General features: G+C 59.9%; 374 protein-coding genes, 9 tRNA genes, 2 pseudogenes and 1 riboswitch (1 of these 386 only partly in view). Of the genes and pseudogenes, 219 read left to right on the forward strand and 166 right to left on the reverse strand.

What is annotated here, in order from left to right:
* From tilS to secA, 13 genes are all read right to left on the reverse strand, one after another.
* A protein-coding gene (gene tilS, locus CO583_RS03690) for a tRNA lysidine(34) synthetase TilS (RefSeq protein ID WP_249103152.1) crosses the window boundary here: on the reverse strand, positions 1-355 show its 5' portion. 935 nt of this gene lie to the left of the window's left edge; only the first 355 of its 1,290 coding nucleotides appear in the window; it begins with the start codon at positions 353-355; its stop codon lies beyond the left edge, outside the window.
* A 19-nt stretch (positions 356-374) separates the two neighbouring features.
* Entirely contained in the window at positions 375-1,319 is a 945-nt protein-coding gene (locus CO583_RS03695; protein ID WP_249103153.1) for a tol-pal system YbgF family protein, read from the reverse strand.
* Positions 1,320-1,451: 132 nt separating this feature from the next.
* On the reverse strand, positions 1,452-1,934 hold the full coding sequence (gene pal / locus CO583_RS03700) for a peptidoglycan-associated lipoprotein Pal (protein WP_043560851.1): 483 nt from the start codon (positions 1,932-1,934) through the stop codon (positions 1,452-1,454).
* A 151-nt stretch (positions 1,935-2,085) separates the two neighbouring features.
* Positions 2,086-3,453 (reverse strand): Tol-Pal system beta propeller repeat protein TolB, encoded by a 1,368-nt coding sequence (gene tolB / locus CO583_RS03705; RefSeq protein WP_043560854.1) that lies wholly within the window; start codon positions 3,451-3,453, stop codon positions 2,086-2,088.
* Between the two features lie 25 nt (positions 3,454-3,478).
* Complete coding sequence (locus CO583_RS03710; RefSeq protein WP_052349152.1) at positions 3,479-4,504, reverse strand: hypothetical protein; 1,026 nt, start codon at positions 4,502-4,504, stop codon at positions 3,479-3,481.
* Between the two features lie 11 nt (positions 4,505-4,515).
* A complete protein-coding gene (gene tolR / locus CO583_RS03715) occupies positions 4,516-4,950 on the reverse strand; it encodes a protein TolR (RefSeq protein WP_043560856.1) in 435 nt (144 codons plus the stop codon).
* 5 nt (positions 4,951-4,955) lie between these two features.
* Positions 4,956-5,687, reverse strand: a complete 732-nt coding sequence (gene tolQ / locus CO583_RS03720) for a protein TolQ (protein ID WP_043560857.1) — start codon at positions 5,685-5,687, stop codon at positions 4,956-4,958.
* A gap of 127 nt (positions 5,688-5,814) precedes the next feature.
* The gene (locus CO583_RS03725) at positions 5,815-6,249 is read right to left on the reverse strand and encodes a YbgC/FadM family acyl-CoA thioesterase (RefSeq protein ID WP_043560860.1); all 435 of its coding nucleotides are present in this window, start codon (positions 6,247-6,249) and stop codon (positions 5,815-5,817) included.
* A 24-nt stretch (positions 6,250-6,273) separates the two neighbouring features.
* The gene (gene ruvB, locus CO583_RS03730; RefSeq protein ID WP_373364562.1) at positions 6,274-7,323 is read right to left on the reverse strand and encodes a Holliday junction branch migration DNA helicase RuvB; all 1,050 of its coding nucleotides are present in this window, start codon (positions 7,321-7,323) and stop codon (positions 6,274-6,276) included.
* 29 nt (positions 7,324-7,352) lie between these two features.
* On the reverse strand, positions 7,353-7,991 hold the full coding sequence (ruvA, locus tag CO583_RS03735) for a Holliday junction branch migration protein RuvA (protein WP_248630362.1): 639 nt from the start codon (positions 7,989-7,991) through the stop codon (positions 7,353-7,355).
* The gene (ruvC, locus tag CO583_RS03740) at positions 7,988-8,494 is read right to left on the reverse strand and encodes a crossover junction endodeoxyribonuclease RuvC (RefSeq protein ID WP_043560866.1); all 507 of its coding nucleotides are present in this window, start codon (positions 8,492-8,494) and stop codon (positions 7,988-7,990) included. Before ruvC ends, ruvA begins: the two co-directional genes overlap by 4 nt.
* Complete coding sequence (locus tag CO583_RS03745; RefSeq protein ID WP_043560868.1) at positions 8,491-9,240, reverse strand: YebC/PmpR family DNA-binding transcriptional regulator; 750 nt, start codon at positions 9,238-9,240, stop codon at positions 8,491-8,493. Before CO583_RS03745 ends, ruvC begins: the two co-directional genes overlap by 4 nt.
* Before the next feature lie 101 nt (positions 9,241-9,341).
* Positions 9,342-11,999: a preprotein translocase subunit SecA gene (secA, locus tag CO583_RS03750; RefSeq protein WP_043560873.1), complete on the reverse strand. Its 2,658-nt coding sequence runs from the start codon at positions 11,997-11,999 to the stop codon at positions 9,342-9,344.
* Between the two features lie 343 nt (positions 12,000-12,342).
* Here secA and CO583_RS03755 point away from each other — a divergent pair, with 343 nt between their 5' ends.
* The 8 genes from CO583_RS03755 (at position 12,343) to CO583_RS03790 (ending at position 22,902) form a co-directional block, all read left to right on the forward strand.
* Positions 12,343-13,281, forward strand: coding sequence for a peptidylprolyl isomerase (locus tag CO583_RS03755; protein WP_043560875.1), 939 nt, complete (start codon positions 12,343-12,345; stop codon positions 13,279-13,281).
* A 3-nt stretch (positions 13,282-13,284) separates the two neighbouring features.
* Entirely contained in the window at positions 13,285-14,520 is a 1,236-nt protein-coding gene (argJ, locus tag CO583_RS03760) for a bifunctional glutamate N-acetyltransferase/amino-acid acetyltransferase ArgJ (RefSeq protein ID WP_043560878.1), read from the forward strand.
* A gap of 234 nt (positions 14,521-14,754) precedes the next feature.
* Positions 14,755-16,017, forward strand: coding sequence for an NAD(P)/FAD-dependent oxidoreductase (locus CO583_RS03765; RefSeq protein WP_081562941.1), 1,263 nt, complete (start codon positions 14,755-14,757; stop codon positions 16,015-16,017).
* Between the two features lie 236 nt (positions 16,018-16,253).
* Complete coding sequence (locus CO583_RS03770) at positions 16,254-16,991, forward strand: 2OG-Fe dioxygenase family protein (RefSeq protein ID WP_248630361.1); 738 nt, start codon at positions 16,254-16,256, stop codon at positions 16,989-16,991.
* 78 nt (positions 16,992-17,069) lie between these two features.
* The gene (locus CO583_RS03775; protein ID WP_052349154.1) at positions 17,070-17,618 is read left to right on the forward strand and encodes a hypothetical protein; all 549 of its coding nucleotides are present in this window, start codon (positions 17,070-17,072) and stop codon (positions 17,616-17,618) included.
* 334 nt (positions 17,619-17,952) lie between these two features.
* On the forward strand, positions 17,953-18,933 hold the full coding sequence (locus CO583_RS03780) for a homocysteine S-methyltransferase family protein (RefSeq protein WP_043560884.1): 981 nt from the start codon (positions 17,953-17,955) through the stop codon (positions 18,931-18,933).
* A 42-nt stretch (positions 18,934-18,975) separates the two neighbouring features.
* Complete coding sequence (locus tag CO583_RS03785) at positions 18,976-21,486, forward strand: TonB-dependent siderophore receptor (RefSeq protein ID WP_248630360.1); 2,511 nt, start codon at positions 18,976-18,978, stop codon at positions 21,484-21,486.
* Positions 21,487-21,525: 39 nt separating this feature from the next.
* Positions 21,526-22,902: a cytosine permease gene (locus CO583_RS03790; RefSeq protein ID WP_043560887.1), complete on the forward strand. Its 1,377-nt coding sequence runs from the start codon at positions 21,526-21,528 to the stop codon at positions 22,900-22,902.
* A 32-nt stretch (positions 22,903-22,934) separates the two neighbouring features.
* On the opposite strand, the gene CO583_RS03795 is transcribed toward CO583_RS03790, so the two are convergent.
* Positions 22,935-23,008: transfer RNA gene (locus tag CO583_RS03795), tRNA-Gly, on the reverse strand.
* A 168-nt stretch (positions 23,009-23,176) separates the two neighbouring features.
* Positions 23,177-23,257: riboswitch (SAM riboswitch) on the forward strand.
* A 78-nt stretch (positions 23,258-23,335) separates the two neighbouring features.
* Between CO583_RS03795 and metZ the strand changes: the two genes are divergently transcribed.
* The 3 genes from metZ to ispF all read left to right on the forward strand — a co-directional run bounded on the left by metZ (position 23,336) and on the right by ispF (position 26,435).
* Positions 23,336-24,547, forward strand: a complete 1,212-nt coding sequence (gene metZ, locus CO583_RS03800; protein ID WP_043560889.1) for an O-succinylhomoserine sulfhydrylase — start codon at positions 23,336-23,338, stop codon at positions 24,545-24,547.
* Positions 24,548-24,708: 161 nt separating this feature from the next.
* Positions 24,709-25,185, forward strand: a complete 477-nt coding sequence (gene apaG, locus CO583_RS03805; RefSeq protein ID WP_154981641.1) for a Co2+/Mg2+ efflux protein ApaG — start codon at positions 24,709-24,711, stop codon at positions 25,183-25,185.
* Positions 25,186-25,211: 26 nt separating this feature from the next.
* Entirely contained in the window at positions 25,212-26,435 is a 1,224-nt protein-coding gene (gene ispF / locus CO583_RS03810) for a 2-C-methyl-D-erythritol 2,4-cyclodiphosphate synthase (RefSeq protein WP_052349156.1), read from the forward strand.
* A gap of 99 nt (positions 26,436-26,534) precedes the next feature.
* Here the strand turns inward: ispF and CO583_RS03815 are convergent, their stop codons facing one another.
* The 8 genes from CO583_RS03815 to aat all read right to left on the reverse strand — a co-directional run bounded on the left by CO583_RS03815 (position 26,535) and on the right by aat (position 37,891).
* Positions 26,535-27,248 (reverse strand): ATP12 family protein, encoded by a 714-nt coding sequence (locus tag CO583_RS03815; RefSeq protein ID WP_103765341.1) that lies wholly within the window; start codon positions 27,246-27,248, stop codon positions 26,535-26,537.
* A 20-nt stretch (positions 27,249-27,268) separates the two neighbouring features.
* On the reverse strand, positions 27,269-29,881 hold the full coding sequence (locus tag CO583_RS03820) for an AsmA family protein (protein ID WP_248630359.1): 2,613 nt from the start codon (positions 29,879-29,881) through the stop codon (positions 27,269-27,271).
* A 69-nt stretch (positions 29,882-29,950) separates the two neighbouring features.
* On the reverse strand, positions 29,951-30,922 hold the full coding sequence (locus CO583_RS03825; protein WP_192847982.1) for an RluA family pseudouridine synthase: 972 nt from the start codon (positions 30,920-30,922) through the stop codon (positions 29,951-29,953).
* Positions 30,919-32,301, reverse strand: coding sequence for a replication-associated recombination protein A (locus tag CO583_RS03830; RefSeq protein WP_408902056.1), 1,383 nt, complete (start codon positions 32,299-32,301; stop codon positions 30,919-30,921). Before CO583_RS03830 ends, CO583_RS03825 begins: the two co-directional genes overlap by 4 nt.
* A gap of 46 nt (positions 32,302-32,347) precedes the next feature.
* Positions 32,348-35,641 (reverse strand): DUF3971 domain-containing protein, encoded by a 3,294-nt coding sequence (locus tag CO583_RS03835; RefSeq protein WP_248630358.1) that lies wholly within the window; start codon positions 35,639-35,641, stop codon positions 32,348-32,350.
* 102 nt (positions 35,642-35,743) lie between these two features.
* The gene (locus CO583_RS03840) at positions 35,744-36,259 is read right to left on the reverse strand and encodes a peroxiredoxin (RefSeq protein WP_248630357.1); all 516 of its coding nucleotides are present in this window, start codon (positions 36,257-36,259) and stop codon (positions 35,744-35,746) included.
* Between the two features lie 4 nt (positions 36,260-36,263).
* Positions 36,264-37,181, reverse strand: a complete 918-nt coding sequence (locus CO583_RS03845; protein ID WP_156878838.1) for a hypothetical protein — start codon at positions 37,179-37,181, stop codon at positions 36,264-36,266.
* A 35-nt stretch (positions 37,182-37,216) separates the two neighbouring features.
* Complete coding sequence (aat, locus tag CO583_RS03850; RefSeq protein ID WP_249103157.1) at positions 37,217-37,891, reverse strand: leucyl/phenylalanyl-tRNA--protein transferase; 675 nt, start codon at positions 37,889-37,891, stop codon at positions 37,217-37,219.
* Positions 37,892-37,923: 32 nt separating this feature from the next.
* On the opposite strand from aat, the gene CO583_RS03855 reads away from it, so the two are divergent.
* Positions 37,924-38,121 carry a hypothetical protein gene (locus CO583_RS03855; protein WP_248630354.1) on the forward strand — a complete coding sequence of 66 codons (198 nt, stop codon included), beginning with the start codon at positions 37,924-37,926 and terminating at the stop codon, positions 38,119-38,121.
* A 79-nt stretch (positions 38,122-38,200) separates the two neighbouring features.
* Here CO583_RS03855 and CO583_RS03860 read toward each other — a convergent pair whose 3' ends face one another.
* Together CO583_RS03860 and CO583_RS03865 are read right to left on the reverse strand one after the other, a co-directional pair.
* Positions 38,201-39,016 (reverse strand): EcsC family protein, encoded by an 816-nt coding sequence (locus tag CO583_RS03860; RefSeq protein ID WP_043561605.1) that lies wholly within the window; start codon positions 39,014-39,016, stop codon positions 38,201-38,203.
* Positions 39,017-39,073: 57 nt separating this feature from the next.
* Positions 39,074-39,493 (reverse strand): EVE domain-containing protein, encoded by a 420-nt coding sequence (locus CO583_RS03865; RefSeq protein ID WP_249103160.1) that lies wholly within the window; start codon positions 39,491-39,493, stop codon positions 39,074-39,076.
* Positions 39,494-39,694: 201 nt separating this feature from the next.
* Between CO583_RS03865 and ccmC the strand changes: the two genes are divergently transcribed.
* The 10 genes from ccmC to CO583_RS03915 all read left to right on the forward strand — a co-directional run bounded on the left by ccmC (position 39,695) and on the right by CO583_RS03915 (position 48,306).
* Complete coding sequence (gene ccmC, locus CO583_RS03870; protein ID WP_249103163.1) at positions 39,695-40,444, forward strand: heme ABC transporter permease CcmC; 750 nt, start codon at positions 39,695-39,697, stop codon at positions 40,442-40,444.
* The gene (gene ccmD / locus CO583_RS03875; RefSeq protein ID WP_249103166.1) at positions 40,441-40,632 is read left to right on the forward strand and encodes a heme exporter protein CcmD; all 192 of its coding nucleotides are present in this window, start codon (positions 40,441-40,443) and stop codon (positions 40,630-40,632) included. Before ccmC ends, ccmD begins: the two co-directional genes overlap by 4 nt.
* A gap of 33 nt (positions 40,633-40,665) precedes the next feature.
* On the forward strand, positions 40,666-41,214 hold the full coding sequence (gene ccmE / locus CO583_RS03880; RefSeq protein WP_052349160.1) for a cytochrome c maturation protein CcmE: 549 nt from the start codon (positions 40,666-40,668) through the stop codon (positions 41,212-41,214).
* Position 41,215: 1 nt separating this feature from the next.
* The gene (locus CO583_RS03885) at positions 41,216-43,240 is read left to right on the forward strand and encodes a heme lyase CcmF/NrfE family subunit (protein ID WP_248630351.1); all 2,025 of its coding nucleotides are present in this window, start codon (positions 41,216-41,218) and stop codon (positions 43,238-43,240) included.
* On the forward strand, positions 43,231-43,833 hold the full coding sequence (locus CO583_RS03890) for a redoxin domain-containing protein (protein ID WP_248630350.1): 603 nt from the start codon (positions 43,231-43,233) through the stop codon (positions 43,831-43,833). The genes CO583_RS03885 and CO583_RS03890 overlap by 10 nt, the downstream gene beginning before the upstream one ends.
* Entirely contained in the window at positions 43,830-44,282 is a 453-nt protein-coding gene (locus CO583_RS03895; RefSeq protein ID WP_081562931.1) for a cytochrome c-type biogenesis protein, read from the forward strand. The genes CO583_RS03890 and CO583_RS03895 overlap by 4 nt, the downstream gene beginning before the upstream one ends.
* 3 nt (positions 44,283-44,285) lie before the next feature.
* Positions 44,286-44,747 carry a c-type cytochrome biogenesis protein CcmI gene (gene ccmI, locus CO583_RS03900; RefSeq protein ID WP_248630349.1) on the forward strand — a complete coding sequence of 154 codons (462 nt, stop codon included), beginning with the start codon at positions 44,286-44,288 and terminating at the stop codon, positions 44,745-44,747.
* The gene (locus CO583_RS03905; RefSeq protein WP_248630348.1) at positions 44,744-45,112 is read left to right on the forward strand and encodes a hypothetical protein; all 369 of its coding nucleotides are present in this window, start codon (positions 44,744-44,746) and stop codon (positions 45,110-45,112) included. The genes ccmI and CO583_RS03905 overlap by 4 nt, the downstream gene beginning before the upstream one ends.
* 79 nt (positions 45,113-45,191) lie before the next feature.
* The gene (locus tag CO583_RS03910; protein WP_103765349.1) at positions 45,192-46,859 is read left to right on the forward strand and encodes an NAD-dependent malic enzyme; all 1,668 of its coding nucleotides are present in this window, start codon (positions 45,192-45,194) and stop codon (positions 46,857-46,859) included.
* A gap of 40 nt (positions 46,860-46,899) precedes the next feature.
* On the forward strand, positions 46,900-48,306 hold the full coding sequence (locus CO583_RS03915; protein ID WP_103765350.1) for a lyase family protein: 1,407 nt from the start codon (positions 46,900-46,902) through the stop codon (positions 48,304-48,306).
* 79 nt (positions 48,307-48,385) lie between these two features.
* On the opposite strand, the gene purF is transcribed toward CO583_RS03915, so the two are convergent.
* The 3 genes from purF to CO583_RS03930 all read right to left on the reverse strand — a co-directional run bounded on the left by purF (position 48,386) and on the right by CO583_RS03930 (position 50,899).
* Positions 48,386-49,828 carry an amidophosphoribosyltransferase gene (gene purF, locus CO583_RS03920; RefSeq protein WP_043560928.1) on the reverse strand — a complete coding sequence of 481 codons (1,443 nt, stop codon included), beginning with the start codon at positions 49,826-49,828 and terminating at the stop codon, positions 48,386-48,388.
* A 140-nt stretch (positions 49,829-49,968) separates the two neighbouring features.
* Complete coding sequence (locus tag CO583_RS03925) at positions 49,969-50,523, reverse strand: CvpA family protein (protein ID WP_081562928.1); 555 nt, start codon at positions 50,521-50,523, stop codon at positions 49,969-49,971.
* A gap of 52 nt (positions 50,524-50,575) precedes the next feature.
* Complete coding sequence (locus CO583_RS03930; protein WP_052349163.1) at positions 50,576-50,899, reverse strand: hypothetical protein; 324 nt, start codon at positions 50,897-50,899, stop codon at positions 50,576-50,578.
* A 285-nt stretch (positions 50,900-51,184) separates the two neighbouring features.
* Between CO583_RS03930 and CO583_RS03935 the strand changes: the two genes are divergently transcribed.
* The 3 genes from CO583_RS03935 (at position 51,185) to CO583_RS09230 (ending at position 55,631) form a co-directional block, all read left to right on the forward strand.
* Positions 51,185-52,876, forward strand: coding sequence for a Hint domain-containing protein (locus CO583_RS03935; protein WP_249103169.1), 1,692 nt, complete (start codon positions 51,185-51,187; stop codon positions 52,874-52,876).
* A gap of 149 nt (positions 52,877-53,025) precedes the next feature.
* A complete protein-coding gene (locus tag CO583_RS03940; protein WP_248630345.1) occupies positions 53,026-53,733 on the forward strand; it encodes a hypothetical protein in 708 nt (235 codons plus the stop codon).
* A complete protein-coding gene (locus CO583_RS09230) occupies positions 53,730-55,631 on the forward strand; it encodes a ShlB/FhaC/HecB family hemolysin secretion/activation protein (RefSeq protein WP_248630344.1) in 1,902 nt (633 codons plus the stop codon). Before CO583_RS03940 ends, CO583_RS09230 begins: the two co-directional genes overlap by 4 nt.
* On the opposite strand, the gene hemA is transcribed toward CO583_RS09230, so the two are convergent.
* Positions 55,628-56,836 (reverse strand): 5-aminolevulinate synthase, encoded by a 1,209-nt coding sequence (hemA, locus tag CO583_RS03950; protein ID WP_043560936.1) that lies wholly within the window; start codon positions 56,834-56,836, stop codon positions 55,628-55,630. The two genes, CO583_RS09230 and hemA, sit on opposite strands and share 4 nt — an antisense overlap.
* A 196-nt stretch (positions 56,837-57,032) precedes the next feature.
* Between hemA and CO583_RS03955 the strand changes: the two genes are divergently transcribed.
* Positions 57,033-58,298 (forward strand): MFS transporter, encoded by a 1,266-nt coding sequence (locus CO583_RS03955; RefSeq protein WP_086431179.1) that lies wholly within the window; start codon positions 57,033-57,035, stop codon positions 58,296-58,298.
* Between the two features lie 114 nt (positions 58,299-58,412).
* On the opposite strand, the gene CO583_RS03960 is transcribed toward CO583_RS03955, so the two are convergent.
* Both CO583_RS03960 and CO583_RS03965 read right to left on the reverse strand, forming a co-directional pair.
* Complete coding sequence (locus CO583_RS03960; RefSeq protein WP_248630343.1) at positions 58,413-65,804, reverse strand: autotransporter domain-containing protein; 7,392 nt, start codon at positions 65,802-65,804, stop codon at positions 58,413-58,415.
* 251 nt (positions 65,805-66,055) lie between these two features.
* Positions 66,056-67,672, reverse strand: coding sequence for an NAD(P)/FAD-dependent oxidoreductase (locus CO583_RS03965; protein WP_248630563.1), 1,617 nt, complete (start codon positions 67,670-67,672; stop codon positions 66,056-66,058).
* Between the two features lie 194 nt (positions 67,673-67,866).
* Here CO583_RS03965 and CO583_RS03970 point away from each other — a divergent pair, with 194 nt between their 5' ends.
* From CO583_RS03970 to CO583_RS03980, 3 genes are all read left to right on the forward strand, one after another.
* Positions 67,867-68,985, forward strand: a complete 1,119-nt coding sequence (locus CO583_RS03970) for a cation diffusion facilitator family transporter (RefSeq protein WP_249103173.1) — start codon at positions 67,867-67,869, stop codon at positions 68,983-68,985.
* Entirely contained in the window at positions 68,966-69,916 is a 951-nt protein-coding gene (locus CO583_RS03975) for a cation diffusion facilitator family transporter (RefSeq protein ID WP_052349165.1), read from the forward strand. Before CO583_RS03970 ends, CO583_RS03975 begins: the two co-directional genes overlap by 20 nt.
* Before the next feature lie 170 nt (positions 69,917-70,086).
* Entirely contained in the window at positions 70,087-71,442 is a 1,356-nt protein-coding gene (locus tag CO583_RS03980; RefSeq protein ID WP_249103227.1) for a chloride channel protein, read from the forward strand.
* Between the two features lie 48 nt (positions 71,443-71,490).
* On the opposite strand, the gene CO583_RS03985 is transcribed toward CO583_RS03980, so the two are convergent.
* Together CO583_RS03985 and CO583_RS03990 are read right to left on the reverse strand one after the other, a co-directional pair.
* Positions 71,491-72,573, reverse strand: a complete 1,083-nt coding sequence (locus CO583_RS03985; protein ID WP_043560946.1) for a WD40 repeat domain-containing protein — start codon at positions 72,571-72,573, stop codon at positions 71,491-71,493.
* A complete protein-coding gene (locus CO583_RS03990) occupies positions 72,570-73,652 on the reverse strand; it encodes a GTP-binding protein (protein WP_103765826.1) in 1,083 nt (360 codons plus the stop codon). Before CO583_RS03990 ends, CO583_RS03985 begins: the two co-directional genes overlap by 4 nt.
* A gap of 231 nt (positions 73,653-73,883) precedes the next feature.
* Between CO583_RS03990 and CO583_RS03995 the strand changes: the two genes are divergently transcribed.
* The 3 genes from CO583_RS03995 (at position 73,884) to CO583_RS04005 (ending at position 78,668) form a co-directional block, all read left to right on the forward strand.
* Positions 73,884-74,873 (forward strand): aldo/keto reductase, encoded by a 990-nt coding sequence (locus CO583_RS03995; protein ID WP_081562594.1) that lies wholly within the window; start codon positions 73,884-73,886, stop codon positions 74,871-74,873.
* Positions 74,874-75,124: 251 nt separating this feature from the next.
* Entirely contained in the window at positions 75,125-76,765 is a 1,641-nt protein-coding gene (locus CO583_RS04000; RefSeq protein ID WP_248630341.1) for a Hint domain-containing protein, read from the forward strand.
* Positions 76,766-76,925: 160 nt separating this feature from the next.
* Positions 76,926-78,668 carry a Hint domain-containing protein gene (locus CO583_RS04005; protein ID WP_249103176.1) on the forward strand — a complete coding sequence of 581 codons (1,743 nt, stop codon included), beginning with the start codon at positions 76,926-76,928 and terminating at the stop codon, positions 78,666-78,668.
* A gap of 77 nt (positions 78,669-78,745) precedes the next feature.
* Here the strand turns inward: CO583_RS04005 and CO583_RS04010 are convergent, their stop codons facing one another.
* Both CO583_RS04010 and CO583_RS04015 read right to left on the reverse strand, forming a co-directional pair.
* Positions 78,746-79,468 (reverse strand): hypothetical protein, encoded by a 723-nt coding sequence (locus tag CO583_RS04010; RefSeq protein WP_249103178.1) that lies wholly within the window; start codon positions 79,466-79,468, stop codon positions 78,746-78,748.
* A 106-nt stretch (positions 79,469-79,574) separates the two neighbouring features.
* Entirely contained in the window at positions 79,575-80,216 is a 642-nt protein-coding gene (locus CO583_RS04015; protein ID WP_192848620.1) for a hypothetical protein, read from the reverse strand.
* Between the two features lie 286 nt (positions 80,217-80,502).
* Here CO583_RS04015 and CO583_RS04020 point away from each other — a divergent pair, with 286 nt between their 5' ends.
* On the forward strand, positions 80,503-81,453 hold the full coding sequence (locus CO583_RS04020; protein WP_081847765.1) for a DUF2272 domain-containing protein: 951 nt from the start codon (positions 80,503-80,505) through the stop codon (positions 81,451-81,453).
* A 7-nt stretch (positions 81,454-81,460) separates the two neighbouring features.
* On the opposite strand, the gene CO583_RS04025 is transcribed toward CO583_RS04020, so the two are convergent.
* Positions 81,461-81,832, reverse strand: coding sequence for a rhodanese-like domain-containing protein (locus tag CO583_RS04025; protein ID WP_043560957.1), 372 nt, complete (start codon positions 81,830-81,832; stop codon positions 81,461-81,463).
* 277 nt (positions 81,833-82,109) lie between these two features.
* Here CO583_RS04025 and CO583_RS04030 point away from each other — a divergent pair, with 277 nt between their 5' ends.
* Positions 82,110-83,132, forward strand: a complete 1,023-nt coding sequence (locus CO583_RS04030) for a cysteine synthase A (protein WP_249103179.1) — start codon at positions 82,110-82,112, stop codon at positions 83,130-83,132.
* Between the two features lie 20 nt (positions 83,133-83,152).
* On the opposite strand, the gene CO583_RS04035 is transcribed toward CO583_RS04030, so the two are convergent.
* A complete protein-coding gene (locus tag CO583_RS04035; RefSeq protein ID WP_248630336.1) occupies positions 83,153-84,481 on the reverse strand; it encodes an RsmB/NOP family class I SAM-dependent RNA methyltransferase in 1,329 nt (442 codons plus the stop codon).
* A gap of 94 nt (positions 84,482-84,575) precedes the next feature.
* Here CO583_RS04035 and CO583_RS04040 point away from each other — a divergent pair, with 94 nt between their 5' ends.
* From CO583_RS04040 to CO583_RS04055, 4 genes are all read left to right on the forward strand, one after another.
* The gene (locus tag CO583_RS04040; RefSeq protein WP_154980978.1) at positions 84,576-85,253 is read left to right on the forward strand and encodes a YggS family pyridoxal phosphate-dependent enzyme; all 678 of its coding nucleotides are present in this window, start codon (positions 84,576-84,578) and stop codon (positions 85,251-85,253) included.
* Between the two features lie 169 nt (positions 85,254-85,422).
* A complete protein-coding gene (locus tag CO583_RS04045; protein WP_043560963.1) occupies positions 85,423-87,393 on the forward strand; it encodes a potassium transporter Kup in 1,971 nt (656 codons plus the stop codon).
* A gap of 2 nt (positions 87,394-87,395) precedes the next feature.
* Positions 87,396-88,565, forward strand: a complete 1,170-nt coding sequence (gene hemW / locus CO583_RS04050) for a radical SAM family heme chaperone HemW (protein ID WP_248630335.1) — start codon at positions 87,396-87,398, stop codon at positions 88,563-88,565.
* A gap of 76 nt (positions 88,566-88,641) precedes the next feature.
* On the forward strand, positions 88,642-89,094 hold the full coding sequence (locus CO583_RS04055; RefSeq protein ID WP_043561650.1) for a DUF1489 family protein: 453 nt from the start codon (positions 88,642-88,644) through the stop codon (positions 89,092-89,094).
* Positions 89,095-89,097: 3 nt separating this feature from the next.
* Here the strand turns inward: CO583_RS04055 and CO583_RS04060 are convergent, their stop codons facing one another.
* A complete protein-coding gene (locus CO583_RS04060; protein WP_232317267.1) occupies positions 89,098-89,775 on the reverse strand; it encodes a 4-hydroxythreonine-4-phosphate dehydrogenase in 678 nt (225 codons plus the stop codon).
* Positions 89,776-89,913: 138 nt separating this feature from the next.
* Here CO583_RS04060 and pdxH point away from each other — a divergent pair, with 138 nt between their 5' ends.
* The gene (gene pdxH / locus CO583_RS04065; RefSeq protein ID WP_052349169.1) at positions 89,914-90,570 is read left to right on the forward strand and encodes a pyridoxamine 5'-phosphate oxidase; all 657 of its coding nucleotides are present in this window, start codon (positions 89,914-89,916) and stop codon (positions 90,568-90,570) included.
* A gap of 72 nt (positions 90,571-90,642) precedes the next feature.
* Here pdxH and CO583_RS04070 read toward each other — a convergent pair whose 3' ends face one another.
* From CO583_RS04070 to rimP, 9 genes are all read right to left on the reverse strand, one after another.
* Positions 90,643-92,070: a nitronate monooxygenase family protein gene (locus CO583_RS04070; protein ID WP_043560968.1), complete on the reverse strand. Its 1,428-nt coding sequence runs from the start codon at positions 92,068-92,070 to the stop codon at positions 90,643-90,645.
* Between the two features lie 75 nt (positions 92,071-92,145).
* Positions 92,146-94,296 (reverse strand): polyribonucleotide nucleotidyltransferase, encoded by a 2,151-nt coding sequence (gene pnp, locus CO583_RS04075; protein ID WP_081562601.1) that lies wholly within the window; start codon positions 94,294-94,296, stop codon positions 92,146-92,148.
* A gap of 196 nt (positions 94,297-94,492) precedes the next feature.
* Positions 94,493-94,762, reverse strand: coding sequence for a 30S ribosomal protein S15 (rpsO, locus tag CO583_RS04080; RefSeq protein ID WP_043560974.1), 270 nt, complete (start codon positions 94,760-94,762; stop codon positions 94,493-94,495).
* Entirely contained in the window at positions 94,746-95,720 is a 975-nt protein-coding gene (gene truB, locus CO583_RS04085; protein WP_043560977.1) for a tRNA pseudouridine(55) synthase TruB, read from the reverse strand. Before truB ends, rpsO begins: the two co-directional genes overlap by 17 nt.
* A gap of 18 nt (positions 95,721-95,738) precedes the next feature.
* Entirely contained in the window at positions 95,739-96,182 is a 444-nt protein-coding gene (rbfA, locus tag CO583_RS04090) for a 30S ribosome-binding factor RbfA (protein ID WP_043560980.1), read from the reverse strand.
* Positions 96,179-98,917 carry a translation initiation factor IF-2 gene (gene infB / locus CO583_RS04095; RefSeq protein WP_154980974.1) on the reverse strand — a complete coding sequence of 913 codons (2,739 nt, stop codon included), beginning with the start codon at positions 98,915-98,917 and terminating at the stop codon, positions 96,179-96,181. The genes rbfA and infB overlap by 4 nt, the downstream gene beginning before the upstream one ends.
* Before the next feature lie 16 nt (positions 98,918-98,933).
* Positions 98,934-99,599: a DUF448 domain-containing protein gene (locus CO583_RS04100; protein WP_227449778.1), complete on the reverse strand. Its 666-nt coding sequence runs from the start codon at positions 99,597-99,599 to the stop codon at positions 98,934-98,936.
* Positions 99,574-101,115, reverse strand: coding sequence for a transcription termination factor NusA (gene nusA, locus CO583_RS04105; RefSeq protein ID WP_043560987.1), 1,542 nt, complete (start codon positions 101,113-101,115; stop codon positions 99,574-99,576). Before nusA ends, CO583_RS04100 begins: the two co-directional genes overlap by 26 nt.
* Positions 101,116-101,149: 34 nt before the next feature.
* On the reverse strand, positions 101,150-101,737 hold the full coding sequence (gene rimP, locus CO583_RS04110) for a ribosome maturation factor RimP (RefSeq protein WP_081563379.1): 588 nt from the start codon (positions 101,735-101,737) through the stop codon (positions 101,150-101,152).
* Positions 101,738-101,998: 261 nt separating this feature from the next.
* On the opposite strand from rimP, the gene CO583_RS04115 reads away from it, so the two are divergent.
* From CO583_RS04115 to CO583_RS04125, 3 genes are all read left to right on the forward strand, one after another.
* The gene (locus CO583_RS04115; protein ID WP_248630333.1) at positions 101,999-102,580 is read left to right on the forward strand and encodes a hypothetical protein; all 582 of its coding nucleotides are present in this window, start codon (positions 101,999-102,001) and stop codon (positions 102,578-102,580) included.
* 83 nt (positions 102,581-102,663) lie between these two features.
* The gene (locus CO583_RS04120; protein ID WP_081563380.1) at positions 102,664-103,947 is read left to right on the forward strand and encodes an AAA family ATPase; all 1,284 of its coding nucleotides are present in this window, start codon (positions 102,664-102,666) and stop codon (positions 103,945-103,947) included.
* Positions 103,944-104,879 (forward strand): hypothetical protein, encoded by a 936-nt coding sequence (locus CO583_RS04125; protein WP_248630332.1) that lies wholly within the window; start codon positions 103,944-103,946, stop codon positions 104,877-104,879. The genes CO583_RS04120 and CO583_RS04125 overlap by 4 nt, the downstream gene beginning before the upstream one ends.
* 8 nt (positions 104,880-104,887) lie before the next feature.
* On the opposite strand, the gene CO583_RS04130 is transcribed toward CO583_RS04125, so the two are convergent.
* Both CO583_RS04130 and CO583_RS04135 read right to left on the reverse strand, forming a co-directional pair.
* Entirely contained in the window at positions 104,888-106,408 is a 1,521-nt protein-coding gene (locus CO583_RS04130; RefSeq protein ID WP_052349215.1) for an ABC transporter substrate-binding protein/permease, read from the reverse strand.
* A 68-nt stretch (positions 106,409-106,476) separates the two neighbouring features.
* Complete coding sequence (locus CO583_RS04135) at positions 106,477-107,220, reverse strand: amino acid ABC transporter ATP-binding protein (RefSeq protein ID WP_052349171.1); 744 nt, start codon at positions 107,218-107,220, stop codon at positions 106,477-106,479.
* 193 nt (positions 107,221-107,413) lie between these two features.
* Between CO583_RS04135 and ccmA the strand changes: the two are divergent.
* Together ccmA and ccmB are read left to right on the forward strand one after the other, a co-directional pair.
* Positions 107,414-107,995: pseudogene (ccmA, locus tag CO583_RS04140) on the forward strand (heme ABC exporter ATP-binding protein CcmA); the annotation flags it as partial.
* Between the two features lie 54 nt (positions 107,996-108,049).
* A complete protein-coding gene (ccmB, locus tag CO583_RS04145) occupies positions 108,050-108,754 on the forward strand; it encodes a heme exporter protein CcmB (protein ID WP_248630562.1) in 705 nt (234 codons plus the stop codon).
* Between the two features lie 66 nt (positions 108,755-108,820).
* Here the strand turns inward: ccmB and accC are convergent, their stop codons facing one another.
* From accC to aroQ, 3 genes are read right to left on the reverse strand one after another with little or no spacing between them, the layout of a single operon-like run.
* The gene (accC, locus tag CO583_RS04150) at positions 108,821-110,176 is read right to left on the reverse strand and encodes an acetyl-CoA carboxylase biotin carboxylase subunit (RefSeq protein WP_043560997.1); all 1,356 of its coding nucleotides are present in this window, start codon (positions 110,174-110,176) and stop codon (positions 108,821-108,823) included.
* Positions 110,176-110,631 carry an acetyl-CoA carboxylase biotin carboxyl carrier protein subunit gene (locus tag CO583_RS04155; RefSeq protein ID WP_043560999.1) on the reverse strand — a complete coding sequence of 152 codons (456 nt, stop codon included), beginning with the start codon at positions 110,629-110,631 and terminating at the stop codon, positions 110,176-110,178. Before CO583_RS04155 ends, accC begins: the two co-directional genes overlap by 1 nt.
* Positions 110,628-111,077 carry a type II 3-dehydroquinate dehydratase gene (gene aroQ / locus CO583_RS04160; protein WP_043561671.1) on the reverse strand — a complete coding sequence of 150 codons (450 nt, stop codon included), beginning with the start codon at positions 111,075-111,077 and terminating at the stop codon, positions 110,628-110,630. The genes CO583_RS04155 and aroQ overlap by 4 nt, the downstream gene beginning before the upstream one ends.
* Positions 111,078-111,251: 174 nt before the next feature.
* Here aroQ and CO583_RS04165 point away from each other — a divergent pair, with 174 nt between their 5' ends.
* Positions 111,252-111,842, forward strand: a complete 591-nt coding sequence (locus tag CO583_RS04165) for a septal ring lytic transglycosylase RlpA family protein (RefSeq protein WP_248630331.1) — start codon at positions 111,252-111,254, stop codon at positions 111,840-111,842.
* A gap of 11 nt (positions 111,843-111,853) precedes the next feature.
* Here CO583_RS04165 and CO583_RS04170 read toward each other — a convergent pair whose 3' ends face one another.
* Both CO583_RS04170 and CO583_RS04175 read right to left on the reverse strand, forming a co-directional pair.
* A complete protein-coding gene (locus CO583_RS04170) occupies positions 111,854-112,831 on the reverse strand; it encodes a YihY/virulence factor BrkB family protein (RefSeq protein ID WP_227449777.1) in 978 nt (325 codons plus the stop codon).
* 56 nt (positions 112,832-112,887) lie between these two features.
* Positions 112,888-113,646 (reverse strand): aspartyl/asparaginyl beta-hydroxylase domain-containing protein, encoded by a 759-nt coding sequence (locus CO583_RS04175; RefSeq protein ID WP_227656466.1) that lies wholly within the window; start codon positions 113,644-113,646, stop codon positions 112,888-112,890.
* A 466-nt stretch (positions 113,647-114,112) separates the two neighbouring features.
* On the opposite strand from CO583_RS04175, the gene CO583_RS04180 reads away from it, so the two are divergent.
* Complete coding sequence (locus CO583_RS04180) at positions 114,113-115,252, forward strand: type III PLP-dependent enzyme (RefSeq protein WP_283163462.1); 1,140 nt, start codon at positions 114,113-114,115, stop codon at positions 115,250-115,252.
* Positions 115,253-115,297: 45 nt separating this feature from the next.
* Here CO583_RS04180 and CO583_RS04185 read toward each other — a convergent pair whose 3' ends face one another.
* Positions 115,298-117,091 (reverse strand): ABC transporter ATP-binding protein, encoded by a 1,794-nt coding sequence (locus tag CO583_RS04185; protein WP_248630561.1) that lies wholly within the window; start codon positions 117,089-117,091, stop codon positions 115,298-115,300.
* 153 nt (positions 117,092-117,244) lie between these two features.
* Between CO583_RS04185 and nth the strand changes: the two genes are divergently transcribed.
* On the forward strand, positions 117,245-117,943 hold the full coding sequence (nth, locus tag CO583_RS04190) for an endonuclease III (RefSeq protein WP_373364563.1): 699 nt from the start codon (positions 117,245-117,247) through the stop codon (positions 117,941-117,943).
* Positions 117,944-118,059: 116 nt separating this feature from the next.
* The gene (locus CO583_RS04195) at positions 118,060-119,004 is read left to right on the forward strand and encodes a glycosyltransferase (RefSeq protein ID WP_043561007.1); all 945 of its coding nucleotides are present in this window, start codon (positions 118,060-118,062) and stop codon (positions 119,002-119,004) included.
* Positions 119,005-119,011: 7 nt separating this feature from the next.
* Here CO583_RS04195 and CO583_RS04200 read toward each other — a convergent pair whose 3' ends face one another.
* Positions 119,012-121,336: a ComEC/Rec2 family competence protein gene (locus CO583_RS04200; RefSeq protein WP_249103184.1), complete on the reverse strand. Its 2,325-nt coding sequence runs from the start codon at positions 121,334-121,336 to the stop codon at positions 119,012-119,014.
* Between the two features lie 24 nt (positions 121,337-121,360).
* Between CO583_RS04200 and gltX the strand changes: the two genes are divergently transcribed.
* From gltX to CO583_RS04245, 9 genes are all read left to right on the forward strand, one after another.
* Complete coding sequence (gltX, locus tag CO583_RS04205) at positions 121,361-122,764, forward strand: glutamate--tRNA ligase (protein ID WP_248630329.1); 1,404 nt, start codon at positions 121,361-121,363, stop codon at positions 122,762-122,764.
* The gene (locus CO583_RS04210) at positions 122,761-123,699 is read left to right on the forward strand and encodes an aspartate carbamoyltransferase catalytic subunit (RefSeq protein ID WP_043561013.1); all 939 of its coding nucleotides are present in this window, start codon (positions 122,761-122,763) and stop codon (positions 123,697-123,699) included. Before gltX ends, CO583_RS04210 begins: the two co-directional genes overlap by 4 nt.
* Complete coding sequence (locus tag CO583_RS04215) at positions 123,696-124,973, forward strand: dihydroorotase family protein (protein WP_081562612.1); 1,278 nt, start codon at positions 123,696-123,698, stop codon at positions 124,971-124,973. Before CO583_RS04210 ends, CO583_RS04215 begins: the two co-directional genes overlap by 4 nt.
* Positions 124,970-125,605 carry a glycerol-3-phosphate 1-O-acyltransferase PlsY gene (gene plsY / locus CO583_RS04220; protein WP_043561018.1) on the forward strand — a complete coding sequence of 212 codons (636 nt, stop codon included), beginning with the start codon at positions 124,970-124,972 and terminating at the stop codon, positions 125,603-125,605. Before CO583_RS04215 ends, plsY begins: the two co-directional genes overlap by 4 nt.
* Entirely contained in the window at positions 125,589-126,797 is a 1,209-nt protein-coding gene (gene dprA / locus CO583_RS04225) for a DNA-processing protein DprA (protein ID WP_248630328.1), read from the forward strand. Before plsY ends, dprA begins: the two co-directional genes overlap by 17 nt.
* Before the next feature lie 60 nt (positions 126,798-126,857).
* Positions 126,858-129,584, forward strand: coding sequence for a type I DNA topoisomerase (topA, locus tag CO583_RS04230; RefSeq protein WP_249103229.1), 2,727 nt, complete (start codon positions 126,858-126,860; stop codon positions 129,582-129,584).
* 178 nt (positions 129,585-129,762) lie between these two features.
* The gene (locus CO583_RS04235; protein WP_249103186.1) at positions 129,763-131,640 is read left to right on the forward strand and encodes a S41 family peptidase; all 1,878 of its coding nucleotides are present in this window, start codon (positions 129,763-129,765) and stop codon (positions 131,638-131,640) included.
* A 34-nt stretch (positions 131,641-131,674) separates the two neighbouring features.
* Entirely contained in the window at positions 131,675-132,028 is a 354-nt protein-coding gene (locus CO583_RS04240; protein WP_154980966.1) for a DUF1491 family protein, read from the forward strand.
* A 171-nt stretch (positions 132,029-132,199) separates the two neighbouring features.
* A complete protein-coding gene (locus tag CO583_RS04245; protein ID WP_043561026.1) occupies positions 132,200-133,345 on the forward strand; it encodes an OmpA family protein in 1,146 nt (381 codons plus the stop codon).
* A 128-nt stretch (positions 133,346-133,473) separates the two neighbouring features.
* Here CO583_RS04245 and CO583_RS04250 read toward each other — a convergent pair whose 3' ends face one another.
* On the reverse strand, positions 133,474-134,082 hold the full coding sequence (locus tag CO583_RS04250) for a hypothetical protein (protein ID WP_248630326.1): 609 nt from the start codon (positions 134,080-134,082) through the stop codon (positions 133,474-133,476).
* Between the two features lie 261 nt (positions 134,083-134,343).
* Here CO583_RS04250 and CO583_RS04255 point away from each other — a divergent pair, with 261 nt between their 5' ends.
* Both CO583_RS04255 and CO583_RS04260 read left to right on the forward strand, forming a co-directional pair.
* A complete protein-coding gene (locus tag CO583_RS04255; RefSeq protein WP_081562618.1) occupies positions 134,344-134,880 on the forward strand; it encodes a hypothetical protein in 537 nt (178 codons plus the stop codon).
* Positions 134,881-134,921: 41 nt separating this feature from the next.
* Entirely contained in the window at positions 134,922-136,919 is a 1,998-nt protein-coding gene (locus CO583_RS04260; protein ID WP_043561028.1) for a type IIA DNA topoisomerase subunit B, read from the forward strand.
* A gap of 65 nt (positions 136,920-136,984) precedes the next feature.
* Here the strand turns inward: CO583_RS04260 and CO583_RS04265 are convergent, their stop codons facing one another.
* From CO583_RS04265 to CO583_RS04275, 3 genes are all read right to left on the reverse strand, one after another.
* Positions 136,985-137,821: an aldo/keto reductase gene (locus CO583_RS04265; RefSeq protein WP_043561701.1), complete on the reverse strand. Its 837-nt coding sequence runs from the start codon at positions 137,819-137,821 to the stop codon at positions 136,985-136,987.
* Positions 137,822-137,937: 116 nt separating this feature from the next.
* Positions 137,938-138,990, reverse strand: a complete 1,053-nt coding sequence (gene dinB / locus CO583_RS04270) for a DNA polymerase IV (protein ID WP_249079264.1) — start codon at positions 138,988-138,990, stop codon at positions 137,938-137,940.
* 95 nt (positions 138,991-139,085) lie between these two features.
* Complete coding sequence (locus CO583_RS04275; protein WP_166651630.1) at positions 139,086-139,850, reverse strand: LexA family transcriptional regulator; 765 nt, start codon at positions 139,848-139,850, stop codon at positions 139,086-139,088.
* Between the two features lie 245 nt (positions 139,851-140,095).
* On the opposite strand from CO583_RS04275, the gene CO583_RS04280 reads away from it, so the two are divergent.
* From CO583_RS04280 to CO583_RS04295, 4 genes are all read left to right on the forward strand, one after another.
* Positions 140,096-140,743 (forward strand): hypothetical protein, encoded by a 648-nt coding sequence (locus CO583_RS04280; protein WP_248630325.1) that lies wholly within the window; start codon positions 140,096-140,098, stop codon positions 140,741-140,743.
* Between the two features lie 299 nt (positions 140,744-141,042).
* A complete protein-coding gene (locus CO583_RS04285; protein ID WP_086431794.1) occupies positions 141,043-141,447 on the forward strand; it encodes a hypothetical protein in 405 nt (134 codons plus the stop codon).
* Complete coding sequence (locus tag CO583_RS04290) at positions 141,437-141,895, forward strand: hypothetical protein (protein WP_052349176.1); 459 nt, start codon at positions 141,437-141,439, stop codon at positions 141,893-141,895. Before CO583_RS04285 ends, CO583_RS04290 begins: the two co-directional genes overlap by 11 nt.
* A 14-nt stretch (positions 141,896-141,909) precedes the next feature.
* Entirely contained in the window at positions 141,910-143,139 is a 1,230-nt protein-coding gene (locus tag CO583_RS04295) for a PBSX family phage terminase large subunit (RefSeq protein WP_248630324.1), read from the forward strand.
* A 12-nt stretch (positions 143,140-143,151) separates the two neighbouring features.
* Here CO583_RS04295 and CO583_RS09205 read toward each other — a convergent pair whose 3' ends face one another.
* Positions 143,152-143,283 carry a hypothetical protein gene (locus CO583_RS09205; RefSeq protein WP_256462226.1) on the reverse strand — a complete coding sequence of 44 codons (132 nt, stop codon included), beginning with the start codon at positions 143,281-143,283 and terminating at the stop codon, positions 143,152-143,154.
* Positions 143,284-143,319: 36 nt separating this feature from the next.
* On the opposite strand from CO583_RS09205, the gene CO583_RS04300 reads away from it, so the two are divergent.
* From CO583_RS04300 to CO583_RS04325, 6 genes are read left to right on the forward strand one after another with little or no spacing between them, the layout of a single operon-like run.
* Positions 143,320-144,756: a DUF1073 domain-containing protein gene (locus CO583_RS04300; RefSeq protein WP_154980962.1), complete on the forward strand. Its 1,437-nt coding sequence runs from the start codon at positions 143,320-143,322 to the stop codon at positions 144,754-144,756.
* Complete coding sequence (locus CO583_RS04305) at positions 144,753-145,682, forward strand: DUF2213 domain-containing protein (RefSeq protein ID WP_248630323.1); 930 nt, start codon at positions 144,753-144,755, stop codon at positions 145,680-145,682. Before CO583_RS04300 ends, CO583_RS04305 begins: the two co-directional genes overlap by 4 nt.
* Positions 145,683-145,717: 35 nt before the next feature.
* A complete protein-coding gene (locus tag CO583_RS04310) occupies positions 145,718-146,218 on the forward strand; it encodes a hypothetical protein (protein WP_081562629.1) in 501 nt (166 codons plus the stop codon).
* Positions 146,219-146,274: 56 nt separating this feature from the next.
* Entirely contained in the window at positions 146,275-147,300 is a 1,026-nt protein-coding gene (locus CO583_RS04315; RefSeq protein ID WP_248630322.1) for a DUF2184 domain-containing protein, read from the forward strand.
* Positions 147,301-147,303: 3 nt separating this feature from the next.
* The gene (locus CO583_RS04320; protein WP_181005249.1) at positions 147,304-147,717 is read left to right on the forward strand and encodes a hypothetical protein; all 414 of its coding nucleotides are present in this window, start codon (positions 147,304-147,306) and stop codon (positions 147,715-147,717) included.
* Positions 147,718-147,727: 10 nt separating this feature from the next.
* Positions 147,728-148,249, forward strand: a complete 522-nt coding sequence (locus CO583_RS04325; RefSeq protein ID WP_249103188.1) for a DUF4054 domain-containing protein — start codon at positions 147,728-147,730, stop codon at positions 148,247-148,249.
* Positions 148,250-148,305: 56 nt separating this feature from the next.
* Here CO583_RS04325 and CO583_RS04330 read toward each other — a convergent pair whose 3' ends face one another.
* On the reverse strand, positions 148,306-148,497 hold the full coding sequence (locus CO583_RS04330; protein WP_043562128.1) for a hypothetical protein: 192 nt from the start codon (positions 148,495-148,497) through the stop codon (positions 148,306-148,308).
* A gap of 137 nt (positions 148,498-148,634) precedes the next feature.
* Between CO583_RS04330 and CO583_RS04335 the strand changes: the two genes are divergently transcribed.
* The 11 genes from CO583_RS04335 to CO583_RS04385 are packed head-to-tail and all read left to right on the forward strand — an operon-like array spanning position 148,635 to position 155,545.
* Positions 148,635-149,024 (forward strand): hypothetical protein, encoded by a 390-nt coding sequence (locus CO583_RS04335; RefSeq protein ID WP_043562126.1) that lies wholly within the window; start codon positions 148,635-148,637, stop codon positions 149,022-149,024.
* Positions 148,970-149,551, forward strand: coding sequence for an LIC_12616 family protein (locus CO583_RS04340; RefSeq protein WP_248630320.1), 582 nt, complete (start codon positions 148,970-148,972; stop codon positions 149,549-149,551). Before CO583_RS04335 ends, CO583_RS04340 begins: the two co-directional genes overlap by 55 nt.
* A gap of 30 nt (positions 149,552-149,581) precedes the next feature.
* Complete coding sequence (locus tag CO583_RS04345; RefSeq protein ID WP_248630319.1) at positions 149,582-150,751, forward strand: DUF3383 family protein; 1,170 nt, start codon at positions 149,582-149,584, stop codon at positions 150,749-150,751.
* A gap of 3 nt (positions 150,752-150,754) precedes the next feature.
* The gene (locus tag CO583_RS04350) at positions 150,755-151,198 is read left to right on the forward strand and encodes a phage tail fiber protein (RefSeq protein ID WP_248630318.1); all 444 of its coding nucleotides are present in this window, start codon (positions 150,755-150,757) and stop codon (positions 151,196-151,198) included.
* 11 nt (positions 151,199-151,209) lie between these two features.
* Positions 151,210-151,674, forward strand: coding sequence for a phage tail assembly chaperone (locus CO583_RS04355; RefSeq protein WP_086431788.1), 465 nt, complete (start codon positions 151,210-151,212; stop codon positions 151,672-151,674).
* Positions 151,671-151,811, forward strand: a complete 141-nt coding sequence (locus CO583_RS04360; protein WP_156878805.1) for a hypothetical protein — start codon at positions 151,671-151,673, stop codon at positions 151,809-151,811. Before CO583_RS04355 ends, CO583_RS04360 begins: the two co-directional genes overlap by 4 nt.
* A complete protein-coding gene (locus CO583_RS04365) occupies positions 151,798-152,805 on the forward strand; it encodes a hypothetical protein (protein ID WP_248630317.1) in 1,008 nt (335 codons plus the stop codon). The genes CO583_RS04360 and CO583_RS04365 overlap by 14 nt, the downstream gene beginning before the upstream one ends.
* Before the next feature lie 21 nt (positions 152,806-152,826).
* On the forward strand, positions 152,827-153,525 hold the full coding sequence (locus tag CO583_RS04370; protein WP_086431786.1) for a hypothetical protein: 699 nt from the start codon (positions 152,827-152,829) through the stop codon (positions 153,523-153,525).
* Complete coding sequence (locus tag CO583_RS04375) at positions 153,522-153,821, forward strand: phage baseplate plug protein (RefSeq protein WP_043562113.1); 300 nt, start codon at positions 153,522-153,524, stop codon at positions 153,819-153,821. The genes CO583_RS04370 and CO583_RS04375 overlap by 4 nt, the downstream gene beginning before the upstream one ends.
* Positions 153,818-154,837 carry a hypothetical protein gene (locus CO583_RS04380; protein ID WP_248630316.1) on the forward strand — a complete coding sequence of 340 codons (1,020 nt, stop codon included), beginning with the start codon at positions 153,818-153,820 and terminating at the stop codon, positions 154,835-154,837. Before CO583_RS04375 ends, CO583_RS04380 begins: the two co-directional genes overlap by 4 nt.
* 54 nt (positions 154,838-154,891) lie before the next feature.
* Positions 154,892-155,545: a Gp138 family membrane-puncturing spike protein gene (locus CO583_RS04385; RefSeq protein WP_043562108.1), complete on the forward strand. Its 654-nt coding sequence runs from the start codon at positions 154,892-154,894 to the stop codon at positions 155,543-155,545.
* A 4-nt stretch (positions 155,546-155,549) separates the two neighbouring features.
* On the opposite strand, the gene CO583_RS04390 is transcribed toward CO583_RS04385, so the two are convergent.
* The 4 genes from CO583_RS04390 to CO583_RS04405 all read right to left on the reverse strand — a co-directional run bounded on the left by CO583_RS04390 (position 155,550) and on the right by CO583_RS04405 (position 157,328).
* Positions 155,550-156,122: a hypothetical protein gene (locus tag CO583_RS04390; RefSeq protein WP_043562106.1), complete on the reverse strand. Its 573-nt coding sequence runs from the start codon at positions 156,120-156,122 to the stop codon at positions 155,550-155,552.
* Between the two features lie 75 nt (positions 156,123-156,197).
* Positions 156,198-156,353 (reverse strand): hypothetical protein, encoded by a 156-nt coding sequence (locus tag CO583_RS04395; RefSeq protein ID WP_156878807.1) that lies wholly within the window; start codon positions 156,351-156,353, stop codon positions 156,198-156,200.
* Between the two features lie 148 nt (positions 156,354-156,501).
* Positions 156,502-156,870 carry a hypothetical protein gene (locus CO583_RS04400; protein ID WP_043562104.1) on the reverse strand — a complete coding sequence of 123 codons (369 nt, stop codon included), beginning with the start codon at positions 156,868-156,870 and terminating at the stop codon, positions 156,502-156,504.
* A gap of 122 nt (positions 156,871-156,992) precedes the next feature.
* Entirely contained in the window at positions 156,993-157,328 is a 336-nt protein-coding gene (locus CO583_RS04405; RefSeq protein WP_143539976.1) for a hypothetical protein, read from the reverse strand.
* An 894-nt stretch (positions 157,329-158,222) separates the two neighbouring features.
* Here CO583_RS04405 and CO583_RS04410 point away from each other — a divergent pair.
* Positions 158,223-158,402 (forward strand): hypothetical protein, encoded by a 180-nt coding sequence (locus CO583_RS04410; RefSeq protein ID WP_249103189.1) that lies wholly within the window; start codon positions 158,223-158,225, stop codon positions 158,400-158,402.
* Here the strand turns inward: CO583_RS04410 and CO583_RS04415 are convergent, their stop codons facing one another.
* A complete protein-coding gene (locus CO583_RS04415; protein WP_249103192.1) occupies positions 158,403-158,828 on the reverse strand; it encodes a hypothetical protein in 426 nt (141 codons plus the stop codon). It lies immediately after the preceding gene.
* Between the two features lie 61 nt (positions 158,829-158,889).
* On the opposite strand from CO583_RS04415, the gene CO583_RS04420 reads away from it, so the two are divergent.
* The 13 genes from CO583_RS04420 (at position 158,890) to CO583_RS04480 (ending at position 167,414) form a co-directional block, all read left to right on the forward strand.
* Positions 158,890-159,516, forward strand: coding sequence for a Gp138 family membrane-puncturing spike protein (locus CO583_RS04420; RefSeq protein WP_249103194.1), 627 nt, complete (start codon positions 158,890-158,892; stop codon positions 159,514-159,516).
* 65 nt (positions 159,517-159,581) lie between these two features.
* A complete protein-coding gene (locus tag CO583_RS04425) occupies positions 159,582-159,932 on the forward strand; it encodes a hypothetical protein (protein ID WP_081562639.1) in 351 nt (116 codons plus the stop codon).
* Positions 159,919-161,145 (forward strand): baseplate J/gp47 family protein, encoded by a 1,227-nt coding sequence (locus CO583_RS04430; protein WP_248630313.1) that lies wholly within the window; start codon positions 159,919-159,921, stop codon positions 161,143-161,145. The genes CO583_RS04425 and CO583_RS04430 overlap by 14 nt, the downstream gene beginning before the upstream one ends.
* On the forward strand, positions 161,142-161,738 hold the full coding sequence (locus CO583_RS04435) for a DUF2612 domain-containing protein (protein WP_052349248.1): 597 nt from the start codon (positions 161,142-161,144) through the stop codon (positions 161,736-161,738). The genes CO583_RS04430 and CO583_RS04435 overlap by 4 nt, the downstream gene beginning before the upstream one ends.
* Entirely contained in the window at positions 161,735-162,838 is a 1,104-nt protein-coding gene (locus tag CO583_RS04440) for a glycine-rich domain-containing protein (protein WP_248630312.1), read from the forward strand. The genes CO583_RS04435 and CO583_RS04440 overlap by 4 nt, the downstream gene beginning before the upstream one ends.
* Positions 162,839-162,898: 60 nt before the next feature.
* A complete protein-coding gene (locus CO583_RS04445) occupies positions 162,899-164,908 on the forward strand; it encodes a right-handed parallel beta-helix repeat-containing protein (protein WP_043562094.1) in 2,010 nt (669 codons plus the stop codon).
* Positions 164,905-165,381, forward strand: a complete 477-nt coding sequence (locus CO583_RS04450) for a hypothetical protein (protein ID WP_043562092.1) — start codon at positions 164,905-164,907, stop codon at positions 165,379-165,381. The genes CO583_RS04445 and CO583_RS04450 overlap by 4 nt, the downstream gene beginning before the upstream one ends.
* Positions 165,382-165,389: 8 nt before the next feature.
* Positions 165,390-165,623 carry a hypothetical protein gene (locus CO583_RS04455; RefSeq protein ID WP_043562088.1) on the forward strand — a complete coding sequence of 78 codons (234 nt, stop codon included), beginning with the start codon at positions 165,390-165,392 and terminating at the stop codon, positions 165,621-165,623.
* Positions 165,623-165,856: a hypothetical protein gene (locus CO583_RS04460; RefSeq protein ID WP_043562086.1), complete on the forward strand. Its 234-nt coding sequence runs from the start codon at positions 165,623-165,625 to the stop codon at positions 165,854-165,856. The genes CO583_RS04455 and CO583_RS04460 overlap by 1 nt, the downstream gene beginning before the upstream one ends.
* Positions 165,857-165,919: 63 nt before the next feature.
* Positions 165,920-166,219, forward strand: a complete 300-nt coding sequence (locus tag CO583_RS04465; RefSeq protein WP_043562083.1) for a hypothetical protein — start codon at positions 165,920-165,922, stop codon at positions 166,217-166,219.
* A gap of 5 nt (positions 166,220-166,224) precedes the next feature.
* The gene (locus tag CO583_RS04470) at positions 166,225-166,674 is read left to right on the forward strand and encodes a structural protein P5 (RefSeq protein ID WP_248630311.1); all 450 of its coding nucleotides are present in this window, start codon (positions 166,225-166,227) and stop codon (positions 166,672-166,674) included.
* Positions 166,675-166,749: 75 nt separating this feature from the next.
* Positions 166,750-166,977 carry a hypothetical protein gene (locus CO583_RS04475; RefSeq protein ID WP_052349246.1) on the forward strand — a complete coding sequence of 76 codons (228 nt, stop codon included), beginning with the start codon at positions 166,750-166,752 and terminating at the stop codon, positions 166,975-166,977.
* 95 nt (positions 166,978-167,072) lie between these two features.
* A complete protein-coding gene (locus CO583_RS04480; protein ID WP_086431773.1) occupies positions 167,073-167,414 on the forward strand; it encodes a YnfA family protein in 342 nt (113 codons plus the stop codon).
* A gap of 9 nt (positions 167,415-167,423) precedes the next feature.
* Here CO583_RS04480 and CO583_RS04485 read toward each other — a convergent pair whose 3' ends face one another.
* From CO583_RS04485 to CO583_RS04505, 5 genes are all read right to left on the reverse strand, one after another.
* Positions 167,424-168,041 (reverse strand): trimeric intracellular cation channel family protein, encoded by a 618-nt coding sequence (locus CO583_RS04485; RefSeq protein ID WP_043562075.1) that lies wholly within the window; start codon positions 168,039-168,041, stop codon positions 167,424-167,426.
* A 52-nt stretch (positions 168,042-168,093) separates the two neighbouring features.
* Positions 168,094-168,534 (reverse strand): hypothetical protein, encoded by a 441-nt coding sequence (locus tag CO583_RS04490; protein ID WP_043562073.1) that lies wholly within the window; start codon positions 168,532-168,534, stop codon positions 168,094-168,096.
* Positions 168,535-168,675: 141 nt separating this feature from the next.
* Positions 168,676-169,032: a hypothetical protein gene (locus tag CO583_RS04495; protein ID WP_248630310.1), complete on the reverse strand. Its 357-nt coding sequence runs from the start codon at positions 169,030-169,032 to the stop codon at positions 168,676-168,678.
* A 20-nt stretch (positions 169,033-169,052) separates the two neighbouring features.
* Entirely contained in the window at positions 169,053-169,544 is a 492-nt protein-coding gene (locus CO583_RS04500) for a hypothetical protein (RefSeq protein WP_081562649.1), read from the reverse strand.
* A 192-nt stretch (positions 169,545-169,736) separates the two neighbouring features.
* Positions 169,737-170,249, reverse strand: a complete 513-nt coding sequence (locus CO583_RS04505) for a GNAT family N-acetyltransferase (RefSeq protein ID WP_081562651.1) — start codon at positions 170,247-170,249, stop codon at positions 169,737-169,739.
* Between the two features lie 496 nt (positions 170,250-170,745).
* Between CO583_RS04505 and CO583_RS04510 the strand changes: the two genes are divergently transcribed.
* On the forward strand, positions 170,746-171,045 hold the full coding sequence (locus tag CO583_RS04510; protein WP_248630309.1) for a hypothetical protein: 300 nt from the start codon (positions 170,746-170,748) through the stop codon (positions 171,043-171,045).
* On the forward strand, positions 171,045-172,955 hold the full coding sequence (locus CO583_RS04515) for a PepSY domain-containing protein (protein WP_248630308.1): 1,911 nt from the start codon (positions 171,045-171,047) through the stop codon (positions 172,953-172,955). Before CO583_RS04510 ends, CO583_RS04515 begins: the two co-directional genes overlap by 1 nt.
* A gap of 32 nt (positions 172,956-172,987) precedes the next feature.
* Here CO583_RS04515 and CO583_RS04520 read toward each other — a convergent pair whose 3' ends face one another.
* Entirely contained in the window at positions 172,988-174,130 is a 1,143-nt protein-coding gene (locus tag CO583_RS04520; protein WP_192848586.1) for an AI-2E family transporter, read from the reverse strand.
* Positions 174,131-174,343: 213 nt separating this feature from the next.
* Here CO583_RS04520 and CO583_RS04525 point away from each other — a divergent pair, with 213 nt between their 5' ends.
* Positions 174,344-174,508, forward strand: a complete 165-nt coding sequence (locus tag CO583_RS04525; protein ID WP_156878809.1) for a hypothetical protein — start codon at positions 174,344-174,346, stop codon at positions 174,506-174,508.
* Between the two features lie 59 nt (positions 174,509-174,567).
* Here the strand turns inward: CO583_RS04525 and CO583_RS04530 are convergent, their stop codons facing one another.
* The 6 genes from CO583_RS04530 to CO583_RS04555 form a co-directional block, all read right to left on the reverse strand.
* The gene (locus tag CO583_RS04530; protein ID WP_248630307.1) at positions 174,568-177,012 is read right to left on the reverse strand and encodes a DUF3772 domain-containing protein; all 2,445 of its coding nucleotides are present in this window, start codon (positions 177,010-177,012) and stop codon (positions 174,568-174,570) included.
* Between the two features lie 81 nt (positions 177,013-177,093).
* Positions 177,094-178,257, reverse strand: coding sequence for a glycerate kinase (locus CO583_RS04535; protein WP_248630306.1), 1,164 nt, complete (start codon positions 178,255-178,257; stop codon positions 177,094-177,096).
* A 43-nt stretch (positions 178,258-178,300) separates the two neighbouring features.
* Positions 178,301-179,092, reverse strand: a complete 792-nt coding sequence (locus CO583_RS04540) for an epoxyqueuosine reductase QueH (RefSeq protein WP_086431766.1) — start codon at positions 179,090-179,092, stop codon at positions 178,301-178,303.
* Between the two features lie 80 nt (positions 179,093-179,172).
* Complete coding sequence (gene nhaA / locus CO583_RS04545) at positions 179,173-180,345, reverse strand: Na+/H+ antiporter NhaA (RefSeq protein ID WP_248630305.1); 1,173 nt, start codon at positions 180,343-180,345, stop codon at positions 179,173-179,175.
* Between the two features lie 76 nt (positions 180,346-180,421).
* Complete coding sequence (locus tag CO583_RS04550; RefSeq protein ID WP_081563390.1) at positions 180,422-181,285, reverse strand: transporter; 864 nt, start codon at positions 181,283-181,285, stop codon at positions 180,422-180,424.
* Positions 181,286-181,568: 283 nt separating this feature from the next.
* Entirely contained in the window at positions 181,569-182,927 is a 1,359-nt protein-coding gene (locus CO583_RS04555) for a cytosine permease (RefSeq protein ID WP_043562053.1), read from the reverse strand.
* Positions 182,928-183,139: 212 nt separating this feature from the next.
* Between CO583_RS04555 and CO583_RS04560 the strand changes: the two genes are divergently transcribed.
* Together CO583_RS04560 and CO583_RS04565 are read left to right on the forward strand one after the other, a co-directional pair.
* Positions 183,140-184,684, forward strand: a complete 1,545-nt coding sequence (locus CO583_RS04560) for a carbohydrate porin (RefSeq protein WP_248630304.1) — start codon at positions 183,140-183,142, stop codon at positions 184,682-184,684.
* A 144-nt stretch (positions 184,685-184,828) separates the two neighbouring features.
* Positions 184,829-185,557 carry a YfdX family protein gene (locus CO583_RS04565; protein WP_248630303.1) on the forward strand — a complete coding sequence of 243 codons (729 nt, stop codon included), beginning with the start codon at positions 184,829-184,831 and terminating at the stop codon, positions 185,555-185,557.
* 353 nt (positions 185,558-185,910) lie between these two features.
* On the opposite strand, the gene CO583_RS04570 is transcribed toward CO583_RS04565, so the two are convergent.
* Entirely contained in the window at positions 185,911-187,584 is a 1,674-nt protein-coding gene (locus CO583_RS04570) for an efflux transporter outer membrane subunit (RefSeq protein WP_227656462.1), read from the reverse strand.
* A gap of 98 nt (positions 187,585-187,682) precedes the next feature.
* On the opposite strand from CO583_RS04570, the gene CO583_RS04575 reads away from it, so the two are divergent.
* On the forward strand, positions 187,683-188,366 hold the full coding sequence (locus CO583_RS04575) for a TetR/AcrR family transcriptional regulator (protein WP_227656461.1): 684 nt from the start codon (positions 187,683-187,685) through the stop codon (positions 188,364-188,366).
* A 29-nt stretch (positions 188,367-188,395) separates the two neighbouring features.
* On the opposite strand, the gene CO583_RS04580 is transcribed toward CO583_RS04575, so the two are convergent.
* From CO583_RS04580 to folD, 3 genes are all read right to left on the reverse strand, one after another.
* On the reverse strand, positions 188,396-189,973 hold the full coding sequence (locus CO583_RS04580; RefSeq protein WP_043562050.1) for a DHA2 family efflux MFS transporter permease subunit: 1,578 nt from the start codon (positions 189,971-189,973) through the stop codon (positions 188,396-188,398).
* Positions 189,974-189,981: 8 nt separating this feature from the next.
* Entirely contained in the window at positions 189,982-191,097 is a 1,116-nt protein-coding gene (locus CO583_RS04585; RefSeq protein WP_043562047.1) for an HlyD family secretion protein, read from the reverse strand.
* Positions 191,098-191,353: 256 nt separating this feature from the next.
* The gene (folD, locus tag CO583_RS04590) at positions 191,354-192,265 is read right to left on the reverse strand and encodes a bifunctional methylenetetrahydrofolate dehydrogenase/methenyltetrahydrofolate cyclohydrolase FolD (RefSeq protein WP_248630301.1); all 912 of its coding nucleotides are present in this window, start codon (positions 192,263-192,265) and stop codon (positions 191,354-191,356) included.
* Between the two features lie 140 nt (positions 192,266-192,405).
* On the opposite strand from folD, the gene CO583_RS04595 reads away from it, so the two are divergent.
* Positions 192,406-193,470, forward strand: a complete 1,065-nt coding sequence (locus CO583_RS04595; RefSeq protein ID WP_086431761.1) for a low specificity L-threonine aldolase — start codon at positions 192,406-192,408, stop codon at positions 193,468-193,470.
* A gap of 247 nt (positions 193,471-193,717) precedes the next feature.
* On the opposite strand, the gene CO583_RS04600 is transcribed toward CO583_RS04595, so the two are convergent.
* A complete protein-coding gene (locus CO583_RS04600) occupies positions 193,718-195,262 on the reverse strand; it encodes a Do family serine endopeptidase (protein WP_043562042.1) in 1,545 nt (514 codons plus the stop codon).
* 190 nt (positions 195,263-195,452) lie between these two features.
* Here CO583_RS04600 and CO583_RS04605 point away from each other — a divergent pair, with 190 nt between their 5' ends.
* Together CO583_RS04605 and CO583_RS04610 are read left to right on the forward strand one after the other, a co-directional pair.
* Positions 195,453-196,172 (forward strand): AzlC family ABC transporter permease, encoded by a 720-nt coding sequence (locus CO583_RS04605; RefSeq protein ID WP_249103196.1) that lies wholly within the window; start codon positions 195,453-195,455, stop codon positions 196,170-196,172.
* A complete protein-coding gene (locus CO583_RS04610; RefSeq protein WP_043562038.1) occupies positions 196,169-196,471 on the forward strand; it encodes an AzlD family protein in 303 nt (100 codons plus the stop codon). The genes CO583_RS04605 and CO583_RS04610 overlap by 4 nt, the downstream gene beginning before the upstream one ends.
* Here CO583_RS04610 and CO583_RS04615 read toward each other — a convergent pair whose 3' ends face one another.
* Positions 196,472-196,951: a nucleoside deaminase gene (locus CO583_RS04615; protein WP_227431393.1), complete on the reverse strand. Its 480-nt coding sequence runs from the start codon at positions 196,949-196,951 to the stop codon at positions 196,472-196,474.
* 111 nt (positions 196,952-197,062) lie between these two features.
* Here CO583_RS04615 and CO583_RS04620 point away from each other — a divergent pair, with 111 nt between their 5' ends.
* The 4 genes from CO583_RS04620 to CO583_RS04635 all read left to right on the forward strand — a co-directional run bounded on the left by CO583_RS04620 (position 197,063) and on the right by CO583_RS04635 (position 202,380).
* Positions 197,063-197,842 carry a pseudouridine synthase gene (locus CO583_RS04620; RefSeq protein ID WP_248630300.1) on the forward strand — a complete coding sequence of 260 codons (780 nt, stop codon included), beginning with the start codon at positions 197,063-197,065 and terminating at the stop codon, positions 197,840-197,842.
* A gap of 4 nt (positions 197,843-197,846) precedes the next feature.
* Positions 197,847-198,494, forward strand: a complete 648-nt coding sequence (locus tag CO583_RS04625) for an RsmD family RNA methyltransferase (RefSeq protein WP_086441407.1) — start codon at positions 197,847-197,849, stop codon at positions 198,492-198,494.
* A 97-nt stretch (positions 198,495-198,591) separates the two neighbouring features.
* Complete coding sequence (locus CO583_RS04630; protein WP_248630299.1) at positions 198,592-201,615, forward strand: DNA translocase FtsK; 3,024 nt, start codon at positions 198,592-198,594, stop codon at positions 201,613-201,615.
* A gap of 3 nt (positions 201,616-201,618) precedes the next feature.
* Entirely contained in the window at positions 201,619-202,380 is a 762-nt protein-coding gene (locus tag CO583_RS04635; RefSeq protein WP_248630298.1) for an RNA pseudouridine synthase, read from the forward strand.
* Positions 202,381-202,385: 5 nt separating this feature from the next.
* Here CO583_RS04635 and CO583_RS04640 read toward each other — a convergent pair whose 3' ends face one another.
* From CO583_RS04640 to CO583_RS04650, 3 genes are all read right to left on the reverse strand, one after another.
* Positions 202,386-203,993, reverse strand: coding sequence for an NAD(P)/FAD-dependent oxidoreductase (locus CO583_RS04640; RefSeq protein WP_081562670.1), 1,608 nt, complete (start codon positions 203,991-203,993; stop codon positions 202,386-202,388).
* A 237-nt stretch (positions 203,994-204,230) separates the two neighbouring features.
* Positions 204,231-205,496 carry a 5-demethoxyubiquinol-8 5-hydroxylase UbiM gene (gene ubiM, locus CO583_RS04645; protein ID WP_248630297.1) on the reverse strand — a complete coding sequence of 422 codons (1,266 nt, stop codon included), beginning with the start codon at positions 205,494-205,496 and terminating at the stop codon, positions 204,231-204,233.
* Between the two features lie 82 nt (positions 205,497-205,578).
* Positions 205,579-206,196 (reverse strand): nitroreductase, encoded by a 618-nt coding sequence (locus CO583_RS04650; protein ID WP_248630296.1) that lies wholly within the window; start codon positions 206,194-206,196, stop codon positions 205,579-205,581.
* A 111-nt stretch (positions 206,197-206,307) separates the two neighbouring features.
* On the opposite strand from CO583_RS04650, the gene hisB reads away from it, so the two are divergent.
* The 7 genes from hisB (at position 206,308) to CO583_RS04685 (ending at position 210,850) form a co-directional block, all read left to right on the forward strand.
* Positions 206,308-206,910: an imidazoleglycerol-phosphate dehydratase HisB gene (hisB, locus tag CO583_RS04655; protein ID WP_043562024.1), complete on the forward strand. Its 603-nt coding sequence runs from the start codon at positions 206,308-206,310 to the stop codon at positions 206,908-206,910.
* An 82-nt stretch (positions 206,911-206,992) separates the two neighbouring features.
* Positions 206,993-207,637 carry an imidazole glycerol phosphate synthase subunit HisH gene (gene hisH / locus CO583_RS04660; protein ID WP_043562021.1) on the forward strand — a complete coding sequence of 215 codons (645 nt, stop codon included), beginning with the start codon at positions 206,993-206,995 and terminating at the stop codon, positions 207,635-207,637.
* Positions 207,622-209,016, forward strand: coding sequence for a 1-(5-phosphoribosyl)-5-[(5-phosphoribosylamino)methylideneamino]imidazole-4-carboxamide isomerase (gene hisA / locus CO583_RS04665; protein WP_227449767.1), 1,395 nt, complete (start codon positions 207,622-207,624; stop codon positions 209,014-209,016). The genes hisH and hisA overlap by 16 nt, the downstream gene beginning before the upstream one ends.
* Positions 209,010-209,771 carry an imidazole glycerol phosphate synthase subunit HisF gene (hisF, locus tag CO583_RS04670; RefSeq protein WP_248630295.1) on the forward strand — a complete coding sequence of 254 codons (762 nt, stop codon included), beginning with the start codon at positions 209,010-209,012 and terminating at the stop codon, positions 209,769-209,771. The genes hisA and hisF overlap by 7 nt, the downstream gene beginning before the upstream one ends.
* A gap of 29 nt (positions 209,772-209,800) precedes the next feature.
* Positions 209,801-210,163: a phosphoribosyl-ATP diphosphatase gene (locus CO583_RS04675; RefSeq protein WP_052349243.1), complete on the forward strand. Its 363-nt coding sequence runs from the start codon at positions 209,801-209,803 to the stop codon at positions 210,161-210,163.
* Between the two features lie 90 nt (positions 210,164-210,253).
* A complete protein-coding gene (locus CO583_RS04680; protein ID WP_043562011.1) occupies positions 210,254-210,634 on the forward strand; it encodes an HIT domain-containing protein in 381 nt (126 codons plus the stop codon).
* A gap of 140 nt (positions 210,635-210,774) precedes the next feature.
* Positions 210,775-210,850, forward strand: a tRNA-Glu gene (locus CO583_RS04685).
* Between the two features lie 128 nt (positions 210,851-210,978).
* Here the strand turns inward: CO583_RS04685 and CO583_RS04690 are convergent.
* A complete protein-coding gene (locus tag CO583_RS04690; RefSeq protein ID WP_248630294.1) occupies positions 210,979-212,616 on the reverse strand; it encodes an alpha-keto acid decarboxylase family protein in 1,638 nt (545 codons plus the stop codon).
* Between the two features lie 112 nt (positions 212,617-212,728).
* Here CO583_RS04690 and CO583_RS04695 point away from each other — a divergent pair, with 112 nt between their 5' ends.
* The 3 genes from CO583_RS04695 to CO583_RS04705 all read left to right on the forward strand — a co-directional run bounded on the left by CO583_RS04695 (position 212,729) and on the right by CO583_RS04705 (position 223,657).
* Complete coding sequence (locus CO583_RS04695; RefSeq protein WP_043562005.1) at positions 212,729-213,616, forward strand: LysR family transcriptional regulator; 888 nt, start codon at positions 212,729-212,731, stop codon at positions 213,614-213,616.
* A 602-nt stretch (positions 213,617-214,218) separates the two neighbouring features.
* Complete coding sequence (locus tag CO583_RS04700; protein WP_249103197.1) at positions 214,219-221,856, forward strand: autotransporter-associated beta strand repeat-containing protein; 7,638 nt, start codon at positions 214,219-214,221, stop codon at positions 221,854-221,856.
* Positions 221,857-222,097: 241 nt separating this feature from the next.
* Positions 222,098-223,657 (forward strand): Hint domain-containing protein, encoded by a 1,560-nt coding sequence (locus tag CO583_RS04705; protein WP_052348938.1) that lies wholly within the window; start codon positions 222,098-222,100, stop codon positions 223,655-223,657.
* Positions 223,658-223,771: 114 nt separating this feature from the next.
* Here CO583_RS04705 and CO583_RS04710 read toward each other — a convergent pair whose 3' ends face one another.
* Complete coding sequence (locus tag CO583_RS04710; protein WP_248630846.1) at positions 223,772-224,134, reverse strand: hypothetical protein; 363 nt, start codon at positions 224,132-224,134, stop codon at positions 223,772-223,774.
* A 669-nt stretch (positions 224,135-224,803) separates the two neighbouring features.
* A complete protein-coding gene (locus tag CO583_RS04715) occupies positions 224,804-225,718 on the reverse strand; it encodes an alpha/beta hydrolase (protein WP_248630845.1) in 915 nt (304 codons plus the stop codon).
* Positions 225,719-225,939: 221 nt separating this feature from the next.
* Between CO583_RS04715 and phoU the strand changes: the two genes are divergently transcribed.
* The 7 genes from phoU to CO583_RS04750 all read left to right on the forward strand — a co-directional run bounded on the left by phoU (position 225,940) and on the right by CO583_RS04750 (position 232,773).
* Complete coding sequence (gene phoU, locus CO583_RS04720) at positions 225,940-226,668, forward strand: phosphate signaling complex protein PhoU (RefSeq protein ID WP_227449759.1); 729 nt, start codon at positions 225,940-225,942, stop codon at positions 226,666-226,668.
* Complete coding sequence (locus CO583_RS04725; protein WP_043558620.1) at positions 226,665-227,396, forward strand: response regulator; 732 nt, start codon at positions 226,665-226,667, stop codon at positions 227,394-227,396. Before phoU ends, CO583_RS04725 begins: the two co-directional genes overlap by 4 nt.
* An 8-nt stretch (positions 227,397-227,404) precedes the next feature.
* A complete protein-coding gene (locus CO583_RS04730) occupies positions 227,405-228,664 on the forward strand; it encodes a cell wall metabolism sensor histidine kinase WalK (protein ID WP_248630844.1) in 1,260 nt (419 codons plus the stop codon).
* A gap of 92 nt (positions 228,665-228,756) precedes the next feature.
* A complete protein-coding gene (locus tag CO583_RS04735; RefSeq protein WP_248630843.1) occupies positions 228,757-229,578 on the forward strand; it encodes an alpha/beta fold hydrolase in 822 nt (273 codons plus the stop codon).
* Complete coding sequence (locus CO583_RS04740; RefSeq protein ID WP_248630842.1) at positions 229,575-230,432, forward strand: sugar phosphate isomerase/epimerase; 858 nt, start codon at positions 229,575-229,577, stop codon at positions 230,430-230,432. Before CO583_RS04735 ends, CO583_RS04740 begins: the two co-directional genes overlap by 4 nt.
* A 192-nt stretch (positions 230,433-230,624) precedes the next feature.
* Positions 230,625-232,001 (forward strand): L-serine ammonia-lyase, encoded by a 1,377-nt coding sequence (locus tag CO583_RS04745; protein ID WP_043558632.1) that lies wholly within the window; start codon positions 230,625-230,627, stop codon positions 231,999-232,001.
* Positions 232,002-232,089: 88 nt separating this feature from the next.
* Entirely contained in the window at positions 232,090-232,773 is a 684-nt protein-coding gene (locus tag CO583_RS04750) for a hypothetical protein (protein ID WP_248460316.1), read from the forward strand.
* Here CO583_RS04750 and alkB read toward each other — a convergent pair.
* Both alkB and CO583_RS04760 read right to left on the reverse strand, forming a co-directional pair.
* Positions 232,742-233,416, reverse strand: a complete 675-nt coding sequence (alkB, locus tag CO583_RS04755) for a DNA oxidative demethylase AlkB (protein WP_249103232.1) — start codon at positions 233,414-233,416, stop codon at positions 232,742-232,744. The two genes, CO583_RS04750 and alkB, sit on opposite strands and share 32 nt — an antisense overlap.
* Before the next feature lie 21 nt (positions 233,417-233,437).
* Complete coding sequence (locus CO583_RS04760) at positions 233,438-233,734, reverse strand: putative quinol monooxygenase (protein WP_248630841.1); 297 nt, start codon at positions 233,732-233,734, stop codon at positions 233,438-233,440.
* A gap of 201 nt (positions 233,735-233,935) precedes the next feature.
* Here CO583_RS04760 and ybaK point away from each other — a divergent pair, with 201 nt between their 5' ends.
* From ybaK to CO583_RS04790, 6 genes are all read left to right on the forward strand, one after another.
* Positions 233,936-234,418 carry a Cys-tRNA(Pro) deacylase gene (gene ybaK, locus CO583_RS04765; RefSeq protein ID WP_043558642.1) on the forward strand — a complete coding sequence of 161 codons (483 nt, stop codon included), beginning with the start codon at positions 233,936-233,938 and terminating at the stop codon, positions 234,416-234,418.
* Between the two features lie 154 nt (positions 234,419-234,572).
* Entirely contained in the window at positions 234,573-235,028 is a 456-nt protein-coding gene (locus CO583_RS04770; protein WP_248630840.1) for a hypothetical protein, read from the forward strand.
* Positions 235,029-235,181: 153 nt separating this feature from the next.
* Entirely contained in the window at positions 235,182-238,496 is a 3,315-nt protein-coding gene (locus CO583_RS04775) for an efflux RND transporter permease subunit (RefSeq protein WP_249090106.1), read from the forward strand.
* A gap of 112 nt (positions 238,497-238,608) precedes the next feature.
* Complete coding sequence (petA, locus tag CO583_RS04780; protein WP_249103199.1) at positions 238,609-239,280, forward strand: ubiquinol-cytochrome c reductase iron-sulfur subunit; 672 nt, start codon at positions 238,609-238,611, stop codon at positions 239,278-239,280.
* Positions 239,281-239,295: 15 nt separating this feature from the next.
* Positions 239,296-240,489 carry a cytochrome b N-terminal domain-containing protein gene (locus CO583_RS04785; protein ID WP_248630838.1) on the forward strand — a complete coding sequence of 398 codons (1,194 nt, stop codon included), beginning with the start codon at positions 239,296-239,298 and terminating at the stop codon, positions 240,487-240,489.
* Positions 240,486-241,229: a cytochrome c1 gene (locus CO583_RS04790; RefSeq protein WP_248630837.1), complete on the forward strand. Its 744-nt coding sequence runs from the start codon at positions 240,486-240,488 to the stop codon at positions 241,227-241,229. The genes CO583_RS04785 and CO583_RS04790 overlap by 4 nt, the downstream gene beginning before the upstream one ends.
* Before the next feature lie 59 nt (positions 241,230-241,288).
* Here the strand turns inward: CO583_RS04790 and CO583_RS04795 are convergent, their stop codons facing one another.
* A complete protein-coding gene (locus CO583_RS04795) occupies positions 241,289-242,338 on the reverse strand; it encodes an NADP(H)-dependent aldo-keto reductase (protein ID WP_043558659.1) in 1,050 nt (349 codons plus the stop codon).
* 165 nt (positions 242,339-242,503) lie between these two features.
* Between CO583_RS04795 and CO583_RS04800 the strand changes: the two genes are divergently transcribed.
* The 4 genes from CO583_RS04800 (at position 242,504) to CO583_RS04815 (ending at position 245,949) form a co-directional block, all read left to right on the forward strand.
* The gene (locus CO583_RS04800; RefSeq protein ID WP_043558662.1) at positions 242,504-243,190 is read left to right on the forward strand and encodes a response regulator transcription factor; all 687 of its coding nucleotides are present in this window, start codon (positions 242,504-242,506) and stop codon (positions 243,188-243,190) included.
* Positions 243,191-243,201: 11 nt separating this feature from the next.
* Positions 243,202-244,728, forward strand: a complete 1,527-nt coding sequence (locus tag CO583_RS04805; protein ID WP_248630836.1) for a HAMP domain-containing sensor histidine kinase — start codon at positions 243,202-243,204, stop codon at positions 244,726-244,728.
* A gap of 76 nt (positions 244,729-244,804) precedes the next feature.
* Complete coding sequence (locus tag CO583_RS04810; RefSeq protein ID WP_248630835.1) at positions 244,805-245,152, forward strand: hypothetical protein; 348 nt, start codon at positions 244,805-244,807, stop codon at positions 245,150-245,152.
* Complete coding sequence (locus CO583_RS04815; protein WP_156878796.1) at positions 245,149-245,949, forward strand: SIMPL domain-containing protein; 801 nt, start codon at positions 245,149-245,151, stop codon at positions 245,947-245,949. The genes CO583_RS04810 and CO583_RS04815 overlap by 4 nt, the downstream gene beginning before the upstream one ends.
* Positions 245,950-245,966: 17 nt before the next feature.
* Here CO583_RS04815 and CO583_RS04820 read toward each other — a convergent pair whose 3' ends face one another.
* Positions 245,967-247,250, reverse strand: a complete 1,284-nt coding sequence (locus tag CO583_RS04820) for a S1C family serine protease (RefSeq protein WP_248630834.1) — start codon at positions 247,248-247,250, stop codon at positions 245,967-245,969.
* 345 nt (positions 247,251-247,595) lie between these two features.
* Between CO583_RS04820 and CO583_RS04825 the strand changes: the two genes are divergently transcribed.
* Positions 247,596-248,663, forward strand: a complete 1,068-nt coding sequence (locus CO583_RS04825; protein WP_248460309.1) for a glycosyltransferase family 32 protein — start codon at positions 247,596-247,598, stop codon at positions 248,661-248,663.
* A 68-nt stretch (positions 248,664-248,731) separates the two neighbouring features.
* Here the strand turns inward: CO583_RS04825 and hrpB are convergent, their stop codons facing one another.
* The 5 genes from hrpB to CO583_RS04850 all read right to left on the reverse strand — a co-directional run bounded on the left by hrpB (position 248,732) and on the right by CO583_RS04850 (position 254,389).
* Positions 248,732-251,218, reverse strand: coding sequence for an ATP-dependent helicase HrpB (hrpB, locus tag CO583_RS04830; protein ID WP_248630855.1), 2,487 nt, complete (start codon positions 251,216-251,218; stop codon positions 248,732-248,734).
* Positions 251,219-251,248: 30 nt separating this feature from the next.
* Positions 251,249-251,788, reverse strand: a complete 540-nt coding sequence (locus tag CO583_RS04835) for an adenine phosphoribosyltransferase (protein ID WP_043558665.1) — start codon at positions 251,786-251,788, stop codon at positions 251,249-251,251.
* 95 nt (positions 251,789-251,883) lie between these two features.
* The gene (locus tag CO583_RS04840) at positions 251,884-253,146 is read right to left on the reverse strand and encodes a multidrug effflux MFS transporter (RefSeq protein ID WP_081847659.1); all 1,263 of its coding nucleotides are present in this window, start codon (positions 253,144-253,146) and stop codon (positions 251,884-251,886) included.
* Entirely contained in the window at positions 253,143-253,796 is a 654-nt protein-coding gene (locus CO583_RS04845; RefSeq protein WP_086441433.1) for a TVP38/TMEM64 family protein, read from the reverse strand. The genes CO583_RS04840 and CO583_RS04845 overlap by 4 nt, the downstream gene beginning before the upstream one ends.
* 14 nt (positions 253,797-253,810) lie before the next feature.
* Positions 253,811-254,389 carry an NUDIX hydrolase gene (locus CO583_RS04850; RefSeq protein WP_043558668.1) on the reverse strand — a complete coding sequence of 193 codons (579 nt, stop codon included), beginning with the start codon at positions 254,387-254,389 and terminating at the stop codon, positions 253,811-253,813.
* Positions 254,390-254,663: 274 nt separating this feature from the next.
* On the opposite strand from CO583_RS04850, the gene CO583_RS04855 reads away from it, so the two are divergent.
* Both CO583_RS04855 and CO583_RS04860 read left to right on the forward strand, forming a co-directional pair.
* Entirely contained in the window at positions 254,664-255,905 is a 1,242-nt protein-coding gene (locus CO583_RS04855) for an MFS transporter (RefSeq protein WP_192848559.1), read from the forward strand.
* Positions 255,906-256,030: 125 nt separating this feature from the next.
* Entirely contained in the window at positions 256,031-256,585 is a 555-nt protein-coding gene (locus CO583_RS04860) for a TIGR00730 family Rossman fold protein (RefSeq protein WP_248630833.1), read from the forward strand.
* Here the strand turns inward: CO583_RS04860 and murA are convergent.
* The 6 genes from murA to CO583_RS04890 form a co-directional block, all read right to left on the reverse strand.
* On the reverse strand, positions 256,551-257,825 hold the full coding sequence (gene murA / locus CO583_RS04865; protein WP_043558672.1) for a UDP-N-acetylglucosamine 1-carboxyvinyltransferase: 1,275 nt from the start codon (positions 257,823-257,825) through the stop codon (positions 256,551-256,553). The two genes, CO583_RS04860 and murA, sit on opposite strands and share 35 nt — an antisense overlap.
* Positions 257,826-257,896: 71 nt before the next feature.
* The gene (dcd, locus tag CO583_RS04870; protein WP_043558674.1) at positions 257,897-258,448 is read right to left on the reverse strand and encodes a dCTP deaminase; all 552 of its coding nucleotides are present in this window, start codon (positions 258,446-258,448) and stop codon (positions 257,897-257,899) included.
* A 159-nt stretch (positions 258,449-258,607) separates the two neighbouring features.
* Positions 258,608-259,597 carry a DMT family transporter gene (locus CO583_RS04875; RefSeq protein WP_227431401.1) on the reverse strand — a complete coding sequence of 330 codons (990 nt, stop codon included), beginning with the start codon at positions 259,595-259,597 and terminating at the stop codon, positions 258,608-258,610.
* On the reverse strand, positions 259,598-259,774 hold the full coding sequence (locus CO583_RS04880; RefSeq protein WP_166651588.1) for a hypothetical protein: 177 nt from the start codon (positions 259,772-259,774) through the stop codon (positions 259,598-259,600).
* The gene (locus CO583_RS04885) at positions 259,771-260,970 is read right to left on the reverse strand and encodes a glycosyltransferase family 4 protein (RefSeq protein WP_081563343.1); all 1,200 of its coding nucleotides are present in this window, start codon (positions 260,968-260,970) and stop codon (positions 259,771-259,773) included. Before CO583_RS04885 ends, CO583_RS04880 begins: the two co-directional genes overlap by 4 nt.
* Positions 260,971-261,010: 40 nt before the next feature.
* Positions 261,011-262,036 carry a hypothetical protein gene (locus CO583_RS04890; protein ID WP_043558785.1) on the reverse strand — a complete coding sequence of 342 codons (1,026 nt, stop codon included), beginning with the start codon at positions 262,034-262,036 and terminating at the stop codon, positions 261,011-261,013.
* Between the two features lie 484 nt (positions 262,037-262,520).
* Between CO583_RS04890 and dnaK the strand changes: the two genes are divergently transcribed.
* From dnaK to dapB, 3 genes are all read left to right on the forward strand, one after another.
* On the forward strand, positions 262,521-264,419 hold the full coding sequence (gene dnaK, locus CO583_RS04895) for a molecular chaperone DnaK (RefSeq protein WP_043558677.1): 1,899 nt from the start codon (positions 262,521-262,523) through the stop codon (positions 264,417-264,419).
* A 190-nt stretch (positions 264,420-264,609) separates the two neighbouring features.
* Positions 264,610-265,752 (forward strand): molecular chaperone DnaJ, encoded by a 1,143-nt coding sequence (gene dnaJ, locus CO583_RS04900; RefSeq protein ID WP_249103203.1) that lies wholly within the window; start codon positions 264,610-264,612, stop codon positions 265,750-265,752.
* Positions 265,753-265,764: 12 nt separating this feature from the next.
* On the forward strand, positions 265,765-266,517 hold the full coding sequence (gene dapB / locus CO583_RS04905; protein ID WP_043558682.1) for a 4-hydroxy-tetrahydrodipicolinate reductase: 753 nt from the start codon (positions 265,765-265,767) through the stop codon (positions 266,515-266,517).
* 73 nt (positions 266,518-266,590) lie between these two features.
* On the opposite strand, the gene CO583_RS04910 is transcribed toward dapB, so the two are convergent.
* On the reverse strand, positions 266,591-267,718 hold the full coding sequence (locus CO583_RS04910) for a DNA adenine methylase (RefSeq protein ID WP_197981632.1): 1,128 nt from the start codon (positions 267,716-267,718) through the stop codon (positions 266,591-266,593).
* A gap of 187 nt (positions 267,719-267,905) precedes the next feature.
* Here CO583_RS04910 and metK point away from each other — a divergent pair, with 187 nt between their 5' ends.
* From metK to CO583_RS04945, 7 genes are all read left to right on the forward strand, one after another.
* A complete protein-coding gene (metK, locus tag CO583_RS04915; RefSeq protein ID WP_081562489.1) occupies positions 267,906-269,090 on the forward strand; it encodes a methionine adenosyltransferase in 1,185 nt (394 codons plus the stop codon).
* A gap of 60 nt (positions 269,091-269,150) precedes the next feature.
* Positions 269,151-269,903 (forward strand): tRNA (guanosine(46)-N(7))-methyltransferase TrmB, encoded by a 753-nt coding sequence (locus CO583_RS04920; RefSeq protein ID WP_081562490.1) that lies wholly within the window; start codon positions 269,151-269,153, stop codon positions 269,901-269,903.
* A 51-nt stretch (positions 269,904-269,954) separates the two neighbouring features.
* Positions 269,955-271,604: an electron transfer flavoprotein-ubiquinone oxidoreductase gene (locus CO583_RS04925; RefSeq protein ID WP_248630830.1), complete on the forward strand. Its 1,650-nt coding sequence runs from the start codon at positions 269,955-269,957 to the stop codon at positions 271,602-271,604.
* 69 nt (positions 271,605-271,673) lie between these two features.
* Entirely contained in the window at positions 271,674-272,423 is a 750-nt protein-coding gene (locus tag CO583_RS04930; protein WP_086431745.1) for an electron transfer flavoprotein subunit beta/FixA family protein, read from the forward strand.
* The gene (locus tag CO583_RS04935; RefSeq protein WP_043558686.1) at positions 272,423-273,337 is read left to right on the forward strand and encodes an electron transfer flavoprotein subunit alpha/FixB family protein; all 915 of its coding nucleotides are present in this window, start codon (positions 272,423-272,425) and stop codon (positions 273,335-273,337) included. Before CO583_RS04930 ends, CO583_RS04935 begins: the two co-directional genes overlap by 1 nt.
* 191 nt (positions 273,338-273,528) lie before the next feature.
* Positions 273,529-273,605: transfer RNA gene (locus tag CO583_RS04940), tRNA-Pro, on the forward strand.
* Between the two features lie 290 nt (positions 273,606-273,895).
* Positions 273,896-274,261: a hypothetical protein gene (locus CO583_RS04945; protein WP_081563347.1), complete on the forward strand. Its 366-nt coding sequence runs from the start codon at positions 273,896-273,898 to the stop codon at positions 274,259-274,261.
* 86 nt (positions 274,262-274,347) lie between these two features.
* Here CO583_RS04945 and hemH read toward each other — a convergent pair whose 3' ends face one another.
* The 3 genes from hemH to CO583_RS04960 form a co-directional block, all read right to left on the reverse strand.
* Positions 274,348-275,379 (reverse strand): ferrochelatase, encoded by a 1,032-nt coding sequence (gene hemH, locus CO583_RS04950; RefSeq protein ID WP_043558690.1) that lies wholly within the window; start codon positions 275,377-275,379, stop codon positions 274,348-274,350.
* Positions 275,380-275,504: 125 nt separating this feature from the next.
* Positions 275,505-276,569, reverse strand: coding sequence for an aspartate-semialdehyde dehydrogenase (locus CO583_RS04955; protein ID WP_081562491.1), 1,065 nt, complete (start codon positions 276,567-276,569; stop codon positions 275,505-275,507).
* 82 nt (positions 276,570-276,651) lie between these two features.
* The gene (locus tag CO583_RS04960; RefSeq protein ID WP_248460297.1) at positions 276,652-277,290 is read right to left on the reverse strand and encodes a 2OG-Fe(II) oxygenase; all 639 of its coding nucleotides are present in this window, start codon (positions 277,288-277,290) and stop codon (positions 276,652-276,654) included.
* A gap of 142 nt (positions 277,291-277,432) precedes the next feature.
* Here CO583_RS04960 and CO583_RS04965 point away from each other — a divergent pair, with 142 nt between their 5' ends.
* The 3 genes from CO583_RS04965 to trpA are packed head-to-tail and all read left to right on the forward strand — an operon-like array spanning position 277,433 to position 282,225.
* The gene (locus CO583_RS04965) at positions 277,433-280,135 is read left to right on the forward strand and encodes a 2-oxoglutarate dehydrogenase E1 component (RefSeq protein ID WP_248630829.1); all 2,703 of its coding nucleotides are present in this window, start codon (positions 277,433-277,435) and stop codon (positions 280,133-280,135) included.
* Between the two features lie 30 nt (positions 280,136-280,165).
* Complete coding sequence (trpB, locus tag CO583_RS04970; RefSeq protein ID WP_081562493.1) at positions 280,166-281,398, forward strand: tryptophan synthase subunit beta; 1,233 nt, start codon at positions 280,166-280,168, stop codon at positions 281,396-281,398.
* 11 nt (positions 281,399-281,409) lie between these two features.
* Complete coding sequence (trpA, locus tag CO583_RS04975; protein ID WP_248630828.1) at positions 281,410-282,225, forward strand: tryptophan synthase subunit alpha; 816 nt, start codon at positions 281,410-281,412, stop codon at positions 282,223-282,225.
* Positions 282,226-282,303: 78 nt separating this feature from the next.
* Here the strand turns inward: trpA and CO583_RS04980 are convergent, their stop codons facing one another.
* A complete protein-coding gene (locus CO583_RS04980; protein WP_043558707.1) occupies positions 282,304-282,546 on the reverse strand; it encodes a hypothetical protein in 243 nt (80 codons plus the stop codon).
* A gap of 280 nt (positions 282,547-282,826) precedes the next feature.
* Between CO583_RS04980 and CO583_RS04985 the strand changes: the two genes are divergently transcribed.
* A complete protein-coding gene (locus tag CO583_RS04985; RefSeq protein ID WP_248630827.1) occupies positions 282,827-285,301 on the forward strand; it encodes a heavy metal translocating P-type ATPase in 2,475 nt (824 codons plus the stop codon).
* 49 nt (positions 285,302-285,350) lie between these two features.
* On the opposite strand, the gene CO583_RS04990 is transcribed toward CO583_RS04985, so the two are convergent.
* Together CO583_RS04990 and CO583_RS04995 are read right to left on the reverse strand one after the other, a co-directional pair.
* Positions 285,351-286,553: an amino acid aminotransferase gene (locus tag CO583_RS04990; protein ID WP_248630826.1), complete on the reverse strand. Its 1,203-nt coding sequence runs from the start codon at positions 286,551-286,553 to the stop codon at positions 285,351-285,353.
* A gap of 8 nt (positions 286,554-286,561) precedes the next feature.
* Positions 286,562-288,265, reverse strand: coding sequence for an alpha-keto acid decarboxylase family protein (locus tag CO583_RS04995; RefSeq protein WP_081562496.1), 1,704 nt, complete (start codon positions 288,263-288,265; stop codon positions 286,562-286,564).
* Between the two features lie 157 nt (positions 288,266-288,422).
* Between CO583_RS04995 and CO583_RS05000 the strand changes: the two genes are divergently transcribed.
* The 4 genes from CO583_RS05000 to CO583_RS05015 all read left to right on the forward strand — a co-directional run bounded on the left by CO583_RS05000 (position 288,423) and on the right by CO583_RS05015 (position 293,025).
* On the forward strand, positions 288,423-288,899 hold the full coding sequence (locus CO583_RS05000; protein WP_227431405.1) for an Lrp/AsnC family transcriptional regulator: 477 nt from the start codon (positions 288,423-288,425) through the stop codon (positions 288,897-288,899).
* A gap of 208 nt (positions 288,900-289,107) precedes the next feature.
* A complete protein-coding gene (accD, locus tag CO583_RS05005; protein WP_081563350.1) occupies positions 289,108-289,986 on the forward strand; it encodes an acetyl-CoA carboxylase, carboxyltransferase subunit beta in 879 nt (292 codons plus the stop codon).
* A gap of 94 nt (positions 289,987-290,080) precedes the next feature.
* Positions 290,081-291,418 carry a folylpolyglutamate synthase/dihydrofolate synthase family protein gene (locus tag CO583_RS05010; protein ID WP_086431743.1) on the forward strand — a complete coding sequence of 446 codons (1,338 nt, stop codon included), beginning with the start codon at positions 290,081-290,083 and terminating at the stop codon, positions 291,416-291,418.
* 149 nt (positions 291,419-291,567) lie between these two features.
* Positions 291,568-293,025 carry a replicative DNA helicase gene (locus tag CO583_RS05015; protein ID WP_227449763.1) on the forward strand — a complete coding sequence of 486 codons (1,458 nt, stop codon included), beginning with the start codon at positions 291,568-291,570 and terminating at the stop codon, positions 293,023-293,025.
* Positions 293,026-293,064: 39 nt separating this feature from the next.
* Here CO583_RS05015 and CO583_RS05020 read toward each other — a convergent pair whose 3' ends face one another.
* The 9 genes from CO583_RS05020 to rph all read right to left on the reverse strand — a co-directional run bounded on the left by CO583_RS05020 (position 293,065) and on the right by rph (position 304,448).
* Positions 293,065-294,042 (reverse strand): DMT family transporter, encoded by a 978-nt coding sequence (locus CO583_RS05020; RefSeq protein ID WP_052348948.1) that lies wholly within the window; start codon positions 294,040-294,042, stop codon positions 293,065-293,067.
* Between the two features lie 124 nt (positions 294,043-294,166).
* Positions 294,167-296,416, reverse strand: coding sequence for a TonB-dependent receptor domain-containing protein (locus CO583_RS05025; protein ID WP_193599767.1), 2,250 nt, complete (start codon positions 296,414-296,416; stop codon positions 294,167-294,169).
* A 131-nt stretch (positions 296,417-296,547) separates the two neighbouring features.
* Positions 296,548-297,312, reverse strand: coding sequence for a sulfite exporter TauE/SafE family protein (locus tag CO583_RS05030; RefSeq protein WP_043558721.1), 765 nt, complete (start codon positions 297,310-297,312; stop codon positions 296,548-296,550).
* 160 nt (positions 297,313-297,472) lie between these two features.
* Entirely contained in the window at positions 297,473-299,344 is a 1,872-nt protein-coding gene (gene cysC, locus CO583_RS05035) for an adenylyl-sulfate kinase (RefSeq protein WP_248630825.1), read from the reverse strand.
* 13 nt (positions 299,345-299,357) lie between these two features.
* A complete protein-coding gene (gene cysD, locus CO583_RS05040; protein WP_043558821.1) occupies positions 299,358-300,152 on the reverse strand; it encodes a sulfate adenylyltransferase subunit CysD in 795 nt (264 codons plus the stop codon).
* Between the two features lie 65 nt (positions 300,153-300,217).
* On the reverse strand, positions 300,218-300,991 hold the full coding sequence (locus tag CO583_RS05045; RefSeq protein ID WP_081847662.1) for a phosphoadenylyl-sulfate reductase: 774 nt from the start codon (positions 300,989-300,991) through the stop codon (positions 300,218-300,220).
* Between the two features lie 223 nt (positions 300,992-301,214).
* On the reverse strand, positions 301,215-302,834 hold the full coding sequence (locus CO583_RS05050) for an alginate export family protein (RefSeq protein WP_198027189.1): 1,620 nt from the start codon (positions 302,832-302,834) through the stop codon (positions 301,215-301,217).
* 271 nt (positions 302,835-303,105) lie between these two features.
* On the reverse strand, positions 303,106-303,726 hold the full coding sequence (rdgB, locus tag CO583_RS05055) for an RdgB/HAM1 family non-canonical purine NTP pyrophosphatase (RefSeq protein ID WP_248630854.1): 621 nt from the start codon (positions 303,724-303,726) through the stop codon (positions 303,106-303,108).
* On the reverse strand, positions 303,726-304,448 hold the full coding sequence (rph, locus tag CO583_RS05060; RefSeq protein ID WP_248630824.1) for a ribonuclease PH: 723 nt from the start codon (positions 304,446-304,448) through the stop codon (positions 303,726-303,728). The genes rdgB and rph overlap by 1 nt, the downstream gene beginning before the upstream one ends.
* A 174-nt stretch (positions 304,449-304,622) precedes the next feature.
* Between rph and CO583_RS05065 the strand changes: the two genes are divergently transcribed.
* The 8 genes from CO583_RS05065 to CO583_RS05100 all read left to right on the forward strand — a co-directional run bounded on the left by CO583_RS05065 (position 304,623) and on the right by CO583_RS05100 (position 315,831).
* Positions 304,623-307,181, forward strand: coding sequence for a penicillin-binding protein 1A (locus CO583_RS05065; RefSeq protein ID WP_248630823.1), 2,559 nt, complete (start codon positions 304,623-304,625; stop codon positions 307,179-307,181).
* Between the two features lie 39 nt (positions 307,182-307,220).
* Positions 307,221-308,352, forward strand: a protein-coding gene (gene prfB / locus CO583_RS05070) for a peptide chain release factor 2 (protein WP_103765750.1) whose coding sequence is annotated in 2 segments (ribosomal slippage) — positions 307,221-307,289 and positions 307,291-308,352 — 1,131 coding nt in all. Because the reading frame shifts where the segments join, the coding sequence is not laid out codon by codon here.
* Between the two features lie 600 nt (positions 308,353-308,952).
* Positions 308,953-309,642, forward strand: a complete 690-nt coding sequence (locus CO583_RS05075; protein WP_043558736.1) for an energy transducer TonB — start codon at positions 308,953-308,955, stop codon at positions 309,640-309,642.
* 202 nt (positions 309,643-309,844) lie between these two features.
* Positions 309,845-310,891 carry a MotA/TolQ/ExbB proton channel family protein gene (locus CO583_RS05080; protein ID WP_081563354.1) on the forward strand — a complete coding sequence of 349 codons (1,047 nt, stop codon included), beginning with the start codon at positions 309,845-309,847 and terminating at the stop codon, positions 310,889-310,891.
* 3 nt (positions 310,892-310,894) lie between these two features.
* Complete coding sequence (locus CO583_RS05085) at positions 310,895-311,317, forward strand: biopolymer transporter ExbD (RefSeq protein ID WP_043558738.1); 423 nt, start codon at positions 310,895-310,897, stop codon at positions 311,315-311,317.
* A 112-nt stretch (positions 311,318-311,429) separates the two neighbouring features.
* Complete coding sequence (locus tag CO583_RS05090; protein WP_043558836.1) at positions 311,430-311,870, forward strand: biopolymer transporter ExbD; 441 nt, start codon at positions 311,430-311,432, stop codon at positions 311,868-311,870.
* A 3-nt stretch (positions 311,871-311,873) separates the two neighbouring features.
* Complete coding sequence (locus CO583_RS05095) at positions 311,874-313,157, forward strand: tetratricopeptide repeat protein (protein ID WP_232086386.1); 1,284 nt, start codon at positions 311,874-311,876, stop codon at positions 313,155-313,157.
* 211 nt (positions 313,158-313,368) lie between these two features.
* Entirely contained in the window at positions 313,369-315,831 is a 2,463-nt protein-coding gene (locus CO583_RS05100) for a mechanosensitive ion channel family protein (RefSeq protein WP_192848540.1), read from the forward strand.
* A 107-nt stretch (positions 315,832-315,938) separates the two neighbouring features.
* On the opposite strand, the gene CO583_RS05105 is transcribed toward CO583_RS05100, so the two are convergent.
* Entirely contained in the window at positions 315,939-316,103 is a 165-nt protein-coding gene (locus CO583_RS05105) for a YqaE/Pmp3 family membrane protein (RefSeq protein ID WP_248630853.1), read from the reverse strand.
* A gap of 212 nt (positions 316,104-316,315) precedes the next feature.
* Between CO583_RS05105 and CO583_RS05110 the strand changes: the two genes are divergently transcribed.
* The 6 genes from CO583_RS05110 (at position 316,316) to CO583_RS05135 (ending at position 321,338) form a co-directional block, all read left to right on the forward strand.
* Complete coding sequence (locus CO583_RS05110; protein ID WP_043561763.1) at positions 316,316-316,603, forward strand: YciI family protein; 288 nt, start codon at positions 316,316-316,318, stop codon at positions 316,601-316,603.
* Positions 316,604-316,779: 176 nt separating this feature from the next.
* Positions 316,780-317,652, forward strand: a complete 873-nt coding sequence (locus tag CO583_RS05115) for a 3-hydroxyacyl-CoA dehydrogenase family protein (RefSeq protein WP_248630822.1) — start codon at positions 316,780-316,782, stop codon at positions 317,650-317,652.
* Positions 317,649-318,536, forward strand: a complete 888-nt coding sequence (locus tag CO583_RS05120) for a hypothetical protein (RefSeq protein ID WP_086431702.1) — start codon at positions 317,649-317,651, stop codon at positions 318,534-318,536. The genes CO583_RS05115 and CO583_RS05120 overlap by 4 nt, the downstream gene beginning before the upstream one ends.
* Before the next feature lie 306 nt (positions 318,537-318,842).
* On the forward strand, positions 318,843-319,673 hold the full coding sequence (locus tag CO583_RS05125) for a MetQ/NlpA family ABC transporter substrate-binding protein (RefSeq protein WP_081562507.1): 831 nt from the start codon (positions 318,843-318,845) through the stop codon (positions 319,671-319,673).
* Entirely contained in the window at positions 319,670-320,707 is a 1,038-nt protein-coding gene (locus tag CO583_RS05130; protein ID WP_043561769.1) for a methionine ABC transporter ATP-binding protein, read from the forward strand. Before CO583_RS05125 ends, CO583_RS05130 begins: the two co-directional genes overlap by 4 nt.
* Positions 320,688-321,338, forward strand: coding sequence for a methionine ABC transporter permease (locus tag CO583_RS05135; RefSeq protein WP_043561771.1), 651 nt, complete (start codon positions 320,688-320,690; stop codon positions 321,336-321,338). Before CO583_RS05130 ends, CO583_RS05135 begins: the two co-directional genes overlap by 20 nt.
* Positions 321,339-321,427: 89 nt before the next feature.
* On the opposite strand, the gene CO583_RS05140 is transcribed toward CO583_RS05135, so the two are convergent.
* The 9 genes from CO583_RS05140 to gyrA all read right to left on the reverse strand — a co-directional run bounded on the left by CO583_RS05140 (position 321,428) and on the right by gyrA (position 331,127).
* Positions 321,428-322,711, reverse strand: coding sequence for a cystathionine gamma-synthase family protein (locus CO583_RS05140; protein ID WP_043561774.1), 1,284 nt, complete (start codon positions 322,709-322,711; stop codon positions 321,428-321,430).
* A gap of 270 nt (positions 322,712-322,981) precedes the next feature.
* Entirely contained in the window at positions 322,982-323,566 is a 585-nt protein-coding gene (locus tag CO583_RS05145; RefSeq protein ID WP_227431408.1) for a cytochrome b, read from the reverse strand.
* A gap of 109 nt (positions 323,567-323,675) precedes the next feature.
* Entirely contained in the window at positions 323,676-324,119 is a 444-nt protein-coding gene (locus CO583_RS05150) for a pseudoazurin (protein WP_043561777.1), read from the reverse strand.
* Between the two features lie 87 nt (positions 324,120-324,206).
* Entirely contained in the window at positions 324,207-326,447 is a 2,241-nt protein-coding gene (katG, locus tag CO583_RS05155; RefSeq protein WP_043561779.1) for a catalase/peroxidase HPI, read from the reverse strand.
* 486 nt (positions 326,448-326,933) lie between these two features.
* Positions 326,934-327,020 (reverse strand) — tRNA-Leu (locus CO583_RS05160).
* 17 nt (positions 327,021-327,037) lie between these two features.
* A tRNA-Lys gene (locus CO583_RS05165) sits at positions 327,038-327,113 on the reverse strand.
* Between the two features lie 141 nt (positions 327,114-327,254).
* Complete coding sequence (locus CO583_RS05170; RefSeq protein WP_043561902.1) at positions 327,255-327,734, reverse strand: peptidylprolyl isomerase; 480 nt, start codon at positions 327,732-327,734, stop codon at positions 327,255-327,257.
* 116 nt (positions 327,735-327,850) lie between these two features.
* Positions 327,851-328,357, reverse strand: a complete 507-nt coding sequence (coaD, locus tag CO583_RS05175; protein ID WP_373364577.1) for a pantetheine-phosphate adenylyltransferase — start codon at positions 328,355-328,357, stop codon at positions 327,851-327,853.
* On the reverse strand, positions 328,350-331,127 hold the full coding sequence (gene gyrA / locus CO583_RS05180) for a DNA gyrase subunit A (RefSeq protein ID WP_248630852.1): 2,778 nt from the start codon (positions 331,125-331,127) through the stop codon (positions 328,350-328,352). Before gyrA ends, coaD begins: the two co-directional genes overlap by 8 nt.
* A 120-nt stretch (positions 331,128-331,247) precedes the next feature.
* Between gyrA and CO583_RS05185 the strand changes: the two genes are divergently transcribed.
* The 3 genes from CO583_RS05185 to CO583_RS05195 are packed head-to-tail and all read left to right on the forward strand — an operon-like array spanning position 331,248 to position 335,673.
* Positions 331,248-332,654, forward strand: coding sequence for an anthranilate synthase component I family protein (locus CO583_RS05185; RefSeq protein WP_248630821.1), 1,407 nt, complete (start codon positions 331,248-331,250; stop codon positions 332,652-332,654).
* A 3-nt stretch (positions 332,655-332,657) separates the two neighbouring features.
* Positions 332,658-333,479, forward strand: a complete 822-nt coding sequence (locus CO583_RS05190) for an aminotransferase class IV (RefSeq protein WP_248630820.1) — start codon at positions 332,658-332,660, stop codon at positions 333,477-333,479.
* 52 nt (positions 333,480-333,531) lie between these two features.
* The gene (locus CO583_RS05195) at positions 333,532-335,673 is read left to right on the forward strand and encodes a S9 family peptidase (protein WP_248630851.1); all 2,142 of its coding nucleotides are present in this window, start codon (positions 333,532-333,534) and stop codon (positions 335,671-335,673) included.
* 65 nt (positions 335,674-335,738) lie between these two features.
* On the opposite strand, the gene CO583_RS05200 is transcribed toward CO583_RS05195, so the two are convergent.
* Entirely contained in the window at positions 335,739-336,155 is a 417-nt protein-coding gene (locus tag CO583_RS05200; RefSeq protein ID WP_043561914.1) for a hypothetical protein, read from the reverse strand.
* 230 nt (positions 336,156-336,385) lie between these two features.
* On the opposite strand from CO583_RS05200, the gene ykgO reads away from it, so the two are divergent.
* Positions 336,386-336,511 carry a type B 50S ribosomal protein L36 gene (ykgO, locus tag CO583_RS05205; protein ID WP_043561915.1) on the forward strand — a complete coding sequence of 42 codons (126 nt, stop codon included), beginning with the start codon at positions 336,386-336,388 and terminating at the stop codon, positions 336,509-336,511.
* A gap of 27 nt (positions 336,512-336,538) precedes the next feature.
* Complete coding sequence (locus CO583_RS05210; RefSeq protein WP_248630819.1) at positions 336,539-337,285, forward strand: M48 family metallopeptidase; 747 nt, start codon at positions 336,539-336,541, stop codon at positions 337,283-337,285.
* A gap of 10 nt (positions 337,286-337,295) precedes the next feature.
* Here the strand turns inward: CO583_RS05210 and CO583_RS05215 are convergent, their stop codons facing one another.
* Positions 337,296-339,545, reverse strand: a complete 2,250-nt coding sequence (locus CO583_RS05215; protein ID WP_103765741.1) for a primosomal protein N' — start codon at positions 339,543-339,545, stop codon at positions 337,296-337,298.
* Between the two features lie 34 nt (positions 339,546-339,579).
* On the opposite strand from CO583_RS05215, the gene CO583_RS05220 reads away from it, so the two are divergent.
* From CO583_RS05220 to CO583_RS05245, 6 genes are all read left to right on the forward strand, one after another.
* Complete coding sequence (locus CO583_RS05220; protein WP_232317260.1) at positions 339,580-340,584, forward strand: tyrosine recombinase XerC; 1,005 nt, start codon at positions 339,580-339,582, stop codon at positions 340,582-340,584.
* Between the two features lie 63 nt (positions 340,585-340,647).
* On the forward strand, positions 340,648-341,598 hold the full coding sequence (locus tag CO583_RS05225) for a retroviral-like aspartic protease family protein (protein WP_248630818.1): 951 nt from the start codon (positions 340,648-340,650) through the stop codon (positions 341,596-341,598).
* Positions 341,599-341,719: 121 nt separating this feature from the next.
* A tRNA-Asp gene (locus CO583_RS05230) sits at positions 341,720-341,796 on the forward strand.
* Between the two features lie 144 nt (positions 341,797-341,940).
* Positions 341,941-342,582 (forward strand): 7-carboxy-7-deazaguanine synthase, encoded by a 642-nt coding sequence (gene queE, locus CO583_RS05235; protein ID WP_248630850.1) that lies wholly within the window; start codon positions 341,941-341,943, stop codon positions 342,580-342,582.
* Positions 342,582-343,322, forward strand: coding sequence for a 7-cyano-7-deazaguanine synthase QueC (gene queC / locus CO583_RS05240; protein WP_081562516.1), 741 nt, complete (start codon positions 342,582-342,584; stop codon positions 343,320-343,322). Before queE ends, queC begins: the two co-directional genes overlap by 1 nt.
* On the forward strand, positions 343,319-343,873 hold the full coding sequence (locus CO583_RS05245; RefSeq protein WP_248630816.1) for a 6-carboxytetrahydropterin synthase: 555 nt from the start codon (positions 343,319-343,321) through the stop codon (positions 343,871-343,873). Before queC ends, CO583_RS05245 begins: the two co-directional genes overlap by 4 nt.
* A 20-nt stretch (positions 343,874-343,893) precedes the next feature.
* On the opposite strand, the gene folE is transcribed toward CO583_RS05245, so the two are convergent.
* From folE to CO583_RS05265, 4 genes are read right to left on the reverse strand one after another with little or no spacing between them, the layout of a single operon-like run.
* Entirely contained in the window at positions 343,894-344,535 is a 642-nt protein-coding gene (gene folE, locus CO583_RS05250; protein ID WP_081847770.1) for a GTP cyclohydrolase I FolE, read from the reverse strand.
* Positions 344,536-344,552: 17 nt separating this feature from the next.
* On the reverse strand, positions 344,553-345,422 hold the full coding sequence (folK, locus tag CO583_RS05255; protein WP_103765738.1) for a 2-amino-4-hydroxy-6-hydroxymethyldihydropteridine diphosphokinase: 870 nt from the start codon (positions 345,420-345,422) through the stop codon (positions 344,553-344,555).
* Positions 345,419-346,279: a dihydropteroate synthase gene (gene folP, locus CO583_RS05260; RefSeq protein ID WP_248630815.1), complete on the reverse strand. Its 861-nt coding sequence runs from the start codon at positions 346,277-346,279 to the stop codon at positions 345,419-345,421. The genes folK and folP overlap by 4 nt, the downstream gene beginning before the upstream one ends.
* A gap of 27 nt (positions 346,280-346,306) precedes the next feature.
* Positions 346,307-347,074: a DsbA family protein gene (locus CO583_RS05265; protein WP_052349239.1), complete on the reverse strand. Its 768-nt coding sequence runs from the start codon at positions 347,072-347,074 to the stop codon at positions 346,307-346,309.
* A 336-nt stretch (positions 347,075-347,410) separates the two neighbouring features.
* On the opposite strand from CO583_RS05265, the gene CO583_RS05270 reads away from it, so the two are divergent.
* Together CO583_RS05270 and recA are read left to right on the forward strand one after the other, a co-directional pair.
* Positions 347,411-348,832: a gamma-glutamyltransferase gene (locus CO583_RS05270; protein WP_248630814.1), complete on the forward strand. Its 1,422-nt coding sequence runs from the start codon at positions 347,411-347,413 to the stop codon at positions 348,830-348,832.
* Positions 348,833-348,973: 141 nt separating this feature from the next.
* Entirely contained in the window at positions 348,974-350,074 is a 1,101-nt protein-coding gene (gene recA / locus CO583_RS05275; protein WP_052349241.1) for a recombinase RecA, read from the forward strand.
* 120 nt (positions 350,075-350,194) lie between these two features.
* On the opposite strand, the gene CO583_RS05280 is transcribed toward recA, so the two are convergent.
* Together CO583_RS05280 and CO583_RS05285 are read right to left on the reverse strand one after the other, a co-directional pair.
* On the reverse strand, positions 350,195-351,214 hold the full coding sequence (locus CO583_RS05280) for a hypothetical protein (protein ID WP_081562520.1): 1,020 nt from the start codon (positions 351,212-351,214) through the stop codon (positions 350,195-350,197).
* Positions 351,215-351,240: 26 nt separating this feature from the next.
* Complete coding sequence (locus CO583_RS05285; RefSeq protein ID WP_181005240.1) at positions 351,241-351,846, reverse strand: ATP-dependent Clp protease proteolytic subunit; 606 nt, start codon at positions 351,844-351,846, stop codon at positions 351,241-351,243.
* Between the two features lie 330 nt (positions 351,847-352,176).
* Between CO583_RS05285 and CO583_RS05290 the strand changes: the two genes are divergently transcribed.
* The 7 genes from CO583_RS05290 to CO583_RS05320 all read left to right on the forward strand — a co-directional run bounded on the left by CO583_RS05290 (position 352,177) and on the right by CO583_RS05320 (position 360,059).
* Positions 352,177-353,148 carry a hypothetical protein gene (locus CO583_RS05290; protein WP_154980894.1) on the forward strand — a complete coding sequence of 324 codons (972 nt, stop codon included), beginning with the start codon at positions 352,177-352,179 and terminating at the stop codon, positions 353,146-353,148.
* A 149-nt stretch (positions 353,149-353,297) separates the two neighbouring features.
* Positions 353,298-354,491 carry an LL-diaminopimelate aminotransferase gene (locus CO583_RS05295; RefSeq protein WP_249103207.1) on the forward strand — a complete coding sequence of 398 codons (1,194 nt, stop codon included), beginning with the start codon at positions 353,298-353,300 and terminating at the stop codon, positions 354,489-354,491.
* Positions 354,492-354,548: 57 nt separating this feature from the next.
* Positions 354,549-355,883, forward strand: a complete 1,335-nt coding sequence (locus tag CO583_RS05300) for a homoserine dehydrogenase (RefSeq protein WP_248630812.1) — start codon at positions 354,549-354,551, stop codon at positions 355,881-355,883.
* Positions 355,880-356,884: a class II fructose-bisphosphatase gene (glpX, locus tag CO583_RS05305; RefSeq protein ID WP_249086111.1), complete on the forward strand. Its 1,005-nt coding sequence runs from the start codon at positions 355,880-355,882 to the stop codon at positions 356,882-356,884. The genes CO583_RS05300 and glpX overlap by 4 nt, the downstream gene beginning before the upstream one ends.
* Before the next feature lie 17 nt (positions 356,885-356,901).
* The gene (gene recJ / locus CO583_RS05310; protein WP_249103234.1) at positions 356,902-358,728 is read left to right on the forward strand and encodes a single-stranded-DNA-specific exonuclease RecJ; all 1,827 of its coding nucleotides are present in this window, start codon (positions 356,902-356,904) and stop codon (positions 358,726-358,728) included.
* A 41-nt stretch (positions 358,729-358,769) separates the two neighbouring features.
* Positions 358,770-358,845, forward strand: a tRNA-Glu gene (locus CO583_RS05315).
* Positions 358,846-358,973: 128 nt separating this feature from the next.
* Entirely contained in the window at positions 358,974-360,059 is a 1,086-nt protein-coding gene (locus CO583_RS05320) for a site-specific integrase (RefSeq protein WP_248630810.1), read from the forward strand.
* A gap of 348 nt (positions 360,060-360,407) precedes the next feature.
* Here the strand turns inward: CO583_RS05320 and CO583_RS05325 are convergent, their stop codons facing one another.
* Together CO583_RS05325 and CO583_RS05330 are read right to left on the reverse strand one after the other, a co-directional pair.
* Positions 360,408-361,814 carry a relaxase/mobilization nuclease domain-containing protein gene (locus tag CO583_RS05325; protein ID WP_248630809.1) on the reverse strand — a complete coding sequence of 469 codons (1,407 nt, stop codon included), beginning with the start codon at positions 361,812-361,814 and terminating at the stop codon, positions 360,408-360,410.
* Position 361,815: 1 nt separating this feature from the next.
* The gene (locus CO583_RS05330; protein ID WP_248630808.1) at positions 361,816-362,133 is read right to left on the reverse strand and encodes a plasmid mobilization protein; all 318 of its coding nucleotides are present in this window, start codon (positions 362,131-362,133) and stop codon (positions 361,816-361,818) included.
* Between the two features lie 373 nt (positions 362,134-362,506).
* On the opposite strand from CO583_RS05330, the gene CO583_RS05335 reads away from it, so the two are divergent.
* From CO583_RS05335 to CO583_RS05355, 5 genes are read left to right on the forward strand one after another with little or no spacing between them, the layout of a single operon-like run.
* Positions 362,507-362,734, forward strand: a complete 228-nt coding sequence (locus CO583_RS05335; RefSeq protein ID WP_110094337.1) for an AbrB/MazE/SpoVT family DNA-binding domain-containing protein — start codon at positions 362,507-362,509, stop codon at positions 362,732-362,734.
* Positions 362,734-365,013 carry a type II toxin-antitoxin system death-on-curing family toxin gene (locus CO583_RS05340; protein WP_248630807.1) on the forward strand — a complete coding sequence of 760 codons (2,280 nt, stop codon included), beginning with the start codon at positions 362,734-362,736 and terminating at the stop codon, positions 365,011-365,013. Before CO583_RS05335 ends, CO583_RS05340 begins: the two co-directional genes overlap by 1 nt.
* Entirely contained in the window at positions 365,010-366,365 is a 1,356-nt protein-coding gene (locus CO583_RS05345) for a restriction endonuclease subunit S (RefSeq protein ID WP_249103209.1), read from the forward strand. Before CO583_RS05340 ends, CO583_RS05345 begins: the two co-directional genes overlap by 4 nt.
* Complete coding sequence (locus CO583_RS05350; protein WP_248630805.1) at positions 366,362-367,303, forward strand: GIY-YIG nuclease family protein; 942 nt, start codon at positions 366,362-366,364, stop codon at positions 367,301-367,303. The genes CO583_RS05345 and CO583_RS05350 overlap by 4 nt, the downstream gene beginning before the upstream one ends.
* 3 nt (positions 367,304-367,306) lie before the next feature.
* Positions 367,307-370,378 (forward strand): type I restriction endonuclease subunit R, encoded by a 3,072-nt coding sequence (locus tag CO583_RS05355; RefSeq protein ID WP_249103211.1) that lies wholly within the window; start codon positions 367,307-367,309, stop codon positions 370,376-370,378.
* 50 nt (positions 370,379-370,428) lie between these two features.
* On the opposite strand, the gene CO583_RS05360 is transcribed toward CO583_RS05355, so the two are convergent.
* Together CO583_RS05360 and CO583_RS05365 are read right to left on the reverse strand one after the other, a co-directional pair.
* Positions 370,429-371,628, reverse strand: a complete 1,200-nt coding sequence (locus CO583_RS05360) for a reverse transcriptase domain-containing protein (protein WP_248630803.1) — start codon at positions 371,626-371,628, stop codon at positions 370,429-370,431.
* A 690-nt stretch (positions 371,629-372,318) separates the two neighbouring features.
* Positions 372,319-372,651 carry a helix-turn-helix domain-containing protein gene (locus tag CO583_RS05365; RefSeq protein ID WP_349292513.1) on the reverse strand — a complete coding sequence of 111 codons (333 nt, stop codon included), beginning with the start codon at positions 372,649-372,651 and terminating at the stop codon, positions 372,319-372,321.
* Between the two features lie 150 nt (positions 372,652-372,801).
* Here CO583_RS05365 and CO583_RS05370 point away from each other — a divergent pair.
* Positions 372,802-372,896: transfer RNA gene (locus tag CO583_RS05370), tRNA-Glu, on the forward strand.
* A 165-nt stretch (positions 372,897-373,061) separates the two neighbouring features.
* On the opposite strand, the gene CO583_RS05375 is transcribed toward CO583_RS05370, so the two are convergent.
* Together CO583_RS05375 and CO583_RS05380 are read right to left on the reverse strand one after the other, a co-directional pair.
* Positions 373,062-374,000, reverse strand: a complete 939-nt coding sequence (locus CO583_RS05375; protein ID WP_249103213.1) for a hypothetical protein — start codon at positions 373,998-374,000, stop codon at positions 373,062-373,064.
* Between the two features lie 155 nt (positions 374,001-374,155).
* Positions 374,156-374,827 carry a hypothetical protein gene (locus CO583_RS05380; protein WP_248630801.1) on the reverse strand — a complete coding sequence of 224 codons (672 nt, stop codon included), beginning with the start codon at positions 374,825-374,827 and terminating at the stop codon, positions 374,156-374,158.
* Between the two features lie 15 nt (positions 374,828-374,842).
* Here CO583_RS05380 and CO583_RS05385 point away from each other — a divergent pair, with 15 nt between their 5' ends.
* The 9 genes from CO583_RS05385 to CO583_RS05425 are packed head-to-tail and all read left to right on the forward strand — an operon-like array spanning position 374,843 to position 384,301.
* Positions 374,843-375,127 carry a phosphopantetheine-binding protein gene (locus CO583_RS05385; protein WP_043561817.1) on the forward strand — a complete coding sequence of 95 codons (285 nt, stop codon included), beginning with the start codon at positions 374,843-374,845 and terminating at the stop codon, positions 375,125-375,127.
* Positions 375,127-376,767: an AMP-binding protein gene (locus CO583_RS05390; RefSeq protein ID WP_052349227.1), complete on the forward strand. Its 1,641-nt coding sequence runs from the start codon at positions 375,127-375,129 to the stop codon at positions 376,765-376,767. Before CO583_RS05385 ends, CO583_RS05390 begins: the two co-directional genes overlap by 1 nt.
* The gene (locus tag CO583_RS05395) at positions 376,767-377,678 is read left to right on the forward strand and encodes an acyltransferase (protein ID WP_248630800.1); all 912 of its coding nucleotides are present in this window, start codon (positions 376,767-376,769) and stop codon (positions 377,676-377,678) included. The genes CO583_RS05390 and CO583_RS05395 overlap by 1 nt, the downstream gene beginning before the upstream one ends.
* 4 nt (positions 377,679-377,682) lie before the next feature.
* The gene (locus CO583_RS05400; RefSeq protein ID WP_086431687.1) at positions 377,683-378,306 is read left to right on the forward strand and encodes a LolA-related protein; all 624 of its coding nucleotides are present in this window, start codon (positions 377,683-377,685) and stop codon (positions 378,304-378,306) included.
* Positions 378,303-380,621 carry an MMPL family transporter gene (locus CO583_RS05405; protein ID WP_248630799.1) on the forward strand — a complete coding sequence of 773 codons (2,319 nt, stop codon included), beginning with the start codon at positions 378,303-378,305 and terminating at the stop codon, positions 380,619-380,621. Before CO583_RS05400 ends, CO583_RS05405 begins: the two co-directional genes overlap by 4 nt.
* Complete coding sequence (locus CO583_RS05410) at positions 380,618-381,823, forward strand: beta-ketoacyl-[acyl-carrier-protein] synthase family protein (RefSeq protein WP_248630798.1); 1,206 nt, start codon at positions 380,618-380,620, stop codon at positions 381,821-381,823. The genes CO583_RS05405 and CO583_RS05410 overlap by 4 nt, the downstream gene beginning before the upstream one ends.
* A complete protein-coding gene (locus CO583_RS05415) occupies positions 381,820-382,617 on the forward strand; it encodes a beta-ketoacyl synthase chain length factor (RefSeq protein ID WP_248630797.1) in 798 nt (265 codons plus the stop codon). Before CO583_RS05410 ends, CO583_RS05415 begins: the two co-directional genes overlap by 4 nt.
* Entirely contained in the window at positions 382,604-383,029 is a 426-nt protein-coding gene (locus tag CO583_RS05420; RefSeq protein WP_043561832.1) for a hypothetical protein, read from the forward strand. Before CO583_RS05415 ends, CO583_RS05420 begins: the two co-directional genes overlap by 14 nt.
* 6 nt (positions 383,030-383,035) lie before the next feature.
* Entirely contained in the window at positions 383,036-384,301 is a 1,266-nt protein-coding gene (locus tag CO583_RS05425) for an NAD(P)/FAD-dependent oxidoreductase (RefSeq protein ID WP_248630796.1), read from the forward strand.
* 10 nt (positions 384,302-384,311) lie between these two features.
* Here the strand turns inward: CO583_RS05425 and CO583_RS05430 are convergent, their stop codons facing one another.
* Positions 384,312-385,208 (reverse strand): LysR family transcriptional regulator ArgP, encoded by an 897-nt coding sequence (locus tag CO583_RS05430; RefSeq protein WP_154980887.1) that lies wholly within the window; start codon positions 385,206-385,208, stop codon positions 384,312-384,314.
* Between the two features lie 72 nt (positions 385,209-385,280).
* Between CO583_RS05430 and CO583_RS05435 the strand changes: the two genes are divergently transcribed.
* Complete coding sequence (locus tag CO583_RS05435) at positions 385,281-385,907, forward strand: LysE/ArgO family amino acid transporter (RefSeq protein ID WP_103765730.1); 627 nt, start codon at positions 385,281-385,283, stop codon at positions 385,905-385,907.
* A gap of 82 nt (positions 385,908-385,989) precedes the next feature.
* Here CO583_RS05435 and CO583_RS05440 read toward each other — a convergent pair whose 3' ends face one another.
* On the reverse strand, positions 385,990-389,580 hold the full coding sequence (locus tag CO583_RS05440; RefSeq protein WP_248630795.1) for an autotransporter outer membrane beta-barrel domain-containing protein: 3,591 nt from the start codon (positions 389,578-389,580) through the stop codon (positions 385,990-385,992).
* A gap of 297 nt (positions 389,581-389,877) precedes the next feature.
* Entirely contained in the window at positions 389,878-390,333 is a 456-nt protein-coding gene (locus CO583_RS05445; RefSeq protein ID WP_043561842.1) for an Rrf2 family transcriptional regulator, read from the reverse strand.
* A gap of 187 nt (positions 390,334-390,520) precedes the next feature.
* Here CO583_RS05445 and cysK point away from each other — a divergent pair, with 187 nt between their 5' ends.
* Positions 390,521-391,522, forward strand: a complete 1,002-nt coding sequence (cysK, locus tag CO583_RS05450; protein WP_043561845.1) for a cysteine synthase A — start codon at positions 390,521-390,523, stop codon at positions 391,520-391,522.
* Between the two features lie 136 nt (positions 391,523-391,658).
* Here the strand turns inward: cysK and CO583_RS05455 are convergent, their stop codons facing one another.
* Positions 391,659-392,429 carry an SDR family NAD(P)-dependent oxidoreductase gene (locus tag CO583_RS05455; RefSeq protein ID WP_043561847.1) on the reverse strand — a complete coding sequence of 257 codons (771 nt, stop codon included), beginning with the start codon at positions 392,427-392,429 and terminating at the stop codon, positions 391,659-391,661.
* Positions 392,430-392,915: 486 nt separating this feature from the next.
* Between CO583_RS05455 and tauD the strand changes: the two genes are divergently transcribed.
* The 3 genes from tauD to CO583_RS05470 all read left to right on the forward strand — a co-directional run bounded on the left by tauD (position 392,916) and on the right by CO583_RS05470 (position 397,766).
* A complete protein-coding gene (gene tauD / locus CO583_RS05460; protein ID WP_081562534.1) occupies positions 392,916-393,815 on the forward strand; it encodes a taurine dioxygenase in 900 nt (299 codons plus the stop codon).
* An 8-nt stretch (positions 393,816-393,823) separates the two neighbouring features.
* Positions 393,824-395,179, forward strand: a complete 1,356-nt coding sequence (locus CO583_RS05465) for an amino acid permease (RefSeq protein WP_086431680.1) — start codon at positions 393,824-393,826, stop codon at positions 395,177-395,179.
* Between the two features lie 82 nt (positions 395,180-395,261).
* A complete protein-coding gene (locus CO583_RS05470; protein ID WP_248630794.1) occupies positions 395,262-397,766 on the forward strand; it encodes a TonB-dependent receptor in 2,505 nt (834 codons plus the stop codon).
* An 81-nt stretch (positions 397,767-397,847) separates the two neighbouring features.
* On the opposite strand, the gene CO583_RS05475 is transcribed toward CO583_RS05470, so the two are convergent.
* From CO583_RS05475 to cysG, 4 genes are read right to left on the reverse strand one after another with little or no spacing between them, the layout of a single operon-like run.
* Positions 397,848-398,252, reverse strand: a complete 405-nt coding sequence (locus tag CO583_RS05475) for a DUF934 domain-containing protein (protein WP_043561850.1) — start codon at positions 398,250-398,252, stop codon at positions 397,848-397,850.
* A complete protein-coding gene (locus CO583_RS05480; protein ID WP_248460257.1) occupies positions 398,239-399,921 on the reverse strand; it encodes a nitrite/sulfite reductase in 1,683 nt (560 codons plus the stop codon). Before CO583_RS05480 ends, CO583_RS05475 begins: the two co-directional genes overlap by 14 nt.
* The gene (locus CO583_RS05485; RefSeq protein WP_248630793.1) at positions 399,918-400,259 is read right to left on the reverse strand and encodes a DUF2849 domain-containing protein; all 342 of its coding nucleotides are present in this window, start codon (positions 400,257-400,259) and stop codon (positions 399,918-399,920) included. Before CO583_RS05485 ends, CO583_RS05480 begins: the two co-directional genes overlap by 4 nt.
* A complete protein-coding gene (gene cysG, locus CO583_RS05490) occupies positions 400,259-401,704 on the reverse strand; it encodes a siroheme synthase CysG (RefSeq protein ID WP_248630792.1) in 1,446 nt (481 codons plus the stop codon). The genes CO583_RS05485 and cysG overlap by 1 nt, the downstream gene beginning before the upstream one ends.
* 331 nt (positions 401,705-402,035) lie before the next feature.
* Here cysG and CO583_RS05495 point away from each other — a divergent pair, with 331 nt between their 5' ends.
* Together CO583_RS05495 and CO583_RS05500 are read left to right on the forward strand one after the other, a co-directional pair.
* On the forward strand, positions 402,036-404,138 hold the full coding sequence (locus CO583_RS05495; RefSeq protein ID WP_248630791.1) for a TonB-dependent siderophore receptor: 2,103 nt from the start codon (positions 402,036-402,038) through the stop codon (positions 404,136-404,138).
* A gap of 562 nt (positions 404,139-404,700) precedes the next feature.
* Positions 404,701-405,519, forward strand: coding sequence for a hypothetical protein (locus CO583_RS05500; RefSeq protein WP_248630790.1), 819 nt, complete (start codon positions 404,701-404,703; stop codon positions 405,517-405,519).
* Here CO583_RS05500 and CO583_RS05505 read toward each other — a convergent pair.
* The 10 genes and pseudogenes from CO583_RS05505 to CO583_RS05550 form a co-directional block, all read right to left on the reverse strand.
* Positions 405,509-405,805 carry a hypothetical protein gene (locus CO583_RS05505; RefSeq protein ID WP_248630789.1) on the reverse strand — a complete coding sequence of 99 codons (297 nt, stop codon included), beginning with the start codon at positions 405,803-405,805 and terminating at the stop codon, positions 405,509-405,511. The two genes, CO583_RS05500 and CO583_RS05505, sit on opposite strands and share 11 nt — an antisense overlap.
* 304 nt (positions 405,806-406,109) lie before the next feature.
* Positions 406,110-406,391, reverse strand: coding sequence for a type I-E CRISPR-associated endoribonuclease Cas2e (gene cas2e / locus CO583_RS05510; protein WP_081562540.1), 282 nt, complete (start codon positions 406,389-406,391; stop codon positions 406,110-406,112).
* Positions 406,391-407,341: a type I-E CRISPR-associated endonuclease Cas1e gene (gene cas1e / locus CO583_RS05515; RefSeq protein WP_043561865.1), complete on the reverse strand. Its 951-nt coding sequence runs from the start codon at positions 407,339-407,341 to the stop codon at positions 406,391-406,393. Before cas1e ends, cas2e begins: the two co-directional genes overlap by 1 nt.
* Positions 407,338-408,021: a type I-E CRISPR-associated protein Cas6/Cse3/CasE gene (gene cas6e, locus CO583_RS05520; protein WP_043561868.1), complete on the reverse strand. Its 684-nt coding sequence runs from the start codon at positions 408,019-408,021 to the stop codon at positions 407,338-407,340. The genes cas1e and cas6e overlap by 4 nt, the downstream gene beginning before the upstream one ends.
* Positions 408,018-408,710 carry a type I-E CRISPR-associated protein Cas5/CasD gene (gene cas5e / locus CO583_RS05525; protein WP_103765717.1) on the reverse strand — a complete coding sequence of 231 codons (693 nt, stop codon included), beginning with the start codon at positions 408,708-408,710 and terminating at the stop codon, positions 408,018-408,020. The genes cas6e and cas5e overlap by 4 nt, the downstream gene beginning before the upstream one ends.
* On the reverse strand, positions 408,710-409,774 hold the full coding sequence (cas7e, locus tag CO583_RS05530; RefSeq protein WP_248630788.1) for a type I-E CRISPR-associated protein Cas7/Cse4/CasC: 1,065 nt from the start codon (positions 409,772-409,774) through the stop codon (positions 408,710-408,712). The genes cas5e and cas7e overlap by 1 nt, the downstream gene beginning before the upstream one ends.
* Before the next feature lie 53 nt (positions 409,775-409,827).
* The gene (gene casB, locus CO583_RS05535) at positions 409,828-410,376 is read right to left on the reverse strand and encodes a type I-E CRISPR-associated protein Cse2/CasB (RefSeq protein ID WP_248630787.1); all 549 of its coding nucleotides are present in this window, start codon (positions 410,374-410,376) and stop codon (positions 409,828-409,830) included.
* Positions 410,373-411,860: a type I-E CRISPR-associated protein Cse1/CasA gene (gene casA / locus CO583_RS05540; RefSeq protein ID WP_181005234.1), complete on the reverse strand. Its 1,488-nt coding sequence runs from the start codon at positions 411,858-411,860 to the stop codon at positions 410,373-410,375. The genes casB and casA overlap by 4 nt, the downstream gene beginning before the upstream one ends.
* A 166-nt stretch (positions 411,861-412,026) precedes the next feature.
* Complete coding sequence (gene cas3, locus CO583_RS05545) at positions 412,027-413,892, reverse strand: CRISPR-associated helicase Cas3' (protein ID WP_248630848.1); 1,866 nt, start codon at positions 413,890-413,892, stop codon at positions 412,027-412,029.
* A gap of 96 nt (positions 413,893-413,988) precedes the next feature.
* Positions 413,989-414,552 (reverse strand): annotated as a pseudogene (locus tag CO583_RS05550) (CRISPR-associated endonuclease Cas3''); the annotation flags it as partial.
* A gap of 1,634 nt (positions 414,553-416,186) precedes the next feature.
* Here CO583_RS05550 and CO583_RS05555 point away from each other — a divergent pair.
* The 8 genes from CO583_RS05555 to CO583_RS05590 are packed head-to-tail and all read left to right on the forward strand — an operon-like array spanning position 416,187 to position 429,652.
* On the forward strand, positions 416,187-416,753 hold the full coding sequence (locus CO583_RS05555; protein WP_143539963.1) for a hypothetical protein: 567 nt from the start codon (positions 416,187-416,189) through the stop codon (positions 416,751-416,753).
* Between the two features lie 53 nt (positions 416,754-416,806).
* A complete protein-coding gene (locus CO583_RS05560) occupies positions 416,807-420,028 on the forward strand; it encodes a virulence factor SrfB (RefSeq protein ID WP_248630786.1) in 3,222 nt (1,073 codons plus the stop codon).
* Between the two features lie 48 nt (positions 420,029-420,076).
* Entirely contained in the window at positions 420,077-422,719 is a 2,643-nt protein-coding gene (locus tag CO583_RS05565) for a virulence factor SrfC family protein (RefSeq protein WP_248630785.1), read from the forward strand.
* Positions 422,716-423,723: a hypothetical protein gene (locus tag CO583_RS05570; RefSeq protein ID WP_248630784.1), complete on the forward strand. Its 1,008-nt coding sequence runs from the start codon at positions 422,716-422,718 to the stop codon at positions 423,721-423,723. Before CO583_RS05565 ends, CO583_RS05570 begins: the two co-directional genes overlap by 4 nt.
* Positions 423,720-425,681: a vWA domain-containing protein gene (locus tag CO583_RS05575; RefSeq protein WP_052349235.1), complete on the forward strand. Its 1,962-nt coding sequence runs from the start codon at positions 423,720-423,722 to the stop codon at positions 425,679-425,681. Before CO583_RS05570 ends, CO583_RS05575 begins: the two co-directional genes overlap by 4 nt.
* Positions 425,678-426,442 carry an ABC transporter ATP-binding protein gene (locus tag CO583_RS05580; protein WP_249103215.1) on the forward strand — a complete coding sequence of 255 codons (765 nt, stop codon included), beginning with the start codon at positions 425,678-425,680 and terminating at the stop codon, positions 426,440-426,442. Before CO583_RS05575 ends, CO583_RS05580 begins: the two co-directional genes overlap by 4 nt.
* A 37-nt stretch (positions 426,443-426,479) precedes the next feature.
* Positions 426,480-427,784, forward strand: a complete 1,305-nt coding sequence (locus tag CO583_RS05585) for a hypothetical protein (RefSeq protein ID WP_248630782.1) — start codon at positions 426,480-426,482, stop codon at positions 427,782-427,784.
* 47 nt (positions 427,785-427,831) lie between these two features.
* The gene (locus CO583_RS05590; RefSeq protein WP_248630781.1) at positions 427,832-429,652 is read left to right on the forward strand and encodes an SUMF1/EgtB/PvdO family nonheme iron enzyme; all 1,821 of its coding nucleotides are present in this window, start codon (positions 427,832-427,834) and stop codon (positions 429,650-429,652) included.
* A gap of 68 nt (positions 429,653-429,720) precedes the next feature.
* Here the strand turns inward: CO583_RS05590 and CO583_RS05595 are convergent, their stop codons facing one another.
* From CO583_RS05595 to CO583_RS05605, 3 genes are all read right to left on the reverse strand, one after another.
* Positions 429,721-430,251 carry a hypothetical protein gene (locus CO583_RS05595; RefSeq protein ID WP_248630780.1) on the reverse strand — a complete coding sequence of 177 codons (531 nt, stop codon included), beginning with the start codon at positions 430,249-430,251 and terminating at the stop codon, positions 429,721-429,723.
* 113 nt (positions 430,252-430,364) lie between these two features.
* Positions 430,365-430,880 carry a hypothetical protein gene (locus tag CO583_RS05600; RefSeq protein ID WP_146046929.1) on the reverse strand — a complete coding sequence of 172 codons (516 nt, stop codon included), beginning with the start codon at positions 430,878-430,880 and terminating at the stop codon, positions 430,365-430,367.
* Between the two features lie 944 nt (positions 430,881-431,824).
* Positions 431,825-431,901: transfer RNA gene (locus tag CO583_RS05605), tRNA-Met, on the reverse strand.
* Positions 431,902-431,951 lie beyond the last annotated feature (50 nt).

A 431,951-nucleotide genomic window follows, 5' to 3' on the forward strand; every position in this document is an offset into this window, starting at 1 on the left:
GAACACCGAAACGGGCTTCTCTGGCCCGGTTCTGTATCCCGCCGGGTCTGAGAGGGGCCAACGTGAGCTGCCGTGCCGGAATATCCAGTTCCGCAAGACGCTGGCAGGTCAGAGCAGCTTCCCCGGCCGATTCAGGCCGCAGGGCATGATCCACGACCAGCGCCAGAACATGGCGCCTCCACCCCCGGGCCAGCAGGGCCAATGCCATGGAATCGCCCCCACCAGACACGGCGATGCAGAGTGGATGCGCCGCCTCATCCGGCCCCACAGGACCGATCCGGGACATGATGTCAGCAAACTCACCGGGCGTGACAGGCCTCACCCCATCTTTATCCAGCTCCGTCGTCCCCACCATGCTCCTTAATGACAGCCTGTTAATGACAGCCTGCCCGCTCGCTGAAAATTTTCTCGGACGACTTCACCCGGGCCGAAGCATTGGGGAATTCCTTGTGCAGCCGTTGCAGGGCCTCGCAGGATGCCGTCCTGTTGCCCAGTGCCAGCATGGACGCCGAAACACCCAGCAGGGCCTCTGGTGCCCGTGGGGAATCAGGCGAATGGCTGTACACATCGTAGTAGGTCAGGGCGGCATTCTTGTAGGATTTCTGCCCGGCCAGCGACTGCGCCAGCAGATACTGGGCCTCCGTGCGGCTCCAGCCTGTCTTGCTCTGCTTGAGGGCCTGCCGGGCCTGTGTCTCCGCAGCCTCATACTGATGGGCCTTCAGAGCCGCACGACCTGCCTTGAGGGTATCGGCCACGGAGGTTGCCTGTGGCGTTGCCGGCGGCGCCGCTACGACCGCCGCCGGGGCTGATGCCGCCGCTTCCCCGGCTTCGGGAGCCGGACGGGGCGCAGCATGATGACCATTCTCGAGGGCAAACTGCATGTCCCCCATCTGCTTCGCCACCGCAGCCTCATCCTGATGAAGCTGATTGCTCATCTGCTCCATCTGGCCATGCATCTCCCGCACCTGGCTCTCCAGAGAATTCACACGCTCCAGCAGATTGGCCACAAGATCGCCTCCGCTACGCCCTGATGAAACACCCGAAGACCGGTTGCTGCCATCACCGCTGGATGTCGGAAGGGGAGCGGAAAGATCCTCACCCTGCTCATCAACACTGCCCACACCATCACCCAGGCCACCACCATCATGCTGACGGGCCAGTGCCTGATGCTGCCGCATGATGGCCTCGCGGGAGAGACCATCCTCCGCCCATGCCGGAGCAAATGCTGCGCTTGCCGTGCAGGAGAGCAGCACGGCCCCCAGCGCACTTTTCAGAATGGCTGAAACAGGCCCCAGAATAGGCCGAGCAGAATGACCCATGATCTCATCTCCCAACGGACAGGCAATCATCACACATAAAAAAAATCGGGCCGGTTTCCTCAACCGGCCCGACCTTTCCCGGAAAGGGCATCATCTGCCCCTTCCTACAGGTTTCCCGGAACCGGGCCTGCTTTAACGGACAGACGTAATGGCGTTACGGTTCTGTGCCCATGCTTCCGGCGTATCACCATCAGCTGTCGGCCGGTCCTTACCATAAGAGATCGTCATGATACGGGACGGCGCCACACCCTTGGCCTCCAGATACTCACGGGCAGCATTGGCACGACGCTGACCCAGAGCAATGTTATACTCCTCGGTGCCACGGTCGTCACAGTTGCCAGCCACCAGGATGTTGACCTGCGGGTAACGGGCAAGCCAAGCAGCCTGCTTGTCCAGCGTGGCGCGGCCCTCGCTGTTGAGCTGGTTCTTGTTCAGCTCGAAATAGACGCGGTCCCCGGCAGTGGCGACCAGATCAGCCTGGCTGCCCGGAACGGGACCCTGGCTCATCTGCTGCATGTTCTGCCCATCGCCATTGTTGTCGTGGTCCTTGTGGTTACCACTACAGGCGGTCAGAGCGCAGGCCATGCCCAGCACGGCGAACATCTTCAACTTCATGACAATCTCCTGCAAAAAGATGCACCCCAGTAGATGGGGAGTTTTTCACCCACCTGCAAGACGCAGATGGGGAAAGGCGGCTGGCAGCCCGAAGGCCACCGATGCCATGGAAGCACAAGGTCTCCCATGGCCAGAAAAACATTCCCTGCGCTCAGCGCCGCAGCGGCGACCAGGCCGGGTCAGAAGCCCCGGTCGTAGTAGGAATGATATGCTCATTGAAGCCTGCCACGTCAATCACGGCGATGGAAGAGCTGAAGCCCGCTCCCCCAGCCCCTGCCGCATTCTGGCGACAGAATGCCAGCGCACGGCCATTGGGAGCAAAGCTTGGGCTTTCCACCGTGAAGCCCTGTGTCAGAGACCGCTCACCAACGCCATCCGGCCCCATCACGCCAAGGGTGAACCCCCCTGAACCAATGCGGACAAAAGCGATCTGGTCCCCTCTTGGTGACCACACGGGCGAGCCATAGTGACCATGGCCGTAGGAAATGCGCCGGGCATCCCCACCATTGACGCTCATCACGTAAAGTTGTGGCGAACCGCCACGGTCAGAGTTGAAGACGATGTTCTGGCCATCCGGGCTGAAGCACGGGCTGGTATCAATCACACCCGGGGCCGATGTCAGACGACGCCGATGCTGGGTCGCCAGATCAATCAGATACAGATCCGCCCCGCCATCCCTTGTCGTGGCGGACAGGATGATGCTCCGCCCATCAGGAGAAAAGCGGGGAGCGAAAGAGATACCCTCGAACGTGCCCAGAATGGTCTGCTGTCCCGTATTGAGGTCATAGACATACACACGGGGCCGATTGTTGGCATAGGACAGAAATGCCAGCTGCTCGCTGATCGGGCTGAAGCGGGGTTCCAGCGTCAGCCAGCTGCCATTGGTCAGCATGTGGGCATTGGCCCCATCCTGATCCATGATGGCCAGACGGGTGGACTGATGCCGCCGGGGACCTGTACGGGAAATATAGGCGATGCGGGTATCGAAATAACCATCCTCGCCCAGCAGGCGCTTGTAGATGGCATCCGCAATGATGTGTGCAATGCGGCGCCAGTTGCTCTGGGAGGCCGTATAGGCCCGACCTTCCATCTGCTGGCCCGCCACAACGTCCCAAAGGCGCATCTCGACCCGCACGCTGTCAGACCCGGCGGCACTGCCGGCCACAGCCACACGGGCCCCACGGCCCTTCAGTGCCGAGAAATCCGGCTGAACGGAAGCCGGTACCGTTCCCCCCATGACCTGGAAAAGCCCCGTGCTGGACAGGTCGGCCGAAATGACGCCAGAAATCTGGTTCCCCAGCCCCGGCCCGAAATCAGGAATCACGATGGGAATGGGGGCCTGATGGGCGCCAGCGACCGTGATCTCTGCCGGAGCGCTGTCACCTGCTGCCCGGGCCGTCCCGCCCAGAAGAGCCAGCGGCGTGACAAGCACACCACTGGCGGCAGCACCGCCCAGAAGGGAGCGGCGGGACAGATGCCGCTGGAGGATGCCGGCTTCGGTATCAGAAAAAAACGACATGAAACAACCTCAGATAAATCCAGCCTCAGGGCTTGAACAGAAAACGGAACTGCCGCACCTGCCCCAGCAGGCGCTTCGGCACGGGCAGGCGGGAACAGGTTGGACTCAACACGGCATCCCTCGCCCGCTCGGCCTGGACCCGATAGGTCGGATCCGCTGCCATACGGGCACGGGTCTCCGGCAGAAATGTGACCATGCGGGCCTCGCCGGAGGCATCCACCGTCACCATCATGCGGGCAGAGAAATTCTGGTAATTCCGGGCCAGCGTATCCTCCTGGTAGCAGCGCTGCACGGACGACCCGATGGCATTCTGCTCACCACTTGTCAGCGCCCCGGTATCGCCATCAGGACGGCCACCACCACGGGGTGACCCACCCTGCGCCTGATTGGGCATCGCCTTGGGCGGGCGCTCCTGCTTCTCCTGGCTCCGGTACTCATCCAGCGTGGCCAGCAGGGAGCGGCTGTCCTCCTGCGTTTTTTTGGCCTCATGCTCCTGCTGGGTATGGGAGAGCTGCGGCTTGGCAGGGGGCTTTTCCACCTTGTGATCCGGCGCCTTGACCTGTGCCTGCTTATGCACGGGCTCCGGCTTCGGCTTTGCCTGTTCACTCACCTCACCCTTTTCCTGCACGGGAGCACGCTGCTGGACCGGCGTTTTCACCGCCACATGGGAAGGTTCCGGCGCAGCCTGTACAGGCCGGGGTGGTGGCGGAGCGGGCGGAGGTGGCTCAACCGGCTTCGGCTTGGGCGGCTGTGGCGCCGGTGGGGCCTTTGTCTCCGTGGGTGCCTGCGGCGCCGGAACCTCGGCCTTGTGAGAAGACCGGGCCGCTGGCCGGGCCCCGCCGGTCGTCTCATACACCATGGTGACCGTCTGCTCGTCCGGCTGAGGTTCCGGCAGCGGTGGCTGTGGATGCCAGAGCAGAAAGCCCAGCACTCCCCCATGCAGCAGCAGGGAAGCCAGCACCCCGCCCGTCACCAGGCTGGACTGCTTCCTTTCCCGCCGCTGATAGGGCGGTGGTGTTTCGTCAAACGGTGATGACGCAGAGAGGCTCACACAGTCTCTCCTTACTGGCCGCCCTGCGGCTGCTGTGCCAGCAGGGCAACATGCGTGAAGCCGCCAGATGTGATCTGCCCCATCGTGCTCATCACCTTGCCATAGTCGATATGGGCATCGGCCCGCACAAAGATGCGACGGCCAGGATCATCGCTTGCCATCTGCTTCAGCCGTGTCACGAGGTCATCCCCACTGACAGGGTCATCCCCCAGATACAGGCTGCCGTCGCTCTTGATGGATACCGTAATGGGCTTGTCGTCCGAGTTGACCGGCTTGGCGCTTGTCTGCGGCAGATCGACATTCACACCGCTGGTCAGCATCGGTGCCGTCACCATGAAGATGATGAGCAGCACGAGCATGACATCCACCAGCGGGGTGACATTGATGCCAGCCTCAGGCTGGCTCCGCCGCCTGCCCCTGCGTCCACTGCGTGATGAAGCCTCCATGATGCTCAGCCCCTCCCGCTGCCGCGCTCTTCGGACTGGCGGGAGAGGATGGCTGCAAACTCGGTCCCGAAGCCTTCCATCCGCTCAGCAAAATTGTCCACGCTACGGCTGATGAGGTTGTAGGCCACATAGGCCGGGATGGCCGTGAGCAGACCGATGGCCGTCGCAAACAGGGCCTCGGAAATGCCCGGTGCCACGACGGAGAGGTTCGTATTGTGCATGGAAGCGATGGAGCTGAATGCGTGCATGATACCCCAGACCGTCCCGAACAGCCCGACAAACGGAGCTACCGGGCCGATGGTGGCCAGCATGACGAGGTAGCGGCTCAGACGTTCGGTCTCACGAGCGACCGTAATGCTGATGGCCCGGTCGATGCGCTCGGACGTACCCCCATGAATCACGTCAATGCCCGCAATACGGGAGGACCGACGCCACTCCCCCATCGCCGCCCCGAAAACGGCAGCCATCGGATGGACAGGCCGGGCACCCTCGCTGTCATAAAGATCATCCAGAGACCCGCCGGACCAGAATCTGTCCTCAAACCCCGTAGCCTCACGATTGACCCGGCGGAGGAGAAGCACCTTCTCCACAATCACCGCCCACACAAAAATGCTGCACAGCACCAGCCCGATCATGACCAGCTGCACAGCCAGCGAAGCATTCAGGAACAGATGAAAGGGCGAAAGCCCCGCTGCCCCGGCAGCACCCAGAGCACTCGAATTCACAGCCTGATCCACTCCGCTTTCTCCTGTTTTCTATGGTTCTGTTGGATAAAGGACTACTGCCCCATGTTGCGGCAGGATGCTCCTTTTTCAATGGCACAGGACGCAGAAAGAGCAAACATCTTTATCTTTAAATCTTTTGTCAGGCGGAACGTTCTTCCGGCACCGTCAGTCCTGAGAGTTTTTCCCTGTAGGATGCCGGAAGACGCAAGGGGCTCATGCCAGCCAGCTTCAGGCAGGCCAGTTCCACCTCAATCACCACTGACTTCTGCCCCTCACGGGAAAGATTGGTGATGACCTGCCGCAGATTCAGCCGGGCTCCCGACATCTGAAGCAGCACCGTCTCCACATCCATCAGTTCATCCAGCCGCAGGGGCGCATGATACCGGATACCCAGCTGCCTGACGACAAAACCGATTCCATCCTGTTCTGCCATCTCTCCGACGCCAAGCCCAAGGCTGCGCAAGGCCTCGGCCCGGGCCCGTTCGGCAAAACCCAGATACCGGGCATGATAAACGATGCCCCCTGCATCTGTATCCTCATAATAGATACGGAACTGACAGTGATGTGCCGCCATGCTGTTCTCCCCCGATGACGGCCCCTACAGGAACCGTGGTGCCAGATTGTCTGATGGCGGTGTGAGACCGAGATAACGCCAGCCCGGTTCACCCAGCATCCGCCCCCGTGAGGTCCGCAGGACGAGCCCTTCCTGTATCAGATAGGGTTCCACGACGTCCTCCAGCGTATCACGGGCTTCTGCCAAAGCTGCCGCCAGAGTTTCCACCCCTACTGGGCCACCCCTGTGATGCTCGGCAATGCGGCGCAGATAGCGCCTGTCCATCGCATCAAGACCATGACTGTCCACCTCCAGCCGGGAGAGGGCTGCATCTGCCAGCGCACGGTCAACAATCTCTTTCTTCGCCACAAGCGCAAAGTCCCGCACGCGGCGCAGCAGCCTTCCGGCAATGCGCGGCGTCCCTCGGGAACGGCGGGCAATTTCCTCGGCTCCTTCATCTGTCAGGGCCATGCCCAGCTTCCCCGCCCCCCGGCTGACGATCTGCCGCAATTCATCAGGCGTATAGAACACCAGACGCAACGGAATGCCGAACCGGTCCCGCAATGGTGTGGCCAGCAGGCCGGACCGTGTCGTAGCTGCCACGAGCGTGAAAGGCGCCAGATCAATCCGCACGGAACGGGCCGCGGGGCCTTCCCCGATGACGAGGTCCAGCTGGAAGTCCTCCATCGCCGGATAGAGGATTTCCTCAATCGCTGGCTGGAGACGATGAATCTCATCAATGAACAGCACATCACGAGGCTGAAGATTTGTCAGGATGGCCGCAAGGTCTCCAGCCCGCTGGATCACCGGCCCGGACGTGGCACGAAAGCCCACGCCAAGCTCACGGGAGACGATCTGCGCAAGAGTCGTCTTTCCCAGCCCCGGCGGGCCATGCAGCAGGACGTGGTCCAGCGCATCACCCCGTTTGCGGGCTGCCTCGATGAAGATGGAGAGATTTTCCCGACTGGCTTTCTGGCCCGTAAAGTCGGCCAGGGTCTGCGGCCGCAGGGTGGCATCGGCCACATCCTCCGGCTGGCGTGTGGCATCCGTCTCCGGCGCACGGCCGGGCGGCATATCTGGCACAAACTGGTTCATCGGCCCCGTTCTTTCCCTCTACCCTCTGCCTACCGGGCCAGTTCCTTGAGAGCAAGACGGATGATGACATCCAGCCCTTCCCCAACATGGTCTCCAATGAGACGGCTGATGATGGGCCAGCTTTCAGCCCGACGGAAGCCCAGCCCTTCCAGCGCCATGAGGGCATCCTGCTCCAGCCCGGCACTGCCATGCAGGCTGGTACTGATGGCTGCTCCGCCCCCCCCAGCACTCATGGACGTCCCACTCATGCTGGCAGGAGCCGGCATTTTGGCCACTTTGCTCCTGAGCTCCGTCAGGAGGCGGACTGCCAGCTTGGGGCCAACCCCGGCAGCCTGCGTAAAGGCTGTCCTGTCCTCAGCATGGACAGCCTGCCAGAGCAGACTGGGGCGGCTGACTGACAGAATGGCCAGAGCCACACGGGCCCCTACACCCTGAACGGTCGTGAGAAGACGGAACCATGCCTGCTCATCCGCCTCCGCAAAACCAAAGAGCTGGATGGCATCTTCCCGCACAACCGTTTCCACCAGTACACGGGCGACTTCCGGCGGGCGGGGCAGCAGCCCCAGCGTATGGCTGGAGGCTGAGACAACATACCCCACCCCATTCACCTCAATGAGGCAGTGATCACCATCGATATGAGAGACAAGGCCTGTCAGCTGTCCAATCATGCCATGCGTACTCCTGCGGCTACATGCCGGGCACTGGCCCGATGATGGGCATGGCAGATGGCGATAGCCAGTGCATCGGACGCATCAGCCCGCCGGACCTCCGCCCCCGGCAACAGACGGCGGACCATCATGCTGACCTGCTCCTTCGTGGCCGCCCCCGTACCAACCACAGCCCGCTTCACAGCCATGGCCCCATATTCATGCACGCTCAGCCCGGCAAGGGCGGGCACAAGCAGGGCCACGCCACGGGCATAGCCCAGCTTGAGCGTGGAGGAGCCGTTGCGGTTCACATAGGTTTCCTCAACGGCAGCTTCTGCAGGACCATACTGCTGGATGAGCCTCATCAGCCCCTCATGCAGGTCGCACAGACGGCGGGGAACGTCATCACCGCTCTGGGTCGCCAGCACACCGTCAGCCACATGGCGCAGGCGGTTCCCCTCCACATCCACGATACCCCAGCCCATGAAACGCAGGCCGGGATCGATCCCCATGAGACGGATCAAGCTGCCAGAGCCTCGGCCACCTCATCAGGGAGGTCGAAATTGGCATAGACGGCCTGCACATCGTCATTCTCCTCAAGCACGTCAATCAGCTTGAGAACGGAGCGGGCCTGATCCTCATCCAGCGTGACGGTCGTCTGCGGACGCCAGTCCAGCTTGGCGGAACGGGGTTCGCCAAAACGGCCTTCCAGCGCATCACGCACGCTCATCAGGGCCTCCATGGCCGTGGTGATTTCGTGGCCGTCTTCCGTGGTCTCCACGTTATCAGCCCCGGCTTCAATGGCGGCTTCCAGCATGTCATCCTCAGAAGCAGCATCCTGCGGATAGGTGATCACGCCGATATGGTCAAAGCCAAAGGACACGGAATTGGTTTCTCCCATGGAACCACCATGCTTGGAGAAAGCCGCCCGGACTTCGGAGGCCGTACGGTTGCGGTTATCGGTCAGCCCCTCGATGATGATGGCCACACCAGCCGGACCGTAGCCCTCATAACGGACGGCCACATAATCCTCACCACCACCGGCACCGCTGGCCTTCTTGATGGCACGCTCGACCGTATCCTTGGGCATGTTGACCTCACGGGCTGCCGTGATGGCAGCACGCAGGCGGGGGTTCATGGCCGGGTCTGGCATGCCGGACCGTGTGGCCACCGTGATCTCACGGATGACCTTGGCAAACTGCTTGGCGCGCTTGGCATCCTGCGCACCTTTGCGGTGCATGATGTTCTTGAACTGTGAATGTCCTGCCATGGACCTTACTTCTCCCAAAACAATGTTGAAACACCCATTACCATGCACCAGCACACCGTGCATCAGAAGGGGCTGCCCCCAGCAGGAAGCAGCCCGCCTTCTCAGATCATCCTGCCGTGGCAGTGCTTGAATTTCTGCCCGGACCCGCAGGGACAGGGAGCATTGCGGGGGACCTCATTGAGCCAGCGGGCCAGCGTGGCCGTATCCAGCGCCTCCTCATCAGCGGGACCATCCTCCTCCATGAAGGCAGTCGGCCCCGGCGGCATGGACGGTGCCTCGCTGACGGGCTGGACATGCCCGACAGACTGCACGACACGCAGCCGCAGGTCCTCCAGCATGTATGTGAACATCTGGAAGGCTTCCTGCTTGTACTCGTTCAGCGGGTCACGCTGGGCATAAGCCCGCAGGCCGATCCCCTGACGCATCTGGTCCAGCCCGTGCAGATGTTCTTTCCATGCCGCATCGAATGATGTCAGAAGAATATGCTTCTCGATCAACCGCATCATTTCCGGGCCAACAGTCGCTGAACGGGCTGCATGGGCCTTCGTGGCTGTTTCTTCGATGCGGTCGATCAGATGCTCCTCATCCATGCCATCTTCTTTTGCCCAGTCGGCAATCGGCATGTCCAGATTCAGGATGCGATGCAGCTCACCAGCAAGGCCATCCACATCCCAGGCCTCCACAAAGGAATTCTCCGGAATATGGGCATGGACGAGCTCTTCAATCACCTTCCCCCGCATCTCGGCAATCACGCCAGACACATCGGCGGATGCCATATATTCACGGCGCTGGGCATAGACCTCCTTGCGCTGTGCATTCATGACATCATCGTATTTCAGCGTGTTCTTGCGCATGTCGAAGTTGCGGGCCTCGACCTTCTTCTGCGCCTTTTCCAGCGCACGGTTCAGCCACGGATGCACGATGGCCTCACCCCGCTTGAGACCCATCTTCTGCATCATCGCCCCCATGCGGTCGGAGCCGAAAATGCGGATGAGGTCATCCTGAAGGGAAAGGAAAAAGCGGGAATTGCCCGGGTCACCCTGACGGCCAGACCGCCCACGCAGCTGGTTGTCCACCCGGCGGCTCTCATGCCGCTCCGTCCCGATGACATACAGCCCACCAAGCTCGTGTACCCGCTTGTGGTCAACGGCCACCTGCGCCCGGACCTGTTCCGCAATGGCAGCCCGCTCAGCTTCATCCTCAATACCGGCAGTCTTTTCAGCCACCAGCATCTCGACATTGCCACCGAGCTTGATGTCCGTACCACGCCCTGCCATGTTCGTGGCGATGGTGATGGCACCCGGCGCACCGGCCTGTGCGATAATGCTGGCCTCACGCTCATGATGCCGGGCATTCAGCACATTATGCGGAATACGCTTCTGCCGCAGCAGGTGTGACAGAACCTCGCTCTGCTCGATGGAGGCCGTACCGACAAGAATGGGCTGGCCTGTCTCATGCACCTTGCGGACGAGTTCAGCCACGGCCTCATATTTCTCTTCCGCCGTGAGATAGACCTCGTCATCCGCATCCTTGCGGCGCACGGGCAGATTGGTCGGAATCTCCACGACCTGAAGATTGTAGATCTCGGCGAATTCGTCAGCTTCCGTCATGGCCGTACCGGTCATGCCAGCCAGCTTGGGATAGAGACGGAAATAATTCTGGAAAGTGATGGAGGCCAGCGTCTGATTTTCCTGCTGGATTTCCACACCTTCCTTGGCTTCCAGCGCCTGATGCAGGCCATCAGAGTACCGGCGGCCATCCATCATGCGGCCCGTGAACTCGTCAATCAGCATCACCTTGTCGTCACGGACGATATAATCGACATCCCTCGTAAAAAGCGTCCGGGCCCGCAGGGACTGCTGGACATGATGGACAACCGAGACGTTGTGGAGGTCATACAGACCGCCTTCACGCAGCAGGCCCGCCTCCTGAAGCAGCTCCTCGACACGGTCGGAGCCTTTTTCCGTCAGCGTGACAGTACGCAGCTTCTCATCCTTGTCATAAACATCCGGCTCTTTCACCAGCCGGGCAATCACGGCATCCACATGGCGATAAAGGTCGGAGCTGTCATCCGCCGGACCGGAAATGATGAGCGGCGTACGGGCCTCATCAATGAGGATGCTGTCCACCTCATCGACAATGGCAAAGCTGAAGGCACGCTGGACCATTTCATCCAGCGAATACTTCATGTTGTCCCGCAGATAGTCGAAGCCGAACTCGTTGTTCGTACCGTATGTGATGTCCGCTCCATAAGCCGCACGGCGCTGGTCGTCCGTCAGGTTCGGGATGATCACGCCGGTGGTCAGGCCAAGGAAACCGTAGAGGCGGGACATTTCCTCAGCGTCACGCTTCGCCAGATAATCATTGACGGTAACAACATGCACGCCCTTGCCAGACAAGGCATTCAGATAGACAGCCAGGGTCCCGACAAGGGTCTTGCCCTCACCCGTCCGCATCTCGGCAATCCGCCCATCATGCAGGACCATGCCCCCGATGAGCTGCACATCAAAATGACGCATCCCCAGCACACGGCGGGAGGCCTCACGACAGACAGCAAAGGCCTCGTCCAGAAGATCATCAAGGGAGGCACCCTCAGCCAGACGCTGGCGGAATTCCGCAGTTTTACCCTTCAGTTCATCATCCGTGAGAGCCTGCATCTGCGGCTCCAGAGCATTGATCTCCGGCACGCGCCGCTGATACTTCTTGAGTGAGCGGTCGTTGGAGTGGCCGAAGAGGGCGCGAGCAAGGCGTGAAAGCATGAGTTACCCTGAAAATTTTGCCACCAGCAACCATGTGCGCCCCTCTCCCCTGTGGGAAACAAGGAAACGCCCGCTGCGGATGGTCACAACGCTTTTCATATCATGTCCGACATAAGGGCCCTCGTCATCATGGTCAATGGGAAAGCCCCCGTCCGGCTTCCGGACGCAGCGCAATTCTCCGCTTTTTCCCCTGTCAGGCACCAGCAGCCCAACCTGACGTCCGTACCAACATAAAATATAGGCAATACTTCGCCTTTCCGGCACCAAAGCCCTTGCTAGGGCAGGCAGGCTTTGTCATGGTGAAAGGGCTGAGTTTTAACAGATCGAAATGATGAGGTCTTACATGCGGCTTTCCCGCTCTCTTCTCCTGTGCACGGCCCTTATCGGGGGTGTCTCCTCTTCTGCCTCGCTGACAGCGCAGGCCGTGGCCGCCGACGCCCAGCCGGCCCCCGCCGCACAGCCGCAGGCCAAGCCCGCAGCAGACCCGAACATGCTGCTCGCCACCGTGAATGACCAGAAGATCACCCTGGGCGATGTCCAGCGCGCTGCTGCCACCCTGCCGCCGGAAGCGCGCCAGCTCCAGCCGGCCGTCATCATTCCGCTCCTGATCAACCAGCTCATCGACCAGAAGGCCATCCAGCTCCAGGCGGACAAGGCCGGTCTGGCCAGCAAGCCGGCTGTCAAGGCTGCCATGGAAGCAGCAGCAAACAATGTGCTCCAGAATGCCTATCTGGAGGAGCAGGTTGCACCGAAGCTGACGGACGATGCCCTGAAGGCCTACTATCAGGAGCATTTCGCCTCCAAGAAGCCTGAGGAGGAAGTCCATGCCCGCCACATCCTCGTGGATAGCGAGGCCAAGGCTGAAGGGATCATCCGGCAGCTGAACAAGGGGGCCGACTTTGCCAAGCTGGCTGGCCGTCTCTCCACGGACAAGGCATCCGGCGGCACGAATGGTGGCGATCTTGGCTGGTTCAAGCGTGGGGACATGATCCCGGATTTCTCCAACGCCGCTTTTGCCATGAAGTCCGGCACCATCACCCAGAAGCCGGTCCATACCCAGTATGGCTGGCACGTGATCCAGGTTCTGGGGACCCGCACGGCCCCCGTGCCGAGCTTTGAGCAGGTGCGTGACCAGATCCGCCGCGACCTGATACGCCAGGAAGTCCGCAAGGTGGTGGAAGCTGCCGAGAAGCAGGCCCGAATCGTGCATTATGATGCCAAGGGCCAGCCCATCACCAGTGCACCGGCACCTGCCGCTGCCCCGGCACAGGCAACACACTGAGCCATGGCCAAACCATACCCCCGCTCCCCACTGGCACTCTCACTGCCCAAGCTGACCTCGATTGCCGGGGTGCGGCTCAGTGGTGTGGAGGCCAACATCCGCTACAGCGGGCGGACCGACCTCATGCTGGTCGAGTTCGCCCCTGGCACGACGGCCGCAGGTGTCTATACCCGCAATCTCTGCCCGGGGGCTCCCATCCCCTGGTGTCGCCGTGCGCTCGCCAGCACGCCCCATGCCCGGGCGCTGCTGGTGAACTCCGGCAATGCAAATGTCTTCACCGGTCGTGCCGGGGAAGAGGCCGTGGTAGCCTGTGCCGGAGAGGTCGCCCATCAGCTGGGCTGCCCTGTCGAGGATGTCTTCCTGGCCTCTACCGGGGTGATTGGCGAGACGCTTCCCTACAAGAAGATCCTCTCTGCCCTGCCCGCAGCCATTGAAGCCCTGCATGTTGATGGATGGGAAGAAGCGGCCCGGGCCATCATGACCACGGACACCTTCCCCAAGGCGGCCCGTCGTGAAGTGAAGATCGGCAGCACAACGGTCTGCCTCCAGGGCATAGCCAAGGGGTCGGGCATGGTTGCGCCGGACATGGCCACCATGCTGGCCTACGTCGCCACAGATGCCTCCCTGCCCCAGCCGGTCCTTCAGGCCCTGCTGGAAGAAGGCGTGGGGCCGAGCTTCAACTCCATCACGGTGGACTCTGATACCTCTACATCCGACATGCTGATGCTTTTTGCCACCGGGCAGGCCGAGCATGAAGAGATCGGCAGTCATGAGGATGCCGCCCTGGCGGAATTCCGCACGGCCCTGAAGGACCTGCTCCATGAGCTGGCTCTGCTGGTCGTCCGTGATGGCGAGGGTGCCACCAAGCTGATCCGTGTCGATGTGCAGGAAGCTCAGGATGACGGGTCCGCCCGCAGGATCGCCATGGCCATTGCCAATTCTCCGCTGGTGAAAACCGCCATTGCCGGAGAGGATGCCAACTGGGGGCGTATTGTCATGGCCGTTGGCAAGAGTGGTGAGCCTGCCGACAGGGACCGCCTTTCCATTGCCATCGGGGACCACTGGGTGGCCAGCCAGGGCAGTGTGAAGGACCATGATGTCGAGGCGCTGAATGCCTACATGCGCCAGCAGGAGATCACGATCACGGCAGATCTGGGGCTTGGATCCGGCCGTGCGAGCGTCTGGACCTGTGATCTGACACACGGTTACATCGACATAAACGGCTCATACAGAAGCTGATACCGGGGGCATTTCCGCCCATATCCGGCAGGGTCAACCCCCAGTTGCGGACGGGGGCAGGCCCTGCCCCGGCAGGCACCGGTACCCCCCGGGGTGATAGGGGACCGGGACAATCAGAAAACAACATCGATGACCATGACAGGGCTTGTATATGGCAGGGCGGACCGCTAGAGCTCAGATATTGCTGCGCGTTCTGTTTGCGCCTGTCACGTCGGAAAAACGAGGAACGGTTCCATGTCCGCAAAGAAACATGTCGTCATTCTGGGAGGTGGTGTTGGCGGGCTGGAAGCCGCAACCCAGCTCAGCCACAACTCCCATGTCCGCATTACCCTGATTGATCAGAACGCCGTCCATATCTGGAAGCCTGTCCTGCATGAGCTGGCATCCGGCACGATCGGCCAGAAAGGCAACCTGTTCGCCTTCAATGAGCTTTCCAAACGTTTCGGCTTCTCCTTCATCCAGAGCACGCTGGACACCATCGACAGCACAACAAAGACGCTGAACCTGGAAAACGGGCAGGTCCTGAATTACGATCTGCTCATCGTGGCTCTAGGCTCCTGCGCAAACGACTTCGGCACGCCCGGGGCGAAAGAAAACTGCCTCTTCCTCAATACCCTGGCTGATGCCAACGCCATCCACGACCGTTTCCGTACGCTCATCGAGCGGGCGCAGCTGACAAACAAGCCTGTCCACCTGAACATTGTTGGGGGTGGTGCCACTGGGGTGCAGCTGGCTGCCGAGCTCTGCCAGGCCATCGACAGCACTCCCGGCCTTGGCCCCTCTGCCCGCAAAAGGCTGCTCAGGCCCACGCTGATCGAGGCGCAGGACAGACTGCTGCCGCCTTTCCCCGAGCAGGTTTCGGCCGAGGCCAAGGCCGAACTGGAGAAGCTGGGATTCGATGTCATCACCGGCGGCATGGTCAGTGAGGTCGGCTGCGGCTACATCGCCCTCAAGGATGGCCGGCGCATCGAGTCCGACTTCCCCATCTGGGCTGCTGGGGTGAAAGCCTGCGTGGCGACCTCTCTCCTGAAGAATCTTGAGCTCAGCCGCAGCGGGCAGATCATGGTCACCAACACGCTCCAGACCACGAAAGACCCGTCCATCTATGCCATCGGTGACTGCGCCCGCATGGAGGTCAACCCCACAGCCCCCACGGCGCAGGCCGCCCGGCAGGAAGGCCGTTATGTCGGCCGGGTTGCCATTCCCCGCCAGCTGGCTGGCAAGGCAGCGGTCCCGTTTGTCTACAACGACCGTGGCGCCGTCGTGGCTCTGGGGCGGTACAATGCCTGGGGCATGTGGCCCTCCAAGAAGGGGTTCGGCGGCCATGGCTTTGGAGCCCAGCTGGCCCGCTTCATCCATGAAGGTCTGTTCCGCCAGCACCAGATGGGCATCAGCGGTCTTTTCCGTACCGTCTGCGCAGCCCTCGGCGAACGCTTCAAGCCCAACAATCCTGATCTGAACGGCAAGAAACCGTCAGCACAGCCGGAACAGGACTGAAGCGGCCCTTCCCCCCAACCCGGCAGCCCCCTTCACGGCAGGTGAAGGGGGCTGCCCTGCGGGGGCTCAAAAAGGCCTGTACACTCCACCATCAAGGTTTTTCACCAGGACGGCACAAGGCGCAAGACAGTTGCCGGGAGACCTTTTATACTCGGGCTCTGTGCCATCATGATCCGTACCGCCAGAAAAGGGCAGCCCCAGTCTGCTCCCCTTGCGGCGACAGGGGAACGCCTGCCATGACCCTATCCTGTACAGCTTCCACCGGTTCTATCGAACAGCAGATCATCAAAAACGGTTTTGCCTTTCTCCCCGCTCGACAGGCCAGAGCGTGGCTGGAGCCCTGCGGCCTGAAAGACTGGCAGGGTTTTGCTGAAAGCTGGAATGATCTGGGCATGGACCTCTACATGGCTGATGGCGGGCGCTACCGCCGTCGTCGCTATGGGACCTTTTCCATCACCGGGAACAGCCTGACCCGCAAGGACCATCAGCCCCATTATCAGAGCCGGGATTACAATCTGCTCAATGGCGGGGTAGAACGCTGGTTCAGTCCCATCACTGACGAGATGGGGCGACATCCGGCCCTTGCGGCCATTCTCCAGGCCACCTCCACCATGGCGGACCACCTCTCCCCGGAACGACCCCAGCCAGCCCCGTGGCATGTGGAGGTCCATCAGTTCCGCATCGAGGCCGCCAACGATGCAGAGGCTCTTCCCACGCCGGAAGGGATGCATCGTGATGGCGTGGACTGGGTTTTCGTCTTCATGGTCAACCGCTGCAACATACGGGAAGGCGTCACGAGCATCCATGCGCTGGACCAGCAGACCGTACTGGGGTCCTTCACCCTGACAGAGCCGCTGGATACTGCCATTGTGGACGATCACCGTGTCTATCACGGCGTGACGGCGGTAGAACCGGAAGACCCCACCCTGCCCGCCTACCGTGACGTGCTCGTCGTCACCTTGCGGTATGAATGAGCACAACCCCGTTACCCTGCCATTCATGGCGGGCTTCCCTGTCTTTTCCTGACCCGTCCCCCAGAGGATAACGACGCCATGACCCGTTCATCACCTGTTCCTGTCCGCCTCCGTGGCCTTGCCGGAAACCTGTGCCGTTCCGCCATCGTCATGGGTCTCTTCGGTTTCATCCAGACCAGCCCGGCCGAGGCGGCCAGCCAGAAGCATCCGTCACGTCATCATCATTCAGCACAGCACTCCAGCACGACACCCGTGGAGCTGAAAGCCCAGCCCGGCACGGAGCTGGACAGGCAGGCCCGCAGCCTGAATGCAGACCTTCTGGACGATGCGGCCCGCCACAACGAGACACCCATCGTCCTGACAGGGACAGCCAAACTCGCCCCAAAGCAGAAAAACATGATCCTGTTCGTGCAGCTGCAATCATACCGCCTCTGCGGGTCTGCAGGCTGTACCACCTCCATCTATCGCAGGAATGGCAACAAATGGGACACACTGCTGGACAGCGTGAACGGTTCCATCCGTATTGCCCGCCAGCGTCACAACGGTCTGGCTGACATCATTATTGATGGCAACGACCGCTGGGTATTTGACGGGCAGAAATACGAGGACACTCTCAACAGCCCCTGATTCTTCGGGCCCCACCGTCATGTTGGCAGGCGCTGGGGCCCTTTTTCATCTTTCTGCAAAGGAATGACAAAATCCGGCTGATACCGGAGAAAATATTTTTTACAGTTTTTTATATGGATATAATCATATCATTATATGATAAATACAATACATTAACTTGCCGTCACCTTTAGCTCTCAATAATACCCTTCTCCGCCCACTTCTATACTTTACATATAACATCATGCTTATATGTGTATGGGATTGATATTTTCGTCAAGTTTTTTTACCCATGGCGCTCCTTCAACAGACAGAAAACGGGGACCAGACCACAGCCCCCCAATGAGCCAGCGCCATGCCTTCTTCCACCACGCCCTTCTCTTCCGTAGCTGACCGGACACCTCTCATCCTTGATGGTGGCATGGGGCGGGAGCTGCACCGCATGGGAGCTCCGTTCCGCCAGCCGGAATGGTCAGCCCTCAGCCTGATGGAGCGGCCCGATCTGGTGCAGCAGGCCCATGAGAACTTCCTCAAGGCCGGGGCGCATGTCATCACGACCAACAGCTATGCCGTCGTGCCATTCCATATCGGTGAGGAACGTTTTGCCGCACGGGGCGAGGAACTGGCCCGCCTCTCCGGCCATCTGGGACGGCAGGCCATTGCAGCACAGGCCCAGGGTGGAAAGCCGTCTCTTCTGGCCGGTTCCCTGCCACCGGCAGGCGGCTCTTACCGTCCCGACCTGTTCACCCCCCAGAAGGCAGAGGCTATCCTGACGCCGCTCATCCGTGGGCTGGCACCCTCGGCCGATCTCTGGCTGGCAGAAACACAGAGCAGCATCGCCGAACTGCAGACAGCCCACAGGCTCGTCCAGCAGAGCACGGACGATGCACGCCCCTTCTGGGGCAGTTTCACGCTGGATGATTCCGATCCCGCCGCTCTCATCCACCAGCACGCCCCGGTCCGCCTGCGGTCGGGTGAACTGCTGGAAGAAGCCGTGGAAGCCGCCCTTCAGCTGAAGCTGGAGGCCCTGCTCTTCAACTGCAGCGACCCCCGCATCATGGAAACGGCCCTGCACACAGCCCGAAAGGTGCTGAAGACACACGGAGATTCCACCACCCTGAAACTGGGCGTGTATGCCAACGGTTTCGCCCACAACCATCATGACGGCGAAGGCGAAGGAGCCAATGAAAGCATCACTCCACTGGATGGCACGCTGACATCCCAGCGTTACGCCGACTTCGCCCAGCACTGGCTTGCCGCCGGGGCCGACATCATCGGGGGCTGCTGTGGCATCGGGCCGGAGCATGTCGCCGCCCTCGCCGCCCGTTTTTCCTGACCTGCTGACCCACCGCCCATTTCGCACTCTGGAGACACCACAATGCCCCGCCTGCATGGCTTTCACCGTCTGCCTGCCTCCCTGCTGTCCCTCTCCTGGCTTATGGGGTCATGCGGCATGGGCCTTGGCCTCGCCACGGCCCTGTCAGGCTCACTATCCACCGCCAGAGCCGCCACAGTGACAGGCACGGCCACGACCTCCCCAGCGGCCAGCAGAAAGACACAGGCCCGCAAGAGCACATCCACAACCCGCCACAGGCCCCATGCCATCAATGCCAGATCAGCCGAACATCTGACCGTCCACCGGACAAACACACCGCTGAAACGGGCACGGGCCAGCACCTCACCGGTGGATATCGTCACGGCACAGCAGCTCCAGCGAACGGGGCAGCTGAACGTGGCGGAAGCTCTGGCCCGCATCAATCCGTCCATCACCATCAGTGCAGCAGGGTATGACGCCTCGGCCCTGACCTCCTCCATCCGCCTGCGGGGGCTGAACCCCAACCACACGCTCGTGCTCGTCAACGGCATACGCCGCCACACCACGGCGAACATCAGTGCCGACAGCGGGCCGGAGGAAGGCTCCAGCCCGGTGGACCTGAACATGATCCCCCCGGAAGCCATCGACCATATCGAAATCCTGCGGGACGGTGCCGCCTCCCGCTACGGGGCGGACGGGCTGGCCGGTGTCATCAACATCGTGCTGAAAAAGGACGTCAGAAGCTCCGACATTGATGCCCAGACAGGCGCAAATGCCTATAACGGCGATGGCTGGCAGTACCAGTTCGGCTTCGACAAGGGCCTCGCCCTGGGCGAGGACGGGTACGTCAATCTGGCCGGGCAGATGTACCATACCGACCATTTCATCCAGAAAGGTCTGGACGTCCGCACGAACCGTTATGACGACCCGGCCCTCAGCCTTGCCGAGGAAACCCGCCAGACCCTCAGCCTCAATTTCGGCAAGCATTTCACCCAATCCCTAGAAGGCTACGGCTTTGTCACCTATGCCCACCGTCACGGTGAAGGCTTCCAGGATTACCGGACGCCGGACACGTTCCCGCAATATTATCCCGACGGGTTTTCTCCCATCGAGGCCATGGAGGAACAGGACTACGCCGTCACACTGGGGCTGAAGGGCCGCCTGCCTGCCGGGTTCCACTGGGATGCCAACACGACATACGGGGCCGATGATGACCACATGACCCTGAAGAACAGTGGCAGCCCGGCCTATTATGCCGATTATGGCACATCCCCCACGAAGGTCCGGACGGAACGCTTCAAGAACGAACAGTGGAACAACACGCTGAACATCAGCCGCAGGTTCGCCTTTGCTCCCGGCCGCTCGCTGGACCTCTCCTTCGGCGCCCAGCACAGGCTGGAGAAATACACCATCGGGGCCGGTGAGCCTGCCTCCTACTACAAGGGTGGTCTCCAGGGCTTTGCGGGCCTGATGCCGCAGAATGCGGGATCATGGACCCGCAACGTCTGGGCGGGCTACATTGATGCGGACTTCCACCCGCTCCGGCATCTCGATGTCGATTTCGGCGGGCGGTATGAGCATTATACCGATTCCGGCAATGCCGAGACGGGCAAGATCGCCGCCCGGTATGACGTGACGAAACGCTTTGCCCTGCGAGCCACCATCAGCAACGGCTACCGTGCTCCCACCCTGCTGGAGCAGCATTACAGCGTGCTCAGCGTCATCCCCAACGGGGCCTCGGCCAGTCTGCCTGTCAGTTCCGCAGCGGCCAGCTCCCTCGAGGCCCAGCGGCTGAAGGCGGAACGCTCCACCAACGCCAGCGGCGGCATCGTGCTGGAACCCGTCACGAACCTTCATGTCTCGGCTGACGTGTACCAGATCAACATCCGCAACCGCATCTCACCGGGCGGCAGCTTCCAGGGCAGTGCGGCAGAAAATGCCATCGCCCTGATGGGGGCCTCCCTGCCCGGCGGGCTGGACCCGGACAACGTCACGGCCACCTACTTCACCAACGGGGCCAGCACCCGCACGCAGGGGCTGGACATCATGGCCGATTACGCCCTGAAGCTGCACCGCTACGGGTCACTCAATCTCAGCCTGGCCCTCAATCTGAACCGCACCCGCATCCACCATCTCAACACCTATGCGGACGGATCGCCCATCCTCAATGCCCAGCAGATCGGCTACCTCACCACGGCGTCACCCCGCAGCAAGATCGTTCTCAACGCATACTGGAAGCTGAACCGCTGGAATGTGAACCTCCGCCAGACACGCTATGGCGAGACGGTCAACAACGTGACCTATCAGGACCAGGCCCCGGCGGCCCTGCAATATTCGCAGAGCCAGTTCCACCGCTTCGTGAACACACCTGCCTGGCTGACGGACCTTGAGGTCGGCTTCCAGGCCACGAAGCGCATCCATCTGGCCGTCGGCGGGAACAACCTCTTCAACGTCCGGCCCCGCCGGATGCCGCTGGAAAACTCCTACACCGGCTCACTGTTCTACGACAACAATTCCGCCGGTATCCCCATGACGGGCGGCTATTACTACGGGCGCATCAACATCAGCCTGTAACCCCGGAGACAGGCACGGACCACGACAGGGCAGACCACCATGTTCTCAGCGATCGAGCAGCACACCATCCACCCCATCCCCGCCTCGGACAGGCGGGGCCGCCCGCGGGACCAGTTCACCATCTGGTTCAGCACCAACATGACGCTGCTGACAGTCGTGACGGGTGCGCTGGGGCCGTTGCAGTGCCACATCTCCTTCACCCTAACGGCCCTCGCTTTCCTGCTTGGCAGCCTGCTCGGGGCTGTCTTCATGGCCCTTCATGCCGTGCAGGGGCCACGGCTTGGGGTGCCGCAGATGATCCAGAGCCGGGGGCAGTTCGGTGCATGGGGGGCCATGCCGGTCATCCTGATGGTCGTCGTCATGTATGTCAGCTTCGTCGCCTCCAACTGCGTGGTGGGCGGCGATGCGCTGCGGAGTGTCCTGCCCTCGCTGGGAGCACACCCGGCCATCCTCATCATGGCCGTCCTCAGCCTGCTGCCCTGCATCATCGGCTACCGGACGATCGAGATATTCTCCTCGGCGGTTTCCTTCATCACGACGGCCGTCATCCTGCTCTGCTTCTTTGTCGGGCTGGCGAGCCTGCCACACGGGCAGGCCTTTCTGGCAGACATGCACGGCTCCTTTGCCGGGTTTCTCCAGGCCTTTTCCATCGCCGTGCTCTGGCAGATCGCCACGGCTCCCTATGTCTCCGATTCCTCACGCTACCTGCCGGATGAGAAGGCCAGCTATCCCCGCATCTTCCTCGCCTGTTATGGCGGCACGGTCGGCGGAACCTTTCTGGCGATGGCAGCGGGGGCCTTCCTAAGTGCCGCCACAGGGCTATCACCCGCCGTCGCCATCACCCACATGACGGGACCATGGGCAGGGCTGATCATCCTCGTCCTGGGGCTGTCCATCGCCTTCGCCAATGCCATGGACCTCTACTGCTGCACGCTCTCCCTCATCACGCTGCTGCACAGCTGCCGCACCAGCTGGCAGCCACGGGGGCGCAGCCGCCTCATCATCACCCTGCTGATCATCCTGACAGCCACGGCGATGGCTCTCTTCATGGCGAAGTCCTTCAATGCCGCCTACAGTGCCCTGCTGGACCTGCTCATGGCCGTCATGATCCCGTGGACCGCCATCAATCTCTCGGACTTCTACCTCGTCCGCAAGGGGGACTATCACGTCCCGTCCTTCTTCGAGCGGGATGGCGGCGTCTATGGCCTCACGAACGGCCCGGCCCTGCTCAGCTACGGGCTGGGGATTCTGGCGGAGATCCCTTTCCTGAACCTGTCCTTCTATCATGGCCCGCTGCTGGAGCGGCTGCATGGCGTGGACATCTCATGGCTGACGGCCCTGCTCGTCTCCACGCTCAGCTATCTTCTGCTGGCACGGTACGGAAAAGCCCACCACACCCAACAACCGGGCGGATGAAGAGACGACCTTCTGATTTTCAGGGGAAAGACTGGAGCGGATGAGGGGAATCGAACCCCCGTATGCAGCTTGGGAAGCTGCCGTTCTACCATTGAACTACATCCGCTTCGTGGGGCCTCTTATACCGGCTGGCAAAACCCTGCGCAATCCCCTTTCCATCATATTTTCCAGCAGAGTATCGCCCTTCCCCGAACATCTTCCGGCGAACCGTGACCGGTTCTCCTTGACGCCCCCTTCCACCGGGCGCATAGTCGGGGTGTGGCGTTGCTGGATGGTAACCCACCCTCGTGATTTGATAGGCCGGCTTGCGGCGAGGTAAAAGAACATGCGCTAAAGAGGCCCTGTTTCTCTCCCGCAGAATCAGGACTTCATACGGCCTCCATCCTAATCGGGCAGGCCGCCGGGTGGTCTGCCTCTTCAGCTGGAGGAACCCATGCCCTCTACCGACCAGTCCTTCCTCTCCTCCTGCCGCACCGACACACGTCTGCTGCACGAGGCCCGCAACCGCACCGAACATGGTGAAACGTCGGACGCCATCTTCCCGACCTCCGGTTTTGTCTATGACAGTGCAGAACAGGCCGAAGCCACCTTTGAAGGAACAATCCAGCATCTTCAGTATTCCCGCTATGGGAACCCCACGGTTGATGCGCTGCAGGATCGCCTTGCCCTGCTTGAAGGGGCCGAGGCCTGCCAGACGACATCCACCGGCATGGGGGCCGTCTCCTGTGCCCTGCTGGCCCAGCTGAAGGCTGGTGACCGTGTCGTGGCCAGCAGTGCGCTCTTCGGCTCCACACACTGGCTGCTGGACTCGCTACTGCCCGGCTATGGCATCGAGACCGTCATGCTGGACGGCACCGACCTCAAGGCCTGGGAAGAGGCTCTTTCCAAACCCACCCAGGCCGTGCTGATCGAGACCCCCTCCAACCCGATGCTGGATGTTCTGGACATCCGCCACATTGCCGACCTTGCCCACAAGGCGGGGGCCATCTTCATGGTGGACAATGTCTTCGCCACACCTGTCGGCCAGAAGCCGCTGGAGCTCGGGGCGGATGTCGTCATCTACTCCTGTACCAAGCATATTGACGGTCAGGGCCGTGTGATGGGCGGGGCCATTCTGGGCAGTCAGGAATGGATCACCGGAACACTCCAGCCCTTCGTCCGCAATACGGGCAACACGCTGTCTCCCTTCAATGCCTGGGTGCTGTCCAAGGGGCTGGAAACGCTGCGCCTGCGTGTGGAGGCCATGGCCCGCAATGCCGCCCGCCTTGCTGACGCCCTGAGCGAACTGCCCGGCATCACGTCCGTCCGCTATCCCGGCCGCAAGGATCATCCCCATGCCGACCTTGCCCGGAAACAGATGAGCAATGGCGGAACACTGGTGGCCTTCAGCGTCGCCAATGGCAAGAAAGGGGCGTTTGCCTGCCTCAACGCCTTCCGGCTCATTGCCATTTCCAACAATCTGGGGGATGCCCGCAGCCTTGCCACCCACCCCGCCACCACCACCCACCGCAAGCTGACACAGGAACAGCGTGATGCTCTGGGCATCACGGATGGGTCCATCCGCTTCTCGGTCGGGCTGGAAGATGTGGAGGACCTGATCGAGGACCTGCGCCGTGGGGCCGAAGCCGCCCGGCAGGCAGGCTGAACGACCCGGCCTGCAAGCCCGTCCCCGCACTCCCCGTGAACGGGACGGGCGGCCACGACAGGTCAGACATATGAAGACATTCCAGAATACCAGTAAGGGAAAATCCGCCGCTCCTGACAGAATGACCTGACAAATCCCCATAATGATTCTAGTAAAGGCCCATGTCCGATAATTCCCTCCCCCCGGAAGGCCCGATGGCCGAGACGGAAACCCTCGAGATGGAGCCCATCACGTCCCTGCCCGCCTTTACGGCCCATACCGGCGACGTGACCGTGAATGTCCGCCCTTTCTGGGTTGATGAACATTCCGACCCGGAAGAACACCGTTATGTCTGGCTCTATCATGTACTGATTGAAAACAGAGGCAAGGAGAGCATCCAGCTTCTCTCACGCAGCTGGACCATCACGGATGATCGGGGTGGGCGTGAAGACGTGCATGGTGAAGGCGTGGTGGGCGAGCAGCCCGTCATTGCTCCAGACAGCAGCTATCAATATACATCCGGAGCTGAACTCAAAACACCGAGCGGCTTCATGGAGGGCCTCTACCACATGGTCACCCCGGCCAGCGGCCATCGTTTTGATGTCACCGTGCCCGTATTCAGTCTGGACAGTCCCCATCACATGGGCATGACCCACTGACGGACAGCAGAAAAGGACCCGCCATCTTGAACGCCCCTCATGCCCGCCCGAAACACAGACGCATTGCCGCCCTTCTTCTGGCGGCGGGACGTGGGCGGCGGTTCTCTGCCGGTGCCCCGCAGGAACAGGCCAGCATAAGCAAGCAGTTCCATCTTCTGGCCGGGCAGCCGGTCATCCGGCACGCCGCCATGGCCCTGCTGCCGCATGTCGATGTCCTCCAGCCGGTTGGCAGCGACCCGCTCCTGCCCGAGGCCCTGGCAGGGCTGGATGTCCTTCCCCCGGTCGAGGGCGGAGCCGAACGGCATGACAGCGTGCGGGCCGGACTGGAGGCCCTGGCAAAACTGCCCGAGCCGCCTGATGTCGTTCTCGTGCATGACGGGGCCCGCCCCTGCGTCCCGGCTGCTGTCATCACCCGTACCCTTGAGGCACTGGAGACCCATGAAGGTGTCATCCCGGCCCTGCCTGTCAGCGACACGCTGAAGAAGGTGGAGAATGGCCTCATCACCGGGACGGTCTCACGGGAGGGCCTCTGGCGTGCCCAGACCCCGCAGGGCTTCTCCTTCCCGCTGCTGCGGGACCTGCATGCCCGGCACCGCACCGCCCTGACCGATGATGCCGGCCTGCTGGAGGCGGAAGGCCACAAGGTGGCGATCGTCATGGGTTCGGAAGACAATATCAAACTGACCGTTACGGAGGATCTGATGCGGCTTGAACGTGTAATTGAGGACCAGAAGACCCAGCCTGCGCAAGCTCCCGTTCTTCTGCCCCGTGTCGGTCTGGGCTATGATGTTCATGCCTTTGCCGAGGGCCGCAAGCTCATCCTCTGTGGCATCGAGATTCCCCATGAGAAGGGCCTTGCCGGTCACTCCGATGCCGATGTGGGCATCCATACACTCTGCGACGCCATCTATGGTGCGCTGAATGAGGGCGACATTGGCCGTCACTTCCCCCCCACGGATGAGAAATGGCGTGACATGGATTCCGCCCGCTTCCTCATCCATGCCGGAGAGCTGATCCGCTCCAAGGGTGGGATGCTGGTCAATGCGGACCTGACGATCATCTGCGAGCGCCCGAAGATCGGCCCTCATGCCAAGGCCATGTGTGCCCGCCTTGCCGAACTGCTGAAGGTCAGTCCCAGCCGCATTTCCGTCAAGGCCACGACCTCCGAGCGTCTGGGCTTCACGGGGCGGGAAGAAGGCATCGCCGCCACGGCTGCCGTCAGCATCATGGTGCCGGACAGCGGGGAGTAAGACGCTCCCTCCTTCCGCAGGGCCAGTCGTGAAAAAGCCCCTCCAGAGACCCGTTCTGGAGGGGCTTTTCCGTTCCATGAAATCACGCTTCCTGTCCGATCAGGCTGCTTTCACCCGCCCCTGCGCCAGATGCAGGAAACGGAGCGCATCGGCAATGTCCGTGTTCCGCTTCTCAAGCAGTGTGGCAAGTTCCCTGTCGTGGCCCCATTTTTCCAGCTGGCGGTATTCGTCGGCATGGGCAAGATGCACGGCCTCGTCAAAGCTGACCACGTCATGCACCAGAGCCAGCGGCAGAAGCAGGCTGCCCATGATGGGCACCATGACACCCAGAGCCGTCAGCTGGGCAGGCTCCAGCTGCGACAGGTAATGCGTCAGGGCCTCGCCATAGGCGGCAGGCTGCTCCAGAGGCATGAGACCATCCGTCATGGCCGGATGCAGTCCCTGTTCCGCCGCCCAGGCCCGGATGCGGGCCGTCACGGCATCATCCTGCGCCACACTCCGGTAGCAGAGATTGTCATCAATGCCATAAGCGTGCAGGGCGGCTTCCATCGCTGCACGATCGGGCAGGATGCGCTCGATCTGACTGCCCGCCATGCGGGTCAGGACCAGATCATCCGGGGTGAACTGGGCACCCTCGGCAATCTGACGCCATTCTTCCGCAAGAGCCTCTGCCAGAGCAGGAGATGACACGGCCAGGGCCGTTCCGGCAGGCAGCTTCACGGGCCTGCCATCCAGCAATGGTCCCTGCTGGCCAGACTCACCGACTGGCCCCACTGTCACCTGTTTCCAGAAACGCCTGTGCAACTGTGCCATGACGCTGCCCTTCCTTCCTGTCAGTTGCCACCAAGACCAAGGGCCCGGAGAATCCCGCCTGCCCCGCCAGAATGGCCATCATCCCGTGCAGGCAGGGCCAGACCCTTCTGCCCGCCACGAGCCTGCTGGACAGCATGAGCACAAGCATCACTGCCAAAACGGGCTGTATCCAGAGCAGCCTGATCCTTGTCCTGCGCTCCTATATGAACCGTGCCATTCTGCCCTGAAAGGGCCAGTGGTGTGGAAAAATCCGCCCCTACAAGCGTGACATGCGGCATGAGCTGGAACGTGTAGCTCATGTCACCCAGCTTCATCGTCCCCTGCCCGATGAGGGAAAGATGCTTCACCTCCAGAGCCATGTCACTGAAATGTGCCTGACCATGCCCGAATGTCGCCGTCCCGGCAAAGCAGCGCAGCCCCATCGTGCCAGAACCCAGCTTGAGGAGACTGGCCGCAGGGCCTGCCAATGGTGCCAGAACCTCCCTTTGGACACGGCCATCCACAAGGGACAGGCCCATCTGGCCATCCAGGGCCTGCCACAGGGCCTCAGGCTGGGCGCCTTCCGTCCCGAGAGCCCCTTCCAGCTGCACAGGTCCCTCAAACATCACAGGCTGCCCCAGCAGGCTCTGTACCCAGCTGGCCGGCAGAATGAATGGATGCGCCTTCATGCCCATCCGCAGAGGGTCAGCCGTGCCATCCAGCACAACCTCACCAGCAAGCGGCACGTCCTGCACGCTCCCTCCCAGCACGGAAAGACTCAACCGCCCCCCCAGCCCCAGAAGATGCAGATGCAGCCCCTGATAGGCGATGCCTGCCACATGGAGCTGATCTGCTGTCATGTCTACATCGAACGGTCGCCCCGCCATGCTTCCGAACCACTGCGTCAGCCGGGTCTCAGACGCCTTTCCTTCCGCGGGGGCCACCTCTGGCGGCCGGGATGCCTGCGCAGCATCACCGGGCTCTCCCTTGCCCGCAGCGGGCACAGGCCCCGCCTGCACTGTCGGCTCGGCAGCAGGTGTGAGCGATGCGGAAGAGACACGCTCCCCCTCCAGATGGGTCAGATGCAGTTTGCCCACAAGCCCCGCATCCGGCTGCATGGGCAGGTCCGCCGACAGGTTTCCGCCCGCTTCCTGACTGTCAAACACCACATCCTGAAGCGACAGGGAAGAAAGGCCTGCATCCTTCACCGGCCCCAAGACAAGCTGCCCCTTCACATGACCATCATGCACCAGCAGGCCCGGAATTCCCCTGATGTCAGGAAACTGGAACAGGGCTGCCTGGCCGGAAAAAGCCAGCGTACTGCCCTGCCGCCCGGCCTGTCCCTGAAGGTCGAAAGACACATTGTCCTGTCTGGCATCCGTTCTGGCGGCATCACCCCGGCTGAACAGGCTGGATAATGTTCTGTCCTGCCCCTGCACGTTCAGCTTCAGCCCGACAGATGCCGGGATGCGGCCCAAAAGAGCAGACTGTGCCTTCTGCAAACTCTCTGCCTCACCATGAAACAGCCAGGCATAACGCCCCCAGGCAGCCTGCCCCTGAAGGACAAATGGTGCCTGCGCACTGTCAGCATCAATCTGGATGTCGCTCAGCTGCAGCGGTGCCGCCACATGCCACATGCCCGCAGGCAGGGTCGCACTGCCCAAATGGGCATGAACCTGATCCAGCACCAGACGCCGGGGCAGATGCAGCAGGGCATCCGTCAGAGCCATGTCCGTTCCGTTGCTGGCAGCCACCATGTCATCATCACTGTGGAAGCGGACTGTCCCCTCAAGCTGCCCCAGATCAACCGGCATCGCCCGTAAGAGCAGATGCCGCAGGCCCCGCAGGGATGTCCAGCGACCGGACAGCGTGAAATTCACACCTTTCAGCCGGTGGGCGTCCCGCATGAGGCCATCAAGCGTGGCATGGTCCTGGTGCTCGCCGGTCCCCAGCGTCAGCCCCAGGCTGAAAGCCCACGGGTCTTTCTGTCCGGCAGACGCAGAGAGAAGCTGATGGAGAGGGCCAAGCCGTCCCCGCAGCGTAAAAGGCGTGTGCCCATATGTGCCCCGCAGATCCACCCACGGGCTCACACTGCGCATGCCCGCCATCTCCAGACTTGCCAGATGAAGGTGGCCTCCTTCCGGGACATGACTGTCCGACAGATCATCCTGCCATGAGAGTTCAGCATCAGTCAGATGCAGCCCTCCGAAGCTGACCTTCCAGCGGGGGGTGACGGCATCACCGGCCACAGGCGCTGCGACCCTCTGATCCTGCGAGATTACAGGGAGCCACGTGGAGCACTGTTTCTCGCTGGCCCGATGCAGCATGATGCCCGCGCCCCTCACCGTGAATTCCTGAAAGGAAATCTCCCGGTTCAGTATCGCCAGCAGAGACAGGTCCGCATGGACGGACCGGGCCGCCACGAAGGGCGTGCAGCCCGGTCTTGTCAGTACGACATTTGTTGCCTGAAAAGACGGCCATGGCAGCAGCTGGAAGGACGTTTCCCCCATCTTCAGCTCCAGCCCCGTCTGCTGCTGGAAGGCCTCCGTGACACGCTGCCGCAGCCTGTTCTGGTCTATCAGAAACTGCGGAGCAAGGCTCACGCCTGTCACCACCACCACCAGCCCGATCAGGATTGCTGCCAGCTTTTTCATCTGCCTGTGTCCTCGTTTTCTCAGGCGGCCAAGTCCCCCTGCAAAGGGCCAGCCGTCCCTGTCAGTCTTTCACCGTGTCCGGCGTGGTGCTGGTGTGTCACCAGCAATGAAACCCAGCGTCTGGAACGTCTCACGCATATGGGGCGGCAAGGGAGCCGCCACCTGCAACCTTCCCCCCGCCGGATGAGGGAACTCCAGCATCCTTGCATGGAGGTGCAGCCTGTCCGGGAAACCCTCCACATGGGCCGTTTCGCCCCCATAGCGGGGATCACCCAGAATGGGCGTGCCCAGACTCTCCGTATGGACACGCAGCTGGTGCGTCCGCCCCGTCCAGGGGGACAGGGCCAGCCAGCTGAAACGCTTGCCTGTGGCATCCAGCGTCTCGTAGGAACTCTTGGCACTCATCGCATCCTCTTCCCCACGGGAGACAGGCACGATAAGCGAGGCACCCCCGGCCCCGACCTTGGCCAGAGGCTGGTCGATCACACCTTCAGCAGGGCTGGGCCGCCCGACAACCACCGCCCAGTAGGTCTTGCTCACCTCACGCCCCCGAAAGGCCGCTGCCAGTTTTGCTGCCACACCGGGCGTGCGGGCCAGCAGCAGGATGCCGGACGTATCACGGTCAATGCGATGCACGAGGCGGGGCTTGTCGCCTCCCTCCGGCCTCAGCCCCTCCAGCATCATGTCCACGTGTACGGTGATGCCGGGGCCACCCTGTGTTGCCAGACCGGACGGCTTGTTCAGCACGATGAGATGGTCATCCTCATAAAGGATCATGTCCCGCAGCTGCTGGACGAGTTCCGGGTTGGGCGGTGGCGGCGGGGCCGGGCGGCTCTGGTCCGGCAGAGGGGGGATACGGATGCTCTGGCCGGGATTGAGCCTTTTATTGGGCTGCACCCGCCCTCCATCAACCCGCACCTGCCCCTTGCGGCACAGCTTCTGCAACCCGCCCTGTGTCAGGTTGGGATAATGACGGCGAAACCAGCGGTCGAGACGCAGATCGGCCTCATCTTCGCTGACAATACGATTCTCAACACTCATGACTGGCGAGATGCCCGTTTCTGCGCCAGCATGTCCAGCCGTTTCCTGATTCTTTCTTCAAATCCACGGTCGACCGGCCTGTAAAGCGTCACCCGTTCCATGCCGTCGGGGAAGTAGTTCTGGCCGGAAACACCATCCTCGCAGTCATGATCGTATTCGTAGCCCTTCTTGTAACCCAGCTCCTTCATCAGGGCTGTCGGAGCATTGCGGATATGGGCCGGAGGCATGAGGCTGCCCGTCTGCTTCGCCAATGCCCTGGCCTCATTATAAGCCCGATACACTGCGTTGGACTTGGAGGCGACCGCCAGATGGACCACAACCTGCGCCAGGGCCACCTCCCCCTCTGGAGAGCCGAGCCTCTCATAAGCCATCGCTCCGGCCTGTGCCAACGGCAGGGAGGTCGGATCAGCCTCGCCAATATCCTCACTGGCAAAGCGGACGAGACGGCGGGCAATGTAGCGGGGGTCTTCCCCGCCTTCCAGCATGCGGGCGAACCAGTAAAGTCCCGCATCAGGGTCACTCCCCCGCAGGGATTTGTGCAGAGCGGAAATCAGATTGTAATGCTCGTCCCGGTCCCTGTCATACAGGACAGGCCGCCGGGACAGGGACCGGGCCAGCTCCTCCGGCCCCAGCGGGCGGGTTCCATCCTTCGTCAGGGAAAGAAGCTGCTCGACCATGTTCAGCAGATAGCGCCCATCCCCATCCGCCATGGCCCGCAGGGAGGCCCGGCCCTCATCCGTCAGGGGCAGGGTCCGCTCCGTGGCCGTTTCGGCCCGCACAAGAAGCTGCTCCAGCGCAGCATCATCCAGCCTGTGCAGGACAAGAACCTGACAGCGTGACAACAGGGCGGAGTTCAGCGTGAAGGACGGATTCTCGGTCGTGGCTCCCACCAGCACGACCGTTCCCCGTTCCACATAGGGCAGAAAGCCATCCTGCTGCGCCCGGTTGAAGCGGTGAATCTCATCCACGAAGAGCAGCGTGCCACGCCCGGTGGCCTCAGCCTTGCGGCGGGCTTCATCAAAGGCTTTTTTCAGATCCGCCACACCGGAAAAAACAGCGGAAATCTTCGTGTAAAACAGTCCCACCCGTTCGGCGAGCAGCTGGGCAATGGTTGTCTTGCCGCATCCCGGCCCACCCCAGAGAATCAGGCTGGACAGATGGCCGCTTCCCAGCATCCGGGTCAACGTACCCTCCGGCCCCAGAAGATGGACCTGCCCCTGCACCTCATCCAATGACTGCGGACGCAGACGGTCCGCCAGCGGCTGGGTGCCCGCAGCACGGCGTGACGGAGAGGCCTCTGACCGGCGTGCCCCCTCCTCATGCCGGGAAACACCACCCGATGAGGAACCCCCAAAGAGATCCGGCATGATATCCGACATCATCATCCCTCCTGCCTTTCCCACCACTGCCAGACCCGGCAGCCTCTCATTCGAACAGACGCCGCAGCCCACCGGGCAGCAGGGCGGAGAAAGGGTTAACATGCATCTGTGGCTTGGCCAAACTGCCATCCAGCCTGTAGGTCATGGCCATGATACCACTTCCCTTCCGGGCCCCGAAAAAACTGCCCGCAGCCTGATTGATCCCAAAGAATGGCGAGATGGTGCCCTGCATCTGCATCATGGCCTGCCCGAAATCCATCTGCCCTTTCATCGTCACCCCCAGAATGGCATTGCCGGCCCGCGCCTCTGCCAGATCAAGCCGCTCCCCCGCTACCCGGAAGGACGCCCGCAACTGGACATCTTCAAACTGTTTGCGGGAAATCTGCCCCCAATGCAGAGGGGCAGCCAGCGTGGCAATGACAAGAGCCGTCGGCGGATTTTTCAGCGTCAGATGGTCCACGGCCAGCGTGCCATCAAAGGGCGGCAGCCCCAGTCCCAGCCCCATGGTACGCTCGGCACTGGTCACATGCGCATCGGCCGCCACGGGCTGGCAATGGCCCTGGAGGTCCACCGTGCCACCAGCCAGCTGGCCATACACACCAAGAGACGCCAGAATCCTGCCCAGATCAGCAGCAATGAGCCTTACATCCAGCACGCCTATCCGTCTGGAATCCTGTGCGAGATCAAACGTGAGGGACGGCTGGGCCACATGCAGGAAAGCCCCCTGCACCCGCTGCGCTGCCCAGCGAAGGTTGGCTGACACATGGCTGGCTGTCTGTTCAGCTCCATAGATCACCCTGTCAGCCCGCAACCCGATAGCCCATATCCCCTCCGGCAGGATGGATGCCTGGCTGGCGCTGCCGGGTGCCCGTCTGACCTTTTTCTCCACGGGGTGAATAGGCTGTGAGCGTGACTTTCCGGTGGCCGGATGCCCGAACCAGGGGGTCAGGTCCAGAGTACTGGCCTGCACGGATATCTGGTACCGCCGGTCATCCGCCGTTCCGTCCCGCACCGGCCAGTCCATCACGGCACTGCCGCTCGTCCGTCCAAACTGGAAATGGGTGAGGTTGATCCCTCCCAGCTGACCAGACCTCATGCGCCCTTCTGCCTGAAGGGCCAGCTGGGGACCATGGGCGCGAACATCATCCAGACGGATCATCTGCCCATCCTGCCATGTCACTCCTGCCTGCAAGCCCGCAGGGACACCAACAGGCTTGTGCCAGAAACGGGCCCGGACACCCAAACCTCTCAGGTCCACCTGCACCGAGGCAGTCCCCCGACTATGGCCGGGGCCCCCACCGTACTGGCTGTAGACAACATGCCCCACGCCACTGCCCTGCATGATGGAGTCCTGCGCCAGCCCCGCCGGAACCCCGAGACTGCGCAACTCCTTTGCCCCCAATGAGGCCTGCAGATCTGCTTTCAACATCAGGCGTCCCGGCACATTGGCCTGAAAACTGTCGAACAGGCTGCCCGTCATCATCACGCCACGGAACCGGGCACCTCCCTTCACGGCAAGTCCGGCTTCATTGACCGAAAAGTGCCCATTCCCCTGCTGTATCCGCCCCAGGGACGGCAGAGCGAACAAGATGTTCTGGAAATCAAACTCTGCCCCATATCCCACATCCTTCATCAGAAGGTGACTGTTGAGCGGCAGCTTCAGCGAGAGCGTGCCCTTCAGCATCCCGCCCGTATTGGCTGGATTGACCGGATGACGGGACAGCAGATTGAGCCGTGGATAGGAAAGGACCGCCACAAAAGCTGACAGGGGTCCTTCCATCCCCAGCGAGAATTCACCTGTCTGCTCCCGCTTGAGCAGATCACTCAGAACAATATGCCCCGTCGGTACGGTCACCGAGCCCCCTCGACCATCCGCAAGATGACCATGCTGCACGTCGATCAGCAGACGGTCATCATCCACAAAATGGGCGTAGGCATCCTCCCCCGTGACCTGTGGCATACCCTCCATCCATGTCACGCTCAGGCTATGGCCTGTCAGTTCACCCCCCAGCGCCCTGACATCCAACCCGTCGAGACCGGTATTGCTGGTAAAATCAAGCTGAAGACGCAGATTCTCACCACGCCCTGCCGTCATGTTGGTGGTCATCCAGCGACGGGCTCCACGGGCTGTGCCATCCGGCCAGACACTCGCCAATGTGGCAAAATCGAATGTTGGCACATGGCCATCCACCAACAGCTCCACATCCTTTGGCCTGTCCAGATGATCCAGCCGCCCATGGGCATCAATGATGAAAGGGACCGTCCGCCCCAGGGAGTCCAGTGCCGCAAGCTCCGTATGCAATGCCAGAACCAGGGGGGCCTGCTGGCCAGCCTCCGCAGGGTCCAGATGGAACGATACCTTCCCCGATGAGAGACGGAACGGAATGCGGCCAGGCCGGTCAATCTCGCCAGCTCCAGCGTCCACCTCCCCTGCCATGTGAGCAAAATGGCCGACCAGTCCATGCCCCTCCAGAATCCCTTCCAGATGAAACGCCAGAGGCATGTTCGGGATGCCCATGCCTTTTTTCCCGGCTGGCGACAGCGGCAGCCAGGCCGCCAGAGCCGGAAAACGGACCGGAGAAACAGTCAGCTGCCAGCGTGTCCGTGCCGCTCCGTCGGGAGCCATGTCACCTGCCAGATGGACCGTGGCCTCCTCCTGCCCTGCACCCAGCCCGCCCCCCTGGAGGGACGCCTCCATCCGCCCCTGCCAGCCGGTCTGCCTGTCATGATCCGCCTTCAGTTCCGGCAGGGTTACAATGAGCGAAGAATCCGGTGCCGTCTCATCCCTTATGGTCAGCCTGATATCCTGAAGATCAAGATGCCAGGGCATGATGGCAGCCAGAGGTGGCAGAGTGCCTCCACCCGGATGCTGCGCCCCGGGCTTCACACCGCCCAGGCTGACATGACCCTCCGCATCCCGGAACGCCACAAGGCGCAGCCCCCGGACATCCAGCGACCGCAGGCCCACCTGCCCATGCAGCAGGCTCGCAAGCCGGAAAACAACCCCGACATGATCAAGCTGCTGTTCCGGCACTTCGGCAGCCACCTCATCAGCCCCCCCGCCTTCTGGAAGGGCACGATACCGGACACCCTCAAGGCTGAGCAGAATCTTGGCCGAATGACCGTTCTTTCCGGGTTTCCACGACAGGGCCATGCGCTCCCAGTGGAGACGCCCCCCACCAGCATGGGTCAGGGCCCCTCCCCAACGATGGGACAGCCCCGTCACATCCAGAGGCCCCTGGGCCAGCCGTCCCAACAGCAGGGCCACCGCCAGCAGCAGCCCCACCAGCGGCACCAGAAGCCCCAAGGCCACACGGCGCAGGATTGTCTGCCATGTCATGTCCACGATACCCCGGATAAAGAGACATCCCGTGATGTCCTGAAACAGAAAAACAGGAGAGCGGCTGCCCGGAACAGACCGGAGACTGGCGGAAACCGGCTGTCAGAGCCGGGACAGAGCCTCCTGCACCCATGCCACATGCTTGGCGGGGCTGACCTTCCGCTTGAAAGCAGCAAGACGCCCTTCCGCATCGACCAGAAAGGAGCTCCGCTCAATCCCCATGAACTCCCGCCCATAGAGCTTCTTCTTCACCCACACGCCATAGGCTTCGGCCAATGCATGATCGGGGTCTGACAGCAGGGTGAAGCTGAGCGCCTGTTTCAGAATGAATTTTTCCAGTGCTCCCACACCATCGGGACTGACACCCAGCACACGCAGACCATCCCCACCGGGGATACGCAGCTCGGCCAGATGGTCACGCAGATCGCAGGCCTGAGTGGTGCAGCCCGGCGTGGAAGCCCGTGGATAGAAATACAGAAGATAGGGCTGCCCGCGGAGGGCATGGCTGCTCACCCTCTCCTCGCCTGTGGGGCCCATCCCCGCCAGATCGAAATCGGGCACCGGGGCCCCCACGGCCAGCCCCTCACCGGAACCTGAAACCTTTTCTGCCTGTGTCATGCTTTTACTGCTCCGCACTGTTGGGCTGGTCACCATGGGAGACACTGCCATCTCCCACCGAATCATCAGGGCTGTGTGGCTGATCCGGCACGCTGCTGCCCTCACCCCCGGTACGGGCGGCACCATGCGCCGTACCATCCAGTGGAGCATCCGGAACGGGACGGGCCTGTGCCGGCTGGGATGCCGGCCTGCCCTTGAGGAAGGGACTGACCCTCTGAAACCCGGCAGGCGGCTGGAAACGGTCTGCCGGAATGTCCTCATACCGCACGGACACGGCCTGAAGATGGCCCTGAAGACCATCAGCATCCACACCATCCTCGGCGAGGATGAGGCCATCCTCCGTCACGCAGGCCGTTGCCTTGCCACGAGGGCTTTCAATGGCCCATTCCCGGCAAGGCACGCCAGCAATCTGCTTCATCCCGCCAGCATGGTAGGTCATATCCAGACTGAGCAGGAACGTATTGTGCAGCCCATGCATGGGACGGAACTGGATGTAGCGCCTCTCCTGCATGCTGACGAGCGTCATGATCTGGTTGGGGCGATCCAGAATGGTGGCGCTCTGCCCATCATCAGGATCAATCCGCAGCCGGTCACCCGAAGCAGCAAAAGAAACCGCCACCTGATGCTCCGGCCCGGCTCCCTTCCCCTTGCCCGGCAGCACTTCTGTCTGGAACCGGTAGGTCACCACGGCATCCCGCATCGGTGCCAGAGGGGGATGATCCGCTGGCGCAGCGGCTTCGGCAATGCCACAGGCCAGCACGGCAGCCCCAAGGGCCGCCAGCACTGTCCCCCCGGCCCGCCGCACGACCTTATCCCGCCCCGGCATGACTTCCCTGATACACCACTGCATCCGCACGTCTTCCTCCATCTCCATCCATGACCGGCGCCGGACACCGCCCAGCCTGCAAACGGGCAGAAGCATATCAGACCATGACAGCAGGGCCAGAGAGAAATTGGTTACCTTTCTGCCCGCCCGGCAGAGCCCTGCACCATGGCCTCCAGTTCCGGCCCCAGAGCAGCAAGGCTGACATCTCCAGGCCATCGGGCAGGCTGCTGCATGGCCGCCGCAAGCTGCTGCCTGTAAGCCGCAAAGGGCACTCCCACACAGCCAAGACTGGCCAGATGCGGGGTGACGTACTGCGTATCCAGCAGGCCATATCCCCCCTGCCGCAGGGCCGCCATCAGATGTACCAGCGCTATCTTGGACGCATCCCGCACATGGGACACCATGCTCTCCCCGAAGAAGGCACCATGCAGGGACACACCATAGAGCCCCCCAAGAAGCGCTCCGCTCTCCCTGTCCCGGACCTCCACGGAATGGGCATGGCCCAGACGGTGCAGCTCGCCATAAAGCTGGCGGATGCGCCCGCTGATCCATGTTTCCGGCCGGGAGGGCGTCAGGCGGGCGCAGGCCTGCATCATGCCATCGAAATCCTCATCACTGCACAGGCGGTACTGCCCGGCCATGACGGTCCGCATCAGCCGCCGGGGCAGGGCTGGTGCCTCCAGGGGAATGATCCCCCGCTCCTGCGGGCAGAACCATTCCAGCTCATCGCTCTGCCCATCCGGTGCCATGGGGAACAGACCTTCCCCATAAGCACGCAGAAGCAGGTCAGATGTGATAGGCTCCATCAGATAATCTTTCCCTACAGAGAAGCCGAATCATGTCCAGCCAGTCTCCCTCACGCCCTTCATCGCAGACCTACATCTATACGATCGCACTGGCCCTGTCCTTCCTTCTTCAGCTGGTCTGGCCTGCATTGACTCCCCTCATGGGTGTCGTGCGCGTTTTTGCCCTCATGGGTATTCTCGTCTTCGGACCACTGGAGCTGTATCAGCTCTACCGCATGGCCCCACGCTGAAAACGCCACCCGGACAGAAAAACAGAGGGGCGGCCCCTGCCGGAGTCCGCCCCTCTGAAAGCCGTGCAGACAGCCCTGCTCACGCTTCTGCGCTGCGACCTCGATACGCCTCGGCGGCATCCCGCACAGCAGCCCCGTGCAGGCGCTCCAGCCTGCGGATGGTGAAATGGGCCTTGGCCAGAGCCCGATAATGAGCAAGGAAGGCCGAGTTGATGGCCGCCCCGCACAGAGCCCCGGCTACCGGCACCATCTGGGCTGCCAGCTTGCGGGACAGGGCCATGCCATAATGTCCCGCCACCTCGGCCATCAGCATCACAAGCGGCTGGCCACGCATCAGGCCACGGGCAGCGAAAAAGCCCAGCTCCCCCTCGCCTTTCTGCTCTCCCATGCTCCGCAGGGCGAAGACTTCCAGACAGGCCCGGCGTGTCTCCTCGCTCCGCAGGTCTTCACCATTTTCCTGAGCGATGGCGGCAATCTCCCGCATGATGGCCAGCGTGGTGAACCCGACATCCGGCACCATGCTGGCAAAGCCACCAAAACCACCCGCCGCACCGGAAACCGCCACGGCGGCCTGGATCAGATTCTCACGCCGTGCCCCGGCCCCACCTGCCTTGCGGTCCAGACCAAGAATGGCCAGACGGTAGGCCTGGTCCAGCGCAGAACTGGCCAGCTTCTGGAGTTTTTCCTGAAGGCCCGGCGCCAGAGACAGGCCCTGCAACCCCATATGGGCTGCCCGGCCCACAGCACCACCCATCAGGTCACCCAGACGGGCCAGCGTGCCCCGACCTTTCTCCACCCCATCCAGCACGGCATGGAGCTGGGACAGGGCTTCTGCATCAAGATCATGGGACAGGAAACTCGCACTGGGCACATGGTCCTTACGCTGTTCCGTCATGGTCTGAATCTCCTCATTTCCAGAGCGGGCCACCACAGCAGGGGGCCGGGTCCATCGTTACTGCGCTTTTTCCCACTGGCCCTTGCGGGTCAGATAGGCGAATTCTTCCTCTGTCACCGGGGCAACAGAAAGGCGGGACTGCTTGAGCAATGCCATGCTTTCCAGAGCCGGGTCCGCCTTGATCTCCGCAAGCGCGACGGGGGAGCGAAAGGCTCCATCGGCCTTCACGTCCACGCAGACCCAGCGGGGATCATCCGCCGTCGGGTCTGGAAAGGCTTCCCGCACGACCTCGACCACACCGACGATGCGCTTTTCCGTCACGGAATGGTAGAACAAGGCCCTGTCCCCGCACTTCATGGCGGCAAGATTGTTGCGTGCCTGGTAGTTCCGTACGCCGGTCCACGGTTCGACATCATTCTTCACCTGCTCATCCCATGAGAAAGAGGCCGGTTCCGATTTGATCAGCCAGAAGGCCATGCGTCACAATCTCCCTGTTTTCCGGGGCGGCACTCCCGGTTTTTCCGCTCCATCTGTCCACGGCCATATCGTGTGTGGCCAGCCACTCTACAATGCCTGACTTTGAAGCTTTTTCAAAGCGGGAGCTTCCCGGAACGTCTGCCGCCATGATGACACCATTTTTCATTTCTCTTCTTTCCGTGAAGCCGCCATACTTGCCCCATGTCTTTTTCCACCTACCCCGCACCATCCGGACGATGGACAGGCAGCCCGGCCCGATTCCTGCATGTCACCCGCCCCATGGCCCTGCCCTGCCTGCTTGTCGGGCTGGCGGTACTGGCTGCCGGTCTGATCTGGGGCCTCGGCTTCGCCCCGGCAGACTGGCAGCAGGGCGAGACGGTGCGCATCATGTATCTGCATGTCCCCATGGCGTGGCTGGCTTCTGCCGGTTACATGCTGCTGGCTGCCTGCGGGCTTCTGTCCCTCGTCTGGCGGCATCCGCTGGCCGGTATCGTCGCCCTCGAAGCCGGACCGCTGGGAGCCACGGCCGCCGCCCTGTGCCTGATCACCGGGTCGCTCTGGGGCAAGCCGGGCTGGGGGACATGGTGGGTCTGGGATGCCCGGCTGACCTCCATGCTTGTGCTGTTCTTCCTCTATCTCGGACACATCCTGACCATCCGGGCCTTTGACGACCCCGTGCGGGGCCAGAGGGCCGCTGCCCTGCTGGCTCTGGCCGGTGTGGTGGACCTGCCCATCATCAAGTTCAGCGTGCAGTGGTGGAACACCCTGCACCAGCCCGACAGCATCACCCTGACCGGTGCCCCCACCATGGCCATGAGCATGTTCTGGCCCCTGCTCGTCTGCACGGCAGGCTTTACACTGACGGGAACGGCCCTGCTCCTCATACGCTGCCGGGCCGCCCTGCTGGAGCGCCGCACCCAGGCATTGGCCCTGCGGGACATCTCACCATGACCGCACCCGCCTTCTGGCCCCCGCACTGGGGGTTCGTGCTGGCCAGCTACGGGCTGGTCATCGTCATCCTGGCCGTGACGGTCAGCAGCAGCCTGCTCCGCCTTCGCCGGGCCAAACGGCGGCTTGCCCTCATGCAGCGTCTCCAGCAGGAAACGGCAAATCTGCCTGCCGGACAGGAAAGGGATTAACAGCCCGCCCTCGTGCCTTTAAACGGGAACGGTATGTCTGCGTCATTTCCCCTCACCCGCCGCAAGGCCGGACGTTTCTGGATCATCCTGGCCTGCCTGCTCTGCCTAGGTGGGGCGGTCGGGCTGGTTCTCAATGCGCTTTCCAGCACCATCGTCTTCTTCATGGCTCCTTCACAGGTGCTGGCCCATCCGCCGGCACCAACCCGGACCATCCGGCTGGGCGGCATGGTCGTGGCCGGGTCCCTCCATACTGGCAGGGCCTCCGACGACACGCCAGAGGCCCGCTTTGACGTGACGGACGGGCAGGCTGCCGTCACCGTGCAGTATAGGGGCATCCTGCCGGACCTGTTCCGGGAAGGGCAGAGCGTGGTGGCTCTGGGCCGGTATGATGGCCACGGCTTCACCGCCAGCGAGGTTCTCGCCAAGCATGATGAAACCTACATGCCCAAAGAGGTTGCCGATGCTCTCCAGAAAAGTGGCCGGTGGGACCCCCGTTTCGGCCCTCCTCCCAATGCCGCCGACTGGAACAGCATGACCGTGCCCCACCCGGACACGCCTCCCGGGCCAGGGGCCGCACCGTGACATGACCATGCTGGCCACCATCTTCTGCCCCGAGGGCGGGCATTTTGCGCTGGCTCTGGCCTGTGCCCTGGCCCTCATGCAGGGTGTCCTGCCGCTGGCCGGTCTCCGCCGGACGGACAGCCCCCTGACGGCCCTGGCCCGCCCTCTGGCCCTCAGCCAGTGCCTTGCCCTGCTTTTTGCATGGACCTGCCTCGTCACCGCCTCTCTGGGCAATGATTTCTCCCTGAAACTCATTGCCGAAACCTCGGCCATCAATAAGCCGTGGGCCTACAAGATCGCCGGTCTCTGGGGCAATCATGAGGGTTCCCTCCTGCTCTGGGTCACGCTGCTGAGCCTCTGGTGTGCAGGGCTGGCCCTTCTCCCCGGCCAGAGTGCCGCCCGGCCGGAAGGGCTGCCCCTCCGCCTGCGGGCACGGCTTCTGGCCCTGCTGGGATTGGTGGGAGCTGGCTTCCAGCTCTTCTGCCTGACGACCTCCAACCCCTTCCTGCGGCTCTGGCCCGTTCCGGCCGACGGGATGGGCATGAATCCGCTCCTTCAGGACCCCGGCCTAGCCGTGCATCCCCCGCTGCTCTATAGCGGTTATGTCGGCTTTGCCGTGCCCTTCGCCTTTGCCATCAGTGCACTGCTGGACGGCAGGGCTAATGCGCTCTGGGCCCGCCACATGCGCCCGTGGGTCATCAGTGCCTGGGCCCTGCTGACGCTGGGAATCACGCTCGGGTCATGGTGGTCCTATTCCGTGCTGGGATGGGGGGGATACTGGTTCTGGGACCCGGTGGAAAATGCCGCCCTCATCCCATGGCTGACGGGCACGGCCCTGCTGCACAGCGTTCTGGTCGTGGAGAAACGCAATCTGCTGCACGTCTGGTGCCTGCTGCTGGCAATTGCCACCTTTGCCTTTTCCCTCTCCGGGACGTTCCTCGTCCGGTCGGGCATTCTCAATTCCGTCCATGCCTTCGCCAACGACCCGGCCCGGGGGCTGTTCATTCTGGGGCTTCTGGGCCTGTATGGCGGCGGCAGCCTGCTGCTCTTCGCCATCCGTGCTCCTGCCCTGCCCACCCCGCAGGCAGGTTTCTCGCCCCTCTCCCGTGAGAGTGCGCTGCTGCTCAACAACATCCTGCTCTGCACGCTCTGCGCCGTCGTGCTGACGGGGACGCTCTACCCCCCCTTCATGCAGCTGCTCTTTGGCCGCACCCTCTCCGTTGGCAAACCCTTCTTTGACGCCACGACCATTCCGCTCACCCTGCCACTTCTGGCCGTCATGGGGGTGAGCATGGCCCTGCCATGGCGACAGACCAGAGCGGACAGGCTCCTGCCCCGTCTGGCCCCGGCCCTGCTCATCACGGCCGGAAACATCCTGCCCGCCTTCTGGCTGTTCCCCACACCACTGGCGGCCCTGTCGGCCCTGCTGGCCCTGTGGGTCATCAGCGCCGCCCTCTGTGACCTGATCCTCCGTCTGCGTGGCCTGCCTGAAGGCAGCCGCCAATTGCACCGCCTGCCCCGCAGTCTATGGGCCGCCAGCCTGGCCCATGTCGGCGTGGGGGTGACCATCCTCGGTCTCTGCGGCATGGCGGGCAGCCAGGAATGCCTCATAGAGGCCAGACCCGGCACCCATGCCACGCTGACCGGGCGGGACTGGGAACTGACCGCCCTGACCGCCCATCACGGCCCCAATTATGAGGCCGTGGAAGCACACCTGACCATCCGCCATCACGATGCCCACGGGCCGGTTCTCACCGAACTGACGCCAGAGATCCGCCTCTTCCCCCGGCAGGGGCAGCGTACACTGCATGTCGCCATCCTCCACCGCCCGCTGGAAGACCTCTATGCTGCCCTTGGCAGCGTGAAGGAAGAGCGTGACCCACAGGGGCAGAGCCATTACAGTGCCATCCTGCGCCTGCATGAAAATCCTCTGGCCTCATGGATATGGCTGGGCGGCATCATCATGGCCCTTGGCGGGGGGCTGCATCTGCTCCCCTCACGGCGGCGTCCGAAACCGGTGGAAGGGGAGCTCAGATCATGCCGCTGACACGCCGCCATCTTCTGGCCGCCCTGCCCGTCTTGGGGGCTGCCGGGCTGGGACTTGGATTCATCAGGATGCTTCATGGACTGGATCGGGGGCAGTTTGATCCCAGAGCCATCAACACCCCGCTGACGGGCCAGCCCGTGCCGGAGTTCCCCGCCCTCTCCTCCCTGCCCGGACAGGCCAGGCTGACCCGGGAAGATTTCAGAACCATGACGCAGCCGGTCCTGCTGTCCGTCTGGGCCTCATGGTGCCTGCCCTGCGTGGAAGAAATCCCGTTCATCAGCCAGCTTGCCGCCTCCCTCGCCGCTCCCCGGAAGAAGCGTGATGCACCGCTGGCCCTCTGGGGCCTCTGCTACAAAGACCAGCCCGCCAGTGCCTCCCGCTGGTTGGAACGGGCAGGCCAGCCTTTCACCCGGCTTGGTCTGGATCAGGATGGACAGGCCGCCATTGAATGGGGCGTGACCGGCGTGCCGGAAGCCTTTCTCATCATGCCTGACCCGCAGGTGGGCGGACGGATTGTCTGGCATGGAACGGGTGGCCTGACGGAGGCGGTCTACCAGACCCGTGTCGTTCCGCATCTGGAGGCAGCACCATGAGGCTGGCCGTCACCCTGCTCCTGCTGCTTCTCGTCAGCCCGACCTGTCTGGCCGTGGACACGCCGGATGAAATGCTGTCTGACCCGGCTCTTGAGCGGAAGGCACAGCAGATCGGCCAGCAGCTCCGCTGCCTCGTCTGCCAGAATGAAAGCATCGAGGAAAGTTCTGCCCCTCTGGCCAGGGACCTGCGCCATGCTGTCCGCCAGCAGCTCCAGCAGGGACATACGGCAAAAGAGATCAGGGCCTGGATGGTCCAGCGATACGGAGAATTCATCCGGCTTCGCCCCGCCTTCTCGCCAGCCACGGCGCTGCTCTGGCTCATGCCCCTGCTCGGCCTCATGGTGGCCCTGCTTCTGGCCTGCCGTTTCTGGTACCGTCCCGCTCCGCCACCGGCACCCCTCACACCGGAAGAACGCCGCACTCTGGACAGCCTGCTGAAAAAGGACTGACCCATGTCACTGCTGATCGTTGCCCTCATCTGCCTGTTCATCGGGCTGCCCATCGGCCTCAGCCTCATCCTGCGGATGAAGGTCTCCAGCCAGACGGACGACCCCACCCTGTCCCTCTACAGACGTCGGCTTGATTCGCTGGAACGGGACCGGAAGGCCGGCCTGCTGGAAAAACAGCCCTATGATGCAGCCCGCATCGAGACGGAGCGGGAGATCGTCAACCATGTCTCCACCCCGCCCCAGAGCCTCTCCGGTGCAGGCAATGCCCACAAGATCATCGGCCTTGCCACCCTGCTGCTCATCCCCCTGCTGGCCCTGCTGCTCTATGCCATCAATGGCCAGCCCTTCTTCGGACCGCAGCCTGCCAGCCAGATTCCAGCATCCGCCTTCAGGACCTCGCCCATCAGCCCACCGGCCAGCACCATGACACCATCATCCACTTCCCAGAGTGGCCAACAGCCATGAAACTCGGTCCACTCCCCCGCCTGACACGCAGTGCGGCCACCCGTCTGGACAGCACCCCGCAAAGCCTGCCCCCACGCAGCATGAGTGCCTGCCCCTGCTGCCATCAGCCGCTACAGAACACGGCCAGTGTCTGCCCGCACTGCCGGGCCGAAAAACATTATGGCCCTGTGAAACGGGAGGTCCTGCTCTTCTCTCTCTGCGGTCTGGCGCTGGTCCTTGGCCTCACCCGGCTGCTTTTTCCCCAGCTCTTCGCCCCCTTCTCCCCATGGTTGATTCTGCTCATGCTGGCAGGACTGGCCGTAGGGTTCATCTTTGCCCAGTTCCGCTTTGCCGGAGACCGGTGGCTGCACCTCCACAAAGACTGAAGGCGGGTTCCTTTTCACCCTTCATGAGCCTATCATCTGCCCCGTTTTCCAGCCTGCATGATTCCGGAGGATCATACCCATGTCCGCTACGCCATCTTCCCATCCCGTCACCCAGCGTGGCATGGCAGTGCTGAATGATCCCCTCCTGAACAAGGGCACCGCCTTCCCCTGGGAAGAACGCACGGCCCTGGGGCTGCATGGTCTCCTTCCACCCGGCATCCACACGCTGGAAGAGCAGGTCGCACAGGCCTATGAAAACATCATGAGTGAAACGGACATGCTGGACCGGCATGTTCGCCTCCGTGCCATACAGGACACGAACGAGACCCTCTTCTATGCCCTGTTGCAGAAGTATCTCACGGAGCTCATGCCTGTCGTGTACACACCGGGTGTAGGGCAGGCCTGTCAGGAGTTCTCCAGAATCTGGCAGAAACCACGGGGGCTCTTTCTCTCCGGGTCGGACCGTGGGCACATGGCAGGTCGGCTGGCTGCCATCCCCAATGACGACATCCGCCTTGTCATCGTCACGGATGGTGAGCGCATCCTCGGGCTGGGCGATCTGGGAGCCAATGGCATGGGCATCCCCATTGGCAAGATTTCCCTCTACACGGCCTGCGCCGGGATCAATCCAGCCCTGATGATGCCCATCATGCTGGATGTCGGGACGGACAACGTCGCCCTCCGCAATGACCCTACCTATATCGGCAGCCGCACCCCCCGCCTGAGAGGGCAGGACTATGAAGACTTCATCGAGGAATTCGTAACGGCCCTTCAGGCGCGCTGGCCGGGCTGCCTGCTGCACTGGGAGGATTTTGCCGGACGCAATGCCGCACCACTTCTCCAGCGTTATCGGAACCGTATACCCAGCTTCAATGATGACATTCAGGGCACGGCAGGCATTGCCACGGCTGCCATCCTCAGCGGCCTGAAGGCCAAAGGCGAAACACTGGAGCAGCAGTGCATTGCCTTTGCAGGCGGCGGTGCGGCGGGTATTGGCATTGCCGGGCTTCTCCTTGCCGCCATGAAGGCCGAAGGGCTGTCGCAGGAAGAGGCCCTGAAGCGTTTCTATATCGTGGACCGCCAAGGCCTGCTGACCCATGACATGGACGGGCTGAGCGAAGGGCAGGCCCTCTTTGCCCGGCAGGATGAAACAGCCCAGAATGGACAGGGCCGGACTCTGGCGGAGGTCATCAGCAAGAATCACCCGACCATCCTCATTGGTGTTTCCGGTCAGGCGGGCCTCTTCAAGGAAGCCATGATCCGGGAGATGGCGTCATACTGCTCCCATCCCCTCATCTTCCCTCTCTCCAACCCGACAAGCCATGTCGAGGCCACTCCGATGGACATTCTGACATGGACAGGCGGACGGGCCATCGTCAGCACGGGCAGCCCGTTCTCCCCGGTTGAACTTGATGACCGCAGCATCATCATTGACCAGACCAACAATTCCTACATCTTCCCCGGTCTTGGGCTGGGGGCGCTGGCCTGCAAGGCAGAAAACATCAGCGAGGGGATGATCATGGCTGCAGCACAGGCTGTTGCAGCCCTCTCCCCGATGCAGACCGGGGGCAGCAACCTGCTTCCCCCCATTGAGACCATTCATGATGTCGCCCTGAAGGTTGCCCACGCCGTAGCCCGGCAGGCCCAGGAAGAACAGCTCTGCCCTGCCCTTGATGATGAAGCCTTGCAGGAAGCCCTCTCCACCCTGAGCTGGCGGCCCCGCTACCAGCCCTACCGGGCAGCCTAACCCTCCCTTTTCACCCTACTTCCGGCAGGACCTCTTCATCATGGCAAACCGTACAGAAACTGATGGCCTCGGCCCGATCGACGTTCCCCAGACAGCCCTCTGGGGGGCCCAGACCCAGCGGTCACTCCGCTATTTCAGCATCGGGCAGGAACTCATCCCCCGTGAGATGATCGAGGCCTATGCCATTCTCAAGCGGGCCTGCGCCGTAGCCAATGCGGCCAGCGGACGGCTGGAAAAGGACAAGGCAGAGCTCATCGTCCGCATCTGTGACGAGATCATGAGCGGAATGCATGACCGGCACTTCCCTCTCCATGTCTGGATGACTGGCTCCGGCACGCAGTTCAACATGAATGTCAATGAGGTCATCGCCAACCGGGCCAGCCAGATGACCGGGCAGAAACTGGGCAGCAAGAAGCCGCTGCACCCGAATGACCATGTAAACATGGCACAATCCACCAACGACACCTTCCCCAGTGCCATGTACATCGCCAGCGCCCTGACAGCCCATCGCCGCCTGATCCCGGCGCTGGAACGCCTGCACGGGGCCATTGCCCACAAAGCCGCACAGTGGAAGCACATCGTCAAGGTAGGGCGGACACATCTTCAGGATGCCGTGCCCATCACGCTGGGACAGGAATGGGAAGGCTATGCCGGGATGCTGGAAGACAACCTCCAGCGGCTGGAGCAGGCCCGTGACGGACTGCTGCCGCTGGCTCTGGGGGGGACGGCCCTTGGTACGGGCGTGAACACCGACCCGCAGTTCGCTGCCCGGGCCTGCAAGGAGATTGCCCGCCTCACCCAGCTGGACTTCACCAGCGGGGCCAACAAATTTGCCCTGCAGGGAGCACATGATGCTCTGGTGCATCTCTCCTCTACCCTGCGGACGCTGGCGGGCAGCCTCTTCAAAATCGCCAACGACATCCGCCTGCTGGCCTGCGGACCCCGGGCGGGGCTGGGTGAGCTGAACCTGCCGGTGAATGAACCCGGCTCCTCCATCATGCCCGGCAAGATCAACCCCACGCAGGCCGAAGCCCTGACGATGCTGTGCCTTCAGGTCATGGGCAATGACGTGGTCGTGGGCATGGCAGGCGCTGGCGGAATGCTGGACATGAACGCCTACAAGCCCGTGATGATCCAGAACATCATGCAGAGCCTGACCCTGCTGCATGACGGCATGGAGAATTTCCGCCGCTTCCTCATCGAGGGCACGACCGCCAATGAGGACCATATCCGCCAGCAGCTGGACCATTCCCTTGTGCTGGTCACGGCCCTGTCCCCCAGCATTGGGTATGACAGAGCCTCGCAGGTCGCTCACCATGCCATGGAGAACGGTCTCAGCCCCCGCCAGAGTGCGCTGGCTCTCGGCTTCATGACAGGTGAGGAGTATGACCGTGTGGCCGACCCGAAACTGATGCTCCAGCCGAACATCAAACCACCCAAAAACTGAGAGGCAGCATCCACACACAAAAAAGGCCTGACAGAACCAGCCGCCAGGCCCTTTTTTATGCAGCGTGGGCTTGACCCACTTACTGCTGGATCAGATTGCCATCCTTGTCCACCAGCGTGATGGGGTAATCCCCGGAGAAGCAGGCATCGCAGTTTGTATGGTTCTCCACCGGGCGCCCCTGATGACCAAGGGCACGGTAGAGGCCATCGAAACTGATGAACGCCAGACTGTCCGCATTGATGGCCTTGCACATCTCTTCCAGCGAATGACGGGCGGCCAGAAGATGCTTCTCGGAGGGCGTATCAATCCCGTAGAAGCAGGGATGTTTGGTCGGTGGAGAAGTGATGCGCATGTGCACCTCCTTCGCTCCCGCTGCCCGGACCATGTCCACAATCTTGCGGGATGTCGTGCCGCGCACGATGGAATCGTCCACCAGAATGACCCGGCGTCCTTCCAGCACGGCCTTATTGGCCGAGTGTTTCATCTTCACGCCAAGATTACGGACCTGATCGGTCGGCTGGATGAACGTCCGGCCTACATAATGGTTGCGCACGATGCCCATCTCATAGGGCAGGCCACTCTCATGAGCATACCCGATGGCAGAAGGCACGCCAGAATCCGGCACAGGCACGACCACATCAGCGTCGACCCCACTCTCCCGGGCCAATTCGCCACCGATGCGGGTCCGCACTTCATAGACGGACTGTCCCTCCAGCACGGAATCCGGCCGGGCAAAATAGATGTATTCAAAAATGCAGAACCGGCGGCCAATATCCCCAAACGGCCAGAGAGATTTCACCCCATCCGCATTGATGACGACAATTTCACCCGGCTCGATGTCACGCACATAGTCAGCACCGATGATGTCCAGCGCACAGGTCTCACTGGCAAGCACCCAGCCGCCCTGTTTGTCCTCATGCCCGGGCATGCGGCCCAGAACCAGCGGTCGCACGCCCAGCGGGTCCCTCATCCCCAGCATCCCGTCATCCGGTGTCAGGGTGATGAGGGAATAAGCCCCCTTGATCTTCTTTGCCGCATCCATCAACCGCTCGATCACCGTGTCATAGAGCGAAATGGCGACAAGATGGACGATGACCTCCGTATCCATCGTGGAATGGAAAATACAGCCACGCTTTACCAGCGCCTTGCGCAGGGTGGCGGCATTGGTCAGATTGCCATTATGGGCCACGGCCAGACCACCAAAGGCGTAATCGGCATAGATGGGCTGGACATTGCGCACATGGCTGCCACCCGTTGTGCCATAACGGTTGTGCCCTATGGCCGCCTCCCCCGGCAGGCCTGCTATCACGTCCTGATTGCCAAACACATCTCCGACAAGGCCCAGCGCCTTGTGCTGGTGGAACGTGTCGCCATCAAAACTGACGATACCGGCCGCCTCCTGACCACGATGCTGGAGGGCATGCAGGCCGAGAGCTGTCAGCGCTGCCGCATTCGGCACACCCCAGACACCAAAAACACCACATTCCTCATAGGGACGACTGGACGATTCAGGAAAAGACATATCGATGGAGCAAACCTGACGGGCGAATCCCGCTCATATCTAAGTGGCACAGCGGCACAGGCAGCCAACCCCTTGAAAAAACCGGCCATTGCCCTTCTTCAGGGCAGCCTGTCCGTCAGGGTGATGCCTGCGACCCCCCTTCAATGGCTATTCGATGGCAGAAAGGCAAGATGTTCCGACCATGAAAGCGGTATATATCCCTGCAAAAAAGCCACGCCACGCACCACGAAGGGTGCAAGGACGCTCCCCTGCATGGCGGCTTCCAGCCAGTCCTGCGCCAGATAGCTGCCCGCACAGAAGAGCAGCACCAGCACGACATAACCCCGCACCAGCCCGAAACCAGCCCCAAGCAGTGCGTCCAACGGGCCGGAGAGCAGCCCTCTCATGCCACGGGCCAGCTGGCTGGTCACCAGATTCAGAACAATCATGACCAGAACGAACAGCCCCAGCCGCCCGCCCCAGGTGAAAACAGCCGTCCCCTGAAAGGTAGGGGAAACAAGCGGAGCCAGATGGGACAAGGCCACGCCCCCCCAGCGGCCTACCAGCCAGAAACTGCCTATCCAGACCAGCAGGGCTCCGCTCTCGTGCGAAAGCCCTCTCACCAGCCCCCAGAGGGCCGACAGGCCAACAAGAACCAGCATGGCCCAGTCCATCGCGCCAAGATGCTCCAGAAATGTTCCGTGCAGGCCTGTCATTGCGGCTCCCGTCGCTCTTCCACCATCAATCCCGCTACCTGCCACCAGCCTGTCAGGGCAGTTTCGTGGAGCGGTAACGGCCCCCCTTGCGGGCCCGGATGCCACGTTTCAGCAAATCGGATGAAAGGTCAATCCGCTCACTCAGTTCCTGCCAGATGGCACTTTCATCCACACCATGCTGCTGCCATATCTTCCGTATCTCCAGCAGGAACACCGCACTATCCTCGACCAGGGCCTTCGGCTCCCCGTACAGATAGTCCAGAAGACAATCGGTAGCCTGCTCGGCCAGCATCTTGCATTCCTGCCCATCCTTGTTTCTGACCCCAGCCATGGCTGGCCCATATCGTGCAGACTGTGTCATTTCGGCTCCCATCATATCCACCCTGCCCCTCCTGCAAAAGAGGAGAGGGCACACAGGTCTGTTACCCACATTCAAGGGAGGAACAGAAATTAATAAAAATTCAATAATAAATTGATTAATACTATATTAGTGAAAAATAGTACAATTCATTAACAGGAAAATCTTTTCTTTTTCTAATACCATTCAAGGAATTCAGATATCATCGCTGAAATTACACCACAAAAATACCACAGAGCCTCATCATCATCTCCCTATTTCGTACAGAATCATCGACGGTCTGCACCCCACTGGAGAACAGTCATGTCAATCACATGGGAAAAACCACAGAAGTACTCCAACCTGTCTCCTGATACAGGGGGCGGCAATACTACTGGTCTCCCCGGCTTCTGGTTTGGTCCGGAGACCCTCCCGAACCCAGCAACCGGGAACGTTTTCAACACCCGGCTTACTGCAACAAACCAGCTCACTTCTGCCCAGCCGATATATCAGCTGGCCATGGTCCAGGGCGTGAACATAAGCCAGTCGGGAGACAAGGCTGTTGTCCTCATGCATATCCCCAACACAAATGTTTTTGCTGTAACGTACCTGTCTTATGTAGGTTCGTTTACCTACATGGATGTCATTCCTCCAACTCCTTCTGTCGTTGCAGAGTTTGCGATAAAGAATGTTCAATTCATAAAACAGATAGGGGACGGGCAACAGTATGCCCCTCTTCCTCCTGACGAACAACAGACGTATCTTGGCCTGTCCAATCTGGCAGCAGCCGTCCAAACCGGGAAGCATTATCTCTATCTACAGCTTGTCCCCAATACGGGCTTTGATTCCCTGAATCAGGGCAGCCCAGCGACACCGGGATCGCCTGTAACACTCAGCAATGTCGACTGGACCTTTGACACCGGCGTCACCAACATCGACATTGCCTGCTTCCTCCCCGGGTCCATGATCATGACGGATGCTGGACCTCGAGCTGTCGAAACTCTCGCTGTTGGTGATCTCGTCCTGACCGGCCCTGACGGCAACCAGAAGCTGGAGCCGATAACATGGGCAGGGCGGGGCCGTATCGATGTCCAGCCCCATCTGCCGGATGACCGGGCAGGCTATGCCGTCTGCATCAGAAAAAATGCACTGGGAGATGGCTGCCCTGATGCCGACCTGTATGTAACATCAGAGCACACGCTCTATCTTGATGGCCATTTCGTCCCGGTGCGGATGCTCGTCAATCACCGCTCCATCCACTATGACCGTGAACGTCTCTCTTACGACTATTATCACTTTGAGACGGCAGAGCACAGCATCGTCCGTGCCAACAGAGTGATGACGGAAAGTTATCTCAGCGGCAGCAGCCGCCGCAATTTCCATGAGATGACTTTCCTCCAGGAAGGAAATGTCGTGGCTTTCCCGCCCTCCAAGAGCTGGGAAAAGGATGCCTGCGCTCCGCTGACCGTGGATACCGCCTCCATCCAGCCACTGCATGAGGCGCTGGACGAGCGGGCCCGCGCCCTCGGTTTTGCCCGGCAGGTACCACCTGTCTCCTTGGTGCAGGATTCAGACTTCCATCTGGTCACCAATGCCGGGGACGTTCTCTACCCTGTCCGCCGGATACAGGACCGGGCCATCTTCCTTCTGCCGGAAGGCGTGACAGCCCTTTACCTTCGCTCCCGCACAAGCCGCCCCTGCGACACCATCGGCCCCTATGTGGATGACCGCCGTTTCCTCGGTGTCCTCGTCGGTGCCGTGGAGCTGTACCAGGAAAAGCAGACCCACAGCCTGACATCCCATATGTCGGATCCCCACGCTTCCGGCTGGGATGTGATGGAGAACAGCCCCTGCCGCTGGACAAACGGCAACGCCCTCCTCTCTCTGGAAGAGTTTCCCACCATTCATGAGCGGGACATGCTGAGCATCCAGCTCCTGGCGGAAGGGCCCTATGTTGATGAGGCCGGGATAGCCCAGCCAACCATTTCCCTGCCTGAAAGTGTGGCACAGAGATGAGGCCCCTCCCGGCCTGTCCCAACCATATCGGGACAGGCCGGGACTGTTCCCACTCCCCCGAAATACTTTGCCACTCATGAAAGATACTTTATACATCCCCTGTCCGTGAACGGCTGCATTGTCTGTCCACCAAGGGGGGGTCATCTGTCATGGGTGCCTGCACCACAGCCATTCTGACCAGAATCCTGCCTGCCCTGCTGGCTGGCGGTGTACTGTATGTCTCTGCTCCCCAATCAGCATTGGGCCAGAGCACACCGGTGGCCGGTTATTCCCCGGGCGCCCGGAGCGCAACCACCGCCAACACGATGCTCGACAGTGTCGTGGGCAACACCCATTCCCCCATAAAGAACCAGACCAGCCTTACCGGGGAACTTTACCATATTGCAGCGGATGGCACGGTCACAGCGCCCAACGGGCTGCTTGTCTCTCCCGGCGGGTGCCAGACACCGGGCACGGCCCATCTGCCAACCTCCATGAAAACTGCAGGGCCACACACGCCGTACCGCTTCGGCACGCTGCGACACGGCAAAGGGTTCGAGACGGTAACCATCGGAGTCAGCGCCCAGCCCGACCTGACCACGACAGACCCCAAGGCGCCCAGGACACGCCGTGCCACCCTGAATGCCTCCTTCGGCCCGACCGGGCTTTACATTCTCCCGGAACCCTGCGCCCGCACCGGCTCCAGCGACAGCGCCCTGACGCTGGATGCCGCCGCCAGCCTGGCCAGTGCCGACGGGAATGCCTTTACCCTTGCGGGAAACCGCTCCAGCGAAATTCCCGTCAACAAGGCGGAAATCCTGCCTGATGGAGATGTGGAGCTGCGCAACAGTGCTCTCCCCGGTGCTGCTGCCCCGTGACCGTCAGCCCGTTCCGTCTTTTCGCCCTGCCCGTCCTCTCTTTCCCGTCCTGCGGGTCCGCCATGGCTCTGGCGGCCCTGTTTCTACCGGGAACAGCCATGGCCCAGACCATTCCTCCGGCCAGCACCCCCGCCGGGATTCCGGCTACAGCCCTGCCCACCCCCCTGGGGTTTTTCAATCATCATACGATCGGCAGTCCCTCTGCCGATACCAGAGGGACCGAACCGGATACCAGCCGTACACCATCATCCCACCCCATCATCCCTCTCCAGCCGGGGACTGCGGGCCCCAACCCGACCCCGCATCTGGAAGACACTCTCGCCCTGCCCCGCCTCCAGGCCGTCATCCTGCAGCCGGCAGGCCATACAGGCAGCAGAACAGCCCAGCAGCCCATTTCTTCCGAAGGGCTGAAGCTGAGCCACGCACCCGGTCTCTATCGGGTAATCCTCCCCTATATCGGCCATCCTCTGACATTCCAGAAAATGCATGAGCTGACGGGAGCCATCGCCATCTTCTTCCGCCAGCATGACCGGGCCTTCATCAGCATCACCGTACCTCCCCAGCGTGTACACGGGGGCGTGCTGCATATTGATGTCTCGGAATACCGGCTTGACCGCATCACCGTGCATGGCAACCGCTGGACACCTGCCTGGCAGGTCCGGCAGGCCAGCAACCTCACTCCCAACCAGACCATGGCCCTGACGGCCCTCCAGACAGACCTGGACTGGCTGAACCTCAACCCCTTCCGCACGGCGGACCTCATCTACCGCCCCGGCAGCCACCCCGGCAGCACGGATGTGGACATCAACGTGACAGACCGCTTTCCCGTCTATGGCTATGCCGCCATGAACAATCAGGCGGACCGCTCACTGGGCCGGCTCAACTGGTACACGGGGGCCTCATGGGGCAATGCCTTCGGGCTGGGGCAGATACTGACCTACCAGTTCAACCGCACCTTCATGAACCGGTTCGACAACCACACGGGCAGCTGGACCATCCCGCTCCTCGGCCATAATGCCTTGCAGATTTTCGGGAACTATGCCCTCTCCCACCCGACCAGCAACACGCCGGGCCTCATCAACCGGGGTCTCAGCGGGCAGGTTTCACTGCGCTGGCTGCACATGTTCGACCATATTGCCCTTGGCCGGGATGCCGGGCTGGACGGCATGATCCAGCTCGGTTTTGACTGGAAAAACACCCATTCCGACCAGTTCTACCATGCCCACACCATCACGCTCTCCAAAGCCGCCACGGCCCAGTTTGTCGTGGGCTATACAGGGTCCATACAGGACCCGTGGGGGCAGACGCAGATCAACAACCAGTTTTTCTACGGTCCCGGCGGCCTGATGAAAAATGATACGCGGCGAGCCTATGAGAGCATCTTCCCTCTCTCCAGCCCCAATTATGTCTATGACCGGCTGATGCTCACCCGGACACAGAACCTGCCCTACGGCTTTTCTTCCACAACGAAGGTAACATTCCAGCGGGCCAACAAGAACCTGCTCTATAGTGAACAGCTCATGATCGGCGGCATGGGCAATGCTCGTGGCTATTTTGCCAATACATCCTTCGGCAGCAACGGCAATGCCGTCAGCGAGGAAGTCTTCACTCCCGCTCTCTCCCTGCTCCAGCTGGCTCACCTGCCCACACCGGGACAGCCGGACAGCAACAAGCTTGGCATCTTCTGGGACTGGGCGGACAACCGGCAGGTCCACCATGTGGGCACGGGCGCCCGGGCGGCCACCCTCGCCAGCGTGGGCGCCGACCTTACCGGCAGTCTGAACCAGCACATCAACGTCACTTTTGATGCTGGCATCCGCCTACGCCGCATCCACACGACGGAACTGGCAAACCGTCGTGGGACCTTCTGCGACTTTCAGATTGTCGGAGGCTTTTAAGCCTCCGAACGGGGCAGTTTCAGTTCTGTCCAGAGCGTGTCCAGCGCACTGACCAGAGAGGTCAGCTCCTCTTCCGTATGGAGCGGCCCCGGGGTCAGGCGCAGGCGCTCCGTCCCTCGGGGGACGGTCGGATAGTTGATAGGCTGGAGATAATGGCCGAAGCGCTTCAGCAGGCTGTCCGTCAGCTCACGGCAGAGGGTGGCATCTCCCACCATGACGGGCGTGATGTGCGACTGACCAGGCATGTAGGGGATTTTCACCTCGTCCAGCTTCTTCCTCAGCAGGGCCACGGCCTCCCGCTGCCCCTTGCGCTCGGCATCGCTGTGGCGCAGATGCCGGACACTGGCCAGCACACCCGCCGCAATCATCGGCGGCAGGGAGGTGGAGAAAATGAAGCCTGAGCCAAAAGAGCGCACGAAATCACACAGGGCAGCAGAGGCTGCGATATAGCCCCCCACCACGCCATAGGCCTTGCCCAACGTCCCCTCGATGACGGTCAGCCGGTGTTCCAGACCACGCTCCTGCGCTACGCCGCCACCCTGCGGGCCATACATGCCCACGGCATGGACCTCATCCAGATAGGTCATGGCGTTGTAACGGTCGGCCAGATCGCAGATTTCTTCAATCGGAGCAATGTCGCCATTCATGGAATAGACGGACTCGAAGGCGATGATCTTCGGCGTATCCAGAGGCAGCTCTTTCAGCCTGGCCTCAAGGTCTTCAAGATCATTGTGCCTGAAGATGCGTTTCTCCGCACGGGAATGGCGGATGCCTTCGATCATGGAGGCATGATTGAGTTCATCAGACAGCACGACACAGCCTTTCAGCCGTGCGGCCAACGTGCCCAGCGTCACCCAGTTGGAGAGATAACCGGAATTGAAAAGCAGGGCACTTTCCTTGCCATGCAGGGAGGCCAGCTCCTTTTCCAGCAGGACATGATGATGGTTGGTGCCGGAGATGTTCCGTGTCCCGCCTGCACCTGCACCACTTTCATCCAGAGATTTATGGATGGCCTCCAGCACTGCGGGGTGCTGCCCCATACCCAGATAGTCGTTGGAGCACCAGACCGTTACATCACGCCCGACGCCATGGTGGAAGGCTTTGGGAAACCTGCCGACGTGACGTTCCAGCTCCGCAAAATAACGGTAGCTGCCATCAGCCCGGAGGCCATCCAGCGCATTCTGGAACAGGGTATCATAATTCATAGACATTGCTCTCCTCAGGGTCATCAATTTATGGTCCGCCCCCCAGAAAGCAAGGTTTAAACACTGTTATAAACGAAAACATGGTTACAGGACCCATTAAACAGGACTATCTGGCTACAGTTTTTTTACCCACTCCTCTATAGCTGGTGGCTCCATATCTCCCCAGGCGGGGAACATCGTTTGCCGGAGGCCTGTCTTGCCTGTTTCCGCTTCTTCCTCCTCTCCGGGTGGCCGGCCCGGATTCAGCGCCCTGCTGCCTTACTGGCAGGTCACCCTTGCTGCTTTCAGCGGCTGGTTTCTCGATGCCTTTGACCAGACAACCCTGATGTTCACCCTGCCCGACATTGCCCGGGATTTCGGCTGCACGCTGGCCGCCCTTGGCAGTGTCTTTCTGGCACAGGCTCTGGGACGGGCCGTAGGCAACACGGGTTGGGGCTGGCTCTCCGACCGTTTCGGCCGCAAGCCTGCCTTCACGCTCGGCATCCTCTTCTTCGCCCTCTTTGCCGCCCTCACGGGGACAACCCACAGCATCACCACGCTGGTCATCACACAATTCCTGTTCGGGATCGGTTTTGGTGGAGAATGGACGGCCTCCGCCACCCTGCTGATGGAAAGTGTTCCCGGCCCGCTGCGGCCTCTGGCCTCCGCCACCATGATGGCCGGTTACGAAATCGGCTATATGGCAGCGGCCGGAGCACAGGCCCTCATCCTGCCCCATCATGGCTGGCGTGTCATGTTTTTCATCGGGCTGCTGCCTGCCCTGCTCATCTTCTTCATCCGTTTCAGGGTGAAGGAAAGCCCTCTCTGGCTCGCTGCGCAGGAAGAGAAAAAGCGTCAGCACGATCAGGCTCCGGCAGAACCGGCCGCCTCTTTCTGGCAGACTGCCCGGCAGTTCTGGAACGGCGCCGCCTTCCAGGCCATTGCCTTCATGTGTTTTCTGGAGTTCCAGAAGGCCGCCCTCTACACATTCTATCCTGCCATCCTGCGGGACAACCACCATCTCAGCCCCCAGCTCATCTTCTGGCCGGTGGCCCTCTACTGCCTCGGCTCGCTTGCCGGGAAGATCCTCTGCGGGGCACTGGCAACCCGCTTCGGGGAAGGGCTCGTCATGCGGGTGGCGCTCGGAGCTGTCATGCTGCTGATCATCCCCTTCCTCACAGCTGGACCATGGGCCATCCTGCTGGCCTCCGCCTTCTTCATCGGGGCAGCGGCCTCCGGTATCTATGCTCTGGTGCCCCATTATCTCTCCCAGCGCTTCCCCGATGCAGGCCGCAGCGCAGGCATGGGCACCAGCTATGCTGTCGGCTCTCTGGGGCAGGGTGTGGCCGGGCGGCTGGTCCCCTCCCTTGCTCCGCTGCTGGCAGGAGGGTTGCCTGCTGCCGCCATCCTCTGCGTTCTTTCGGGAAGTTTCATCAGCCTCGGCATCACAGTCTTCCGCCCGAAAGACGTACAGGATTTCTGAACCGTTCCGCCTTCCCTGAAGGCCTTTCTCCCTGGCAGAAGGGCATGAAAAAACGGGGTGGAGCCTGCGCCCCACCCCGTTCCTTCCAGCAGGAGATGTCCCCCGGTCCGCCTCTCAGAAGCGGACCTTGACGGACCCTGTCCCACCACTCTCGGTGGACTGGTTGCCATACTGCCCGATATAGGACAGGTCCAGGTCAACACGCTCGCTCACCCGGGCGGTCACACCAGCCTGCACGACGGCCGCATTTCTGGAAAGCAGCACACCGGCCACATCCATGTCACCGGCACCACTACCCATGGCGAAGGTCTCACGCTGGCGGGAGCCCGTCCGACCAAAGGCATGACGGTATGCAGCGGACAGGTGCGGCATGAAGACCGCCTTGCCAATGCCTACAGTCGTTGCCGTGCGGAAGCCGAAGCTCGAGAAAGTCACACCCGTATCCGTCCCGTGGCTGTGCAGGGCAGCCTCGTTGCCATGCTCACGATAGCTGTCGCTCTGCATGTTCACATAAGCCACGTTCATGAACGGCTCGAACATGCTGCGTTCCCCACGGAACTTGTAACCCAGCTCCCCGAAGCCCTGGGCCGTACCACCCAGATAGCTGCTGCTGAGACGCCCGCCATAATCACCCACGGCAACATGACGATGGGTATTGATGACGTTCCAGCTATAGATGGCCCCGAAGCGGAGATTCAGGCGACCCCAGTGCGTCCCGGCATAGGCACCAATGCTGATATTGTTGCTGTTGGCCGAGGAGGAACGACCACGCTGAACGTTGAACTGGGAATGACCGTAAGAGATCAGCCCGCCAACACGCCAGTTGCTATGGTTGATTGGCCCATCCGCCCCGATGACAAAGCCTGCGGTGTTATGGTGCATGAGGGCAGCATTGCCGTCCCCACTGTTGAAGCCCATGCCACCATAGGCCTGCCCCCACAGGACCGCATGATCGGAATAGCAGGCGCCATCCTTCCTGCGTGTCTTCAGGTCATAGAAGCTCTGGCCATTGTGACCATAGTCACAGTCGGCCGCAGCCAGACGGTTCAGGGCTGCATTGCGGATATAGAAGCTGTCCTGGATCAACCCTGTACGGATGGAGGCGTGAAGCTCACCAGACAGGTTGTTCAGCGCATGACGGGCCTGGTCTTTTGTCAGGACCGTCATGGCCTTGGCCAGATCACTGTTTTCGGAGATATGGTTCAGCCCTTCCCCGGCAGCGATCTCGTTGCGGGTCTGGCCCACATACTCGAAACCATGGATGGAACGACGCAGCATCACATCCACATCATTGCCCTGATAGACAAGACGAGGATCAAGATAGGCGTAATCCTGACCGATATTGGTCTCCAGGTCATCATAATGACCATTCACGCCACCATTGGCCGTCAGCACATGGTAGGCCTGACCATATTTCAGGGCCATCGGGTCCTTCACCTTCAGAGCCAGCGTACCCCCCTGGAGGTCCGCCTTGCCTGAGACCAGAACCTGGTCAGACTTCAGCTCGCTGTAGGAGAAGCCGTCCGGTGCGACCAGCTGACGCCCGGTCGCCTCATTGCTCCCGCGGATGGACAGGACCGAGCCCTTGGCCATGGTCAGATCACCCATGACATGCAGGGCACCCGCATCTGTCTCGTTGCCAGCCCCCAGCATACCGCCGCTGGACACGACCGTGCTGCCCACGGAGCCATTACCGGCCAGAACGGCACCATGCTGCACGGTCATGGCAGAATGGCTCATGTTGCCATCAACAATCATGTCTCCGGACTGGATGTCCGTCGGACCACTGAAGCCGGAACCATCACCAGCAAACGTGAGCACCCCGGTGCCCGTCTTGGTCAGGGCATGATCACCGGCACTGCCATCATCCGTCAGGACGACATTATTGCCCAGTGTCATCCGGTTCTCATCCTGCACGTCGAACACTGCCCCCTTGGAGCCGATGGCCGTATTCACGTTGCTGGTCAGATCAGAACCCTTGATGTTCTGGAGCGTACCGCCATCCAGCGTCAGCTGGGCCTTGGCACCCTCTTCGGCCACCAGGCCGGGCTTGCCGTCAACATCACCAGCACTCAGCCTGCTGCCACTCAGCACATCGAGTCTGGCGTCGGTGCCATCAGCCGGAGCTGTCTCCGCTTTGGCAAACACGACCGGACCATGGCTGTGGAGAGCTGCACCATCAGAGAGGCTGACGTCACCCGCCTTGCCTGCACCAATCTTCACACTACTGTCTGTCGTCAGCTGAGCCTTCGCCCCGGCCAGAGCCAGCGTACCACCAGCCACGGAGACAGGCCCCCCAAGATGGGACTGGTCTGTCAACGTCTCATGACCACCGGAAAGTGTCAGCCCGCCAGTGCCGGACAGGGACCCGGCATAGGTATCCTTGGCATTGGTCAGAGTCAGGGTGCCATTGAGAACACCATTTCCAGACCCGGCAAGGGAGCCGGCATCAGAACCATGATCCGTGACGCTGAAAGATCCGCCATTGGCCGCCAGCGTCCCGGCAATCTGGTTCCCGTCAAGGGTCAGGTCACCCTTGCTGTTGGTGACATCACCCGTGACATGGTTGCCTGCACCCAGCGTCATGCTGCCGCTGTTGTCCGCAGAGGCCAGAGTGCCACCCGTCACCTTGAAGGTCGCCCCGTCAGCATTGGTCACGTGACCAGCCGTGCTGTCCGCCAGAGAGGCCGTACCAGCCTGGTTGGCAACATCGGCCAGCGTGGCGTTCTGTGCCGTCAACTGACCATGGTTGGCCGTCGTCCCGGCAATCTGGTTCCCGTCAAGGGTCAGGTCACCCTTGCTGTTGGTGACATCACCCGTGACATGGTTGCCTGCACCCAGCGTCATGCTGCCGCTGTTGTCCGCAGAGGCCAGAGTGCCACCCGTCACCTTGAAGGTCGCCCCGTCAGCATTGGTCACGTGACCAGCCGTGCTGTCCGCCAGAGAGGCCGTACCAGCCTGGTTGGCAACATCGGCCAGCGTGGCGTTCTGTGCCGTCAGCTGACCATGGTTGGCCGTCGTCCCGGCAATCTGGTTCCCGTCAAGGGTCAGGTCACCCCTGCTGTTGGTGACATCACCCGTGACATGGTTGCCTGCACCCAGCGTCATGCTGCCGCTGTTGTCCGCAGAAGCCAGAGTGCCACCCGTCGCCTTGAAGGTCGCCCCGTCAGCGTTGGTCACGTGACCAGCCGTGCTGTCCGCCAGAGAGGCCGTACCAGCCTGGTTGGCAACATCGGCCAGCGTGGCGTTCTGTGCCGTCAGGGTACCAGTGTTGGTCGTGGTCCCTGCAACCTTGCCACCATTGACGTCGGTTGCGGCAGCGTTGTTCAGATTGCCAGCAAGGGACCCTGTCAGGTTCAGACGACCGTTCTGGACATCCGTATCCCCCGTGTAGCTGTTCGCCCCGCTGAGCGTTGTCGTGCCCTGCCCTTTCTGGACGAAGGAGCCGGTACCGGAGATCGTCTGACCCAACGTGACATCATTGCTGTGATCCACAGCCAGAGTCCCGTCATTGACAATGTCCTGCTGGCCGACAGACCCTGTCGTCCCACCATTGCCGAGCTGGAGCGTGCCAGCCTCAACATGGGTCGGCTTTGCAAAGTCATTGTCGGAGCTGAGGACGAGCGTACCAAGGTCCGTCTTTTCCAGCCCTGTGCCGCCATCAACCTTGCTGCCATCAATGACAGAAGCGATCTCTGCCGTGATGTCCTTGCCAGAAGACGTCCCGTCACCCACACGGATGACCGTCTTGCCGGTGGAGGCATACAGGTTGTCGCCTGTCACGAGGTAATTCTTGCCATCAAGGTTGGCAAACTGGGCACCGGAGAAGATGACCGGAGCCTGCGTGCCATCCTCGGCCTTGTCATTGACATGGACCGTACCGGCAGAGGCTGCAAAAATGGCCATGTTGCCATTCTGCCACTGGCCGTTGGCAGAGCCGTCGGCTGTAGCCCAGCTGGGTGTGCCCTGCGGTCTTGCCGCCGTCCAGACACCATCCCCACCGTCAATGCGGCCATTACCCCTTCCATCATCGGAGCGATGGGCGCTGCTGCCACCATCCCAGTAGTTGAATCCACCTGTATTGACCGCCAGGTTGACCTGATGGTCGATGGATGTCTGGACAACCATCCCCTCTGGAAGAGGCTTGGAGGCCACGTCAACCGACTGCTGGGTTCCAGAAAGCACACCACCGTAGCTGTACAGGCGGTACAGACCGGCCATCAGCGAAGAATTGTTCACATCCGGACCAGCATCAACCGGCTGGATGGACAGCGTGCCACCAAGCGCCAGGTTCCCCTTGACGTTGATGAAGTCGTTGTAGGCGCCACCTTCCGTATCAGCCTGCCCCAGACGGAAAACCTGACGGGACCCATCGGCCAGATTCAGGCTCCCGTTGACGGTCAGTGTGGACGGCGCCTCAGCCGTCCCGGCGGCCAGTGTCCCGCCAGAGCCGATATTCACATCGCCACCGATCGTCCCCGTACCGCGCAGCGTGGCGCCATCGGTAACGGATGTCAGACCCTTGGCGGCGCTGTTGTCACCGTTCACATCGAGCTGCCCGCCCGTCTGCACGAGAGTGTTGCCAGAATAGCTGTTATTGCCTGTCAGGACTTCGTGCCCACCAGAAACCGTCAGCCCGCCATTGCCACCCATGCTACCGGCATAGGTACTGCTGGCATCGGTCAGGTTCAGCGTGCCTTCCAACTGGGCATTGCCGCTCCCTTCAAGAGATCCGGCGGTGAAGCCGTTATTACCGATGGTGAGCTGGCCACCATGAGCTGCCAGCACGCCCTTTGTTTTGGAACCATCCAGCATCAGGTCGCCTGCGTGCTGGGCAATGCTCCCATGGACAATGACACCCTGATCCAGCGTCATGTTGCCATTGTTCACGACAGAGTCCAGCTGCCCGCCCGCTGCACTGAAGGTCCCGCCGGATTCGTTGGTGACATCAGCCAGTGTCGCCTTGCTGGCGGTCAGTGTTCCACTGTTCGTGGTCGTACCAGCAACACGTCCGCCAGTGATGTCTGTCGTTCCGGCATTGTTCAGCGCACTGGCAAGGCTCCCTTTCAGGGTCAGGCCACCATTCTGCGTGACATCGGTCTCACCCGTGTAGGTGTTGTTGCCTGCCAGGGTCTCACGTCCCCCGGAGATGGTCAGCCCGCCATTGCCGGAGATGTTGCCTGCATAGGTGTCAGCTGCCTTGGTCAGGTTCAGCGTGCCTTCCAGCTGACCATTCGCACGACCGGCAAGCGATTCTACACTGGCGCCACCGCTGGTAATGTCAAACGTGCCGCCCCTGGCAAAAAGCACGCCGTTGACCTGAGAATCATCAAGGGTCAGCTTGCCGTCATTCTGAAGGATATCACCATTGACGACACTCTTCTGCGCCAGAAGGAATGTCCCCGTGTTGGTGAACGTCGCCAGCTCACTGTCATAGAACTCTGCATCACCACCATTGGTGAAGTTGCCCTTCCTGGGCACGGAACCCGCCCGGTTGGTGAGGTCATCCTCATCCCCCATCCGGTTGGTGATCGTTGCTCCAGAATCCCCACTGCGGCCTGCCAGAACGTCCGAATTGCTCTCTGAGTCCGCAGCGGACGGGAGGCCCGGAACCTTGGAATGGACAGCCAGAACCTTGCCGGTATTCGCAAACCGCCCATCAACAACCGTATCCTTGAAGTCCAGCATGCTTTTTTCGGTGCTGGTCACTTCATGAACAAGCGTGTTCCTCAGGGTCGCATTGCCACCAAGATTGACAAGATTGGCCAGCGTGCTGTCCGTGGCCGTAAAGCTGCTGTTGTTCGTGACCACGCCCTTGACGTTGGTATGATCAACAGACGCCGTACCGATATTGGCCAGTGTCCCGTCCAGCTCACCACCCTTCTGCACATACGTGCCGTTGGTCTGGTTGATGACCTGACCCGACAGCGTCGCATCCGTCACGGACAGGGTACCGGCTTCCACGTTCGTCATGCCCTTGTAGGCAAGATTACCCGAAAGCCCCAGGGTCCCCGTGCCGGTCTTGTCGACCCCACCATCCCCCGTCAGGCCGCCTTTCCATGACATGGTGTTGCTGTCCTGGACATTGAACTCGTTCATGCCGGTCAGGTTGGCAGCAACCGTGCTGGTGAAGTCACGCCCCTGGATGTTCCGTATCGTGGCGGCATCAAGATTGATGGCAGCCTTGGCTCCGTCCTCTGCGGCGATGGCAGGAGAAGAGCCATCATCACCAGCTACCAGCACACCATGATCCAGCACATTCAGCGTGCCATCGGAGGCTGCGCCGGTCCCCGGCACACCGAAGCGGATCGTCCCGTCATTCTGGAAGCGCCCGCCATCAACCGTCACGGTCCCCTTGCCACCAGCACCGATGATCGTGTTGCCATTCTGCATCGTACCATCGACACCGACAACGAGGCTCCCGTTGCCGCCATCCTCGCCAAACCTTGCCTCATCAGCGCGGAAGCTGGCACCGTCGCTGACATTCACAACACCGGTCCCCTTGTTACCGATGTGGGCATTGGTAGCTTCCACGGCAGAGCCACTGCCCGTCACATTCACCGTGCCAGTCAGGGACTGAGAGGCTGCGGCATAAAATTCATCAGCCTCAACACGGGAACCGTTCTCGACGTTCAGCTCACCATTCTGGTCATTGCCAACGACAACATACATGCCCTCGTTGGTACGGTTGTTGATCTGTGCCCCATCCGTCAGTGTGGCATCGCTCTTCCCGATCGGGCCAGACCCACCACCATAAGTCGGGTCGCCGTTACCGATGAAGACGGACATCCGCTGTATCCTGGCGTCCGGACCTTCCAGCACCAGATGCCCCTCATTCCCCCGTGCCAGACCGACATCCAGCGGGCCCCGCGGGCTGCCTTTTTCCGTGAAGAAAGTTCCTTTGTCCCGCAGGATCAGCGTACCATTGCGGATGTCCACAGTGCCGTTGATCTGATTCTGGCCTGTCAGCACCTGTGTGCCAGACAGCAGGCTCAGGACACCCGTCCCCTTGAGAGACCCGCCATACGTCTCCCCTTTACCCTGCGTGATCGTCAGTTCCCCCAGATAAGGGGCGGACGGATCGGGAGACGGTGTCATGATATAGTCGCTGTTGTCGTCCGCCTTGTCGAGCACGGCATCTGCACTGCCTGCCAGGGACTGCACCAGCGTACCACGATGGCTCGCCCCGTTATGCCCGAAAATGGCCGTGCCCCCATCCAGATGCAGGGTACCAGCCACGCTTGTACCATCCAGACCGAGCTGACCATCCTTCTGGTACAGGTCCCCCTTGACCTCCGTTCCCTGGGGAAGGTTGCGCGTCTGAGTGTTCGTCATGTCTCCGGAAGAAACAGACGCACCATCATCGGCACGGGCCACACTGCCCACCCCAGCGACCAGGGATACTCCGCTGAGCAGAGCCAACATGTAACCAAAACGGCGATACCCTGCCTTGTGGCTCGCCAGATACCGCAGCGGGGCCTGCCCGCTCTGCCCAGTAATCAACACCGGCTTATCCTTGTAATATCCACACTGTTGCAACTGGAGGTGCTGCGTATACCTCCGCCCACTGTGGAAACCGGTACCTGGTGATTAGGGTCTAATTATCGCATAACTTTGGCAGAAACTTGACTAACCAATTACTTCTTTTAATTTGGTGTTAATATACTCTGTTATCTTAGGTAATTATGATATGTTTCATTAATAAATAATTTCCAATATTCATGAGGGAGCCCGCAGAACTCCCATCTGGCCTCCCATCACAGGGAGGCCACCAGCCACTCCGCCACACGGATGCCGTCAATCCCGGCGGAGAGGATTCCCCCAGCATAGCCAGCTCCCTCACCAGCAGGGAAAAGCCCCCGCAGAGCTGGACTCTGGCCCGTGGCGTCACGGTCAATCCGCAAGGGCGAGGATGTCCGTGTCTCGACACCGGTCATCACGGCATCATCCATGCTGTAACCCTTGATCCTGCGCTCGAACCGGGGCAGGGCTTCCCGGATGGAGGCCACCACGAAATCCGGCAGACAACGGGAAAGGTCAGTCGGCGTCACACCGGGCTGGTAAGAGGGCACGACCGTGCCCAGAGAGGTGGAGGCCCGCCCTGCAAGGAAGTCCCCCACACGCTGCGCCGGAGCACGATAATCCCCGCCACCTGCCACGAAGGCCGCCTTCTCCCACTGACGCTGGAAGGCGATCCCCGCCAGCGGCTCATCCGGGAAATCGACACCGGGGCGGACCTCCACCACGATGCCGCTATTGGCGTTCCGCTCGGCCCGGGAATACTGGCTCATCCCGTTCGTGACGACCTGATCCTTCTCCGAGGTTGCCGCCACGACCTGCCCACCGGGACACATGCAGAAGGAATAGACACCCCGCCCCGTGCTGGCATGATGCACCAGCTTGTAATCGGCCGCACCAAGCAGCGGATGCCCCGCCTGCGGGCCAAACCGGGCCACGTCGATCACCGCCTGCGGATGCTCGATCCGCACCCCGATGGAGAAAGGCTTGGCCTGCATCGGCACACCTTCCTCATGCAGCATGGCGAACGTGTCCCGGGCAGAATGACCGACCGCCAGAATCACCCGGTCAGCAGGCAGCACTTCCCCGGTGGAGAGACGCAGCCCCGTCACCTGTCGGCCACCACCCTCACAGGGTGCCGTCTCGATGCCCTCCAGCCGGGTCTCGAAACGATATTCCCCTCCCAGCTCCTCGATCTGCGCCCGCAGGGACTGCACGACCGTCACGAGCCGGAACGTCCCGATATGCGGCTTGGAGAGGGTCAGGATTTCCTCCGGCGCACCGGCCTTCACGAACTCCTCCAGCACCTTGCGCCCCAGATGGCGGGGATCCGACACGCCGGAATAGAGCTTGCCATCGGAGAATGTTCCTGCTCCCCCTTCACCGAACTGCACGTTGCTTTCTGCCGTGAAGCGGGATTTCCGCCAGAGGGCGAACGTATCGACCGTACGGTCCCTCACGGCCCGGCCACGCTCTATGATGATCGGCTTCAGCCCCGCCTGGGCCAGCACGAGAGCTGCCATCAGGCCACAGGGCCCCGCCCCGATCACGACGGGCCGCTGCGTGCGCCCGGCGGCGTGAGAGGGCAGGACGGGCGGAATCCAGCGCATGTCCGGCGTCGGACGGACATGCTGGTCCCCGCTGAAACGGGCCAGCACGGCATCCAGCTCCCGCAACTCACAGTCCAGCGTATAGACGAGCTGGATGTTCCCCCGCCGTCGGGCATCATGCCCCCGGCGAAAGACATGATAGGCCAGCAGCTCCTCCGGCCTTACGGCCAGACGGGCCACGATGGCGGCTCGGAGGGCTTCCGGCGTGTGGTCGAGAGGGAGGGCAAGATTGCTGAGGCGGAGCATGGGGGAAAAGGCTGTCATGCCCGTTCCTTTAAAGCCAGCACCGGGGCACTGGCAAGCAGGGAGGGCAGACAGGCCACCGGTCCCGGTCCCTGCCCTGCTCCATGTGAAACAGGACAAGAAAAATGGTGAAAGCTGGATAGGTCTAACTTATACTGCATCCCCTCATACATCTTCGTGCCTATCAGGGTTCCTCCATGACGACCACGCCCCATCCTCCACACGAGCCGGCAGAAGGCACAGCCTGCTCCCACCACGACCATGATCACCACGACGGGCATGGGCATGGGCATGGGCATGGGCATGGGCATGGGCATGGGCATGGGCACCATCATCATGGCGGGCACGGGCATGTCCACGCTCCGGCCTCCTTTGGTGGCACGTTCCTCATCGCCATCATCCTCAACACGCTCTATCTCGCCGGGGAAGCCGGATGGGGCTTCGCCGCCCACTCCCTCTCCCTGCTGGCCGATGCGGGGCACAATCTCTCGGACGTGCTGAGCCTGCTGGCCGCATGGGGGGCCCAGATACTCGCCCGCCGCACCCCCAGCGAACGCTTCACCTACGGGCTGAAACGCGCCACCATCCTGACGGCCCTGCTCAACGCCACCATCCTCCTGCTCGTCACCGGGGGCATCATCTGGCAGGCCATCTGGCACCTCATCCATCCCGAAACCGTGCAGGGACAGACCATCAGCATCGTGGCGGGCATCGGCATCCTCATCAATGGCGGGACGGCCCTGCTGCTCATGCGGGGCGCCCATCATGACCTGAACATGCGGGGAGCCTTCCTGCACATGGCCTCCGATGCCCTCATGGCCCTGGGCGTGGTCATTGCCGGTGTCCTCATCACGCTGACCGGCTTCTCCTGCATCGACCCTCTGGCCAGCCTCATCGTGTCGGGACTCATCATCTGGGGGACATGGTCCCTGCTGACCCATGCACTCGGCCTGGCCCTTGATGGCGTGCCGCAGACCATCACTCCCCGTGCCGTGGAAGACGCCCTGCGGAGCCTGCCCGGCATTGCCGACCTGCATCACCTTCACATCTGGCCCATCAGCACGACCGAGACAGCCCTGACGGTCCATCTGGTCCTCCACCCCGTGCCGGAAGACTGCACCATTCTGGAAGCCCAGAGCCGGACGGCCGACCTTCTGGCCCGGGCGACCATCCTGCTGCGGGAGGAATTCGCCATAGGCCATCCCACCTTCCAGGTGGAACCGCCCGAAGGAGCCGGCTGCGCCACACCCGGCTGCAACACCCCCCACACCGCCCCGAAAGAGACGGACTGCACCCATGACCACCACCACGCCTGAAAGCGCCGTGCCAAGGGAGAACACGACCACGCCACTCCGCCTGCGGGTGGCCCGTCTTTCCATCCTCGTCAGCCTCGTGGTGCTGGGCATCAAATATGCGGCATGGGCCGTCTCCGGCTCCGGTGCCCTGCTGTCCGATGCCATCGAGACCATCCTCAACGTTCTGGCCTCCGTCGGCACGCTCTGGGCCGTGGCCTTTGCCGCCCGCCCGGCAGATGACAACCACCCTTACGGGCACGGCAAGGCGGAATATGTCTGGGCCGTCATCGAGGGGGTTCTCGTGGTGCTGACGGCCCTGGTCATCCTGGCCATCGCCGGGCACGATGCCCTGCACATACAGGCCCCGGAAGCCCCCCTGCCGGGGGCGCTCCTCAATGCCTCTGCCGGGGTCATCAACCTCATCTGGGCCCTCATCCTGCGACGGATGGGCCGGACACATCACTCACAGGCCCTTAGTTCGGCCGGGGATCATGTTCTCTCCGATGTCTGGGCCAGCCTGGCCCTGCTGGTCGGTGTCTGCCTCATCCCCCTGCTGCACTGGCTCTGGCTGGACCCGCTGCTCTCCGCCCTCGTGGCCCTGAATGTCCTCTGGACCGGCTTCGGCATGATGCGCCATTCCATGACCGGCCTGCTGGACGAGGCTCCACCGCCGGAACTGGTCCATGAGGTCGGCCAGACCATCACGCAGGCAGGCCAGGGAGCACTGGAGGCCCACGACCTCCGCATGAGGCGGGTGGGGTCCCTCTATTTCGTGGAGTTCCACCTCATCGTGCCGGATGAGATGCGCATCACGGACGCCCATGACATCTGCGACCGGATCGAAAATGCCATCCGGGCCGTGCTGGGCCGCTCCTCCATCCATATCCATGTGGAGCCGGAGGACCTCGCCAAACGCCACAAGCCCGGGGCCAGCGGTGTGCTCGTCATGTAACCGTCATGTCACATCTGCCATGCAAAACCATGGCCCCCCTTGACCGCAGGGAAGGCTCCGTCCGAAACAGGGCATGACCTCTTCACCCCCAGCCCTGTGGCGGATCCACCCCAGACGTGTCCGATTCTTCCCAAAGCGCCCCCGCTCCTGCCCCCGGTTCACCCCACGCCATGAGGCGGCGCAACCGCATCACGCATTTCCGCCGTTCGGCCCGGATGCGCACCTCGCAGTGGCGACGGACCTTCATCTTCTGGGCCGGGGCCATCACGGTCGGCATTGCGGCGTGGCTGTTCGCCCGGGCGGCTGACTATGCCAGCTCCCTCTGCATGGGCCTCCAGCACTGGAATCCCTATGTCATGTTCGCTGTCATTCCCAGCGGGCTCGCCCTCTCCATGTGGCTGACAAAACGCTTCTTCCCCGGGGCGCAGGGGTCCGGCATCCCGCAGACCATCGCCACGCTGCATATTGAGGACTTCTCCCTCGTCAACCGCATCCTTGCCCTGCGCATTGCCGTCGGAAAGGTTTGCATGACCACACTCGGCCTGCTCTGCGGGGCCTCCATCGGGCGGGAAGGCCCCACGGTGCAGGTCGGGGCGGCCATCATGAACGCCTATTCCCGCTTCTTGGGCCATGCCAACGTCTCGACCCGTCGGGGTGTCATCCTGGCAGGCGGGGCTGCCGGTGTGGCCGCCGCCTTCAACACGCCGCTGGCTGGCATTGTCTTCGCCATCGAAGAACTGGCCAGTTCCTTCCAGCAGCGGACATCCGGCGTGATGCTGACGGGCGTCGTCCTCGCCGGTGTGACAGCCATTGTCCTGACGGGCGGAAACTATACCTATTTCGGCCATGCCTCGGTGGATGTTCCCGTCGGAACGGCCTGGATTGCCGTGCTGGCCTGCGGCATTCTCGGCGGGCTGGGCGGGGGGCTCTTCTCCACCATTCTCATCCGGGTCGGCAAGGGTCTGCCCGGCTTCATCGGGTCCATCCAGAAGAACCGGCCCATCCTGTTCACGGCCCTGTGCGGGGTCATCCTCGCCATGCTGGGCTTTGCCAGCCACGGTGACACGTTCGGCACGGGCTATGTGCAGGCCCATCATCTGGTGGCTGGCTCCCGCCATGCCCACATGTCCTATTTCCTGATGAAATATGCCGCCACCATCATCTCCTACTGCTCCGGCATACCGGGCGGGCTGTTTGCGCCGTCCCTCTCCATAGGAGCCTCGGTGGGGGGCTGGGTTGCCCGCTTCCTGCCTCACACAGCCCCCGGAGCCGTCGTGCTGCTGGGCATGGTCGGCTATTTCTCCGGTGTGGTGCAGTCCCCGCTGACGGCCACCGTCATCGTGATGGAAATGTGCGACAACCAGCAGATCACCCTGGCCCTGCTGGCCACGGCTTTTCTGGCCTTTGGTGTCTCACGCATGGTCTGCCCCCACTCCCTCTACGGGCGTCTGGCCGACCAGTTCATGGCCCGGCAGGAAGGGTATCTCCAGAAGAAACACGAAAAGAACAAACAGTCCAAGGACTGAGAAAAAAAGATGGTCTGCCGGACTGGAGGCAGACCATCCCTGAGGACATCAGCCCTGAGCGGACAAGTCCACAACCCCGACATAGCCTTCTTCGGTCCCGAAGATGACGGCTCCCCCCTGCGGGGTGAAGGCGATGGCATTCACAGCACCACGGGCGGCACCACCGCTGCGCTGGCCATTGCAGAGTGGCAGGATGCGGCCCTCTCCTGCGGCAGCCTCGTCAGCATGATTGGGCACTTCCGCCAGAAGGACCGTGCCATCCTCAAACCCGATAGCCAGAATGTCATCCGTGGGATGGGCACAGACGCAGGTCACGAACAGCCCCGGCAGGCGGGCCAGCTCCATGGGGGGCTTGCCCATCGGGCCACCCCCGAAGAACGGCCACAGCACGGCGGCATCCGCCCCTGATGTGGCCAGCCAGCGACCCTTGCGGGTGAAGCTCATGGACCCGATCTTGCGGGGATAGCCACTCATGCGCATGTTGTGCCCGTCAGACAGACGCCAGCCATGCAGCTCATTCTCCTGCATGCTCGTCACCAGTGCCTCGCCGCCCGGATGGATGCACAGCCCGGTATGGCTGCCCTTCCATTCCAGAGAACGGACATTGGCGTCCTTCGCCTGCACGAACCACATGGACACGCCATTATAATGCGAGGCAGCCAGCCTCTTGCCTTTGGCATCGAAGGCAAGACCGCTCAGGGCCGAAGGATGCTCCAGCACCTTCAGGGGTTCATCCGCGCCGTGGGCGTAGAGATGAACCTCCTTCCTGCTGGCGCAGGCCCAGTGGGTAGGCGTACTGGCCAGACAGTCCACCCAGCCACGGCCCTCATGACGGTCTGTCATGGTGCCATCGGCCCGTGTTTCCACGACACGGCCATCTTCCCCGCCACTGAGGAAGCTGTCCTTCCCGCAACCCTGCGCAAGGGACACCGCCCCGTCATGCACAGACAGGCACTGCCAGTCTTCGGAAGCCCGCAGGCCGTCCCGGGAGATGAGGATGAGCTCTCCATCCATCGTCAGGGCGGCAAAGGTCCGGCCATCACGGCTGGCCTGCACGCCGGTGATCGGAGCCTCAAACTGACGCTCGGCCCCACGGGTCTGCAACAGGGTCCTGCTCTGCGGCGCACTCATACGGCCACACACCCTTCAAAGCCACGCTGAAGCTGGGCACAGTCCAGCTTGCGGCCAATGAACACGATGCGGGACTGTTTCGTCTCTCCCGCCCTGAACGGCCCGATATAGTCGCCATCCGCCATCATGTGCACGGCCTGGAAGGCAAAACGCTCGTCCTTGCCCCTGAAATGCAGGATGCCCTTTGCCCGCAGGATGTCCGGTCCCTGCTCCTGCAGGACAAGGCCGATCCAGGCGTGGAAACGTTCCTCATCCAGCGGTTCCGTGACGGTGAAGGAATGGCTCGTCACATCCTCGCTATGGGCGTGATGATGCCCGCCCGGCCCGTGGGCGGCCTCATGATGGTGGTCGTGGTCATGACAATGGCAATGGTCGTGATCGTGATCGTGATCGTGATCGTGATGATGGTGGTCATGCCCGTCCTCCTCAAGGAAGTCCGGCATGGTGGACAGGGCACGCCTGAGGTCGAACCCGCCACGGTTGAGGATGTCATCCAGAGCCACCTTGCCCCGCTCGGCCCGATGAATCCGCACGACGGAATTGATGGCCCGCAGCTTCTGCTCCACCCCGGCCAGTGCGGCCTCATCCAGAAGGTCACATTTGTTCAGGATGATGACATCGGCAAAAGCCACCTGATTGACGGCTTCCGGGCTTTCCTTGAGGGTCTGGAGCACGTTGTAGGCGTCCACGACCGTCACGACGGCATCCAGCTCGGCTTTTTCACGGATGCCCTCATCCACGAAGAAGGTCTGCGCCACGGGGGCCGGATCGGCCAGGCCGGTAGTCTCGACGATGATGCCATCAAATTTGCCACGGCGGCGCAGCAGACGACTGAGAATCCGGATGAGATCGCCCCGCACCGTGCAGCAGATGCAGCCATTGTTCATCTCGAAGATTTCTTCGTCAGCATCGACCACCAGATCATTGTCGATGCCCAGCTCCCCGAACTCATTGACCACCACGGCGTAATTCCGCCCGTGATCGGCTGTCAGGATGTGGTTGAGCAGCGTGGTCTTGCCCGCTCCCAGAAAGCCGGTAAGAACCGTGACGGGGATTTTTCTGGTCTGTGAATCAGCCATGATGTCTGTCCTTGTTCTCCTTGAGAGTTGAGCTGAGCATACTCTTCTCCCGTCTCAAAACCAAAAAGAAGAACAGGTGGTTGCATAACCCGCCGCCCCTATCCCAATATGGGCGGAGAGGCCGGAAGGGCCTTGCCCGCCCCCGCATGATGAGGGGCCGCCCTCCAGGTCCGGGCCGAGGCACGATTCATTCCGCATCCTCCGCCCTCATTTTCTGATGGAGACAACCCCATGAATGAAAACACCATTCTCATTCCCGGTTTTGACAGACCCGTATCACGCGTTGCCCTTGGCACATGGGCCATTGGCGGCTGGATGTGGGGCGGCCCTGATGACGACAATGCCGTCCGTACCATCCACCGTGCCCTTGATGAAGGCGTGGACCTGATCGACACCGCTCCGGTCTATGGCTTTGGTCATTCCGAGGAAGTCGTGGGCCGTGCTCTGGCAGAAAAACCCCACAGGGCCCGCATCGCCACCAAGCTCGCACTGGACTGGAACGACGATCACCAGCCGTTCCGCAATTCCAGCCCTGCCCGCATCCGCAAGGAAGTGGAAGACTCCCTGCGCCGCCTGCGTGTCGAGACCATCGACCTCGAGCAGGTTCACTGGCCGGACCCCAACACGCCGATCGACGAGACGGCCCGTGAGCTCCAGAAGCTCCACAAGGAGGGGAAAATCCGTGCCCTTGGCGTAAGCAACTACTCCCCGGAGCAGATGGACATCTTCCGTGAAGTGGCCCCGTTGGCCAGTGTCCAGTCCCCCTACAATCTCTTTGAACGTGAGATTGAAAAGGACGTGCTGCCCTATGCGAAGACGCACAAGCTCGTCACGCTGGCCTATGGCCCGCTCTGCCGTGGCCTGCTGACCGGCAAGATGACAGCGGACAAGACCTTCCCGGAAAGTGATCTGCGGTCTGGCGACCCCAAGTTCCAGAAAGAGCACTTCAAGGACTATCTGGCTGCTGTGGACGAGCTGAAGACGATTGCGGACCGCCACGGCAAGTCCCTCATGGTGCTGGCCATCCGCTGGGTGCTGGACCAGGGACCGACCATTGCCCTGTGGGGTGCCCGCAAGCCGGAACAGATTGATGGTGTTGCGGATGTCTTCGGCTGGCAGCTGACCGATCAGGACAGGAAGGATATTGACGCCATTCTGGAACGTCATGTCCCCACACCCATCTCTCCTGCCTTCATGGCCCCACCAGCCCGGAAGTCATGAGAAAAAACTTCACATTAAATTGAAGCAGTGTGGCGAAGAAGTGGCATGGCTTTCTGGCCACTTCTTCTGCTGCTTTTGGACCAGAACATGACATGGGCCAACATACGGAAAAACATGAAGTCCTTCTTTTTGAAGTTAACTTTATATTAGTTTTTATACAACTTTAATGCCATTTTTTGTTAAGAAAATTATAAGATGAACGACCTATATCCTTTCCGGAGAGCAAGCCTTACCTCCGAAGGATACAGACGTTGGCTGGTAACCCGAAACCTGTTGTCGCTACCGGGACCTACCTGGTGGATATCGCCTCCCTGACAGTTGACCCGAGAACGAAACGGGCCACCATCTCCAATCCCAAATACAACGTGGAAGCCACTTTCACGACCCATACCCCGACCGGTCGCAATGACAAGAAGGTCCAGGATTTCACCTTCCAGGATCCGCAAACGAAAAAACAGCTTACCGGCAGTTATGATTACTCATGGGGCAACAAGTCGGTAAACGGCTTCATCATCGGCAATGGGTCGGGGGGCTATTACATCATCACCTCCGCCGTGCCTGGCAGCTCCTCATCCACCATTGATGGTGCCACCCTGCTTGACCCCTCGGAGGCACGTTACACTTACATCAACGATTCCTCCAGAAACTGGGCCAATGGCAACTTCTTCGACCTCGACCTGAATGGTCAGCATTATTACTTCCATCAGGACAATGATGGTACAGCCACTGATGGTGCTCTGAACGAACAGTTTACCTTCAATACATGCTTTCTGGCTGGCAGCCTGATCGAAACGCCAGACGGCCCCCGCAAGGTGGAAGAGCTCAAGACTGGTGATGTCATTCTCACCCACAACCCCATCAGCGGGCAGACCCTGCCGCAACGTCTCACATGGGCAGGCAGAAGTCGGCTGCGGATAACATCCTCCCCCCATATGGATATGGCCGGCTACCCTGTACGGATCAGAAAAGACGCCCTGGCGGATGGCGTACCCTCCGAAGACCTTCTGGTTACGGCGGAGCACTGCCTGTTTCTTGATGACCGCTTTGTCCCTGCCCGCATGCTGGTCAATGGCCGGTCCATCCATTTCGAGATGACAGACAGAATCCGGCAGATGGCCTGCGACATTTTCCACATTGAGACGGAAATGCACAGCGTCATCTTCGCCAATGATGTGATGACGGAAAGCTATCTGGATACGGGCAACCGTTACCAGTTCGTGGGGTCCAGCCATGACAGTCATACAGGCAATGTCATCACCCATGACTTCTCTACACGGAAACGGTCATGGCACCGTGATGCCGCTGCTCCCCTGTGCACGGCCCGGGAATTCGTGGCGCCCCTTCATCAGGGATTCCTCCAGCGTGCAGAAGAGCTGAGTTTCCCCATCCAGCACCCCTACAAGGCTGAGGCCCTTTGCGAGGATCCAGCCTTCCACCTGGTCACGGACCGGGGAGAGGTCCTGCATGAGAAGCGGACATCCGCAGGGTACCGGCTCTTTTCCATTCCCCTCGGAACAACCCATGTCACGCTGGTCTCCAGAACAGGCCGCCCCTGTGACACTCACGGCCCCTTTGTTGATGACCGGCGCACACTAGGGGTACTGGTCGGAGAAATTCTCCACTTCCAGGCTGCCCATTCCACCAGCATCGACACACACCTGACGACCGATCAGCTGGATGGCTGGTGCGGGCTGGAAAACCCCTCCATGCGCTGGACGCAGGGGGCTGCAAGACTCCCTCTCCCCAGTCAGCCGGAATACAATGATGGTGTGGAGACGGGGCTGCTGGCCATACAGATCATGGCGGCAGGCCCCTATCCCCTGTCTGCCAACAACTCTCTGGAAGATGGAGCTGACATGACGACACAGCCCGGTCTCGTCAGGGCTGTATAACGAAGGAAAACTGGGGGCGTCTGATACTGGTTCCCACGAAACACCAAGAGAACATGAGTAGCAAAGGAACCTTCCTTCCGCTCTTGTGCACCTGAAATGCGCTACCTGCCCGATCAGAAAATACGATTTACCAGAAAAAAGAATGTACATTTATTGATATTTGGTTAATTTTACTCAAAAGATAATTGAATTTGCACTTAAAATATTATTATATGGTAAAGGAAAGGTTGGCTCTTTTGGAGAATCATGCATGCCCGGCAATCCGCAGCCTGTCGTTGCACTTGGAACATATAGAGTAAATATTGCATCCCTATCTGTTGACGCAAATGGAAATGGCTACATAACATCCCAGTTGTTTGGTGTTGATGCCACTTTTACAACACACACTCCTACCCGGGCATCCGACCAGAAGGTACAGGACTTTGTAATAAAGGATCCGAATACGGGAAGTGTCATTACATCTGGTGGTTATGATTTCTCTTGGGGAAATAAGGCTGTAAATGGTTTTATCATTGGTAATGGCAGTGGTGGGTATTACGTTATCACGTCTGATGTTCCGGGCAGCTCATCTTCCAGTATTGATGGACGCTCCCTGATCGACCCAACACAAGCGCAGTATTCATACAGTTTTAATTTTCGACTTCCTTGGTCTATCGGGAACAATTTTACTCTTTGGTTAAATGGAGTTCCTTACACCTTCAAGCAGGACGATAACGGTACAGCAACAGATGGCTCACTTGGCCAGAAATTTACATTTGATACATGCTTTCTTTCTGGAACCATGATTGAAACCCTCTCAGGGCCGAAAAAGATAGAAAATTTGACCAGAAATGACGTTGTAATTACTTTCAATCCTGAATCGGGACGAAATGAGCCTCTTCCCCAGCATGTTGTCTTCTGCCAACAGAGCAGGGTCCGTATAGACTCATCTCTCCCCTTGGACATGGCCGGCTATCCGGTCCGTATCAAAAAAAATGCACTGGCAGACAATGTACCTTCCGAGGATCTTCTGGTTACAGCGGAGCACTGCCTGCTTCTGGAGAAACATTTTATTCCAGTCCGTATCATGGTGAACGGACGATCAATATATTATGATACAAGCATGCACGATACAGCCGAAAAGAGCGGACCATTCTCTTATTATGACATATTTCATATAGAAACATCAACACACAGCATCATTTCTGCAAATAATGTTCTTACGGAAAGTTATCTCAATACAGGAAACCGTTTCCAGTTTCAGCGAGATAATGGAGACACAAACGTCATAGAATATGATTTTACTTCAAAAAATCTATCATGGGAGAAAGATGCTGCAGCGCCATTATGCACAGCAGAAGATTTTGTAGCTCCTATCCATCAAAAGCTGCTTGAACGTGCAAAACAGCTTCTGTTTCCAGTTCAGCACGCCTACAAAACTGAAACCGTGTCCCACAATCCTGCCTTGCAACTACTCACGGAACAGGGGCATGTTCTTCAAGAAAAACGATCTTCAAACAACTATAAAGTGTTTCACATACCTGCCGGGGTCAAAAAAGTAGTCATCCTCTCAAAAACAGGAAGACCTTATGACGTCCATGGTCCTGTCGTGGATGACAGGCGCGAGCTTGGCGTTTTGGTAGGAGAAATACTTTATTTCCATGGAATAGATTGCATAAATATCGATAGACACCTGACACATGAAGATATGGAAGGCTGGTTCGATTTGGAAAATTCTAAAATGAGGTGGACTAAAGGAGTAGCTACCCTTGATCTACCCCATACCAGTCAACACTCTGTAACAGAAGCTGGACTGCTGGCCATCGAAATCATTTCCGCTGGGCCTTATCCGGCTGATGCAGAACATCCGCTGACGACCTATCAAAACGAACTGAAATACAAACCCGTCAAAAAAGCGGGATAAATCAATGGATAACGGAGAGCCTGTTCCAACACCGCATTGGATCAATGCTCTCCGTTTCCTGCCATATATGCCAACCTTTACTGGCCGGATGGAGCAACGGCAGTTGGTGTCAGGGCCATGCCCGGAATACCAAGGGCCTGTTTCTCTGCCGGGGTCATGATCCAGCTGTCCTGCTGTGTATCCGGGGAGCCTTCACCATGGAACTCCCGGATCCTCTTCTTTGATTTCTTGTGCGTGTGCTTACGCACATACTGATGCTTCTTGCGGACAATCCGGCTCAGGTCTTTTTCAACATGCACGGCCGTCACGTCATTATCCGCATCAACCGTAATCCTGTTCCACATGAACATGGCTGGTGCCACATCATGCTGTGAGGGCTTCCCCTGCTGGGCAGCTGCCTCGTCATTGACATAAAAATGAGGCCGTGTGGCGAGAAGCCAGCTGCCAGCCGGAAGGTTGGCAAACACCAGCTGACAGGCATCATTGCGGGCAGCATGCCGTACCAGGGCAAGGGCCTTGCTGTTGCCAATTTTCTCCCTGAACCCCGCCTGTGCCATGTCGATGCGGAGATAATCACGGAAATACGGGGCGTCCGGCATCAGCACGACATCCACATCAGCAACCCTGCAGGAAAGCTGTGGATGGAGGTTATCGTGGCCAGAAATCTGCACGGCCAAAGTCCTGTTACCTGGCTGTCCAGCCCAGGCCAGCTGCTTGGCCTTGAAATTTCCATCATAGCCGGAGCATCCGCTCAACAGTCCCATGATCCCGGCAAATCCCGCCAGAGTATACAGTCTCATTTTTCCAAAAACCATTATCCGGAATGACCCTTCTTCCAGTGACGTCAAATCTCTATGGCGCAGCCATACCGTCTGCATGATAGACGGCAAAAGATACGGAATGCCATCATTTTGCCTCGACCACCTGTCGCATCTCCTGGTCGGAGAGTCCCAGCCCCTTCATTTCTTCCTCTGTCGGATGCCACGTACTGACATCCGCAGCCGCTCCAAAATGTCGGGCCTTGAACAGGCCGATATCATTTCGCCTGTTGCCATCCTGAACAACCTGTCGTGCAATGACCCCCATGTCATCCTGCACGACAATACCTCCCCACAACAGGTTGAAGCCGGAAATATTGCTGCGCAGCTCCATCCCGCTTACCCAGTGCGTCTGCGGTTGCGCCAGATAATGCTGGATGTTGCCAAAAAACACCCATTTTCCAGCAGGAACATTCCTGAACACAAATGTGCACATGGCCTGCCGGGGAGCCTTGCGCAACAGGGCCTTCGCCTTCCGGGTAATGTCACCCTTAAAATGATAGGGGGACTGCAGTACCCGTATCCAGTCCCGATAGTACGGTGTATCCGGTAAGAGGAACGAGTTTTCCACCAGATTGGCACAATAATACTGCTTTTGCCCAAAAATGGCGGACGCCCGTACGATCACGGTTGCATGTCCGGTCCGGGCCGCCCAAGCATGATCCTCATCCTTATACGGTATCTTGACCGTATCACAGCCACCAAGCACCATCAGGGACACGCAACACATGAATGTACCTGGAATGGAGTATCGTCTCATACCCTGCAGCCCCCAGTCTTATTCTGAACGAATACGACCAGTTACTCAAAATGCATTACAAATGCCATAGTTGTGACATAAAATAACGCCCTGCCCCTGAAACCATATTACCCCGTCCCGGTAAGTCGACAGACCACCATCCTTTCTCCTGCCGCTTTAGCAAAATACGTTCCCAATCCCATGAAAACATTCTAATCTGGGCCTCTTCCGGGCATGGAAAATGCTCACAGGCGCAGCAGGCAAGCGTAAGGTCATCATGAAGGCAGTTCGTCACTCTGAAAGCAATCAGGCGACCCATTGGGATGTCGCCCGCAGGGCCTTGGCTGGCTGGGGGGCACTCTGCGGTCTGGCCCTGCTTGCCGCATGTAGCAGCAGCCAGCATTCTCCTGCTCTCACCCCCATGACGCAATATGCCAATGGGCAGACTGGCCCGCTTGGATACGACACACATGTCCCGGCTTTTGCCAGCGAAAATTTTGCCCCCTTCAACCGTCAGGATGTCGCCGCCATCGCCCTGCGGGAATGGCGGATGTTCGGAAGTCCGGTTGCCGATGCGGACCCGCATGACAGGCCAGAGCCCACAAGCCCCGCCCTCAAGCCGGAGCGTCTGCCCGGCCTGTGGCAGCGCATTGGTGAATATTGGTGGATCGGCCAGGCCCCGGAAGAAAATGAGGCCCGCTGGACAGGCCGTACCGATGGCAATGGCACCCTGTTCTCCTTCCAGCGGGACGGCAACTACGCTTGGTCCGCCGCCTTCATCTCCTACGTCATGCGCATTGGCGGCGCCAATATCCGCTTCCCCTACTCCCCGAACCACGCCACCTACATCAATGCCGCAGCCTCCGGCAATAATCCGGGTATTTCAGCACAGAATCCCGCCAATTATGCCCCACGGTTGGGGGACATACTCTGCGTGGGCCGTGGACGGAGCCGCAGCATCACATATGCCATGCTGCCGACCTCCTACGGCTTCCCGGCCCATTGCGGCATCGTGGTGGCCACGGGCCAGAATGCCCCGCCTTTCGGCAAGGAAATCAGCATCGTGGGAGGCAATGTGGATGATGCCGTCTCGCTGACCCACGTTCCAACGGACAGCACCGGCCATGTCAGCACACCAGACGGGCGAAGCTACGACAGCCGTTACCCGTGGTGTGCCATCCTGACCCCCCGCTACGATGCCGACATGGACCCGAACAGCGGGCAGTAAAACGATCCTACTTCACAGGCAGGCCGCTGGCCTTCCACCCCGTGCCGGGGCCATGCCTGTCTTCGAAGCCATCAGCAACGTTCGTCAGCGTCCTGTACCCGGCCTGGGCAGCCAGTGCGGCAGCCTTCTGCGACCGCATGCCTGAACGGCAGATGAAAAAGATCGGCGTGGCCTTGTCCGGCACGGCCTCTTCCAGTCCGTGGAGGAACTCGGCCTCACTGCCTGCCCCCCATGTCAACGCCACAACCTTCCGGCCCAGAGCTCCCAGCTCTGGCAGACCCACCTGCGCCCATTCCTCCGGTGTACGGACATCCACCAGCACGGCCCGTGCATCAGCCTGAAGACGGTCCCAGCTTTCCTTCGCAGTACAATGTTCCATGTCAGCCTCCTTTTACGCAGGCGCCCCGTCCCGGCCATGTTTCGCTCCCCCAACAGACGGGCGAACATTCACGACCCGGAACCGTACAGCCAGACCTGCACTCATCATACAACCTGATGTTGTTCCGCTCTCCCCAGAGTTCAATGGCGGGGAGAGTATTATAACCATCTTAAATAGTTATAATGATTCTTCCACACCATTTTACGTAGAACATAATGATGATACCCTCTCTGCCATCATGACCTCGCCCCACACCATCCACCGGAACAAAGCACATATGTCACATCTGTCATCCCATCCTCACGCCTTGCCCTGCCCCTCTCTGGTGGAAGCCATTGGCAATACCCCGCTCATCCGCCTGCATCATGCTTCCGAGATCACGGGCTGCACCATCTATGGCAAGGCGGAATTCATGAATCCCGGCGGGTCCGTCAAGGACAGGGCGGCCCTTTCCATCATTCAGGACGGTTTTGCCCGTGGTGCCCTCAGCAAGGGCGGCACGATCGTGGAAGGCACGGCAGGCAACACGGGCATCGGCATCACGCTCGTGGCCCATGCACTGGGCTGCAAGGCCGTCATCGTCGTGCCGGAAACCCAGAGCCGGGAAAAGCTGGACTTCCTCCGCATGATCGGAGCGGACCTGCGCCTCGTGCCCGCCAGGCCGTACCGGGACCCCGGCAATTACGTGCATGTCTCCCGCCGTCTGGCCGAAGAAACCGGGGCCTTCTGGGCCAACCAGTTCGACAACACGGCCAACCGGGACGCCCACCGCACGACCACGGCCCCGGAAATCTGGTCCCAGCTGGACGGAAAGGTCGACGCCTTCACCTGCTCCTGCGGGTCCGGCGGTACACTGGCAGGAATCGCCTTCGGCCTGCGGGAGCTGGCCCAGCGGGATGGCCGGAAATCTCCCGAAATCGTCCTGGCCGACCCGGAGGGCTCCGGCCTGTATGGCTGGGTGACCACCAATGACCTCAGCATCACCGGCAGTTCCATCACCGAAGGGATCGGCCAGTCCCGTGTGACGGCCAATCTGGAAGGCTGTGCGCCCGATCACGCCGAACGCATCCCCGATGCCGAAGCTCTGGAACAGATCTACCAGCTCACCATGAAAGAAGGTCTCTCCGTGGGCGGGTCATCAGGCATCAACATTGCTGCGGCCATCCGCACGGCCCGCCGTCTCGGGCCGGGGCATACCATCGTCACCATCCTCAGCGATGGCGGGGCACGATACCAGTCCAAGCTCTTCAACCCGGACTTCCTCCGCAGCAAGAACCTGCCCACCCCGCCCTGGATGTGACATCCCGGGCTGGTCCGCTCCTAACGGCGGATCAGCCGGGCGGCAAAGAAGCCATCCATGCCCCCCTGTGCCACGTTCATGCCCGGATGGGTACGGAAGTACCCTTCCTCCGTGCGGGCACGGGGAAGAGCCGCCAGCTCATCCTCCGTAAAAGGAGACAGCTTCCACCGGCCATCTTCCAGAGCGTGAGCGATACGCTGCGGACCTTCCTCATCCTGAAGGGAACAGACGGCATAGAGCAGCATCCCGCCCGGCTTCAGCATGTCATAGGCGGCATCAATGAAACGGTCCTGCCCCGCTGCCAGCGTGGTGATGTCCCGGGGGCGTTTGATCCACAAGACATCCGGGTGACGCCGCAGCGTCCCCGTGGCCGAGCAGGGCGCATCCAGCAGCACGGCATCCAGCGGCTCGGAAGGACGCCAGCGAAGGGCATCCCCCACAATGACCTCGGCCTTCAGCTGGAGGCGGGCCAGATTCTCCTTCAGCCTCTGGGCACGGGGCTTCTCACGCTCCACGGCCATCACCTCGGCACCCGCACAGAGCAGCTGGGCCGTCTTGCCCCCCGGTGCGGCGCACAGGTCGGCCACCCGCTTCCCCCGCATGTCGCCCATCAGCCGGACCGGCATGGCCGCCGCCATGTCCTGCGCCCAGAACTGCCCTTCCGCAAAGCCCGGCAGGTCTGCCATTTTCGTGCCCGCCGGGTAGCGGACCGTCCCCGTCGGCAGGGGCTCGCCCCCTTCCGGGGCCTCATAACCAGGCTTCACGGTCAGGTCCAGCGGCGCTTCCTGATAGAAACCCTGCGTGATGGACCGTGCCCGCCGCCCCCAGGAACTCCAGAGCCAGTGCGGCACATCCAGCCGGGCATCATCCAGCCCCTCCTTCAGCGTTTCAGCCTCCCGCACCACACGGCGCAGGACGGCATTGGCCAGACCGGCAAAAGGCGACAGGCCACGCCGGTGCAGGAGGTCCACGATCGTGCCCACGGCCGCATGAGGGGGTGTCTGAAGATGGATGATCTGCGCCACACCCAGCAGCAGGGCACAGCGGACCGGCTCCGGCGGCTGGCGGCGGAGGAGCGGCTGGAGCAGCTCCGTCATGCTGCCCAGATGGCGGAGCGTGGCCGCCGCCAGACGGTGGGCCGCCGCACGGTCCCGCCCCTCGCAGCTGCTGCGCTCCAGCGTGGTTTCCAGCATCCGGCGATGTTCCACCACACCGCAGATGATGTCGAAGGCCAGATCCCTCACCGGGTCTTCATGGCGGGAAATGGAGGCAGGGCGGGCAGCAGGCCGCCGCCCCCGGCCACCCTTGGGGTGTGAACGGGCTGGACGGGGAGAAGAAGCATTTGTCATGCGCCCGTTTTCAGGAGTCAGCGGCAGGAAAGTCAAGATGGTTTTTACACGCCCCCTTGACCCTCCCCGCCAAAGGGGCTGCAATCCATCAATCATGACAGACCATACCATCGCCCATGCCCTAGAAGGCATCCAGACCCGCATCAGCGCCGCCTGCCAGAGGGCTGCCCGCCCGGCGGAGGCGGTCAGCCTCGTGGCCGTCAGCAAGTTCCATCCGCAAAGTGCGGTACAGCAGGCCCTTGAAGCTGGACAGCGCATTTTCGGGGAGAACCGCGTGCAGGAGGCCGCCGCCAAATTTCCTGCCCTGCGGGAAAAATGGCCGGACCTCCGCCTGCATCTCATAGGCACGCTCCAGAGCAACAAGGCAACCGAGGCCTGCGCCCTTGCCGACGTGATCGAAAGTCTGGACCGCCCCTCCCTCAGCACGGCGCTGGAAAAGGCGTCCCAGAAAACGGGCCGCCTGCCTGAGCTGTTCGTGCAGGTGAACATTGGTGATGAACCGCAGAAATCCGGCATCGCCACCTCGGAGGCGGACCGGTTCATCGAGGATGCCCTGCGCCGTTTTGGCCAGCATGTGAAAGGTCTCATGGCCATCCCGCCCGCCAACGAAGACCCGCGCCCCTTCTTCCACAGGCTGGCGGAGATGAACCGCCGCCATGGCCTTCCCGCTCTCTCCATGGGCATGTCGGCCGACTTTGAGACCGCCATCGCCGAGGGGGCAACACTTGTCCGTGTCGGCACGGCCATCTTTGGAGACCGCCCCGCCCCGTAATATCGGCATGACAGAGATGACAGTTTTTTCGGGCTGTCTCTTGCATTCCCCATAAAAAAACTGTCATGAAGCCAGAATCATTACAGCCTGTGCTTCCTTCCGTGGGGGCACTTCTGCCTGTCTTCCTGCGGGGGATGGGTGTCTATCAGTCATACAGGATGGTTTCACCATGTCTGAACAGGATAGCGTGTCCCTCAAGGAATCTTCTTCTGACGCCCGGTATCCCAGCTCTGTTGGTACGCCAACGGCAGCACCGCCGCCGCCGGAGCCCGGCGGGCACAGCCACCCCAAGGGCATTGGCGCCATGCTGGCCGCTCTGGGTGTCGTATATGGCGACATCGGGACCAGCCCGCTCTACGCCCTGCAATCCTCCATCCGCAATGTCGGGTCGGAAACCCACCCCGCCCATGCGTGGGAAGTCATCGGGCTGACCAGCCTCACCTTCTGGGCCCTGATGCTGGTTGTGACCATCAAATACGTCATTCTCATCATGCGGGCCGACCATAACAAGGAGGGGGGCATCATCGCCCTCATGGCTCTGGCGCAGCGTGTCTGCAAATCCAACTATTTCCGCTGGGTCTTCGGGCTGATCGGCATTGCCGGGGCCTGTCTGTTCTTCGGGGATGGTATCATCACACCAGCCATCTCCGTCCTCTCCGCCGTGGAAGGGGTGGAGGTCTCGGTGCCGGAGGCTTCAGCCTTCATCATCCCGGCGGCCATCATCATCCTGCTGGGGCTGTTTGCCGCCCAGGCTCTGGGCACTGGCAAGATAGGCCGGGCTTTCGGGCCCATCATGCTGGTATGGTTCTTCACCATCGCCATACTGGGGGCAAGAGGGATCATGCTGCATCCGGGTGTGCTGCTGGCCCTGTCCCCGCTGGAGGCCATCCGCTTCATCGTCACGCATGGCAAGCTGTCCTTCATTGCGCTGGGATCGGTCGTGCTGTCCGTCACCGGGGCGGAGGCCCTCTATGCCGACATGGGCCATTTCGGGCGCACACCCATCCGCTTTGCATGGCTTTTCCTTGTGCTGCCTGCCCTGACGCTGAACTATTTCGGGCAGGCTGCCTCCATCATCCACAACCCGACCACGTTGGCCAATCCTTTCTACTATCTGGCCCCGCACTGGATGCAGATACCCATGCTGCTGCTGGCGACCATGGCCACCATCATTGCCAGCCAAGCGGGCATCTCTGGCAGTTTCTCCCTCTGCCGCCAGCTCATCCAGCTTGGTTACCTGCCCCGCACACGCATCATCCACACCAACCCGCATGAGGAAGCGCAGATCTACCTGCCGTCCCTCAACTGGCTGCTGGCCTTCGGGTCCGTCGTGCTGGTCATCGCCTTCCGCTCTTCTGCGGCCCTGGCTTCTGCCTACGGCATCGCCGTGACAGGAACCTTCCTCTGCACCTGTGTGCTGGCCATGGTGGTCTTCCGCCGTGTCTTCCAGTGGAAGAGCTATGCCGTGGGGACCGTGTTCGGCTTCTTCTTCATCATGGATGCCGTCTTCTTCTCCTCCAACGTGATGAAGATTCCGGATGGAGGGTGGGTCCCGCTCAGCATCGCCGTTGGCAGCACACTCATCATGACCACATGGCAACGTGGCCGCCAGCTCATCCGCAACACGAAAAAACGTGATGCCGTGCCGATGGGCTCCTTCATCACCCGGCTGACCCAGTCCCGCACCATCCGTGTGCCCGGTCTGGCCGTCTTCCTGACCTCGGACCCGGAAATGGTGCCGGATGCCCTGCTCTACAACCTGCGGCACAACAAGGTCCTGCACCAGACAGTCCTGTTCGTCACCGTGCAGACGCTCGACCAGCCGGAAGCGGACCCCGACCAGCGCATGACTGTCAAGGAACTGGCACCAGGCATCCGCCGGGTCATCATCCGTTACGGCTTCATGGAGATGCCCAACCTGCCCCTGACACTGGCTGGCATGACAGAAATGGATTTCGACCCCATTCAGGCGTCCTATTTCACCTCGCATGACCTCGTCTTCCGCTCCAAGGTGCCGAAGATGTCACTCTGGCGGATGTGGGTGTTCCTCTATCTCCTCAACAATGCCACGTCGATTTCCGAGTTCTTCCGGATTCCGCCGGAGCGTGTCATGGAGTTCGGGGTACGGGTCGCGATCTGATCGTGGCCCACCAGCCCCTTCCGCTTTCGCTCTACATCCACTGGCCTTTCTGCCTTGCCAAATGCCCGTACTGTGATTTCAACTCCCATGTGCGGGAGACCATCCCTCAGGAGCGTTTCGCCAACGCCCTGAGGACCGAGCTGGAGCATGAAGCCACACGGCTGATTCAGGACGCCCCCCGGCAGCTTGTCTCGATCTTTTTCGGAGGGGGAACGCCCTCCCTCATGCAGCCGGAGACGGTCCATCATCTGATCGAGGATGCCCGCCGCCTCTTCCCCAGCGTGAATGACCTCGAAATCACTCTGGAGGCCAACCCCACCAGTGTGGAGGCCGACAGGTTCCGTGCCTTTGCAGAGGCAGGCGTCAACCGTCTTTCCCTCGGCGTGCAGAGCCTTGATGAGACCGACCTGGCCGCTCTGGGGCGGCAACATTCGGCACGACAGGCCATTGCGGCCCTGGAGCTGGGGCGCAGCATTTTCCCCCGCCTCTCCTTTGACCTGATCTATGCCCGCCCCGGCCAGACGGAAGAAAAATGGCGTGCGGAACTTCGTCAGGCCCTGGCTCTGGCCGCAGACCACCTCTCACTCTACCAGCTGACGATCGAACCCGGCACGAAATTCGAGGCCCAGCACAGGCGGGGCAACCTCGTCCTGCCTGAGGATGATCTGGCGGCGTCCCTCTACATGATGACCCGTGACGAAGCCGCCCGTTTCGGCCTGCGTGACTATGAAATCTCCAACTATGCCATCCCCGGTGCCGAAAGCCGCCACAACCTCACCTACTGGCATTATGACGACTATCTGGGCATTGGCCCCGGTGCCCACAGCCGCCTGACCTTCAGGGGCCAGCTCCACGCCACACGCCGCCATCGTGCCCCGGAACCCTGGGCAGAGCGTGTGGAAACACATGGGCATGGCACAAGGGACGATGAAACACTCTCACCGGACATGAAGGCTCATGAAGCCCTGCTCATGGGGCTGCGCCTGCGGGAAGGCATCAATGCGGCCCATTTCAGCAGACGGACCGGCCTGCCGCTGCGAGACTGCCTCGACCCCGTCATTCTGGAGGCCTGTCTTGAGGAAGGCTATCTGGAACAGGATGCCCAGACCCTCCGGGCCACGGATGAAGGCCGTCTCCGGCTGGAAGCCCTGCTTGGCCAGCTTGTTCTCTGAACGCCACCTTTGAAAAGAACAGACTGCACCCCATCTACAGGGGCAGCCTTCCATCATCCACAGCGTGATGCCCGCCATGTCTGCACAGAAAGCCCCCACCCTCCACATGATAAAGCTGATCGTAGGCTGCACCTCCCCCGAGATGCTGCGGGACTGGGTGGCGGTGGAACGCCACAAGGGGACAGCCTACGTGCGCACCCGCACCATGCCCAAACGGGCTGAGGAAATCGTGCAGGGTGGCGGGTCCATCTACCGGGTCATCAACGGTCTCATCATGTGCCGGCAGCCCATCATCGGATTTGACAGCTACACCCGGGATGACGGCCATCCCGGCACGCTGATCCTCGTCTCGGACGAGGTCATACCGACCCAGCCACGGCCCATGCGGCCTTTTCAGGGCTGGCGGTACTTCAAACCGGAAGATGCTCCACCCGATCTTGGTCAGGGGGCCGCTGATCTCCCCGATGACGGGATCAGTTCCCTGCCGGCCTCCCTCCGCAACCAGCTGTCCGAGCTGGGCCTTCTGTAACGGTCAGGAACAGCAGGCCATCACGGCCCGGAGCTGATCTTCCAGACCACTGCTTTCGGCGGGAAATGTCCCTTCCAGAGCCGATGTCCCCACGGTGAACCCCGCCGCCCCGGCTTGCCGGACCGTCCTGATCTGTTCCGGCGTGCTGATGGACCCTGCCACAATCACGGGTTTCTTTACAGCTGCACAGCTGGCCCGGATGACCTCCGGGACATTCCCGTCATTCCGGTACGCCAGCAGGTCCAGCCCCGTCACGGCGGGATGGGCTGCCCATTCCACCGCATTGCGGGCTATTTCCTCCGGTGAGCCTTTCAGCACGCTTGGATGCCCCACAACATGCCCTGCAAACGGGTAGTAAGCTACGTCATGCCCTGCCAGAAGAGGCAACACATCCGGCACATGCGTGCCTCCCATCAGGCAGTCCACCCCCAGGGACAGCCCGGCCTTGACGGAATCCAGCTCCCGCTCCCGGTCCGGTGACACGATTTCCAGGTATGAAGTCGCTCCAGCAGAACGGATCCTGTCCGCCAGTATCCGCAACTGCTCCACGGGCAGACCAATATCCTTGAAGCCAACATGCCGGATGCCCAGCCGCAGGGCGATGTCCACAGCCTCCAGAGCATTGTCCACCGTGCGGTCATCACGGGTCAGCATAAAAATGAACCGGAGCGCTTCCATCATCCCTCGTCCCTGACTGTCCTGATCCTCTCTCCCTCATATGGGATGCACATCATACCCAGCCAAGCCCCTATGGACATTCCCCCCCAGCCCCTCCCATGATGGTGGGCCAACATGGCTACAGTGACAGGACACGCCACCATGAACGATACGCCCCACAAGACCCCCGATGACTCCATTGAGGCAGCCTTTCAGGATGATGAGCAGACCATCACCGGAGAAGACCCTTTCCTGCTTTTTCATGAATGGCTGACGCTGGCCGGCACGAAGGAACCCAATGACCCCAACGCAATGGCTCTGGCGACGGTTGATGAACATGGCCTGCCCGATGCACGCATGGTGCTGCTGAAAGGCGTTGATGAGACAGGTTTCATCTTCTACACGAACAGCGAATCTGCCAAAGGACGGGAACTGGAAGGCAACATGCAGGCGGCCCTGCTCTTCCACTGGAAGAGCCTGCGCCGACAGGTCCGCATCCGGGGCCGGGTCTCACGTCTTCCTGCCGTAGATGCGGACGCCTATTTCGACTCCCGCCCCCGGGCGAGCCGCATCGGCGCCTGGGCCAGCCAGCAGTCCCGCCCCATCGCCAGCCGCAAAGCCCTCTGGAAGGCCGTGACAAAAGAAACGGCCCGTTTCGCCATCGGGCCCATCCCCCGGCCACCATACTGGAATGGCTATCACGTCACCCCGGCCTCCATGGAGTTCTGGATGGACAAGCCATTCCGCCTCCATGACCGGGTACTCTTCACCCGTACACAGGATGGCCAGCACTGGACAACACAGCGTCTTTTTCCGTGAGAGCAGGCACAAAAAAAGGTGCGGGCCCAAAAACCCGCACCTTCCCATGGTCCATGACTGGCAGAGGCTGTTTTACCGCCCTGTCATGATGCGATCGACCAGCTCCTTGACGGTCGGAATATGCCCGTTGGCGTAGAACGGGTCTGTGGCAAAGCGCCACGCATTCGTTCCACCGAAGACCAGATTGTGGTCCACGATCTTTTTCTGCTCCTCTGGCGAGACATCCTGCAAATGGGAGATCGTCTGAAGGGTCTTCTGAATACAGAAAGAACGGGGATCCGCCCGCTGGCCTGTGCTGAAGGTCGGGCCCTTCTGGCTCCAGTTGGAGAAACGGCACTGGGAAAGGCACCCCATGCAGGCCGCCTGATCAGCCAGAACCTGCCGGGCCGTCTCCAGCGTCTCGAATACCACAGTATCATCCGGCGTCCGCATGGGCTGGGTATACCCGGCGGCCTTCCAGCGATTCACCTTCTCGGCATCATCAGCCCGGACAAAAACCTCCCGTCCTCGCCCGCCCAGACAGATGGGCGTATCAAACTCGGCCTCTGCTGCCGCACGGAAAGCAATCTGTCGCTCGGACCGCTCATACAGCTCCCGCAGGAAACCATTTTTCACGGCCGATGAATAAAAACCCGTCGGAGAGAAACGGTTCAGATAGACATCACCCTCCTTCAGCGTCAGCAGCAGCTGCTTCCACGCATCCGGGACAGGGCTTTCCTGCGTCAACAAGGGGCGGGTACCGAACTGGAAGGCAATCAGCCCGATCTCGGGGTTGTCCAGCCAGTCACTCCACTCTTCCAGATGCCAGACACCACCAGCCATGATGATGGGCACATGCTGAAGGCCAAAACCATTCATGACCTTCCGCAGGGCTGCCACACGGTGGTAGGGCTCCTCCGGTTTCAGAGGGTTTTCCGTATTCGAGAGGCCATTATGACCGCCGGCCCGCCAGGGGTCCTCATAGACAACACCGCCCAGCAGCTCGGAAAAACGCACATAGGAGCGCTTCCAGAGCGCACTGAATGCACGGCCGGATGAGACGATCGGGTAGTAATGTATCCCGAACTGCGCCGCAATTTCAGCCAGCCGGTAGGGCATCCCTGCGCCACAGGTCAGCCCCTGGATCAACCCGGGAGCACCTTCCAGTATCCCGGTGATGACTTCCTCGGCGGCGCCCATTTCCCACATGAAATTGGCATGAACACGGCCACGGCCACCGGAAATGTCCCGGGCTATCCGTGCCTGTGCGATACCCCCTTCTATGGCATAGCGCACCAGCTCGGCCTGCCGCTCCCGGCGTGTCCGGCCATGATAGACCTGCGGAACAGGATTGCCCTGCTCGTCATAACTGTCCGCATTGACAGCAGAGAGCGTTCCGACCCCACCTGCCGCAGCCCAATGACCCGCAGACACACCATTGGAGACAGAAACACCTTTGCCCCCTTCGACCAGGGGCAGAACCTCCTGACCACCAAAACGGACGGCATTGATCGACTTCATAGAGGCCAGATGTCCCCACTACTCAATCACAAAACTCACTCATGCAAAGGGAGCCTGGGCTCCCCTCACACATCCTTACTCCGCATCACGACGAGGGCGACCCGGCTTTGCGCCAACGCTCTCCGTAATGTCCGCACCAGTCTCCTGGTCCACGACACGCATGGAAAGCTTCACCTTGCCACGATCATCAAAACCAATGACCTTGACCTTGACGGCATCACCCTGCTTGACAACATCCGTTGTCTTGGCGACCCGCCCATCCGTCAGTTCGGAAATATGAACCAGACCATCCTTGGGGCCAAGGAAGTTCACGAACGCACCGAAGTCGGCCGTCTTGACAACCTTCCCATCGTAGATGCGTCCCATCTCCGGTTCCGCCACGATGCCCTCAATGCGGCTGATGGCCTTCTGGGCCTGCTCATCACTGGCGGCAGCAATCTTGATGACGCCGTCATCCCCGATATCAACCTTGGCGCCAGAATATTCACAAATCTCACGAATGACCTTGCCGCCCGATCCGATCACATCACGGATCTTCGCAACAGGAACGGTCATGGTCGTGATCTTCGGTGCATTGCCAGCCACGTCGGAGCGTCCCTCGGAGAGGGCCTTGCTCATTTCACCAAGAATGTGCAGACGGCCTTCACGGGCCTGCTCCAGCGCCACCTTCATGATTTCCGGCGTGATGGAAGTGATCTTGATGTCCATCTGGAGAGCGGTCACACCCTCGGACGTACCAGCAACCTTGAAGTCCATATCCCCAAGGTGATCCTCATCCCCAAGAATATCTGTCAGGACAGCATGGCCACGCTCTTCCTTGATAAGGCCCATGGCAATGCCAGCCACCGGGCGCGGCATGGGTACGCCGGCATCCATCAGGGACAGGGACGTTCCACAAACCGTAGCCATGGAGGAAGAGCCGTTGCTTTCCGTAATTTCGGAAACGACACGCAGCGTATACGGAAAATCTTCCTTGGACGGCAGGAGCGGATTGATGGCACGCCATGCCAGCTTGCCATGTCCGATCTCACGACGGCCCGGAGACCCCATGCGGCCACACTCACCAACGGAGAACGGCGGGAAGTTGTAATGCAGCATGAAGCGGGACCGGTATTCCCCCTCCAGCGCATCAATCACCTGCTCATCCTGACCTGTCCCCAAGGTGGCGACAACCAGCGCCTGCGTCTCGCCACGGGTAAAAAGGGCAGACCCATGAGAGCGGGGCAGCACACCAACCTCAGCCATGATGGGACGCACCGTCTTCGTGTCACGGCCATCGATGCGGATGCCCGTTTTCAGGATGGTGCCACGGACAACCTGTGCCTCCAGATCCTTGATCATCGGCTTGGCCAGCTCGGCATCAAAGCCTTCCTCCTCAAGGGTGGCCACGATCTTCTCGCGAGCTGCGGCGACCTTCTCCACGCGGGCCTGCTTGTGGCGTTCCTTGTAGGCCTCGGCAATCAGCTTGTTGCCCACCTTGTCCACACGCTTGCGCAGGGCGACCTCTTCCTTGGAGACCTCCGGCAGGTCCCACGGGGCACGGGCAGCCGATTCTGCGAGGTCGATGATCGCATCAATCACCGGCTGGAAAGCCGTATGACCCAGCATGACAGCCTCGAGCATCTCATCCTCGGAGAGCTCCTGCGCCTCGGACTCAACCATCAGCACACCCTCGGACGTACCGGCCACCACGAGGTCCAGCGCACTGTCCTTCACCTGGCTGAGGGTCGGATTGACAACAAACTTGCCATCAATGTGACCGATACGGGCAGCCCCAACCGGACCGAAGAAGGGAATACCGGACAGTGTCAGCGCTGCGGAACAGCCAATCAGAGCCACCAGGGCCGGATCATTTTCCATGTCATGGCTGAGGACCGTGGCAACGACCTGAACCTCGTTCCGGAAATTGTCCGGGAAAAGCGGACGGATCGGCCGGTCGATCAGACGGGAGGACAGCACCTCATGCTCGGACGGGCGGCCTTCCCGCTTGAAGAACCCGCCGGGAATCTTGCCTGCAGCGTAGGCCTTCTCCTGATAGTTCACGGTCAGCGGAAAGAAATCCTGCCCCGGCTTCACAGTCTTGGCACCAACGGCAGTACAGAGCACGACCGTATCACCATAGGTGACCACAACGGCCCCATCAGCCTGACGGGCAATCTTGCCCGTCTCAAGCACCAGCGGACGGCCGGCCCATTCAATTTCTTTGCGGAAATAATTGTCAAACATTCTGTCTTCCTCCGGAAGCAATAATCACGGCCCGACCGGTACCAGACTACAAACAGCGTTTCGGACGGCATGGCGAGGATGACGCACCAGACGCGTCATGACACCATGTGGCCTGAAACGCCGGAAAAGCGTTTTCTGGCAGCTCAACCCGGGCCCAAATCCGGGGGAGACCTCTCCCCCGGAGAAAGGTCGAAAATCAGCGGCGCAGGCCGAGACGTTCGATCAGAGTCTTGTAGCGCTCTTCGCTCTTGCGCTTCAGATAATCCAGCAGCGCACGACGGCGACCGACCAGCATCAGCAGACCACGACGGGAGTGGAAGTCCTTGTTGTGGCTCTTCATGTGCTCGGTCAGGTTCACGATGCGCTCGGTCAGCAGGGCGACCTGCACTTCCGGGGAGCCCGTATCACCTTCGGCACGACGGTATTCAGCGATAAGCTGGCTGCGACGTTCAGCTGTAATCGACATCCTGTTCTCCAAAAAACAAATGATTTTCCAACATTCTGACTGCCCGCAACCGCCCTTCGGCAACCCGGCACAGCCCGATGACATGCTCCCCGATCATGACCCGCCAGAGTGGAACAGTCTCCACCCCATCAGGCACGCCCCCCTCAAGATGGGCCAGCGTGACAGCCTGCCCACAGATCAGGGATTTTCCTTCCGCTTTCGTGACGGCCAGCGCCGGGATGTCGACCAGCGCGGTCGCCGCCTCCAGCAGAGGAACCGGAAGAACACATGCCTTGTCTCTAGTTTCGTCCGTTTTGTCCAGCCCTAACTGTTCTGCTGAACAAGCATGGGAAAGATCAAACGGCCCGCATTTTGTGCGCCGCAGAACAGAGATATGCCCCACAGTACCACAGGCCAGAGCAATATCCCGCGCAAGCGACCGCATATAAACCCCCTTGCCTGACTGGACGTCAAAAACGGCCGTATCGGCATCGGGGCGGTCCACGAGAGTAATCGAATCGATTCGAGCAGGACGGGGGGGAAGTTCCGGCGGACGCCCCGCCCGGGCCAGATCGTAAGCCCGCTGCCCACCGACACGAAGAGCCGAAAAAACTGGAGGCACCTGCATCACATCCCCGCAAAGCGAAGGCAATACGGCCCTGATATCTTCATCCGATGGCCGGACATCGGACGTTGCAAGAACATCACCCTCCCGGTCATCCGTCGTCCGGCTTTCACCAAAAGAGAGGGTAAACCGATACCGTTTGGTTGCATCCATGATGTACGGAATGGTGCTGGTTGCCTTGCCAAAGGCGATCGGCAGAACACCTGACGCCAGAGGATCCAGAGTCCCGCCGTGGCCGGCCTTGCGTCCATCAAAAAAACGCAGCAGCCGGTTGACCATCGTTGTGGAACTCGGCCCCAATGGCTTGTCCAGAATCAGCCAGCCATGAATGTCCCTGCCTCTCTTGCGTGCCATCAGTATTCTGGCCCGGCCTCAGTCTTCATCATCCAAAGCCTGGTCACGGTGCAGGTCCCGCTGGACCTCTGGCGAGCGCAGGATGCTCTCCACTTCCATCGCATGCTCCAGAGACGTATCAGGCTGAAAATGCAGCTCCGGCACTGTCCTCAGACGCAGGGCCGTGGAAAGACGTTTCCGCAGGAAAGAGGCCACACGCTTCAGAGCTGGCAGGACAGCCTCAACATCATCTCGCCCCAGACGTGTGACGAACACCGTTGCATGGCGCAGGTCCGGTGAAATACGGACCTCCGTTACCGTGATGGTCACACCATAGAGTTCCGGGTCGCGGAACTCCGTTCTGGCAAACAGTTCTGCGAGAACATGGCGGACCTCTTCAGCTACACGCAGCTGGCGGGTGCTTGGGCCGACGGCGCTTTCACCCGCCGGCCCGAGGAGGTCAAAGGAAGGCCGCGTCTTCAAGCCGGGATCTCTTCCATCTCATAGCATTCAACCACATCACCTTCCCGCAGGTCATTGTAACCGGCGAAGGAAAGGCCGCATTCATAATTATGAGCCACTTCACGGACATCATCCTTGAAGCGTTTCAGCTGGCTCAGCTCACCCTCATGAATGACGACGTTGTCACGCAGCAGGCGTACGCCACAGCCACGTTTGACAACACCCTCGGTGACGTAGCACCCGGCAACCTTGCCGACCTTGGTAATGTTGAAGACCTGACGGATCTCTGCATAACCAAGGAACTTCTCCCGATGCTTCGGTGCGATACGTCCTTTGACCAGCTTCTCCACATCATCAGAGACCTGATAGATGATGGAATAGTAGCGGATGTCCACACCATCACGCTGGGCCAGCTCACGGGCCTGAACGGTAGCCCGCACATTGAAAGCAATGATGACAGCATTGGACGCCTTGGCCAGCTGCACGTCACTTTCGGTGATCTGACCAACGCTGGCATTCAGCACCCGTACGGCCACTTCCTCATGGGAGAGCTTCTCCACCGTTGCCTGAATGGCTTCGGCAGAACCCTGCACGTCCGCCTTGACGATCAGGGCCACTTCCTTCTGCTCACCAGCCTGGATGCGGGCCAGCATCTGGTCCAGCGTACCACGGGCAGCAACCTGCATGGCGGTGGCCTTCTCCCGGGCCTTGCGCTGGCGGAACTCGCTGATCTCACGGGCACGGTTCTCGCTATCGACAACCACAAACGGCGCACCGGCATCCGGCACCCCGCTCATGCCCAGAATCTCGACCGGCACGGACGGTCCAGCCTTCTTGATCTGCTTGCCATGATCATCAAGCAGCGCACGGACACGACCCCAATGGGCTCCGGCCACCACGATGTCCGTCCGGTTGAGCGTCCCTTTCTGGACCAGCACCGTTGCCACGGAACCACGGCCACGATCCAGGCGGCTCTCGATGACGGCACCCTCGGCAATCCGGTTCGGATTCGCCTTCAGGTCAAGAATCTCGGCCTGAAGCAGGATGGCTTCCAGCAGACGGTCAAGACCATCACGCTTGAGGGCGGAGACCTCCACCTCCTGCGTGTCGCCACCCATGCTCTCCACCACGATCTCATGGTTCAGCAGCTCATTGCGGACACGGTCCGGATTGGCGCCAGGCTTGTCCATCTTGTTGATGGCCACGATGATCGGCGCATTGGCAGCCTTGGCATGTTTGATGGCCTCAATCGTCTGCGGCATCACACCATCATCAGCAGCCACCACCAGAACGACAATGTCCGTCACGGAAGCGCCACGGGCACGCATGGAGGTGAAGGCTTCATGGCCCGGTGTATCGATGAAGGTTACCTTCTGACCGGAAGCCACGGTTACCTGATAGGCACCGATATGCTGGGTGATCCCACCAGCCTCGCCATGAGCCACGTCTGTCGTGCGCAGGGCATCCAGCAGGGAGGTCTTGCCATGGTCTACATGGCCCATCACCGTCACGACCGGCGGACGGGGCTTCATGTCTTCCGGCTTGTCCTCAATGCCCTCGATGCCCAGCTCAACGTCACTGTCTGCCACACGCTTGATGCGATGGCCGAATTCACTCACGACAAGCTCGGCCGTATCACCATCGATGCTCTGAGCAGCCGTTGCCATGACGCCCATCTTCATCAGCATCTTGATGACCTCGCCCTGACGGGCAGCCATACGGTTGGCCAGTTCACCCACGGTGATGGTTTCCGGCACGGTCACGTCACGCACGACACGAACCTGATCGGAACGCAGGCGCTCCAGCTCGGCCTGACGGCGCTCGCGGTCACGCTGACGCCGGACGGAAGCCAGCGAACGGGTCTTGCCGTCATCACCTTCAATGGCGGCACGGACGTCAATACGGCCTGACCGACGGTCCTGACCACCCCCCCCGCTGCGGCGGGGCGAAGAACGGCGGGACGACGGAGAAGAACGCCGGGCGCCACCGGCACCGCCACGACGGGAAGGCCCTGCTCCCTCGTCATCGGCACCTCCCACGGCCCCAGTGCGTCCCCGCAGGTGCAGCGTCTCGCTGGCGTCATTGCTGGAACGGGCTGAAGAAGCCCGTGAAGACGCCGCCGTATTCAGCGGGCGGCTCGGCATGATGGCCCGCTCGGCCAGCGGACGCAGACGCTTGGTCGGCTCGGCCAGCTGCACACCCCCGGTCGTGGAACCCGTCAGCGGCGGCGGCACCTTCCGTTCAGCTTCCTGGCGACGGGCTGCAACTTCGGCCTTCTTGCGAACTTCTTCCTCGGCCGCACGGCTCCGGGCCTCTTCCTCTTCCTGGGCACGACGGCTTTCGGCCTCAGCCTTCTGCCGGGCCTCTTCCTCAGCAGCGGAACGGATACGGATCTTCTCGGCTTCCCGGCGGGCTTCCTCTTCTGCCTCACGCCGGGCAGCCTCTGCGGCGGCCTCAGCCAAAACGCGCTGGCGCTTTTCCTGCTCGGAAGCCGTCAGGCCACGGACACCAGCCGTGGCACGACCGCCACGCCCCCCTGCGGCCCCGCTTCTCTTGGGCTTGCGCACTTCAACCCGGACCTCCTTGGAGCGCCCATGGCTGAAGCTCTGTCTTACAGAGCCAGCCTCTACGGTCCGCCCCACGTCCTTGCGTCCTGCCGGACGCAGGGACAGGCGGCCGGAGCTCTTGCCCTGCCCTTCTTTTGGGGTGGTCCCCTTTGGAGTTCCGTTCTGGTTGCGCTCGTTGCCGTCGCTCATAATTTCTGCCTGTTCCTTACTGCCCTACCGTATCAGGGCCCGGGAGCGTGCCTTCGGCCACCCCCGCAAATCTCTTATATTCTGCCTTCAGCCGCTCTGCCAGAGCGCCAGGAGCCATCACGGCATAAACCGCACGCTCCCTCCCGAAGGACGCTGCCAGGATATCCCCCGGCACCCAGACCACCGGCAGCTCCCGCTGGCCTGACAGCAGACGGGCCACCTCATCCTGGCTCGCACCTGCTGCACAAATGACAACCCCGACTCTGCCAGCAACGATCCGTTCCCGACACTTCTGGAACCCACAGACCGCCTCACCAGCGCGTCGGCCCAGACTGATACCATCCAGAAGGCGCTTTGCCAAACCATCCCTGAGAGACTCCACAAGCCCCACAGGCACGTCCACCTTCTGCCGCGCCGCCCGGGAGAAGGCCCGAGCCAGCTGTCCATCTTCCAGAACAGCCCTGTCCGCCTGCACCCACATGCCACGCCCGGGCAGCCGGGCGGCAAGGTCCGCCACGATCTGGCCATCGGGCCCGACGACAAACCGTATCATGTGACACGGCTCACCATGTGTGCGGCTGATCAGACAGCGCCGCCGGGATGAGGCACGACGCCCCCGCCCGGACGGGCCATCATCCACATCGGGGATATGATCCTCAGTCGTGACCCGAGTCTCCTTCACCAGCTCCCTCGTCACCCTCAAACCAGTGGGCACGAGCGGCCATGATGATCTCATTAGCCTCGGCTTCCTCAAGTGGCTCATCACCACCCAGAAGCTCGATCAGCTCATCGGCAGCGAGGTCGGCCAGGTCATCCAGCGTCCTGATCCCCTTCTCCCCGAGTTCAACCAGAACCTGGAGGGAGAAGACACCAAGATTGACCAGATCATCACTGACACCCAGCTCACGACGCCGCTCATCCAGCGCCTGCTCACGACTGGCCAGATAATTGTTGGCACGGTTCATCAGCTCTTCGGCCACTGCCTCATCGAAACCTTCAATGTCGTGCAGCTCTGCCGGGTCGGCATAGGCCAGGTCCTCGATGGTATGATAGCCCTCAGTTACCAGCAGTCCAGCAATGACGTCGTCCACATCCAGCTCATTGACGAACTGGCTGGTCCGCTTGCGGAACTCTTCCTGACGGCGTTCCGATTCCTCAGCTTCGGTCAGGATGTCGATGTCCCAGCGGGTCAGCTGGCTGGCAAGGCGAACATTCTGCCCACGCCGACCAATGGCCAGTGAGAGCTGCTCATCCGGCACCACGACCTCGACCCGGCCGGCATCCTCATCCATCACCACCTTGGTCACCTCAGCAGGCGCCAGGGCATTCACCACGAAGGTAGCCGCATGGGGACTCCAGGGGATGATGTCGATCTTCTCCCCCTGAAGTTCCGCCACAACAGCCTGCACACGGGACCCACGCATACCCACGCAGGCACCGACCGGATCGATGGAGGCATCACGGGACTCGACAGCCATCTTGGCACGGGAACCCGGATCACGGGCCACGGCCTTGATCTCGATGATCCCGTCATAGATTTCCGGCACTTCCTGCGCAAACAGTTTGGCCAGGAAGCCCGGATGGGTACGGGAGAGGAAAATCTGCGGCCCGCGGGGCTCGTCACGCACATCGTAAATGTAGGCGCGAATGCGGTCGGAGTTGCGGAACTCCTCACGGGGGATCATTTCGTCACGACGCAGCAGCCCTTCGGCCTGACCGCCCAGCTCCACCATAAGGTTGCCGTATTCGGTCTGCTTGAGCGTCCCGTTGATGATCTCACCCACACGGTCCTTGAACTCGTCATACTGGCGTTTGCGCTCATACTCACGCACACGCTGGACGATCACCTGTTTGGCTGTCTGCGCCGCAATACGGCCGAAATCGATCGGCGGCAGAGGATCGACGATAAACTCACCTTCCTGGATCTCAGGCCGGAATTTCCGGGCGATCTTCAGGGGAATCTGGGCATCCTCATTTTCCACAACCTCGACGGCTTCCGTCCAGCGGCTCAGCCGGACCTCTCCCGTCTTGCGGTCGATCGTGGCACGGATGTCCTTCTCATGCCCATATTTCGCACGGCCAGCCTTCTGGATGGCCTGCTCCATGGCTTCGAGCACCTGCTCACGATCAATATTCTTTTCCCTTGAGACCGCATCAGCGACCAGAAGCAGCTCAGGACGGGTAACAGATGTGTCCATCAGATCGGACCTCCAACCAGCATAAGACGGGTCATCAGTTTTTCTTCCCCGGCTTTTTGGGTTTCAGCTTTGGCGCCCGGCGGGTCCTGCCATCGGCCTCGGCTTCGTCTTCCTGCGCCACGCCTGCCAGCGCAGCACTTGCCTCAATCAGCTCATCCGTCAGGACCAGCCGTGCCTTGCGCATGTCATCCAGCGGCAGGGCCACTTCCTGCCCGTCATCCAGACGAAGCAGGCCAAGCCCGTCACGCTCGCCAAGGACAATACCGGCAAAACGCTTGCGACCATCCAGCGGAACCTCCAGCTCCACCTTGGCCAGATGCCCGGCAAAACGTTCCCAGTCCTTCGCCCGGGTCAACGGACGGTCGATCCCGGCAGAGGAAACCTCCAGCATCCATGCCCCTGGTATCGGGTCATCCACATCCAGCACAGCGCCCACTGCGTGGCTGATCTGCTCGCAGTCATCAACACTGATGAGCGAGCCATCGGCACGGTCGGCCATGACCTGGACGGTCGGTGTCTCATGCCCGAGAACCGAGAGGCGTACCAGCTCGTACCCCATGTCGGCCAGAGTCGGGGCAATCCTGTCCGCAATGCGTGCTTCCAGCCCGCTCAGACGGCGGATACCATGGGAGCTTTCACCCTCATGAAACGGAGCGGATGGACCGGACTGGTCCGACGATGTGGAAAAATGATCCAAAACAAAAAAGGCGGCCCGTCAGGGCCACCCCCCAAAAGAGCGGAAAGTGAAAACATCTCCCTGATACGACAGAGCCACACCCAATGCAAGCACTTCCAGCCCGCAACTGCTCGACAGGGAAAAGATGAAAGAAACGCCATTCTGCCTTCCTGCCCTTATGGTATATGGTGATGCGAAATGACAGCCATGAACCAGCCTTCCCCCTCTCCCGAACCACAGAAACAGCCTCTCTGGCGCCCCGTGGCCGTGGTTGCGGCCGTTGTGGGACTGGGGGGCGCCCTTCTGGCATGGCATGGCCAGCCATCTCCGCACGATGCCGCCCAGCCAACACCACAACCCCAGGCGGCGGAACAGGCCATTCCCATGGCGGCAGGCTCACTCCCGCTCTCCATGCTTCCCCCAGATGATGCAGCCCGGGCCATTGCCCGCAGCACAATCCCTGCCCAGCAGAAACCTGCCCTTCTGGCCGCACTCAAGGACAACCGCATCCGGCTGGCAGCCCTCCCCCTGGCCGATGCGGCAGGCCATGCGGGACAGATGCTGACCGTAAGCAGCAGTGGCATCAGCCAGCAGATCATCCTCGGCCCCAGAGCACAGGCCGTGCTGCTCCCCATCGCCCGGGAAGGCATCGTCACACTGACACGCACCAGTCCAGCAGGCATGGGCCCCGTATCCATTGCAACGCTGGACATGTTCCATAATGTCGTGGTCCTGCCTCCCCTTACCCCTGCCAACCCTTCCTTCGCCATCCCGGTGGTTGTCCAGTAGCTGTCAGGAAAAGGACTTGACCCCATCCCGGCCTGCCAGTGAAAACAGGGGGTTCCCCTCCCGGCAGGATGCAGAAGCCCATGATGAAATCCCTGATCCCCTGGCTCTCCCGCATGATGCCCCTGATGATGGCGGCCTTCCTGATACTGGCGGCTGTCCAGCTGGCTCTCATGGTCCATCTCTCCCCCACGGCGCTGCTGCATGCGCTGCTCGTTGCTGCCAACTGGGCCCGCCCCGGCTATCTTCCCGCCGGGATCGCCGGGCTTGCCCTCTCTCTTGCCGGGGTGTTCTACTGTCTCTCGTCCGACCGTCTGGCCCGCCGTGGCCTGCGCCACAGAAAGAGTCTTCTCATGGATGTTCTCAGCCGTCTGACCAACCGCACCGCTCTGGAGGAAATGCTGGCACGCCAGCAGCGTGAGAGTGCCATCAATGCTGAGGAGCTGGCCGCTGCCCTGCGTGCCCGTGTCATCGGGCAGGACCAGGTCTGCGAGGATATTGCCCAGCAGCTGCGCCGTCGGCTGGCTCTCCAGAACCGTGACCGTCCCGTCGGGGTCTTCCTCCTTGCTGGGCCGCCCGGTACCGGCAAGACCTATCTGGCCAAGCAGATTGCCAACCAGACGGAACGCCCGCTGCTGCATTTCGACATGACCCAGATGTCCAGCCCGCATGCTGCCACACAGCTTTTCGGCTCTCCCAAAGGCTATGTTGGGTCTGACACGTTCGGGCGGCTGACAGGTGGCCTGAAGGAAAATCCCGATGCCGTCGTCCTGCTGGATGAGATCGAAAAGGCCCACCCGGACGTCTTCAAGAAATTCCTTACGGCCTGGAATGACGGCCATGTAACGGAAGCCTCCACCAACGAGCTGGTACCAACCACACGGGCCATCTTTGTTCTGACATCAAACATTGCCACGGATGCTCTCAGCGCCATTGCGGACAGGCTGGCTGACGAGCCCGAGAAAATGCGGGCCGAATCGACCGAAGCCCTGCGTCGGGCCGGGTTTGCGCCGGAGGTCCTGAACAGGCTGGACCGCATCTTCGTGTTCCGTGCGCTGCGGGGGCTGGACCTCGCCCGTGTGGCTGCTCTGGAAATCGAGCAGATGATCCGTGGCTACGGGCTGAATGTTGAAGCCGGTGGCATCGACCCTGCCCTTCTCTTCGAAATCCTTCAGCGCCAGCAGAAACTGGGCAGCATGGCCAGTGCCCGGGATATTCTCCGATCCATTGAAGACATGATCAGCGACAGCCTCATCACGGCCCGCCAGCAGGGACGCACCCATGTCCACCTCGTCATGGAAGGAGAAGGACGCATCCGGGCTGAAACAAGCGAAGAGCCTCAGGAAAGAATGAACAAGGCCAGCCTGTGAAGCATCTCCTCCGTACCTGCATCTCCCTCTGGAAGCAGGCCCCCCTGTGGCGCCTCTCCTTCATGATCGGGCTTGGCGGGCTGGTGATGGCAGCCTTTTTCCCAACCCCCTGGCTGAAAAAACAGGCTCCCTGGCTCCCCGGCATGGCGCCGGCAGCAACGCACGCTCCTCACGATTCAGCTCATGCAGACAGCGGCCCGGGCGATGCTGACAACGCACCCTCCGGGCCGATGCCGGTGCATCTGCAATATCCCAGCATGTCTGAGATTGTACGGGATCGTGTTATCCTGGGTGGCCATACCATTCCTCTACCCAAAGGAGAGTGGCACCCCATTCTCTCCGCCCAGATCAGCAACGAGTCCCCCCTCTCTTTTCTGGCTCTTGTCCGTACACATCAGGGGGCCATTACCGGCCTCATCATCGCCCAGGCAACCCAGCAGCCCATTGCTCTGGACCGGGCTGGGAACGTGACGGGCATCTGCCATGATGACCGCAACTTCCTCAATCACAGCCTGCCGGTCTCTCCAGCAGGAGAAGACTGCATCGGCTCTGGTACTGTGGTGATACAGGGCAATGATGTCAGCACCAATCCACTCATCAACCAGTCCATCGCCCGCTTGCAGGCCCTCGGCGTCACGCCCATCCCCCCCCTGTTTCTGGCTGTCCAATGGCGACACGTCGCTACCACGACGGATGGTCAGGCCCAGGTTGGCCTTGTGGACACGCTGATTCCACCACTGGACCAGCAGACCCACCAGCTGCTTGCCCCCATTCCCGTCTGGTCCAGGGATGCGCTGTCACCCTACCCCGAGGCCAGAACATTCCTGACCAGGATGCGCAGCTGGGCGCTGGAGTGGCAGAAGGCCCTGCAGCTGGGGTTCGGGAACCAGTTGCAGGGTCACACCCCGCCACCGGACCCGCTGATCCCCTGATGGGGCCTTCAGTGATGCCCCTTGGCGACGACGCGCCCCATGCGCTTCTCCGCCATGCGGGCGAGGCGCACAAAAGGCAGGCCAACCAGAAGATAGGCCAGACCGACCATGAGCCCCGTGCCGATATAGTCATAATAGGTTGACGAGAGACGGATATAGGTCTGGCTCAGCTCTGTCAGCGTGATGACGGAAACGAGGGAACTGTCCTTGAGCAGGGCAATGAAATCGTTCGTCATGACGGGTACGACCGTGCGGAAGGCCTGCGGAACGATCACGAGCCGGAGGGCCTGCATGTGGGTCATGTTCAGGGCGATGGCCGCTTCCATCTGTCCACGGGGAACAGAAAGCAGCCCCGCCCGGTAATTTTCCGCCTCATAGGCCGCATAATTCAACCCCAGCGACAGCACGCCCGCCGCAAAAGGCGACAGACGCAGACCAAAAGCAGGCAGTCCATAGAAAATGAACAGCACCTGTATCAGCAACGGCGTGCCCCGCACGATCTCCACATACAGCCCGGCCAGCCAGCGTAACGGTGCCACCCCGTAGGCCCGGGCCAGAGCCAGCACCAGCCCCATCGCCACGGCAAGCACCATCGCCAGAGCCGACACGCCCAGCGTCATCAACGCCCCGCTGCCTATCAGAGGCAGAAAACTGACATAACGGTGGACCATGGCCTGCACGCTGCTGCCGGACATCCGCTCCATCGTCTGGCGGTAATCCACCCAGGCCGTTGGCTGGACTGTTGAGAGAGTCTGATCCCCCGTGTAATCGGCCATCTGCGGCGTCCAGAGATTCCAGCGGGCCAGAATCTGATGCAGGGTGCCATCGCTCATGAGATCACCCAGAACGGAATCCACAGCATCACGCAGGCCGGGATTGTTCTTAGGGAAGGCAATTCCATAAGCCACACGACCGATCGGCGGCCCAACGAGCTTCAGATCATCCGACCGGTAATAAAGGGCAATAGGCTCATCAATCAGAATGGCATCAAGACGTCCGTTCTTCAGGTCAGAAAACAGATTTGTCTCTTCATCATAAGAGCGCACATTGGCCGGATCGTGATCCAGCAGAAGACGCTCGGCAGCCGTGCTCTTGATGGTCCCGACCACATGGCCTTTCAGGGCATCAAGCGTGTCCAGCCCTTTTTCATCATTCCGCAGGACAATCCGATCCACCGTCACATAATAGGGCCGGGAAAAAAGCACGGCAGCCTTATGCTCCGGCGTCATCTCGATACCATCAATGACCAGGGCATACAGGTCCCGTGAGAGGCCGGGGATCAGCCCGTCCCAGCCATTCTGTACGAAACGCCCATGCCGTCCCATCCGGGCGCTGATGGTCTGCATCAGGTCATATTCAAAACCTGTCATCCGCCCTTCATGGGCTGGATCGTGAAAGACGTAAGGCACGTTGGCCTCTCCGTCCGACGCCCAGGGAAGGTCCCTGTCATCCGTAGCACCAGGAACCCGCAGGGAAGCTACTGCTGGAGTACCGCCTTCAGCCCAGGCAGGAGCGGACAGACCTGCCATACCCCACAGCCCGAACAGGGCCAGAGCCAGCGCAAACATCACACGCTTCATCACCGTGCCCCCATTCATCAAAGGAGTGTCCGCAGGAAACGCCGGGTTCCTGCCTCACGCGGGTTGGCGAACATCACATCGGGGTCGCCACTTTCCACAATCTGTCCAGCTTCCATGAACAGCACACGGTCCGAGGCCGCCCGGGCGAAACGCATGTCGTGCGTCACGACGAGCTGGGTCATACCCTCCGCATCCAGCGCCCGCATGACGGACAGCACCTCTTCGGAAAGTTCCGGGTCCAGAGCGGATGTCGGCTCATCATACAGCATGACGGAAGGCTTCATCGCCAGAGCCCGGGCAATGGCCGCACGCTGCTGCTGCCCGCCGGACAGACGGTCCGGGTAACGGTTCTTCACGGCGGCAAGGCCAACCTTCTCCAGCAGTTCGCAGGCAACATGCTTCGCCTGCGTCTCACTCATGCGTTTGACCTGCATGGGGGCCAGCATGACGTTCTCCAGCACCGTGCGATGTGGAAACAGGTTGAAGGACTGGAAGACCATGCCCACATGGCTGCGCAGACGGTGGGCCTGAACCTCGTCCGCACGACGCCATGAGCCCGTACTGGCCACGGTCACATCCTCAACCCGCACCTCTCCGGCATCAGGATGTTCCAGAAAATTGAGACAGCGGAGGAACGTTGATTTCCCACAGCCGGACGGCCCGATGATGGAAATCAGCTCCCCACGTTCCACTTCCAGAGAAATTCCCCGCAGAATTTCATTCCCGGCGAAAGACTTGGCGATACCGGTCGCCTTCAGCACCCAGTCAGTCAGTTCCGAACATCCTCCTGCACGCTACAACATGGACAACCATCCTGTAGTCATTCACCATGCGCTTTCTTAACCATAACCACCCTTCAAGCAAAACATCCTTTTCTGTATTTTCCACCCGGAAGGGCATATTTTTCTCCCGGACCTTCCCCAGGCCCCTTCCAGCTCCACATGAAACATCACCATGGCCTCCAGCACCTCATGCCCGCCTGCCTCTCCACCACAATCCCTTCTCCGGCTGGATCATGTCCGGCTGGAGCGGGCAGGACGCTGTCTGGTCCCTGATCTCTCCCTGAACCTCGCTACCGGTGATGCCCTCCTCCTTACCGGGCCAAATGGTACGGGCAAGTCATCACTTCTGCGGCTGATGGCAGGGCTGTGTCCCCCTGCTGGAGGCACAGTGACCCGCCGGGCCGACATTGCCTGGCTTGGCCCTGCTGACGCCCTGAAATCCACCCTGACGGTCGAGCAGAATCTCTGTCTCTTCATGCCCCATGGGACAGAAACCATCCATGCTGCCCTGAAGCGTCTGGCGCTGGCCCATCTTCTGGACTGCCCTGTCCGCCTGCTCTCGCTGGGGCAGAAACGTCGTGTAGCCCTGAGCCGCCTGCTGCTCCTTCCCGATGCCCGGCTGTGGCTGCTGGATGAGCCTGCCAATGGTCTGGATGCTGCCAGCCTTGCCCTGCTGGAGACCCTGCTGGCAGAGCATCGTGCCCGTGGGGGGGCCGTGGCCATTGCCTCCCATGCGCCACTATCCCTACCGGGCAGCCAGCACCTCACACCCGGCATGGTGGCACCATCCATCACGCCAGACATGGCCATGCAAACCCCGCCAGTGCATGAGGAGCCAGCCTCGAAAAAGACCCTTCATCCATTGCTCCTGCATCTGCGCCGGGAGCTGCATCTGGCCCGCCTGAACGGTGCCGAAACCGTAGGGGGGCTGCTGTTCCTGACAGTCTGCAGCACACTTTTTCCTCTTGCCCTCGGCCCCACCCCCGCCCTGCTCCAGCAGACCGGCCCGGCCATTCTGTGGGTCTGTACCCTGCTGGCCTCACTCCTGCCGCTGGAGCGCCTCTATGATGAAGATGCGGAAGACGGATCACTGGACATGCTCCAGATCACCCTGCACCCTGCCTTCATTGCGCTGGGGAAAATGTTCGCCCACTGGGTGACAGGTGGACTGCCCATCCTGCTGGCCACCCCTCTGCTGGCCCTGTTCTTCCAGCTGCCAGCCCATAACCTGACGGTGCTCATGCTCAGCCTTACTCTGGGCAGCCTGACCCTCTCTCTCACAGGGGGCATGACAGCGGCCATAACACTGGGAGCACGCCGCAACAGCCTTCTGCTCCCCGTGCTGACACTGCCGCTGATGACTCCTGGTCTCATCTTCGGCACACTGGCCTGCACCACCCCGACAGGAACAGCCTGTACGACCAATCTGAGCCTTCTGGCGGCCCTTTTCCTTCTGGCCCTGCCGGGCTGCCCCCTCATCGCTGGAGCCAGCCTGAAAGAAGCACGGGGCTGACCATAAAAAAAGCCGCTCCCTGCTACGGGAACGGCTTTCTGAACGGACAGGCCGAAGCAGAAATCTTCAGGCTTTATCGGCCTGAAGTTTCGCCACGAAATTCTCCAGCCAGTGAATGGTATATTCACCCTTCTGGAACTCCGGGTCTGCCAGAATTTTCTGATGCAAAGGAATGACCGTCTTCACCCCCTCCACAACACACTCCGTCAGGGCCCGCTGCATGCGGCTGATGGCTAGCGCACGGGTGGGAGCATGAACGATCAGCTTGGCAATCATGCTGTCGTAATAGGGAGGCACCCTGTAACCGGCAAAGAGCGCACTGTCCATACGGACACCAAGACCACCGGGAGCATGGAACACCTTGACCGTCCCCGGGTTGGGCGCAAAGGTTTCCGGGTCCTCGGCGTTGATGCGGCACTCGATGGCATGGCCGTTCATCACGATGTCTTCCTGCCGGTAGCTCAGCTTTTCACCAGCGGCCACACGGATCTGCTCCCGCACGAGGTCCACATCGCAGACCATTTCCGTCACCGGATGTTCCACCTGAAGGCGGGTATTCATCTCAATGAAGCAGAACTGCCCGTCCTGATACAGGAACTCGAGCGTACCGGCATTGCGATACCCCATGCGTGACAGGGCATCCGTAACTGTTTTGCCAATCTCGTTGCGCTGCTCTGGCGTGATGACGGGGGAACCGGCTTCCTCCAGCAGCTTCTGATGGCGACGCTGGAGGGAGCAGTCACGCTCCCCGAAATGCACGACATTGCCGTGCGTGTCACCCATGATCTGAAGCTCGATATGACGGGGCTTGTCGAGATATTTCTCCAGATAGACCTCGTCATTGCCAAAAGCGGCACGGGCTTCCGTCCGGGCCACGCTCCAGGCTTCCTCCAGCTCATCAGCGGTCTGGGCCACCTTCATGCCACGACCACCACCACCGGCAGCGGCCTTGATGAGCACCGGATACCCGACACGGGCCGCAACTTCCCGGGCCTCGTCCAGGCTCCGCAGGGCCCCGTCCGACCCGGGCACCAGCGGCACGCCGAGGGCCTCCATGGTCGTTTTGGCGGTGATCTTGTCACCCATCATGCGGATGTGCTCGGCTGTCGGGCCAATGAAGGCGATGCCGTGCTCCTCCACCGTTTCGGCGAATTCCGCATTTTCGGAAAGGAAGCCATAGCCCGGATGGATGGCCTCTGCTCCGGTGATGGTGGCGGCAGAAAGAATAGCCGCCACATTCAGGTAAGAATCACGGGAGCTTGGCGGCCCGATGCAGACAGCCTCATCGGCCAGACGCACATGCATGGCGTCAGCATCTGCCGTGGAATGCACCGCCACCGTCTTGATGCCCATCTCCCGGCAGGCGCGCAGCACCCGCAGGGCAATCTCGCCACGATTGGCTATCAGGATCTTGGAAAACATCACTCGATGATCGCCAATGTTGCCCCGAATTCAACCGGATCGCCAGATGCCACGCAGTAGCGGACCAGCTTGCCTGCACGCGGTGCCTTGATCTGGTTGAAGGTCTTCATCGCCTCGATGAGCATGATGGTCTGCCCGGCAGCGACCTGGCCTCCTTCCTGCACGAACGGAGGGGAGGAGGGGTCCGGTGTCAGATAGGCCACGCCCACCATCGGGCTGGGAACAGCGCCAGGATGGGATGACGGGTCTGCCGGGGCCACGGCCTCTTCCGCCACGGGGGCGGGAGCCGCAGCAGGAGCAGCGGCCACGGGAGCAGCCGCAGCCTGTACGGTCACATTCCGGGCAACACGAAGGCGGCTGTCGCCTTCGGAAACTTCAATCTCGGTCAGGCCTGTATCCGTCAGGATATCGGCCAGTGCCCGAATGGCCTCCTTGTCCACGAGCATACGGCTCATCCTTCATCCTCAATCATATCTGCCACCGCCTGGAGAGCATGGGCATACCCGCGTATCCCCAGCCCGCAGATGACTCCACGGGCTGCCTGTGAAACATACGTGTGATGACGAAATGCTTCCCGGCGATGAATGTTAGACATATGCACCTCAATCACTGGCAGCTCAACAGCCAGCAGCGCATCAAGCAAAGCAATCGATGTGTGCCCATAGGCCGCAGGATTTATGACAATACCGCTTGCACGGCCCCGGCATTCCTGCACCCATGACACAAGCTCCCCCTCGCCATTGGTCTGGCGGAAGTCGATCGTCACATCGAGCCGCTCCGCAGCCTGAAGGCACAGCTGCTCCACATCATCCAGTGTGGCTTCGCCGTAAATCTCAGGCTGCCGCAGCCCCAGCATATTCAGGTTCGGTCCGTTCAGGACAACAATAAGAGGTCGCTTCATCCGAACGGCTGATAGCACCTTCATCTTCATCAGGTAAAGCCACTTCTTTTACAGTCTGGCACCGCAATCTTCATATGTTATCCAATAGTTTACAATCATCTGGACGCCCACGCTGGCCCATCTGTTCAAGTTGTGACACACTCGGGATGACCATCAACAATATCCGTGGGTAACATGAAGGCACACACACCTTTCCCTGCTTCCATGGAAGCTGTCGTCCCTCATGGGCGGAACAGGCGGTTCCCCTTCACAACCTCTACCCTGCCGGGTCTGATCATTCTTGCATGTCTGGGGCATATCGCCTCCAGCCCATCCGCTCTGGCGGCCGGGATGTCATCAGACGTGGAGAAGACGGAAGAAGCTGCACTCCCTCCCACGCAAAGCGGGCTGGCCAGCTGGTATGGCGGCAAAAAGCTGATCGGAAAACGGACTGCCAGCGGCGAACGCTTCAGCCCCGATGCGCTGACGGCCGCCCATCCGTCCCTCCCTCTGGGAACGAAACTGCTGGTCCATTCATCCGTCACGGGCCGATCTGTCATCGTGAGGGTCAATGACCGCGGGCCAGCCGACAGCGACCGCATCATCGACCTCTCGCAGGGGGCTGCGGCCAGCCTGGGAATCATGAATCACGGTGTCAGCCACATCACCATAACGGTCCTTCCCCGCCGCCGCTCCCGTTTCCGCCACCCTACCGACATGCACGAGATTCTTCAGGACCAGGCCCGTCAGGCCGAAAAAATCGCACAGGACAGCCCGCTCCGGTAACCGGCAGCTCCTCAGTGATCCGCTGGCCTGACGGGGATTCCCATTTCCTTGCGGACGATCCGCCGGTAGCCCCGCTCCTCCAGCTCGGCATTCAGCACGGCGCCAAACAGCACGACATACGCACTGACAAAAAGCCACATCATGACAGCCGCCACGGCACCCAGTGGCCCATACGTCGTACCATAACTGGCAAAGTGCGAGACGTACCACGAAAAACCAATGGACACGCCAACCCAGAGCAGGGTCGCCAGAAACGCACCGGGCAGGATCCAGCGCCATGATGTCATGCGCTCCCGGCACGGGGCGATACGATACAGCACGATCAGCGCCATGAAGACGAAACAGAGCATGATGGAAGGGGCCAGCCAGTGAACGAGAACGGGCGTGCCCTGCTCCACCAGAAAATGGAGCGATGGCGGCAGGCTATCTATCGTCACCCCCACATAACTCAGATAGCGTGGCAGATAATCCACGATGGCCGGAGCCGCCACCATGAGCGCCAACGTCAGGCAGGCCCCTATCACGGCCAGAAGAGTTGTGCCGAAGGCCAGAACCTGAAAATGCAGGAAACCACGAGTTTCCCTGGCATGATAGACGATATTCAGGGCAGACAGGATGGACTTGCTGCTGGCCGTGACGGACCAGAGAGCCACCAGCAGGGAAAAAACCAGCCCCAGGGTCAGTGAGGACTGAGGCTGAGTCACCAGCGCATGGATCCTGTCGAAGATCATCTCATAGGCGGCAGGAGGGAGCATATGCCTGACGACACGCAGCTGCTCTTCTGCCGTCTGTACGTCAAAAGCCAGCCCATAGACAGAGATCAGCGCCGTCAGGGCGGGAAACAGCGACAGGGTTGCAAAGAAGGCGCATCCCGCCGCACTGAGGGACGTCTGGCTGTCTCCGCTGTTGCTCAGGACCTGCCTGAACGTGGCCCAGAGGCCTTTTGGTGGTGGCGGAGGCTCCAATGGCATCTCGATCTTGTCGGGCACGGGGTGCGCTTTTCCTCTCCCTGCGAGGCCGTGACAGCAAGATCACGGCTCCATCATCACACTTTCTCCAGTTCAGCCTGAATACGGTTCCAGCGTTCGATATTGTTCTGGGCATCCCTGACAAAGGCGGATTTTTTCACCCCTCCAAGGAAAATACGCTGCATCAACCATCCCAGACCACGGGTAGGCCGCTCAAACTGAATGAACAGTATGCCACGCACCTCATCGGTGTTGTTCTGCACCGTATGCCGGTAGGTATCATCAAAGATGAACAGCCTGCCATCATCCCAGTGCAGCGTGTGATCTGCGACCTTGATCCAGCAATTATCACGATCTCGTGGAACCCCCAAGCCCTGATGTGCATTCAGCATCCCTTTGGTAACCCCTTTATGGGGTGGAATTTCCCCACCGGGCTCCAGAACGGAGAACAGGGCGGAACAGAGACCGGGAATCCCGGCCACAAGCTGGGCCGTAACAGGGGCCTTGGCACAATTCTCTGGAACAGGAATGCCGTAGCCATACAGAAAAAATGACTTCCAGCGGCTGTCCGGCGCAATGCGCTCGTGATCGGGCGAAAGGTCACGCAGGGGCGGAATTTTCTCACGCTCAGCCATGATGGCCTGAAACTCTTTCTGCATCAGCGGAGCAGCCTTCTCCAGGGCCACCGCCCAAGGAAACAGGCCATTGTCCAGCAGAGGTGTATTGGGGACCAGTGACCCTCTGGCAATCAGGGCATTGAACAAGGGGCGCAGCGCCTTGCCAACCCGCACAAGAAAGGGGCGTTTTTTCTTATCGTCATGACCTACCGTCATCATGTCCTCCATTAGCAGAAAACACATCAAACCAGTCCACGCAGACGTTACACTGTTACCAGAACAGTTTTCTTAACTGAAAGTCACCCTATCGACATGGCATCTACCGGCCATGACTGACCCCACTCAACAACACACTGAATTTTAATAAAAATCCTTCCTGAACAGAGCGCTCCCTTCCCGTCCCCTCCTGCTGAATGGCTGGCTTGACATCACTTTTTTGTGATGAGAACCATACCCGGAAGCCACCCTTCAGTTTCCCCTTGCATTGAAAAAAAATCTGGGCATTGTCACGCACTCCACGCAGCAACGCACGTGCCACTGGCCCTCATGAGGTTACGCAACGACGTCAAGCGCTCTGGCCCCGTATCCCCTTGCCTGCAGGGGGCAGGCGGAATCCCGCCGGTCCGTTCGACCGTTTCGCAACATCTCCCCCGACCGGGGAGAATTTATAGGGGACGTGAGTATCATGACTCCCAGAATCGCCCGTTTTCTCACCGAACAAAAACCCGCCACCCCTTGCCTTGTCGTGGACCTGGACTGCGTACGCACGCAGTACCGCGCCCTGCACGATGCCCTTCCCTCTGCCCGGATCCATTACGCCGTAAAGGCCAATCCGGCACCAGCGATCCTGAAGGAGCTGCATGCCCTCGGCTCGTTCTTCGACATCGCATCCCCCGGAGAGATCGACATCTGCCTGCAAGCAGGCATTCCGGCGCAGAAGCTTTCTTTCGGCCACACCGTCAAGACAGTGCGCTCCATTGCCTATGCCCATCAGAAAGGCCTGACACTCTATGCATTCGACTGCATGGAGGAGCTGGAAAAACTGGCAGAACACGCCCCCGGCTGTGAGGTTTTCTGTCGGCTGGGAGTTCTCAATACCGGGGCACAGTGGCCGCTCTCCCGCAAGTTTGGCACGACGCCGGAAAGCGCTTTTACCCTGTTGCAGAAAGCCCGTGAGCTGGGCCTGAAACCAGCTGGCCTGTCTTTCCATGTCGGTAGCCAGCAGACCAGCACGACAGCCTATGCCGACGCCATTGCTCAGGCTGCCGAAATCTGCCACCGCCTCCAGAAGCAGGGCATCACGCTGGACTTCATCAATATGGGCGGGGGCTTTCCAACCTATTACAACAGCCCCATCCCCAGCATCGACCAGTTCGGCACGACCATAACGGAGGCCATGGCAGCGCATTTCCCACAAGGGGCCCCCCGCATTCTGCTGGAGCCGGGCCGCTACATGGTTGGCAGTGCGGGAATCGTGCATACCGAGGTCGTGCTGGCCAGCAGGCGGGGCGGTGAGGACAACACTCCCCGCTGGGTCTATCTGGATATCGGCCGCTTTGGTGGTCTGGCGGAAACAGAAGGCGAATCCATCCGCTATGTCTTCCAGACACCCCATGACGACACCACGAGCAGCCGCTCACCCTGCATCCTGGCCGGGCCGACATGCGATAGCATGGACGTGCTATACGAGAAAAATCCCGTTCCCCTGCCAGAAGAGCTCAAGGCAGGAGACAGGATCAACATCCTCGCCACTGGTGCCTATGTGTCCACTTACTGCTCGACCGGGTTCAATGGCTTTCCACCACTGGATGAACATTACATCTGACCCTTCCGCAGGGCAGGAGACGACCATCCAGCATCAGCCAGCCCGTTACGGGCTGGCTGCATCAAGCGATTGCAGCGACACGAGCCGCCGATAGGCCCCGTCCTTCAGAGCCATCAGACTCTCGTGCGTGCCATCCTCAACGATCTGCCCCTGATGAAATACCAGAATCCTGTCCAGGTCACGCACGGTGGCCAGACGGTGCGCCACAACCAGTACGGTGCGTGTTTCCATCAGGCGGGTCATGGCCTCCTGCACCAGCATTTCTGATTCAGAATCGAGGCTTGCCGTGGCTTCATCAAAAATCACAATCGGCGCATCAACCAGAAAAGCCCGGGCAATCGCCACGCGCTGGCGCTCTCCCCCGGAGAGCTTCACGCCACGTTCACCAACCAGCGTCTCATACCCTTCGGCAAGACGGGTAATGAATCCATCAGCATTGGCAAGCCGTGCCGCCTGCTCGATCTCCTCCCGGGTGGCATCAGGCCGACCATAGGCAATGTTCTCAGCCAATGTTCGATGGAACAGCATGGGTTCCTGCGGGACAAGCGCAATCTGGCGCCGCAGGCTCTGCTGGGTGACGTAAGCAATATCCTGCCCATCAATCAGAATATTGCCACCATCCACATCATACAGACGCTGCAACAACCGTGTCAGCGTCGTCTTGCCCGACCCGGACGCCCCGACCAGGGCCACACGGCTCCCCGGTGCGATCCTCAGCGACAGCCCCTGATAGATCGGCTTTTCCTGGGATGGATACCGGAAACTCACATCCAGAAGGACAATCTCCCCCGCCGTCACCTCCAACGGAATGGCACCGGGGATATCCCGGATGGCCGGTTCGCTCGAGAACAGCCCGACGAGTTCTTCCATCTCATTGACCGACCGCTGAACCTGGCTCACCTGCTGCCCCAGATCCCGCAGATAACCCTGGATGAGGAACATCATCGTCAGCACATAGGCCACATCACCCGGCCCGGCCATACCACGCCACCAGAGCAGCACAGCCAGACCAATCATCACCACACGCATCAGCAGCGTATAGGACGCCTGAAAGTTGGCGCTGTTCGTCCCCCGATACCAGCTGTAATAGGTCTTGTCCGCCCACGTGCGGGCTACGGCATGGAGCTGCCGCTCCTCCCGTTCCTCCGCCCCGAAGCTCTTCACCACCGCATTGCAGGTAATGGCATCCCCCAGCACGGCCCCCATCCTGGAATCACAGGCGTTGGATATCCGGGCTGTTGGCGCCACATAACGCAGAGCCAGCCAGATGGACATGCAGGCAAACAGCCCGACCATCACGGCCAGCACCAGCCCCATGAGGGGCGCCCGCACCAGCAGGACCAGGGTCGTCCCCAGCAGGACCAGAACCTCTGGCGTAATGAGCAGGAGAAGCGTGTCATCCAGCGTATCAATGGCCCAGATTCCCCGGGTGATCCGCCGCACGGTAGAGCCCGCAAAATTGTTGGCGTGCCAGTCTGACGAGAAACGCTGCACCCGGGCGAAAGCATCATCCAGCACCCGGCGCATGACAGCAAGGCTGAGTTTGCTGATCCCCAGATAGGAAGACCGCCGGCCCATGACGCCCACCAGCCCCAGAACCAGCAGCCCGCTGACCATGAGCAGGGCATCATGCAGCAAAGCCTCCCGGCCACCAGCAGCCGATGAGGCAGATGTCGTTGTGGAAATATCACCCACCAGGCGACCAGCCAGAAGAGGAGTGCATATATCAGCTACCGTGGCCAAGGCCACACCGCCCAGCGTCCATGCCAGCATGGCAGGCTGGCCAAGCCAGCGCTTCACCACAAAAGCCATTATCGCCCCAAAGGAGAGTTTCTTCATGCTGTCCCGTCCATCCCCATTCTCTGCCACGTCTGCCTTTTCCTCCTTCAAAACCTGTCAGACCACACCCGGCCCCTCCGCTTGAAGAAAAACCCGACTCCCCTTAGGAACGGACAGAGTTTTTCCCATAATGGCCGGACCCACCATACCCTCATGGCTTCTACCAGCACGCCCCGCACACGCTCGACCAGCTCCCAGCCCCGCATGAGCCTGAAGGCCGTCCGCGCCTTTCTGGCCGCGCTGGAAAAAGCACACCCGGACGCCCGCAGCGAGCTGATCTATCACAACACGTTCGAGCTGCTCGTCAGTGTCGTGCTTTCAGCACAGGCAACGGATGTTTCCGTCAACAAGGCCACCCGTGCCCTGTACGAAGAAGCCCCCGACCCTGCCAGCATGGCCGCACTGGGTGAAGAAGGCATCGCCAGACATATCCGCACCATAGGCCTCTGGCGCTCAAAAGCCCATAACGTGGCCCTGCTCTGCCAGCAGCTGCTGGAAAAACATGACGGGCAGGTCCCCGGAAGCCGGGAAGAGCTGGAAGCCCTGCCCGGCGTGGGTCGGAAAACAGCCAATGTCGTCCTCAACATCGCCTTCGACCAGCCAACCATGGCTGTCGATACCCATATTTTCCGCCTCGGCAACCGTACTGGCCTCGCACCGGGCAAGACCGTCCGTGCCGTGGAGGATGAGCTGGTCCGCCGCATCCCCAAAGAGATGCTCCGCCCTGCCCATCACTGGCTCATCCTGCATGGCCGCTATGTCTGTAAGGCCCGCACACCAGAATGCTGGCGCTGCCCCGTCACTGAATGGTGTCTCTACAGGGAAAAGAACAAAATACCCCCCAAGCGCTGAGCAGGCCACAAGCTTCTCCTCCCAAAAAAGCCTTCATATCAAGTCCTTTATTTTATCGTAAAAGTCTATAAAAGACCTTTTGTGTCTAATTTTACGATCAAACCATGAGATAGACCATGCCATCGCCTCGACTGGAAGAGACGGCCATCGTTTTTGGCACGAATGGCAAAGACCTCTGGGCCACGCTCTGTGCCATCCAGTCCGTCGTAGATCACAATCCCCGCACGAAGCTCGATTTCCACATCCTCCACACCAATGTGGCGCCAGCCCTCCAGCTCATCATCAGTGACCTGTTCCGAACAGAATACAGCCTGCTGACCTTTCACGATGTCGGACAGAAAGCCGCAGCCCTGCGCCTGCACACCCATCAACGATGGCGCAATGAATGTTTCTATCGCTGCTATCTCCCGGTGCTGTTCCGGGATGATGTCCATGTGCTCTGGCTGGACAGTGCCCTGCTCGTTACCGGACCATTGCCCCCCCTGCTGAACCGTTTTCCCCGGCAGGCCGCCATCGGTGCCGTGGCCGACCCTGTCGCCCAGATTCTCCGCCAGCATGAAGTGCCCATCCATACCCTGCTGGGCGATGCTCCCGCTGCCGGGCTGCCCGATGTCTCCCTGCCCGACTATACCCGCCAGCATCTCTCCCTTGCCCGGCCGGAAGACTACTTCAACAGCAGCATGATGCTGCTCCGCCCCCGGCTCATCTCACCGTCGCAGATAAACCGCTGCTTCACCCTTGCCACACGCCCCTATCTCTGCCCGGGGACAGACATCCTCAATCAGGTCTTCCACGACCATGTCCATCTCCTGCCCGAACGCTGGAACTTCCTGACCGGCAAACTGACGGAAAATCTCTGCCTGCATCTCCCGGAACCATGGAAGAAACGCCGGGAAAGCGAACGGCTGAAACGCTGCATCATCCAGTTCCCCGAGGGGACCAAACCGTGGGAAGACCCGGCATTGCCTGGTGCCAGCCATTACCGGCGCCTCTCCGCTGCCCTGGAGCAGCGCCTCAGCCGCATTGCCCCGCCACTGATCCGTACATTGTGCGGGTCCTGATTCCCCTTCACTCAGCCGGAGCTGGTGGCAGGGGCACGACATTCTGGAACGCTCCTTCGCCGGTCCAGAGGCGATCCCCCTGCACCATTCTGTCCGACACGAGCCTGATACCACCCGCCCCCGTCCCATAAACGGCCCAGCTTCCTTCCCGCCGCAGATCAGCCGGACCAAGCTGCCGGACAGACGGACAGAGAGGATGCTGTCCGCCCATACGTATCTCCAACACAACATCCCGGCATGATGCCTCTCCACCACGCTCCGGCCCGGCAACCCCACGCCACAACACCAGCCGATCATTCCCAAGGCGTAGATGACAGAGACCTGCCGCACAGTCCGGCTGCCCCAGCCCTCTGACATTCCAGCCCAAGGCACGCTGCATCTCCTGTCGGACCAGCCCGCTACCAGGGCGCCCCTCCATCACCCTCATGGCCCCTTCCTGCCGGACAGCCAAAACGGCACCCTGCTCCACCAGCAGCATCACGGGCCGGTCCACCAGCCAGGGTGCTGAAAGCGCCACAGCCATCACACCCACGCCAGCAAACCGGCCCCATCCCCGCCACAGACACATCACGGTCAGCCCCAGCAGATACAGCCCCACCCCCCAGGCCGGAAAAGACGGCACCGGCAATGATGCAAGCGGAGCCGCCGCCACACACCCTGCCAGCCAGCCGATACCCTTTATGCCCCACCCCATCACGTGCAGTGGCCCCGAAGAAAGGCCAAATGGCATCAGCAGCAGGGCCACAATCCCGGCAGGCATCACCCAGACACCCATCAAGGGGACTGCCAGAAGATTGGCCATGACAAACCATGGCTGGAAGGCGCCGAAATACGCCATGCTGAGCGGCAGGGTCGCCAGTCCGGCCAGCAGGGAGGTCAGAACAAGGGCCACCAGCAGAGCTGCCCCCCGCCGCCAGAGAGCCGGGGCCTGCTGCCCATGATGCCCTCCCAACCGGAACAGCCAGTTCCTCCATGATTCGTGACCCGCAATCAGAGCCATCACAGCTGCGAAAGACATCTGGAAGGAAACATCCAGCACCAGAACAGGAGACATCACCTCCAGCACCAGGCAGACCAGAGCCAGCCCCCGCATGGAAACGGCCCGCCGCCCCAGCAGCAGGGCCAACACGGCCAACCCCGCCATGCCCAGCGCTCTCAGCCCCGGCACATGCAACCCTGTCAGCACCACATAAACCACCCCGGCCCCAAAAGAGACCAGCATGGCAACCTCACGACAGGGCCAGTAGGCCGACAGACGCTGCGACAGGCTGAGGCAACGTCTGACCGTGGCAAACACCAGCCCCATCACCAGCCCCAGATGCAGGCCCGCCACGGCCAGAAGATGCGCCAGCCCGGCAGCCGCATAGCTCTGCCTCGTCTCGGCAGAAAGACGGCCCGTTTCGCCACACAGCACGGCGGATGCCACCGCTCCCACCTGCCCCGGCAGGGCCGCTCCGATCATCCAGTCCATTGTCTGCCGCAGATGGACCAGCCTGTCATCCAGACGGCCCACAACACCACCTGCCGGTGCAGCTCTCAGCGGCAAGGGCGGTGAGAGGGCCAGTCCCGCTCCGGCACGTCCAGCAAACCAGGCCGCACGCTGCCCATCATGCCCTCCCGGCCAGAGCGGTGGGGGCGGAGAGCGCAGAAGCGCCCGTATCCGCACAGGCTGGCCTGTCACCAACGCCATCAGGCCATCTTCCTGCCCTTCTCTGGGCAGAAAGGTGACAGTCACCCGCCGTTGCAGGGGCGCCATGCCATTCCACCATGGAGAGTCGAACACGGCCCCCTCCACCACCACATGCCAGCTGGGCTTCTGCCCTTCATGTCGGCCTGGAACAGGTTCCAGAGCCGCCAGCCGTCCTTCCAGCCAGACCGATTCCATGGGCAGGAGCGGCATGGGGGACTGCCGGACAGCCTGCCCCCAGGCCAGCAGAAACCCCAGGCCAATCACCAGGAGGCCACTTCCCAGACAATGCCCCAACACCTGCCAGTGTGCCGCCTGTTCCGTCCCGGCCACCATCCAGCGGCAGCAGGCCAGCAACACCAGCCCCATGCCCGCCAAACCACCCATCATCAGGCCTGTGCTCCACGCAGGTTCTGCCGGCAGGGCAAAATACCCCACAATGCCCAAGGCTACACCGACAGGCAGCCAGCAGGTCAGGCGACTGCCCTGCCGGGCCAGCCCCGACGCTACCATCCTGAGTACAGCCTGCCCCATCATCCTCCGCTCTGCCGCCTCCTGCATCCACCCCTGGCCCGTCCATTCCACAAGTGCCGTTGCCTGTGATAAAGCCCATGATGACACATTGAAGTGGATGGCCCGACCCATCCCGGCATGTTATAAGGCCTGCTCATGAAGATCCGTACCCGTTTTGCCCCCTCGCCCACCGGCCTGCTCCATATCGGCAACGCCCGTGCTGCCCTGTTCAACTATCTCTTCGCCCGTCATCACGGTGGAGAATTTGTCCTGCGCATCGAGGATACAGACCGGGAACGCTCCACCCAGCACGCCGTGGACGTCATTTTTGATGGCCTGAAATGGATGGGACTGGACTGGGACGGAGAGCCTGTCTTCCAGGCCAGCCGGCAGGACCGTCATGCCGAGGTCGTGGCCCAGCTCATGGAAAAGGGCATGGCCTACCGCTGCTACTGCACGCCCGAAGAGCTGGCCGCCATGCGGGAGAAGGCCCGGGCCGAGAAACGCCCGCCCCGCTATGATGGCACATGGCGTGACCGTGACCCGTCCGAAGCCCCAGAAGGCGTGCCTTATGCCATCCGCCTCAAGGCCCCGAAAGAGGGTGAGACCATCATCAGGGACCATGTGCAGGGAGAGGTCCGTGTCGCCAATGCGGAGATGGATGACCTCATCCTGCTCCGTTCCGACGGGACACCGACCTATCTGCTCGCCGTGGTGGTGGATGACCACGACATGGGCATCACGCACGTCATGCGGGGTGACGACCACCTGACGAACACCTTCCGTCAGGCCATGATCTACCGGGCCATGGGCTGGGACCTTCCGGAGTTCGCCCATCTGCCCCTCATCCACGGGCCGGATGGAGCCAAGCTCTCCAAACGTCATGGTGCCCAGTCCGTCGTGGACTTCCGTGAGGAAGGCATCCTGCCGGAGGCCCTCTGCAACTATCTGCTGCGCCTCGGCTGGGGGCATGGCGATGCCGAGGTGCTGGACCGTGAGGAACAGATCAGGCTTTTCGACATGGATGGCATCGGCCGCTCTCCCTCCCGGATGGATTACGTCAAGCTCAGCCACCTCAACGGCATCTGGATGCGCCGTGCCGATGACGAGCGGCTGACGGCCCTTGTCATGCAGCGTCTGGAGCGACGTGATGACCTTGACCATGACGAGACGGTCCGTGCCCGTGTGCTTGCCCTCATGCCGGGGCTGAAGGAACGGGCAAAGACGGTCGTGGAGCTGGCCGACAACGCCGCCTTCGCCGGGCTGCGCCTGCCGCTGACCATCACCCCCAAGGCGGAAAAGCATCTGGGCGCGGAAGGCCGAAAGGTTCTCGCCGGGCTGGAGGAAAAACTCGCCGGGCTGGAACCTTTCACGGCAGAAGGGATCGACAGCACGCTGCGGGCATTCGCTGCCGAGCATGAGCTGAAACTGGGTGCCGTCGCCCAGCCGCTCCGTGCTGCCATGACAGGTACCACGACATCGCCCGGAATCGACCTCACGCTCGCCGCATTGGGCCGGGATGAGGTTCTCGCCCGCATCCGGAGTGTCCTGTCCGCATGAACCCCACACACCACACGCCCCATCTTCTCGGCATTGAAGGCATGACAGAAAAGGACATCACGCCTTTTCTGGACCTCGCCGAGAGCTATGCCCTGCTCAGCCGTTCCCGCAATGCACCACGGGACGTGCTACAGGGCCGTACCGTCATCAATCTCTTCTTTGAGGACAGCACGCGCACGCGCACCAGCTTCGAGCTGGCCGCCAAGCGGCTGGGTGCCGATGTGGTGAACATGACCGTCGCCACAAGCTCGGTCAACAAGGGCGAAACCCTGCTGGACACGGCCTCCACCCTCAACGCCATGCACTGCGACCTGCTGGTGGTCCGCCATGCCCAGAGCGGTGCCCCAGCCCTGCTCTCGCAGAAGGTCGAGGCCAGTGTCGTCAATGCCGGGGACGGGATGCACGAGCACCCCACGCAGGCCCTGCTGGACGGCCTGACCATCCGGCGGCATTTCGGCCGCCTCAGCGGGCTGAAAATCGCCATATGCGGCGACATCGCCCACAGCCGTGTGGCCCGGTCGGACATTCACCTCCTGCGGGCCATGGGCAACGACATCCATCTGGCAGGCCCCCCCACCCTGCTGCCCGGTGCCCTCGGCACGCTGGAAGGCGTCACCCTGCATCATGACATTGATGAAGCCCTGAAGGATGCGGACGTGGCCATGTGTCTCCGTGTCCAGCGGGAACGCATGGGCAGCGGCCTTGTCCCCAGCGCACGGGAATATTTCTCCCTCTTCGGGCTGGACCGCCGCCGCCTCGCTCTGGCCAAGCCAGGAGCCCTGGTGATGCATCCCGGCCCGATGAACCGGGGTGTTGAAATTGCCTCCGATGTCGCCGATTCGCCACAGAGCGTCATTTCTGAACAGGTCGAGATGGGCGTGGCCGTCCGCATGGCTGTCCTCGACCGTCTTTCCCGCATGAAGAATCCCGCATGAGCAGCATCCTTTTTGAAAATGTCCGGCTGATTGACCCTGCCTCCGGGCGGGATGGCAAAGGGAGCCTGCTGGTCGAGAAAGGGCGCATTGCCGCCCTCGACCCCAAGGAGACCTCCAAGGCTGCCCGCATCGTGGATGGCAAAGGGGCCGTCCTCTGCCCCGGCCTCGTGGACATGCGGGCCAGCTTTGGCGAACCCGGAGCTGAATACCGGGAGAGCATTGATTCCGGTATTCAGGCTGCCGTGGCAGGAGGCATCACCTCCCTGGCCCTGCTTCCCGATACCGAGCCTGCCATCGACAACCCGGCACTCGTCCATTACATCCGCCGCCGTGGGGAAGAGACTGGTCTTGTCTCCATCTATCCCTATGGAGCCCTGACAAAAGGCTGCGCCGGAACGGACATGGCCGAAATCGGCCTGCTGAAAAAAGCCGGGGCCATCGGCTTCACCGACGGTGCCCGGGCCATTGCCGACACCAAGCAGATGCGCAACCTGCTGGCCTATTCCGGCTTTCTGGATACCGTCATTGTCCTCCACCCGGAAGATCCCTCCCTGGCCAAAGGGGGCTGCGCCACTGCCAGCCCGCAGGCCGTGAAAATGGGCCTGCCACAGATTCCCGCCTGCGCCGAGGCCATGATGATCGCCCGTGACCTTCGCCTTGCCGAACTGACGGGCGCACGCATCCATTTCGGGCATGTTTCCACCGGGGAAGCCCTCGGCCTGATTGCTGATGCCAAAAAGCGGGGCATCCGGGTCACCTGCGACACGGCACCGCCCTATTTCGCCATGACGGAGGCGGATATCGGGGATTTCCGCACCTACGCCAAGCTCTCCCCGCCGCTGCGGCTGGAGGCTGACCGGCAGGCCGTTCTGGCGGGTCTGGCAGACGGCACCATCGATGCCATCGCCTCCGATCACAGCCCGGCCGATGCGGATGACAAGCGTCTTCCCTTTGCCCAGGCCCGGGCTGGCGGGACCGGCCTCGTCACCCTGCTGGGTGTCACGCTTCAGGCTGGCCTGCCGCTGCTGGAGGCCCTGCGCCTGCTCACCGTGGCTCCGGCCCGTCTTCTGGGGCTGGAAGCCGGGACGCTGGCCGTCGGTGCCCCGGCAGACCTCTGCCTGTTTGACCCGGAAGAAGAATGGACCGTCACCGCGGGCAGCCTGCCCGGCCGGGCACAGAATACCCCCTTTGATGGCCGAAACCTCAAAGGACGTGTCCTGCGGACCTTCCGTCAGGGTCGCGAAGTCTTCACTGCCAAAGGTCTCCCTGCATGAGCGGCATCCTGACCTGGTCTCTCATGCCCCCCAGCCTGCCTGTCATCGCTCTGGGGGCCTATCTTCTGGGGAGCATCCCTTTCGGCCTCCTGCTTACCGCACTCAGTGGGCAGGGTGACATCCGGCGCATCGGTTCCGGCAACATCGGGGCCACCAACGTGCTGCGGACAGGCCGCAAAGGCCTCGCTGCGGCAACCCTGCTTCTGGATGCCTTCAAGGGGCTTCTGGCCGTCCTGCTGGCGGAGGCCCTCTCCCCTCACGACACGGCCCTGTGCCTCTCCGTAGCAGGGTGTGCCGCTGTCGTGGGGCACTGCTTCCCCATATGGCTCAGGTTTCGTGGCGGCAAGGGCGTTGCTACAGGCATCGGTGTTTTCTGGGGCATGTGCTGGCCGGTCGGGCTGCTCTGCACCCTGCTCTGGCTGGCTGGTGTCCGTCTGAGCAGGATTTCCTCCGTGGGGGCACTGCTGGCTTTTCTGGCAGCACCGTTCCTGATGGTGGCCTTCTCTCTGGCACCCATCATGTCGGCCCGTCCCATTGCAGCAGCATGCATCACCCTGCTGATCCTCCTGCGCCATTACGGCAACATTGCCCGCCTCTGTAGCGGAACGGAACCCCGTGTCGGACAGAAATGAGCCAGCTGCATTATCAGAAGCCAACCTGACAGCAACGGAACGTCTGGCTCGATTGCGGCTGGCCCGCACAAAGGGCATTGGCAACGCCACATTCAGCCGGTTGATGGGCCTTTACGGCACGGCAGAGCAGGCCATTGCAGCGCTGCCTGCCCGTGCCCGCCTTTCCGGCCGTCCGGCGCCAGCCATTCCCTCCGCATCCCGCATGGAAGACGAAATTGCCTGGCTGGGAAAACGGGGAGGCCACCATCTGCTACGCTCCGACCCTGCCTATCCCCGCCTGCTGGCCGGACTGCCGAATGCTCCCGTACTTCTATTCACCCAAGGCAATACAGACCTGCTCTCCACACCCTCCCTGGCCATTGTCGGGGCCCGCAAGGCCTCCAATCCGGCCCTGAAACTGACAGAGGAATTCGCCGCCGGTCTGGCAGAAGCCGGCCTGACTGTCGTTTCCGGTCTGGCCCGTGGAGTTGATGGAGCGGCCCACCGGGGAGCCCTGCCCTCTGGCCGGACCATTGCCGCCCTGCCCGGCGGGCTGGACATTACCTACCCTCCCGAACATGCCGGCTTGCAGGCCGCCATAGCCCAGCAGGGCTGCCTGATTACGGAATATCCTCCCGGCATGCCGGCCAATGCCCGCCATTTTCCACGGCGCAACCTTCTCATTGCCGGTCTGGCCCGTGGCTGCCTGCTGGTTGAGGCAGCCAGACGCTCCGGCACACTCATCACGGCCCGACTCGCTGCAACCTTCCAGCGTCTGCTCTTTGCCGTGCCTGGCTTTCCCGGCGATCCACGTTCCAGCGGCGGGAATGACCTGCTGAAACAGAATCAGGCCATACTGGTCGAGCAGGTTCAGGACATCCTGTCCGCCCTGGCAGACACACCCTCACCAGACCCCGGACTGGCCCCATGGAGCAGGCCTCCCTCACGCCAGCCATCCCTTTCCACACCCACTGGAAAAGTACCGACCGCCCCGCCAGCTGCCCCCCGGAAAGCCCCTGCGGCCAGTCAATCATTACCGGAATCTGACGAAAAAAATATTCTCTCCCTGCTGGCGCATACCCCCTCCACTGTTGACGAGATTGCATCACGCTGTCAGTTGTCCATCTCAGCAGTTGCGGCAATACTCATCGAGCTGGAAATGAACGGAGCTGTCCAACGCCACGACGATGGGCAGATCACACTTCCCAGCTAGCGGGCATCGGCCAGACAGCCTTACCACCAGGACACCAGAGACCGGGAAAGACTCATGGCAGTGAAGAATGTTGTGGTTGTAGAAAGCCCTGCCAAGGCAAAGACCATCAACCGTTATCTCGGCAGCGATTATACCGTCATCGCCTCCTTCGGCCATGTGCGGGACCTTCCTCCCAAGGATGGAAGCGTGCGCCCTGACGAGAATTTCGCCATGTCGTGGCAGACCGATGATCGTGGCTCGAAACAGATTGCCACCATTGCCAAGGCTCTCAAAGGGGCCAGCAAACTGATTCTCGCCACCGACCCGGACAGGGAAGGTGAGGCCATCTCGTGGCATGTCCGCAGTGCCCTCGAGGAAAAAAAGCTCCTCAAGGATATTGAGGTCGAGCGGGTCACCTTCAACGAGATCACCAAAAACGCCATCGCTGCGGCCATGAAGGCCCCCCGTACGCTGGACCGCCCCCTGATTGATGCCTATCTGGCCCGCCGTGCGCTGGACTATCTGGTCGGCTTCACCCTGTCTCCCGTTCTCTGGCGCAAACTGCCGGGCAGCCGCAGTGCAGGGCGTGTGCAGTCTGTCGCCCTGCGGCTGATCTGCGAACGGGAAGCGGAAATCGAGGTCTTCAAACCCCGGGAATACTGGAGTGTGGAAGGTCTCTTCACAACTCCCGCCAAGGCGGACTTCACCGCAAAACTGACCCATCTTGAAGGCAGAAAACTCGACCAGTTCGCCCTGACCAATGAGGACATGGCCCACAGGGCCCGTGATCTGGTCCGCTCCTCCGCCCTCAGCGTACGGAAGATCGAGCGGAAGCGGACACGCCGCAATCCGGCACCGCCTTTCACCACCTCCACCCTCCAGCAGGAAGCCTCCCGCAAGCTGGGCATGAGTGCACAGACCACCATGCGCACCGCCCAGCAGCTTTATGAGGGTGTGGACCTGAATGGCGAGACGTTCGGCCTGATCACCTACATGCGTACCGATGGCGTCACCATGGCCTCGGAGGCCGTGCAGGCCATCCGCTCCCATATCAGCTCATCCTTTGGCAAAGATTACTGCCCGGGCAAGCCACGCTCCTACACCACGAAGGCAAAAAACGCACAGGAAGCCCACGAGGCCATCCGCCCTACCGATGTGTCCCGTACACCTTCTTCTGTCGCCTCCGTGCTCACGGCGGACCAGAAACGCCTTTATGAACTGATCTGGAAGCGCTCCGTTGCTTCACAGATGCAGTCTGCCGAGCTGGACCAGACAGCCGTCACCATCGGTGATGAACAGGAGCAGACCCTGCTGCGGGCCACCGGCTCCATCATCGCCTTTGACGGCTTTCTGAAGCTCTATATCGAAGGCCATGATGACAAGGAAAAAGGCGGGGATGATGACCAGAACCGCCTTCTCCCCGCCATGAAGGAAGGCGACCAGCTGGGCACGAAGGACGTGACAGCCGAACAGCACTTCACCCAGCCACCTCCCCGCTATTCCGAAGCATCACTGGTCAAGAAGATGGAAGAAATCGGCATCGGGCGGCCTTCCACCTATGCCTCCATCCTCAGCGTCCTGCGGGACCGCAATTATGTGCGCCTTGATGCCCGACGCTTCGTGCCGGAAGACAGGGGGCGGCTGGTCACGGCTTTTCTCACCTCTTTCTTCCAGCGTTATGTAGATACGGGCTTCACAGCCTCGCTGGAGACGCAGCTGGATGACATCTCGGATGGCCGGGCTGACTGGCATGATGTCATGTCCGCCTTCTGGAACGACTTCTCGGCCACGGTTGCCAAGACAAAAGACCTGAAAATCTCTGATGTCATTGAGGCGCTGGACCAGGACCTCGGCAACCATTTCTTCCCACCCCGACCGGATGGCAGTGATCCACGCAGCTGCCCGTCCTGCACTGATGGACGGCTGGGCCTCAAGCTAGGGCGGCACGGAGCCTTCCTGGGATGCTCCAACTATCCGGAGTGCCGTGTCACCCGCCCCCTGGCGGTTGATAATGGCGAGGAGACTGCCCTACCGGACGGTATGCGCCTGCTTGGCCATGACCCTGCCACGGGCGAGAACATCACCCTCCGTCGTGGGCCTTACGGGCTGTATGTCCAGCGTGGCGAGCCGGACCCTGAAGACAAGAAGGCCAAACCAAAACGGGCCACCATCCCCAAGGACCGTAACGGCGAAACGCTCACCCTTGAGGAAGCCATCGGCCTTCTCTCCCTCCCCCGTGAGGTTGGCCCCCACCCGGAAACGGGCGAGATGATCACGGCCGGTCTTGGCCGTTTCGGACCGTTCGTCAAGATGGGCAGCATCTACGGCACGCTCAGCAAGGATGATGACGTGCTGACCATCGGCCTGAACCGGGCCGTTGATGCTCTGGCCAAAAAGCTGGCTTCCATCCGCACGTTGGGTACGCACCCCAAGGATGGTGAGGTCGTCATGGTCCGCAAGGGACGTTTTGGTCCCTATGTGCAGCATGGCCAGACCATTGCCACTCTCCCCAAAGGGGACTCGATGGATGACGTCACGCTGGAAGAGGCCCTCACCCTGCTGGATGAAAAAGGCAAACCGCTGAAAGGTGGCCGCAAGGCAACCACGAAAAAAACGGCCGCCAAAAAGACCACGACCAGAAAAACCACTACGGCGAAGAGCACGACCAGAAAAACGGCCACCAAAAAGGCAGCGACAGGGAAGGCAACCAGCAGAGCCAAAACGACAAAAAGCGGAACCACAAAAACCGGCAGCCGCAGCAAAACCTCACCAGAGGCGCCCATCAGCAAGGATGACCTTCCTTTCTGATTTCCCTTCTTCCATGAATGCGGCATAATAGCGGGGGATGTGTCTTCCATGATGGCACGCCCCCGGCCCGCGACGGGCACGATCCGCCCTGCCCGGCCTCTGTCCCCGAAAGAAACCATGTGACAGTGTCCCGGCTTTTCATCTTCCCTTTTTCTTACCAGTCCGGTCCATCGCCTTCATGATGCCAGTTCGCCTCCTGCGTCCCGTCTGCACAGCCTTCACCGGGGTTGCCCTGTCCGGCGTGCTGACAGTCGGCTCTGCCATCGCCCAGCCTGTTCAGGCCCATCCTTTCTGGAGCCGGCTGCTCCACCATTTTGCCGGCCGCCCTGGAGCACCCTCCTCCACCCCGGTCGGATCCATCGCCACCACAACATCCCAACCCGCAGGGACAGGCAGCTCCTCCCGACCCACCCCCGTCCCCACCGCTCCGGCTCTCCCGGAATTCACGGATGAAGACCGGCTGGCAGAGCTGACATTATCAACCGCCCTTACATTCATGCTTCCCCGGACGCTGACCCCGCACACACCGCAGGAACTCTGCCTCTGGGGGATGCAGGCCCTGCTGGAAGTCCCCCAGCCTTTACAACAGCCGGACCATGGGCAGGCGCCATCATCCAGCTTCACCCTCGCCGTCCAGCCCGGAACCATGTTCAGCCCGGCTCACATGAGCCTGCTCCATGACAGGCACCCTCTGCTGTCTGTCCGGACACCCGGCAAGGACGACGTGACCGGCTGGAGCCATCTGAGCCTCCAGCTCATCACGCTCCTGCGACGTGATGTGCCATCCTACCAGCTCATGAATGATGAAACCCTGCTGAGCCGTTTTCTCAATGGCCTTCTGGCCAGGCTGGACCCCTATTCCCGCTATCAGTCTCCTCCACCGCCGCCCAGCCAGTCTGATGCCGTCACGCCTGCCCAGCCCCCACCCGAACCCGCAGCAAGCGTCGGGCTGACCCTCCGCCGGACACGAGCCCATTTCCCTGTCGTGGCAGCCCTCAACCTCGACAGCCCTCTATGGGATGCCGGAATCATACCGGGAGACAGCCTGACCAGCCTCGACCACCAGAGCACACGCCAGATGGCCCTGCCCGCCCTCCAGGCCATGCTGACTGGCCCTGCTGGCAGTACGGTGGAGCTGGAATTCCGCACCAAGGACGGACATCATCTCATCAGGAATTTCACCCGTGGGCGCATGGCAGAAGAAAGTGTCTTCCCTGAACAGGCCGGGCGGTTCCCCATCCTGCGGGTCACCCATTTTTCCAGCCGGACGGCCGAAGAAGTCAGCCAGTATCTTTCCACGCTCCTGCCAGAAACACCCCCAAATAGCAGTCTGCCTCACCCTCCAGACGGCCGGACCCCACCAGCACCCACCCTGCCCGGCCTCGTGCTGGACCTGCGCGGGAACCATGGAGGAATCCTGCAACAGGCGGTCATGACGGCGGCGCTCTTCCTCGACCACGGCGTGATCGCCACGACCGAAGGACGGGCGGCGGAGGCCAATCACGTCTGGAGCATCCAGGGCGGGGATCTGACCAACAATACCCCGCTGGCCCTGCTGGTTGACCAGGATACGGGCAGTGCAGCCGAAGTTCTGGCAGCGGCGCTGGCCGACCAGCAAAGGGCCGTTGTGACCGGCAGCAGTACCTTTGGCAAAGGCATGGTCCAGATTTCTTCCACCCTGCCCAACGGGGGGCACCTGTCCCTGACATGGGCACACATCACCGCTCCCCAAGGCTGGGCCCTGCAGGACCTTGGTGTCCTGCCCCAGCTCTGCACAAGCCCCCAGGGACAGTTTTCCCTCCGGGACCAGCTGGCAGCGCTTCGTGCTGACCAGTCCCTCATGACCGATGCCCTGCGCCAGTCCCGCCTCATCAGCACAGACAGCCCGGAGGCGGCACGGCGTGCCCTGCGACAGGTCTGCCCCCCTGCCGCTGCCAGCCCGACCGACATCTCCGCCGCTCTGGCACTTTTCATCATCCCCCACACCTATCGTGCTGCCCTCCTGCATCTGCCGGACAACACGGCAATTCACCCGGCGGCCAACACCACCCCATGACGACTATGCACCATCTGGCAGGGAGACCGGACTCATGTTCCATGGCCTGAAAACCGGATTCTGGGTCCGTGCCACCCTCAGGCACCTCAACCAGAATGGCCTGATGGCCGTTCTGGTCCGTAAAGGTGACGAAGATGCTGGCAGTGTCTTCATCATGCTGAATGGCCGGGATGGACGCATCGCCATATTACGGGAACAGGGTGCGACATGGCTGCGCCAGACCTTTGAGGACAGCGACACGGAAAGTGCCATGATGCAGGCCAATGCCTATCTGGAACGGCAGAAACGGTACGACCCTGACCTCTGGATCATGGAGGTTGATGTCCTAGACAGCACCCACCCGCTGGAACATGACATCACCACACGCCGCTTCAGCCATGAAGACTGACCAGCCCCATGTTCCCCGGGGGCCGACCGACGCCTCATCCACCTGTAACACATAGGACACATCTTTTCCCGATTCAGACGCAAACGGCACAGGTATGTCCCGGCAATCCATTGCGTTTACTGTCACTTTCAGTGAAAAGGGTAGCCACCTGTCTGGCTGGAGAGTAATTACATGACCGCACGCCCCTCCATTACATCACTGCTGGCCCGCAGCGCCTGTGCCGCCTGCCTGTCAGTCATGGCGTTTGGTGCGGCCCGGGCACAGCCTGTCCGTGGCCTCTATGTCGGCGGGGCAGCGGGGGCGAGCTTCAACCAGTCCCAGACCGTCAATCCCCACACGAAGCTCTTTGCGCATGGTCGGGACGACTTTGCGACAGGCATCACCGGGCTGGGCAGCATCGGCTGGGGACTGGGGAACGGTTTCCGTGTGGAAGTGGAGGGCAACTACCGCAACAACCGCCTTTCCCGGTTCCATTCCCCCGGCTTCAGCAGCACAGCCCATGGTCACCAGCAGAAATACGGGGGCATGGCCAATGCCCTGTTTGACATGGATATCGGCCAGAACTGGATCTACCCCTATTTCGGGGCTGGTATCGGTTATGGAAGCCAGTTCACGAACACCAGAATCCAGGGGACAGGCGCAGACAGGGGCTACAGGCAGCGGACCCGTGACAGCGCAGGCGGCTTTGCCTATCAGGGCATCTTTGGTGTTTCACTGCCCGTGCCATGGGTTGTTGGCCTTTCCACCACAATGGAATATCGCTTCTACACCATCACGGGCCGCCACAGGCACTTCACGACAGCATCCTACAACATCGCTGCCCCCGACAGTGGACCCGTCAGCGGCAAGCGTGGCAGCCGGACAGATTTCAACCATTCCCTGATGCTCGGGCTGCGCTATGAGTTCAACCCGGCTCCGCCGCCACCGACACAGGCCCCCACCCTCTCCACCCCGGCACCTGCCCCCGTCCGCACCTATCTGGTGTTCTTCGACTGGGATCGTGCCAACCTGTCCGACCGGGCGCGGGCCATCGTGGAAACAGCTGCCCGCAACTCCACATCAGCCCAGTTCACCCGGATCCAGGTCAATGGCCATGCCGATTCTTCGGCTGTCCGTCCTGGCAGCCGGAAGGCTGAAGCCTACAACATGGCCCTGTCTCTCCGCCGTGCGCAGACCATCAAGGCAGAGCTGATCCGCGATGGCGTACCGGCTGGCGTCATCGAGGTTCACGGTTTTGGTGATTCGAAGCCACTGGTCTCCACCCGCCCCGGTACGGCAGAACCGCAGAACCGCCGGGTGGAAATCGACTTCCAGTAAACAGGTACTTCAGAGTCTGACCGGCCTTCGCCTGCCGGTCAGACATCCTGATGTGCCCTCTCAAAAAACAGGCCGGACACGTATTCAGTGTGTCCGGCCTGTTTTTTCTGACAGGTCTCTACGCCCTGTTACTTCGTCTTGGCTGCCGGAGCGTGCCTGCTGACGGCATGGTGCACCGTTCGGGAGGTCGCATGATGGACAGCCTGAGGCGTCTTTTTCTCAGTTGATTCGGCCATCTTCTTGCCCGGTTCCTCAGAGGGGGCAGGGGCAGCTGCAACGACAGCCGGCTCGACCTGCACACGGACCTGAAGCTGACGGCGTGGCTGTGCATGGGCAGGAATCAACTCCACGGTGAAGCCGTCAGCCCCCTTGTAATCCGCCGCAGGGGTGTATTCCACATATGTGCGGTTATCATAATTGTACAGAAAGGCCCTGCCATTCTCCGGCGGAGGAACCACACCAAAAGACACGTAACTGCCTCCACCCCCTTTGCTGATGGAAAACGGGCAGGTACCGCCATCACCAGCGCTGACCGTCATGCTCACACTCATGCGGCCCGTGGCGTCTGTCTGCACAGGCGATACCTCACAATGAGCAGCCCGCTTCTCGTTGGCAAAAGGATTGGGAGGAATCTCGATGCCACTCGGCCCCCTTGACTGCTGGCCGACACACCCGCCAAGGGCCAGAAGAGTTGCACCGACAACCCCTGCCCGCACTAGAAAACTGCTCTGCTGCACAGTCCACTCCAGAGAAAACTAAAAACAGATAAAAAAGGCGCATCCAGGCCCCTGCCCGCAATCCGCCAGTTTTCAGAACGCACGATACGCTTTCAGCACCATCATGAGAATGAGGTCTTCCATATTTCTTTCTCTGTCAGTTATGTTTAACGTTTCCTTCATCATTACACGGCCATACCCACCAAAGAATTGCCCGTCTCAGGGCAGACTTTCCCAAATGACCATGATATAGGCAGAGAACCTGTCAGCGGGAGTTTTCATATGTCTCTTCTGTCCTACGGCCTGTCCTTCTCCAGGACTGGACTGGCCCTTGCCACTGCGGCTTTTTTTGCCATTGCCCCTGCCTCATGGGCAGCAGCCTGCCACTCTTCGGCAGAAGACCATTCAGCCTTCAATCTGGCTGGTCTGAAATCGGAACTCATGGTGACGGCTCTCTCCTGCCAGACGCAGGACCGTTACAACCAGTTCATCACACGCTTCCGCCCCATCCTGACAGAATCGGAAAGACGGCTGGATTCCTATTTCCACCGGACATTTGGCCGCCAAGCGCAGAAAAAACATGATGATTACATCACGCAGCTGGCAGATGTGCAGTCCTTGGGGGGGCTGAAGTCCGGTACGGCCTTCTGTGCCCAACGTGTGCCGATGTATGACGAGATCGAGGCGCTGGACGATTCGAACAGCGACCTCGCCCATTATGCCGAGGCCAAGGATATTGTTCAGCCTTCTTCCTACGAAAGCTGCACGGCACCCCAGCCTCCCCACCGGGCCACGAGCCGCCGCAGGCGCCGGGGCTGACCTCCCGCCCCTCCCCACGCCCCGACAGACAGGATCACAGGATGGCCGATATGTTCGAGCAGGGTTCCACACCTGCCCCCTCCCATGTACAGCCAGCTGAACAGTATGATGCCGGGGCCATTGAGGTCCTTGAAGGGCTGGAGCCGGTACGCCGTCGCCCTGGCATGTATATCGGGGGTACGGACGATGCGGCCTACCACCATCTTGCTTCCGAAATCATTGACAACGCCATGGATGAAGCCGTGGCGGGTCATGCCACGACCATTGAGGTCTGTCTGGAAGACGCCCACACCCTGATGGTCCGTGACAATGGCCGTGGGATTCCGACTGACCCCCATCCCCGCTTCCCGAAAAAATCAGCCCTTGAGGTCATTTTCACCACGCTCCATGCGGGGGGGAAATTCTCTGGCAAATCCTATGCCACATCAGGCGGTCTGCATGGTGTGGGCAGCTCTGTCGTCAACGCACTGGCCTCCCATCTGGAAGTCGAGGTCTACCGCAACCGCAAGGGATGGCGACAGACTTTCTCCCGTGGTCTGCCAACCAGTACGCTAGAAAGCACAAAACCTGCCATCCGGCGTGGCACGATGGTGCGTTTCACCCCGGACAGTGACATTTTCGGCCCCCTGCATTTCTCCCCGGCCCGCCTGTACCGCCAGTGCCAGATCAAGGCAGCGCTGTTCCGGGGGGTCAGCATCACATGGTCCTGTGCCCCGGAACTTCTGAAAGGGGACAATGCTCCACCAGCCGAAGCTGTCATCGCCTATCCAAATGGTCTGGAAGATGCCCTGACGGCTGATCTTGGTCCCTCACCTGCCCTGCTTACCCCCCTCTGGGCTGGTGAGGCTGAGCTGCCTGTGGCTGCCGATGGCCAACCCGGTGGGCGTGTCGAGTGGGCTGTTGCCTTTCTCGACCAGGGAAACAGCGCTCTCATTTCCTACTGCAACACCATTCCCACACCACAGGGTGGCACCCATGAGAACGGCCTGCGAGCGGCACTCGTCAAAGGCTTCCGCAACTGGGGGGACCAGCGCAAGATTCGCCGTTCCAGCACCATCACGGCGGAAGATGTGCTGGGCACCATCAATGCCCGTCTGTCCGTTTTCATCCGCAACCCACAATTCCAGGGACAGACAAAAGACAGGCTGACCACACAGGAGGCCAGTCGCCTCGTGGAAGGTGCCCTGCGGGACCGGATCGACCACTGGCTGGGGGGCAATCCCCAGCAGGCTGACAGTCTGGTCGGCTATATGGTCGAACGGGCAGAAGAACGCCTGCGCCGCCGTGAAGCCCGTGAAACAACCCGCAAAACGGCGACAAAACGCCTGCGTCTGCCCGGCAAGCTGACAGACTGCTCCCGCAGCAATGCCCATGAGACGGAGATATTTCTCGTGGAAGGCGAATCAGCCGGGGGGTCTGCCCGTCAGGCCCGTGACAGAGAAACACAGGCCGTCCTGCCCCTGCGGGGCAAGATACTCAATGTCGCCTCTGCCACACAGGAAAAACTGCTGGCCAATACGGAGCTGAAAGACCTGATCGAGGCACTTGGCTGTGGCTTTGGCAAGACTCTCGACCTTGAAAAACTGCGCTATGGCCGCATCATCATCATGACAGATGCTGACGTGGATGGCGCCCATATCGCCTCCCTGCTGATGACCTTCTTCTTCCGGGAGATGCCGGACCTCGTCCGGCAGGGGCACCTCTACCTGGCGCAGCCACCACTCTACCGGCTCACTCATGGCAGCAAGACCGTCTACGCCATGAACGACCTCGACCGTGACCGCAGGTTGAAGACGGACTTCAAGCCCAATGCCAAAGTTGAAATTTCACGCTTCAAAGGGCTGGGGGAAATGCCGGTTTCCGACCTCAAGGAAACCACCATGTCCCCTGCACGCCGCACACTCCTGCGTGTAACCGTCCCGACAGAAGACAACCTGATGACCCGCAGACGGATCGAGAGCCTCATGGGCCGCAAGCCTGAGCTGCGCTTCCAGTTCATTCAGGAGCAGGCCCAGTCGGTCAATCTTCTCGATATCTGACACGCCCGAGCATCTCCGGAAACAGGAAAAGGCGCATCCCACAAACAGGATGCGCCTTTTCCATGTCAGCCGAATACCGGATTCGCCGGATTCTCTCCCATGCGGCCATCCGCCCTATGGAGCGTGGCGATCGCCGCCATCTCCTGCTCGGGCAGGACAAAATCGAACAGGTCCAGATTCTCTGCCATGCGCTCCCGATGAACTGATTTGGGAATCACGATCACCCCATTCTGGAGGTGCCAGCGCAGAATCACCTGTGCCGGGCTTTTGCCGTGGCGTCTGGCAATATCACCGATCAGCTCGTTGTTCAGTACAGTCCCCTTGCCCAGAGGACGCCACGCTTCGGTCTGAATTCCCACGCTTTTATGAAAAGCCCGCAACTCCTCCTGCTGGAAGAAAGGATGAATCTCGATCTGATTGACGGCAGGCACAACACCTGTCTCATCCATGATTCGCTGGAGGTGATCTTTCTCAAAATTGGACACGCCGATAGACCGGACACGCCCCTGTTTCTGCAGGTCGATCAGAGCCTTCCACGTCTCCACATACAGTCCCTGCTGCGGCATTGCCCAATGAATGAGGTAGAGATCCACCACATCACGCTGCAGCAGACGGGCACTCTCATCAAAAGCTTTCAGGGTCGAATCATAACCCTGCTCGTCATTCCAGACCTTGGTTGTGACAAACATGGCGGGGTGCCCTTTCAGCCCCTCGCCAACTCCCGCCTCATTGCGATACAGCCGGGCCGTATCCACGGCCCTGTAGCCCAGCTCTATGGCTGTTCTGACAACATCAGCTGTTTCATCAGGCGGTGTTTCCCAGACACCAAGCCCGATCCACGGCATGGCATGACCATCATTCAGCTGTACACAGGATGCAGCATCCTTGGGAAAATCACTCATGTTCCCTCCCTGATTCTGGGCGACACGGCACTGACCACCAGCCAGTGCCGCCGGTTCATTCATCCTCGCTCTTCCCGAAAGATCAGGCAAGCCATTCTCCATGCACTCCCGGGAAATCAGACAGTCTGCTCAAACAGACCCATCTGTACCGGCAGGGAACGGTCCTCATACGACACCAGCGAGGAAATGGTCAGTCCCAGCAGTCGCACTGGCCGGTCCAGCGGGAAGAAACTGCGCAGAATTTCCAGAGCCACTGGCAGCAATACGCACTCATCGGCGGCAGGGAAAGCCATTGAGCGAGCCCGGGTTACCGTATGAAATCCGGCATAGCGCAACTTGAGCGTAACGGTCCGTCCGGCAAGGCGCTTCTGCGCACAGCCAGCAGCCAGTTTGCTGACAATCGCTTTCAACGTCGCTGCCAGCCTGTCCCATTCAGCCACGTCATGCGGAAAGGTTGTCTCCGTTCCCAATGACTTCCTGGGCCGGTTGGCCTCTACCGGGCGATGATCCTGACCTCTGGCGATATCATGATAGAACTGGGCTGAACTGCCAAAATGCTGCCTCAACTCCGGTACTGTCCATTTTCTGAGGTCCGCTCCCGTGTGGATTCCCAGACCATGCATCCGCCGCGTGGTCGCCGGCCCCACACCATGGAATTTCTCCACAGGCAGATCCGCCACGAAAGCAGCACCCTGCCGGGGAGAAATCACAAAAAGCCCGTCGGGCTTTCGCTGCCCCGAAGCCAGTTTGGCCAGAAAACGGTTATACGATACCCCCGCTGAGGCCGTCAGCCCTGTCTGCTGCCGAATATCCCGCCGGATGGCTTCAGCAACGGCTGTAGCAGATCCATAAGGAGGCCACTGTTCCGTAACATCCAGATAGGCCTCATCCAGCGCCAGCGGCTGTATGAGCGCCGTATAATGCCGGAAAATGGCATGAATCTGAGCCGAGACAGCACGATAGACGTCAAAACGGGGAGGAACGAAGATCAGCTCCGGGCAACGTTCCAGTGCCATGTGCGAGGGCAAAGCGGAACGTACACCAAAGACACGGGCCTCATAGCTAGCAGCGGCCACGACACCTCTACCTGACCCACGCCCCACAGCCACTGGCCTGCCCCGTAAAGCCGGATTGTCTCGCTGCTCAATGGAAGCATAAAACGCATCCATGTCCACATGCAGGATCCGCCTCGCAGCGTCATCAGCCCTACCCTCTTTCACCCTTTCCAACCCCGCCGGATGGGACATGCCTGCCTCAGCCCCTCTCACGATCCCTGAAAAGATGCCGTTGGCATCGGCACATAACTGCCGACAACCAGCGCAAGGATGGTTACATCCGGGCTCTCAGCAGCGCTGTGGCAGACCGTATCACCCGGTGCAGGCAGGATGATCGGTGACTGAAACTCCGGCTCGGTACTCTGGGGCCAGAGAACCATCTGTCCGCTTTCCTTGACCTGAACCGCCTTTATGGTGGCCTCGAAACCATCCGACACTCTGGAACGTTGCATGGCGACCACATAATCCCCATTACGGGGCCGGCGTCCCAGCTCGGAAAAATTGATGACGATAACCACCGAACCATCCTGAAACACACGGTTCATGGACTGCCCCTTCACCATCAACCCGTATCGCTTCAGACCGGGATAGGCTGCATCGTAAGGAATGGTGATCGCATACTGGTCTGGAAGAGGCCATTCATGTGCCTCCTTCCAGACCCCGGCCTGCACCTCACCACAGACCTGCACCTGCGAAACAGGCAGATTAGGAGACGGCGCTGGCTGTTCGACTGTCTTCTGCTCTTCAGACCTGCTGATCTCTGCTACCAGCGGACCAACCGGCACACCCAGCACCTGGGCCAGGGCTGCCAGTTTGTCCGTACGGGGGAGATGTTTGCGCCGACGCATGTCCCGCAAAAAATCCACACCAACAGCAGGATTGATCTCACGGGCTTTCAGACAGGCCCGCCTGTCGGACAATCCCTGGGCCGCCAGAAGGGAATCCAGATGCGACAACAACGATTCAATAGACATGGTACGGGGATTATCCCTCTTTCCTGCGTATGTCCAGACAGGGGACACCCTAGGTCCTGTTAATTTTTCTTGACATTTAAGGGTATATCCCCGCATCCTCAGAGCAATTCCTTACAGGAGGCTCTCCGACACTCAATCTGCCAAGGAAGAAATACCCTCACTGCTTTCATCCTCTCCATATGACCTGATTGTCATGGGGCCATGCCCCATTACGGACCATAACGCAGTTTTCCGGGAGAATTCCTTTGTCTCGCATCACGCACATCACGACCACCCCGACACGGGAGCGGACCCGCAAGCCCGATTATGAAATCATCGGCCGCAGGCGCCGCCGTGCCAACACTCTTGGTGCCCTCTCCTCACGTCTGACTGCTGATGTCATTTCTGAAGCAGAACAGTGGGTCAAGGACTGGATGCTGGCCGAACACGGCTATCTCGACATCATGAAAAATGGCGGCGCCCCCGCACAGGCGGGGAATGTCTTCACCTTCAATGCATTGCAGGGCAAAGCCTGGGGGCGGCTGAACGCCTTCCGCCGCCATGCGGGACGGGCCCGACACCAGCTGCTCGTGAACATGCTGGGACTCGGCTGGTCCTTTTCTTCCCTCGGCTCCAAACTCTATCCCGATCTGCACCCGGACAGTGCCCGCAAAAAGGCTTCGGAAGAGTGCGCCGCCACACTGGAAATGCTGGCCGCCTTCTGGCAGGGACAGAGACGCGAAAAAGCCAGACAGGCTGTCACCATTGCCCGGGAACATCGCAAAGGGCTCGACATGATGACCCTGTCCAGACGCTATCATCTGGCCCCTGAAGGTCTTGAGAAGATCATCCGGCATGGCGAGATCATCCTGAACAAACCCCGGAAGATCACGGCTGCGGAACTCCGCAACTGACCATGGCACCCGGATTGCTTTTTTCCTGTTGACAGCTTACCCGCTTTATCCTATAAAAAGGACATCATTACGAGCCGTGCGCCCAGAGGGGTGTACGGCTTTTTTCATGACTGCTGTTCCAAGACAGACAGCTTTTCTTTCCCTTCAGGATGGATTCCGCAAACCACCGCCCTTCCCGGCGGTGCGACCCCATGCGCCATGATCCACCTCCACTGCACCACCGAGGCCCATCCTGCCGGACATGCATGATCCGGCTTCCATGCCCGGCACCTGCATTCATTAAAAACGGACTTTCTTCCATGGCTCACATGCCTTCCTCCCCCGCCGGGCAGCCGCTCGGCCGCGGCCGCATCGTTCTGACCAGACGCGGCCTCTGCACCGTTCTTGCCGAAGAGGGCAACAGTCTTGTTCTCTGCCCGATCCACGAAGCTCCAGCCCTGACACACAGGGCCGACATTCCTCTGACATGGAGGGATGAACTCATTCTGGGACTGAAACAAAATGCGGTCGTCAGGGCCATTCCCTTCCTCAAGCAGCGTCAGGCCGTCACCCCCCAGCCTGCAAGTCTCTCCGCCTTCACCCTCACCCAGCTCCGCCTCCGGACACACCGGGAACTGCAGGTCAACGCTCTGGAAAGTGACAGGCTGCCCTTCTTCTCTGGCAGACATGCCCGCAACCGCCTTCATGCGACCCATGTCTCATGACACGCCCCGCAAAAAGCCTGTCTCCTTCTCGCAGAAACTCTTTGATGAAATGATGGAAGACCTCATGCTCGGCACTCCCCTGCATGACATCTGCTCCGGCGCACAGCGCCCCACCCTGCGCAGCTTCTATCGTTGGCTCCAGAAACATCCGGCCCTCCTGCCCCGTTATCGCCGGGCACGGGAACTGTCTGCCGACAGTCTGGAAAGCACCATCCTCTCCCATATCAGGGCCATGCCAGAAAAAGCTGATGCGGCCACGGTCAATTTCCACAAGCTGAGGTTCGACATGCTCCGCTGGATCATGGCCCGCCGTGCCCCAAAGCGGTATGGCGACCGGCAGACCATGGAACATGCCGGGCATGATGGCGGCCCCGTACACACCATCCAGCGGCTCATCATCGATCCCGCTGCTCCGGGCACAACACCACCGGACACATCACCGCAATAAAATGCAGGGGCCTCATGACAACAGACCGGGTCACCATCATGACACCCCGGGCCTTTGCGCCCCTTCTACAGCCTGCCCGCTATAAAGGCATCTGGGGAGGACGAGGTTCCGGGAAGTCCTGTTTCTTTGCCGGAATGCTGATCGAACAGGCCACACTGCGCCCCGGGTTGCGGGCGGTCTGCATCCGGGAAATCCAGAAATCCCTGACTGTTTCCGTTCACCAGCTGCTCCGGGACACCATCGCACGCCTGAACCTGTCCCACCTCTTCACAGTTTTGGACAGGGAAATCCGTACACCCGGCGGCGGTGTCATCCTCTTCCAGGGGATGCAGTCCCACAATGCCGAAACCATAAAATCCCTGGAAGGAATGAACATCGCCTGGGTGGAGGAAGCGCAGTCCCTCTCGGCCAGGTCCCTGAAACTCCTGCGCCCGACCATCCGCCAGCCCGGTTCCGAACTCTGGTTCAGCTGGAATCCCAATCATCCCTCCGACCCTGTGGATGCCTTCATGCGTGATCCTGCCACGGAAGGTGACCCCTCCTTCATCACGATCCGGGCGAACTGGTCAGACAATCCGTGGTTCCCAAATGTTCTGGATCAGGAACGAAAACGGGATCAACATCTGCGGCCACAGGACTATGGGCATATCTGGGAGGGAGGCTATCAGCTGCATCACGAAGCCCTCATCTTCCCCGACCGCATCACGGTTGAAGAGTTCCGGCCCCCCAGCAGCTGCCGCTTCCATTTTGGAGTGGACTGGGGCTTCTCACAGGACCCCACAGCCGTCATACGCTGCTTCATTCACGAGGACATCCTCCATATCGACCATGAGGCAGGCGGCACCCACATTCCACTGGACCACCTGCCTGCCCTGTTCGACAGAATACCGGGCATCCGCCACTGGCCCATCCGGGCAGACGGTGCCCGGCCGGAAACGATCAGTTACCTTCGCACCCGCCATCATTTCCGCATCAGTGCCGCCCGAAAATGGCCCGGAAGCGTACAGGATGGCATCGAGAGGCTGCGCTCCTTCCGGTCCATCCGCATCCATCCCCGCTGCCAGCAGACAGTCCGTGAGTTCCGCCTCTACCGTTACAGGTCGGACCCGCTGACAGGCGATGTCCTCCCGCAGGTGGAAGATACGAACAACCATTACATCGACGCCCTGCGTTACGCTCTGGATGGCCTCATCACCAACCAGTCCCCCCTGCCGGATTTCTCACGGTTTGCACCACCTACCTGATGGACATGGCTCTCACGGATGACCCAGCGCCCAGACCAGCCATCCCCCTACGGCTCCCCCCAGTATCAGCCCACCCAGAAGGGCCAGCAGAAGCATCCGTCCGGCAATACGCTGTGATGATGCCTTCCAGTCGATCCATCTCATGACACGTCTCCTTTCCGTTACAGATAGGCCTTGCCCATGCCCGGTTTTTCTCTCACCCGTCTGTTTGAAAAACAGCCCACAACAACCGCACGCCCCCGGCAGGAACCCGCCGCTCCACGTCACACCAGTATGGCCGGGAAGACAAGTCCCCACTGGCTGACCCGCCTGTGGCGGGCCTCCCACACCATCCCTACACCCGATGACAGAGAGACAGCCACGCCATTCTCCCCCTACCGGCCACCACCGGGCGTCGTGCCGGAAGGGCATGACCAGCCCGGCATGGATTCTGCCCCCACGGCCATGATGGACATGGCCTGCTGGGCTATGGGACAGACGGCAGCCCAGCCATCATGGATGGCCGACGGGCTTGGTTTTCTGGGGTATCCGACCCTCGCCCAGATGGCCCAGCGGGCGGAGTTCCGCAAACCCTGTGATGTCATCGCACGGGAAGCCACACGGGAATGGATCAGCCTCAGCACGCACAACCCAGACCATCCCTCTCCGGCTCTTCCGTCGGATCCCGCAGCCCGCCTTCATGCGCTGGATGTGGAGATGAAACGGCTGAATGTCCGCGAGCTTCTGCACCAGCAGATTCTGGACAGCCTGCTCTACGGCATCGGCCATATCTGGCTCAACATGGCTGACACGCCCCGCACGACCTATGGGCAGACACTCCCGCTGCCCCTCACCCCCCACGGGGTCCGCAGGGGAACTCTGGCCGGGCTGAAAAACATCGAACCGGTCTGGACCACGCCCAACGCCTACAATGCCGACTCTCCCCTGCAGGATGACTATTACCGGCCCCGCAACTGGTGGGTGCAGGGTAGCCTTGTCCATCGGGACAGGCTCATCAGCATGGTGCCTTATGGCGTATCCGACCTCTTCAAACCGTCATTCAATTTCGGCGGGATGAGCCTGACACAGCAGCTGCGCCCCTATGTCCACAACTTCCTGCGGACCCGCAACAGCATCAGCAACATCACGACCAATTTCTCCAGGCTTGTCCTGAAGACCGACATGGGCGGCCTGATGGCCACCGGCACCAGCGACGAGGCCGACCCGACAGCCTCCATCACGGGGCGGGCCTCCTTCATGCAGAAAATTTCCGAAGGACAGGACATCATCGTGGCCGACCGGCAGAACGAGGATGTATCCATCGTGGCCACACCCCTGACAGGGCTTGCCGACCTCCAGTCCCAGGCCATGGAAGCCATGGCCTCCATACCCGGCATACCGCTCGTAAAGCTCTTCGGCATCACCCCCAACGGGCTGAACGCCTCCTCCGCTGGAGAAATCAGGGTGTTCTACGATGAGATCGCCGCCTTTCAGGAAGCCCACATGCGGCCCGTGCTGAGCCGCCTGCTCACCCTGATCCAGCTCAACCTCTGGGGAGACACCGACCCTGCGCTGGAGATCACCTTCAAGCCCCTCTGGCAGCAGACCACACAACCACAGCCATCCGAGGCCTCATGACCATTCTCGCCTATGACCGCACCGGGTCCGTCCGCAGTTTTGATGACAACGGACGCCTCCGTGTGGAACGGACCCCCATCAGCAAGGCCAACATCTGCCTCTATCAGGGGCGGGAAATTCCCGACCATGCCCGGCTGGGCCTGAACCCGGACCAGTCCTACCGCCTCCTGCGGGACCCGAAAGAACTGGAAAAGGCGGCAGACAGTTTCAACTCCCTGCCTGTTCTGGAGGAACACGTCCCCACCAGTGCGGATGCCCACCCAAGGGAACTGACGGTCGGCTCCACCATGGACAATGCCCGCTTCGAAAGCCCCTACCTGACGGTCGGCATGGTCATCTTTGATGGTCCTGCCATCACCCGCATCCAGTCCGGTGACCAGAAGGAACTGTCCTGCGGCTACGCCTATGAGGCGGACATGACACCGGGCACCCATGAGGGCCAGCCCTATGACGGACGCATGGTCAACATCCGGGGAAACCATATTGCTCTCGTAACAAAAGGACGGGCCGGCCCTGACGTGCTGGTCCATGATTCTTCAGCCACAGGGAAAGCAGCCACCACCATGACACGGAAAGACGACACGCCCACCGCCGAGGTACCCCATCATGAAGAGGCGGAATCTGCCCTGAACGAGGCCATCCAGAAGGCCCTTTCCGCCGACCGTGCCCTGCGCCAGGCCACGGAGGAGGCACGCCGCCTTGTCCGCCCCCTGGTCGGAGAGGTTCATGGCATGGAAAGTGCCGATGACGTCTACCGCTATGCCCTCCGGCAGTCCGGCATGGCAGCGGACAGTCTCGCCGCCATCAATCAGGCCGGTCTTCATGCCCTCGTCCAGACCCGTCTGGAGGCCATGACTCCACCCATCACGCACGCTCCTGCCGCTGATGAAACCGCCACCGGGTATACGGCCCCACGCCGTTACTGACCCCATCCCTGCCCAGATTTACAGAAAGCACATCCATGTCCGATTTCCAGCAGACTGTCTCCTACACATGGCCGCAGGGTTTTCCCGGAGCCCCGGCCAGTGCCAACCCCATCCGCACGGCCATCGCCCCGGAAGGCGGATTCATCGCCAGAGAGGGCGGGCTGACCATTGCCCGTTTCGTCTGGCGTCATGAAGACGGCGTGAGCCTGAGCCACACCGGCACCACCACCCCGGCGGGCTTCCTCTACCGTTCGCAGCAGGGGCTGACGACACAGTATCTCCAGTCCGCCACCATGACCCTGCCGCAGGGCTTCATGGCCAGCCTTGCTGAGGGCGGAGACTTCTGGGCCGTGGCCAGCACGGCCGCCACGGCGGGACAGGCCGTCTATGCCTCCACAGGTGACGGCAGCCTCCAGACGGCCCCGGCAGGCAACACACCGCAGGGAACCGTGGCCACAGGCTGGACGGTCTCCCGTGGCGGCAGTGCGGGAGAACCGATCATCATTTCCGGCCCCATGCACCCCATGACGGCCTGACCCCTCTTCAACCCGCCCGCCCCTTCTCCGCTCCCGACCACAAGCAAGGTATCACCATGCCCCACCCCATTTCTTCCGCCATGCTGAAACGTGACTTCGGCATTCATGGCGTGCTTGACCACGCCATGGCCTTCGACAGCGCCGTGACGGCTCCCAATTCCGGCATTCCGTCCATCTTTTCCACCTATGCCGACCCTCGCACCATCAAGGCTCTCATCACACCCATCCGGGCCGAGGCCATCTATGGCCAGGGCCAGAAAGGCGACTGGCTGACGGACACGGCACAATTCCCCTTTGTCGAACTTTCCGGCCAGACAGCTTCCTACGGGGACTATGACAGCTCCGGGGACAGTGACGTCAACGCCAACTGGGTGCAGAGGCAGTCCTTCCATTTCCAGACATGGACCCGCTGGGGAGAACGGGAGGCGGAACGCATGGGAGCGGCACGGCTGGACTGGGTCTCCCGCAAGAATGAGGCGTCCATCTCCATCCTGAACAAGACGAGCAACCGCATCAGCCTCTTCGGAATGGAAGGTCTCCAGCTGCGTGGTGCCCTCAATGACACAGCCCTGCCACCGGCCATCCAGCCCACCCCGAAGATTGCTCCTTCCGGAGCGGCAACGGGCAGCAGCGACTGGCTGAGCATGACCGACCCGATGCAGGTCTATGCCGACATTCTCAAGGCCTTCCAGCAGCTTTCCGAACAGATGGGCGGAAATGTCACGCTGGAAAGCCCCCTGACCCTCGTCATTCCGACGGAGCGGCAGCAGTGCCTGCTGTACACGAACCAGTTCCGTGTCTCCCTTCGTGAACTGCTGCGGGAGAACCTGCCCAACCTGAAGATCGAGACCCTGCCGGAAGCCGGCAGTACGCTGTCTGGTGGTCTCAGCAAGGTCACGCAGATGCAGCTCTTCCTGCGGGAGGTGGACGGGCAGGAAAGTGTCACCACCGCCTTTACCGAGAAGCTGCGTGCCCATGCGGTCGAACGCTACAGCTCCTACATCCGCCAGAAAAAATCCCAGGGCACATGGGGAACCATCTGGTTCTACCCGGTGGCCTGCGTCACCATGACAGGAATCTGAACCATGGCCGATACTGTCACCGTCCTCTGCCGTCTGCCTTCCGGCATCCGGCTCGACCTGCATGACCTCTCCAGCCTGAGCGAACGGACACAGGCCACGGCCCCCGTCATGACTCCGCCACAGGCCCGGTCCTCCATACTGCTGAATGGCATCCGGCAGGACCCGCTCTACCATCCCGTGGAAAACCGTCTGCTCGGGCGGGCAGGACGGACCACCGTGCCGACCAACTTCTGGAAAGCCTGGCTGGAACAGAACAGGCAGAGCGACCTCATCACCCGGAAGATCATCTTTGCCGAAACCACGCCCGCCCGTGCCGACAATGCCATGGCCGAACTGGCCAAGGACCGCACGGGGCTGGAAGGGGCTGACAACACCACCCTGGCCGAAGGTGTCACCCCCATGCAGAAAACAGCCTGACCACCCGCCCGTGCCTTATGCCCTCCAGCCCAACGGCACGGGCCTCCAACCGGGAGACAATGCCACCATGACGGACTCCTCCCCCCCAGGGCAGGTTACCTTTTCCTATCAGGACTGGCTCGCCGCCTATCCGGCCTTCGTCGGGCATGTCAGTGCCGGGCAGGCGGAAAGCTTCTTCCAGCTGGCAGAACTGATCCTCAACAATACGGGCCGTTCCCCTGTCCGGGACATGACACGACGCAGGACGCTGCTCTGGCTGCTGGTAGCGCACCAAGCGCAGCTCTTCGCCACCGAAACACCAGCCCAGTCTGGTGAGGCCACCGGCAGCCCGCCAGCGGCACCGCCAGTCGGACGGGTCGCCTCCGCCACACGGGGGGCCGTCTCCATCACACTGGATGGCAGTGCCCTGCCAAGGCAGGCCGGGTGGTTCAGCCAGACGCAGTATGGACTGATCTTCTGGCAGGCCACGGCCCCCCTCCGCCAGATGCGCTTCCTGCCTGGCCAGGCACATCCAGCCTACCTCTGGCCCTGATACGGAAACGGCCCACCCCAGAAGGGTGGGCCGTCTTCCATCATCACCTGACGCTCTCAGTGCCAGAGCAGCTTCCAGACAACATAGGCGAACAGGAAAGGCACCACGAGATGGACCAGCGTACCGAAGGTGATACGCTTGCCATCACCGGCCCGCATCATCAGGAAAATGGTCCGTGTCAGAGAAAGCAGACACAGGATCAGCACCACGGCAAACAACACGGCCTTGCCGGTTACAGCACCATACATACGATCTTACTCCTGTCTCACTGGCTGAACACGCATCCGCAACCAGCCAGAACTGGCCGTAAAGTGGCGCAGTCATGCGCTTTCGTCAATCCAGTCCCGCCTGACCGGTTTCACCACCTGATGGAAGGCCAGACAGCATGAATCTCTTCTCTCTCGCCAGCAGCGTGACAACCACCATCAACCCGCTTCAGCCTGCCATTCTCCGCCGCATGACAGGCAGCCAGATTGCCGCCGATTACAGCACGACCCCGCTTCATGAGGACATCCCTGTGCTGATCGACATCCAGCCCGCCCCGGCCACTCTCCTCCAGCTCATTGGCGACATCGCCCAGCAGGGAGAAAGCCGCACCGTCTTTCTGCAAGGCAGCGCCCATACTCTCAGTCGCCCTCTGCAGAGCGGGGGCGACAGCCTCCTGTTTGAAGGATCGGAATGGCTGGTCACGAAAATACTCGAACAATGGGGAGCCAATGAATGGTGCCGCCTGATCGTCACCCGCCAGATTCCATGCCGGCAGAGTTCCAGCTGACCCCGACAGACAGCACGGTCATGCAGATGCTGGGAGACTGGCTGAAAGCAGAAATTCTGCCTGAAGGCTGGGGCCTCTTCCAGGGCCAGCAGAACCGTCTGCCCATGCCTTCAGGCAGCCATCTCGTCATGCAGCCAACCACACGCCGTCCGCTCGCCACCAACAGCCATGACCATGATGAAGAAGGCGTCACCATCTCCCAGCCCGTGGAACTGTCCATCCGGCTCACCGCCCGTGGGCCTGAATCCCTGACGGTTCTGGGCGGTGTCAGCACCCTGTGGCGGGACCGGCGGACCGTGGCGTGGTTCCGCCACAGACGGCCTGACATCGCCCCCATAGACACCGGGCCCCTCACGCAGCAGGACTTCACCAGTGCAGAACAGCAGTATGAGGCCTCCGCCACCCTGACACTGCGTCTCGTCATCATGACCACCCTGAAACGCCCGGCCGAGACGGCCACAGCCCTCGGCATGGCCTCCATGGTGGAAGCCACCCTGGCCACTCCCCTCCCATCTGCCGACCACTGATTCCTTTTTCACAGACAAGGACACTCCATCATGGCCTCCCTGACCGGCACCATCCCTCTTGCCCAGACTGTCAGCATCAATCCCGTCACACTCGGCACAGCCAGTGGCGTTCCTTTCATGAACGGGCTGCTCATCACAACCCCTTCGGATTCAGCCGCTCTCGGTACAGGTCAGCTGAAATCCTACGGCTCCCTGGCAGACGTGACGAAAGACTTCCCCGCCAACAGCCCGGAAGCCCGCATGGCCGCCGTTTATTTCGCCAGCCATGACGATGCAGCCCAGATACCGCCCACCCTGCTGATCCATATGGCGGACCCGGCCCACCAGGCCGATCCTGCCAGCCTGATGGACCTCATCACCAGCCAGAATCAGGCTTTCACCGGCTTCACCACCACATGGGAACCCACCCTGACACAGAAACAGGCCTTCGCCACATGGGTGGCCGGCACGACGGACCGTTACTGGTATGTCCCATGGGACACGGACGAGCAGGCCCTCAACCCGCAGAACAGTGCCAGCTTCGGCACATGGTTGCAAAACCGGAACATTGATGGCACCACCCTGATCTATCAGGACCCTCTAGCTGCCGCCTTCTGTCTCGGCTGGCTGGCCTCGCTCGATTTCAGCGCAACGGACGGGCGCACCACGCTCTGCTTTCGCCGCAGCGGGCTGCTCACCCCCAGCGTGACCGATGCCACGACAGCCGCCACCCTCCGGGCCAATGGCTACAATTTCTACGGGGCCTATGCCAACGGGCTGGGCCGCTTCCAGTGGCTGGAGGACGGGCATGTCTCGGGGGCTTTCCTCTGGGCGGACAGCTACATCAACCAGATATGGCTCAATGCGTCCTTCCAGTCCGCCCTGACCACGCTTCTGCTCCAGACCGGGCAGATTCCGTATGACAGCATCGGGGATGGGCTGATCTCAGCCAGCGTGCAGGACACCATCAACCAGGCCCTGCGCTTCGGGGCCATCCGCCCCGGAATCCAGCTGACATCCCTTCAGAAACAGCAGATCGACCAGGCTGCCGGAACCACCATCAGCGACACGGTGCAGAGCCGGGGCTGGTACTTCCAGCCCAATGCCTCCACCGCCGCAGCCGACATCCGGGCCGCCCGCAGAAGTCCCCCGTGCCGCTTCTGGTACACGGATGGCCAGTCCGTCCAGTCCATTCATCTTGCATCCATCGAGGTCCAGTAAGTCATGTCCCGCACTGCGCTCATCACCTCGGCTGACGCCGTTTTCACCCTCACGGTCAAGACCCTGTTCAATGCGCCCATCACGCTGGAGAACTGGGCAACCGACCATGGCTGGAGTGGCTCCCAGAAGCTGAAGCTGGCCACGACGAGCCTCTCCATTGATGGCCGTCTCAACAAGGGATTTGTCCCTTCGGCCTATCACATGGCCCTGCATTTCTCTGCCGGATCACGCTCCCTTCCCATCTTCGATGCCATCGCCACGGCCTCCCGGCAGGCCCGGACAGTCTACGAACTGAACGGCGAGCTTCTGCTGCATGGGCTGGGACAGCGTTTCACCTTCACCAATGGCTGCCTGACGGATTATGACCCCGTTCCGGCGGGGGATACAACGCTGGGCAACCGGACCGTGAACATCACATGGGAAAATGTCCTCCCGGCAGGGCTGTAAGGCAACCCACCATGAAAACCATCGAATGGACCCCTGCCGAAGGCCCTGATGCAGGCAAATGTTTTGTCATTTCCCGCATGTCGGCCTTCACGGCGGACCGCTGGGCACGGCATGTCGTCCGTGCCCTGGCCCGTGCCGGAGCCAACACCCCACGGGAGGCCCTGCACAGCGGCATTGCCGGTCTCTCCGGCCAGAGCATGGCCCTGTTCGGGCACATGAGCGATGAAGACTGTGACCGGGCTTTCTCCGGCCTTCTGGACTGTGTAACAATCCGCCGGGACCCCATGAACCGGGCCCTTGAGCCTGCCCCGCTCATCGAGGCGGACATAACGGACCCCAACACGTTGCCTGCCTTGCGGGCAGAGGCCTTCCGGCTGAACGTGGATTTTTTCAAGGCCGCAATTTACCAGATATACCCCCTCATCGCCATCTTGAGGGAGACACAGCCGGACGGGGACCTCCCGCCCGCTGCGTGAATCTCTCCAGTCCGATGGCCTTTGTCATCGGGGCGGGGCTGGCCACACTGCATGAGCTGAAAACCCTCTATGACAGCGAAGACATGTGGCTTCTCTGGGAAATTGCGGCCGTGGAGCGCATGAATGGCCATTCTTGATACACTCATTGCCCAGTCGGACCTGATACGTCCCCCGGCCCATCTCCCCCTGAAACAGAGCACGGCAGCCTTCCGGCGGAATGTCATGGGGGCACTGGCCCTTTTCACCGGGGGGCGATCACTCACTGGTCTGAAACAGCAGGATACAGACGGAACAGATGTCCCTGTCATGGCACGCCCTCTGCCCGCCATGATGCCAACGCCGGAGCCACCGGCCCGCCAGAGCGATGCCACAACTCCCGAAGCGAAAGCCCCTTCACCCCAGCCCATGCCTCCCTCGGCGGTACAGACCGTGCGGGACTGGTCCACCCTGCTGGCCCAGTCCACCCCTGCCGCCCGACAGGCCCTGAAGGACGTGGAGCCAACCCTCCACAATGCAGAGCAGGCTCTGGAGCGTGTCCTTCACCTCCAGGCACGACAGGTTGATACGACACGGGAGGGAGCGGCCCCCGGCCCCCTCCTGCAAGGTTTTTCAGCCATGATGACGGCCCGCAGCATCCTGAACCTTCATGCTCCTGAAGGCCTCTCCTCACCCCATGATGAAACCGGACGCCAGAAGACACCCCCTCCTCGCCAGCCGGGCAGGCTCCTGCCTGCCATGTCCATCCCATACCTGACCGGCACGGCCTCACGGGAACTGAACGTCTCACCCACGCCGCAGCAGGACCAGGAGCGGCTGCATCGCCTGTCCCTGACCCTTGCCCGTACGGATCAGACACTCTCACGGATGCTTCCTGCAGCACCGGGTTCCCGTTCCCCCGCCATTCCGGGCAGGCCCACTCCCGGTGCAGGGCCGGCTCTTGCCCACCTTGCCCGGCATGTCGAAACCGCAGCACGACCGCACCCTCTCACGACCCACAACACGACCACGCACAGCCCGACCATCAACATCACCGTGACGGCAGGTCATGGCAGACCGCAAGACATTGCCCGTGCCGTGGAAGCCAGCACCATAAAAGCCCTTGCCCGCCAGACCCTCACCCAGACCGGATAATCTCTTTCTGGAGCAGTCCTCATGTCCATCCTGACATCTCTCCGGGCGTCAGCCTCCGCCACCGGTGGTGAAACGCTGGGAAACTGGGCCGTACAGCGTGCCGCCCGCCAATGGGGCATCTTCCGCCGCCCGACGGCTGACCAGTTCAGTTCCCTCACATCGTCCGGTTTCAACCGATCAGCTGGCGGCCCATCCAGTTTCCTGTCAGGCCAGGCGCCAAGACGTGTCCTCTCCGCCGCCCATGTCGATTCCCTGCGACTGGATGAACAGGCCAACATCTGCTCCGCCCCACAGGAAAACGGTACCTTCACGAGCTACAACAAGGTATTCCTGCCCTACCGGGCCATGATCCGCATGGTCTGTGACGGGTCGGAAACAGGCTCCCTTGGTGAAAACCTGCTGCCAGACTTCATACGCAGCACCCTTGGTGTGGGGTCTGACACGGTGCGGAAAGATTTTCTGGAAACGCTTTCCCGGCTCGTAAAGGACACAAACCTCTATTTCGTCGCCACGCCAGAGGGCATCTACCCCAATGCCAACATCACCGGTTACACCTTCACCCGCACGGTCGACAGCGGCGTTGACATCATAACGGCCAACATCACCATTCAGGAAGTCCGACAGGGAAACACGTCCCGCTGGACGGGAAGCCGCCACCCACAGGGTGCGCAAACCCGCAATGCAGGCCCCGTCACCCTTCAGCCGGAGAAACGGACATGATCTACACGGTTCCGCTCCAGCCAACAGCAGCCCAGAGCATGACCTGCCCCATTGCCGGGCTGCAATGCCACATCTGGCTGAGACAGCTTTCCACCGGGCTATACATGGACCTGACCGTCGGTACCGAAGCCCTTCTCCGTGGCGTTGTCTGCCAGAACGGGACCAACATCATCCGCAACCCTGCCAGCCTGCTGCCAGGCCGCCTGTACTTCACCGACACACAAGGGGCTGATGATCCCACATTTTCAGGTCTGGGGTCCCGATTCCTGCTTCATTACGAAGATGATACATCATGACAGCCATCACATATCCCAATGCCACCACGACACACAGCTTTGCCCGCAAACAGATAACCGTCACATTCTTCATGCCCGGGCTGAACGGAGGCCTGGACAGCTTCACGATTGGCGAGGGACATGCAATACAGGCCACCATAAGACATGCGGGATTCACCACCGGTTCCGAAGCTGACCTCACCATCAGGGGGCTCTCCCAGATAGACAGAGACAGCCTTTCCATCCTTCCCGACCATCCTGCACCAGACAACCTAAACACAATCACTGCTGGCCAGACTTTCATCACCTTACAGGCCGGTGATGAAGGAAGCCCGCTGACAAACCTGTTCACTGGAACAGTCGACAGTGCCCAGACAGATTATGATGATCTGGACAGTCCCTTCCATATCCATGCCATGACCAGCACCATTCCAGCGTCCATCCTGCCACAGGCCAAAGGCTATGCCGGACCGCAGGACGTCATCACCCTGATGGCAGATATCTGCAAAGAAGCAGGCTTCCAGCTGCTGGATCATGGTGGCTGGGAACACCATGCCAGCCTGACAAACCATTACAGATGGGGAACGGCTCTTGAGCAGATACAGGCCATCCTGACGGCGACGAAAGGCACCTTCAACCTCTCACCTTTCATCCCCGTGATGGAAAGCAACCAGGGGGCCATTCCCTACAGGGGGCTCCTTGAAATATGGGGGCCGACCTTTACCGGCATCCCGCCAGCAGGGCAGGAATCAACAGTTCCTGTCATCTCAGCCGCAACGGGGATGATCGGCTATCCCCGATACAGCAGTTCCGGCATATCCCTGACAACCCTCCTCCGGCCAGACATCACCTTCTGGCATCCACTGGCTCTGGAAAGCACCTTTGCACCCGTCACCGGAACATGCACAACCGGCACCCCACCTTGGAACGGCCTGTGGCTGGCCACCTTTGTCTGGCACGACATCAGTACCGAGACCTCACATGGAGCCTGGCATACACATATGGAATGCATCCGTACGACCCTTGGCAGACGATGACGGGCCGCCACCTTCCTGAACAACCACCTCCAGAACGGCCTGAAGGATCACAGCATGCCTGCTACAGCCACGCCCTATCTCCTGCGCTCCAATGCGGGCAAAAACAGCCTGAAAGGTGCACTGGATTCACTCATTGCCAGCCACATCAACCAGATCGGCCCTTCCATGCTGGTACAGGTAGAAACAGTCACGACCGAGGCCGCTGCCATTACAGGCAAGGTCACGGTCCGTCCCATGGTACAGCAGCAGGATGCGCTCTCCCGCACCCTGCCACATGACCTCATCCACAATGTTCCTTACCTGCGTTTGCAAGGCGGCCGTTCCGCCTTCATCATCGACCCCAAACCGGGAGATATTGGCTTCATCATCATATCAGGGCGGGACCACACCCATGCCATCACGACCCGACAGCCCTCACCTCCTGCCTCGTTCCGACAGTTCTCCATGCAGGACTGCGTATATGTGGGCGGCTTCCTCAATGAAGGGCCAGACCAGTTCATACAGGCAACGGATCAGGGCTGGCGGATCGTGACGCCGGGATCCGTCACCATAGACGCACAAGGGCCCCTCACCCTGAAAGCCAGCCGCATTGAAGCCACCTGCGATATTGTCACATCCGGCGACGTTCAGGCGGGTGGCATCTCGCTAAAACAGCATACTCACGGCGGCGTGCAGACCGGTCCGGGCACAAGCGCTCCCCCGCAATGAAATATCATTTCGGAAACGGCATATTTCCACGCCAGGCTGTCTCAGCCAGTGTGCGGACGAACTCATCCCCGTGATCGAAATCGATGTGGGCTGCGCCCCCTGCCCAGGACATGCTGACAGACGTACTGCCTGCCAGGGCATCAAACAGGGCGTGCCCCTCAGCTTCGGAGACATAACATCCCCATTGCGTGCCCCGGTTGATGATGCCTGTATAATGGAAGCCTTTCACCTCGTATCCGTTGGAGAAACGGACCTCCAGTTCTGGCTGGTGAATCTCATGATTCTTCAGGACGAACATGAGAAAGACATCACCACCCCGACGTGGCGATGCGGACAACATGACATCATTTTCTGCCAGAAGAGCCGTAAGCGTGTGGTCCAGCTCCAGCATCTGCCATTTACCGGTCTGCCCCAAGCGCTGCCCCCCATTGGGAGATACACCAAGAGCGGCCAGACCGCTTGTTGTCACCGTTCCATCCTGCGCCACATCCAGCGGGGTCTGGGCCCGGGCATCTGTCAGACTGCCCGCCAGCAGCATCAGACTCAGGCCTGTCATGCACAGTGTCGTCCGCATCATCACTTTCCTTTCCCTCACGATACAGGGGCGGGGGCAGGACGGAACAGGCCCGCCTGCCCCCGCCCGTAACAGATTTCAGTCAGTTACAGTTTCGGATTCATCACTGGAGACTTCATCGAGCACTTCATGATGGCGCTCATGAGCCTTTTCACGTTCCTCAGCTGGCATGTTCCTGATCACGTCGTGTACTGCCTTCACAGGGTTTGCAGCCGGTTCTTCCTTCTCGGACATGATACTCCCTTTCCAGTCATTCACTATCGGACGCCCTCTTTTCCAGCAGGGCGCAACCCAGCACTGAACCATCAGGAACGGTCGATCAAGCGCAAGGTCCCTCTATCACTGCACGACTGCCTTGCAGAGAAACCACTGCTCCAGCCGGTTAGCGTTCGCAGATTCCAGAATTCTCGACGTAAGTGACAAGCCGCTGGTCACTCTGCAACAGGGCCGCCGAACTGCCCTTTGCATCGGCTGTCAGCTGACGGATATACTGGGCACAGGGCGAATGGGGGCGGTGTGATACGGCCCAGAGACCATCCCTCACCGTCTCGGCGGAAAGGCCGATGCGGCGCAAATTCTCCTCATCCGTCCGCTGCTCCTGATGATTCACCCCCTGATGCGCCTGCACCTTGGCACTATGCAGCGCCTGAGAGAGGGTGCCTCTGGTTTCGGGCATGTGACTCAATGCATCCGCACGGGCTACTCCGCCCCAAACAGAAACGGCTGCAATTACAAAAAGAACGTGTTTCATGGACAGGATTCCTGCATTACGCCCCATAGGCTACGGAGAAAATAGCGCATCCCGACAACCTCTCCAATGTGGTTTCACCCCATGCGCTGGCAATCAGACAATTTTCTGGCTGGGTGTTGCTTTCAGGGCGCTCTCAGGCCCTGCGGCTCGTCCGTAACGGCATCATCACTGGCCAGATCCGGCCTGTAACAATATTTCGGCACATTTCCTGGCCCATCATCAAAATATCTGAGCACATGGACAACAGCATCGTAGCAATTGCCCCGCCGTTTGTTGATGAGCACATCATAGGCATTATCCGCCACCCGCTTGCTGGAATAAGCCTTGTGAAGAAATTCGTACAGTTTTGGAGGGTCTATGGCGAAAGACCCATCCTCATTTTTCAGATACACAGCCTCCGCCCGTGCCACACCGGGCAGAGCCAGTGCGAACACGGCGCACAGCACCAGATGTTTCATGCCCATAATCCTGTTCATTCCTGAAATTGACGGCACCCACCCTACCGGGTGCAGCCACCGACTCTGACAACCACATCCTGATCCATCAGGGCCACATATGAAAACCACACTCAACGGACCTGTGGAAGAGCCTGCTTCTACCACAAACCTGTGGCGATCGGTTTTTCCAAAAAAGAAAAAGAGAGCCGCACAACGGGCTGGACCAGTTCATCCAGGCAACAGATGAAAGATGGCATGTCGGCAGTAAGGAAGGAGTTTTTTGCTTCCTCCCCCTTACCTCTTTACTTCCCGTAGAACTGGTCCAGAACTTTCAGGAAGTCTTGAGCCGTCATGGATTGCATCAACTGGTTGACCTGATCCTCATTCTCCTCAGCTCTCGCCGAAAGAGAGTATCCAAAAGCCCAGAAGCCAGAACAAAAACAACGCCTAATTTCTTCATGATCTCCTCCACGTAACTACTCCTCTTTTTCTGCCTCCAATACCTGCTGGATCAGAAGGAGGATCGTTTCGGCACAGGTAACCCCATGTGTCCACAACCCGCACAACCTCCCTAACCTCTAACTGAAAAAGTACTTCAATCATGGTTGACGCCAAATTAAACAAAAAAACTCTCGCGGAATACTGCAATCTTCTCTGGGAAATATTAGAATGATCCAGTCAAGACACTATCCGTCATTACTCTTTTCGCCAAATATAAGGGGAACCAAAACAGCGCATTTTTCCTATCACCAGGCCACCTACTAAATGATATTTACAACGACGTAGAGAATAGTCACAACACCATGGAGAGAGGGGCTGCACCGGGCCGGGATTTCCTTTTCCTGCCTTCTGCGGCCAGACATCTCCTACTATCAGCCCGTGAAGGTGGTAAAAGAGTACACTCCTGCCGGGTGGGTGGCCGGAGAAAACGGCCTGAACCAGCAGGGACAGCGTATCGCCTCGGCTCCGTGGAACGGGTTCTGGCTGCCATACAGCATCACCCATGAAGTCACAGCTGAAATACCGGGCGGAAACTGGCACACATTCGTGGACTGCCAGATGGCGAATGTAGGGCAGCAGATCGCTGTTAAATGATCAGTCGAGGTTCTTGCGCTCGCAGGTGCCAGAACGCTCGACAGACGCAATGAGCTTGTCGTCGTAATCGGGCCGATCTAGGCCATTCTCATAATCAGCCGTAAGCTGGGCTACATAGTGAGAACATGCGCTATAGGGCTTGTGTTGCGTTGCCCATACAGCCTTCCGGGCCGTGTTGGGGGATATGCCGAGTTGACGCAAATGGATCTCTGTTTCCGCAGCCATGCGATTTGAAACAGCATCCCAATCGCTTTGGGATGGCTCTATGACTGGACGGCTGCAATGAGGCGCACACAAAGAATCAATTACTTTCCTGTTGGCTTCCATTTGCCGCTCATTCCTCTGGGCAAGGGTCAGTCCATCATCTGCCCGAGCCACGCCGGACAGGACGATGGCAGCGGCGGCAATGAGGAGAAAGTGTTTCATGGTCAACTCCCGCAAGGTCATTTGTCCATCTAACGCATCAGAACAATAAAGGGGAAGACCCATGCCAACAAACAACACCCCCTACTGGGACAGAACGGGAACCGGGATCAATCTCAACACGATCATGAACGGGCGGATTCAGGACCATATCCGCAAGATCGGCCCCTCCATGCTGGTGCAGGTGAAGGCCGTGAAGGCCGGGGCAGCCTCCATCACTGGCATGGTGGATGTGCAGCCGATGGTCCACCAGCAGGACAAACAGGGCAAGCCCCACCCTCGGCAGATCGTCCACAACGTCCCCTATCTCCGCATCCAGGGCGGCAGTTCGGCCCTCATCATCGACCCCAAGCCGGGGGACATTGGCTTCATCGTCATTTCTGGCCGGGATCACACCCATGCCGTCACCACACGGCAGCCCTCTCCCCCCGCCTCGTTCCGGCAGTTCGCCATGCAGGACTGTGTCTATGTGGGCGGATTCCTGAACAACGGGCCTGACCAGTTCATTCAGGCGACGGATCAGGGCTGGCGCATCGTTACGCCGGGCACGGTTTCAATCGAGGCGGCCAAGGTGCAGGCCAACTGCGATATCGAGACAAGCGGTGATGTGAAGGCGGCCGGCGTCTCGCTGAAACAGCACACGCATGGCGGGGTGCAGGCGGGCGGCGGGAAGACCTCACCGCCAGAGTAACCATCCTGCGCCATGGTGCCCAACCCTCCCCTCACCGGGAGGGTTTTTTATTGCCCGGAGTTCTCATGAAAACCCTCTCCCTCACCCCTGACTGGGACCTGACACTGGACAGCACGGGCAATCTGGTCGTGCTGACGGACAAGGCGGCCATCCTTCAGGACGTATGCTCTGCCGCCCGCACATGGCTGGGCGAGGTGCTCTACGACACCGGGCAGGGCATCCCCTACGACACGGACATCCTGCGCTCGGACGTGGACCTCTCCTTCTATTCTTCGGAGATTGAGGATGCCGCCACGTCTGTTCCCGGCGTGGCGGCGGCCACCTGCCACCTCGCCAATCCCACCAAGGAACGCCAGCTCACCGGCGTCATTCTCGTAACCTTCAGCGATGGGAGCACGGACCATGCCCAGTTCTGACGCCACGACCAACGTCCCGGCCCCCATCCTCACCGATGCGGGCTTCACCGCCCCTTCCGAGCAGGACATCCTTGCCGGGGTTCTGGCCGACATGAACGCCGCCCTGGGGGGTGGGGCCAACACGGCCCTTTCCACCCCGCAGGGGCAGATCGCCCTTTCCGAGACCGCCATCCTTGGCGACTTTCTGGGGGCGATGATCGCCATATTCAATGGCGTGGACCCGGCCTCTTCTTCCGGGCGGATGCAGGAGGCCATCGGGCGCATCTACTTCATCGAGCGCCGCCCCGCCACGGCAACGACCGTCACGGTGCAGGCCAGCGTGAACGCCCCCGGCCAGACCATCGCTGCCGGTACGGTCGTGGCGCAGGGAACGGATGGCAGCCTCTATGTGGCCCCGCAGGCCATCACGCTTCCCCAGTCCGCCACGGCCAGCCTCGAGCTTGCCTGCCAGACATCCGGGGCCGTGAGCTGTCCCGCCAGTAGCCTGACGCTCTATCAGGCGGGGCTGGGGCTGGCATCCCTCACCAATCCTGCCCCCGGTGCCACGGGTGCTGATGCCGAAAGCCGCACCGACTTTGAAGCCCGGCGGCAGGCCAGCGTGGCGGCCAACAGCATCGGGCAGAATGCGTCCCTCATGGGGGCGCTGCTGGAGCTGCCCGGCGTGACGGATGCTTATGTGACGGACAATCCGGCACAGGCTCCGACGGTGCAGCAGGGCGTGACCATCCCGGCAGGGGCGCAGTACATTCTGGTGGAAGGGGGCAACCCGCAGGACATCGGCCAGGCCATCCTGCACAAGAAGCCCCCGGGCATCCCCACCGTTGGTACCCAGATCGTCACGGTGCAGGACACCAACCCTGTTTATGCGGGCAACCAGCCATCGTACTCGTTCCGCTATGACAGGCCGACGCCGGTTGCTGTCCATGTGGTCATGGAGATTGCGGCCTCGGATGCCGTGCCATCCAATGCGGCGCAGCTCATCCAGCAGGCCATCGTCTCCTACCTGACGACGGGGGCCAACCGCATCCGGCTGGGCAGAACCGTCTATGCCTCCCGCCTTTCTGCCGTGGTGGACGGGCTGGGGGACTGGGCGGAGGTGCTTACCCTGACCATCGGCACTGATGGCAATGCGGGACAGAACAGGCTCACACTGCCGATCAACCAGCTTCCCACGGTGACGGCGGACACGATCAGCGTGCAGGTGGTGGCATGATCGACATACGGGAGACCATCCTCGCCCAGTATGCCAACAGCCCTGCCCTCACCGGCATCCTCGAGCGCTTCAATGCGGCGGTGGACCCGCAAAGGTCTATCGAGACCTTCCTGCATGATGTCTGGAACCCGGCCACGGCCAAAGGCTGGGGGCTGGACGTGTGGGGGAGGATTGTTGGGGTCGGGCGGGTTCTACGCATTGACACGACAGGCTATTGGGGATTTGCACAAGGCTATCCGACCTCCAGAACCTTTGGTGAAGGCATCTGGTATTCCGGGCGTGGAGCAACAGCCAATTACCGCCTGACAGACGAAAACTACCGCCAGCTGATCCTGGCCAAGGCAGCAGCAAACATTTCTGCCGGGTCCATCGCTGACATCAACCGCATCCTCATGATCCTCTTCGGCAACCGTGGCAACTGCTACCTGGCCGATACGAGCGACCACACCATGATGCTCGTTTTCTCCTTCCGCCCCACAGCCATTGACGTTTCCATCATCGCATCCGGTGTGCTGCCCCGCCCCTCTGGCGTGCAGTACCGCTACACCTTCATCCCCCCTGCCAAAAATGATTTCGGGAATGACATTCTATGAAGACTTCCGACCTTCCAGAGAAAATTACCGTTCCTTTTGCCCAGAATGCAGGTCTGGCCTATCGGCGTGACATCCCTCTCCAGAGCAGTGATGCAGGGGCGGCCTCTTTCATGCTGGGTTTCCCCGCGCTGACCTTTCAGCCTACGGGGGCTGGGGGCACACCACCAGATGGCCGGGACATGAACGGCATCCTGTTTGCCCTCTCATCCATCGCACGGGCATGGTGTGCAGGCACCACGATGACATTCGATGCGTCATTCGCCCATGATGTCGGAGGCTACCCGCTGGGAGCTGTTCTGCGATCCGCCACGGATCCGACCATTCTGCTCATCAGCCAGCAGGATGGCAACATGACCAACCCCGCGACCGACCCTGACGGAACATACTGGCGGCGCATCGGCAATGATGAGGCACTCCAGCACACACTGGGGGCCCTCTCCGACCGTCTGGACAGCAGGCTCAGCCGTCTTGATGGAGCCTCAGCCAATCTCCTGTTCGCCTCGCTCTATCAGGACGGATCAATGCCCGCTCCCCCAGCATGGGCCACACGCCTTCATGTCGTGGCCCTGGGGGCAGGAGGGGGAGGTGCCAACTGCCAGGCATGGGGCGAATTCTCCAACACCAATTCTTCAGGCGGTGGCGGTGGAGCTGGCGCCTATGCAGAGGGTATCTTCTCCATCTCTCCTGCTGATACCCTGTCCGTCAGGGTCGGCCGGGGGGGCACCACAGAACAGCCTGGCGGCGATACCGTACTGTTCATCAACGGAACTGCCGTCATGACGGCAGGTGGCGGCAGAGGAGCCTCATGGCAGGCAAAGGCCTCCAGTGCTGGGGCCCCTGGCGGTTCCGCACATGGAGGAAACATCCTCATGCAGTCCGGTGCCCCAGGGTCAGACGGGCAGAACGGCCCGTTCATTCTTGTTGGCAACGGAGGCGACTCTGCTTTCGGGGGCGGTGGACGGGCCGGTGCACAGGGAGGACTGGATGCCTCCTCCTTCGGTGCGGGAGGAGGTGGAGCCTATGATGCCTTCTCCAAAAACACACTCTTTTCTGGCGGCACAGGAGGCAACGGCCTGATCCGCTATCGCTGGCTGGTCTGAGCGTCATCCAGCCTTTGGGACCGCCCGCAGGCGGCGCAATGAAACCAGCATGAGGAAACCATGACACAACCAGCAAACAGGGTTCCTGCCTGGCGCTCCTACACGGCAACGGGAAACCCGACAGACATCGTCCCCTCCACAACCGTTGCCAGGGAAATTGGCGGCAAGATTGACGCCATCAACGGCCAGGCAGCGGGGCTGACCATTGATGGTGACAGTACCCTTGCAGGAGAAAAAGTCCGGGATGTTCTGGCCCGCTTCCCGGAAAAACTGGTGACCAGCTACGGTGTCACCCACGACCCGGACGGCCAGCACACAGCCGCCAACAGTGCCGCCTATCAGGCCGCCATCAATGACTGTGCAGGCACCTTCCGGCTGGTGCACCCTGCCGGGCTGTCCGTCATGCTTGGAACGCTCCGCATCACCCGCCCGGATACGCATCTCGTCCTGGATGGTATCATCACCCTGGCGCCAGACAGCAACACGAACTGTCTGGACATCTATGCCCCCGGCCAGTCTCTGGAGCGAATTTCCATCACGGGACAGGGAATCATTGACGGAAACCGGTCCGGCCAGCAGGGGGGACAGACCGCCGTAAGTGGCGGCATATGCGCCAACACGCTGAGCCATACAGACAATACGCCTGATATGCCTTCATTTCCAACACGGATCGACAATCTGCTGATTTCCGGAATCACGATCCGCAACACCTTCAACTGGCCGCTTTCTCTGGGGTTCATCAGCAACAGCCTCATTACCAACGTCACGCTGCTGGATGGCGGCAACAGCCCCCAGTTCATCTGGTCGGCTGACAACTGCTGGTTCACGGACAGCCTATCAACCGGTCACACCGATGGCGGTTTCGTCTTCTACATGGGCTGCCGCCGCTGCGGGGCCACAGGTAATACGGTCTCCGGCAACCATGACGGGATCGGCGTCTATGCCGACAGTTCCGATCAGCCCGCCAACGAGAACATCCTGATCGCCAACAATCATGTTCACGACAATGCCGACGGGGGCATTGGCATCACGACGACAGACCAGAAAAGTGCAGACGGGCTGATCCAGCGGAACATCCTCATTACGGGAAACATCCTCTCCAACAACAATACGCACGGACGCAACGGGGGTGGATCCATCGGCATCGTGGCGGCTCATGGCGTACAGGTCCGCAACAACCTTGTATCCCGTGATGGATCAACCGCCAGAACGGGCAACCCGGTCTATGCCGCCTATGTCTCGGACAGCTGCCAGTTTGTCGAAATTGAAGGCAATCATTTTGAGGATATCGGCTCCACTGCCAATCCGGGAACGGCCATCTATCTCAACAGGCCCACTGGCGCCATCATCCGCAACAACATATTTGCCAACACGGCCGGTACCTCCGGCCCGCTCCGTACAGGCCTTGGCGGAACGGTCGGTGCTGCTGGCCTCATCAGCGGCAATGTAGCAGCCGGACCAATGGCCGGCCCCCTGCTGGCTCTGGCATGGCAGACTGATACAGCTTTCATCAGCCAGCCAGATGGCATGGGCGGACTGCTAGATACCCTCCCCCGAAGCAGCAACATCGTGGCATCAGGCCATTATGACTATGATGGCCGTACACTGAGCAGGCAGATCGGTGCCACGACCGATGATACGGGCCTCTTCCTCCAGACAGCACGGAACCAGACCACGGGAGCCGTTTCCGGCGATATTGTCCTGAACAAGGGCAACATCTTCCGGGTCTTTTCCCTCTCGCTGAACGGGGCCATCACCACACCGAACGGCCACGTCCTGCTGAACATACGCAGCCCATCCGGCGCACCGCTCATGATGCAGGTTTTCACCATAAAGGCAGCCCATGGAGACAGGGTCACCTTTCCGCAATCCTTCACCAGCGACACCGTGTCGGTAATGGTTCCGCCATTCCATAACGGAACCAACATGATTGTTGGCGGCCCCTCAACCCTCTCCCCACCGGACCGCACCGGCTTCACGGTTGGAAAATTCTGGGTCGGACTGGGAGGTGCCAATATTGATCCGGCCGATGACATTACTGTCATGGCCATTGGAGAGCTTTCGTCATGACCCAGAACATGGCCTATTTCGCCATAATTGATGAAGGAGCCGCCATGGAGCCTGTCCCCATCCGTGGCTGGACCATCATTCCCCTCACGCAGGACAGGAAACAGGCCGATGGCACCATAACCGCCCACAGCCTGACGGAAGAAGAGCTGCTCCAGCAGGTCACACCGCACATGCCTGCGGGAAGCCGGGCCATCCGCCTGCATGTCACGGATGAAGACTGGAACGCCCGCCCTGTTGTAAATCCAGTTCTCTCCAAGGGGGGCATCACACAGGGAGAAACACCCTCCACCACCCTGCGGGACCAGGCCGCCGCCATGATGCTGCAGGTTCAGCAACAGGCAGCCATGACTGCCGCCATGGGCGAAACCTTCGGCCCCAAAATGCGGGCCTGTGTCAGCACACTGAGAGCCATCCTGGATGGTTCTGACACACCAACGTCCCTCCCCACGTTACCCGCCAGACCAACAGATTGAGAGCCCCCATGAATCCCTATTTTGCAGGCTGTTTTCTCCTCACCATGCTGGCCTTTCTGGGAGGGCTGATTGCCTATGCCAACAGGGCTGGACGCAACAGCGCACGGGTCCGGTCCAGCCAGCAGGACGCGGCAACAGCCCAGGCCACAAGCAAGGCCGCCCGCACCATGCTCGAAGCCCGTACCAACGGCCTGCGGACCCGCACCCAGCTTCTGGACACACTGGAAAAGGGACAATTCTGATGGCCCCCGCTCCACCGCCTGCGGGACTACTGGCAGGGCTGGCCTTGTGCCTGCTGGCAGGCTGCAACCAGCCTCCCTTTCGTCCCCTCTGCCCGGCGCTTGTCCATTATTCGCCAGAAGAAGAGCGGGCTGTCGCCAGAGAACTCCATCTCCATCCTGACCTGAAGGAAACGCCCCTCTTCCTTCTGGATTATGGAAATGAACGCCATGAAATTCAAAAAATCTGTAGCTGACCACCACGCTCTCACCCCACATTGACCGCCCGCCAAGGCGGTTTTTTTTATGGAACTGCTCCCATGATGCCCACACACCTTCCTGACAGGATCACCCCTCTCAACGAGCGGATTGCCGCCCTGGAGGCAGTACAGGCCCGTCATGATGAAGACCTCACAAAGCTCAGCAACAAGATCGATAATCTGGCGCTGGAACTTCATGCTGGCATTGCCTCCCTGAGCGAACAGATACGGGAGAGTAATTCATTACGGTCACGCACTGTTACAGCCGCCATCACAGGCGGCGGTGCGGTTGGCGGAGCAGTCGCCGTGGGGCTCTATCAACTCATCCACACGCTCTACCCCCACTTCTTCGGAGGCTGATGACCATGCCCCAGACACCCACCCGGCCACCCCGTGGCATCCGCAACAACAATCCGGGCAACCTCAACTTCGCCCATCAGCCCGGCGCAATGCTGGAGCCTGCGGGGCCAGGCATCACGCCCCGCTTTGCCCACTTCTCCACATCAGAAGCTGGCCTGATGGCCTTGCGGGACCAGCTCTGCCGTTACATGGTACGGGACAGGCTGGATACCGTCGCCTGCATCATCAGCAAGTGGGCCCCTCCGGCCGAGAACGATACCCGACGCTACATTGATACTGTTGCGCAGGCCCTTGGCGTGACGCCGGATACAGTCCTCGGCCCGCCTACAGCCACCCTGCTTGCCAGCCTGATGGAGGCCATCATCCACTACGAAAATGGCCAGAACCCTTATGGACGGCTGGTGGCCCAGGTCGCAGCAGCCCTCCCTGCCCTCCGTCAGACCCCAGCGATCTGACTGACGCTTCCACCTCATCATACATCAATCCCATGACCGCCTCTCTGCGGCCTTATCATCACGGAGATACCGCCAATGGACATCAGCTCCTTTTTCACCACCCTGCCCGATGGTCTCCAGAACTACGTGGCGCTGGTCATCATCCTCTGCAATCTGATGACCGTGTTCATCCGCCCGCCAGCGGCCGGCTCCCGCTGGATACTGCCATACCGATGCATATCCACGCTGGCACTGAATGTCGGTTGGGCCAGAAATCACCTCCAGCCAGGGCACCCAGCGAAAGAAGCCTCACATAATTCCTGAGCCCCAGGCAGAGACCGTCTCTCCCCCCCCCCTCGCCTGTGAGCTGTCTCACCTGCTACAGAACAGACAGCGTCATCACGTCAGGACCATCGGCCATGTCACATGCTCTCATTGCCTGCCTGCTCTACGGCCTGGCGGCCTTCGCTGAAATTGCAGGCTGTTTCTCTGTCTGGGCCTGGCTGCGGCTGGGGCGGTCCCCGCTCTGGCTCCTGCCCGGCGGGCTGTGCCTCGGCCTGTTCGCTATCCTGCTGACATTCAGCCCGGCTGACCATGCCGGGCGAGCCTATGCCCTGTATGGCGGCCTCTATATCGTCACCAGCCTCTTTTGGGGCTGGGCCGTGGAGGGTCTGGCACCGGATGCATGGGACATGGCAGGGGCTGCCCTCTGCCTGGTGGGAGCCCTGCTCATTCTTCTGGCCCCCCATGGCCGGACCTGACCACCTGCCTCAGGACCGATAACTGAAGCGTGGCAGTGTCCAGTTGTAGCGGATGGAGAGCAGACGGAAACTGATGCCAAAAATCATGGAGATCAGCAGCTCGATGTTCCTGTTATCCACAATATGGGAGCAGCAGAGAAACACGACCCCCGTACTGACAGACACCGTGCCATACAGTTCGGACCGGAACAGCAGCGGAATGTCATTGCAGAGTATATCCCGCAGCACGCCGCCCATACATCCCGTGATCATGCCAGAAATGATGACACAGACCACAGAAAGATGTTCCGTCATCGCTACCTGGCAGCCCATAACGGTAAAGACGACAAGGCCAATTGCATCCAAAAACAGGAACAGTTTGCGCAACCTGTGCATGTGCTGGGCCACCATGATGGTGGCCAGGGCGGCAAACCCGGTAATGAGCGGGTAACTGGGGTGCCGCACCCAAGACAATGGATAATGGTTGAGCAGCACATCCCGGATGGACCCTCCCCCCAAGGCGGTGATCCATCCCAGCAGGAACACCCCTACAAGATCCATCTCCAGCTTGCCCGCCAGCAGGGCAGCCGTCATGGCCTCGGCAATGATGGCCACGATATACAGCGTGGTGTAGAGATCAAAGGTCATGCCGGGTTCCCTGCCATGCGCCACTCTGCCAGAAAAAATGCAGCCCTGCCGCCTAGCGGACCACCAGCCGCCCGTAATTGGCGAACAGGACATGCGTGTCATCCTCCCCAAAGGGTGCTCCCTTCTTCAGGCAGAGGATAAAACGGTTCATGAACCGCATGGAGGCCAGCGTATCGTTGGCAGCATCACCGTTGAATTTCACCATCAGATGGTTGAAGTCACCATCAACCGCATAATAGCGCTCAGATGAAAAACACTCACAAAGAGCATGAAACTCCCGCTCCATCGAGCTGACCATCTGCCGGTAAAAGAGATGGGATGCCTCGATCTCACGATAAAAAGCCTCATGCCGGGGCTCGACCCGTGGGTGTGCAGTAGGGAAAGCTGTCAGATCCTGTGAAAAAAGCTCATGCTTGGACAAACGCCCGATCTTCTTCCCCAGCTGGCGCACCTCCGCCTCATAACCAAGCAGACTGTAAACTGAATCAACCATAAAGATAGCTCCCTCCCTGAGCCGTCTTCTCTACCCGAGGGCAGAGACATGAGGCATGACGGACCACATGACATCGCAGAATGAGTAACATACCTGTACACACAGCAGAACGGCTTTCTTGCACAGGCATGACGGCATGTTTTACCGGTCAGGGTGGTTCAGGGCCCAGCAACGTGATGTCACGACATTCTGATCCCTGGCAGAATTGGGCATCGTCAGGGCACACAGGACCGTACTTCCAGCCCTGTCCGGCATATCCCCCCGGAACAGAACCAGCACCTCCTCCCCTCCGGCCTGATGGGCAGCAACAACACGGTATTGCCTGTCCAGCAGGGTTTCCAAGGAATCTTCAAGGGGCGTCATCCGGGTTGGAATGGCCAACGGGCTGTACGGCGCCTTGATTCCTGAAGCCGGCAGGGCCAGCCCAGCCGCCATGGCACCAGCCGGAACCATGAGACAGACCAGAAGGGCCATGCTGCCTTTCGTAAACCGCCACACGGTCCAGTCTCCCTTCACGTTCAGAACAGCTTCGCCGCAATGGCACCAACCTGCACCGTCCCCTTGAAATAACGATTGGCTGGCAGAACAGCCGTAGCCTGGCCATCATGCATCTTCAGGACGCCTCTCACCCGCGTGAAAATGGACGTCGCATGATCGCTGTTCTTCCGGCTCAGGTTGGCAGAGATCACATAGCTTACCGTACCATCATCATACCCGCCACCAGCACCATGGCGCAGACGCACCCTCATGCGGTACTGGTCCAGCCTGTAGCTGTCCTGACCGATGGAAACCGTCTTCTCATCCTGTTCCTGCCGGATATTCGGGCCGATCTGGGTCTTCAGCACATCCACTGGCGTGCTGTTGCCCGCCACAAGGGCTGTTGGAGACAGCTGGGCCTGCACCTCATACACACGGTCCAAGCCCTCTGCCTGGGCAGCTCCGGCCATCAGGCTCATGCCCAGTGCCATCATCCCACCATAAAGACCGGCTTTCCCATATCGTACCATCATCAGTCCCAGAACCTCCCTATCATTCCACACTTGTCACAGACCGGCAGGGCACAGATGCCAAAGGAGGCCCAGCCTGTCACCATGACCGTCTCCTTCCCGGCAAGCTGTCATTTTGTTCCCCAACCGGAACATGAATTAACATTCACACATCAGCTTTGCCGTGCAAATCAAGATTCCGACAGAGAAGGACTTTCAGCCCGGGCTGGAGCGATCATCAAGAAGAATCTGCATGAAGGTCAAATCCAGCCAGCGCCCGAACTTGCAGCCGACCTGCCGACACTGCCCAACCACAGCAAAACCCAGCTGTTCATGCAGTCGGATGGAGCCGACATTGCCCGATTCAATCCCGGCAACCATGGCATGATATCCCCGCTGGCGGGCCTCTTCCAGAAGAGCCACCATCAGAGCCCTCCCGATCCCGGCCCTCTGCCTGTCCTTGTGAACATAGACGGAATGTTCCACGGTATGACGGTAGCCATCCCAGGCACGCCATGGCCCGAACGTGGCATAACCAGCCACTCCACCCCCGTCATCAACGGCCACCAGCACGGGAAGGCCTGCCTCATCGTGGGCTTTCAGCCAGGCGGCACGATTGGCACTGTCCACCACCCTGTCATTCCATATGGCTGTCGTCGTACTGACAGCATGGTTGTATATCCCGGTAATGGCGGCAATGTCCCTGTCTTCAGCTGGCCGAATCTTCATCCCTGCTTCCTCTTCTTCCGGGCCCGCTCCCCTACCTGCCAGAGGGCCTGCCCATAGCAGTACGTTCCACAGAACAGGCAGCAAAAACAGCACCCTTTCATATTTTTTGCAGAAGCCTCCAAAAAACCATTCCTTTATTACGTAAAATTAATTACTGATGCCTGAAGATGACATCCATCACCCCCGCCTTGGAGAACAGAATCATGTCGTCCTCCTATCACTTTCTTTTTCAGTTGACCGTCACAGCTTCCCTGCTCGTTGGTTTTGCGGCAGCAGGACCACTCAGCGGCCTGCGCAAACGCCTCCCCTTCCGGCGGCAGTAAGAAGCGGCGGCAGTGCGGCATGGAAGCCTGACATCAGGACTCCTTATATCCTGTATAAATTATACAGGTTTGACGTCTCTTCCCTCTTCCCCATAAAATCCGGCCCATTACAGAGCATGATCCACCTGCCAGCCTTCCTGTAGCAGGCGGAATGCGGGGAAGCCGGAGGGAGCATGAGACTGGAGACTACGTCTGAGCCCGTTTTCTTCTGGGGCGGCCTTCTGGCCGGGGCCGTGTGGGCCGTGCTCCTGTGGATGCAGCTCCCCGGCAATACGCCCAGACCCGAGAAGCTGGGCCGTACTGCCGGTGTGGTCGGCCTTGCCCTGTCCAGCGGGCTGGCATGGCTGCTATGGGCTCATGTCTTCGGTGCCGTAACCGCTTTTTTCTGCCTTGGTGGGCTTGGCATGGTGCTGCTGTGCATCATGCCCATCCTCTGGGCCATTCTCATTTCCACCCAGTCCCATACGTCCTGATGAAGGGATCACAAGGCAGGGACAGGCGGCCGGTTCCCCCACAGCCCCATCCTTCTGCCGTATTGTGGCTGCGATTGGGCATCGGTGGCCTGCTGGCAGCTCTTTTCATCATGGCGGCCTGTTGGGCAGACATAACCCTCCCCTGTTTCCGCCCTTATGGCATGACGGGCTTCTGCCTGCTGATAACGGGCGCCTGTCTGGCCGGGATTACGGGGCTGACCCTGTGTATCGGCCTCGGCCCGTGGCAGAAGCTCCAGCATCTGGCCATCCGGTACCGCGCCCTGCATGGCTGGATCGGCATTACAACCGGCACTCTGCTTTCCATGAGCTTTCTGGCCGGAACCATGACCCTGTTTGCCGCCCCTCTCCAACAATGGAGCCAGCCGCCCCTGCCGGACCATGGAGCCCTTCCACTGGCAGACATCCCCGCAACGCTTGACCAGATTCTCACATCCCGGACAGAAGACCTACCCTCCATCTTCCCCGGCCTCCATTACAGGATCGGCCTCAAAACGTCAGATACGGCCACCCTCAGCATCCCGACAGGGCCAGAGTTGCCCCTCGGCCTGCCAGCATCCCATATTCTCATCAGCCTGCCTGCCTCTCATACTCCCTCCCTTCACCAGCTGACCCTGTCCCCTGTTCCCACGTTCATCGGAGGGCTGCACCGCCGTCTGGGCCTGCCACTGCCTGAAAACTGGGCCATGCCTCTTGTCGGTACCGTCTGCCTCCTTTACGGCCTGGCGCTGCTCTCCGGTGTCATTCTTCTTCTGCCCGGCATATGGCGCCACCTCATGAGCGTCCGCCTGCAGGGCCACAGCCGCCGCCTCTGGCTCGACCTCCACAGTCTTCTCGGCCTCTGCTCCCTGCCCTTCCACCTCATCATCGCCCTGACAACGGCGCTTTTTGCCTTCTCGCCGCTACTGTACCCTGTCTCCTCGAGGCATGACGGCATCCAGCAGGCAACTGCCAGAAAGGTACCACCAGCATCATCGCTTCTTCCCCCCGAAAAAGCCCTGTCCTTCCTGCATGAACTGGCACCAGATTTTCATCCCCTCACGCTGGATTATGTCCTGTCCCCTCACGGCACGGACAGTCAGGCCGAGCGCCTTGCCCTCCATGCCCCGCTCTACAATGCCAATGGGGAGCGGAGCCTGCCTCCAGCAGGACAGTCTTATCTGCTGGCAGAAGGAACAGACCTCCAGAACCCGCTCATTGGCCGGGATCGTGGCGCTGTCCTGCTGACCCCCGAAACAGGCCACCTGATCGACAGCCAGAATCTACCCGGCCAGCAAACACCCGCCCGCCATATCCTGACATGGTGCCTCGCCTTGCATTTCGGGAGTTTTGGCGGCGAATTTGTCCGCTGGCTCTATGTGGCACTGGGTCTGTGCGGCGTCGGTTTTTTCCATGCTGCCAACCAGCTCTGGCTCAACACCCACCGCCGCAGGAAACCGGGACAGACATCCTGCGTGGAAACACCCGCCACCCTCTGGCTGGGCCGTCTGAGCGAAGGGACACTGCTGGGCTGCCTGCTGGGGCTGTGCGGCATCATCGCCATCAGCCCCCTCATGACCCATCTGACACCGATCCCCCATCTGTCCGGCGTCTCAACGCCGGACATGGAACACTCATACCAGCAGGCCAGCCTAGCCTACCATGGGCTGATTGCCTTGACACTGGTCAGCTACTGTCTGCTGCCCAGAGCCTTATGCCGCGGGATCATTCTGGCCCTTGCGGCCTTCTGTCTTTCGGGAGCCGTCACAATCGTGCTTATGCGTCATACAGCCGTGCAGACCCCTCTTGCGGCAGAACTGACCATCGCCTTCAGCTTTGCCAGTCTGGCCCTCTGGGCTGGGAGTCTTCTCACGCTCTACCGTTGGAAACAGGTCGCTCCCACTGGCAGGTGATACCCCCCAGCGGAAGCCGGCCTGATACATGCTCAGCTCTCGGAGGCATCGGCTGAAGCATCAGCCTGACCCGCCTTTTCATCGTCAGCAGGCAGGCCCGCCCAGTCCCGAATCATCGTCTCCGTCAGATAAAGCAGGGTTGGACCGATGAAGACACCAGCAAAACCAAGTGTGGACAACCCACCAAAAGCGCCCACCATGATAACGATGACAGAAATCCGCACATACCGGCGAATGATGAGCGGCTGAAGGAAATTGTCTCCTGCAATCACCACAAGCGCAAACAGCAGCATGATGATGGCGTGCATCAACGGTGCCGTAAAATAAAGCCAGACGGTGCTGAGAATCATCACCCATGCCCCACCGAACTGTAGAACACAGGAAATGAACATGACCGCCGCCACGACACTGCCCATCGGCATACCGGCGGCCATCAGGCCAACCCAGCCGAACAGTGATTCAAGAATGGCTGTCAGCGTGACACCCAGAGCAACACCTCGTGTCGTGATCTCGGCCTGCTTCAGCAGGGCACGTCCCTTTCTGCCGCCAAGCTGACCACCAATCCGGTCCAGAAGCATGATGATGCCCTCCGCCCGGCCCAGCAGCAGCACCATGACGATCAATGTCAGAGCGAATTCCAGCAAAAGAGACCCAAAGCTGCCCGCTGATGCCAGAAGAACATGCAGGATCTTCTCTGGCGACGGGATGACCTGTTTCAGCAGCTCCGGCAGGCTGTTTTCCCGCAGATGATCCCAGAACGGAATGATATTGCCCCCAACGTAAGGGATACGCCCCACCCAGGCGGGCGCTGCTGGCAGCTGTATTGTCGGCAGGATCCCAATGAAATGGGACACGGCATCAACATGCCGTGCAAAAATGACGATCACCAGCACGGCAGGCAGGAAGAAGATGATCATGGCGGCCAGGACGGTAAAAAAGACCGCCGCTGACCGGCTGCCAAAGCATATGGTCTGCAACCGCTGAACCAGCGGCCAGAGCGTGACAGAAATCGTCGCCCCCCAGAGAATGGGGGGCAGGAAAGGATGGATGATCCATACCGCGGCCAGAAGCAGAAGCCCCACGGCCAGAGCGGTCAGTACTGGCCGGACCGGGCTGACCGCAGCCCGGGTCGTAGCCTCGGCTGAAGCAAAGAAATTCCTGAAACGCGTTATCATGACCTATCCTGAGCAAAAAGGTGCCTGTATGGCCCCAATAAAATAGAATCCCGGGAAAGATGGAAGACCGGTACCATGACCATGGTTACAATCTTTTCATCCACACCTCGTGACCTATCTCAATGAAAACTGCTAAAAGATTGCTGGGACGGATACCGGCACGGTACCGTCTACCCGGCGTTGCCAATTCACCACATGAGAGGATTTACCTGCATGTCTCAGAAAGAAAACAATATCGCCCGCAGCATGACCCGCGAAGACCTCATCTTCGCTCTGGTGCAGGATGTAGTCCGCATCGAAGGTCCGAACACCAAGATCGACCGTGCCTACCTTCTCAAGCTCGTGGCTGAAATTGCCCGTTCCGTCGACGGCAAGTAAAACCTCCCCGCACGACAGTGGCATGGAAAGCCAGGGTGCCAATCACCCTGGCTTTTTTTTCATGTCTGGGACCCATCATCAGATGGCAGCGTCATAGAAACCTGCGGCACCATGAGGCTGATACCTTCCTGGCTGAAACGTGCCAGCACCCCGGAGATAACAGCCGTTCTCACGGCATCACTGTTCGTGCCCCGTGCAACATAGATCGCCAGCGTCGCAGAAACCGTATCCCCCACCTTGTCACCCAGCCAGCTCTGCGGGGCCGGGTCCTTCAGAACATCCGGCTGATCCGCCACGACAAGCATGAAAAGCGCCTTCACCTTGTCCACACTCACATTGGTCGGTACAGCGAAAACAAGGCTCATCTTCAGCGGATTATGACCCGCACTGTAATTCTGCACATTCGCCGTGATAAACTGGGAGTTGGGAACAATGAGTGTCGTTCCATCACTCAGCCGGATATCCGTTGCCCGGACATTCACACGCTGAATCACCCCCGTATTGCCACTGATGGTGATCTTGTCCCCAGCCTGGGCCGGACGTTCCGCCAGCAGGATCAGACCAGAAATGAAGTCTTTGACGATGGACTGGAGACCAAAACCCACACCCACTGACAGCGCACTGACAACCCATGTCAGATTCTGTACGGAAATGCCGATCATGGCCAACAGCTTGAGCCCCGCAGCGATCCACAATGTATAAGTCAGAATGCTGATGATGGATGTCCGTGCCCCATTATCCAGGGACGTGACCGGGAACAGACGTGTCTGCAGCCACTGTTGCAAAAACCGTATGGCGTAATAAACGCCCACCAGCAGCAGGGCCGCTCCCACTATCGTCCTTGGCGAGACGGGCACACCAAACAGGATACCCCCACCAAAGACATGCTCCAGCTGCCGCCATGTCCCGATGAAGGAAACACCATTTCTACCCTGCAACAGGGCAATGAATACCATGACAAGGCTGAGACCAACCAGCGCCGTAGTGATGACCTCCATCTGCGCAAGACGGCGGGCACTCAGCTCCAGCTCGGTCCACAGCCGCCCAAGACGGCTCTGTGCCGAAAAGAGGAACTGTGAAAAGTCCCGCCACGCCTGCATGAGCAGCATGACGGCCCCAAAGGCATAAAGCAGCGTCAGCACCCAGTCATTCAGCAGGAAAGCAAAGGAGATATAACCACTCAGAACGGCAACGGCCGTCACTCCCATGAGCAGGGCAGAAACACCATGCAGGGGAATATGCTGGATCAGTACGGCACCAATATCCTGCCCCGTACTGCCTGCCTCCACATCACCCAGAGCCGCCCCGTTTTTCTGGTCACGTTTGCTGGAGCGGCACGTCAGATACAGCAGGATGGATGTGGAAAGCGCAAATGCTCCTTCCAGCACGGCATCCAGCCCGGGGCCAACATCGCGGCTGACTTCGGCCGTCCGCAACGCTCCGTAGAACAGGATTCCTCCACCGAGAAGCAGACTGCACGGCAGGCACGTCCTGCCCAGAAGCCAGCGCTTGAGGGACACCCCGGCCCCGATGATGAAACCACACACCGGCAGTGCCTGTGTCAGATACGCGCCCTGCATGGCGGGCACGCCATCACTGTCGAAACCCACAAGCTGCCAGCCCTGCCAGAGGATTTCCGCCAGCAGACCACACAAGACACCGGCCAACACGCTCCCCAGGGCACGCTGGCTGCGGATCACGCCCCCCCAGCTCGCCTGCCCCCGGGCTGAAGCAAGAACACGGGTCGCCAGCTGCCTCAGCACGAAGCCAAACAGCATGACCAGGCAGCCAATACCCAGAACACCAACCAGTGCCCTCGGCTCATCCTGCCCCATATCCCGGAATGTCGCATAACCATCCGACAGGGCCCGCCGCCAGAAACCGACCCCCAGAGGAGAATCGACATGCCGTACCAGCGCTCCCTGCTGGACCTTGCGGCGCAGGTCGTCCAGCTGACCTTCCAGCTGGCGGGTCTGAAGATCACAGACACGCATCCGCACCAGAAGAGCCGTAATCCCCATGGAGGTTTTGCGGGCCGTGACACGCTGCCGGGTGATGGAAGCATCCTCCCCATCCTCGGCCTTGTCGCCAAGAACCTTCAGCAGGGAATTGATGGAGCCCTCATAAGCCTGGATCTGCGCCATCCCGTCCGTCACATGCTGGCGGACCTTCGCCACCTGCTGCGTGTAGGAATCCAGCAACCGCCCGGCAGGCAGCCCCTTCAGTCCCCCCAGAGCGGCACCAACCGTCCGCAAGGTCGTCTGGTCCTGGTCCAGCTGGGTCCGCAATGCCCCCGACACACCGGCCCAGCCAAAATCACCTTCCGGCTGCCCCAGAGGCAGGGAAACTGTCCCGACGGGCGCAGCGTGCGCCGGGGCTGACCCGGAATCCACCTTGTCAGCAGCACTGGCGGCCATGCCCTGCGCAGGAGCCGCCAGCATGGCAACCAGCCCAAGGCCTGCCCCCATGCTCACCATGATCTGACGAACAGAATAACGCTTCATAAAACCTGCTTGTTTCCAATGTCTTGATTCATGACCTGCTGGGCAGACGAACACAGAAATATGGTAGAGTTATGTTACCGTTCAAGATGATCCCGACAGGTTCCGTCCCATCTCCATCCCTGTCCGTATCGCAGCGGCGACATTCTCTGCTGTACGACGGACATTCTCACGGGCCTGCGCCAGCACGACCGGCAACGCCTCGGGACGGGGAACCGTATCAAAGAAAGCATCAATGCCCACCTGATGCATCCTGTCCACACCCTCTCCCGTAGAACCGACAATGGCAATGACAGGCCGCCCCTGGGCTCTGGCAACCTGAGCAACCCCCATGGGAGCCTTGCCCTGGGCACTCTGGCCATCCATCCGGCCCTCCCCGGTGATGACAAGGTCCACATCCCTGAAACGGGCAGCCAGCTGAAGCTGGTCTGCAACAATCTCCACACCTGGCCGCAGCCGTGCCTTCGTAAAAGCCAGGAGCCCAGCGCCCAATCCCCCCGCAGCACCGGCCCCGGGCACAGCCGCCACATCCTTCCCACACCGAAGGGCCAGGATACGGGCATAATGCGCCAAGGCATCATCCAGAAGAATTACATCCTCTGGTCCAGCCCCTTTTTGGGGACCAAAAACATGCGAGGCCCCCTGCGGCCCTGTCAGAGGGCTGGTCACATCGCAGGCCCCTTCCAGCGTGATGTCAGACAGGCGTCTGTCCAGACCGGAAAGGTCCACATCCGCCAGCCTGGCCAGAGCCCCACCACCAGGCGGCAGCTCCTGCCCCTGCTGATCGAGCAGGCGGGCCCCGAGAGCCTGCGCAAACCCGGCCCCTCCATCATTGGTAGCACTGCCCCCCAGGCCGAGAATGACATGTCGGCACCCATGTTCCAGAGCGGCAAGAACGAGCTGCCCAACTCCATAAGTGGTCGTCCGCAAGGGATCACGCTCTTCTGGCTGGAGCAGGGGAAGGCCCGCCGCTGCTGCCATCTCGATGATCGCCGTCTGCCCATCACCGCTGATGCCGAAAAAAGCAGGAACCGGCATCCCCAGCGGCCCCGTGACGGAACAATGCACCAGTTTACCATCCGTACCCTGCACGAGGGCTTCCACTGTTCCCTCTCCACCATCTGCCATAGGCAGGCAGACATACGATGCTTCAGGAAACACGCGGGAGAAACCTGCTTTTATCTCCTCAGCCACCTCAAGTGGGGCCAGACTTTCCTTGAAGGAATCACAGACAATGGCAATTTTCATACGTCCCTCCTGCCTTCAGGGTGCTCCCCGGGCAGGAAAAGGTCTAGTCTTCTTCGCCGTAGAATTCCTCTCCCAGCACGATGGCGGGCCGCCCTTTTGAACGCCGGAAATTGTTCGTATCCCGCAAGGAATAGGCACAGCCACAATATTCCTGTTTGTAGAATCTCTCCCGCTTGCTGATCTCGATCATGCGGGCAGAGCCTCCCCCCTTGCGCCAGTTGAAATCCCAGTAGGACAACCCATCATAGGGCGCCACGGCCCGGGCACCACAATCATTGATCTGGGCCATGTTCTTCCAGCGTGAAATGCCCAGAGAACTCGTCATGACAGGAAACCCGTGCTCATGCGCATACAGGGCCGTGCGCTCAAAACGCATGTCGAAGCACATCGTGCAGCGTATGCCACGCTCCGGCTCCCATTCCATGCCCTTGGCCCGCTCAAACCAGTTGTCCCTGTCATAATCGGCATCAACGAACGGGATGTTGTGTGCCTCGGCAAACCGGACATTCTCTTCCTTGCGCAGAAGATATTCCCGCTCTGGATGGATGTTCGGATTATAGAAGAAGATGGTGTAGTCGATGCCTGATTCCGTCATCGCCTCCATCACCTCACCAGAGCAGGGGGCACAGCAGGAGTGAAGCAGCACCTTTTTCTGCCCACCCGGAGGCTCCAGAACCGGCCTGCCGGACGGTGTCAGCGGAGCAGACACACGGCGCTTTTTCCGGGCTGCATAGCCACGTTCCCTACCGGTCGGGCTGGCCACTCCGGCATGTGTCGTTCCATCACAGGCCGGGTCATGAAGGGCATCCGGCCGGTCTGTCCGCTCATGGCTCATCAGTGAGTTCCTCTATCCGATCATCAGCACACGCCCGCCCCCATACAGAGGCACGGCAGAACTGTCGAGTAGATAGAGCTTCACGTCTCTTTCACCACGCATCTCAACCAAAACCAGCCACTGGCCACGGCCATGAAAGAGCCGAGAAAAATACCGATCTTACTGGATATGAGCAGGCCCGAAGCAGGAAAGGCCAGCGAAGCCATGAAAAGACTGACGGTAAAACCCAACCCACAGAGCAGACACAGACCAAAAAGCATCGGCCATGATGTCCGGGCCGGAAGAGAAGCCAGGCGGCACCGTATGGCAAGCCACGTCATGCCGAAAATTCCGGCCGTCTTGCCCAATACCAGCCCCACCACAACAGCCACGATCAGACGCAGATCAAGGCTCGTGAGAGACGTATCAGCCAACGGCACACCCACCATGACAAAACCGAACAGTGGCAACACCCCCCATGTGACCCACGGCGCCAGACCATGCTCCACACGCTCCAGAGGAGACGGGCCATCATGCCGGGCGGTCGGCAGGCAGAGCCCCACCACGACACCCGCCAATGTGGGATGCAGCCCCGCTTCCTTCAGGCAAATCCACAGAAGCCCCCCACCAATGCCATAAAACCACAGGCAACGGACACCCCGCCAGCCGGCACAGGCCATCATGCCCACAAGGATGATCGTACCGAAAAGCGGCATGGCATGCGGTGTTCCACCATAAAAGAGGGCGATGATGAAAATGCCCAGCACATCATCAAAAATGGCCAGTGCCATCAGCCAGACCCGCCCTCCTTCCGAAACACGCCGCCCCAGCGCCAACAGTACAGGCAGCGTAAAAGCTGCATCCGTTGCAACGGGAATGGCCCAGCCTGACCGCAGGGCAGGGTCAGGTGCAGCGATCAGCGCATACAGCCCTGCTGGAACAACCACACCTCCCAGAGCAGAAAGACAGGGCAGAAGACATTGGCGAAATTCTGCAAGGTGTCCGGCTGTCAGTTCCTTTTTCAGCTCAAGCGAAATGGTGAGGAAAAACAGCGTCATCGGCCCAATGGTGACCAGCTCTGCAACGCTGGGCAGGCAGAAGGGTGACAGGCCATCCCCCAACGGGACAGGTCCCAGAGGCTTGGCCAGCAGCGCATAAAAAGACCGCCATGGTGAATTGGCCAGGATGAAACCTGCCAGCGCCATGACCAGCAGAAGGCAGGGGCCGCCCGTTTCCGGCGTCAGAAACCGATGTCTGCATGTTGCCGTCATCATCGTCCTTTTATGGCTGTCGAGACCGCTCCCCTCTTACAGCGCTCCGGGGAAAAAATCTCTACCACCTGCAAGACGGTCAGTAATGTGAGAACAGGGCCCCCTCAAACAGATAAACCAGCTTGAAATAATAAGCGTTGGTCTCCGGTACATAACGTCCGTCCACCGAATGGGCATAGCGGGTCGTGATGTTAAGCCGGGGATTGATGTTCCACATCAATCCCACGCCCAGCGTAACCTCCCGGCTGCTGCTGTCCGCCACGGAGCGCCCCAGCGTGTTGTCATGCCAGCCGGCATTGTTCTGCCAGTCCATGGAGAAAAATGGCTCCCACCTGCGGCTGGCTTTCCAGCTGAAACGCAGATTGCTGTGAAAGGCCGTCCCCGGATGATAGGAATGTTCCCCTCTGACATGCATGGTCGAAGCCACCACAGCCCCGAGGTCTCCACCGAAACTGAAATGTTTCCACTCATAATCAAACATGAAGCTTGAAAGATTGGACCAGTATTGCGGGTTCAGGACTTTCCGGGTGGCGCTGGGTGTCTGCATGAAGGTCTGGATACCGAACGTGCTGTGTTCATTCGGTTTGAACCACACCGCAGGCCCTGTGATGGTCGGCCCCAATCCACCATAATTTGTGCCATCCGCCAGACGGTAACTTTCCGTCTGGATGACTTCATAGGCAAAACCGACATGAGGAATGGAATCAAACGTCCAGAAATGGACGTATTTGCTCAGGCCAGACCATGTATGGCTGCCCCGTTCCGGCTTTCTGGCCCCTTGCCCATCATAATAATTTCCTGCTGCATTCCCGTCACCATACTGGACGAATACATTGAAAGGCTTGAAATCCACTGGCAGGTCATATTCATGCGGACCAATGACGGCAAACGTGATGTCCGATGCTTCTGCCGAAGCAGACGACAGCAGCCAGAACACGACCATGCCACCCAGCACCAGCAGCCCACCCGGTGATCTCACCCTCCTCAGCCACAGCATGCAGAGCCTTCCCCACAGAGCAGACATGACGCAGGGCCCGGCCGTCAACAAAAGAGCTGCATCACGTCCCCTGCCACCCCCACAGGGATGGCCAGTCTAAAACGGCTTCTGCCTGTATAGAAGGATCGGTTCTCTTTTAACAAGTCAGATCAATTACAAATATAATAGTACCCTGTCAGTACAGCTTACATCAGACCCCAATGAAACCCCTCATACGACCAGATAAAGCTCAGGCTCTCACCCCGTCACATCGTCTCACCCAGAGGTAATACACGACGGCCGTCACCAGCAGACTGACAATCCATGAAATATCCACTCCATGCAGGGCTTCCACAAGCGGCCCTGTATACGGGCCGGTCTTCATGAAAGGCAGTTCAACCAGCACACCCAGGAGATAAATCAACACGACCGGCAGATTGAACCGCCCATACGGTCCACCATCCGCCCTGAAAAAGGCCATGACATCATACTCGCCATGGCGCAGCAGGTAATAATCGCACAGATTGATTGCCGTCCACGGCACGAGCACTGCCATCAGTACATCCAGAAACGACGTGTATGCCTTCAGGAAGTCACCAACCATGCCAAGGCTCATGACCAGGGCCGCCCCCAGCAGAAGAACCGTCATGACCAGCCGCCCCCACAGGCCGGCACGCCACGACGGCCAAAAGGTCTGCACCAGAGTAAGGCTGCACAACGCTCCACAATAGACACTCATGGCATTGGCCAGCGGAATGGCCAGTGCCAGCACCAGAAGAACGATATTGCCCATATGGCCGCCCGTCAGGGAGAGCGCTCCAGCCAACGGCAGGGACGGATAGCTCAGTGACAGCAGGCTCCCCAGCACCATGGGCAGAACAGCCCCGATGACAGTTCCCCCATAGGTCGCCCAGAAGGCCTGCCGGCCGGACCCGGCCTCATCCGGCAGATACCGGGAAGAATCAGAAACATAAGGGGCATAGGCGATCTGCCAGAGAGCCGAAACGGAAAAGGCTCCGAAGAATCCGGCTACCGTGCCGTGCATGTCTGCCAGCAATGTGCGGGAAAACCCGCCCAGCCCACAACCGATGGCATAAATGACCGCCACAATGGAAATCCAGCTGGCCAGACGGGAACAGACATGGATGGCCCTGTACCCCATCATGCAGGGTAGAAGTGTCAGCACCGCAATGAGCCAGACCCCCCTGCTGCCCTGGAAGACAGGCAGCACATGCGCCAGGGCTTCTCCCCCCACGACACAGTTGGAAGCAGCAAAACCGATATACATGAGCACGACCAGCAGGATGATCGGCACCGACCCATAAACGCCAAACTGCCCCCGACTCTGCACCATCTGGGGCACACCCAGACGCGGGCCCTGTGCCGCATGGAGCGCCATGAAGACAGCCCCCACCACATTACCCAGCACCAGCGCCAAAACGGACCAGATGAGCGACAGCCCGAATACGGCTGGCCCCAGAGCCCCGGTAACAACCGTCAGCAATGTCATGTTGGCACTGAACCAGACCGAGAACAGGTCCGCTACCCGCCCGTGACGATGCGCCTGAGGAACGGGGTGAATGGTATGGGTTTCCATATGGGTACTCATGGCCCCGCTTTTCCCACACTCCCAGAGGCGTGAAAAGAGGTTACTTCATGGCAGTCCCGTCCAGACAGCAGGTCAGACTGAAAAATATCCAGAGGTGGAAGATAGACTTTGAAGTTTTACCCAAACTTCTTTAACAGATTCCGCAACAATGCGCTCTTTCTTGGGGGCAATTTCGTACCGTCAGGGTTCTTTTTATAGAAATGGGGACTATTATGCCTGCCATATTCTCTTGCCCCATACGGCAGAACGTACCCATTTCTCTAAAAGAACTACGCCGTTATTCATCAGTTTTTCTCAAAAAGCTGGCCAGGCACTGGTCCTGGCTGCTGCCAGTCGCCCTCTTCTGCTTCGCCACCCCCGGTGCGCAGGCACAGGTACTTGATGAAATCGTCGGTAACGAACCCCTGCTCCGGGTTGATACCCCCCTGCCTGCCCATGGCGGCTATACGACCTCGGTTCCTCCCTTTGGCAGGCCGGAGGCCCTCTTTCCCCATGGCTTTGGCATGACGGACTGGCTGCGCAAACGGGGCATTGCCCTCCTCCTCGACAATACGAATGAATTTGCCGGGGCCATCACGCCGCCCAAGAAAAACTATCCCAACTCCCAGCATTTCGCACCCTACAAACAGGGCGCCAGCAATGCCGGGCAATATGCCGCCTCACTCAACATAAACTGGGAACAGCTCATCGGGCTGCGGGGTTTTTCCACACACAGCATTGTTGTCGGCCGCTATGGAACAACAGCCAACCGCATGTTTGGTGACTGGCTGAACCATGCATCGGAAGATTACGGCGGTGGCGGCAATGTGGTTGTCCATCTCGTCATGGCCTATGGTGAAGAAGACCTGTTCAATGGCCGCCTTGCCATCGCTGCCGGCCGCATGGCGGAAATGTCGGACTTCCAGAACAGCCCCCTCTTCTGCAACTTCCAGAATGGCAGCATCTGCGGACGGCCCAAGGCCGCCACGGACAGCAGCTTTGTCAGCGGTTATCCTGCAGCTGTCTGGGCTGGGCGCATCCGGGTCCGTCCCTCCCGCTTCCTTTATATACAGAGCGGCCTCTATGCCGGAGAAAACGGCATCTACAAGAACGAGCAGCACCGTACCGGCTTCAAGTTCAATGGCGGCAACATCAACGGGTTCCGCCTCCCCTTTGAAATGGGATGGGAGCCCCTCTTCGGCAAAAACCATCCCGGGCATTACAAGATCGGCGGCGTGATGATGACCGCCCCCAGCCCCGACAATTATCTTGATGAGCAGGGGCGTCCCTACGCCCTGACCCATGGCAGACCCCGCACACGGCATGACGGTTACGGCGCCTGGTTCATGGCCGACCAGCATATCCTGAACCATTACCACAGCAGCAAACGGGGCATCACGCTGCTGGGCGGATTCCTCTATAATGATAAACGGATCGCCCTGCGGGAATGGGAAGCCTATGGGGCTCTCATAGACCGTGGAATTTTCCGCTCCCGCCCCTTTGACACGTTTGGTCTTTCCTTCACCTACGAGAAAATTGCCCCCGGTGTGCAAGCCACCGAGACGATGATGCTGGACACACAGCAGTTCAGCCGCCTCCCGGACCATGCAACTGGCGTACAGCGTCATGCCGCCGTGTTTGAAGTCAACTACGCCATCCATGTCTATCGGGGTGTCATTTTTCAGCCACTGCTGGAATATTTCTTCCGCCCCAATGGCCAGGGCAATCTCCGGGATGCGGCTCTGCTTGGCTTCAAAAGCCATATCGAGATTTTCTGAGAATTTTCAGCCCGATCATAACAGTTGCACATGAGCTGTTTTTAAGCTGTTATCACTGTGATCGGGATGACCTGCATCCTGCGCAGAGGGCTGCAACCATCTGCATGGGAGGGCATCCTCCATCCTATGAACAAGGATATTTCCATGCGCTTCAATACACTGCACAAGGGCCTAGCCCTTTCCCTTTTCGGCCTGAGCGCCCTGACCACATCCGCTTTCGCCGATGATGCCGCACCGGCCAGCAACAATGCCCCTGCCGCCGTCTCCAGCAAGCATGTGAAAAGCGTGCGCAAAAAAGAGCATCGCGCCTTCCATCATCTCTCCGAACACGGCCAGAAGGCCATGGCGAGCATCGTGCAGGCCCAGCAGTTTCTCGCAGCCGGGCAGAGCGAGCAGGCCCTGCCGGCTCTCAACGCCGCCGTGACCCACCTCCAGGCAGCCGCCAAGGCCCGTGAACAGTTCACAGCCGCCGAAGCCGACCTGCACCCCGCTCCCCAGCATCCTGTCTCCAGCAGCCACACACCCCAGAACGGTCCGACGGACTGGGTCCCGGTCGGGGGTGAGGTCATCGCAACAGACATGCTGGAACCCAGCAAAAAGAGTGCCGTGGCAACGGCTAATGCCCAGCTGAAGGCCGGACAGACCGATCAGGCCGCCCAGACCCTTCAACTCGTCGGGCAGGACATCGACTTCATCATTGCTCTGGCTCCGCTGAACCAGCTCCAGGGTTTTGTGAACCGTGCCCTGATCTTTGCACAGGGTCACAATCCCCAGGCTGCCAACGTGGCCCTGAACGATGCCCTGAACACGCTGGTCTTCGTCTCCGAAAATGTCGTGACCGAAGCCACTGCTGCAGCCCAGAAAACCAAATAAGGCTTTCTCCTGTTTCTGCTGGAGACGGGATTGCCCCAAAAGAAAACCGGCATGTATTCATGCCGGTTTTCTTGTATTCATCCCCCCTGATCCTGCCCCACAACAAGGTATCCACGTAGTCCACACCCCCGAAAAGAGGTGTGGATAATCACTCACACAATACAGTGAAGGTGGCCATTTTCTGCGCCCTCGCACCTGTGGAAAACTCTGTGGGCAAGAGATGGCTCCCCTTGACAGCGAGTCTCATCAGCAAGACCGTGGAGTCGCAGGATCATGAGGAAAAAACCATGCACAGCCACTGCTGGCAGGCCAGCACAACCTCCCCGCCTGCATGGCTGTTTCCCCGCCCTTTTTCAGTGTGTCGTTGGCTGCGCTGCCTGGCTGACCTGCTCCTTATCAGGCAGGGTATCAGACCAGCCCCCACCCAACGCATTGTAGAGACGGGCAAGATCCGTTGCGAACGCACTGTCACTGGCAGCCAGATCAAGCTGGGCTTCCTGCAGTTTCTCCTGTGCTTCCAGAACGGACAGGTAAGTCGCCAGACCAGCCCGATACTGGCTGGTTGCCAGAGACAGAGCCCGCTTCTCATCATCCACGGTCTTTGCCAATCCTTCATGATGAATCTGCTCATCATGATAGGCCTGCAAGGCATTATCCACCTCATTCCAGGCCTGAAGAACCGTCTGCCGATATTCCACGGCTGCAGCACGCTGTGCTGCCTTTTTCAGACGAAGCTGACCATAAAGCCGCCCGCCCTGGAAAATGGGGAGAGAGATGCTGGGCCCGACATTCCAGGCACGGGCATTCCAGAACCCAAGGTCCCGGAAAGACAGGGTCTGGAACCCGAAATCTGCCGTCACGGTCACCTTGGGATAGAAATCCGCTGTGGCCTCACCAACTTCTGCTACCGTTTCCCGCAGATGCTCTTCCGCCTCCCGGATATCCGGGCGACGATGGGCCAGTTCCGATGGCAGACCAGCCGGAACGAAGGGGGGAACAGTCGGCACACCCGCCGTCTGTCCAAGCTCCTCATTCAGGCTTTGCGGTGGCATGCCCAATAACAGGGCTATGGCATTCTGCTCCCGCGCCACCGTCTCATCCAGATTGGCCTGCTGGGCCTCAATTCCATGAAGACGGGCCTTCATGCTGTCCACATCCAGCTCCGTAACCAGCCCGCTCTTATAGCGGCTCTGCGCCAACGAAAGCAGATTCTGCACGGTGGCATGGCTATCTGCCAGAATGCGCTGACGTTTCTGATCACCCCGCAGCTGGAGATAATCACGGGCCATGTCGGCCTGACGGGCAATGAGAATGCTGCGCCGTTCCTCCTCGCTCATCTTCATCAGATATTTTGCCGCCTGATACTGGTAGGCCACACGCCCCCAAAGATCGATCTCATAGGTTGCATCAATCTTGTCCTGCCACTGGTTCAGCAGCGGGACCTGGGCCTCTTGGGAGCCCTGAAGAAAATTGGCCTCCTGCGCTGGCAGGTCTGGGAACCCCTTGCCTACACGCTTGAAGATTTCCTGAAGCTGCTTGGAGCTGTGCTGCGAGCGCACATAGGTTCCGTACGCTGAAAGACTGGGGAACCGCTCCGCCCCGGCAATGATCATCTGGGCCCGGCTCTGCGCCAGATTCTGGGTAGCCAGAAGGAAAGACAGGTTCTGCGTGGCCACACGGTCTTCCAGAGATGTCAGCTCAGGGTCGTGAAAACTCTTCCACCAGGCATCCGCCATGGGCAGCTCTGTCACGACAGAAGCGGGAGAGGCCTGTTTACTGGTCCTGTCCTCCGGCGCTGCATTGGCCCCATGAGGGCCATTTCCTTTAGCAGATGCCCCCTTGCCGGACGGCTGGTTGCTACCATTATGCAGGTCATAATGCGGCGGGGCCCAATCCTTCGGCTGATGATATTTAGGGCCGACCATAAGGCACCCCCCCAGCCCCAGCAGAGCCACCCCAGACAGAAGCTGCCAGCTGAAACCGCGTGAAGACAGGTTTCCCACTCCCTTACGGACGGAACGGAACAAATGAGCGTCTTTCACTGTGAAGCTCCTGTAGAATTATCAACATAAAACGGGCCAGAAACAGATCGCCCATATGGACCATGCCGCCCCAGCAGCCTATCATGCCCCTCCATACGCAGGAGCAACCCTTCCACAAACCGATGACCCAGACCGAACACCCGGCCCCCTGTCCACCCCGCAACAGCAAAGCGGCTTCCCGCAAATGCGAGCAGATACTCCAGAGTGCTGGACAGCTTTTCCTCCAACAGGGCTATGAGCGAACCTCCATGTCGCAGATCGCTCATCTGGCAGGTGTCTCCAAAGGGTCGCTCTACAACCATTTCGAGAACAAGGCTGATCTGTTCACGGCTTTTTTCGAAGAACGCAGCCGCACACGCCTCAACACGCTGAAATCCGTATCCCGGGCACCTCAGCCTGACCTGCGCACGGCCCTCAGGCAGGCAGCAGCCACCATCATCACCCTGATGATCGACCCAGAGGCCATAGGCCTCTACCGCATCGTCGTGGCAGAGGCCAACGAGTTCCCCAATCTGGCAGACACGCTCTGGCATTACGGTGTCTCCCGGACACTGACCGGCCTTGCCGACTGGTTTGCAGAGAAACATGCAGGCGGCCAACTGGTCATTTCTGACATCGACCTTGCTGCCGAGCAGTTTCTCACGATGTGCCAGACCCGTATCATCCACCGGTGCCGCCTCTCCCTGCCCGTGGACACCAGCCAGAACAGCATAGACGGCGTGGCTACCATGGTGGCGGAAAGTTTTCTCAGGATGTACGCTCCCTGAAACAATCATCCGGCGGGGCTGCTCCGCTCTCAATGGCCACCTCCCCCCTGGCCACCGCCCTTCATCGGGGACATGAGGAAGCAGAACGGCACGATACAGAGAGCCATGATCCCCAGGACATTGAAGAGCTGATTATAGGCCAGCATGGCCACCTGCCGCAGAAACTCCTGATACATATGGGCAACGGCAAAAGCATGCGCACGCAGCGGGGCCAGACCATGCGCTTCCGCCAGCTGCTGGACATGGAAAAGATAGTTTCGGAACTCTGGCCGTGAGGCAATGGCGTGTGAGGACACATCCGTCTGCTGAACCTGACGCATTTCCGTCAACGCCGCTGTAGAGAGCGAAATGGCCTGTGACCCGAAATAGTTCCTTACCATACTGAACAGGGCCGAAGCATCGCCGTTCAGCTCCCTCGGCAAGGTCGCATAGGCAATGGTGGAAATGGGCACGAACAGAAAAGCCAGTGGGGCTGTCTGTCTCATGCGGCAAAGTACCAGATACCAGAAGTCCACATCGGAATAGAGCGTGGCTGCGAAGAAGCAGGACAGGGCCATGAAGAAGAAACCCAGCCCGATGAGATACCGGACCTGCACATGCTTCATCAGCATTCCCACAAAGGGAATCAGCACCATCACAGCCATGCCACCCGGTGCCATGAGCTGCCCTGCAATGGTGGCCGTGTAACCCTGCACCTGCTGGGCGAACTGCGGCACGATCACGGCGGACGCATAGAGCAGCACACCCACAGCCCCGATCATGAATGTTCCGAGGGCAAAATTGCGATCCTTCAGCACGCTGAGCCGCAGAAGAGGATTCTTGGCCTTGAGCAGCCAGATGATGGCCCCAAGAGTGCACAGCCCCCCGATAATGGCCATGGTCGTAATGAAAGACGAGCCGAACCAGTCGTCATCCTCACCACGGTCCGCCATGATCTCCAGGCAGCCAAGACCCAGCGAGATCAGACTGATGCCGACAACATCCACCCTCTCCTTCACGGCCTTCACCCATGGCGGATCTTCCACCAGTGCAATCACGGCCATGACCGTCATGATGCCGAAGGGCACGTTGACGTAAAAAATCCATCGCCATGAATAGGTGTCCGTGAGCCATCCTCCTACCAGCGGCCCCAGGACCGGCCCCACCACGATGGCCAGGGCCGTCAGACCGAAGGCTGCGCCACGTTTCTCTGGCGGGAAGATGTCCAGAATGATGGCCTGCTGCACCGGCTGCAATCCACCGCCAAAAAAACCCTGCATCAGGCGGAAAATTACCAGCATGGGAAGAGAAGTGGAGAGACCGCAGAGGAAGGAGGACATGGTGAACATCGCCACGCAGATGAGGAAATACCGTTTCCTTCCAAACCGCTTCGCCAGCCAGCTCGAGATCGTCAGCACGATCCCATTGGCCACGAGGTAGGAGGTCAGCGCCCATGTGGCATCATCGTAAGAGCTGCCCAGCGAACCTGCGATATGCGGCAGAGCCACGTTGACAATTGTGGTATCCAGCACTTCCATGAAGGCTGCCAGCGTCACGACAACCGCCACAAGCCAGGGGTTGTGCCTGGGCTTCCAGTTGTGATGCTCCTCTGTCGATGTGTCAGCCATCGCCGGCCTCACTCATCCACATGGACGGTTGGCTCGACCGACATGCCCAAGGAAAGAGGCCGTTCATCATCAAGCCCGCTGTCGATCAGGATTTTCACGGGAATGCGCTGCACGGTCTTCACGAAGTTCCCCGTTGCATTCTCAGGCGGAAAAGCGCTGAAAGATTCACCGGACCCCTTCTGTATGGTGTCCACATGGCCCTTCAGATGCAGCTGGGGGTAAGCATCCACCTCAATCTCGGCCTTCTGGCCCGGCCGCATGTGGGCAAGCTGGGTCTCCTTGTAATTGGCGACGATCCAGACATCCCTGGCCACGATGGAGAACATCTCCTGCCCTGTCTGCACGAAATTGCCCTGCTCCACCGTACGCTGCGACACCCAGCCATCCCGTGGGGCCCGGATGTCCATCCAGTCCACATTCTGGCGGGCCAGCTCCAGCTCGGCCTGGGCTGATTTCAGCGTGGCCTGTGCCTGTGTGTAATGGGCATAGGCATTGCCAATGTTCGCATCCACCGGCTCAGCCTGTGTCAGCTGCCCCTGTGCCTGAAGAACGGAGGCTGTCGCCTCATCCAGCGCAGCACGGGCATAGTCGATATTCTGCTGGGTCGTAGCAGCACGTTCCACACGATGCTGCCGGACATAATCCGTCTGCGCCCGGAAGAGGCGGGCCTTGGCTTCTTTCAGGGCACCCTGGGCAGCCATCAACTGGCCGGGATAATTCTTCTGCGCCACGGCGTAAGAAAGGTTGTAGGACACCATGTCCGCCTCGGCCTGTGCCACGGCAGCCTCAGCCCGATGCAGTTGTGCCAGATAGTCCCGGCCATCAATCTGCACGAGGAGATCACCCTTGTGCACAAACTGGTTGTCATCCACCAGCAGGCGGGAAACATACCCGCTGACATGCGCCGCAATGGAAATCTTGCGGCCTGTCACATAGGCATCATCCGTCTCGACCTTGTTCCGGTTGAAAAAGAGATACAGCCCGATCCCCAGCACGACCATGACCAGAATAAGGACCAGAATGAGCTTCCGTGCCCCACGGTCCCTGAACGGCCTGCCCGCCTGCTGCTCCTGTCCACCCTGTGTGGCAGACTGCGTATCAGACTGTGTAGCGGACTGTGCCATGGTCACCTCTGGAATATGAAAATCATCCGTCCCCCGTCCTGCCCGGCCAGAAACCTCGTGGCATGATGGGACCAGCAATGCTGTGGGAGAAAAATGACCAGTCGGTCATTCTGTGCATGAACAGGCGATATCCCATCCATGTGGAACAATCAAGCAATTGTTGGGCAATTGCCACGACAGTGCCATCATCTGCCCAGCCATGGCTGCCTTGCGCAGGGCGAAAAGACCATGCGGCAGCCAGGCCAGCAGAACCTGTTCAGCCCTCTGAAGAAGCCCTGCGACGACTCGCTGCCTGAAAGGTATTGTGCAGCAGGCAGGCAATGGTCATCGGCCCGACCCCACCCGGAACAGGCGTGATATGCCCGGCAATCTGGCTTGCCTCCTCAAACACCACATCCCCGACGAGACGGCTCTTGCCCTCCGGGGTCTGCACACGGGTGATGCCCACATCAATGACCGTGGCACCGGGTTTGATCCAGCTTCCCTTCACCAGCCCCGCCTTGCCGGTAGCCACGACGAGAATGTCCGCCTCCCGGGCCAATACCTCGATATTGCGGGTATGGATGTGCGCCACCGTGACCGTACAGTTGGCCCGGAGAAGAAGCTGCGCCATCGGCTTGCCAACCAGATTGGAGGCACCGATGACAACCGCATGCATCCCGGTCATGTCCTCATGGACGGACTGCAACAGCTTGAGACAGCCCAGCGGTGTGCAGGGCACGATGCCATTCTCCATTCCCAGCGCCAGACGGCCCGTATTGACCTCACCCAGACCATCCACGTCCTTGTCAGGATGGATGGCGTTGGTCACGGCAGCAGCATCAATCTGCGGTGGCAGCGGCAGCTGGACGAGAATCCCGTCCACCTTGGGATTGGCATTCAGCTCCTCGATCAGGGCCAGAAGCTCCTCCTGCGAAGTGCTTTCCGGCATCATCTGCATAAAAGACTTCATCCCCGCCCGATGTGTCTGGATCGCCTTGTTCTTGACATACACCTCCGAGGCCGGGTCATTGCCAACCAGAACAACGGCCAGACCGGGCAGCTCATGCCCCTGCTCGACCAGATGTTCAACCTGCTCCCGGATCCCGGCCGTCATGCTGGCGGCCATGGCCTTGCCATCAATCAGTGCCGCCCCGCCATCTGCGTGTACGCTGGATGCTGCCGTCATGCTCAGTAACCCTCTGCCAAACCCGTATTCCCGCCTCTCTATGCCCATTGGACAAGACATGACAAGACCCGATCTTTCCGCTAGAGACTGGAAAACGGAAATGGACAGCCTCTCCAGCCAAAGACGAAGGAACTCACCCCGTGCGTGACGATCTACGCAAGAATTTTGCCAGCGATAATGTGACCCCTGCCTGCCCGGCTGTCATGCAGGCCATCGCTGAAGCCAATACCGGCAATGTTCCTTCCTACGGTCACGACGATCTTTCCCTGGCCCTGAACCAGCGTTTCGGAGATGTCTTCGAGGCAGAGGTTGCCGTTTTCCCCGTCACGACAGGGACGGCGGCCAATTCACTGGCCCTCTCGGCCATGGTGCCACCCTATGGCAGTGTCCTCTGCGACCAGAGCGCCCACATCAACACCGAGGAAGGTGGTGCGCCGGAATTCTTCATGCAGGGGGCCAAGCTGGTCGGCCTTCCCTCTCCAGAGGGACGGATGGACCCGGCCAGTCTGCCCCCCACTCTCCAGCTGAACCGCAGCAAGGGTGTTCTGGCCCCCCCTTTTACGGCCCTCTCCCTGACACAGGCCACGGAATGGGGTACGACCTATTCCTGCGAGACCATTGCCGCCCTGTCGGAAAGTGCCCATGACCACGGGCTGACCGTTCACATGGATGGTGCCCGGCTGGGCAATGCCATTGCCCATCTGGAATGCAGCCCCGCCGACACCACCTGGAAGGCGGGCATCGATGTCCTGAGCTTTGGCGGCACCAAGGCAGGAGCCATGGCCGCTGAAGCCATTGTCTTCTTCCTCAATGACCGGACCCGCCCAATGGTGGATACCATGACCCGCCGCATCAAACGGGGAGGGCATCTATGGTCCAAACAGCGGTTTCTCTCAGCCCAGCTTCTGGCCCTGCTGCATGACGGCCTCTGGCTGGGAAACTGCCGCCACGCCAATGCCATGTGCCAGCGTCTGCGCCACGGGCTGTACAAACACCCTGCCGTAAACCTGCCCTTTGCCACGGAGAGCAACGAAATCTTTGCTGTCCTGCCAGAAGCACAGGTAAAGCAGCTCCACTCCGAGGGCTACGCATTCTACACCTACCCCACTCCCCAAGGAGTCCCGGGGCAGCTGGTCCGGTTTGTCACCAGCTTCTACACACGCCCTGAAGATGTGGATGCCCTGCTGGAAAGTCTCATCAGCTGACAGGCCGCCAGACAGCACGACCATGAACCAGAGCCCGGAAGCAGCAGCGCCCTGACAGGCCATCACGGCACTGGGTCGCTGGATTTACGGGAAGTCCAGCCAGAGGGCCACATGGCCATCCATTCTGGTAAATGGTCCCCGCTGCCGGGACTGGAGCAGACCATACGGAAAATCCTGCCCTTCCCGTTACGGAAGAGCAGGATTTGCACGGCAGTCTCAGAAAGACAGCAGAAACCGGGCCGGTATCTTACTGGCTGTCCTCGCCATCTTCATCACCATCCCCCGAACCATCCGGAGAAACGGCCACAAAGAGCTGCTGGCCATCCCGCAGGATCCGCAGCAGCGGAGGCTGATGCTGCCTGAGCGCCTTCTGCACCAGCGCGACCACGGCATGGGGATTGGCTGTCATCTGGTTACCTACCGCCACGATGATGTCCCCGGGGCGGATGCCCGCATGGTCGGCAGGGCTGCCCTGCCCCACATCGGCCACAACACAGCCCTGCACGCTGTCATCCAGCCCCAGCTCCTGACGGATCTTGGGCGTGAGCACGCCAAGAGCCAGCCCGAGCTTGCCAGACGGCGCTTCTGCCGTGCTGCCATCCGTACCGGCCCCTTCCTGCCCGCTACGCGCCTGATTGCCGACCGTAACGGTCAGGGACACCGTCTTGCCATCCCGCAGCACGGTAAATGTCCCCTTGGAACCCGGCGCCATGGACACGACCTTCACGGCGAGGTCGTGCGCACTGCGGACATCATGACCATCCAGCGACAGGACCACATCGCCACTCTTCAGCCCGGCCCTGTCTGCCGGTCCTCCCTTGATGAGATTGGCCACCAGCGCCCCATGGGACGGGGCACCGGGATGGTCGCTGCTGACCAGCCCAAGGGCACGGGCCATGGTCGGGGTGATGTCCTGCGTCTCCACACCGATGAAGCCACGCACCACATGGCCAGTAGCCCGCAGCTGATCCACCACCGAGCGCACCGTGGCGGACGGAATGGCAAAACCAATCCCGATGGACCCGCCACCATTGGGCGACATGATCATGGAATTGACACCAATCACCTTGCCATCCAGCGTGATGAGCGGGCCACCGGAGTTGCCGTGATTGATGGGCGCATCCACCTGTATGAAGTCGTTATAGGCACCGGAATGGAGGTCACGCCCCAGAGCGGAAATGATGCCCGCCGTCACCGTACCGCCCAGACCGTACGGATTGCCGACGGCCACGACCCACTGCCCCGGCTGCACGTCGTCAGAATTGCCCAGCTCGACATAAGGCAGATGGTCGGCCTTCACACGCAGCAGGGCAATGTCCGTCTTGGCGTCATGACCGATGACCTTTGCTGGCATGGTCGTCCCGTCATCCAGCTTCACGCTGACCTTCGTGGCACCATTAATGACATGGTTGTTGGTCACGATGTAGCCATCAGCCGAAATGATGAAACCCGACCCCCGAGCCTCCACCATGCGGTTGGACGGCATACCCGGCATCATCTGGAACGGGAAGGGAAAGGACGGGAACGGGAATGAAAACCCCTGCGGCCCGCCATTCCCTCCGGATGGTCCCCCTTCTTCATCATCAGCGCCCTCGCGGATATGGGCCGTGATGGACACGACTGCCGGTTTGACCTGTTTTACGATCTGCACAAAGTCGGGAATCCCCTGCCCGCCCGACATCTGCGGACGGATGGGAGCATTCTGGGCCACGGCAGGCAGCGGAAGGCTGGCCAGACCCAACACGGGCAGCATGGCCATGCATGCCAGAGACAGACGGGAAGGCGATTTCATCGCAGAGATTTCCTGACGCTAGATGTTAAACTCTTATCAACTGGAACTGTCCTACTAGATAGGAACAGGGCAGGCCGCTCTGCAAGCAAGTGCCACATAAAAGAAATGTAAGGCATGGCCAGCCATGCCCCTCTCCGGCCCTTTCCCAAGGCTCTTGCTGACAGGGCGGCATGATTTTACAACAGGCACCATGCAGACCACATCCCCCCCCATCAGGCAGGGCACATTCTGGCCGGAATTTCTCCGGGGCATGAAGACATCCCTGCCGCTGCTCATCGCCTTCGTGCCGTTCGGCCTCCTTCTGGGCAGCAGAGCCGTACAGAAGGGGTTCTCCATTGTGGAAGTTCCCCTGCTGACAGGCCTCAACTTTGCTGGTGGGTCAGAATTCGCCGCTGTCGGCCTCTGGTCCATTCCCCCTGCCATCCTGCTGCTGGCCGGGGTGACCTTCCTCATCAACAGCCGTCACATTCTCATGGGGGCAACGCTGGCCCCGCATCTGCGCCATCTGCCTCGCTGGAAGATCTTTCTGCTGCTCTTCTTCATGTGTGACGAGGTCTGGGCGCTCACGCTGGCTGACCTGCATGACAGGCCGGGATGCCGCTTCAGCACCGGCTTCTATGGCGGCATCACGGTCTGCCTGTATTTCTGCTGGCTCATTTTCACCTTCATGGGCGGCTATACAGGCAACCTGCTGGGTGACATGACCCGCTACGGCGTGGACATGGCCTTTCCCGCCGTCTTCATCATGCTGCTGAAGGGCATGTGGAAAGGGGCCCGCAATGCCCTGCCATGGTGTGTCAGCCTTGGCGTTGCCGTGCTGGTCTATCACCTGCTGCCCGGAGCCTGGTATGTCCCGGCTGGAACGCTGGCCGGAATCATCACGGCCCTGCTGGTGGTGAGGGGCGCATGATCCTCCATCTCCCTGCCCTGCTGGCCATTATCGTCATGGCTCTGGTGACGTACCTGACACGCATCAGCGGCTATCTGCTGCTCGCAGGCCGCTGCCTCTCGCCCCGCATGCAGGCCATCATGGACATCGTGCCCGGCTGCGTGCTGGTAGCCGTCATTGCCCCGGACTTTGCCACAGGCCGCCCGGCGGACATTCTGGGACTGCTCGCCACCATTCTGGCCGCCACACGTTTCTCCCTCCTGCCCACCATGCTCTGCGGAATCATCACGACGGGGCTGCTCCGGGCCGTACTGGGGTAATCAGTCCCTCTGCCGCAGCACCCGGAAGAAACGCCGAAGCTGCGCTCCGGCCTCACGTTCCCGCACACCACTGATGATCTCCCCGGGCCGGTGCAGGCAGCCCGGCCGGGCAAAAAGACGGGGCCCATGGTCCACCCCTCCCCCCTTGGGGTCGTAAGCGCCATAGATCACGCGACTGAGCCGGAAATGGGTGATGGCCGCAGCACACATCGGGCAGGGTTCCAGCGTCACGACCAGCGTGCAGCCTTCCAGCCGGGCCGTGCCACAATGGCGTGCTGCCTGCCTCATGGCCAGCAGCTCGGCATGAGCGCTGGCATCGTGATGATCCTCAACATGGTTGCGGGCCATGGCCAGAACATGCCCCTGCCCATCCAGCACTACGGCCCCGACAGGCACCTCCCCCATGCGGGCAGCCTCATCCGCCAGGGCCAGGGCCTGCTGCATGGCCTGCTGTGTTGTCATGACGGCGGGAAAAGACATGCACACGCACCCCTGATACTGGAAAACCAACCACAAAATCCCTCCCTGACTGCTTTATAGAGCCGTAAATGGATTGCCAAGGAAAGGCCGGACACTGTATGTCCGCAGGTTATGAAAGATGTTGCATCCCCTTCCTCCGAAACACAGCGTGGTGAACGCATTGCCAAGGCTCTGGCCCGCCGCGGGGTGGCCAGCCGCCGTGACATCGAACGGATGATAGGGGAAGGCCGCATCACCCTTGGTGGCAGCCCGGTCACCCATCCAGCCACTTTCATCCAGCCGGGTGATGTTGTCTGCGTGGATGGCAAGCCCGTGGACCCGCCCCAGCGGACCCGCCTCTGGCGCTATCACAAGCCCGCCGGGCTGGTCACGACCCATCACGACCCGGAAGAACGCCGCACGGTTTTCGACTCCCTGCCCGCCGCCATGCCCCGTGTTGTCAGCGTGGGACGGCTGGACCTGAACTCCGAGGGACTGCTGCTGCTGACCAATGATGGCGGCCTGGCCCGTGAGCTGGAACTGCCCTCCCGCCAGTGGATCCGCCGTTACCGTGTCCGTGTTTTCGGTCTTGTGGATGAACGGCGGCTGAAAGAGCTTGCAAAAGGCTGTGTGCTGGATGGTGTGCAGTATGGTCCCATCGAGGCAACGCTGGATTCCTCCAAAGGGGACAATTCATGGCTGACCGTCAGCCTGCGGGAGGGCAAGAACCGCGAAATCCGCAAGGTCATGATGGGCATGAACCTCCATGTCAGCCGCCTCATCCGCCTCTCCTACGGCCCCTTCAGCCTTGGCACTCTCAAACCCCATGAGCTGGAAGAGGTCTCGCACAAGACCCTGCTGGAGCAGATTCCGGGCCTGAAGTCCGGCAGGCCCGGCAGGACACGGTCCTGACACCATGAGGATCATTGCCGGTACAGCCCGCAACCGTCGCCTTCAGGTCCCCGCAGGGATGACCACCCGCCCGACAGCCCAGCGCGCCCGGCAGACCCTCTTTGACATGCTCATGCATGCTCCCTGGTTTGGCCGGGATGAGCTGGAAAAAGCGCTGGTACTGGATGCCTTCGCCGGTACGGGTGCCCTAGGGCTGGAGGCCCTCTCCCGTGGGGCACGGTTTGCCACCTTCATGGAAGGAAGCCGTCCCGGCATTGCCGCCCTCCAGGCCAATCTCCGCAGCTGCGGCATGGCGGACCGTGCCCGCCTGCGCCATTGTGACGTAACCCATCCCCCCAAGGCGCCTCAGCCTCATACGCTCATTTTTCTCGACCCTCCCTATCACAAAGGGCTGGTGCAGAAGGGCCTGCGCACATTGTGGCGTGCAGGCTGGGTGGCTGACGGAGCCCTGATTGTTGCAGAAACGGAAACCACGCCTCTCCAGAATGATGGCCGGGACCCTGAAGAGCCCTTCCAGCCCTTCCATGCCCATCTCCTGCCCAGCCTTGCGGCTCCCCCGCCAGAACTGCTGGCACAGCGCAGTTTCGGCGCTGCCACACTGCATGTCTGGCGCCATGATGGCAGTGTCAAAGGCAGCCGCCCTGTGCCCTGATCCGGGCGAACGGGTGGTTCCGCTTTCCAGAATCAGTCCGGACAGGCTATATTGCGGGCCGATCATGCCTTCCTGACCCGCCAGAGGATCTGCCCCTGTGCTTTCCCGCTTTCGCCTTCCCGCCAAGCTGCGTGCCATCCTGCCTGCCTCACGGCGCAGCCATGCCAGCACCGTTGACCCATTTCCCGGGCATGACATGGCGGACGACACCCTGGACATTCCCGCATGGCATGACTCCCCCTTTTCCCGCATCCTCTCGGCACGGATGATGGAAATACTGGCTGTCATTCTCCTCATCATGGCACTGGCGATTGCGGCTTCCCTTTTCAGCTTCAACCCGCATGATCCCTCCTTCAACACCGCCACAGGCACTGAACCAACCAATCTGCTCGGACGTTTCGGAGCCACCATTGCCGATGGGCTGATGCAGCTGCTCGGCCTGGCAGGCATTGTCCCTGTCCTCGTCCTGCTGGCATGGACGTGGCAGCTCCTGCGCCATCACCATCTTGGCCTGCCTCTGCTCCGCCTCGTAGCTGCGGCACTGTTCTGTCCGGCCGCCGCAATGACGATCGGCCTGTTACAGCTGACCGTTCCCGGGCTGGGCATTGCCTGGCCCACCAGCAGCGGGCTGGGAGGGGAAACCGGCGTTTTCTTTGCCCAGAAGCTGTTGAATCTTGTCTCGGGTGAAACTGGCAGCATGGGGGGCATTCTCTCCATCCTGATCAGCCTTGCCATACTGGCCGTCTTCTGTCCCCTGTCCATGGGGCTGCAGGGGCGGGAGTGGCGCTCCGTTGGCCGCGGCCTCAGCGCCCTGGTGCGCCTCCCTGTCAGGGCCCTGCTCCGCTCCCGCAGAGCAACCCCCGAGGCAGAACGGCATGTCGCTTATCCTTCAGGCTCTGGCGGTCCCATCCGCCATGGACGCCCGGCCATGGGAAATGCCCCTCTTCCATCCGGTTTCATCATGCGCAACCTCAGCCGACAGGCAGAGCGGACAGCACCAGCCCCCACCGGCACCACGCCATGGTCCCCCATGCAGCAGGGGGCGGCCCCCTGGCAGAAGCCCTCTTCCGCCCAGACACAACCCCCTCCCCGGCCTGACCCGGTCCCTGTCCAGGAAGAAGACGCCCTTCAGGCCACACAGCCGGAAGACGAGGCCGACAATCCCTATGCCCGTATGCTGGCCCATATCCGCCACGACCCCGGGCGGACAAGCACGGTCCAGCGCCGCCATGCGGAAGAGACCCATGACGACATCTCCGGCGCCCCCTTGGATATCCAGCCACAGGAACTTTCCGGTCCGGCACAGCAGCCCGGCTTCCTGAAGCGCTTCATGGCCGCCACCAGCCCGGCGACTGGTGCCGGGTCGGGCTCTTCCGGCATGGTGGAAGAAACAGCCTACAATGCTGCTCCCACCATGCAGGCAGCTACGGATCATGCAGTCGGCATGAACGGGGCTCCGGCCCATGAAGGCTCCATGCAACCGGGCGGGGCATCTGTCATGCCACCACGCCCTGTTCCGCCACCACCCGGTATGGCTCCGGGACCACTGCCCGGCATGACAGCCCCTTCCGCTTGGCTGCCACCTTCCATTGGCCTGCTCAACCCGCTGCCAGACCAGAACGAAACTGGTCCTTCCGAAGAGGCTCTCCAGGCCAATGCCCAGATGCTGGAAAAAGTGCTGGATGATTACGGCGTACAGGGAACCATTACCGATTACCGGGCCGGGCCAGTCGTCACACTCTATGAACTGGAGCCAGCCCCTGGCGTGCGCTCCTCCCGGGTGATCGGACTGGCTGATGACATCGCCCGCACCCTTGCCGTGCTGAGCGTCCGCATCGCCACAGTGCCGGGCCGGAATGTCATCGGGATTGAGGTCCCCAACAAGACCCGTGAGACAGTCTATTTCCCTGAGCTTCTGCTCTCACCGGCCTGGAAAGAAAACCGCAGCAAGCTGCCACTGGCCCTTGGCAAGGACATTGCCGGGGAGCCCATCATGGCCGATCTGGCACGGATGCCGCATCTGCTCGTGGCCGGAACGACCGGGTCCGGCAAGTCAGTCGGGATCAACGCCATGATCCTCTCGCTGCTCTACCGGCTCAGCCCGGAAGACTGCCGCCTCATCATGATCGACCCGAAGATTCTGGAGTTGTCCATCTATGACGGCATCCCGCATCTGATGACCCCGGTGGTGACCGAACCACCCAAGGCTGTCAGTGCTCTGAAATGGGCCGTACAAGAAATGGACCGCCGTTATCGCCTGATGGCGGATCATGGTGTGCGGAATATCAGCAGTTACAATGACCGGATACGCCACCTGAAAGCCTCCGGTGAAACACCTACCCGCCGCATCCAGACAGGCTACGACCCGGAAACGGGCCGCCCCGTTTTTGACGAACATCGCCTGCCATTGGAACACCTCCCCTACATCGTCATCGTCATTGATGAGATGGCTGACCTGATGATGGTGGCCGGTAAAGAGATTGAAGCTTCCGTGCTGCGTCTGGCCCAGAAAGCCCGTGCCGCTGGCGTGCATGTCATCATGGCCACGCAGCGTCCTTCTGTTGATGTGATCACCGGAACGATCAAGGCCAACTTCCCAACCCGCATTTCCTTCCAGGTCACCAACAAATACGACAGCCGCACCATTCTGGGTGAGCAGGGGGCCGAACAGCTTCTTGGCCGGGGTGACATGCTCTTCATGCAGGGTGGTGCCCGCATCACCCGTGTGCATGGGCCGTTCATCAGTGATGAAGAGGTCGAAGCCGTGGTGGCCGACCTGCGCTCCAAAGGCTCCCCTGTCTACAACACCGAGGTGCTGGCTGACGAACAGGAAGAGGAAGAGGCATCCTCCAGCAGCAAAGGGAGCGGCAAAGGTTCTGATGAAGATCAGGACAGTGCCCTTTATGAACAGGCAACAGAACTTGTCGTCCGGGCCCAGAGGGCATCCACCAGCTTCGTGCAGCGCCATCTCCGCATAGGCTATAACAGGGCTGCCAACATCATCGACCAGATGGAGAGGGAAGGTATCATCAGCGCTGCCAACCATGTGGGAAAACGGGATGTTCTGGCAACAAAGGCCTCTCTGGGGCTGGACCGGCACGATCCTGATGACGAGGACTGACCCGTGGCGCCCCCTCCCCTCTTCCAGCCCGGAAAGAAGCTGCCCCTCCTCTGGGAGGACCGTCATTTTGTCGTCATCAACAAGCCGGCAGGACTTGCCGCCCATCCCGGCCCCAAAGTCCAGGACAGTGTCGAGAGCCGTCTGCTCCCCCAGAAGCGGGGCGGCCCGTGGCTGGTCCACCGGCTGGATGCTGATACGGCAGGGTGCCTTCTCATAGCCCGACGCAAATCAGCCCTTGTTGCTGCACAGAAGGCCTTTGCCACACATGAAACCATCAAACGGTACTGGGCACTGGTTGAAGGACATCCCACCAGACAGCAGGGCACCCTCACAACCCTGCTACGACGTGTTTCCTCAGTCCGGCAGGGATGGAAAATGGTCTCCGACCCCATGCCCGAAACAGTACACCCTTCCCAGACTGACCAGGGCCGTCTGGCCCGGACATCATGGCGTGTTCTGGCCAGTGACGGAACATCCAGCCTGCTGGAGCTGACCCTCCATACAGGACGGACCCACCAGGCCCGTGTCCATTGCGCCGCACTGGGCACGCCCATCATCGGGGATGGTCTTTATGGCAGCCGCCATGATGCAGGCCGGATGCGTCTGCTCGCCCGCTCCCTGGAAGTGCCCGTCAGGCTGGTCTCTCCACCGGAAACGGACAGAACCGTCCCCCGGCTCGCCAGCTCATGCCGCATAAAGGCCACAGCAGGAGACGTGGAACTGGAGCGGTTCCTCCAGGCCCACGCCATCCCAGCCAGACCGTAATATCCTCAGGCAGAATGGAACAGATCAGCTTCCAGCTGGTCCGGGTTATCCCTGTAACGCTCGGGGTCCGTCTGTTCCGTAATGGCAAAATAGGCCCCGTTCTTTATGAAATCCATATAGTTGCGGCCTGATTTCAGATAATGGAAAACGCACCAGAGCAGATTGCAGTTCTTTTCCAGAATGGGAAATACCCGCTCTTTCTCATGATAGGGGATATCCATTTCCGGGACGAAGGCATGATATGTATCCGCATTGAGCGGCATGTAATCGTACCCGTCCACCCCATTGTTCTTGAACTCGTCAGACGCCAGGAGCTGGATCAGCTGAAAATAGATACCTCCACCCTCCTCAAGATAAAACAGGACCCTGTCCCGGAATACCGGGTCTTCATCCACAAACATGGACTCCAAGGAGTTATGCACGATGGTGGCCAATATCGGGAAATAGACGGCCATGTCGACGTTATATTTTGAACAGATGTAGTACCAGCGGTCTTTCCGTGAGTAGAAATCCGTGAAGGTGGCGGCAAACCCCCTCATGACATCGCTTATGAACCGGTTGGCCCCCTGGATGCGCTGATGGATCTCCTGGCCAGCACGTTCTGCGAGGATCAGCTCTGTCAGGATCGTATTCTGCATGCCAATCAGGTCAAATCCATTGGAATAGTAGGGGTCCCATATTCCGTAGGCATCCCCCACCAGAGCCCAGCGCTCATCACTCACCCAATAATCAGACTGGGTAGCAAACCGCCTCAAGATCCTGAAGTCCATGATGGGAAACTGTTCCTCATCAAGATAATCCATCAGGACCCGGACATTGTCTCTCAACCAGAGCTTTGTCTTCTCCCATGTGGCGAGATCCTGGAACTCGTACATGTTCTCATCAAAAATGATGCCGACACTTGTCACGTTCTCGGAAAGACGCAGGATCCATACCCAGTACCCTACACCTTCCAGATGAATGGAGCTCCATGACCGATTCTCCGTCGTGAAAGGGTTGTCGCTGGTCAGTGGCAGAAAATCATCCACATTGACACCACCCCCAACCCGGAACCAGACAGACGAATGGTTGAGTGGCAACCTGTGTGTGAGGTCGAATTTACGGGCCAGCAGCTTCTTCAGCCCGGCAGCATCAACAAGCCAGTGCGCTTTCAACGTTCTGGAACTTTTATCATTCCTGTCCAGAACATGAACGTGCTTTTCACCATCAACCGTTTCGAAATCAAGATATTTATGGTTCAGGTAAAAATCCACCTTGTCTTTGACAAGGTCAAAAAGATCATTCTCAAGCTTCCCACGCTCGAAATGAAAGGCATGGTTGGGAGTGAAATTATTGTAACCCATTTCCTGATAGGATGATTCATTGATCTTGAAAAAACGCATTCCCAGCTTCCGCGGGTAACGCTCCTTCATGAATTCCTTCAGCCCGAGCATCTGATCAAAATAAACAGCCCCTATTTCATTGAAGGACTCACCGACCTTGTCTGATATGTCATCGAGGGGAAAGGAAGAATCATGCACAATGGCAATGCGCAGGTCACTGGACTTTTTCCTGAGCTGATAGGCCAGTGTCAGTCCAGCAAATCCCGCACCAATAATAAGGACGTCATACATCACAACTCACCCTGTACTCCACACATGACGCAACTGCCAGCTTCTGGAACCTGACAATCAGATACACTGGGCTGTCCCGATCCGTTCATCCCACATTGTCATATGGGACAGCTTCCTTCACCGGATTGCTCCCACGACCAGTATCACCGTGGAAAGCCATATCAGGCAAGTCATTTTGTTAATTAAAAATAAACCATTCCCACAGAGGGAATCTGATCCCCTGAACAGGCATGAACCTCACACGGGGTCCATCAGCATCCGCGTCACGGCCTTCTTGAAAGGGGCCAGACGGTTGGCCAGCATAAGTCCGGCCCGGCGGGCCAGAGGGAATGGTCCATCATCCCGGGTGTAGGCCACAGCAATGGCATTGGTCGCCGTAAAGAGCGGGAAAGTTGCCTTGCGATGTCGCCGCTCAAAACGCTGGAGCGACGCCGCATCACCCGGGTCCCCAGGTCCAGCGCTCAACTCCTGCACCAGTGTTTCCTGCCCCCGGATGCCGAAATTGAAACCATGTGCCGTAATGGGGTGCATACCCACGGCAGCATCACCAATCAGGGCCACACGGGGAGCCTGAAAGCGATGGGCATAGACGGCCTTGAGCGGGTAGGTGATACGGTCGCTCATCACCCGCAGGAGGCCGAGCCGTTCATCCGTCCGACGGGTGATCTCGGCATTGAAATCATCCGGGGCCGCTACACGAAGTCGGGCAATATCATCCGGCGGCAGGGTCAGCACCAGAGACGAAATATCGCCCATACCCCCATCCGGGGCGACCGGCAGGAGGGCGATCGTCTGGCGTTCATCAAACCATTGCAGGGCCGTATTGTCATGCGGTGTAAGGTGCCGCATCCGGCAGACAAGGATGCTCATGCCGAAATCATGCACGATGGCCCCGATCCCGGCCAGCTCCCGTATCTGGGAGAAGCGGCCATCCGCCCCGACCAGAAGACGGGCCTGCATGGCCCGCCCATCCGACAGCCGGACCTGCACGGCATCCCGCCCGGTCTGATACCCTGTCACGCCTGTCTGGCAGAACAGGGTGATGCCCTCTGTCCGGCTCACGACACGATGAAGGGCACGACGGATGAGATGATTGGCCACCAGAAAGCCCAGCGGTTCACCTTCTGGCCCCGCATCGGACGAGGCAGCCCCTCCCCCATCCGGCGCATGGAAAATGAGAGGAGGGCCGCCCAGACTGCCACTCTCTACCCGGGCGACATCAAGGGGGCAGATGGCCTCTGCCGGAATCTCGTCCCAAACGCCATGCTGTTTCAGCCAATGCACGGTATGGTGGGTCAGGGCAATTTCCCGCCCATCGAAGGACGGAGCCTCCAGCACGCTGCAGGGAGCTTTTTCCACCACGCTCACCTGCCAGCCTTCCCGGGCAAAAGACAGGGCGGCCGCCAGACCGGCAGGACCACCACCAGCGATCACCACATCACAGGCGGCCCCCCCCTTCTGCTCTGGCCCCTCTGCCTGATGCTCATTACCATGTCGTGTCATGATGCAGCCCCTGTCCCCCAGTTCTCCCTGGTCACGGCTTTAACCTACCAGGCATGCCCCGGCAAGCAGCCCGTCCCCGTCCTCAGCGTTGCCTGTCATCCGCACCGAATGTGACAGGTGTCTGCCCATCCCAGAAAGCCACATGATCACCCACATCCGGGCGGCCATGGGCCCGTTCCGGCTTTTCTGGCGTACCGACAAGCAGGAACCCCGCAAGCCGGTGCGGGGCCTCCAGCCCCAGCTGGCTAAGCAGGGACCGGTCCTCACAGAACCTCCCGCTGATCCATACCCCTCCGAATCCTTCCATGTGCAGGGCATTGAGGACATTCATGGCCCCGGCGGCCACAGCCATTTCCTGCTCCATGACAGGAACCTTGTGCTCCGGCCGGAGATGCATCCCCAGTGCAATGACCATCGGCGTCTCGGAAAAACGCCTGCGCCGCTTCTCACGCTTCTTCTCCGGGGCATCAGGCTCCTGCCGGGCCACGGCGGCAACAACATGTCCGGCAAAGGCCGGGCGGGCATCGCCAGCAATCACCACATACCGCCACGGGCAGAGATGCCCATGATCCGGAGCCCTCAGCCCGGCGGAGAGGATGCGGGCCAGCACCTCTCCCTGCGGAGCCGGAGCGACCAGATCGCCTGTCGAGGAACGCTCCAGCAACACATCAAGCGGGGAAACGGATGAAGCCTGCGCCATGATGACGGCTCTCCTGAAAATCTTGTCATGGTCTGTTAACTGGACAGTCTCACCCACAGCGTCACAATAAGCAAGTTTGGAAAGCAGCCCATATTGGTATAGCAGAAAGACATGACGACTCAGACATCACGAACCGCCACATTGAATCGCCAGACAGGCGAGACCGACATCGCCCTTTCCCTCGCCATTGACGGACACGGGAAGAACAGCATCCAGACAGGCATCGGCTTCTTCGACCACATGCTGGATGCCCTGGCCCGGCATGGCGGGCTGGACCTCACCGTACAGGTGAAAGGCGACCTCCATATTGATGACCACCACACCATCGAGGATGTGGGCATCACGCTGGGAGAGGCCCTCCACAAGGCCATCGGCGACAAGCGGGGCATCGAACGTTTCGGCTCTGCCCTTGTCCCTCTGGATGAAGCGCTCTGTGAAGCGGTTGTGGACATTTCAGGCCGCCCCTTCCTGGCCTGGAACATCACCTTCCCCCGTGAGATGATCGGCGCCATGGCCACGGAAATGGTGGAAGAGTTTTTCCGTGCTCTCTGCATGTCCGCCCGCATCACCGTGCACATGAATGGCCGTGCCGGAACCAATGCCCACCACATTGCCGAAAGTGCCTTCAAATCCTTCGCCCGGGCCCTGCGCATGGCGCTCTCCCGCGACCCCCGCAGCGCCGGGCAGATTCCATCCACCAAAGGGGTGCTGTAAGGCTCCCTCACGGTTTTTCCTTGATTTGTCTCCCCCACCTGCCTGAAACAGGACCGGGCAGCTTGCAGTATGGAGAGTGTTCATGCGTGTTGTTGTAATCGACTACAATGGCGGCAACCTGGCTTCTGCTGCACAGGCAGCACGAAGGGCCGCAGCCCTGCGAGGGCTGGAAGCCGACATCGCCATCTCCCGCAACGAGGCTGACATCCTTGCTGCCGACCGTCTCATCCTGCCTGGCCAGGGTGCCTTTGCCGACTGTGCGAAAGGGCTGGACGAGGGCGCTCTCCGCCCCCTGCTGGAAAAGGCAACAGCAGAAGGCACGCCCTTTCTCGGCATATGCGTGGGGATGCAGCTCATGGCCCAGTACGGGCTGGAACATGGCCGCACGGAAGGGCTGGGCTGGATTGATGGCCACATCGCTCCCATGGATGACAGTACCCGACAGGGATTCCGGCTGCCGCACATGGGGTGGAACACTCTCTCTTTCACACCCGGTGCCCATCCGCTGACAGAAGGGCTTGAGCCGGGAAATCACGGCTATTTTGTCCATTCCTATGCCCTGGTGGACGCCCGGGCAGAAGAAACCATCGCCACGGCGGATTACGGCATGACCATTCCGGCCATCGTGGCCAGGGGCAACCGCTGCGGCACACAGTTCCACGTGGAAAAAAGCCAGGATGTAGGTCTGACCATCCTGGGCAATTTCCTGACATGGCAGCCTGGCTGATGCAGGGACGGCCATGGAACCAGCCTCCAGACAGTTACCGGGCCGAACGGCTGGGCCACACCATCAGCGAGGATGACCTCGAAAGCCTGATGGAAAGCACCGTGGCCGCCATTCTGGCCGAGGGCGTGTTCGACTGGCACACGCCCCCTGAAAGTGCCGTCCTGAGGCGTTTCTTCGAGGGCCTCCTGCTGGTACCGGACCGGGACGTCTTCATCGTCCGGGCACCGGATGGCAGCATCTGCGGGGCGGCTGTTCTCGCTCATGCCACGTCCCGGTCCGAAATATACGGTGCCAGCGCCACCATCACCGCCTTTTTCATCGTTCCTTACGAGCGGGGAAAAGGTCTGGGCGCCCTCCTCATGGAGGCCATCATCAACAGGGCACTGACCCGGGGCGCCAAGGTACTGGACTGCCGTGTGCGTGAAACACTGCACGACGCCATAACACTGCTCACCTCATTCAACTTCACCCACTGGGGCACACACCCCTATTTTGCACGAATCGGAGACCGGACAGTGCGCGGACTATTCTTCTCAAAACTCCTCGTCCCTGAAGAAAGAGCCATGCAGTGGCAACCTGCCGGCACACCGCTCTCCGTGCCACACCATGGCCCCGCACCGGGCGGAACCCTCCGCAAACCGTTGACCCTCTACCCGGCCATCGACCTCAAGGGCGGGGCCTGTGTCCGCCTGCGGCAGGGGGACATGAATGCTGCCACCCATTATTCCGACAATCCTCCTGCCCAGGCCAAGCTGTTCGAACAGGCCGGGTGCCGCCACCTCCACATTGTCGATCTGGACGGCGCCTTTGCGGGCCGGTCGGCCAATGTGAAGGCTGTGGAGGACATCATCGCCACCACATCTCTTCCTGTCCAGCTCGGCGGAGGGCTGCGGGACATGAAAGCCATTGAACGCTGGCTGGAAGCCGGTGTCAGCCGGGTCATCCTTGGTTCTGCCGCCGTGAAAGACCCCGGCCTTGTCCGGCAGGCCGCCCGTGCCTGGCCGGGCCGCGTGATCGCCGGGATCGACGCCCGGCAGGGCCGTGTTGCCACCGAAGGCTGGGCCGAAGTCTCCGAGCTGACCACCACCGACCTCGCCCGCCGGATGGAAGAGGCAGGCGTCGCCGGAATCATCTTCACCGAGATCACCCGGGACGGCATGCTGGAAGGTCTGGACATTGATCAGACGGTCGAGCTGGCCCGCCATGTCTCCATCCCCGTCATCGCCAGCGGCGGCGTGGGCACGCTGGACCATCTCCGGGCCCTGCGACAGGCGGCCGATGAAACGCCCGGCATCACCGGCGTGATCGTGGGGCGCGCCCTGTATGATGGCCGCATCAATCTGCCGGAAGCCCTGTCCGTACTGGAGGGATCATGCTGAAGCTACGTGTCATCCCCTGTCTCGACGTCCATGACGGGCGGGTCGTCAAAGGAGTCAATTTCGTCTCCCTGCGGGACGCCGGAGACCCGGTGGAACAGGCCCGCCTCTATGATGCCGCCGGAGCGGACGAGCTGACCTTTCTGGACATCACGGCCAGCTCGGACAATCGGGACACCATTCTTGACGTTGTCGAACGTACCGCCGCCGAAGTCCGCCTGCCCCTCACCGTTGGTGGTGGCGTGCGACGCTGTGCGGACATCCGCAGACTTCTGCTGAGCGGTGCCGACAAGTGTGCCATCAACTCCGCCGCCATCCGCACGCCAGAGCTCATCAATGAAGCAGCAGAACGGTTTGGCAGCCAGTGCATCGTCGTGGCGATAGATGCCCGCTCCGATGGCCATGGCGGATGGGAGGTCTACGCCAAGGGCGGACGGGAACCAACCGGACTGGATGCCGTCGCCTGGGCCGAGCAGATGGCCACACGGGGAGCCGGAGAAATCCTGCTCACCAGCATGGACCGTGACGGTACACGGTCCGGCTTTGACCTTGATCTGCTGGGAACCATCTGCAAACGTGTTTCCATTCCCGTCATCGCCTCCGGTGGTGTGGGGGAACTGGCCCATTTCGTGGAAGGAGCCCGGGCGGGTGCCAGCGGTCTGCTGGCCGCCAGCGTGTTCCATTTCGGCCAGTTCAGGATCGGTGAGGTCAAACAGGCCCTGCACGATGCCCGGCTGCCCGTCAGGCTGGGCCGCTAGGGACTGGCATGACAAAGGACAGGAAACATATGGCCCAGAATAATACCCCCTCCCGTGAGACAGGCCGCAAAGAGGTTCTGGAACGACTTTACCATACGGTTCTGGCCCGCAAGGGAGCCTCACCATCCGTCAGCCATTCGGCCCGTCTCATGGCCCGGGGGCGGAGCAAGATTGCCCAGAAATTTGGCGAAGAAGCCGTCGAATGTGTCATCGAGGCCATCAAGGGCGACAGGCAGGGCCTCATCAGCGAAAGTGCGGATGTCCTCTATCATCTGATCGTGATGTGGGTTGATGCGGGCATTGATCCGGCGGATGTCTGGGCCGAGCTGGAACGCCGTGAAGGCACGAGCGGCATCGAGGAAAAAGCCTCCCGGCCGAAACCGGCCTTCTGAAGGCACGGCTCATAGGTGGGTTGCCTCCCCCTCCCTTGACTTCCCCCCACCTCACTCCCCAATCATGGAGGAAGAGGAGGAACCCATCTTATGCCGACCGCTACCCCCGCTTACGATCCCAACAATGTCTTCGCCAAGATACTGCGGGGAGAGATTCCCGCTGAACGTGTCTGCGACAGCAAACATTCTTTCGCTTTCTACGACATCTCTCCCCTCGCCCCGATCCATGTTCTGGTGATCCCCCGTGGCGCCTACACGGACCTGCACGACTTCATCTCCCGTGCCAGCGATGAAGAGATTCTGGATTTCTGGAAACTGGTGGACAAAATTTCCGCCGAGCAGTCCCTCATCCCCAGCGGGTTCCGCCTCATCAGCAATGTGGGTCGTGACAGTGGACAGGAAGTGCCGCACTTCCACGTCCATCTTCTGGGTGGGCGCCCGCTCGGCCCCATCCTGGCGGCTGACCAGTAACGGCACCGCCCCATCCGGGAAAGCCGCCTCTGGGCGGCTTCCCCCCCTTTCGGGACTGGTTGGAAAACCTTTTTTTACAAAAAGTATCTTTCCCTCTTGCACTTCCCCGCCGTTCCCTCTAGAGAGGGCTCACGCCTTTAGTCCCGTTCGTCTAGAGGCCTAGGACACCGCCCTCTCACGGCGGCAACACGGGTTCGAATCCCGTACGGGACGCCAGACATTTCATGAAAACTCTGAACAATCTGGCCTGACAGGCATCTCTTGGACATCATCCTGACGTACCATTCTTCCCCTTGGTGGGCAGACACGGAGTGCGCCTGCCCACCCGGTTTCAGAACGAGACCTTACTGCATCTCGCCCAGAACCTCGGCCATGACGGGAGCATCATAACGTGGTGCGGCGACCTCCAGATAGGTACCCTGCCCCGGCCTGACAGCGTCCAGAGCCTGACGCAGAGCCCTGGGTGTGCTGATGCGCTCGCACTGCCAGTCCTTGCCGCCGAACCCACGGGCCAGAGCCGTGTAATCCCAGCTGGCAATGTCATTGTAATAACGTTCCCCGTCATCACAGAGCAGACGCTCGATCAGATAGCCATCATTGTTCAGGACAAGGATGAGCGGATGACAGTCAAAACGGGCAAATTCACCGAGAGCCTGTACCGTCAGCTGATGTGACCCTTCACCAGTCAGCAGGATGATCCGCTTGTGAGGGGCTGCGATGGCCATGCCGAACGCCGCCGGCGTGGCCCAGCCGATGGACCCCCACAGGCTCTGCTCCTCATAGTCGACCCCTTCAGGCAGACGGATGAAGCCCATGCCCATGGCGACCGTCCCCGTCTCACTCACGACGATATCCCCGGCCCGGAGATGATCCCGTATGGCGGCATAGAAGGTATGGGTTCTGATCACCCCAGCATCCCCTTCGTCAGCCTGCCGAGGGGGCAGTTCCATCCCCAGATAGCCGGGACCGGCGGGGCAGGATACGGTATCGGCCAGATCGGCCAAGGCTTCGATCACATCGGCCAGATCAACGGCATGAACGGCACCATCACCAAAGCGCACCTCATGCGCCATGACACTGATGATGCGTTCCGGGTCCAGATTCTGGGTGAAAAGCCCGGTGTTGAAATCCGTCATTTCAGCACCCAGCGTCAGGACGAGATCGGCCTGCTCCACAAAGTCGGCGACATCTTCCTGCACGAGATGCCCGCCATACATCCCCACAAACCCTTCAGCCTGTTCATCCACCACGCCCTTGTCCATGAACATGGTGGCATGGGGCAGACCGGACCGGCTGAGGAACCGTCTCATCGCCTCCCGGCAGCCAAACCGGGCCGTCAGGATACCCGGCAGGACACAGGGAGACGTGCTGCGCTCCAGCTCGGCCATGATGCGCCGTGCCACGATGGCGGCCTGTTTCCCGCTCCGCACTTCCGGAAGGGCCATGTCACCATCAGGCATGACCACATCATCATGAGCTGCATCGAACGGGATGCCAATATAGACCGGCCGCCGCTCCCGGCGCAGCGTGGCCAGAACACGTTCCAGCTCCTGCACGCAGTTCTGGCCATCCAGAATGGTACGGGCACAGACGACATGACCGGCAGCATCATAAAAGGCCGTGGTCTGCCCGTTGCCCAGGGTATGATGCACAAGCCGCTTTTCATCCAGCACGGCCCGCTTGGGCAGGCCAACCAGATGGATGACCGGCAGATGCTCCGCATATGCCCCGGCAACGCCGTTCATGGCACTCAGCTCGCCAACGCCATAGGTCGTGTTCAGGGCCGCAATCCCCCGTATGCGGGCGTAGCCATCGGCCGCATAGGCGGCATTCAGTTCGTTGGAGCACCCAATCCAGCGCATGTCCGCCCTGGCCGTGATGGCGTCATTGATCGGGAAGGCATAGTCACCCGGGACACCGAAGACATGCTCCACACCCAGCCGGGAGAGCTGGTCCAGAAGATAATCGACAACCTTTGCCATCGTACGTTCCTTTCATCATTGGCACGTCAGTCCGTGCCTCTGAGGAAAGCCTATCCAGCCCATCTTCAATATGATAATATTATATTTCTATACAGACTATAGCCTTTTCCCTATGCCATACCCCCAACTGACCCTCCGGGAACTCCACTACTTCATGGCCGTTGCCACACAGGGCAGCTTCAGCCGTGCGAGTGACCAGCTGCACATCAGCCAGCCTTCCCTGAGCATGGGCATCCGCTCTCTGGAAAACAAACTGGACGTCCGCCTTTTCGAGCGGTCCCACAAGACCATCACCCTGACGGAAAAGGGCAAGACCTTCTTTCTTCATGCTGAACGTCTGCTTGAGGCCGAACAGAATCTTCACCGGGCGATGGCGGATGATTCAGGCCCCCTGAAGGGGACGGTCCATCTGGCACTCCCACCCATATTGGGGGCGATCTATTTCCGTCCCATCATCCGGCAGTTCTGCAGCCTCTATCCCGATGTCGTGCTGAACATCGAGGAACATCCCTCCGACAGGCTGGTGGCCCAGCTTCTCGGCCATCACACGAACATCGCCGCCCTCATAGGGCCTGTCCAGAACAGGCAGCTGCGCACCATCCCCTTTGCAGAGGCAGAACTCTGCCTGCTGATGGCCGACTCACACCGGCTCGCAGGCCGGGAGAGCTGCTCCTTCACGGACATTCTGGATGAGAAGATCGTCCTCATGAATGAGAACTTCAAGATAAACCGTTTCATCTCGGAGGCCTTTGCCAGTCACGGGGCCGCACCCCATGTCACCGGGCGCACGGGTGACACAACCCTCCTGCTGACCATGGTTCAGGCGGGTGTCGGCGTCACCATCATTCCGGCGGCCTTCCACAATCCGGCCCAGAATGACGGGCTGTACTGCTGCCCGTTGCAGGACCCGACCATCCGCATCACCATTTCACTCGCTGTCCGCCGCAACAGCCCCCTGAACAAAGCCGAAGAAGCCTGGTTGCAGACCAGCTTGCCCTGACCCCCTGCCCGAGACGCCTGCAAGCACCAACATGCCCCGGCCTCCATTCGGCTCTCCCCGGCACAAGGACAATTTTCCAACGCATGGTTTATAAAAGCCATGAAAAAGACAAACATTCCACCTACATCACGACCTGCAGTCGCATGGTCTCTGACTGCCTTCCTGCTGGTATCAGAATACTATCTCTGTAGAATGATGGAGTCTCCGTGGAAAAACGCACAAAAGAACCCATGAGCCCGAGTGCCGGGTCGCTCTGCTCGATACTCCTTACAAATAACGAAAAATATCCATTGAAAACCATTCATGAAGACTTTATGAAGGCTAAATATCAAATAAAATTTTTAATTAGCAATGTATATATTCTCTTCAATGCAAATTTTACAAAAACTTCTTCACTACAACCACATATTGCATCCACTATAAAATTACTTATCCCAACAAGTTGTTTGGATTTAACAAAAATGTATCTTGAATTTCTTTAAAGTGTTCCTTAAGCAAGAGTAAACCCAGTCTACTTCAGTCATGATCTGTACGTCCCGTCCGTACATCTCATCAGACGGACAGAGCAGCGTGTGCAACATCTACAGGAAGGTGCGATCACAATGACAGACCTCAACTTTTCGTACGGGAAAACGACATCTGTCACACTGGCCCCCTCAGAACAGGTGCCAGCCTATGGGCGGAAGGCATCTTCTTCCATGAAGGTATCGGCCAGGATTGCGCTGCTTCTGGCAAGCGTATCGTCCTTCTCCATCATCAGCACACCTGCACGTTCGGATGATACGGCACAGTCCCAGCAAGGCGGTACTGTCCGCACCTTTTCCCCTGCTGCTGGAGAGACTGATACAGTCACAGACACCATTACGGATGGTAAAGGAAACACCCCCCTCTCCGTAGAGCAGGCTGGTGCGGGGACGACTGTCCTTTCCGCCGCCAACAGCTATACCGGGGCAACAGACATCACGCAGGGGACGCTGGCTCTCTCCGGCAATGGCAGCATCGCCAATTCCAGCGGTGTCACCGTGGACAAGAACACCACGTTCGACATCAGCGGGAGCAGCTCCAACGTCACGGTGCAGGACCTGTCCGGTGCAGGCAATGTCACTCTCGGCCAGAACGGACTCACCCTCTCATCAGCCAAGGCTGGCAGCCCCTATGACGGCGTCATCTCCGGGACGGGCGGCCTGACCGTTGACGGCGGGTCCAAGACCTTGACAAATGCCCAGACCTACAGCGGTGATACCAGCATCAACAACGGGGCCACCCTTGCCCTGACGGGCAATGGCAACCTCGCCAACACCCGTGTCCAGCTGAACAACCGGGATGTTTCCGGCCCTTCAACCTTTGACATTTCGCAGGCCTCACACCCGGTTGATGTCCAGTCCATCATGTGGGGCAACAATGGCGCTGTCGTCAATCTGGGCAGCAACACGCTCAACATCACCAACAGTGGCTCCAATGATACAAATGGAGCGACCTTCAAGGGGGATGGAGCAACCCTAAATGTTTCGGGTCAGAAACAGGGCTTCAACGGCACCATCACCGGCAATACCAGCCTCGTCGCCAATGCCAGTATCGTTGACATGTATGGCAGCAAGCAGTTCGACTACACAGGCAGCACGACCGTCAACAATGGCAGCTCGCTGCATGTGTACGGTGCTGTCATCGGTACGCCGCAGGTCACTGTCAGCAACGGTGGCAAGCTGGATGGCACGGGCACCATCGGTTCCTCAGGCAGCACGACAACAATCGAACAGGGTGGGAGCATCAACCCCGGCACGCCTGCTGCCTACCGGCAGACCCTGTCCATCGGCAATGATCTCACAACCCGGGGCACATCCGATTTCAGCGGTCTCCAGGACAATGGCTCCAGCAGACTTTCCAATGGATCCATCTCTGTCGGTGGCAACCTGGATCTGGGCGGAACAGTCAATGCGGTTGACCTCTCCTCACAGCAGGGCTCCGGTGTCCAGACTCTCTTCCGCTACGCAAAGCAGCTGACAACCAGCAATCCAACCCTGAATGTATATCAGTTCACGGGAGATGAGACTGGCAAGCCCTTCCTGTCACCAGACACCAAGGGTACGAGCTACCTTCAGACAGGCAACCATCAGGTCAATCTGGTCACGGCCAATGCCGGGGACAATCTGGCGTTCTGGAATGGCAGCAAGACAACTGCTGATGGCCAGATACGGGCAGGCGATGGTACCTGGTCCCAGGGGGCAAACAGCGCCACCAACTGGACCACGGCCAACGGCAGCCAGAGTTCCGCCTGGCAGGGCAAGGAATACGCCATTTTTGGCCAGCCTTCCGATGATGCCATCCAACAGAGCAAAAACGCTGCCCAGAACGTGACGGTGGATGGCAATGTCGATGTGGCTGGCATGCAGTTCAGCCAGAATGCCCGCCCGTCCTCCTATTCCGTCATCCCCAAGGATGGAAACAGCTCCATCACACTGTATGGCAACCGCTATACGGACAAGGAGCACCCGGACAAGCTCAACCGGTATTTCTACATCACCGACAGCACAGGCCAGTCTGGCACCCAGACTGATGCTGACATCAAGCAGTACGAGCAGAACAACGGTACCCTGGTCAACAAGTCAGGACTTGTCTCCACAATCCGTGTGGGGGATGGTTCAGGCTATGGTGACACCAACCTTGCCATCATCAAGACACCCATCAAGGATGATCCCAGCAACCCGACGACCCTCGTAAAAACGGATACGGGTACGCTCGTTCTGGACGGCAACAACAGCTACAATGGCGGAACCGTCATCACCAATGGTGTGCTGGAAATCACCTCCGATGCCAGCCTGGGCGCCCAGAACGGCACTCTGGGCATCAGCGGGGGGACGCTGCGGATCGGCCAGGACCTCGCCACCAACGCCAACCGCAATACTGTTCTGGGATATAACGGCGCCACCATTGACCTCAATGGTCATACTTACGACAACAATGGCTCCATCGTTGGTCCCCGGGGGGCCAACATAGCCATCAGGAGCACCACGGACAATTCCGGGCTCAGCACGGCCCTGCAGAATGCTGGCGGCCCCCAGAGCGGCACTGTGCCGGTGCTCAACCTCAATGCCGACAACACCTATCTGGGCAGGACGGACATCCAGGGCAACTGGGGTATTGGTGGGTCCAATGTCGTTGTCAATGCCAATGACAAAACCCCATTTGGCACCTCTGACAGCACAACAAAAGGTGGCGACCTGAACATCACGGCAGGGGCCATCGTCAACATGAATGGCGGGCAGGACAAATCTGCCTCCATGGGCAACCGCAATGTCGTCATCAATGACAACAGCGCCCTGTATTTCAACAACAGGAGCGTTGCCGACACGGCCAACATCACGAACACGAACAACGCCAGCGTCACCTTCAGGAACGACAGCTCGGCCTCTCAATCCACCATCAGCAATGCCGGGCATGTGTTCTTTGCGGACAATGCAACAGCAGACCAGGCCACAGTCCAGAACAACAGCGATGGGGCCACTGTTGATATCACGAAAGCGACCAATGGTGTGTCCATCGGCTCCCTGTCCGGCAATGGCAACGTGTCTCTGGGCGACCAGACACTGACAGTCGGTGCCCTCAACAAGGACGACACTCTTTCCGCCATCATATGGGATGCTGGCAACCACAAGGGATCCGTTGTCAAAACGGGAACGGGCACCCAGACACTGACAGGCAACAACAGCTACACCGGCTCCACGACCGTCAACAACGGTACCCTTGCCCTCGCTGGCCAGGGTACCATTACCAACTCCTCCTTTGTTGATGTCAACAAGGGGGCAAAGCTGGACATCAGCCAGTCCGCCAATGACCAGAATCTGACCGACATCCGGGGTGGCGGTGATGTGGCTCTTGGTGACCACTCCCTGTCCCTGACGCAGGCTGATTCACAGCACAGCTATGATGGTGTCATCTCTGGAACCGGCGGCCTGAAAATCCTTGCCGGGGAAAAAACACTCACCGGGCAGAATACCTACACAGGTGATACGGTCGTCGCCCAGCAGGCAGGCCTGACCCTGGATGGCGGAAAGCTCGACAGCCAGCTGTTCAATAACGGCACGTCCGTTCTCCAGAACGGTGCCGAGATAACGAAGACAGTAACGAACGACCATGGCGGCACGCTGACGGCACATGACGCAAAACTGGCGGACATCACCAACGGCAGTACGGCCGGGCAGATCCTGCTCGACAGGGGGACAACCGCCTCTGGCACGCTGGCTGCTTCTGATGGCCAGTTCACCATTGGTGAAGGTGGGGCCAGTGTCGGCTCTCTCTCTGGCAGCAGTAAAAGCACGGGTACCCTCAATGACACCCTGACCATCACCAATGGTCATGACGGCTATAACGGCACCCTCTCCGGCAATGGTGGCCTGAACATCACCGGGGGAAGTGGCGAATATCTCAACGGCCAGAACACCTATGCCGGGAAAACCCATGTCGGCCCCAATGCCAACCTCACCCTGCAGGGAAGCATCGCCGGGGACCTCAACAACGATGGGCAGACCTACATCAACCCCAACGCAACAACGGCAGGCAGGGCCAGTGTCGGCGGGAAAACAACCAACACGAACCAGCTCACCGCACAGAGTGCCATCCTGGGCAATGTCAGCAACAAGAGTGGCACCACAACCCTGCATCAGAGCACCACGCAGGACCTTACCAACGAGGCCGGCACAACAACACTCGACCGCACCACGGTAAACGGGCAGACTACGAATTCCGGCACACTCACCACCTCTGCCTCAAAACTGGGTGACATCAGCAACAACGCCGGAACAGCCACGCTGGATGGCAACAGCACTGCCGGGCATGTCACCAATGCTGCTGGAGCCAGCTTCACCCTCCAGAACAGCGGAACGATCAGCTCTGCCGACAACCAGGGCTCCATGACACTGGGGGCCTTCAGTACAGTTTCAAGAGATGTCACCAATACTGGCAACGGGTCCCTGACGCTCGACAACAGCACCATCAACGGTACCCTCACCCATAATGGCCAGAGTCTGACCGTCACGGACAAAAACGCCTCTGTCGGTTCTCTCGCAGGAAACGGCAACGGCACGCTGGATGGTGCCCTGCATCTCACCAATGCCCATGACACCTATAACGGTATCCTCTCCGGCAAGGGCGGGCTGGCTCTTGACGGGGGGAAAGAAACCCTCACGAACCATCAGGCCTATACCGGCGACACAACCGTCGGGCAGAGTGGTGACCTGACCCTGACAGGCTCCCTTGCCGGGGCACTTGTCAATGGCGGCCACTCCACTCTCCAGAACGGTTCCGCTGTCAACGGAGTGGTCACAAACACCAATCAGGGCTCTCTGGAAGCACATGGTGCTGCCTTGGGGGCTGCCACAAATACCAGTACGGCCGGGACGCTGCTGCTCGACCAGGGAACAACCATTGCCCACACCCTTGCTTCTGATGGTGGCCAGATTACCATCGGTCAAGGCGGCGCCAGTGCTGAATCGCTTGCAGGCACGAACAGTGACGCCAAAATCACGCTCAATGACACCCTGACACTCACCGGTGGGCATGATGGCTATAACGGTACCATCACCGGCACGGGTGGCCTGACCATCCTCGGGGGCGGCAAAAACGACATCCAGAGCACGGGTGAGTATCTCAATGGCCACAACACCTATACAGGTGAAACCCATATCGGCCAGAACAGCTCCTTCACCCTGAAAGGCAGCATCACCGGGGACCTCAGAAACGAGGGTGATACCTACGTCAACCCCAATGCCAACACCGCAGGCCAAGTCAGCATCGGCGGGACGACGACCAATACACACCTTTTCACGTCGCAGAATGCCATTCTGGGCAAGGTCATCAACAATGATGGCACCACCACGCTGAATGAAAGCCAGACCAAGGACATTGACAACAATGCCGGGGAGACGGTCCTCACCGGCACGACGGCAGGGGCCATCACCAACGCCAAGGGAGCCACCTTCACAACCCAGCAGAGCCAGCATTCCGACGGCACGACAGTCAACAACAGTCTCGCTTCCGCCGACAATGCGGGCACGATGAAACTCGACCACACCACGATAAACGGGCAGACCACGAATTCCGGCACACTCACCACCTACAACTCAAGGCTGGGTGATGTCAGTAACAACGCCGGAACAGCCACGCTGGATAGCGGAACTACCGCTGGCCATGTCATCAATGCTGCTGGGGCCAGCTTCACCCTCCAGAACAGCGGAACGATCAGCTCTGCCGACAACCAAGGCTCCATGACACTGGGGGCCTTCAGTACAGTTTCAAGAGATGTCACCAATACTGGCAACGGGTCCCTGATACTCGACAACAGCACCATCGACGGTACCCTCACCCATGATGGCCAGAACCTGACCGTCACCAGCAACAATGCCTCCGCCGGGTCCCTCGCAGGAAACAGCAACGGCACGCTGGATGGCACGCTCATCCTGACAAAGGCCAGTGACACCTACGCCGGGTCTCTTTCCGGCAATGGTGGCCTGACCATCGATGGCGGGACGGAAATCCTGACAGGTGACAGCACCTATTCAGGCCCGACGATGATCCAGAACCAGGCAACTCTGGAAGTGGATGGTCGTAATGGTTCCAGCCCGGTTTCCGTCGGCAATGGCGCAACTCTGCGTGGTACCGGCACCGTCGGCTCAACCCAGACTGTCTCCGGTGCTACGGTCGCCCCCGGTGCGATCGGCTCTGATGCGCTCTCCACCCTGCATGTCAGTGGTAACCTGACCATGGCCAAGGGCTCTGTCCTGCGGATCCGCGGGACGAGCGATACGACGGGCCAGACCATTGACACGGCAAAAGGCAACGGGTTCCATGAACTCACCTCCGACCGTCTGGCTGTCACGGGCACGGCTTATCTGCAGGGCGGGACTCTGGACCTCCAGCTGAAGAATGCAGGCGCAGGCCTGACATATGGGCAGGCTTACCGTGTCCTGACGGCATCCGGCGGTGTCAACGGCCAGTTTGACGAAAAACTGTCGAGCAATCTGGCACCCCAGTATGCCTATCTGGACCCAGCCTTTGCCTACAGTGCCGATGCTGTTGACATCGTCCTGCGCCGCAATGCCAGCTCGTTCAGCACGGTAGGTGAAACCCGCAACCAGATTACCACCGGCCAGGGGCTGGACCATCTCGCTCCCAGCTCGGCGCTCAGCCAGGCCATGACAGGCCTGACACGGGACCAGGCACGGCGGGCGCTGGACAATCTCTCCGGTGAGCTGCACGCCTCCATCCGTACGGCGCTGATTCAGGACAGCTTCTACATCCGCAATGCGGTGATGGACCGTCTGGCAAACAGCGACTGCGATTATGGCCATAATGGCCAGAGCCTCTATGACCTGAAGACGCATAAAAAGAATGGCGCCTGCTATTCCGACCATGCTGTCCTGTGGGGGCAGGCTTACGGAGCCCTCGGCCATAACAGCGGGGATGGCAATGCTGCCCTCATGCACCACAACACGGCCGGGTTCATCATGGGGGCGGATGCGCCGATCAACCGCAGCAACTGGCGTGTCGGCGGGCTGCTGTCCTATGGTCACTCCCAGTTCAACATCCAGCGGGGGCGCTCCTCCTCCGGCAACAGCAACAACATCACTGTTGGGGCCTATGCCGGGACACACTGGGGCCGCCTGAACCTGCGGCTGGGCGCTGCCTATAGCTGGAATGTCATCAACACCCGTCGGCATGTCGCCGTTGGTGATTATGGCGGGCGCCTCAGCAGTGGCTATCTGGGTGGAACTGCACAGACATTCGCTGAACTGGGCTACAAGATGCGCACCGGGCGCGGCGTCTTCGAGCCGTTCATGAACGTGGCGTATGTGAACATGCAGACCAACAGCTATCATGAGCATGGCAACGAGGCCGCCCTGCGCAGCCGTGGGACGGATACGGGGGTCACCTTCTCAACCTTCGGTTTCCGTGCCGCCACGACGCTGAATATCGGCCGGACGATCTTCATGCCGCACCTCACGGCAGCCTACCGCCATGGCTTCGGTCGCCTGGGGTCCCGCCAGCATGAGGCCTTTGCCACGACAGGCGGGACCAGCGACATGGACGTCGCCGGTGTTCTGCTCTCCAGCAATGCGGCTGTCGTGAATGCTGGCATGACGGCCCGCCTGACTGATCGTATTGATCTGGATCTGTCCTACATTGGCCAGTACGGCAACCAGTCGACCGAAAGCGGTGCAACGGGAACCTTCAAGATGAAGTTCTGATCCCGTATCTCCGGTATCGCAGACAGAAAAGGGCGGACCACCATGGTCCGCCCTTTTTGTTGGGTGTGGCTCCTACCAGCTGCCCCCTGGGGATACGCCTGCCCACAGTACAGAACAGACCGTAACAGACTGGACCTGTGCAGGTAATTATGAAGGACTGGCTTAATCTCTGATAAGGGAACAGCCCCTATCTTCAGACGGTTTCCACGAAAAAACCGGATACCACCCAAGATAGCTGCTCATGATTGTCGCACAGAACCAGACCATCACGTACACTCCCCAATCCCGTAAAGCTGTCATCAACACCACGCTTTTCATGCCTGACAACCTGTCGTTGCCACAGGAGGATACGTTTTTCGCCTTTCAGGGAGGGTCACTGGTCATCTCACCGGCATCATGGAATGGCACCGTCAGCTCTTCTCTCATGGCTGCCCCCCATTCCCTGACCATAGACCCCGGAACAGGTGGACAGCTTGCTCTTGATTACGGAGGGCTGAGCGGTGCCTCCCTCCAGACCAATCTTTCCCTGGACCTCCATCTGGTCAGCCCACCACCATCCGGCTTCACATTCCAGTTCACATTTTCCGGCCAGACGACATCCAGAACAACAACACGGCAGCGCTACGATGCCTCGGCCAACCAGACCATCATCCAGATGAACGAGGATTACAGCTTCTACAGCACGGTCCATGCAAACATCTTCATTCCCGGCAATCCATATGGCCTCCCGCAGGATGGACGCTGGTCCCCGTTCACACCTCCGGCACCACCACAAACCAGTGCGGATGTTGTCTGCTACCTCGCAGGCACATTGATAGACACCCCCCAGGGCCCCAGACCCATTGAGGAGCTGAGGGCCGGTGATGCCATCCATGTCTTCCGGAATGGTCACAAACACATCGAACATCTCCGCTGGAGTGGCTGGAAATCCGTCACACCCACCTCGTCTGACGACTGGCCAATACGCATCAGACGCCACACATTCGGGGAGAACTGTCCCTTCCGTGACCTCTACATTACCGAAGAGCACTGCCTGCTGCTGAAAGGCAGCTTCATTCCCGCCCGTATGCTCGTCAATGGCAGGACGATCCTGCGGGAAGAACGGGACAGCTACGACATTTACCACATCGAGACCTATGAGCATCGCATCATCAGTGCCAATGGTGTCCTGTCCGAAACATATCTGGACACGGGCAACCGCCACAGTTTCACGACGCCTGAAGCAGCCCTGTCCATTCCCTCCCCAGCGTCCTTCCACTCCCGCCCCAAAGACTGGCAACAGGACGCCGCCGCCCCGCTGAACGTGGATCGGGCCTTTGTCGAGCCCCTGCATGCTGCACTGGCAGAACGGGCAACCCGGCTGGGATTCCCACCGGAAACCGCCAGACCAGCTACCACGGACGACCCGGCCCTGACCCTGCTGGACCCACAGGGGACCGAACTCGCCCTGTATCAGCGCAATGGCGGACACTACCTGTTCTGGCTGAAAAACAGTCCATCCTTTCTCACCATCAAGTCCCGGACAAGCCGGCCGGACAGACAGATTGGCCCTTTCGTGGATGACAGACGAACCCTGGGCGTTCTTGTCGGCGAGATAACGCTCGTTCAGCCTGATGGAACCGACATCCCCCTGACATCACACCTGACAGCCGCCCCGAACACAGGATGGGATGTTACAGAGCCTGTTCCATGCCGCTGGACCACCGGGGCAGCCCATCTGCCACTGCCTGACATGAAACAGCAGAATGGCTGCCTGCTGAAGCTCGAGATACTCAGTGCAGGCCCCTATGCTCTTGCCTGACAACCCACTGAAAACACATAAGGGGATGGCCCATACGGACCATCCCCTCACAGAGAGCCTGCCCTGACTGGACAGAGACCCTACCCACGGCCATCCCTTGCGGGATGACAGGGATCAGATCAGACGTGTGACGAAGTTCACAGCCTGCTGAATGCCCGTCCCTACGAGAGACAGGATCGTACGCAGAGGATGCTGCAGGAAATTGCTAAAAGCAGAGGTAAAGCTCTGGATAGGAGACAGCAGCTGCCCAAGACCACCAAGGCCACCAAGATTGAAACCGGCAGCAGGAGCAGCAGCCCCCTGCGGGTAGCTAACGGCCGGGATCGTATTGGTATTGGCAGCCGGGGCCAGAGCGGCCAGCGGGTTCTGTGCGCCGCCACCAAGACTACCAAGACCACCAACCAGACCACCAATCAGGTTGCCCAGACCAAAACCACCAGAAACGCTGTCCAGCTCGCGGTTGCTGAGAGCTCTCATGTCAAGTCTCCACACACTTTCTATTAAGGAGTTGGAAGCCCCATATGCGTCTTCCGATGTCATAAATCCATATTCACGAAATACAGTCAACAGGAAAATGATGAATTCTTCCAGTTTAACTTTGTAATAACTTTAAATGCACAATTTATTTTATAATTTTACTTTGTATTTTTTTTAACATTTTGATCATATATTCGTATTTATATACATTTTATTTTAATAATTAAAATTAAAATACAAAAATTTAAAGTTGAATTATGAAAAATTTTGCTAAAATTCCTTGGAACATCCAATAAACAGACCCACATCACACCCTACAATTAATGAATGGTAATATATATGACTGTTCATACACGCTCATGAAAAAGATGAAGAAACAGCAGACCATTGTCATGCTCTCCTCTTCAACACCCCAAAAGTCTCCACATACAGTCTTCTGAACCATCGGCCCGAAGCGATTCAGTCTCTCCTGACGCCAGCTGGTCAATGTTGCCAACAGCCACCCGAATCCTGCACGGGGGCCACTACGGACAAAAATCATACGATTCCCGATGAGGCTGCCGGCCCCCGTGAAGAAAGCAACGCCATTCCCTCCCCACAGATAACGGCAGCACAAATTCGAAACCCTGCGCAGGAATGTCACCAGCCCCAACGGGACGGTATGGCTGTTCACAGGAACCCCTGCCGTCTCATCCAGAATTCGGCCAGAATGGGCCACTGCCCTGTTGATCCATTCCTGCGCCCCAGACCAAAGCCATGACCCCCAGTTGCAAAACGGTGGTCTTCACAAGGTCGCCCATGCCGCTGATAGGCCTGCAACAGCAACGTCTCCTGCTCAGGTGACACGATCGGATCATCCAGCGCATGAGCCATGAACAAAGGCGGCGCATCATCCCGGACATGCGATGGCAGAGACCAGCGGACAGCCCGTTCCACTGTCGGATTATCCCCCAGACACACCCGACTGGTACGACTCCCGGTAAAAGGAGGCGCAACACTGACAACCGGATAAAGCAGCATCAGCAGGACCGGTGGCGCATCATGGTCCTGCAAAGCTGTCAGACCCAGCAGGTGCCCCCCGGCAGAAAAACCCATGAAACCCACACGCCGCACATTACCACTTCCACCAACCTGCCCGGACCGTAACAGATGCAGGGCCTGTCTGGCATCCGCCAGTGGGGCCCCCATGCCTTCAGCCCATCCCTCGCCTGGCAGACGATACAGAAGAATGGCAACAGTCACACCCAACGAGACCAGCCACCGGGCCGCAGGCAAGGCTTCATGTCCTACGGCAATATGCCCATAACCACCACCTGCTGCGATGATGACAGCCGATCCATTCGGATGGACGGGCCGCATGACATGCAGACCCGGCACATGAATACCGTAAACACGCCCTCCCCGCGCAACACGGGGCTGCTCCATGGTACCAACCTCCGGCCAGAGAGGATAAAAGCCAGACTCATCATGCAGCATGGCCTTCACAGGGCATGTCCCTCGGGCCAGACCACGCCTGCCCCCTCCCGCAGAGACCGCCAGGGAAAGAGCGGAACAGCCTTGCAGAAACTGGCGGCGGGTGCTCATCTGTCGGCCTCTTTTCCTTCTGACGACGACACGGAAACCCTACCTGCACCCCCACCGTGCGGAAACATGAAATATTCATGACATCTCCGTAAAAGAGAGCTGAAACCTCTCCTGAACCCGGCAAGAACCCTACTCTTCCGCCGCTTGTGACCCGATTGGCGGTGCTGTTTCCGCTCCCCGTGAATTACGGTAGGTTAGCCCGCCTGAAAGGGGACAGACACATGATGCGCCAGAAGCAGCATATCGTGCAGCGTTATGAAGATGAGCTGCTCCATTTACGGTCCCTGATGGAGCAGATGGGGGGACTGGTAGAGCATCAGCTCTCCCTCATCCTTGCAGGCATTGCCGAGAATGATGGCCGGACAGCCCTTCAGGCAGCACGGCAGGATGATGAAGTGGATGCACTGGAACAAAAGGTGGAAACACTCGCCATCCGTCTGCTGGCCCTGCGCAGCCCCATGGCGGCAGATCTGCGGGAGATCGTCGCCTGCATCCCCATGGCTGGCGCCCTGGAACGCATGGGCGATTATGCCAGCTCCATCGCCCGGCGCCTCAGCCAGATGGAACAGCCCCTTCCCCGCCCCGCCCGCCTCGCCCTGAGCGAAATGGGACGGCTGGTGCTGGAGCATCTCCGCCGCATCATGGATGCCCTGGCCCACAAGGATGACAGTGCCGCCCATGCCATCTGGGCCGCCGACCAGCTCGTGGACAAATACTGTGAAGCCATGACGGCAGATTCCCTGGAACAGATGACCCGTCATCCCCATACCATCCGCCTCCATATCTCCCTGCTTTTCATCATCAGGAATCTGGAACGGATCGGCGACCACACCACCAACATGGCCGAACGTGTGGTCTTCATGGTCACGGGGGCTACGCTGCCCCCGACCCGCCCGCATGGCCATGACAGCCAGCCACTCCCACCCGGACAGGAGTCCCCCAGCCCATGAAACCCCCTGCCAGCCCCCAGAAAGGCTCTGTTCTTGTCGTGGAGGATGAACCCACCCTGCGGGTCCTTCTGGAACACAGCCTGAGGCAGCGGGGCTATCAAGTCAGCACCGTCATGGATGGCGAACAGGCACTGGCCTTCCTCGAAACAGAACGACCGGACGTCGCCCTGCTGGACTGGATGATGCCCGGTCTCTCCGGGCTGGAACTCTGCCGCATCATCCGGCAGAAACCGGGGCTGAAGGACCTGCCCGTCCTCTTCCTCACGGCCCGGACGGACGAGCAGGACGTCATCGCCGGGCTGGACAACGGCGCTGATGACTATCTGACCAAACCATGCAGTACCGACAGGCTGGATGCCCGCCTGCGGGCCCTGCTTCGCCGCACACGCCCCGTACAGGACATCGTGACATTCGGCCCCCTTACGCTGGAACCGGAGAATCATCAGGTCACACGGGCCGGGCGTCCCATCGCCCTGGGGCCAACCGAATACCGCCTGCTGGAACTCTTCATCCACCATCCCCGCAAGGTCTTCTCCCGGGAAACCCTGCTGGAACGTCTGTGGGGCCCCAACGTCCATGTGGAGATACGCACGGTGGACGTTCATATCCGCCGCCTCCGCAAGGCGCTGAATGAAACGGGGGAAGCCGACCTCATCAGGACCGTACGGGCCGCCGGTTATGCGCTGGATGATGGCACCATCAGCCAGCACGGCCCATCCTCCGGCTGATCCGTCTCATGGCCTCTCCGCTCCTGCCAGAGATCATCACGGCAACCTGTGCCTGCCTTGCCCTGACGGGCTGGGCCATGGTCTGGCACCTGTCCCGGCGCCCCCACGGCACCACCCGCCCCGACAGCCCCAGACCATCTGCCCCACCCCCGGGCAGCGTTCTGCCCTTCCATGAGGCCACCCTGCTGGTAGATACCATCCCGGGCATGGCCCTCATTCTCGGCTCCGTCGGACAGATCATGGCCTGCAACGAGGCGGCACGGACCCATTATGGCAACAGCCTCGGGGCGCTCCTTCGCCACCCCACGGCACACAGCACCCTGCATAGCGCCCTTCATGCTCCCCCAATGGATGATGGCCTTCCTGCACCCTGTTCAACCACCATCAGGCTGGATGTTCCCGTAAAATGCTCCGTCCATCTCGCCATGCGCAGACTGCCCGGTGCAGCAGGACGGAACAGCCTTGTCCTCGTCCTGCTGCATGACCGCAGTCTCATTCAGGCTGTAGACCGCATGAGAGCCGACTTCGTGGCCCACGCCAGCCACGAGCTCCGCACACCTCTGGCCTCCCTCACTGGCTTCATCGACCTGATGAAAGAGGGAGGCGACCAGACCGATCAGACATCCCGCACCCTGTATCTGGAGATCATGAGCCAGCAGGCAACACGGATGCAGCGGCTGATCGACCGGCTGCTCTATCTGTCCCAGCTTGAGATGAAAGGCCACCACCACCCCCGGGAAGAGCTGGAAGCAGAAGAACTGTTCGCCCTTGTGCTGGGCGAAGTCACCCCACGTTTCCAGCACGACAGCCGCAGGCTGACCGTAACGCAGGAAGACAGCCTGACCCTGCTGGCCAACCGGGATGAAATGGTGCAGGTTCTCCTCAACCTCATCGAAAATGCCATCCGGTACGGCACAATGCCGGAACGGACCCTGCACGTCCGCCTTCACGCCAGACGGGCCACCCCGGCCGAAGGACCGACCTCCTCCCTGCCGGGACTCCTGATCACGGTGGAAGATAACGGCCCTGGCATTGCCGCCCACCATCTCCCCCGCCTTACAGAACGCTTCTACCGCATCACGCCGCCATCCGACTCCAGCCATGCGGAGGCCGGACAGGGTACGGGGCTGGGGCTGGCCATCGTCCGACAGATTCTGGAGAGACATGGTGGGCAACTGCACTTCACCAGCACGGTTGGGCAGGGAACAACCTGCCACGTCTGGCTCCCGGCCGCCCCACTCCCACAGGACCAGGCAGCAGGAAAATGACAGCCCCCCTTGCAGACGGACGCTGGCCAGCCCCAAGTTGGAAGACAAGGCAGCAACCGCCTGCACAGGCCCATGAAACAGGGAGACCCTGCGTGCCCTACATCACCACCAGCGACCATGTGAAACTGCATTACGAGGATCACGGCCAGGGACGCCCCCTGATCATGATCCATGGCTGGACCTTTTCCAGCCGCTTCTTCCACCGCAATGTCGGGTCATTCGCAAAACAGTATCGTGTCATCACGCTGGACCTGCGAGGGCATGGAGAATCCGGGAAACCGGACCACGGCTACCGTATCGCCCGTCTGGCAGCAGACCTCCGGGACCTGCTGGAAGCACTGGAGATTGAAGACGCCACCGTGCTGGGCTGGTCCATCGGCTCCCCCATCATATGGTCCTATCTGGAGCTGTTCGGCCGGCACCGGCTCCGCAGCGCCATCTTCGTGCAGCAGACACCAAAGCAGTTCTTCGCCCCGGACTGGAAGCTGGGCCACGCCACCTGCTACGACGGGGCCGGGCTGACCTTCCTCCAGCAGCAGCTGGTTTTCAACCGGTCCGCTTTCGACAGGCAGAACCTCTCGGACTGCCTCAGCACCAGTCTTCCCGAAGACGAAAAGGCCATGCTTCTGGAAGAAATGGCCAAATGTCCCAGCCAGGCAGCCTCTCTCATGATGGCCGACCACACGACCCAGGACTGGCGAGACGTCCTGCCCCATCTTGACCTGCCCTGCCTGATGATGATTGCCGGCAAAGACAAGGTTCTTCCGGCTGCGGGGCCCCGCTGGGTCGCCGAGCACATGCCGCACTGTCAGGCCGTGGAGTTTGAAAACAGCTCCCACATGGTCTTTCTCGATGAGACGGAAAAATTCAATCAGACGGTTCTCACCTTCATGAAAGAAGGAGCAGCAGCATGAGTGGTTTCCCCTTCGCCTTCGGAATGAACGAATTCACAACCCAGCCATGGCCCTTTGAGGAAGACATCCAGCGCTATGCCGCCTTGGGCGTGGAGACAGTTGAGCTGTGTGAAAGCAAGCTGGATCCGCAGCGGGTGGAGGAACAGATGGCGCTGCTGAAAACAAGCGGCCTGAAGGTCAGCTCCTTCCAGCCTGCCGTCCGTACCTTTGGGGCCAGCAAAATGATGCCCTACCCCCAGGAGCCTGAGCGCCGCCTTGCCCGGCTGGAAGAAAGCATGCGCCGTTACGCTCCCTACACCCAGGGGGTGCCGTTTGTCGTCAATACCGGGGCCCCTGAGAATGGCGATGTTCTAGGGTGCATCACCCGCACGATCGATGCCCTGCGCCGCCTCTGCCCTCTGGCAGCGGAGCTGGGCATCACCCTCTCACTGGAGCCACTGAACCCGACCTCCATCAATTACGAGACGGCCATCTGGACCATCGATCAGGCTCTGGACATCATCAAGACCGTGGACCATCCCGCTCTGGGGCTGTGTCTGGATTACTGGAACATCTGGCAGCAGCCAGAGGCCTGTGCCGCCATCCGCCGTGCAGGGGCACTCATCAATGTCGTACAGATAAGCGACTGGCGCACGCCACGTTCCGCCGCAGACAGGCGCATACCCGGCAAAGGATGCATCCCCCTCCATGAGCTTCTCCACGCCACATGGGATGCCGGATTCCGGGGCGCCTGTGCCGTGGAGATTTTCTCTTCCGACGTGCCGGACAGCCTCTATGAGGGCGACCTCTCTGCCCTGATCACCCAGTGCCGGGCCGCACTGGAGCATATCTGGACCCATCCCGGCGCCGGATGAGCCTGCCATCAAGGCCATGGGAAGACCCTCCTGCCGTGGCCCTGTGTGCATGGCAGGCACTCCGGACAGTTTCCTTCATAACAGCGTCTGATATTTGTTTCATAATCAGAATAATTTATTTTTTAAGGCTTATCTCCGGCACAATTCTATCCCATAAAGATGGAGTGTCTTACGCAATGAGGGTCCGTTTCCATGCTCAGCCTGTTTGACCTGTTCAAGATCGGGATCGGTCCCTCGTCGTCCCATACGGTCGGCCCCATGCGGGCGGCACAACGCTTTGCCGATGTCTTGGCGGACCTGCCTGACGGCCCGCTGGAAAAAAGTCCGGCCCGCATTGTCGTCACCCTTTATGGCTCCCTGGCCCTGACAGCCGAAGGACACGGCACCATAAAGGCCGTCCTGCTTGGCCTTGCTGGCGAAACACCGGAACATGTCGACCCTGACGCAGCAAAAAAGCTGGTCCAGCACATTGAAAGCACGCATCTGCTGAACCTCAATGGCACGAGCTTTTCCTTTGATTATCAGACCGACATCTGCCTGGACACGGCCACCATCCCGCCCATCCATCCCAACACCATGCAGTTTGAAGCCTTCGGGCGGGATGGCACGCTGATAACCCGCCAGCGTTTCTGCTCCGTTGGCGGGGGATTCATTACACCAGAGGAACAGGCACGGACGATGTCCTACTCCCTGCCGGATGTCCCCTTCCCTTTCCGCAGTGGTGCAGACCTCCTCGCCCACACAAAACGACAGAACACCGATATTGCCAGCATCATGATGGCCAACGAGACCGCCACCCGCCCTCTCTGGGACGTGGAACGCGGCATGGACAGGATTGCCGACACGATGCTGGCCTGTATTGAAGCCGGGCTGCACAATACAGACACCCTGCCCGGTCCCCTGAAAGTCCAGCGACGGGCGGCCAAACTGTATGCACGCCTCCAGGCCAAAACCAATGCTGCCCCGTCCCCCCATGGCGTAATGAACTGGATCAGCCTCTTCGCCATTGCCGTCAACGAGGAAAATGCTGCTGGTGGACGGGTCGTGACCGCCCCCACGAATGGCGCTGCGGGCGTCATCCCGGCTGTCATGCGCTATTATCGGGACTTCTGCCCCGAATATACGACCAACGGGCTGCGGACCTTCCTCCTGACAGCAGCAGCCATTGGCGGGCTGTTCAAGCTCAATGCCTCCATTTCCGGGGCGGAAGTAGGCTGCCAGGGCGAGGTCGGCGTGGCGTCATCCATGGCAGCAGCAGGGCTGACGGCCGCCCTGGGTGGTACGCCGGAACAGTGCGAACATGCTGCGGAAATCGCCATGGAACACCATCTGGGCATGACATGCGACCCGGTGGCCGGGCTTGTGCAGATCCCCTGCATCGAGAGAAACGCCTTTGGAGCCGTCAAGGCCATCAATGCTTCATCTCTGGCCATGAGTGATGACAGCGGGGCGCATTATGTCTCGCTGGACCACGTCATCAAGACCATGGCCGAAACCGGACGTGACATGAACCACCGTTACAAGGAAACCGCCCTGGGCGGTCTGGCTGTCAACGTCCCGGCCTGCTGATGGTTGCTGGAACCGCTTGCCTGAACACACCACAGCTCATACGATATCGTGAGTCCTTTTTCTCCCCGTGCTGCGGTATCCTTGCCTCATGACACTCCATCACATGCCCGCTCTTCTGCTTGCCGCCTCCATGATGGCGGTCGTGTCCACCGCCCGGGCAGAACCGGGTGATCCTCTCCCTGTGGACAAGCGCCCTGCAGCACCGGCTCTTCTCATTCCCACCCTTCCCTGCCAGACGCTGGCCAGTACACCTCTCACCTATGCCTCCACAGGCAGTGACGACTCGCTGCATGTCCGTGTGCAGTGCAGCATGGAAAAAGGGCAGGACGATCTCTGGCGGGCCAAGGCGTGCCGATACGACTCCAGATGGAACGGATTTTACATGCCCCGCCATCATGGCGCCCGCCCCTACCGGGAGGCCGTAGCTGCCTACATGGGCCATGCCTGTTTCTCCGACAGCCAGCTGACGCCCTATTTCTCGGATGAGCAGACCGACCAGCCTGATGCCGTGTCCAGTGAAGACGCCTGGTCATCCCGTCTCATCGTTCCATGGCGGGGGACCCAGCCTGCCCATGGCATCAGCCGGGCACAGGATGAAACAGTCGGGAATGTCTTCCTGCACAACCGGGCCGTCACGGTAAAGCTGAGCTTTACACACGTGCCCCCCGTAACGGCAGAAGAAAACAACATGGACAAGGCCGCCCATTCTCCCCGGCGGTTCCAGCCTGCAACAAGCCTCATCAATCTGGATAATGTAGCCCCGTCCCGCTGAAGGGGCGGTCCACCACCCGGAAGGTAAGGTTGTACCGACAGTCCAGCCCGGCGACGGCTGGTGCGGCCCGTATCGGTGCCACACCGTGAAAATGATATCGGCTTGGGCCACCCCAGACCACCACATCCCCATGATGCAGCGGCACCTTGCGGCAGGGGGAACCCCGCAGGGCACCACCCCACAGGAACAGGGCTGAAAGCCCCAGCGAGACCGAAACGACGGGGGCCTGCATGGTGCGTTCGTCACGATCCTGATGCAGCCCCATTCCCGCTCCGACGGCATACCGATTGACAAGCCCGCATTGTGGGACAAACCCCTCGTAACCTGCCGCCCGTGCAGCACGCCCTGCCATATCTGCAAAAAGGGCAGGCATGGCCGGCCAGGGCTGGCCCGTCAGCGGGTCGGTCTGCATGTAACGGTAGCCCTGCCCGTCACTCACCCAACCATATGGACCACAGGCCGTCATGCCCGCTGCCATCACCCCTCCACCAGCCGTCCTGTAATGACGGAAAGGAGCCTTCTGGCTGATGGATTCCACAGCCTGAAGCAGCGCCTGCGCCTCCGCACGGGCAAAGCCACCCAGCAGAACCGCCCCGGGCGACAGGACAAGCTGCTCCCGGGTCTCCGGGAAAAGATCATCCATCAAGGGCCAGTCACTCCCCTCTCATTGCCGATGAAAGAACCGTATCTGCCTCGTGACAATCTTCATATCCTGCAACGCTCTGGAAAAAACGGCAAAATGCGGAGCAGCCTCATGCGCCCGGAAGGCAGCCCGGCTCTCATACACCTCGTGCAGCACAACAAGCATGGGATCATCCTCACTGCACTGAATGGTAAATTCCAGACAGCCCGGCTCATCAGCCCTGGAACGGGCCGCATCATGACGGCAGACTTCAAGGAATGCCTCCAGAGTATCTTCTCTGGCCTCGAATTCTGCCAGAACGACAAGTGGTCCGCACATGGAACGTCTCCTGCATGACGGATGGATGAAGACCGACCCACCCTTCTGGCAGAATGGCCCGCAACCGGACCAGACGCAACCATCCCGGCCGTGAGGCCAAAGCAGGGCAGGGCTGTATCATGACGGCTTGCCAGACGAAGAGTCGCAAGGTTTCCTGACTGGAGCCTCATCCACCCCTGCATATCCAACAGGAGACACCCCATGACAGACAGGCAGGATACCGCCGCCACCCGGTTTCTCGACAGTGCCGCCATTTCATACAGGACATGCCGCTACGACTATGCCCCACAGAAAGGCCATATCGGCGAGCAGGCCGCCAGCGCCATTGGGGCAGAGCCTTCCGCCGTCTTCAAAACCCTTGCCGTCAAGATCGACAGGAAGCAGCCCGCTTTTGCAGTCATCCCGGTGGACAGACGGGTCAACTTCAAGGCACTGGCAGCGGCTCTGGGTGGCCGGAATGCCAAGATGATGCAGCCCGATGAGGCCCATGACCGCACGGGATTCGTCTCGGGTGGAACAACGCCTTTCGGCTCCCGTGAAACCCTGCCCACCGTCATCGACCGCAGCGCACAGAAACACAGGACAATCTGGATCAATGCCGGGGACCGGGGATTTCTGGCCTGCCTGACACCCCAGGATGTGCAGATGGTGACGCAGGGGATTTTTGCCAGCATTGCCGAATGACCGGTCTTCACCCCCCACAGACATGACCATTTCATGACAGTGATTTCACTAACATTTTATCACCCTGCTCCTGTATCTTCCCATGCGGACAGCCCCACATGAGAGAGGCTGGACAGGCAGGCAGCCTGACAGAACTGGTACAAGGAAACGCAAGATGATCCATGTCTCCGGACTACTGATGAAGCGGGCAGCCGCAGGCCTTGCTCTGGCAGCTCTGGCCTGCGGTCTGGCCATCACGCCAGCCGAGGCACACCATCACCACAGTTTCGGCCACAGCTTCGCCCGGGGGCTTGGCTTCGGCGTAGGGTCCGGTGTGGGGTACAACGTGGTTGACCGTGTCTTCAACGGCTATGGCGGAGGCGGCTATTACGGTGGTGGCTACGCCATGCCCTACATGGCCCCGAGCTATGCCCCGCCGCCACCGCCACCACAGAGCACGAATGTCATTGTCATCCAGCAGCCTGCGGCTCCTCCGCCTGTACCCGGCTACCCCTACCCCGTGCCCGGCTACACCCATTTTCAGCCCGGTCAGGGATATGTCGCCCAGACGACCACATACGTACAGGGCTATGGCTATGTTCCAGCACAGCCCCAGCCCGTGACACCCTGAGCAGGCCAGACGAAAGGGGAGGATTTTAACCTTTTCTTCCCAAACTGGTATTGCTTGAATAACCAGTAAAAACTGGTTGATTTGAGTGGGATAATATCTCTATGGAGGCACAGGTTCTGCAATAACACGATAAGAAAGAGTTAATAGTCAGGGATGGTCTTCTGTCGTCTTTTCATTGACCGCCCCGTGGCGACAACACTTCTGGCACTCGCCATCTTTCTGTCCGGCATGATTGCCCTGCCTTTCCTGCCCATTTCCACCATGCCGGACATGACGGCGACCTCCATCATGGTGATCGCCAACCAGCCGGGGTCGGACCCGCAGCAGATGGCCACCTCCGTCTCCACTCCACTGGAGCGGCGGCTGGCGACCATTGCAGACATCCAGACGCTGGAATCCGTCACGACCAGAGGGCAGACGTCCATCTTTCTGGATTTTTCCTCATCCCGCAACATCAATGGCGCCCTGCGGGATGTGCAGGCAGCCCTCCATGCCGCCCGAAGCGACCTGCCCACCAGCACGCTGGAAGCAGACCCGCAGGCCTTCAAGCTGGATGGCGACAAACCGATCTATCTGCTCCATCTGACATCAGACCAGCTCCCCAGGGCACAGCTTTATGACCTCGCCACCATAAGGGTCCGCCCCATACTGGCACAGATAGCCGGTGTGGGGCGTGTCGAGCTGTTCGGGGCCTCCAACCCGGCTGTCCGGGTCGAACTGAACCCCTATCCTCTCTACCGCTGGGGGCTGAACCCCGAGGATGTCCGGGCGGCGCTGGCCTCGGCCAATGCCTTCACGCCAAAGGGCTTCATCACGTCGGGCAACCAGCGCATCCAGCTCCAGACGAATGACCAGGCTACCGAGGCCGCCCATTACAGGGACCTCATCGTGGCCTACCGCAACGGGAAAAATCCCATCTACCTCAAAGACATCGCCACCGTACGGGATGACGTGCAGGACGTGTACCAGAACAGTACACTGAACGGGAAAACAGCCATCACAATCGCTGTCATCCCCCAGCCACACGCCAATGCGGTGGAGATTGTCAACGACATCGTCAGGCGTCTTCCCCGGCTCCAGCAGGCCCTGCCTGCCAGTGCGGAACTCCGCACCGGCCTGGACCTGTCCCTGACCATCCGGGCCTCGCTGGCAGATGCCAAACAGACACTGGTCATTTCCATCTTTCTGGTCGTGCTGGTCATTGCCCTCTTCTTCCGCCACATGGCCAGCACGCTCATCCCGGCCATCACCATCCCTGTCGCTCTCTCGGGGACGCTGACAGCCATGGCGTGGTTCAATTTCTCGCTGAACATCCTTTCCCTCATGGCTCTGACCATTGCAGTCGGGTTTGTCATTGATGATGCCATTGTCGTGCTGGAGAACATTGCCCGCCACATGGAAAACGGGATGAACCGCTATCAGGCCAGCATCGTCGGCACCTCCGAGATCGCCTTCACCATCATCTCCATCAGCCTGTCCCTCATCGCCGTTTTCATCCCGCTGCTCTGCATCCCCGGTACGCTTGGTTCGGCCCTTCATGAATTTGCGCTGACAATGGCTGCGACCATTGCCATCTCCATGGTCCTGTCCCTGACCCTGACGCCCATGCTCTGCGCCCATTTCCTGACGATAGAACCAGCAGGCAGCACGCCGGCCATTCCCGAAAGGCCCCGCTATTCTCCCCTGGCAGACCCTGTCTCCTGGCTTCTCTATGGTGCCATGAGGACTGTCCGCGCCGTGGAAACGGGACTTTACCACCTGACGTCGCTCTATGACCGTTCAATGCACTGGAGCCTCCGCCACCCCATCATCATCGGGCTGACCCTGCCGGGGAGCTTCCTGCTCATGGTCGGCATCATCATTCTCATGCCCAAGACGGCCATACCCTCCATGGACCTTGCCATTCTTCAGGGCAGCATCAATGGCGAACCAAGCCTCTCCTTCAAGGCCCTGACACGCCGGATGCATCAGGTGGAAAGCATCATCCAGAAAGACCCGGCCGTGCAGACCGTCGTGACCTTCAACCGCACGAGCCATACGGGGCGCATCTTCGTCACGCTCAAGGACAAGAGCGTGCGTGACAGCATCCCCGTCATCCTGGCCCGGCTACGCAAGGCCATTCCCCAGCAGGCCGGGGCGGAGGCCTTTTTCTGGGCTCTGAACAATGGCCGCCAGGGAGGGGGCGACAGCAACACCACGGGCAATTACCGTTATGTTCTCCAGAGCGACAGCAACGGCCCCCTTTACGCCACCATGCCTCCCCTGCTGGCCCAGCTGCGGGCCAGCGGGAAGTTCCGCAACCTCTCCACCGATGCAGAGGATCTGAGCTTTTTTGCCAATGTCCTCATCCACCGTGACCTGGAAGCCCGCTACAACATCACGCCCCAGCTCGTGCAGAATGCGCTCTTCGATGCCTACGGGCAGAGCATCGTCTCCACCATCCACCTTCCCCTGACCAATCACCGGGTGGTCATGGTGGTGGCGGAACCGTTCCGGGAATATTCCAACACACTGCACCATCTCTGGCTGTCCACCTCGGCTGGTACGGCAGCAGGGGGCATTGCCTCCAACCTCATCCGGGTCAGGACCAAAGGCACGCTCAGTACCCAGGCCTCCCTCTCCCGGGATTCCGTCACCAACTCCCTGGCCAACAAGCTCTCGGGCAACAGCTCGAACGGGGCCGCCGTCTCCTCATCCCAGGAAACGATGATCCCGCTGGATAATGTTGCCAGCATTGTCAAAACGCCCATGCCGCTCAGCATCACCCACCATAATGGCTATTATGCCACGACACTCTCCTTCGATCTGGCCGAAGGCACCAGCTATGATGATGCCATCTCGCTGATACACAGGGCACTGGTGAACCTTCATGCTTCAGACAGCATTCATGGGGAGTTCACGGGGACAACCGGAGAAACGACGGACCTCATGCTCAATGCCCTGCTGGCCTTCCTGGCAGCCATCACCATCATGTACATTGCCCTCGGCGTTCTCTACGAAAGTCTCCTCCACCCCATCACCATCCTTTCCACCCTGCCGTCCGCTGGCGTGGGGGGCGTGCTGGGGCTGTGGGCCTCCGGTGAGCAGTTCAGCCTTGTGGCCATCATCGGCGTCATCCTGCTGACGGGCCTCGTGAAGAAGAATGCCATCCTGGTGATCGACTTTGCCCTGCACATCCACCACCATCATCCAGACATGACAGCCGAGGAGACCATCCGCCATGCCTCTGTCACCCGCTTCCGCCCCATCCTTATGACAACACTGGCCGCAGCCCTCGGCGGTATCCCGCTGCTGATTAGCCAGGGGTATGGCTGCGAACTGCGCCGCCCTCTGGGCGTGGCCATTCTGGGCGGCATGGCCATCAGCCAGCTGCTCACCTTCTACACCACACCAGCTGTCTATCTGCTGATGGAAAAGCTGAAACACCACAGTCTGTCCCTGATGAGGCGGGTCCGGGCCGCCCTGTAAGCCTGCCCCTTATGAACCCGACAGGAAAAAACGGTCAGCCGGACCCTCCACGGGCCAATTGCACCGCGCTGCGGCTCTTTCTATAAAAAGGGCCTGAGGAGAACGCCCGCCCATGACCCGGAACCATGATGCCAGCACGCCCCATCCATCCCTTGATGAAAAGTCCCTCCTGCCCCGCCCGACACGCCGCACGGTCCTGACGGCTGGGTCCGTGGCGCTGGGAGGGGCCGGGGCCTGTACGCTGGCCGCACCCTTTCTGGACAGTCTCCGCCGCACCCGGGCAAGCTCTGCTGCCAGCACACAGGAAGAAACGGTCCTGGATATTTCCGTACAGGACCTGGAGCCCGGTGCGCACAAGATCGTCGTCTGGCAGGGGATGCCCGTTGCCATCCAGCGCCGCACACCAGAGATGATCCGTGCGCTGGAGGACCCCGCCCTGCTCGCCCAGCTGCTGGACCCGCAATCCCGCATCCGGCAGCAGCCCCGTGAGGCTGAAAATGCCCACCGGTCCCTCCGGCCCGACTATGGCGTGTATGTCACCATCTGCACCCATCTGGGCTGCGTACCGGACTATCAGAACATCACCAGCCTGCCCGCCTCTGGCGGATTCTTCTGCCCCTGCCATGGGTCGCAGTTTGATGGAGCTGGCCGGGTCCTTCGCAACATGCCCGCCCCCTACAATCTCCCGGTTCCCCCACTCCATTTCGTGGATGACCATACAATCAGGCTGGGAGAAAGCCTTCTCTCACCCCATTACGGCATGAACAGCATCCAGCAGCTCTGAGGGACGGTCCACACGATGAACGACAACACACACCCGACCAGAAGCTGGCTCGACTCCCGCCTGCCCTTCCTGCGGCCTTTCTGCCAGCACATGACCCGCTTCCCCATGCCGCCGGTCAATCTGCTCTGGACACTTGGTGCCTGTCTGATGGTTGCTTTCGGGCTGATGGTCGTAAGCGGTCTGTTCCTCTCCCTGCATTACCAACCCGATCTCGCCCAGGCTTTCGACAGTGTGGAAGCCATGGAACGGCGGGTCCCCTCCGGCTGGCTCATCCGCAGCATCCATACAGGCGGGGTCAGCCTGCTCTTTGCTGCGCTCTATCTCCATGTCGGCCGAGGCCTCTGGTACGGGTCTTACAAAGCCCCACGGGAACTTGTCTGGCTCTCCGGCCTGTTCCTGATGCTTCTGTTCATGACGACCGCCTTTGCAGGTTATGTCCTGCCATGGGGGCAGATGTCCTATTGGGGGGCCACCGTCATCACCCATGCCGTGGAGGCCATACCCGGCATCGGTCACGGGCTGCTCGTCTATCTTCTGGGAGAAGACACGCTGGGCGGTGTGGCCCTGCACCGCTTCTTCATCCTGCATTTCACCCTTGGCTTCATCATCGCTGCGGTGGTCGGGCTCCATATACTCTGCCTGCATGGTACAGGCTCCAGCAACCCCACGCTGGACAGCCCCCACCCGGACCGCACGACCCGCCCCTTTGCTCCATTTTATGTGGTGAAGGACTGTCTGGCCGTCTGCGTGTTTCTGGCCCTGTTTGCCGGGCTGATCTTTTTCCTGCCGGGGCTGCTGGGCAAACTGGACAACATCATCCCAGCCAATCCCCTCAAAACACCGACAGACATCACACCGGAATGGTATCTGGCCCCGTGGTTTGCCATGCTGCGGGCTGTCCCTTCCCGTCTGGGGGGGCTGATTGCAGCAGCCACCAGCCTGCTTCTCCTCTTCATCCTGCCCTGGCTGGACCAGTCCCCCCGCCATAACGCTACCTACCGCCCGCTGGCCCGGATGGGGCTGGGACTGTTCTTCATCGCCTTCATCATCCTCATTCTGGCAGGAATGAACAGAGCTACCCCCCTCTGGGTCTGGCTCAGCCGGGGCGCCATGCTGGTCTGGTTCCTCACCTTTCTGGGGCTGCTCCCTCTGGCAGCCTACAGGGAACGACGAGCCAGTGACGCCTCCACACAGGGAGATGCACCATGATGCGTTCATGCCTCCGCCCAACGGGCATGGTTTTTCTGGCCGCCCTGTCCCTGGCCCATCTCCCCGCCACGGCCAGAGCGGATGACCCTGCCCCAACACAGGCCCCTGCCGCTGCGCAGGTGGCGACCCCTGCGACAGTCCCGCCAACCACCATGCGCCCGGAAGAACGGGGACTGATGATCTTCCAGCAGGTATGCAGCTCCTGCCACAGCATGGAGCGTGCCCATTATGGGGACATGATTGACCTCCAGCCCTCCGTCACGGCCCTGCAACACTGGGCACAGCAGCGTCATGCCGGGCTGGAAAGCCCCATCGCCTCCCCCTATCCCAGTGTGGCTGTAGGCAAGGCCAATAATGGCGGGGACTATCCACCGGACCTCTCCCACATTGCCCGCACCATCCGGGGCGGCCCGGACTATATCCGCCAGATGCTGGCAGGTTACCGCCCCGTTCCGCCCGGCGTCACCCTGGCACCGAATACCTATTACAACCCCATCGCCCTGACGCATCATCACAGGTTCAAGATGCGCCCCCCACTGCATGAGGGCATGATCGCCTTCCCGGACGGTACACAGGCCACCATTCCCCGGATGGCCAGCGACGTGACGGCCTTTCTCCAGTGGGCTGATGATTCCCACCGCAGCACCCGCCATTTCATCGGCACGGCCGTCCTGCTCTATCTCGCCCTGCTGGGCGGAATACTGCTTGCGCTCTGGCGGCTGCTGAAAAAAGAAGCCTGAAACGGAAAAGCCCCGCCCCAGAAACCGGGACGGGGCCAACCTCGGAACGACATCCGGCCTCAGGGAGCCGGGTTGGCGTTCAGCTGGTGGATGGCGTTGATCTTCTCTTCCAGCTCCGGCGTGATCTCCACCTGAATGGAGGTCAGAGCCGTCTCAAGCTGTTCCATCGTCGTGGCACCGATGATGTTGGATGTCACGAACGGGCGTGACGTGACGAACGCAATGGCCATCTGGGCGAAATCAAGCCCGGATTCCTTCGCCAGAGCCTGATAGGCCCGGATGGCATCATCCACACCCGGCTTTTCATAACGCTGGCCCCGGTTGAACAGGGTCGTCCGGGCTCCCGGCGGGCGGGCACCATCCAGATATTTGCCGGTCAGATAGCCCTGCGCCAGAGGGGAATAGGCCAGCAGGCCGACATCTTCCCGCAGACCCATCTCGGCCAGACCGATCTCATAGGTCCGGTTCAGCAGATTGTAGGCATTCTGGATGGAAGCAATGCGAGGCTGCTTTTCCTCCCGGGAAACACGCAGGAACTCGGACACGCCCCAGGCGGTCTCATTGGAGAGACCGACATGACGGACCTTGCCTTCCTTCACCAGCTCACCCAGAGCGCCCAGTGTCTCGGCAATCGGTACCTCATCAGCATCGGAGAGCGTGCGGAAGGTCGTGCCGCCCTCACCAAAGATGTTCACCACCCGGTCCGGCCAGTGCAGCTGGTAAAGGTCCAGATAATCAGTGTTCAGCCGCTTCAGGGACTCATCAATGGCATAACGTATCTGTGCCGGTGTCAGACGTGGCTTTTCACCATCGGGGCGAAACCAGTCATTCTGGCTGCGTCCAACAACCTTGCTGGCAAGGATGACCTTGTCCCGGTTGCCACGGGCCTTCAGCCAGCTTCCCACGATCCGCTCGGTCGAACCCTGCGTCTCCGCACGCGGTGGAATCGAATAAAGTTCAGCCGTGTCGATGAAATTTACGCCATGTTCAAGCGCCATATCGAGCTGGGCATGACCCTCTGCCTCGGTATTCTGCTGGCCGAACGTCATGGTGCCAAGGCAGAGCTCACTCACCTTCAGGCCAGTCCGTCCCAGTGTTCTGTACTGCATGGGCATTCCTTCCTGTCATGGTCACTATATGGCGGGCATCCTGACATGCCCGTAATGTAGGGCCCGACCACCAGGCAAGGGCCTGCTTCCCTTTTGCCCCGGCTTGCCGCTATCCTGCCCCACAACGATACACCACGCAGCATATCAGGAAAACAGGCAGGACCAATGCGTATTCTACTGGTTGAGGATGATCCGACTGTCCGCTCCTTTGTCCTCAAGGGGCTGAAAGAAGCTGGCCATAACGTGGACCAGGCCGACAACGGCAAGGATGGGCTGTATCTGGCCATTGGCGAGAAATACGACATCATCATCCTCGACAGGATGCTCCCCGGTGGCATTGACGGGCTGAACATCCTTGAAACCCTGCGTGGCCAGAAGAACAACACCCCCGTGCTGCTGCTCTCCGCTCTTTCCGACGTGGATGACAGGGTGGATGGGCTGCGGGCCGGCGGGGATGATTATGTCACGAAGCCTTTCGCCTTCTCCGAGCTTCTGGCCCGTGTGGAAGCCCTGGGGCGCCGGGGCCACAATGAATCCGCCCCGGAAACATCCCTGACCGTAGGCGACCTGACGCTGGACCTCCTCTCCCGCGAAGTCCGCCGTGATGGGCAGAAAATCGATCTCCAGCCCCGTGAATTCCGCCTTCTGGAGTTTCTCGTCCGCCATGCGGGGCAGGTTGTCACCCGGACGATGCTGCTGGAGAAAGTCTGGGACTATCACTTCGACCCGCAGACGAACGTGATTGATGTCCATGTCTCCCGCCTGCGCCAGAAAGTGGACAAGCCGTTTGAGACGGCCATCATCCACACGGTCCGCAATGCAGGCTATATCCTTCGCCCCACGCAGGACTGACAGCCAACACCATGGCAGAGGAAAGGACACCCCTATACCGCCGTCTGTCCCGCCGCCACCTGTTCCGACTCCCTCTCCTCCACAACCGGAACGGAAAACGGCGCTGGCCCATCCGCTCGGCGGGCATCAATTTTGCTCTGGGCTATGGTGTCCTGTTTCTCATTTCGGCCACGCTGTTTCTCTCCTTCATCTGGTGGAGCAGCACAAACCTGCTGAACGACCATGTCCGTGCCTTCATCGAGACGGATGCGCAGGAACTCAGGCACCGCTGGGGGCACGGCGGAGCCCCCGCCCTGAGTGAGGCCATCAATGACAGGCTGGAACAGAACATTGATGATGACGCCCTCTATCTGCTGATAGACCGCCATGGGCGGCGAATGGCGGGCAACCTGCCGGGCTGGCCGGTGGCCGTCAAAAAGATGAACCACTTTTACGAGCTGACCATCCGCCGCTACACCTTCACGACGCCTGCCCAGTTCAAGGCCTATACCCTGCCGCATGGCTTCAAGCTGATTGTCGGGCACGACATACGGGGCCGCACCCTCCTCAGCACTGTCATCACCCGCACGCTCATCTGGTGTGCCGTCATGATCTCCCTGCTGGCCGTGGGCGGCGCCCTGGTGGTACGGGACCTCTTCCGCCGCATGGTTGGCTCCATCGCCCGTACAGCCTCTGCCGTAGCCAATGGCGACCTCAACCACCGCATCGCCCTGACAGGCAGTGAAACCGATCTCGTCGCCGAAACGGTCAATACCATGCTGGACAGGATCAACCGGCTGATGGAGGGCGTCCGCCAGGTCTCCAACGCCATTGCGCATGACCTGCGCACCCCCATAACCCGGGCCCGCAACCAGCTGGAAGAAGCTTTCTTCTCTGCCACCTCACCCGATGAACTGCGCACGGCCGTGGACAGAGCCATCGGGGACCTGGACCACATTACCGGCATCTTCGAGGCCCTCCTTCGGATCGCCCAGATAGAAGCAGGAGCACGCCGCTCGGCCTTCACGACCGTCAACCTCAACCAGCTCCTGTCCAACATGGCTGAACTCTACGAAGCCTCGGCAGAGGATGCCGGGCTGAGCCTGGCACTGGATGTCACCCCTCTGCCCTCCCTGTTTGGTGATGAAAGAATGCTCCAGCAGGCACTGGCCAACCTGCTGGACAATGCCATAAAATTCTCCCCACCAAACAGTATGCTGACCCTCAGCGCCCATCCCGTCATGGCCGGAACAGCCCCGGGCAGCGGCGCGGAGAAAAAACCACAGGGACTCGAGATCAGCGTCCGGGATCAGGGGCCGGGAATGAATGATGCCGACATACTGCGCGCCCACGAGCGCTTCTTCCGGGCTGAAAGCGCCCGCAACACGCCAGGCTCCGGCCTTGGCCTCTCTCTGGTACAGGCCGTCACCAGCCTGCATCATGGCCGTCTGACCCTTACCCAGGCCAATCCCGGCCTGAAAGTCACACTCTTCCTGCCCCTTCTGCCAGAAGCAGAACGGACCGGCAGAAGCACCACTCCGGCGGAAACCACACCATGAGACACCGTCCCGTCAGGCCTGTTACCAAATCTTCATTCCTCGCCCATCTTCCGGGCAAACAAGCTGTGATAGTCTGATGACCATGCGCACCGTTTTCTTCCTCACTGTCCTTCTCCTGCTGGCCCAGATGCCGCTCCGGCCGGGGCACGCCTGGGGGTCACTGCTGCCGGAAGACGAACCCTCCACCCCTGCGCAGGACCTTGTCATCACCAGCGACAGCCAGGCTTACTGCGCCCAGCTCAGCGAGCATCTGGCAGAAAAGATGCGCATGCCTCATGATGTTCCCGTCGGGGCCATGGATGATGCACGGCATCTTCAGGAAGAAGGGCAGGAACTCTGCCAGCAGAACCACATACGGGCAGGCATAGGCCGCCTGCGGCGCGCACTTGTTCTGCTGAAAAATCAGGAAGGCTCCCACCAATGACCCTCCATCGTTCGCTGAAATTCACGGGCCTGACTGCACTGGCCACCGGATGTCTGCTAGGCAGCGTGGCCATGGCAGCTCCCCCAGCACCAACCATCCCCGATGGCGAACCCCCTGCCATGATCCCGCCAGAGCCGCCACACCCACATGGTACGCTGCTCGCCTTTGCCGTTTCTGATGAAGCACAGGCAAAGGCAGATACGCTCTCCATACGCTTTTCAGCCAGAACGGAGGGCAGTTCTCCCACCGGCACCCAGCAGCACCTCAACCAGCTTGTCAGCAGTGCCATGGCCATCCTGAAAGATCAGCCGGACGTGAAAAGTACGGCGGAGACTTACACGGTCGGGCAGGAATATGGTCCTCATGACAAACGCAGCTGGGTTGCCCGCCAGAGCCTGACCCTGAGCAGCCAGAACCGTGACGGCCTGCTTGCTCTGGCCGAAAAACTTCAGAAACTGGGGCTGGGCCTTGAGGACATGCAATGGACTCTCAACCCCGAGACCCGTGAAAAGCTGGAAAAGCAGGCCCGTCTGGGGGCCCTGAAAAAACTCCGCCAACAGGCCGAGGAAGATGCCGCCGCTCTGGGCCAGACCCTGATTGGTCTGGAACGTGTGCGTATCGGGAGCCACGGCGCAGATGGTTTTGAACCGCTCCACCCCGCAGGCCCAATGCTCATGATGGCCGAAGCCCGCAGCGCTGCCGCAGCACCGGAGAGCACGGCAGAAATGCAGACCGTCCGTGTCACCGTCAGCGCCCAGGCCCGTCTGGCAGACAGGGAACCCCCGACTGCACCCTGATGGAGGGGCAGCCAGCCCTAGAAAACCGTCGTGGGGCGCTTGCCCAGCGCAACCGGGAGGGTGATGATCTTGCCCTCCCGCCTTATGGTGAAATTGAAAACCGTCCCGGGATGGGCTGCCGCAACACTGCGCAACACCGTCCGGGCATCATGCACCGGGATGTTGCCAATCGCCAGGATGGCATCCTTCTTCCGCAGGCCTCCCCGCCATGCCGCTCCGTGAGGATCCACATCCTCCACCCACATGGGGAAACTGGAATCGTTGAGCGTCACACCCAGCCAGCCATGTTCCACATGGCCCGTCTGGCGGATGGCCTCCACGACAGGCGCCACGATTTCCGACGGAATACCAAAGCCAATCCCCACGGAACCATCACTGGGGGACGCAATGGCGGCGTTCATTGCCACGACCTGCCCCTGGAGATTGAAAGCAGGCCCACCAGAATTGCCCGGATTGATGGGGGCATCCAGCTGCATGAAGTCATCCAGCGCCCCACTACCCAGATCACGCCCGACAGCAGAAACAATGCCTGCCGTCACTGACGACCCGAACCCGAACGGATTGCCTGCCACAAGTATCCAGTCCCCGATTTCCACCTGCCGGCTGTCCCCCCAGGAAACGCAGGGCAGCGGTGTCGGGCTATCCACCTTGATGACGGCAATATCCGTCATCGGGTCATCCCCCAGGCTGTGGGCGGGCAGGGAGCGGCCGTCAGACAGGGACACCATGATCCTCGTGGCGTGGCCGATGACATGCCGGTTCGTCACGATGATGCCAGAAGCATCCACCACGAAACCGGATCCCGCCCCTGTCAGCTCGTCATCAGCCGGATGCAGCATGTGATGCCCCCTGCCCGTCACATGATGCCGGAGACGATGCTTCTTCCGGGGGGCCGGTGAAGCGCGGCGCTGCTCCTGGCTGGCAGGCGGAGAGGCCGTATCAGGCTCTCCCTCATCATCCTCATCCGCCGAGGATGACGCATGAGAGATTGAAATATTCACCACCGCCGGAATGACCTGATGGACCAGCGGCGCAAAACTGGGCAGATTCAACGCCTCCCGCAAAGCGGGCGCTTCATGGTTCACACCCACGGGCAGGGCCCCCACCGGCGTGGCAGCAGGCGGCAGCACAAGCGGAGACGATACCGGAACAGGCGGATGACGGACCGCCTTATACAGGCTCGTATTCTTTATCGGCTCGGGAACCTTTTCCCCACCAGGCACCCACCACAGGCATACGCCCGCAGCCACCATGCTCCCCACGGCCGCCGGCAGCAGGACAGACCAGACCAAGTGCCTCATAACCGGCTGCATTCACATGCGCTCCCCTCACTGCGGCACGGCTGCCGCAATGTCTCTTCAAGTCTTCCACTCCCTACCACACTCCATCCCGTTTGAAAGCACCTTCCTGACCTTCAGGCTGTACCACATATCAGCCCGCCCCAGCAGAAAACACCCCATCTCCACCTTGCAAAATACTTGCAGGGACCCGGTCTCCGTGGCAGTTTACTTTTCTTTCATTTTCAGGGCAGGCAGGGCAGGTCAGGAAAGACCCAGCATTCAGACAGCACGGGCTGAAAACAACCATGCCCCCTACCTCCTGAAGACCTGAAAAAGACATGCCGGATGCGCCAGAAGGACGGATACATGACAGCCCACAGCGAACGTAATGCAATTACCCTGCATCACCCGATTTTCGTGACGTATTTCTTTACGGTTCTCATCATCCAGAATGATGAGTTCAGGCATGTCGATTTCTGCGACATCGAACATTACAGGGCCTGCCTCCCCACCCATGAACAGCTGACGGCACATGGCATCACCGTCCTGAACCCGAAGGATGATACGTTCGTCCTGCTGAAAGACGGCAATTTCCTGTCCGCCCGCCCCGAAGGCACCTTCGGCTTCGCCAACAAGGCCAACTGGTGGGAAGAGTTCAGACGCCTCTCGAGCATTCCATTCAAATTCGTTCAGGAAAAACCTTTTTCTCCCCATATACCGCACATCATCCACCAGACAGACAATGCCCTTCACCCGGAAACAGGCTATCTTGAAAACATAACGTCCCTGAAAACAATGAATAAGGACTGGGAGTACCGGTATTATTCAGAAAAAGACCGCATTGACTTCATCCATACCCATTATGGATGGGACGTGCTGAGTGTCTATCTGCGGCTGAACCGCCTCTATGGCGCAGCACAGGCGGATTTTTTCAGATATCTCTGCCTGTATCAGCATGGCGGTGTCTATCTGGACATGAAATCGGGCAGCAGCCGGCCATTATCCTCCATTATCCGTGATGACGACCAGTTCATCATTTCACAATGGGACTGGAGCCTGCCCCAATACTTCGAATGGGGCAAAAAAGCCGAACTGTCCCACATTGAAGGGGGCGAATTCCCTATATGGTGTCTCATCTGTGCGCCGGGCCATCCTCTTATGGCCAAGGTCATCAACCAGCTGATCGCCAACATCTTCCTTTACACGCCCAACCTGCACAGCACGGGCAGCGTGGCAACACTGAAAGTGACCGGCCCCATCCTGTTCACAAGAGTCGTCTTCAACAACCTGAACAAATTCGACATCAGGATGGAAAACATTCTGGCGAAGGGCCTCAATCCCCACATGGTGAAGAACATTTACCGCAAGGACCAATATCACGAGCAGGTCCTGCCCCTCGTCATACAATCCACCCGTGTGGGCGATACCATATGATGGCCTCTCCTCCCCGAAGCAGCACATGCTCGAACCACCGGGGACAGAAAACCGGAGACTGAACGGCCTCAAGCCTCCTCGGCGGGATTTTCGGGCCATTTATGTCTGGGGTAGCGCCCCCGCATGTCCCGCCGCATGTCCAGCCAGCCTGACGTCCAGAACTGGGCAAGGTCCGCCGTCACGGCCTGTGGCCGTCCGGCAGGGGACAGCAGGGTAGCATGGAGCGGCACCCGGCCACCTGCCAGCTTCGGCAGGGCCGTGGTGCCATAAAAGTCCTGCGCCCGGGCAGAAAGGGATGGCACGACCGTCGTGTAATCAATGCGCCGGCGCCCGACCTTCAGAGCCACATGGGACGGAAGCTGGCGGTCCAGCTCCTGCCTGTCCTCGTAGGACAGACGGCTGGCCAGAATGGCCACAAGGTCCAGCTCCTGAATCTGTGTGAGCCGGTCCAGTCCCGCAAGCCACGGTTCCAGCCACTCCATGTCCTCGGCCAGAGCCTCGTCAGACAGATCAGGCAGATGGGGCGCATAATGCGTCCGGGCCAGAGCAACACGGGCCTGAAACTGGCGGGCCGCCGCCGACCAGTCCAGATGCCGGGCCAGATCAGACCGCACCTTCGCCAGAAGGGCCACCGTGATGTCTTCCGCCTCGGGGGGGACATTACGATCCTTCAGCACCAGATTGCCCAGCCGCAGCCTCTGCCGGACAATAACCTTGCCCGATGTACCATCAAGGGCCGGTTCCCGCTGTTCCTTCAGGCTGGCCTGTACGGAATCGGGCAGGGTCTCCAGCGTGACCGGAGCCGCAAGGGTCATGTCCGTCCCCTTGCGGACATGGAAGGCCGCCCCAGCCAGAAGGTCCTCCCGCACCAGCGGGTCTGTCGCCCCCAAGCGGGCACTGCCACCTCCTGCCAGACGGTACCGTCCATCGGCACTGGTCCGCTGTGCCAGACGGTCAGGGAACCCCGCCGCCACCAGACGTCCCGCGACGTGACCCGTCAGCCCATCGCTCACGAGGTCCGCAAGACCATCCTGCCCTGTCCCCTGCCCGGCCCGGCGCAGGAACCGCCCCGCAGCATGGCGGAGCTGCCGCAACACATGCCTGGGAACACGGGCATCATCCTGCATGAAGAGTTTCAGACGCAGCCGGAGGTCAGCGGAGGCCTCTCCTCCCCGGCCCCCACGACCGCCCAGCGGATCACGTTCTTCCAGAAGGGCCGCCAGACAGGCCGCCACGGCCATCTCCTCCACCGTCCGGGCAGCGCAGAGCATCGCAGCCAGCCGGGGATGCGTACCAAACCCGACCATCCGCTGCCCCAGAGCCGTCAGCTCCCGCTGACCATCCAGAGCCCCCAGAAACTGGAGAAGGGACTGCGCTGCGGCCAGTCCCCCCTCCGGGGCTGGCTCGATGAGCGGCAGAGCCGCCGGGGCCGTGCCCATCGCCTGCTGCCAGGCTGCCGTCACGAGGGCAAAATCACACAGGTCCGCCTCCCTTATGGCGGGGACTTCCTGCACGATCAGGCTACGCTGGGTCATTTCAGACCAGAGACGGATGGCAATACCGGGAGCCTGACGCCCCGCACGGCCTGCCCTCTGTTCCGCCGTTGCCCGGGAAATGCGCCGTGTATGAAGGCGGGGCAGGCCCGTACCGGCATCACGCTGGGGCAGACGCCGCCAGCCACCATCCACCACCACACGCACACCGGGAACCGTCACGGACGTTTCAGCAATGGATGTCGCCAGCACGATACGCCGCCCGGACTCCGGAGCCAGCGCACGGGCCTGATCCTCCACCGACTGCTCCCCGTACAGAGGATGGACAGGCACCCGGTCCCCAAGAAGTCCCTGAAGACTGGCCTGCGCCCTGCGGATTTCTCCCACCCCGGGCAGGAACGCCAGAATGGAGCCCTCTTCCTCCCGCCAGGCCTGTGCCACGGCCTGGACACAGCTCTCCGGCAGATCACGCAGATGGGCAATGTCCCGCCGGTAGCGGACCTCCACCGGGTGCTGCCGTCCGTCACTCTCGATCAGCGGGGCCTGAAGGGCGGTCGTGAAAATGCCCGCATCCAGCGTGGCGGACATGGCCACGAGCCGCAGCTCCGGCCGCAGGCTCTGCTGCATGTCCCGGCAGAACCCCAGAGCCGTGTCGCCATCCAGTGACCGCTCATGCACTTCATCAAACAGGACGGCAGATACGCCATCCAGCAGGGGGTCTGCCAGCAGGCGGCGGACCAGCAGACCCTCCGTGACGACTTCAATGCGGGTCCGGGCCGAAACGGCACTGTCGATGCGGGTGCGATAGCCGATCACCCCGCCGGGGGCTTCACCCCGCAAGGCCGCCATGCGCTGGGCCGCTCCCCGTACGGCCACACGCCGTGGCTCCACAAGCAGGATACGGCCATCCCCCAGCCAGCCAGGCGCAGCCTCCAGCAGAAAAGGCGGCACGGCCGTAGTCTTTCCGGCACCCGGCGGCGCCACAAGCACAGCATTGGAGCCAGCGGCCAGTGCCTCCAGCAAAGCCGGCAGGACCGCCGTCACGGGCAGGGAATCCGACATCATGCTGCCTCCTGTAGGCCCTGTCCCGGCTCAGTCCTCGTATGTCAGAAGGGACGTAACCGGCACGTCAACCTTTCCACGGCCTCCCAGAGCCAGCAGCTCGATCATCACGGAAGCCCCGACAACCTCGGCCCCAGCCTTGCGCAGAAGGTCGATGGAGGCAGCCAGCGTACCGCCGGTTGCCAGAAGATCATCCAGCACCACCACACGCTGGCCGGGACGGACGGCATCCGCCTGGATGTGCAGCTCATCCTCACCATATTCGAGGCTGTATCTGTGGGAAATGGTCTTGCCCGGCAGCTTGCCCGGCTTGCGCAGCATGGTGAAACCACAGCCGAGGCGGGTTGCCAGCGGAGCTGCCGTGAGGAAGCCACGGCTCTCGATCCCTGCCAGAAGGTCTGGCTGGAAGCGGGCCACCGCCTGCGCCAGACGCCCCGTAGCCACCTGCCACGCTTCCGGATTCCGGATCAGGGTGGAAATGTCATAAAACAGGATGCCCGGTTTCGGAAAATCCGGAACTTCACGGATATACTGTTTCAAATCCAGCGGAGCAGGGTCTTCAAAGGACATGGCAGGCCTTCACATTGCAGGTCATGATATGCACGAAGCCCCCCTTATAGGCCCTTGTGCCGTCCTTTTGAAAGGGAAGGCTCTCCTTGCTGCCATCAGGGAGCCATGCGGGCAAACAGGATCATGAGGAGGAAAGCCGCCAGCAGCATTCCCCCCATTGGGATCGCCGTACCCACCGGCAGCCATGAGAACATGACACTGGCCAGAATACCGAACACATACTGCCCCGTCCCCGCCAGAGCGGTAGCGACACCGGCATTGCGCCCCTGTGTCAGCAGGGCACCGGCCATGGCATTGGGGCCAATGCATCCCCCCGGCCCCAGCGCACAGAGCATCGCCCCGAACAGTGGCCAGAGATAGATGTGCCTGAGATGCCCTGCCGCATCGACATCCAGTGCAGACCAGATGGCCAGCCCCAGCAGTACAACCGCCCCGACGCAGCTGATGGCAAGCCCGGCCCGAAGCAGGGTCCGGCTGTGATAGTAGTTCAGCAACCAGGCATTGATCTGGGACGAACCGATCATGCACACCGCCATCACACCAAACAGCACGCCATACTGGAACGGCGTGAACGCATACACGCTCTCGAAGAGGAAGGGTGCAGCCGTCAGATAGGTGAAAATGACGAATCCCTGCACCATCCAGATGAGCGCATTGAAGCGGTAGTTCCTGTCCTTCAGGGTCTGCCCATACCGGACGATAATAGGCCAGAGACGCATGGGGTGACGGTCTTCGCCATCCAGTGTTTCTGGCAGGAAAAGGAAGACCGCCAGCAGCCCCACTACACCATAAAGGGACGTTGCCCAGAAAATGTCCCGCCAGCTGATGAACTGGAGAGCAAAACCACCCAGAGCCGGCGCCAGAATGGGCACGACACCCTGTATGAGAATAAGGCGGGACATCATCTTCGCCGTGGCGTCACCGACTGTCAGGTCCCTGACGCAGGCATTGGGCACCACGAGGCTGGCAGCCCCCATCAGGGCGGCAAAAGCCCGGAAGAAACAGAGCATGGGCATGGAGGTCGAAAGGGCACAGCCTGCTGCGGCCAGAGCATAGAACAGGGTACCCACAAGCAGCGGACGACGACGACCAAAGCGGTCCGTCACCGGCCCGACAATGATCTGCCCGATGGCCAGCCCCGCCACCCAGGCCGCCATCGTCAGGCTGCCCGTTCCCGGTGCGGAACCAAGCTGCTGCTCCATCTCTGGCAGGGCCGGCAGATAGATATCTGTCGAGACAGGGCCAACCGCCGTCAGCGTTCCCAGAAGGATCGGCAGCCAGAAAGGCATCTTCCCACCCTTGATAAGCGGTTTGCCAATCAGGGCATGTTCAAAAAAGCCATGCTGTGACGTCTTCATGCTCCGCTATCCTGCCTTTCCCATCTCATCTCTTTGTGAAACCCGCGTAATACCCAGCCTCCCAACACGGCGGAAAGAAGTGCCAGCACGGCGGCGGTAACCAGTGCCCAGCCATGGCGTAGTTCTACACCCCTGCCAGCCAGAAGAAAAACCAGATTCTGGGGCAACCCTCCCAGCATGGTCGCCAGCAGGAACCGGCCAACTGCAAGCCCCGCCATGCCAGACGAGACTGATACCAGGAGGGCAGACCCGACCGGCAGCAGCCGGGCACAGGCCACCATGCGGAATGGAGCCCGCTGTCCAGCCCGGATGAACCACGGCACGTAAACCGCCCTGACCGGGCATTTCCACCGCCAGAGCCGCCCCCAGCCATAGCCCAGCAGGGCACCGGCCCCATAGGCCAGGCTGGCCTCCACCACCCCGATGCCAATGCCAAACCCCGCTCCCAGCACGAAACAGAGTGCCTGCCGGGGCAGACCAAAAGCACAATACAGCACGGCCAGCGGCAGGACCCGCAGGGCCGCATAAGGCTGCCCGGCCCACTCCCGCATCAGTCCCAGCCCATGCTGGATGGCCGGAATCCGCCACAAAAGCAGCGGCCCTCCCACCAGAAGCAGGACCAGAAGAGCGGGGCGGACTGCCGCCCGCAACGGAACGGGACTCCTCAGAGCAAACCCCGGGCCCGTATCTGGGCATAGGCGGCCAGCGTAACCATGCAAGTCATCTCCCCTTCCACAATCATGCGCTCAAACTCGGCAAGCGGGATGTCTTTCACCTTCATGTCGGCTTCCGTCGCTTCCCGCTCGGCCTCACCACGGACAAGATTCCGGGCCAGAAAAACATGCCCCATCTGCGTGGAGTATCCAGCTCCCTGATACAGTGTCCCTGCATGGATCAACTCACCGGCACGCAGGCCCGTTTCCTCCCGCAGCTCACCAAGGGCAAGCTCCGTGGCATCTGCATCCGGCCGTGTCTCCCACATGCCCATGGGAAACTCCCAGAGCCGCTTTCCCACCGGGTAGCGGAACTGCTGGACCAGTGTCAGGCGACCATCAGCATGCATGGGCATGATGACGGCAAACGTCCCCCGTTCGACAACGCCGTACAGACCCTTCCTGCCACCAGGATGGATGATCCTGTCTTCCCGCACCGCAGTCCATGGGTTTTCATAAACCATCTCGGAAGAAAGAATCTGGTAGCCTGCATCCTCACAGGCTTTCTTTACCGCATCATCAATCATCATCGGCTCCTTCGCAGCAATGGCCGGTCGCTCATCATCGTGATCAGGCCGCCCTGTATCATGGTGAAGAAGAAAAAGTGAAACGCTTTACCCCAATCAGCCAGATATCATCCTACTGATATCCCTGCATGGCAGCCATTCATAACTATGCAAGCTGAGCAAATCATTGCCCCGTGACGCAAAAGGCTTTCTCACCTATGGTCGATAACCAAGAAAGGCTGTGCCGGTTACAGTTACCAGGTGGGCACGGCTTGCGGAAACTGCAAAGGGGACGCCCATGTCTGATGAAGACGCAACCTATACGTGCTCGCCGACCATGCGGGTCATGCCCGTAGTCCTGTTCAACCTCCTTGTCTATTTTGTCATCGGGCTGCCCAATGCCATCATTGGTGCCCAGTTCGTGCACAACACGCTGGGTTTCAGCACAGCCATTGCCGCCAGCACCATCTCCCTGCAGTACATCGGTACCGCCATGGGGCGTGTGATCGTCGGTCATCGCATTGACGTGCATGGCCCCAAGGCCATTCTGCGGTATGGTCTCATCTTCTGCACCATCTCCGGCCTGCTGATGTGCCTTGCAGCTCTGATCCCCAGCTTCATGGGCCTGAATGACACGTCCCGCTATGTGGCCCTGGGCATTGCCCTCATCAGCCGTCTCTTCATCGGCTGGTCCGAGAGCTGCACCTCCACCTCCGTCACGACATGGAACCTGCGCCGCGTCGGCCCTGCGCACTCCTCCGTCGCCATTTCCTGGAACGGTGTCACCTCCTACGGTGGTATCGCCGTTGGCGTGACCGTCGGCCAGTTCCTCAGCGGCCTCCTGCCGAACATCCGGCTGCTGCCCGTCGGCATTTTTGCCACCCTGCTGGGTATTGGCGGCATCATCCTGCTGACCTTCTACAAAGCCATCAAGCCGCTGCCGAGCAAAGGCAAGCCGATGTCCTTCGCCCTCGCCGTCAAGAAAGTGCTGCCGTATGGTGCCGCTCTGGCTGCCGGGTCTGTCGGCTTTGGTACGGTCAACAGCTTCCTGGCCCTGTATTACACGGATAACCACTGGACTGGCCTGGGTGTGGCCTTCGGCGTTTTCGCTGCCTGCTTCATCTTCATGCGTATTTTCGTCTCCGGCCAGATCGACAAGCATGGCGGTGTGCCGATCGCTTACATGTCCCTGGTGACGGAAGCCATTGCCATGGCCGTCTTCTGCCTGGTGCACAACCCCACGGGTGGCCTGATCGGTGCTGCACTGACGGGTGCGGGCTTCTCCCTGCTCTTCCCCGCCATGGGCACCATGGCCGTCCGTACCGATGGGCCGGAGTTCCACGGTATCCTGATCGCCGCCTACTCCATCTTCACCGACCTGACCATCGTGATTTCCAGCTGGTTCATGGGCGGTCTGCGTGACCACATGGGCTGGGGTGTCATGTTTGCCGTGGCTGGTGTGCTCTGCATCAGTGGTATCGCCTTCAGTGCCATCTTCTCCCGTATTCCGGGATGTGGTGTGCCGAAAAACGCTGCCTGACCAACAGCCGCCTGCTGGGTGGGGCCTTTCCCGGTTCCTCCCCCAGCGGGGGCCTGCCAGTTGCCAGAATGCCGGGTACAGTCTTCTCTGCCCGGCATTTTTCTGTTCGGAGGAAACAGTCCATCATGACCATCCGCTCCTGCTCCGTCTTCTGCGGGTCACGCCCCGGGCACGATCCGGCTCACATGCAGGTAGCCCGTGCCCTCGGAACAGCCCTGGGGGAAGCGGGTCTCACTCTCGTCTATGGGGGCGGGACTGCTGGCCTGATGGGCGCCGTGGCCGATGCTACCCTGCTGGCCGGCGGTACCGTAAAAGGCATCATTCCCCGCTTTCTGGAAGCGCAGGAAATCCTGCATGAAGGCGTCACAGACCTGGAAGTGACAGAAGACATGCCCAGCCGGAAAGCCCGGCTATTCGAAGAAGCTGACGCTTATGTCATCCTCCCCGGAGGGTTTGGCACATTCGACGAATTCATGGAGGTTCTCGTGCACCGCCAGCTGGGGCTGAGCCAGCGGCCCATCATCATTCTCAACACCAACGGCTGGGCCGACCCGCTCATCGCCCTGCTGCAGGCCACGCAGGCACAGGGTTTCGCCGATGCAGGGGCAGAAACCCTCTACGAGGTCGTAACGGACGTGCCCAGCGTCATGCGGCGTCTGAAGAAACCTTCACACGCCTGATCTTGGCCCCGCAGGCGGAGAGCTTCTTCTCCACATGCTCATACCCACGGTCGAGATGATAGACACGGCTCAGTTCCGTCTCACCCTCGGCCACGAGGCCAGCCAGGATCAGTGAAAAAGATGCCCTCAGATCCGTGGCCATCACCTTGGCACCAGAGAGGCGTTCCACCCCACGGATCACGGCTGACCGCCCCTGGATGGTGATGTTGGCCCCCATGCGGTTCAGTTCCGGCACATGCATGAAACGGTTCTCGAAGATCGTTTCCGTGATCATGGACGCTCCCTCCGCTACAGAGAGCATGGCCATGAACTGCGCCTGCATGTCGGTCGGAAAACCGGGGTAAGGTTCGGTTGTCAGGTCCAGCCCCCGCAGCTTTCCCTCACTCCGTATCCGCAAGCCATCAGCCTCTTCCGTAACATCCACGCCAACCTGCTGGAGCGCATAGACAACCGCTTCCTGATCTACCATGCGGCCACCTTCCAGCAGGACATCCCCACCCGTCATGCCCACGGCGCAGGCATAGGTGCCACACTCGATGCGGTCTGGCATGACGGAGTAACGAGCACCATGAAGCTGCTCCACCCCCTCTACCATGATGGTGCCGGAATGCGCCCCGGTGATCTTCGCCCCCATGGCATTGAGGCAGTTGGCAAGGTCCAGAATTTCCGGCTCCCGGGCAGCATTGACGATCTCCGTCGTGCCACGGGCCAGCGTGGCTGCCATGAGAACATTCTCCGTCGCCCCCACACTGGGGAATGGCAGCACGACACGCCCGCCCTTCAGGCCATTGGGCGCTCTGGCATTGATGTAACCCCCCTCCAGCGTGATCTCGGCGCCCAGGGCCTCCAGTCCTTTGAGATGAAGGTCCACCGGGCGTGTCCCGATGGCACACCCACCCGGCAGGGAGACACGGGCTTCTCCCATACGGGTCAGCAGAGGTCCCAGAACAAGAATGGAGGCCCGCATCCGGGACACGATGTCGTAAGGAGCCTCTACCGACTGGATGGTTCCACCAAGGCTGAGCTGCCGGGGACCATCAATCTCCACCACGTCATAACCCAGCTGCCCCAGCAGGGTCCGCATGGTACGGATATCCGCAATATCGGGAATATTGGAAAGGATGAGAGGCCCTTCGGAAAGCAGGGCGGCCACCATCAGTTTCAGGCCCGAATTCTTGGCCCCACCAACAGAAATGCGCCCCTCAAGACGGTGGCCACCTTCGATCAGGAAATAATCCATCTGTCTCTCTCCATACCTCATCCCATCACCGTGCCTCACAGGCTGGATGAGGTTCTCTGCTTGTCTGAATTTTAAAGCCGCGGGGGCGTTACACCGGACTGGCGCATATACTTTCCGGCACGGTCAGCATAGCTGACTTCACAAGGACTGGCTCCCTGAAAAAACAGAAACTGGCAGATGCCCTCATTGGCATAGATACGGGCTGGCAGGGGGGTGGTATTGCTGATCTCGATGGTCACCTGCCCCTCCCATTCCGGCTCCAGCGGTGTGACATTGACGATGATCCCACAGCGGGCATAGGTGGACTTGCCAAGGCACACGACCAGCGTATCACGGGGGATGCGGAAATATTCCACCGTATGGGCCAGTGCAAAACTGTTGGGCGGGATGATGATGTCCCCGCGGCGTGTCACGAAACTGTCAGCAGAGAAATTCTTGGGGTCCACCACGGCACTGTCAACATCTGTGAAGATGTGAAATTCATCAGCGACACGAGCATCATACCCATAGGAGGACAACCCGTAGGAAATGACCTTCTCACGCTTCTGCGCCTCGACAAACGGCTCTATCATGCCGTGTTCCTGCGCCATGTGGCGTATCCAGTGGTCAGGCATGATCGACATGGCCGTTCTCCCTTGTGGATGGTGATGTCTTACTGAAAATCGACAAAAACCTGACAGGGACAGACCGCCCCCGGACAGAGACAGACCCGACCAGCCGGGCCTGCCCTGTCATATCATCTGTCTGCCCCGGCGCAAAGCGGAGGAACGGCCCGGAGGGGGTCAATCCCCCGATGAACCACGGATCACCAGCTCAGACATGCTGAGCCGACGGCGACGCTTCCTCTCCGAAGGCAGTTCACGCACGGCACCACCACGCAACGTCCGACGGAAGCGGGGCCAGCGGGGTTTTACCTCACTGGCCAGCACACCAGCCACAATGAAACCAGCCCCAATGAGCGTGGTCATCGTCAACACGTCACCCGTCACCCAGCCAACCAGCCCCCCCCAGATCGGCTCACTGGAATAGATGAGGGTCGCCTTGGTGGGAGAGACCGTTTTCTGCGCCCAGTTGAGCACCAGCTGGGTAGCCGCACTCACAATGCCCATCACCAGCGCACACCCCATCCAGCCCCAGCTGAAGGCGGGCACATGCTCTCCCATTACCGGCATGGCACAGAAAGCAAAAAGTCCACCCGCCACAAGCTGGACAAACGCCATGCGGCGGCTATCCGTGTGAAGAGCGAACAGCCCGACGCAGATGATCTCAAAAGCGTAAGAAAAAGTCCCCAGCAGGGTCAGGCCGTCACCCGTGCTCATGGTCAGGCCGGTCTTCCACGGCTCGGCCAGCAGAACCAGCCCAACGAAGGCAAGAAAAATGCCGGCAATCCCACTCCTGCTCGGAGCCTTGCGCAGGATGATCCACTGAAGCAGCGGCACCAACGGCACATAGAGAGCTGTCAGAAAGGCAGAACGGCTGCTGGTGATGCTCATCAGCCCGATCGTCTGACAGATGTAACCGAAAGCCAGCACGATACCGATCAACCCGCCACGCCATATCTCCGAACGTGGAATCCCCTGCATGATATGCTTGCGCCCGACAAAACAGACCACAAACAGGGCAGCGATGAGGAACCGGACCCCGATGAAAAACAGAGGACCGCTAGTCTTCAGCGCCATCTGGATGATGTAGTAGGTCCCCCCCCACAACACCGTGATGATGCCGAGGGCAACCTCCTGCCGCGATGGCAGTGGCAGACGCGGGCTGGTCACTCAGCGATCCCCCTGGCTGGCAGAGGCTGTTACACGCCCAGACACGGCCGGACGGCTGCGCTGCTGCTGTTTGCGACGCAGAAGGTTGGCCCGCAGGGCCTGGGCTTCCCGCAGCTGGCGCTCCTGCCGTGCTGTCATGGGGGCTTCGCCGGTCTTTCTCTCCTGTTCAGGCTTCATGAACCTGCATCCCTCTCCTCATGAAAGCGCACAAACGCTTCCCGCAAGCCAGCAGGAAGCAGCTCATCATACACGCCCAGCGTCGCCCGCTGCATGTGCTGCTTGGTATAATGGGCAAGAGCATGGGCACGGATCTCGTCCTGCCGCTCTGCCATAAGTTCTGGTGGCACGTCCAGCACTTCCCTCAGGGCACCGGCCAGCGCCCGATGGTCCCCCGCCGGAACAAGCGTCCCGCTTTCACCATGCTGTATGGTTTCCTTCAGGCCGCCACGGGCCGAGCCGATCACCCAGCAGCCCATCATCTGTGCTTCCACCGGCACCCGCCCGAAGGGCTCAGGCCGGAGAGAAGGCACCGTCACAACATGCGCCAGCCGGTAGGCCGCTGCCATGTCCCGGCAGGGACCAGCAAAACGCAGACGAGTCGCTATGCCCCGCTCCTCGGCCATCCTGTGCAGCATCCGGGCATAGCTGCTGTCCTCCCCTGGCCCGACCATGACGCAGACCCAGTCCAGCCCCGGATGATGGGTGGCCAGATAGCCAAGAGCCTCGATCAGACATTCCTGTCCTTTCCAGCGGGTCATGCGGCCGGGCATGAGAATGATGCGGCTTTCCTCACCAATTCGCCAGCGCTCCAGCAGCGTCTGCATCTGGAGGCCTTTCACCGCCCCCGGGGAAAAAATCTCCGGATCACTGCCACGGGGGATGATGCGCAGCCTGTCCTCCCCAACCCTGTAATCATGCCGCAGTCTCTCGCCGATATGCTCGGAAACGGCAATGACACGCTGCCCCCGTACCAGAGCGGAATTATAGAACTTCTTGAGCCAGAAATTCGTCTGGTGGTCACCGTGCCAGGTCGTCACCAACGGCACTTTCTCCCGGCGGCAGGCCACAACCGCCACAAGAGCCGGATACCGGGACCGGGCATGGACAAGATCGACCCCCTCCTGCCGGATCAGCGTCTGCAAGGCCTTCACCCGGCTGAAAAAATACCGCAGGGACATCCTCTTGCGAAACGCCAGCTCCACATGCTCACCACCGACATACCGCAGACGGGACAGCAGAGCTCCACTCTCCGCCGCCACGAGCGCCCGGCCACCGGCCTGACTTATGGCTTCGGCCATGTCGATGGCGCCACGCTCAAGGCCGCCAATACCCAATGCCGGCAGAATCTGAAGGATCACCGGTTTCTGCTTCATGACCATTTTTCCGCTATGTCCACACCCATCCCGTGCCCGGTCACCCTGCCGGAATCGTCACGACGGCACCGCCGCCATGACTGGTTGCCGCAAGGGTACTGAGGACCTGCACCATGGTGAATGCCTCCTTGCTACGGAAATCCGTATCGGAAATCCAGTACCAGCACTTTTTATAGAAAACGGAAACATAGCTTTCCCCAGGTTCATTCCTGCCGGAATGAATGGCAACCTCAGGGCGGCTCTCGATGCCAACCTGCCCGATGGTCGGCAGGGTCCTGCCGGAGCGGACATCCTTCTCCGGCACTTCCATCTCGTAGGAAAGCTGGGTCAGCATGGCGAGCATGGACCGTGTGAGAATGGCGATCTGCCCCTGTTTCTTCGGATATGGCCCATAGACGATCTCCGCCTCCGCCGTATTGGGCTCCAGATGCAGCAGGCGGCGTACCTCCCCCTGTATGGCCTGAAGATTGCTGTCCGCCGTGGTTGTCAGCACAAGATAGATATGCTCGCCAGACGTATTGCCTGATCCCCCGCCACCATTGCCGGACCCGGCATTGCCATTCCCCTGACCGGTTGCACTGCTGGCACCCGATTTCCCCCCCTTGCCGGAGGCAGCCGGGTCATCGGTAGAAATACGTACCGTCATCGCCCCGGCCAGCTGAAGCTGGCGCAGGTCATGCAGAAGCAGGTAGAACCGCACGGACCCACCCCCGAATGGCCCGACACCCCGCACATTGGACAATCCATCAATGGACTGTGCCGTCAGCCGCAGGAGAGTGTCGATGGCCATGCCACCAAGACTGAGCGGCATGATGGCCGTGGGCGAAATGGGACGCACCACATTTTCCGCATACTGCTCACCTGTCAGAGGCTGATAGGTGATGGTCGGATTTTCCGCCTGGGAAAGTGTCCCCGTTCCAAACAGGTAATTGCTGACAGCAGAAGCCGGATAACCATAGTACCCCCCCGAAACACTGCGGGAGAAGTTGTAACCGGCAATCACCTGTGTCGTGTCAAGAAACGCAGGCGGCTCGCCATAACGCAGCCGCACGATATTGAGCAGCATCTCACGCTTCTGCACTTCCCCCAGTGCCCGGGAATAAGCCAGCTGATCATTCTGGAGATGTTCCGGCCCTATGGGCTGGCAGGCACACAGCAGCAGAAAAGCAGCAGACGGCAGAAAAAGAACCGAACACCAGGTCGGGCCCCGCCCCGGCTCGGAAAACAGGGGCAGAAGACGGCCCGCCTTGCGGAACAGGGAAAACAGACAGGACAGAAGACAGGCTCCCACGGATGAAACCGGTTGCAGGGTAAAGGTGGGACCTTACCCGAAAAAGAAGACCTTGACCAAAAAGAAACTCCTCACACCTCCAGCAGGACACTGTAAATCTTTTCCATTCCTGCTCTTGAAACACAAGACACCCCTCCCCAGATCGAACAGCAAGGGTGTTGCAGGCCTTGACCTGCCCCCAGACCTGATAACGTCGCAATAGGGCTTCTCCCAATGCCTTGAGGGGTTGTGGGAAGCCGCTGAAAAGGGACAGATATCCATGGGCAAGATTATTGGTATTGACCTCGGGACCACCAACTCCTGCGTTGCAGTCCGCGAGGGTAACGAGAACAGGGTGATCGAGAACAGCGAAGGTGCCCGCACCACGCCGTCTGTCGTTGCCTTTACAGATAGCGGTGAGCGTCTGGTCGGTCAGGCCGCCAAGCGTCAGGCCGTCACCAACCCCACCAACACGCTTTATGCCGTCAAGCGTCTGATCGGTCGCCGCTACGATGACCCGACCGTCGCCAAGGACCAGAAGACCGTTCCCTACGAAATCGTGAAGGGCGACAACGGCGATGCATGGGTGCGTGCCCGTGGTGAGAACTACGCTCCGTCCCAGATTTCCGCCTTCGTTCTCGGCAAGATGAAAGAGACGGCAGAGGCCTATCTGGGCGAGAAGGTGACCGAAGCCGTCATCACCGTTCCGGCCTACTTCAACGATGCACAGCGTCAGGCCACCCGTGATGCGGGCCGCATCGCTGGTCTGGACGTCAAGCGCATCATCAACGAGCCGACCGCCGCCGCTCTCGCTTACGGGCTTGAGAAGGGCGATTCCGGCAACGTGGCCGTGTATGACCTTGGTGGTGGTACGTTCGACATCTCCATCCTCGAAATCTCCGATGGCGTGATCGAGGTGAAGTCCACCAATGGTGATACCTTCCTCGGTGGTGAAGACTTCGACAACAAGCTGATCGACTATCTGGCTGACGAGTTCAAGCGTGAGCAGGGTCTGGACCTGCGTACGGACAAGATGGCCCTCCAGCGCCTGAAGGAAGCCGCCGAGAAGGCCAAGATCGAGCTGTCCTCCGCCAAGGAAACGGAAGTCAACCTGCCCTTCATCACGGCAGATGCCTCCGGTCCGAAGCATCTGGTCGTCAAGGTGACCCGTGCGAAGCTGGAAAGCCTCGTTGAAGACCTCATCAAGCGCTCTCTGGAGCCCTGCCGCAAGGCCCTCAAGGATGCTGATCTGACACCGGCTGACATCAAGGAAGTCATCCTTGTCGGTGGCCAGACCCGTATGCCGAAGGTCGTGGAAAGCGTGAAGGAGTTCTTCGGCAAGGAACCCGCCCGCAACGTGAACCCGGACGAAGTGGTTGCCATCGGTGCCGCCGTGCAGGGTGGCGTGCTCCAGGGTGACGTGAAGGACGTGCTGCTGCTGGACGTGACCCCGCTGTCCCTCGGTATCGAGACGCTGGGTGGTGTCTTCACCCGTCTGATCGACCGCAACACGACGATCCCGACCAAGAAGAGCCAGACCTTCTCCACAGCCGAAGACAACCAGCCTGCCGTGACCATCAAGGTCTTCCAGGGTGAGCGCGAAATGGCTGCGGACAACAAGCTGCTCGGCAACTTCGACCTGACAGGCATCGCTCCGGCTCCCCGTGGTGTGCCGCAGATTGAAGTGACCTTCGACATTGACGCCAACGGTATCGTGAACGTCTCCGCCAAGGACAAGGCCACAGGCAAGGAGCAGAACATCTCCATCAAGAGCGATGGTGGTCTCTCCGATGCCGACATTGATCGCATGGTCAAGGAAGCTGAGGAGAACGCCTCTGCTGACAAGGCCCGCCGTGAGCTGGTGGACCTGCGTAACAGCACCGAAGCCATGATCCATCAGACGGAGAAGACCCTCTCCGAAAATGGTGACAAGGTTCCGGCCGCTGACAAGACCGAAGCCGAGGAAGCCATCAAGAAGGCCCGCGAGGCTCTGGAAGGCGACAATGCCGAGACCATCAAGAGCGCCAGCGAGCATCTGACACAGGTTGCCATGAAGGTTGGTCAGGCCGTCCATCAGGCCGGTGCCTCCGCCGGTGAGGAACATCAGGCCGGTGGCAAGACTGACGAAGATGTCGTCGATGCTGAATTCGAAGATGTTGACGACAAGAAAAAGAAATAATCGCTGAAAAGGGACGGAGTCCGTGCCGGCAGGCCGGGCTCCTTTCCTGCGGTTGGCGTCTTGTTTCCCTCTCTCTGCGGGGAACAGGCGCCCTTTTTACATTGAGGGCCTTGCACCTGTCCGGCTCCGGCAGGCCACACCCCGCACGCCTTGTCCGGGTGTCCGCTCTCCTGCGTGACTGAGGATCACTATGGCTACACAGATGGATTATTACGAGACACTCAGTGTCTCCCGCTCCGCAAGCGGTGAAGAGATCAAAAAGGCCTATCGCAAGCTGGCCATGCGCTACCATCCCGACCGCAATCCGGGGGACGAAAAGGCCGAGCTGAAATTCAAGGAAGTCAATGCCGCTTACGAAGTGCTGAAAGACGACCAGAAACGGGCCGCCTATGACCGTTTCGGCCATGATGCCTTCCAGAACGGTATGGGCGGCGGCGGTGGAGCCGGTGGTTTTGGTGGCGGCTTCGGCGGTTTTGATGCTGGCGGTCTGGGCGACATTTTCGAGCAGATGTTCAATATGGGCGGACGTCGTGGCCGCCAGCAGCGTCAGGCCGAGGATGTACAGGTCCAGGTCGACATTTCCCTGACGGAAGCCTTCTCAGGCATCAGCAGGGAGATCGAGATCGCCACACGCAAGGCATGTTCCAGCTGTCATGGTTCAGGTTCGGCCGATCCCAACGCCAGCCGGCAGACCTGCCAGACCTGTCACGGGCAGGGTGCCGTGCGGGTACAGCAGGGCTTCTTCGTGGTGGAGCGCCCCTGCCCCACCTGTAACGGCGCAGGCCAGACTGTCAGCAATCCATGCCACAGCTGCCACGGCAGCGGTACGGAAGCCGCCAGAGAGACCGTAAAAATCGACATCCCGGCTGGGATCGAAGATGGCACCCGCATCCGTGTGGCAGGCAAGGGCGAAGCCGGAGGTGAAGGTGTCCAGCCCGGGGACCTTTATGTTCTGGTCACAGTGGACAGTCACAGCATCTTCGAGCGTGAAGGAGCCAATATCCACTGCCGTGTGCCCCTGCGCATGACACAGGCCGCTCTGGGCGACGAGATCGAAGTGCCGCTGATTGATGGTGGCCGGACAATGGTGAAAATCCCTGCCGGGACACAGACAGGCGACAATTTCCGCCTTCGTGGCAAGGGCTTCTCCGTCCTGCACTCCAAGGCACGAGGTGACATGTATATCCGCATCACCGTGGAAACACCCAGCCATCTGACCAAGCGCCAGCGTGAGCTGCTGGAGGAGTTTGAGGCCGAAAGCGGTGACCACAGCAAAGGCAGCCCGGAACATACCGGCTTCTTTGCCCGTGTCAAAAAGCTCCTTGACCGGTAAAGGACACCAACGATGAGCAACACCTCCCCCCGCATCGGCATTGCTGGCATCACGGGGCGTCTTGGCCATCTCTGCGCCGAGGAGGCCGGGGCCCTTCTGGCTGGCGGCCTGTCCCGCACGGCAGACCCTGCCCGCAACATCGTCTCCAGCGCATCAGAACTGGCCAGCCGATGCGATGTCATCATTGATGTCAGCCATGCCAGTCTTGTCCCCGCCCATGCCAAAGCCTTCGCTGCGGCAGGCTGTGCCTGGGTTCTGGGCACAACAGGGCTGGACGGAGCAGCCCAGCAGGCCGTGCATGAAGCCGCCGGACAGGTAGCCGTTCTACAGGCGGCCAATTTCTCCCCGGCCCTGACGATGCTGCTTTCCCTGGCCCGTCAGCTCGGTGCCGCCCTGCCGGACTACGATGCTGAAATTCTGGAAGTCCATCACCGCCAGAAGCTGGATGCACCTTCTGGCACGGCACTGGCCATCGGTCGAGCCGTAGCCGCAGGCCGGGATGATGACTTCGAGGCTGTCAGGCGGCTGGATCAGAACGGGAAACGGCCTGATGGTGCCATCGGCTTTGCCTCCCTGCGAGGCGGGCAGGTTGTTGGCGAGCATGATCTGCGCTTCTTTGCCGCTGATGAGGAAATCTCCCTCTCCCACCGGGCGCTGGACCGCCGTGTCTTCGCCCGTGGGGCACTGAAAGCCGCCCTCTGGCTGGCTGATCCCCGCCGCACCCCCGGCCTTTACGGGATGCAGGACGTACTGAACACACCCTGAGCCCCCTGCATCATGTGGGAGCTGCCAACAGGCAGGTCCCGCATGCCATCCCGTCCTTTCTGGTCGTGTATCCTTACCTTTTGTCCACCAGATACAGATTCTCTGTTACATATCTGTCCCTGTCAGACAGATTCCGGCAGCCACGGAACGTGTTGTAACACGTATCCATGACACTCACCTTCCCCAAGGACCAGAGTTCCGATATGAAACGGTCACGCTTGATGAACCCTTCGGAATTATAGGAAATAAGCACGAAATCGGCTTTCACATTGTCAATGGCATCAAAGAGACGTGTCTCTGCATGTCGTGCCTTGTTGTAGAAAGATCTGTTCCACTCCTTCGGGATGCCGGAAACCCGACTGATATCAAGCGGTCTCCTGTAATCACATAAGATATTCAGCATGAAATAGTTCGATCCATAAGGATGCTGATTGTAAGGGGGATCAAAATAGGCAATGTCCACCTTCCCAACATCCCTTACAACGTCATTCGCATCGCCCTTATGAATGAACGACTCACAGGAAAAATGGCTCAGAACCGGCGCAACCACCTCAATATTCCGCATGATGCGGGACAAGGCATTGCGGGAATCTCCTCCAAACTGACCAAATCCGGCCCGATTCTTGTAAAATCCCTTGAAAACACCAGATGTATTCGTGTGCACGGAAGCTTGGGCAATGACCGGAGCAAGAACATACGGTTTCAGATGATCCGGTGTCTGGGCAAGAGCTCTACAAAAACTGTCCAGAAAAATGGCATTCCGTCTCGTGTAAAAAACTCTTTCTCCGTATTTTATGGTACGATCATCCTGCGGAGCATATAATTCCGCAATGAAGCCCGGCTCGAAATTCGTTTCAACATCCCGTCTGATCCGCCGGATTTCATGATCCAGCTCATGAATATCAAGAGCCCCCCTGTTCGTCTGGTAGCAGGTATTCGTAACGAAGCTGTACTCTTCAAGATCATTGCAGTGGATACATCTGGCATGGCGTCTGGCCATGCGGGCCACGACGCCTGTTCCTGAAAAAAGGTCAAGAAAATCAATGTGATCCTTGCCAAGCCTTGTTTTCACATCGACGATGGCTGCCTCGATGAAATCCAGAAGCGCCCTTTTATTTCCCAGATAGGTAATCAGCTGGGTTCTGAGAAAATCCTCTTCTTCCCGAAACAGGATTTCATTTTCCCCTGCACATCCAGTCACTCTGAAACCTATCCTCTCATATTCACCATGCCCCTCCCATACAGCACATCCCGGCCATGCAGTAAGCCCGCTCTTGACCTCGAGGGTATTTTCAGCCAAGCGATAGAACTCTTACTTCCTGTCACTTGTGCCTTTCGGGGGGCAGGGGCAGCCTCTTTTCACCACTCATTCCCTGTGAGGTCCCTGAGTGCGCAATCACGGCGATTTTCTCTTTACGTCTGAATCCGTTTCCGAAGGTCATCCCGACAAGGTGGCAGACCGTATCTCCGATACCGTCCTCGATGCTTACCTTGAGGCCGACCCGGAAGCCCGTGTAGCCTGTGAAACGCTGGTTACCACCAACCGTGTCATTCTGGCCGGTGAAGTCCGTGGCCCCAAGGCCGTGGAGGACACCCTGATCGACCGTGCCCGTCAGGCCATCAAAGACATCGGCTACGACCAGGAAGGCTTCTCCTGGAAAAAGGCCGAGATCACCTCCTTCCTCCATGCCCAGTCCGCTGACATTGCCGTCGGCGTGGACAGCGCAGGCGACAAGGATGAAGGGGCCGGTGACCAGGGCATCATGTTCGGTTTCGCTACACGTGAAACAGAAGAGCTGATGCCTGCTCCCCTGTTCTATGCCCAGAACATCCTCGAGCGCATCCGGGACTACCGCAAGCAGGGTGATGCCCGTGGCGTCGGCCTGCTGCCAGATGCCAAGAGCCAGGTCACGCTGCGCTATGTGGATGGCAAGCCGGTCGGCGCAACTTCCGTCGTCGTTTCCACGCAGCATGTCGAAGGAATGCGGCAGAACACCATCCGTGAGATGGTGCGTGAGACCGTGCGTGAAGTCCTGCCGGAAGGCTGGATGTGCCCGGAACACGAATTCTACGTCAACCCGACGGGCAACTTCGTCATCGGTGGGCCGGATGGTGATGCCGGTCTGACAGGCCGCAAGATCATCGTGGACACCTATGGCGGTGCCGCCCCTCACGGTGGCGGGGCTTTCTCCGGCAAGGACCCCACCAAGGTGGACCGTTCCGCCGCCTATGCCGCCCGCTACCTCGCCAAGAACGTGGTAGCTGCCGGTCTGGCCGACCGCTGCACCATCCAGCTCAGCTACGCCATCGGCGTCTCCCGCCCGCTTTCCGTCTATGTCGATCTCGACGGCTCCGGCAAGGATGTGGATGAGGTCCGCCTCGGCTCCCTGCTGAACGAGATGGTGGACCTTTCTCCCCGTGGCATCCGTGAACGCCTGCGCCTGAACCGCCCCATCTACGCCAAGACGGCCGCCTACGGGCATTTTGGCCGTATTCCAGACCCCGCTCTGGACAACTTCACATGGGAGAACACCGACCTGGCCGAGCAGCTCAAGAGCGCGCTCAACCGCTGAGTCTGTCTCCATGGAGGGGGCTGTCCCCCTCCACCCTTCAGGCCCCTTCTCCCGACCCGCATGGACCATGCGTTGAGGGTGGGGGCTTTTTGCCATTTTCAGACTGTGTATCGACCGTTGCCTGACGACATCAAACCCCAGCCCGAACGTCTCTATGGCCGCCAGCGTGGCCATCCTCTCCGCCCCCGCCAGCAGCGCCTGCTGGATGAGGCCCTGCCCCGTGTGCATTTCCGCAACATGGCCGACCCGCTGAAGGGCTTCGGGAAGCCGGTTTCAAAGCTCTATCTGGAAATCGGATTCGGTGGCGGTGAACATGCCTTCGATCAGGCGGCCCGGAACCCCGAGACAGGCTACATCGCCTCGGAAGTGTTCGATAACGGCGTCTGCTCCCTCCTCTCCCGCATCATTCCCGAAGGCGAAGAGGCCACGGCCACCGGTCCTGACAACCTGCGCCTCTGGGCGGAAGATGGCCGCCAGCTGCTGAAGGGCCTGCCCGATGGCTGCCTGGACCGGGCCTACCTCATGTTCCCGGACCCGTGGCCGAAAGCACGCCATGCCAAACGGCGTTTCATCCATCCCGAAAACATCCGGCAGATGGCCAGACTCCTCAAGCCCGGTGCCCACTGGCGAGTGGCCAGCGACCATCCCGTCTATCAGGAGTGGGTCACAGAAGTGATGGGCCAGCAGGACCTCTTCGAGGCTCCAGCCCCTGCACTGGAACGACCTGAGGGCTGGTCCCCCACCCGTTATGAGGCCAAGGCCTTCCGTGAAGGACGGCAGCCTTTTTACTGGACCTTCACACGGAAAGGGTGAGATACGTCCCCCGTACAGCTTCATGTTTCAGGCAGCCAGCAGGAGTACGCCATGACGCAGCCACAGAGCGATAACACCGCCATTGAACGGGAAGAAATGGCTTTTGATGTTGTCATCGTGGGTGGGGGGCCTGCCGGACTGACGGCGGCCATCCGGCTGAAACAGGAAAATCCGGACCTCTCCGTCTGTCTGCTGGAAAAGGGCAGCGAAGTCGGCGCCCATATCGTCTCTGGCGCCGTACTGGAGCCCACAACGCTGGCCGAACTCTTCCCGGACTGGAAAGAACGGGGGGCCCCGCTGGATACACCCGTCAGCAGTGAAAAGCTGCTGTTCCTGACCAGAAAGGCCGCTCTCCCCGTCCCGGCCCTGCATCTGCTCATGCCGCAGATGGACAACCGGGGAAATTACGTCATCTCTCTCGGAGCCTTCTGCCGCTGGCTGGGAGAACAGGCCGAGGCTCTGGGAGTCGAAATCTATCCCGGTTTCGCCGGAGCTGACCTCTTCATCGAGAATGGCAGGGTCTGCGGTATCATCACCGGGGACATGGGCGTGAACCGGAAGGGAGAAGAAAAACCGGACTACATGCCGGGCATGATCCTGCGGGCCAGCCAGACCATTCTGGCCGAAGGTGCCCGTGGCTCCCTGAGCAAGAAGGCCATGAACACCTTCGACCTCCGCAAGGGGGCCGACCCGCAGACCTTCGGCCTTGGCATCAAGGAAGTCTGGGAAATTCCGGCAGAAAAACACCGCCCCGGCTTCGTGCAGCACAGCTTCGGCTGGCCGCTGGACACACACACCTACGGCGGGGCCTTCCTCTACCATTTCGGGAAAAATCTCGTCTCCTACGGCTTCATCACGGCCCTGGATTACCGCAACCCGTGGCTGTCACCGTTCGAGGAAATGCAGCGCACCAAGCAGCACCCGGCCTTCCGGGAGCATTTCGAGGGTGGCCGGCGCATCATCTACGGGGCACGGGCCATCTCTGAGGGAGGCGTGCAGTCCCTGCCCCATCCGGTCTTCCCCGGAGGGGTGCTGACAGGCGATTGTGCCGGCTTCCTCAACATGCCCAAGATCAAGGGCATCCATACCTCCATGAAATCCGGCATCATCGCTGCCGAGGCGGTGATGGACGCCATCCAGAATGAGCGGGCCGAAGCGTCTTCCTACATGGACCGCCTCAAAAGCTCGTGGCTGTGGAAAGAACTGCACGCCGCCCGCAACATCCGTCCGGCCTTCTCGCACTGGGGGATGCTGGGCGGGGCCCTCTATAGCGGAATCGACAGCATGATCTTCCGCGGGCAGGCCCCGTGGACGCTGCGCCATCGCCATGCCGACAACGAGACGATGATCCCGGCAGAAAAGGCCCCAAAAATCAGCTACCCCAAGGCGGACGGGACACTGACCTTCAACCGGGCCGAGTCCGTCTTCCTCAGCAATCTGAGCCATGATGAGGACCAGCCCGTACACCTGAAAGTGCAGGACATGGCCACATGGAAAGAGGTCAACCTGACCCGCTTCGCCGCACCGGAGAGCCGCTACTGCCCGGCTGGTGTCTATGAGACCAGCGAAACGGACGAGCTGGTCATCAATGCCCAGAACTGTGTGCACTGCAAGAGCTGCGACATCAAAGACCCGGACCAGAACATCACCTGGTGCACGCCAGAGGGCAGCAGCGGGCCCAACTATCCTTCCGGGATGTGACTTTTGAGACAAAAGGGGATAGTCTGAAGACAGTTTCACTTTGAGCCGCGACAGCAACAAAGGATGACCATGAAGGTTCTTGTCCCCGTCAAAAGGGTTGTTGATTACAACATCAAGCCGCGTGTCGCGGCTGATGGTAGTGGTGTCGAAACGCAGGGCGTGAAAATGTCCATGAATCCGTTCGACGAAATTGCACTGGAGGAGGCCCTCCGCCTTCGTGAGAAAGGCCAGGCTGACGAGGTGGTTGCTGTTACCATCGGGGCACAGGTCGCTCAGGATGTTCTGCGCACGGCCATGGCCATGGGTGCCGACAGGGCCATCCTCATCCAGACCGATGCCGAAGTCGAACCCCGTGCCGTCTCCAGCCTTCTCAAGGCCGTTGTGGAGAAAGAACAGCCGGGTCTTGTCTCCATGGGCAAACAGGCCATTGATGACGACATGAACGCCACAGGCCAGATGCTGGCCGCCCGTCTGGGCTGGCCGCAGGGGACCTTCGCCAGCAAGGTGGAAATTGCCGATGGCAGGGTCGAGGTCGCCCGTGAGGTCGATGGCGGAACGGAAACCGTCTCCCTGAGCCTGCCAGCCGTCATCACGGCGGACCTGCGCCTCAACGAGCCACGCTATGCTTCCCTGCCCAACATCATGAAGGCCCGCAAGAAACCGCTGGAAACGATCGAGGCCGGTTCCCTCGGCGTGGACCTGACGCCGCACCTGAAGGTCGTCAGCGTGGCGGAGCCGCCGGAACGCAAGGCCGGTGTCATTGTGGAAACGGTGGAAGAGCTGGTCGAAAAGCTCAAGACGGAAGCGAAGGTGATCTGATGACCGCACTTGTTCTGATTGAAGCCGAAAACGGCAGGATCCGTCAGGGCTCCCGCTCCGCCGTTGCCGCTGCCTCCCGCTTTGGCGATGTCGATGCCCTGCTTCTGGGCAAGGCAGGAACAGAGGCCGCCAGCAAACTGCCGGGCATCCGCAAGGTCCTGCATGTCCCCGCACTGGACCATGCTCTGGCCGAACCTGCGGCTGCCCTGCTGGCCAGCCTGGCAGAGTCTTACAGCCATATCCTCTCCGCAGCGTCCTCCACTGGCAAAAACATCCTGCCCCGCCTCGCTGGTCTGCTGGACGCCCAGCCGATCTCCGACGTCGTGGCCATCAAGGATGATGCCACCTTTGTGCGGCCCATCTATGCGGGCAATGCACTGGCTACCGTGCAGTCCAGCGACAGCATCAAAATCATGACTGTCCGCTCCTCCAGCTTCGACCCCGTGGAAGAAGAAGGTGGCAGTGCCCCCATCGACGTGCTGGACGCTCCGGCAGATGACGGCAAAAGCGGCTTCGTAAAACTGGAGCAGAGCCAGTCTGACCGGCCGGAGCTGGAAGTGGCCCGTGTGGTCATCTCTGGCGGCAAAGGCCTCAAGGATGCCAGCAACTTCCATACCCTGCTGGAACCAGTGGCCGACAAGCTGGGCGCTGCCATCGGGGCCTCCCGTGCGGCTGTTGATTCCGGCTTTGCGCCCAATGAGATGCAGGTCGGACAGACCGGCAAGGTAGTGGCCCCCGAACTCTATATCGCCACCGGCCTCTCTGGGGCCATCCAGCATCTCGCCGGGATGAAGGACAGCCGTGTGATCGTTGCCATCAACATCGACCCTGAAGCACCGATCTTCAAAGTGGCCGATTATGGCATGGTCGGGGATCTCTTCGAGCTTCTCCCCGCTCTGGAAAAAGCCCTCTGAGGCACCCGGCAGGCGAGGCAGACACGCCCCTTTGCCCGGTTCTTTGCAAAAAACCCGCTCTTCCTTCTGGGAGGCGGGTTTTTTTGCGTGTCATGCCCATTTCTGTAAAGAAGGCTTCATTTTTCTATAAAAACAGTCCGTTTGCCCCTTGCGCCTTTCCCTGATGAAGGGTAGGAATAGCCCCACAAAGTCGGAGTGTAGCTCAGCCTGGTAGAGCACTGTGTTCGGGACGCAGGGGCCGGAGGTTCGAATCCTCTCACTCCGACCATTTCATCCCCTGACAATTCCATTTTCTTTCGTTGGCCAGGCAGGTTGTCTTTCCCGGCGTGGTCCCTTTGTCATGTTGGCGCTCCCCATAGTGTGATCGTATCATTAAAGTAAAGATTAACCTTTAGCATCCTTTCCAGCCCTGTCCCTCACCCCATATCATGAAGGGGCAATGGACGCTCTCTCCATTATGAGCAATAAGAGGGCGTGCCTTTCATCATGATGGCCGAAACCGGACGCCACTCATCCATGACCAACAGGCCAGTCTCATTTTTCTGCAAGGATCAGATCATGACCCGCAAGATTTACTCTCTCATCGCTGCTGCCGTGCTGGCCGGTTCTGCTGCTCCAGCCATGGCCGAGCCGGGTGGTTGCCTGAAATATGGTGCCGCCGGGGCCGTAGCTGGCCATGTTGCCCATAAGCATGGCGTAATCGGTGCTGTAGGCGGCTGCGCCGTCGGCATGTATCAGCGCCACAAATACCGCAAGAGCATCGCCGAGAAAGCTGCCCTGTGGGAGAAGGAACATCCTGTCGACAGCAAGCAGAATGGTTCCGGCTGGTGGCAGAACAACCATTCTGCTGCTGCGACAAACCAGAAGGCCCAGTGGTACGATGCCGAACATCCGGAAAGTGACGCACAGCCTGCGGCTCACTGATGCCTGACCGTTCCTGTGTGAACAGAAAAACCCGGCCAGAAATGGCCGGGTTTTTTCATGCCTGAACGGAATGTTCCTTCACCCAGTCAGAACTGGAACCCTTTCATGGCCTGCCGGGAGAGGGTCTCCAGCAACGTGACAGCCTCTGGCGCATCATTCAGGCAGGGGATGAAAGCAAATTCCTCACCCCCCGCTTCCATGAATTCCTCACGCACCTCACGACCAATTTCATCCAGCGTTTCGATGCAGTCCGCCATGAAACCGGGCATGATGACGGCAATCTTCGTGATCCCCTGTTTCGGCAGGGCCGAGATGTAAGGGGCCGTATAAGGCTGCAACCATTCCATGGGGCCGAAGCGTGACTGGAAGGTCAGCGGAACCTCCTCCTCGCTCAGACCCAGAGCCGCCGCCAGAGCTTTCGTCGTGCGGACACATTCATCCCGGTAGGAGTCGCCCTTCTCCACGAACTCTTTCGGCAGGCCATGATAGGAGGCCACCAGACGCTGCGGCGTGAAAGACAGTCCCTCATAAACCCGGCGCACGGAAGCCACCAGGGCCTCAATGAACTGTGGATGATCCGGGAAGGAAGGAACCGTCAGCACGGAAGGCTGACGCCGCAGGCGCATCAGGGCACGGAACAGCTGGTCATTGGCCGTTGCGGTCGTCGTGGCGGAATATTGCGGATAGAGAGGAATGCTGACGATACGGTCACAACCCTGGTCCATCAGCTCCGCCACGGCCTGCTTCACAGAGGGCTGGCCATAGCGCATCCCCCAGGCCACCGGGATTCCATCCGGGGCCAGACGCTCGGCCAGCCCTTCCGCCTGCTTGCGGGTGAAGACACGCAGAGGGGAGGCATTCTCCTCCCTGTCCCAGATGCGGGCATAGTTGGCCCCACTGGCCGAGGGCCGACGGGCCAGCACCAGCGTGTTGAGGATCGGCTGCCAGATGAGGGGATGGGCCTCGATCACCCGCCTGTCTGAAAGAAACTCCCTCAGATAGCGGCGGACGGAGAAATACCCCGTATCATCCGGCGTGCCGAGATTGACGAGAAGAACACCAACCCGCCCCCCGGAGGGAACAGGCGTGCGAGGAGGCGTGTAAGTGAAATAAGACATAGCTCATCCACTATGGAGACAGCACCACCTTTTGGGAAGAGGATTTCACTTACACTCTTTTACAGGCATAACTTATGAAAAGGTTCCACCAGAAAGGCAGAACCTTTTCCAGAAAGTAACGCCTTTTACGCCGGCTCTTCCGGGCGGGCAACCGGCTGCCAGAGCGGCGAGTCCTTGCCGATCAGATGCTGCTCATGCAGGCTTTCGGCAATCTGCACGGCATTGAGGGCTGCTCCCTTGCGGAGATTGTCCGACACGCACCAGAAGGCCAGACCATTCTCCACGGTCGGGTCAATGCGCAGGCGGGACACATAGGTGTCATCTTCACCCACACATTCGATCGGAGTGACGTAACCGCCATCTTCCCGCTCGTCCCGCAGCACGACGCCCGGAGCCTTCCGCAGGGCGGCACGGGCCTTCTCCAGATCGACCGGCTTCTCACACTCGATGCTGATGGCCTCGGAATGACCGATGAAGACCGGCACACGCACGCAGGTGGCCAGAACCTTGATGTCCGGGTCCAGAATCTTGCGGGTCTCGACCGCCATCTTCCATTCTTCCTTGGTGGAACCATCCTCCATGAAGCGGTCGATATGCGGGATCAGGTTGAAGGCGATCTGCTTGGTGAACTGGGCAATGGTCGGTGCGTCATTCACGAAGCTGCCCTTCGTCTGGCTGAACAGCTCATCCATGCCAGACTTCCCGGCTCCCGACACGGCCTGATAGGTGGACACCACCACACGCCTGATGCGGAACAGGTCATGCAGCGGCTTCAGGGCCACCATCATCTGGGCGGTGGAGCAGTTGGGGTTGGCGATGATGCCCTTGCGGGCCTTCTTCAGGGCAGCTGCATTGACCTCCGGCACCACGAGCGGCACGCCCGGCTCCATGCGGAAATGGGACGTGTTGTCCACGACCAGACATTTCGCTGCCGCAGCCTTGGGGGCATACTTTGCAGATACCGCCCCACCGGGAGAAAACAGGGCGATATCCCAGCCCGTGAAATCGAACGTCTCCAGATTCTGGACCTTCAGGACCTTCTTCTCACCAAAGGACACCTCACGCCCGGCAGACCGGGCGGAGGCCAGTGCCACGATGTCATCCACCGGGAACTGACGCTCCGCCAGTGTCTTCAGAATCTCACGCCCAACAGCCCCTGTCGCTCCAACGACGGCAACCCTGTAACCCATTCTCTCATTCTCCCTCGGGCAGGGCCCAACCCCGCCCCGTTTCATTCAGAAACCCATCCGGGCCTCATTATAAGAGCTGTCTCTACCCGAAAAAAGGCAACCGCTTGCAGAAGGCGGACACATGATGGCGCACCAGCTCATACCGGGCACGGCCATCCTGCGCCATGTAATTGAGCTGGACCGTGTGGCGTGCCCCCACATAGGGGCGGTGGCCGTGCCATGTGTCCGGCCCATTGGGGAAAATGACCAGCGTGCCACCAACAGGCGGAATCTCGCTGGCATAATCCTCCACATCGTCAGGCCCGTTGAGAAAACGCAGGCACCCCCCCTTGTGATCCCAATCCTTTTCCGGGTCATTGAGATAGAGCAGGATGGTCACACGCTTGGAGGCACTGTCCCTGTGTATGCGGCCATCCTTGGCCCGTGTCTGGCCCCGCATGGTCACCATGCTGGGCGCAGAACGGACATCCAGCCCGAATTTCTCAGAGACGATCTCTTTCAGCCGGGGCCCGGCAAAGTCTTCCATCATGGCCTTGAGCTCGGGATGGAGCTCCAGCGCCCCGATGGGGAAAGACCCGCCCGCCCGTATCTCCGGCAGCAGGGACACGGCCCGGGCCAGCGACGGCCCCGCAAGGAAATCCGGCACCACAATGTGCGGACATGGCACCCGGCTGACCACGGCCCGCCTGACAGCCTCGTAATTGATAGAAATCGTACTCATGGTGACAGTCACGCTACCGCCCTCCGACAGGGCAGGCAAGCCGTCCCGGCCCCTCTGACGACAAGGTGAGGGAAGATTTTGCCTTCCCGGCACGATCGGTTAAAAATACCCTCCCAGCGAGGCAAGAAGGAAAGATGCCATCATGACGGGCTCACCGAACCACCAGAATGCGATCAATGGCGAAAACATCGCCTATCTCGGTGAGCTGTACACCCAGTGGCTGGAGGACCCGGCCTCCGTCCCTTCCGACTATGACACGCTGTTCGCCACCATGGGCGACCCTGCCAGACATGAGACAGGCCCGCACGCCACGGTCCCGGACGTCAGCCTGCGGGATGAACGGCTGAAGGAGGCCTTCCGCCTCTGCGGGCATCTCCAGGCAGAGCTGGACCCGCTGGGCCTGCGCCCTGCCCGCCAGATCGATGCCCTCACCCCCGACAGCCAGACCGACCCCACCCTGTTGGCCCGCCTGAAACGGACCTATTGCGGGCCGATCGGGGCGGAGTTCATGCATCTTCAGGACAGCCAGCAGCGGCAGTGGTGGATCGACCATCTGGAAGAAAAACCGGCCACCGCCCTGCCCCTCTCGCAGGAGCGCATCCTGAGCCTGCTCACCCGTGCCGAAGGCTTCGAGACCTTCTGCCAGCAGCGTTTCACCGGGATGCGCCGTTTCGGCCTTGAAGGCGGAGAAAGCCTCATCGTCGCCCTTCAGGCCCTGCTGAATGAGGCGGCACGGGACGGCGTGCGCTCCATCTCGCTCGGCATGCCCCATCGGGGGCGGCTGAATGTCATGGCCAACATCCTGCGCAAGCCTTATGCCGCCATCTTCAGCGAATTCGCAGGCAAGGCCTTCTACCCGGAAGGCATCCGGGTCTCCGGGGACGTGAAGTACCATCTGGGCACCACGACCACCATCCGGCAGGGCCGCCACGAGATCCGCATCTCCCTCCTCCCCAACCCGTCCCATCTGGAGGCGGTGGACCCGGTCGTGCTGGGCCGTGTCCGGGCCGACCAGGACAGGGACAGGGATGAGGACCGCCAGAAGCATCTGGGAATTCTCGTCCACGGGGACGCCGCCTTCGCCGGGCAGGGCGTGGTGTATGAAACACTCCAGCTGTCCCGGCTGGAAGGATACCGTACCGGCGGCACGGTGCATCTCATCATCAACAATCAGGTGGGCTTCACCACCAGCCCGGCCTCGGCCCATTCCGGCATCTGGAACACCGACATCGCCAAGACCGTGCAGGCCCCCATCCTGCACGTGAATGGCGACAACCCCGAGGCCGTAGCCCGCTGTGCCGCCCTTGCCCATGAATGGCGGAAGACCTTTGCCAGCGACATCGTGGTGGACATCATCAGCTACCGCCGCCACGGCCATAACGAGACGGACGACCCCGCCTTCACGCAGCCTGCGATGGTACAGACCATCAGCCAGCACCCGACACTCCGCCGCCTCTATGCCGAGAAGGTTCTGGCCGAGACGGACATCCACCCTGCCGAGGTGGAGGCCCTGTGGGATGATGTGCAGGCCCAGCTCCATCAGGCCTTCGAGGATGCCGACACCTACCAGCCGGACCCGACCGACTGGCTGGATTACAGCCCGCAGGACCCCACCCGCCTGCTGGACACGCCCGAACGCATCCAGCCCATGACGGGCGTGCCCCTGCCCCGGCTCCAGCAGGTTGGGGAAGCGATGACAGCCATTCCGGCGGATTTCACCGTCCATCCCCGTCTGGCCCGGCAGCTTCGGGCGAAGCAGGCCACGCTGGCCGAGGGCGGCCCGGTGGACTGGGCCACGGCAGAGGCCCTTGCCTTTGGCACGCTGGCCCTTGATGGCCACGCCATACGCCTCTCCGGGCAGGATTGCGGCCGGGGAACCTTCAGCCAGCGCCATGCCGTGCTGACGGACCAGCATACGGGCCATCACTACACGCCGCTGGCCCATATCGCCCCCCGGCAGGCTCCCGTGAACGTGTGGAACTCCCCCCTCTCCGAATATGGCGTGATGGGGTTCGAGTATGGCTATTCTCTGGGCAACCCGGATGCGCTGGTGCTGTGGGAAGGCCAGTTTGGCGACTTCGCCAACGGGGCGCAGATCATCATCGACCAGTTCCTTGCAGCCGGAGAAACGAAATGGCTGCGGACATCCGGCCTGACCCTGCTCCTGCCCCACGGCTATGAGGGAGCCGGGCCGGAACATTCCTCCGCCCGCCCGGAGCGCTTCCTCCAGCTCTGTGCCGAGAACAACATGCGGGTCTGCATGCCCTCCAGCCCGGCGAGCTTCTTCCATCTGCTCCGGCGGCAGATCGCCCGCCGCTGTCGCAAGCCGCTGGTCGTGTTCAGCCCCAAGTCGCTCCTGCGGCACAAGCAGGCCGTCTCCCTGCTCAGCGAGATGGGACCGCAGACACGCTTTGCGCCCGTCATCGCCGATGCCACCTGCGCCGGTGGCGCACGGCGGGTCATCCTATGCAGTGGCAAGGTCTATTACGACCTCCTCCAGCAAAGGGAAGACGCCGGACTGAAACACTGCGCCATCATCCGGCTGGAGCAGCTCTATCCTTTCCCCCATCATGCCCTGGCCGAAGAGCTGGGTCATCACCCCCAGGCAGAAGACGTCATCTGGTGTCAGGAAGAGCCGGAAAATGGCGGGGCCTGGCAGTTCGTGGACCGGCGCATCGAAGCCTGCCTGCGGGAGATCGGCCATGCCTGCACCCGCCCGCATTATGCCGGGCGCAAGGCCTCCGCCTCACCCGCCACCGGGCTGCCCGGCATCCACCAGGCCGAGCAGGAAACGCTCATCCGGCAGGCCCTGGGGCTGGAGGCCGCCTCCCCATCCATCGACTGATCCTTCATTCAAGACGTAAAGACACACATCATGCCAGTAGACAAACCCATCACCAGCCAGCTCAATTCCCTTCGCACCGGACCGGATGAACGGGGGCATTTCGGAATCCACGGCGGGCGTTTCGTGGCCGAAACCCTCATGCCCCTGATGCTGGAACTGGAAAAAGCCTACAACCACGCCAAGACTGACCCGCAGTTTCAGGAAGAGCTGGATTATTACCTCCGCCACTATGTGGGCCGTCCCAGCCCGCTCTGGCACGCCAGACGGCTGAGCGAGACGCTCGGCGGAGCGCAGATCTACCTCAAGCGGGAAGAGCTGAACCACACGGGCTCCCACAAGCTGAACAACGTGATGGGCCAGATTCTTCTGGCCCGCCGCATGGGCAAGACCCGCATCGTGGCCGAGACCGGGGCCGGACAGCACGGCGTGGCCACGGCCACCGTCTGTGCCCTCTTCGGGCTGGACTGCGAAATCTACATGGGGGCCACCGATGTGGAGCGGCAGAAGCCCAATGTCTTCCGCATGCACCTGCTGGGAGCCAAGGTCCATCCCGTCACGGCGGGAGCCGGCACGCTGAAGGATGCCATGAACGAGGCCATGCGGGACTGGGTGGCCAATGTGGAGAACACCTACTTCCTTGTCGGCACGGTGGCAGGGCCACATCCCTACCCGGCCATGGTGCGGGACTTCCAGTCCGTCATCGGGACGGAAGCCCGTGAGCAGATACAGGAACAGACAGGCCGCCTGCCGGATGCCGTCATCGCCGCCATCGGGGGCGGGTCCAACGCCATGGGGATTTTTCACCCCTTCCTCGATGATGCCGATGTCCCGCTTTACGGCGTGGAGGCCGCCGGGCTGGGGCTGGACAGCGGCAAGACGGCAGCGTCCATCGCCCGTGGCAGGCCCGGCGTCCTGCATGGCAACCGCACCTACCTGCTACAGGACGAACACGGGCAGATCACGGAGGCCCACTCCATCAGTGCGGGGCTGGACTATCCCGGCATCGGGCCGGAACATTCATGGCTCAAGGATATTGGCCGGGTGAACTACGTCAGCGCCACGGACGATCAGGCCCTCGACGCCTTCCAGACCCTCACGAGGCTGGAGGGCATCATCCCGGCGCTGGAAAGTGCCCATGCCGTGGCCCATGCCATCGTCATGGCCCCGACCATGACCAGAGACCAGACCATCATCGTCAACCTGTCCGGCCGGGGTGACAAGGACGTACCCACCGTTGCGGCCCATCTGGGCGTGAAACTGTAAGGAGAGCCACCATGAGCCGCATCAAGACCTGTTTCGACCGCCTGAAAAAAGAGGGCCGTGGTGCCCTGCTGCCCTATCTGGAAGCCTTCGACCCGGACAGGGAGACATCCCTGGCCCTAATGCGCCAGATGCCCGAGGCCGGGGCCGATCTCATCGAAGTCGGCGTGCCCTTCTCCGACCCCTCCGCCGATGGCCCGACCATCCAGCTAGCCGCACGGCGTGGCCTGAAGGCCGGGGCCACCCTGAAGGGAACGCTGGAGCTCATCCGGGACTTCCGCAAGGAGAATGACCATACGCCGATCATCCTGATGGGCTATTACAACCCGATCGACAGTTACGGTGTGGAGCGATTCTGCAAGGATGCCCGCTCCGCCGGTGTGGACGGGCTGATCGTGGTGGACCTGCCGCCTGAGGAGTCCGAGGAGCTGGCCCCCCACGCCAGAGCGGAAGGACTGGACATGATCACCCTGACCGCCCCCACCACCCCGGATGACCGGCTGAAGACCATCCTCAGGAAGGCCAGCGGGTTCGTCTATCATGTGAGCATCACGGGCATCACAGGCACACGCAGCGCCACGGAAGAGCAGCTGAAAGCCGCCATGACCCGCCTTCGGGCCGCCACGGACCTTCCCGTCGTGGCCGGTTTTGGCATCAGCACGCCGGAGCAGGCCCGCACGGCCTCCCGCATCAGCGACGGGGCCGTCGTGGCATCCGCCATCATCAAGGAGATGGCCGCCACCTATGATGAACACGGCCACGCCACAGCCAGAAGCATCCCCACGGCACTGGAGAAAATCCGCTCCCTTGCCAGGGCGGTGCGCAACTGAAACCGGACACGAAAAACCCCCAGCCACAGGACTGGGGGTTTTTCGATTTCATCTTTTTGCAGAACTGGCTCTGAAGGCTTACTTCTTCAGCCAGCGGCCAATGGCACACAGGCCAGCCAGAGCGGCCACAATGGCACCACTCCACAGCAGCGTCTGACCAACACACTGGCAACGGCTCTTGGGCTTCAGGTCCTTGCTGATGGACTGGAATGCCTCCTGGGCACGGCTGGCATATTCCTCAGCCTTGGCTTTCAGTTCATCGGGGTTGACGATTTCCTCAGCCTTGGACTTGAGCTCATCAACATTGATAGCGTCCGCCATGGATATTCCTCCCTGAATCCGCCACTGTACCGGAACAACCGGTCTGGCGGATCAAATCTTGCATTTGCGCCAGAAAATTACTGACTGCCGGTAAACATACCACTGATCATTTTACCATTCAGCAAATTTCTCTCATGGGAGCCTCGTCTTTTCTGCATATGTCTGTCTAACTCCCATGCAGAAAAACGTTTTTTCTTCACCCATGCCCAGCAAATGCTACTTTTGTTCCACATGCTACTGCACGATATACCAGCCTGACACCACCATACAGGGGAGCCCCATGCCTGCTTCACCATCATCCCAGACGCTTCCCATAGAAGGGATGAGCTGCGCCTCCTGCTCCGCACGGGTGGAGAAAGCCCTCCGGGCCGTTCCAGGCGTTGAACAGGCCAGCGTCAATCTGGCAACTGCCACGGCCCATGTCACAGGCACGGCCTCCCGCACGGCTCTCATCCAGGCTGTCGAACAGGCCGGGTATGATGTCCCGTCCCCGCCCATCACATTACGCATTGAAGGGATGAGCTGCGCTGCCTGTTCCACACGGGTGGAGAAGAGCCTTCAGGACGTCATCGGCGTCAGGATGGCCAGCGTCAATCTGGCAACCGCCACCGCACAGGTAACCGGGACAGCCACACATCAGGCGCTCATCAGCGCCATCCAGAAAATGGGATTCGCCGCCTCGCTGCTGGAGGGAGAGACAGGGCTGGAAAATGCCCTGACACAGAAACAACGCATGAAGCAGGCCATGAAAACCCAGTGGCGGGACCTGATGATGTCTGCCCTGCTGTGGCTGGCCATCCTGTTCATGACTATGGGACACGGGTTTGGTCTCATTCCACCTGCCATACAGCCCCTGCTGCAATGGGCACTGGCCAGTGTCGCCCTGCTGGGGCCGGGCCGGCGCTTCTACCAGGCCGGGATACCGGCCCTGCTGCGCCGGGCACCAAACATGAACTCACTGGTCGCACTGGGGACCGGGGCCGCCTATCTGTACTCCAGCCTCGTGGTGTTCTGCCCCACCCTGATGCCAGCCGGTACACAGCATCTCTACTTTGACACCATCCTGGCCATCCTGACGCTCGTTCTTCTGGGACGCATGATGGAGGCCAGAGCAAAAGGCCGCACATCCGCAGCGCTGGAAAAACTGACCCATCTGCAACCGCAGCATGCCCATCTGCTGACTGAAGGAACATGCCGCATTGTCCCTGTCGCCCAGATACAGACGGGCGACAGGCTTCTTGTCCGCCCCGGCGAGCGGGTTCCGCTGGATGGAATCGTACTGGAAGGGGAAAGCCATCTGGATGAATCCCTGCTGACAGGCGAGCCCATGCCAGCCCTCCGGCAGGTCGGCGATACCGTCATCGGCGGGACCATCAACCAGGAAGGAACACTGACGGTCCAGGCCACGGCCACTGGAGCCGACACCATGCTAGCCCGCATTATCAGCATGGTCGCACAGGCCCAGGGTGACAAACTGCCCATCCAGTCCCTCGTGGACAAAGTGACCCTGTGGTTTGTCCCAGCCATCATTCTGCTGGCCGTGCTGACATTCCTCATCTGGCTGTTTCTGGGCCCTGCCCCGGCGCTGGGCCATGCTCTCGTCAATGCCATTGCCGTACTGATCGCCGCCTGTCCCTGTGCCATGGGCCTCGCCACGCCAACAGCCATCATGGTCGGTACGGGCAAAGCGGCGGAAATGGGCATCCTCTTCCGCAAGGGCGAAGCCCTCCAGACGCTGGAATCCACCACTCTGGTTGCCTTCGACAAGACCGGCACCCTGACGGCCGGCCAGCCCCGGATGACAGAATTCTACCTGCTGGACAAGAACACCTCCGACCATCCTGAGCAGGCCGAGAACACCCTGCTGACCCTTGCCGCCTCGGTCGAAACGCAGTCCGACCACCCTGTCAGCCGGGCCATCGTCACAGCTGCGCAGGAACGGGACCTGCCTTCCGTAAAGACCCGTCATGCCCGCATCATGCCCGGACTGGGCATAGAAGCGCAGGATGAAGACGGGCAGAGCATCCATCTTGGCAGCCAGGCCTGCATGAGGGCTCTGGGCTTCCATAATGCAGAAGCCAACCGGCTTGCTGCAGAGCTGAGCCAGAAAGGCACGTCCCCCCTCTTCATGGCCCATGGGGGGCAGATCGTGGCCCTCATGGGCGTGGCGGACCCCATCCGCCCCTCCGCCATGAAAGCCGTTGCAGCCCTGCGGGCCCAGAATATACGGACAGCCATGATTACCGGGGACATCGAACCTACAGCCCGGCATATCGCCCGCCTGGCCGGAATCGAGGAAGTCATCGCCCAGGTCCTGCCGCATGAAAAAGGTGAGGCCATACGGACCCTTCAGAAGACACACGGTTCCGTGGCCTTCGTGGGCGATGGCATCAATGACGCCCCGGCATTGGCACAGGCTGACACCGGGCTTGCCATCAGCCATGGAACAGATATCGCCATAGAGGCCGCAGACCTCGTCCTGACGGGCGAGAGCCTGATGACCGTGCCCAATGCCCTTGCCCTGTCCCGGGCCACGATGACCATCATACGGCAGAATCTCTTCTGGGCTTTCGCCTACAACATCGTGCTGCTGCCGATTGCCGCAGGGGTGCTCTACCCGTTCACTGGCACGCTGCTGTCCCCCCCTTTCGCCGCAGGGGCCATGGCGCTCTCCAGCATCTTCGTGCTCTGCAACACGCTACGGCTGCGACGCCTCCGCACGGTCGTGGAAACCGAGACCAGCACGGAAGTCTGAGACCCTGGCCGGGGACGGGCCTTCATGCCCTGCCCCCGGCCTCTCCTCCTCACACACCAGCCAGAACGGCGGCCAGAGCCTCCACAACAGGCGGCAGGTTGTGCTCATTCAGCCCCGCCATGCAGACACGGCCACTGCGAAGAACATAGACACCATGCTCCTCCCGCAGGCGGTCCACCTGAGCGGGTGACAGCTTCATCATGCTGAACATGCCACGCTGCTTCAGCAGGTACCGGAAATCCTGCCCCGGCAAACGGGCGGAAAGCTGCTCATGAAGCCTCTGGCGCATCACACGGATGCGGGCCCCCATGGCTGCCACTTCCTCCCGCCAGAGCTGCGCCAAGGCCTGATCTCCCAGAACGGCATCCACAAGCTGCGCCCCACGGACGGGCGGACTGGAATAATTCCGCCGCACCGTGACCTTGAGCTGGCTCAGCACCCGCTCTGCCGCATCACCATCCCGACAGACGACCGACAGGGCCCCGATGCGGTCCCCATACAGGGAAAATATCTTGGAAAACGAATTGCTGAGCAGGAACTCCAGCCCCGCATCCACCATGGCCCGCACGGCATACACGTCTGCCTCCAGCCCATGACCCAGCCCCTGATAGGCAAGGTCCAGAAACGGGATCAGCTTCCGGTCCTTCAGGACAGGGATCAGCTCATCCCACTGGTCAGCCGTCAGATCGGCCCCTGTCGGATTATGGCAGCAGGGATGAAGCAGGACGACATGATGTTCCGGAATCTGGCGGATGCAGGCCATCATGGCCTCAAAATTCACACCACCCGTTGCCGGGTCAAAATAGGGATAGGCCTGTGTCCTGAAACCGGCCCCGGCAAAAATGGAAATGTGATTTTCCCATGTCGGATCACTGACCCACAGTTCGGCCTGCGGAAAATAGCGGTGCAGGAAATCTGCCCCGACCTTCAGCGCGCCAGACCCACCAAGACTCTGGACCGTGGCGATGCGGCCGGTCTGCACCGGCTCGCTGCCACAGCCAAACAGCAGGTGCTGGACAGCCTGCCTGTAGGAAGCCAGACCTTCCATCGGCAGGTAGAGGTCCGGCCTGTCCTGCTGGGTGGCCAGCCTTTCATGCGCCTTGCGGATGCAGGCCAGCTGCGGGACATGACCTGCCTCATCATAATACAGGCCAATGCTGAGATTGACCTTCTTCGCCCGATCATCCCGCTTGAAGTCCTCCACCAGCGACAGGATGGGATCCCCCGGAGACAGTTCAACAGACTGGAACATGGACTGCTTCATCCTTTTTTCGCACTGGTCTTCATGCTGGCATTACGCGGGCCCTGCGGGCCGTAATCATAATCCGCCACGACCATGCCAAATCTCTTCAGGGCATCCGGAGCATCCATCTCCGGCAGAAGGACCTCGATGAACACGGCACGGTCGGCCTGTTCTGCCTGTTTCAGGGCCTGCTCCAGATCGCTGACCGTTTCCACCACGAGGGACAGGGCCCTGTCCTCCCGGTCGAACGCCCGGGGCAGGTCAGCATAACGCCAGTTGGCAATGTCGTTGTACCGGGAATGTTCCCCCAGAATCAGGCGCTCGATCGTATAGCCCCTGTTGTTGAGCAGGAAGATGATGGGCTTCTGGTCATGCCGCAGGATGGTGGAGAGCTCCTGCGCTGTCAGCTGGAAGGAACCATCACCGATGAAGAGCAGGTGCCGCCGGTCCGGGCTGCCAAGCTGGGAGCCGAACAGGGCTGGCAGGGTATAGCCGATGGCCCCCCAGATGGGCTGGGAAATGTAATGGCTGTTCCGGGGGAAAGGCGTGCCCAGCAGGGCTGTGTTGCTCGTCCCCGCCTCACCGACCACGACATCCCCTTCCTTCAGGAAACGGGCCACACGGGGCCAGAGGGTCGCATGGGTCAGCCGGTCCGCCGCCTCACCGGGCAGGGACGCAGCAGAATCCGCCGGACGGGCAGGCAGCGTACGGGAAGACGGCGTCACTTGCGCCAGCAGGGCCTCCAGCACGGCCCCGACAGGGGCAGCCGGAATGGACCGGCCTGCAAGGCTCACATCATGGGCCTGAAGATTGATGAACGCCTCCGGGCGGATCTCATGCGTGAAGAAGCCCGTGTTGAGCTCCGTGAAACGCAGGCCGACCCCGATCACGCAGTCTGACTGGCTGACCAGCTCCCTGATGTCCGGGCGGCTGGCCCCACCCACATAGCCACCCAGATAGTAGGGGGCTGTCTCATCCAGCACGGCCTTGGCCGGAGCCGCCGCCACACAGGGGATTGCACAGCGTTCCGCCAGCACGGCAATCTGCCCGGCCACGCCGAAGCGGTCGGCATCGGAATCGAGAATCATCACCGGCGAGCGGGCCGCAGCCAGACGTGTGGCGATGTGCCCGGCCGCCAGGGCCACCTGTTCCGCATCACCCTGCGGAAGGGCAAAACGGAACGGTTCTTCGGGCACCTCGATGTTCAGATGGGTGATGTCGGATGGCAGCTGGAGATGGACAGGCCGCCGCTCCCGCCAGCAGGTCTGGAGGACACGGTCGATTTCTTCCACGGCATTTTCCGGCGTCAGGCGGGCCTGGGCGACCGTATATTCCGCCATGCACCGCCCGATGTTGCCATACCCGCCATCACCCAGCGTATGATGCAGCAGGGCACGCCCCTCGACCGCATGAAGCGGTGGAATCCCGGTGATGTGCACGAACGGAACACGCTCGGCATAGGCCCCGGCAATGCCACTGATGGCCCCGAGGTCACCCACGCCAAAGGTCGTCACCAGGCCGCACAGGCCGGAGGTGCGGGCATAGCCATCGGCGGCATAGGCGGCATTCAGCTCGTTGCAGTTCCCCACGAAGGTCAGGGACGCATCAGCCTCCACCTGCTCCAGAAAAGAAAGGTTGAAATCCCCCGGAACACCGAAAAGATGGCTGATTCCTGCCTCGACGAGGCGGCGGGCCAGATAGGCCCCGATCTGCATGCGCATGAACAAATTCCTAAAACCTGTGAAGAGGGCGTACTCCCGTACAGGCAGAATACCCGCCTCGCACGAAACCCCGTTCGGCCCTCGATCATACTGCAATATATATGCAATCTGTGTGCAAATATGATCTATCATGCCCCCTTCTCCGCACGGATCACGCATGAAAGCGCACATCATGGACCATCTTGACTGGAAGCTCCTGTCCGCCCTGCACCGCAACGGGCGTCTGACCAACCGGGAGCTGGGCGAGGCCATCGGCCTCTCACCGTCCCAGTGTTCCCGCCGCCGACTCCTGCTGGAGAAGGCCGGTGTCATCCGGGGGTACAGTGTCACGCTGGACCAGCAGGCCATGGGGCTGGGCGTGATGGCCTTCGTCCAGGTCATCATGAAGGGCCATGCTGCCGGGGCCTTCGAACGCTTCCAGGCCCTCATAAACAGTACCTCCATGATCCAGGAAGCCCATGCCGTCAGCGGTGATGCCGATTACATCCTCAAGGTCGTGACGAAAGACCTGCCGAGCCTCTCCACTTTCGTTACAGACCAGTTGCTGGCGCATGACACGATCGGCCACGTGAAATCCTACATCGCCCTCCGCCCCCTGAAGACAGACAGCCCTCTACCGCCATTCCAGCCCTGAAAACCCTCCCGCTGGGCAGGAAGTCACGCAGCCGGTGAAGAGAAAGCTGGCATCTTCAGGCAAGCCCGGATAAAGTCGCCCGACCATGAAGCCCCCCTTCCGGCCAGTGCCATGGTGCCCCCGTACCGGGATGCACCACTCCGATGGCCCTCCGGCAGGCCCGGGTCCACCTGATGATGCACCACTGCTGGAGAGTGAACAGAACACCATGAGCTGGCTGACCGAACATGTCCGTCCCAAACTGCGGAGCCTGTTACAGAGGGATGTGCCAGACAATCTCTGGACCAACTGTGAATCCTGCTCGCAGATGATGCTCACCAAGGAGCTGGTCCGCAAGAAGAAGGTCTGCCCCCATTGCGGGCACCATATGCGTGCCACAGCCCATGAGCGGATGAAATGGACCTTCGATGATGGCCAGTATACCACCATCGACCTGCCCGCCGTCCCGGCCGACCCGCTGCATTTCCGGGACTCCAAACGCTATACGGACCGCCTGAAAACTGCCCGCTCCAAGGCGGGTCTTGATGATTCCCTGCTTGTCGCCCATGGCAGGATCGACGGGCGGGAAGCCGTCGTGGCTGTCATGGCCTTCGAGTTCATGGCAGGGACGATGGGCAGCGCCCTTGGGGAGGCTTTCCTGACAGCCTGCCGGGAGGCCATCCAGCGCAAGGCACCGCTCATCATCTTCACGGCCTCCGGTGGGGCCCGGATGCAGGAGGGGGTTGTCAGCCTGATGCAGATGCCCCGTACCACCATCGGCGTGGAAATGCTGCGTGAGGCCGGGCTGCCCTATCTGGTAGTCCTCACCAACCCGACGACGGGTGGCGTGTCCGCCTCCTTCGCCATGCTGGGCGACATCCACATCGCTGAACCCAATGCCCTGATCGCCTTCGCCGGCCCCCGTGTCATCCGTGACACGGTGCGTGAAGAACTGCCGGAAGGCTTCCAGCGTTCCGAATATCTGAAAGACCACGGCATGGTGGACATCATTGCCAGCCGTGCCGAACTCCCCGCCCTTCTGGGGCGTCTGATCGGGATGCTGTCCCCCGCCGCCAACGGGGACGCCAAGGCTGCCCGGGCTTCCTGAACGTGTCCCTGCCCTGCTGCCCTGCGACTGACAGCAGGGTGGGACGATGCCTCTCTCCTGCCGTCCTCCCCTGAGACAACCGGATTACGCAATCATGGCAACAGGCCAGCAGACCAGCACCCCGCAAAGTGAATTCCACGGGCGGACCGGGGCGGTAGTACGCCGCCTCCAGGAACTGCACCCCAAGCTGATCGACCTCTCTCTGGACCGGCTGGAAGTCCTGCTCGCCCGCCTCGGCCATCCTGAACGGTCCCTGCCACCGACCATCCATGTTGCCGGGACCAACGGCAAAGGCAGCACCTGTGCCAATCTGCGAGCCATTGGAGAAGCTGCGGGACTGAAGGTCCATGTCATGACCAGCCCGCACCTGCTGGACGTGACGGAGCGCTTCCGTCTGGCCGGACAGCTTGTCAGTGAAGATCAGCTCGTGGCCACTCTGGAAGAAATTGAACAGGTCAATGATGGAGCCCCCATCACCGTCTTCGAGGTACTGACAGCCGCCGGGTTCCTCCTCTTTTCCCGTGTTCCGGCTGACCTTCTGGTTCTGGAGGTCGGGCTTGGTGGCCGGTTTGATGCCACGAACGTGATCCCCACGGCCCGGGCCTGCATCATTACCTCCATCAGCCTGGACCATCAGGCCTTTCTGGGCGATGATCTGGCAGGCATTGCCCGGGAAAAGGCCGGAATCATCAAGCGGGGCGTGCCGGTCTTCGTGGCTCCACAGCCGGATGATGTCATGGCAGCCATCGCAGAGATTGCCAGAACCCACGAAGCCCCACTTTACCGGCTGGGCCATGAATTCACCATCACGCCGCGACAGGACGGCCTGCTCTATCAGGACGAGGCCGGAAAGCTGACACTGCCTGCTCCAGCCCTGCATGGTCCCCATCAGGCACAGAATTCGGCCCTGGCCGTGGCAGCCCTCCGCCATGCCGGCCTGAACCTGCCAGACACGGCCTTTGCCGGTATTGCCAGCACATGCTGGCCTGCCCGCCTCCAGACGCTGCATGGCACCCTTACCCATGACATGCCCCCAGGCTGGGAACTGCTGCTGGATGGTGGCCACAACCCCGGGGCCGGTACCGTTCTGGCCGATGTTCTCAAAACATGGCAGGACCGGCCCCTGCATCTCATCGTCGGGCTGAAGGACAGCAAGGACGTGCAGGGGTTCCTGCGCCCCCTGATCCCCCATGCCACCTCCATACAGGCCGTGGCGGAAGACGGACAGCACCTGGCCATGCCTGTCCAGACCATTCTGGAAGCCGCAGCGGCGGCAGGCGGCACAGCCCTGCCCGGGCCGGACATACGCACCGCCCTGAAACGCCTGCGTGACAGCGCCAGCCCCACGGACAGACCAGCCCGAGTCCTGATCTGCGGCAGCCTCTATCTGGCAGGCTGCGCCCTGGCGCTGGATGGCGCCTCCCCACACTGAAAGGGGATCACACTTTTCCCCTTCCCCGTCCGCACCCTGCCACTGTGTGGACACACCCCAATGACAGAGCGAAACGGACCAGCATGAGCGACCAGTCCCCTGCCCCCCAGCCCAGCCCCGCAGCGGAACCCGGCGGAAGCCTCCATGAAATGCTCCAGCGTGTTCCACCTGCCAACCTGCCAGCGGAGCAGGCCCTTCTGGGGGCCATCCTGACCAACAACAAGGCTTATGAGAGCGTCTCGGACTTCCTGCACCCCTCCCATTTTGCCGATGCCGTCAATGCCCACATCTATGAGATGATCACGCAACGCATCGAGCGTAATGGCGGCAAGGGAGGCGTCGACATCATCACGATGCGGGGCGACTTCGAGGCCAGCCCCATTCTGGCTGCGGCCGGAGGGGCCGACTATGTGGCCAAACTGCTCAATGCCATGGTGGGCATCGTCAATGCCCGTGATTATGGCAAGGTCATCCATGACTGCTGGGTCCGCCGCCAGCTGATCGGCATCGGCACGGACATCGTCAATAACGCTCACGGTGCCCGACCTGATCTGGACGGGCAGGAACAGATTTCCGCTTCGGAAGAAGCCCTCTTCAACCTGGCAACGGACAAGGGACAGGAAGGCGGCTTTCTCGTATTTTCCCAGGCCCTGAAGAAGGCTCTCGACATTGCCGACCAGGCCTACCAGCATACGGGCGACATTGTCGGGCTGACCTCTGGCCTGCGGGATTTCGACAAGAAAACCGGTGGCCTGCACCCGTCCGACCTGCTGATCCTCGCTGGCCGTCCTGCCATGGGCAAGACCGCCCTTGCTACGAAAATCGCCTTCTCCGCAGCGCAGTCCCTCTTGCGGGAGGCAGAAGAAAAAGGTGAGCCACCCCGTGGCAGTGTGGCCATTTTCTCACTGGAAATGTCCTCCGAACAGCTGGCCGCCCGTATCCTCTCCGAACAGGCCGAGGTCTCAGGCGAGCGCATCCGCCGTGGCGACGTGGGGCCGAAGGAGTTCGACCGGTTCGTCCGTGTTGCCACGGAGCTGCAACGCCTGCCCCTGCATATTGACGACACACCAGCCATCTCCCTCTCCGCCATGCGGACACGCTGCCGCCGGCTGGCCCGCACACATGGGCTGAACCTCGTGGTGGTGGACTATCTCCAGCTCATGCGCCCGGCCATTGGCACAAGACCGGACAGTCGCGTGCTGGAAATCTCGATGATCACGCAGGGCCTCAAAGCCATCGCCAAAGAGCTGGAAGTGCCCGTCATTGCGCTCTCCCAGCTCTCCCGTCAGGTCGAATCCCGTGACGACAAGCGCCCGATGCTCTCCGACCTGCGTGAATCCGGCTCCATCGAGCAGGATGCCGATGCTGTCATGTTCGTCTATCGTGACGAATATTACCTGCAACAGCGCAAACCCAAGGAAGCCTCCTTCCCCAGTCCGGACAAATACCAGATCGCCCTGGAAGAATGGCAGCGGAAGATGTCGCTCGTCCACAACAAGGCCGAGCTGATTCTGGAGAAGCAGCGCCACGGGCCGACCGGCACTGTCCATCTCTACTTTGAAGGTGAATTCACCCGCTTTGGAGACCTGGATACCTTCCACGAGTAATCCCGGTCACCGGGGCCTGTCACGAGGCCCCGCTTCCCCTCACTCGTGGGGCTTGTCCTCAAGCGGCGGGGTGATGACGGCGGCAGGAGTGGCGGCAATGACCTCCGGTGTAGGCTTGCGCCGCCACCACCAGCCACGATGCAGCATCTTCTCGAAACGGATCTTCTGCCGCAGCCAGTTCAACATTCCGGACAGGGTGACGACGGCAATGCCTATACCATCCCACATGTCCACGGGCTGGTTGAAAATGAAGTAGCTGAAAGCCACGATCCAGGCCATCTGGCTGTATTGCGGCAGGGCCACACGATTGGCCGGAGCAATGGAGGCGGCCAGCATGAGCAGCAGCTGCCCGGCTGCGGCCAGAAACCCGTAGCCAAACAGCAGCAGCCATTCATTCACCCCATGTGGCACGACAAAATGCTGCACCATCAGGATGCCATCCCCCACCAGCGGCCCGCACAGGCTGGAGCCGTACAGCGTCAGGCGGGATGTTTCCTTGCCCGCAAAACGGTAGGCAATCACGCTGACAGCCGAAGCCATGGCCACCACAATGGCACAGAGATGCCCGAACTGAAGCGCCTTCACACCGGGGCGCAGCACGATCATCACACCTGCAAAACCCAGCAGGACAGACAGCCACGCCCATCCCGTCACCTGTTCCTTGAGGAACAGCACGGAGACGATGGTGACGAAAAACGGCATCAGGAACATCAGGGAGAGGGCTTCTGGCATGGGCAGAAGCATGAAGGCCTCCACACTTCCTGCCGTGGCCACGAAGACCGCCGCCGCCCGCACAAGCCAGAGCCACGGATGACTGGACAACACCAGCGCCCGATAAGACTCATTCGGGCGCTTCAGCAGCGGAACGATCAACAGGCCGAACACACCGCCGAAAAACGCTACCTCGAACGGGTCCAGCCGCCCGGCCAACCCCTTGGAACAGGCATCACTGATGGAAAAAAACGCATACCCCAGAAAGGCCAGTACGATGCCCGATGTAAAAAGTATCTTCCTCATGCAATCCCTGTCCCTGACACTCCGGCCGCTATGGCGTCAGGCCAAGGGTAAGGGCTAACCCACCAAAAAGAAACCACCCAACCATATCTCTACAGGATGGCAGCCCTGTGATGATGTTCCATCGTCACAGGGACAAGGCAACGCCCCCCATCACGCTGCGCCGCAGACCATATTGCGGGGCACCAACACCGACCCCACTGCCATCACGCAACATGTATCGCCGGTCGAACAGGTTGATGACATCCAGCCGCAGCTGCATGGTGTGTCCGCCCAGCCAGGGCATATGCCGTAACGCCTGCACCAGCCCCAGATTGAAGGTGACATATTGCGGCACATGCGCCCCATTGGGGATGGTACCTTCGGCTGTTTCCCTGTCCTTCCGCAGGCCGCTGCCATAAATCATGGTGCCCGAAAACTGGAGGGGATGATTCGTCCCGTGGAAAAAAGCATAGGAGCCACCGGCAGAGGCCGTGATCAGCTGGTCATGATCCAGATGGACCCAGTGATTCCTCATATAATGGAGGTCGTCACTGTCAAAATTCCACTGGGCTGACGTAATCTCCTTGCCCGTGGCCCGTGACACCGCCAGATTGCCGTAGAGGGTCAGGGGGCCCGTGCTGTAATCAGTCGTCAGCTCCACACCACGGACACGGCCCCGGTGATAATTGAACGCTGTCAGAATGACAGGGGCGCCGAACTGCCCTTCATCAATCAGGTTTTTCGCCTGCTTCCAGTACGCATCCAGCCCGACATGCCAATGGCGTGTCAGCTGCTGCATGAAGCCGACATCATAATAATTGGCCCGCTCCGCCTTCACACGATCATTCTGATAGTTGGCCGGTGCGGCGGATGTCCCCTCAAAACGGTCCAGAGATGTCGTGCCAATCGTCTCGAAAGGCGGAGGTGTCAGATAACGTGCATATCCCACATGAAACCGCCCGCCATGCCATGGTGTCCAGACCAGCGACACACGGGGGCTGAGCTGGTGGGCATGAACATATTCCTCCACACCATCAAACCGTACCCCTCCATTGAAGACAAGAGACCGTGCAAGGTGCCATTCATCCTGGAGATAGACCCCGTACAAAGCACCCGTCTTGCCCGATGAATCATGCACTTTCACGGTCTGGGGGCTGACAGTCCCTTCTTCATCAACTGGGTAGACCAGTGAGCTGCTCTTGCTCACAGCACGCTCGCCATAAGCCTGCACACCTCCCCGCACGGTATGCGTGCGATTGACGTGCCATGTCACATCACTCTGCACACCGCTGGAAAACACCGACCGGGCTGCCTGCTGGGCAAGACCGTTATAGACAAGGTCCCCCACCCAGTCGGGTGAGTAGCGCATGGAACTATACCGCAGGATGGCGGATGTCTGGGCACTGACCTTCTCATGGTCTTCCTGCCAGGAGAGGATGGCGAAATCCGTGATCTGCTGCTGGTGTTCATCCAGATGGCTGCTGTCTGGCGCATCCTCCTGCACAGGCCGATTGTCCGCCTTGAAAAGCGGCGTGGCAAACTGGTGCTGCTGGCCGGGATTGTTGGGCAGCTGGTACCAGGCATTGGAAAGCCCCGCCGTCAGGCTGAAGCGTGTCTCTGGCCGGAGAGTATACCGCAGATGCCCCAGAACATGATACTGGTTGGAGAGGTCGTGAATGGCATTGTAACTGGGGGTCGTGTTCTCGATCCCCACCCGATTGTGAACGGCATCTGCCGTGATGAAGCCATCCCACTGCCCCCAATGCCCGCCATACTGGATGGCAGGCTGCACATAGTCCCGCACGCCACCATAACCGGAGAGGGTTCCGCCTTCATCCGACACGCCGTTCTTCGTCTGGATGTCGATCACACCGGCCTGCCGGAAGCCGTACTCCGCTGGCAGGACACCGGTCGTCAGGCTCATGGAATGGGCAAAGCGGGTCATCAGAGCCTGCCCGAAAACGCTCACACCTTCCGGCAGGGCCACACCATCCAGCCGAAACTGGACATCATTATGATCTCCCCGGATGTGAATCTGCCCGTAACTGTCCTGCGCCACGCCGGGAGCCTGCAACAGGATGCTGTTCAGCGGGGCATTGTCGGCACCGGGATTGGCCTCGATGGCCTTGCGGGAAAAATTCGTCTGCGTGGCCCCGATGGCAGGCTGAAGAGCCGCACGGGCCTGATCCAGCCGCCGGGCCGTGACGTGAATATGCTCCTCCCTGCTGTCCACCTTACGGACAGACCCATCCCCCCCATTCTGGGGCTGGTCTCCCGTGGATGTGACTGACGGCTTCCCGCCCGTCTCCACATCACCAGCCTGGGCTGCCTGAGACAGCGTGCCAGACGCCACCAGGGCCAACACCGCATAAATGGCTCCACCCCGTCCCATCATCACCATGATGTTCTCCAGTCCTCGTCATGCTGGTCTGATTGTTCATCGCAAGTTATGTTATAACATAACATATGTGAAGCCATTCTTTTCCGGTGCCCATAAAAAAGGCCGGGACATGTCCCGGCCTTTCCTCAGATCATCTTCACGCCAATCAGCAACAACAGAGTTCCCAGAATGAGCCGCTGCCAGCGTTCCGGGCATCGCCCGGCGCAATGGGTACCAAGCCAGATGCCCGGCAGGGAGCCACTCAGCAGGAGCAGCAGGGTCGGCACCATGACGTCCCCTTCCACCCAGTGGCCTGCACCGGCAATCAGTGTCAGGGGGATGGCATGGGCAATGTCGATGGCCACGAGTTCACGCAGGGGCAGGGTCGGATACAGCATCACCAGCACGGCCATGCCGATGGCCCCGGCCCCGACGGAGGACAGGCTGACCATGCAGCCCAGCACGAAACCCAGCACGACCGTCAGAACCCGTGACTGTACCGGTCCCCCCAGCTGATGCCGCAGCACCCACGCTTTAAGCGTCGGACGGAACAGGATGGCCGGGGCCGTCACCAGCAGGCAGATGCCCAGCGACAGGCGGATGACATGCGCCATCTCCTGCGGCGACCCCAGATGCCGCAGCCAGAGCAGAGCCACCGCCACACCGGGGAGGCTGCCTGCCATCATCCACAGCACGATGGACCAGCGTACCGGCCCACACCGCCTGTGCAGGACTGTCCCGAACAGTTTCGTCACGGCGGCATAGACGAGGTCCGTCCCCACGGCAGCCTTGGGGTGGATCCCACACAGCAGGATGAGCAGCGGCGTCATCAGCGATCCGCCACCCACGCCTGTCATGCCGACCAGAAACCCGACCAGTGCGCCGGAGATGACATAAGCCAGATGCCCCATCACCTTATCCTTCTCCCAGAACGGAAAGAGCCTTTTTCAGACAAAGCCTCCCCCACCGGCATTTTCCTGCTGGAAAAACCGGGTTCCTGTTCCATGTTCTTTCAGAAACCGGGACCCGCCGGGCCTCACCTCATGGAGGAAGGCCCGGCAGAACCGTCTGTCAGCGCACGACCTTATGAACGGCGTCCGTCAGGTGCCGTACGCTCCGGGCCACGTCACCATCACCGGGGACGACAACATCCGGCTTTTCCGGTGCTTCATAAGCCGAAGACACACCCGTAAACTCGGCAATCCGGCCTTCTTCCGCCTGAGCATACAGGCCCTTCGGGTCACGGCGGCGGCACAGCTCGGGGGCCGTATCCACAAAGACCTCGTGCCAGTCTTCCCCGATGATCGCCTTGGCCATCGCCCGGTCCCGGATGAGCGGAGAGACCAGAGCCACCAGCACGATCTGCCCGGCATCCGCCAGAATACGGGCCACATGGGCCACACGGCGGATATTCTCCCGCCGGTCTTCCGGCGAGAAGCCAAGATCGCTGCACAGGCCGGAGCGAACCGTATCGCCATCCAGCACGGTGACATGCAGCCCCTCACGGCTGAGGGCCTCCTCGGCATGGCGGGCGATGGTGCTCTTTCCGGCACCGGGCAGACCGGTCATCCAGAACACGGCCCGACCATGCCCCCGCAAACCAGCCCGGACGGCATCACTCACGCCGCTGGCTGTCGGATGGATGGCATTGGCCCCCTCCGGCAGGGCCGCCGGACCGATCAGCGGGGCACCGCCAACGATCTTCTGATGGCGGTCCACCAGAACACCACGCCCGTCCGGCATTCCCGGCGCAAAGGGATCGAAGAGGATGTTGCGGGCCACGGCGAGGGTGATCTCGGCAAAGCCATCCGGTGGCACCTCATCCGCCGGACTCAGGCTGAGATCATCAAGGTCCACCACGGCATCAATGGAAGCCACAGTGACATCATGTTCTGCCGTGGCCAGACGCAGCCGGAAACTCTCCCCCACACGCAGCGGCTCACCACGCAGCCAGAACAGCCGTGTCCTGAGACGGGCGGCCTTCAGCGGGGCTGCGGCTTCATCACCGGCAGGGAACAGCAGGTCCCCACGATCCGGCACCAGATCAGGCTCCAGCCGCAGGGCGATGGATTCACCAGCTCCGGCCACAGGATGATGCGGAGCATGCCAGCGGCAGACCTCGGCCACGGTGGCCTCCTGCCCCTGCCCGCCAATTTCCAGCCGGTCTCCTTCCCGCACCGTGCCACGCTCGATGCGTCCCGCCACATAGCGGATGCCCTCGAAACGATACACGTCCTGCACCGGCATACGGAATGGCAGGGCATGACGGGATGCCGGAGGCTGGATGAGAGACAGGGCCTCCAGCAGGGTCGGCCCCCTGTACCAGTCGGCCTTTTCAGAACGTGTGGCGATATTGTCGCCATCCCGTGCCGAGGCCGGAATGACCTGGTTGACGTTGATCTCCAGCCGCCCCAGCAGCTGGCGGATGTCACCTTCCACCTGCTTCAGTCTGGCTTCATCAAACCCGATGCTGTCGGCCTTGTTCAGCAGGACGATCACATGATTGATGCCGATGAGCCGCAGCAGCATGGCGTGGCGGCGTGTCTGCTCCCGCACACCCTCGGCGGCATCCACCACCAGCACGGCGGCCTCGGCATCGGCAGCACCGGTAATCATGTTGCGCAGGAACTGCCGATGGCCCGGCGCATCCACGATGACGAAATCCCGGCCATCCAGCTGGAACGGAATGCGGGTGGAATCCACCGTCACACCCTGATCCCGCTCGATCTGGAGGGAATCGAGCAGGAAGCTCCACTCCACGGCCAGACCACGCTTCCGGCTGCTTTCCACGATCTGGACGAGGCGGCCATCCGGCAGACTGTCCGTATCATACAGGAGGCGGCCAATCAGGGTGGATTTGCCGTGATCCACATGGCCCACGATCACGATCGGCGTGCTGACACCGTGACGGACCTGCGATGATGGTGAATGAGTCTGTGTCATCGAAAAAGTCCCCTCACAGATAACCGGCAACACGGAGACGCTCGAAGGCATCTTCCGATTCATGATCCATGGCACGGCCCGCACGCTCGGAGGTACGGCTTGTCTCCAGCTCGGCAATCACTTCCGCCACGGTGGAGGCATTGCTCTCGATCGGGCTGGTGATGTCCTGATCGCCCAGTGAGCGATAACGCTTGCCATCCTTTGCAAAATAGAGGTCCACGAGCGGAATCTTCTCACGCTCGATGTACCGCCAGATGTCCAGCTCCCGCCACGCCAGCAGCGGATGGACACGGACATGCATCCCCTCCTCGTAAGGCGTGGCGTACTGGTCCCAGAATTCCGGTGGCTGGTTGCGGACATCCCACTGGTGACCGGCACCACGGGGACTGAAGACACGCTCCTTGGCACGGGTGGCCTGCTCATCACGCCGGATGCCCGCAACAACACCCCGGAATTTGTGCTGGTCGATCAGGTTTGCCAGACCAGCCGTCTTGCGGGCCGCAGACCGGGCCGCCGGTGGCAGGGAGGGGTCCATGTCCTCGACCGGGGGACACTCCCCGAGAACAAGGTCCAGATTCCACTTTTTGACGTACTCATCCCGGAAGGCATACATCTCCGGGAATTTCTTGCCCGTATCCACATGCATGACAGGAAAAGGCACATGCCCCATGAAGGCCTTGCGGGCCAGCCAGACCATCACGTTGCTGTCCTTGCCCAGTGACCAGAGCAGGGCCAGGGGCTTCAGCTTGCGGTAGGCCTCCCGCAGGATGAAGATGCTCTGGGCCTCAAGCTGGTCCAGACCATCCATGATATGTGCGTCTTCCAGAGCCATGACTGCTCCCTTTCCTTCCTGATGGGCCATGCGGCCCGGTCTTATCGTGCGGGCCGCTCTGCAATCAGGGCAGCGGCTGAGATTTCTTCCACATTGGCGTCGGGCGGTGTGGAAACGGGCCGATGCAGGCCACATTCCGTCTTGGCCAGTCCGGCCCAACGTCCGGCACGGCTGTCCTCTCCCGCTCCCACGGGCCTCGTACAGGGTTCACAGCCGATGGAGCGGTAACCCTGCGCCACCAGCGGATGCGGCGGGAGGGCTTTCTCCTCCATGAAACGGGCGATCTGCGCCTCGCTCCAGCCAGCCAGAGGATTCAGCTTCACACTGCCATCCTCCTGCCGTTCCGCCACGGGCAGGGCCGCCCGGGTGGCCGCCTGCATCCGCTTGCGGCCTGTCACCCAGATGTCGAACTCCGGCAGAACCACCTCCAGCGGTTCCACCTTCCGCAGGGCGCAGCAGGCATCGGGGTCGAAAGCCACAAGCTGACCCTCCGGGTCCCGATACTCTACCTCGGCACGGGCAGGGCGCAGGGTGCGGACATCCTCCAGCCCCAGATGACGGGTCAGCTCATCCCGATAGGCCAGCGTTTCCGGGAAATGCCGCTCCGTATCGAGAAAAAAGACAGGCACGGCTCTGTCCTGTGCCGCCACCTGCGCCAGCAGCACGGCAGACTCGGCACCGAAGGAAGAAATCACCGCCACACGGCCCGGAAAACGGGCCAGAACGGAGGACAGCACACGGCCCGTTTCCTCCTCCGAGGCAGCCACGTCTTCCTGCCGGGGCAGGGCCTGGAACTCATCGTCCGATATTGCCATGTGATCTGCTCCCTTCGGAAAATACGATAAGAAAGAAACTAATTACATATTTAACGGGCTTCAATGATGATTTTTGATAAATCATCAATTTTTCAGGATATAAGAATGTCATTATGAGCTTTCCAAAGAATCAGGAAGCCTGACCTCCGGCAGGAAACGGCGGAAAATCGCCTCTGAGACCGCCATTCTTTTTCACAATACTAAATCGTATTTATCAGAAGGCTCAGAAACGCAGCGTGAGGGTCGAGAGCATGTAGGTCCCGTTCTTCCCCCCGGCCTGCCTCATGCGATGTGTCAGCAGAATCGCTCCCCCATCAATCTGCCAGTTGACGTGCTGCTGAAGCTGGAACTGCACCTGCCCCTGCGGCTGCAACCCCACGGCCCGCCCGGCCTGCCGCAGCTTCGGCCCTGAAAGGAAAGAAAAAGGCGATGATGAATTATACAGCCCGTCATTCATGCTCTCCCTCCAGAGGTAAGGCACCCGGATGCGGATGTTCATGAAAGGCCGGGGTGCGATGCTGGCCAGCGGGCCGGCACTCACGATGTTGGCCCTCGCAATGGTGCGTGTCAGGTCGAACGTTCCATTACGGGGTGAGAACGGAGCCGAGAACGTGCCCACGGTTCCCTCTTTCCGGCGATTGTCTCCTCCGCTGTAAGCCTCCGCCTGCACGCCCAGAAAGGGATGCAGAAAGGATGAGGAATGACGCCAGCCCAGCACGCCCCGCACGGCCCAGGCACTCACGGGGCGGCTGGCAATGGATGACGTGCCGGGATGGAACCGTCCCCCCTGATACACGCCCCCCAGCTCATATTCGAAGGACGGTGCCGAACCATACCAGCGGAAGCCACCATTCTGTCGTGTCTGCGTTCCCGCCTCCGACCCTTTGTAACGGGCCACGGCTGCCGTTTTCCCCTCATCACGGAAACCCATCCAGAAGAGGTCCAGAAAGGAATGGACCTGCTCCCCCCCAATGGAAAAGGGCCGCAGGGCGATCCCGACATTCCCCCCATAAAGGCGGGTGCCATCATCAAACCCGCCCCCCATGATGGTATCCCTCGTCACCTGTGTAGCGACAAAATTGTACAGGTCCAGCCTGATCCGGTTCCACAGCGCATAGCCACGGACACCATTCCACGAAAGCGGGACGTTAGGAGTTTCCCGCATGTAGACGAGCCATGAAGGAGCATCGAGAAACTGCTGCCGCCCGACCATCACGCCGGTCTTTGCACCAAACAGTTTACGCTCATACCCGACAAAGAGCTGCTGCACCCCCAGCCTGCGCCGCCATGTCGCATTATAGCCGTAATAGTTCCATCCGGCCGCCTCACCATTGTTCAGCTGCCCGAATATCCGCCAGTGCGGGCCAAGGTGAAGGTCCGCCCCCAGCAGGTTGCGTACCGTAAACCGGCCGGAATGACGCCTGTTCACCGTCCCCAGCATGGGGCTCGACTCATACCAGTTGCGTATCCGGGATTCACCGGAAAGCGACAGCCAGATGCTGCCCGACTCATTGAGGCGGATGGCCTTCAGGGGATCAAGAAAATCCGTGTAATTCCTGGGGTCTTTCTTGCTGCTCCAGTCCTCGGCCCAGGGGGCGACCCCGTAGACACCAACCGGCCCGAACCCGGCAAATTCACCATTCCCCCAGTTGAAGGCTCCCCAGTCTCCCTGATGCCGCTTGCGGGACCGGTTCTCCTCCAGCGTGACACGGCGTGGCTGGCCGATCACCCCGGCTCCCGGCATGGTCTCCACGGCAGGGGGAACCTTTTCAGTGACCTGCGCTTCCGCCTGTCCCAGCCCTGCAGCAACAGACAGTACGGCAAGAACTACCGGGGACCGCAAAAACCTGCCCGTCCGCCCCAACAGGCTGACACACCTCAGAGACAGGTCCGGTCTTTCCTGCATCGTCACTCGCCACGATGGCCTGCCTGTCTGCATGAGCGGCTCACTTATTACTTTAAATAATAGTTATTTTTATTAAATCTCATTTTATTACCCATGTGAAGACGTGAATTAACTTTTCTCTCATCCATCACGTTTCCCATGGCCAAAAAAAAGATGGGCACAGCCATCAATGGTGCCGTACCCATCCCCTACACAGCCACTATTACAGTCAGGCTACGCACTCTTTCAGAAACTGCTGCATCGCCTGCCCACGATGGCTGAAGCGGTTTTTCTCCGTTTCGGCCATCTCGGCAAACGTGCGGCTTTCTCCTTCAGGAATGAAGATGGGGTCATAACCATGCCCATGCGTCCCTCTCGGTGGCCATGAGACCTGCCCCCGACACTCACCCCGTACGAAGCGATGCGTCCCATCCGGCCATGCCAGACACAGCACCACCACAAACGACGCTGCCTTGTCAGCCGACCCGCTGGCCTGCATCTCCTCATGCACACGGTTCATCGCCAGTGTCATGTCCCGCTGCGGGCCTGCCCAGCGGGCAGAATAGACGCCCGGTCTGCCATCCAATGCCGCCACGCAGAAGCCGGAATCATCGGCCAGTGCCGGCAGGCCCGTTGCCCTGGCAGCGGCTTCCGCCTTGATGAGCGCATTGCCCTCAAAGTCGGCAGCCGTCTCTTCAGGCTCTGGCAAGTTCAGTTCGGCAGCCGAGCGGACCGTGATGCCGCTCTCTGCCAGCAGGAGAGCAAATTCCCGCAGCTTGCCTTCATTGTGACTTGCCAGAACAATCTCGCTGCCACGCTCCAGACGGCGGCCAGAATCCTGCCCGCTCATCATGCACCTTCCTTCCTGCGGGCCAGAGCCTCTTTCTGCACGGCAAACAGCTCCTTCGTCCCTTTCTGGGCCAGACCAAACAGAATCTGGAATTCTTCAGGCCGGAAGGGTCGTTCTTCTGCCGTACCCTGAATTTCCACGATGCCGCCATCAGCGGTCAGAACGAAATTGGTATCAGCCTGTGCCGTGCTGTCTTCCGCATAATCAAGGTCCAGCACCGGCCCGGCATCCGTCAGCCCGCAGGACACGGCAGCCACCTGTCCCGTCAGCACCTTCGACTTGCCCATGCCTTCCAGAGCGATGGCCAGAGCCACCCACGCCCCGGTAATGGAGGCACAGCGTGTGCCGCCATCAGCGTTCAGCACGTCACAGTCCAGCGTGATCATGCACTCGCCCAGAGCCTTGAGGTCCACACAGGCCCGCAGGGAACGGCCGATGAGACGCTGGATCTCCTGCGTGCGGCCGGACTGCTTGCCACGGGCGGCCTCGCGGGAGCCACGGGTGTGGGTGGCACGGGGCAGCATCCCATATTCCGCCGTGACCCAGCCCTGGCCCTGCCCCCGCAGGAACGGCGGGACCCGTGTCTCGACGGAAGCGGTGCAGAGCACCTCCGTCCCGCCGACACGGATCAGGGCGGACCCTTCCGCATGAGTGGAAAAACCGGTCTCGATGGTAACCGGGCGAAGGGCGTCGTCAGTACGGCCGGAGGGACGTTCGAACATGAAACAGCTTCCTCGAATCTCTTCAGAAAATCCACATGGGCGGGACTGGACCAGCCACCCCATGACAGGGCACCACCATAGGCAGCCCCCGTCCCCTCGGCCATACCCACCCATAAAAAACAGGCAACACTCTGCTTCTTCCCGTTCTTTTGCAGGCCATGTTATAGGGAGGGCATGAAGCGTTCCCCCATGCTGCCAGACAGCCCGCCCTCACCATCCCAGAAGCCCCGTTTCCGCCGCTGGCGGTTTCTGCTGGGGGCTGCCCTTGGCATCGGTACGTTTGGCGTTTCTGCCGTCATTCTCACAGGGGTGGGACTGTATGCCCATCTCAGCGCCAATCTGCCCAGCGTGGACGCTCTCCAGCATTACAAGCCGCCCGTGGTCAGCCGACTGTACACGGCCGATGACCAGCTCATGGCGGAGCTGTCCCACGAGCGGCGCATCTATGTGCCCATCCGGGCCATTCCCCCGCTCGTCCGCAATGCCTTCATTGCGGCGGAGGACCAGAATTTCTATTCCCATGGCGGCGTGGACCCGCTGGCCATGCTGCGGGCGGGCGTGACGGACATCTTCAGCATCCTCACCCATCAGGGCAAACGGCCTCTGGGGGCCTCGACCATCACCCAGCAGGTGGCCAAGGTCATGCTGCTGAACAACAACAGCCTGACCATCGAACGGAAGGTGCGGGAAGCCCTGCTCGCCATGCGGATCGAGCACACGCTTTCCAAGGACCGGATTCTGGAAATCTACCTGAACGGCATCTATCTGGGGAACGGAGCCTACGGGGTCGAGGCGGCGGCGCAGACCTACTTCAACAAGACGCTGGACCAGCTGAGCGATGCCGAGGCGGCGATGCTCGCCAGCATGCCCAAATCCCCCAGCAACTATAATCCGTTCCTCCACCCCAAAGCGGCCATGTGGCGGCGCAACTGGGTGCTGGACCGGATGGGCGAAACCCACGCCATCCCTGCCGATGAAGCCCAGCAGGCCAAGCAGGACCCGCTCGTGCCGCAAGGGCAGGTGCGCTTCGGTCCGCTTGCAGGGTCCGAATGGTTCGCTGCGGAAGTCCGCCGCCAGCTGACATCCCTCTATAATGAGGAACAGACAACGGAAGGCGGGCTGGACGTCCATACCAGCCTCGACCCGCACCTCCAGCAGGTCAGCACGAAACTGCTGCGGGAAGGGCTGATGGCCTATGCCCACACCCATGAGGGCTGGCACGGGGCTGTCGGCCATCTGGACGGTGACGCCATGGCAGACTGGCAGGGCAGCATGGCCCGGCAGAAAAATCCGGCTGGCATGCTGTCCACATGGCGTCTGGCCGTCGTCCTCTCCACAACACCAGCACCCCGTGTCGGCTGGGTGAAGGCGCATGAGGCCCACACTGCCACGCTTCGCAAGACAGACGAAACATGGAGCCGCCGCACCCATCCGCTTCAGACGGGTGACCTCGTGATGATCGAGCCGCAGGATGACGGCTCCGCCGCCCTGGAGCAGATTCCGCAGGTGGAAGGGGCGACCGTTACGCTGGATGCCCATACGGGGCGTGTCCTGGCCCTCGTGGGGGGCTGGTCCTTCCAGCAGAGCCAGTTCAACCGTGTCACGCAGGCGCAGCGCCAGCCGGGGTCTTCTTTCAAGCCGCTGGTCTATCTGGCAGCGATGGAACGGGACATTTCCCCCTCCGAAACATTCGATGATTCTCCCATCAGTTTCGGAGACTGGAAGCCGCAGAATTACGAACACGACAACTGGGGCCCCACCACCCTGCATGATGCCCTGCGGGAAAGCCGCAACCTCGTGACCATCCGTGTGGCGGCCCATCTGGGCATGAAGGCCGTCAGCGACATGGCCGTACGGTCCGGCATGGTGGACAACATGCCACCCTACCTGCCCGCTGCCCTCGGAGCCGTGGAGACCACCGTCCTGCGGGAGGCCGGGGCCTATGCGGCCATCGCCAATGGTGGCCACAGCATCACCCCCAGCCTGATCGACTACATCCAGAATCCTGATGGCACCATCATCTGGCGCAACCAGGCCAACCGGCGTACCGTGACAACAGAAAACGGGATGCCCGTCATCCATGATGGCCGTCCGGTCCTGGCCTCGCCGCAGAGTGCCTTCCAGATCACCACCATGATGCGGGATGTCATCGCCCGGGGCACGGGCGTACGGGCTGGCGTGGGAATCGACCGCCCCATCGCCGGGAAGACCGGTACCAGTCAGGACTATCATGATGCCTGGTTCGCCGGGTTCTCTCCCGACACCGTCACCGTGGTATGGATCGGCTATGATGCGCCCCGCAGCCTGGGCAAGAATGAAACAGGCGGCCATCTGGCCGGGCCGATCTGGAACGGCATCATGAAGGCCGTCTTCGCCACCCGGCCCCGGCTGGAGTTCCCCGCACCGGACGGCATCACGCTGGCGGAATATGATACAGGGCGCATCCGTGCCACGGATGCCTTCAAACCGAACCAGATTCCGGGAGCCTCCGTGCCGCTGCATGGTTTCGGAGCCGGGACACAGGCCCTTACCGCTGCTGACACCGGTGCGGACATGATTCCTGATTCCGAGACGGACATGCCCAGCTCCAGCCCGTCCAGCAGTGGTACCATCACCGACCCGCTGGATGGAACCATGCCCTCACATGCCCCTGCTTCCCTGCCTGCGGCACCGCCCCAGGAGAAAGCAAACCCGGCAGAGGGAGGTGACATTGGCGTCGGTGGTCTATACTAAGGCAGCAACATCAACCTGAAGAAAGCAGGAGAACGCCTGATGTCGGCTGAGACCGAAGCCCTCTCCGAACAGATCAAGCAGTCGGTGGCACTGCTGAGGAGGCATCTTTGACTGGGATGTCGCCAAAACACGCCTTGCCGAACTGAACCATCTCTCTGAAGACCCGGACCTCTGGAACAACCCGGACGCCGCCCAGAAACTGATGCGTGAGCGCACGATGCTCGCCAACCAGATCGAAGGGGTCGAGGCTCTGGAGGCCGACGTGCAGGACACGCTGGACCTTGTCGAGCTGGCCGAGATGGAAAATGACGACACCGTGGTGCAGGAAGGCCTCGCCACCCTGCGCAGCCTCGCCGCCCAGGCCCAGCAGCGTGAGACGGAAAGCCTCCTCTCCGGTGAAGCCGATAGCAATGACTGCTATCTTGAGGTCAATGCCGGTGCTGGCGGTACGGAAGCGCAGGACTGGGCCGAGATGCTGCTGCGGATGTATACCCGCTGGTCCGAAAAGCATGGCTACAAGGTCTCTCTGATGGAAAGCAGTGAAGGGGAACAGGCCGGGCTGAAATCCGCCACGATCCTCGTCAGCGGTCCCAATGCCTATGGCTGGCTGAAGACGGAAGCCGGGGTGCATCGCCTCGTGCGCATCTCCCCCTTCGACTCCGCTGCACGGCGGCAGACCTCCTTTGCCTCCATCTACATCTCACCTGTTGTGGATGATTCCATCGAAATCGAGATCATCGATTCCGACCTGCGTGTGGATACGTTCCGGGCCTCCGGGGCTGGTGGGCAGCACGTCAACAAGACGGACTCCGCCATCCGCATCACCCACATCCCGACAGGTATCGTCGTGGCCTGCCAGACGGACCGGTCCCAGCACCGCAACCGGGCTACGGCCATGGAAATGCTGAAGGCCCGCCTCTATGAGGCCGAACTTCAGAAGCGGGAGGCCGAGGCCTCCGCCGCCGAGGCCGCCAAGACGGACATCGGCTGGGGGCACCAGATACGGTCCTACGTTCTGGCGCCGTATCAGCTCGTCAAGGACCTGCGGACCAACATCGAGAAGGGCAACCCTGATGCTGTGCTCGATGGCGATCTGGATGAGTTCATGGCAGCATCTCTGGCCCAGCGTGTGAGCGCCACACGCTCCGAGGCCAGCGCCACGGCACAGTAAACCCGTCTGACACGGGGGCACTCACCCGGAGCAGACCGCAAGAGAGGGGGCATGACATTCTGGTTCATGTCCCCTCTCTTAATGGTAGCTTTTTTCGCCAATAAAACGATTAAATATCGTATTTAATATCAATCATCAAAAAAATATGTTTTTTTCATAAGAAGGACCAACCAAAACAATTCACAGGCCGGGCATCATCACAGCCACGAAAAACCTTTCAAAATCGTCCATAAACTGCCGTTTTTCCGATTTCCTCAAAAAATATCCACAGATGTGCCCCTGTTTATGCACAGGCGATCCTGCGAAAGAGTCGCATGAGAGCCCTTGCATCAAAGGGGCGGCTTGGGCCATTGGTAAAGGAACCGATACGGGAACGTTCCCGTGCTGCTTTGCTGTCTCCCCTTACCGGGCAGGGCCTGACCGCCAGGGACGAGGAGAAGGAATCGGCATGGGGCCGTGCCCGTGATGCGGCACAAGGTTTTTCCCCTCCCCCGTACGGGCATGTCCCGTCTTGTGAGGGTACCAGTCATGCTGGCAGGCCTGCCCTGCCGGGAAGAAGCGCCGGACCTGCGGCGTGGAAAAGGGTAAGAAGGTTTTGGAATGAGAAGCTATGCCGCCCAGCAACGCAAACCGACGGATTACATCGTCGCTGTTGTCGTGGCTTTTCTGGCCATCGGGCTGGTGGTCTATGCCTTGACACTTACCAGGATGGAAAAGCAGGAACCCTCGCATCCCCCCATCCAGACACGTGTCATTGCGGAGGCTCCCCCACCACCGCCGCCTCCACCACCACCGCAGCCGGTGATGGTGCAACCGCCGCCACCTTATATCCCCCCTCCCAAGATCAGGGTGGCACCCCCCCCAAAACCGCCGATCCAGCACAGCCACCAGAAGGCCCCCAAACCGAAGGCGGCGGCACCCCAGCCTGCACCATCGGCCCCGGCCCAGTCTTCAGCAGCGGCACCGTCGGCAAGCTCCAGCAACAGCTCGTCTGAAAGTGACCACTCCGCTGGTGCCATGCCCATCAACAATGTGCGGCCGGAATATCCAGAGGAAGCGCAGGAGGAAAGCCGTGAAGGCTCCGTGACGGCCTCCTGCGACATCCTCACCAACGGCAAACCGGCCAACTGCAAGCTGCTGAGCGTCAAGGGCGGGCACGATTTTGCCGAAAGTGCGCTGGACTTCCTCGAGCGTTCACCAGTCCGCTACCAGCCAGCCGTGGTGGGTGGGCAGCCAGTCGTGGAACACAACCACGTCCTGCATGTGGACTTTACCCTTGGTGATGAATGAAGCCATTCTGAGCCAGCACAGACCAGCATGAAGCTGCCCTGCCCCAAACGGGCCACCCCTGCGGGGGCAGGGTAGCAGACGTTTTCACATTGTCCCGACCTGCCATGGATGGCAGGAATGACAGGGAGACCGATACGGGAGGTTTCTCCCACCGGTGCAGCACCTCCAGACTGGTGCTTTTTTAGACAAGGATATGGGATTCATGACCAGACTGTTCCGCCTCCCCGTAACTGTTGCTGCGCCCCGGGCGCACGCTGTCTATGGCACGGCCCTGGCCCTGACTCTGGCTGCCATGCCGCTGGCCTCCACCGCTTTTGCGCAGGACGCTGCCCCGGCCGCTCCGCCCGCCGGGACCACGATGACAGCCCAGCCTCCCGCAGGCACCACACCCGCAGTTCCCCCCGCCGGGGCTGCACCGGCCACGGCACCAGCAGGGGCCACACCCGCTGCTCCGCCAGCTGGTGCTGAAAGCGGCACCCCGGTCACCGCTACGCCGGTCAGTGAAAAACCGACCGAGGAAGCACCGAAGGAAAACCCCTACGGGCTGGGTGCACTCTGGAAAAACGGTGACATCATCGCCCGTGGCGTCCTCCTCATCATGGCCATCATGTCTCTGGGGACATGGATCATCATGATTAGCAAATTCCTTGAACAATCCCGCCTCTTCCGGGCCTCCAGGGCCGTCAACCAGACCTTCTGGACACAGAAGACCATCCAGGAAGGGGCACAGACACTGAAGGCGGATTCCCCCTTCCGCTACATTGCCGAGACCGGCATCGTGGCAGCACGCCACCATGAAGGCTCCATGCGGGATTCCATCGACCTCCAGTCATGGACGAGCATGTCCATCCAGCGGGCGCTGGAGACCATCAACACACGTCTTCAGGGCGGGCTGGCCTTCCTTGGTACGGTCGGCTCCACCTCCCCCTTCATCGGGCTGTTCGGTACGGTCTGGGGTATCTATCATGCCCTGACAGCCATTGGCATTGCCGGCCAGGCCTCCATCGACAAGGTGGCCGGTCCTGTCGGTGAATCCCTGATCATGACAGCCATCGGTCTGGCCACGGCCGTGCCGGCCGTGCTGGGCTACAACCTGCTCGTCCGTCGCAACAAGGGTGCGATGGACCGTGTCCGCAACTTCGGGTCCGACCTTCATTCCGTCCTGATCGGCGGTTACCGTCATGACGCCGTGTTCAACAGCACGAAGGATAACAGCCCGACCACGACAACCACGAACGAGCGGATCTGAACCATGGCATTCAACACCGGAGACATGGGTGATGATGGCGAGGTGGTATCAGCCATCAACACGACACCGCTGGTTGACGTCATGCTGGTGCTGCTCATCATCTTCCTCATCACCATCCCGGTGGCCACGCACACCGTAAAGGTCAAGCTGCCGGTAGACCGCAACCAGCCAACCCAGACCAAGCCTGGCAACATCGTGCTGGCTGTCACGGCGGATGGGCAGACCTACTGGAACACACAGCCCATCGGGGACCACAAGGTGCTTGTCAGCCGTCTCATGGAAGCAGCACGCCAGCAGCCCCAGCCGCAGATACAGATCCGCGGGGACGGTTCGGCCCAGTACATGCCCATTGGCAAGATCGTGGCGGCTTGCCAGGAGGCAGGCATCCAGCACGTTGACTTCATCACAGAGCAGCCGCACGACTGACCTGTGGTCTTTCCGGCCCCTGCCCTGCCGGGTGGGGCCCTTCCTGCCGGTTCTCCCCGGCCCGGTTCACCGGGGCATGACGCCCGAGGCAGACAGTTTTTGGAGATTCCTCATGGCCATGAACGTTGGTACGGGCAGCACTCATGAAGATGAAGCCATTGTCGACATCAACACGACACCGTTGATCGACGTGATGCTGGTGCTGCTCATCATGCTCATCATCACCATCCCGCTTCAGACCCATTCCGTAGCGATCGACCTCCCCCAGGGCGATCCACCACCCTCTGCAATACAGCCGCAGGTTGCAACAATTGGCATCAGCTATGACAATACGCTGAGCTGGAATGACACGCCCATCACCTCGGAGGAGGACCTTCAGGCCCATCTGAACGGGGCCGTCCATCCCGTGACAGGTGAGCAGCCGGAGATCCATATCCGTCCCGACCGTCTTGCCACCTACAAGACCGTGGCCCATGTGATGGCGGACGCCCAGCGCCTTGGCGTGACGAAGCTGGGCATTGTTGGTCTGGACCAGTTTGTGGAAGGACAGTAACCCATGAGCCTGCCAAACCCGAAACACCCGCACGGCTGGCTGCTGGCTGGCATGTTTGGCCTGTCTGCCCTCTCCTGCCTGTCCCCCATCTCCGGGCAGGCTCCCACCCGCCTGCTCATCGGGGCAGCGCAGGCAGAGGATGAGCTGGGCCGGGAGGTCGGCACGCAGCTCCAGAATGCACAGTCGGCTCTGTCCAGCCATCAGCCAGCCAAAGCCCTGGAGTTCGTCAATGCTGCTGATGCCGTGGCAGGAAAGAGCGACTATGAAAGCTACGTCATCGCCCAGATGCGGGCAGCGGCGGCCAGCCAGGCGGGCAATGTCCCTGTCGCACTGAAGGCCTATGAAACCCTCATCAGGAACAGCCGCACCACTCCAGCCGCACGGCAGCAGATGCTCATGGCGCAGGCCAGTCTGGCCTATGGAGCCCGTGACTATGCCAGTGCCGCCAACGCAGCCAGCCGTTATCTGAAGGAAGTCGGCCCGAACCAGCAGATGCAGACCCTTCTCCTCCAGTGCCACTATCTCCAGCAGGACTGGAAGGGCACGGTGGAGGCAGGCCGGGCCATGCTGGCCGCCGACCGGAAGGCTGGACAGATTCCGGCGGAAAACCAGCTCCAGATGCTCGCCGCCGCTTACGACCAGCTGCATGACACGGCGGGCAAGACAGGCATCTATGTCAAACTGGTGAAATATCATGCCCGACCCCAGTACTGGCAGATGCTGATCCATGACCTGACAACCGACCATTCCCTCACGCCACGCATGGTCTTCAATCTCCAGCGTCTGCGCCTAGCCACTGGCCTGCTGACCAGCCCGGCCGAGTTTCAGGACATGGCAGAGCGGGCCGTGCAGATGGAGCTGCCCCAGCTGGCCCTGAACCTTCTGGATGAAGGCTATGCCCGCCACCTGCTGGGAACTGGCACCGGGGCAGAAGCCCAGGCGCATTTCCGGGCTTTCGTGGCTCAACGTGCCGCAGAAGCCCGCACCAGCCTCCCCGCCATGGTAGAAAAAGCCAAAACCTCCACCGAGGCGGGCCCCTCCCTGACAGCCGGATACAACCTTGTCCTCAACGGACAGGTGGATCAGGGTCTGGCCCTCATGCAGCAGGGACTGGGGAAACAGCCCCACCAGCCGGACCTCGCCCGCCTCTCCCTAGGCATGGCCATGATGGACGCCGGACGCCGGACAGAAGCCCTCCAGCTCTTCAGCAGCATGGATGGCGAGGGGACTGCCAACAATCTGGCCCAGCTATGGGCCGTTCAGCTCTCCGCACGTCCATCCCACTGAAAAACGGGCCATAAGGCCTTGCATACTCCGCCATTCCATCTCCGATACCGGGACGGGATGGCGGCACCCCTCCTGCCTGAAACAGGGGATTTCAGAAAATTAATCCTCCTTTCACCAGAGCGTGCCTTAAAATCCTGACACTGTTCTGCGAAAACGGCCCGGACAGAAGGCATGCTGCCGCCTCACACCAAAAAAGGAGATGCGTATCTACATGACTGACAGAATACCGCACCCCAACACGGGGGCCGCTCCGTACCGGCATTTTACCGGTCTGTTCGTACGCAGCCTGTTGCCAGCCCTGCTGGTGGCCTGTCTGGCCCTGTTCGGGTCCCTGCCCGCCCGGGCACTGGCCGCAGACGCCCCGGCACCAGCCACCACGACAGGTCTCTCCGCTGACCAGGCCCGCCAGCTCATTTCTGTCCTGAGCGATGATGCCCAGCGTCAGAAATTCCTGACGACCCTCCAGAACCTGACCCAGGCCGCGCCACAGGCGAAACATGCCTCCGTCATTGATCTGGCCCGGGAAAACATTGCCCTTTTCGGTGACCGTGCCCTCCAGCAGCTGCACATCCTGCATCAGAGCATCATCGATTTCGGCGCCATTGCCCCGTGGGTTCAGGCCCTTGTGCATGACCCGGCCCTACAGGCCCGTGTCGGCCACATCGCCCTGCGTGTGGTCATCATGCTGGTGTGCAGCTACCTGCTTTTCTTCGGCGTGCGCATCATCCTGCGCCCTCTCTACCGGCGCATCAGCAGCATGGCGAAAAAGCACGACCACATGGTTTTCCAGCAGGAAGCTGAAAAACTGCACAAGACCCGTGCCGAAGCAACGGAAGCCGCCACGGATACAGCCCGCACGGCAGCCACCCATAATGAGCAGACCAAAGAGGAGGCCGCCGCCACCCAGGCCAGCCTTGAGGACAGTCTCCGCCATCAGGGGGCACTGACACAGCTCATGCTCTGCCTGCGCCGCGCTCCCTATACGCTGGCCTGCGCCCTGCTGGAGCTGATCACCATCTGCACCTTTCCCCTGATCGCCCTGCTGATGGGCGTGCTGGACCCTGCACCTTCCACCGAAGCGGCCCATGCAATCTGGAGCATCTCCTGGCTGATCGGCATCGGGCTGGGCGTGTGGACCCTGGTCCTGCGCATCTTCCTCGCCCCACAGACCCCATGGCTGCGGCTGAGCATCCTGCGGGACAGTTCCTCAACCTTCATCTTCCGCTATTTCCGCCAGATTGGTGTCATTCTGGCCTGGGGCTTCTCACTGCTGGCCATGCTGCACGCCATGGCCATGCCTATGGCTGTTTCCAGCGGTCTCCAGAAGCTCCTGCTGCTGGCCGTCCACCTCTTCCTCGCCGTCATGATCATCCGCTCCCGCAAGCGGGTGCAGCATGCCTGCCAGCATATCGGTGCAGCCAACCGCCGCCTCCAGTCCATCATGGCGCTGGTCTCCGGCAGCTGGTGGATTGTGGCCCTGTTCTTCGACTTCGCCCTGTGGCTTGTCTGGGCAGCCGACATTGATGGCGGATACCAGCTCATCCTCCAGATATTCGTCCGTACCCTGGTGGCGCTGGTAGCTGTCCGCATTGTCAGCATTCTGGCCTATGGCGGACTGGAGCGCTTCATGCGGGCACTGGACAGCTGGAATCTCAATGAAGAGACGCTGTTCCGCATCCGCCGTTACTACCCGGCTGCCACGACGGTCATCCGTCTCGTCATGGCCGTCCTGACCATTCTGGCCCTTGCTCTGGCGTGGGGCGCTCCGGTTTACATCCTGCTCGGCCATGACACGCTTGGTCCCCGCATCTTCCAGGCAGCCTTGACCATTCTGGTGGCTCTGGTCATCGGGATTCTGGCTTGGGAGGTCGCCAATGTGACCATCGAGCATCATATCCGCCGTCTGGGCGAACAGGACAGCCGGGATGTGCAGATCCGCATTGCCCGCCTGCAGACACTGACACCGATGTTCCGCATCCTGTTCCTGCTGGTTCTGGCTGTCATCATCGGGCTGACGGTCCTCTCCCAGCTTGGAATTGATACAGGCCCGCTCATCGCCAGTGCTTCCATCTTTGGTGTGGCGCTGGGTTTCGGCTCCCAGAAGCTGGTGCAGGACTTCATCAGCGGAATTTTCCTCCTGCTGGAAAATGCCCTGACTGTCGGCGACTCCGTAACGCTGAACGGCACCTATGGCGTGATCGAACGGCTCTCCCTGCGCTCCGTTCATGTCCGGGCCAATGACGGATCGATGAACATTTTCTCGTTCAGCTCGCTCAGCCAGGTGACCAACTACAACCGTGACTTCTCCCGTGCGATGATTCTCGCCACGGTGGACATCGACAGCGATACGGACCAGGTCGCTGCCATCCTTGTGGAAATTGGCAAGGAAATGCGGAATGAAGAGGCCTACAGAGACCTCATCCTGGCAGATTTCGACCTTTGGGGCGTGTCTGCCATCGGCACATCCTCCGTCTCCGTGAAGGGTGTCTATCCCACCACGAATGCCGGACGCTGGACGGTGGAATGGGAATTCAACCGCCGCATGAAAAAACGGTTCGAACAGGCGGGCATCCAGTATCCCCGTGATGTGGTGGACATCCAGGGCCCGGCGCTGGAGCATTTCATCAACAGCAGGGGCGTGCCCGATACAACCACCGGGCAGAACAAGGCCTGACCGGCCTCTGCCCTTCCCCCCCCTTCCGCCATGACAGGCAAGGGGGGCTGATACAGAAAAGCCCCTGCCTTTACGGACAGGGGCTTTTTTCCGGCCAGACTGAAAGCTCAGCGAGCCTCATCATAGGAGCGCAGAGCCAGAAGCGCCCAGATGGTTGCCGGAATCCAACCCAGAATGGTGATCTGCAACACCAGGCAGATGATCCCTGCAATCGGACGGCCAATGGTAAAGAACGTCAGCCAGGGGATGAAAAAGGCGATCAGAATACGAATCATGGCTATTCCTCCATGCAATACGGGCATGACTGCAAAAATAGTGGGTTCCCAGTACGGAAAACCATCTCCTTCATCCTTAAAAAAAATGCCATTATTATGAAAGTGTTATTCTGTCCGCTGGAATGACACTGCCAGAAAACCGGAACTTCCACCCGCCCCGGGGGCTCCTCTCCCCCAAAACGGCACCATGAATCAGAAGAGTGTCTGCCATGATCATCGCCTCAGTGTCCTATCTCGCCTCCCCGGATGAGGTTCAGGCCCAACGCCCTGCACACCGTGCCTTCCTTGCAACGCTTTTCGAGCGGCGCATCCTGCTGGCATCCGGCCCCAAACTATCGGGGGATGGGGGCATTCTCATTGTCCGGGATGGGATCACCAGAGAGGAAATTGAAACCCTTCTGGCGGAAGACCCTTTCATCACCTCTGGCGTGGGGCAATACGACTTCACCGAGTTCAGAACGGCGCAACTTGCCCCCGAACTGACAGAGACCCGCTGACCATGAGCCCGGCAGGCCACGCCACAAGGAGCATGGCCTGCCAGATGACGTCTCCGTTATCCAAAGATGATCGCAGCAGGCGACACGTAATGATAAAGTAAATGTTAGCCATTCATTCAATAAGATGAGCCGTGAGGTCTGGCCCCCGCCAGCCCCTTTCAGCAAAGGAACATGCCATGGCAGATTTTCTGACGGAAAAGGTGCCTGAACACCCTGCCGCCATCCTTGGCGCTGGCACGATGGGCTCCCGTATCGCCCTGATGCTGGCAACACGCGGCGGCACCGTCCGCCTTTTTGACAGGCAGGAAGAAACCACCCGGAAGGCCATCGCCTATGTCGGGCAGCACTTGCCTGACGTTGTCGCCTCTGTCGAAGGTGGAAAAGCCGGCCATGTGGACATCGCCACCACACTGGAAGACGCCGTGAAAGACGCCTGGCTTGTCATCGAGGCCCTGCCTGAAAAGCAGGACCTCAAGACGGACATCTTTGGCCAGCTGGACCAGCTGGCACCTGCCGATGCCATCCTCGCCACCAACTCCTCCTCATTCCCTTCCAGCCAGATCGTCGGCAAGGTGACGAAGAAGAACCGGGTCCTCAACACCCACTTCATGATGCCACCTGAAAAACGGGCCGTGGAACTCATGTCCTGTGGAGAGACTGACACGGCCCTCATGGAGGATCTGGCCCGCTATTTCAGCGAGGTGGGACTGTCCCCCTACATTGCCCGGAAAGAGAGCATCGGATTCATCGAGAACCGCATCTGGGCCGCCATCAAGCGTGAAGCCCTCTGTGTCGCCGCAGAAGGTGTGGCCGACCCCGAAACCATAGACCGCCTCTACTGCGAGACACAGGGCACGACTGCCGGGCCATTCCGCCTCATGGACCAGGTCGGACTCGATATCGTCCTCCAGATCGAGGAACATTATGCCGCAGCCTTCCCCCACCTGCCCGAAGCGCCCCGCACGCTGCTCCGCAGGATGATTGCCGAACACAGGCTGGGCGTGAAAAGCGGGCGTGGTTTCTATGATTACAGCAAGGCCACCTCATGACCCGAAACATCATTCTTCATTCACTCGAGATCGAACCTGCCCGGATCACTGCCCTCTCCGTACAGGATGGCTGCCCACTGTCCCATATCGACATCGGCTGGGGCTGCCCGGACGGGGTGTGGATCGACCCCACGGAAGGCCGGATATACTGGACGAACATGGGCGCCAACCCCAGTGATGCCGATGGCACCATCGAATCCGCCCGACTGGATGGCAGCGACCACAAGGTGCTTGTGGCCAACGGACTGGTCGTCACCCCCAAACAGCTGACATCCACCCCGGGAGGCGAGCATCTCTACTGGTGCGACCGTGAAGGAATGCGCATCATGCGGTGCCGCCGTGATGGCTCCGACGTGGAGGTGCTTCTTCAGACCGGCACCTACCCGGAGCACATGAAGGATGCCACACGCCACTGTGTAGGCATCACCCTTGATACCAGCAACGGCCATCTCTACTGGTCGCAGAAAGGCCCTCCCAAAGGGGGGCGTGGCCGCATTTTCCGCATGTCTCTGGACCTCCCTGCCGGTACGGACCCCGCAGACCGTCATGACATCGAGCTTCTGGCCGACCATCTGCCAGAGCCGATCGACCTGCATGTCTCGCCTGCTCTGGGCAAGCTCTGGTGGACGGACCGTGGCGCTGCGCCCGATGGCAACAGCCTCAATGTCGCCCGGGTGGATGAACACGGGCTGCATGACCAGCAGGTCATCCTGCGGGACCTGGATGAGGCCATCGGTCTGGCGGTCGATGCCGAAGGTACCCTGGCCTTTGTCAGTGACCTTGGCGGATCCATCCGGGAAGTCATTCTCGAAACCGGACAGGCCAGACTCATCACCAAACAGGCACCAACAACAGGTCTCTGTTTGGTGGTACAGGAAGACTGACCTCCTCTACAGGGGGTAGGAACACCTGCCCCCGAACAGACACGGTGAAAGGCCTTTCATAAAGTCCCGCACATATTCATCAGGCTTTATATTCCTTTATCATTAACTGTTCATATGGTCATCTCTTTACCTTGACAGAATAGAGCGACCCGCTAAAAACACTCTCTACGCACGGCCTTCCCCGGCCAGAAAAATCATTCCGCACAAGCGGGATGTAATGGTGCAGCCTTGGCAGGACTTTTCCACCCCTGTGGAACTGTCCATGATACCGTACTGATCCACCCCTTAATGTTGAAAGGTACCACCATGTCCCGGTTTTCCCACCTTCCCCGGCGCCGTTTTCTTGGCCTTTCAGCAGGGCTGGCTGGTGCTGCCGCCCTTGGCCTGGCCCATCCGGGAATCGCCCGTGCCGATGGCCGTACGCTGAAAATCGGCATCATGTCTGGCGAGGACGAGGATATCTGGCGGCTCGTCAGCCAGAATGCTGCCCAGCGTGGCCTGACGCTGAAGATCATCCCATTCTCCGACTACAACACGCCCAATGAGGCCCTGTCAGAGCATGACGTGGACGCCAATGCCTTCCAGCACCGGCCCTTCCTCGATGCCCAGATCAAGGCCCACGGCTACAGGATCGTCCCTGTCGGCGACACATACTTCCAGCCGATTGGCCTGTATTCCCACAAATGGCACTCCGTGGCCGAAATTCCGCAGAATGCCCGTATTGGCATCCCCAACGACCCCAGCAACGAGGGTCGTGCCCTCCATGTGCTGGAAACACTGGGGCTGATCCGTCTGCCTGCTGATTCCGGCCTTTTCCCCACGGCGCTGGATGTCACCGACAACCCCCGCAACATCTCCATCGAAGAGCTGGATGCCGGTGTGGTTGGCCGCTCCCTGCCTGATCTGGATGCTGCCGTTGTCAACATGGACTGGGCCCGCAAGGCAGGCATCACCGAGCAGGAACGCATTGGCGTGGAGGGGCTGAAGAACAACCCGTACGTCAATTTCATCTCCGTCAATGAGGGTGATGCCAACGCTGAATGGGTCAAGCCGCTGGTGGAAAGCTATCACCAGCCGAATGTCCACAAGCTCATTCTGGACATCTATCACGGCACAGTCACACCTGCGTGGCCATGAAGCCCATTCTCGATATCCAGCACGTCACCCACAGTTTTGGGCAGCATACGGCTCTTCAGGACATCTCCTTCTCGGTAAAGCAGGGGGAAGTTGTGGGGCTGATCGGCCGCTCTGGAGCAGGGAAGTCCACCCTGCTCCGCTGCCTCTGTGCGCTGGAACGCCCCCAGCAGGGCCACATCCTGCTGGATGGTGTGGACCTCACCACACAACCAGAGCGGCAGCTTGTCCGCATCCGCCGCAAGATCGGTCTGGTCTTCCAGCATTTCAATCTGCTGACTTCCCGCACCGTGGCAGGCAACATTGCCCTGCCCCTCCAGATCGCCGGGTGCCCCCGCAAAGAACAGGCCAACCGCATTGCGGAACTGCTGGAGCTTGTCGGGCTGAAGGGCTTTGAAAAGAAATACCCCTCCCAGCTTTCCGGCGGGCAGAAACAGCGTGTCGGCATTGCCCGTGCTCTGGCAGCCAACCCGACGCTGCTCCTCTGCGATGAAGCCACCTCTGCTCTGGACCCGGAATCCACCAGCTCCATCCTCAACCTGCTGGCCGACATCAACAGGAAGCTGGGGCTGACCATCGTTCTCATCACCCATGAGATGGATGTGGTCCGCCGCTTTGCCCAGCGGATCCTGGTCCTCGATCATGGCCGCCTCGTCGAAGATGGAACCCTGCTGGACTTCCTCCGGGATGGACAGAACAACCGGACCCTCCAGACCCTTCTGGCAGATATCCGTCCCTCCCTCCCTGCCTTTCTGGCACAGACAATGGCTGCCACACCGTCAGCAGGACCACACAAGGCCATCGTACGGCTCGTCCTCAGCGGGACTGATGCCAGCGAGCCGCTCTTCAGTGCACTGCATGAACGGTTCGGCGTGCAGACGGCCCTGCTACAGGGCGGCGTGACCACCGTCGGGGACCATCTGAGTGGTGACATGATCCTCAGCCTTGAAGGAGACAGGACGGAACAGGCTCTGAATCACCTGAAGACGGCAGCGCAGAACATGGAGGTCCTGGGATATGTCCCCTCTCATTCTTAAGCTGATCCTCCATTCCACATGGCAGACGCTGGAAATGGTCGTGGCCTCCACGGCCCTTTCCGTCCTGTTCGGACTGCCGCTGGCCCTGTTCATGATCGCCACCGGCCCGCAGGGGCTGTACCGGCTGCCTTTTGCCGCCCGACTGATGGGCATGGTGGTGGATGCCGTCCGTGCCGTGCCATTCATCATCCTGCTGGTGCTGCTCATCCCTGTCACGCGCTTCATCGCCGGGACGTCTCTGGGGACGGAAGCGGCCATCGTGCCGCTATCCATCGCCGGGATTCCCTATTTTGCCCGCATTGCCGAAATGGCCCTGCGGGAGGTTGATTCCGGCCTTGTGGATGCCGTCCGGGCCATGGGTGGCACACGCATGACCATCATCCGCTCCGTCCTGATTGCCGAGGCCCTACCGGGACTTGTCACCGGCGTGACGGTCACGCTCATCACCATGGTCGGGGCCTCTGCCATGGCGGGCGTCATCGGGGCGGGGGGCCTGGGTGACCTTGCCATCCGTTACGGGTATCAGCGTTTCAACACCACCGTCATGTTCGGGGTGGTGGTGGTTCTCATCATCATGGTCAGCCTGATGCAGCTCATCGGCAACAGTCTGGCCCGCTGGCTGAAACACTGAAGCATCCGCCTTCTTTCTATCGCCATTAAAAAAAAGCCCGCCCCTTCAGAGAGGCGGGCTTTTCCGTATCAGGGCTGACACCGTGACCTTCAGGCGGCGTCCAGCGCCTGCTTCACGTCCACCAGCAGATCATCCACATGCTCCACACCGATGGAGAGCCGCACGGTGGATGACGTGACGCCAATGCGCTCCCGTACCTCTTTCGGCACGCCGGAATGTGTCATCGTCGCCGGATGGCTGGCCAGAGACTCCGTGCCTCCCAGGCTGACAGCCAGCTTCATGATCTTCAGCGCATTAAGGAAGCGGAAAGCCGCAGCCTCACCCCCTTCAATATCAAAGGAGAAGGTCGAGCCAGCACCACTGCACTGGCGGGCATAGACTTTCCCCTCCGCCGAATCAGCCTCGTAGAACGGTGGGAAATGCACCTTGTTCACCTTGGCATGATCCCGCAGCAGCTCCGCCACACGCTGGGCATTGAGGGTGGCACGCTCCATGCGCAGCCCCAGCGTCTCCAGAGAGCGGCCCAGCATCCAGCAGCTATGCGGGTCCAGATGGGTTCCAATGGCCCCACGGAGCTGACGCACCGGGCGTGTCATGGCATCACTGCCCAGAACGGCCCCGGCCACGAGATCGGAATGGCCGCCGACATATTTTGTCAGGGAATACAGTGACAGATCGGCCCCATGCTTCAGCGGATGCTGATAAAGCGGCCCGAGCAGCGTGTTGTCACAGACGATGATGGGACGGCTGCCCTGTCTGGCCTCGATCTCCTCGGCAATGCGGCGCACCAGCTTCAGGTCCACCAGACCATTGGTCGGATTGGCCGGTGTCTCGATCAGGATCAGGGAGACACGCCCTTCTGCGATGGCCTTTTCGGCAGCCTCACGCATGATGGCCTCATCCACTCCGCAGCTTCCCAGCCCCACGGACTTGATTCCCAAAGAAGCCATGGTCTTGGTCAGCAGGGTTTCCGTCCCACCATAGAGCGGCTGGGAATGAAGAATCACATCACCGGGGCGGGCATAGGCCAGCAGAGTGGTGGCAATGGCCGACATGCCAGAAGAAAACAGCACCCCACGCTCTGCTTCTTCGTAAACAGCCAGACGGTCTTCAACAATCTCACTGTTCGGATGGTTGAAGCGGGAATAAACCAGCCCCTGCCCCTTGCCTTCCGGCGGTTCTTTCCGGCCGGAAACATAATCAAAAAAATCCCGGCCATCTTCTGCCGTGGGAAAAACGAAGGTCGACGTCAGAAACACGGGCGGTTTCACGGCTCCTTCCGAAAGGGCCGGGTCATAACCGTAATTGAGCATCTGTGTCTCGGGATGCAGCTTATGGCTGCCAATATGGGTCTTCTTGTGATCTGACGCCATTGGGAATTTCCTTCAGCAGGTACCTAGCCTGTATATGATCCATCACCCAGCTTCAGGACTGCCGGACAGTGCCAATACGGCACCAGGGCAGCCAGTCTGGAGAGCAGAACAAGGATATGTTGTTTTCCTTATATCCTGCCTGATCCATCGACTGATACCACATCCCCCAGAGCGGATAAAGCTGTGCCCCCCATTGGCAGCCAACATAAAAAAACACCCCCATCGGACCGATGAGGGTGCTTGCTGGCTGACCCGGCAAAAAGGAACCGCTTACCGTCCCCCCCCATGGCGGGGCAGGATGCGATCCACCACCTGATCTTTCCGGATGAAACGGTGATAAAGAGCTGCCAGCACATGCAGGACTATGAATCCACCGAAAGTCCATGCAAGCCAGTTATGAACATCTGGCATGATTTCCGCCAGATAGCCGCTATCCATCACGCTCTGCGGCAGAGGGATCAGCGGCCACGATACCAGCCCGAACAGCACGATCGGCATGGCCATGGCAGAGACCATGAGCCAGCCCGTCACGGGCAGGATGATCTGATACAGGTAGAGGAGCCCTTCCATCCCACCTGCCACCACACGCTGCCCTGCCGACAGGTCCTGCGGCAAGGCCGGGGCCCTATGTGTCAGGCGCCAGAGGACACGCACCACGATCAGCAGCATGGTCACGATGCCGACAGACTTGTGCAGCTGATGCAGGGGTGTCGGATCATTGAGGGGTACATGATCCATATACAGCCCCAGGCCGATCATGAAGAGGATCAATACCGCAATCACCCAATGCAGGATGATGGCCACCGAACCATAACGTTCCGGTCTGCCGGTTCCTGTTTCCACTTTCTCTGACACACTCTGCCTCCATAGACCATGGAATAAAAAAACGGCCCCTCCGTTCCTGAGAACGGAAACAGGGCCGACCCAGCAGTAAACAGTCTCCAGCCCTTGGGCCAGACCCCTCTTACTTGCCGTTCTTGCTGTCCACATCCTGGAACAGCTCATTGAAGCGACGCTTGGCAGCGCCATAAAGCGGCGCCTTGCGGGCCTCTGCTTCATTGTTGGCATTATCGACAACAACCAGCCCTACCATGCCCAGCGCAAAATGGGGCAGGCACTTATAGCCATACAGACCCGGCTTGGTGAACTGTACCGTCTTTTCCTGGCTGAAAGGAACATTGATGGGCTGTGCGCCATCAGGTGTCATGCCGGGGATGGACTGGGCGTTATGACCCTTGTCCGTCGGAATGAAATGAACACTGTCACCAGAATGGATGTAAACGACAGCTGGCTCAAAAGAGAAACCGTGACTGCCATGGCTCAGCATCTGCACATCAACCGTAGCCGCCGTGGCAGAAAAGGCTGTTGCCATAAACAGGGCGAGTGCACCACCAGCAAATTTCAACATGCTATCCTCCACGTTTGGACAGACCGCCGGGGAGATGTCTCCCCGACGGAATGTATCGTCTGATCTTCCCGCAGGAAGAGACGGATCTTAGCGCTGCAGGTCGAAGCGGTCGAGGTTCATCACCTTCGTCCAGACCTTCACGAAGTCATTGTAGAACTTCGCCTTGCCATCGTTGGAGGCGTAAACCTCAGCAACGGCACGCAGCTCGGGGTTGGCACCGAAGACCAGGTCCACGTCCGTGGCTGTCCACTGCTTCTGCCCGGTTGCACGGTCAAAGCCCTCGTAAAGGTCTTCCTGACCCTCAACCTTCTGCCAGCGTGTGTCCATCGTCAGCACGTTGGTGAAGAAGTCCGTGCTCAGCACACCCGGGTTCTTCGTCAGCACACCGTTGGCGGAGTGACCCGTGTTGATGTCCAGAGTACGCAGACCACCCAGCAGGACTGTCATCTCAGGGATGGTCAGACCCAGCGTGTCAGCCTTGTCCACCAGAGCGTTCAGAGGCGGCGTGTTGTCCGCATCCGCACGGTAGTAGTTGCGGAAGGCATCAGCCGTCGGCTCCAGCAGGTTGAAGGAGTTGACGTCCGTCTGGTCCTGTGTGGCATCGCCACGGCCCGGAGCGAACGGCACCTGGATATTCACACCAGCCTTCTTGGCAGCATCCTCGATACCGACGCTACCGCCGAGAACGATGATGTCAGCCAGAGCAACCTTGCGGGCGCTGTGAGCGTTGAACTTGTCGCGGACCTGCTCCAGCTTCGGCAGGACGGTCTTCAGCTCTTCCGGATCGTTCACGGCCCAGCCGTTCTGCGGCATCAGGGCCAGACGGCCACCGTTGGCACCGCCACGGTGATCGGTCACGCGGTGGGAAGAAGCAGCAGCCCATGCTGTCTTGATCAGCTCACGGTCGGACAGACCGGTTGCAGCGATCAGCTTGCGCAGCTCACGGACGTCAGCCTGGTTGATCGGCTTGGCCGGCATGTTGACCGGGTCCTGCCACACGAAGGTTTCCTTCGGAACTTCGCTGCCGAAGTAGCGGCTCTTCGGACCCATGTCACGAACGACCAGCTTGAACCATGCACGGGCGAAGGCATCGGCGAACTCGTTCGGATGCTCGGCCCAGCGGGCAAGGATCTTGTGGTAGGCCGGATCGGTCTTCAGGGCGATGTCCGTGGTGAACATCATGATCGGACGCATCTTGGACGGATCGTTCGGGTTTGCCGGATCCGGAGCAATCTTGTCATCCGTCTTGGTGTGCCACTGATGAGCACCGGTCGGGCTTGTGCCCAGCACCCAGTCATTGTTCAGCAGGTTGTCAATGTACTGCGTGGTGAAGTGGATCGGATCGGCAGACCAGGAGCCTTCCAGACCGCTGGTGGACGCATCGTCAGCCGTCTGCTTGCCCTTGATGCAGTGGTCGGCCCAGCCCAGACCCTGATGTTCCACACCGTTGGCAACCGGCGGGCCGCTCAGGCAGGAGTTCGGATGGGCACCATGAGCCTTGCCGAAGGTATGACCACCGGCGATCAGGGCCACGGTTTCTTCGTCATTCATGGCCATGCGGCCGAATGCCAGACGGATCATGGCAGCGGACTTGACCGGATCAGGATCGCCGTTCGGCCCTTCCGGGTTCACGTAGATCAGGCCCATGTGCGTGGCAGCCAGCGGGTGCTTCAGAGTACCGTTCTGACCGACCTGGAAGGAGCTCTTGTTCGGGAAGAACGTCGTGCCCGGCCCCCAGTAGATCAGCTCGGACTGCCAGTCATCCGGACGACCACCGACGAAGCCGAGGGTCTTGAAGCCCATCTGGTTCAGGGCGACGTCACCGGTCAGGACGATAAGGTCACCCCAGGAGAGCTTCTCACCATACTTCTTCTTGACGGGCCACAGGAGGCGCTTGGCCTTGTCGAGGCTGGCATTGTCCGGCCAGTCGTTCAGCTGGGCGAAACGCTGCTGGGCACCCTCTTCACCACCACGGCCATCGATGGCACGGTACGTACCGGCATTGTGCCAGGCCATACGGATGAAGAACGGACCATAGTTGCCGTAGTCAGCCGGCCACCAGGGCTGAGAGGTCAGCATGACCTTCTCGATGTCCTTGCGGACTTCCTGAAGGTTCAGCTGCTCAAACTTCTTGTGATAGTTCGTATAATAATCCGCACCGTACGGATCAGACTCTGAATCGTGAGCACGCAGCTTGGCCAGGTTCATGCCCTTCGGCCAGTAGTACTGGTTCGGGCTCGGAACATCGGCAGCCATGGCTGCAGAGGCGAAAGATGTCAGGGTCGTGCTGGCGATCAGCAGAGCAGCCCCGAAATTCTTCAGTTTCATCCTGATCAGTTCCCCATTCATGGATAAGATCTCGACAGATTGTATAGCAACAACGAGCCGGAGCACGATTGGAGCCGTCCCACACGCCACTACTACACATCGCAGGAGTTATATTATCGATGGGGGGTAAAACAAGTAAATCGTTATTTTTAATAACTCTTATAAGTTAACTCTTTTCAGAGAAACCCTTCCTCATAAAGGAAACCTAGCATATATACAAGGAAAACTATTATTGCAAGCCCCTCACGATACCTTTGTTATCTTTTTTTGCCAGTTTCCTGCCATTTTCGGGCCATCTCTTACAATGTGGAACCTGGCCTGACAGCTTGTGTTTCCGCCCCACACGCTACCAGCACACAGGCAGGGGCATGAAATAAAGGGGCCGCCCTTTTATCAGCTGTTAAATATTCACAACAGCCCACACCAGTAATTCTGCTTCATATCAAGCACTCTGTTACCGGATATTATATTTTCTGGAAAAAAGACTGGTGCCCAGAAGAAGACTCGAACTTCCACGTCCTTGCGGACACAGGCACCTGAAGCCTGCGCGTCTACCAATTCCGCCATCTGGGCACACTCTCTTGCGAGCATGGTGAACCGGCTGGGACTCGAACCCAGGACCATTCGATTAAAAGTCGAATGCTCTACCAACTGAGCTACCGGTTCACTTGAGGAGGCTATCTACCTGCTCCCCCGGGGAGCGTCAACCCCGGAGGCCGCAGAAAACACCACCCTCACGATTTTCTTCATCCGCCGGACGGCACGCCACCATGCGGACGGAGAATCATCAGGTTTCAGACAGTTATGTCAGTTCTCGATGTAAGCCTTGATGATATGATCCGGATTCTGGACCATGCCAGAAGCCCCGGAGCCACGCTTGATCTTGTCCACATGCTCCATGCCCTCGATCACCTGACCGGCAATGGTGTACTGGCCATCCAGGGACGGCACACGGTCGAACATGATGAAGAACTGGCTGTTGGCGGAGTTCGGGTCCATCGTGCGGGCCATGCCCAGCGTGCCACGGTCGAAGGTGGCCGTCTGGCTGAACTCGGCCGGCAGGTCAGGATAGGAGCTGCCGCCCGTCCCCGTGCCTGTCGGGTCACCACCCTGTGCCATGAAGCCCTCGATCACACGATGGAACTTCACGCCGTTATAGAAACCCTCATTGGCCAGCGTCTCCAGACGCTCGACAGCCTTGGGGGCCAGATCGGGACGCAGGGCGATGACCACCTTGCCATCCTTCAGCTCCAGAACCAGCTTCTTGCCTGTTGTCGTACCTGTCATTGTCGTGCTCTCCCTGAGCTGATCGTTACCATCCTGACCACCGGCCCATGCCTGTGTCAGGGTTCCACCGGTCAAGGCAGAAACTGCTGCAAGACCGGCCATGAAATGTCGCCGTCTCATGTCTGTTCTCCTGTCAGTTTTGCCCGCACGAGGCGGGCGGTCATGGGGCTGACAAATGGGGAAATATCCCCCCCAAGACGGGCAATTTCCTTCACGATCCGGCTCGCCGTCGTACGGTGGCTCTCGGATGCCAGAAGAAAAACCGTTTCAATCTCCGGGGCCAGACGCCGCAGCGCACCGGAAAGCTGGGTCTCGAAATCGAAATCCCCGGCAGAACGCAGACCACGGATCACCGTGCCCGCCCCGGCCTGCCTCACGGCATCCACCAGAAGCGTGTCAAACCCGGTGACAGAAATGCGGTCCTTATGCGGCAGGGCGGCCACTTCCTGCTCCAGCAGCTCCCGTCGCTCCTCGAAACCCAGAAGGGGCCCCTTGGCATCATTGATCGCCACACCGACCACGACATGGTCGAACAGGGCCGCGGCCCGGTCGATCACGTCCAGATGACCGAACGTGACCGGGTCGAACGTGCCGGGATAGAAGCCGATGCGCCGGTCAGTCATCCGTCCCACCGGCATCAGCCGCCGGGGCAGCTCCGGTGTCTCCACCGTCCGCCCCATCAGCCTCGGTCTCACCCTCGGCGGTATCGTCCGCATCATCTTCCATCACGGGGAAAACGCTGATGATTCGCTCGTCACCATCCACACGGAAGAGCGTCACCCCCCCTGCCTGACGGGACATCACACGCACCTGCTCGACCGGCAGACGGATGAGACGGCCCGTATCCGTCACCATCATCACGTCCGTGCCATCCAGCGTCACGAGCGTACCCACGACCTCACGCCCACGGCGGGCGTTGGAGAAGGTCATGTTGTTGATGCCCTGCCCGCCACGGCCGGAGACACGATAGTCATAGGCCGAGGACCGCCGCCCGAAGCCCGTGTCCGTCACGGTGAGCAGGATCTGCTCCTGCGCCTCAAGCTCGGCATAACGGTCTTCGCTCAGCGGGCTGTCAGCCAGAATCTCCTCAAGCCCTTCCTCATCGAAAGCCAGCTCGCTGCCATCCTCGATCTCTTCCTCCAGCCCCTCATCCCCGGGCTGGGCCGCCAGAACACGGCGATGGGCATTGGCAGCCCGGAGGTAAGCAGCCCGCTCCTCCACGCTGGCCTCGACATGGTTCAGCACGGCAAGGGAAACGACCCGGTCACCGTCAGCAAGGCGGATGCCCCGCACGCCAGTGCTGCCACGGCCAGCGAAAACACGCAGCACGTCATCCGTGATCTGGAAGCGGATGGCCCGGGCATTACGGGTGGCGAGGAACACGTCCTGCCCCTCCCGGCATGTTGCCACGCCGATCAGCTGGTCATTCTCATCCAGCTTCATGGCGATCAGACCGGAAGAACGGATGTTGCGGAAGTCGCTCAGGCGGTTGCGCCGCACGTTCCCGCTCGCCGTGGCAAAGACGAGATGCAGGTCATCCCACAGCTCCTCATCCTGCGGCAGCGGCAGAACGGCCGTGATGGTATCCTCGCCCAGCTCCGGCAGCAGGTTGACCAGTGCCCGCCCCTTGGCCGTCGGGGCCGCCTCCGGCAGGTGCCAGACCTTCATGCGGTAGGCCTTCCCGCCCGAGGAGAAGAACAGCACCCACTGGTGGGTATGGGCATTGAAGCTGCGGATGACGATGTCATCGCCTCGCCGCCCCGCTGCCGTGCGGCCACGGCCACCACGGTTCTGCGAACGGAACAGCTCCAGCGGCGTCCGCTTGATGAAACCGTCCCGTGTGATGGTCACCACCATCTGTCCCGGCTCGATCAGGCTCTCATCGGACTGGTCACCCAGCGCATCGGAGATTTCCGTGCAGCGTGGGTCAGCCAGAGCAGCACGGGCGGCCTGAAGCTCGTCCCGCATGACCTCCATGCGGCGCACATGGCTGCCAATGATCTCCAGAAGCTCCGTGATGCGGGCACTGACCTCTGCCAGCTCCGCCTGAATCTTCTCACGCTCCAGACCGGTCAGACGCTGGAGGCGCAGCTCCAGAATCCCACGGGCCTGCGCTTCTGTCAGATGGACACGGCCATCGATGATCACATTGCCTTCATCATGGATCAGCTCCAGCAGCGGCTCCACGTCGGCGGCAGGCCATGTGCGTGTCATGAGCTGCTCACGGGCCGTGGCGGCATCCGGGGCGGAACGGATGAGGGCGATCACCTCGTCAATGTTGGCCACGGCCAGCACCAGACCGACCAGCAGATGCCCCCGATCCCTCGCCTTGTTCAGGTCGAAACGGGCACGGCGGAGAATCACATCCTCACGGAAGCGGATGAAGGCCTCCAGCACGTCCCGCAGCCCCATGGTGCGGGGGCGGCCTTCATCCAGTGCCAGCATGTTGACGCTGAAGCTCGTCTGAAGCTGGGTGAAACGGTAAAGCTGGTTCAGCACCACTTCCGGCGTGGCGTCACGCTTCAGCTCGATCACCACCCGCATGCCGGAACGGTCACTTTCATCCCGGATGTCGGAAATGCCTTCAATGTCCTTGGAGCGGACGAGATCGGCAATCTTCTCCTGCAGTGTGGCCTTGTTGACCTGATATGGAATCTCCGTCACCACGATGGCGAAGCGGTCCTTGCGGATCTCCTCGATCTCGGCACGGGCACGGACAGGGATGGAGCCACGGCCCGTCTCATAGGCCTGCCGGATGCCCCGACGGCCCATGATGATCCCGCCGGTCGGGAAATCCGGCCCCGGGACGATCTGCATCAGCTCTTCCAGCGTCATGTCCGGGTTGGCGATCAGGGCCAGAACGGCATCGATCACCTCGCCCGGATTGTGGGGCGGGATGTTGGTGGCCATGCCCACCGCAATGCCGGACGCCCCATTGACCAGAAGATTCGGGAAGGCAGCCGGAAGAACCTGCGGCTCCTGCTCGCTCTCGTCATAGTTGGGCTGGAAGGCGACCGTATCCCGGTCAATGTCATCCAGCAGGAAGGAGGCAGATTTGGCCAGCCGGGCCTCGGTGTAGCGCATGGCCGCCGGACTGTCGCCATCGACAGACCCGAAATTGCCCTGCCCATCCACCAGCCGCACACGCATGGACCAGGACTGCGCCATGCGCACCATGGCGTCGTAAATGGAACTGTCACCATGCGGGTGATATTTACCCATCACGTCACCGACCGCACGGGCCGACTTGCGGTAGGGCTTGTCCGCCGTGAAACCACTCTCCCGCATGGCGTACAAGATACGCCGGTGCACGGGCTTGAGGCCGTCACGCACATCTGGCAGCGCACGGGAAACAATCACCGACATCGCATAGGCCAGATAGGAGGAACGCATTTCCTCTTCAATCGTCACCGGGAGGCGGTCGGAAGGCAAAATATCGTGCGGCTCGCTCAAGACAGGTCCACCAGTTTTCTGTAAATGGTCAGTGATCAAGCATAACCCATTCTACCTCAGGTGCCTAGTTCCTCCCCACCCGCCCTGCTGCAACGTGACCGGATACCCCGCCCCTCCCCCATGCCTTTTTCTCCTCCTCTTCCTGCCCCCCACATCACGGAACTGCCATGGTGCCCCCCGGAGCGGCTCTTCCCCCTCTGCCGGGAGGGAGGCGCATCCGTCTTTCTCGATAGCGGCGGCCCGGCAGAACAGGAACGGCATCGCTGGAGCTTCCTCTGTCCCCGTCCGGCCGGACGGCTCACCCTGCCCCTGGCGGAGATGCACCATCTCCCGCAGCATCTGCGGGCCTTTCGGGCCGCCCATGCACCGGCGGGCCGCCCTTCCCCCCATCTGCCGGAACTTCCCTTCACCGGCGGCGTGATCGGCCTGCTCAGCTATGAGGCCGGCATGGCCCGTGAGGGCCTCACCTCCCGCCACGCAACGGGTTGCCCCGCCTTCACAGCACTGGCCTGCCGGGACCTGTTCATTTTCGACAGGCTGGAGCAAAGACTCTGGTGGGTCAGTGCGGACGGCACCCCACCACCGGACCAGCCCGCCACCACGGCCAGACCGGACCGCCCGGGGCCGTCTCTCACCCCCGTGGCCGAACAGGATGCCGCCACGTGGCAGGCTGCCGTCCGGACCGTGCAGGAGTACATTGCGGCCGGAGACATCTTTCAGGCCAACCTGACAATGCGCTGGGTCGCCCCCCGCCCGGAGACGCTCGATCTGCACGCCCTCTACAATCAGCTCCGCACTCGCTGCCCGGCCCCCTTCGGGGCCTGGTTCCACACGCCGGACTTCACGCTGCTCAGTGCCTCGGTCGAACGCTTTCTTTCACTGGACCGTCAGGGACGCATCGAGACACGGCCCATCAAGGGCACCTGCCCCGTCAGTGATGATCCCCAGCAGAATGGCGCCCTGAAAGAGGCCCTCCACAGGGATGAGAAAGAGCTGGCCGAGAACCTGATGATCACCGACCTCATGCGCCACGACATCGGCAGGGTCTGTCAGCTGGGCAGTGTGGATGTTCCGCAGCTTTTTGCCGTGGAACGGTTCGCTCACGTTCACCATCTCGTCTCCAGCGTGACGGGGCAGCTTCAAAGGGACCATGATGCCACCGACCTTCTGGCAGCCACGATTCCCCCCGGTTCCGTCACCGGAGCCCCGAAATACCGGGCCATGCAGATCATTGATGAGGTCGAGTCTTCTGCCAGAGGAGCCTATTGCGGCACGCTTTTCCGGCTGGGCTGGGATGGTGCGCTGGACAGTTCCGTCATCATCCGCAGCATCAGCGCCACAGCCAGCCATTTGCAGGTAGGAGCCGGTGGGGGCATCACCTACCCTTCACATCCAGAGCGGGAATATGAGGAAATGTGCCTCAAGGCCGCTCCCCTGCTGGCCGTCCTGCGTGACCATGGAGCCTGATGCATGGCACCCACACCCTGCCCCTTTCTCTGGCTCAATGACCAGCTGCTCCCGGCGGACAGTCCAGCCATCATGGCACAGGACCGTGGTTTTCTGCTGGGTGATGGGCTTTTTGAAACCATGCAGCTTCGCCACGGGGCTGCCCCCCGGCTGGAAGCCCATCTGGCACGGCTGGAAGATGGCTGCCATACCCTGCGCCTGCCCTTTCCCGGACGGGACACGATCCGGCAGGCCCTGCCCCACCTGATGGCTGCCAACAGCCTGACAGATGGTTCCGCCCGCCTGACCCTCACACGAGGCCCCGGCCCAAGAGGGCTGGCTCCGCCTGTCAGACCACACACCACGCTGCTCATCACGACAGCCCCACCGTCAGAACAGTCCGCCACCCCCGTCCGGCTGCATGTCAGCACGCAGCGACGGGACAGGCAGGCCGTGCTGAACCGGGTGAAGTCCCTCAACGCCCTGCCCGCCATCCTTGCCCGCATGGAAGCACGGGAAAAAGGGGCCGATGATGCCCTCTGGCTCACCCACGAGGGTGAGATTGCCGAAGCCACAGCCGCCAGCTTTCTGGCCCTGCTGGATGGGCAGATCGTCACGCCACCCCTCTCCGCCGGAATCCTGCCCGGAATCTCCCGGAGCCGCCTGCTCTCTGCCGGTCTCTGCACGGAACGCCTCCTGACGGAAGCCGACATTCCCAAGTTCCAGGGGGCCTGGCTCATCACGGCCCTGAGCCTGACCCCGATCGCCGCCATAGGGACGCAGGCGCTGCCACTTCAGCCGGAACAGACGGGCCGGCTGCGGCATTTTCTTTATGACGCCTCATGACGTCTCCATCTGGACCATTGAATCCCTCCCGATCAACCGCCACATCTCCCCCATGACTGCTGACAAACACACCACTCCCGCCCTGCCCAAGGCCCCCGTGGCCCGGCGCAATCCCGTCGTGCTGGAACAGCTCGGCCGCACCCGTACGGATTCCTACGCATGGATGAAGGACGAAAACTGGCAGAAGGTCCTGCGGGACCCGTCCGTCCTGCGGGATGACATACGCTCCCATCTGAAACAGGAAAACGCCTATACGGAGGCCGTCCTCGCCGGAACGGTGCCGCTTCAGGAAGACCTCTTCAAGGAGATGGTCGGCCGCATTCCTCCGGCAGAAGAGTCCGTGCCGCTGCCTGACGGGCCGTGGCTGTACGGCCTGCGCTTCGAGAAGGATGCCCAGTACCCGCTCCATGTCCGCCGCCCCCGCAAGGCCGGGGCCAGCGAGGCCGACGGACCGGAAGAAATCCTGCTGGACGTGAACGAACTGGCCGCCCGGCACAGCTTCTACAGCCTCGCCCAGGCCGCCCACACAGAGGACCACCGTTATTACGTCTATGCCGAGGACGTGCAGGGGTCGGAAGTCTACCGGATTCAGGTCAAGGACCTTGCCACGGGTGAACTCTGCGCCCCCGCCGTGGAAAGCAGCACGGGCAGCTTCACCCTCTCCCCGGACAGCCAGCATCTCTTCTGGATCTACCGGGACGACAATGGTCGCCCCTCCCGCATCTATCGCCGCCCGCTTCTGGGTGGTGAGGACACGCTCATCTTTGACGAAACCGACCCCGGCTTCTTCCTCAGCATCGGTGTCAGTGCCTCCCGGAAATGGATCGCCATTGAAAGGGGCGACCATGACACGAACGAGACCCTGCTCATCCCTGCCTCAGACCCGACGGCCATGCCCAAAGTCGCTGCACCGCTGGTGCGGGGGGAACGCTACAGCCTGACCCACTGGCAGGACCGCTTCATCGTCCTGACCAACGCAGGCGGGGCCGTGGACTTCAAGCTGATGACGGCCCCGGAAGCCACGCCGGACCGTGCCCACTGGCAGGAGTTCCTGCCCCATGAGGAAGGCCATTTCCTCCTCGGTGTCAGTGCCGGGAAGGACCATCTGGCCTGGCTGGAGCGGCGCAACGGCAATACGGAAATCTTCACCCTCAGCCGTGAGGACGCCGACAGGGGCGACATCCGCCGCCATGCCCGCCACATCAGCATGGACGAACCCGCCTATACGCTCAGCCTGCTGGGCGTGCTGGAATATGACCAGCCCTTCCTGCGCTACATCTACCAGTCCCCCACGACCCCGGCGCACTGGTATGATTATGACATGCGGACAGGGGAGAAAAACCTCCGCAAGATACGGGAGGTTCCCTCGGGCCACGACCCTGCCGCCTATGAGACACGCCGCCTGTTCGCCCGGGCTGATGATGGCGCCATGGTGCCCGTCACCCTCCTGATGAAGAAAGGGACGAAGCTGGATGGGCAGAATCCCATGCTGCTGTACGGCTATGGTTCCTACGGCATCTCCATGGAGGCCAGCTTCTCCACCACCGCCCTCAGCCTCGTGGACCGTGGCGTGATCCATGCCACGGCCCACGTGCGGGGTGGCAGTGAAAAAGGCTGGAACTGGTTCCTTGAAGGGCGGGCAACCAAAAAGACCAACAGCTTCACCGACTTCATCAGCTGTGCCCGGCACCTGATTGCCGAAGGCTACACCGCCCCCCGCCGCATCGTGGCGCATGGGGGCTCGGCAGGCGGGCTGCTGATGGGAGCCGTTGCCAACATGGCACCGGAGCTGTTTGCCGGTATCGCCGCACAGGTACCGTTCGTGGACATGCTGAACACCATGTCGGACGTCTCCCTGCCGCTTACGCCGCCGGAATGGCCGGAATGGGGTAACCCGCTGACGGACCCGGAGGCTTACGACCTCATCGCCAGCTATTCTCCCTATGACAATATCCGCCCCGTCTCCTACCCGGCCATTCTGGCCCTGGGAGGGTTGTCCGACCCACGGGTGACCTACTGGGAGCCGGCCAAATGGATCGCCCGCCTGCGGGAAGAGGCACGGGGGGGGCCCTTCCTCTGCCAGATCAACATGGAGGCAGGGCATGGTGGGTCTTCGGGGCGCTTTGCCCGCCTGAAGGAAGTGGCTCTCGTGCAGGCCTTCGCCCTCTGGAGCCTGAAACAGGCAGAAAACTGACCTCCTGAAAGAAAAGCCCCTGCTCCTTTTACGGAACAGGGGCTTTTTCTGGCGGTCCCGCCCACTTACTGGAGATCGTCGCCCTGATCTTCCGAATCGAGTTCAGAGAGCTGGTTACATATCTTGCCCAGCCGTGCATTCTGCCCGGCAACCCCACCCCCACAGGCCGTGCGTGCATCCCGGCCGCAGCTGGCAATCACGCTCTCCATGTCCGATTCCAGCACATCCCGCAGAAGACCGACATCGAAGCTGCGCTGGGCCGTTTCCTCGTCATCCAGCTGCTTCTGCACCTTGCGCATCTCATCCAGGGTCTTCAGGCACTGGTTGCCCGCCGAATTCGGGCTGACCCGCAGAACAGCAAGGATATTGTTCACCACGACGCCCTTGGCATTCACGGCTGGGTCGTCATCATCCGTTCGGGCCGCACCCCCTGCCCAGGCCTGGCTGGCCAGACAGAGGCTCCCCAGGAAAAGAACCGGCACGAGCTTGCGGAAACATGAAGGACGAAAAGATGGAAACTGGCTCATGCCGGGCAGCATAATCTGAAAAGGATCAGGAAGAAATGGGGTTTTGGCCGCCACAACCTTGACTCACCCCCAAAGGACAGGGTATGCGGACGCCAAGTTTCGCGGGCGTCTCAGCCCTGCATTATGAGAGCCGCTGTCCGGAAGGGCAGGCAGGCCTGTCTTTTCTGTCGGGGAGCCTGAACATCATGAAGATCCGTAACAGCCTGAAGTCCGCCAAGGTTCGTGACAAGAACTGCCGTGTCGTGCGTCGTCGCGGCCGCGTGTATGTCATCAACAAGCAGAACCCGCGCATGAAGGCCCGTCAGGGCTGAGCTGACAGACGGATGGGACGGTGCGGCATGTCCACGGCTCCGCTGCGCCACCCTGTCTTTCATGCTCTGAAGCGTGAAGCCCCCTCCGGGGGGCTGAAGCCTCCCGCTTTTCGGCTGGGGGCTTTTTTTATGGCGGCGGCCTGTCTGTTCTACAGTGCAGGGCCAGCGGCCATGGCAGCCACCGCTCCGGCCCACAAGCCAGTGCAGGGCCAGCCCCATGCAGCAATACCCGCACCCGACTCCAAAAACAGCCTTCATGTTCCACCGCCCCCAAAGCCGCACAGCCCGAGCCTGAAAGAAAAGCTGGAACAGACCGAGCAGGCCATTGCCAGCGAACAGGATGACCAGAAGGCCCACAGCCTGATGAAAAAGGCTGACACGCTGCGCCTCTACAGTGTCAAGAACAGTGGCCGCATCCTGCTCAGCGAGGCACAGGATGAACTCAAACAGGGCCATACAGGTGACGCTGAAAAAGACCTCTCTGCGGCTCTGACCCTCCAGCCCGACAACGCCTTCCTCCGCCGCCAGCGGGCTGCCGTCCGCTTTCTCGGCAATGATCTGACAGGAGCCGTGCAGGACCTTCAGGTGGCGCTGGTGCATGACCCTGGCGATGCCCAGAGCTGGGACATTCTGGCCCACACGCAGGAACATCTCCATCATCCCCATCAGGCCCTCCATGCCTATACCGAGGCCCTGACACACGCCCCCCTGCTCCCGGACGGACAGAAACGCTACCGGCAGCTGGAACAGCAGGCCAACGGCATCCCGGACTGACCTTTCCCGGTTACATGAAAGACACCGGGTCCACGTCCACGTCGATGCGGGCATCATTCTTGCGGGGCGCACCGTCCAGCCACCGCCTCAGCAGGGGCTGAAGGGCGATGTCCCGCCGGGTCCGCAGGAGAAGACGGTACCGGTACCGGTCCCGCAACAGGGCCAGAGGGGCCGGAGCCGGCCCCAGAACCTGAATCCCCTCCCCCCGTGGGGCGTGCATGGCCAGCAGGCGGGCCAGCTCCTCCGCCTGCCGCTCCTTCGGCGCACTGACGATCACAGCAGCAAGACGCCCGTAAGGAGGCCAGAATCCCGGACGACGCTGGGCGGCCTCCTGCTCCATGAAGCTGATGAAGTCATTGGCCAGCAGGGCCTTCATCACCGGGTGATCGCCCGCATAACTTTGCAGCATCACCTGCCCCGGCTTCGTGCCACGCCCTGCACGCCCCGCCACCTGATGAAGCAGCTGCATGGTCCGTTCCGCCGCCCGCAAGTCACCCCCACCCAGCCCGAGGTCCGCATCCACCACCCCGACCAGCGTCAGGTCCGGGAAGTGCCATCCCTTGGCCACGACCTGCGTGCCAATGATGAGGTCCACCTCCCTGCTGGCGATTTTCCGCACGGCTTCTTCCATGGCCGTGGGCGAGGTCAGCGTGTCGGAGGCCATGCTCAGCAGCCGTGCATCCGGGAAGCGGGCCTGTGCCTCCTCATGAATGCGCTCCACCCCCGGGCCGATCGGCACGAGACTGTCCTGCGCCCCGCAGGATGGACAGGCACTGACAAGTGGCTGGGTGTATTCACAGTGATGACAGGCCAGAATCCGGCGGCGCCTGTGCTCCACCATCCACGCCGAACAATGAGGACATTGCAGGCGGTGCCCACAGGCACGGCACAACGTCATCGGTGCATAGCCACGCCGGTTCAGAAACAGCATGCTCTGCTCCCCGGCCTTCATCCGCTCTTCAATGCTCTCACAGAGCAGAGGAGATAGAAACTGCCCCCGCTCCGGGCCATGCTCCTTCATGTCGATCAGGGTGATCTCCGGCATCTGGGCCGTTCCATGCCGGGCCTCCAGCACCTCATGACGGAAGCGCCCCTTCTGCACATTGACGAGCGTCTCCATGGACGGTGTGGCGGAGACGAGAATGACCGCCCCCTGCACCAGCCTCGCCCGCACGATGGCCATGTCCCGCCCGTGATAGAGAACACCTTCTTCCTGCTTGTAGGTGTTCTCGTGTTCCTCATCGACCACCACAAGCCCGAGACGGGCAAAAGGCAGGAACAGGGCAGAGCGTGCCCCCACGACAACCTGCTGCCGCCCCTCGGCAATGGCGCACCATGTCTCCCGCCGTGTCTTCTGCCCCAGCTCGGAATGCCAGACGGCAGGCCGGATGCCGAAGCGCCGTTCAAAACGGTCCGTCCACTGGGCCGTCAGGACGATCTCCGGCAGCAGCACCAGTACCTGCCTGCCCTGCCTCAGGCACGCTGCCACAGCCTCGAAATAGACCTCCGTCTTGCCGGACCCCGTCACCCCCTCCAGCAGCGTGACATTGAAGGTCCGCTCCTCCACGCCGGCCACCAGCGCCTCCGCCGCCTCGGCCTGCTCTGCGGAAAGGGTCGGCGGGGCATGGTCCGGGTCCGCCTGTCCGGCAGGGGATGGTACCTCCATGAGGCACTCTTCCAGCACCCCTGCATTGGCCAGACCCCGGATCACCGCCGCACTGGCCCCGCTCTGCGCCGCCAGCATCGCCGTGGTGCCGGGACCACCCTGTTCCAGAGCCTCCAGAACGGCCCTGCGGGCCGGGGTCAGACGCAGCGTGTCCGGCAGGGGGCCGGGTTTCCGCATCCAGCCCATGAGGGGTTTCATGCTGCCCGCCTGCGCCGGAACCCGCAGGGCAATGGCCAGCACCATGCCCGGCGCACTCAGGCCATAGGCCGCCACCCAGTCGATGAACTGGCGGAGATCATCCGGGAGGGGCGGTACATGTTCCAGCACGGCCGAGATGGGACGCAGTTTTGCAAAAGCGAACGTTTTCCCTCTGGAGACCGGACGGAAATCGACAGGAAGATGGGCTGGCTCGCCGTCCCACACACAACCTGTCAGCTCCTGCCGCCCCAGCGGCACACGCACCAGCGTTCCCGGTGCCAGAAGCCTGTCGGACCGATAATCCAGCGGGCCATCGAAGGGACGGGGCACCAGAACGGAAAGACGATGACCGGCTTCCATTCTCCTGCTATGGGGAGGGAGGCTGTTTTCTGCCATGTCTTCATCCTAACCTCTCCGGCAGGGAAATACCATGCGCCTTCCATTTGGAAGCCCCCCCTCCAGCGCCATGACCATTCATACGGCCCATGAGGCCCTCACGGCCTGGCAGGACTGGCTGACCCATGAGAAAAGAGCCAGCAAGGCCACACGGACAGCCTATCTGCACGATGTCTCCCTCGCTCTCGGTTTCTTCAGCCGCCACTTTGGTGGGGACCTGCCGCTGGAAGCACTGGGCAAGCTGACACTGGCTGATTTCCGCTCATGGCTGGCCCATGAAACGAACCGGGCCGAAAAGATGGCCCGCCTCCATCCCGGCAGCCGTCACACGCCAGATGGCCACGCCCGCAGCCGGGCCCGCCGCATCTCCGCTCTGCGGGCCTTTTACCGCTATCTGGAAAAAGAACACCGCATCACCAATCCGGCCCTCACCCTCCTGCGCAGCCCCCGGCTGAAAACCCGCCTCCCCCGCCCTCTGACGCCGGAAACGGCACGCACGGCCCCGGACGGTATTGCCGACCAGACAGCCGATGGCCATTTTGCCCTGCGGGATGCCGCCCTGTTCACCCTGCTATATGGCACGGGCCTGCGCATCAGCGAGGGACTGTCCCTCAATGTCGGTGACGTGGAGCGGATCAGCGATGACATTCTGTTTGTCACAGGCAAGGGAGGGAAGGAAAGAGCCGTGCCTGTCCTGCCCGCCGTCCGGGATGCTCTGGGACGCTGGCTGGCCGTCCATCCCTCACCCCATGCCAGTGCACCGCTTTTCTGCGGCGTACGGGGTGGACGCCTCAATCCGGGTGTGGCCCAACGGGCCATGCGGCAATGGCGCCTGATGGAAGGACTGCCCGATTCTGCCACCCCCCACGCCCTGCGCCATGCCTTCGCCTCCCACCTGCTCCAGAATGGAGCAGACCTGCGGGCGATTCAGGAACTTCTGGGTCATGCCAGCCTGTCCAGCACACAGATATACACGCTGGCAGACGAGCATCACCTCATGGAGGTCTGGCAGAAGGCCCATCCCCGGGCCGACCGTTGACAGCTCCTTCCTGATCCAGACTGACCTTTCATTGCCGACCTCTTCGGACAGACCCATCATCCCATGACGACGCACGCTTCCCGTTTCCTCCCTTTCCTCACCGGCATCATTCTGGCATTTGGCAGTTCCTTCATGGCGTCTTCTGCGGCTCTGGCCTCCAGCCCCGAACCGGCCTGCCGCCAGACCCACATCACCACGCTGCCCCTCAAGGAAACAGGCTATTACCTGACGACCGTGGCGCAGATTCATGGCCATTCCCTCTCCATGATCGTGGATACAGGGTCCGAGGGCAGCCTGCTGACACCAGATGCCATCACCCACCTGCATCTCACCCCCAATGAGGAAGATGCCACCATCATCTCCGGGCCGGACGGACGGGGGCATGTAGCGCCGACCATCCAGCTGGCGACCATCACGCTTGGACAGCTCACCTATCACCATCCTGTCCTGCCTTTGGGCACCCTGCCGGGATTCCCCGCCATACAGCCCCCCGTGCTGGGGCTGATCGGCATGGACCTGCTCGGCCATTATGATCTGGACCTCGACCTGCCCCATCACCGGCTCAGCCTGTGGGACATCCATACCGGGTCCCTCCTCTGCCGCCAGCCGCCTTTCTGGTCCATACCGGGGCAGCGGCTTGTCGCCCAACGCATCCGCAACCGGTTCTTCATCCCCTTCACGCTGGATGGTCAGAAAGGGCTGGCGCTGATCGACAGCGGGGCCCGCTCCCACATCATCAGCCGGGACTTCGTCCACAGGCTCGGCATCACGAAAGAGCAGCTGGACCGGGACCCCGGCGGGACCAGCGCAGGCATTGGCGACAGGGAGCACCGCTATCACTGGCACCGTTTCAACCGCCTCACCCTTGGCGGGCAGACCCAGCTGCACCCGGTCCTCACCGTCACTTCCCTGCATGAACAGGCCGACATGCTCCTCGGAGCCGACTGGCTGATCCATCATCAGCTCTGGCTCTCGGCAGGGCCGGAGGGGGCCGTTTTCATACACGCCCCCTGAAATGGAATTTTCATGAAGAAAAACGTAAAAAAGTGATATTTCTCTATTGCCAACAACACCGTATCCCGCTAGATAGACGCCATCCCAAGGGAACGACGCTTTTCCAGAAAAGCTGAAGACTGCGGGTGTAGCTCAGTTGGTTAGAGCGCCGGCCTGTCACGCCGGAGGTCGCGGGTTCGAGCCCCGTCACTCGCGCCACTCTTTTTCAAAAGGGTGGCGTTTTTTATTCCCTCCTCTCCTCCTTGATATCATGATCCGCCTTCTGCTGCGGAAAGATCGTTTCGGCCCTTTCAGGCAAGAAAATCCTTGCATCCTGAACGCAGCTGCCCGACATCTCTGCCCATGCCTTATATCGTCAAGGAACTATTCGCCACATTGCAGGGTGAGGGTGCCCATTCCGGGCGTGCGGCCATATTCTGCCGGTTCACCGGCTGCAATCTCTGGTCCGGCCGGGAAGAGGACCGCCACAAGGCCCAGTGCACCTTCTGCGACACGGACTTCATCGGGACGGACGGCCCCGGCGGAGGCCGCTTTGCCACGGCTGAAGCTCTGGCCGCTGCGCTGGATGACTGCTGGCAGGCCCACACCGCGGACGGGACCCGACGTTATGTCGTCTTCACCGGTGGGGAACCCCTGCTCCAGCTTGATGCAGCCCTGATCGCCGCCACAAGGGCCCGTGGTTTCACCATCGCCGTGGAAACCAATGGCAGTCTTCCTGCCCCTGAAGGAATCGACTGGGTCTGCGTCAGCCCCAAACCCGGCCAGCCGCTGAAACAGACACATGGCCATGAGCTGAAGCTCGTCTATCCACAGGACACCCTGACGCCGGAACAGTTTGCGGCGTGCGACTTCCAGCATTTCTGGCTACAACCCATGGATGGACCGGACCGCCCTGCCAATACGGAAAAGGCCGTGCGCTACTGCCAGACCCACCCGCAATGGCGGCTGAGCCTGCAAACCCACAAACTGATCGGAATCCCCTGATGACGACACCCGCTTCCCCCTCCGCCAGCCATCAGGCCGCCCGGAACCGCCGTGCGCTCGTCCTCTTCTCCGGTGGGCAGGATTCCGCCACCTGTCTGGCTTGGGCCCTGCATCATTTCGACCATGTGGAGACGGTCGGCTTCGCCTACGGGCAGCGTCACGCCGTGGAGCTGGAGTGCCGCACCACCCTGCGGCAGAGCATCAGTGCCCAGAATCCCGCATGGGCAGAAAAGCTGGGAGAGGATCACACGATCGACCTGGCCAGCCTCGGCGCCCTCTCTGATACCGCCCTGACACGGGATGCCGAGATCAGCATGGGGGAGAACGGGCTGCCCAACACCTTCGTGCCGGGCCGGAACCTGATCTTCCTGACCTTCGCCGCTGCCCTCGCCTTCCGCCGCAGCATCCGCCACATCATCACCGGTGTGTGCGAGACGGACTATTCCGGCTATCCCGACTGCCGGGACGACACCATCAAGGCCCTTCAGGTTGCCCTCAATCTGGGCATGGAGCAGCGTTTCGTCCTCCACACGCCGCTCATGTGGATCAACAAGGCACAGACATGGCAGCTCTGCCACGATCTGGGCGGAGCTGACCTGACAGAAACCATCCGCCATGAGAGCCATTCCTGCTATAAGGGAGACCGTACCCATGAGCATGCATGGGGATTCGGCTGTGGAGACTGCCCCGCCTGTGCCCTGCGTGCCGAAGGGTGGCGGCAGTATCAGGAGGGGGCATGAGCGACATCACCCGGACAGAACTGGTTTTCACACGGCGTTTCTGCATGGGGCACCGGCTCATCTCAGGCAGCAGCGAGCGTTGTGCCATCCCGCACGGGCATAACGAATATGTCACCGTCACGCTGGTGCCCGGCCCCAACGCTCCGCAGGACCGGCGGCTGGATGGGCACGGCAACATGCTGCTGCCCTTTGCCGAGGCCAAGGGCAGCTGGCACCGCTTCATCGACGAACGGATGGACCACAGTTTCCAGCTTTCCGAGTCTGACCCGCTTCTGGGCTGGTTTGCCGAGCATGAACCCCAGCGGCTGGACCGCCTTGTCGTCACGCCCGGCGACCCGACGACGGAACTGCTCGCCGCCCTGCTGATGAGCAAACTTCAGGCGTTCCTGACCGCCCAGGGCGGGCTGCTGTCCCCCGCCTCGCTCGAGATCAAGGAGACGCCCACCAACACGGTGCGCCTGCATGGCGACCCGTCCCTCTATCTCCCGCTGGTGGACCGCCCGGCAGACCGGTGCTGGTGGCACCGGGCCGACGATACCACACGGGACTGACACCGCCCCGCAAAGCGGTCTCAGTCCCGCATCAGAGCCATAACTTCCTGCCGGGCCTGAGCATCATCGGCCCAGAGACCGTAAGAACCTGTCGTCACGGTCGTGGCACCGGGGCTGCGGACCCCCCGCAGGCTCATGCACATATGCTCGGCTTCCACCACGACCAGAACGGCTTTCGGCTCCAGCACCTCAACCATCGCCTGCACGATCTGGTCTGTCAGACGTTCCTGAAGCTGCGGGCGGCGGGCATAGCCTTCCACGACACGGGCCAGCTTGCTCAGCCCCGTCAGGCGGCCACCTTCCGGCAGATAGGCCACATGGGCACGCCCCAGAACCGGCAGGAGATGATGCTCGCAGGTGGACTGGAAGCGTATGTCCTTCACCAGCACCATGCCGCCATGCTGGTCGGCACTGAACTGCTTTTTCAGGTGGTCCCGCGGGTCCTCATACAGGCCGGAGAAAATCTCCAGATACATCTTCGCCACACGGTCCGGCGTATCCCGCAACCCTTCACGGGAGGGGTCTTCCCCTATGGCCAGCAGAAGCTCCCGCACGCCTCCGGCAATGCGGCTGATGGCGTCCTCCGGCCGGGTGATCGCTCCGGCGGCACCCTCCGGTGTCGGGGCCTGTTTCCCCGGAATCCCTGTCTCATTGGCTGACATTCAGCATCCCCCAAAGTTCATCCACCCTGCCCCGGCCTGCGCCGTGTGACATCCCCAGCTATACGATCCAACCCTGCTAACGCTTCCTTCACGGAACGTCCAGCGATCTCAAGCTCCGGCTCCAGCTCGGCAAGGGGTTCCAGCACGAAGGCACGGTCAAAAAGATGACGATGGGGGAGCGTCAGAAGAGGATGGCACACGGTGCCATCCCCATGAAAAAGCAGGTCCACATCCACCGCCCGCTCGCCCCAGCGTCGCCCGGGCACACGGCCCAGCGACCGCTCGATCTCCTTGCAGAGACCCAGAACGGCCTGCGGGGGCAGGACCGTCCGCCCCAGGGCGGCGATATTCACGAAGGGAGGCTGATCTTCCACACCCCACGGAGCACTGTCGTAAAAAGAGGAAACCGCCTCTATCTCCAGCCCCGGCTGATGGCCCAGAGCCTCCACGGCAGCCCGCAGCACGGCCTCCCGCTCGCCCAGATTGGCCCCGAGCGAAAAACCGACCCGGTATTCCCGCTGCTGCGTCACCGTGACGGATACATCCTCCACCGCATGGGGCACAGGGGCTGAAGGCTTGCGCACCGTGACGGACACATCCTGCACGGCGGGGCAGTCCGCCAGCACGGCAGTGCCTATCCGCCCGGCCAGAGTTTCGATCAGCTTGCAGGGACCAGCCTGAAAGACCCGCTCGGCACTCTGGCAGAGCTGCCCGTAACAGACGGCCTGTGTATAATCATCCCCCGCAATCGCTACCGACAGGTCAGCCCGAACCTCCAGCGACACATAGAAACGCTGACCGAGACGGGTTTCTTCCTCATGTACGCCATGATGCCCGAACAGGCAGAGATCATGCACCCGCACATGGGTCAGGGACGGAATGATCACTCGACATCTCCCTTCACCATTCCATTCACGGCCAGCAGGGCGGTCATGTCCAGCATGTCCCTGTGTGCCTGCACGTCATGCACCCGCACCATGCAGGCCCCCTGCGTCGCCCCGTAAAGATTGACCGCCAGCGTCGCTGGCAGACGGTCATGCACTTCCCGCCCCAGCAGCCTGCCGAACATGGATTTGCGGGACACGCCCAGCAGCACGGGCAGGCCGTAATAGGCCTCCAGCCGCCGCATGTTCTGCACAGCCCAGAGATTCTGCATCACCGTCTTGCCGAACCCGACGCCGGGGTCCAGAAGGATGGTCTCACGGGCGATGCCTGCCCGGTCGGCCAGCTTCAGGGACCTGTCAAAGAAACGCCGCCAGTCATCCCAGAGATCAACGCTGGCATCAACCACCTCACGGTTGTGCATGATGGCCACCACGGCACCGGCGGAGGCCACGACGGAAGCCATGTCCGGGTCGGCCTGCAACCCCCACACGTCATTGACCATCTGCACGCCAGCCACCAGGGCCTTCCGGGCCACGGAGGCCTTCGTGGTATCGACGGACAGGACCGCCCCCTCCCGGGCCAGAGGCGTCAGGACCGGTTCCAGACGCCGCCATTCCTCTTCCGCATCCACGGGCGTGAAACCCGGCCTCGTGGATTCCGCACCGACATCCAGCAGGTCCGCCCCCTCGGCCAGAAGGGCATGGGCCTGCTTCAGGGCGGCCTCCGGCGTAAAGAACTGCCCGCCATCCGAGAAGGAATCCGGCGTGACATTGACGATCCCCATCAGCAGGGGCTGCCTCCATGAAGGGGAAGGACGTGCTGCCAGCCAGACGGCCATCTGCTCCGCAAGGGTCATCATCTCAGCCTTTCACCAGCAGGGGGAGGATCACCCCTTGCGGGCTGCCTCGAGAAACTGCTCCATCTGCTCCATGCCCAGCGCACCGGGTGCCACGGCAGCCTGACCGAACAGGAAGGTCGGCGTCCCCTGCACGCCCACACTCTGGGCCTGACCAAGGTTGGCTGTCAGCAGCCCCATGACGGCCTGCCCCTTCATGTCCTTCTCGAAGCGGGCCACGTCCAGCTTCAGGCTCTTTGCCACATCACGGAGATGCTCCATGCCGGGTTTGGCCGTCTCCTCCATCAGGCGGCGGCGCATGGCGTCATACTGCCCCTGGAAGGCCGCCGCATAGATGGCCTGTGCATCCAGCAGGCTGGCATCACCCAGAACGGGAATGACCTTCTCCACCAGCCGGACATCCGGGTGTCTGGCAAGGAACTGGTCCACCACCGGGGCCATGTGGCGGCAGTAGGTGCAGCGCGGGTCCAGAAATTCCACGACCGTGACCTGCCCCTGCGGGTTGCCGCGTACGGCGTAGGATGGCGCCGTGGAAAGAGCCTGCCAGTTGGCCCGCACGGCCGCCTTCACGTGAGCTTCCTGCTGGGAGCTGGCCTGCTGCTGGATGGACCGGATGGCATCGGACAGGATGCTCGGATCATTCTTCAGGGCCTCACGGACAATCTGCACGATCGCCGCCCGCTGCTTTGCGGTAAAAACCGCTTCATCCGCCGCATGGGACGTCCCCGCAAGGGACAGCCCCATGAGAGGGAGGCCAGCCAGCAGGGCCAGGGAAAATGACTTCACACGCTGTTTCATGGTCGTGCCCTCCATGGGGTTATGCAGCATTTCATGGGCGCTTGAGAAAGAGAGGGCCCCCCACCTGACCATGCAGGTAGAACCGCCCCGATGACCAGCCCTGTTAAACAGCAAACCGGTCTGTTTTTGAAGCCCCATCCCTTCATGAGGAACGATGATGCTGCTCCCCAGCCTACAGCCGAAGCATGTAAGACCCGTTAAAACCACCCCCTGCGGGGTTGCCCTCCCAATCCCGGCAGTTTAACGCTATCATACCTCAATCCGGGACCGCCATGATGGCAGACAGTCCCTGCAAACAGCCCTGATCGTGACCCGCAACACTGGAGAGCCGCCACCGTGGTAAAGCCTGACAGCCGGACCCCTCATCCCCCCTGCCTGTCTGACCGTCCCACTCCCCGGTGGGCGCGCGGGCTTGGTCTGCTGGCCTGCCTGAGCCTTCTGGGCAGCAGCCTTGTCGCCTGTTCTGGTGGCAGGAGCCTCAAGCATCATCTCTTCGGCCATACAGCCCCATCCGCCAGAGCCAACACAGGCATTGTGGTAGCTGATGAACCGCAGGCAGCACTGGTCGGCCGTGATGTCCTCGCCCGTGGGGGCAATGCCGCCGATGCTGCCACGGCAACGGCCTTCGCCCTGTCCGTCACACTCCCCTCCCGTGCCTCTCTGGGAGGTGGCGGGGCCTGCCTGGTTGCCCGCCCGGGCCAGCCCGCCGAGAGCATTTCCTTCCTGCCTGTTGACGGCACCGGCACGGGCGGAGACCGCCCCGCTGCCGTACCCATGATGGCCCGTGGACTGTTCCTGCTGAATCTCCGGTACGGGTCAGTCCAGCTGGGTGATACGATCGACCCGGCCATAACACTTGGCCAGCAGGGCATCACGGTCAGCCGCCAGCTGGCCAATGACATCGCCGCCGTGCAGGGGCCTCTCCTTTCCAACGAAGGAATGAAGGCCCTCTTCAGCCGGGGGGATTCCGGTGTGGCCATCCGGGAAGGGGACCAGCTGACCCAGCCCCGCCTGACGTCATTCCTCTCCCGCCTGAAACTGGTTGGGGTGGGAGACCTCTATACCGGTGCCCTGTCCGATGTTTTTGTCACACAGGCCAACAAGGCTGGTGCAGGCCTGACACGCGACGACCTGCGCCGCTCCCTGCCCGGACAGACATCTGCCCTGCATTTTACCAGCGGGCCGTATCGCCTCAGCTTCCTTGCGCCACCAGCTGATGGTGGACTGGGCAGTGCTGCAGCCTTCCGCCAGAACCTGCGGGCTGAAAATGTCATCAGCGCATGGCGCCGTTCCGGCCGGACAAGCCTCCAGGAAGGCCAGATATTCATGGCCTCTGGCCAGAGCGATGCCACCGGCCTGCCCCCTCTGCCGGCCTCCACCTCCTTTGTCGTACGGGATGGCCATGGCCTGAGCGTTGGCTGCGTGCTGACAGACAACAACCTGTTTGGCACGGGGCGTCTGGCCGGCAGTACGGGGGTTGTCCTCGCTGGAGCCCCGCATGACTACCCCCGCCCGCTCCTCAGCGCTGCCATACTGGAAGCCCCCCACAAACGGATGCAGGCCGTCCTTGCAGCCTCGGGGCAGAACGACGCCGCCCAGAGCGTTGCTGATGCCCTGCGGCAGCTCGCACAGGGGCAGGCCATTGCTCCCTCTACAGGGACAGGGCAGCTCAACAGCATCGTCTGCTCCGGTGATGACTGTGTCGGACGGGCCGCCCCCAACGGGAACGGTCTGACCGCCCACACCATCACCCACTGAACCAGCAGGGAACATCACTCTGGACAGATACGCCCCAAGGGCTTGTCCAGAGCCCTTCTGAACGCCATCTGATGGGGCAGGCACATGCCCCGCCACCACTCCCTGCCCCATCATCCGGGGCCTGTCAGTCACGAGGTCTTCATGTCAGCAGACAAGAACGCAGAAAGAAGCAAAGCGCTGGATGGCGCTCTCAGCCAGATCGAACGCTCCTTCGGCAAAGGGTCCATCATGCGGCTGGGCCAGCGGCCCAAGGAGCAGGTGGATGTCATTTCCACCGGGTCGCTGGGACTGGATATCGGGCTGGGCATCGGTGGGCTGCCACGGGGCCGCATCATCGAGATTTATGGCCCGGAGAGCTCCGGCAAGACCACGCTGGCTCTCCACGCCGTGGCTGAGGCGCAAAAAAAGGGCGGTACGGCTGCCTTCATTGATGCTGAACATGCGCTGGACCCCATTTATGCCCGCAAGCTGGGGGTGGACATCGACAATCTGCTGCTCAGCCAGCCAGATGCCGGGGAACAGGCTCTGGAAATTGCTGATACGCTCGTCCGCTCCGGGGCCATCGACATTCTGGTCGTGGACTCTGTCGCTGCCCTCGTGCCCAAGGCCGAGCTGGAAGGGGAAATGGGGGACAGCCATGTCGGCCTCCATGCCCGCCTGATGAGCCAGGCCCTGCGCAAGCTGACAGGCTCCGTTTCCCGCTCCAACACCACCATCATCTTCCTGAACCAGATCCGCATGAAGATTGGCGTGATGTTCGGCAATCCGGAAACCACGACAGGCGGCAACGCCCTGAAATTCTATTCCTCCATCCGCCTGGACATCCGCCGCATCGGCTCCGTGAAGGACAAGGACGAGGTCGTGGGCAACCAGACACGGGTGAAGGTCGTCAAGAACAAGATGGCCCCCCCTTTCCGGCAGGTGGAATTCGACATCATGTATGGCGAAGGCGTCAGCAAAATGGGCGAGCTGCTGGACCTTGGCGTAAAGGCCAATGTGGTGGAGAAATCTGGCGCCTGGTTCTCTTACGACAGCACCCGCATCGGCCAGGGCCGGGAAAATGCAAAGCAGTATCTGCGTGAGCATCCTGAAATGGCTGCGGAAATTGAAAAACGAGTCCGGCAGGATGCTGGCATCATCGCTGAAGACATGATGGTTGGTGAGTCGGCAGAGGATGATACGGATTCATCCAACGAGCTGCCGCTGGACAGCACCAGCACCGGCAACCGCCGCAAAAGCTGACGGAAGGTCCTTTTGTCCCCCAGCAGCGGGGGACAAAAGAACGCCTCATGCAAAAAGCCCCGCTCCAGCATATTGGAGCGGGGCTTTTTTCCATCCAGTCCCAAGAACTGGCACTACCCCTCAGGCAGCCTGATGGGCATCACCATCCTTCTGACCACGCAGGCGACGCCACAGCTTGACACCGCGCAGGGCCATGCGGGCCGCAAACGGTGCCATCTGCGGGCGCAGCAGGCGGGGGTCATACCCTGCAAAGCGGCGCTCGTTCTCCTTGAGGCACAGCTCCATCAGCTCAACAAAATCCACCTTCTTGTCCGTCATGCTCTGGGCACCGGTCACGGTGAAATTGTTGTCCTGCGTATGCTCCACACCATCATCATCAAAGCTGCGGACGAGGCTCAGACGCTCATAAAGCAGGAAGAACAGCACACCGATCACCCGCATCTCGAACCACGGACGGCGCCAGAGCGGCATGACGGCACGATGATAAGCCAGCCAGTTGGCAAACAGCAGGATGTGGCGACACTCCTCCTGCATGACAGGCTCGAATGTCTCGATCAGCTCCATCGGGAACAGGCCGGCCTTCTCGGCCAGAGAAAACAGACCGAAGGCGAAGAAGCTGTCCCAGCACTCGGAGAAACCCGTCACCAGATAGGCCCATTCCGTGTCCCGCGGCTCAATGTAAGGGTCTTCCGGGGCAAGCGGAATACCGTAATGCTCCACCATGCGGGCCAGAACCTCCTTGTGGCGGTTCTCTTCCCATGCATTACGGGCAATGGCGTCCTTCACATCCGGGTCGTCCAGCATGTCGGCATAGGCAGCCATGCGCAGGCGGGCCTTGCCTTCGGTCTGCACGGCGATATCCCAGATCGGCAGGGAGGTGATGCGGTGCAGCGTCTCCGGGTCCAGCTTCGGCCAGGGGATGACTGACGGCTTGTAGGGGTTGAACGTCTCCCGGAACATGTCGGCCATGGCCTTCTTGTGCTCCGGGGTACCCGGCTTCAGCGGCCCTTTGACCGGGCTGCTCCAGTGGCGGGCATCGTAGTCCACCTGCTCCAGCGTTTTTTCGGATGGGCTGTCCGGCAGATGGGAATAAATATCCGCCAGAGAGCTCTTCCCGTCCGCTTTATATGCATCGCTCACGATAAGGCTCCTTTCCTTGCTGGGACTCAGGCCTGTTCGAGATCGGCTGCCGAAGAAATGATGCGGCCAACAAGCCCGTACTCAACCGCCTCCTTCGCCGACATCCAGTAGTTGCGGTCCGTATCACGGGCCACTTTCTCGTAGGGCTGTCCCGTTTCACGCGCGAAAAGCCTGTTCAGACGTTCACGCATCTTGATGATCTCGCGGGCCTCGATATCAATATCGGTCGCCGGGCCCCGCACGCCGCCCATCGGCTGGTGCAGCAGGAACCGGGTATTGGGAAGACACAGACGCCGCTCCGGACGCCCCGCCGCAAAAATCAGCGCACCGGCAGACGCCACCCAGCCCGTACCGATGATGTTGACCGGAGCAACAGAATCCACAAAGCGGATCATGTCATGGATGGTATCGCCACTCTCCACGTGGCCGCCGGGAGAATTGACGTAAACATCAATCGGCCTGTCCGATTCCCCAGCCAGAGCCAGCAGCCTGCCCGTAATGTCACGGGCCATGCGGTCATTCACTCCACCGAAGATCAGCACCTTGCGCTGCTCGAAGAGGTGGCGCTCCACCTCCGGGGCCGGACCGGACTTTTTCTCGTCCTCCGGAGGCCCATCCGGCTCGTCCTCCATGCGGGGACGCACCGTGGCGGTGCCATGGCGGACATCCTCTCCAGAAGAGGCAGAAGCCCGCAGGCGGGCAACATCATGGGTGTGGCATTCATCATATGTCATCATGCCGCTATCCTGCCCCTGCTTGACCTCTCTGCCAAGCCTTAAAACGACGCTTTCTTGCAGCTTTTTCATCATTTCCCATGATCGAATCAGGACCCTTTTTCTCCCTTTCTTCCCCAGTAAGGAATTGCGTCCGAGGGAAGAGACACATATCCTGCCTCCCCACCCTTTCATTCCGGGGCTTTCCTGTTTTGGCCCTGCCCCTTCCGCCCTGTTGCACGCCGGACCATGACACCCAGCCTTTTCACCCGTTCTTTCCGTTCCATTTCCACCACCCTCACACGGGGTGCCGGCCTCTTCCAGTTCGGGCTCTGCCTGCTGGCCCTGCCTGCCTTCACCGCAGGCTGCCAGCACCGTGATGCCATCGACACCACACGGGACATCGCACACGACATCATGGGCGGGGAGATCAGACGGCTGCGCCCCCCCACGCCGGGTTATGACAGGCCCGCCCCCAACATCGCCCTCATCCCCACCACCCGGCCGGAATTCCCAAGTGCCGATGCCCGGGCGATGATCACGACTCGTCTGGAGCGGGATCGCAACTACTCCCAGCGCATTTCCGCTGCTGGCGGGGCCCTGCCCATCGGCATGATGAACCCGCCACCACCCCAGCCCCAGAATGGCGGTTCCATGACGCTGGAAAGCCAGAGCAACGGGCTTGCTGCCAGCCATCCGGCCATCATCCGTCAGGACAGGTCCACCGGCCCGGCAGGCAGTGGCTCCAGCCTGATCTACCAGCCCGTCACCCATGCGCTGCCCATCCACCTGCCGGACCCCGGCCAGCCGCCAAAGCCTCTGCTTTTCCCCGGCTTTTCACTCCCCAGCACGGTTCTGCCCGTCATACCGGATTTCGATACCGCCACACCGGTCGGGGCTCTGGTGCGTTTCCAGGCCGATACCGACCATCTGGATGGAGACCAGACAGACACGTTCAACCAGATCGTAGCCCAGCGACACCGTCATCTCCTGCTCATCCGGGGCTTCGGCACGACCCTGAGCGCCCAAAGCGGCCTTTCTCCTGATGAACAGACGCATGAAATCGGTCTGGCCCTGCTCCGGGCCCGGGCCGTTGCCCAGCGTCTGGCCAGCCTCGGCGTGCCGCATGACGACATGCGCCTGACAGGGGAGGCCATCGGCGATGGCGTGCGTGTCTCTTACGAAAAGAACATCAGGGCCGGAACTGCCCCCGCCCACTGAAGGCCGCAGGACCATAGAGGCACGAACCAGGTAAAAATTCCGTCTTTTCTGCTGGTCCCCCCTTGCCGGACTGACCAGCCTCATGAAACATGGGATGCCCGTTTCCCGGGAGCCAGCCCGGCTCCCTTCCATCTGACTGATTGAGTATCATGACCGAAGAGTTCCACAAGATCCGCCGCCTGCCGCCTTATGTCTTTGCCGAAGTCAACAAGGCCAAGGCCGCCGCGCGTGCCGCCGGAGAGGATATTGTGGACCTCGGCATGGGCAACCCGGACAGCCCGCCCCCCCAGCATGTCATCGACAAGCTGGCAGAAACGCTGCGCAATCCCCGTGTGCATGGCTACTCCGTCAGCCGTGGGATTCCCGGCCTCCGAAAAGCGCAGGCCGCCTATTACGAACGCCGCTTTGGCGTGAAGCTGGACCCGGAAACGGAAATCATCGCCACGCTCGGCTCCAAGGAAGGGCTGGCCAATCTGGCCTCCGCCATCACGAGCCCCGGCGATACCATTCTGGTCCCCAACCCGTCCTACCCCATCCACCAGTTCGGCTTCATCATTGCCGGGGCCTCTGTCCGCTCCGTTCCGGCCTCGCCAGATGATGCCATGCTGGAGGCCCTGTACCGGGCCGTGCGCCACTCTGTCCCCAAGCCGACGGCGCTCATCATCAATTTCCCCTCCAACCCGACGGCCTATCTCGCCTCGAAGGAGTTCTACAGGGAGATTGTCAAATTCACCCGGAGAGAAAACATCTGGGTCTTGTCCGATCTCGCCTATTCAGAGCTCTACTTCGGGGATGAGCCCCCGCCCTCCATTCTCTCCATTGAAGGGGCCAAGGACATTGCCGTGGAGTTCACCTCCATGTCCAAGACCTATTCCATGGCGGGGTGGCGAATCGGCTTTGCGGCTGGCAATCCCCGCCTCATCCAGGCGCTGACACGCATCAAGTCCTATCTGGATTATGGAGCGTTCACACCGGTGCAGGTTGCAGCCACCGCCGCCCTGAACGGTCCGCAGGATTATGTGGAGAACATGCGTCTGCTCTACAAGGACCGGCGTGACGTGCTCATACGTGGCCTCCATGCAGCAGGGTGGAATGTTCCGACACCGGAAGGCTCCATGTTCGCCTGGGCTCCGATTCCTCCCCAGTTCGCCCACATGGGCAGCGTGGAATTTTCCAAGCTCCTTCTGAAGGAAGCCAAGGTTGCCGTGGCGCCGGGGCTGGGCTTCGGGGAACACGGGGATGGCTTTGTCCGTATCGGGCTGGTGGAGAACAACCAGCGCCTCCGCCAGGCCACACGGTCCATCAAAAACTTCATGAACCAGCACAGCGCCCTCAAACCATAATGCCACACCCGGCCCTGCCTCCATGCAGGGCCACAGCCTGACAGGAAACCGCCTCTCATGACTTCCGTACATCGCAACACTGCCTCATCCTCCGTCACATCCCCGCTCCGGCTGGGCATTGCCGGCCTCGGGACAGTGGGTACGGGCGTCATCCGTCTGCTGCGTGAACATGCAGACCTGCTGCGCCACCGCACCGGCCGCAGCATCGAGGTCGTGGCCGTCAGCGCCCGTAACCGTACGCGGGACCGTGGGATCGACCTTTCCGGCCTCCACTGGCATGACGACCCCGTGGCTCTGGCCAATGACCCGAATGTGGACGTTGTTGTCGAACTGATGGGCGGGGCCGAAGGAACAGCCCACACGCTGGTGACAGAAGCCCTGAAGGCAGGCAAGGCCGTCGTGACGGCCAACAAGGCGCTGGTCGCCCGCCATGCAGAAGAGCTGGCCCATCTCAGCCACCAGCATGGAGCTCCTCTCCTGTTCGAGGCCGCCGTGGCAGGTGGCATCCCGGCCATCAAGGTAGTCCGGGAAGGTGTGGCGGCTGATGCCCTGACCCGTCTGGGCGGTATCCTCAATGGGACAAGCAACTTCATCCTCACCGAAATGGCCGAAACAGGCCGTGCCTTCGAGGATGTGCTGAAAGAGGCCCAGGACAAGGGTTATGCCGAGGCCGATCCCTCTGCCGACATTGATGGCTGGGACGCTGCCCACAAGCTGAGCATCCTGACAGCCATCGCCTTCCGCCCGATCGTTTTTGACAGTCTGGCTGTCAGCGGGATGCGGCGCATCACCACAGATGACATCCATCAGGCCCGCAAGCTGGGCTATGCCATCAAGATGCTGGGCGTGGCCCGACGCCTGCCGGAAGACCGTGTGGAAGCCTGGGTGCAGCCCTGCCTCATCCCGGCACGGTCCGGGCTGGCGCAGGTCAATGGCGTCTATAACGCCCTGACGACAGAAGGCCCCTTCAGTGGTCCCATCACCATCTCCGGGCAGGGTGCCGGGGAAGGCCCCACGGCCGATGCCGTCATGGCCGACGTGATCGACCTGGCCCGTGGTCATGGCCTGCCTCTCTGGGGCCGGGTGGATGAACAGGCTCCCATTCCCTGCGAACCGGTGGAGGGCCTGGTCAGCCGCTTCTATCTCCGCATCACGCTGGAGGGCTCCGTGGAGGCAGAAACGGCTCTGGAAGACATCCGCACCGTCCTCGGCAATGAAGATGTTGCCGTGGAGAAAGGACACCATCACACATCACAGAAGGGCGACGCACAGCTCATCCTGCTGACAGGGCCTGTCACGCTGGGCGGGATCAACCGCATCCTGCCCCTCCTTGAGGAAATGCCCCTGATAAAAGGCACTCCACTGGCCCTGAAAGTGGAAGACCTGCCATGACAGCCAAACAGCCCCATCACGTTCCCCATGAATATCGGGTCACGGGCCGCAATCTGGGGCTGGACCTGGCCCGTGTGACCGAGGCCGCCGCCATTGCCTCCGCCCGCTGGACCGGTCGTGGCAACAAGAATGCGGCAGATGGTGCCGCTGTTGAGGCCATGCGGAAAGCCTTTGATACGGTTGCCATCGATGGCACCGTCACCATTGGCGAGGGGGAAATGGATGAAGCCCCCATGCTGTATATCGGTGAAAAAGTGGGCTGTGGCGGACCGGAAATGGACATTGCCGTGGATCCACTGGAGGGCACCAATCTCTGCGCCCGCAGTCTGCCCAATGCCATCACGGTGGTGGCTCTGGCACAAAAAGGCTGCTTCCTCCATGCTCCTGACATCTACATGCAGAAAATTGCCGTAGGTCCCGGCCTGCCAGAAGGCGTGGTGGATATTGACGCCTCCATAGGCCAGAATCTTGCCAGCCTTGCGCAGGCAAAAAAATGTGATGTCAGCGATCTGGTCCTCTGTGCGCTGGAACGTGAGCGCCATGAGGAGCTCGTTGCCAAGGCACGGGAAGCCGGTGCCCGTGTCCGCCTGCTCAGCGATGGTGACGTGGCCGCCGTGATTGCCACCTGCCTGCCTGGCAGTGGCGTGGACATCTACGCCGGTAGCGGAGGCGCACCGGAAGGCGTTCTGGCCGCTGCCGCCATACGCTGCATGAACGGACAGATGCAGGGCCGTCTGCTCTTCGAGAATGAAGCGCAGATTACCCGCACCCGCCGCATGATCCGCCCCGACCTCGACCCCACACAGGCCCTCAGCCTGACAGACATGGCGGCCGGACCGGTCTTCTTCTGCGCTACGGGCGTGACAGCAGGCGACCTGCTACGGGGCATTGAATATCCCTCCGACAATTACATCCGTACCCATTCCGTCATGATGCGCTCAGAAAGCGGTACAATCCGTTACATGGAGACTTACCACCATTTCGACCCCCACAAGGTTTGAGCCACTCCTCCGCCCTTATGCTCCAGACGACGTCCCAGCCAGAACCTGATACCCGGGTCACTCCCGCCCTTGTCCTGAATGTCCAGCGCAGTGCGGGGCTGCGCCGCTGGGTCTGGCGGCATCCTGTCCTAGCTGAAACGGACAACCGGCTTGCGCTGGCCCTCGCCCAGAAGATGGACGTCTCCGAACTGGCTGCCCGCATTCTGGCCGGGCGGGGCATTTCGGCTGAAATGGTGGAATCCTATCTGCGGCCCCGCCTGCGTGATGCCTTGCCCAACCCCTCCATCCTGCGGGACATGGATGCCACAGCCCTGCGGCTGGCAGCTGCCGTACAGGCTCGGGCAACCATAGGCATTCTGGGCGATTATGACGTGGATGGGGCCTGTGGTACGGCGCTGCTCAGCTCCACACTCACGGCTCTGGGCTGCCATGTCGTCACCCACATCCCCGACCGGCTGGCTGAAGGGTATGGCCCCAATATTCCGGCGCTACAATCCCTGCTGGATCAAGGCGCCAGCCTGCTTGTCTGCGTGGACTGCGGCACAGCGGCCATTGATGTTCTGGACCATTTTGAAGGGCAGGCCGACCGGATCGTTCTGGATCATCACAAACCGGATGGACGGCGCCTGCCCAAAGGGCTGGTCGTGAATCCGAACCGGCTGGACTGCGAGTCCGGTCTGGGCCATCTCTGCGCCACGGCCGTTGCCTTCCTGACAGTCGTGGCCCTCCAGCGCACCCTGCGCCAGCAGGGATGGTTTGAAACCCATCACGCCCCAGACCCCATGGCCCTGCTGGACCTCACTGCTCTGGCCACCATCTGCGATGTCATGCCGTTGCAGGGCCTCAACCGTGCTCTTGTGGCACAGGGGCTGAAGGTCATGAACCGCCGTGAACGGATCGGGCTGGCCGCCCTGGCCAATGTGGCCGGGGTCAAGGCCAATGCCAGCGCCATGAGCTGCGGCTTCGCCCTTGGGCCGCGCATCAATGCTGGTGGACGCATTGCCAGGGCTGACCAGGGCCTGCGGCTGCTCCTCAGCCAGTCCGAGCATGAAGCACAGGCCATTGCTGAAGAACTGGATGACATCAACCGCAAACGCCAGACCGTGGAAAGCCACATTCTGGATGCCGCTGTCGAGCAGGCCCGGGAACAGGTTGAGGCCGGTCATGCGGTCATTTTCCTGCATGGTGATGACTGGCACCCCGGTGTGGTTGGCATCGTGGCCGGGCGGCTGAAGGAACGATTCAACCGTCCTGCTCTGGTCGGTGCCCTGAAGGATGGTGTGGTGAAAGGCTCTGCCCGTTCCGTCACGGGTCTGGATATCGGAGCAGCCATCATCCAGGCCCATCAGTCCGGCCTGCTCCTGACGGGGGGAGGACACGCCATGGCGGCAGGATTCTCCGTAAAAGAAGAAAACTGCGCCGCCCTCCATGCCCGACTGGATGAAGCCCTTGATGAGGCCCGTCACCTCCCCCCCCAGGATGACCTGCTGCTGGATGGTGTCGTCACCATCAGGGGGGCTACCCCCACACTGGCCCAACAGATCGCCCTGCTGGCCCCCTTTGGGCCGGGCAATGAGGAACCCCTGCTGGCCATACGGGATGTCCGCTGCGTGAAGGCCGATCGGATCGGGCAGGATGGCAACACACTGCGTGTCATTCTTCAGGATGCTGATGGCTACAGCCGGATCAAGGGGCTGGTCTTTCGGGCTGGGGACAAACACTTCACCGATCTTCTGGAAGATCGCAGCCGCCCCCTGCTGCATGTAGCCGGGCAGCTGCGTCTGGAAACATGGCAGGAACGGGAAAATCTTACTTTTTTCATTTTTGATGCCGCACGGGCTTGACGCCACCCCCGTTCCTGCCTATTAACCGCCTCACGCCTTTAGTCCCGTTCGTCTAGAGGCCTAGGACACCGCCCTTTCACGGCGGCAACACGGGTTCGAATCCCGTACGGGACGCCAGCTACTTTACCGCAGTTTACTGCGGGTCTTGGCTGATTACAGACACTTTCCTGATTTCCAATTAGTTGGACTTTGAGCCAAACCGGTTTCCGTCACTCAGGGATGGCTCAGTGATATCAGGGATTCTCGTGAGCGAATCACAAAAGACGAATATCGACCCCACTACGGGCAGAGCGCTGCCAAAAGGTGTCTGGTATCGTGGCCCCAGCCAGTACCAAGCCCGGAAAATGGTGGACGGCAAACGTATCCGCAAAACATTCGCCTCAGCCGCTTTGGCTCGACGCTGGCTCAATGAAAAACGGGCCGAGATCGATCTGGGCCAGTTTCGTGATACCTCTGCCATTGACCGCATCCCGATCCGTCAGTTGATCGAGCGCTATCGGGATGAGTGCATGGCCCACAGGGAGAATGACCGCATCGGTCATATCCCTGCCCTCCTTGATAATCCTGTGGCATCCTGCATGGCAGGCAAATGGAAACCTGCTGACGTACGTGGATTTCGTAACCGGATGATTGAGACGGGCTTTGCAAAAGGCACGGTCGTCAAACGCCTCAACCTGCTCGCGAGCATCATTCGCCACGCAGTGTCCGAGTGGGATATCCACATGGACAACAATGCCTCTGCCAAAATCGTCAAACGCCCGGAAGGCGCGGATAAAAAACGCAATCGCCGCCTGATCGGGAAAGAATATGACCTAATCCTGGAAGCCATGTCCAAGACGGAATATCCCGATGATGTCCTGATTGTGCGCTTTGCAATTGAACAGGGCACGCGGCGGGGAGAGGCCATGGCTTTGCGCTGGCGTGATATTGACATGAAGCGCAACCTGCTCAGCCTGCTGCAAACGAAGAACATGCGAACTGCCAAGGTACAGGGGCCGGAAATCCGTCCCCTCATGCCCGGTGCAAAATCGATCCTGCTGGAAAAGCTGGCGATGCGGTCATCCGTTCCTGATCCTGAGGCGCATGTATTTGGTGTGGGATCAGAAGACTCGTTTTCCCTTCGGTTCGGACGACAGATAAAAAAATTCGGAGTTCATGACCTGACATTCCATGACCTCCGCCATGAAGCGACATCCCGCCTCGCAAAACTGTTTCCCAACCCAATGGACCTCAAGCGGATCACGGGCCATCGCGACTTGAAATCATTGGATCGGTATTACCAGCCTGACCTTTCCGATCTGGCTGATCGAGCCGCAAAACAAACCCGCTAAAAAAGGGATATGAAAGCTGTGCTTGCATGGCTTTCATATTTCAATGTCCGAAATCCCGTTCTTTGGTTTCCTTGACCGTTTAGGCGACGGTTGCGGGGCTGGACTGGTAGATATTCATTCCCCGTAATCTGGTTTTTGTGCCCTAGTGACGCCTTGCCGCTTCATTTCCCGTATAGCGGCGGATGGGTCTTTCAGCGCCATTTCCATAAGGCGGCTGTCGGGAACGTCATGAAGCCTGTTTTGAAGCTGGCGAAGATCAGTCCTGAAAGCCTCATACGCCTGGACATCGGGATGCCGTTCCCATTCCCGATGCTTCTTGCGTTCCTGCCTCTGTATGGCTTGCGCCACTTACGTCATCGCCGCTGGCAGGCCTTTACGGATGACGGTAGCGGCATTCATATCATGAGCGTCAAAGCCCAACGCCTTCAGCGCTGCATCCAACTGCCGCCGGCGTAGAATCCGCCATGGGTTCAGGAAGCCCCACTCATCCGCCTTCTGGTATGCCGTGTATGCGCCGGTGATTTTAGACTCGCATTCCGCTGCAATCTCATCGATGGCCCTGATCTGTGGTGCTGGTGGCAGGACCGCCTGCTTCGATGCCAACAGTCCATCAATCATACGGCAGAAATCCCTGTAAAATTTCTTCTGCTCGGCCAGCTGCTGGGTGATCGCATCTGCCTGCGCCTTTGCACGTTCCGCCGTCGCAATTTCCGCACGCCGGAATTCCTCTGACTTGCCTTGCAGGTTCAGAGTCATGGTGGAGATGATCTGCTCACGGACCGGGTCGAGCCAGTGCCCTTTTGATGGTGGGGTAACCGGGGTGGTTGTTCCCTGCCTGCCAAACGTTTCAGCCTGATTGCTTCCCGATGATGATCGCGTCACCTTCGCAGGCAGTTGTTTCCCGGAAGATGGGCCGGATGCTTCTGGAGTGATGCCATCGGGCAACATACGCCATGCCAGTTCCGCTTTTTTTATTCCCAGTAGCCTGCACAGGGAACCCAGCATCCGGCCTTCACCGTCCGTCAGGATGATGAAGGCCGGTTTTCGTATCCCCGGCCCGATGCGCCATCCCCGCTCCTCGATGGCGGTGCGAAAGGCTTTCCAGCCATCTGTCCGGGACCAGAGTGTCCGGACTTCCTGCCGGATCGCAGCCCTGTTCACACCGAGTCGTTTGCCGGTTTCCTTGGCCGTCGCGGTATAGGCATGTCCATCCAGACCGCCTTGGGCCAAACCAGCCAGACGGTCCCGGATCGTCGGGTCGGTAATGGCTTGCAGAACGGCCCGGTTATGTCGTCCTTTCAGCAGGCGCAGGCCGTTCTTCACCTCGAAAATGCGTTCGATTTTTTCCTGTCGCGCATAGCTGTGCGACATGTCCATGACACGACCATTCTCCGGATTCACCATTTGCACCAGAAGATAAAAATGCTGGTTCCAGCTTTCCCCATCATGGCAGCTTTTCTGATGGCGGACACACAGCTTCACATCGTCACGTGAAAAGCCGAATTCCTCGCCAATCATCGCAATGGCATCCCGAACCTGCCGTGGGTCCAGTTTTTCCTGACTGGCAAGGATGAAGTGGGCCACCGCGTTCTTCCGGCCAAAATCACGGGCGTCATCGAACGCCATTCTTACATCCGCCCGTGATCCCCGAATCGTGTAGATGACCTCATTTTCATCGGGCTTGTCCAGAAGGTGGCGGACAATTTGAGTCATGCTGCGTGCGGTCGCCCGGATGCGCGTTGACTTGACGATCATGTCAACGGACCTTCCGGAGCACCTTTGTCACCCGGAGCGCCGTGGCCCTGACTTCATCCGCAGCCTCCTGAAGCCCTGTTACCGCCACCCCTGCGTTCACCCGTCGGGCCAACTGGTTCAGGTTATTGCCAAGTGCTGCCAACTGGTTGCGGATATCCAGCATATCGGCATGAAGATGGGGGCCACCATTCGCCATGGCGTCAAGGGCGACAGCACGGAACCAGCGGGACATGTTCCCACCGCTGGCGGCAGCAATCTGCTCATGCTCCTGTCGCGTCAGGCGGATATGGGCGTTATATGTTTTTCGGGTGCTGGTCATTGTCATCACTCCCCATGATGACAGCCCATCATACCACCTTTCGGTGCATGATTCCGAAAACGGGAAACAGGCTGGGATTGGGATAGAGCCAGGCATCGGGAATGGAGCACATTTCGCTGCGCTCCCTGTCCTCATTCCCTGCCTGACAAGGGGGAGTGACCTCCCCCGTTGACCCCCTCCCTTACCGGGCCAGCATAATTTTATGCCATGTTTCCAGAGAGCGTAACCTGACGATCAGATGATTTGGCAGAAAGCGGATGGTCAGGTTGCAGGGGGATCAGTGTGATAGCGGGCCCAGTGACAATTTGTTTTAGCTTGCCGTGTCCCAACCGGTCCTGATACGTACTACTTTATGTAATACGGAGTGAAGCCAGTGGAAACGGTCATTATTCGCAAACAGGGAAACTCTGTCGGTGTCACCCTGCCTGCCGAAACGCGTATCCGGCTGGGTCTGGAGGTCGGGCAGGAACTGACACTTGTTGAAATGGCTGACGGCATCAAGCTGGTGAAGCGCAATCTCAAACTGGAACGCCAGATGCAGATGGCGCGTGAAACGTTGCGTGAGCAGGCTGATGTCCTTCAGGAACTGGCCAAGCGGTAATGGCGGATACGCCCGAATTTCTAGAGCCTGATGTGGTGCTGTTCATGCACGATCAGGCCCTGAAGGAATACGGCGGAACCCATGGAATCAAAAGTGAAGACCTGCTGCACAGTGCGTTGGCCCGTCCAGAAAACCGCTGGCACTATGCGGAATCCGATCTGCCGGACACCGCGACTTTAGCGGCCGCATATGCTTATGGTATCGCCCGTAATCATCCCTTCAATGACGCCAACAAGCGAACAGCCTGGAGCTGCTGCATCCTTTTTCTTCGGCTGAATGGACGCTTGTGCAGGTTAGCGCCCCGGAAGCCGTCGAAACCATGGTTGCCCTTGCATCTGGCGCAATGGAGGAAAACGCGTTCGCAGTCTGGCTTAGGCAGCACTTTCAAGACTAAAAAATTACATGTTTTCGATACCGGACCAGATTTCCCCATGAGCATCCCCCCCCGCACGACCTCCCTGTCCTCCATGATCTGGCAGGTAGCTGATCTTCTACGCGGGGATTTCAAACCCGCAGAATATGGGCGCGTCATTCTGCCTTTCACCGTCCTCCGCCGCCTCGACGCCGTATTGATCCCCACTCGGGACAAAGTGCTAAAGGAAAAGGCGAAGTGGGAAAGCAAAGGCATCGATCCGATGCCGTTCATGGAAAAAGCCGCCGGTTTGAAATTCGTGAACACGTCTGACTTTACCCTGAAAGACGTGCTGGGCGACCCGGACAACCTGACCCAGAACCTTTCTGCCTACATCAATGCCTTTTCGCCTGCCGCGCGCGACATCTTCGATCATTTCCGCTTCACCGAGCAGACAGACCGCCTGGCAAAGGCCAATCTGCTCTATCTGGTTCTGGAAAAATTCGTAAGCTTCGACCTCAGCGACAAGGCTGTCGATAACCACCAGATGGGGCAGGTGTTCGAGGAACTGATCCGCAAGTTCTCCGAAGCCTCCAATGAGACGGCGGGGGAGCACTTCACCCCGCGCGAAGTCATCAAGCTGATGGTGAACCTGATCTTTGCCGAGGATGACGACCTGCTGACCCCCGGCAACCCGGCCGTGCGCACCATCTATGACCCCACTGCAGGCACCGGCGGCATGCTCTCGGTTGCGGAAGAATTCCTGCTTGACCATAACCCGGATGCGCGCCTGACCATGTTCGGGCAGGAACTGAACTCGGAATCCTATGCCATCTGCAAGGCTGACATGCTGATCCGCAATCAGGATGTCAGCAATATCCGGCTTAGCAATACGCTTTCTGATGACGAACTGGCGGATTACAAATTCGACTACATGCTTTCCAACCCGCCCTTTGGCGTGGAATGGAAGAAGGTTGAGAAAGCGGTCCGGGCCGAACATGAAAAGCTGGGTTACGACGGACGCTTCGGTCCCGGCCTGCCCCGTATCTCGGACGGTTCCATGCTGTTCCTGCTCCATCTCGTGCACAAGATGCGTCCTGCAAAGGATGGCGGCGCGCGCTTTGGTATTGTCCTGAACGGCTCGCCCCTGTTCACCGGCGCTGCTGGCTCCGGTGAATCTGAAATTCGGCGTTTCGTGCTGGAAGAAGATCTGGTGGAAGCCATCATCGCGCTGCCGACCGACATGTTCTTCAATACCGGGATCGCCACCTATGTATGGGTGCTGACCAACCGCAAGCCGAAGAACCGCAAGGGCAAGGTGCAGTTGATCGACGCGTCTTCCTTCTGGCAGAAAATGCGCAAAAGCCTTGGTTCCAAGCGCAAGGAAATGGGGGAGGATGATATTACCCTTGTCACCCGCCTGTTCCGTGATGCGCAGGACGCGCAGCTTGCCACCATTACTGCCGCCGATGACACGCAGATGCACGAAGTCGTGGCCAAGGGTGCGGAACCGCCCCAAGCCCCCGAAGGCGGCAAGGTCAAACTGGCCCCGCTGAGCCGTATCTTACGCAATGAAGATTTTGGCTACCAGACCATCACGGTGGAGCGCCCACAGCGTGACGAGGATGGCAATATCGTCCTTGGTCAGCGCGGCAAGGCGAAGGGCAAGCCCGTGCCTGACAGCAGCCTACGCGATACAGAAAACGTGCCGCTGAATGAGGATATCCACGCCTATTTTAAACGTGAAGTCCTGCCCCATGCCCCGGATGCATGGATTGACGAGGCTAGGACAAAGATCGGCTACGAAATCCCGTTCAACCGGTATTTTTATGTGTTCGAGCCGCCGCGTCCGCTTACGGAGATTGATGCGGACCTGAAGGATGTGACCGCGAAAATCATGGCGATGCTTGGGGAGCTTTCGGTATGAGTTTTCCGAAGTATCTAGCGTATAAGGATAGTGGGGTTGAGTGGATTGGGGAAATCCCGACTAAATGGCGCCTTGTTCCATTAAAATCAGCGGCACGCTTTGTAGGCGGTGGAACGCCTTCAAAAGATAATCTACAGTATTGGAACGGTTCGATTCCATGGGTATCACCAAAAGACATGAAAAGCGACGTAATTGTCGATACAGAAGATCATATTACTGACAAAGCAATTTCTGAAACTGCCACTCAGATAGTCCCCTCAGGGAATGTGCTGCTTGTTGTACGATCAGGCATTTTGAGACATACAATACCGGTTGCAATCAACGCGATGGAAGTTGCATTAAATCAGGATATGAAATGCATAATAATAAATCATAAACTATACGATGTTCATTATATTTTTAGATTAATTCAAGGAGCGAATTCGGCACTTTTGCCTCTGTGGTCAAAACAGGGAGCGACAGTGGAGAGTCTAGAATTTGATTACATTTCCAATACTGTGTTTCCACTTCCACCCCTCTCTGAGCAGCAGGAAATAGCCAGCTTTCTGGACCGTGAGTGTGGGAAGATTGATACCCTGATTGCCGAACAGGAACGGCTGATTGCCCTCCTTGCGGAAAAGCGTCAGGCCGTCATCTCCCACGCTGTCACAAAGGGCCTGAATCCCAATGCCCCCATGAAGGACTCAGGCACTCCATTGATTGGGATGGTACCAAACAGGTGGAAATGCTGTCGCCTACGTTTTGTGGCTGAATTTAATCCTTCAAAAACTGAAATATCTAATTTCCCATTTACAGAGGAAGTATCATTTCTCCCAATGGAGTCCATTGGTAATGACGGTTCGATTGATCTAAGCCAACAGCGAAAAATTTCTGATGTGCTAAATGGTTATACTTATTTCAGAGATGAGGATGTTATTTTTGCAAAAATTACCCCCTGCTTTGAAAATGGAAAAGGGGCGTTAGTAAAAGGACTACTAAAGGGTATTGGTTTTGGGACAACAGAACTTGTAGTAGCTCGTGCTATCTCTTCGTATGTTATACCAGACTATCTCTTTCTCTTTTTTCAATCATATGTTTTCAGACAACCAACTGAAGCTTCAATGTATGGGGCTGGTGGTCAAAAACGAGTTTCTGAACAATTTGTTCGAAATTTCACAATTCCTCTTCCCCCCCTTCCTGAACAGCAGGCAATTGCCAACTGGGTGCAGCACGAATGTGGGAAGATTGACGCTCTGATTTCTGAGCAAAAAAATATGTTTTCTCTTCTCAAAGAACGCCGCGCAGCCCTCATTTCAGCCGCCGTCACCGGCAAAATTGACGTCCGCAACCAGAACAAGGACAACGCAGCATGATCGATACAAAAGGCCGCTCTCTGGAACTTTTCTATATCGACGGTCATCCAGATGGTATGGTGACGGCCGAACTGTTCAACTGGACGGGGCATGTGTTCGTTACGCCCCGTACTCGACTAGCTGAAGCTTTGCAGCGTGAAGAAGCTGGATATGCGGGTGTGTACCTTTTGCTTGGCGAATATGATGGAGGGGCGTTTGCTTACATAGGCGAAGCAGAAGACCTTCGAGCACGTATGAAAACTCACGCCAGTTCAGAAAACAAGGATTGGTGGGAAACTGCTGTTTTAGTATCTGCTAGCGCAAACCGTTTGAACAAAGCACATGTAAAATATCTTGAAGCACGTATGATTTCCATAGCGAAGGAGATCGGGCATACGCCGCTGCAAAATAGCACAACCCCGTCTTTACCAGGATTGACCGAAGCAGATGTGGCAAAAATGGAAGCTTTCCTTGCCAATCTTATGGTCGTTTTACCAGCAATTCGTGTTGATATGTTTATTCAAAGGAGTCGACCTGCCGGTTCTACAGCAGCGGCTTCTTTAATGCCAAGACCTGAATCCGCTCCCGCTGAGCAAAACTTGTCTTCACAATTTGTTCTGAATTATCCGAAATATAATATCCAGGCACATGCCATGCTTCAGAATGGCGAATTTATTGTACAGGCTGGTTCTGGTGCCTTCCGGCAATGGCAAGGCACAGAAAATCATAGTTATCGTCCATTATTTGAAGAACTCCTGCGTGGCGGTGTGATTGCGCCGGACGGCGATATAGCGAAATTTGTTAAAGACTATGCTTTCTCCAGTCCAAGTGCAGCGGCAGCAATGGTGTATGGAAGAGCCGCGAATGGTCCGGAATGTTGGCACGAGGTTACTCACAATATCACATATCGTGAGTGGGAAGCCCGACAACTGGCGACTGTCGTGTCAGAGGATGACTGAAACATGACCGACCTTCACAAGGAACACCATCTGGAATCCGCAATCTGCGACTATCTCGGCCGTTCCGGCTGGCTGTATGAGGAAGGGTCTGCCAGCCGCTACGATGTCGGCCTGTCCCTGTTCCCCGAAGATCTGCTGGCATGGGTGCGTGAGTGCGAACCGGATGCGTGGCAGACACTGGAAAAGACACACGGCGCAGCAGCAGGGACCGTGCTGTGCCAGCGTGTGCGCGATGCCCTGAACACGCGGGGCGCGCTGGTTGTCCTGCGTGACGGGCTGGACATTATCGGGCTGACAAAAACGCTGAAAATCTGCCAGTTCTGCCCGGCGCTGACGATGGACCCGCATCTGCAACATTGTTACGATGCCAATCGCCTGCGCGTGGTGCGCCAGGTGCGCTATTCAGCCAGTAATGGCAACGAACTGGATCTGGTGCTATTTCTGAACGGCGTGCCCGTGGCCACGGCGGAACTGAAGTCAAACTATACCCAGTCGGTTCAGGATGCGGTGGAGCAGTACTCCACCGACCGCTTGCCCAAACCACCGGGCAAACCGGCAGAACCGTTGCTCTCGGTCCCCGGTGGGGCTGTGGTGCATTTTGCGGTCAGCAACAGCGACGTGATGATGTGCACGCATCTGGATGGTGCGCACAGCCGTTTTCTGCCGTTCAATCAGGGGAACGATGGCGGGGCAGGCAACCCCAGCACCACGGCCTATCTGTGGCGTGAGGTATGGCAGCCAGCCTCATGGCTGGACATTCTGGGCCGCTACATCATCCCGGTGAAGAAGAAGGGAAAGATCACGGGTTGGATCTTTCCACGTTATCACCAGCTTGCCGTCACACGGCTTCTGGTTTCCACCATTCTGGCGGAAGGTCCGGGTCAGCGTTATCTGATCCAGCATTCCGCCGGTTCGGGCAAGACGAACTCCATTGCCTGGACAGCGCATTTCCTGTCCGATCTGCATGACCGGCATAATCACAAGCTGTTCGATACCGTGGTTGTGGTGTCGGACCGGACGGTGCTGGACCGGCAGCTTTCGGAAACAATCGAGAGTTTTGAACGCACGCGCGGCGTGGTGGCCTCCATTTCCGGCAATGGTGGCAGCAAAAGCCAGGAACTTGCCGAAGCCCTGCATGCGGGCAAGAAAATCATCATCTGCACGATCCAGACCTTTCCCTTTGCGCTGGAGGAAATCCGCCAGCTTGCAGCAACCGAGAGCAAGCATTTCGCCGTAATCGCGGATGAAGCCCATTCTTCCCAGACCGGCACATCAGCCAGCAAACTGAAGGCCGCCCTTTCAGCAGGAGAGCTGGCAGAACTTGCCGATGGCGGGGAGGTCAGCACGGAAGACCTGCTGGCAGCGGAAATGGCACAGCGGCCTGCTGCGGATGCGGGCATTTCCTTTATCGCCTTCACCGCCACGCCCAAGGCCAAAACGCTGGAACTGTTCGGGCGTCTGCCGCACCCCGACCAGCCCAAGGAGGAGAATAACAAGCCCGAAGCATTCCACATCTATTCCATGCGCCAGGCGATTGAGGAGGGCTTCATCCTTGATGTCTTGCAGAATTATGTATCATGGAAACAGGCCTTTCGCCTGAGCCAGAACGGTCAAATTCTGGATGAGACGGAAGTCGAGGCTTCGGAAGCCAAGAAGGTGCTGATGAAGTGGGTGCGGCTGCACCCGACCAATATCGCCGCGCGTGTTCAGATCGTGGTGGAGCATTTCCGCCAAAATGTGCAGCCGCTACTTGGCGGCAAGGCACGGGCCATGGTGGTAACAGCCAGCCGCAAGGAAGCAGTGCGCTGGAAGTTGGCGATGGATCGCTACGTTAAGGAAAAACATTATCCGTTCGGGCTTCTGGCCGCGTTCTCGGGCGAGGTGGATGACCCAGAAAGTGGCCCGGAGCCATTTACGGAAAGCAACATCAATCCTGCCCTGAAGGGGCGCGACCTGCGGGGGGTTTTTGCCAAAGACCCGTGGCGAATTCTGATCGTGGCCAACAAGTTCCAGACCGGGTTCGATCAGCCTTTGCTGTGCGGCATGTATGTCGACCGGAAGCTCGGTGGCATTCAGGCTATCCAGACGCTCTCGCGGCTGAACCGTTGCTATCCCGACAAGGACATGACCTTTGTGGTGGATTTCGAGAACGACCCCGAAGATATCCTCAAGGCATTCCAGCAATATTACACCAAGGCCGAACTGGCCGACCTCAGTGATCCGAACTGCGTGGTAAACCTGCGCCACAAGCTGGATGATGCCGGGTTATACGATCAGCCGGAAGTAGATCGCGTAGCCCATATCCTGACAAATCCGAAAGCAACGCAGCAGCAGCTTGATGCGGCCATTGTACCGGTCAGCTCCCGCGTGTTGGGCCGGTATCGCGAAGCCCGGAAGCTCTTTCAGGACGAGCCGGAAGGTTCGCATGACCGGCAGGAGGCAAAGGAACGGATTGATGATCTGATCCAGTTCCGGAGCGATCTGGCATCCTATATGCGGATGTACGAGTTCTTCAGCCAGATGCTGAATTACGGCAATCCGGATTATGAAAAGCTGTATCTTTTTGCAAAAATGCTCTGGCCACTGCTGAAATTCGACCGTGAGCGCGAGACGGTCGATACAACCACCCTGCGCCTGACGCATCATCGTATGAAGGATCTTGGCAAGCAGAAGCTGGGGCTGAAGAACGAAGCCGGAGAGGGGCTAGAACCCATAAAGGAGGCGGGTTCAGGGCAACCGCAGGACAAGGCGAAGGTTCAACTCTCTCGTATTATCGAAGCCATCAATAATCTGTTCGAAGGTGATCTGACGGACGGAGATAAGGTGGCATTTGTTACGGGACTGGAAACCAAACTGGTAGAATCGAAAAAATTGCGCGAACAGGCTCAGGCCAATACCAAGGATCAGTTCGCCAATTCACCTGATCTCCAGGAAGAAGGGATGAATGCGACCATCGAGTTGATGGACGCACATGAGAAGATGGGCAAACAGATGCTCAATGATAATGCCCTACTGCGCACAGTTATTGCCGCCATCGTAAAACAGGGGGGGTTATGGGAGGAATTGCAGGAATAGCCAGACTGGGATGATTTCTATCCCTCCTTCCTTTATTATTTAACTAAACATTAAGGAAGCATAAGGAACTTACGATATTTATTTGAAAGATTTTGAACTGCATCGCGTCCAAAAATTGTTCCATAAAGAACATTGACACATTTTTGTACCGCTTGCTCCAATTGATTTTTTAAATCCTTACTGTTTGAAGCGTAATCATATGCAGATAAATATCCATTTTTCATAAAATTTATTCTCCTCAATACATACCCAATATCTTTATCTTGTGATATTAACCATGAAATGTCATGATATTCTGAAATGGATTTTTTTATCTCCCTTATTTGCTCAGGAGACACATAAAAATAACACTTCCCATTCTCCTGCCTAGCCAATGCCATCCCAAGAAAATCTACTGGTTGTGATGGAGAATATATATGACTCTTTTCTTCACTCAATTCATGACCAATAATTTTTAATTCTTCTTCAACTTTTTTCCTTGCTTCTATACATTGAGATTCGGTGTCAGTGAAAATAAGTAGGTCATCCGCATAGCGCACCATTGAGTATTGCGCTCCAACAACTCTATCAAAATCTTTTAAAACAAAATTGCTGAGTATGGGAGATAACGGCATCCCTTGTCGAAGACCTCTCCCTCTCTGAATGCCATTCTGAATAGTGGCTTTTCGGATTTTTTCACTACTTTCAGCGACTTCGCACTGGATTGCACCCAAAACCAAGGGTGTCAAAGATCTTAATTTAAATTGCCGCGAAAATTTTTCAGCTAATTCTTTGCGATTAATGCGGTCAAAAAATTTAGCTATATCTGCTTTAAAAACCCACGGCTTTTTCTCACGAAGCGCACAGGCAGCTTTTTGCGCCCCTCTAACGCCACGGTTCTGATTTTCTGTATTTCTTATAAAGCCATAACTGACAGGATTAATAAGTCCCAATTTTTCCGCCTGCTCCTCGATTTTATTGACGAGGGCACGCTGCACTATCCGATCAGATAACGTAGGAATACAGATTAATCTCAATTTTTTAGGATCAGTTTTGGGTATTGCCACCCCCCGCAACAGACTAAATTTATATCCGTCGCGAATATTACTTTGAATTTCACGCAGACGATTCATACGTTCATTTTTGAAAGTAGTAGCAGATACCCCATCAACCCCAGGAGTAGTCTTCGCCCCCTTTTTTCTCCAAATTTGCTTCCATGCGAATTCAAGTCTGGAGAGAGATGCCAATTCTTGCCGAGCTGACTGACTCAAAATCACTTCCCATCAAAAGGAAAGGGCACTGCCTCGCTTGCTTCATATAGCCCCAGCAAGCGAGGCGACTGCTGCCAGATGGTTTTCGACCATCATTGACCACGGACGCCTTGCCATCAGACTGGCGAGACGGATCGGCTTTGCCGTTTCTGGCGCTTCCACATCCGCTAACCTCGGCATCCTTCCCGGCAACAGAATTCCAGCTAAGTTCGGCTGTCATCCCATCACTCGTGGTTGGCGCAAGACCATTCACCCCCAATATAATATACCCCAAGAGGGCGGCAAGTACAAGCCCAAATCGACGGTGCCTACCAGACACCCTATGGGTTCCCCGCGCCCTGATCCTGTACCCGTGCATATGCTTACCAGCTCCTTTTTGACCGACTGTTAAATCGGAGGGCTTCAGGAGCTTGCGATTAACCCGTCTGCCAGATGGTTTTCGACCATCATTGACCTCGGACGCCTTGCCATCAGACTGGCGAGACGGATCGGCTTTGCCGTTTCTGGCGCTTCCACATCCGCTAACCTCGGCAATCTTCAAACTAAGCCATCGCCACATACGACGGAATCAGACCAAGAGGTCCATAGCCGACTAAATGTCAATGCCACAGTTAGATCAAAAACAAAAGAAAAAACTGGAAATTGTGTATGCTGCCTTGGTTAATCACATAACCTTAGACGCATGGCATGCTAAGAAAAAATAAACTTAATCAGCATTGCGAGTAGCGTCATGCCACCGAGCAGAATCAATGTAGCCAACATACCGATGCCGCGACGTCTGGGCCGTGGTGCACGCTTCCGTGCAGGTTGTGGGACAGGCTGAATACCAGCTTTCTGATCCAGCCAAGCATCAAGGTCAGCGATTCGGAACCTTACGTCGCGAATCCCATATGTAACAGAACGGGGCCCTCGGCCCATCCATTTCAAATTCCGCAACCGACCCGGACTGATGCCCAGATATTCTGCCGCCTGCACGTATGTCAGGACAGCGGGCCTCATACCTTCAGGAAGTTCGGACGCCATCACTCTGCTACAAAATTATCAACGAAATTTCTGGGCGAGGCAGCCAGAAATGTCATTGTTTCGGCCTGAGCCATTGAGCCAATTTTGAGCCAAATGGAGGGAGATACCCCGTGACAAGCAGTGACATCCAGTTATATAAAAGTGGCGGAAGTCAGGGATTTTCTGCAAAATTCCAAGGTAAGTCATAGCATTCCTTCCGCCCTTTCACGGCGGCAACACGGGTTCGCATCCCGTACGGGACGCCACATCTTCTTCCACATGAGAAGAGAACAATGTGGCCTTTCATGGGCTATCTCCCATAAATAACGGATTACGTTGCCGGGGGCCAAGCTCTCCGGACCAGTTGAGCCGCCATGAGGCGGGGACACCCTCCCATCAGCCTTTGTGCCGATACGGATCAGCCGTCCCCCTCACCCCAGAAACACCCCCTCGACCTCCAGCAGCAGCTCTGCCCGGCAGATGTCGGCAATGAAGAGCGGGGACTGCTCCAGCGGGCACTGGAAGGCCCGTGAAATACCCTCCCGCACGACCGCTGCATCTTCAGGATGACGGACATAGAGCTTCATGCTCTCAAAGCGCCCTGCTTCAAGACGGGGAAAACGTTTCCGGGCCGCATCAAGCAATGAATTGATTGTTTCAATCGTGACAGAGAGCTGCTCCTCCACCGTCGTCCCGACGGATTCATGTCCCCGGATGCTCGCCGTGCCGGAGAGATACAGAGCTGTCCGATCTGGTCCTTCCATGACGGTGGCACGGGCAAAGGACGGTGAACGCCGCCCATAACGGGGCGGGTAATGATAGGCAGGAAGCTGGCTGGGATTCTCCAGATTGACACCACCCACATGACGATGGGCGATCAGGAAGACAGCCACACCACCGGAAGAGAGGCCAATGCCCGTGGCCGCAGGCAGCTCACCCAAACCGATGCTCATGGCTTCAAACGCCTGGGAACGACCACTACAGAAATCCCGATACCGTTCCTCACCCCGGGCATTGTCCTGATTGATGGCCCCCAGATAATTCCACATCCGATAGATGTGGCCAAAACCCTTGCCCCGCGCCAGGCCGATCAGCCGTTCGTAACTGGTCTGCACCGCCTCGCAGAGCTCCGGCTGGTCTTCCACCCAGAAGGCAGCGAAAAGCAGATCACCTTCTGCACTCCAGCCGATCCCCTGTTCCAGCCCTGCCTGCCGGCCTCTGGCAGCCTGTTCGTGCCGGGTCTCACCCGATAGGGATGCTGGACACCACTGTTCGCAGGTCGCCGGCAAAGGCCCGGGCAATGTCATGTAGACACGACCATTCCGCACATCCAGCCCACCACTGGCCCCTCCATAGCAGATCGTGGCCAAGGGGGATGGCCCCGCTCTCTCTGGTTCAGAATGATAGACTGGCAGCAATACCATCATGTTTCAGGCCATCCCCTGCAAATTCACCCATCTGCCCGTGTCTTAAGCGAAAGCCCAGCCAGATGACAGGCCTTAATGGCCAGCCAGAAACCTGCCATTCATTTCAGGTCCTTCCGCATGAAAACGGCACGGCCAGCCATGAAATTCTGCTTCAGGGTGGAATGGTCATAATGCCGGATGACGAGACGGCGGATGATCATCTCCACAGCAAAGAAAACGACCGCTGCAAGGCCTGTTCCTCCCTCAAGAGGCCAACGCCATGCCCTCTCATGTGGTGCCCAGAGCCACAACATGAGAGGGGCCAGCAGGGCAAGAGTGAAAAAAATGCTCCATGCCCATGTCACACCCACCGTATAACGCTGCACATCCGCCCGCAGGGGAGTCCCATGCACGGCCCCGGCCAGCCGGGTCACCAATGGGACCTGCCCCCGCCTGAGAGAGCGGACAAACAGCCACAGCATCCCCCACAACATCAACCCGTAAATGGCCAGCTGGTCACACACTCTGGACAGGGCCGGAGCATACCACCCCAGTACCCCTGCAACAGGTACGAACACGAACCAGCCCGGATGCCGTCCGGACAGCAGAGCGGCCAGCTGCATCATCAGGCCAAGACAGACACAGCCTGCGGACCAGCCAGCACTTTCCGGCACCAGACTGACCAGCCCAACACCCCCGAGCAGCAGGACCAGCCGCCATGACCGGGTTGCCCACCTCTTGCTGAAGGATAAACCCGATGCTAGACTGTGATAGACCTTCCCTATCATCAATGGATTAACCTCTTAGTGACGACAGTTTCCGCTTCTCACGATCAGACGCCTCTGGAACGTGAATTGGCTGCCCATTTGACAGAGGCCGTCCAGCTGGACATGGATCCCCTGGACATTGATCCCGAAATGCCCCTCTTTGGTGAAGGGCTGGGGCTGGATTCCATCGATGTGCTGGAAATAGCCCTCATGGTCAACACACAATACGGGATCAAGCTGGAATCACATGATGATGACAACCGCAAGATCTTTCACTCCCTCCGGTCTCTTGCACACCATATCAGCACACACCGTCCGGGCTGATGCCTGCCCTGCCTGATCTGTCCCTCATCACGACGCCGGGCCGCCCCGTCTTCCATACGGCTGCGGGGCCTCTGTGCGGCACGCAGCTTCTGTCCCATGCCTGGGCATTGGCCGAGCGGCTGCCAGAGCGCCCCATCATCAACCTGCACACCAATCTGGTCCAGTTCACGCTCGTCTTTCTGGCCGCCATGATGAAGGGACAGTATTGCCTGCTCTCCAGCAATCATGCCGTTTCCCAGCTCATGGCCCTGCAACAGGCCCATGGAGCCCTCTGCACGGGGCCGTCCCTGCCTGAATCCCTGGCCAGCCTGACCCTGCCCCCCCTTGCCGAACTGACATCATCCCGTCAGGACAACATCCAGCTGCCTGCGGGGCACGAGGCAGCGCATGTCTTTACATCCGGCAGTACCGGGCAGGCCAAAGTCCATAAAAAACGCTGGGGAGAACTGGTTGCCCGCAGCCATGCTGCCCTGCCCCTTCTGGCACCATCCCGTCCAGACGGGACAACCCTGCTGGGTACCGTACCCCCCTACCACATGTACGGTTTTGAGACACTCATCCTGCAAAGCCTGCATACACCAACCGCCACAGCCAGCGGCCCCTGCTTCTTCCCCGGGGATGTGGAAAAGCTGCTGGACAGCACGCCATCTCCCCACACGCTCATCACCACCCCCATCCATCTGCGCTCTCTCACGACGGCCAGAGCCAGACTGCCTGGGCTGGAACGCATCATCTCGGCATCTGCTCCACTCCCCCGGGAACTGGCTCTGGAAGCTGAAGAACGCTTCCATGCGCCGGTCATGGAAATTTATGGTGCCACCGAGACTGGTTCCATCGCCAGCCGCCGGACTGTCAGCCCCGATCCGTGGCAGCTCTATGACGGGCTGACCCTGACAGCCGACCCGACTGATGACCAGACCCATATCTGCATGGCTCCCCATGCCACGCCACATCCTCTGAATGATGTCATCACCATGCAGGGGGACCGCCATTTCCATCTGGTCGACCGCAAGGGGGACCTGCTCAAGATCGCTGGCAAACGAACCTCCTACGGAGCACTCAACAAGGCCCTGCTCCAGACGGATGGCCTCCTGGACGGCTGCTTTGCTCCCCTGTTCAGCGAGGAAGACCTGAAGGAAGACCAGCCCGAACCGACACGCCTGCAGGCCTTCATCGTTGCGGGAACCGAGGTGACCACCACAGCCATCATGCGGGCCCTCCGCCAGCATGTGGACCCGGTCTTCATGCCACGACGGCTTGTCCGCCTCTCCCGCCTGCCCCGCAACCCTGTCGGCAAACTGACACGGCAGGCACTGGAAGGTCTCATCCGGGACCATGCGGAGAAACGGGCCCATCCACCTTTTTCCATCCCGGCCAGCCATCCGGCCCTGCCCGGCCATTTTCCCGGTAACCCCACCGTACCGGGCATTACCCTGCTGGAACGGATATTCACCCTGCTGGAGCTGGACGTCCGTACGATCAGCACCGTGAAATTTCTCTCCGTCGTCCGGCCGGGCGACCCCATGCAACTGCTTTCCAGCGCTCTGGGCAATGGACAGATACGCTTCACCCTCCATCACCTTTCCGGCCCCCTGAAAGGAACCGTCATTCTCCGGGGGCAGGCCGGGAGCCAGCCCTGATGCAGCGCAACACATGGCTCCGCCCGGAGAAAGGCAACAGCCTGACCATCCGGCTGCTGATATGGGTTGCCCTGAATCTGGGATACCGGGTCACCGCCCTGCTACGCTGGCCAGCCACACTCTATTATGCAGCTGTCTATTCCTCGGTCCGCCAGGCCTCGTGGCAGTACCTGTCCCACCTGCACCGTGCCGGCGCACTGCGCCGTCCTCACTGGGGCATGGTGCTGCGCCATATCCACGCTTACAGCACCAATACTCTGGACCGCATATACCTGCTCAGTGGCCGCTTCCCACGGGAAAACATCCACATCACCGGGCAGGACATCCTCCATGAAGCCCTGCACCAGAACAGGGGATGCATCATCATGGGGGCGCATATCGGATCATTCGATGCCCTGCGCCAATGCGGCCTGAATGCCTCTGTTCCGTTCCGCATGCTGATGTATCGCCGCTTCATCGGGGCCACATCCCGTTTCATTGAGGCCCTGGCACCGGGCTTCAATGCCGACATCATCGAGCTGGGGCAGCCAGACAGCATGCTGGCAACCCTCAAGGCCCTGCGGAACGGTGAATTCATCGGAATTCTGGCAGACAGGGCCCATGATGGTGGCCGCTCCATACCCATCCGCTTTCTGGGCGAGGAAGCTCCCATTCCCGCAGGTCCATTCCATCTGGCCAGACTGACCGGCGCACCGGTTGTGCTCGTCTCCGCCATAAGGCAAAAAAATGGCACCTACCATATTGCCTGCACAAGTCTGGCTGATACTCTTCTCCCGGAAACAGAGCCAGCCCCCGCACGGGAGGCGCTGCTCTCCCCCATGCAGGCTTATGTCCGCTGGATGGAAGAGCTGTGCCAGCGCCATCCCTACGCATGGTTCAATTTCTTTGATTTCTGGGAAAAAGGCCTCTGACATCATGAAATGCCTGCCCCTCTTCCTCCTTGTGCTGCCCCTCTTCTGGCGGGAGGCACAGGCAGACACTGCGGCCATGTCGCCTCCTGCCGCCAGTGCCATCACCTCGCCCACCGCAGAGGAGGAGGCTCTGGCTGTCAACATCCTGCACCACATTGGTCTGGTCTCGCAGAGGGAAAACCACTTCACGGAGACACGCCAGCTGCACGCTCTCAAAGTGCCACTTCACAGCGAGGGAACACTCCGTTTCATTCCCCCCGATCGGGTGGAAAAACTCACCCTCACCCCTGTGCAGGACAGTTTCATCATGCAGGGGGACACGGCATGGCTCCGCCATGGCCAGACCCCCGCGCGGGCCGTACCACTACACATGAGCCCGGCGCTGCAGGTCATGGCCGCCACAATCCGGGGGCCGTTGCAGGGAGATGTCGCACTGCTCCAGCAGTATTACACGCTCTCCGCCACGGGTGACATGGGACGCTGGACCCTGACAATGACACCCCGCACACACGACACCGGCCAGATCGTCCGGCTCGTCCAGATACAGGGCCGCAACAACTCGCTGGACAGCCTTCATCTTGTCCTGGCCAATGGCGATGTGACCGATACAGCCATCACCTCACCATGAAACGCCGTCTCCCTCTTCTGCTGGCCCTGCTCGGTGCCATCATGGTGGCGGCGGCAACATTCTCTGCCATCCCCCTCCGCATGGGGATGCAGGCCTTCCTGCCCCGCCCCCATGACGCAGCGTCCCAGTTCCTGCTGGATGAGCTGAACCACGGGCCTACCCAGTCCATCATGATCGCCTCCATCAGGGGCAACGATACGGCCAGCCTGCTCCAGACCGGGCACAGATTCCATGAGGCTCTGGCCGCAACGGGGCAGTTCAGCCTCATTCTGGATGGCCCGGCCTCCCTCTCATGGCAGAAGGACCAGCCGCTTTTTTTCGCCCACCGTTATGGACTGGCCCCTCATGACCGGACACGCCTTTTCTCCCCGGACGCCCTGAAAGCCGATACTGCCCGGCTTTATGACCTCCTCCAGTCCATGGCGGCTCCGCTGGTGGAGGATATCGGACTGAAAGACCCAACCGGCGCCTATGCCGACTATCTGGCCAGTCTGGAAAGCAGCACACCCCCCGCCAGCCTGGATGGCCTCTGGCTGACAGCAGACCACCATGCCACGCTCATGCTGCTCCAGCTTCGCCAGCCGACACTCGACCCCGCACAGCTGAAACACCTGCACCAGGCCATCCGGCAGGCTTTCGAGAACAGCAGGCCACCCCATGGCGGGGACTGCCAGCTGCTTCTGACAGGCTCCCCGGCTTTCTCCTTCATCGCCGCCCAGTCCCTCCGCCAGGACATGGACCGCCTCGCCCTTCTCTCCCTTCTCGTTGTGGTCGGCATCCTTTACTGGCGCTTCCGCTCTCTCTGGGTGCTGGCCACACTGGGCGTACCTTTCCTGCTCTCCCTGTCCCTCTCCATGCTGGTAGTCCAGCTCTGTTTCGGCTGGGTTCATGGCATTGCAGTCGGCTTCGGCATGACCATGCTGGGTGTGTCGCTGGACTACCCTGTCCTTCTGCTGGGGCACCGGGACAGGGGGGAAGCCATTCCTGTCGTTCTGGGCCGCATTGGCACCAGCCTGAAACTGGCCACCCTCACGGCCATTGTCGGGCTGCTGAGCATGATCTTCTGTGGTCTGCCCGGCCTCATGGAACTTGGCCTTTTCTCCGCCACCGGGATTCTGACCGCCGCCTGCATCACCATCTGGATTCTGCCCCATCTGGTCACACAGGCTGACCTGGCCGCCCATCATCAGGGTATATCCCCCTCGCTGCTGCGCTGGGAGGCACTCCGCCGTTACCGTGTGCTCTGCCTTATGGTAGCACCTCCCGCCATGGCCGTGCTTCTGCTCCATCCCTTCAGGATCGAAAGACAGGGGGAAATCCTCAACCCCATCCCACCAGCCCTGCTGGAAGTGGACCATCAGCTGCACGAGCAGCTCGGCTCCCCCCAACCTGGTCTGATTGCCGTTGTCCACGCCCCGGACAGTGAACACATCCTGCAACAGGAGGAAGAGCTGCTCGGCCACCTGCCCGCCAGCCAGGACATGGACGATGCGGCCCGCCTGCTGCCCAGCAGAGCCCGCCAGCAGCAGCGGCTGGCCACCCTGCCCGCAGCGGACAGCATCCGGGCCAACCTCCAGACAGCCCTTCAGGCCTCCCCCTTCCAGCCCGAGGCTTTTGCCAACCTGCCAGAGGATGTGGAACAGGCCCGCCATCTACCACCTCTCGGGCTGGACGACATCGCCCATACAGCCGTGGGCCACCGCATCGATCTGCTGCTCATGGCCCGGCATGGTCTGTGGTATGGCCTCATCCTGCCCCGCTCACCTGCGGCATCTGCCTCTCTCGAGCGGCTTCACCAGCAAAAGCCTGACCTGCTGCTCGTCAACATGAAAACAGCCGTGGGAGACCTGCTGCGCCCCTATGTCCGAAAAGCGGCTTTCTGGCTGGCCACAGGGATTGCCGTTGCCCTGCTTACGCTGCTCGTCTGCCAACGCAGCCCGGCCTGCACGGGGCGTCTTGCCCTCACCCTTGGCCTGACAGGCCTGAGCGTGCTGGCCCTGCTGCGCCTTCACGGCCCTGTCTTTTCCATCATCCATATCGTGGCACTGGCCTTCGTGCTGGGTGTTGGCATAGATTACGCCCTCTTTTTCGGCCGCCCCCAGCTTGATGCCGCTGAGCGGACCCGGACACTCCGCACCCTGCTGACCTGCAACATGATGACCGTTCTCTCCTTTGCCATTCTGGCAAGCTGTCAAACCCCTCTCCTGCGGGAGCTGGGTCTCACCATTTCTTCTGGAGCCTTGTTCGCCATGATCTTCAGCTTCCTGCTGATGGGCACCATCCCAACTTCCTCCCAGCAGGGAGACCACGCATGACCGCACTGATCATCACGGCCGGAACAGCCATCAGCGCCATGGGGCGGGGCATGGAAGCCACCCGGACCTGTCTGCTGGAACAGCGCCAGACCCTCCAGCCTGACACGTTCCAGTCTCCGGGGCATGGCTATATCGGGCGCGTTGCCGGTGTGGAAGACCATCAGCTGCCAGGATCCCTGCACCGGTTTGACTGCCGCAACAACAGGCTGGCCGACATGGCCCTGATGACCGATGATTTCATGGAGGCTGTCGCCGATGCCCGGGCCCATTATGGCCGCCATCGCCTTGCCGTTGTCATGGGCACCAGCACATCCGGCATCCTGACAACGGAAAAAGCCTATGCTGCCCGCAAAGACCGGGATGAAGCCCTGCCGCCGGATTTCCCCTATGACGGCACGCAGGACCTCTCCTCCCTGCCACGCTATGTGGCAGCCCGGCTGGATGTCACCGGGCCGATGCTGACAGTCTCCAACGCCTGCGCCTCCTCTACCCGTGCTTTCATTGATGCCGCCCACCTGCTGGCTACCGGTCTCTGCGATGCGGCCATTGTCGGCGGGGCGGACAGCCTCTGCCGCATGACACTCCAGGGCTTTGCCTCTCTCGGGCTGGTCTCGGCCCATCCCACCCGCCCCTGCGATGCCGGGCGCAGCGGTATTTCCATCGGCGAAGCCGCAGGCTTTGCCCTGCTGGAACGGGCCGATGGCCGGCCACGCCCTGCCCGGCCAGCCGGTTACCGTCTCCGCCTTCTGGGATATGGAGCCAGCAGTGATGGCCACCACATGTCCTCACCCGACCCGACAGGCAGCGGCGCCGCTCTCGCCATACAGAAAGCCCTGGCCCGGGCCAGCCTGCCACCAGAGGCCATAGGGTACATCAACATGCATGGCACGGGGACACCGGCCAATGACCAGATGGAAGACAGGGCCATGGCTTCCATCTTCGGCCGGGCCGTTCCCTGTTCCTCCACCAAAGGCTGGTCCGGACACACATTGGGGGCCTCCGGAATTCTGGAGAGCATGATCTGTGCCATAGCCATACAGGACCAGTATCTACCACATTGCATGAACAGTCAGACGGTTGATCCTCTCTTCCAGAGTGATATTCTCCTTGCACCCCGCCACGGCAAGCTGAACTTCGTCATGAACAATTCTTTTGGTTTTGGTGGCACGAACAGCAGTCTCATCTTCGGACCACTGACATGATCATTTCCATCGCAGGTATCGGATGCTGGGGGGACGGCCTGCATGGTTGGGCGGAAGCGAAACCTGTCCTGCGAGGGGACACCCCCCATGACAGAACCAGCCTGACACTGCCCCCACCCGCCAGTCTGCCCGCCAATGAGCGCCGGAGAGCCAGCCAGGTCATCCGGCTGGCCATGCTCTGTGCCGAGGAAGCCTGCCAGCAGGCTGGGTGCCATGCCGGGGACCTGCCTGCCATCTTTGCCAGCTCCAACGGCGATGGTTTCATCATCAACCGTATTCTGGAGTCTCTCGCCAGCCCGGCAGGAGCTGTCTCACCCTCTCTTTTTCACAACTCCGTCCATAATGCGCCTGCCGGATACTGGATGATAAGCCACAAGAGCCACCAGCCTGCCGTCTCACTGGGGCTGCATGACGAAACCCTGCCCGCCGCCCTGCTGAAAGCGGCTGCCGAAGCCCATGCAGAGGAAAAGCCCGTTCTCTTCTGCCTGTATGATGCGCCCATTCCCGGGTCACTCGGCACGGTCAGGCGGACCAGGGGCTCCTTTGGCTGTGCTCTCATCCTGACACCAGGCCGGGACACGTCACTCCAGCTTGCACTGTCCCTGAAAAATGGCAGGGATGTGCGTGACCCTTTTTCCTCCCTGCCTGAAAGCCTGGCAGACATGGCCCGCCACAATCCTGCGGGCCAGATACTGCCCCTGCTGCAGGCCATTGCCTGCGGGCAGGATCAGTCCATTTCCCTGCCCTACGGGGCCAACCATATGACAATTGCGCTGACCCATGCTCAACCGTGATGCCATCCTCCGCCATATCCCCCACCAGGGAGCCAGCTGCCTGCTGGATGCTGCGAACCATTGGGATGAAACACAGCTTGAGGCCACGACCCACCTCCATAACGACCCGGCCAACCCCTACCGGGTGGCGGGCCAGCTGCCCCCCGTCACCGGCGTGGAAATGGCCATGCAGGCGGCTGCCCTGCATGGCGCGCTGACAGCCCATGAGGCACGGCAGGGGTGGCTGACCAGTATCCGGGATGTCCAGATCCACTGTGACCGGCTGGACAATCCCGACTGGCCGCACCTCATCATCACCGTCATCCAGAAGCACCAGGCCCATGGCGGCATGATCTACGATTTCACCCTGCGGACCCCCTCTGCCAGACTGCTGATGGCCGGAACGGGTACCGTCATGCTCCCAACGGAATAAACCACCATGACCCAGTCCCCTCTCCCCTGTGATGTCCTGATCATCGGCGGTGGCCCCGCTGGCAGCACGGCTGCCACCGTTCTGGCCCGACGCGGGCTGGATGTCATCATGCTGGAAAAAAACCAGCATCCCCGCTTCCACATCGGTGAATCCCTGCTGGCCTGCAACCTGCCCATACTGGAGACGCTCGGTGTGCTGGACGATGTCGCAGCCATGGGGGTCTACAAACCCGGAGCCGAATTCGTGACAGATACCGGGGAAGGACGGCTTTCATTCCCCTTCCGTTACGCCATCGACCCGCAGGCAGATCATGCCTATCAGGTTCGCCGGTCAGAATTTGATGAGCTGCTCTTCCGCAATGCCGCCAAAGCAGGCGCAAAGACCTTTGAAAAAACCCGTGTCACGAAGGTCACCTTCCCGACACCGGATGCTCCCCTCGTGGAAGCAAAAACGGATGGAGAAAATCCCCGTTTCTTCACCCCACGATTCATTCTGGATGCGTCCGGCCGGGATACGCTCATGCTCCGCCAGCATGGAAAGAAATACAGCGACCTCCGCAACAACAAGGCCGCCATTTTCAGCCACTTCCGCAATGTCCCCCGGGCAGAAGGCGAAGGAATGGAGGGCTATATTTCCGTCCATCTCGTCAAGGGTGGGTGGTTCTGGATGATTCCCCTGCCGGATGACATCATGAGTGTCGGCTTCGTGGGGGACCATGACAGCTTTAAAAATCACGGTGGCTCGCTGGATACTCTCTTCTGGAAGACCGTACAGTCCAGCCCCAGCGTACGGGAGCGCATGAGCCAGGCGGAAGCACTGGCACCACTCACCACGACCGGCAACTACTCTTACAAGGGGAACAAGGCCTGGGGAGAGCGCTATTTCATCATCGGTGATGCTTTCGGCTTTCTGGACCCCGTTTTCTCATCAGGAATCATGCTGGCCATGCAGGGAGCACTCCGCGGCGCCGATGTTGCCAGCGCCTGGCTGCTTGATCCAGCCCGGGGGCGCAGGGCGGCCCGCAAGGCTGAACGTAAAACAAGACAGGAAATGCGGCTGATCGGCTGGCTCGTCTATCGCATCAACGACCCGCTGCTGCGCTACTTCTTCATGCGGCCAAAGAACAGTCCGCTCCGGATGCGGGATGCCATCATCTCGCTTCTTGCAGGCAACTTCTCGCCCTCATGGCGGATCATGCTCCCCTTCCGGGCCTTCACGGCCATTTTCGCTTTTGCCAAGCGCTTCGGCCGCCAGCAGGGGAAAAACGCCTGATCAGACCGGATCAATCAGTCAACCACTCTGCCGCCACACGCTGCACGTTCTGGCTCAGCCGGTTCAATGCCGAACCATAAAGGCGGGGGACTGACCAGAAAAGCGGCATGGAAGGCCGGTGCGCTGGGGGCAGTTCCACCAGGGCACCGCTGCGCAGATGATGCTCCACAAGCGGCAGAGGATGCATGGCCCAACCAAGACCATGAAGGCAGAGGTCCAGAAACGCTGTGGAAGAACGTATCCAGCAGGCGGGAGCACCCAGCGTGACGCCATACACTGCCTCTGCCCACCGGGCCTGAAACATATCCCGCCGATCGAACCGCAGATAGGGAGCCTTCTGCACGGTTTCGGCCGTCACACCCTGAGAAAAATGCACCCCCATGAAGGACGGGCTGGCGCAGGCCACATAAACCATACGCCCCAGCGAGACCGTTCTGCACCACGGGAGCGGATCGGACGATGCCGTCACAGCAGCCATGACATCCCCGGACCGCAGACGCTCCGCCGTACAGCTCTCATCATCAATGGAAATATCCAGTGTTATGGCAGGGTCCTGCCGGGCAAAGGCCATCATGGCATGAGAAAACCACGTCGTGATGCTGTCTGCGTTGACAGCAAGTTTCACCGTAGCCGGAAGTGTGGCCCCTCTGTCCTGCCAGGCCAGCCGGGCGGCCAGATCACTCTCCAGCACCCTGACACAGTCGAAATGACGGCAGAGCATCGTCCCGAGTTCTGTCAGCCGACATGGCTGCCCACGAATGACCAGAACACCCCCCAGACGTTCCTCAAACCCACGGACACGCTGTGAAACGGCAGACGGTGTCAGCCCGAGTACAGCGGCTGCCCTCTCGAAACTACCTTCCCGCACGACAGCACTAACGGCTGTCAGGGCAGCGTAATCGAACATGATGAAGTTTTCCTTCATTCAATGAAATAAAATAAGCTGTTCTGTATATACCCTGCCTGTCATAGACGGGCCATGCACACGATCATCACCCCCATCATGACCGGTTTCTGCCTTGGCGCCTCTGCCATCATCGCTGTTGGAGCCCAGAATCTTTTCATTCTGCGACAGGGCCTGAAGCGGGAGCATGTCCTGCCCATCATCCTGCTCTGCGCCAGTGTGGATGCGGTCTTCATCACAGCCTCCGTCCACGGCGTTGGAAAAATTGTCGCCGCCATGCCGTTCTTTACGGACATCCTGACCTATGCTGGCGCTGCTTTCCTCATCTGGCAGGGCCTCTCTGCCTTACGCCACATGACAACCAGCAGCTCTGTCACACTGGAAGACCAGCCTCCGCAGAGCCTGCGCAAAGTCATCGCCATGACCTGCGGCTTCACACTGCTGAATCCTCATCTGTATCTGGATACGGTGCTTCTCATGGGGTCTGTCAGCCTCACCCAGCCTGAAGGCAGCCGTTCATGGTTCGGACTTGGTGCCGTACTGGCCAGTTTTGTCTGGTTCCCCCTGTTGGGTTACGGAGCCAGAGTGCTGCGTCCCTTTTTCAGCAATCCACTCTCATGGCGAATTCTGGATGGGGTAACTGCCGCCATCATGCTCACCCTGGCAGGAACACTGCTCTATCACGCTGGCCTGGCAGGGTAAGCCTGCGCCCCCCTGACACGGCAGACACAAAAAAGGCCGCCCATGATGGACGGCCTTTTTCCTGATCCATTCCTGACGCCTGTCAGAACTGCACTTTGACGGACCCTGTAGCACCACTGTCCATGGCATGCTCGCCATACTGCCCCGTGTAGGACAGGTCGAGATCCACAGAATCCGTGACCCGGGCAGCTACACCCGCCTTGATCACAGCAGCATCACGGGACAGCAGCACGCCATTGACATTCATGCCACTGCCATCACCCATGAAACGTTCCGTCCTGCTGGAGCCGAGGCTGCCATAGGCACGGCGGTAAGCCCCCATGGCATGGGCCCGCAGCCACATCTCTCCAATCTGGAAGCTGCGTGCCACACGGAAACCAAAGCTGGTGAAGCCCACGCTACGATCCTTGGACTGACCATACAGGGCAGCCACGCCATGCTCCTGGAAACGGCCTGCGTACTGGTTGACGTAGGACCCCTCGAAGAAAGGTTCAAACTGGAACTTGTCAAAGTCAAACTTGTAGCTCAGCTCCGTAAAGGCACGGGCCGTCCCGTTACGGTAATTGCTGGTCTGCCGGCCACCAAAATCAGCCACCTGCACATGCCGACGCATGTTCATCAGGTTCCAGGTGTAGAAGGCCCCCAGACGCAGATTGAAGCGTCCCCAATGAGACCCGGCATAACTGCCCAAGCTGATGTTGTTGCTGTTACCAGACGAGTTGCTCGTCCCATTGGCATTGAACATGGAATGCCCGTAGGCAATCATGCCACCCACACGCCACCGGTCATCAACTGGTGTATCCACACCCATGACGAATCCGGCTGTCTGATGGTGCAGCAGGCTTGCGTTCCCGCCGCCACCATTATGCCCCAGGCTGCCATAAGCCTGACCCCACATGATGGTGTGGTCGCTGTGGCACTGGGATTCCTTGCGCCGTGTGTAGAAATTGTAATGCCCCTGGGCGGACATTTTTCCATCACCCTCACAGCCTGCCTCAACCAGACGGTCCAGCACGGCCTGTTCCAGCAGATAGCTGTCCTGGATCAGGGCAGTCCGGGCAGATGCGTGGATGTCACCAGAGAGATTACCCAGTGCACGACGGGCCTCACCAGCGGAACTGACGCCTGTCATGGCCTGCACCACGCTACTGCCACTGGCCATGCCATCAAGTGCATGGCCAACTTCACGCTCGTTCTGGTTCCCCGCCACGCTGCTGAAGGAGACATTATTACGGGCATAGACCACGTCCACGGCCTGATTCTCGAACGCCAGATAAGGCGACACGAACAGGCCATCTGGCAGATTGCCTGTCAGGGCGTTGTCATGATTGGCACTGACCGTCCCTGTTGCTGTGAGGATACGATAACCATCCCCCGCATAGATACGGTCATTGTCGTTCTTCACAATATTGAGGGTCGCACTGTTCAGCTGGGCATCACCATTCACATGGATCAGGCCACTATTGAGCTGACGGTAGGAGCCTGTCAGCGAACGGCCGGTCGTATCGATCGTACCATTCTGGCGGCTATACCCCTGAACGTTGTTCAGCGTGATGTAGGAGTTGGACGAAACCGGTGTGGAGCTTGCGCCCACGGACAACACAGACTGGTGACCCGCAGTGCCATTCATTGCCAGAGCCGTCCCCTGATGCCCGGCAGCACCGATATTCAGGGTTCCGCTGCTCTGGTTCCAGTTAGCCTCAACGGTACCACCTGCCGCAACTGTCGTGACGGCAGCAGCCCCATTATCTGTTGTGTTACCTGTCAGACGGGCACCATCCTCAACCGTGATCCCGGAAGAAGAAGAATTGTTGCTGTCAGACGCCTGACCATACCCGGAAGCAACGGCCAGCGTCGTGTCCTTGCCCGACACGACCGTCTCACCCTGGTAGCTGTTGTCATGATTGGCCACATACAGCGTACCGCCGCCTGTTGCCGTCAGACCGCCAGTCCCCGTCAACTTGCCTGTCAGATAGGTGCTCTGCTGGTTTGTATCGAATGTCCCATGCCGGACAGCCTCCCCGGAGGGAGTCCCATCGGACAGATAGACATTGGAATCCACATGCAGGTCGCTGCCCTGACGGTTCTGGATGACACCGTTACCATACAGGACCACGCCACCATTCTCCTTGGCAGACGTCCCATTCGTCTGGGTGGCATCACTGCTGATACCACTGCTGCCGTTCGTGTCGCCAGCAACCAGAGTACCGGTTGCTGCCCCGGCATTGGACTGATCATCACCACCAACCCGCAGCTGACCATCGCTCATGATATGAACATTGCCAGCATTGTTGATGGTACCACCAGCAGTCACACCGGCATAATAGCGGGGTGCTGTACCATTGCCCTCACCAATGACCATGCCACCCTGACCAACATTCAGCTGACCACCGGGCTGGGTCACACCACCTTCGGCAGAACCAACAGTCAGAGAGCTGTTGGAGGCCAGGTGCCCGTCCGTGTCCTCGCCACTAACGGCCACGCCATAGGCTGTCACCTCACCACCCTTCTGGATGCTCAGATGACCGGTCCCCTGCTGGCCAACAACGAGGTTCCCCGTGTCGCCGCTACCCGTCAGATCCATTCTGGACTGGACATTGCCACTGGCATTCTGCCCGTCACCGACCGTCACATACCCAACGGACCCAGCCTGATTCCCGAGGGTGACATTGCCATCCGTGGTGACCGTACCGCCATTTCGGACATTCAGCGCCCCCTGGCCCTGGTCACCGACAACCATCTGTACGGCTTGGTCCCCATCCTTCTTGGCTGTCAGGGACGAACCGGAGCCATCAACCGTCACGCTGCCCTGGGAGCCAGCACTGCCACCGACAACCACATCGCCACCCACAACGGCCTTGCCGCCCTGCGTGACAGACAGGTTGCCCTCGCCATCAGCCCCAACAAACATGCCACCAGCACCAACGGTCAGACCGCTGCCTGCCCCGGTAACAGACACATCACCCTTGCCGGAGGCCTGGTTGCCGATAGCGACAGTCATGGCACCCACCTGGCCACCATTCTGGACAATCAGACGGTTTTCCTGCCTCGTATCGCTGGCACCGTAGCTCTGATCGCCATTGCCAACAATCAGCTGACCATAAGGCTGCATGACCTTGCCATCACTGTCTGTCTGGCCACGCAGCAGCAGGATGCCATCCTTGTCCACTGTCAGCGTACCAGAATCGTTGGCGGCCAGACCAACTATCGTTGCCCCCCCGGAAGTGATGCCACCAACCTTGCCATCACTGCCTGTCAGGGTCAAAGATCCATTACCACGGACAAACGTACGCCCATTATAGACATTCTGCCCCGTGAACGTCACGTTGTTGGGCTGGGTCTGCTGCGTCTGATTGACAGTCTCGCCCGTATTGACATCAACACCACCGGCCTGGTCGATGGCGGCTGTCTGATCAGCACTCCCACGGATGGAACCCGAGAAGGTCTGATCCGTTCCATCTCCTTTGACACGATAGATATCGCTGCCCGTATTGATGACGCTCCCCTGATCGGACAGGTTCGTCACTTCCTTGACGGACGGCTCCTGACCATTGATCGATACCGGCGTGGCCGCCGAGACCGCGTCCGCAGCCTGGGCAGGCGTAAGGACAGGCCCGAAAGGCGTTACCTCCACACAGAACAAAGCTGCTGTAAAGAAAAGTTTATTCCGCATGACTTTCCCCGCACCCGTACTCCATTGCAGTCCTCTCCTCCCAACAATGCCAGAAAACAGACTGCCCCCCGGAAGGGCACAGTCCAATGAGAAGAGCGACTATGTTCATCGAAAAGTAATATAAAATTAAAATTAATACAAGTTTTTTGTTAAGCCAATAATAACCATAATGAAACCATATTTTCACTCTATTATGATCGAGCGAGCTCGTGATGCCGACATGACAGAGCCCCTCCGGAATCAGCAGAAATGCTGTCCGGACATGGAGAAGCAGTCTCATCAAAAAAGAGAGGGATCTTATATGGTGAAGGAAATGGGCGCCTGTCTGGGCCGCTCCAGCCCTTCACGCTCGGCCTTCTGGAGAAGATCAGCCAAGGTGATCGCTGAAAGCCGATCCTTGATTCCTTCATTCAGATCAGCCCACAATGGTGCAATCACCAAAGACTGGAGGGGACTGCCATCCCGCTCCTGCAAGGCAGCCACCTGGTCCCGCACACCAACAGCACAGACAATCTCGTGCAGGCTAACCACCCGTGGGGACCGTCCCAGCCGGTATCCCCCTTTTGGCCCACGAACACTGTCCAGAAGCTCCGCCCGTGAAAGAGCCTGGAGCACCGGCTCGATTCCACGCCTCAACAGACCGCTGCGCCTGGCTATGTCCGCGCCACTCACGACCCCGGACCGTCCGGCATAAAAGGCCACATCAAGCATGATGGACAGGGCCGTCAGGATACGATCGTTTTTCAGATACATCATTCACTCTTCAGCCATCAAAGCGTCAGCCTCCTTTTAGCCCATCTCGCGTTATAAGAAAGAAAATTATGCGAATGTTTCGCGATCCTTTACCGTTTCTTCTCCAGTCTTTCCAAAGCGACATGACGAATACCGGGCAGACCTGCTAGTCTTGTTCTTACATTCATCATGGCAGGGAGTACCAACGATGACAGAACCTCGCTCATCAGATTTTCCTTTCCCTCTTTCCACGACCCCGTTCGCAGCCCCCCGTGGGCATGTCTATCCTTCTTTCATGGAAGTCGTGGGCGGCACTCCGCTGGTGGCCGTTCCCCGGCTGACAGAAAAGGAAGGGTTGAAAGCCAACCTGCTGCTCAAGCTGGAGTTCTTCAACCCTCTGGCCTCCGTCAAGGACAGGATCGGCGTGGCCATGCTGCGGGAAGCACAGGAAAAGGGACTGATCACACCGGGCAAGTCCGTTCTCGTGGAGCCGACATCCGGCAATACCGGCATCGGCCTCGCTTTTGCGGCAGCCTCCATGGGCTACCGGATGATTGTCACCATGCCGGAAAGCGCCTCGATGGAGCGGCGTAAAATGCTGGCCCTGATGGGAGTGACCCTGGAGCTGACCCCCGCCCCGCAGGGCATGAAAGGGGCCATCAGCAAGGCACAGGAGATCCTTGAAAAAACTGAAAATGCCTGGATGCCCAGCCAGTTCACGAATCCAGCCAATCCGAAGGTTCATGCCGAGACAACCGCTGAAGAAATCTGGACAGACACGGCCGGTGCCGTAGATGCCGTCGTGGCAGGTCTGGGTACTGGGGGAACGGCGTCCGGCATTGCCCATGCTCTCAAGCCACGCAAGGAAGGGCTGAAAGTGTTTGGTCTTGAGCCCTCCGAAAGTGCCGTCCTCAATGGTGACGATCCTGGCCCGCATGGCATCCAGGGGCTTGGCCCGGGCTTCAAGCCCGATACGCTGGACATCCGTGCGCTGGACAAGGTCATCCCCGTTACCGAGCATGATGCCCTGACGACAGCCCGCCTCTGCGCCCGCACGGAAGGTCTGCCCATTGGCATTTCCGCTGGGGCAGCCCTGTTTGCCGCCATGGAGCTCGCCAAAAAAGACGAATGGGCTGGCAAGACCATCGTAGCCATCGTGCCTGACTTTGCCGAGCGTTACCTTTCAACGGCTCTGTTCTCCGGCCTTTGAGAGACCTGATCCCGCCTGCCAGACCGTAGGCTACTCTCCGGCTGGCAGACATGTAGCGATGAAAAAAGCCCCCGTTCCTGGCATGGGAACGGAGGCTTTTTTTTAAAGACTCGCGGGCCTGCTCCGGCCCTGCGCCTTACTCGGCGGTATAACCACCGTCGATCACCAGCTCGGTTGCCGTGACGAACTTGGATTCGTCAGAGGCCAGGTACAGAACACCGTAGGCCACGTCTTCCGGCGTGCCCAGATGACCGACCGGATGGATGTCCACCAGATGCTGATAGGCAGCCTTGTCGGTACGGGTCAGCTCATCAACCAGCGGTGTCTGGATGTAACCCGGGCAGACGCTGTTGATGCGGATCTTGTACCCGCTGCGGGCACAATGCAGGGCAGCAGACTTGGTGAGCATCTTCACGCCGCCCTTGGAGGACCCATAGGCAGCCAGATTCGGAATACCAACCAGTGCAGAGCTGGAACACATGTTGACGATGGAACCGCCCTCACCGCCATTCAGCTCCCGCATGATCTCGACGGCATATTTGGTGCCGAGGAACACACCATCCAGATTGATGGACTGCACACGGCGCCAATCCTCCAGAGACGTGCTCTCGATGGTCCCGTCATAGGCGATGCCAGCGTTGTTGACGACAATGTCCAGACGGCCATCATGTTCCTTGATGGCAGCCATCGTCTTCTTCCACTCGTCTTCCTTGGCCACGTTCAGGGGCAGGAAGCAGGCCTTGCCGCCAGCCTTGCGGATTTCTTCCACAACCTCTTCACCACCCTTCGGGTTGAGGTCAGCCACGATGACCTTGGCACCTTCCTTGGCCAGAACCTTGGCAATCCCCTTGCCAATGCCGCTGCCGGCGCCTGTCACGAGTGCAATCTTTCCAGCAATCCGTCCCATCTGTCATCTCCTCAGATAAAGGTGTCTGTTGTCACGCTACTCTCTTTGCATGAAAGGTCTTTGATTTATATCAAATTAACTACTGCCCTCTGCCACTCCATTACTGTTTCCCGTCATCGACTCCATCATGCTCCGCAGTCTTCAGCGCTTTTTCATTCAGCATCCATTAATGCATATCATCCATGCCCTTACAGCACTCCCACATGGCCCGATGGGGAGCCGGTCCCCCATCGCATGCCACAATAACCGGGCCATCAATTAATACGAAATAATATAGTTGTTTATAGAGAGCTGGAAAAAGCACGCTACCAGGCCTTTCACTCAGCAGGATCACTTCACAAAAATATATATAAAACAGTATGTTATGAAAAAATTTACTCAAAATGACATTTTTCACTTTCAAATAAGATGAAATACCCCATTATGACATTCGGATATGTTGTTTTATAAAATAACTATCATAATTCGTTTTATGGAGTTCCTACCATGGCTTCCACCGCTGCTGCTTTCGCTCCGCTACACCATGCCCCGGTCACCCTGAAGGCCATCCCCCTCAGCCCGGCCATCGGCGCCATCGTAGAAGATGTGGATATTTCACAACCCCTGTCTCCGTCGCAGAAGAACGACATCCACGAGCTGCTTCTGCGCCATCAGGTCCTCTTCTTCCGTAAACAGACCATCACACCCAAACAGCAGCGGGACTTTGCCCGCAACTTTGGCAAGCTGCATCTCCACCCCATATTCCCGACCGTCCCCGACGTGCCGGAAGCCATCGTGCTGGATACCGCCAAGAACGACCTGCGGGACAATGCCCTGTGGCATACGGATGTCACCTTCCAGCAGGAACCGCCAAAAGCTGCCGTGCTGACCAGCCGCCTCCTCCCGGAAACAGGCGGGGGAGATACGATCTGGGCCAGTGGTACCGCTGCCTATGATGCCCTTTCCGACGGCATAAAACAGCGCATCGACACGCTGACAGCCCAGCACGACTTTCTCCGCTCCTTTCCTGTCTCCCGTTATGGCCGCACGGATGAAGAGCGGAAAAAATGGGCTGAAACACGCAACAATTTCCCACCCGTGACCCATCCTGTCGTCCGCATCCACCCGGAAACGGGAGCAAAGGGGCTGTTTGTCAGTGAAGGCTTCACGACCGAAATCAACGATGTGGACCCCGAAGAAAGCGCTGCCCTGTTGGCTTATCTGACCCGTCATGCCACAAAACCTGAGTTCTCCGTCCGCTGGCGGTGGGAAGAGGGTGACGTTGCCTTCTGGGACAACCGCATCACGCAGCATTATGCCGTGAATGACTATCTCCCCGCCCGGCGGATCATGAACCGCATCACCATCATCGGGGACCGCCCCTATGGCCCCGGTCAGAAAGGATAACGTACCCGATGAGCCAGCCTCCTGCGTCACCGTCATCCTCGTCCGGTGCCCCTGCCGCAAGCCGTTTCAAAGGGCTGCATGTCGCCATGATCTCCATTGGCGGCATCATCGGGGCGGGGCTGTTCGTCGGAACGTCCGCCACCATCGCCGCAGCCGGTCCTGCTGTCCTGCTGTCCTATCTGGCAGCGGGAATCGTCGTCTGGCTGGTGATGCGTCTGCTGGGAGGGCTGGCCATCAACGCACGGGGGCAGGGGTCCTTCATCACCCACATCGCCACCCATAACGGCCCCAGGGCAGCCTTCATTACAGGCTGGAGCTATGCCTTCCTCTGGGCCGTGACGGCCGGAGCACAGGCCGTTGCCGGTGGCATGATCATCGGACGGCTGGCAGGCGTTGCCCCCCTCTGGGGAGCGCTTGTCCTTGTTGCCATTGCCTGGACGATAAACCGTCTCTCCCTGCGCCATTACGGGCAGGCAGAAACAGGTCTCTCCATTTTCAAACTGCTCTTTCTGGGCGGTTTCATCGCCCTCGGCCTGGGCTGGCTGGCTCTCTCCGGTCATCCCTTCGCCATAGCGCTCGACAACATCACCGCACATGGAGGCATCTTCCCCAAAGGAAGCTGGGCTGTCATCGGGGCTGTCCCCATGATCGTGCAGACCTTCACCGGCTGCGAGATTGCCATCATCGCCGCCACGGACAGTGACCGCCCCCTGCGGGCCATCGCCCATACCATGCGGCGCCTCCCTTTGCAGGTCCTGTTCTTCTATGCCGGGTCGGTACTGGTCATCATCTCCCTGTTGCCGTGGAATGGTGTGCATGTAGGGCAGTCCCCCTTCCTGAGCGTGCTGGAATATCTCCGTGTTCCGCTGGCCCGCTACGCCGCCATTGCCGTAACACTGGTCGCTGTCCTCTCCTGCCTCAATTCAGCTGTCTATGTCGTGTCCCGCACCTTGCGGGAACTGGCCGATTTGCGCCTCGCCCCGCAGAAGCTGACAGAAGAAACAGACCGGCAGGTCCCCATCTGGTCCCTGCGCCTGACTACCCTGCTGGAGCTGGCTGTCATCGCTGCTGCCATCGGCTCGCCGGAAACACTCTATCCCGTTCTTCTCGGCTCATCAGGCGGGCTGATCCTGTTCATCTATTTCATGATCGCCATCGCCTACTGGCTCTGGGCCCGGCAGTCACAGACAGCCACGGCCCTGCCGCTGGCCAAGGGACTGGCCGTGCTCATCCCAGTTCTTGGAGCCATCCTGCTCATTCTGCCCTCCGCACGCGGGGATGCCCTGCTGTCACTCGCCGTCATTCTGCTTCTGACGCTGACCAGCCTGACTTTCATCACCCGGCGATGTCTGAACAGGGCCTGATACCTCTCTCATAAAACCGGGGTGCCCCAAAGATGGGGCACGACTCCGGCACCTGCCCTTTCACCGTCTCAACGGATCCGTCATGCCATCATATCGCCATCTGTTCTGGATGGGCCTCACCGGCCTGTCCGCACCCTTTGTCGTGCCTGCTTCACTCCAGGCCGCCGGTCTCCATAACAGCCCGGAAACTGACCATCACACCCAGCATCTCACGTCTCGCCATGCAGACGGCAAGACGGGTCGTCTCCGATCATCAGCCCCTCATCCGGGGGGCGCCGCCACAGCTGGGGCCAGCACGAAACGCCATGCCCGCAAGGCCGTTCATGGCGGGTATGAGACCCTGTCCGTCCGCACCCGCCATATCGTTCAGGGCACGCAGCTCGTGCTGGGGCACAAGCAGCTGGAACAGCAGGTACCCGGCACCAACCCCCTCCGCACGCTGGCCCAGATGCCGGGCGTGCAGTTCCAGTCCGACGACCCGCAGGGTGTGGACACCTACTCGACCCAGATTTACATGCATGGCTTCATCCAGAACGAGATCGGCATGACGCTGGATGGCCTGCCCCTCGGGGAGCCGACCTTCCGCAACTATAACGGGCTGAACCCGCTACAGGCCATTTCCTCGGAGAATGTGGAACGGCTGGAGGTCACCCAGAGTGCCGGGGCGGAAAGCACGGCCAGCACCAACAATCTGGGGGGCAGCATCAATTACGTCTCCAGCAACCCCAAGAACAGAACGGGAGGGCTGGTTGCCCAAACCTTCGGCAGCAATGCGCTGTTCCATTCCTTCTTCCGGTTCGACTCCGGCAGGCTGAATGAAAGCGGCACGAAGTTCTACGTCTCCTACATGCGCAATCAGGGCGACAAATGGAAGGGCGGCGGAGACCAGTTCATGCAGCAGGTCAATGCCAAGCTGGTCCAGCCCATCGGGGAACGGAGCCAGGTTTCCGCCTTCTTCAACTGGGATGCCCTCCAGATGGTGAACTATCAGGATTACGCTCCCAGCTGGCTGGACCAGGCTGGGTCCCGGCTGGACAATTTCTACGGGCGGCCCGGCGCATGGGCCAGAGCCTACCGGGCCGCACGGGGGCAGTACCCTGCCGCCTATGACCGGCTGTCAGACCCCAAGGATGTTTCCTACTACGACAGTACGGCCAGCTCGTCCGACCTGTTCGGAGGCATCAAGGCTGACCTTGCCCTGACCGACCGCCTGACATGGAAAAGCAGCCTCTATGGCCATAGCGAGACCGGCCACGGCACCTATGCCAGCCCCTATGCGTACCAGAACGGTATCAATACCGTTCAACTCAATGGTGGCCCCATTTTCGAGCAGGTCCGCCATCCTTCCATCGAACGGTTCGGCGGGCTGACTTCCTTCGATTACCGCCTGAAGCGGCATGATCTCTCCGTGGGGTTCTGGTACGAGAACAACCGGTATGATTCCTACGCCTATGCCTACCAGCAGCCCGACAGCCCCAACGGCACACCCCTGAATCCATTCAAAAGCTTCAGGAACGTTCCCGGCCGGACCCTCTGGGGGCAGCGTTACAACACCAACAGCTTCACGGCCTACGTGCAGGACACCTATCACCCCATCAGGTCCGTTGCGCTGCATTTTGGCTTCAAGTCCATTCTCAATACGACCCGTGTGGGCCATGCCACCAACTGGGAACCCCGCTTCCCGGCTCTGGCCAGCGGAGAAAGCCTGACGACCGCCAAGGCCTTCCTGCCCCATATCAGCGGGGACTGGCACTTCCTCCACCATCATGAGCTCTTCTTCGACATTTCCGAGAATGCCCATGCCTACAGCCAGTCCGGCTACAACTCCAGCAACTCACCTTTTGCAGTGTCCCAGCTTGCCTACAACGCCACGAAGAACAGCCTGAAGCCGGAAACGGCCTGGACCTTCGCCGGAGGCTACCGCTACACCGACCATCTCATCCAGAGCAGCCTGTACCTGTACCGCACCAACTTCCATAACCGCCTCCAGCAAATTCTGGGCAGCGCGGGTGCCGGGTCCATCCTCACCAACAACACCTCCACCGTGCAGAATGTGGGGGGCGTGACCATGAATGGCGTGGATGGGGCCATCACCATCACGCCGCTGCCCGGCCTCGCCCTGCTCAACAGCATCAGCTACGACAAGGCAACGTACGACCAGAACATACGCAGCGGCGGAACGCTCTATGCCACGAAAGGTCGGCAGGTGGTGGCGTATCCCCGCTTCATGTACAAGGCCCGCCTCTCCTATGAGTGGCGGCATCTGCAGGCCTATGTCGATACCCAGTATTATGGGAAACGCAGCTATGACTATGTGGGCGACTACAAGCTGCCAACCTACTGGCTGGCCAATTTCGGCCTGATCTACACGCTGGACATGACCCGTCTCGGAATGCGCAACCCTACGGCCGTGAGGAATCTGGTCTTCGCCTTCAACATCTACAATCTGGCCAACACCAGATACGCCTCCACCGTGGGCCAGAACGGCTTCACGATGGATAACCAGGGCGGAGCAGCCTACAACAACCAGTCCATCCTTCTTGGCGCACCCCGCCAGTTCTTCGGCTCCGTCAAGGCGGAGTTCTGAGACACCCCACCTGCAAGAACGGGCCGGAAAGGACAGTCCCTTCCGGCCCGTTTCTGTAGGCTCTCCCAGAAGCCGCCCCCCTCAGGCGGGGCTGACGGCGGTATTCTGATAGTAGAACTGATAGCGTCCCAGCTGGTCTTCCCAGTCCTTCACGTTGGCCCCATCCGGCAGAACCACGCTGTCAAACCCGCAACGTCTGAAATGGATGGCCTGATCCGGCAGAAGATGGCCGGACGCCCGGATTTCCCCTTCATACCCCTCATATTCCCGCAGGGACCGGGCCTGCGTGAATGCCCGCCCGTCCCGGAAGACGGGGAACTCCAGCACGATCAGTGTCAGGCTGCCAAGATGGGAGCGCAGCTCCTCCACCTCGACATCCGGTGCCAGAGAGATGGCCGTGCCCTGCCGGGTTTCCTTCCACTCCTCGAAAGGAACGGGAGAGGCCGCCTCCAGCGTTTTACGCCCGCTGAGATCAAACAGTTTCATAAGCCACCTCCTTGAAAGCCTTCAGGCCACACCGCTTGAGCATCGCAGCGAAGGTCTCCCCCTTCTGACGCTGCCCGAGATAGAACTCCACGATGCGGGCCACGGCATCCACGGCTTCATCCTCTGCAAAGGACGGGCCCAGAATCCCGCCAATGGCCGCATTCTCCCCGGCATCCCCGCCGAGAAGAATCTGGTAGGTCTCGGCCCCCCGCTTGTCGACCCCCAGAAGACCGATATTACCCACGTGATGATGCCCGCAGGCATTGATGCAGCCCGACATGTGGATGCTCAAGGCCCCGATCTCGGCCTGCAGGTCGGCATCGCCGAAACGGGCCCCCAGCTTCTGCGCCAGTGGCAGGGAGCGGGCATTGGCCAGATTGCAGTAATCCAGCCCCGGGCAGCTCACAATGTCGCTGATGAGACCGACATTCGGTGCGGCAAGGCCCAGTGCCTTCAGGCCCTGCCACAGTTCATGCAGCTGGTCCTTGCGGACATGCCCGAACACCAGATTCTGAAGATGCGTGACCCGTACCTCACCAAATGAATGACGCTCGGACAGATCAGCCAGACCGTGCATCTGCTCGGCCGTCACATCACCGGGAATGGCCCCCGGTGTCTTCAGGGAGATGACGGCACAGATATGGCCTTCATCCTGATGAGGATGGGTATTGCTGGCCACCCAGCGGGCAAAGACGGGATCAGCCTTCCTGTGCTGCTCCAGCACGTCGGCCGCATCTGCCGGGGCCTTGAGGTCCGGCAGGGCGAAACGGGCACGGATCTGCGCCACATGCTCCGGTGTCAACCGGTAGGCGGCACGGTCCATGCGGGCCAGCTCTTCCTCCACGGCCTTGCGGAAGGCCTCCAGACCGATGGTCTGCACCAGAATCTTGATGCGGGCCTTGTAGAGATTGTCCCGCCGTCCGAACGCATTATAGACACGCAGAACGGCCTCCAGCGTGGCAATCAGGTCTTCTTCCTTCACGGAATCGAAGAGTTCCTGCCCGACGACCGGCGTCCGCCCCAGTCCACCGCCCACGAAAAGACGGAACAGCGGACCATTCTCACCAGGACGGGCCAGCAGGCCGATGTCATGGAAGCGGGCCGCCACCCGGTCTTCCGGGCTGCCGGAAATGGCGATCTTGAACTTGCGGGGCAGAAAGGTGAACTCGGGATGAAGGGTGGACCACTGCCGCACGATCTCGGCATGGATGCGGGGGTCCATCAGCTCATCCTTTGCGGCCCCGGCAAACTCGTCCGACGTGACATTACGGATGCAGTTGCCGCTGGTCTGGATGGCGTGCATGTCCACCTCGGCCAGCTCCCGCAGGATGGTCGGAACGTCCTTCAGCGCAATCCAGTTGAACTGGATGTTCTGCCGGGTGGTGAAATGGCCGTAATTCCGGTCATACCTGGCCGCAATGTCGGCCAGCCTGTGCAGCTGGCGGCTGTCCAGCACGCCATAGGGAATGGCCACCCGCAGCATGTAGGCATGAAGCTGGAGATAGACCCCGTTCATCAGCCGCAGGGGCTTGAACTCTTCCTCGCTCAACTCGCCGGAGAGACGACGGCGGACCTGCCCTTCGAACTCGTTGATGCGCTCCTGAAGGAAGGTCCGGTCCCGCTCCTCATACTGGTAATGCCCGACAGACCGTGACGCAGGCTGTGTCATCCTACCTTCTCCTTTTCCCGCACCGGGGCATGATCGTAAGAAAAATCCGGGTGAACGCTCGGCCCGTGGGCCCGGATGGCTTCCCGTGTCGTGACAGGCTCGGGAGGCCGGGTATCCTTGGCCACGACCTCATATACGGCCACGACCTCTTTCTGTTCCGCCTCGGCCAGGGCACGCTCCAGAGCCGGACCGGCCTCCTCATAGGTGAAGCGGACAGCCTCGGCGATGGATTCATGCCAGTGATCCCCCTCGCCAAGCCAGACAATACGGCCATCCAGCAGACGGCTGGCCGTCAGCAGCAGGATTTCCCCTTCTCCCGGGCGGGAAAGACGTTTCATCAGGCACTCTCCTTCGATGTGCTGTAACCGGGCACAGCCTGCACCACCTCGCCACGGTGATGCACCACTTCTCCCACAATGATCAGTACGGGACTCTGAAGCCCCTGACGACGGACATCTTCAGCAATCGTGCCCAGCGTGCCCGTCACGCAACGCTGGTCTGCACAGGACCCCCGATGGACGACCGCCACCGGCCAGCTTTCCGGCAGGCCATGATCCTGCATCTTCCGGCACAGCTCCGCCATCGAGCCCAGCCCCATGTAAATGACGACCGTCTGCCCTCTGCGGGCAAGGCTGGGCCAGTGCAGGTTCAGCGTTCCATCAGCCCGGGCATGGCCTGTCACCACCACGCAGCTCTGGGCGCAGTCCCGATGGGTCAACGGCATCCCGGCGGCGGCGGCACAGCCATTGGCCGCCGTGATGCCGGGCACGACCCGTACCGGCACGCCGGCAGCCAGCAGGGTTTCCATCTCTTCCCCCCCACGGCCGAACACGAAAGGGTCACCCCCCTTCAGCCGCAGGACACGTTCACCCCGCCTGGCCCGGCGCAGCATCTCGGCCTCTATGTCGCTCTGCGGCAGGGTGTGATGGCTCCGCTTCTTGCCGACATAGACACGCTCGGCATCACGCCGCACACGGTCCAGCACGTCCGGCGCCACGAGATTGTCGTACAGGACACTGTCCGCATTCTGCATCAGGCGCAGGGCCGCAAGGGTAAGCCAGTCCGGGTTTCCCGGTCCAGCCCCCACGAGCCAGACCTCACCCTGCGGGCAGTCCGCCTCGCCTTCGGCCTCCGCCACGAGCTGCTCCAGCTGCTCCCGTGCCCGGTCTTCCTCCCCAGCCAGGGCAGCCTCATAGGCCGGACCATCCACGAAAGATTCCCAGACACGCTGCCGCTGCTTCATCCCCGGCAGGCGGTCCTTCAGCCAGCCCCGCTGCTTCTGCATGAAACGGGCGGCCTCGCCCATTCTGGCCGGGAGCATGGCCTCGACCATCTGCCGGACACGACGGGCCAGAACCGGAGAGGCCCCGCCAGTCGTGATGGCCACCTGCACGGGGGACCGGTCTACCAGAGCCGGAGTTATGAAGCTTGAAAGAGCCGGGGCATCCACCACACAGACAGGTACCCGCAGCGCATGGGCCTGACGGGCCACCATCTCATTGACGGCCTCATCATCCGTGGCGGCAAAGACCAGTGCCATGTCTGGCAGAACGGCCTGAAGGGCGTCTTCTGCCACCCTGCCCTGACGGAACACGGCCTGCCCCTGCTCCACCAGAGCTGCCAGCTCGGGATGCAGTGTTTCTGCCCAGATGTGGATCATCCGGCATCGCCCCTTCAGCAGACGCATCTTCTGCACGGCCACCTGCCCGCCCCCCACAAGGAGGGCGTCACGCTGGTCCGTCCGCAGAACGATGGGCAGATAGGAAAAGGGCTTCGTCGTCATGCAGGGAGCATGTCAAATCTGGGATAAAAATCAACTTTTTATTTTGTTGTTTTTATAAATCACTATGTTTTTTAGTTTTAATAAATTCCCAAGCTCACAGGGGGAACAACCGCCATTCTGCCCATAATGGATGGCTGCCTGTCCCGCTTTATCTTACAGCCCTGTCATCTCATCACAGGAATGTGAAAGCGCTTGCGAAATTAAACTACTTTTTATATTTGATGATGATAATCATTCTCATGTTAAAGAGGCCGTTTTGCTCCGTCCCGTTTCATCCAGATCATTCCGGGGGCTTCTCATTCTGGGAGGTTTCATCCTTCCATCATGCGTCATGGCAGCCGAGGCACCGCTCCCGCCAGAAACACGGAAAAACACGACACACAAAGCGTCCACGCCCCCCAAACCACCTGTCGAATCAATCCTTGTCCGTGGCAGGGCCCGTGCCCTCCTTGCCGGTACGGGACAGGCGGCCCTGAAAACGGCCACGCCGCTGGAAACCACACCCCAGAACCTGACGGTCATTTCCCGGGCCAGAATGGACATGCTCAACAGCCGCACCCTGACGGAGGCCATCCGCTACAGTGCGGGTGTCTCCGACTATGGCGGGAAAGATGACCCACGGGGCTATTTTGGCACCATCCGTGGCTTCACACCCGACATCTATCTTGATGGCACACGCACGCCCAACGCCGCCACGTCGCAGTCCTTCTCCATAGAACCCTGGGGGCTGGAGGAGATGGACATCATCCGTGGCAGCAGCTCCGCACTGTACGGGTCCGGCCAGCTTGGCGGCATCATCAATGCCGTCAGCAAGCGTCCCACACAGCACCAGACCAACATCATCTCCGTACAGGGAGGCAGCTATGCCCGGCGGCAGGGAGCCGTGGACATTGGAGGCAGCCTTGACAGGCAGGGCCACTGGCTGTGGCGGTTCAACGGGCTGATCCGCAAATCGGGCACCTTTGCCCGCCACATCAAGAACAATGAAATCTATGTGGCTCCCTCCCTGCGCTGGCAGCCTTCCTCCCGTACGGACTTCACCTTCCTGAGCAGCTATGAGCAGCTGGATGCGGGGTCCAGCTCGCAGTTCCTGCCCTATGTCGGCACGGTCGTGCCCACCCGGCATGGCTATCTGCCCCGCAACTTCCTGTCCGGCGACCGGAATTTTGATGTCTATTCCAAACGTCAGCTTTCAGTCGGCTATGCGCTGAGACAGGAACTGCTGCCGGGCTGGACGCTCTCGCAGAACATGCGTTTTGCCCACATGGACGTACTGTACCGCACGGTTGCCCAGCCAAAGCTGGTCAACACGGACACGATATCCCGCACGGCCCTTTTGCAGTCCGGCAATTACAACACCACAACGCTTGATACACGATCGGAATGGAAAGACCATTTCGGTTCCCTCCACAGCATTCTGCTTACCGGTGTCGATTTCCGCAGCGACTTCATGGCGGAACGGCGTGGCGAAAGGAAAGCGCCCAACCTGTCCCTCTATCAGCCAGTCTATCGGGCCATCGCCATGCCCGCCTATGCGTCCAAACGAAATTACAACACGACTGGGACACAGACGGGCCTTTACGGGCAGGAGCAGGCTGACTGGCACCGTTTTTTCCTCACCCTCTCCGGTCGTGGCGACTTCACCCAGAGCGTGCAGGTCAACAACAATACGGGCAAGCGCACACCCCAGAAGGACAACGCCTTCACCGGCCGGGCGGCCCTGCTCTATCAATCGGTCTGGGGTGTGGCTCCCTATGTCTCCTACGCCACGTCCTTCAGTCCGCAGCTTGGCACGACCTATGATGGCACCGCCTTCTCCCCGACACGGGGACGGCTGCTGGAGGCCGGAATAAAATACAGGCCCCGCAAAGACTCCATCTTTGGCGACCGTTTCCTGCTCACACTGGATGTCTTCACCCTAAAAGAACGGAATGACCTGGTGCAGGACCCTCTCCATTCCAGCGACAAGATACAGCTCGGTGCCCAGCGGACCCGTGGTTTTGAAGCGGAATTTGTCGGGCGTCTCCCCTACAGGATCGACCTCCTCGCCTCCTTCACGGTGCAGGACCCACGCATCACCAAAGGCAGTGCCGCCACACAAAACCAGGTGGGCCAACGCCCCGTGACGGTCCCCTCCCGCATGGCTTCCTTCTTCATGCGGCGCAACTTCATCATCACACGCACCTTCAGTGCCGGAATTGGTGGGGGCGTCCGCTATACGGGCACAACGGCCGGTGCCCTGCCAGCCACCATCATCGTACCCTCCCAGCTGGTTGGCGATATTGAGGCCCATCTTGATTACCGGAGATGGCACCTCCAGCTGAATGGCACAAACATTGCCAACTCGAAATATGTTTCCGTATGTACCAGCACGACCAACTGCTCCTACGCTCCTGGCCGTGCCCTGTTTGGTGATCTCTCATATCGATGGTGAAACAAAGCAGAAAAACTACAGGAAATCTGTCTTGCCGTACAGGATAACAGCTCTTGACGTCACGTTCCCATTAACATCAACTGCTGCCGATGCGGTGCGACACGGTGACAATCTGCAGGCCGCAGCTGTGGCAACCCGCCACGTGGCGCTTTGCGGGGTTCATTGCAGGCCCCGCCACCGCATCACCGGGCGAAGCTTCCCGAACACAAAAAACCAAGACAGCGTATGGGTGGGGCCTGCCGCAAACCCCACAATAACGCAACTACCCTAACGGGCGGCCCAGGCCGGCAGAATATCGCCTGATCACCATACGCTGCACCACCGATAATAGGTAAAGCCACAGCCTTCATCAAGACATTCAATAATGGTGAGACCCCGCATGGGCGAAGGATAGATAGTATGCCGCCTGCTGCTGGAGACAGAAACAACCCATACCCGCTCCGCCATTCAAGAAGTGCGGTATATGACTGGCCGGAAAGAGTGACCCCGAAAGTCTGGCTAGCAGAACTGGTGAGAGGGATGGCATACTGAGACATGACGATGACCTGATGAGGCTGGAGAAATGCTGAAAAGACGTGTGCTGTATGCCGCCATGGCGGCTTGTGCCGTGTCATGTTCTGCCCATGCCGCACCGCCAATGACAGACGCTGAGTGGACCGCCTACGAAGAATCGCACACACGGTTTATCCTTCAGCAGTTCGGCGCTGATCCAGAAACGGCACGATGGGCAGCATGGGCGATGAAGTATCAGCCATCATCACGATGCGCCATGTCTGCACGTCCTGTTGTCCACGCCGTAGAGGGAGGAATGAGTCTCTTCCCCGGCGAGGGGGAAGGCATGGTGGTCGACCATATCTGCGAGCCAGAAGCGTTGAAGCATGATGCTCTCACGATCCCACCATTTTCAGCCATCGAGGGAGAAAATGAACGCCTGCAATGGGGCGTGACCAGCACTGCAAGGAACAAGGTGATAGCCGCCATATTGGAGAGGCAGAAGAAGCAGCAGAAGCAGGACGCCAGAGAGTACGGGAAAAATCTGCGCCCTCCTGCATACCTTACCGCTCCTGATAGTAAGTATTTTGTAGATCAATGCCGATTTGTGAAGCTAGGTTTTGACTCTATTGAGGAAGCAAATGAGGCGGGGGAGGGCGAAGTGAGAGCTACCTGCTCATTCGCACTCGGCGATGACAACTACTGGCGAGTGAAGGGATGCCACCTTGTCCCCAAAAAAGGAACATCCCAAGAGGTTATGGATGCCTCAAAACGGTATCTTTCATCTGCTTGTTGGGAGAAAGATAATTTTCATACCGAACTAGACAAGAATGGCATTGGTACAACAATACTTACGTTCTCTCTTGGCGATGAGTGGATTACCCACTAATTTTCTGAGGTATTTTTCCTCCCATATCCTCTGGTTCTGCGGGCTTCCCACTTTTCATGATGACCTTGCGCTTTGCATTGAAACGCACCTCCTGCAAAGTCATTCTGACGATAAGAAGGTCGCACCCTGATTGAGATGTGCGGTCGAACTCATAGCCGGATAGGGTGACTTCGCTTGATTTATACCCCGGCATCCTCAATATGAGTCTGCTGGCCTCTCTACGTTGCTCTTCCAGCTTTTTAAGGACTTTCCCCTGGTCCCCAGCTGTTCCCAGGGAGTCTTTCATGAAGACAGCTCATCCCCGCATGGGCGGGGAACAGGGCCTCATTTTCACCGAGCCTCTCATCATCTGCGGTTCATCCCCGCATGGGCGGGGAACAGTCTTTCATAGAGACGCCGCCACAGCATCTCGGCGGTTCATCCCCGCATGGGCGGGGAACAGCGGTAAATCGTCAGGATGTCCGGCACGCCAGCCGGTTCATCCCCGCATGGGCGGGGAACAGTCCTGCAACGTACTGTAAGACATGACTTTTTTTATTGTCAAAGACCGTACCAACTTAAACCAGAATTTAATACCTCACTCCTTCGCTTTATTCCGGTCGAAAAGCAACCAGTTTCAATCCATCGAAATCAACCGGCATCCGGCGATTGTGACCAGCTGTACGGAACTCATATCCCTGATCGTTGGGAACATGCCAAACCATGACAGCATCACCCTCAGGCCCAAGGCCAAGCAGTACCTGCTCCCAGACCATCTCCCTTGTCCGTCTGGAGTAGCTGCCCACATAGACCCCAGCCCGTATTTCCACCAGCCATGCTGCCAGACGGCCACGCAGGCGGGGTGGCGCATTGGTGACCACCACAACCAGCATCAACGGTGCCCCGGATCGCCAAAGGTTTCATCTTCAAAAGCGACGGGCACGGCCTCCGGTGGGGGCTCGGGGCGAGGCAGACCGCCAGCCGAAAGAACCTGCTCAATGGTCGGAATGATTCTCTCCAACAGCTTTTCCTTGCGGAACCTGTCCCGGCAGGCCAGGCGCACGGCCCGGTCTGGGGACATATCCAGCCGCCCCTTTTCCGCCTTGCCTGCAATACGGAAAGCTTCTGGCACAACGGTTTCCATCTTGAAGATGTCTGCCACATCATACACGAAAGAAAGAGGCTTCCCGCTATGCAAGAACCCCACTGCCGGGGCATAACCTGCTGCCAGCACAGCAGCCTCGGACAAACCATGCAGGCAGGCCGTGGCCGCTGAGAGGCAACGGTTGGGAATGTCCGAGCCGTCCCAGTCCTTCCGGTCGTAAGAGCGGCGTTTCCAGCTGACACCATATTGAGCAGCCAGCAGGGCGTAGCTTTCCCTTACACGGGCTCCCTCAATACCACGCAGCTGATCCACCGACCGCCGGGCAGGTGGCTCCTCCTTGAAACGCCGCTTGTACATCTCTCGCACGACACGCAACCGGGCCTCATCATTCAAAGCCAGACTGGCCTGCCATAACAGACGGTCCGCCCGTGCTCCACCAGGCTGACCGGAAGAATATAACCGCACGCCAGCTTCCCCTACCCATGTGATCAACGTGCCTACACGGGCGGCCAGCGACACGGCTGCATGAGAGATACGGGCACCCGGCTCCAGCATGATGCCCGCCAGACCGCCAACGGGAATCTGGGTTCTCGTACCATCAGCGTTCACCGCTACGAAGGCACCATCCAGCACATCCAGCTGCGCCCGTTCGACAAAAATCAGGGAAGCCCGATCTTTCAGAGGGATGGGTTTTGGCGGGGCCAGACCGGGTAACCCGCCTTTCCCCGCCCCGCTCATGAAGCCCGCCGGATCAGCATGAGGCCGCAACCAAAGGCCTTGGCCCGGCCAAAGCCCCGGACCAGCTGGGCCAGAAACGCCTCCGGGTCTGTCACCTCCAGCTGGCCTGAGAGGTCCAGAATACCGAAATCAGGCCGGTTGCTCCTCTTCCGTTCGTTTCCAAAACGTGGGAGCGTCTCGGTATGATAATCATCGACAGACACATGATGCGGCACAAAACCCGCTTTCTCACCCTGTCGTGTCAGCCAGGCAAGACCTGCTTCTTGGGCAAGGTCCATGCGTTTCTCTGCCCGTTCCTCCTTCGGAATAGCGTGAATCGCATCCAGAACGACATCCACACGCTTGCCCGTATCACGCTTCATCCGTGTCGCATTGACCTGAAGCTGAAACTCGAGCCTGTCCCCTGCCTTCAGTTCAGGGGCAAAAAGCTTGCACTGAGGAGGCTCAAACAGCTCGTTATCATCCCGTGGAAGGCGTGGAGAGAGGGTAAGAAAGCTCCCGTCACTTTCTGCACGCCAGAGAAAATCCCGCTTCTGGTTGGGATCAGTCGCAAAGGCAGACCAGAGCATATGATGCTGCGATGACCGCCTCAGCCCCGTATCCGGCTCTCTCAGGGCGGCTTCCAGAACACGGACGGCAGGGCTGCGGGAGAGGCGGATTCTACTTAGATACCAGCTCATTTCATCGTCTTCCCTGGCAGTTCAACATGCCGTATTCCGACATCCCGTGCAGCAAAGTGCCAGCGTTGCCGGTCCAGTGGGACATCATGCACGTAATCCCGCTGGCTGCCCTGCTCGCCGACAACCATGACCTTTTCAGAAAGATCAACATGTCTGGAAAGCCAGAAAGGCACTTTCACCTGCCCCAAGGCCTCCTCGACCGTATCGGCCTGTACGACCTGAGGATTCAGAGGGGATGAAAGCGGGCAGGATTTACGCCCCAGATAGAGCGTAAAATGCGGTTTGCGTAACGCTGCCGCTATCTCCTCCAGCCCTTCACCCTGCACGGCCACGCCATAGAACACGCCCGCCCGATAATCGCGCAGAGTGATGCTGGTTGTCAGCCGTCCTCCCGCTTTCCGAATTGCCTCCGGACGGGAATTTGGCTTCTTCACCGCCGCCGCAGGGACGGACTGAATGGTATGGAAGTCACGCAGAGCCGTGCCGCTGTCAAACACCGCCACGTCAATCTTCAGACTGTCCAGCCCAGAGAAATCGCCATCACGCCGTATGCCTAACGCAGCTCCCATCAATCCGATCAGTGCGGAATGGCCCGGCCAGAGCAGCGACCCTCGCCGCTCATGCCCGGCCAGCTCGCCCATCGACCCCAGGGAGGCCGAGAGCGAAAACACCAGATAAGGGGAAGCCATCACTCACCCCGCACGGCTTTACCTGCAAAGGCGACCAGTTCATCCAGTGTTCCGGTTTTGCCCACACACAATTTAGCTTCGGCAGCCCAGCACGGCCCGTAGGCATCATCAATGGCCTTCCGGGTCTCTTCCAGCTTTTTAATGGAGCTTTCCAGCAGATTCTCACCTTTTACAGCATGGAAGAACGCACCTGAGAGATCACGGGGTGCCTGCTCACCCTGTTCTGCCAGCATGTAATGTGCCCGTGGCCGATGGGCATAACTGTTCTGCTTGCCACGAGGCGTGGCCTGAGACAGCGCCCGAGCCAATGCTTCCATGGCCTTGGCTGCAAGTTCCCTGTCACCGGCCAGATTCTCAACCAGCAGGTCCAGATTGACGCAGACATACTGGTAGAACACCCCCGTACCGAAGGCGCTTTCACCGATATGGCCAGCACCACGCTCATCATCCTTGTTCAGATCATCCACAGCGGAGAACCAGTCTTCCTGCGCTACTGAACGATGGGTCGTGAACGCATGAGCCACCTGCACGGCGGCATCCCGGTTGAAGTCGGCATCGGAGGCCAGCATACGCCCGAACATGGCAATATCCACCGCCCCATCAGCCTGACGCAGGACCTCTTTCTTCAGGTCTTTGTCTTTGGGCAGTTTCTCCCCGGCAGCGACTTTTTCGGCCAGCTCTTTTGCCAGTTTCCATTCATCTGGTGAAATAAAAGCGAGTGTCGTGGCGATCTGTTCGCCCGTTTCCTTGTCAGCCGCTTCCAGTTTGCCGAAAATGCCAGCAACAGTGCTTGCACTCTCCTGAGCCTTTTTCTCGGCAACGCCTTTACTCAAAAGATGCTGCACCAGCCCACCATGCAGGCGTTTAGTTCTTGTCCCCATATGGTCTGCAAGGTCGTTGCTGAAGAACGTGCTTTCCCGCAAGGCCCGTTTGACCGACTGTGAGGAATGGCGCATACGCACCTCCCCACCAATCACGGCCTGTTTGGGGCGGCCCATATCGTCACGATTGGGATTGGAGAGACCATAAGTTGTCAGAACATGGAACTGGACAAAATTTGTCATGACACAAAAACCTACTTGATAAATGGATAAAAACGAGACCAGCAACACATGTGCTATTCTGTCTTGTCTCCCGAATTCGCAGCACCAAAATAATCGAGACACCAGCGGGTCTTGGTCCGATCATTCCAGAACATGACATCCCGTGCGAGGGCTGCAACGTTGCAGCGATACTCTGCCATCTGCACAGCACGCCGCAATAACGCAGCCAGCTCTTCATCTTCCGCTGTCATTAACTGCTTGAACCTTAGAGGAGACAATAATGGCTCCTTATCTGCCCCTCTCAACCGCTCTGCCAATGTGCTGTGGCTATTGGTCCGCACACTGCCCAGTATCTCAACCAGCCGACAAAAACGTTTCAGCTCATGCTCCCGCACATTCAGCGTACGCACCAGATGATGCACTTCCGGTTCAAACAGAAGATCAGGGAAACCCCCACGACGCAACTTCGCACTGAGCGTGCGTGCCGCTGTTTGGCCCGGCATCTTTTCCGTTTCGCTCTTCCCGCTTTCTTCTGCACCCCTCGACGCAGACTGCGTGCGTGGAGCAAGATTTTTCTGCCACCACTCAAAGACCTTCACGCCAATGTCTGTTTTTTCACTCATGCGGCCTTCCTCTTCTTCTGCGGGACGGGGAGACCCAATGCTGTAAACAGGGCCGGACCTGCCTTCTTGCCGTATCCCCACAACTCTATGTTCAGAAGCTTCCGGGCTTCGGCAATTTTCTTCATGCTCTGCATGTCACGCTCGGAAAGCCCCGGCAGAGCAACAGCTTCAAACTGACCCAGAGCCTGCTTTCGCAACGCATTCAGCCACTCTTCAGAGGGTCTCTCGCCGGCGGCTATCTGATGGAAGCAATGATAAAAAGCGGGTTCAGTTTTCAGGTAAAACTCTTCACGTTGCGCTTCCCGTGCTTCACCGGTATCCAGAACGGATGACAATGCCCAGTTCAACATTGCCGCCACCATCTCGGCAGCTTCAATAAAACCTCGCAAAACCTCTTCAGCATCCTCGGACAGGCGAGAAAGCGGCTGACGGGAATAGACAAAATCTCTCGGACTCATGTTGTTCATGGCCCAGCCCGCTACAATTACGGACGCCTCATCCCCTCTCTCTCGTCCACACCACTCTCTCACGATCAGTGCCAAACTGGCCAAACGCTCTTCATGCGCTTTCTTGGGCTCACCTTCAGCAATGATACCCAGCCAGTTACGATAGCCAAACCGTCCAGCCCGTGGATGGCGTGGAAGCCAGTCCTCCGTGACCTTGAGCCGGTAATAAGGGCTTAAAGGATGCCGCCACCCGGCATAGTTCGTGCCATAGGGCCTCTGTATGACACCTGTTATACCCTCGTCATCCCCTACAAGGCGCAGACGGCGGGGCATGCCAAAAAACGCTTCCACGTCAAAGTGTCTTTTTTCATCAGACGGATAGACGGATGCCCGCCCAGGCTCCGATGTCCGTGTCGGCCTCATCCACGGCAGGTCTTTCATGTCGGATGGCTGACCGAACGGAACATTGAGCCAGACGAGGTCCCATAATTCTTCGCCGGGATCGAGAAGTGTCACGAGTGGCCCACCACCACGCATGGAGGTGCGGTTTCCAGCTCCACCAGATGGAGCGAAGTCCTGCAATGTGTAAAGCGCCATCGCCGCTTCCGGCAGAGAAAGACATGAATAACGGCTGCGATGTACCATGACGTCAATGTTATTGCGCATGGTCTGCCCACCCGCACTATCGATGAACAGCATGTCAACCGGATTAGGGGAGCCTGAAAGCTTCTCCATGTCCTGAAGAAAGCGGGGACCATCACCCAGAAGATGAAAGGCCGGCTCATAAGCAGCCAATTTCGTTTTCAAACGCTCTGGATCAGCCCGCCTCCGGGCCCGCCAATCCTTCTTGTTCGCTGGTGGATCTGCCAGATAGACAAGCCCAACCAGCAGCTCCAGACAGGCAACATTCAGGTCAGGACGGACCCAGTCCGGGAAGAGCATACCCTCTTCTGCCATCTGCCATGGTGCAATAATCCGCCTGCTACCATCGTCACATCGTACAGGGATCCACGGGTCTGTTATCAGATTTAGAGACACCAGAAACCTCTAGGGGTTACAAGATCAACCATCTGCTGCGTCTTCATGCACCAGCAGAAAAATACAGCACTCCGACATCACTCTGTGTCATTTCCAGCCCATTAACAAGTCACAAATCAAAACAGATGAGGAATAATGGGCTGGAAAAATCAATGAAATTACCAGATCAGGAAGAATGGTATATAAGCAGTCCTATATCACTCCTATAACAAACACCCTGACAGATAGCTCCATCTATTTCATGAACCGGGCAGATCGTGACGGCTTTCTTCTTCCATTGTGGCCAATATCTTTGAGCTTCCTGAATATCGGCCCTGTCCTGATCTGGAAGGTCCAGCCCCACAAGCCGCTTGCTCCTCACAGAAACTTCCGACAATGCCCATAGAGCTGCCAGCTCACTCCTGCCCAACTCATCCGAAGGAACTCCTTCGGCCTGTGCCCATGGGACAAGGCCATGGTCCGTCTGGCGGGCCAAAGCAAGAATCCGGGTTTCATCCCCAAGCCGGGTAGGATAGGTCGTATCATCCGCACCGCAGCCGCCCTTCCGGTAGCCATCTTCAATAGTGGCAAGATTCTGAAGAGCACGATGCCGCGCAGCCATGGCCTTTCCGCACCCTTCTGCCTCCGCCCCATCCAGTACGGAGGGCAGGTTTTCCACCTCATCGCCATGTACAGCTTCTATCAGGGAGCGCAAACCATCTGGGGTCCTGATCTGGCCAGCCTTGAACAGAACCGAAGCCGTCCGCCACATATCCGGCAATGAGTAAACCCAAGCCCCTCTCTCCAAAACTTTCTGCAACCAGCGGTCATCCTGCACTTCGGCAGGGTCTGGTGACAGGACCTTCAAAACAGGTGCCGGGACGGGACGCTGTGTGGCAGGACGCACGTCCATATGCCGCCATAGACGGCCAACACGCTGTATCAGGGAGCCAATCGGGGCCAGATCGGACACCATGACATCAAAGTCCAAATCCAGCGAGGCTTCAACAATTTGTGTCGCAACCAGAACAAATCCCTTGCGGCCAGTCCCATTCCGCCCCACACGATCCAGCACTTCCTGTTCCAGCTTTTTGCGATCACACAAAGCAAAACGGGCATGTAGCAGATGGGCCTGCACCCCCTCAGCCCGCAACGCATCAACCGCAGCAATGGCATCATCCACGGCGTTGCGAACCCATACACAGGCAGCTCCACCTGCTGCAGATTGGGCAATATATCGCACCGCCTCATCCATCGTGGAAAGCCGCTCCACCATGACAGGCCCTTTCTGGGGCCGGGCATCATCATCAAACTGTGTTACGGTCTCACCCCCGGCGACGGTTATGGCCGGATAGGCGTGAGATTCAGAAATGCCGCCGTACGTCTCCAGAAGGCGGGCCCGTAATTTGAGTGGCAGAGTCGCTGTCAGCAATATAGCTGAGCCCCCCATGGCCCTGTGCATCTGCAACAGAGCCACCAACTCTTCCGCAATATAGGGCTCACCCATTTCATGAACCTCATCAACCACCAGTATCTTGGAAGCAAGGCCATAATGCCGCAATGTCTGAAACCGTACCGGCAGAACGGACAGCAAAGCCTGATCAATCGTGCCGATCCCAACATCAGCCAACAGGGCCCGTCTATTATCTGAAGCCAGCCACTCAGCACTTGTCACGCCGGACTGATCATCAGATTTACCCGTCCTGCTTCCTTCATTGACAAGGTCACGGAACGGCACGGACAGACCGGCCCGACCGTGAGCGAGGGTCAAGGACGGGTTTGTAAACATCGTCTCCATGACCCGCCTGGCCCGCCCAAACATGGCATCAGCTGTGGCCATAGTAGGCAGAGCAAAAAACAATCCCCGCCCCTTCCCTGCCAGTATCATACGCTGCACCAGAATAAGAGCGGCTTCCGTTTTACCAACCCCGGTTTCGGCTTCCAGCACAACCAGTGCGGGGCCTTCTGGCAAGGCCAGAGAAACGCATGCCTCTTGCAGTGGCCTCAGTGCAAAATCAAACAACTCCCCTTCACGGGCTGTTGTTCCACTCAAGCCAGCTTCTTTCACGGCTTTTTGGGCAATTGCACGTGCCTCTTTCAGGTACGCCTCCGGTTCCAGCTCCAATTCCTTTGGAGAGAACCATGTCGTATTGGACCCTATCCAATCGGCTGCCGTACAGAACCCAGGCAGCCACCAGGAAAAACTTGTCGCTGCTTCTTCATCTAGGGAATCAAGAGAAGCCTCTGGCCAGAGCTGCCTGAAAATCTCCAACAAACGTTGTGCTGCTTCATGGCCATCTCCGACAGCCCGCAGGCACTTCCTCAGCTCCCGTCTCTGCAAGTTTGTCTGAGGAGGGCGGCCATGATGCCCGGCCACAGCCGCATATAAAACTTCCCGAACGTCTTCGGTACCGCCCAGCCACTCCGCCAACCAGTCATCTTCAGTCAGCAGAAGAATTTCAGTCAGTTCCCAGTGCGTGAATGGTTGATATGCCCCCTCACGTAACATTCCTCGAAATGTTTCACTGAATTTTCCTAAATCATGCAGGCCTGCCAGTGCAATAAAAGCCTGTTTCAATGCAGATGGCCAAGGCGATTCCGCAAGCAGCTGCTCAGCGACAGCCGCTACATCGAGCATATGATAAATTGCCGGATGTTCAATAGTTTCAGGAGGATGAGCACTCTTGGCGGGCCAATCAAGCCATTCTTTCATCTGATTTCTCTCCCCTGGACATACAACTATCGACCATGTCGAGCGTAACAGGCGATTGGAGAAGTTCAAATGAACTTTGGGGTCGCCAGACAAACACCAGCATTATTCCGGGCGGTTTTGATCATGTTGGGCTGAAACTGACTGGGAAGACGCATGAATACAAGGCGTTCCGTGACCTTGCTTCCCCCTCTGACATATCCTGCAGCCCCCTCCTGACAGCTCCAGCTGCCTTGTGATGGGCACAAATGGTAGTTCCATCAGGACATGTCAAAAATGCAGTGCCAGACAGGTACGTCTCTTCCTCTCTAAGGACTTGACAGCTCCAAGAGCATAGAAGGTCTCATAAAGAAAATATAAAATAACTTCACTTTTTGTAAAAAAACAGAACATGTCAATCTCGTCATGACCACTTTCTCCACAGGGGAAACTCATGCCATCCATTGCAAAGTTAACAACACAACAATATTATGACATGATCTGTCTTGGAAGATTATCAACGTCCCTACACCGAGAAGCCCCTCCATATGCCTTTTTCACGCATTAAAACTACACGAAATGGCCAATTTGAAACCTTGCGGGTGCAAGGCCAGCCCGTCACGGAGCTCTGGGAAGATATCCAGGATGTTCTGCAGGCATATGCTCAACAGTTTCCCAAAGCCCAGCATCTTTCTCTGGCACAACCTTTTGGCAACCCTGCCGATGGCACCATAGATTGGTATGGCCCTGCATGCTCTCCCATCCCCCCGGAAAAACAGAGCCAGATCAACCAGATTTATACACAGACCCGCGACTACATCATCCAATGGGCGAAACAGAATAGTGGCCGCAACATCGACCCGGATATCGTATCCCTACTTCCAACAGCCCTAACAATCCCCAACATCGACAACCTGTATTATAACCCCCATGGGCTCATTCTTACGGCTTGGGGGCATCGTGCAATTTCCGGCATGCTGGCCAAAGGCAACCTGCAGGGTAAAACCCTTCCCGACGTTCCCTCAGCAGCGCCCGACCCCGAGCCCCGCCCTGAACCAGAAGAAAAAACCACTTCCGAAGAGCCGGCATCCCGGCCCTCTTCCCCCCATGCATCAGCATCCAATGACCAGACCACCAGTCAGCAAAGAACCTCCCAGAGGTTCACCAGCAGCCACACTTTTACGCAAGAAAGACTTGTCATCCTTCCATGGTACCGCATGTGGTACACACGATGGCTGGCCCTCTTTCCGGCCTGGCACTGGTTCCCCGCCCTGACATTCGGTCTTCCCCTTTTTCTCCTCCTCCTCCTTGCCCTGAGCACATCTCTGGGGCCTGCCTTGTGGGGAGTCGGACTGGGCTGGGCGCTTCTTGCGTCACTTCTTATCGGCCTGGGGCTCTGGGTGCGACGTTTCTGGCGGTGGGGGTTCGTTCTGCTGGGCCTCCTCCTGCTCTTATGGCTTCTGGGCACCTTGCTCATGGGGCTCTTTTCTGCACGGCACCTGTCTGCCCCTCCCGGCCTTGGCAGCATTAATGGAGTATCCTCCTCCATCGGAGGTGCTTGCAGTAACGGTCAGCTCCCTGTCCACACTCCTTTGGCACCCCCTGCCGCCCCTGTTCACACAGCAGTGCCCCTTGACGCACCACACAGACAGACTGCCATGAATGACCTTCAGACAGCACGCAGCCGGGGAGGCAACAAGGGAGCTCTGGAAATCTCTCTGGCCTGGAACGACCCCAGCGACCTGGACCTGCATGTCCAACCTCCTGCCGGTCAGGAAATCAGCTTCTCCAAGCGTGCATCACAGGGAGGCGTGCTGGACGTGGACGCCAACGTGGGAACGCCGACCTCTCCCATCGTACAGCATCCCATCGAGCATATCACCTGGCCGGTCCGTCCACAGCCCGGTACGTACAGCATCAGGGTCATCCCTTATCACATGCGCTCCAACGGCGAGCCTGTCCCATACCATGTGACCGTCTATGAAGACGGGCAGCCCGTCCAGGAATACAACGCAGAAGCCCGCACCGATAACGACCGGCAGAGCTTCAATTTCACCCTGCCCGAACCCCCGGCCGGTACGCAGGACCAGGGTGCTGGTCAGGCTCCTTCCCCTGCCCCCGATCAGGCCCCGCAGGCACCAATCGACGGGGATCATGCACCCCACCCAGGAACGCAGTCTTTGCCTGATGGCGGCAGCTCTCCTCCTCCTGCTACCTCGTTGTAAAAGGCACTCCCTTCCAAACCCGTCCATTCCTTATCCGATTTTGGGTTTTTATCATGACAGAACTTCTTCTCGTTCCTGACAGCCTGTTGCAGTTTACTACCCTTCATTTCGACTTGGCTTCATTCCGTGAGCGGGTAGAACAGGACTATATCTTCAGTCTTGTCTCCAACCCTGCCTCAAAAGAGCAGGAAACTCTGGTCATCACTCGCAACTCGGCAGGAAAACGGGTTGAAGGCGAAGAAATTTTCCTGAACCTCGAAGGAACCGTTGCAAAACTCTTTGAGGGGCGCTGGATTCCACTGCCCTGGCTGAACACGTTCAGCGACAGTAACTCCCAGAAGAGACCTTCCAGCACAGAAGATCCAACAGACATAGTTGACCTCCAGGGCGGCCCTTCCAACTGGATTCGTGGTCGTCTCAAAAAAGATTCGATAACAAAACAATTCTTCATGGAAATTGTCATCGATACCACGATGGAGCGTACCCCCTCCAAGGACCCAGAAGGCAATCCCATCTACAACGGCCCCAAGCCGGATGACAACGGAGCAGCAACCTACGCACTGCCCCCCCTCACCAGGATCAAAGATTGGCTGAGTGTCAATCACTGGGTCCAGAATATCATCTTTGCCGCCCAGGCTGAGAGCGTGAAAGCGTATCTGCCTTCCTTTGATGATGATACACCGCCGCCTCCACGGCCTGGAGATCTGGATCACCGCCTTACAGCTCTTGCTGCCTATCTGGCCTTGCTGCAGGGGCTTACCGCCGATAAAGACCTGCCTGTCATCAAGTTTGTTGACAATGCAACAAAACCAATCGATGTCGATCTCGTCCTGGACCTGGGGAACTCCAGAAGCAGCGGTATCCTTATCGAGCAGAACGCCGATCAGGCACTCTCCAAAAATGGCCGGTTCGGCAACTGCCGTGTGCTTGGCCTCCGGGATTTGCGTGCTCCACAGACCATCCATTCCGGGCTTTTCTCAAGCCGGATCGAATTCAGCAACATAACATTCGGAGATGTCCGGCTTTCCCGGGAATCTGGGCGCGATGATGCATTCCTCTGGCCCTCTCCTGTCCGGGTAGGCGGAGAGGCCGAAGAAATGATGGCCGCTCGGGAAGGAACCGAAGGCTTTTCCGGCCTCGCTTCCCCCAAACGCTACCTTTGGGATCGCACTCCTACATCTCAGGGATGGTATTTCAATGATGCTCTCACCAGCGCGGAAGCCATTCCCCCCCATCCCGCCCAAAACCCACGGGTATCAGGCTCATTCCGAAGCAAACTTCATGAAATCCTGATGCGGCAGAACGAACGGGGCATCACAACATTCAGCACTGATTTGAAGGAAGAGCTATACGATGGTGCCAATGCGGGACCGGACATAACAGCCGCCAGAAAGGTGAAAGTCTGTCAGCTATCCAAAAGCGAGATTTCCATCCTCATGCTCAATGAGCTCATCCTGCAGGCCATAGCCTTCATGAACTCCCCGCAGGAACGCGAAAGTCGCGAGCAAAGCCGGACACCACGCCGGCTGCGTTCCCTTGTACTGGCTTTCCCGCCCGGCATGCCTCTGGCTGAGCGCCGCATCCTTACCAAACGTGCCCGGACGGCCCTCACCATGGCCTGGGAGAGCACCAGGCAGCAGGAAACATGGAAACAATTTGGGGACGCCTACACACAGCCACCTGAGCTTGAATGCAGCATAGATGAGGCAACAGCCACTCAGCTTGTCTGGTTGGAGAATGAAATAAACAACAAGATGGGCGGCAGTGTTGACGAATTTTTCCATCTCTATGGCCATGCTGCCTCCTCCGATGGCAAAGAACGCCTCCGCATCGCCAGCCTTGATATCGGCGGAGGGACAACAGACCTCATGGTGTGCGATTATCGGCGCAACAAACATGAAGAAATGCTCCACCCGCATCAGCTCTTCCGCGAGAGTCTGCGCATTGCGGGTGATGACCTGCTTGAAGACATAATTTCAGGGCCAATTATCACGGCCTTCATGAATCATTTCAGAACATATCATATTCCTGAGCCACGAGCTTTTTTTAATACCCTGTTCAAACTGGGTGCCGCAGACTCAACCATTCAGGAGGCAACGCAGCGACAGCTTTTCATTTCCACAATTCTTGAACCTGTCGCACTGAGCATCATTAATGCCTACGAAAATGTGGAAACGTTCTTCTCAGGAGAGCTGATAACAGGCCGCTTGCACGAGCTTCACCAGATTTCTCCGAAAGCCGCCGAACGCACACGTGATTATTTCAGGGCAGCCCTCAAAAAACACCTTTCCATTCACGGCACGCCTTCCTCTTCCGCTCTGACCAGATTTCTTGACCAGAACGATGACACGCAAGCTGCCAACGAAGATATTTTCGACCCTCTGGATGCCAACATACATGTAACAACCGATGACATGGAAGGTATTATTACCAGAAGGCTGGGCCAACCCCTGCAGATACTGTGCAGTATTGTTCAGGCCTATGGCTGCGATGCCCTCCTGCTTTCCGGCAGACCTTCCAAACTGCCACATGTCTGCAGCCTGATCCTGAGCGCTCTGCCCGTGGCTCCGCAGCGTGTCATTCCCATGCATAACTATGTGATTACTGGTGACTATCCTTTCTCTGACAGCAGCAACCGGATTGGAGATCCCAAAAGTACTGTCGTGATGGGCGCCGTCATCTGGAAGAAGGCTTGCCGTGCGGAGATTGGCAATTTCAAATTGGCCTCCAAAACCAGATATGAAAAATCAACGGCGCATTTCATTGGCAACATGAAAATCAACGAAGGAACAATCATCCGTCTCTTCAACCCTCAAGAGGAAAACGGATCCCCTATCGCTTACGACCTCTCGAATGTCACAGCGGAAGACAAGCTGGAAATAAAGATCGATACATTCGAAGGCAGCATGATACTCGGGACAAAACAGCTCCCCAACAAGGACTTTCCCAGCAGTCCATTCTACAATCTTGCCCTGACATCCGCAGGACGGGATTTCCTTCAGCAGCGGCGCATTGACCTTAACAGCCCCCTGTCCCTTACGCTCTCCCGCACCAGAACCCCCTCCACCAGCGAAGCTGAACGGAAAGAGCTCTGTGAAAATCTGGTCATCACGGAAATTGAAGGCCAACCCATCACTCATGATGGCCCTCCCATAAAAGTGCCAGCCAGAGACTTCATCAGCGCAACACTACAGACAACCCTTACCCCCCAGGGACACTGGCGTGACACCGGCGCCATACACCTGACAACCATCCAAGACCAATCAAAAGTCTGATCCGCCCTATCTCCCAGCCTCCCTCACCGCCCCAAGAAAGTCTACGCCATGGATGCCATATCTCCCGACGCCCTGAAGCGCGTATCTTCAGCACTTGCCACCACTGCAGAAACCCTTTCTGCCTGGATGGAGCACAACAAGCCTCATGCAAGGGAAGGGAGAGAGGTGCGTGCTTGCCTGCGTGCTGCGCAGGCAATCGATCACACCGCTGATGCACCCCAGACAATTGCCGTTTATGGAGCCTCCCAGGCGGGAAAATCCTTCCTGACCGGCGCCCTGACCTCTCCCGAGACCGGCCCCCTCATCATCGACTTTTCAACTGACCACCAGCTGGACTTTCTGAGGGAAATCAACCCGCCAGGCGGTAAGGAATCCTCCGGTCTTGTCTCCCGCTTTACCGTAACCCCTCCCTCCCTCCCCACAAACGTGGGTGCGGACACACCGATTTGCGTCAAACTGCTCTCGGCAAGAGATGTGGTCTGTATTTTAGGGAATACCTATTTCAGGGACTTCAAGCTTACCGAAGATGCTGTTAAAACCACTGACATACTTGAAACCATAAAAAACATCATCCCACGCGAAAAAAACGATCCGCAGCAGGAACCATTTTTTACGAAAAATGATGTTGAAGCATTGCAGGATTATTTTAACAGCTCGTTCCTCTCTGAAAAAAGCTATACGCCATTTTCATCAGACGGGACTGATAATGAATATTGGGCTTTTCTCGCAGAGAACATATCTTCATTTGATCTCGATACAGCCATAAAAGCTCTTTCTCCATTATGGGGTGGTCCGAGCTCGCCTTTCACCGATTATGCGCACAAACTGCTCAAAGCCCGCTTCAGTCTCGACAGGGATGAACTGGCTTTTTGTAATCCCGATGCCCTGAACGCCCCCAATAATGGCAGCATACTGAATGTTGAAACCCTGTGGGGTCCGGGAGCCAGCATGAATACCGCCCTGAAATCCCCCAGTGGAAAACTGGTTGGAATGGGGCGTGACGTTGCAGCGGCCCTCATCTCAGAGCTTATTCTCCCCTTGAAGGCAGCACGGTGGGAGTTCCAGAAAAAGCGGATCGATTTACTTGACTTCCCCGGAGCGCGATCCCGTGGGGAATATCCATCACTCAGCAAGGCCACGAACATCCCCGAGCTTTTTCTCCGCGGGAAGGTCGACTATCTGTTCCACCTCTATAAGAGCAACAATGACCTGACATCTGTCCTGTTATGTATTGGCGACAGTAACCAGGAGGTCGTTAGCCTGCCGGCGATGATTGATGGTTGGGTCAACACGACCATTGGCGCTACGCCAGAAGAGCGCAGCACCCAGGATAACTCCTTATTTATCATCCTGACCAAATTCGACACGGCATTAGCCTCCACGCCAGGACGGCCAGATGATGGAGTTGAACGCTGGGACACGCGGCTCGACGCTTCTATCATCAATTATTTCAAAAACTCTCCCTGGCTTAATGCGTGGGAACCCGCCCAGCCAATATTCAATAACATCCAATGGCTGCGCTCCCCCTCCTATGGGGATACGATCTACGATCGCGATGCCCAGAAAAATGAAACTACCATGCTCCCTGGCTTCAAGAGCCGGCTGCCAAGCCTCAAAACAGGGTACGACAGTTCAGCAAAAGTCAGAACCTACATCAGGAACCATGACAAAGCCTTCGATGCCGTACTCAAGCCCAATGATGGCGGTGTCAGCTATCTTGCCGAGCGTCTCCTTCCTCTCGCAGAAAAAGATATCAAGACCAGCAAGCTGTATCTGAAGCTGCGCAGGATACTCCAGAACCTGCAGGAGACAGGGAAGAAATTCTACTTTGACAATTCGCAGGAAGCCGTTCACGCCGAAGCAGAGCGCTCCGTGGATAATTTCATCAGGGCAACCTGCCTCCCTCTCGCCCAGAAAGGACGGTTTGGCGTACTGCTCCAGCAACTCTCCCTCAGTGCAGAGCTTGTTACTCGGGAATGGATTGCCTTCAACAAAACCAAACCGCAGACCACTCACCAGGAAATTCAGTTACTTGAAAGTCTCCTCTCACCCTCTCCAGCCGAGAAAAACGTGTCCGCTGACGCTGCACCAGAGGAAGATGATTTTGACCGTTTCGCCGCACATATCCTAAAATATTGGGAAGACCATTGCCGGGAGAAATTCTCTTCTGACAACATGAGTACCGAAAGGGAACGAAACTGGCTTCATGTCAACAACGATGCCTTCTCGCCTTTCCTGGCACAACTTTTCAAGTTGGCTGAAACGAACAATCTGGCTGGAGACATTGCCAACATTTTGCGCAACACATGTAAAAATGTCAGCAAGCTTGTCCAGAATGGCGAAAAACCTGGAATCCTTACAGCCGAGACCATCAGCAATTTTGTGACATGGCTCGGATATCCCCCCGTTGACAAAAAGGACGCCCCAGCAAACCGGCCGGTTCGTAAAGAAACGGGTATGCCAATCTTCCTTCTTCCCGAAGATCCAGCCGGGAAGCTCTATCCAGATCTTCCGAACATAGGCAATAGCGGCGTACTTTTCCTCCTGGACTGGGTCACCGCATTGAAGGCCCGTTTCCGGGAAGCCGGTCCGCAGTATGACGTGGAGGAGAATGCCAAGCTGGGCCAGTACCTGGAGACACTGAGCAGGCTCGACAATGCACATGATAACGGGAAAGACATAAACAGATGAATCAGATTACCCTTGCCGACAAAGCCATTCCATTACAAGCAGAGATGACTCTTGGCCTGGTCATTGCATCGGGTGACGTCTCGACGCAACAGAACGTCACTGTGCAGGTTGACGACACATTCCTGCCGGATTGCGCAATAATCTCGCATGACGGGCATATGGTCATTGCCCTTCTTCCGCGCAAGCAGGCCGAAGCCTGCATTGACCCGCTGGCCGCTTCCGCTGTCAGTATTCCGGCGCTCGGCATAACAGAAGCAGAAATCGACTGGGTTGGCTTCCCTGCGAACAGACAGCCCCAGACGGCTTCACAAATCCTGCAAATGGCATCGGAGACAGAAGAAGAGCAATCCCAACAACAGGCAGCCTTCTCTCCGCCTCCTGCCGCCCCCCCCGAAGCCGTGCCTTTTCCACCACCTGATGCAACGACCACCCAGCATCCTGCCGACGGGACGCCTGAAGACAAAAAGCCGGAGGATGCACCCGAGACAACGCAAGCGATGGATAAAACGCCTTCCTCCTCCAGGAAGAAGGGACTGCTCATCCCGGCAGGGGGGGCAGTGATCGCACTCTGTCTTGCCACGGCAGGAGGATGGTTCTGGTTTCACAAACCATCTTTTCTCGCAACGCCTGCTTACCAAAACATGAGTCCGGCAGATGCCGTCAAGCAGCTGGTCACCCCGGCTGCCATTGGTCAGGAGGGGTGGCGACGTATCCGTGCAGGCCAGGGTGACGCAGGACTGCGGCTGCTTGGGTATGCAGCAACCAAACATGACCCGGTCTCCCTCCAGAGAATGGGAGAGCTGTATGATCCTGCCAGGTTCCGTACCGACGGCCCCATTCCTCAGCCCAATCCCCGGGAGGCAGCACGCTACTACCGCGAGGCCCTTCTCGCAGGAAATCAGGACGTTCGCAGTGAACGGGACAGCCTGCTCGCAGCCCTTCGCAAGAAAGCCGAAAATGGCGACCAGGAGGCCGCTTTCACCCTTCAGGAATACGCACGATGACCCCAACATTTCTTTCTGCCAGCACGCTGTTCTCCTTTTCTTCCAAAAAAGCCAGGATCATCACAAGACTGATGGGGTCCACCCTGTGCGGAATAATCGCCCTCACCGGGCAGCACGGCTTTGCCGCTCCTTTGCTGCAAAGGGCAGGGGGCACTCTTTATCAGCAAATACTTACACAGCCTGGGGCCATCATCACGCCAGATGAACACACCGAACAGGGCACCCCTTCTCCAGGATTTCTGGCCTATTACGTCTTTGCCAGGGCGAATGACAAACTTCAGATTGGCAGTACGAAAGATCATCCCAATGGCTGGATCAAGGCATCCCAGACACTCAGCTGGAATCATCGCCTGAATGCCCAGTTTGCTCCGCTGGCAGGTCGATCGCGCGCCATCTTCATGAGCACCCGGCAGGCCGAAGAGAATCTGCTGAATGGGAATGACCCTGCCGCCGATGCCCGGGCCATCCTCAGCGCCGGAGATCACCAGCCTCCCAACAGCCAGGCTGCCGCACTGGAACCTGATGCCTGGATTGATCAGAAAAAACATTTTTATCTGCTGCCCATCCTGGACGCACATAATAGCGAGCCCGATTATACCGGTGCCATGCTGATGCACGTCGCCGGGGCCACCTTGCCTCCCCCCCACGAACAGAAAAGCGACGCAGCACCCCCATTCCGCGCAGGTCTGGTCTTTGTCATTGATACGACACAGAGCATGCAGCCTTACATCGAGCAAACTCGCAATGCCATCAATGACATTGTCTCACAGATCAACAACGCTCCCCTGGGACACAATTTCCGTTTCGGGCTTGTAGGCTTCAGGGATCAGTCCAGAAAGGATGATCCCAGACTTGAATATGCCTCAAAAATTTTTGCAACTCCCGATTTCACCCAATCGAGCGATGCCATCACCAGTCAGATCGCTTCCGTCAACGAAGCACATGTCTCCTCCTTCGGCTTCGACGAAGACCCCATCGCTGGCCTGAAAACTGCCATAACGGATATTGACTGGTCCTCCATGCAAGGCCGCTATATCATTCTGGTAACCGATGCCGGTGCCCGCGATGAACACAACCCTCTAAGTTCAACCCACCTTGGCATCACCGACCTCAACCGTTTGGCCGAAAAACACGATATTGCCCTCTTCGTGATCCATCTTCACACACCCGCCGGGAAAAAGTTCAACGATACTGACCGGGCAGAAGCGCAATACCGAACTCTCTCGGCATTCCCGAATACGTCCAGTCTCTATTATCCCGTCGGTAATGGTACATCCGATAATCTGACGAATGATTTCAACCTCGTTGTCCGACAACTGACACAGGCGATTCTGACTCAGGCAAGTCACATTTCCGGTCAACATGGCAGCCAAACGACACCTGAGGGCCCCTCCAATGACCGCATGGCCATTGTAGAGCAGGCCATGCGTCTGCGCTACATAGGCCAACGTGACAATGCCAGCCTTCCGCCCATGATCGAAGGCTATGTTGCAAGCACCGATCCTGTCAGCAATAAAACTGCCTTGCGCGTCAATTTGTTGATGAAGCGAAATGAAATGAGCAATCTCGCCTCTTCGCTTGAAACCATTCTGGACCAGGGTGAACAAAGCCAGCTGGCTCCCGAGCAATTTTTCCAGCGGCTGCAATTTGCCTTCGCAGCCTCGGCCCGTAATCCGGATGCCCTCTCACATGATGGCGATGCCGCCCATGGAACACTGGGCAGCCTGCTGCCGGAATATCTGAATGGCCTTCCCTATCGGTCTCGGATTGCCCAACTCACCCAGGAGCGCTGGAATAGCCTGAGCGCCGGGGAACAGGACGCCATACTCAGCGACCTGCGTGCGCTTATTGAACGCTACAAGCTTTATGAAAGTGATACGGACGGCTGGCATTCCATCAACGGGGGCAATGATGAGGATGAAAAAGTTTATTCCGTAGGGTTGGATGACTTGCCTTGAACACAGCCCCAACCATGGTTCAGAGTGAAAGCTGTCCTGCCGATCCCCCCCTTCTCCACGCCGAAGCCTTGACCTGGCAGGCACCGGGGGGGGATTTTACGCTCGAGATCCCCTCATTGACACTGCACAAGAGAACATGCCTCGGGGTTATCGGACCATCAGGATGCGGGAAAAGTACACTGCTTGGTCTACTTTCGCTCGCCCTTCTTCCAACAAAAGTTCGTTGCCTCTCTTTGCTCGAGAGGCAGCTCGCCCCTTATCTTTCACCCGGGTCACACACCACAAACCGCAAGCGTGAACGGCTATTCACTACATTACGGGCCAAGCATGTCGGTTTCATTCCGCAAACCGGCGGCCTTCTGCCGTTCCTGACAGCGCGCGAAAATATTGCCCTCGCTTTGAATGTGCTGGAAACTCCCCCCTCCGGGCAGAGTGCTGGGCACATCGACATGCTTGCCGAGCGGCTCGGGATCATATCCTGCCTTGAAAAACTGCCCTCTCAATTATCTGTCGGTCAAAGGCAGCGTGTTGCCATCGCACGTGCCTTAATTCACACACCCCCTATCCTTCTGGCTGATGAACCAACAGCTCCCCTTCACCCTTCCCAGGCTGCGATCGTCCTGGATCTGCTACGCAATTATGCAGAAACACAAAACGCCGGCGTCATTGTAGTAAGTCATGACATAGACGCCCTACAGAAGGCCGAATTTTCACTGGTTCAGGCTCAGATGAAAGGGAATAAAACTATCATCCACAATTAACAATTTTCATATATAACTTTCTCTAAAGGAAACGCTCATGCCGTCCCGGGGTCACACGCACTTTCGTCACCTTCTTCTTGCCTGTCATCTAGCCTGGCAGGACCTTTTTTCCAATAAAATACTTGCCCTGTGTATTGTAAGTGGTCTTGCCAGTACTCTGCTGCCCATGTTGCTCCTTGCAGGATTGAAGGCAGGTCTCGTTGATCATATGCAACAGACTCTGCTGCACGACCCCTCGGCATTGGAAATTTCAAGCGCCCGAAATTATCCTTACTCCGAACAACAACTGGAGGCCTTGAGAACCGACAAGAGAGTGACCTTTCTCCTTCCCAAAACACGCACACTCGCCGCAAGCGTACGGTTACAGGCAACCAACACAACGTCAGTATTCGAGGGAACAGACGCCGAACTTCTTCCATCCTCTCCCGGAGATCCTCTTCTGGGAAAGAGAATTGAAATACGCCTGGCAAAATTACATGCGCAGATTTCATCTCCAGATATCCCTGTTGTCATGTCCGCCCATCTGGCAGAACACATGCACCTTCAACCCGGGGACACCTTCGTCATGCTCATTGACCGACATGCCGCAGGCGCTGCAAAAATGGCTCGCATACAATTAAACGTTGCTGCTATCGCAGACGAGACCGTTACATCCCGCTTCCAGCTATTCGTGTCACTTCCTGTAGCGCAAGCGGCCGAAGAATGGCGCGAGAACACCAACCTCTCCTCCTGGCAGGAAGCCCTGACCCTGGGCGAACAAAAAGCAGCTGATTTCCTGAAAGCACGTACACCAAAGGCAACATGGCCCGGCTTCAGACTTTATGCGCGTTCACTATCTGACGTCATCACATTGGACAGAGATCTGACACATCAGGGGTTAAGCATAACCAGCGAGCTTCCCCGTGTTAAAACCATTCTTAATATCAATCAGCAAACAACACATCTTTTTCATCTCATGGCTTATATCGGGGCCATAGGCTTTGCCGTTACTTTGGGTACGGCCATCGCAGCGGAAACTGAACGAAAGAAATTCCATCTCGCAAGCCTGACATTTCTTGGACTGAATAACGCTCGTATCATCCCTGTCGTGCAGACCATTCTCCTGGCCACTGGAGGAACCTGCCTCGCCTTTTGCATAGCCTGGGGATTAAGCTGGCCCATGAATCGCATACTTCACAACACGTTTCTACAAGACGAAACGTCAGCCTCCTCCATAAATATTACAATCGCCTTTGCCTTGCAGCTAGTTGCTTATATCATCCCAGGATCGACCATCATGGCCTGGGCAACAACACGCTCCCTGCACCGGGTTTCACCATGGCAAGGCATATGCAACTCCTGACAGCCTGTCATCATGATTGACATGCCTTTATAAGCAAAGGACCACCAATGTCTTATTTACATTTCACTACAGCAACAGAATTTTTAGCATTACGGAAACCATCCCTGCGCATCATGCCTCAACTTCGCCCATCAGCGCCCGTCTTTGTCTTGTCAGCCCTGCTCTGTACAGGTCTCTCCAGCCACACAGCACGGGCACAGTGCACAACCTCCACTCCAGCACAGGTCAGCTGGAACAAAGCCATCTATGACCCCAAGCCTTCACCAGATTCCGATGCCGAGGAACTGGTTCTTCCCATGCCCTGCGGAGGGGCCATGGTTTTTCGCCGTGTTGAAGTACAACCTACATCAGCCAGCACAGGAGATGCCGCTTTCATGGCAAACCGGCGGATCACAATTGGCCAGGCCATGGATTTGAAAAGTACTCAGGCCTCCCATAGCAATGGCTATAACCTTTTCATACATGAAGCCAATCTTGCCGCTCCCTTTACTGATAAAAATCAGCATCCTGTCTACTATATCGGAAAATATGAGGTAACCGCGGCGCAATATAAACTTGTCATGGAAGGTCAGGGGGCTCCTCCCCCTCAGCGCAGGAATTTTCCTGCCAGCAATATCTCCTTCCTGGAAGCACAGCAGTTTGCAGAGAAATGGACGAGCTGGCTCATGAAGAATGCTCCTGACCGTCTGCCGAAGCGAGGAGACAAGCCCGGCTTTATTCGCCTGCCAACTGATGCTGAATGGGTTTTTGCCGCTAGTGGAGGGATCAAGAACAGTTCCCTGAACACACAACCTGCCCCTTGGCCACAACCGGGCAGCGATTGCCAGAATCAGATTGATGATTGCATTGTTGGCAGCAGTCAGGGGATTTCTACCGATCATGGCGTCATCCCCAAACCGATTGGATCACTCAATATAGCCAATCCCCTCTCCCTGTACGATATAGTCGGCAATGTCAGTGAGATGGTTCTTACACCCTACCAGATGAGGGCTTACCTGCATTACTGGAACCAGGGACTTACAGGCGGGACGCAAGTTTTCGGAGGCAGTGTCCTGAATTCCGCCAGAGACATTTCCAGCGCTTATCGTGCGGAATTTGCCCCTTATGACGACAATGGAGACGCAAAGCGTGCTCCTGAGGTCGGGTTCCGTGTTGTCATCGGTGCCATGACAATGAATAGCCTACAGGAAGCTTTGAAAGCACAAAAAGGGTTCGCTGCGCTGGTCAATGATGCTGCCAACGCTGATACCAGCAAGGTCAAAGAAGAGCATGCCAACGAAAACGATGCTCTCAAAAACCTCCAGTCTGCCCTGAGCCAAAGTGACCAGAACAAAGCTGAGCTACAAGCCCGTCTTACCCAATTGAACCAGGCTATGGAGGCTGCACGGGAGGCACAAAATCAGGCCAATGCAGAACGTAACCAAGCTGACCTGGATAGCGCTGTCGCCAACCTGACTACTCTGTTGACACTCAGCAAGCAGATCGCCTCGAACAGGATTGACATTGTCAATTATACGGCTTTCGTCAATGATCCTGACAATGCCCGTAACCCCAATCTGAGCATCTATAAAACCTCCATCTCGACAGAACAGGTTTCGCTTGATGATACAGTGAACGCTTACCTCGGCCTGTTAAAAACAGTATCCCGCAATAGTCAAAGGGATACCCGTCTGGAGGATGCCAAGACCATCATAGTAAACAATCTCAAAAATAATTATAAAGACCTTCCCCTTTCCAGGCGCCTCGACTGGCTAGACATAGCCATACAAAATACAAAAGACATATCCTCCGGTAAATCCCTCGATGCTGAGCGGGATATTATTGCAAAAATAGAACAGGCGGCTCATATGCATTATTATAACAGATAAGGAAAAAGCACAGGGATACTTCATATCCCTGTGCTTCCATAAAACTAGCAAAAACAATTTAAAATATTTTAAAGTGAATGAGTTTCAGCAGATTTCTTGTTGAGTTCGTCAACTTTAGAAGCATATGCTGCATTATCTATTTTAATGCTATAATCGAAATGACTCTTTATCTGAGACACATTCCTGATTTTTTCAATCAACTCTTTCATTTTATCGGAATCGCCATCAGCTTTTGCCTGATCATACTGCTGCTGCAGGGAAGCCTCCTGTCTAAGAAGATCATCACGCTGCGCTTTTTCCTTAGCAATCTTCTGTTGTAGCTGCGCCATTTCCTGACGTAGTACGGCAATCTGCTGATTGATGGACATTAGATGAGCATCTTGTATCTGAACAGCCTGTTCCTGCACGCTACGCTCATTTGTCAAAGCCTTTGTTCTTTTCTGGTAGCCTCCCCCAAACGAACAAGCCATCTGGGTAAACATTTCATCCTGTTTATTCGGGTCACAATCTGCTGCTGAGCAACCAGCCAAAAACAGCATAAGAGATGCTGTTGAGAGAGATACATACAATGAGCGTCTCTTTAATACCTTAACAATCATAACATACCCCCTTTCATACAGAAAAACGCCTAGTAAAAATAATATACTAGGCGTCCTATCAAGAAAGGGAGCATATAAATATATGCTCCCTTCAAGATATATAATTTCAAATATTAATCGCCATTATTCTGAGCATTAGACTTTGCAAGCGCATCGCTCTTGGTCTGCTGCAGTTTGTTAGCCATTGCCTTATATTCCGCTACACGCTGCTTCTCATTTTCCAAAACAGCATTTTTACGAGCAATAACCTGATCCTGGGCTTTCGCAGCATCGCCTTCAAGACCATTTTTCTTGGCGACTGCTTCATCATAAGCCTTCTGGGCTTTCTGCACATTCGCCTGAGCAATACGCAGCTTTTTCTTGGTCGTGGCAATTTCAGCGTTCAAACCATTTTCCACAGCCTTCTGCTGCTCATTATTTCCCTTGGCTTGAGCATGCAACGTCTGAAAAGCCAGGCCAGCACCGGCACCAATCAAGGCACCTTTCTTCCCCCCGGCAACTCCTCCAATGGCGGCACCGTTGGATGCAGTCCCTGCATTTTCGATATCACTCAAGAATCCTGCATAACTACTCTGTGTCGAAAACGCAAAAACGGCACATGCTGTTATCGCAAAAATAGAACGACGCATACTCTGAAATCCTTCTTTAATGTTCCTGAAATATCAGGTACAGCATCATGCTATCATTGTTTTATGTTAACACAAAATTTTATATTTTGACTCAAATAGAAGGTTAAATGCAGAATCAGACACTTGAAAGAAATTCTCTGGACAAGTCTGAAAGAATAAAGAACAGTGACAACCCACTACGGCGAGGGCATCCTTGCGACGGAAGCCGGTGCCCCCCTTTCATACCGTTCCTCCATATTCAGAAAGAACACGGAGAGAGTATCTCCCTAGGCAACTCTGATTTGGGCAACCAATCAGCCCACTGGCCGAAAGTTACGAAAGCCTGGACATGAAAAAGACACAGTTTTTCGGCTACACAGCCATGACATTGGCTGGCACCGAAGCGCAATCTATGGCGATATCCCTGTTTTCAACGGAGCCTTCAAGGCAAAAGAAGAATACGCCTTAGAGTTCCAATCCGATCCCTGACAGGAAAAGCATTTTCCAGAAATGATGGTGAAAAGAATAACCGAACAGCATCTTCCCTAAGGGAAGATTTCATACACGACACGGTTCAATCTAGTTAGAACGGCTGACACTGTTCATGGTTTTCTAAAAGGAAATAGGCCATGGATCACAAGAAAAACCCACTGTTTCGATCTGCGGCCTAATCCTGAAATCCCATTTCATTCAATTCCTTGATGACAGGAACAAGCTGCCAAGCATTAACTATTTTAGTTCCAGACCTACGCAGATCATAGTCTTATCCGACAGCCTACCTCAGAAAAGCTTACACTTCTCTCAAATGGCGTTGAATGGCCCTTATATGCGCATGATAGCAAGCAATCGCCAAATCAGCCATTCTAGGGAGATTACAAGTTCCCTTTATTCATGACAGATGGTTGGGGAACGTGTGGACCCACGGGAGGAGCATGGCTATCTGGTTATTTCTGATTTTGTGGGTATGGATGCGGGGGTAGGATTTGAACCTACGACCTTCAGGTTATGAGCCTGACGAGCTACCGGGCTGCTCCACCCCGCGTTGGTGGGTGGTTTTTATGGGGGTGGGTGAGCGAGGGGACCTGGCGGCGA

Origin of the sequence: Parasaccharibacter sp. TMW2.1882 (assembly GCF_023337635.1) — a bacterium.
In the GTDB taxonomy this organism is placed as follows: Bacteria; Pseudomonadota; Alphaproteobacteria; order Acetobacterales; family Acetobacteraceae; genus Bombella; species Bombella apis.

What these genes read in the sequence shown, in the direction of transcription:
- CO583_RS05440 (WP_248630795.1), bottom strand. Translation starts at nt 389,580, where the DNA reads ATGCGGAATAAACTTTTCTTTACAGCAGCTTTGTTCTGTGTGGAGGTA.
- CO583_RS04040 (WP_154980978.1), top strand. Translation starts at nt 84,576, where the DNA reads ATGACAGACCATACCATCGCCCATGCCCTAGAAGGCATCCAGACCCGC.
- CO583_RS04725 (WP_043558620.1), top strand. Translation starts at nt 226,665, where the DNA reads ATGAAACCCCCTGCCAGCCCCCAGAAAGGCTCTGTTCTTGTCGTGGAG.
- CO583_RS05220 (WP_232317260.1), top strand. Translation starts at nt 339,580, where the DNA reads ATGCGCCTTCCATTTGGAAGCCCCCCCTCCAGCGCCATGACCATTCAT.
- ubiM (WP_248630297.1), bottom strand. Translation starts at nt 205,496, where the DNA reads ATGACACGACATGGTAATGAGCATCAGGCAGAGGGGCCAGAGCAGAAG.
- CO583_RS05400 (WP_086431687.1), top strand. Translation starts at nt 377,683, where the DNA reads ATGAAATGCCTGCCCCTCTTCCTCCTTGTGCTGCCCCTCTTCTGGCGG.
- CO583_RS05505 (WP_248630789.1), bottom strand. Translation starts at nt 405,805, where the DNA reads ATGAAAGACTCCCTGGGAACAGCTGGGGACCAGGGGAAAGTCCTTAAA.
- CO583_RS04010 (WP_249103178.1), bottom strand. Translation starts at nt 79,468, where the DNA reads ATGAGACTGTATACTCTGGCGGGATTTGCCGGGATCATGGGACTGTTG.
- CO583_RS04770 (WP_248630840.1), top strand. Translation starts at nt 234,573, where the DNA reads ATGATCCATGTCTCCGGACTACTGATGAAGCGGGCAGCCGCAGGCCTT.
- CO583_RS05045 (WP_081847662.1), bottom strand. Translation starts at nt 300,991, where the DNA reads ATGGCAATATCGGACGATGAGTTCCAGGCCCTGCCCCGGCAGGAAGAC.
- CO583_RS05350 (WP_248630805.1), top strand. Translation starts at nt 366,362, where the DNA reads ATGATCGATACAAAAGGCCGCTCTCTGGAACTTTTCTATATCGACGGT.
- CO583_RS04175 (WP_227656466.1), bottom strand. Translation starts at nt 113,646, where the DNA reads ATGATGACGGTAGGTCATGACGATAAGAAAAAACGCCCCTTTCTTGTG.
- recJ (WP_249103234.1), top strand. Translation starts at nt 356,902, where the DNA reads ATGCTCCAGACGACGTCCCAGCCAGAACCTGATACCCGGGTCACTCCC.
- CO583_RS04335 (WP_043562126.1), top strand. Translation starts at nt 148,635, where the DNA reads ATGAATCTCTTCTCTCTCGCCAGCAGCGTGACAACCACCATCAACCCG.
- CO583_RS04985 (WP_248630827.1), top strand. Translation starts at nt 282,827, where the DNA reads ATGCCTGCTTCACCATCATCCCAGACGCTTCCCATAGAAGGGATGAGC.
- CO583_RS04185 (WP_248630561.1), bottom strand. Translation starts at nt 117,091, where the DNA reads ATGAAGAAACTCTCCTTTGGGGCGATAATGGCTTTTGTGGTGAAGCGC.
- CO583_RS04515 (WP_248630308.1), top strand. Translation starts at nt 171,045, where the DNA reads ATGAAGGGATCACAAGGCAGGGACAGGCGGCCGGTTCCCCCACAGCCC.
- CO583_RS03895 (WP_081562931.1), top strand. Translation starts at nt 43,830, where the DNA reads ATGAGGCTGGCCGTCACCCTGCTCCTGCTGCTTCTCGTCAGCCCGACC.
- CO583_RS04255 (WP_081562618.1), top strand. Translation starts at nt 134,344, where the DNA reads ATGTCTCTTCTGTCCTACGGCCTGTCCTTCTCCAGGACTGGACTGGCC.
- CO583_RS04120 (WP_081563380.1), top strand. Translation starts at nt 102,664, where the DNA reads ATGAAATCCCTGATCCCCTGGCTCTCCCGCATGATGCCCCTGATGATG.
- CO583_RS04700 (WP_249103197.1), top strand. Translation starts at nt 214,219, where the DNA reads ATGACAGACCTCAACTTTTCGTACGGGAAAACGACATCTGTCACACTG.
- CO583_RS04880 (WP_166651588.1), bottom strand. Translation starts at nt 259,774, where the DNA reads ATGAAGCCTGAACAGGAGAGAAAGACCGGCGAAGCCCCCATGACAGCA.
- CO583_RS05415 (WP_248630797.1), top strand. Translation starts at nt 381,820, where the DNA reads ATGATCATTTCCATCGCAGGTATCGGATGCTGGGGGGACGGCCTGCAT.
- CO583_RS04415 (WP_249103192.1), bottom strand. Translation starts at nt 158,828, where the DNA reads ATGAAACACTTTCTCCTCATTGCCGCCGCTGCCATCGTCCTGTCCGGC.
- CO583_RS04350 (WP_248630318.1), top strand. Translation starts at nt 150,755, where the DNA reads ATGTCCCGCACTGCGCTCATCACCTCGGCTGACGCCGTTTTCACCCTC.
- accD (WP_081563350.1), top strand. Translation starts at nt 289,108, where the DNA reads ATGAGCTGGCTGACCGAACATGTCCGTCCCAAACTGCGGAGCCTGTTA.
- CO583_RS05390 (WP_052349227.1), top strand. Translation starts at nt 375,127, where the DNA reads ATGCCTGCCCTGCCTGATCTGTCCCTCATCACGACGCCGGGCCGCCCC.
- CO583_RS04935 (WP_043558686.1), top strand. Translation starts at nt 272,423, where the DNA reads ATGACCGCACTTGTTCTGATTGAAGCCGAAAACGGCAGGATCCGTCAG.
- dcd (WP_043558674.1), bottom strand. Translation starts at nt 258,448, where the DNA reads ATGTCGATCATGCCTGACCACTGGATACGCCACATGGCGCAGGAACAC.
- katG (WP_043561779.1), bottom strand. Translation starts at nt 326,447, where the DNA reads ATGAAACTGAAGAATTTCGGGGCTGCTCTGCTGATCGCCAGCACGACC.
- rpsO (WP_043560974.1), bottom strand. Translation starts at nt 94,762, where the DNA reads ATGTCGATTACAGCTGAACGTCGCAGCCAGCTTATCGCTGAATACCGT.
- CO583_RS05245 (WP_248630816.1), top strand. Translation starts at nt 343,319, where the DNA reads ATGAGCGACATCACCCGGACAGAACTGGTTTTCACACGGCGTTTCTGC.
- CO583_RS05195 (WP_248630851.1), top strand. Translation starts at nt 333,532, where the DNA reads ATGACTGCTGACAAACACACCACTCCCGCCCTGCCCAAGGCCCCCGTG.
- CO583_RS04960 (WP_248460297.1), bottom strand. Translation starts at nt 277,290, where the DNA reads ATGAGTACGATTTCTATCAATTACGAGGCTGTCAGGCGGGCCGTGGTC.
- CO583_RS05225 (WP_248630818.1), top strand. Translation starts at nt 340,648, where the DNA reads ATGACGACGCACGCTTCCCGTTTCCTCCCTTTCCTCACCGGCATCATT.
- CO583_RS04245 (WP_043561026.1), top strand. Translation starts at nt 132,200, where the DNA reads ATGACCGCACGCCCCTCCATTACATCACTGCTGGCCCGCAGCGCCTGT.
- hrpB (WP_248630855.1), bottom strand. Translation starts at nt 251,218, where the DNA reads ATGTCGGATTCCCTGCCCGTGACGGCGGTCCTGCCGGCTTTGCTGGAG.
- CO583_RS03815 (WP_103765341.1), bottom strand. Translation starts at nt 27,248, where the DNA reads ATGGCACAGTTGCACAGGCGTTTCTGGAAACAGGTGACAGTGGGGCCA.
- CO583_RS03855 (WP_248630354.1), top strand. Translation starts at nt 37,924, where the DNA reads ATGTCCAGCCAGTCTCCCTCACGCCCTTCATCGCAGACCTACATCTAT.
- CO583_RS05355 (WP_249103211.1), top strand. Translation starts at nt 367,307, where the DNA reads ATGACCGACCTTCACAAGGAACACCATCTGGAATCCGCAATCTGCGAC.
- CO583_RS03695 (WP_249103153.1), bottom strand. Translation starts at nt 1,319, where the DNA reads ATGGGTCATTCTGCTCGGCCTATTCTGGGGCCTGTTTCAGCCATTCTG.
- CO583_RS04260 (WP_043561028.1), top strand. Translation starts at nt 134,922, where the DNA reads ATGGCCGATATGTTCGAGCAGGGTTCCACACCTGCCCCCTCCCATGTA.
- CO583_RS04385 (WP_043562108.1), top strand. Translation starts at nt 154,892, where the DNA reads ATGCCTGCTACAGCCACGCCCTATCTCCTGCGCTCCAATGCGGGCAAA.
- hisF (WP_248630295.1), top strand. Translation starts at nt 209,010, where the DNA reads ATGCTGAAGCTACGTGTCATCCCCTGTCTCGACGTCCATGACGGGCGG.
- CO583_RS04235 (WP_249103186.1), top strand. Translation starts at nt 129,763, where the DNA reads ATGATGCCAGTTCGCCTCCTGCGTCCCGTCTGCACAGCCTTCACCGGG.
- CO583_RS04835 (WP_043558665.1), bottom strand. Translation starts at nt 251,788, where the DNA reads ATGTCCTTTGAAGACCCTGCTCCGCTGGATTTGAAACAGTATATCCGT.
- hisA (WP_227449767.1), top strand. Translation starts at nt 207,622, where the DNA reads ATGGCAGCCTGGCTGATGCAGGGACGGCCATGGAACCAGCCTCCAGAC.
- CO583_RS03845 (WP_156878838.1), bottom strand. Translation starts at nt 37,181, where the DNA reads ATGCTTCTGCCCGTTTGCAGGCTGGGCGGTGTCCGGCGCCGGTCATGG.
- CO583_RS04760 (WP_248630841.1), bottom strand. Translation starts at nt 233,734, where the DNA reads ATGTGCGGACCACTTGTCGTTCTGGCAGAATTCGAGGCCAGAGAAGAT.
- CO583_RS05100 (WP_192848540.1), top strand. Translation starts at nt 313,369, where the DNA reads ATGACTGACAGAATACCGCACCCCAACACGGGGGCCGCTCCGTACCGG.
- CO583_RS04450 (WP_043562092.1), top strand. Translation starts at nt 164,905, where the DNA reads ATGACCCAGAACATGGCCTATTTCGCCATAATTGATGAAGGAGCCGCC.
- queC (WP_081562516.1), top strand. Translation starts at nt 342,582, where the DNA reads ATGACGACACCCGCTTCCCCCTCCGCCAGCCATCAGGCCGCCCGGAAC.
- CO583_RS03860 (WP_043561605.1), bottom strand. Translation starts at nt 39,016, where the DNA reads ATGACGGAACAGCGTAAGGACCATGTGCCCAGTGCGAGTTTCCTGTCC.
- CO583_RS04430 (WP_248630313.1), top strand. Translation starts at nt 159,919, where the DNA reads ATGCCCAGTTCTGACGCCACGACCAACGTCCCGGCCCCCATCCTCACC.
- cysD (WP_043558821.1), bottom strand. Translation starts at nt 300,152, where the DNA reads ATGGATGGTCTGGACCAGCTTGAGGCCCAGAGCATCTTCATCCTGCGG.
- CO583_RS05190 (WP_248630820.1), top strand. Translation starts at nt 332,658, where the DNA reads ATGGCACCCACACCCTGCCCCTTTCTCTGGCTCAATGACCAGCTGCTC.
- CO583_RS05345 (WP_249103209.1), top strand. Translation starts at nt 365,010, where the DNA reads ATGAGTTTTCCGAAGTATCTAGCGTATAAGGATAGTGGGGTTGAGTGG.
- CO583_RS04980 (WP_043558707.1), bottom strand. Translation starts at nt 282,546, where the DNA reads ATGGCGGACGCTATCAATGTTGATGAGCTCAAGTCCAAGGCTGAGGAA.
- CO583_RS05265 (WP_052349239.1), bottom strand. Translation starts at nt 347,074, where the DNA reads ATGAAACAGCGTGTGAAGTCATTTTCCCTGGCCCTGCTGGCTGGCCTC.
- CO583_RS03925 (WP_081562928.1), bottom strand. Translation starts at nt 50,523, where the DNA reads ATGACAGGCCTGCACGGAACATTTCTGGAGCATCTTGGCGCGATGGAC.
- CO583_RS05210 (WP_248630819.1), top strand. Translation starts at nt 336,539, where the DNA reads ATGTCCACGGCTCCGCTGCGCCACCCTGTCTTTCATGCTCTGAAGCGT.
- CO583_RS05365 (WP_349292513.1), bottom strand. Translation starts at nt 372,651, where the DNA reads ATGGCGTCCGAACTTCCTGAAGGTATGAGGCCCGCTGTCCTGACATAC.
- CO583_RS03995 (WP_081562594.1), top strand. Translation starts at nt 73,884, where the DNA reads ATGAATGAAAACACCATTCTCATTCCCGGTTTTGACAGACCCGTATCA.
- CO583_RS04490 (WP_043562073.1), bottom strand. Translation starts at nt 168,534, where the DNA reads ATGGTTGATTCAGTTTACAGTCTGCTTGGTTATGAGGCGGAGGTGCGC.
- hemA (WP_043560936.1), bottom strand. Translation starts at nt 56,836, where the DNA reads ATGAATTATGATACCCTGTTCCAGAATGCGCTGGATGGCCTCCGGGCT.
- CO583_RS03930 (WP_052349163.1), bottom strand. Translation starts at nt 50,899, where the DNA reads ATGATGGGAGCCGAAATGACACAGTCTGCACGATATGGGCCAGCCATG.
- CO583_RS04310 (WP_081562629.1), top strand. Translation starts at nt 145,718, where the DNA reads ATGTCCGATTTCCAGCAGACTGTCTCCTACACATGGCCGCAGGGTTTT.
- CO583_RS05430 (WP_154980887.1), bottom strand. Translation starts at nt 385,208, where the DNA reads ATGTTCGATTACGCTGCCCTGACAGCCGTTAGTGCTGTCGTGCGGGAA.
- CO583_RS03985 (WP_043560946.1), bottom strand. Translation starts at nt 72,573, where the DNA reads ATGAGTGCGCCGCAGAGCAGGACCCTGTTGCAGACCCGTGGGGCCGAG.
- CO583_RS05025 (WP_193599767.1), bottom strand. Translation starts at nt 296,416, where the DNA reads ATGATGGGACGGGGTGGAGCCATTTATGCGGTGTTGGCCCTGGTGGCG.
- infB (WP_154980974.1), bottom strand. Translation starts at nt 98,917, where the DNA reads ATGAGCGACGGCAACGAGCGCAACCAGAACGGAACTCCAAAGGGGACC.
- CO583_RS04535 (WP_248630306.1), bottom strand. Translation starts at nt 178,257, where the DNA reads ATGAAAATTGCCATTGTCTGTGATTCCTTCAAGGAAAGTCTGGCCCCA.
- CO583_RS04365 (WP_248630317.1), top strand. Translation starts at nt 151,798, where the DNA reads ATGGCCATTCTTGATACACTCATTGCCCAGTCGGACCTGATACGTCCC.
- CO583_RS05585 (WP_248630782.1), top strand. Translation starts at nt 426,480, where the DNA reads ATGCCGTCCCGGGGTCACACGCACTTTCGTCACCTTCTTCTTGCCTGT.
- CO583_RS03725 (WP_043560860.1), bottom strand. Translation starts at nt 6,249, where the DNA reads ATGGCGGCACATCACTGTCAGTTCCGTATCTATTATGAGGATACAGAT.
- CO583_RS05285 (WP_181005240.1), bottom strand. Translation starts at nt 351,846, where the DNA reads ATGGAGGACGAGCCGGATGGGCCTCCGGAGGACGAGAAAAAGTCCGGT.
- CO583_RS04885 (WP_081563343.1), bottom strand. Translation starts at nt 260,970, where the DNA reads ATGAAGCAGAAACCGGTGATCCTTCAGATTCTGCCGGCATTGGGTATT.
- CO583_RS04680 (WP_043562011.1), top strand. Translation starts at nt 210,254, where the DNA reads ATGCCGACCGCTACCCCCGCTTACGATCCCAACAATGTCTTCGCCAAG.
- CO583_RS04180 (WP_283163462.1), top strand. Translation starts at nt 114,113, where the DNA reads ATGACTCCCAGAATCGCCCGTTTTCTCACCGAACAAAAACCCGCCACC.
- CO583_RS05120 (WP_086431702.1), top strand. Translation starts at nt 317,649, where the DNA reads ATGACCCGAAACATCATTCTTCATTCACTCGAGATCGAACCTGCCCGG.
- CO583_RS04710 (WP_248630846.1), bottom strand. Translation starts at nt 224,134, where the DNA reads ATGAGAGCTCTCAGCAACCGCGAGCTGGACAGCGTTTCTGGTGGTTTT.
- CO583_RS05340 (WP_248630807.1), top strand. Translation starts at nt 362,734, where the DNA reads ATGGCGGATACGCCCGAATTTCTAGAGCCTGATGTGGTGCTGTTCATG.
- CO583_RS03755 (WP_043560875.1), top strand. Translation starts at nt 12,343, where the DNA reads ATGCGGCTTTCCCGCTCTCTTCTCCTGTGCACGGCCCTTATCGGGGGT.
- dnaJ (WP_249103203.1), top strand. Translation starts at nt 264,610, where the DNA reads ATGGCTACACAGATGGATTATTACGAGACACTCAGTGTCTCCCGCTCC.
- CO583_RS04740 (WP_248630842.1), top strand. Translation starts at nt 229,575, where the DNA reads ATGAGTGGTTTCCCCTTCGCCTTCGGAATGAACGAATTCACAACCCAG.
- CO583_RS05065 (WP_248630823.1), top strand. Translation starts at nt 304,623, where the DNA reads ATGAAGCGTTCCCCCATGCTGCCAGACAGCCCGCCCTCACCATCCCAG.
- trpA (WP_248630828.1), top strand. Translation starts at nt 281,410, where the DNA reads ATGAGCCGCATCAAGACCTGTTTCGACCGCCTGAAAAAAGAGGGCCGT.
- apaG (WP_154981641.1), top strand. Translation starts at nt 24,709, where the DNA reads ATGTCCGATAATTCCCTCCCCCCGGAAGGCCCGATGGCCGAGACGGAA.
- CO583_RS04620 (WP_248630300.1), top strand. Translation starts at nt 197,063, where the DNA reads ATGAAAGATGTTGCATCCCCTTCCTCCGAAACACAGCGTGGTGAACGC.
- CO583_RS03770 (WP_248630361.1), top strand. Translation starts at nt 16,254, where the DNA reads ATGACCCTATCCTGTACAGCTTCCACCGGTTCTATCGAACAGCAGATC.
- CO583_RS04405 (WP_143539976.1), bottom strand. Translation starts at nt 157,328, where the DNA reads ATGAAACATCTGGTGCTGTGCGCCGTGTTCGCACTGGCTCTGCCCGGT.
- CO583_RS05500 (WP_248630790.1), top strand. Translation starts at nt 404,701, where the DNA reads ATGCTGAAAAGACGTGTGCTGTATGCCGCCATGGCGGCTTGTGCCGTG.
- cas7e (WP_248630788.1), bottom strand. Translation starts at nt 409,774, where the DNA reads ATGACAAATTTTGTCCAGTTCCATGTTCTGACAACTTATGGTCTCTCC.
- CO583_RS04155 (WP_043560999.1), bottom strand. Translation starts at nt 110,631, where the DNA reads ATGAGCCGTATGCTCGTGGACAAGGAGGCCATTCGGGCACTGGCCGAT.
- folP (WP_248630815.1), bottom strand. Translation starts at nt 346,279, where the DNA reads ATGATGACCCTTGCGGAGCAGATGGCCGTCTGGCTGGCAGCACGTCCT.
- CO583_RS04395 (WP_156878807.1), bottom strand. Translation starts at nt 156,353, where the DNA reads ATGTCCGAGAAGGAAGAACCGGCTGCAAACCCTGTGAAGGCAGTACAC.
- cysC (WP_248630825.1), bottom strand. Translation starts at nt 299,344, where the DNA reads ATGACACAGACTCATTCACCATCATCGCAGGTCCGTCACGGTGTCAGC.
- CO583_RS04850 (WP_043558668.1), bottom strand. Translation starts at nt 254,389, where the DNA reads ATGATGATTGATGATGCGGTAAAGAAAGCCTGTGAGGATGCAGGCTAC.
- CO583_RS03980 (WP_249103227.1), top strand. Translation starts at nt 70,087, where the DNA reads ATGAGGCGGCGCAACCGCATCACGCATTTCCGCCGTTCGGCCCGGATG.
- cas1e (WP_043561865.1), bottom strand. Translation starts at nt 407,341, where the DNA reads ATGAGCGGGGCGGGGAAAGGCGGGTTACCCGGTCTGGCCCCGCCAAAA.
- CO583_RS04730 (WP_248630844.1), top strand. Translation starts at nt 227,405, where the DNA reads ATGGCCTCTCCGCTCCTGCCAGAGATCATCACGGCAACCTGTGCCTGC.
- CO583_RS05405 (WP_248630799.1), top strand. Translation starts at nt 378,303, where the DNA reads ATGAAACGCCGTCTCCCTCTTCTGCTGGCCCTGCTCGGTGCCATCATG.
- CO583_RS03940 (WP_248630345.1), top strand. Translation starts at nt 53,026, where the DNA reads ATGGGTGCCTGCACCACAGCCATTCTGACCAGAATCCTGCCTGCCCTG.
- CO583_RS04470 (WP_248630311.1), top strand. Translation starts at nt 166,225, where the DNA reads ATGCCCCAGACACCCACCCGGCCACCCCGTGGCATCCGCAACAACAAT.
- CO583_RS03765 (WP_081562941.1), top strand. Translation starts at nt 14,755, where the DNA reads ATGTCCGCAAAGAAACATGTCGTCATTCTGGGAGGTGGTGTTGGCGGG.
- CO583_RS03975 (WP_052349165.1), top strand. Translation starts at nt 68,966, where the DNA reads ATGACCACCACCACGCCTGAAAGCGCCGTGCCAAGGGAGAACACGACC.
- CO583_RS09205 (WP_256462226.1), bottom strand. Translation starts at nt 143,283, where the DNA reads ATGAGATGGATCGACTGGAAGGCATCATCACAGCGTATTGCCGGACGG.
- CO583_RS03775 (WP_052349154.1), top strand. Translation starts at nt 17,070, where the DNA reads ATGACCCGTTCATCACCTGTTCCTGTCCGCCTCCGTGGCCTTGCCGGA.
- CO583_RS04520 (WP_192848586.1), bottom strand. Translation starts at nt 174,130, where the DNA reads ATGATAACGCGTTTCAGGAATTTCTTTGCTTCAGCCGAGGCTACGACC.
- nusA (WP_043560987.1), bottom strand. Translation starts at nt 101,115, where the DNA reads ATGGACACATCTGTTACCCGTCCTGAGCTGCTTCTGGTCGCTGATGCG.
- CO583_RS04215 (WP_081562612.1), top strand. Translation starts at nt 123,696, where the DNA reads ATGAGCAGCATCCTTTTTGAAAATGTCCGGCTGATTGACCCTGCCTCC.
- CO583_RS04565 (WP_248630303.1), top strand. Translation starts at nt 184,829, where the DNA reads ATGCGCTTCAATACACTGCACAAGGGCCTAGCCCTTTCCCTTTTCGGC.
- ruvB (WP_373364562.1), bottom strand. Translation starts at nt 7,323, where the DNA reads ATGAACCAGTTTGTGCCAGATATGCCGCCCGGCCGTGCGCCGGAGACG.
- metZ (WP_043560889.1), top strand. Translation starts at nt 23,336, where the DNA reads ATGCCCTCTACCGACCAGTCCTTCCTCTCCTCCTGCCGCACCGACACA.
- CO583_RS03820 (WP_248630359.1), bottom strand. Translation starts at nt 29,881, where the DNA reads ATGAAAAAGCTGGCAGCAATCCTGATCGGGCTGGTGGTGGTGGTGACA.
- gltX (WP_248630329.1), top strand. Translation starts at nt 121,361, where the DNA reads ATGAAGATCCGTACCCGTTTTGCCCCCTCGCCCACCGGCCTGCTCCAT.
- ccmB (WP_248630562.1), top strand. Translation starts at nt 108,050, where the DNA reads ATGCAAACCCCGCCAGTGCATGAGGAGCCAGCCTCGAAAAAGACCCTT.
- CO583_RS05170 (WP_043561902.1), bottom strand. Translation starts at nt 327,734, where the DNA reads ATGACAGGTACGACAACAGGCAAGAAGCTGGTTCTGGAGCTGAAGGAT.
- alkB (WP_249103232.1), bottom strand. Translation starts at nt 233,416, where the DNA reads ATGGATGATCTTTTCCCGGAGACCCGGGAGCAGCTTGTCCTGTCGCCC.
- CO583_RS04370 (WP_086431786.1), top strand. Translation starts at nt 152,827, where the DNA reads ATGTCCATCCTGACATCTCTCCGGGCGTCAGCCTCCGCCACCGGTGGT.
- recA (WP_052349241.1), top strand. Translation starts at nt 348,974, where the DNA reads ATGTCAGCAGACAAGAACGCAGAAAGAAGCAAAGCGCTGGATGGCGCT.
- truB (WP_043560977.1), bottom strand. Translation starts at nt 95,720, where the DNA reads ATGGCACGCAAGAGAGGCAGGGACATTCATGGCTGGCTGATTCTGGAC.
- accC (WP_043560997.1), bottom strand. Translation starts at nt 110,176, where the DNA reads ATGTTTTCCAAGATCCTGATAGCCAATCGTGGCGAGATTGCCCTGCGG.
- dnaK (WP_043558677.1), top strand. Translation starts at nt 262,521, where the DNA reads ATGGGCAAGATTATTGGTATTGACCTCGGGACCACCAACTCCTGCGTT.
- CO583_RS04890 (WP_043558785.1), bottom strand. Translation starts at nt 262,036, where the DNA reads ATGCTGCTCAATATCGTGCGGCTGCGTTATGGCGAGCCGCCTGCGTTT.
- CO583_RS04455 (WP_043562088.1), top strand. Translation starts at nt 165,390, where the DNA reads ATGAATCCCTATTTTGCAGGCTGTTTTCTCCTCACCATGCTGGCCTTT.
- CO583_RS04500 (WP_081562649.1), bottom strand. Translation starts at nt 169,544, where the DNA reads ATGATGGTACGATATGGGAAAGCCGGTCTTTATGGTGGGATGATGGCA.
- CO583_RS04420 (WP_249103194.1), top strand. Translation starts at nt 158,890, where the DNA reads ATGCCAACAAACAACACCCCCTACTGGGACAGAACGGGAACCGGGATC.
- CO583_RS04165 (WP_248630331.1), top strand. Translation starts at nt 111,252, where the DNA reads ATGAAGGCACACACACCTTTCCCTGCTTCCATGGAAGCTGTCGTCCCT.
- tolR (WP_043560856.1), bottom strand. Translation starts at nt 4,950, where the DNA reads ATGGAGGCTTCATCACGCAGTGGACGCAGGGGCAGGCGGCGGAGCCAG.
- CO583_RS04460 (WP_043562086.1), top strand. Translation starts at nt 165,623, where the DNA reads ATGGCCCCCGCTCCACCGCCTGCGGGACTACTGGCAGGGCTGGCCTTG.
- CO583_RS04640 (WP_081562670.1), bottom strand. Translation starts at nt 203,993, where the DNA reads ATGTATGACGTCCTTATTATTGGTGCGGGATTTGCTGGACTGACACTG.
- CO583_RS04705 (WP_052348938.1), top strand. Translation starts at nt 222,098, where the DNA reads ATGATTGTCGCACAGAACCAGACCATCACGTACACTCCCCAATCCCGT.
- aat (WP_249103157.1), bottom strand. Translation starts at nt 37,891, where the DNA reads ATGGAGCCTATCACATCTGACCTGCTTCTGCGTGCTTATGGGGAAGGT.
- CO583_RS04560 (WP_248630304.1), top strand. Translation starts at nt 183,140, where the DNA reads ATGCCTGCCATATTCTCTTGCCCCATACGGCAGAACGTACCCATTTCT.
- aroQ (WP_043561671.1), bottom strand. Translation starts at nt 111,077, where the DNA reads ATGAAGCGACCTCTTATTGTTGTCCTGAACGGACCGAACCTGAATATG.
- dapB (WP_043558682.1), top strand. Translation starts at nt 265,765, where the DNA reads ATGAGCAACACCTCCCCCCGCATCGGCATTGCTGGCATCACGGGGCGT.
- CO583_RS04965 (WP_248630829.1), top strand. Translation starts at nt 277,433, where the DNA reads ATGACGGGCTCACCGAACCACCAGAATGCGATCAATGGCGAAAACATC.
- trpB (WP_081562493.1), top strand. Translation starts at nt 280,166, where the DNA reads ATGCCAGTAGACAAACCCATCACCAGCCAGCTCAATTCCCTTCGCACC.
- CO583_RS04475 (WP_052349246.1), top strand. Translation starts at nt 166,750, where the DNA reads ATGGACATCAGCTCCTTTTTCACCACCCTGCCCGATGGTCTCCAGAAC.
- CO583_RS04610 (WP_043562038.1), top strand. Translation starts at nt 196,169, where the DNA reads ATGATCCTCCATCTCCCTGCCCTGCTGGCCATTATCGTCATGGCTCTG.
- CO583_RS04745 (WP_043558632.1), top strand. Translation starts at nt 230,625, where the DNA reads ATGCTCAGCCTGTTTGACCTGTTCAAGATCGGGATCGGTCCCTCGTCG.
- CO583_RS05295 (WP_249103207.1), top strand. Translation starts at nt 353,298, where the DNA reads ATGACCGAAGAGTTCCACAAGATCCGCCGCCTGCCGCCTTATGTCTTT.
- hisB (WP_043562024.1), top strand. Translation starts at nt 206,308, where the DNA reads ATGACGACTCAGACATCACGAACCGCCACATTGAATCGCCAGACAGGC.
- nth (WP_373364563.1), top strand. Translation starts at nt 117,245, where the DNA reads ATGGCTTCTACCAGCACGCCCCGCACACGCTCGACCAGCTCCCAGCCC.
- CO583_RS03885 (WP_248630351.1), top strand. Translation starts at nt 41,216, where the DNA reads ATGACCATGCTGGCCACCATCTTCTGCCCCGAGGGCGGGCATTTTGCG.
- CO583_RS04480 (WP_086431773.1), top strand. Translation starts at nt 167,073, where the DNA reads ATGTCACATGCTCTCATTGCCTGCCTGCTCTACGGCCTGGCGGCCTTC.
- CO583_RS04625 (WP_086441407.1), top strand. Translation starts at nt 197,847, where the DNA reads ATGAGGATCATTGCCGGTACAGCCCGCAACCGTCGCCTTCAGGTCCCC.
- CO583_RS05410 (WP_248630798.1), top strand. Translation starts at nt 380,618, where the DNA reads ATGACCGCACTGATCATCACGGCCGGAACAGCCATCAGCGCCATGGGG.
- CO583_RS04840 (WP_081847659.1), bottom strand. Translation starts at nt 253,146, where the DNA reads ATGAAGACGTCACAGCATGGCTTTTTTGAACATGCCCTGATTGGCAAA.
- CO583_RS04295 (WP_248630324.1), top strand. Translation starts at nt 141,910, where the DNA reads ATGACAACAGACCGGGTCACCATCATGACACCCCGGGCCTTTGCGCCC.
- CO583_RS05300 (WP_248630812.1), top strand. Translation starts at nt 354,549, where the DNA reads ATGACTTCCGTACATCGCAACACTGCCTCATCCTCCGTCACATCCCCG.
- CO583_RS04580 (WP_043562050.1), bottom strand. Translation starts at nt 189,973, where the DNA reads ATGGCTGACACATCGACAGAGGAGCATCACAACTGGAAGCCCAGGCAC.
- CO583_RS05465 (WP_086431680.1), top strand. Translation starts at nt 393,824, where the DNA reads ATGAGCCAGCCTCCTGCGTCACCGTCATCCTCGTCCGGTGCCCCTGCC.
- CO583_RS04130 (WP_052349215.1), bottom strand. Translation starts at nt 106,408, where the DNA reads ATGGCAGGTCTGTCCGCTCCTGCCTGGGCTGAAGGCGGTACTCCAGCA.
- CO583_RS04805 (WP_248630836.1), top strand. Translation starts at nt 243,202, where the DNA reads ATGGCAGAGGAAAGGACACCCCTATACCGCCGTCTGTCCCGCCGCCAC.
- CO583_RS04860 (WP_248630833.1), top strand. Translation starts at nt 256,031, where the DNA reads ATGACCATCCGCTCCTGCTCCGTCTTCTGCGGGTCACGCCCCGGGCAC.
- folE (WP_081847770.1), bottom strand. Translation starts at nt 344,535, where the DNA reads ATGTCAGCCAATGAGACAGGGATTCCGGGGAAACAGGCCCCGACACCG.
- CO583_RS05470 (WP_248630794.1), top strand. Translation starts at nt 395,262, where the DNA reads ATGCCATCATATCGCCATCTGTTCTGGATGGGCCTCACCGGCCTGTCC.
- CO583_RS05330 (WP_248630808.1), bottom strand. Translation starts at nt 362,133, where the DNA reads ATGACCAGCACCCGAAAAACATATAACGCCCATATCCGCCTGACGCGA.
- CO583_RS05485 (WP_248630793.1), bottom strand. Translation starts at nt 400,259, where the DNA reads ATGAAACGTCTTTCCCGCCCGGGAGAAGGGGAAATCCTGCTGCTGACG.
- CO583_RS05395 (WP_248630800.1), top strand. Translation starts at nt 376,767, where the DNA reads ATGCAGCGCAACACATGGCTCCGCCCGGAGAAAGGCAACAGCCTGACC.
- CO583_RS03785 (WP_248630360.1), top strand. Translation starts at nt 18,976, where the DNA reads ATGCCCCGCCTGCATGGCTTTCACCGTCTGCCTGCCTCCCTGCTGTCC.
- phoU (WP_227449759.1), top strand. Translation starts at nt 225,940, where the DNA reads ATGATGCGCCAGAAGCAGCATATCGTGCAGCGTTATGAAGATGAGCTG.
- CO583_RS04605 (WP_249103196.1), top strand. Translation starts at nt 195,453, where the DNA reads ATGCAGACCACATCCCCCCCCATCAGGCAGGGCACATTCTGGCCGGAA.
- dinB (WP_249079264.1), bottom strand. Translation starts at nt 138,990, where the DNA reads ATGGATGCGTTTTATGCTTCCATTGAGCAGCGAGACAATCCGGCTTTA.
- CO583_RS03790 (WP_043560887.1), top strand. Translation starts at nt 21,526, where the DNA reads ATGTTCTCAGCGATCGAGCAGCACACCATCCACCCCATCCCCGCCTCG.
- CO583_RS05030 (WP_043558721.1), bottom strand. Translation starts at nt 297,312, where the DNA reads ATGGGGCATCTGGCTTATGTCATCTCCGGCGCACTGGTCGGGTTTCTG.
- secA (WP_043560873.1), bottom strand. Translation starts at nt 11,999, where the DNA reads ATGCTTTCACGCCTTGCTCGCGCCCTCTTCGGCCACTCCAACGACCGC.
- CO583_RS05445 (WP_043561842.1), bottom strand. Translation starts at nt 390,333, where the DNA reads ATGTATCTGAAAAACGATCGTATCCTGACGGCCCTGTCCATCATGCTT.
- ccmC (WP_249103163.1), top strand. Translation starts at nt 39,695, where the DNA reads ATGTCTTTTTCCACCTACCCCGCACCATCCGGACGATGGACAGGCAGC.
- CO583_RS05560 (WP_248630786.1), top strand. Translation starts at nt 416,807, where the DNA reads ATGACAGAACTTCTTCTCGTTCCTGACAGCCTGTTGCAGTTTACTACC.
- CO583_RS04750 (WP_248460316.1), top strand. Translation starts at nt 232,090, where the DNA reads ATGACACTCCATCACATGCCCGCTCTTCTGCTTGCCGCCTCCATGATG.
- CO583_RS05570 (WP_248630784.1), top strand. Translation starts at nt 422,716, where the DNA reads ATGAATCAGATTACCCTTGCCGACAAAGCCATTCCATTACAAGCAGAG.
- CO583_RS05555 (WP_143539963.1), top strand. Translation starts at nt 416,187, where the DNA reads ATGAATGACCTTCAGACAGCACGCAGCCGGGGAGGCAACAAGGGAGCT.
- CO583_RS05600 (WP_146046929.1), bottom strand. Translation starts at nt 430,880, where the DNA reads ATGCGTCGTTCTATTTTTGCGATAACAGCATGTGCCGTTTTTGCGTTT.
- CO583_RS03840 (WP_248630357.1), bottom strand. Translation starts at nt 36,259, where the DNA reads ATGACACAGGCAGAAAAGGTTTCAGGTTCCGGTGAGGGGCTGGCCGTG.
- CO583_RS04995 (WP_081562496.1), bottom strand. Translation starts at nt 288,265, where the DNA reads ATGCGCATGCAGATCGGGGCCTATCTGGCCCGCCGCCTCGTCGAGGCA.
- CO583_RS05110 (WP_043561763.1), top strand. Translation starts at nt 316,316, where the DNA reads ATGATCATCGCCTCAGTGTCCTATCTCGCCTCCCCGGATGAGGTTCAG.
- pal (WP_043560851.1), bottom strand. Translation starts at nt 1,934, where the DNA reads ATGAAGTTGAAGATGTTCGCCGTGCTGGGCATGGCCTGCGCTCTGACC.
- murA (WP_043558672.1), bottom strand. Translation starts at nt 257,825, where the DNA reads ATGGATTATTTCCTGATCGAAGGTGGCCACCGTCTTGAGGGGCGCATT.
- CO583_RS05075 (WP_043558736.1), top strand. Translation starts at nt 308,953, where the DNA reads ATGAGAAGCTATGCCGCCCAGCAACGCAAACCGACGGATTACATCGTC.
- CO583_RS04990 (WP_248630826.1), bottom strand. Translation starts at nt 286,553, where the DNA reads ATGTTCCAGTCTGTTGAACTGTCTCCGGGGGATCCCATCCTGTCGCTG.
- ccmI (WP_248630349.1), top strand. Translation starts at nt 44,286, where the DNA reads ATGTCACTGCTGATCGTTGCCCTCATCTGCCTGTTCATCGGGCTGCCC.
- CO583_RS04345 (WP_248630319.1), top strand. Translation starts at nt 149,582, where the DNA reads ATGGCCTCCCTGACCGGCACCATCCCTCTTGCCCAGACTGTCAGCATC.
- CO583_RS04525 (WP_156878809.1), top strand. Translation starts at nt 174,344, where the DNA reads ATGTCTCAGAAAGAAAACAATATCGCCCGCAGCATGACCCGCGAAGAC.
- CO583_RS04815 (WP_156878796.1), top strand. Translation starts at nt 245,149, where the DNA reads ATGACCCTCCATCGTTCGCTGAAATTCACGGGCCTGACTGCACTGGCC.
- CO583_RS04675 (WP_052349243.1), top strand. Translation starts at nt 209,801, where the DNA reads ATGGCCCAGAATAATACCCCCTCCCGTGAGACAGGCCGCAAAGAGGTT.
- CO583_RS04510 (WP_248630309.1), top strand. Translation starts at nt 170,746, where the DNA reads ATGAGACTGGAGACTACGTCTGAGCCCGTTTTCTTCTGGGGCGGCCTT.
- CO583_RS03915 (WP_103765350.1), top strand. Translation starts at nt 46,900, where the DNA reads ATGGCAAACCGTACAGAAACTGATGGCCTCGGCCCGATCGACGTTCCC.
- CO583_RS04055 (WP_043561650.1), top strand. Translation starts at nt 88,642, where the DNA reads ATGTCTGCACAGAAAGCCCCCACCCTCCACATGATAAAGCTGATCGTA.
- CO583_RS04035 (WP_248630336.1), bottom strand. Translation starts at nt 84,481, where the DNA reads ATGACAAATGCTTCTTCTCCCCGTCCAGCCCGTTCACACCCCAAGGGT.
- CO583_RS05085 (WP_043558738.1), top strand. Translation starts at nt 310,895, where the DNA reads ATGGCATTCAACACCGGAGACATGGGTGATGATGGCGAGGTGGTATCA.
- CO583_RS04485 (WP_043562075.1), bottom strand. Translation starts at nt 168,041, where the DNA reads ATGACCTTTGATCTCTACACCACGCTGTATATCGTGGCCATCATTGCC.
- folD (WP_248630301.1), bottom strand. Translation starts at nt 192,265, where the DNA reads ATGACGGCAGCATCCAGCGTACACGCAGATGGCGGGGCGGCACTGATT.
- CO583_RS04615 (WP_227431393.1), bottom strand. Translation starts at nt 196,951, where the DNA reads ATGTCTTTTCCCGCCGTCATGACAACACAGCAGGCCATGCAGCAGGCC.
- cysK (WP_043561845.1), top strand. Translation starts at nt 390,521, where the DNA reads ATGACAGAACCTCGCTCATCAGATTTTCCTTTCCCTCTTTCCACGACC.
- CO583_RS05130 (WP_043561769.1), top strand. Translation starts at nt 319,670, where the DNA reads ATGAAGCCCATTCTCGATATCCAGCACGTCACCCACAGTTTTGGGCAG.
- ccmD (WP_249103166.1), top strand. Translation starts at nt 40,441, where the DNA reads ATGACCGCACCCGCCTTCTGGCCCCCGCACTGGGGGTTCGTGCTGGCC.
- ccmE (WP_052349160.1), top strand. Translation starts at nt 40,666, where the DNA reads ATGTCTGCGTCATTTCCCCTCACCCGCCGCAAGGCCGGACGTTTCTGG.
- CO583_RS04465 (WP_043562083.1), top strand. Translation starts at nt 165,920, where the DNA reads ATGATGCCCACACACCTTCCTGACAGGATCACCCCTCTCAACGAGCGG.
- CO583_RS04340 (WP_248630320.1), top strand. Translation starts at nt 148,970, where the DNA reads ATGGTGCCGCCTGATCGTCACCCGCCAGATTCCATGCCGGCAGAGTTC.
- CO583_RS04785 (WP_248630838.1), top strand. Translation starts at nt 239,296, where the DNA reads ATGAACGACAACACACACCCGACCAGAAGCTGGCTCGACTCCCGCCTG.
- CO583_RS04800 (WP_043558662.1), top strand. Translation starts at nt 242,504, where the DNA reads ATGCGTATTCTACTGGTTGAGGATGATCCGACTGTCCGCTCCTTTGTC.
- CO583_RS05480 (WP_248460257.1), bottom strand. Translation starts at nt 399,921, where the DNA reads ATGACACAGCCTGCGTCACGGTCTGTCGGGCATTACCAGTATGAGGAG.
- CO583_RS05425 (WP_248630796.1), top strand. Translation starts at nt 383,036, where the DNA reads ATGACCCAGTCCCCTCTCCCCTGTGATGTCCTGATCATCGGCGGTGGC.
- pdxH (WP_052349169.1), top strand. Translation starts at nt 89,914, where the DNA reads ATGAACGATACGCCCCACAAGACCCCCGATGACTCCATTGAGGCAGCC.
- CO583_RS04795 (WP_043558659.1), bottom strand. Translation starts at nt 242,338, where the DNA reads ATGCAGTACAGAACACTGGGACGGACTGGCCTGAAGGTGAGTGAGCTC.
- argJ (WP_043560878.1), top strand. Translation starts at nt 13,285, where the DNA reads ATGGCCAAACCATACCCCCGCTCCCCACTGGCACTCTCACTGCCCAAG.
- rdgB (WP_248630854.1), bottom strand. Translation starts at nt 303,726, where the DNA reads ATGAGCGGGCAGGATTCTGGCCGCCGTCTGGAGCGTGGCAGCGAGATT.
- coaD (WP_373364577.1), bottom strand. Translation starts at nt 328,357, where the DNA reads ATGACTGACCGGCGCATCGGCTTCTATCCCGGCACGTTCGACCCGGTC.
- CO583_RS05015 (WP_227449763.1), top strand. Translation starts at nt 291,568, where the DNA reads ATGCTCCAGCGTGTTCCACCTGCCAACCTGCCAGCGGAGCAGGCCCTT.
- CO583_RS03970 (WP_249103173.1), top strand. Translation starts at nt 67,867, where the DNA reads ATGACGACCACGCCCCATCCTCCACACGAGCCGGCAGAAGGCACAGCC.
- CO583_RS05080 (WP_081563354.1), top strand. Translation starts at nt 309,845, where the DNA reads ATGACCAGACTGTTCCGCCTCCCCGTAACTGTTGCTGCGCCCCGGGCG.
- CO583_RS04020 (WP_081847765.1), top strand. Translation starts at nt 80,503, where the DNA reads ATGAAGGCAGTTCGTCACTCTGAAAGCAATCAGGCGACCCATTGGGAT.
- CO583_RS04530 (WP_248630307.1), bottom strand. Translation starts at nt 177,012, where the DNA reads ATGAAGCGTTATTCTGTTCGTCAGATCATGGTGAGCATGGGGGCAGGC.
- CO583_RS04320 (WP_181005249.1), top strand. Translation starts at nt 147,304, where the DNA reads ATGGCCGATACTGTCACCGTCCTCTGCCGTCTGCCTTCCGGCATCCGG.
- CO583_RS05495 (WP_248630791.1), top strand. Translation starts at nt 402,036, where the DNA reads ATGGCAGCCGAGGCACCGCTCCCGCCAGAAACACGGAAAAACACGACA.
- CO583_RS04070 (WP_043560968.1), bottom strand. Translation starts at nt 92,070, where the DNA reads ATGAAGTCGATCAATGCCGTCCGTTTTGGTGGTCAGGAGGTTCTGCCC.
- CO583_RS05475 (WP_043561850.1), bottom strand. Translation starts at nt 398,252, where the DNA reads ATGAAACTGTTTGATCTCAGCGGGCGTAAAACGCTGGAGGCGGCCTCT.
- CO583_RS04195 (WP_043561007.1), top strand. Translation starts at nt 118,060, where the DNA reads ATGCCATCGCCTCGACTGGAAGAGACGGCCATCGTTTTTGGCACGAAT.
- CO583_RS05020 (WP_052348948.1), bottom strand. Translation starts at nt 294,042, where the DNA reads ATGAGGAAGATACTTTTTACATCGGGCATCGTACTGGCCTTTCTGGGG.
- CO583_RS05590 (WP_248630781.1), top strand. Translation starts at nt 427,832, where the DNA reads ATGTCTTATTTACATTTCACTACAGCAACAGAATTTTTAGCATTACGG.
- CO583_RS04355 (WP_086431788.1), top strand. Translation starts at nt 151,210, where the DNA reads ATGAAAACCATCGAATGGACCCCTGCCGAAGGCCCTGATGCAGGCAAA.
- CO583_RS05325 (WP_248630809.1), bottom strand. Translation starts at nt 361,814, where the DNA reads ATGATCGTCAAGTCAACGCGCATCCGGGCGACCGCACGCAGCATGACT.
- CO583_RS04585 (WP_043562047.1), bottom strand. Translation starts at nt 191,097, where the DNA reads ATGGCACAGTCCGCTACACAGTCTGATACGCAGTCTGCCACACAGGGT.
- CO583_RS04820 (WP_248630834.1), bottom strand. Translation starts at nt 247,250, where the DNA reads ATGAGGCACTTGGTCTGGTCTGTCCTGCTGCCGGCGGCCGTGGGGAGC.
- CO583_RS03830 (WP_408902056.1), bottom strand. Translation starts at nt 32,301, where the DNA reads ATGTCGGATATCATGCCGGATCTCTTTGGGGGTTCCTCATCGGGTGGT.
- CO583_RS04390 (WP_043562106.1), bottom strand. Translation starts at nt 156,122, where the DNA reads ATGATGCGGACGACACTGTGCATGACAGGCCTGAGTCTGATGCTGCTG.
- CO583_RS04425 (WP_081562639.1), top strand. Translation starts at nt 159,582, where the DNA reads ATGAAAACCCTCTCCCTCACCCCTGACTGGGACCTGACACTGGACAGC.
- CO583_RS03825 (WP_192847982.1), bottom strand. Translation starts at nt 30,922, where the DNA reads ATGAGTGTTGAGAATCGTATTGTCAGCGAAGATGAGGCCGATCTGCGT.
- CO583_RS04045 (WP_043560963.1), top strand. Translation starts at nt 85,423, where the DNA reads ATGTCTGAACAGGATAGCGTGTCCCTCAAGGAATCTTCTTCTGACGCC.
- CO583_RS04275 (WP_166651630.1), bottom strand. Translation starts at nt 139,850, where the DNA reads ATGTCTATTGAATCGTTGTTGTCGCATCTGGATTCCCTTCTGGCGGCC.
- CO583_RS05575 (WP_052349235.1), top strand. Translation starts at nt 423,720, where the DNA reads ATGACCCCAACATTTCTTTCTGCCAGCACGCTGTTCTCCTTTTCTTCC.
- CO583_RS05565 (WP_248630785.1), top strand. Translation starts at nt 420,077, where the DNA reads ATGGATGCCATATCTCCCGACGCCCTGAAGCGCGTATCTTCAGCACTT.
- CO583_RS04330 (WP_043562128.1), bottom strand. Translation starts at nt 148,497, where the DNA reads ATGTATGGTGCTGTAACCGGCAAGGCCGTGTTGTTTGCCGTGGTGCTG.
- CO583_RS04930 (WP_086431745.1), top strand. Translation starts at nt 271,674, where the DNA reads ATGAAGGTTCTTGTCCCCGTCAAAAGGGTTGTTGATTACAACATCAAG.
- CO583_RS03890 (WP_248630350.1), top strand. Translation starts at nt 43,231, where the DNA reads ATGCCGCTGACACGCCGCCATCTTCTGGCCGCCCTGCCCGTCTTGGGG.
- purF (WP_043560928.1), bottom strand. Translation starts at nt 49,828, where the DNA reads ATGTCTTTTCCTGAATCGTCCAGTCGTCCCTATGAGGAATGTGGTGTT.
- CO583_RS03910 (WP_103765349.1), top strand. Translation starts at nt 45,192, where the DNA reads ATGTCCGCTACGCCATCTTCCCATCCCGTCACCCAGCGTGGCATGGCA.
- CO583_RS04775 (WP_249090106.1), top strand. Translation starts at nt 235,182, where the DNA reads ATGGTCTTCTGTCGTCTTTTCATTGACCGCCCCGTGGCGACAACACTT.
- CO583_RS04060 (WP_232317267.1), bottom strand. Translation starts at nt 89,775, where the DNA reads ATGATGGAAGCGCTCCGGTTCATTTTTATGCTGACCCGTGATGACCGC.
- CO583_RS04305 (WP_248630323.1), top strand. Translation starts at nt 144,753, where the DNA reads ATGACCATTCTCGCCTATGACCGCACCGGGTCCGTCCGCAGTTTTGAT.
- CO583_RS04555 (WP_043562053.1), bottom strand. Translation starts at nt 182,927, where the DNA reads ATGAGTACCCATATGGAAACCCATACCATTCACCCCGTTCCTCAGGCG.
- CO583_RS05435 (WP_103765730.1), top strand. Translation starts at nt 385,281, where the DNA reads ATGCACACGATCATCACCCCCATCATGACCGGTTTCTGCCTTGGCGCC.
- glpX (WP_249086111.1), top strand. Translation starts at nt 355,880, where the DNA reads ATGACAGCCAAACAGCCCCATCACGTTCCCCATGAATATCGGGTCACG.
- CO583_RS05140 (WP_043561774.1), bottom strand. Translation starts at nt 322,711, where the DNA reads ATGGCGTCAGATCACAAGAAGACCCATATTGGCAGCCATAAGCTGCAT.
- CO583_RS04445 (WP_043562094.1), top strand. Translation starts at nt 162,899, where the DNA reads ATGACACAACCAGCAAACAGGGTTCCTGCCTGGCGCTCCTACACGGCA.
- CO583_RS04790 (WP_248630837.1), top strand. Translation starts at nt 240,486, where the DNA reads ATGATGCGTTCATGCCTCCGCCCAACGGGCATGGTTTTTCTGGCCGCC.
- CO583_RS05095 (WP_232086386.1), top strand. Translation starts at nt 311,874, where the DNA reads ATGAGCCTGCCAAACCCGAAACACCCGCACGGCTGGCTGCTGGCTGGC.
- cas6e (WP_043561868.1), bottom strand. Translation starts at nt 408,021, where the DNA reads ATGAGCTGGTATCTAAGTAGAATCCGCCTCTCCCGCAGCCCTGCCGTC.
- CO583_RS04855 (WP_192848559.1), top strand. Translation starts at nt 254,664, where the DNA reads ATGTCTGATGAAGACGCAACCTATACGTGCTCGCCGACCATGCGGGTC.
- CO583_RS04025 (WP_043560957.1), bottom strand. Translation starts at nt 81,832, where the DNA reads ATGGAACATTGTACTGCGAAGGAAAGCTGGGACCGTCTTCAGGCTGAT.
- CO583_RS03990 (WP_103765826.1), bottom strand. Translation starts at nt 73,652, where the DNA reads ATGGCTGATTCACAGACCAGAAAAATCCCCGTCACGGTTCTTACCGGC.
- CO583_RS05135 (WP_043561771.1), top strand. Translation starts at nt 320,688, where the DNA reads ATGTCCCCTCTCATTCTTAAGCTGATCCTCCATTCCACATGGCAGACG.
- CO583_RS04920 (WP_081562490.1), top strand. Translation starts at nt 269,151, where the DNA reads ATGGACCATGCGTTGAGGGTGGGGGCTTTTTGCCATTTTCAGACTGTG.
- CO583_RS04925 (WP_248630830.1), top strand. Translation starts at nt 269,955, where the DNA reads ATGACGCAGCCACAGAGCGATAACACCGCCATTGAACGGGAAGAAATG.
- CO583_RS05090 (WP_043558836.1), top strand. Translation starts at nt 311,430, where the DNA reads ATGGCCATGAACGTTGGTACGGGCAGCACTCATGAAGATGAAGCCATT.
- CO583_RS04505 (WP_081562651.1), bottom strand. Translation starts at nt 170,249, where the DNA reads ATGAAGATTCGGCCAGCTGAAGACAGGGACATTGCCGCCATTACCGGG.
- pnp (WP_081562601.1), bottom strand. Translation starts at nt 94,296, where the DNA reads ATGTTTGACAATTATTTCCGCAAAGAAATTGAATGGGCCGGCCGTCCG.
- hisH (WP_043562021.1), top strand. Translation starts at nt 206,993, where the DNA reads ATGCGTGTTGTTGTAATCGACTACAATGGCGGCAACCTGGCTTCTGCT.
- CO583_RS04540 (WP_086431766.1), bottom strand. Translation starts at nt 179,092, where the DNA reads ATGAGCCATGAGCGGACAGACCGGCCGGATGCCCTTCATGACCCGGCC.
- CO583_RS03780 (WP_043560884.1), top strand. Translation starts at nt 17,953, where the DNA reads ATGCCTTCTTCCACCACGCCCTTCTCTTCCGTAGCTGACCGGACACCT.
- tauD (WP_081562534.1), top strand. Translation starts at nt 392,916, where the DNA reads ATGGCTTCCACCGCTGCTGCTTTCGCTCCGCTACACCATGCCCCGGTC.
- CO583_RS03935 (WP_249103169.1), top strand. Translation starts at nt 51,185, where the DNA reads ATGTCAATCACATGGGAAAAACCACAGAAGTACTCCAACCTGTCTCCT.
- CO583_RS05150 (WP_043561777.1), bottom strand. Translation starts at nt 324,119, where the DNA reads ATGTTGAAATTTGCTGGTGGTGCACTCGCCCTGTTTATGGCAACAGCC.
- rph (WP_248630824.1), bottom strand. Translation starts at nt 304,448, where the DNA reads ATGTTCGAACGTCCCTCCGGCCGTACTGACGACGCCCTTCGCCCGGTT.
- plsY (WP_043561018.1), top strand. Translation starts at nt 124,970, where the DNA reads ATGAGCGGCATCCTGACCTGGTCTCTCATGCCCCCCAGCCTGCCTGTC.
- CO583_RS04015 (WP_192848620.1), bottom strand. Translation starts at nt 80,216, where the DNA reads ATGTGTTGCGTGTCCCTGATGGTGCTTGGTGGCTGTGATACGGTCAAG.
- CO583_RS04315 (WP_248630322.1), top strand. Translation starts at nt 146,275, where the DNA reads ATGCCCCACCCCATTTCTTCCGCCATGCTGAAACGTGACTTCGGCATT.
- CO583_RS05125 (WP_081562507.1), top strand. Translation starts at nt 318,843, where the DNA reads ATGTCCCGGTTTTCCCACCTTCCCCGGCGCCGTTTTCTTGGCCTTTCA.
- CO583_RS05420 (WP_043561832.1), top strand. Translation starts at nt 382,604, where the DNA reads ATGCTCAACCGTGATGCCATCCTCCGCCATATCCCCCACCAGGGAGCC.
- CO583_RS03965 (WP_248630563.1), bottom strand. Translation starts at nt 67,672, where the DNA reads ATGCTCCGCCTCAGCAATCTTGCCCTCCCTCTCGACCACACGCCGGAA.
- CO583_RS04575 (WP_227656461.1), top strand. Translation starts at nt 187,683, where the DNA reads ATGCCCCTCCATACGCAGGAGCAACCCTTCCACAAACCGATGACCCAG.
- CO583_RS05010 (WP_086431743.1), top strand. Translation starts at nt 290,081, where the DNA reads ATGGCAACAGGCCAGCAGACCAGCACCCCGCAAAGTGAATTCCACGGG.
- queE (WP_248630850.1), top strand. Translation starts at nt 341,941, where the DNA reads ATGCCTTATATCGTCAAGGAACTATTCGCCACATTGCAGGGTGAGGGT.
- CO583_RS05000 (WP_227431405.1), top strand. Translation starts at nt 288,423, where the DNA reads ATGAAAGCGCACATCATGGACCATCTTGACTGGAAGCTCCTGTCCGCC.
- CO583_RS03905 (WP_248630348.1), top strand. Translation starts at nt 44,744, where the DNA reads ATGAAACTCGGTCCACTCCCCCGCCTGACACGCAGTGCGGCCACCCGT.
- CO583_RS04265 (WP_043561701.1), bottom strand. Translation starts at nt 137,821, where the DNA reads ATGAGTGATTTTCCCAAGGATGCTGCATCCTGTGTACAGCTGAATGAT.
- gyrA (WP_248630852.1), bottom strand. Translation starts at nt 331,127, where the DNA reads ATGCGTTCCTCCTATCTGGCCTATGCGATGTCGGTGATTGTTTCCCGT.
- cas2e (WP_081562540.1), bottom strand. Translation starts at nt 406,391, where the DNA reads ATGCTGGTTGTGGTGGTCACCAATGCGCCACCCCGCCTGCGTGGCCGT.
- CO583_RS04375 (WP_043562113.1), top strand. Translation starts at nt 153,522, where the DNA reads ATGATCTACACGGTTCCGCTCCAGCCAACAGCAGCCCAGAGCATGACC.
- CO583_RS04290 (WP_052349176.1), top strand. Translation starts at nt 141,437, where the DNA reads ATGTCTCATGACACGCCCCGCAAAAAGCCTGTCTCCTTCTCGCAGAAA.
- casB (WP_248630787.1), bottom strand. Translation starts at nt 410,376, where the DNA reads ATGAGTGAAAAAACAGACATTGGCGTGAAGGTCTTTGAGTGGTGGCAG.
- CO583_RS04810 (WP_248630835.1), top strand. Translation starts at nt 244,805, where the DNA reads ATGACCATGCGCACCGTTTTCTTCCTCACTGTCCTTCTCCTGCTGGCC.
- CO583_RS05455 (WP_043561847.1), bottom strand. Translation starts at nt 392,429, where the DNA reads ATGGGACGGATTGCTGGAAAGATTGCACTCGTGACAGGCGCCGGCAGC.
- CO583_RS04440 (WP_248630312.1), top strand. Translation starts at nt 161,735, where the DNA reads ATGAAGACTTCCGACCTTCCAGAGAAAATTACCGTTCCTTTTGCCCAG.
- CO583_RS04690 (WP_248630294.1), bottom strand. Translation starts at nt 212,616, where the DNA reads ATGGCAAAGGTTGTCGATTATCTTCTGGACCAGCTCTCCCGGCTGGGT.
- CO583_RS04115 (WP_248630333.1), top strand. Translation starts at nt 101,999, where the DNA reads ATGAACCAGCCTTCCCCCTCTCCCGAACCACAGAAACAGCCTCTCTGG.
- CO583_RS04210 (WP_043561013.1), top strand. Translation starts at nt 122,761, where the DNA reads ATGAACCCCACACACCACACGCCCCATCTTCTCGGCATTGAAGGCATG.
- nhaA (WP_248630305.1), bottom strand. Translation starts at nt 180,345, where the DNA reads ATGATGACGGCAACATGCAGACATCGGTTTCTGACGCCGGAAACGGGC.
- CO583_RS03835 (WP_248630358.1), bottom strand. Translation starts at nt 35,641, where the DNA reads ATGACATGGCAGACAATCCTGCGCCGTGTGGCCTTGGGGCTTCTGGTG.
- CO583_RS04650 (WP_248630296.1), bottom strand. Translation starts at nt 206,196, where the DNA reads ATGGCGCAGGCTTCATCCGTTTCCCCGCTTGATGTGTTGCTGGAGCGT.
- CO583_RS04300 (WP_154980962.1), top strand. Translation starts at nt 143,320, where the DNA reads ATGCCCGGTTTTTCTCTCACCCGTCTGTTTGAAAAACAGCCCACAACA.
- CO583_RS04550 (WP_081563390.1), bottom strand. Translation starts at nt 181,285, where the DNA reads ATGGTCGTGTTCTGGCTGCTGTCGTCTGCTTCGGCAGAAGCATCGGAC.
- CO583_RS04715 (WP_248630845.1), bottom strand. Translation starts at nt 225,718, where the DNA reads ATGAGCACCCGCCGCCAGTTTCTGCAAGGCTGTTCCGCTCTTTCCCTG.
- CO583_RS04695 (WP_043562005.1), top strand. Translation starts at nt 212,729, where the DNA reads ATGCCATACCCCCAACTGACCCTCCGGGAACTCCACTACTTCATGGCC.
- ybaK (WP_043558642.1), top strand. Translation starts at nt 233,936, where the DNA reads ATGACAGACAGGCAGGATACCGCCGCCACCCGGTTTCTCGACAGTGCC.
- cysG (WP_248630792.1), bottom strand. Translation starts at nt 401,704, where the DNA reads ATGACGACGAAGCCCTTTTCCTATCTGCCCATCGTTCTGCGGACGGAC.
- CO583_RS04285 (WP_086431794.1), top strand. Translation starts at nt 141,043, where the DNA reads ATGGCTCACATGCCTTCCTCCCCCGCCGGGCAGCCGCTCGGCCGCGGC.
- CO583_RS05595 (WP_248630780.1), bottom strand. Translation starts at nt 430,251, where the DNA reads ATGATTGTTAAGGTATTAAAGAGACGCTCATTGTATGTATCTCTCTCA.
- ykgO (WP_043561915.1), top strand. Translation starts at nt 336,386, where the DNA reads ATGAAGATCCGTAACAGCCTGAAGTCCGCCAAGGTTCGTGACAAGAAC.
- CO583_RS03745 (WP_043560868.1), bottom strand. Translation starts at nt 9,240, where the DNA reads ATGGCAGGACATTCACAGTTCAAGAACATCATGCACCGCAAAGGTGCG.
- petA (WP_249103199.1), top strand. Translation starts at nt 238,609, where the DNA reads ATGACCCGGAACCATGATGCCAGCACGCCCCATCCATCCCTTGATGAA.
- CO583_RS05215 (WP_103765741.1), bottom strand. Translation starts at nt 339,545, where the DNA reads ATGGCAGAAAACAGCCTCCCTCCCCATAGCAGGAGAATGGAAGCCGGT.
- cas5e (WP_103765717.1), bottom strand. Translation starts at nt 408,710, where the DNA reads ATGGCTTCCCCTTATCTGGTGTTTTCGCTCTCGGCCTCCCTGGGGTCG.
- CO583_RS05115 (WP_248630822.1), top strand. Translation starts at nt 316,780, where the DNA reads ATGGCAGATTTTCTGACGGAAAAGGTGCCTGAACACCCTGCCGCCATC.
- hemH (WP_043558690.1), bottom strand. Translation starts at nt 275,379, where the DNA reads ATGTCTTATTTCACTTACACGCCTCCTCGCACGCCTGTTCCCTCCGGG.
- ruvA (WP_248630362.1), bottom strand. Translation starts at nt 7,991, where the DNA reads ATGATTGGACAGCTGACAGGCCTTGTCTCTCATATCGATGGTGATCAC.
- CO583_RS04380 (WP_248630316.1), top strand. Translation starts at nt 153,818, where the DNA reads ATGACAGCCATCACATATCCCAATGCCACCACGACACACAGCTTTGCC.
- CO583_RS04945 (WP_081563347.1), top strand. Translation starts at nt 273,896, where the DNA reads ATGACCCGCAAGATTTACTCTCTCATCGCTGCTGCCGTGCTGGCCGGT.
- CO583_RS04400 (WP_043562104.1), bottom strand. Translation starts at nt 156,870, where the DNA reads ATGAAACACGTTCTTTTTGTAATTGCAGCCGTTTCTGTTTGGGGCGGA.
- CO583_RS04600 (WP_043562042.1), bottom strand. Translation starts at nt 195,262, where the DNA reads ATGAAATCGCCTTCCCGTCTGTCTCTGGCATGCATGGCCATGCTGCCC.
- CO583_RS04030 (WP_249103179.1), top strand. Translation starts at nt 82,110, where the DNA reads ATGTCACATCTGTCATCCCATCCTCACGCCTTGCCCTGCCCCTCTCTG.
- CO583_RS04435 (WP_052349248.1), top strand. Translation starts at nt 161,142, where the DNA reads ATGATCGACATACGGGAGACCATCCTCGCCCAGTATGCCAACAGCCCT.
- CO583_RS04240 (WP_154980966.1), top strand. Translation starts at nt 131,675, where the DNA reads ATGTTCCATGGCCTGAAAACCGGATTCTGGGTCCGTGCCACCCTCAGG.
- CO583_RS03865 (WP_249103160.1), bottom strand. Translation starts at nt 39,493, where the DNA reads ATGGCCTTCTGGCTGATCAAATCGGAACCGGCCTCTTTCTCATGGGAT.
- CO583_RS04955 (WP_081562491.1), bottom strand. Translation starts at nt 276,569, where the DNA reads ATGGGTTACAGGGTTGCCGTCGTTGGAGCGACAGGGGCTGTTGGGCGT.
- CO583_RS04200 (WP_249103184.1), bottom strand. Translation starts at nt 121,336, where the DNA reads ATGGGTCGGGCCATCCACTTCAATGTGTCATCATGGGCTTTATCACAG.
- tolB (WP_043560854.1), bottom strand. Translation starts at nt 3,453, where the DNA reads ATGTCGTTTTTTTCTGATACCGAAGCCGGCATCCTCCAGCGGCATCTG.
- CO583_RS05290 (WP_154980894.1), top strand. Translation starts at nt 352,177, where the DNA reads ATGACACCCAGCCTTTTCACCCGTTCTTTCCGTTCCATTTCCACCACC.
- CO583_RS04825 (WP_248460309.1), top strand. Translation starts at nt 247,596, where the DNA reads ATGACAGCCCACAGCGAACGTAATGCAATTACCCTGCATCACCCGATT.